318 protein-coding genes, 4 tRNA genes, 1 pseudogene and 1 riboswitch are annotated in these 407,883 nt (G+C 66.7%); of the genes and pseudogenes, 177 read left to right on the top strand and 146 right to left on the bottom strand.

Features of this window, described 5'->3' with window-relative positions:
* Positions 1–547: 547 nt before the first annotated feature.
* The 5 genes from ACR4XJ_RS07610 to rimO all read right to left on the bottom strand — a co-directional run bounded on the left by ACR4XJ_RS07610 (position 548) and on the right by rimO (position 7,640).
* A complete protein-coding gene (locus ACR4XJ_RS07610; RefSeq protein WP_434754660.1) occupies positions 548–1,756 on the bottom strand; it encodes a histidine phosphatase family protein in 1,209 nt (402 codons plus the stop codon).
* A 53-nt stretch (positions 1,757–1,809) separates the two neighbouring features.
* Positions 1,810–3,330: a 4-alpha-glucanotransferase gene (malQ, locus tag ACR4XJ_RS07605; RefSeq protein WP_434754659.1), complete on the bottom strand. Its 1,521-nt coding sequence runs from the start codon at positions 3,328–3,330 to the stop codon at positions 1,810–1,812.
* A 192-nt stretch (positions 3,331–3,522) separates the two neighbouring features.
* Entirely contained in the window at positions 3,523–4,416 is an 894-nt protein-coding gene (gene sppA / locus ACR4XJ_RS07600; RefSeq protein WP_434754658.1) for a signal peptide peptidase SppA, read from the bottom strand.
* Positions 4,400–6,133: a 30S ribosomal protein S1 gene (locus tag ACR4XJ_RS07595; protein ID WP_434754657.1), complete on the bottom strand. Its 1,734-nt coding sequence runs from the start codon at positions 6,131–6,133 to the stop codon at positions 4,400–4,402. Before ACR4XJ_RS07595 ends, sppA begins: the two co-directional genes overlap by 17 nt.
* A gap of 127 nt (positions 6,134–6,260) precedes the next feature.
* Positions 6,261–7,640, bottom strand: coding sequence for a 30S ribosomal protein S12 methylthiotransferase RimO (gene rimO, locus ACR4XJ_RS07590; RefSeq protein ID WP_434754656.1), 1,380 nt, complete (start codon positions 7,638–7,640; stop codon positions 6,261–6,263).
* A 259-nt stretch (positions 7,641–7,899) separates the two neighbouring features.
* Between rimO and ACR4XJ_RS07585 the strand changes: the two genes are divergently transcribed.
* Both ACR4XJ_RS07585 and ACR4XJ_RS07580 read left to right on the top strand, forming a co-directional pair.
* A complete protein-coding gene (locus tag ACR4XJ_RS07585; RefSeq protein WP_434754655.1) occupies positions 7,900–9,732 on the top strand; it encodes a two-component system sensor histidine kinase NtrB in 1,833 nt (610 codons plus the stop codon).
* Between the two features lie 142 nt (positions 9,733–9,874).
* Positions 9,875–10,534 (top strand): XTP/dITP diphosphatase, encoded by a 660-nt coding sequence (locus ACR4XJ_RS07580; protein ID WP_434754654.1) that lies wholly within the window; start codon positions 9,875–9,877, stop codon positions 10,532–10,534.
* A 225-nt stretch (positions 10,535–10,759) separates the two neighbouring features.
* Here ACR4XJ_RS07580 and ACR4XJ_RS07575 read toward each other — a convergent pair whose 3' ends face one another.
* Complete coding sequence (locus tag ACR4XJ_RS07575) at positions 10,760–11,056, bottom strand: hypothetical protein (RefSeq protein ID WP_434754653.1); 297 nt, start codon at positions 11,054–11,056, stop codon at positions 10,760–10,762.
* Positions 11,057–11,580: 524 nt separating this feature from the next.
* On the opposite strand from ACR4XJ_RS07575, the gene ACR4XJ_RS07570 reads away from it, so the two are divergent.
* The 3 genes from ACR4XJ_RS07570 (at position 11,581) to glmS (ending at position 20,272) form a co-directional block, all read left to right on the top strand.
* Positions 11,581–14,727 (top strand): helicase-related protein, encoded by a 3,147-nt coding sequence (locus ACR4XJ_RS07570; protein WP_434754652.1) that lies wholly within the window; start codon positions 11,581–11,583, stop codon positions 14,725–14,727.
* Between the two features lie 4 nt (positions 14,728–14,731).
* Positions 14,732–18,109 (top strand): type ISP restriction/modification enzyme, encoded by a 3,378-nt coding sequence (locus ACR4XJ_RS07565; protein ID WP_434754651.1) that lies wholly within the window; start codon positions 14,732–14,734, stop codon positions 18,107–18,109.
* 339 nt (positions 18,110–18,448) lie between these two features.
* Positions 18,449–20,272, top strand: coding sequence for a glutamine--fructose-6-phosphate transaminase (isomerizing) (glmS, locus tag ACR4XJ_RS07560; RefSeq protein ID WP_434754650.1), 1,824 nt, complete (start codon positions 18,449–18,451; stop codon positions 20,270–20,272).
* A 115-nt stretch (positions 20,273–20,387) separates the two neighbouring features.
* On the opposite strand, the gene ACR4XJ_RS07555 is transcribed toward glmS, so the two are convergent.
* The 3 genes from ACR4XJ_RS07555 to ACR4XJ_RS07545 all read right to left on the bottom strand — a co-directional run bounded on the left by ACR4XJ_RS07555 (position 20,388) and on the right by ACR4XJ_RS07545 (position 22,882).
* A complete protein-coding gene (locus ACR4XJ_RS07555) occupies positions 20,388–21,779 on the bottom strand; it encodes an AI-2E family transporter (RefSeq protein WP_434754649.1) in 1,392 nt (463 codons plus the stop codon).
* A gap of 106 nt (positions 21,780–21,885) precedes the next feature.
* A complete protein-coding gene (locus tag ACR4XJ_RS07550; RefSeq protein ID WP_434754648.1) occupies positions 21,886–22,428 on the bottom strand; it encodes a TSUP family transporter in 543 nt (180 codons plus the stop codon).
* 10 nt (positions 22,429–22,438) lie between these two features.
* Positions 22,439–22,882, bottom strand: a complete 444-nt coding sequence (locus tag ACR4XJ_RS07545; RefSeq protein WP_434754647.1) for a hypothetical protein — start codon at positions 22,880–22,882, stop codon at positions 22,439–22,441.
* Positions 22,883–23,230: 348 nt separating this feature from the next.
* On the opposite strand from ACR4XJ_RS07545, the gene ACR4XJ_RS07540 reads away from it, so the two are divergent.
* The 9 genes from ACR4XJ_RS07540 to argC all read left to right on the top strand — a co-directional run bounded on the left by ACR4XJ_RS07540 (position 23,231) and on the right by argC (position 32,956).
* Entirely contained in the window at positions 23,231–23,488 is a 258-nt protein-coding gene (locus tag ACR4XJ_RS07540; RefSeq protein WP_434754646.1) for a hypothetical protein, read from the top strand.
* A gap of 165 nt (positions 23,489–23,653) precedes the next feature.
* On the top strand, positions 23,654–26,272 hold the full coding sequence (gene polA, locus ACR4XJ_RS07535; RefSeq protein ID WP_434754645.1) for a DNA polymerase I: 2,619 nt from the start codon (positions 23,654–23,656) through the stop codon (positions 26,270–26,272).
* 188 nt (positions 26,273–26,460) lie between these two features.
* Positions 26,461–27,726 (top strand): DNA cytosine methyltransferase, encoded by a 1,266-nt coding sequence (locus tag ACR4XJ_RS07530; RefSeq protein WP_434754644.1) that lies wholly within the window; start codon positions 26,461–26,463, stop codon positions 27,724–27,726.
* On the top strand, positions 27,723–28,580 hold the full coding sequence (locus tag ACR4XJ_RS07525) for a hypothetical protein (RefSeq protein WP_434754643.1): 858 nt from the start codon (positions 27,723–27,725) through the stop codon (positions 28,578–28,580). The genes ACR4XJ_RS07530 and ACR4XJ_RS07525 overlap by 4 nt, the downstream gene beginning before the upstream one ends.
* Positions 28,531–28,989: a very short patch repair endonuclease gene (locus tag ACR4XJ_RS07520; RefSeq protein WP_434754642.1), complete on the top strand. Its 459-nt coding sequence runs from the start codon at positions 28,531–28,533 to the stop codon at positions 28,987–28,989. The genes ACR4XJ_RS07525 and ACR4XJ_RS07520 overlap by 50 nt, the downstream gene beginning before the upstream one ends.
* A gap of 66 nt (positions 28,990–29,055) precedes the next feature.
* On the top strand, positions 29,056–30,270 hold the full coding sequence (locus ACR4XJ_RS07515) for a class I SAM-dependent rRNA methyltransferase (RefSeq protein ID WP_434754641.1): 1,215 nt from the start codon (positions 29,056–29,058) through the stop codon (positions 30,268–30,270).
* A 17-nt stretch (positions 30,271–30,287) separates the two neighbouring features.
* On the top strand, positions 30,288–31,457 hold the full coding sequence (locus tag ACR4XJ_RS07510; RefSeq protein ID WP_434754640.1) for a pyridoxal-phosphate-dependent aminotransferase family protein: 1,170 nt from the start codon (positions 30,288–30,290) through the stop codon (positions 31,455–31,457).
* A 16-nt stretch (positions 31,458–31,473) separates the two neighbouring features.
* Positions 31,474–31,854: a DUF1844 domain-containing protein gene (locus ACR4XJ_RS07505; protein ID WP_434754639.1), complete on the top strand. Its 381-nt coding sequence runs from the start codon at positions 31,474–31,476 to the stop codon at positions 31,852–31,854.
* A 49-nt stretch (positions 31,855–31,903) separates the two neighbouring features.
* Entirely contained in the window at positions 31,904–32,956 is a 1,053-nt protein-coding gene (argC, locus tag ACR4XJ_RS07500; protein ID WP_434754638.1) for an N-acetyl-gamma-glutamyl-phosphate reductase, read from the top strand.
* Positions 32,957–33,092: 136 nt separating this feature from the next.
* Here the strand turns inward: argC and ACR4XJ_RS07495 are convergent, their stop codons facing one another.
* A complete protein-coding gene (locus tag ACR4XJ_RS07495; protein ID WP_434754637.1) occupies positions 33,093–34,301 on the bottom strand; it encodes an HD-GYP domain-containing protein in 1,209 nt (402 codons plus the stop codon).
* A gap of 324 nt (positions 34,302–34,625) precedes the next feature.
* Here ACR4XJ_RS07495 and ACR4XJ_RS07490 point away from each other — a divergent pair, with 324 nt between their 5' ends.
* Complete coding sequence (locus ACR4XJ_RS07490) at positions 34,626–35,864, top strand: EAL and HDOD domain-containing protein (RefSeq protein ID WP_434754636.1); 1,239 nt, start codon at positions 34,626–34,628, stop codon at positions 35,862–35,864.
* A gap of 139 nt (positions 35,865–36,003) precedes the next feature.
* Here ACR4XJ_RS07490 and ACR4XJ_RS07485 read toward each other — a convergent pair whose 3' ends face one another.
* The 3 genes from ACR4XJ_RS07485 to ACR4XJ_RS07475 form a co-directional block, all read right to left on the bottom strand.
* A complete protein-coding gene (locus ACR4XJ_RS07485) occupies positions 36,004–36,774 on the bottom strand; it encodes a carboxymuconolactone decarboxylase family protein (protein WP_434754635.1) in 771 nt (256 codons plus the stop codon).
* Positions 36,775–36,909: 135 nt separating this feature from the next.
* Positions 36,910–37,416, bottom strand: a complete 507-nt coding sequence (locus tag ACR4XJ_RS07480; protein ID WP_434754634.1) for a (R)-mandelonitrile lyase — start codon at positions 37,414–37,416, stop codon at positions 36,910–36,912.
* A gap of 47 nt (positions 37,417–37,463) precedes the next feature.
* A complete protein-coding gene (locus ACR4XJ_RS07475; RefSeq protein WP_434754633.1) occupies positions 37,464–38,096 on the bottom strand; it encodes a flavodoxin in 633 nt (210 codons plus the stop codon).
* Positions 38,097–38,418: 322 nt separating this feature from the next.
* Here ACR4XJ_RS07475 and ACR4XJ_RS07470 point away from each other — a divergent pair, with 322 nt between their 5' ends.
* Positions 38,419–39,300: a LysR family transcriptional regulator gene (locus ACR4XJ_RS07470; RefSeq protein ID WP_434754632.1), complete on the top strand. Its 882-nt coding sequence runs from the start codon at positions 38,419–38,421 to the stop codon at positions 39,298–39,300.
* Positions 39,301–39,356: 56 nt separating this feature from the next.
* Here the strand turns inward: ACR4XJ_RS07470 and ACR4XJ_RS07465 are convergent, their stop codons facing one another.
* Positions 39,357–40,652: a phenylacetate--CoA ligase gene (locus ACR4XJ_RS07465; protein WP_434754631.1), complete on the bottom strand. Its 1,296-nt coding sequence runs from the start codon at positions 40,650–40,652 to the stop codon at positions 39,357–39,359.
* A gap of 252 nt (positions 40,653–40,904) precedes the next feature.
* Between ACR4XJ_RS07465 and purD the strand changes: the two genes are divergently transcribed.
* Positions 40,905–42,182 (top strand): phosphoribosylamine--glycine ligase, encoded by a 1,278-nt coding sequence (gene purD, locus ACR4XJ_RS07460; protein WP_434754630.1) that lies wholly within the window; start codon positions 40,905–40,907, stop codon positions 42,180–42,182.
* Positions 42,183–42,348: 166 nt separating this feature from the next.
* A complete protein-coding gene (gene purE, locus ACR4XJ_RS07455; protein ID WP_434754629.1) occupies positions 42,349–42,849 on the top strand; it encodes a 5-(carboxyamino)imidazole ribonucleotide mutase in 501 nt (166 codons plus the stop codon).
* A gap of 224 nt (positions 42,850–43,073) precedes the next feature.
* Here the strand turns inward: purE and ACR4XJ_RS07450 are convergent, their stop codons facing one another.
* The 3 genes from ACR4XJ_RS07450 to ACR4XJ_RS07440 form a co-directional block, all read right to left on the bottom strand.
* A complete protein-coding gene (locus ACR4XJ_RS07450) occupies positions 43,074–43,313 on the bottom strand; it encodes a hypothetical protein (protein ID WP_434754628.1) in 240 nt (79 codons plus the stop codon).
* A 233-nt stretch (positions 43,314–43,546) separates the two neighbouring features.
* Positions 43,547–44,344, bottom strand: coding sequence for an ABC transporter permease (locus ACR4XJ_RS07445; RefSeq protein WP_434754627.1), 798 nt, complete (start codon positions 44,342–44,344; stop codon positions 43,547–43,549).
* Positions 44,341–45,102: an ABC transporter ATP-binding protein gene (locus ACR4XJ_RS07440; protein ID WP_434754626.1), complete on the bottom strand. Its 762-nt coding sequence runs from the start codon at positions 45,100–45,102 to the stop codon at positions 44,341–44,343. The genes ACR4XJ_RS07445 and ACR4XJ_RS07440 overlap by 4 nt, the downstream gene beginning before the upstream one ends.
* Positions 45,103–45,238: 136 nt before the next feature.
* Between ACR4XJ_RS07440 and mutL the strand changes: the two genes are divergently transcribed.
* Positions 45,239–47,374: a DNA mismatch repair endonuclease MutL gene (gene mutL / locus ACR4XJ_RS07435; RefSeq protein WP_434754625.1), complete on the top strand. Its 2,136-nt coding sequence runs from the start codon at positions 45,239–45,241 to the stop codon at positions 47,372–47,374.
* A 264-nt stretch (positions 47,375–47,638) separates the two neighbouring features.
* Positions 47,639–49,171 carry a response regulator gene (locus ACR4XJ_RS07430; protein ID WP_434754624.1) on the top strand — a complete coding sequence of 511 codons (1,533 nt, stop codon included), beginning with the start codon at positions 47,639–47,641 and terminating at the stop codon, positions 49,169–49,171.
* Between the two features lie 148 nt (positions 49,172–49,319).
* On the opposite strand, the gene rfaD is transcribed toward ACR4XJ_RS07430, so the two are convergent.
* From rfaD to ACR4XJ_RS07410, 4 genes are all read right to left on the bottom strand, one after another.
* The gene (rfaD, locus tag ACR4XJ_RS07425) at positions 49,320–50,312 is read right to left on the bottom strand and encodes an ADP-glyceromanno-heptose 6-epimerase (protein WP_434754623.1); all 993 of its coding nucleotides are present in this window, start codon (positions 50,310–50,312) and stop codon (positions 49,320–49,322) included.
* A 294-nt stretch (positions 50,313–50,606) separates the two neighbouring features.
* Positions 50,607–51,512 carry a YkgJ family cysteine cluster protein gene (locus ACR4XJ_RS07420; protein ID WP_434754622.1) on the bottom strand — a complete coding sequence of 302 codons (906 nt, stop codon included), beginning with the start codon at positions 51,510–51,512 and terminating at the stop codon, positions 50,607–50,609.
* A 58-nt stretch (positions 51,513–51,570) separates the two neighbouring features.
* Positions 51,571–53,226, bottom strand: a complete 1,656-nt coding sequence (locus tag ACR4XJ_RS07415; protein WP_434754621.1) for a protein kinase domain-containing protein — start codon at positions 53,224–53,226, stop codon at positions 51,571–51,573.
* 128 nt (positions 53,227–53,354) lie between these two features.
* Complete coding sequence (locus ACR4XJ_RS07410) at positions 53,355–54,083, bottom strand: metallophosphoesterase family protein (RefSeq protein ID WP_434754620.1); 729 nt, start codon at positions 54,081–54,083, stop codon at positions 53,355–53,357.
* 177 nt (positions 54,084–54,260) lie between these two features.
* On the opposite strand from ACR4XJ_RS07410, the gene ACR4XJ_RS07405 reads away from it, so the two are divergent.
* From ACR4XJ_RS07405 to ACR4XJ_RS07390, 4 genes are read left to right on the top strand one after another with little or no spacing between them, the layout of a single operon-like run.
* A complete protein-coding gene (locus ACR4XJ_RS07405; RefSeq protein ID WP_434754619.1) occupies positions 54,261–56,003 on the top strand; it encodes a type I restriction-modification system subunit M in 1,743 nt (580 codons plus the stop codon).
* Positions 56,000–57,361: a restriction endonuclease subunit S gene (locus tag ACR4XJ_RS07400; RefSeq protein ID WP_434754618.1), complete on the top strand. Its 1,362-nt coding sequence runs from the start codon at positions 56,000–56,002 to the stop codon at positions 57,359–57,361. Before ACR4XJ_RS07405 ends, ACR4XJ_RS07400 begins: the two co-directional genes overlap by 4 nt.
* Positions 57,358–58,278 (top strand): GIY-YIG nuclease family protein, encoded by a 921-nt coding sequence (locus ACR4XJ_RS07395; protein ID WP_434754617.1) that lies wholly within the window; start codon positions 57,358–57,360, stop codon positions 58,276–58,278. Before ACR4XJ_RS07400 ends, ACR4XJ_RS07395 begins: the two co-directional genes overlap by 4 nt.
* The gene (locus ACR4XJ_RS07390; RefSeq protein WP_434754616.1) at positions 58,275–61,385 is read left to right on the top strand and encodes a type I restriction endonuclease subunit R; all 3,111 of its coding nucleotides are present in this window, start codon (positions 58,275–58,277) and stop codon (positions 61,383–61,385) included. The genes ACR4XJ_RS07395 and ACR4XJ_RS07390 overlap by 4 nt, the downstream gene beginning before the upstream one ends.
* A gap of 99 nt (positions 61,386–61,484) precedes the next feature.
* Here the strand turns inward: ACR4XJ_RS07390 and icd are convergent, their stop codons facing one another.
* A complete protein-coding gene (gene icd, locus ACR4XJ_RS07385; protein ID WP_434754615.1) occupies positions 61,485–62,633 on the bottom strand; it encodes an NADP-dependent isocitrate dehydrogenase in 1,149 nt (382 codons plus the stop codon).
* 429 nt (positions 62,634–63,062) lie between these two features.
* Here icd and ACR4XJ_RS07380 point away from each other — a divergent pair, with 429 nt between their 5' ends.
* Positions 63,063–63,764, top strand: a complete 702-nt coding sequence (locus ACR4XJ_RS07380) for a hypothetical protein (protein WP_434754614.1) — start codon at positions 63,063–63,065, stop codon at positions 63,762–63,764.
* 129 nt (positions 63,765–63,893) lie between these two features.
* Here the strand turns inward: ACR4XJ_RS07380 and trpA are convergent, their stop codons facing one another.
* The 12 genes and pseudogenes from trpA to ACR4XJ_RS07320 form a co-directional block, all read right to left on the bottom strand.
* The gene (gene trpA, locus ACR4XJ_RS07375) at positions 63,894–64,688 is read right to left on the bottom strand and encodes a tryptophan synthase subunit alpha (RefSeq protein ID WP_434754763.1); all 795 of its coding nucleotides are present in this window, start codon (positions 64,686–64,688) and stop codon (positions 63,894–63,896) included.
* Between the two features lie 29 nt (positions 64,689–64,717).
* Positions 64,718–65,902, bottom strand: a complete 1,185-nt coding sequence (trpB, locus tag ACR4XJ_RS07370; protein WP_434754613.1) for a tryptophan synthase subunit beta — start codon at positions 65,900–65,902, stop codon at positions 64,718–64,720.
* Positions 65,903–65,941: 39 nt separating this feature from the next.
* Complete coding sequence (locus ACR4XJ_RS07365) at positions 65,942–66,601, bottom strand: phosphoribosylanthranilate isomerase (RefSeq protein WP_434754612.1); 660 nt, start codon at positions 66,599–66,601, stop codon at positions 65,942–65,944.
* A gap of 158 nt (positions 66,602–66,759) precedes the next feature.
* Positions 66,760–67,554: pseudogene (locus tag ACR4XJ_RS07360) on the bottom strand (indole-3-glycerol-phosphate synthase); the annotation flags it as partial.
* Positions 67,547–68,563 carry an anthranilate phosphoribosyltransferase gene (gene trpD, locus ACR4XJ_RS07355; RefSeq protein WP_434754611.1) on the bottom strand — a complete coding sequence of 339 codons (1,017 nt, stop codon included), beginning with the start codon at positions 68,561–68,563 and terminating at the stop codon, positions 67,547–67,549. The gene trpD and the pseudogene ACR4XJ_RS07360, both read right to left, overlap by 8 nt.
* A 269-nt stretch (positions 68,564–68,832) precedes the next feature.
* On the bottom strand, positions 68,833–69,411 hold the full coding sequence (locus ACR4XJ_RS07350; protein WP_434754610.1) for an anthranilate synthase component II: 579 nt from the start codon (positions 69,409–69,411) through the stop codon (positions 68,833–68,835).
* The gene (locus ACR4XJ_RS07345) at positions 69,392–70,975 is read right to left on the bottom strand and encodes an anthranilate synthase component I family protein (protein ID WP_434754609.1); all 1,584 of its coding nucleotides are present in this window, start codon (positions 70,973–70,975) and stop codon (positions 69,392–69,394) included. Before ACR4XJ_RS07345 ends, ACR4XJ_RS07350 begins: the two co-directional genes overlap by 20 nt.
* 119 nt (positions 70,976–71,094) lie before the next feature.
* Entirely contained in the window at positions 71,095–71,886 is a 792-nt protein-coding gene (locus tag ACR4XJ_RS07340) for a prephenate dehydrogenase/arogenate dehydrogenase family protein (protein ID WP_434754608.1), read from the bottom strand.
* Positions 71,883–73,235, bottom strand: a complete 1,353-nt coding sequence (locus tag ACR4XJ_RS07335; RefSeq protein ID WP_434754607.1) for a 3-phosphoshikimate 1-carboxyvinyltransferase — start codon at positions 73,233–73,235, stop codon at positions 71,883–71,885. Before ACR4XJ_RS07335 ends, ACR4XJ_RS07340 begins: the two co-directional genes overlap by 4 nt.
* Positions 73,236–73,526: 291 nt before the next feature.
* Positions 73,527–74,690 (bottom strand): prephenate dehydratase, encoded by a 1,164-nt coding sequence (gene pheA, locus ACR4XJ_RS07330; RefSeq protein WP_434754606.1) that lies wholly within the window; start codon positions 74,688–74,690, stop codon positions 73,527–73,529.
* 34 nt (positions 74,691–74,724) lie between these two features.
* Positions 74,725–75,696: a 3-dehydroquinate synthase II family protein gene (locus tag ACR4XJ_RS07325; protein ID WP_434754605.1), complete on the bottom strand. Its 972-nt coding sequence runs from the start codon at positions 75,694–75,696 to the stop codon at positions 74,725–74,727.
* Positions 75,697–75,984: 288 nt separating this feature from the next.
* Positions 75,985–76,782, bottom strand: a complete 798-nt coding sequence (locus ACR4XJ_RS07320; protein ID WP_434754604.1) for a 2-amino-3,7-dideoxy-D-threo-hept-6-ulosonate synthase — start codon at positions 76,780–76,782, stop codon at positions 75,985–75,987.
* A gap of 779 nt (positions 76,783–77,561) precedes the next feature.
* On the opposite strand from ACR4XJ_RS07320, the gene ACR4XJ_RS07315 reads away from it, so the two are divergent.
* Together ACR4XJ_RS07315 and ACR4XJ_RS07310 are read left to right on the top strand one after the other, a co-directional pair.
* Entirely contained in the window at positions 77,562–78,173 is a 612-nt protein-coding gene (locus tag ACR4XJ_RS07315) for a hypothetical protein (protein WP_434754603.1), read from the top strand.
* Positions 78,174–78,313: 140 nt separating this feature from the next.
* Positions 78,314–79,612 carry an EAL domain-containing protein gene (locus tag ACR4XJ_RS07310; RefSeq protein ID WP_434754602.1) on the top strand — a complete coding sequence of 433 codons (1,299 nt, stop codon included), beginning with the start codon at positions 78,314–78,316 and terminating at the stop codon, positions 79,610–79,612.
* Positions 79,613–79,745: 133 nt separating this feature from the next.
* Here the strand turns inward: ACR4XJ_RS07310 and ACR4XJ_RS07305 are convergent, their stop codons facing one another.
* Both ACR4XJ_RS07305 and cbiR read right to left on the bottom strand, forming a co-directional pair.
* The gene (locus ACR4XJ_RS07305; RefSeq protein ID WP_434754601.1) at positions 79,746–80,948 is read right to left on the bottom strand and encodes a DHH family phosphoesterase; all 1,203 of its coding nucleotides are present in this window, start codon (positions 80,946–80,948) and stop codon (positions 79,746–79,748) included.
* Positions 80,945–81,862, bottom strand: a complete 918-nt coding sequence (gene cbiR, locus ACR4XJ_RS07300) for a cobamide remodeling phosphodiesterase CbiR (RefSeq protein ID WP_434754600.1) — start codon at positions 81,860–81,862, stop codon at positions 80,945–80,947. The genes ACR4XJ_RS07305 and cbiR overlap by 4 nt, the downstream gene beginning before the upstream one ends.
* 216 nt (positions 81,863–82,078) lie before the next feature.
* On the opposite strand from cbiR, the gene ACR4XJ_RS07295 reads away from it, so the two are divergent.
* Positions 82,079–82,228: a hypothetical protein gene (locus ACR4XJ_RS07295; RefSeq protein WP_333504526.1), complete on the top strand. Its 150-nt coding sequence runs from the start codon at positions 82,079–82,081 to the stop codon at positions 82,226–82,228.
* 170 nt (positions 82,229–82,398) lie between these two features.
* On the opposite strand, the gene ACR4XJ_RS07290 is transcribed toward ACR4XJ_RS07295, so the two are convergent.
* Complete coding sequence (locus ACR4XJ_RS07290; protein WP_434754599.1) at positions 82,399–86,067, bottom strand: UvrD-helicase domain-containing protein; 3,669 nt, start codon at positions 86,065–86,067, stop codon at positions 82,399–82,401.
* Between the two features lie 288 nt (positions 86,068–86,355).
* On the opposite strand from ACR4XJ_RS07290, the gene ACR4XJ_RS07285 reads away from it, so the two are divergent.
* The gene (locus tag ACR4XJ_RS07285; protein ID WP_434754598.1) at positions 86,356–87,258 is read left to right on the top strand and encodes a tRNA1(Val) (adenine(37)-N6)-methyltransferase; all 903 of its coding nucleotides are present in this window, start codon (positions 86,356–86,358) and stop codon (positions 87,256–87,258) included.
* 15 nt (positions 87,259–87,273) lie between these two features.
* On the opposite strand, the gene ACR4XJ_RS07280 is transcribed toward ACR4XJ_RS07285, so the two are convergent.
* Both ACR4XJ_RS07280 and ACR4XJ_RS07275 read right to left on the bottom strand, forming a co-directional pair.
* Positions 87,274–89,091 carry a chloride channel protein gene (locus tag ACR4XJ_RS07280; RefSeq protein ID WP_434754597.1) on the bottom strand — a complete coding sequence of 606 codons (1,818 nt, stop codon included), beginning with the start codon at positions 89,089–89,091 and terminating at the stop codon, positions 87,274–87,276.
* Between the two features lie 136 nt (positions 89,092–89,227).
* Positions 89,228–90,172, bottom strand: coding sequence for a bifunctional riboflavin kinase/FAD synthetase (locus ACR4XJ_RS07275; RefSeq protein WP_333504520.1), 945 nt, complete (start codon positions 90,170–90,172; stop codon positions 89,228–89,230).
* 293 nt (positions 90,173–90,465) lie between these two features.
* Here ACR4XJ_RS07275 and ACR4XJ_RS07270 point away from each other — a divergent pair.
* Both ACR4XJ_RS07270 and ACR4XJ_RS07265 read left to right on the top strand, forming a co-directional pair.
* Positions 90,466–90,552 (top strand) — tRNA-Leu (locus ACR4XJ_RS07270).
* A gap of 419 nt (positions 90,553–90,971) precedes the next feature.
* Complete coding sequence (locus ACR4XJ_RS07265; RefSeq protein WP_434754762.1) at positions 90,972–91,190, top strand: integrase core domain-containing protein; 219 nt, start codon at positions 90,972–90,974, stop codon at positions 91,188–91,190.
* A gap of 192 nt (positions 91,191–91,382) precedes the next feature.
* Here ACR4XJ_RS07265 and ACR4XJ_RS07260 read toward each other — a convergent pair whose 3' ends face one another.
* The 14 genes from ACR4XJ_RS07260 to ACR4XJ_RS07195 form a co-directional block, all read right to left on the bottom strand.
* Complete coding sequence (locus ACR4XJ_RS07260) at positions 91,383–92,402, bottom strand: glycosyltransferase family 9 protein (RefSeq protein WP_434754596.1); 1,020 nt, start codon at positions 92,400–92,402, stop codon at positions 91,383–91,385.
* Positions 92,399–93,391 carry a glycosyltransferase family 2 protein gene (locus tag ACR4XJ_RS07255; RefSeq protein WP_434754595.1) on the bottom strand — a complete coding sequence of 331 codons (993 nt, stop codon included), beginning with the start codon at positions 93,389–93,391 and terminating at the stop codon, positions 92,399–92,401. The genes ACR4XJ_RS07260 and ACR4XJ_RS07255 overlap by 4 nt, the downstream gene beginning before the upstream one ends.
* Position 93,392: 1 nt before the next feature.
* Positions 93,393–94,229 (bottom strand): glycosyltransferase family A protein, encoded by an 837-nt coding sequence (locus ACR4XJ_RS07250; protein WP_434754594.1) that lies wholly within the window; start codon positions 94,227–94,229, stop codon positions 93,393–93,395.
* Positions 94,226–95,131, bottom strand: a complete 906-nt coding sequence (locus ACR4XJ_RS07245) for a glycosyltransferase family 2 protein (protein ID WP_434754593.1) — start codon at positions 95,129–95,131, stop codon at positions 94,226–94,228. The genes ACR4XJ_RS07250 and ACR4XJ_RS07245 overlap by 4 nt, the downstream gene beginning before the upstream one ends.
* 412 nt (positions 95,132–95,543) lie before the next feature.
* The gene (locus tag ACR4XJ_RS07240) at positions 95,544–97,754 is read right to left on the bottom strand and encodes a glycosyltransferase (protein ID WP_434754592.1); all 2,211 of its coding nucleotides are present in this window, start codon (positions 97,752–97,754) and stop codon (positions 95,544–95,546) included.
* 12 nt (positions 97,755–97,766) lie between these two features.
* Positions 97,767–98,624: a class I SAM-dependent methyltransferase gene (locus ACR4XJ_RS07235; protein WP_434754591.1), complete on the bottom strand. Its 858-nt coding sequence runs from the start codon at positions 98,622–98,624 to the stop codon at positions 97,767–97,769.
* A 965-nt stretch (positions 98,625–99,589) separates the two neighbouring features.
* Positions 99,590–100,231 carry a hypothetical protein gene (locus ACR4XJ_RS07230; RefSeq protein ID WP_434754590.1) on the bottom strand — a complete coding sequence of 214 codons (642 nt, stop codon included), beginning with the start codon at positions 100,229–100,231 and terminating at the stop codon, positions 99,590–99,592.
* On the bottom strand, positions 100,219–100,584 hold the full coding sequence (locus ACR4XJ_RS07225; protein WP_434754589.1) for a hypothetical protein: 366 nt from the start codon (positions 100,582–100,584) through the stop codon (positions 100,219–100,221). The genes ACR4XJ_RS07230 and ACR4XJ_RS07225 overlap by 13 nt, the downstream gene beginning before the upstream one ends.
* Before the next feature lie 220 nt (positions 100,585–100,804).
* Positions 100,805–101,434: a class I SAM-dependent methyltransferase gene (locus ACR4XJ_RS07220; protein WP_434754588.1), complete on the bottom strand. Its 630-nt coding sequence runs from the start codon at positions 101,432–101,434 to the stop codon at positions 100,805–100,807.
* Positions 101,435–101,437: 3 nt separating this feature from the next.
* A complete protein-coding gene (locus ACR4XJ_RS07215; protein ID WP_434754587.1) occupies positions 101,438–102,847 on the bottom strand; it encodes a glycosyltransferase in 1,410 nt (469 codons plus the stop codon).
* On the bottom strand, positions 102,844–104,778 hold the full coding sequence (gene asnB, locus ACR4XJ_RS07210) for an asparagine synthase (glutamine-hydrolyzing) (protein WP_434754586.1): 1,935 nt from the start codon (positions 104,776–104,778) through the stop codon (positions 102,844–102,846). The genes ACR4XJ_RS07215 and asnB overlap by 4 nt, the downstream gene beginning before the upstream one ends.
* Position 104,779: 1 nt before the next feature.
* Complete coding sequence (locus tag ACR4XJ_RS07205) at positions 104,780–107,149, bottom strand: heparinase II/III domain-containing protein (protein ID WP_434754585.1); 2,370 nt, start codon at positions 107,147–107,149, stop codon at positions 104,780–104,782.
* A 2-nt stretch (positions 107,150–107,151) separates the two neighbouring features.
* Positions 107,152–108,459 carry an ABC transporter ATP-binding protein gene (locus ACR4XJ_RS07200; protein WP_434754584.1) on the bottom strand — a complete coding sequence of 436 codons (1,308 nt, stop codon included), beginning with the start codon at positions 108,457–108,459 and terminating at the stop codon, positions 107,152–107,154.
* Positions 108,459–109,322 carry an ABC transporter permease gene (locus ACR4XJ_RS07195; protein ID WP_434754583.1) on the bottom strand — a complete coding sequence of 288 codons (864 nt, stop codon included), beginning with the start codon at positions 109,320–109,322 and terminating at the stop codon, positions 108,459–108,461. The genes ACR4XJ_RS07200 and ACR4XJ_RS07195 overlap by 1 nt, the downstream gene beginning before the upstream one ends.
* A 438-nt stretch (positions 109,323–109,760) precedes the next feature.
* On the opposite strand from ACR4XJ_RS07195, the gene gmd reads away from it, so the two are divergent.
* Both gmd and fcl read left to right on the top strand, forming a co-directional pair.
* Entirely contained in the window at positions 109,761–110,906 is a 1,146-nt protein-coding gene (gene gmd / locus ACR4XJ_RS07190) for a GDP-mannose 4,6-dehydratase (RefSeq protein WP_434754582.1), read from the top strand.
* 54 nt (positions 110,907–110,960) lie between these two features.
* Positions 110,961–111,902 (top strand): GDP-L-fucose synthase, encoded by a 942-nt coding sequence (fcl, locus tag ACR4XJ_RS07185; protein WP_434754581.1) that lies wholly within the window; start codon positions 110,961–110,963, stop codon positions 111,900–111,902.
* Between the two features lie 84 nt (positions 111,903–111,986).
* Here the strand turns inward: fcl and ACR4XJ_RS07180 are convergent, their stop codons facing one another.
* Positions 111,987–113,156: a sigma-54 interaction domain-containing protein gene (locus ACR4XJ_RS07180; RefSeq protein WP_434754580.1), complete on the bottom strand. Its 1,170-nt coding sequence runs from the start codon at positions 113,154–113,156 to the stop codon at positions 111,987–111,989.
* A gap of 249 nt (positions 113,157–113,405) precedes the next feature.
* Here ACR4XJ_RS07180 and ACR4XJ_RS07175 point away from each other — a divergent pair, with 249 nt between their 5' ends.
* The 10 genes from ACR4XJ_RS07175 to ACR4XJ_RS07130 all read left to right on the top strand — a co-directional run bounded on the left by ACR4XJ_RS07175 (position 113,406) and on the right by ACR4XJ_RS07130 (position 122,553).
* Positions 113,406–114,383 (top strand): sulfite exporter TauE/SafE family protein, encoded by a 978-nt coding sequence (locus ACR4XJ_RS07175; protein ID WP_434754579.1) that lies wholly within the window; start codon positions 113,406–113,408, stop codon positions 114,381–114,383.
* Between the two features lie 260 nt (positions 114,384–114,643).
* Positions 114,644–115,063, top strand: coding sequence for a DUF1634 domain-containing protein (locus ACR4XJ_RS07170; RefSeq protein ID WP_434754578.1), 420 nt, complete (start codon positions 114,644–114,646; stop codon positions 115,061–115,063).
* Positions 115,064–115,206: 143 nt separating this feature from the next.
* Positions 115,207–116,790, top strand: a complete 1,584-nt coding sequence (locus ACR4XJ_RS07165) for a sigma-54 interaction domain-containing protein (protein WP_434754577.1) — start codon at positions 115,207–115,209, stop codon at positions 116,788–116,790.
* A 1-nt stretch (position 116,791) separates the two neighbouring features.
* A complete protein-coding gene (locus ACR4XJ_RS07160) occupies positions 116,792–117,139 on the top strand; it encodes a NifB/NifX family molybdenum-iron cluster-binding protein (protein WP_434754576.1) in 348 nt (115 codons plus the stop codon).
* Positions 117,136–118,866: a sensor histidine kinase gene (locus ACR4XJ_RS07155; RefSeq protein WP_434754575.1), complete on the top strand. Its 1,731-nt coding sequence runs from the start codon at positions 117,136–117,138 to the stop codon at positions 118,864–118,866. Before ACR4XJ_RS07160 ends, ACR4XJ_RS07155 begins: the two co-directional genes overlap by 4 nt.
* A 2-nt stretch (positions 118,867–118,868) precedes the next feature.
* On the top strand, positions 118,869–119,306 hold the full coding sequence (locus tag ACR4XJ_RS07150) for a response regulator (protein WP_434754574.1): 438 nt from the start codon (positions 118,869–118,871) through the stop codon (positions 119,304–119,306).
* 49 nt (positions 119,307–119,355) lie between these two features.
* Positions 119,356–120,117: a sensor histidine kinase gene (locus ACR4XJ_RS07145; RefSeq protein WP_434754573.1), complete on the top strand. Its 762-nt coding sequence runs from the start codon at positions 119,356–119,358 to the stop codon at positions 120,115–120,117.
* A gap of 125 nt (positions 120,118–120,242) precedes the next feature.
* Complete coding sequence (locus ACR4XJ_RS07140; protein ID WP_434754572.1) at positions 120,243–120,533, top strand: hypothetical protein; 291 nt, start codon at positions 120,243–120,245, stop codon at positions 120,531–120,533.
* A 286-nt stretch (positions 120,534–120,819) separates the two neighbouring features.
* The gene (locus tag ACR4XJ_RS07135; protein ID WP_309540157.1) at positions 120,820–121,275 is read left to right on the top strand and encodes a response regulator; all 456 of its coding nucleotides are present in this window, start codon (positions 120,820–120,822) and stop codon (positions 121,273–121,275) included.
* A gap of 81 nt (positions 121,276–121,356) precedes the next feature.
* A complete protein-coding gene (locus ACR4XJ_RS07130; protein ID WP_434754571.1) occupies positions 121,357–122,553 on the top strand; it encodes a sensor histidine kinase in 1,197 nt (398 codons plus the stop codon).
* 105 nt (positions 122,554–122,658) lie between these two features.
* On the opposite strand, the gene ACR4XJ_RS07125 is transcribed toward ACR4XJ_RS07130, so the two are convergent.
* Positions 122,659–123,390 (bottom strand): DUF3313 domain-containing protein, encoded by a 732-nt coding sequence (locus ACR4XJ_RS07125; protein ID WP_434754570.1) that lies wholly within the window; start codon positions 123,388–123,390, stop codon positions 122,659–122,661.
* A 381-nt stretch (positions 123,391–123,771) separates the two neighbouring features.
* Between ACR4XJ_RS07125 and ACR4XJ_RS07120 the strand changes: the two genes are divergently transcribed.
* Positions 123,772–125,436, top strand: coding sequence for a hypothetical protein (locus ACR4XJ_RS07120; protein ID WP_434754569.1), 1,665 nt, complete (start codon positions 123,772–123,774; stop codon positions 125,434–125,436).
* Between the two features lie 248 nt (positions 125,437–125,684).
* On the opposite strand, the gene acs is transcribed toward ACR4XJ_RS07120, so the two are convergent.
* Positions 125,685–127,688, bottom strand: coding sequence for an acetate--CoA ligase (gene acs / locus ACR4XJ_RS07115; RefSeq protein WP_434754568.1), 2,004 nt, complete (start codon positions 127,686–127,688; stop codon positions 125,685–125,687).
* Positions 127,689–128,144: 456 nt separating this feature from the next.
* Between acs and ACR4XJ_RS07110 the strand changes: the two genes are divergently transcribed.
* The 4 genes from ACR4XJ_RS07110 to ACR4XJ_RS07095 all read left to right on the top strand — a co-directional run bounded on the left by ACR4XJ_RS07110 (position 128,145) and on the right by ACR4XJ_RS07095 (position 134,317).
* Entirely contained in the window at positions 128,145–130,820 is a 2,676-nt protein-coding gene (locus tag ACR4XJ_RS07110; protein ID WP_434754761.1) for a GNAT family N-acetyltransferase, read from the top strand.
* Between the two features lie 182 nt (positions 130,821–131,002).
* Positions 131,003–131,359 carry an ATP-binding protein gene (locus tag ACR4XJ_RS07105; RefSeq protein WP_434754567.1) on the top strand — a complete coding sequence of 119 codons (357 nt, stop codon included), beginning with the start codon at positions 131,003–131,005 and terminating at the stop codon, positions 131,357–131,359.
* A gap of 575 nt (positions 131,360–131,934) precedes the next feature.
* On the top strand, positions 131,935–133,086 hold the full coding sequence (locus ACR4XJ_RS07100; protein ID WP_434754566.1) for a hypothetical protein: 1,152 nt from the start codon (positions 131,935–131,937) through the stop codon (positions 133,084–133,086).
* 7 nt (positions 133,087–133,093) lie between these two features.
* Positions 133,094–134,317 carry a hypothetical protein gene (locus ACR4XJ_RS07095; protein ID WP_434754565.1) on the top strand — a complete coding sequence of 408 codons (1,224 nt, stop codon included), beginning with the start codon at positions 133,094–133,096 and terminating at the stop codon, positions 134,315–134,317.
* A 108-nt stretch (positions 134,318–134,425) separates the two neighbouring features.
* On the opposite strand, the gene ACR4XJ_RS07090 is transcribed toward ACR4XJ_RS07095, so the two are convergent.
* The 5 genes from ACR4XJ_RS07090 to ACR4XJ_RS07070 form a co-directional block, all read right to left on the bottom strand.
* Positions 134,426–136,081, bottom strand: coding sequence for an aldehyde dehydrogenase family protein (locus tag ACR4XJ_RS07090; protein WP_434754564.1), 1,656 nt, complete (start codon positions 136,079–136,081; stop codon positions 134,426–134,428).
* Between the two features lie 208 nt (positions 136,082–136,289).
* Entirely contained in the window at positions 136,290–137,153 is an 864-nt protein-coding gene (locus ACR4XJ_RS07085) for a glycosyltransferase (protein WP_434754563.1), read from the bottom strand.
* Positions 137,154–137,300: 147 nt separating this feature from the next.
* A complete protein-coding gene (locus ACR4XJ_RS07080) occupies positions 137,301–138,047 on the bottom strand; it encodes a chemotaxis protein CheD (protein WP_434754562.1) in 747 nt (248 codons plus the stop codon).
* Between the two features lie 177 nt (positions 138,048–138,224).
* Positions 138,225–138,500, bottom strand: a complete 276-nt coding sequence (locus ACR4XJ_RS07075) for an HU family DNA-binding protein (protein ID WP_333504500.1) — start codon at positions 138,498–138,500, stop codon at positions 138,225–138,227.
* A gap of 311 nt (positions 138,501–138,811) precedes the next feature.
* Positions 138,812–139,876 carry a metal-dependent hydrolase gene (locus ACR4XJ_RS07070; protein WP_434754561.1) on the bottom strand — a complete coding sequence of 355 codons (1,065 nt, stop codon included), beginning with the start codon at positions 139,874–139,876 and terminating at the stop codon, positions 138,812–138,814.
* Positions 139,877–140,233: 357 nt separating this feature from the next.
* Between ACR4XJ_RS07070 and ACR4XJ_RS07065 the strand changes: the two genes are divergently transcribed.
* The 8 genes from ACR4XJ_RS07065 to leuB all read left to right on the top strand — a co-directional run bounded on the left by ACR4XJ_RS07065 (position 140,234) and on the right by leuB (position 148,612).
* Positions 140,234–140,890, top strand: a complete 657-nt coding sequence (locus tag ACR4XJ_RS07065; RefSeq protein WP_434754560.1) for an HAD family hydrolase — start codon at positions 140,234–140,236, stop codon at positions 140,888–140,890.
* Between the two features lie 96 nt (positions 140,891–140,986).
* Positions 140,987–142,060, top strand: a complete 1,074-nt coding sequence (locus ACR4XJ_RS07060) for a TVP38/TMEM64 family protein (RefSeq protein ID WP_434754559.1) — start codon at positions 140,987–140,989, stop codon at positions 142,058–142,060.
* Between the two features lie 162 nt (positions 142,061–142,222).
* A complete protein-coding gene (locus tag ACR4XJ_RS07055) occupies positions 142,223–142,867 on the top strand; it encodes a phosphatidylserine decarboxylase family protein (RefSeq protein WP_434754558.1) in 645 nt (214 codons plus the stop codon).
* A 58-nt stretch (positions 142,868–142,925) separates the two neighbouring features.
* A complete protein-coding gene (pssA, locus tag ACR4XJ_RS07050; protein WP_434754557.1) occupies positions 142,926–143,675 on the top strand; it encodes a CDP-diacylglycerol--serine O-phosphatidyltransferase in 750 nt (249 codons plus the stop codon).
* 229 nt (positions 143,676–143,904) lie between these two features.
* The gene (locus tag ACR4XJ_RS07045; RefSeq protein WP_434754556.1) at positions 143,905–145,488 is read left to right on the top strand and encodes a 2-isopropylmalate synthase; all 1,584 of its coding nucleotides are present in this window, start codon (positions 143,905–143,907) and stop codon (positions 145,486–145,488) included.
* Positions 145,489–146,745: a 3-isopropylmalate dehydratase large subunit gene (gene leuC / locus ACR4XJ_RS07040; protein ID WP_434754555.1), complete on the top strand. Its 1,257-nt coding sequence runs from the start codon at positions 145,489–145,491 to the stop codon at positions 146,743–146,745.
* 43 nt (positions 146,746–146,788) lie between these two features.
* Complete coding sequence (locus tag ACR4XJ_RS07035; protein ID WP_333504492.1) at positions 146,789–147,280, top strand: 3-isopropylmalate dehydratase small subunit; 492 nt, start codon at positions 146,789–146,791, stop codon at positions 147,278–147,280.
* A 255-nt stretch (positions 147,281–147,535) separates the two neighbouring features.
* Positions 147,536–148,612, top strand: a complete 1,077-nt coding sequence (gene leuB / locus ACR4XJ_RS07030) for a 3-isopropylmalate dehydrogenase (RefSeq protein ID WP_434754554.1) — start codon at positions 147,536–147,538, stop codon at positions 148,610–148,612.
* Positions 148,613–148,769: 157 nt separating this feature from the next.
* Here the strand turns inward: leuB and ACR4XJ_RS07025 are convergent, their stop codons facing one another.
* Both ACR4XJ_RS07025 and pspF read right to left on the bottom strand, forming a co-directional pair.
* Complete coding sequence (locus tag ACR4XJ_RS07025; RefSeq protein ID WP_434754553.1) at positions 148,770–150,737, bottom strand: molybdopterin biosynthesis protein; 1,968 nt, start codon at positions 150,735–150,737, stop codon at positions 148,770–148,772.
* Positions 150,738–150,790: 53 nt separating this feature from the next.
* Positions 150,791–151,933, bottom strand: a complete 1,143-nt coding sequence (gene pspF / locus ACR4XJ_RS07020; RefSeq protein WP_434754552.1) for a phage shock protein operon transcriptional activator — start codon at positions 151,931–151,933, stop codon at positions 150,791–150,793.
* Positions 151,934–152,121: 188 nt separating this feature from the next.
* Here pspF and pspA point away from each other — a divergent pair, with 188 nt between their 5' ends.
* From pspA to pspC, 3 genes are all read left to right on the top strand, one after another.
* Positions 152,122–152,847 (top strand): phage shock protein PspA, encoded by a 726-nt coding sequence (gene pspA, locus ACR4XJ_RS07015; protein WP_434754551.1) that lies wholly within the window; start codon positions 152,122–152,124, stop codon positions 152,845–152,847.
* Between the two features lie 208 nt (positions 152,848–153,055).
* Entirely contained in the window at positions 153,056–153,352 is a 297-nt protein-coding gene (pspB, locus tag ACR4XJ_RS07010) for an envelope stress response membrane protein PspB (protein ID WP_434754550.1), read from the top strand.
* Positions 153,349–153,843: an envelope stress response membrane protein PspC gene (gene pspC / locus ACR4XJ_RS07005; RefSeq protein WP_434754549.1), complete on the top strand. Its 495-nt coding sequence runs from the start codon at positions 153,349–153,351 to the stop codon at positions 153,841–153,843. Before pspB ends, pspC begins: the two co-directional genes overlap by 4 nt.
* A 921-nt stretch (positions 153,844–154,764) precedes the next feature.
* Here pspC and ACR4XJ_RS07000 read toward each other — a convergent pair.
* On the bottom strand, positions 154,765–155,769 hold the full coding sequence (locus tag ACR4XJ_RS07000; protein WP_434754548.1) for a DMT family transporter: 1,005 nt from the start codon (positions 155,767–155,769) through the stop codon (positions 154,765–154,767).
* Between the two features lie 165 nt (positions 155,770–155,934).
* Between ACR4XJ_RS07000 and ACR4XJ_RS06995 the strand changes: the two genes are divergently transcribed.
* The 5 genes from ACR4XJ_RS06995 to ACR4XJ_RS06975 all read left to right on the top strand — a co-directional run bounded on the left by ACR4XJ_RS06995 (position 155,935) and on the right by ACR4XJ_RS06975 (position 160,120).
* Entirely contained in the window at positions 155,935–156,546 is a 612-nt protein-coding gene (locus ACR4XJ_RS06995; RefSeq protein ID WP_434754547.1) for a TlpA disulfide reductase family protein, read from the top strand.
* A gap of 63 nt (positions 156,547–156,609) precedes the next feature.
* Positions 156,610–157,425, top strand: coding sequence for a redoxin domain-containing protein (locus ACR4XJ_RS06990; RefSeq protein ID WP_434754546.1), 816 nt, complete (start codon positions 156,610–156,612; stop codon positions 157,423–157,425).
* Positions 157,426–157,473: 48 nt separating this feature from the next.
* Entirely contained in the window at positions 157,474–158,088 is a 615-nt protein-coding gene (locus tag ACR4XJ_RS06985) for a VOC family protein (RefSeq protein ID WP_434754545.1), read from the top strand.
* Between the two features lie 398 nt (positions 158,089–158,486).
* Positions 158,487–158,888: a MucR family transcriptional regulator gene (locus ACR4XJ_RS06980; protein WP_434754544.1), complete on the top strand. Its 402-nt coding sequence runs from the start codon at positions 158,487–158,489 to the stop codon at positions 158,886–158,888.
* 284 nt (positions 158,889–159,172) lie between these two features.
* A complete protein-coding gene (locus ACR4XJ_RS06975; RefSeq protein WP_434754543.1) occupies positions 159,173–160,120 on the top strand; it encodes a DMT family transporter in 948 nt (315 codons plus the stop codon).
* 80 nt (positions 160,121–160,200) lie between these two features.
* Here the strand turns inward: ACR4XJ_RS06975 and ACR4XJ_RS06970 are convergent, their stop codons facing one another.
* The 4 genes from ACR4XJ_RS06970 to ACR4XJ_RS06955 form a co-directional block, all read right to left on the bottom strand.
* Positions 160,201–161,706 carry a flagellar hook protein FlgE gene (locus ACR4XJ_RS06970; protein WP_434754542.1) on the bottom strand — a complete coding sequence of 502 codons (1,506 nt, stop codon included), beginning with the start codon at positions 161,704–161,706 and terminating at the stop codon, positions 160,201–160,203.
* 340 nt (positions 161,707–162,046) lie between these two features.
* The gene (folD, locus tag ACR4XJ_RS06965) at positions 162,047–162,913 is read right to left on the bottom strand and encodes a bifunctional methylenetetrahydrofolate dehydrogenase/methenyltetrahydrofolate cyclohydrolase FolD (RefSeq protein ID WP_434754541.1); all 867 of its coding nucleotides are present in this window, start codon (positions 162,911–162,913) and stop codon (positions 162,047–162,049) included.
* Positions 162,914–163,588: 675 nt separating this feature from the next.
* On the bottom strand, positions 163,589–164,893 hold the full coding sequence (gene eno / locus ACR4XJ_RS06960) for a phosphopyruvate hydratase (protein WP_434754540.1): 1,305 nt from the start codon (positions 164,891–164,893) through the stop codon (positions 163,589–163,591).
* Positions 164,894–165,037: 144 nt separating this feature from the next.
* Positions 165,038–165,826: a type III pantothenate kinase gene (locus ACR4XJ_RS06955; RefSeq protein WP_434754539.1), complete on the bottom strand. Its 789-nt coding sequence runs from the start codon at positions 165,824–165,826 to the stop codon at positions 165,038–165,040.
* A 252-nt stretch (positions 165,827–166,078) separates the two neighbouring features.
* Between ACR4XJ_RS06955 and ACR4XJ_RS06950 the strand changes: the two genes are divergently transcribed.
* Positions 166,079–166,378 carry a hypothetical protein gene (locus ACR4XJ_RS06950; protein WP_434754538.1) on the top strand — a complete coding sequence of 100 codons (300 nt, stop codon included), beginning with the start codon at positions 166,079–166,081 and terminating at the stop codon, positions 166,376–166,378.
* A gap of 171 nt (positions 166,379–166,549) precedes the next feature.
* Here the strand turns inward: ACR4XJ_RS06950 and ACR4XJ_RS06945 are convergent, their stop codons facing one another.
* Complete coding sequence (locus tag ACR4XJ_RS06945; protein ID WP_434754537.1) at positions 166,550–167,182, bottom strand: hypothetical protein; 633 nt, start codon at positions 167,180–167,182, stop codon at positions 166,550–166,552.
* A 99-nt stretch (positions 167,183–167,281) separates the two neighbouring features.
* On the opposite strand from ACR4XJ_RS06945, the gene ACR4XJ_RS06940 reads away from it, so the two are divergent.
* The 7 genes from ACR4XJ_RS06940 (at position 167,282) to ACR4XJ_RS06910 (ending at position 174,203) form a co-directional block, all read left to right on the top strand.
* Complete coding sequence (locus tag ACR4XJ_RS06940; protein ID WP_434754536.1) at positions 167,282–167,476, top strand: ferredoxin; 195 nt, start codon at positions 167,282–167,284, stop codon at positions 167,474–167,476.
* Between the two features lie 277 nt (positions 167,477–167,753).
* Positions 167,754–168,032, top strand: coding sequence for a DUF2325 domain-containing protein (locus ACR4XJ_RS06935; RefSeq protein WP_434754535.1), 279 nt, complete (start codon positions 167,754–167,756; stop codon positions 168,030–168,032).
* A gap of 239 nt (positions 168,033–168,271) precedes the next feature.
* Positions 168,272–168,598 (top strand): tetratricopeptide repeat protein, encoded by a 327-nt coding sequence (locus ACR4XJ_RS06930; RefSeq protein ID WP_434754534.1) that lies wholly within the window; start codon positions 168,272–168,274, stop codon positions 168,596–168,598.
* Positions 168,599–168,873: 275 nt separating this feature from the next.
* A complete protein-coding gene (locus tag ACR4XJ_RS06925) occupies positions 168,874–169,338 on the top strand; it encodes a chemotaxis protein CheX (RefSeq protein WP_434754533.1) in 465 nt (154 codons plus the stop codon).
* Between the two features lie 596 nt (positions 169,339–169,934).
* Complete coding sequence (locus ACR4XJ_RS06920) at positions 169,935–170,651, top strand: anaerobic ribonucleoside-triphosphate reductase activating protein (RefSeq protein WP_434754532.1); 717 nt, start codon at positions 169,935–169,937, stop codon at positions 170,649–170,651.
* Entirely contained in the window at positions 170,551–172,596 is a 2,046-nt protein-coding gene (locus ACR4XJ_RS06915) for a ribonucleoside triphosphate reductase (RefSeq protein ID WP_434754531.1), read from the top strand. The genes ACR4XJ_RS06920 and ACR4XJ_RS06915 overlap by 101 nt, the downstream gene beginning before the upstream one ends.
* Before the next feature lie 389 nt (positions 172,597–172,985).
* Complete coding sequence (locus ACR4XJ_RS06910) at positions 172,986–174,203, top strand: MalY/PatB family protein (RefSeq protein ID WP_434754530.1); 1,218 nt, start codon at positions 172,986–172,988, stop codon at positions 174,201–174,203.
* A gap of 112 nt (positions 174,204–174,315) precedes the next feature.
* Here the strand turns inward: ACR4XJ_RS06910 and ACR4XJ_RS06905 are convergent, their stop codons facing one another.
* The 8 genes from ACR4XJ_RS06905 to ACR4XJ_RS06870 all read right to left on the bottom strand — a co-directional run bounded on the left by ACR4XJ_RS06905 (position 174,316) and on the right by ACR4XJ_RS06870 (position 183,575).
* Positions 174,316–174,843, bottom strand: coding sequence for a hypothetical protein (locus ACR4XJ_RS06905; RefSeq protein WP_434754529.1), 528 nt, complete (start codon positions 174,841–174,843; stop codon positions 174,316–174,318).
* Between the two features lie 12 nt (positions 174,844–174,855).
* Positions 174,856–176,166 carry an HD domain-containing protein gene (locus ACR4XJ_RS06900; RefSeq protein ID WP_434754528.1) on the bottom strand — a complete coding sequence of 437 codons (1,311 nt, stop codon included), beginning with the start codon at positions 176,164–176,166 and terminating at the stop codon, positions 174,856–174,858.
* Positions 176,167–176,197: 31 nt separating this feature from the next.
* The gene (locus ACR4XJ_RS06895; protein ID WP_434754527.1) at positions 176,198–177,217 is read right to left on the bottom strand and encodes an ABC transporter ATP-binding protein; all 1,020 of its coding nucleotides are present in this window, start codon (positions 177,215–177,217) and stop codon (positions 176,198–176,200) included.
* Positions 177,218–177,230: 13 nt separating this feature from the next.
* Positions 177,231–178,232: an ABC transporter ATP-binding protein gene (locus ACR4XJ_RS06890; protein ID WP_434754526.1), complete on the bottom strand. Its 1,002-nt coding sequence runs from the start codon at positions 178,230–178,232 to the stop codon at positions 177,231–177,233.
* Between the two features lie 3 nt (positions 178,233–178,235).
* Positions 178,236–179,156: an ABC transporter permease gene (locus ACR4XJ_RS06885; protein ID WP_333504458.1), complete on the bottom strand. Its 921-nt coding sequence runs from the start codon at positions 179,154–179,156 to the stop codon at positions 178,236–178,238.
* 1 nt (position 179,157) lies between these two features.
* Positions 179,158–180,135, bottom strand: a complete 978-nt coding sequence (locus ACR4XJ_RS06880) for an ABC transporter permease (protein ID WP_434754525.1) — start codon at positions 180,133–180,135, stop codon at positions 179,158–179,160.
* Between the two features lie 583 nt (positions 180,136–180,718).
* Positions 180,719–182,281: an ABC transporter substrate-binding protein gene (locus ACR4XJ_RS06875; RefSeq protein ID WP_434754524.1), complete on the bottom strand. Its 1,563-nt coding sequence runs from the start codon at positions 182,279–182,281 to the stop codon at positions 180,719–180,721.
* Positions 182,282–182,582: 301 nt separating this feature from the next.
* Complete coding sequence (locus ACR4XJ_RS06870) at positions 182,583–183,575, bottom strand: hypothetical protein (RefSeq protein WP_434754523.1); 993 nt, start codon at positions 183,573–183,575, stop codon at positions 182,583–182,585.
* A 264-nt stretch (positions 183,576–183,839) separates the two neighbouring features.
* Between ACR4XJ_RS06870 and ACR4XJ_RS06865 the strand changes: the two genes are divergently transcribed.
* From ACR4XJ_RS06865 to ACR4XJ_RS06815, 11 genes are all read left to right on the top strand, one after another.
* The gene (locus tag ACR4XJ_RS06865) at positions 183,840–184,508 is read left to right on the top strand and encodes a winged helix-turn-helix transcriptional regulator (RefSeq protein WP_434754522.1); all 669 of its coding nucleotides are present in this window, start codon (positions 183,840–183,842) and stop codon (positions 184,506–184,508) included.
* Positions 184,505–185,650, top strand: a complete 1,146-nt coding sequence (locus tag ACR4XJ_RS06860; protein ID WP_434754521.1) for an N-acetylneuraminate synthase family protein — start codon at positions 184,505–184,507, stop codon at positions 185,648–185,650. The genes ACR4XJ_RS06865 and ACR4XJ_RS06860 overlap by 4 nt, the downstream gene beginning before the upstream one ends.
* Positions 185,650–188,817 carry a cytidylyltransferase domain-containing protein gene (locus tag ACR4XJ_RS06855; protein WP_434754520.1) on the top strand — a complete coding sequence of 1,056 codons (3,168 nt, stop codon included), beginning with the start codon at positions 185,650–185,652 and terminating at the stop codon, positions 188,815–188,817. The genes ACR4XJ_RS06860 and ACR4XJ_RS06855 overlap by 1 nt, the downstream gene beginning before the upstream one ends.
* Positions 188,814–191,315 carry an FkbM family methyltransferase gene (locus ACR4XJ_RS06850; RefSeq protein ID WP_434754519.1) on the top strand — a complete coding sequence of 834 codons (2,502 nt, stop codon included), beginning with the start codon at positions 188,814–188,816 and terminating at the stop codon, positions 191,313–191,315. Before ACR4XJ_RS06855 ends, ACR4XJ_RS06850 begins: the two co-directional genes overlap by 4 nt.
* Positions 191,312–192,304: a glycosyltransferase family 2 protein gene (locus ACR4XJ_RS06845; RefSeq protein WP_434754518.1), complete on the top strand. Its 993-nt coding sequence runs from the start codon at positions 191,312–191,314 to the stop codon at positions 192,302–192,304. Before ACR4XJ_RS06850 ends, ACR4XJ_RS06845 begins: the two co-directional genes overlap by 4 nt.
* Before the next feature lie 679 nt (positions 192,305–192,983).
* Entirely contained in the window at positions 192,984–194,210 is a 1,227-nt protein-coding gene (locus tag ACR4XJ_RS06840; protein WP_434754517.1) for a radical SAM protein, read from the top strand.
* Between the two features lie 8 nt (positions 194,211–194,218).
* On the top strand, positions 194,219–195,535 hold the full coding sequence (locus ACR4XJ_RS06835; RefSeq protein ID WP_434754516.1) for a UDP-glucose dehydrogenase family protein: 1,317 nt from the start codon (positions 194,219–194,221) through the stop codon (positions 195,533–195,535).
* Between the two features lie 16 nt (positions 195,536–195,551).
* Positions 195,552–196,400, top strand: coding sequence for a class I SAM-dependent methyltransferase (locus tag ACR4XJ_RS06830; RefSeq protein WP_434754515.1), 849 nt, complete (start codon positions 195,552–195,554; stop codon positions 196,398–196,400).
* Between the two features lie 37 nt (positions 196,401–196,437).
* Positions 196,438–199,488, top strand: a complete 3,051-nt coding sequence (locus tag ACR4XJ_RS06825; RefSeq protein ID WP_434754514.1) for an FkbM family methyltransferase — start codon at positions 196,438–196,440, stop codon at positions 199,486–199,488.
* 243 nt (positions 199,489–199,731) lie between these two features.
* Positions 199,732–201,321, top strand: a complete 1,590-nt coding sequence (locus ACR4XJ_RS06820) for a CgeB family protein (RefSeq protein WP_434754513.1) — start codon at positions 199,732–199,734, stop codon at positions 201,319–201,321.
* Positions 201,322–201,391: 70 nt separating this feature from the next.
* Positions 201,392–202,177 (top strand): FkbM family methyltransferase, encoded by a 786-nt coding sequence (locus tag ACR4XJ_RS06815; RefSeq protein WP_434754512.1) that lies wholly within the window; start codon positions 201,392–201,394, stop codon positions 202,175–202,177.
* Positions 202,178–202,372: 195 nt separating this feature from the next.
* Here ACR4XJ_RS06815 and ACR4XJ_RS06810 read toward each other — a convergent pair whose 3' ends face one another.
* On the bottom strand, positions 202,373–204,469 hold the full coding sequence (locus ACR4XJ_RS06810; RefSeq protein ID WP_434754511.1) for a glycosyltransferase: 2,097 nt from the start codon (positions 204,467–204,469) through the stop codon (positions 202,373–202,375).
* Positions 204,470–204,776: 307 nt separating this feature from the next.
* On the opposite strand from ACR4XJ_RS06810, the gene ACR4XJ_RS06805 reads away from it, so the two are divergent.
* On the top strand, positions 204,777–205,889 hold the full coding sequence (locus ACR4XJ_RS06805; protein ID WP_434754510.1) for a CDP-glycerol glycerophosphotransferase family protein: 1,113 nt from the start codon (positions 204,777–204,779) through the stop codon (positions 205,887–205,889).
* A 111-nt stretch (positions 205,890–206,000) separates the two neighbouring features.
* On the opposite strand, the gene ACR4XJ_RS06800 is transcribed toward ACR4XJ_RS06805, so the two are convergent.
* From ACR4XJ_RS06800 to ACR4XJ_RS06790, 3 genes are all read right to left on the bottom strand, one after another.
* The gene (locus ACR4XJ_RS06800; protein ID WP_434754509.1) at positions 206,001–206,678 is read right to left on the bottom strand and encodes an NTP transferase domain-containing protein; all 678 of its coding nucleotides are present in this window, start codon (positions 206,676–206,678) and stop codon (positions 206,001–206,003) included.
* A 9-nt stretch (positions 206,679–206,687) separates the two neighbouring features.
* Positions 206,688–208,298: a glycosyltransferase family 2 protein gene (locus ACR4XJ_RS06795; RefSeq protein ID WP_434754508.1), complete on the bottom strand. Its 1,611-nt coding sequence runs from the start codon at positions 208,296–208,298 to the stop codon at positions 206,688–206,690.
* A 70-nt stretch (positions 208,299–208,368) separates the two neighbouring features.
* Positions 208,369–208,746 (bottom strand): hypothetical protein, encoded by a 378-nt coding sequence (locus ACR4XJ_RS06790; protein WP_434754507.1) that lies wholly within the window; start codon positions 208,744–208,746, stop codon positions 208,369–208,371.
* A gap of 418 nt (positions 208,747–209,164) precedes the next feature.
* Here ACR4XJ_RS06790 and ACR4XJ_RS06785 point away from each other — a divergent pair, with 418 nt between their 5' ends.
* From ACR4XJ_RS06785 to ACR4XJ_RS06735, 11 genes are all read left to right on the top strand, one after another.
* The gene (locus tag ACR4XJ_RS06785; RefSeq protein WP_434754506.1) at positions 209,165–212,809 is read left to right on the top strand and encodes a hybrid sensor histidine kinase/response regulator; all 3,645 of its coding nucleotides are present in this window, start codon (positions 209,165–209,167) and stop codon (positions 212,807–212,809) included.
* A gap of 2 nt (positions 212,810–212,811) precedes the next feature.
* A complete protein-coding gene (locus ACR4XJ_RS06780; protein WP_434754505.1) occupies positions 212,812–214,314 on the top strand; it encodes a sigma-54-dependent transcriptional regulator in 1,503 nt (500 codons plus the stop codon).
* A gap of 814 nt (positions 214,315–215,128) precedes the next feature.
* Positions 215,129–218,776, top strand: coding sequence for a pyruvate:ferredoxin (flavodoxin) oxidoreductase (gene nifJ, locus ACR4XJ_RS06775; RefSeq protein WP_434754504.1), 3,648 nt, complete (start codon positions 215,129–215,131; stop codon positions 218,774–218,776).
* Between the two features lie 394 nt (positions 218,777–219,170).
* Entirely contained in the window at positions 219,171–220,556 is a 1,386-nt protein-coding gene (locus ACR4XJ_RS06770; protein WP_333507170.1) for an FAD-binding oxidoreductase, read from the top strand.
* A gap of 4 nt (positions 220,557–220,560) precedes the next feature.
* A complete protein-coding gene (locus tag ACR4XJ_RS06765) occupies positions 220,561–221,853 on the top strand; it encodes a (Fe-S)-binding protein (protein WP_434754503.1) in 1,293 nt (430 codons plus the stop codon).
* Between the two features lie 362 nt (positions 221,854–222,215).
* Positions 222,216–224,330 carry a phosphate acetyltransferase gene (gene pta, locus ACR4XJ_RS06760; RefSeq protein WP_434754502.1) on the top strand — a complete coding sequence of 705 codons (2,115 nt, stop codon included), beginning with the start codon at positions 222,216–222,218 and terminating at the stop codon, positions 224,328–224,330.
* A gap of 165 nt (positions 224,331–224,495) precedes the next feature.
* Complete coding sequence (locus ACR4XJ_RS06755) at positions 224,496–225,710, top strand: acetate kinase (RefSeq protein ID WP_434754501.1); 1,215 nt, start codon at positions 224,496–224,498, stop codon at positions 225,708–225,710.
* 134 nt (positions 225,711–225,844) lie between these two features.
* Complete coding sequence (locus ACR4XJ_RS06750; protein WP_434754500.1) at positions 225,845–226,906, top strand: phosphotransacetylase family protein; 1,062 nt, start codon at positions 225,845–225,847, stop codon at positions 226,904–226,906.
* A 14-nt stretch (positions 226,907–226,920) separates the two neighbouring features.
* Positions 226,921–227,550, top strand: coding sequence for a LutC/YkgG family protein (locus ACR4XJ_RS06745; RefSeq protein ID WP_434754499.1), 630 nt, complete (start codon positions 226,921–226,923; stop codon positions 227,548–227,550).
* 4 nt (positions 227,551–227,554) lie between these two features.
* A complete protein-coding gene (ldhH, locus tag ACR4XJ_RS06740) occupies positions 227,555–229,705 on the top strand; it encodes an L-lactate dehydrogenase (quinone) large subunit LdhH (RefSeq protein WP_434754498.1) in 2,151 nt (716 codons plus the stop codon).
* Between the two features lie 232 nt (positions 229,706–229,937).
* Complete coding sequence (locus ACR4XJ_RS06735; protein WP_434754497.1) at positions 229,938–231,761, top strand: methyl-accepting chemotaxis protein; 1,824 nt, start codon at positions 229,938–229,940, stop codon at positions 231,759–231,761.
* Positions 231,762–231,847: 86 nt separating this feature from the next.
* On the opposite strand, the gene ACR4XJ_RS06730 is transcribed toward ACR4XJ_RS06735, so the two are convergent.
* Together ACR4XJ_RS06730 and ACR4XJ_RS06725 are read right to left on the bottom strand one after the other, a co-directional pair.
* A complete protein-coding gene (locus ACR4XJ_RS06730) occupies positions 231,848–232,753 on the bottom strand; it encodes a DUF362 domain-containing protein (protein WP_434754496.1) in 906 nt (301 codons plus the stop codon).
* A 125-nt stretch (positions 232,754–232,878) separates the two neighbouring features.
* The gene (locus ACR4XJ_RS06725) at positions 232,879–233,799 is read right to left on the bottom strand and encodes a rhodanese-like domain-containing protein (RefSeq protein ID WP_434754495.1); all 921 of its coding nucleotides are present in this window, start codon (positions 233,797–233,799) and stop codon (positions 232,879–232,881) included.
* Positions 233,800–234,057: 258 nt separating this feature from the next.
* On the opposite strand from ACR4XJ_RS06725, the gene ACR4XJ_RS06720 reads away from it, so the two are divergent.
* Positions 234,058–234,134 (top strand) — tRNA-Pro (locus ACR4XJ_RS06720).
* 73 nt (positions 234,135–234,207) lie between these two features.
* On the opposite strand, the gene ACR4XJ_RS06715 is transcribed toward ACR4XJ_RS06720, so the two are convergent.
* Positions 234,208–235,497: an acetamidase/formamidase family protein gene (locus ACR4XJ_RS06715; protein WP_434754494.1), complete on the bottom strand. Its 1,290-nt coding sequence runs from the start codon at positions 235,495–235,497 to the stop codon at positions 234,208–234,210.
* Between the two features lie 230 nt (positions 235,498–235,727).
* Between ACR4XJ_RS06715 and ACR4XJ_RS06710 the strand changes: the two genes are divergently transcribed.
* A complete protein-coding gene (locus ACR4XJ_RS06710) occupies positions 235,728–236,738 on the top strand; it encodes a restriction endonuclease (RefSeq protein ID WP_434754493.1) in 1,011 nt (336 codons plus the stop codon).
* 16 nt (positions 236,739–236,754) lie between these two features.
* Here ACR4XJ_RS06710 and ACR4XJ_RS06705 read toward each other — a convergent pair whose 3' ends face one another.
* The 3 genes from ACR4XJ_RS06705 to ACR4XJ_RS06695 form a co-directional block, all read right to left on the bottom strand.
* On the bottom strand, positions 236,755–238,725 hold the full coding sequence (locus ACR4XJ_RS06705; RefSeq protein WP_434754492.1) for a response regulator: 1,971 nt from the start codon (positions 238,723–238,725) through the stop codon (positions 236,755–236,757).
* 296 nt (positions 238,726–239,021) lie between these two features.
* The gene (locus tag ACR4XJ_RS06700; protein ID WP_434754491.1) at positions 239,022–239,411 is read right to left on the bottom strand and encodes a hypothetical protein; all 390 of its coding nucleotides are present in this window, start codon (positions 239,409–239,411) and stop codon (positions 239,022–239,024) included.
* A 53-nt stretch (positions 239,412–239,464) separates the two neighbouring features.
* A riboswitch (cyclic di-GMP riboswitch) is annotated at positions 239,465–239,541 on the bottom strand.
* Positions 239,542–239,775: 234 nt separating this feature from the next.
* On the bottom strand, positions 239,776–241,089 hold the full coding sequence (locus tag ACR4XJ_RS06695) for a S1C family serine protease (RefSeq protein ID WP_434754490.1): 1,314 nt from the start codon (positions 241,087–241,089) through the stop codon (positions 239,776–239,778).
* 218 nt (positions 241,090–241,307) lie between these two features.
* On the opposite strand from ACR4XJ_RS06695, the gene ACR4XJ_RS06690 reads away from it, so the two are divergent.
* Positions 241,308–243,086 carry a methyl-accepting chemotaxis protein gene (locus ACR4XJ_RS06690; protein ID WP_434754489.1) on the top strand — a complete coding sequence of 593 codons (1,779 nt, stop codon included), beginning with the start codon at positions 241,308–241,310 and terminating at the stop codon, positions 243,084–243,086.
* Between the two features lie 97 nt (positions 243,087–243,183).
* Here ACR4XJ_RS06690 and ilvN read toward each other — a convergent pair whose 3' ends face one another.
* Together ilvN and ilvB are read right to left on the bottom strand one after the other, a co-directional pair.
* The gene (ilvN, locus tag ACR4XJ_RS06685) at positions 243,184–243,540 is read right to left on the bottom strand and encodes an acetolactate synthase small subunit (RefSeq protein ID WP_434754488.1); all 357 of its coding nucleotides are present in this window, start codon (positions 243,538–243,540) and stop codon (positions 243,184–243,186) included.
* Positions 243,527–245,401: an acetolactate synthase large subunit gene (gene ilvB / locus ACR4XJ_RS06680; RefSeq protein WP_434754487.1), complete on the bottom strand. Its 1,875-nt coding sequence runs from the start codon at positions 245,399–245,401 to the stop codon at positions 243,527–243,529. The genes ilvN and ilvB overlap by 14 nt, the downstream gene beginning before the upstream one ends.
* Positions 245,402–245,920: 519 nt before the next feature.
* Between ilvB and ACR4XJ_RS06675 the strand changes: the two genes are divergently transcribed.
* A tRNA-Thr gene (locus ACR4XJ_RS06675) sits at positions 245,921–245,996 on the top strand.
* A 401-nt stretch (positions 245,997–246,397) separates the two neighbouring features.
* Complete coding sequence (locus ACR4XJ_RS06670) at positions 246,398–246,742, top strand: PilZ domain-containing protein (protein WP_434754486.1); 345 nt, start codon at positions 246,398–246,400, stop codon at positions 246,740–246,742.
* Between the two features lie 56 nt (positions 246,743–246,798).
* Here the strand turns inward: ACR4XJ_RS06670 and ACR4XJ_RS06665 are convergent, their stop codons facing one another.
* Complete coding sequence (locus ACR4XJ_RS06665) at positions 246,799–247,368, bottom strand: TIGR00730 family Rossman fold protein (protein ID WP_434754485.1); 570 nt, start codon at positions 247,366–247,368, stop codon at positions 246,799–246,801.
* Between the two features lie 346 nt (positions 247,369–247,714).
* Positions 247,715–248,773: a helix-turn-helix domain-containing protein gene (locus tag ACR4XJ_RS06660; protein WP_434754484.1), complete on the bottom strand. Its 1,059-nt coding sequence runs from the start codon at positions 248,771–248,773 to the stop codon at positions 247,715–247,717.
* A 240-nt stretch (positions 248,774–249,013) separates the two neighbouring features.
* Here ACR4XJ_RS06660 and ACR4XJ_RS06655 point away from each other — a divergent pair, with 240 nt between their 5' ends.
* Positions 249,014–249,790, top strand: a complete 777-nt coding sequence (locus ACR4XJ_RS06655; RefSeq protein WP_434754483.1) for an outer membrane protein — start codon at positions 249,014–249,016, stop codon at positions 249,788–249,790.
* Between the two features lie 246 nt (positions 249,791–250,036).
* On the opposite strand, the gene ACR4XJ_RS06650 is transcribed toward ACR4XJ_RS06655, so the two are convergent.
* From ACR4XJ_RS06650 to ACR4XJ_RS06640, 3 genes are all read right to left on the bottom strand, one after another.
* Entirely contained in the window at positions 250,037–250,360 is a 324-nt protein-coding gene (locus ACR4XJ_RS06650) for an IscA/HesB family protein (protein ID WP_333507151.1), read from the bottom strand.
* Positions 250,361–250,474: 114 nt separating this feature from the next.
* Positions 250,475–251,083, bottom strand: coding sequence for a DNA-3-methyladenine glycosylase I (locus ACR4XJ_RS06645; protein WP_434754482.1), 609 nt, complete (start codon positions 251,081–251,083; stop codon positions 250,475–250,477).
* Complete coding sequence (locus ACR4XJ_RS06640; protein ID WP_434754481.1) at positions 251,080–251,559, bottom strand: YbaY family lipoprotein; 480 nt, start codon at positions 251,557–251,559, stop codon at positions 251,080–251,082. Before ACR4XJ_RS06640 ends, ACR4XJ_RS06645 begins: the two co-directional genes overlap by 4 nt.
* Positions 251,560–251,976: 417 nt before the next feature.
* Here ACR4XJ_RS06640 and ACR4XJ_RS06635 point away from each other — a divergent pair, with 417 nt between their 5' ends.
* From ACR4XJ_RS06635 to ACR4XJ_RS06490, 30 genes are all read left to right on the top strand, one after another.
* Positions 251,977–253,053: an iron-containing alcohol dehydrogenase family protein gene (locus ACR4XJ_RS06635; protein WP_434754480.1), complete on the top strand. Its 1,077-nt coding sequence runs from the start codon at positions 251,977–251,979 to the stop codon at positions 253,051–253,053.
* A 279-nt stretch (positions 253,054–253,332) separates the two neighbouring features.
* Positions 253,333–254,514 carry a DegT/DnrJ/EryC1/StrS family aminotransferase gene (locus ACR4XJ_RS06630; RefSeq protein ID WP_434754479.1) on the top strand — a complete coding sequence of 394 codons (1,182 nt, stop codon included), beginning with the start codon at positions 253,333–253,335 and terminating at the stop codon, positions 254,512–254,514.
* Positions 254,515–254,521: 7 nt separating this feature from the next.
* A complete protein-coding gene (locus ACR4XJ_RS06625) occupies positions 254,522–256,435 on the top strand; it encodes a cytidylyltransferase domain-containing protein (RefSeq protein ID WP_434754478.1) in 1,914 nt (637 codons plus the stop codon).
* A complete protein-coding gene (locus ACR4XJ_RS06620) occupies positions 256,432–257,127 on the top strand; it encodes a cytidylyltransferase domain-containing protein (RefSeq protein ID WP_434754477.1) in 696 nt (231 codons plus the stop codon). The genes ACR4XJ_RS06625 and ACR4XJ_RS06620 overlap by 4 nt, the downstream gene beginning before the upstream one ends.
* A gap of 337 nt (positions 257,128–257,464) precedes the next feature.
* Positions 257,465–258,529 carry an N-acetylneuraminate synthase family protein gene (locus tag ACR4XJ_RS06615; RefSeq protein WP_434754476.1) on the top strand — a complete coding sequence of 355 codons (1,065 nt, stop codon included), beginning with the start codon at positions 257,465–257,467 and terminating at the stop codon, positions 258,527–258,529.
* Positions 258,530–258,593: 64 nt separating this feature from the next.
* A complete protein-coding gene (locus tag ACR4XJ_RS06610; RefSeq protein ID WP_434754475.1) occupies positions 258,594–260,276 on the top strand; it encodes an LIC12162 family transferase in 1,683 nt (560 codons plus the stop codon).
* A gap of 184 nt (positions 260,277–260,460) precedes the next feature.
* The gene (locus ACR4XJ_RS06605; protein WP_434754474.1) at positions 260,461–261,132 is read left to right on the top strand and encodes an acyltransferase; all 672 of its coding nucleotides are present in this window, start codon (positions 260,461–260,463) and stop codon (positions 261,130–261,132) included.
* Between the two features lie 46 nt (positions 261,133–261,178).
* On the top strand, positions 261,179–262,714 hold the full coding sequence (locus ACR4XJ_RS06600; protein WP_434754473.1) for a lipopolysaccharide biosynthesis protein: 1,536 nt from the start codon (positions 261,179–261,181) through the stop codon (positions 262,712–262,714).
* Positions 262,715–262,918: 204 nt separating this feature from the next.
* Positions 262,919–263,686, top strand: a complete 768-nt coding sequence (locus tag ACR4XJ_RS06595) for an HpcH/HpaI aldolase family protein (RefSeq protein WP_434754472.1) — start codon at positions 262,919–262,921, stop codon at positions 263,684–263,686.
* A gap of 86 nt (positions 263,687–263,772) precedes the next feature.
* Positions 263,773–264,687, top strand: coding sequence for an NAD-dependent epimerase/dehydratase family protein (locus ACR4XJ_RS06590; RefSeq protein ID WP_434754471.1), 915 nt, complete (start codon positions 263,773–263,775; stop codon positions 264,685–264,687).
* Between the two features lie 497 nt (positions 264,688–265,184).
* Entirely contained in the window at positions 265,185–265,955 is a 771-nt protein-coding gene (kdsB, locus tag ACR4XJ_RS06585; RefSeq protein WP_434754470.1) for a 3-deoxy-manno-octulosonate cytidylyltransferase, read from the top strand.
* Positions 265,956–265,965: 10 nt separating this feature from the next.
* Positions 265,966–266,604, top strand: a complete 639-nt coding sequence (locus ACR4XJ_RS06580) for an acyltransferase (RefSeq protein WP_434754469.1) — start codon at positions 265,966–265,968, stop codon at positions 266,602–266,604.
* A gap of 28 nt (positions 266,605–266,632) precedes the next feature.
* Positions 266,633–267,538, top strand: a complete 906-nt coding sequence (locus ACR4XJ_RS06575) for a phosphoglycerate dehydrogenase (protein WP_434754468.1) — start codon at positions 266,633–266,635, stop codon at positions 267,536–267,538.
* A gap of 10 nt (positions 267,539–267,548) precedes the next feature.
* Entirely contained in the window at positions 267,549–268,196 is a 648-nt protein-coding gene (locus ACR4XJ_RS06570) for an HAD family hydrolase (RefSeq protein ID WP_434754467.1), read from the top strand.
* Positions 268,193–270,184: a TIGR04326 family surface carbohydrate biosynthesis protein gene (locus ACR4XJ_RS06565; protein WP_434754466.1), complete on the top strand. Its 1,992-nt coding sequence runs from the start codon at positions 268,193–268,195 to the stop codon at positions 270,182–270,184. The genes ACR4XJ_RS06570 and ACR4XJ_RS06565 overlap by 4 nt, the downstream gene beginning before the upstream one ends.
* A 273-nt stretch (positions 270,185–270,457) precedes the next feature.
* Entirely contained in the window at positions 270,458–271,774 is a 1,317-nt protein-coding gene (locus ACR4XJ_RS06560; protein ID WP_434754465.1) for a DegT/DnrJ/EryC1/StrS family aminotransferase, read from the top strand.
* A 385-nt stretch (positions 271,775–272,159) separates the two neighbouring features.
* On the top strand, positions 272,160–272,942 hold the full coding sequence (gene rfbF / locus ACR4XJ_RS06555) for a glucose-1-phosphate cytidylyltransferase (RefSeq protein ID WP_434754464.1): 783 nt from the start codon (positions 272,160–272,162) through the stop codon (positions 272,940–272,942).
* A gap of 197 nt (positions 272,943–273,139) precedes the next feature.
* The gene (gene rfbG, locus ACR4XJ_RS06550; protein ID WP_434754463.1) at positions 273,140–274,258 is read left to right on the top strand and encodes a CDP-glucose 4,6-dehydratase; all 1,119 of its coding nucleotides are present in this window, start codon (positions 273,140–273,142) and stop codon (positions 274,256–274,258) included.
* Between the two features lie 28 nt (positions 274,259–274,286).
* Complete coding sequence (locus ACR4XJ_RS06545; RefSeq protein WP_434754462.1) at positions 274,287–274,736, top strand: dTDP-4-dehydrorhamnose 3,5-epimerase family protein; 450 nt, start codon at positions 274,287–274,289, stop codon at positions 274,734–274,736.
* Between the two features lie 89 nt (positions 274,737–274,825).
* A complete protein-coding gene (locus ACR4XJ_RS06540) occupies positions 274,826–275,959 on the top strand; it encodes a DegT/DnrJ/EryC1/StrS family aminotransferase (RefSeq protein WP_434754461.1) in 1,134 nt (377 codons plus the stop codon).
* A gap of 127 nt (positions 275,960–276,086) precedes the next feature.
* Positions 276,087–277,061, top strand: a complete 975-nt coding sequence (locus tag ACR4XJ_RS06535; RefSeq protein WP_434754460.1) for a glycosyltransferase family 2 protein — start codon at positions 276,087–276,089, stop codon at positions 277,059–277,061.
* Between the two features lie 86 nt (positions 277,062–277,147).
* Positions 277,148–277,486, top strand: a complete 339-nt coding sequence (locus ACR4XJ_RS06530) for a DUF6693 family protein (RefSeq protein ID WP_434754459.1) — start codon at positions 277,148–277,150, stop codon at positions 277,484–277,486.
* Positions 277,487–277,496: 10 nt separating this feature from the next.
* Positions 277,497–278,720, top strand: coding sequence for an FUSC family protein (locus ACR4XJ_RS06525; protein ID WP_434754458.1), 1,224 nt, complete (start codon positions 277,497–277,499; stop codon positions 278,718–278,720).
* Positions 278,721–278,765: 45 nt separating this feature from the next.
* Entirely contained in the window at positions 278,766–279,062 is a 297-nt protein-coding gene (locus ACR4XJ_RS06520) for a SemiSWEET family sugar transporter (RefSeq protein ID WP_434754457.1), read from the top strand.
* A 116-nt stretch (positions 279,063–279,178) separates the two neighbouring features.
* Positions 279,179–279,991, top strand: coding sequence for a ZIP family metal transporter (locus ACR4XJ_RS06515; RefSeq protein WP_434754456.1), 813 nt, complete (start codon positions 279,179–279,181; stop codon positions 279,989–279,991).
* 141 nt (positions 279,992–280,132) lie between these two features.
* Complete coding sequence (locus tag ACR4XJ_RS06510; protein WP_434754455.1) at positions 280,133–282,076, top strand: heavy metal translocating P-type ATPase; 1,944 nt, start codon at positions 280,133–280,135, stop codon at positions 282,074–282,076.
* A 233-nt stretch (positions 282,077–282,309) separates the two neighbouring features.
* Positions 282,310–283,056 (top strand): glutamine ABC transporter substrate-binding protein GlnH, encoded by a 747-nt coding sequence (gene glnH / locus ACR4XJ_RS06505; RefSeq protein WP_434754454.1) that lies wholly within the window; start codon positions 282,310–282,312, stop codon positions 283,054–283,056.
* A 173-nt stretch (positions 283,057–283,229) separates the two neighbouring features.
* On the top strand, positions 283,230–283,901 hold the full coding sequence (locus ACR4XJ_RS06500) for an amino acid ABC transporter permease (RefSeq protein WP_434754453.1): 672 nt from the start codon (positions 283,230–283,232) through the stop codon (positions 283,899–283,901).
* Between the two features lie 33 nt (positions 283,902–283,934).
* Positions 283,935–284,663 (top strand): amino acid ABC transporter ATP-binding protein, encoded by a 729-nt coding sequence (locus tag ACR4XJ_RS06495; protein ID WP_434754760.1) that lies wholly within the window; start codon positions 283,935–283,937, stop codon positions 284,661–284,663.
* Between the two features lie 358 nt (positions 284,664–285,021).
* Positions 285,022–286,617: an RHS repeat domain-containing protein gene (locus ACR4XJ_RS06490; RefSeq protein WP_434754452.1), complete on the top strand. Its 1,596-nt coding sequence runs from the start codon at positions 285,022–285,024 to the stop codon at positions 286,615–286,617.
* A 13-nt stretch (positions 286,618–286,630) separates the two neighbouring features.
* On the opposite strand, the gene ACR4XJ_RS06485 is transcribed toward ACR4XJ_RS06490, so the two are convergent.
* Positions 286,631–287,056 carry a hypothetical protein gene (locus ACR4XJ_RS06485; protein WP_434754451.1) on the bottom strand — a complete coding sequence of 142 codons (426 nt, stop codon included), beginning with the start codon at positions 287,054–287,056 and terminating at the stop codon, positions 286,631–286,633.
* 216 nt (positions 287,057–287,272) lie between these two features.
* On the opposite strand from ACR4XJ_RS06485, the gene ACR4XJ_RS06480 reads away from it, so the two are divergent.
* Both ACR4XJ_RS06480 and mutY read left to right on the top strand, forming a co-directional pair.
* On the top strand, positions 287,273–289,102 hold the full coding sequence (locus ACR4XJ_RS06480; protein WP_434754450.1) for a hypothetical protein: 1,830 nt from the start codon (positions 287,273–287,275) through the stop codon (positions 289,100–289,102).
* Positions 289,103–289,215: 113 nt separating this feature from the next.
* Entirely contained in the window at positions 289,216–290,481 is a 1,266-nt protein-coding gene (gene mutY, locus ACR4XJ_RS06475) for an A/G-specific adenine glycosylase (RefSeq protein ID WP_434754449.1), read from the top strand.
* A gap of 46 nt (positions 290,482–290,527) precedes the next feature.
* Here the strand turns inward: mutY and ACR4XJ_RS06470 are convergent, their stop codons facing one another.
* Both ACR4XJ_RS06470 and ACR4XJ_RS06465 read right to left on the bottom strand, forming a co-directional pair.
* The gene (locus ACR4XJ_RS06470; protein ID WP_434754448.1) at positions 290,528–292,954 is read right to left on the bottom strand and encodes a hypothetical protein; all 2,427 of its coding nucleotides are present in this window, start codon (positions 292,952–292,954) and stop codon (positions 290,528–290,530) included.
* Between the two features lie 14 nt (positions 292,955–292,968).
* Positions 292,969–294,159 carry a glycosyltransferase family 2 protein gene (locus ACR4XJ_RS06465; protein ID WP_434754447.1) on the bottom strand — a complete coding sequence of 397 codons (1,191 nt, stop codon included), beginning with the start codon at positions 294,157–294,159 and terminating at the stop codon, positions 292,969–292,971.
* Positions 294,160–294,504: 345 nt separating this feature from the next.
* Between ACR4XJ_RS06465 and ACR4XJ_RS06460 the strand changes: the two genes are divergently transcribed.
* The 4 genes from ACR4XJ_RS06460 to ACR4XJ_RS06445 all read left to right on the top strand — a co-directional run bounded on the left by ACR4XJ_RS06460 (position 294,505) and on the right by ACR4XJ_RS06445 (position 299,434).
* Positions 294,505–294,846, top strand: coding sequence for a TraR/DksA family transcriptional regulator (locus ACR4XJ_RS06460; protein WP_007525016.1), 342 nt, complete (start codon positions 294,505–294,507; stop codon positions 294,844–294,846).
* 67 nt (positions 294,847–294,913) lie between these two features.
* The gene (locus tag ACR4XJ_RS06455) at positions 294,914–296,845 is read left to right on the top strand and encodes a glycosyltransferase family 2 protein (RefSeq protein ID WP_434754446.1); all 1,932 of its coding nucleotides are present in this window, start codon (positions 294,914–294,916) and stop codon (positions 296,843–296,845) included.
* Positions 296,846–296,943: 98 nt separating this feature from the next.
* Complete coding sequence (locus tag ACR4XJ_RS06450; RefSeq protein WP_434754445.1) at positions 296,944–298,326, top strand: protoporphyrinogen/coproporphyrinogen oxidase; 1,383 nt, start codon at positions 296,944–296,946, stop codon at positions 298,324–298,326.
* Positions 298,327–298,363: 37 nt separating this feature from the next.
* Complete coding sequence (locus tag ACR4XJ_RS06445; RefSeq protein ID WP_434754444.1) at positions 298,364–299,434, top strand: M24 family metallopeptidase; 1,071 nt, start codon at positions 298,364–298,366, stop codon at positions 299,432–299,434.
* Positions 299,435–299,556: 122 nt separating this feature from the next.
* Here the strand turns inward: ACR4XJ_RS06445 and ACR4XJ_RS06440 are convergent, their stop codons facing one another.
* Positions 299,557–300,999 (bottom strand): hypothetical protein, encoded by a 1,443-nt coding sequence (locus ACR4XJ_RS06440; RefSeq protein WP_434754443.1) that lies wholly within the window; start codon positions 300,997–300,999, stop codon positions 299,557–299,559.
* Between the two features lie 26 nt (positions 301,000–301,025).
* Positions 301,026–301,298 (bottom strand): hypothetical protein, encoded by a 273-nt coding sequence (locus tag ACR4XJ_RS06435; protein WP_434754442.1) that lies wholly within the window; start codon positions 301,296–301,298, stop codon positions 301,026–301,028.
* 637 nt (positions 301,299–301,935) lie between these two features.
* Here ACR4XJ_RS06435 and ACR4XJ_RS06430 point away from each other — a divergent pair.
* Positions 301,936–302,322, top strand: a complete 387-nt coding sequence (locus ACR4XJ_RS06430; RefSeq protein WP_434754441.1) for a DUF4911 domain-containing protein — start codon at positions 301,936–301,938, stop codon at positions 302,320–302,322.
* A gap of 139 nt (positions 302,323–302,461) precedes the next feature.
* Here the strand turns inward: ACR4XJ_RS06430 and ACR4XJ_RS06425 are convergent, their stop codons facing one another.
* The 7 genes from ACR4XJ_RS06425 to ACR4XJ_RS06395 form a co-directional block, all read right to left on the bottom strand.
* Positions 302,462–303,889 carry a deoxyribodipyrimidine photo-lyase gene (locus tag ACR4XJ_RS06425; RefSeq protein WP_434754759.1) on the bottom strand — a complete coding sequence of 476 codons (1,428 nt, stop codon included), beginning with the start codon at positions 303,887–303,889 and terminating at the stop codon, positions 302,462–302,464.
* Between the two features lie 133 nt (positions 303,890–304,022).
* Positions 304,023–304,832, bottom strand: coding sequence for a response regulator (locus ACR4XJ_RS06420; protein WP_434754440.1), 810 nt, complete (start codon positions 304,830–304,832; stop codon positions 304,023–304,025).
* Between the two features lie 575 nt (positions 304,833–305,407).
* Positions 305,408–306,391 carry a DNA polymerase III subunit delta' gene (locus ACR4XJ_RS06415; protein WP_434754439.1) on the bottom strand — a complete coding sequence of 328 codons (984 nt, stop codon included), beginning with the start codon at positions 306,389–306,391 and terminating at the stop codon, positions 305,408–305,410.
* Between the two features lie 154 nt (positions 306,392–306,545).
* Positions 306,546–307,463, bottom strand: a complete 918-nt coding sequence (locus tag ACR4XJ_RS06410; protein ID WP_434754438.1) for an MBL fold metallo-hydrolase — start codon at positions 307,461–307,463, stop codon at positions 306,546–306,548.
* Between the two features lie 239 nt (positions 307,464–307,702).
* Positions 307,703–308,641: an alpha/beta hydrolase gene (locus tag ACR4XJ_RS06405; protein ID WP_434754437.1), complete on the bottom strand. Its 939-nt coding sequence runs from the start codon at positions 308,639–308,641 to the stop codon at positions 307,703–307,705.
* Between the two features lie 48 nt (positions 308,642–308,689).
* A complete protein-coding gene (locus ACR4XJ_RS06400) occupies positions 308,690–309,598 on the bottom strand; it encodes an alpha/beta hydrolase (protein ID WP_434754436.1) in 909 nt (302 codons plus the stop codon).
* Positions 309,599–309,837: 239 nt separating this feature from the next.
* Positions 309,838–310,644 carry a helix-turn-helix domain-containing protein gene (locus ACR4XJ_RS06395; protein WP_434754435.1) on the bottom strand — a complete coding sequence of 269 codons (807 nt, stop codon included), beginning with the start codon at positions 310,642–310,644 and terminating at the stop codon, positions 309,838–309,840.
* A gap of 136 nt (positions 310,645–310,780) precedes the next feature.
* On the opposite strand from ACR4XJ_RS06395, the gene ACR4XJ_RS06390 reads away from it, so the two are divergent.
* Entirely contained in the window at positions 310,781–311,269 is a 489-nt protein-coding gene (locus tag ACR4XJ_RS06390) for a ferritin family protein (protein WP_434754434.1), read from the top strand.
* 143 nt (positions 311,270–311,412) lie between these two features.
* Here the strand turns inward: ACR4XJ_RS06390 and ACR4XJ_RS06385 are convergent, their stop codons facing one another.
* The 3 genes from ACR4XJ_RS06385 to ACR4XJ_RS06375 all read right to left on the bottom strand — a co-directional run bounded on the left by ACR4XJ_RS06385 (position 311,413) and on the right by ACR4XJ_RS06375 (position 314,030).
* Positions 311,413–312,282: an oxidoreductase gene (locus ACR4XJ_RS06385; protein ID WP_434754433.1), complete on the bottom strand. Its 870-nt coding sequence runs from the start codon at positions 312,280–312,282 to the stop codon at positions 311,413–311,415.
* Between the two features lie 88 nt (positions 312,283–312,370).
* Positions 312,371–313,237, bottom strand: coding sequence for an oxidoreductase (locus tag ACR4XJ_RS06380; RefSeq protein ID WP_434754432.1), 867 nt, complete (start codon positions 313,235–313,237; stop codon positions 312,371–312,373).
* 19 nt (positions 313,238–313,256) lie between these two features.
* The gene (locus ACR4XJ_RS06375; protein ID WP_434754431.1) at positions 313,257–314,030 is read right to left on the bottom strand and encodes an SDR family NAD(P)-dependent oxidoreductase; all 774 of its coding nucleotides are present in this window, start codon (positions 314,028–314,030) and stop codon (positions 313,257–313,259) included.
* Between the two features lie 185 nt (positions 314,031–314,215).
* Here ACR4XJ_RS06375 and ACR4XJ_RS06370 point away from each other — a divergent pair, with 185 nt between their 5' ends.
* The gene (locus tag ACR4XJ_RS06370; RefSeq protein WP_434754430.1) at positions 314,216–315,175 is read left to right on the top strand and encodes an AraC family transcriptional regulator; all 960 of its coding nucleotides are present in this window, start codon (positions 314,216–314,218) and stop codon (positions 315,173–315,175) included.
* 155 nt (positions 315,176–315,330) lie between these two features.
* On the opposite strand, the gene ACR4XJ_RS06365 is transcribed toward ACR4XJ_RS06370, so the two are convergent.
* Positions 315,331–316,617 carry an adenylosuccinate synthase gene (locus tag ACR4XJ_RS06365; RefSeq protein ID WP_434754429.1) on the bottom strand — a complete coding sequence of 429 codons (1,287 nt, stop codon included), beginning with the start codon at positions 316,615–316,617 and terminating at the stop codon, positions 315,331–315,333.
* 382 nt (positions 316,618–316,999) lie between these two features.
* Between ACR4XJ_RS06365 and ACR4XJ_RS06360 the strand changes: the two genes are divergently transcribed.
* Positions 317,000–318,706 (top strand): transglycosylase SLT domain-containing protein, encoded by a 1,707-nt coding sequence (locus ACR4XJ_RS06360; RefSeq protein WP_434754428.1) that lies wholly within the window; start codon positions 317,000–317,002, stop codon positions 318,704–318,706.
* Here the strand turns inward: ACR4XJ_RS06360 and ACR4XJ_RS06355 are convergent.
* Complete coding sequence (locus ACR4XJ_RS06355; protein WP_434754427.1) at positions 318,626–318,991, bottom strand: hypothetical protein; 366 nt, start codon at positions 318,989–318,991, stop codon at positions 318,626–318,628. The genes ACR4XJ_RS06360 and ACR4XJ_RS06355 overlap by 81 nt on opposite strands.
* Before the next feature lie 377 nt (positions 318,992–319,368).
* Between ACR4XJ_RS06355 and ACR4XJ_RS06350 the strand changes: the two genes are divergently transcribed.
* The 20 genes from ACR4XJ_RS06350 to ACR4XJ_RS06255 all read left to right on the top strand — a co-directional run bounded on the left by ACR4XJ_RS06350 (position 319,369) and on the right by ACR4XJ_RS06255 (position 347,640).
* The gene (locus ACR4XJ_RS06350) at positions 319,369–320,661 is read left to right on the top strand and encodes an IMP cyclohydrolase (RefSeq protein ID WP_434754426.1); all 1,293 of its coding nucleotides are present in this window, start codon (positions 319,369–319,371) and stop codon (positions 320,659–320,661) included.
* A gap of 432 nt (positions 320,662–321,093) precedes the next feature.
* Positions 321,094–323,301, top strand: coding sequence for a ribonuclease catalytic domain-containing protein (locus ACR4XJ_RS06345; RefSeq protein ID WP_434754425.1), 2,208 nt, complete (start codon positions 321,094–321,096; stop codon positions 323,299–323,301).
* Between the two features lie 113 nt (positions 323,302–323,414).
* The gene (plsY, locus tag ACR4XJ_RS06340; RefSeq protein WP_434754424.1) at positions 323,415–324,131 is read left to right on the top strand and encodes a glycerol-3-phosphate 1-O-acyltransferase PlsY; all 717 of its coding nucleotides are present in this window, start codon (positions 323,415–323,417) and stop codon (positions 324,129–324,131) included.
* A 103-nt stretch (positions 324,132–324,234) separates the two neighbouring features.
* Positions 324,235–325,689 (top strand): threonine synthase, encoded by a 1,455-nt coding sequence (gene thrC, locus ACR4XJ_RS06335; protein WP_434754758.1) that lies wholly within the window; start codon positions 324,235–324,237, stop codon positions 325,687–325,689.
* Positions 325,690–326,106: 417 nt separating this feature from the next.
* Positions 326,107–328,578 (top strand): (2S)-3-sulfopropanediol dehydratase, encoded by a 2,472-nt coding sequence (gene hpsG / locus ACR4XJ_RS06330; RefSeq protein WP_434754423.1) that lies wholly within the window; start codon positions 326,107–326,109, stop codon positions 328,576–328,578.
* A gap of 63 nt (positions 328,579–328,641) precedes the next feature.
* On the top strand, positions 328,642–329,544 hold the full coding sequence (hpsH, locus tag ACR4XJ_RS06325) for a (2S)-3-sulfopropanediol dehydratase activating enzyme (RefSeq protein ID WP_434754422.1): 903 nt from the start codon (positions 328,642–328,644) through the stop codon (positions 329,542–329,544).
* A gap of 1,168 nt (positions 329,545–330,712) precedes the next feature.
* Positions 330,713–331,516 carry an SDR family NAD(P)-dependent oxidoreductase gene (locus ACR4XJ_RS06320; protein WP_434754421.1) on the top strand — a complete coding sequence of 268 codons (804 nt, stop codon included), beginning with the start codon at positions 330,713–330,715 and terminating at the stop codon, positions 331,514–331,516.
* Between the two features lie 77 nt (positions 331,517–331,593).
* Positions 331,594–332,676, top strand: a complete 1,083-nt coding sequence (locus ACR4XJ_RS06315) for an ABC transporter substrate-binding protein (RefSeq protein ID WP_434754420.1) — start codon at positions 331,594–331,596, stop codon at positions 332,674–332,676.
* A gap of 135 nt (positions 332,677–332,811) precedes the next feature.
* Positions 332,812–333,651: an ABC transporter permease gene (locus ACR4XJ_RS06310; RefSeq protein ID WP_434754419.1), complete on the top strand. Its 840-nt coding sequence runs from the start codon at positions 332,812–332,814 to the stop codon at positions 333,649–333,651.
* Positions 333,648–334,430, top strand: a complete 783-nt coding sequence (locus tag ACR4XJ_RS06305; RefSeq protein ID WP_434754418.1) for an ABC transporter permease — start codon at positions 333,648–333,650, stop codon at positions 334,428–334,430. The genes ACR4XJ_RS06310 and ACR4XJ_RS06305 overlap by 4 nt, the downstream gene beginning before the upstream one ends.
* A complete protein-coding gene (locus ACR4XJ_RS06300) occupies positions 334,427–335,194 on the top strand; it encodes an ABC transporter ATP-binding protein (RefSeq protein WP_434754417.1) in 768 nt (255 codons plus the stop codon). The genes ACR4XJ_RS06305 and ACR4XJ_RS06300 overlap by 4 nt, the downstream gene beginning before the upstream one ends.
* A gap of 10 nt (positions 335,195–335,204) precedes the next feature.
* Positions 335,205–335,978, top strand: a complete 774-nt coding sequence (locus ACR4XJ_RS06295; protein ID WP_434754416.1) for an ABC transporter ATP-binding protein — start codon at positions 335,205–335,207, stop codon at positions 335,976–335,978.
* Positions 335,979–336,138: 160 nt separating this feature from the next.
* Positions 336,139–336,999 (top strand): NAD(P)-dependent oxidoreductase, encoded by an 861-nt coding sequence (locus ACR4XJ_RS06290; protein ID WP_434754415.1) that lies wholly within the window; start codon positions 336,139–336,141, stop codon positions 336,997–336,999.
* 77 nt (positions 337,000–337,076) lie between these two features.
* Positions 337,077–338,531, top strand: coding sequence for an NAD-dependent succinate-semialdehyde dehydrogenase (locus ACR4XJ_RS06285; protein WP_434754414.1), 1,455 nt, complete (start codon positions 337,077–337,079; stop codon positions 338,529–338,531).
* A 500-nt stretch (positions 338,532–339,031) separates the two neighbouring features.
* Positions 339,032–340,408: a sigma-54 interaction domain-containing protein gene (locus ACR4XJ_RS06280; RefSeq protein WP_434754413.1), complete on the top strand. Its 1,377-nt coding sequence runs from the start codon at positions 339,032–339,034 to the stop codon at positions 340,406–340,408.
* Positions 340,409–340,492: 84 nt separating this feature from the next.
* Positions 340,493–341,443 carry a DMT family transporter gene (locus tag ACR4XJ_RS06275; protein WP_434754412.1) on the top strand — a complete coding sequence of 317 codons (951 nt, stop codon included), beginning with the start codon at positions 340,493–340,495 and terminating at the stop codon, positions 341,441–341,443.
* A 134-nt stretch (positions 341,444–341,577) separates the two neighbouring features.
* Positions 341,578–342,177, top strand: a complete 600-nt coding sequence (locus ACR4XJ_RS06270) for an IMP cyclohydrolase (RefSeq protein ID WP_333505066.1) — start codon at positions 341,578–341,580, stop codon at positions 342,175–342,177.
* A 351-nt stretch (positions 342,178–342,528) separates the two neighbouring features.
* The gene (gene hflX / locus ACR4XJ_RS06265) at positions 342,529–344,271 is read left to right on the top strand and encodes a GTPase HflX (RefSeq protein ID WP_434754757.1); all 1,743 of its coding nucleotides are present in this window, start codon (positions 342,529–342,531) and stop codon (positions 344,269–344,271) included.
* Positions 344,272–345,366: 1,095 nt separating this feature from the next.
* Positions 345,367–347,079 carry an FAD-dependent oxidoreductase gene (locus ACR4XJ_RS06260; RefSeq protein WP_434754411.1) on the top strand — a complete coding sequence of 571 codons (1,713 nt, stop codon included), beginning with the start codon at positions 345,367–345,369 and terminating at the stop codon, positions 347,077–347,079.
* A 321-nt stretch (positions 347,080–347,400) separates the two neighbouring features.
* Entirely contained in the window at positions 347,401–347,640 is a 240-nt protein-coding gene (locus ACR4XJ_RS06255; RefSeq protein WP_434754410.1) for a hypothetical protein, read from the top strand.
* Positions 347,641–347,715: 75 nt separating this feature from the next.
* On the opposite strand, the gene ACR4XJ_RS06250 is transcribed toward ACR4XJ_RS06255, so the two are convergent.
* From ACR4XJ_RS06250 to hisI, 12 genes are all read right to left on the bottom strand, one after another.
* Positions 347,716–348,591, bottom strand: a complete 876-nt coding sequence (locus ACR4XJ_RS06250) for a ThiF family adenylyltransferase (protein WP_434754409.1) — start codon at positions 348,589–348,591, stop codon at positions 347,716–347,718.
* Positions 348,592–348,686: 95 nt separating this feature from the next.
* Entirely contained in the window at positions 348,687–348,986 is a 300-nt protein-coding gene (locus ACR4XJ_RS06245) for a MoaD/ThiS family protein (protein WP_434754408.1), read from the bottom strand.
* An 18-nt stretch (positions 348,987–349,004) separates the two neighbouring features.
* Positions 349,005–349,232, bottom strand: a complete 228-nt coding sequence (locus tag ACR4XJ_RS06240) for a MoaD/ThiS family protein (protein ID WP_434754407.1) — start codon at positions 349,230–349,232, stop codon at positions 349,005–349,007.
* 76 nt (positions 349,233–349,308) lie between these two features.
* Entirely contained in the window at positions 349,309–351,036 is a 1,728-nt protein-coding gene (locus tag ACR4XJ_RS06235; RefSeq protein ID WP_434754406.1) for an aldehyde ferredoxin oxidoreductase C-terminal domain-containing protein, read from the bottom strand.
* An 871-nt stretch (positions 351,037–351,907) separates the two neighbouring features.
* Positions 351,908–352,945, bottom strand: a complete 1,038-nt coding sequence (locus ACR4XJ_RS06230; protein ID WP_434754756.1) for an extracellular solute-binding protein — start codon at positions 352,943–352,945, stop codon at positions 351,908–351,910.
* A 38-nt stretch (positions 352,946–352,983) separates the two neighbouring features.
* Positions 352,984–353,757, bottom strand: coding sequence for a spermidine/putrescine ABC transporter permease PotC (gene potC, locus ACR4XJ_RS06225; RefSeq protein WP_434754405.1), 774 nt, complete (start codon positions 353,755–353,757; stop codon positions 352,984–352,986).
* 1 nt (position 353,758) lies between these two features.
* Complete coding sequence (gene potB, locus ACR4XJ_RS06220) at positions 353,759–354,715, bottom strand: spermidine/putrescine ABC transporter permease PotB (RefSeq protein ID WP_434754404.1); 957 nt, start codon at positions 354,713–354,715, stop codon at positions 353,759–353,761.
* Complete coding sequence (potA, locus tag ACR4XJ_RS06215) at positions 354,702–355,901, bottom strand: spermidine/putrescine ABC transporter ATP-binding protein PotA (RefSeq protein WP_434754403.1); 1,200 nt, start codon at positions 355,899–355,901, stop codon at positions 354,702–354,704. Before potA ends, potB begins: the two co-directional genes overlap by 14 nt.
* A 727-nt stretch (positions 355,902–356,628) precedes the next feature.
* Positions 356,629–357,510: a polysaccharide deacetylase family protein gene (locus tag ACR4XJ_RS06210; RefSeq protein WP_434754402.1), complete on the bottom strand. Its 882-nt coding sequence runs from the start codon at positions 357,508–357,510 to the stop codon at positions 356,629–356,631.
* Between the two features lie 4 nt (positions 357,511–357,514).
* Positions 357,515–358,435: a shikimate dehydrogenase gene (aroE, locus tag ACR4XJ_RS06205; protein ID WP_434754401.1), complete on the bottom strand. Its 921-nt coding sequence runs from the start codon at positions 358,433–358,435 to the stop codon at positions 357,515–357,517.
* A 270-nt stretch (positions 358,436–358,705) separates the two neighbouring features.
* Positions 358,706–359,587: an ATP phosphoribosyltransferase gene (gene hisG, locus ACR4XJ_RS06200; protein WP_434754400.1), complete on the bottom strand. Its 882-nt coding sequence runs from the start codon at positions 359,585–359,587 to the stop codon at positions 358,706–358,708.
* Positions 359,587–360,000, bottom strand: a complete 414-nt coding sequence (gene hisI / locus ACR4XJ_RS06195; RefSeq protein ID WP_434754399.1) for a phosphoribosyl-AMP cyclohydrolase — start codon at positions 359,998–360,000, stop codon at positions 359,587–359,589. Before hisI ends, hisG begins: the two co-directional genes overlap by 1 nt.
* A gap of 280 nt (positions 360,001–360,280) precedes the next feature.
* On the opposite strand from hisI, the gene ACR4XJ_RS06190 reads away from it, so the two are divergent.
* From ACR4XJ_RS06190 to ACR4XJ_RS06180, 3 genes are all read left to right on the top strand, one after another.
* Positions 360,281–361,438 carry a GtrA family protein gene (locus ACR4XJ_RS06190; RefSeq protein WP_434754398.1) on the top strand — a complete coding sequence of 386 codons (1,158 nt, stop codon included), beginning with the start codon at positions 360,281–360,283 and terminating at the stop codon, positions 361,436–361,438.
* Position 361,439: 1 nt separating this feature from the next.
* Complete coding sequence (locus ACR4XJ_RS06185) at positions 361,440–362,876, top strand: ArnT family glycosyltransferase (protein ID WP_434754397.1); 1,437 nt, start codon at positions 361,440–361,442, stop codon at positions 362,874–362,876.
* A gap of 565 nt (positions 362,877–363,441) precedes the next feature.
* A complete protein-coding gene (locus tag ACR4XJ_RS06180; RefSeq protein WP_434754396.1) occupies positions 363,442–364,293 on the top strand; it encodes a hypothetical protein in 852 nt (283 codons plus the stop codon).
* A gap of 98 nt (positions 364,294–364,391) precedes the next feature.
* On the opposite strand, the gene tsaA is transcribed toward ACR4XJ_RS06180, so the two are convergent.
* The 5 genes from tsaA to ACR4XJ_RS06155 form a co-directional block, all read right to left on the bottom strand.
* The gene (tsaA, locus tag ACR4XJ_RS06175; protein ID WP_434754395.1) at positions 364,392–365,522 is read right to left on the bottom strand and encodes a tRNA (N6-threonylcarbamoyladenosine(37)-N6)-methyltransferase TrmO; all 1,131 of its coding nucleotides are present in this window, start codon (positions 365,520–365,522) and stop codon (positions 364,392–364,394) included.
* A gap of 182 nt (positions 365,523–365,704) precedes the next feature.
* Positions 365,705–366,727 (bottom strand): thiamine-phosphate kinase, encoded by a 1,023-nt coding sequence (thiL, locus tag ACR4XJ_RS06170; protein ID WP_434754394.1) that lies wholly within the window; start codon positions 366,725–366,727, stop codon positions 365,705–365,707.
* A 109-nt stretch (positions 366,728–366,836) separates the two neighbouring features.
* Positions 366,837–369,212 (bottom strand): UvrD-helicase domain-containing protein, encoded by a 2,376-nt coding sequence (locus ACR4XJ_RS06165; protein WP_434754393.1) that lies wholly within the window; start codon positions 369,210–369,212, stop codon positions 366,837–366,839.
* 56 nt (positions 369,213–369,268) lie between these two features.
* The gene (locus ACR4XJ_RS06160; RefSeq protein ID WP_434754392.1) at positions 369,269–370,867 is read right to left on the bottom strand and encodes an alkaline phosphatase family protein; all 1,599 of its coding nucleotides are present in this window, start codon (positions 370,865–370,867) and stop codon (positions 369,269–369,271) included.
* Positions 370,868–370,956: 89 nt separating this feature from the next.
* Entirely contained in the window at positions 370,957–371,169 is a 213-nt protein-coding gene (locus ACR4XJ_RS06155; protein ID WP_434754391.1) for a 2-hydroxymuconate tautomerase family protein, read from the bottom strand.
* Positions 371,170–371,416: 247 nt separating this feature from the next.
* Here ACR4XJ_RS06155 and ACR4XJ_RS06150 point away from each other — a divergent pair, with 247 nt between their 5' ends.
* From ACR4XJ_RS06150 to ACR4XJ_RS06140, 3 genes are all read left to right on the top strand, one after another.
* Positions 371,417–371,905 (top strand): hypothetical protein, encoded by a 489-nt coding sequence (locus tag ACR4XJ_RS06150; protein WP_434754390.1) that lies wholly within the window; start codon positions 371,417–371,419, stop codon positions 371,903–371,905.
* A gap of 89 nt (positions 371,906–371,994) precedes the next feature.
* A tRNA-Leu gene (locus tag ACR4XJ_RS06145) sits at positions 371,995–372,081 on the top strand.
* Positions 372,082–372,142: 61 nt separating this feature from the next.
* Complete coding sequence (locus ACR4XJ_RS06140) at positions 372,143–373,276, top strand: Fic family protein (protein ID WP_434754389.1); 1,134 nt, start codon at positions 372,143–372,145, stop codon at positions 373,274–373,276.
* A 137-nt stretch (positions 373,277–373,413) separates the two neighbouring features.
* Here ACR4XJ_RS06140 and ACR4XJ_RS06135 read toward each other — a convergent pair whose 3' ends face one another.
* Positions 373,414–375,330, bottom strand: a complete 1,917-nt coding sequence (locus ACR4XJ_RS06135; RefSeq protein ID WP_434754388.1) for an ABC transporter ATP-binding protein — start codon at positions 375,328–375,330, stop codon at positions 373,414–373,416.
* Between the two features lie 81 nt (positions 375,331–375,411).
* Between ACR4XJ_RS06135 and ACR4XJ_RS06130 the strand changes: the two genes are divergently transcribed.
* On the top strand, positions 375,412–375,978 hold the full coding sequence (locus ACR4XJ_RS06130; protein WP_434754387.1) for a metal-dependent transcriptional regulator: 567 nt from the start codon (positions 375,412–375,414) through the stop codon (positions 375,976–375,978).
* Positions 375,979–376,059: 81 nt separating this feature from the next.
* On the opposite strand, the gene ACR4XJ_RS06125 is transcribed toward ACR4XJ_RS06130, so the two are convergent.
* The 8 genes from ACR4XJ_RS06125 to hutW form a co-directional block, all read right to left on the bottom strand.
* Positions 376,060–376,977, bottom strand: a complete 918-nt coding sequence (locus ACR4XJ_RS06125; protein WP_434754386.1) for a TonB family protein — start codon at positions 376,975–376,977, stop codon at positions 376,060–376,062.
* A 57-nt stretch (positions 376,978–377,034) separates the two neighbouring features.
* Positions 377,035–377,595, bottom strand: a complete 561-nt coding sequence (locus ACR4XJ_RS06120) for a flavodoxin family protein (RefSeq protein WP_434754385.1) — start codon at positions 377,593–377,595, stop codon at positions 377,035–377,037.
* On the bottom strand, positions 377,592–378,170 hold the full coding sequence (gene hutX / locus ACR4XJ_RS06115) for a heme utilization cystosolic carrier protein HutX (RefSeq protein ID WP_434754384.1): 579 nt from the start codon (positions 378,168–378,170) through the stop codon (positions 377,592–377,594). Before hutX ends, ACR4XJ_RS06120 begins: the two co-directional genes overlap by 4 nt.
* The gene (locus tag ACR4XJ_RS06110) at positions 378,152–379,675 is read right to left on the bottom strand and encodes an ATP-binding cassette domain-containing protein (RefSeq protein WP_434754383.1); all 1,524 of its coding nucleotides are present in this window, start codon (positions 379,673–379,675) and stop codon (positions 378,152–378,154) included. The genes hutX and ACR4XJ_RS06110 overlap by 19 nt, the downstream gene beginning before the upstream one ends.
* Positions 379,675–380,460 carry an energy-coupling factor transporter transmembrane component T family protein gene (locus ACR4XJ_RS06105; protein WP_434754382.1) on the bottom strand — a complete coding sequence of 262 codons (786 nt, stop codon included), beginning with the start codon at positions 380,458–380,460 and terminating at the stop codon, positions 379,675–379,677. Before ACR4XJ_RS06105 ends, ACR4XJ_RS06110 begins: the two co-directional genes overlap by 1 nt.
* The gene (locus ACR4XJ_RS06100) at positions 380,453–381,088 is read right to left on the bottom strand and encodes an MptD family putative ECF transporter S component (RefSeq protein ID WP_434754381.1); all 636 of its coding nucleotides are present in this window, start codon (positions 381,086–381,088) and stop codon (positions 380,453–380,455) included. The genes ACR4XJ_RS06105 and ACR4XJ_RS06100 overlap by 8 nt, the downstream gene beginning before the upstream one ends.
* Before the next feature lie 164 nt (positions 381,089–381,252).
* Positions 381,253–383,388 (bottom strand): TonB-dependent receptor plug domain-containing protein, encoded by a 2,136-nt coding sequence (locus ACR4XJ_RS06095; RefSeq protein ID WP_434754380.1) that lies wholly within the window; start codon positions 383,386–383,388, stop codon positions 381,253–381,255.
* Positions 383,385–384,875 (bottom strand): heme anaerobic degradation radical SAM methyltransferase ChuW/HutW, encoded by a 1,491-nt coding sequence (gene hutW / locus ACR4XJ_RS06090; RefSeq protein ID WP_434754379.1) that lies wholly within the window; start codon positions 384,873–384,875, stop codon positions 383,385–383,387. The genes ACR4XJ_RS06095 and hutW overlap by 4 nt, the downstream gene beginning before the upstream one ends.
* Before the next feature lie 206 nt (positions 384,876–385,081).
* Between hutW and ACR4XJ_RS06085 the strand changes: the two genes are divergently transcribed.
* The 3 genes from ACR4XJ_RS06085 (at position 385,082) to ACR4XJ_RS06075 (ending at position 386,673) form a co-directional block, all read left to right on the top strand.
* Complete coding sequence (locus ACR4XJ_RS06085; protein ID WP_434754378.1) at positions 385,082–385,783, top strand: MotA/TolQ/ExbB proton channel family protein; 702 nt, start codon at positions 385,082–385,084, stop codon at positions 385,781–385,783.
* Position 385,784: 1 nt separating this feature from the next.
* Positions 385,785–386,273 carry an ExbD/TolR family protein gene (locus tag ACR4XJ_RS06080; RefSeq protein WP_434754377.1) on the top strand — a complete coding sequence of 163 codons (489 nt, stop codon included), beginning with the start codon at positions 385,785–385,787 and terminating at the stop codon, positions 386,271–386,273.
* Between the two features lie 61 nt (positions 386,274–386,334).
* Entirely contained in the window at positions 386,335–386,673 is a 339-nt protein-coding gene (locus ACR4XJ_RS06075; RefSeq protein WP_434754376.1) for a hypothetical protein, read from the top strand.
* Positions 386,674–386,689: 16 nt separating this feature from the next.
* On the opposite strand, the gene ACR4XJ_RS06070 is transcribed toward ACR4XJ_RS06075, so the two are convergent.
* From ACR4XJ_RS06070 to ACR4XJ_RS06050, 5 genes are all read right to left on the bottom strand, one after another.
* Positions 386,690–387,514 (bottom strand): metal ABC transporter permease, encoded by an 825-nt coding sequence (locus tag ACR4XJ_RS06070; RefSeq protein WP_434754375.1) that lies wholly within the window; start codon positions 387,512–387,514, stop codon positions 386,690–386,692.
* Positions 387,515–387,772: 258 nt separating this feature from the next.
* Positions 387,773–388,588, bottom strand: coding sequence for a metal ABC transporter ATP-binding protein (locus tag ACR4XJ_RS06065; RefSeq protein ID WP_434754374.1), 816 nt, complete (start codon positions 388,586–388,588; stop codon positions 387,773–387,775).
* A gap of 77 nt (positions 388,589–388,665) precedes the next feature.
* Complete coding sequence (locus ACR4XJ_RS06060; protein WP_434754373.1) at positions 388,666–389,610, bottom strand: metal ABC transporter solute-binding protein, Zn/Mn family; 945 nt, start codon at positions 389,608–389,610, stop codon at positions 388,666–388,668.
* Positions 389,611–389,631: 21 nt separating this feature from the next.
* Positions 389,632–391,041, bottom strand: a complete 1,410-nt coding sequence (locus ACR4XJ_RS06055; RefSeq protein WP_434754372.1) for a methyltransferase domain-containing protein — start codon at positions 391,039–391,041, stop codon at positions 389,632–389,634.
* A gap of 99 nt (positions 391,042–391,140) precedes the next feature.
* A complete protein-coding gene (locus ACR4XJ_RS06050; RefSeq protein ID WP_434754371.1) occupies positions 391,141–393,138 on the bottom strand; it encodes a TonB-dependent receptor in 1,998 nt (665 codons plus the stop codon).
* A 903-nt stretch (positions 393,139–394,041) separates the two neighbouring features.
* Here ACR4XJ_RS06050 and ACR4XJ_RS06045 point away from each other — a divergent pair.
* Both ACR4XJ_RS06045 and ACR4XJ_RS06040 read left to right on the top strand, forming a co-directional pair.
* Positions 394,042–394,515, top strand: a complete 474-nt coding sequence (locus tag ACR4XJ_RS06045; protein ID WP_434754370.1) for an energy transducer TonB — start codon at positions 394,042–394,044, stop codon at positions 394,513–394,515.
* Between the two features lie 151 nt (positions 394,516–394,666).
* On the top strand, positions 394,667–394,981 hold the full coding sequence (locus ACR4XJ_RS06040) for a hypothetical protein (RefSeq protein WP_434754369.1): 315 nt from the start codon (positions 394,667–394,669) through the stop codon (positions 394,979–394,981).
* Positions 394,982–395,078: 97 nt separating this feature from the next.
* Here the strand turns inward: ACR4XJ_RS06040 and ACR4XJ_RS06035 are convergent, their stop codons facing one another.
* Positions 395,079–396,509, bottom strand: coding sequence for an ATP-binding protein (locus ACR4XJ_RS06035; protein ID WP_434754368.1), 1,431 nt, complete (start codon positions 396,507–396,509; stop codon positions 395,079–395,081).
* Between the two features lie 308 nt (positions 396,510–396,817).
* Positions 396,818–397,417, bottom strand: coding sequence for a bacterioferritin (locus ACR4XJ_RS06030; RefSeq protein WP_434754367.1), 600 nt, complete (start codon positions 397,415–397,417; stop codon positions 396,818–396,820).
* A 325-nt stretch (positions 397,418–397,742) separates the two neighbouring features.
* Here ACR4XJ_RS06030 and ACR4XJ_RS06025 point away from each other — a divergent pair, with 325 nt between their 5' ends.
* Positions 397,743–400,535 (top strand): PAS domain S-box protein, encoded by a 2,793-nt coding sequence (locus tag ACR4XJ_RS06025; protein WP_434754366.1) that lies wholly within the window; start codon positions 397,743–397,745, stop codon positions 400,533–400,535.
* A 7-nt stretch (positions 400,536–400,542) separates the two neighbouring features.
* On the opposite strand, the gene ACR4XJ_RS06020 is transcribed toward ACR4XJ_RS06025, so the two are convergent.
* Complete coding sequence (locus ACR4XJ_RS06020) at positions 400,543–401,286, bottom strand: HAD family hydrolase (RefSeq protein ID WP_434754365.1); 744 nt, start codon at positions 401,284–401,286, stop codon at positions 400,543–400,545.
* A gap of 551 nt (positions 401,287–401,837) precedes the next feature.
* Between ACR4XJ_RS06020 and ACR4XJ_RS06015 the strand changes: the two genes are divergently transcribed.
* The 3 genes from ACR4XJ_RS06015 to ACR4XJ_RS06005 all read left to right on the top strand — a co-directional run bounded on the left by ACR4XJ_RS06015 (position 401,838) and on the right by ACR4XJ_RS06005 (position 404,844).
* Positions 401,838–403,085 (top strand): sulfite exporter TauE/SafE family protein, encoded by a 1,248-nt coding sequence (locus ACR4XJ_RS06015; RefSeq protein WP_434754364.1) that lies wholly within the window; start codon positions 401,838–401,840, stop codon positions 403,083–403,085.
* A gap of 1 nt (position 403,086) precedes the next feature.
* The gene (locus ACR4XJ_RS06010; RefSeq protein ID WP_434754363.1) at positions 403,087–403,806 is read left to right on the top strand and encodes a hypothetical protein; all 720 of its coding nucleotides are present in this window, start codon (positions 403,087–403,089) and stop codon (positions 403,804–403,806) included.
* A gap of 321 nt (positions 403,807–404,127) precedes the next feature.
* Entirely contained in the window at positions 404,128–404,844 is a 717-nt protein-coding gene (locus ACR4XJ_RS06005; protein ID WP_434754362.1) for a superoxide dismutase, read from the top strand.
* Positions 404,845–405,089: 245 nt separating this feature from the next.
* Here ACR4XJ_RS06005 and ACR4XJ_RS06000 read toward each other — a convergent pair whose 3' ends face one another.
* Positions 405,090–407,846: a PEP/pyruvate-binding domain-containing protein gene (locus tag ACR4XJ_RS06000; protein ID WP_434754361.1), complete on the bottom strand. Its 2,757-nt coding sequence runs from the start codon at positions 407,844–407,846 to the stop codon at positions 405,090–405,092.
* Between the last annotated feature and the right edge of the window lie 37 nt (positions 407,847–407,883).

Here is a 407,883-nt window from a genome sequence, read left to right as displayed (position 1 = left end):
ACGTAGGGGGGGGGGGGGGGGGGGGGGGGGGGGGGGGGGGGGGGGGGGGGGGGGGGGGGGGGGGGGGGGGGGGGGGGGGGGGGGGGGGGGGGGGGGGGGGGGGGGGGGGGGGGGGGGGGGGGGGGGGGGGGGGGTCATACAACAGCATTTTCAGTGTTGGGGGGTTTGTCTTTTTTTTTTTTAAATTTCCCCCCCCCCCCCCCACACCCCCTCCACCCCTCAAAACTTTTCAATTGGGAGGAGAGACCGTCCGGCTGCGTTTCTCAAGAATTTTATCTGTCCGACACATGTCTTTCTTCCTTATACGCTGCGCCGGTCTTCCGGCGCAGCTGGCTGTGCGGGCACGATGCAAGGAATTACGGATTTTGCCCGCCGGGCAAGGCGGCGCGCGATTTTCACGCGCAGTGTACTGATGTACATGAGCACGGAAAATCGCGCGCCAACGCCGCCCGGCGGCAAAATACGGATTCTGACAGCAGGGTGACCGCGACGGCGAACAAGCCACCACCCACCATGCATGACTCACGTTTTCCCTGCACTCTCCGCCTCACATGAAGCGCACCAGCTCGAACAGCTTTTTCCGCTGCGTGGCCACGATGTGGTAGTACTGCGTCTGCGGGATGAAGATGTACGGCACATCCTCCGTCCGCCGGTACAGGAAGTGCGACAGGATCATCCGGTTGATGGCCTGATGCCCGATGATCATCACCCCCGGCGCGCCGCCCGCCAGGAACAGCGCCCGCCGCACCCCGCGCTCCACCCGCTCGCGCAGGGTCACGTAGCCCTCGCCGCCCGGATACACGTAGTTGTACTTGTCCCTCTGCCGGGCTCCGTAATCCTCCGGAAAGCGCCTGCGGATGTCGTCGTAGCGCAGCCCCTCGCGTTCGCCCGCGTCGATCTCGTCAAGCTCGGGCAAGGCCATCACCGTGGCCCCCGGCCTCGCCTCGCGCAGGGGAGCCGCCGTCTGCCCCGACCGCCTGCGGGTGGAGGTGAAGATGTACGGCACCTCGATGTCCGCGAAATGTGCGGCCAGTTCCTTGGCCTGGGCCTGCCCCCGCAGGGTCAGGTCCGAATCGCCGCCGATGCGCCCCTCCACGTTGTAGTAGGTCTCGCCGTGCCGGACCAGGTACAGGTTGCGCACCCACGCGGACACCAGGATATCCCGGATGCGATGGTAGTACGGCAGCCGCAGGCAGATGCGCTCGCCCACCACGCGGTTCTCCAGCGTGTCCACCCGCACCCAGCACGGCTCGTCGGCGCACGGGGCATACATGCGCTCGTAGTAGTGGATGCGCTTGGTGAAGCTGTCCACGGCCGCCTGGGTGGTCTCGCGCGCGAATTCCGGCATCTGCGTCTTGCGCCGGATGGCCGCGCCCAGCGCCACCGGGTCGTCGTTGACGCACTCCACGAACAGCAGCGGATGGTCGGTGAGCATGGCCTCTATGGTGGCCCGCCGGGCGCGGCTGGCGTTGGTGGCGTCCAGGATGGCCACATGTCCTTCGCCCGCCAGATAGTCGCGCGCCGCCGTGATGTTCAGCCGGGCGATTTCCTCGCGCCGGGCGCGGCCTTCCGCGTTGTCCGGGTCGTAGAATTCCGGCCGGGCGGAATCCATGCCCAGCAGGGAGCGGCGGATTTCGCCGTTGTTGAACACCTCGACGCGGAAGTCCTCTGCCTCCAGGCCCTCGCGGATGCGGCGGGCCATGGTGGATTTGCCCCGCGCGGGCAGGCCGACCATGACGACATAGAGTTTGTTCATGTGGGGGTCCTGTTGGGGTGAGGGGGAAGGGGGCGTGCACGGATGGGCACGGCCTAACGGCCGAACAACCTCGTCAACCGCCCCAACTCCGCGTACAGCCCGGCCTCCATCTGCTCCGGCGTCATCCGCCACGCCCAGTTGCCCGCCGCCACCGAGGGAGTGTTCATGCGCGCCTCCGCTCCCAGCCCCAGCACGTCCTGCACCGGGGCCACGGCCAGTTCCGCCACGCTGCCCATGGCCAGCCGCAGCAGCACGCCGGGCGCTTCATGCACCGCGATGGAGTGCCCCACGTATTCCTCCACCCGCGCCCGCTCGTGGGACGGGGCCGCTTCGAACCACGCCCGCGTGGGCGCGTTGTCGTGGGTGCCGGTGTAGACCACGCCGCGCACGTCGTGCCGGAAGGGAACATCGGGATTGTCGGCCGGGTCGCCGCCAAAGCCGAACTGCAACACCTTCATGCCCGGCAGGCCGAAGGCGGCCTTCAGTTCGCGCACGTCGGCGGTGATTACGCCAAGATCCTCCGCGATGAGCGGCAGCGCCGTGAACCGCCGGGCCAGCGTGCCGAACAGTTCCATGCCCGGCGCGTCCACCCAGCGGCCGTTGACGGCCGTCTCCTCCGCCGCCGGAATCTCCCAGTAGCCCGCGAAGCCCCGGAAATGGTCCAGCCGCACGATGTCGGCCATGCGCAGGTTGTGCGCCACCCGGCGGACCCACCACGCGAAGCCGTCGCGCCGCAGGGCGTCCCAGTCGTACACCGGGTTGCCCCAGCGCTGGCCCGTGGCGCTGAAATAATCGGGCGGCACCCCGGCCACGTGGGTGGGGGCGAAGTCCGCGTCCAGCCGGAAATAGCCGGGGTTGGCCCACACGTCGGCGCTGTCGTGGGTGACGTAGATGGGCACGTCGCCGACGAGGCGCACGCCAAGGTCGGTGCAGGCGGCCCGCAGGTCGTACCACTGGCGGAAGAACAGGTACTGGCAGAAGCGCACGTGGTCCAGCGCGGCGGCCTCCTGGCTGTCCAGCCGCGCGAGCGCATCGCGATGGCGGCGGGCGAAGGGCTCGTCCCAGGTGGGCCAGGCCGCCCCGCCGAAGCGCTCCTTGAGCACCACGAACCGGGCGTAGTCGTCCAGCCAGTGGGCGTTGCCCCGGCAGAAGCGCAGGTAGGCGGTGTCCATGGCCAGTTGGTGGCGGTTGCGCTCCCACGCGGCGCGCAAGAGGACGCGGCGGTGCGCCTCCACGGCCTCGAAGCGTACCGGCCCGTTCGGTCCGGGCCCGTCGTCGCGGAACCGTTCCGCCCCCGCGTCCACATCGGCCCACGACACGAAGCCCTCCTCGGCCAGCCGTTCCGGGCTGACCAGCAGGGTGTTGCCCGCAAAGGCCGAAGGGCTGGAATAAGGCGAATTGCCGATGAACGTGGACGTGGGCGTGAGCGGCAAAAACTGCCACACCGTCTGCCCCGCCCCGGCCAGCAGCCGGGCGAAGGCGTGCGCCGCCGGTCCCAGGTCGCCGATGCCGAAGGCCGAGGGCAGCGAGGTGACATGCAGCAGGATGCCGCTGGCGCGGACCGGTCGGGACATGGTCAGGCTCCTTTGCGGGATGCGGTGGGAGACGTGAACGGAACGGCCATGCGACAGCCCGGGAAACCGGACCGGTGCGCACCCCCGCGGGCGACGCTAGCATGAACGCGGGCGGCGCGCCAATGCGAAAGCCCCTGCGGCGCGGGCGGCAGGGGCTGCATGTGCGGATGACGCCGGTCGGCGGCGCGTCGCTCAATACACGTACAAAAAGCCGGGAGTCACCACCCGCGACGCCGGTTCCAGTTCCAGCACCGTTTCCAGCGCGTCGCGCAGCCATGACGAGGGCTTGGGCTGTTCCACCAGCACCGGCCGCTCGACGATGCCGCACAACTGCTGCAAGTCGGTCAGGGCCACGTCCATGCCGCCCAGAGCGTCCACAAGGCCCAGTTCGTGGGCCTGCCGCCCGGTCAGGGCCCGGCCATCGGCCACGGCGCGCACCTTTTCCACCGGCAGGTTGCGCGAATTGGCCACCTCGGTCACGAACTGGTCGTACATGTCCATGACGATGGATTGCAGGTATTCGCGCTCCTGCGGGGTCATCTCGCGGAACGGGGAACCCGCGTCCTTCATGTCGCCGGAGACCAGCGTCTGCCGGGCCAGGCCCAGCTTGTCCATCAGGCCCTGCACGTTGGGCAGTTCCATCTTCACGCCGATGGACCCGGTGAGCGTGGCCGGGTTGGCGATGATGCGCGTGGCCCCCAGCGAGATGTAGTAGCCGCCGGACGCGGCCACGGTGCCCATGGACACCACCACCGGCTTCACGCGGGACACGCGGCGCACCGCCTCCAGCAGTTCCTGCGACGCGGCCACGCCGCCGCCGGGCGAATCCACCCGCAGCAGCACACCGCGCACCGTGGGGTCGTCGCGCAGCTTGTCCATCCAGGCCACGGTCTTGGCGATGTCGGCGATCATGCCTTCAACCCGCGCCACCCCGACGCGCGGGCCCGCAAAGGGGCCCGCGTCGCCGGTCAGATGGCGCAAGGCGGCCGAAGCCCCCATGAAGAGGGCAACGGCCGCCATAATGAGCAGGAATCCGAAGATGAACGGATGCCGCTGGCTGAAGGAGGGTCTAGCTGTCGGAAGCATCCTCTTCCAGCTTCTGCTTCAGCAGGTCGCCAAGGTTCTGGCCGCCCGTGTCGGCGGGACCGGCGCGGAATTCCTTGGGCTTGCGGCGTTCTTCCTCGTCCTTGAGCTGCTTGATGGACAGCCCGAGGCGACGTTCTTCGGCGGAGACGTGGATGACCTTGGCCTGGATGACCACGCCTTCCTTGAACATCTCGGAGGGCGACTTGATCTTCTTCTGGCTGATTTCGGAGACGTGGACCAGGCCTTCGATGCCTTCTTCCACTTCAACGAACAGGCCGAAGTCGGTGATGTTGGTCACCGTGCCTTCGATCACCCCGCCGACCGGGTAGCGCGAGGGCACGTGGGTCCACGGGTCTTCGGTCAGCTGCTTGATGCCGAGGGTGAACTTCTCGTTCTCCTGATCGACGGTCAGCACCTTGGCCTGCACCACGTCGCCGGTCTTGAACACTTCGTTGGGATGGCGGATCTTCTTGGTCCAGCTGATGTCGGACACGTGGATCAGGCCGTCGATGCCATCCTCGATGCCGATGAACATGCCGAACTCGGTGATGTTCTTGATCACGCCTTCAAGGACGGTGCCTTCGGGGTACTTCTCGGCCACCACTTCCCACGGGTTCGGCTTGACCTGCTTCATGCCGAGGGAAATGCGCTTCTTGTCCTGGTCCACGCCGAGGATGACCACTTCCACTTCGTCGCCCACGCGCACCATCTGCGACGGGTGACGCAGCTTGCGGGTCCACGACATTTCGGAAATGTGCACCAGACCTTCCACGCCGGGCTCCAGCTCGACGAACGCGCCGTAGTCCACCAGGTTGGTCACGCGGCCCTGAAGCTTGGCGCCTTCGGGGTACTTGGCGGTGATGTCCTGCCACGGATCGGGCACCAGCTGCTTCATGCCCAGCGACACCTTCTGGTTGTCGCGGTCGAAGGAGAGCACCTTCAGCTGAAGTTCCTGGCCAAGGGTGACCAGTTCCTTCGGGTGACGGATGCGCTTCCAGGACATGTCGGTGATGTGCAGCAGGCCGTCCAGCCCGCCAAGGTCCACGAACACGCCGTATTCGGTGATGTTCTTGGCCTTGCCGGTGACGATCTGGCCCTCTTCGAGGGTGCGCAGCAGATCCTGACGCTTGGAATCGCGTTCCTCTTCGAGCAGGACGCGGCGGGAAACGATGACGTTGCTGCGCCGACGGTTGATCTTGAGAACACGGAATTCGTATTCCTGGTTGACCAGCGCGTCCATGTCGGGGACGGGGCGCAGGTCCACGTGCGAGCCGGGCAGGAAGGCTTCGACGCCGCCGAGATCGACGGTGTAGCCGCCCTTGATGCGACGCACGATGCGGCCGGTGATGACCCCGTTGTTTTCCTGGATCTCTTCGAGCTTGTCGAAGAGCTGCATGCGCTTGGCCTTCTCGAAGGACAGGGTGATGGTGCCTTCCATCTCGTTCTTGCGAACGACGAAGACGTCCACCTTGTCGCCCACGGCGATGTTGACCTTGCCGGTGCTGTCCCTGAACTCGGAAGCGGAAATCTGCCCTTCGGACTTGAAGTTCACGTCGACGAGGACGCTGTCCTCATCCACGCGCACCACCTCGCCCTTGATGATCGACCCTTCTTCAAGGTCGCCGAAATCGGAGCTGAGGTAATTCTCGAGGGCGCTCTCGAAACTCAGGTCCATTTCGAGGGCGGCGTTTTCCATGTTTTCGGGGGTTGCTGTCATACGTTTCCTCCAACCGACACAAATTTTCCCGCTCCCGAGGAGCGGGACGAGCGGGATTGGTCTGCATAGCAGAATGCCCCGGGAATGACAACCGCGCGGGCAACGGCGGACGGCACGGCCCCCGTTCCTATTCTTCCGGCTCGGCCAGCGCCACGAGGTCGTAGGTCCGGGCCTCCACTATGTCCGCCTCCACCAGCGCGCCGGGGGCCACCCCGGCCCCGCTCACGTAGGTCACGCCGTCTATTTCCGGGGCCTGGAACCAGGTGCGGCCGGTGTGCAGTCCGGGCCATTCGCCGTGGGGGGCGTCCACCAGCACGGGCAGGCGCTGGCCGACATACCCTTCCATGATCTCCTCGCTGATTTCGGCCTGCGCCTCCATCAGCGCGTCGCGCCGCCATTCCTTCACGTTGTCCGCCACCTGGTCCGGCATGGCGGCGGCGGGGGTGCCTTCCTCGGCCCGGTAGGCGAACACGCCAAGGTGGTGGAAGCGCGTCTCGGCCACGAAGTCGGTGAGCGCGACGTAATGCTCGTCGGTCTCGCCGGGAAAGCCCACGATGATCGAGGTGCGCAGGGCCGCGTCCGGGAAATGCTTGCGGATGCGTTCCACCACCACGCGGGGGTTGCGGGCGAAGGGCCGCCCCATGCGGCCCAGCACGTCCGGGTGGGCGTGCTGCAAGGGCACGTCGAAATAGGGCACGAAGGGCGCGCCCGCCGCCGCGAGGTAGGACAGCAGTCCGTCGGTGAGCCCGGCGGGGTACAGGTACATCAGGCGCAGCCGGTCCAGCCCCGGCAACGGCAGCAGGCGGTCCAGCAGGGGGCGCAGGTCGCCCTTGCCGGTGGAGCCGCCGGGGCCGCCGCCAGGACCACCGGCAAGGTCGCCGCCCCAGGCGGTGACGTCCTGCGCCACCAGAATCAGCTCGCGCACGCCCATGCCCAGCAGTTGCCGCGCCTCGCGCTCCAGTTCCCCCGCCGGGGTGGAACGGTGCGCGCCGCGAATGGAGGGGATGGTGCAGAACGAGCAGTTGTGACGGCACCCGTCGCTGATCTTCAGCCAGGCGTAGGACGGCCCGGTGGACAACAGCCGCGTGCCGCCCGCGTAGCCGGGGGCGATGCCGCCGGACGCCGCCTGATCGGACGCCACCCCCACGGCCCCCATGGAGTTGACCAGCAGTTGCGGCCACGTCTCGATGGACTGGTTGGGCAGCCACAGGTCCACCTCGGGCAGTCCGGCGGCCAGGTCGCGCTCGCCGTAGCGGCCCACCAAGCACCCGGCCACGGCCAGCAGGGGCCGCCGGGCCAGGCCGGAAATCTCGTCCACGGCCTCCACCACGGTGCGCACCGATTCCTCCACGGCGGGCAGAATGAAGCCGCAGGTGTTCACGAGCACCACGTCGGCCTCGGCCATGGTGTCCACGGGGCGCACCGGGGTGCCCAGCGCGCCCAGCAGGCGTTCGGTGTCCACGCGGTTCTTGGGGCAGCCGAGGCTGACGGAATAAACACTTATCATTGGATGGAGTTCCGGGTATGGGAAAGGTGGAGGGTACCGCACGCCCCCGTGGCGGCACATGCCGTGCCACGGACGCCCATCCGCCCCCGGCCGCCCCGGCGATAACCGCAGGGCAGGCCTGTGGGCGTGGTGCTGGGTGCCGCGTACCCGCAATGCGCGCCGCGCGCAAGCCCCCGCGCCCGGCAGTCCGGATGCGGGCGGCCTGCCCGCGCCGCTCCGCACGACATCCGCCGCCCATCACCGGCCCAAGGAGCCCCGCATGACCACGCTGCCCTCTTCCGGCCCCCCTGCGCCGCACGCCCCCAAGCCGGAATCCGGCGACGACACGGCCCGCCCCGCGCCCGAACATGCCAAACACGGGGCCGACCATGGAACCCGACATGCCGGACACAGGGCCGACCATGGAACCGGACACGGAACAGACTGCTCCCCGGATCGTGACCCTGCCTGCGCGCCGGGCGGCCAGACCGCGCCGCGCCGCCCCTTCCCGGTGGCGCTGGCCGGGGTGGGCCGCGCCCTGCGCCCGGTGGCCGGATTGCTGCAACGGCCCGACTTTCTCCAAGGCTTTCCGTGGGTGCATCTGGCGGGCATGCTGCTGACCCCGCAGGACCGCGACGAACTGGCGCTTCACGCCTGCCAGCCGCTGAGCGCGCCCGCCACCGCCGCCCCGCCTTCCGCTCCGCCCTCAGCTCCGCCCTCCGCTCCGCCGGACCCCGCCGTGCTGGAAGCCCGCGCGGGCCTGCCCCCCACGCCGCCCGCGCCCGGCGGGGTGGACCGCTTCGAATCCGCCGCCGCCCTGTTCGCGGCCCTGCCCGGCCTGCGCATGGTCATCGACCTGTCCGACGACGGCCGCCACATGGCCGGCCTGCGCGCGGCGGCCCCGGCGGGCGTCTCGCTGCTGGACGCGGGCGGCGCGCTGTGGGTGTGGGAAATGCTGGCCTCGGAAAAGCTGTGCTCCACCTGCAACCTGCACCTGCGCGAGGCGCGCGACCTGTTCGCCACGCTCATCGACCAGGTGGACGAGGACATCCTGCTGCTGGACACCGAAGGCCGCATCGTGGACCTGAACCGCAACATCCTGCAACGCAAGGGCGGCACCAAGGACGACTGGATCGGCACCTGCTGCTGGCAACTGGACGGCGCGGCCTTCTGCTGCCCGCCCGAGCACGGCGGCTGCACCTTCCGCGAGACCGTGACCACCGGCCACAAGGCGGAGCGCATCCACACCAAGGTCAACGAGGACGGGCGGGCGCAGTACTTCCGGGTATACACCTACCCGGTCACCGACGACGCGGGCCGCCTGACGCGGGTCATCGAGATGCGGCGCGACATCACCAACCGCACCAACATGGAACTCCGCCTGCAACAGGCCGAGAAGATGGCCGCCATCGGCGAACTGTCCACCTACGTGGCCCACGAGATACGCAACCCGCTGTTCGCCATCGGCGGCTTCGCCAATTCGCTGCTGCGCTCGCCCTCGCTGGACGAGACGGCGCGCGGCAAGGTGCAGGTGATCCTGGAGGAATCGCGGCGGCTGGACACCATCCTGAAGTCCATCCTGAACTTCGCGCGGCCGACCTCTCCGGTGCAGGGCGAGGTGGACCTAAACCTGCTGGCCCGCCAGACCATGGAACTGATGAGCATCGGATTCGACCAGCGGCGCATCCAGGTGGACATGCAGCTTGCGCCCGCCATCCCCAAGGCGCACGGCGACGGCGAGATGCTCAAGCAGTGCCTGATCAACCTCGTCAAGAACGCGCAGGAGGCCATGCCCGAGGGCGGCCGCCTGACCGTGCGCACCGGCATGTCCCAGCAGCACGTGCACATCGCCGTGTCGGACACGGGCGTGGGCATCCCGGCGGAACTGCACGACAAGATCTTCAGCCCGTTCTTCTCCACCAAGGAGAAGGGCGCGGGCATCGGCCTGGCCATGAGCCGCAAGATCATCGAGGAAATGGGCGGCCGGGTGGACCTGCAAAGCCAGGTGGGCAAGGGCACCACCATCACCCTGTACCTGCAACCGCTGCTGGCCGTGCCCAAACCGGCGGAACCCCGAAGGGACGACCCGGCGGGCGAGGGGATGAAGGGCTGACCCCCGGGGAGGGGGCAGGGAAACCGGGCATGCCGGAAGCCGTCCGATGCCCGCTTGCCTCCGGGCCGATTCTTCCGCACAATGCGCCCCGCGCGGGCGTCGCGCGCCGCCATCCCAACCCCGAACCCAGACCAACCACACCATGCCCACCGCTTCGAACACCACCCCCACGAACATCCCCAGCGGCGCCGCCGTCATCGTGCTGGCCACCCGCAACGCGGGCAAGATCCGTGAACTCGACGACATGCTGAGGGACACCGGCGTCACCGTGGTCGGCCTCGACGCCTACCCCGAAATCGGTGAAATCGAGGAAACCGGCACCACCTTCGAGGAAAACGCCCTGCTGAAAGCGCGCACCGTGGCCCAACTGACCGGCCGCATCGCCGTGGCCGACGATTCCGGGCTGGAGGTGGACGCCCTGGGCGGCGCGCCCGGCGTGTATTCCGCCCGCTATTCCGCCGAAGACGGCGTGCCCGCCACCGACGCCCGCAACAACGAAAAGCTGCTGGCCGCCCTGTCCGATGTGCCGGACGAGCGGCGCACGGCGCGCTTCCGTTCGGTCATCGCCGCCTGCGCGCCGGACGGCCGCCACATCACCGCCGCCGGGGCCTGGGAAGGCCGCGTGGCCACCGCCCCGCAAGGCGACAACGGCTTCGGCTACGACCCGCTGTTCTTCGACCCGGAACTGGGCCGCACCGCCGCCACCCTGACCCGCGACGAAAAGAACGCCCGCAGCCACCGGGGCAAGGCCCTGCGCCGATTGCTGGAGTTGTGGCCCGCCTTCGCGGGGGACCGGGACTAGCCACGGTCAGTTTCCCACCGCTCCGCCTGCCGCGCCGTCGCTCCGCCCGCCATGCGCCACCCTGCCTGCCGCGCTGTCGGACATGCAACGCCCCGCCCACCGCTCCGCCCGCCATGCGCCGGACATGCAACGCCCCGCGAGGCTCCGGTACATCCGGACCATCGCGGGGCTTCTGGTTTTTCAAAAAAATGCGGGTGGCCGGGCGGCCCCCCGCCCGGGGGCTTCCTATTTGGCGGGCTGCTCCGGCTGGGCTGGGGCCTGCGGAACCGGCTGGGGCGCGGACTCGGGCTGAACCTGCTGCGACTGGACGGCGGGCGCGGTGGCGTTCACCGGCTGCACCTCCTTGGTTTCGATGGGCGACACCAGGTTGCCGAACACCAGCAGCATGGCCCCACCCACGGCAAGGCTGCGCGCGCGGATGCCCGCCGCCCGGTTGCCCGCGCGCCAGCGCAGCCAGTTGAAGGCGGCCCCGGCCAGCATGGCCATGCCGCACAGGTTCAGCAGATAGTTGATGGCGTACATGGTCGGCCTCCTGCCGGATTACCGGCGGGTGTCGGGGGTTCTGTCGGGGGGAAGACGGGGAGAGAACCCCCGCAGGGATTTTTGTTGGCATGCCGGGCGGGTGGCGTCAAGCGGGGTGGGAGACGGGAGAGGGGACAAGACACACGTTCTTAGCCGAACGGTTACGCGCCGTTCATCTCTGGCTAGGACAACGAAGGAGGTTGGCGGCTTTCACTTGGACTCTGGGATGCTGGCGCACTGTGAGTTGCCACGCCAAAACATGAAGCACCTTCGCGCATACCCCCTTGACGATAAAGTAGATTTAGCTGACGTTACAAGAGATGGGCAGGCCGCTCAAGCGACTTCAAAACAATGGGCATGAATCTTTGTCTCATCTTTTACGAGCCCCCCTAGCAGTAACCATGAAGACCTACAAAACGACTGCAATGTCGTAAAATTTGTCGCCGATTGCATATATTCTTCATTGTTGGATTGCAAAATGCCGTTGTCTTCATGACGGCTTAGGGCAGTGGGAGACTCTACACGTGAGCAGCGAAAACAAAGGACGCGAACTATTTATCGTCGACAACAGCGTCTCTGGCTGGACCGGCCTGCGGTATCTGGAGGAATGGTCTGGCATCGCGAAGGCGTTTGACATCGCTACGGGCTACTTCGAAATTGGCGCATTACTCATCCTCGATGGCAAGTGGCAGGGGCTAGACAATATCCGAATTTTGATGGGTGCAGAGACCACACATCGAACTAGAAGGGCAATCCTCGAGGCCGTCCGGGCAGACACTTTGAGCAAGCTCGACGTGAGCCTCGAGGACGAAAAAGAACCCAATCCATTCCTACATGGGGTTTCCGCTATCATTGCAGCCCTTCGTTCCGGCCAAATCGCCTGCCGCGTGTACGACAAGGACAAATTCCATGCAAAGGCATACATCACCCATGCCAAGATCGAGGTGATTGGTGCCCAGGCCCTAGTCGGTTCGAGCAATTTCACGCGGCCAGGTCTCACCAGAAACATTGAGTTGAACGTCCAAATCCAAAGCGCACGCGAGGTCACCCAGCTCCAAGAATGGTTCGAAGTCCATTGGAACGAAGCGAAAGAAGTTACCGACGAGGTCATCAAGACGATCTCGCGCCATACCCATCTTTACACACCATTCGATATCTACGCGAAAGCACTGCAAGAATTCTTTCGGGGGCACGAACTGACCGCCACTGAGTGGGATGAAACGCGGTCGCGTATGTTTCCCCGGCTCGATCGCTACCAGCAGGAAGCCTATTGGGCGCTCATGAAGATCGCCCGCCAGCATGGAGGGGCTTTCCTCTGCGACGGCGTGGGTCTCGGGAAGACCTACGTTGGATTGATGCTGATCGAACGGCTCATCCTGCACGAAGGAAAACGCGTTGTCCTGTTCGCCCCCAAAGCCGCCAAAGAAGGCGTCTGGGAGCCTCATCTGCGCCAATGTCTGCCGCACATCGGCGGCGTGGGCGGGGGGGCGGACTTCAGCAACCTCGCAGTGTTCAGCCACACAGACCTTGGCAGGAAAGGGGAATTTCCAGAACGGTTTCAGCGCATCGCCGAGCTTGCCGATGTGGTCATCATCGATGAAGCGCACCACTTCCGAAATCCTGGCAGGGTCGGCAGCGAGGGCGGCAGGGAGCCGTCCCGGTACTACCAGTTGTTTGACCTGCTCGACAGCGTGGAGCGCCCGAAGACCGTTTTCATGCTGACGGCCACGCCCATCAACAACCGACTCAGCGACTTCCGGCATATGATTGAACTCTTCACCCGTAGAGACGAGGCATTCTTTGCCCGGACGCTGGGAGTGAACAATCTGCGCGCACACTTCAACCAGATGGAGAAAGCTCTACGTAGTAGAATCGGGCCGGAAGGGTCCGGTGTTGCCGAGCATATGAGCGAGGCCCAGGAGGTCTTGTTCACCGATGAAATTTTCCGCCAACTCGTGATTCAACGCAGCCGCGCCTACGCACGGGAAAGCCAGATTCGCGAGTATGGGAGGGCCGCAGCCTTCCCGGAACGGAAGGCCCCGCAGGTAGCGGAGTACTCTATCCGCAAGACCTATGGGCGTATGCTCGACCTATTCGAGAAAGCCTTCGGGAAAAAGAACCCGCTTTTTTCACTTCCCATGTACTACCCTCTGCACTGGTACAAGGGATCCAACAAGGCTATTGATGCATTTGAAGAAAGCCGTCAACAACAGGTGGTCGGCCTGATTCGGACAAACTTCCTGAAACGTTTTGAAAGCTCCGTCGTTGCCTTCGAGCTTTCTTGTAACCGCCTGCTTCAGAAGATGCTGGCTTTCCTTGAAGCCCACAGCGAAACCGACTCCGAGAAGAAACGCCTCAGCCGCTGGAAGGCGCAAAACGCAGACGCTCTTGGCTACGCCGTCCAGCGCCAATTTGAGTTTTGGGGGGAAGCTGGAGAAGAGGCCGAGGACGAGGACATCGTGCCCCAGGAATTGCTCGACGCAGTGGAACGGCTCGACCGGGCCGAGTACCAAGTCGAGGAAATGATGTCTGAAATCTTCCTTGACTTGGATGAACTCGTCCGATTCATCGATGAAGCACAGAAGTTCGAAGCAAAACACGACGACAAGCTCCAAAAACTCATCCGCATGCTCAAGTCGAAGGAGTTGGTCGGCCAGAAGGTTCTCATCTTCACCGAGTTTGCCGACACGGCGCGCTATCTCAAGCGTCGCCTGGACGAAGCCGGCATTGAGGGCGTGGAGCAGGTCGACAGCGCGACTAAAAGGAATCGCGCCGATGTGATTCAACGCTTCTCCCCCTATTACAACGGTCTTTCTTCACCGGAACTCATGGCCCAAGAACGCCAGGAAATCCGTGTGCTCATCTCCACCGACGTCCTTTCCGAAGGTCTGAACCTCCAGGACGCCTCACGGATGATCAATTACGACATCCATTGGAATCCCGTGCGGCTGATGCAACGCATCGGCCGCGTCGACCGCCGCATGAATCCGGAGATCGAGAAGCGCCTTGTCACTGACCACCCGGAGGCCGCCTCTTCGCGCGGCAAGGTGAGCTTCTGGAACTTCCTGCCGCCAGAAGAGTTAAATGAAATACTTTCGCTCTATGCCAAGGTGACCCAGAAGACACTACTCATCTCAAAGGCGCTCGGCATCGAGGGCAAGAAACTGCTCACTCCAGAGGATGACTACGAGGCGCTCAAGGAGTTCAGTCAAGCATACGAGGGCACGCGAACGGCCATTGAAGAGATGCACCTCGAGTACCAGGCACTGCTCCAGGCCGATCCGCAACTTGAAGAACGCCTCACCCGCTTCCCCGGTGCCGTCTTCAGTGGCCGCAAACGGCCTTCGAAGGGCGTGCGCGGCGTTTTCTTTTGCTATGCGCTTCCTGCCCTCGACAAGGAGAATGGCGAATTCACCGAAGAGGCGGGCACTACTCGTTGGTACCTCTATGACCTTGACCGAGGCACGATTCGCGAAGAACCCGGCGAGATTATAGCAAGCATCCGCACCAAGCCCGACATGGCGCGCAAGTGCACCACGGAAGAGATGACGCTCTTCGAAATACGCGCCAAGGTCGAGAAACACATCAAGGATACCTACCTCAAGCGCGTAGACGCCCCCGTGGGCGTCAAGCCCAAGCTGCGTTGCTGGATGGAACTGAACGAAGGGTAAAACGATGCAGACCGCTCACCGCACTCGACTCGCGAGCATCCGCCGCTTTGACCAACTCGTCGTCTATTTGCGTGACGAAATGGGATGGCCGATTGAATCCGATGACTTCGAGGAGCTGACTTTCGAGTACACCCCCGAGGAGCTTGGAATCGACTCGAAAAACGCGGCAAAAATCCTGGAGATCAAACGGTTGCGGCCCCTCGCTGCCAACCAGCCCTGGGGCATCTTCTTCGTCAAGTTCGAACCGCAGCGCCTTCCAGTTGTGGCCTTGCGTCGTATCCTGGGCCAGGTTGCGCTCAAGAAACGCGCCTCGGCCAATAAAGCCGAGCGCCAAGCCTGGGCCGCCGACGACCTGCTCTTCATCTCTAACTACGGTGTGGGGGGCGAACGCCAAATCGCCTTTGCTCACTTTTCGAAACCCGTTGACGGTTCGGACCTCCCTACACTCAAGGTTCTTGGGTGGGATAATCTCGACACGCCACTGCATCTCGACGCCGTTGCCCACGAATTGACCATACACCTCGCCTGGCCAGATGAGGGCGACCCGACCGCTTGGCGCAAACGGTGGCGCGGGGCCTTTACCCTGCGCCACCGTCAAGTAATCACCACCTCAAAGGAACTCTCCATCCGCCTTGCCGAGCTCGCCCGCGTCATTCGCGACCGCATCAAGACTGCTCTTGCCATTGAGACCGACAAGGGGCCGCTCACCCAACTCATGAAGGCATTCCAGACGGCGCTGGTTCATGACCTCGACGCCGACGGCTTCGCCGACATGTACGCTCAAACCATCTCCTACGGCCTGCTCTCCGCGCGCATCGTCGACCCGCAAAAGAAGACCGCCGACGACTTGGCTGCCCACATGCGCACGAATCCCTTCCTGCGTGAGCTAATGGAGACCTTCCTCAAGGTTGGCGGGCGACAGGGCAAGGCGGGTGGGCCGGGTATCGACTTCGACGAACTGGGGGTCTCCGAGGTCGTCGAACTGCTCGACGACGCCAACATGGAGGCCGTCGTCCGCGATTTCGGCGACCAAAATCCGGAGGAAGACCCGGTCATTCATTTTTACGAGTTGTTCCTCAAGGAGTACGACGCCAAGAAGCGCATGCAGCGCGGCGTGTTCTACACCCCGCGCCCCGTGGTCTCCTACATCGTGCGCTCGGTGGACGAGCTGCTGCGCACCGAGTTCGGCCTTGCCGATGGCTTGGCCGACACCACCACCTGGGCCGAGATGGCCAAGCGGCACCAGGATCTGAAAATTCCAAAGGGCGTCTCGCCCGACCAGGACTTCGTCCAGATTCTGGACCCGGCCACCGGCACCGGCACCTTTCTCGTCGAAGTCATCGACCTTATCCACGAGACGCTTGTCACCAAATGGAAAAAGCAAGGCTACAGCGAGAAGGAGATCGGCAAGCTATGGAACGAGTATGTGCCAAAGCATTTACTGCCGCGCCTGCACGGCTACGAGCTACTGATGGCGCCCTATGCGATCGCGCACCTCAAAATTGGGCTAAAGCTCTACGAGACGGGCTATCGCTTCGAGCGTGATGAACGTGCTCGGGTATACCTCACGAACGCACTCGAACCGCCAAGTAGCGTGCAGCTCAAGATCGACTTCCTACCGGCGCTTGCTCACGAGGCGCAGGCAGTGAACGACGTTAAGCGGCATTCACGCTTTACCGTTGTCGTTGGTAATCCACCATACTCCGGTATTTCGTCAAACATGACCGACAGCGCACAATGCCTTATCAATGCCTATAAAATTATTGACGGTAAAGCTCTTGATGAGCGTAAGGTCTGGCTTCAAGACGATTATGTGAAATTTATTCGCCAAGCACAGATTACGTTGGACACCACAGGCGCTGGAATACTTGGCTACATAACCAACCACGGCTATCTTGATAACCCAACTTTTCGAGGAATGCGCCAGAGTCTTCAGAACTCCTTTTCGCGTCTGTTCATAATCGACTTGCATGGCAACACGAACAAGAAAGAGCGCTGCCCTGACGGGACAGGAGATGAAAACGTATTTGATATTCGGCAGGGCGTCACGATTTGTCTGGCCTCATGCGGAAGTGACCAGTGTAAAGTGTTACACTCCGAGCTTTGGGGGAGGCGCGAAAAGAAATACCAAAAACTTGCCGACCACTCGATATCGATGACTACCTTCGCACCCCTTATTCCTGATTCACCATATTATTTCTTCAAGCCGCACGAAACTAAAAGTCGTAATGAGTATGACAAAGGATGGCGCATCCCAGATATTTTCCCGCTTAATACCGTTGGCTTTGTTACTGCGAGAGACTCTCTTACAATCCAAGCAACAGCTGGTGATATATGGAAAATTGTTGAGCGTTTCGTTTCTCTCAACGAAGAACAAGCGCGGGCAGAGTTTGGTTTAGGCAAGGATGCTCGTGATTGGCGGGTTACAACGGCTCAACGTGATGTTCGTGCATCAGGCCCAACCAAAAGCCTCATTTACAGAATTTTATATCGCCCATTTGACTTTCGTTTTACATACTACACAGGAACTTCTCGCGGTTTTTACGCTTCCCCATGCAGCAATGTGATGAAGCACATGCTGGAATGTAAAAATTTGGCATTATGCTTCAATCGTCGTGAAGAGCTTGCAGTTAATTACTCTCACTTCCTGGCAACTCGGTTTATGACTGAACACGGTTTACTATCTAGTAAGACAACAAACTATCAAGCCCCCCTTTATCTATCTTCAAGGAATGATATTCTATCCCTTTCTTGCGACGCCCCACGCCCCAATCTTGGTTCCGATTTTCTTAAAGCACTAGCAATGGCCCTGAAGGTTTCACAACGAGGCACGCACGGCTTGCCAGAGGGAGTAACGCCACCAGATATTTTCAACTTTACTTACGCAGTGTTTTACAGCCCTAGCTACAGAAGTCGCTACGCGGAGTTCCTAAAGATTGATTTTCCGCGCCTGCCGTTGCCTAGTAGCCTTGAACTGTTTCGCGCTTTGGCCAAACTCGGTGGTGAACTCGTCGCGTTGCACCTCCTCGAATCCCCCAGACTCGACCATCTCATAACCGAGTACTGCGGCAGTCGTAACCCCGAGGTCGAGAAAGCCTCCTGGTCCAACAACACCGTCTGGCTGGATAAAAAACAGACCATCGGCTTCAAGGGCGTTCGCGAAGAGGTGTGGAACTTCCATATCGGCGGCTACCAAGTCTGCTACAAATGGCTAAAGGACCGCAAAGGGCGGTCGTTGTCGACAGACGAAATCGCCCACTACCAGAAAATCGTCGTCACCCTCTCCGAGACCATCCGCCTGATGAAAGACATCGATGAGGTCATCGAGAAACACGGCGGCTGGCCGGGTGCATTCCAGACAGCCGCTACGGGAAAGGTGTAATAGGAGTCGAGGTCCACTAGCGGATGCGGAGACTTGTTGACACCTTTCCATTCCTATTGCGCTTTCCGACAGCCAACAAATCCGCTTGCGAAACCCAGGTAGAGCAAAAGGGCAGGATTGCCTTCGTAAGAAGCCACCCCCATCCTGCCCTTCCGCCCTTCCCTCTGCGCCTGCCCCTCCCCCCGCCAGTTGCGAACCGTGCCGCAAACCTGATACATGCCACACCGCGAGGAATCGTTCGGGCGGCATGCGCCGCCGCCCTCGCCCACACCTTCCGGCGGCCACCCCGGCCGCCGCCGCGCGGCGTCCGCCGCGCCTCTCCCAAGGAGCACACCACCTATGTGCGGCATCATCGGATACGCCGGTCATCGTCCCGCCGTTCCCCTCATCATAGAAGGACTGCGCCGCCTCGAATACCGGGGCTACGACTCGGCGGGGGTCGCCTTCGTCCAGAACCGCGAGCTCATCACCGTGCGCGCCGAGGGCAAGCTGTCCGCCCTTGACGAAAAGCTGGCCTCGTGCCCCAACACCGTGGCCACCACGGGCATGGGGCACACCCGCTGGGCCACCCACGGCATTCCCGTGGAGCGCAACGCCCACCCGCACAAATCCAACGACGGCAGCCTCGCCATCGTGCACAACGGCATCATCGAGAACTACGCGGAACTGAAGGCCGACCTTGCGGCCAAGGGCTACGTGTTCCATTCCGAAACCGACACCGAGGTGCTGGCCAACCTCATTTCCGAGGGCCGCAAGCACACCGCCACCATGCTCGACGCCTTTGCCTGGGCGCTGCGCCAGGCCCACGGGGCCTACGCCGTGGCCCTGACCACGCCGGAAGAGCCGGAAGTGCTCTACGCCGCGCGCCTGTCCGCCCCGCTGATCCTGGGCGTGGGCACCGGCGAGAACTTCGTGGCCTCCGACATCCCCGCCTTCCTGCCCTACACCCGCGACGTGGTGTTCCTGGAGGACGGCGAACTGGTGCGCATCGACGCCAATTCGTGGAAGGTCATGCGCATCGCCGACCTGTCGGCGGTGGACAAGGCCGTCAACCACATCCAGTGGGACATGCAGGCGGCCCAGAAGGGCGGCTACAAGCACTTCATGCTCAAGGAAATCTTCGAGCAGCCCAAGGTCATCACCGACTGCCTGGCCGGGCGCGTGGACTGGAACCGCATGGAAGTGACCCTGCCGGAACTGGCCACGCTGCCGGTGCCCAAGCGGCTGCACATCGTGGCCTGCGGCACCTCGTACCACGCGGGCATGTGGGGCAAGCACCTGCTGGAAAGCTGGGCCCGCGTGCCGGTGAACGTGGAAATCGCCTCGGAATTCCGCTACCGCGACATCATCCTGGACCCGGCGGACATGGTGCTGGTCATCAGCCAGTCCGGCGAGACGGCGGACACCCTGGCCGCCCTGCGCATCGCGCGGGAGCACGGGGTGAAGGTGGCGGGCCTGTGCAACGTGGTGGGCTCGTCCATCGCGCGCGAGGCGGACGCGGTCATCTACACCCAGGCCGGGCCGGAAATCAGCGTGGCCTCCACCAAGGCCATGTGCAGCCAGATGGTGCTGCTGACCCTGATGGCCCTGCACTGGGGCCGCAACACCGGCGCGCTGTCCGACACCGTGCGCGCCAACGTGCTGCAAACCCTCAGGAAGCTGCCCGGCCAACTGGAAACCGTGCTGCCCGCCATGCGCGACGAGGCGCAGGCGCTGGCCCGCACCTACTCCAAGGCCAAGAGCTTCTTCTACCTGGGGCGCGGCCACTGCTTCCCGCTGGCCCTGGAAGGCGCGCTGAAGCTGAAGGAAATCTCGTACATCCACGCCGAGGGCTACGCCTCGGGCGAGATGAAGCACGGCCCCATCGCGCTCATCGACCCGGACTTCCCCACCTTCGCCCTGGCGCTCAACGACGAGCTGTTCCCCAAGGTGAAGTCCAACATCGAGGAAGTGCAGGCCCGGCGCGGCAAGATCATCGCCCTGACCAACCCCGGCGTGGAACTGAAGGTGGACCACCCCTGGTCCATCCCCGACGCCTGGGGCCCCATGGCCGCCTTCCTGGTGCTGCCCGCCGTGCAATTGTTCAGCTACGAGGCGGCCGACTACCTGGGCAAGGACGTGGACCAGCCGCGCAACCTCGCCAAGAGCGTGACCGTGGAATAACGGCGCGGCGGCCTGCGCCCGCACGAACGACGAACGCCCCGCGCCGGAAAGGTGCGGGGCGTTTTTCGTTGGGGCAAACGCCGTCGGCAGGCGGAGCCGGGCGGGCTTACCGGGCTTACCGAATTGGCCCGCCGTCCTTGGGGGCCATCTCGGCCGCCACCTCGGCGTACATGGTCAGGGCCACCATGGCGAAGGTGAGCAGCAGCGGGCCGTACAACAGGCCCAGGATGCCGAACATGTTCAGCCCGCCCAGGATGGCCAGGAACAGGTAGACCATGGGAATGCCCGCGCCTTCCTTCATGAACCACGCCCTCAGCAGGCCGTCGGAACTGGAGACCAGCACCGCGCACCACCCCAGCAGGAACACCGCCCGCCACGTCTCGCCCGACAGGTACAGGTAGGCCGTGGCCGGGGCCCAGATCAGCGCCGTGCCCACCACGGGGATCATGGCCGCGAAGGACATGGCGAAGCCCCAGAACAGCGCGGGCAGGCCCACCAGGGCAAAGCCCACCGCGCCGATGACCCCCTGGAACACGGCCACCAGCACCCCGCCCATGAACACCGAGCGGGCCACGCCGCGCAGGGCCGACAGCAGGCGGTCCTCCTGGGCGTGGGCCAGCGGCGAGACGCGCTTGACAAAGGCCATCATCTGCCGCCCGTCGCGCAGCAGGAAGTACAGGATGAACAGCATGAGCAGAAAATGGCCGAACAGGTACACCGCGTTGCCCACCCCGGCGGTGATCCCGTGCAGCACGGCCTCCCCGGCCTGGCGGGCCGCGCCCAGCAGGGTGCCGCGCAGGCTGGCCGGGTCGAAGTCGATGAACTCCGAGGCGTCGATGCCGAAGTCGGCCAGGGTCTGGGTGACCCACACCGAAAGCTCGTGCAGCCGGGCCAGCCCCAGTTCCACCGGGGCGGGCAGGGAACCCGCCGCAGAGGCGGCGCCCCCGGCGGCCACACCAGCGGCTGGGGCGGCGTCGGCCGGGGCATTGCCCGCACCGTTACCGGACGCCGCGTAAAAGGCCATGGCCGCGCGGGCCAGGGCGCGGGCCTGGGGAATCAGCGCGGCCACGAACACGGCCAGTGGCGCGGCCACACCCAGCAACAGGGTAAGGATGGTGGACGCCGCCGCCAGGTCGCGCTGGCGCACCCGGCGGGCGATGCGTTCCTGCAACGGAGCGGCCAGCGCCGCCACCACGATGGCCACGGCCAGGGTGTGGATGAACGGCCGGGCCAGCAGCCAGCCGATGCCCACGGCCACCACGGCCAGCAAGGCCAGCCAGACCCGCGTGGGCGCGGCGTGGCCGCCAGCCGACGGGACGGGGGGCATGGAGGAGGGCTGAGGGGCGCGGGGCTGCACGGGGGCGTCCTCCCCGGCTGGGATGACCGGGGCGGCATCGGCGCGGTTGGACGCGCTGGGGCAGCCGCCGCAGGGCGCGGCCAGCCGCGACGCGGCGCGGCGCAGCACCGGCCGGGCGGAACGGCGTCGGGAACGTACAGGGGTACTCATGGCGCGGTGCTAGCATGCGGTGTCCGCCGAAGCAACAGCGGCACGGCGACGTTGCGGTGTCTCATGCCGTGCTGCGGGGGAGGACACGGGAAAGGCCGGTACCCCCCTACAACTCCGCGCGCTCCAGCAGCCGCAACGGATGCAGCACCACCACCTCGCGCCGGGTCACCCGCACCAGCCCTTCGTCCTGCATCTCGCGCAGGAAGTCGCTGACGGTCTGCTGGCACGAGCCGGTCATGGCGGCCATCTGCTCCTGGGTCAGGCGCACGGGGATCACGGCGGGCTCGTGCCAGGCAGCCTCGTCGCCCAGCACTTCATAGGCCATGTACACCAGCAGCTTGGCAAGGCGGGTGCCCACGTCGCAGCCCAGACGCCGCCCGAAGTTGGCCCCGCAGTAGCCGCCCAGCATGGCGAACACGGCCAGTTGGTAGATCACGGTGTCGGCCACGCCGCGCACGATGAACTGCGAACCGATGTTGGCCACCTTCACGAAATTGCCGGTGCCCACGGCCACCATCATGGGCAGGCCGAAGGCCGCGTGCAGCATGGGGGTGAACAGGAAGCCGCCACCCACGCCGATGATGCCGGTGAGCGCGGCGATGAAGAAGTTGCCGAAGGCCGGGTACAGGATGTTGGTGCGGTAGGGCACGCCGTTCCATTCACCGCCCGCGTAGAGCGGACACCATGGCCGCCATCAGGCCGATGACGGCGGAGGCCAGGCTGTTGGTGCCCAGGGCCACCTTGACCGGCAGGCCCAGCCACAGGGTGTACAGGGGTACGGAGAACAGGCTGATGAACGCCCCCACCATATCGCCCAGGAACCCGGCCACCATGCCCACGCCAATGCCCAGCACCGGCACCACGTTGACGGTGCCCCAGCTGGGGTGGCTCCAGGCCACGGTCCACGAGGGAGCCACCGATTCCTTGACCAGCGCCAGCAGCAGCACGGCGGTCAGCGCCCACAGGATCATGTTGGCGGGGGTGCGCTCGCCCAGCACCGCCCGGATGCCCATGAGGAACGGGGAACAGACCATTTCGGCGTCCGCCGTGCCATTTGCCGGGGCCGCGCCCGCCGCCGCGCCCGTCTTGTTCGTATCCGCCATTCCCGGCCTCCCTTGCTGGTTGAAGTGGTTGCGTTGTCGAGTGTGCCCGCCGCCCGCGCGTCCACCGGAGAAGGACGGACGCGGGGCGCGCATCATGAGCCACGGGAGTAGCGCGGAGAGGCCGGGGGGTTCTATCGCGGGGACGATAAACGGAGGAAACGTGACGGAAAAAATAGCGGGAGGGCAGGCGATACACAGATGAACTATCTAAAATGACAGCATGTTGTGAATAGCTGCATCAAAAACGGGCGGAACCGGCCCGGCACCGCCACGCCTGCTGACAACCCGCGCGGGCCGGGGTATGGGTAAAGCATCCCCGTCCCTACCGCACGGGGAGGAGGGTGCGCCGTGTTCGCCCTGCTGTTCCTGCAACGTCCCTGCGTGGGCTGCGGCTTCTGCTGCGCCAAGGCGCAGTGCCCGCCCGGCCGCGAGGCATACGGCCGCCACCGCCGCTGCCCCGGCCTGTTCTGGGACGGGGCGCGCTACCGCTGCCGCCTGGTCATGGCCGACGCGCAGGTTGCCGCCGTGCTGCGGGTGGGCCAGGGTTGCTGCCGCCCGCTGAACCGCTGGCGCAGGAACGTGTGGGAACGGGTGAAACCGCTGTAACGGCCCCCGCCCGGCCCCGGCCACCTCCGCCCCGCCGCCTTCCATCCCCGCCAGTCCATGCCCGCGCGCACGGCTTTGCTTCGGGCGCGGCCTGACGTATACCTTGTGCGCGGGTCGCCCGGCCCGCACCCATCCCGCCACATCCAACCGCCAACCGGAACCAGCATGTCGCTCACCCAACGCCTCGGCCTTCGCGGCGAGCCCCTGTGGCTCATGGACGGCTCGGCCTTCATCTTCCGGGGCTTCTACGCCTACCAGAACATGCAGCGCTCCGACGGGTTTCCCACCAACGCGCTGTTCATCGTCACCCGCATCCTGCTGCGCATCCTGCGCGAGGAACGTCCGTCCAACTTCTGCTTCGTGCTGGACGGCAAGGGGCCGACCTTCCGGCACGAGCTGTTCCCGCCGTACAAGATGCAGCGCGCCGTGACGCCGGAACCGCTGGTGCAGCAACTGGACCCCATCAAGCGCATGGTGAAGGCGCTTGGCCTCCCGCTTGTTGTCTCCGACGGGTGCGAGGCCGACGACTGCATCGCCTCGCTGGCGGCGCGCCACCGCGCCGAGCGGCCCGTGGTCATCGTGGGCACGGACAAGGACCTCAAGCAGTGCCTGCACGACAACGTGGTATTGTGGGACCCGGCGGCCAAGGAAGAAAAGCTGGTCACGCTCCGCGACTTCACGGCGGAAACGGGCCTGGAGCCCGCCCGCTGGCCCGACTTTCAGGCGGTCATCGGCGATTCGTCGGACAACATTCCCGGCATCCCCGGAGTAGGACCCAAGACGGCGGAAAAGATATTCAAGGACTTCGCCTCGCTGGAGGACATCCGCGACCGCGTGGGCGAACTGCCCGAAAAGCTGCGCGCCAAGTTCGAGCCGCACCTGGACACCATGTTCCTGTACCGGCGGCTGACCACCCTGACCACCGACGCCTGCCCGGAAGTGACCCTGCCCGACCTGGCCGTGCACCCGCTGGACCCGGCCGAGGCCGGGGCCGTGCTGCGCGAGTTCGAACTGCGCCAGCTGACCCGCGAACTGTCCGGCATGATCGAGAACGGCAGCGTCGCCTCTACCCCGCGCTCCACTTCGCAGGTGCAGGCCAGCCTGTTCGGCGACGAGGGCCGCCGGGCCGACCCGGTGAACACCTGCGCCGACCCCGGCAAGCTGCCCGACTGCGAGGGCGTGGCCGCCGCCGTGGTGCCGCTGTTCGACAACGGCAACGTCATCGCCTACGCCGTGGCCGCCGGAGACTGCGAAAGCCGCTACTCCGGCCCGGTGGCCGCGCTGGCCCGCCATCTGTCCAAATCCGCCCAGATCGCCGCGCCCGACGTGAAGCACCTGCTGCGCACCGACCCGGCGTGGGGCGACATCGACCCGGCCCGCTGGTTCGACCTGGGCCTTGCCGCCTACCTGCTGAACCCGGAAGAGCGCGACTACTCCTGGCCGCGCCTGGCCGCCCGCTGGGGCGACGAACTGGAGCGCTCGTCCGGCAACCCCGGTCTGCTGGCGCTGGAAATGGCGGGCGCGCTGTCCGGCCGCCTGGCCGGGGCGCAATTGTCACGCCTGATGCGCACGCTGGAAATGCCGCTGATCCCCGTGCTGGCGGACATGGAGGCCACGGGCATCGCCGTGGACCTCAACGCCTTCGCCGCCTTCCTGCGCGAGGTGCAGGCCGAACTGGACCGCCTGACGCGCGACGTCTACAAGGCCGCCGGGGGCGAGTTCAACATCCGCTCCTCGCAACAGCTGGCCGAACTGCTGTTCGGCACGCTGGGGCTGCCCACGGGCGGCAAGACCAAGGGCGGCCAGACCTCCACCGCGCAGGACGTGCTGGAAAAGCTGTCCGGACGCCACCCGGTGGTGGACGCCATCCTGGAATTCCGCAAGCTGGAAAAGCTGCGCTCCACCTACCTCGAACCGCTGCCGCGCCTGGTGGATGCGGCCGGGCGCATCCACACCACCTTCAACCAGTTGGCCACGGCCACCGGGCGGCTGTCGTCCAGCAACCCGAACTTGCAGAATATTCCCGTGCGGGGCGACCTTGGCCGCCGCATGCGCACCTGCTTCACCGCCGCGCCGGGCCTGCGCCTGGTCTCCGCCGACTATTCGCAGGTGGAACTGCGCGTGCTGGCCCACATGTCGCAAGACCCCACGCTGCTGGCCGCCTTCCGCGAGGGGGCGGACATCCACAGCCGCACCGCCAGCCTGCTGTACGACGTGGCGCAGGACCAGGTGTCCACCGACCAGCGCCGCAACGCCAAGACCATCAACTTCGGGCTCATCTACGGCATGGGGCCGCAGAAGCTGGCCCAGGAACTGCGCATCCCGCTCACCGAGGCCAAGGCGTTCATCGAACGGTACTTCAGCAAGCTCCAGAAGCTGCGCGAATTCTACGACGCGGCCGAAGCATCCGCCCGCGAACAGGGCTACGTGACCACCATGGCCGGACGCCGCCGCCTGCTGCCGGAAATCCATTCCGAGAACACCCAGCTGAAGTCGCAGGCCCGCCGCCAGGCCATCAACACCCTGATCCAGGGCAGCGCCGCCGACATCATCAAGCTGGCCATGCTGGCCGCCCACGCCGACCCGGACCTGCGCGCCCTGAACGCCCGGCTCATCCTGCAAGTGCACGACGAACTGCTGCTGGAAGTGCCGCAGGACAACGCCGCAGCAGCAGGACAACGCCTGGCCGCCATCATGTCCGGCGTGCGCCCCGGCGGCGTCGCGCTGGATGTTCCGCTGGCGGTCGACTGGGGGCAGGGCGAGAACTGGGGAGTGGCCCACTAAAAAATAGCTCCCCGTCCTGACGTGCGCCTCCCACTGGCATTTCCTGCTCTTTCAGCGTAGTGTGGTACAAAACTTTCGAGTGAATCAACCCAATTAACTCGTCACAATCCTTGTCGCTTAATGCATTCAGCCATTCGTAGGAATACTGATATTCGTCCAGTCCATGTCAATCTTATTGGAGTGTTAGTATGAGCCTCGATTCCCTGTACCCACTAGACGGCCCATCCCACCGGATGCAGACATGCCAGCATGGGCACACAACAGAGAACTCGCAGGACATTATAAACAAAATAGCCAAGATGTACTTCTATGAGTTTTTTGCAGGCGGCGGCATGGTTCGCGCCGGGTTAGGGGAAAAATGGGAATGCTTATTCGCTAATGACTTCGACCATAAAAAAAGCGCCACCTACAGGCGTAATTGGGGCGATGGCGAGTTGTTAACTAGTGATGTACGCAATGTGAATCCAGAAAACCTTCCCGGGCACGCAAACCTTATCTGGGGGTCTTTCCCATGTCAGGATTTATCCCTTGCTGGCGCAGGTGCTGGCCTCAGCGGTGACCGTTCCGGAACGTTCTGGCCATTCTGGAAATTGATTGAGAATCTTATAACAACGAATCGCGCACCTGAAATTATCGCTCTAGAGAATGTTATAGGAACACTACATTCACATAGCGGAAAAGATTTCATAGCGATTTGTGCTGCATTCCACCAGGCAGGCTATCGCTTTGGCGCAATGCAGATCAACGCCTCCATGTTCGTACCACAGTCACGCCCCCGCTTATTTATCATAGGTGTTCGCCAAGATTTACAAATTCCCCAAAATACACTGCGTCAAGGTCCTTCTCCATTGTGGCATACTCGTCCCTTATGGGAAGCCCATGAGAAACTTCCTGCTGAAGTGCGGCAAGGCTGGATATGGTGGGACATGCCGACACCGAGACCTCGCACGACTACACTTGCCGATTTGGTCGAGGAAAATCCCACAAGTGTAACGTGGCACACAACCGCAGAAACTCGACGCCTCCTCGCCATGATGAGTGAAGTAAACCGTATGAAAGTTGAGAATGCCAAAAAACTCTCAAAAGAAACTGGTCGGCGACTTGTTGGCACCGTCTATAAACGCACGCGCCGTGATGAAAACGGCTACAAGGTGCAACGCGCGGAAGTTCGCTTTGATGATATCGCGGGGTGTTTACGAACGCCTGCTGGCGGATCAAGCCGACAACTCATCATAGTGATTGACGGGGACAACGTCCGTTCGCGCCTTATTTCCAGTAAGGAAACCGCAAGGCTCATGGGCTTGCCTGACCATTATGTCTTGCCAGACAACTACAACGAGGCATACCACCTCACGGGAGATGGTGTAGCTGTACCTGTCGTCAAACATATTGCAGATAATATCTTTGGACCGTTGCTGGCTATGCCCAGAAATCTTGCGCGAGAGGCAGCATGAGTATCATCCCCTGCGAACAAAATCGTACGCTGCGCAAAATGATTGAAGAATACGCCGAACAACTCAAAACCGAAGCCCACAAACTTGGGACACATGGCCTGAGTGAACAAGAATTTTACAATAGCGGATTATTCCGAGGCGCCATTGAGCGTGTGCGAGGTCAATTCTCCGCCACAATGCGAGAAAAACGCGAGTTCGTTCAGCATATACTTAATTACATGCAAGATTGTGGCTATATTGCAGATTGGGATTCAGCTGGAGAGGCCAATCGACATGACTATGTTGTGCAACTAACCTCTGGACGCACCGCGATAATCGAACTCAAAGGTTGCCTCGATGGCAACAATACTAACATCTTCGAACGACCACCACATGCACAAGAGTTCGTTATTTGGAGCGTCTGCACCAACCCTGGGGCTGATCCTCAACATAACGCATGGTCCGGTATACACACGCGATTGAGCGCTGAAATTATCTTTCGCGAACAACGCGTGGATGGGATCGTAATATGGGATATGGTATGCGGCACGGTAGGTAGAATATGTCCAAAAATTGCAAACGATTCCAATCGTCAGGTACGGGTTGGACCATTCGTTTTACCGCCACCGTGCATCTATGTGCTTCCGGAGACAATCCCGAGCCCTCGCAATAACCCGCACCCTACCCCTCAGCGCCTTGAGAACGTACAATTGCTCAAGGCGTTCCACGACTGCTTCAATGGCCGCGATGACGAAGTTAACTACGTGGACTTTGAAGTCGCTCACCAGGGCTCGGACACCGTGCGAAAGACACGGGTGGTGCGTGATGGCGAGACACAACGCGAATCGGACGCCACCGCAATCCGCCGGGCCTAAAGAATCGCCTGCGGAGCAGCGCAGCCGCACCATGCGTGCTGTGCATTCGTGCGACACCACGCCAGAACTTGCTGTTCGTAAACTATTGCGCTGCCTTGGCTTCACCAGCTATCGACTGCATCGTAAGGACTTACCTGGAAAACCCGACGTGGTTTTCGTCGGACAACGCAAGGCGATATTCGTACATGGTTGCTTCTGGCATGGACACAACTGTCCGCGCGGAGCCCGTGTGCCGAGCACAAACACCACCTATTGGTTATCAAAGATTGCTCGCAATCAGCACCGAGACGTAGACAATCAAGCTAAGTTAATCCAACTCGGCTGGTCTGTTCTGATTATATGGGAGTGTGAACTCAAAAACCCATCAATGCTCTCTGCTAAGATTCTGCAATTTCTATCCAAAAAGTAAACTCGTCTCTCCTTGAAAGGAGACATTACCCCCGCAACGCTTTTCGTATTCCCATCGAAGGACCGCATGAAGACACTGATCCTGAAACGCGGGGAAGAGCGCCGACTGCGCGTGGGGCACCTGTGGGTGTTCAGCAACGAGGTGGACGTGCAGCGCACGCCGCTCAAGGACTTTGCGCCGGGCGAGGCCGCGCTGGTCATGGACGACGGGGGCCGGTACCTGGGCACAGCCTACGTGAACCCGGCCTCGCTGATCTGCGCCCGGCTGGTGAGCCGCCGCGAGAACGACCCGCTGAACGCGGACCTGATCAGGAACCGGGTGGACCGCGCCCTGGCCTTGCGGCAGGCGCTGTTCGACACGCCGCACTACCGGCTGTGCTTCGGCGAGGGCGACATGCTGCCCGGGCTGGTGGTGGACCGCTACGGCGACACGCTGGTGGCCCAGATCACCACGGCGGGCATGGATGCGCAGACGGACGCGGTGGTGGCGGCGCTGGTGGAGGCCACCGGGGCCACCGGGGTACTGCTGCGCAACGACACGGCCTCGCGCGAACTGGAAGGGCTGGCGCGCGAGGTGCGCGTGGCCTACGGGTCCGTCCCCGACACGACGGAGATTTCCGAGAACGGCTGCGCCTTCACGGTGCCGCTCACCGCCGGGCAGAAGACCGGGTGGTTCTACGACCAGCGGGACAACCGGGCCTTTGCCGCCCGCTTCGCCAAGGGGCGGGACGTGCTGGACGTGTTCTGCTACGTGGGCAGCTTCGGGGCCACGGCGGCGCGCGCGGGCGCGGCCTCGGTGACGCTGGTGGACGCGTCCCTTCCGGCCGTCGAACTGGCGGTGGAGAACGTCAAGGCCAACGGGCGCGCGTACGGGATCAACGGCGTGGGCGGTGTGGACGACGCGGACGGCATCGAGGGCGACGCCTTCGAGGCCATGGCGGAACTGCGGCGCGAGGGCCGCAGGTTCGGGCTGGTGTGCCTGGACCCGCCCGCGTTCATCAAGCGCAAGAAGGACGCCAAGCAGGGCCTGACGGCCTACCAGCGGGCCAACGAACTGGCACTCGACCTGGTGGCCGATGGGGGTGTATTCGTCACCTGTTCCTGCTCGCAACACCTCGACAGGGAAGAATTGCGCCGCGTGCTCACCCATGCCGCGGCGAAACGCAAGATGCAGGCCCAGATCATCGCCCAGGGGCACCAGGGCGCGGACCATCCGGTACACCCGGCCATGGCCGAGACCGACTACCTGAAATCCTTCACCGCGCGGATATTCCGCGCCTGAACCGGAGACATCGCGGCATGCTCGACAAGCCCCGCCTGCTCACCCCCGGCCCCACCCCCATTCCCGAACGGGTGCGGCTGGCCATGGCCCAGGACATGATCCACCACCGCAAACCCGCCTTCAAGGCCATCATGGCGGCGGTGCAGCCCAAGCTGCGCACGCTGTTCGGCACGTCCCGGCCGGTGCTACCCATGGCCTGTTCCGGCTCGGGCGTCATGACCGCCGCCGTGCACGGCCTGTTCAGGCCCGGCGAGAAGGTCATCGTGGTCGAGGGCGGCAAGTTCGGCCAGCGCTGGCGCGAAATCGCCGCCGTGCGCGGCCTGGACGTGGTGTCCGTGGTGGTGGACTGGGGCCGCCCGGTCACCCCGGCGGAAGTGGAAGCCGCCCTGAACGAACACCCCGACGCCGCGGGCGTGCTGGTGCAGTCGTCGGAAACCTCCACCGGCACCCTGCACCCGGTGCGCGAGATAGCCAGACTTACCGCCGGGCGCGACACCCTGCTGGTGGTGGACGGCATCTCCGCCGTGAGCATCTCGCCCTGCCCCATGGACCAATGGGGCATCGACTGCCTGCTCACCGGCTCGCAGAAGGGGCTGATGCTGCCGCCGGGCCTCGCGCTCATCGCGCTGTCCGAGCGGGCCTGGCGCAAGGCGGACACCGTGCCGCCCTCGTGCTTCTATTTCAACTTCCGGGGCGAGCTGGCCAACCTGGAAAAGCAGCAGACCCTGTTCACCACGCCGGTCAGCCTTGTCATCGGGCTCAACGAAAGCCTGGACATGTTCCTGGAGGCCGGGCTGGACACCGTGTACCGCAAGCAGTGGGCGCTGACGCAGATGGCCCGGCGCGGGGTGACGGCCATGGGCCTTGAGCCGTTGGTGAAGGAAGGCTACACATGGGGCCTGACCAGCGTGCTGCTGCCCGAGGGCGTGCCCGCCACCGGCGTGCTGCGCGTGGCCGCGGAACGCTTCGGCGTGATCATGGCCGCCGGGCAGGACCACCTGAAGGAACGCATCATCCGCGTGGGCCATATGGGCTGGCTGGACTGGGGGGACCTGGCCGCCGGGCTGCACGCCCTGGCCGAGGGCTTCCGGGCCTGCGGCGGGTACATCGGCGCGCGCGACGTGCTGGAACAGGCGCTGGCCGCCTACCAGGCCGGGCTGGCGGTTACGCCGGGAACCGAAATCTAACCGCAAGGATCAGGACATGGCCGACAACGAACGCACCGGCTGCGGCTGCGCGGCTGCCTCAGGCAAGGGTGGAGACAAGGGTGAAGACAAGGGCGGCGCGCAGGACGCTCCCCACGATGCGACCCGCGATGCGACCCAGGATGCACCCCAGATGCCGCAGGTGACCTTTTCCACCTTCATCCTGTCGCTGGCCTCGTCGGCGCTGGTGCAACTGGGCGAAGTGCCCGACCCCGACACCGGGCGCACCAGCGAAAACCTGCTGATGGCCAAGCACACCATCGACGTGCTGACCATGCTCCAGGAAAAGACGCGCGGCTGCGCCGACGCGGACGAGGCGCGCCTGCTGGAGGGCGTGCTGTACGAACTGCGCATGAAGTACGTGGTGCACAGGAAGTAACCGCCAGGTCACACAGTCCAAACAGATCAAACAGCGCAAGGACCACGGCATGACCACCATCCGCGCCGGGCTCGTGGGCGTTACCGGCTACACGGGCATGGAACTTACCCGCCTGCTGGCGGGGCATCCGGACATGCGCCTCGTGCGCGCCACCTCGCGCACCGAGGCGGGCCGCCCCCTGTCCGACATCTATCCCTTTCTGCGCGGGCTGCCCGGCGGCGACGTGGTCATGACCGCGCCCGACCCGGACGACCTGGCCACCAACTGCGACGTGGCCTTCCTGGCCGTGCCCCACGGGGCGGCCATGGAAATGGGGGCCACCCTGCGCGAGCGCGGCCTGCGCGTGGTGGACCTTTCGGCGGATTTCCGCCTGCGCGACCCCGACGTGTACGAAGCCTGGTACAAGGTGCCGCACACCCGCCGGGCCGAACTGCCCCAGGCGGTGTACGGCCTGCCGGAACTGTACGGCGAGCAGGTGAAGAAGGCGGGCCTCGTGGCCAACCCCGGCTGCTACCCCACGGCCACAATCCTCGGGCTGTACGCGGCGCTGAAGCACGGACTGGTGGACACCGGCGACATCGTCATCGACGCCAAGTCCGGGGCCACCGGCGCGGGCCGCAAGGCCGCCGTGGGCACGCTGTTCTGCGAGGTGTCCGACACCTTCCGGGCGTACAACATCGGCAAGCACCGCCACACCCCGGAAATCGAACAGGAACTGTCGGCCGTGGCGGGCACTGCCATGACGGTTTCGTTCAACCCGCACCTGCTGCCCGTCAACCGGGGCATCCTGGCCACCATCTATGCGAAGCTGGCAAAGCCCGTCAGCCCGCAGGACGTGCAGGCGGCCTTCGAACAGACCTGGAAAGGGTCGCGCTGGGTGCGCGTGCTGCCCGCCGGGCAACTGCCGGAAACCCGCCATGTGCGCGGCACCATGTTCTGCGACGTGGGCGTGGTCACCGACCCGCGCACCAACCGCCTGGTCATTCTTTCCGCCATCGACAACCTGTGCCGGGGCGCCTCGGGCCAGGCCGTGGCCAACGCCAACCTGATGTTCGGCCTGCCCGTGGAAACCGGGCTGATGCTGGCCCCGCTGATGCCGTAGAGGCTGTCTCCATTTGGAGACCGCCCCTGAGTGGCACGGCGCTTTTTCCGCACACGAAAGGGGGGCGCTCCGGCATGGAGCGCCCCCTGTTTTTTCTTCGCAGCGTGCATGCGGCGGCCCATCGGCCGCCTGGCGGTCAGGACACGCCCAGCACCTGGCCGGGGTCGATGCCCGCGTCGCGCGGGTCCAGACAGGCCACCACCTTCACGGCGGTCTGGCCGGAAAGGTCCAGCCTGCGGTGCGCGGCCGGGCGGCCCTTGGGGTCGCGCACCACGATCACTTCCGGCAGCAGCGGTTCGCACGCGTTGGCCTTGCTGACCACGCCGCGCTGGCCGGTGTTCAGTTCCACCACGCTGCCCACGGGGTATATCCCGAGACACCGGATGAACCGCTCCACGAAGCCGGGGTGGAAATCCTGCCCGCGCATGCCGTACATCAGGCCCAGCGCCTTGTGCGGCAGCATGGCGGCCTTGTACACCCGGCGGCTGGTGAGGGCGTCGTACACGTCCACCACGGCCAGGATGCGGGCGATGATGCTGATCTCCTCGCCTTTGAGGCCGCGCGGGTAGCCGAGGCCGTTGTACTTCTCGTGGTGCTCCAGCATGCCCGCCAGCACTTCGTCGTAGACCATGGGGTTGTCGCGCACCTGCTCCCACCCCAGTTCGGGGTGGCGTTTCATGACGCCGAATTCCGCGGGCGTCAGGCGGCGCGGACTGTTCAGGATGGCGTCGGGCACGCGGGCCTTGCCGAGGTCGTGGAACAGCCCGGCCAGGCCCACCCGGCTCAGGGTGATGTCGCCGAAGCCCAGGTGCCGCCCGAAGACCACGGCCAGCACGGCCACGTTGATGCAGTGGGTGTAGGTGTATTCGTCCACCGAGCGCAGCTTGGAAAGGCCCAGCAGCGCGTTGGCGTTGCGGGTGACGCTGGAGAGAATGCCCTCGACCATGGGCTGGGCGGACTGCACGTCCACGAAGCCGTCCTGGCGCATGGCCTCCATGGCCTTGCGCGCGAATCCCACGGAATCGTCGTACAGCGCGCGGGCCAGGGGCATTTCCTCGGCCAGCGGGACGATGGGCGCGAGCGGGTCGTTGTCGTCCAGTTCGCGCGCCAGTTCGGCGGAAATGGCCTCTTCGTCGCTCAGGCCCTCGGTGCCGTCGCCCCCCAGCGAGCGGCGCGTGTCCACGAAGACTTCCAGAAAGCCTTCGCGCTGGATGCGCAGCACGTCGCCTTCAGAGCCCACGAGCCCCACCTGGCTGTACAGATACGGATTCTCGAGCCAGGACAGGCCCATGTCCACCACGTACATGCCGGGTTTGAGATCCCGCGTGGAGATCTTCTTGAGCACCGGTGCCTCCTCCCCTCCCCTGCGCGTCGCCGGTGCGGCGACACCTTGCATCTACGTGTCCTCGCTGCAAAAAACAACTCCCCCTCCGGTTTCGCGCCATGGGGAGAACGCACCCACGGGGAACTCCGGCGGCACCCCCCGGCGCACGCAGGGCACCCCCACGGGACGGCGCTCCCTGCCCGCCGCTCTGGGGGTATCGCCACCTTGTCCACTTTCCCCGCACCTGTCATACTGGAGAACTCCACATCACACCGAACCACCGGACGGCGCGCCCGGTTCGCCGCCATCCTCACACCGCGCCCACGCGGGGCGGAGCCCGCACCCATGCAGGCCCAGAATCCCCCCCAGTCGCCCACCATCTTCATCGCCCGGCAGACCATCTTCGACGCCTCGGGCGCGTTGTGGGGGCATGAACTGCTGTTCCGCGACAGCCCCAGCGGCCCCGCGTGCATCGACGACCCCGACGCCGCCACCGCCTCGGTCATCGCCGACGGCTACGCCATCGCCAGCGAGACCATTCCCGGCGTCACCCCCTTCCTGATCAACTTTCCCGAAGGTCTGCTGCTGTCCGGCGCGGCAGAGGTGCTGCCGCCCGGCCGGTGCATCCCCGAAATCCTCGAAACGGTGCGGCCCACGCCCGAACTGGTGGAGGCCCTGCATGCCCTGAAGCGGGCGGGCTACCGGCTGGCCGTGGACGACTTCGTGGGGCAGGACCAGGCCGTGCCGCTGCTGGGGCTGGCGGACATCATCAAGGTGGACGTGCTGGGCGTGCCCCCGACGGAACTGCCCGCGCTGACGGCCAACCTGCGCAAGCGCCACCACGCCGTGCTGCTGGCGGAAAAGGTGGAGAACGCGGCCATGTTCGGGCAGTGTCGCATGCTGGGGTACACCCTGTTCCAGGGCTACCACTTCGCCCGGCCGGTCATCGTGCCGGGACGCACCCTGTCATCGGCCCAGACCTCGCGCCTGCACCTGATGCAGTCGCTGACCGGCGAGGCCGACCCGCACAAGCTGGTGCGCGCCGTCACCGTGGACCCCGGCCTGACCTACCGTCTGCTGCGCTACATCAACTCCGCGTGGTTCGCCCTGCTGAAGGAAGTAACCTCGGTCCAGCACGCGGCCTCGCTGCTGGGCTTCGAGACGTTGCGCAAGTGGCTGCTGGTGATCACCCTGGCCGACACGGCGGGCAGCGCCGCCCCGACCGAGGCCATGCGCACCGCCGTGACCCGCGCGCGGTTCCTGGAACTGCTGTGCGGGCTCGTGCGCACCTGCACCCACGCGCCGGAATCCATGTTCCTGCTGGGCCTTCTGTCGCAACTGGACGCGCTGCTGGGCATCGCCATGCCCGTCCTGCTGGCCCACCTGCCCCTGGACGCGGACTTCCGCGCCGCCCTTTCCGGCGAGCCTTCGCCCATGAGCGACGAACTGAACCTGGCCGTGCTGCTGGAACGCGGAGCCTGGGACGAAGCCCTGCCGCTGATGACGAAACTGGGCTTCTCGCCCATGGACGTGGCCCGCAGCAACATCGACGCGCAGGTGTGGACCAGCCGGATACTCAGCTAGAAACCGCCGGAAGCCGACGGTCCGCAGCACGGCGGACGCAAAAAAGGGCACACCCAAAAAAGAGCGTGCCCCCAAGCAGCATGCCAATGACGTGCCCCTGCGCGCCGTGCCCCGGTTCCCCCCCCCGGCGCGCCACGGCTTACTGCCGGGCTGAACCGGCTGGCTGTTGGCCTGCTGTTTCCTGTTTTTTGATCACGCCGTCGATCAGCCGGGTCATGGTGTCGCCGTACTGCTTGCCGAGACTGTCTCCGACCACGGCTGCGGCGGCCCTGAGCTGCTCCACCGTCAGCCCCTGACGCAAGCCGGTCGCCAGATGCCCCTGCAACTGGGGCTCAACTCCGCTGATGCCCGAGAGTATCCCGATGGTCGTCAGTTGGCGCTGTTTCCAGTCCAGGACATCGCGCTGGAAAATGTCGCCGAACAGGTGGGCCTTCAGAAAATGGTCGATGGCGGGCGCGAACTCGTAGATGCCGCCGCGTATCGGCTGGCCGAACAGCCTGGTCTGGTTTTCCGTGCCGAATTCCAGGCTGGTGCGGTCAGCGGGCATCGGGCTTGCGGCCTTGCCCTCGATATCGTTGATGCCCTTTTCACGACGCTCTTCCAGAACGGCCTGAAACCCGGCAATGGCGTTCAGGCTGCGCGGAAACCCCGCATATGCATAGACCTGCACCAGCACTTCCTTGATTTCATTGATGGTCAGCCCGGCATCAAGCCCTTGCGCAAGGGCGCTGGGCAGTTTGTCCATATCCCCCATGCCCGAGAAGGCCGCTATGGTGAGCATGGATTGCTGTTTCGCATCGAGTGCGCTCTTCTGTGCGCTCTTCATTGTCTGAGCCTCCACAGCGGCAACGCCGCATGCAATCAGAATCATCGCCGCCGCCATTCGGATAAGGCGCATCTTCATCGCCATGGGAACTCCTGGGCTGTGGCCCGGATGTGGAGAACGTGGGGGAGAGGCAGAACGGGCGGGATGATGGGCGTCTCGCTGACGCACGTATCGCCGGAATGCGATACGGCGCAGATTCCCCCTTCCATCGCTGCCGGTTTATTCGCCACCATTGTATTGCGTGTCGGTTACCGGCTCCATCCAGTTGGTGTTCTTTCCATCGGGCAGGGTTCCGGCAAAGGAGAAGTGCGTCATGGAAGTATTGGGCGCCGCCCCATGCCAGTGCCTCACGCCGGGCGGGCACCAAAGGACATCGCCCGCCCTGACCTCGTGGACCTTTCCGTCCTCGGTGCCGGTACGGCCGATACCCTCGGTCACGACCAGGTGCTGACCGGCGGGGTGGTCATGCCAATGCGAGCGTGCGCCCGGCTCAAAGGTCACATACGCCCCGGCCACCGGGCAGATGTCGCCTTTGGGCTCGAACAACGGCTGCACCCATGCGACGCCGGTAAAGAACCGGCTCGGGCCCTTGTACGCGGGCAAGGTGCCGTACCGCGTAATGGTCTGCTTCGGCGTACCGTTCTCCGCCGCCCGCGCATGACTGGCGAATACTCCTGCACCGCTTGCAAGGACAAGGACCGCAATGGTGAACAGCATCATCTTCATGCGTCACTCCTTTCGGTGTATATTCCGGTTACGTGCGCCCATGCCGCTCATGCGTCCACGCCATTCTTCCGAAGCCATGCGTCGATATCGCGGGGCAGCGAATCGCCGCCGCCATAGTGCACGGCCAGGGCTTCCTTGATGGCGGCGCGGGGAGCCAGCCTGGCGATGTCCGCAACGCTTCGGCCGAGACCTCCGCCGCCGTGGCTGCAAAACGGCAGGATTGTCTTTCCTGAGAATTCGTAGGACTCCAGCAGGGTGGCGATGGGCATGGGAAAGGACCCCCACCAGTTGGGATAGCCCATGAACACCGTATCGTACTGTTTGAAGTCCGCGATCCGCGTTTTCAATTCCGGCCTGGCCTGGTTCGCCTGATCGCGCTTGGCCTCCTCGACACAGGTGTTGTAGGTGGAGGAATAGGGCCTGACCAATTCCAGTTCGATCAGGTCGCCGCCGACGTTCCGGTGAATCTGCGCGGCGATGGTCTTGGTGTTGCCGCTCCAGGAATAGTAGAGAATCACTGTCCTGTTTCTCCCTGTTGCAGCCGCTGCGGCCTTCCGGGGAAACAAGGCCCCGGCCAGGGCCGAACCGCCTAGCACCGCTCCGGCGGCAAGCATCGAAAACATGAACTTGCGCCGTCCTGTTTTCATGATGTTTTCCGTTTCCTGATTGTTGCTGACCATGAGGCGTTTCGCGCGACGCGAAAACCGGGGTCGCTGGCAAATGCTTCGTGGAGTGCGCCGGGCTTGCGCCAAGCGCGGATGCCCTGGCGTCGCTTCGTTTCCCCGCCTTTCTTGACGCGGAATGTTCCGGAATCCTGGCCGGTTCGTCGCAACAGGTCCGGCATCGGCACTGCCGCCAACGCGGCGACGGCGTGAACATCCGGGCAAGACTTACCCGTTGCTGCATAATGGGGCGGCTGCCACACCCTGTAAAATACTTATACTGAATACTCGGAATGCCTTGAAGGCATACCAGTTTCCCTGAAAGGCTCAGGAGGGTGTCATGGAGTTCAGAGTATTGAGGTATTTTCTGACTGTTGCGCGAGAGCAAAGCATTTCCGCAGCCGCCCAATCCCTGCATGTCACCCAGCCCACGCTTTCCCGGCAGATCATGGAGCTTGAGGCGGAGCTTGGGGTAACGCTTTTTCACAGGGGCAGAAGAAACATAACCCTCACGACAGAGGGCATGCTGTTACGCAAGCGGGCGGAACAAATTGTGGAACTGATGCACAAGACGGAAGAAGAACTCGCGGCCAGCGAGGAAGCCGTGGGCGGGACGGTGTACATCGGAGCGGGCGAAACCCATGCGTTCGGGACGCTGGCGAAATCGATCCGGAGTCTCGTGCTGCGGTATCCGGACGTCCGCTTTCACATTTCGAGCGGCAACGCGGATGAGGTCGCGGAACGGCTGGACAAGGGGCTGGTGGACTTCGGCCTGTTCATCGAACCGGCAGACGTGACGAAATACGACTGCTTCCGCCTGCCGTCCGTGGACGTCTGGGGGGTGCTCATGCGCAAGGACAGCCCGCTGGCGGCGCTGGACGCGATAACGCCGGAAGCGCTCCGGAATCAGCCGCTGATCTGCTCGCATCGGGCGCTCAGGGAGGGACACCTGACGGACTGGCTGAAAACCAGACGTGAAGACTTGAACCTGGTCGCCACCTTCAATCTGATCTTCAACGCCTCCCTGTTGGTGGAGGCAGGTGTCGGCTACGCCCTCGGGCTGGACAACATCATCAACACAACGGGCGAAAGCACGCTGTGCTTTCGCCCGCTCGACCCGCCGCTGGAGTCGCATGTCGCGCTGGTCTGGAAAAAATACCAGGTCTTTTCCAAGGCGTCGAAACTGTTTCTGGATATGGTCAGGGCTGGCGACGCCGCGTGACAGACAGGCCCGCCCCCCGAATCCCCGGTTCCGGTTCTGGCCTTCCGCGCCGCACCCTACCCGTCGGCCATGCGCATGTCGGTCACCCGCTTGGACTTGCCGAACGAGCGCGGCAGCACGCCGGGGTCCACCACCTGCACGGCCACGCGGGCCATCAGCTTCTTGTGCAGACGGTCGCCCACCTGGCGCACCAGGCCCGCGTCGGCGTCGGCGGTGGCGCCCTCCAGCCGTTCCACCTGCAACAGCATGGCGTCGCGGCCATCGGTGCGGGTGAGCTGGATGTGGTACTCGGACCCCAGCACCGGGAATTCGTGCAGCACGTCGGCGATCTGGCCGGGGTAGATGTTCACCCCCCGGAAGATGATCATGTCGTCCGAGCGGCCCAGGATGTGGTCGTGCCGGGGGATGCACCGCCCGCACGAACACTGGCCGGGCAGCATGCGCGTCAGGTCGCGGGTGCGGTAGCGGATCAGGGGCGACGCTTCCTTGCGCAGCGAGGTGACCACCATCTCGCCCACCTCGCCGGGGGCCACGGGTTGCAGGGTGGCCGGGTCCAGGATTTCGATGATGAACAAATCCGCCCAGTAGTGCAGCCCTTCGCGCGCGTCGCATTCCAGCCCGGTGCCGGGGCCGTACATCTCGGTCATGCCCGCGATGTCGTAGCTGCCCGCAAGGCCCAGCTTCTGCTCGAAGGTGGCGCGCATGCGCGGGCTGTGCGTCTCCGCGCCAAAGATGACCTTGCGCAGCTTCACCTTGTCCAGCAGGCCGTTGCGCTCCACTTCCTCGGCCATCAGCAGGGCCATGGAGGCCGTGGACCCCAGGCAGGTCACGCCCATGTCCACCAGCAGTTGCAACTGCATCTCCAGGTTGCCCGGCCCCACCGGCACGGTGAGCGCGCCGAACTTCTCGGACCCCAGTTGGAACCCGGCCCCCGCCGTCCACAGGCCGTAGCCCACGGCGATCTGCACGCGGTCCTCGCGGGTAAGGCCCGCCAGTTCGTAGCAACGGGCCATCTGCAGGGCAAAGGTGTCCACGTCGTTCTGGGTGTACGCGAGAATCTTGCGCTTGCCCGTGGTGCCCGACGAGGCATGGATGCGCACCACGTCGCTTTCCGGCACGGACAGCAGCGGCAGGGGGTAGCCCTCGCGCAGGTCTTCCACGCTGGCGGTGGGCAGGCGCACGATGTCGTCCAGGGTGCGGATGTCGTCGGGGTGCACGCCCGCCGCATCGAACTTGGCCTTGTAGGCCGGGCAGTTGGCGTAGGCGTGGCGCACGGTCCAGCGCAGGCCCTCGGTCTGCACGCGATGCAGGGTTTCGGGATCGAGATGGGGCAGGAAGCGGTGCTGCGACATGGAAGCGGACTCCTGGAGCGGCGGAATAGTAGGCGCGGGCGCGGGTTGTGCGCGGGCGCAAAAGCCTGTATCTGAGGCCCACGCGACGTCCCGGGCAGCCCCTGCCCGGCGTGGCGCGGCGCGTCGGCGGATTGTATACAATCCGAAGGCGCGTCCGAGAGCTACCACGAATCACGGCGGGGGAAAACCCCGGCCCGTCCTGCCGCCGCGCGGCCCCCGCGCCCACCCCCTTGCCGCATCAGGAGGCCCACAGTGCGGATACTCATCGTCGGATCCGGCGGGCGTGAACACGCCCTGGCCTGGAAGCTGCGCCAGAGCCCCCTCGTCAAGGACATCTTCATCGCGCCCGGCAACGGCGGCACCGCCCTGGAAGGCGCCAACGTGCCCATTTCCGACGGCGACCTGCCCGCGCTGGTGCGCTTTGCGCTGGACGAAAAGATCGACCTCGTGGTGCCCGGCCCGGAACTGCCGCTGGTGCTGGGCATCAAGGACGCCATGGCGGCGGCGGGCGTGCCCTGCTTCGGCCCCGACGCCTACGGCGCGCAGCTGGAAGGCAGCAAGGCGTTCGCCAAGGAAGTCATGCGCGCGGCGGGCGTGCCCACGGCGGACTTCGGCGTGTTCGACGATGCCGATGCGGCCCGCGCCTACATCCGCGCCAACGGCGCGCCCGTGGTGGTCAAGGCCGACGGCCTGGCCGCGGGCAAGGGCGTTGTGGTGGCCCGCACCGTGGACGAAGCGCTGGAGGCCGTGGACGACATGATGGTCCGGCGCGCCTTTGGCGATGCGGGCGCGCGCGTGGTGGTGGAAAGCGCGCTGGCGGGCGAGGAGGCATCCTTCCTGTGCCTGTGCGACGGCGAAACGGTCATCCCCCTGCCCTCGGCGCAGGACCACAAGGCCGTGTTCGACAACGACCAGGGGCCCAACACCGGCGGCATGGGCGCGTACAGCCCCGCGCCGGTGCTGCCCGAATCGCGCTACGAAGAGATGATCGACCTTGTGATCCGCCCCGTGCTGCGCGAACTGATCAAACGCGGCCACCCCTTCACCGGCGTGCTCTACGCGGGCCTGATGATGACCGGGGACGGCCCCATGGTGCTGGAATTCAACACCCGCTTCGGCGACCCGGAATGCCAGCCGCTGCTGATGCGCCTTGACGGCGACCTTGCCGCCATCATGGTGGCGGGCGCGCAGGGCCGCCTGCACGAAACCACCCTGCCCCTGAAACGCGAAACCGCGCTGGGCGTGGTCATGGCGGCCAAGGGCTACCCCGGCGACTACGCCAGGGGCATGGCCATTTCCGGCATCGAGGACGCCGAGGCGCTGGGGCCGGTCAAGGTGTTCCAGGCGGGCACCGAACGGCGCGACGGCGTCACCGTGTCGCGCGGCGGCCGCGTGCTGTGCGTGACCGCCCTGGGCGACACCCTGGCCGACGCACAGGCCCTGGCCTATCGCGCGGTTGCCAAGGTGCGCATGGACAATGCCCACTACCGCAGCGACATCGGCGCCAAGGGGTTGAAGCGCGCGGGATAGCCCGGCGCACGGGAGGGCGGGCCGCCGGGCCGTACCGCCCGCACCCGGCCGCATCCGGCCGCATCCGGCCACATCCGGCCAGACCAGCCGCGGAACAACCGGAAGTGACCGGAACGCGGCACGCGACGCGGGTTACCGAACTTTTATCGACAACAGGAGACCAGCCATGACCAAGGTTGCCGTTTTCATGGGCTCCGCCTCGGACGAGGACACCGTACGCCCGTGCACCGAAGTGCTCGACAGCCTGGGCATTTCCTACCTGTTCACCGTCAGTTCCGCCCACCGCACCCCGGAACGCACCGAACGGCTGGTGACCGAACTGGAAGCCGAAGGCTGCCAGGTGTTCATCTGCGCGGCGGGCATGGCCGCCCACCTGGCCGGGGCCGTGGCCGCGCGCACCCAGAAGCCGGTCATCGGCATCCCGGTGGCGGCGTCCGCCTTTGGCGGCATGGACGCCCTGCTGGCCACGGTGCAGATGCCCCCCGGCTTCCCGGTGGCCACCGTGGCCCTGGACAAGGCGGGCGCGCGCAACGCCGCCTGGCTGGCCGCGCAGATTCTGGCCCTTGCCGACCCGGCCCTGTCCCAGCGCCTTGCCGCCGCCCGCGCCAGGATGAAGGCCGACGCGGAAAAGACCGGGGAAGAACTGGAAGCCCGGTACCGGAAGTAAGCCCCCCGCCCATCCCCCAACGCAACGACGGCCGCGCCCCACCGGGACGCGGCCGTCATGCGTTGGATCCATTTCGGAAAGGCATCGATTCCTTGCCGCAGGGCAACCGGGAGGTTGCGAACCCGTCAATACCTATCTCCTGACCTCTTGTCTCCTGACCTCGTGTGTCCGGACCTGTTGCGTCCGGACCTCTCGTTCAATGCTCCGGTCTGGTCCCGCCGCGCTCAGGCGTTGCCCATGGGCTCCCCATCGCGCAGCAGGTCGCGGTACACGATTTCGCTGAGGCGGATGACCTTCAGCCGGTATTCGTCCTCTTCCGGGTGGCAGTGCGCGCAGCCGTCGGTGACGATCATGCAGTGATCGTCAAGGTCGGTGGCGTGCACGCCCACGCCGTGCAGTACAACGGTTGCGCGGCCCTGTTCCCACATCACCGGCCTGCCGCAACGGGCGCATTCCACAAACATCAATTCAGGATCATAGCCTTTCGGCTGCGATGGCACGTGGGGCTGCCGCTCAACAACGCGATCAATGCGGTCAATCTGGCGCATGGCGTTCCTCCCTGGCTTGTGCCCGGCTCGTGCCGAACCTTTGATGGTCGCGGAATCGTTGGTCGTTCGTCCTCCCGATTGTTCCCGTGAAGCGCTCCGGGGGGGCGTCCGGCGGTGTCCGTAACCGCGCCGTCCGCCTTTCCCACGGGCTATGCCTTCAAGAGTAAGTTATGCGCGCGCCCGAAGCAACGCCTGCGCACCAGATGCAGCACGATAAACGTCGCCAGCGCCGTGGAGGCCACGATCATCAGCATGACCACGATCTGGTAGCGCACGGCGTCGGCCGGGTCCGCCCCGGCCATGATCTGGCCGGTCATCATGCCGGGTATGGACACCAGGCCCACGCCCATCATGGAATTGACGGACGGAATCATGCCCGCGCGCAACGCCTCGCGGAAGATGTCCGCGCTGGCCTCGTCCCTGTCCGCGCCAAGGCACAGGCGCATTTCCACCTCTGCCCGGCGGCCGCGCAGGTCGGCAAACAGGCGGTCCAGCGCCACGGCCAGCGCGTTCATGGAATTGCCCGCCACCATGCCCCCGATGGGGATGAAGTACTGCGGCTCCCACCACGGCCTGGCCCCGATGATCAGCCCCGTGACCACGAAGGTCACCAGAAAGAAAGTCACCTGCACCGCCAGCAGGGTGGGCATGAAGTAGTCCACGCTCTTCTCGCGCACCCGCCCCTTGACGATGCGCGCCGCGAACCAGGTCATGACCATGTACATGCCCACCACCAGCAGCGCCGATTGCAGGCCGAACAGGATGCGCAGCAGGTAGCCCATGGCGAACAACTGGACAAAGGTGCGCAGCGTGCCGATGGCCAGGTCGCGCTCCAGCTTCAGGTGGTGCACCAGCGACAGCACGCCCGCCAGCAGCACGAAGACCACGGCCACGGCCAGTTGCCACGGCCCGATCTGGATGTAGGCCAGCCCCAGCGGGTCGTTCATGCGGCGCCTCCGGTGACCATGCCGGTGGCGGCATCGTCCCCTGCGGTCGCCACCGCCAGTTCATGCACCCCGCCGTCCCGCACGCGCACGTCGCGCCAGGGGCGGCGCGCCGGGCGGTAGGCCCCGTGGGTGACCATGAGCACGGTCACCCCGTCCTCGTTCAATTCCTCGGTCAGGGCTTCCACCACCGCGCTGCTTTCCGGGTCCAGCGCGCTGGTGGGCTCGTCCATCAGCAGGGCGGCCGGGCGCAGCAACATCGTGCGAATGATGCACACCCGCTGGCGCTGCCCCACGCTGAGCGCGGCGGCCGTGGCGTCCAGCCCCACCCCGGCCAGCCGGAAGCGGGCCAGCCATCCGGCCAGTTCCGCGCCGTCAGGGGGCGTCAGTCCCTTGTTGGCCGCAAAGGTGAACGGCAGCAGCAGGTTGTCGCGCACCGTGCCCGCGCCCACCGTGGGGGTCTGCTGCACGAATCCGAGGGTGCGGCGCAACTCGGCCGGTGGAATGTCCGCCACCGGTCGGCCGCCACATCGGACCACCCCGGCGTCGGCCTCCTCCAGCCGCACGGCAAGGCGCAGCAGGGTGGATTTGCCCGCGCCCGACGGCCCGGTGAGCATGACGAAATCGCCGGGGCGCACCGCAAGGTTCACGTGGGCGAGGCCGGGGCGCCCCGGCTGGGCGGAAGGAACGGGCGAAACGGACCCCGCCTTGCCGGGCGCATACGCGAACGACACGTCGTCGAACTGAAGAAGTGGCTGCATATCCCCAATCTACCGCCGGGCGCGCGGGGGTGTCATCAACTATCATCCCGCCGGTGGGAAGTGCGGTCGCCGCTCTGCCGCCCCCCCTCCCCCGCTCCCGCTTTACCTTGCCCGCCCGAGTGGCTACAGATGAACCATGCACACGCACGACCACGACACCGCCCGTTCCCCCGTCGACGCCAACGCCGAAGCCACCGCCACGGCCTCTGCATCCTTCGCGCGCGGCGCGCGCCGCCGCATCCAGGTGCTGCCCGCCGACCTGCGCAACCAGATCGCCGCGGGCGAGGTGGTGGAACGCCCGGCCAGCGTGGTCAAGGAGCTGATCGAAAACAGCCTGGACGCCGGCGCCACCACCATCGAGGTGGCGCTGGACAACGGCGGGCAGTCGCTGATCATGGTGCGCGACGACGGCGGCGGCATCCCGGCCGAAGAACTGGAACTGGCCGTCACCCGCCACGCCACCAGCAAGGTGGCCAACCTGGCGGAACTGGCCCGCATCGGCAGCTTCGGCTTCCGGGGCGAGGCGCTGCCCTCCATCGCCTCGGTGTCGCGGTTCCGCATGACCTCGGCCCCCACGGCTCCCGACGGAGCGGACGGCGCGCCCGGCGAGGCCACCTTCATCGAGGTGGCGCACGGCCACGTGGTGGGCTCCGGCCCGGCCGCGCTGCACCGGGGCACCATCGTCGAGGTGCGCGACCTGTTCGCCAACGTGCCCGCGCGCCTGAAATTCCTGAAAACCCAGGCCACGGAACTGAAGCGCTGCCAGGAACTGTTCGCGCGCCTGGCCCTGACCCGGCCGGACGTGGCCTTCACCCTGTCCGCGGGCGGGCGTGAGGTGTTGCGCTTTCCCGCCGGGCAGACCCTGGCCCGGCGGCTGGCCGTGCTGTGGCCCCCCGCCGTGGTGGACACCCTGCACCCCTTCGACCGCATGACCGACTCCATCCGCGTGCACGGCCTGGCCGCAGACCCGCGCGGCGCGCAGCCCCGGCCCGACCGCATGCTGCTGTACGTCAACGGCCGCGCCGTCAACGACCGGCTGCTGATGAAGGCCGTGCGCGAGGCGTACAAGGGCCGCCTGCTGGCCCGCGAATACCCGCAGCTGGCCCTGTTCCTGGACATCGACCCGGAAGAGGTGGACGTGAACGTGCACCCGGCCAAGAACGAGGTGCGCTTTCGCGACGAGCGCGCCGTGTTCGTGGCCGTGCTGCGCGCGCTGGGCGAATCGCTGGACCGCATCCCCGCCATGGGGGTAGGCGACGATGCGGCGGAGGAACTGCCGGGGCAGGACCCGTTGGCGGGGATGGACCGGGGCGCGGGCCAGCCGGATTTCCCCGGCGCGCATCCCGCCGGGCTGCGCGTTCCCGATCCCGACGCCCCCCGGCGCGAGGCGCGCCCGCTGGGCTTCTGGGGGCAGGCCGACGCCCGCGACGTGATCATCGACAAACGCCAGCGCGAGCGCGACCCGTATGCCCCAGACGAGGCCAGCCACGCAGACGCCCCCGGCCCGAGCATCGATTTCCGTCCCGGCCTGCCCGGCGCGCGGCGCGACGGCCCGGCGCCCGCCCTGCTGGTGACCGAGGAATCCGGCCTTGCCGCGTCCCCCGGCCATCTGGCGGACGGAGCCCGTCCGTTCACCGAGGCCGCGTTTCCCGCCGCCTCCCCCGACGCCTCCACCGACGCGCCCGGCCTCGCCATGGAGGAAACCCGCGAGGGCGGCGTGCGCATCGGCGAGTACACCTACCTCGGCCAGATCGCGGACACCTACCTCGTGCTGCGCCGGGGCCGCGACACCCTGCTGCTGGTGGACCAGCACGCCGCCCACGAATGCGTGCTGCACGAACGCATCAAGCGGCGCGGCACGGCAGGCGGCGGCCAGTTCCTGGCTCTGCCCGTGGAATTGCCCCTGCACCCGGCCGAGGCGGAACGGCTGCACGAGTTGCGGCCCGACCTGGAATCCCTGGGCTTTGCGCTGGAAACCTCCGGGTCCACGGTGCGCGCCAGGGCCGTGCCCGCCCTGCTGGACCGCTCCGAGGCCGCCGCCTTCCTGCGCGAGGCGGTGGCGGGCCGGACCAACGACCTGGGCGCGCTGTGGGCCATGATGGCCTGCAAGGGGGCCATCAAGGCCGGGCAGCGCCTGACGCCCGACGAGGCCGCCGGGCTGGTGGCCCAGTGGCTGGCCACGCCGGGGCGCGACTTCTGCCCCCACGGCCGCCCGGCGGTGCTCACCTTCACCCCCGGCGAGATGGAACGGATGTTCAAGCGCCGGGCGTAGGGGCATTTCCCGCCCGCACGCGCGGCGCTCGCCGCCTTTCGCGTCGCCATCCCCGGTCCCCGGCCCTTTCCCTTCTCTCCCGCTCAGCCCCTTTACCCGGCGCCACCGCCGGGGTACTCTGCACAGGATACCCATGCGCAGCCGCCGGAGCCTTGCGGTTCCGGCCCTGTCGCACGCCTTGAGCCCTTTGCCGCCGGACACCGCCCGTGTCCGCAACGCCAGCCCGCGCGTGTCCCGCCGCGCGGCCGCAAGGAGCCCGGCCCCATGTCTTCGCAGTCCCCGCACCCCCCGCAGCCGCCCCAGTCCCCCCCGTTCTCCCCTCCCGGCGCGACCCCCTCGCACGGCCGCCCCACCTGCGTGCTGTCGGTGGAGGACGACCCGGTCATCCGCCAGTCCATCGCCGCGTGGCTTGCCGACGAGGGCTACGAGGTCATCGAGGCCGAGGACGGCATCGCGGCGTTGCGGGCCGTGCGCGAGCAGCGGCCCGACGTGGTGCTGCTGGATCTGGGCATTCCCGGCATCTCCGGCGACGCGGTGCTGGAGCGCATGGCCCAGGAATCGCCCGACCTTCCGGTGGTGGTGGTGTCCGGCCGGGCCGAGATCGGCGACGCCATCAACGCCTTCAAGCTGGGCGCGTGGGACTACATCACCAAGCCCATCCTGAACATGAACATGCTGGGGCTCACGGTGCGCAACTGCCTGGAGCGCCGCCGCCTGCGCGAACGGCTGGCCGCCATGGAGTCGCGCTACTCCGGGCTGGTGCGCAACCTGCCGGTGGTGGTCTTCAGCCTGGACGACGCGCTGGAACTCACCTTCGTCAACGAGGCCTGCCGCTCCGTGCTGGGCTGGACGCCGGAGCAGGCCCTGCTGGAGCCCGGCTGGTTCATGGACAACGTGTTCCACGAAGACCGCGAACGGGTGCGCGCCGCATTTTCCGGCGCGTTCGCGGCCAACACGCCGTTTTCGCTGGAATTCCGTATCATCACCCCGCGCGGGGTGCCCCTGTTCGTGCAGGCGCGCTCCACCGCCGTGGCCTCGCCCGACCTCACGCGCGGCATGCCCGGCCGCATCGAGGGGGTGCTGATCGACCTTTCGCGCCGGGTGTTCCTGGAACGGCTGCTGGTGCAGCGCGAAAAGCTGAACACCCTGGGCGCGCTGGTGGACGAAATCGCCCACGAATTCCGCAACCCGGTCTTCGCGCTGGCGGGCTTTGCCCGCACGCTGCACCGCAAGTTTCCCGACGCCCGCGAGGCGGAGGTGGTGCTGGAGGAAGCCGCCCGGCTGGAAGCGCTGATCAACCGGGTGCAGCAGTACCTGGCCCCGGTGGACGTGGTGCCCCGGCCGTGCAGCCTGGCCGCCGTGCTGGACTTCGCGGCGGACCTGCTGCACGCCCCCCTGCAACGCAAGGGGGTGACGCTGCGCGTGGAGGCCTCGGCCGACCTTCCGCCCGTGCAGTCGGACCCGGACCTGCTGGCCCAGGTCGTGGTGGGCATGGCCGGTGTGGCCGTGGAACACGGCGTGCCCGGCAGCGAAACGGTGCTGCGCTGCCGTGACCTGGGCCGGGGCCAGTTGGTGGAGGTGCTGCTGCGCACCGAATCGCCCCTGGCCCACGACGCGGAACTGTCGCTGATGCCCTTCGGCGACCAGCAGGGACCGCAGCCGCTGGCCGTCAGCTACAAGCTGGCCCGCGACCTGAGTTGCCTGCTGCACGTGCGGCGCGAGCCGGACGGCCTGCTGCTGATGCTGGCCGTGCCCGTGGACCCCAACGACGTGGCCGACCTGCTGGCCGAAGAGTAGCCCGCGCGCCGGGCGGCCCCCGCCCCTGCCGGACGCGGGGTGCGCGATGCGTGATGCGAAAACGGCGAGGCAACAACAACGGGGCGGATCGCGCAGTTCGCGCGGTCCGCCCCGTTTCGCATTCCTGAACAGTGCCGGTTCGGGCCGGTTATCCGGCTTCGGCCTCGGCCCCGAGGTACGGATCGCCGGTGGACAGATACCCGCGAACGTAGTCGTCCACGCCCTCTTCCAGCGACCGGAACGCCACGTCGCACCCGGCCCGGCGCAGCTTGTCCATGCTGGCCTGGGTGTAGTTCTGGTACTTGCCGGAAAGGTGCGCGGGCATGTCCATGTATTCGATGACCGGCTCGCGGTCCATGGACGCGAACACGGCGCGGGCCAAGTCGTTCCAGGTGCGCGAAGCGCCGGTGCCCACGTTGAACACGCCGCCCGTCTCGGGGTGTTCCAGCAGCCACCACATCACCTCCACGCAGTCCTTCACGTACACGAAGTCGCGCATCTGGCCGCCGTCGGCGTAGTCCGGGTGGTCGGAGCGGAACAGGGTGATGCGGCCCGCGTTGTTCACGTTGTGGAACGACTTGCAGACCACGCTGCGCATGTCGTCCTTGTGGTATTCGTTGGGGCCGTAGACATTGAAGAATTTCAGGCTGGCGATGGAATCCAGCAGGCCCTCGCGCCGCGCCCACAGGTCGAACAACTGCTTGGAGTAGCCGTACATGTTCAGGGGCTTCAGGCGGGGCATCAGGGCGTCGTCGTCGGAAAAGCCCAGCGAGCCGTCGCCGTAGGTGGCGGCGCTGCTGGCGTTGACGAAGCGCGCGCCGGTCTGCATGGCCAACGTGCACAGCATGCGGCTGTAGCGGAAGTTGTTCTCCATCAGGAAGTCGGCGTCGCGCTCGGTGGTGGAGGAACACGCGCCCATGTGCACGATGGCCTCCACCTCCCACGGCAGGTCGCCGTGCAGGACCATGTCCATGAATCCGTCGCGGTGGATGTAGTCCGCGTAGCGCAGGTTCACGAGGTTCTTCCACTTTTCCGTGGTGGCCAGGTTGTCCACGACGATGATGTCGTCGATGCCCATGCGGTTCAGCTTCCAGACCATGGCGCTGCCGATGAACCCCGCGCCGCCGGTGACGATGTACATTTCAGGCTCCTTTGCGAAGGCTGCCCGGCAGGCGCGCCGGGCGTGCGGCATGATGCCGCGATGCGGGCCGCAGGGCAAGGGGGCGGCGGGAGGATGGCCGCCGCGCTGCCAACACCAACGTGCCCCGTAACCGAGGAAACGCACTCTCACGGCCCGTTTCCACTGTGAGAATTTTTGTTCTCTGCCAAGGAAGAATCGTTTTTTATGAAGGGAGTATACTTTTGTGGTATTTGACCGGAATAAAAAACGATTCTGACGCAGACAGAGGGCAAAAAGGCCATAGTGGAAGCGGGCCTAGCCGGGAAGGACCACCAGTTCCGGGCCTTCCGGGGTCATGCGCACGGCCACGCCGTACATGATGGCGGTGGCCGCCAGGGTGCGCCCCAGCAGGAAGTCCAGTTCTTCCATGGCCGCCCCGGCGCGCTCGCGCACGATGGACCGGAAGGCGAAATCGAAACGCACGGCGTCCAGAAATGTCGCGGCGGCGTGGGCGGATTCGTCCGTTGTCGCCGGATCGCCCGGCTCTCCGGACAGGGACGCGGGGTGCGCCATGCCGGGGTCGCGGGCGCGGATGTTTTCCGCCGCGCGCCGCAGGGCCTCCCCGACCGCACCCACGGGGGCCAGCACACCGTAGCCGCAGCGTTCCTCGTGCGCGGCCAGGATGTCCGCCCACGGCACGCCGGGGTCGGCGCAACCGCCGGTGAGATTGACGCGTTCCGCCGCGCGTTCCGCCGCGCCTTCCGCCCAGGCCGCCAGCACGTCCAGCCGGGTCACCCGGTCCACGGCGTGCAGGGTCCTGATGGCCCATGTGTCCCGGCACAGCAGGGCGCGGCATTCGGAGGGCCGGTGCGCGTAGATGGAGCAACGGTTGTCGGCCTGGTTCAGGAACAGGCAGCTCCAGTCCCCGCCGCGCGCGGATTGCCGTAAAATTTGGCGCGGACGCAGCTTCACCAGTTCCCGCTCCAGCGGGCGCAGTTCGCCGTCCAGGTCGCGGGCCAGTTCGCCCGCGCGCAGGGTCAGACAGTGCTCCGGGGCAAGATGCCCGGCCCGGAACAGGGCCAGGTCCTGCGCGTGCAGGGCCGGACCGCCCTTGCGGCAGCAGGTGCCGCAGCCCCGGCAGTCGGTGGAGTCCGTACCGTGGGGGCCGTGGGCGGCGTCGTCCCGCGGGGCCAGGGCGGGCATGTCGTGTTCGTTGTGCATCCGGATTCCGTGAAGGTGAAAACGCGTTGTATGCGAACGGGAGGCGGAGGCGCGCGCGCTACGCCGGGGTGGAGCGCCCGTCGTCCATTGCCTGAACCGTGCGGACCACACGGACGTGGAAGCGGCAGGTGTCGTCCTGCCAGCCCACGAAGCCCATGGACGCGCTGACGAACCAGCCCGCCGTGAACGACTTGCGGTCAGCCGTCCACAGGGGGTCGGGGGCCGAATCCAGCACGGACGGCACGCAGTGGCCGCCCCCTTCCGGCGGGAGGGTCAGCAGGGTGCACAGCTCATCCACGGTGGGCAGCCGCCAGTCGTCGAACCCGGCGAAGCGCGCCGCGTTGAGGGCGGCCACGTGGGCGCGGGCCTCCGCTAAAGTCAGGCTCCATTCGCTGCCGCCGCGCTGCCACAGCAGCCCCGTGGCCGGTTGGTACGCCACCAGCGCGGCAAGATCAATCGGGCTGGCCGCGCCCGTTCCCGGCATCAGCCTGCACGCGCCGCCGCCAGCGCGGCTCTTGGCCGATGGCGCGGACATCCCGGCGGGCCGCCACAATTCGTCCAGCCCGAACAGGTCGCGTGCATGGCGGAGCATGACCTTCACCGGGGCGGCGCGGACATGCCCGGAGCCGGGCACGGCGTCATCCGCGTCTCCCGGCACGCCGACATCACCGGACACGCCGTTTTCTTCCGGCAGCAGGCACACCGCCTCCACCCGCTGGCGCCACGCGGCCACCAGCGCATCCAGTTCGGCGGCCATGGTCCGGGCATCGGCAAACCGCTCGCCGGGGTCGCGGGCCATGGCCCGCGCGAAGAACCCGTCCCACGCCGCGTCCAGGTCCGCGCTGCGCTTGCTGGCGCGGGGGATGCGTCCGCCGAAGGACTCGTCCGTGGGCAGCACGCCGGTGAGCATGCGGAACAGCATCACCCCCACGGCGAACAGGTCGGCCCGGCCATCCACGGTGTCGGGGTCGCGTTCCTGCTCGGGAGCGGCGTAGTACGGCGAGCCCACCTTGACCCCGCGCGGCAGGCGCTGCGTTTCGCCGCCCAAGCGCGCCAGCGCACCCGTTTCTCCGCGCAGACGCGAGAGGCCGAAGTCGATGAGCTTCACGTCGTCCTCGGCTGTAATCATGATGTTGAACGGCTTCACGTCGCGGTGCACCACCCCGGCGTGATGCATGCGGGCCAGCGCGTCCAGCGTTTGCGCGGCGTAGCGGCAGGCGCGCGGCAGCGGCAGGCGGCGGGTGGGGGCCTCCACCCGGTAGCTTTCGCCGATCAGCAGCCCCAGATTCAGGCAGTAGTATTCCATGACGAAGAACGGCAGATCGCCGAAGCGGGCCACGCGGTCGGCCCTCTGGCGTTCGGGGTCGCGCGCGGGGTCGCAGTCCGCCGTATCGGCGGAGCCCGCGCCCCCGTCCCATGCATCGGGCAGGGGGCAGACGTCGTCGCCGGAGGGCAGGCGCAGGGTGCCCGCCGGGGCCACGTCCACGTCCCACACCGCCGCCACGTGGGGGTGGTCCAGCGCGGCCATCACCCGAGCCTCGTGCAGGAAGCGGCGGCGCAGATCGTCCATATCGGACAAATCGGCCAGCGTGTCGGCGGGGCGCAGCAGCTTGAGCGCGGCGATGCGCCCGGTGACCGGCTGGCGCACCTTGTACACCGCGCCCATGCCGCCCCGGCCCAGCAGCCCGCACACCTCGTAACGGCCTATGTGCATGGGGAAAATCCTCGGGACGGGATGCGGGTGGCGGTGCGCGGGGGGCGGACGGCGGGAAAAGATGACGTGGAGGAACGGGTCATGACGAGATGGGGCCGGGCGTTGTGCAGCATGGCGTCGGGCAGTCCCTACAGCAGACGGAGGACGTAGCGCTCATTCACCCCCGCCTCGCGGAAGCGCCGGGCGGCGTCCTGCACGTCGTAGGGCACGAAGCGCACCGTCAGGCGGCGCGGGCCGGGCTCCCACAACAGGTACTTGGCACGGTTGTCGCCGTCGCGCGGCTGGCCCACGCTGCCCGCGTTGATCAGGTAGCGCCCCCCGGCGGGCAGCACTCGCACGCCCTCCGCCAGCGGTTCGCGGGCCACCACGCCGTCCGGGTCGCGCCGGACCAGCTCAAGGTCGTGGGTGTGCCCCACGAAACAGATGGGCTCCGGGAACAGGTCGAACACCGACCCCAGCCGCTTGCCGTGAAATTCGTACAGGTAGGTGAACGGCGAATCGGGCGGCATGCCGTGCACGAAGCGGCAGCCTTCGCGCACCAGCACGCGGGGCATGGCGCGGGCCAGTTCCACTTCCTCATCGTCCAGCCAGTCCATGGTCATGCGCGCGGCCTCGCGCGACTGGCTGTTGAACTCGCGCAGCCAGCGGGCGTCGGCCACGGCCATCTCGTGGTTGCCCGCCACCGAGAGGATGTGACGGCTGGCCACAAGGCGCAACACCGGGCCGGGGTCCGGCCCGTAGCCCACGTTGTCGCCCAGGGACACGGCGCAGGTGGCCCCCTGCGCGTCCATGTCGGCCAGCACCGCCTTGAACGCGCCGAGGTTGCCGTGGATGTCGGAAATGACCGCCAGCTTCATGGCTATGGGGATAGCAGGCGCGGGGATGGATGGGAAGGGCGGCCTCCGCACCGCCAGCCGCGCCTTGATTCACGATATCCTTGCCTGTACTGTTTCGCGCAACACTGCCAACGCACGGGGCGCTCTGGCGCACCCGCTTCATACCGACATCTCACGCTCGACCGGGATTACACGCTCATGAATCAGCAAGCCCTTTCCGCGTTCATCTGGTCCGTCGCCGACCTTCTGCGCGGCGACTACAAGCAGTCCGAATATGGCCGGGTCATCCTGCCCTTTACCGTGCTGCGCCGTCTGGACTGCGTGCTGGCTCCCACCAAGGCCAACGTGCTGAAAGAACTGGCGGACAAGCAACGGCTAGGCATCACGCCGGACCCGTTCCTGCTGCGCGCCGCAGGGCAGAGCTTTTTCAACGCCTCGCCGCTGGACCTCAAAAAACTGATGGGGGATCAGGACCACATCCGCGAAAACCTGTTCAGCTACATCAGCGCCTTCTCGCCCGAGGTACGCGACATCTTCGAACGGTTCGAGTTTCACGCCCAGGTGGAGCGTCTGCACAAGGCCAACCTGCTCTATCAGGTCACGGAACGGTTCACCCAGATTGATCTGCACCCCAACGAGGTCAGCAACGCCCAGATGGGGCTGGTGTTCGAGGAACTAATCAGAAAATTTGCCGAACTTTCCAACGAAACCGCCGGGGAACACTTCACCCCGCGCGAGGTCATCCGGCTGATGGTCCACCTGATCTTCATCGAGGATGACGACATGCTTTCCAAACCCGGCGTGGTGCGCACCATCTACGACCCCACGGCGGGCACCGGGGGCATGCTCTCCATCGCGGGCGAATATCTGGACGAACACAACCCCAAGGCGCGCCTGACCATGTACGGACAGGAACTGAACCCGGAGTCCTACGCCATTTGCAAGGCAGACATGCTGATCAAGGGGCAGGACGTCGGCAACATCGTGTTCGGCAACACCCTGTCCGACGACGGGCATGGGGGACAACACTTCGACTACATGCTCTCGAACCCGCCCTTTGGCGTGGAGTGGAAGAAGGTAGAAAAGGAGGTGCGCAAAGAGCACGAGCAGCAAGGCTACAACGGGCGCTTCGGCCCCGGCCTGCCGCGCATTTCCGATGGCTCCATGCTGTTCCTGCTGCACCTTGTCAGCAAGATGCGTCCGGTAGCCGAAGGCGGCAGCCGCTTCGGCATCGTACTGAACGGGTCGCCACTGTTCACCGGCGGCGCGGGCAGCGGAGAAAGCGAGATACGCCGCTACGTGCTGGAAAACGACCTGCTGGAAGCCATCGTCGGGCTGCCCACGGAGATGTTCTACAACACCGGCATCAGCACCTATGTGTGGATCGTAACCAACCGTAAGCCCGCCCACCGCAAAGGCAAGGTGCAACTTATCGACGCTTCCGCCATGTGTCAGAAAATGCGCAAAAGCCTTGGCTCCAAACGCAAGGAACTATCGGACGAGCATATCGGCGAAATCGTCCGCCTGTTCGGGCAGTTTGTGGAGGCGGAGCAGGACGGAAAGCCCATAAGCCGTATCTTCAACAATAACGACTTCGGGTACCGCACCATTACCGTGGAACGTCCGGAAAGGGACGAGGCAGGCAACATCGTGCTGGGGCAACGCGGCAAGGCCAAGGGCAAACCCGTGCCGGACAGCAAGCTGCGCGACACGGAAAACGTGCCCCTGCACGAAGACGTGGAAACCTACTTCAAGCGCGAAGTGCTGCCCCACGTGCCCGATGCCTGGATAGACCACGACAAGACCAAGGTGGGGTACGAAATACCCTTCAACCGACATTTCTACGTGTTCACCCCGCCCCGCCCGCTAGCGGAGATCGACGCCGACCTGAAGCGGACCACCGACCGCATCAAGACCATGATCGAGGGGCTGATGGCATGAGCTTTCCAGCGTATCCCGAATACAAGGACAGTGGTGTGGAGTGGCTGGGTGATATTCCGGGCCATTGGTCACACAATCAAATCAAGAGGGAGTGTTATCTCAAGGGGCGCGTTGGATGGAAGGGTTTAAACTCCGATGAATATCAAGATAGTGGCCACGCCTATCTTGTCACAGGTACAGATTTTTCTTCCAAATTTATTAATTGGGATTCTTGCTATTGGGTTGACCAATCAAGATTTGAAGACGATCCATTCATACAGTTAACGGATGGAGATCTTTTAATCACTAAAGATGGAACGATAGGCAAGCTTGCTATCGTTACTGGACTTAATGCACCAGCATGTCTGAATAGTGGCATTTTTTTATTACGACCTCTACGGAAAATATACCTCACAGAGTACATGTATTGGATATTATCCTCCAAGGCTTTTAGTTTCTTTTGTGCTTTGTCTAGCCTCGGATCAACAATTCAACATCTTTATCAAAATACCTTTGAGCAGTTTATTTTTCCAATCCCTCCCCTCTCAGAGCAATCCGTCATCGTTGCGTTCCTCGACCATGAAACCGCTAAGATCGATGCCCTGATTTCCGAACAGGAAACGCTGATCGCGTTGCTCAAGGAAAAATGTCAGGCGGTTATTTCGCATGTTGTCACCAAGGGACTTGACCCCAACGTGCCTATGAAAGACAGCGGTGTGGAGTGGTTAGGAGAGGTACCGGAACATTGGCGAGTATGTCGCCTACGGTGGGCAGCTCAATCCATAAAAGCAGGGCCCTTTGGTTCGGCAATTACCAAGGATATGTACACTGAAACTGGATTTCGTGTATATGGACAAGAACAGGTAATTGCAGATGATTTCACTGTTGGAAACTATTATATAGATATCGATAAGCACACAACACTCGCAGAATATATAATATTTCCCAGAGATATACTCATAAGTTGCGTTGGGACGTTCGGGAAAATAAGCATTTTCCCTGACGATGCAGAAGCTGGCATTATAAACCCACGCCTCATAAACATTCGATTCGACTATGCAATTATTCCAGAATACATTAAATACACCCTAACGAGTCGCGCTGTATCTACTCAAATTTCCATGATGAGTAGAGGTGGAACAATGGGAGTCATCAATGTTGGAATATTGAAGAATATAATAATCCCTATCCCTCCCGTAGAAGAACAGCGCGCTATCCTTAACAGCCTATCTATTCATCATAAAAAAATAGCATCGCTTGTTAACGAAGCGGAATATGCAATTCGCCTTCTTAAAGAACGACGTTCCGCCCTCATCTCCGCAGCCGTCACAGGCAAGATAGACGTACGGGGTTACGCACCCCAACCGGAGGTCGCATGACTATTGGTTCCGTCGGGCGCTCGCTCGAACTGTTCTTCATCGATGGCAAGCCGGAAGGCATGCAGACCGCAGAGGTGTTCAACTGGACCGGGCATGTGCTGCTGTTTCCCCGCACGCGCATCAAGGCGGCGCTGGAACGCAAGGAGGCGCGCTACACCGGGGTGTACCTGCTGCTGGGCGAAGTGGATGGCGCGCCAAGGGCCTATATCGGCGAGGGCGAGGACATTGCCGATCGCATCCGCAGTCACGACCAGAAGAGAGACTGGTGGACGCAGGCGGTGCTGGTCACCACCGGGGCCAACACGCTGAACAAGGCGCACGTGAAGTACCTGGAATCACGCCTTGTGGAGATTGCCCGCAGCGTGAAACGGTGGGCACTGGAGAACGGCAACACCCCGCCGCGCCCCGGCCTTTCCGAGGCGGCGCAGGCCAACATGGAATCGTTCCTTTCCTACCTGCTGATGACCCTGCCCGCTCTGCGCATCGACATTTTTCAGGAATTCGCCAAGCCCGCCGGTGCGCAGGCGGCTACGCCCGGCGACGACAATGAAACTTCGTCTGTATTTAACCTGATCCTGAAAAAAGAGAACCTGCACGCGAAAGCCCAACTGGTGGGAGCTGACTTCATCGTACTGGAAGGTTCAACAGCCCGGCGACGCTGGGTCGGCAAGGGTACCGAGGAAACCGGCTATGCCCGTCTGCACGGCCAGTTACTGGATACGGGAGTGCTCGTGGAACAGGGGGAACGGTGCGTCTTCGCCAAAAGTTACGCCTTTCGCAGTCCCAGTGCGGCAGCAGCGGTTGTGGTGGGCCGGAACAGCAACGGCACTACCAGTTGGAAGCTCGAATCCACTGGCGAAACCTACAAGGCATGGGAAGCGCGCCAGCTTGCCCTTGAGCCAGCGGAGCTAGCATGAGCCACCACAAGGAAATCGAGTTCGAAAACGACATCTGCAATCACCTGGCCGCGCACGGCTGGCTGTATGCGGCGGACGACGCCATGCGATACGACCGCGGCCGCGCGCTGTTTCCGGAAGATGTCGTGGCGTGGACGCAACAGACCCAGCCCAACGCATGGGACGCGCTGGTCAAAAGCCACGGCCCGGCGGCTCGGGACGTGCTGCTCGATCGCATCCGCAAGCAACTCGATGACCGGGGCACGCTGGACGTGATCCGCCACGGGGTGGAACTGTTGGGCCTGCGCCAGCCGCTGGCCTTCGCCCAGTTCCGGCCCGCGCTGGCCATGAACGACGAGCTTCAAGTGCGATACGCGGCCAACTGTCTGCGAGTGGTGCGGCAGGTGCGCTACTCCACCCGGAACGAAAACAGCCTCGATCTCGTACTGTTCCTGAACGGGTTGCCGGTGGCCACGGTGGAACTGAAGACCGACTTCACCCAGTCGGTAGGCGACGCCGTGGACCAGTACCGCTTCGAGCGCCAGCCGCGCCCCAAGGGCCAGGGCACGGCGGAACCGCTGCTGGACTTCCCACGCGGGGCGCTGGTGCATTTCGCCGTCAGCAATTCGCTCGTCCGCATGACCACCCGACTGGACGGTCCGGATACGCGTTTCCTGCCCTTCGACAGGGGCAACGCCGGGGCGGCGGGCAATGCGCCCAATCCGACGGGGCACGCCACCGCCTACCTGTGGGAAGAGGTATGGGAGCGCGAAAGCTGGCTGGAGATCATCGGGCGGTACATCATGGTCCTGCGCGGGCCGAAGAAGCAGATAGAGAAGGTTATCTTTCCCCGCTATCACCAACTTGACGCCACGCGCAGACTGGTCCGCACGGTGCAGGAAGAAGGGCCAGGGCAAAAGTACCTCATCCAGCACTCGGCGGGGTCCGGCAAAACCAATTCCATCGCTTGGACAGCCCATTTTCTGGCCGACCTGCATGACGCGAACCAGCGCAAGATGTTTGATTCCGTGCTCGTGATCAGCGATCGCACGGTACTGGACGCCCAATTGCAGGAAGCCATCTTCGCCTTCGAGCGGACCACGGGAGTTGTGGCCACCATCACCAGCGACAACGGCAGCAAGAGCGGCACCCTTGCCACAGCACTTTCCGGAGGCAAGAAGATCGTGGTCTGCACCATCCAGACTTTCCCGTTTGCCCTGAAGACGGTGCAGGAACTGGCCGCCACGCAGGGCAAGACCTTTGCCGTCATCGCGGACGAAGCGCACAGTTCGCAGACCGGGGAGGCCGCCTCCAAACTGAAGCAGGTGCTTTCCGCCGAAGAAATCAGGGAACTGGAAGATGGCGGCGAAGTAAGCAACGAAGACATCCTTGCCGCCCAAATGGCCGCGCGGGCCAACGCGAAGGGCATCACCTACGTGGCGTTTACCGCCACGCCAAAGGCCAAGACGATGGAGTTGTTCGGCAGGCGTCCCGATCCTTCGCGGGCAGCAGGCCCGGACAACCTGCCCGCCCCCTTCCACGTGTACAGCATGCGGCAGGCCATCGAGGAGCAATTCATTTTAGATGTCCTGCGCAACTACACGCCATACAAGCTGGCGTTCCGGCTGGCCAGCAACGGCAAGGAATGGGACGAAAAAGAGGTGGAGCGCAGCGAGGCCATGAAAGGCATCATGCGTTGGGTACGCCTGCACCCCTACAACATCAGCCAGAAGGTGAAGCTTGTCGTCGAGCACTTTCGCGCGAACGTGGCGCCGCTACTGAACGGACAGGGCAAGGCCATGGTGGTCACCGGCAGCAGGCAGGAAGTGGTGCGCTGGCAACTTGCCATCACCAAATACATTCGCGAGCAGGGCTACAAGATCGGCACGCTGGTGGCATTTTCCGGAGAGGTACGCGACGACGACTTGGGGCCGGAAGGTTTCACTGAGCACAGCAAGGTGCTGAACCCAAGCCTGAGCGGGCGGGATATCCGCGAGGCGTTCGGCACGGATGCCTATCAGATTTTGCTGGTTGCCAACAAATTCCAGACCGGGTTCGACCAGCCGTTGCTGTGTGGCATGTACGTGGACAAGAAACTGGCCGGTATTCAGGCCGTTCAGACCCTATCGCGCCTCAATCGTGCGCACCCGGGCAAAGACACCACGTATGTGCTCGACTTCGCCAACGAGCCCGCCGAAGTGCTGCAAGCCTTCAAGGTCTACTACGAGACGGCCGAGCTTGAAGACGTGACCGACCCAAATCTGGTGTACGACATGCGGGCCACCTTGGACGGCACGGGCTACTACGACGGCAACGAGGTGGACCGAGTGGTCAGCGCCGAGTTGGACCCGCACGGCACCCAGCGCGAGCTTGCGGCGGCCATAGCCCCGGTGGCCGACCGACTGCTGAAACGGTACAAGGAATTGCAGCGCGCCATCAAGACCGCGCAAGAAGCACACGACGCCCCGGCGGAAAAAAACGCCCGCGACGAAAAAAACGCCCTCGAACTGTTCAAGCGCAACCTGAGAACCTACCTGCGGGTGTATTCCTTTCTTTCGCAGATATTCGACTACGGCAACACGGACATCGAAAAACGCGCCATTTTCTTTCGCCGGTTGTTGCCCTTGCTGGAATTCGGGCGTGAACGGGACGAGGTAGACCTTTCCGGCGTGAAGCTGACCCACCATACGCTACGCAACAAGGGCACACGCAACCTGCCACTGGACCATGGCCAAGGCGACAAACTGCGGCCCATGGGCGAACTTGGCACGGGCGAAGTGCGCGACAAGCGGAAGGCTCGGCTGGCCGAAGTCATCGCCAAGGTGAATGCCCTGTTCGAGGGCGACCTGACGCCCGATGACATGCTGATCTACGTGAACAACGTCATCAAGGGCAAACTGCTGGAATCCGCCGTCCTTGCCGAGCAGGCAGCCAGCAATACCAAACAGCAGTTCGCCAGTTCACCGGACCTGTCGCGCGAGTTGCTCAATGCCATCATGGACGCGCTGTCCGCCCACACTACCATGAGCAAACAGGCCCTGGAATCCGAACAGATCCGGCAGGGACTACTGGAAATTCTATTGGATCATGCCGGCCTGTACGAAGAGTTGCGCACCAAGGCGACATGACGCCGCACCGGTCAACGGGTATGCAAAAACGCCCCCGGAAGCAGGCGGCTCCCGGGGGCGTCGTCAATTCGCCAACTATCTACCCAGCTTTCCCAATCCCTACAGCGCCTTGGCAACCATCTCCCCAAAGGCCACGGTGCCCACGGTGGTGGCCCCGGCCATCTGCGAGGCCAGGTCCACGGTGACGGTGCGCTTGCCGATGGTGGTGTTGATGGCGTTGTAGATGCGGGTGGCCGCATCGTTCCAGCCCATGTGTTCCAGCATCAGCGCGCCGCACAGGATGAGGCTGCCGGGGTTGGCCTTGTCCTGCCCGGCGATGGTGGGCGCGGTGCCGTGGGTGGCCTCGAAGAAGGCCAGCGAGTCGGACATGTTCACGCCCGGCGCAAGGCCAAGGCCGCCCACCTGTGCGGCCAGCGCGTCGGACAGGTAGTCGCCGTTCAGGTTGGGGGTGGCGATGACGCTGTACTGGTCGGGACGGATCAGCACTTCCTGGAACATGGCGTCGGCGATGCGGTCCTTGACCACCACCCTGCCCGCCGCGCCCCCGGCGTCGGCCTCCAGCACCGAGACGTCGGCGAACTCGTCGCGCACCACCTCGTAGCCCCATTCGCGGAAGCCGCCTTCCGTGAACTTCATGATGTTGCCCTTGTGCACCAGCGTGAGGCTGGAGCGCTTCTGGGCCACGGCGAAGTCCATGGCGCGGCGCACCAGCCGCTTGGAGCCGCGCGCTGTCATGGGCTTGATGCCCACGGCGCTTTCCGGGTCCACGTTGGCGCCCATTTCGTTGCGCAGAAAGTCGATGAGCCGCCTGGCCTCGGGCGTGCCCGCCTTGTATTCGATGCCCGCGTACACGTCCTCGGTGTTTTCGCGGAACACCACCATGTCCACCAGGTCCGGCCGCTTCACGGGCGACATGATGCCCTCGAAGTAGCGGATGGGCCGGATGCAGGCGTACAGGTCCAGCGTCTGGCGCAGGGTGACGTTGAGGCTGCGGAAGCCCTTGCCCACCGGGGTGCCCAGCGGCCCCTTGATGGCCAGTTCCGCGCCGCGCAGGGCCTGCATGGTGGCCTCGGGCAGGTATTCGCCGGTGGCGGCGTAGGCCTTTTCACCGGCCAGCAGTTCCTTCCATTCGATGGAGCGCGCGTCGCCGTAGGTTTTCGCCACCGCCGCATCGATGACGGGACGGGCGGCCTTCCACACGTCGGGGCCGATGCCGTCGCCTTCAATCCAGTAGACCGTCTTCCGCATGGAGGCGCTCCTTTGCGCAGGCCCCGCCGGGGCAGGGCCGTACTGTCGTGCTGATATCGTGCTGCCGCAAAGCGGCCGGACGGCGCGCCGTCCGGCCTTGTATCACGTGCTTCCGGTGGGATCCGGGTACCCTTGGGGGTCAGTTCCGGTAGCCGGTTTGGCGGATTTTGTCAAAACGGCCGAAAGAAGGCGCGGACACTCTGCCCCCTGCCGCATGACCCTTCCCTCATGCCCGACCTTCCCTCTCTCGCCTTCTCCCTTTCTGCCCTTTCGGCCCTTGCCGCCCCTTTTCGTGGATGCGCACCCCGCCTCCCGCGGTCCGCACCCCGCCTCTCGCGGTCCGGCGCTCCAGATGTCCGTTCCTTCCGATTTTTGTCGCCACCGCAGCGGTTTTACGGTACGTCTCTACGTAACCAGCAAGGTGAGGACATGAGCATAAAGAGCATTGTTAAAAACAGCAGATTGTTACGAATCGCCAGCCCAAGGCGATGGAAATATTTTTTCCCCGGCCTGTTCGGAATACATACGGGAGATATTCCCTCCGAATTTATCGCGCAAGGGTTGTTCATACCGCATGCATGCAACATAACCATCAGTCCTGAAAGCATGGGATGCGATTGCCGTATTGCCCAGAACACGACGATAGGCGCATCCTTCACGCAACTTGCGTACAATGAAACGACACTGGGCAACCGGCCTCGCCTCGGGCATCTTGTCGCCCTGATGCCCGGTTCCGTCGTATCAGGCAGGATACGGATAGGACATTGCGTCATTTGCGCGGCGAACTCCGTCATAACCAGGGATGTGCCTTCATTCTCCATTGCATATGGAGTGAACGAAATACGCCCGGTAGAAAAACGGCATATTTCAGCGTTCAGCCATATGCTCTACCAGTGCGCATCAAATCTGAAGACCGGCGGCAAGTATGTTCTGGATGGAAAATCATACACGGACGGCCCCTACCTGGCCTTACGGGAAAAGGCGCTTGCAAGCATAGACAACCCGGACGCCGTACGTGCCATTCTCGAAGAAGACATACCGCACACCGACTACGCCAGGGCATTGCTGACCATTGGCGGCGACGGCGCGTACTCCACGGCTCCCGACCGTGACCGACCGGCTGCGCTGTGACGTCCACAGGCATGCGGCGGCAGCGCCGGGCCTCGGGAAAGAGACCCTTCCTGCGCTGCCGCCGCCTTCCGTACCGTTCACACCGCGCATCCGGGGGCTGTTTCCAGCCCGGCCTTGCGAATCCTTTTCCTATTCCCGCTTCCACGCGGCCAGGAACGATTCCGCGCTGTTGCCCGCGTCGATGTGGCGCAGCAGGGCGGACCCGAACACCACGGCGTCGGGCCGGTCGGGAAAGCCTTCCAGTTGCTTCGGCTCCCTGATGCCGAAGCCCAGGGCCAGCGGCAGGCGGAACGCCCTGCGGGCGCGGGCCAGGGTCTGCGGCACCTCCGGGGGCAGCCCTTCGCGCACGCCGGTGATGCCCAGCACCGACACCACGTACACGTAGCCGGACGCCACGGCGGCGTATTCGGCCATGCGCTCTTCCGTGGTGTTGGGGCCGACAAGGGCGATGAGGTCGATGCCCCGCGCGGCCAGCAGCGCGCGCATCTCGGCGTCTTCCTCCAGCGGCAGGTCGGGCACGATGAAGCCCGCAACCCCCGCCGCCGCCGCGTCCGCCGCCAGGTTTTCCAGCCCGTATTGCAGGAACGGGTTGTAGTAGCCCATCAGCACCAGTTCGGCGTCGTAGCGGCCCGCGCGGGCCTTCAGGCCGTCCAGTATCCAGCGCAGGGTCACGCCGTTCTCCAGCGCCCGCAGCGAGGCCGCCTCCACCACCGGGCCGTCGGCCACCGGGTCGGAGAAGGGCACCCCGATCTCGATGATGTCCGCGCCCCCCCCGTCCGCGCCGTCAAGGCCGTCCATTTCCTCCCAGAAGCGGTCCAGGGTGGGGAACCCGGCCGTCAGAAAGGGCACCAGCGCGGGCCGCCCCGCCGCGTTGGCTGCGGCCACGCGGGCTTCCAGCCGCGACACCGGGGCCTCGGGCAGCATGTCGTTCATGTCGGTATGAATGGCCGCGCTCATGCCAGCTCTCCTTCGCGGAACAGCACTTCCCGCACGATTTCCATGTCCTTGTCGCCCCGGCCGGACAGGTTGACCACCACGTGACCCCCGGCGGGCAGCTTGTCCCGGTTGTTCAGCACCCACGCCAGCGCGTGTGACGATTCCAGCGCGGGAATGATGCCCTCGCGCCGGGTCAGGGCCTGGAAGGCGTCCAGCGCCTGGCTGTCGGTAGCCATGCCGTACTGCACGCGGCCCACGGCCCCGAGGTGGGCGTGCTCCGGCCCCACGCCGGGGTAGTCCAGCCCGGCGGACACCGAGTGCGACGGCTCGATCTGGCCGTCCGCGTCCTGCAACAGCATGGTCTTCTGGCCGTGCAGCACGCCGGGACGGCCCAGGTTGATGGGCGCTGAGTTGTAACAGCCCGGCTCGCCGGTGCCTGCCGCCTCCACGCCCACCATGCGCACCGGGGCGTCATCCACGAACGGGTGGAACATACCGATGGCGTTGGAGCCGCCGCCCACGCAGGCCACCACCATGTCGGGCAGTCGGCCCGTGCGTTCCAGCATCTGGGCGCGGGTTTCCCGCCCGATGACGGATTGCAGGTCGCGCACCAGCGTGGGGAAGGGATGCGGCCCGGCGGCCGTGCCGAAGCAATAGTGGGTGGTGCCCTGTTCCGCGATCCAGTAGCGCAGGGCCTCGTTGATGGCGTCCTTCAGGGTCTTGGTGCCGCTCTGCACGGGCACCACCTTCGCGCCCAGCAGCTTCATGCGCATGACGTTGGGGGCCTGGCGCACCACGTCCGTCGCGCCCATGTAGATCACGCATTCCATGCCCAGCCGGGCGGCGGCCGCCGCCGTGGCCACGCCGTGCTGGCCCGCGCCCGTTTCCGCCACCAGCGCGGTCTTGCCCATGTATTTCGCCAGCAGCGCCTGGCCCAGGGTGTTGTTGACCTTGTGCGCGCCGGTGTGCAGCAGGTCTTCGCGCTTCAGCCACAGGTGCACGCCCAGTTCCGCCGACAGCGTGGGGCAGGCCGTAAGCGGGGTCTCGCGCCCCGCGAAGTTGCGCAGCAGGTCGTCCAGTTCCGCCCGGAACCGCTCCGAGGGCAGGATGTCGCGCATGGCGTCTTCCAGTTCCCGCAGCGGCGGCATGAGCAGTTCGGGCACGAACTGCCCGCCGAACTCGCCGAAGTAGCCTTTTTTCATGATGGTATCCTTTGGCGCCGGAGCGCCAGTTGGTATCGGCTATGCCGTGCGCAGCGCCGCAAGGGCGGCGGCCACGCGGATTGCATCCTTCCGGCCGGGGGCGCTTTCCACCCCGGAATTGAGATCGACGCCGACCAGTGACCCGCCGCCGCATGCGGCTACGGCCCCGGCAAGGTTGTCCGGAGCCAGCCCGCCAGCCAGCAGCCACGGCGCGCCGGGGTCCAGACCGCGCAGCGCGGCCCAGTCCATGGTCACGCCGCGGCCGCCGCCGCTGGTTCCCGCGTCCAGCAGGAAGCAGCGCACGTGCGGGGCAAGCCCGGCCAGTTCAGCCTCCAGCGCGGCGCGGTCAACGTACCGTTGCGGCCATGCCGCGCGGATGACCCGTTCCGGTCCCACCCGGTCGCAGAAGACGGCGTCCTGCCCGCCATGCAACTGGGCGAAGTCCAGCCGGGCCGCGTCCATGACGGCCAGCACTTCGTCGGCGGACTGCCGCACGAACACCCCCACCCGCGCCATGCCGTGGCTGTGCAGCCCGGCGGCCACGGCGGGCGTCACCGCGCGTGGGCTGGCCGGATGGAAGATGAACCCGCACAGGTCCACCCCGGCGGCGGCGCAGGCGTCCGCATCCCGCTGCCGGGTCAGGCCGCAGACCTTGACCAGCAGGCGGGGGGGGCTGTCGAATAGGGCGGATGGTTTCATCGGGCACCTTCGTTTTCGCCGCAATCCGGCACGGCAGGATTTTCGTTCTCCGGCAAGGAAGGCGAGCCCGACGCGCAGGGAGCGTACTCTGACCGTACATGACCGGAACAGGCGGCGCAGCCTGACGACGCCGGGGGACGAAAGGACGGAGTGCCCTCGCGTCCCAGCAGGCGCAGCAATGAACCCTTCAGATCGCCCCCGTCCATGAGGGCGGTGCCCACCAATGCCGCGTCATACCCGGCATGGGCGGCCTCCGCCAGATGGCGGCGCTCGGCAATGCCGCTGGCCGCTATCCACACCTCGCCGGGGGCGCGCAGCGGGCCAAGGCGCAGGCAGGCGGTGCGGTCCACGGCCAGGGTTTCCAGGTCGCGGTTGTTCACCTGAATGATCCGCGCGCCCGATTCACGCGCCAGGGCCAGGTCCGCCTCGTCGAAGATCTCCACCACGGCGTGCATGCCGTGCGCCTCGGCCTGCTCGCGCAGGTCGCGCAGGGTGCGCGCATCCGGCGTCAGCCGCACGATGAGCAGCAGCGCCGCCGCCGGGGTGGCCGCCGTGGCCGCCACCTGCAACGGGTCCATGATGAAGTCCTTGCGCAGCAGGGGCACTTCCGGGTTCACCCCGGCCATGCGGCCGAGGTAGGCCAGGTCGCCGCCGAAGTAGGTCTCCTCGGTCAGCACCGAGATGGCCGTGGCCCCGGCGGTCATGTAGGCCGTGGCCGCGTCCTCGGGCGATACGCCCGTCTCGATGACCCCGCGCGAAGGCGAGGCGCGCTTGTACTCCGCGATGACCGCCACTGGCGCATCCGGGCACCCGGAGCGGTCTTGCAGCGCCCGCAGGAAGTCGGGGCGCGGCACTGCGCCTGCTGGCAGGGGCGCGGGCAGCTCGCCGGCGGTTGCCAGTTGGCGCAGCCGGTCCAGTTCGGGCTGCTTGGCGATGCGGAACCGGTCAAGCATGCAGCACCTTCCCCCCGGCTCCTGCGGCCAGGGCCAGCCGTGCGGCGGTCATGGCGTCGGCAAGGGGCATGTCCGGCTCCAGCAGGTGCAGGGCCATGCCCACGTTGAGCACCAGCATGTCGCGCATGGGGGCGGGGCCACCGCCGGACAGCAGGTCGCGCAGCACGCGCACGGCGGTGTCGCGGTCGGGCACGGCCAGTTCTTCGGGGGTGCACGGCGCGATGCCGTAGTCCGCCGGGTCCACGCTGAGTTCCGTCAGCGTGCCGCGCCCTTCGCCGTCGCCGGAGAGCAGCAGCACGCGGGCCGGACCCAGCGGGGTCAACTCGTCGTAGCCGCCCGCGCCGTGCACCACCGCCGCCCGGCGCACACCGGTCAGCAGCAGGGTCCGGGCCATCAGGGGCAGCAGTTCCGCGCGGGCCACGCCCAGCAGCATGTGGCTGGGACGGGCCGGGTTGAGCAGCGGCCCCAGCAGGTTGAACAGGGTGCGCACGCCCAGTTCGCGCCGGATGGGCATGACGTTGCGGAACGCCGGGTGAAAGCGCGGCGCGAACAGGAAGGCGAAGTTGTGCCGCGCCACCAGCGCGCGCACGTCCTCCGGGTCCAGTTCCAGCGGCAGGCCAAGGCCCTCCACCGCGTCCGCCGCCCCGCACGAGGACGACACCGCGCGGTTGCCGTGCTTGACCACCCGGTGGCCCATGCCCGCCAGGGTCAGCGCCGTGGCCGTGGAGCAGTTGAACGACGAGCGGCCGTCGCCGCCGGTGCCCACGATGTCGATGGTGGGGCCGTCGATGCCGGTCACCCGCACGGCGCGGGCCAGCGCGGCGCGCACCGCCTCGGTAAGTTCCTGCGGGGTCTCGCCCTTCATGCGCAGGCCCATCAGGAACGAACCCGCCTGCGCGCTGGTCATCTCGCCGTCCATCAGGCGCGAGAACCCGGCCTCGGCCAGTTCCGGGGCAAGGTCCACGCCTGTGGCCAACGTTTCCAGTATGGTGGATGTCGCGGTCTGCATTGCTGTCTCCTTATCTGGGAGCCACCGGGGGAAGGGACCCTTTGCGCCTTGCGGTCCTCATCCGTAAGACTCGCGCTGCGCGCTCGCCTAACGGCTGAGGCAAAGGGTCCCCTTCCCCCGGGCCCCCATCCCCCCAAACTTTTCAATGGGGGACTGGTTGCCCGTTGCGGTTGTCACCGGGACCGGGGCACACGAAGTGCGAACCGGTCCCGCACAAGGGGTCAAGGGGGCCACCGCCCCCTTGCGGGGTGCGGGGCGGAGCCCCGCTCCTACTTCCCCGCCACCTGTTGCGGAAAGTTGGCGAGCAGGCGCACGCCGTCGGGGGTGAGCACGGATTCGGGATGGAACTGCACGCCCACCCACGGCCGGTCGGTGTAGCGCAGGGCCATGACCTCGCCTTTGGGCGCGCGGGCGGTGACGGCCAGCAGTTCGGGCCGTTCCTCGGCGTGCACGACGAGCGAGTGGTAGCGGCCCACCTGCATGGGGCTGGGCATCTCGTGGAACAGCCCGACGCCGTCGTGGGCGATGTCCGAGGTCTTGCCGTGCATGATGCGCGGCCCCACATCCACGGTGGCCCCGGCGAACAGCCCCAGCACCTGATGGCCCAGGCACACGCCCAGCACGGGCGCCGCGTGCGGCAGCCGGGCCAGGAAGTCGAGGCAGAACCCCGCGTTGCGCGGGTGGCTGGGGCCGGGAGAGATGCACACCATCTCCAGCGCCGGGTCTTCGGCCATGGCGGGCAGGGCGGGGTCGTCGTTGCGCACCACCACCGGGTTCAGCCCAAGGCCATAGAACGCCTGCACCAGATTGAAGGTGAACGAGTCGTAGTTATCGATTAACAGGAACATATTCCCCTCCGGTGACGGCGGCGCGGATGACGGCGGCCTTGTTGTTGCACTCCTTCCACTCCATCTCGGGCACGGAATCGAACACGATGCCCGCCCCGGCCTGCCAGTGCACCTGGCCGTCGCGCACCCACAGGGAGCGGATGGTGATGCCGGTGTCCAGGTTCACGGAACCCCGGTCCAGGCCCAGCCAGCCGATGGCCCCGGCGTAGGGGCCGCGCGCCAGCCCTTCGGCCTCGGAGATGATCTCCATGGCCCGCACCTTGGGCGCGCCGCTGACGGTGCCCGCCGGGAAGGTGGCGGCCAGCACGTCCAGCGCGTCGCGGCCCGGCTCGATGCGCGCGGTGACGCGCGAGGTCAGGTGCATGACGTGCGAGAACTTTTCCACGTCCATGAACCGCTCCACCTGCACGGTGCCCGGCGCGGCGATGCGGCCAAGGTCGTTGCGGCCAAGGTCCACCAGCATGACGTGCTCGGCGCGCTCCTTGGGGTCTTCCAGCAGTTCCCGCGCAAGGGCGGCGTCGTGGGCGTCGTCCGCGCCGCGCGGGCGGGTGCCCGCGATGGGGCTGACCTGCAACGTGTCGGCCCGGCAGCGCACCATGACTTCCGGCGAAGACCCCAGCAGCGAGACGCCGGGCAGGCGCATGAAGAACATGTACGGCGAGGGGTTGATGCGGCGCAGGCGGCGGTACAGGGTGAACGGGTCGCCGCTGAACGAGGCCTGGAACCGGGTGGACAGCACCACCTGGATGGCCTCGCCCTGGCGGATCATCTCCTTCACGCGGGCCACGGCGCGGGTGTACACGGCCTCTTCCGGCACGTTGACCACGGGGCCCACTTCCGGCGGCTCGGGGGCGCGGTCCACCTGGCTGCGGTCCACGCGCGCGCCGGGCAGGTCGGTGAGCGAAAGCTGGCACAGCCGGTTGTACAGGTGGTCGAACAGCACCACGGTGCCGGGCAGGGCCAGGCAGGCTTCGGCCGACGAGGGCGGCAGCACCTTGGCCAGCTTGGGCTCGAACAGCCCGGCCACGCCGTAGCCGAAGTAGCCGTACAGGGCGCGGGTGATGGGGGGCTGGTCGGCGAAGGCGCCGTCCGGCTCGATGCGCAGGGCCGCCATCACCGCGCGGGCGCCCTCGATGAAGCCCATGCCGTCGAATTTGCGCAGCGGGGCAAGGCGCGGGTCGCGCACGGCCACTTCCAGTTTGCCGTCGCGGCAGCCGAGCCGCAGCAGGAAGTTGAAGGCGATGACGCTGAACCGACCCCAGCGGCCGTCCACTTCGGCGCTTTCCAGCAGGATGCCCTGCCCGGACCCCACCATGCCCAGGAACAGGCTGATGGGGGTATCCACGTCGGCCTCCAGCCAGCGGCCGGTCTGGCGCAGCACGATCTCGCCGTCTGCGGGCAGCGGGGGGATGTCGTCCCCGGAACCAGCGGGGGCACAGCCGTTGCCGCCGGTGCCGCCGGTGCCGTCGTCGCCATTGACGGGGGCTTGCGCGGCTTGGGGTATCTGGGGGGCCTTCGCCGTTGCGGGGGCTTCCGCCTGTGCGGGCATTTCGGGCATTTCCATCCGGGTTCTCCTTCAAGTTCGGCGTGCCGTGAGTGGTGCTTCGAAAACAAAAAGCCGCGCTCCCGGGGAGGGAGCGCGGCCTACGATTGCCTTGTCCGTATTACTCTACACCTGTGCAGCTATGACGGACGCACTCCTCCCCTTTCGGTGTGCGAACGCCACCACCACTGGGCGCGGTCGACCAGCACGTCCACATCGCCGGCGGCGGCGAAGTTGAGGAACGACAGGTAGTTGCGGACAGCGGTCTGGCTGTGGGGATTGGCTTCGAACATGCCTTCGAAAAGGGATGCGTCCTCGGTGAGCATCTTGCGCGCCGCGTCGAGGCGGCGGCGGAACGAGGGGGTGATGAAGGGGGTCAGTTCGTCGCGGTGGGCCAGCGTGGCGAGATAGGCCACGCTGGTGATGAAGTTCAGGCCCTGGATGCAGGCGGCGGCCTCGTCATGCTCGTCCGCCGTGGTGCGGAAGGGCACGCAGCCCATGTCGCGGAACACGCGCTCCATGAGCGCCACGTCCGCCTCGTGCGCCCCATCGCCGGGGGTCACGGCCACGCGCAGGTTTTCCGCAGGATCACCAGCGGGCGGCACCGGACCGAACAAGGGGTGGGTGCCCACAACGGGGCCCGCGTAATGGCGCTCCATGACCTGCATGGGGCGCACCTTGACGGAGGTGATGTCCGCCAGCACCTGCATGCCGTCCAGCAACGGGGCCAGTTGCCGCAACACCTCGTCCATGGCTTCCACGGGCACGCACAGCAGCACGGCGGCGGCCCCGTCCACGGCGCGACGCAAGGCATCCTGCGTCAGCGGACGGTCCACGCCCCCCACCGCGTATCCCGCGGCGGAAAGCCTGTCGGCGAACAGGCGGCCCATGCGGCCCCCCGCGCCGACCAGCGCGATTTTCACTGCGTTCATGCGCGCACCTTTTCCCACTCGTTCCAGAAATGCGGGAACGACTTGGCCACGCAGGCCGGGTCGTCCAAGGCCACCTGTACCCCGGCGAACCCCAGAAGCGCAAGACTCATGGCCATGCGATGGTCGCCGTATGCCAAAAATGGCATCGCTTTTTCGTCAATCAAGGGCGCAGGCCCCCCGCTGCGCAGCGAACCGTACACCACGAGGCCGTCATCCAGTTCTTCCACCCGCACCCCGGCCTTGCGCAGTTCCGCCGCCGGGGCGGACAGCCGGTCGCATTCCTTGATGCGCAGGTGCGCCACGTTGCGGATGGTGGTCACGCCCTGGGCGAAGGCCGCCGTGGCCGCCACCGTGGGCACCAGGTCCGGGCAGTGGCCCATGTCCACTTCCACGCCGGTCAGGCTGGACGGGGCCACCAGCACGCCGTTGTCCGCCCGCTCGAAGCGCGCGCCCATGCGGCCCAGGATGTCCAGCATGGCCCGGTCGCCCTGCAACGAATCCACCCGCAAGCCCGCCACCCGCACCGGGCGCGGCCCCACGGCCCCCGCCGCCAGGAAGTACGAGGCGTTGGACCAGTCGCCCTCCACCCGGTAGCTGCCTGCGCGGTACACGCCCGGCGACACCACGAAGCGCACCAGCCCCGGCCGGACCTCCCGCAGGGTGCGCCAGTCGTCGGCCTGCCAGTTGCCGCGCGGGGTCTCGCGCGTCTCCACGCGAAAGCCGATGCCGAAGTCCTCCAGCGCTTGCAGGGTCAGGGCCACGTACGGCCACGACACCACCTTGTCGCCGGAAACCTCGATGGTCAGCCCGCTGGTGAGCGGCGCGGCCAGCAGCAGGCCCGACAGGTACTGGCTGGATTCGCCAAGGCCGATGGCCGTGGCCCCGCCGGACATGCCGTCGGAGTCGATGAGCAGGGGCGGGCAGCCCTCGCGGCCTTCATAGGTCACGCGCACCCCGCGAGCCCGCAGCACGTCCACCAGTTCGCCGATGGGCCGTTCGTGCATGCGCGGCGCGCCGTGGATGCGGAACATCCCCTTGCCCGCCGCCAGCACCGCCGTCAGCAGGCGGCACGTGGTGCCCGATTCGTGCACGTCGCACGAGACCGGCGCGTCGAACCCGCCCGCAGGGGTGCCCGCCACGCCCGACACCGCAAACCTGCCGTCGCCCAGCCGTTCGATGCGCGCGCCCGCCGCCCGCAAAATGTCCGCCGTGCGCTCGATGTCGCGGCTTTCCAGCACGTGCTCCACCACCGAATCGCCCGCCGCCAGCGCCGCGCCGATCAGCATGCGGTGCGACACCGACTTGGACGGCGGCGCCGCCACGGTCACGGTTTCACGTTTGCTTTCCATCATGAATCCTTTTGGCAATCCGTCTGGAGGGAAGAGCCACCGGGGGAAGGGACCCTTTGGGAAAGGGTCTCCTTCCCCCGGACCCCCAGCGTTGCTGTCGCCATCCGTAAGGTTCGCGCGTTGCGCTCACCTAACGGCTGCCGCTCCCCCCAAACTTTTTATTTGGGGTCAGGTCTGCCTGTTTCCCTATACCCCGGCGGGACGCGCGCAGCGCGGCTCGACGGCAAAAGGGGTCAAGGGGACGCGGTCCCCTTGCGGGGCGCGGGGCGGAGCCCCGCTTTCCGAAAGGAATCAACCTCCATTCATGTCCAGTTGCGGCCCCGCAGGGTAACTGCCCAGAATGCGCAACGTATGGCACAGCCTGCGCAGTTCGTGCACCACCCGGCCGTAGTCCTCGTTGCCGAGGTCGCATTCCACGTCCACGAAGAACACGTATTTCCACTTTTCGCCGCGCAGGGGCCGCGACTCCAGCTTCTTCATATTGATGCCCTCGCGGGCCAGCAGGTTCAGCACTTCCGCCAGCGCGCCGGGCCTGTCCGGCACCGAGAACAGCATGGAGGTCTTGTCCGTGCCGGGCTGCCCCGCCGGGGCGGGGCCGATGACCACGAAGCGCGTCCAGTTGTCCGGCTGGTCCTCTATGCCGCGCGCCAGGATGTTCAGCCCCAGCAGCGAGGCCAGGCTGCGGTGCCCGATGGCCGCCGCGCCCTTCTCGCCCACCACCCGGCGCGCCGCCGAGGCGGTGGAATCCGCCGGAATGATCCGCGCCCCCGGCAGGGCCTGGCGCAGCCAGCCGCCGCACTGGGCCAGCGGCTGCGGGTGCGAGTACACCGTGGTCACGTCGGCCAGGCTGGTCTCCGTGGTCAGCAGGCAGTGGCTGATGCGGCAGAACAGCTCGGACTGGATGAATACCTCGTGCGTCAGGAACAGGTCCAGACTTTGTCCCACGGTGCCGTGCAGCGAATTTTCCAGCGGCACCACGCCAAGCTCGCACTGCCGGTCGTGCACGGTGCGGAACACCCCGTCCAGATCCTTCTGCGGCATGTATTCCACGGACTTGCCCAGAAATTCCACGCCCGCGAAGTACGAAAAGGTGCCCTCCGGCCCAAGGTAGGCCACCTTCTGCGGCCGTTGCAGGCTGCGCGAGGACGAAAGGATCTCGCGCCAGATGGAGCGCAGGTGCTCGTTGGGCAGCGGCCCGCCGTTGGCGGCCATGAGATTTTCCAACACCTCGCGCTCGCGGAAGGGCTTGAACACGATGCCCGCGTCGTCCGCCTTGATGCGCCCCACCTCCAGACTCAGCGAGGCGCGGCGGTTCAACAGGTGCAGCAGGTCGGAATCCAGCCCGTCGATCTCGTGGCGGATCTGGCCCAGCCGCCCGGCCAGCGCCGCTTCCGGGTCGGTTCCGGAACCGTCGTCCCCGCGCCAGTGGGGGTCCTTGTCGTCGGCAAGGCTCATGGGCGCGTCCTCCCAAGGTGCATGGCGGTGCGCATCAGCATTCCTTGATGTCCTCCTTGATGCGCATGCCGAAGTGGCGGCCCGCGCAATCGGTGCGGCACAGGATCTGGTCGCCTTCCTTCAGGGTCACCACGCTCACCGGGGTGCCGTCCGGCCGGGTCAGGCGGATGGTTTCCGCGTTCTGCAGGAACACCGCGCCCTCCACGTCGCCCACTTTCGCCCGCACCAGCAGCATGGGCCGCGCCTCCACCTTCAGCCTGCCCACGGTGGCCACGGTGGTGGAACCGTCGGCGCCGACGATGAGCACCTCGTCGCCCGCGCGCAGTTCTTCGAGATAGGTGGTGCGGTCGCCGGGCATCTGGGCGTAGGCGTGCACGGCCCCGGCATTGACCCGGAACGGCCGCGCGGCCACGTACTCGTTGTGCTCGGTCTCGGCGTGAACCAGGAAGGTGAACGCGCTGGAATTGCCCACCAGCATGCCCTGCCCCCGGCGCAACATGGACATGGTGTCCACGCACACCCGGTGGCCAAGGCCCACGTTCTCCACCGCCGTGACCACGCCGGGCAGAAGGTCGATGCAGCCCTGCGACAGCTTGAGATCGGCCACGATGGACTTCAGCTCGCCTGCGCCCTCGGGCAGCACCACCACGGTGGCCACGCCCCGCTCCAGAATGCCCGCCGCAAGGCGCGCCTCGGCAAGGTCCGCCACTTCCACGGCCACGTCGTCCGACTGCGCCAGAAGATTCTCCACCGGAATGATCTCCCACCCGCGCGCCAACACCACGGTTTCGCCCCGCGCCAGACGCGCGGCGGCGTCCTCTTCGTCGGCCTTGGCCGACAGCGCGATGGTCGCCACATCCTCGTCGGCCAGCACCCGGCACCGGGCCAGCGCCGCCACCGACTCCACCTGCGCGCGCGGCACGATGACGCCGTCCACGCCAGATTCCAGCGCCAGGGTCACCAGCACCTTGTCGAAAGGCACGCTCTTGAAAAGAATGGTCCGCATCGGCCCCTCACATTTTTGTCATGGCGGCGAACCGCTCTTTGGCTTCGACCAAGGCGACAAGGTATGCAGCCTTTCGCCGGATACGTCATGCGTCCCAGGCGTTCCGGATTCGGCGCAGTTCCGTTCTCTGGCAAGGATACAGAACCGCCCGGACCCGACCACTTCCCGCGCGCGTATCGGTGCGCCGGCTAGGAGGACAAGGATTCCGGGAGGGAGCGTACTCTTTGGTACGTGACCGACCGGAAGCCGCGGTCCGACACCGCCCGCGCGCCGATACGCCGCGGGAAGCTATTCGCCGACAAGGGAAATCGCCTGCTCCACATCCCAATCCTCGTGCACCAGGCCGCGCAGGGCCTTGACGAGGGCGGGGGTGCGCTCGTGCTGAAAGATGTTGCGGCCCACGGAAAGACCGGCCGCGCCCGCGCGCACGGCGTCGTGCACCATTTGCAGGAAGGACCGGGTGGAATCCAGCTTGGGGCCGCCCGCGATGACCACGGGCACGCAACAGGAGGCCACCACGTGGGCGAAGCTGTCCATGTCGCCGGTGTAGGCCACCTTGACCACGTCGGCACCCAGTTCCACGCCCACGCGGGCGGCGTGGGCCACCACTTCGGGGTCGTACTCGTTCTTGATGCGGGGGCCGCGGGCGTACATCATGGCCAGCAGGGGCATGCCCCAGTCGTTGGCCACGGTGGCCACGCGGCCGAGGTCGGCCAGCATGTCGCGTTCGGTCTCGTCGCCCAGGTTCACGTGCACGGACACGCCGTCGGCGCCGTGCTTCAGGGCGTCTTCCACGGTGGCGACCAGGGTCTTGGCGTTGGGGCGAGGGGAAAGCGAGGTGGAGGCGGAAAGATGCACGATGAGGCCCACGTCGCGGCCGCCCTCGCGGTGGCCGCAGCGCACCAGGCCCTTGTGCATGAGCACCGCGTCCGCGCCGCCTTCGGCCACCTGATTCACGGTCTCGCGCATGTCCACGAGGCCGTAGATGGGACCCACGCTGACGCCGTGGTCCAGCGGCACGATGACGGCGCGCCCGGTTTTTCGATTGAAGATGCGCTCCATCCTGATTCTTTTGCCGATGTGCATCGTATCTTCCCCTGTTCTTTCGGAAAGGTTGCGGCGCAGCTGGCCGTGGTCGTGTGTCCTTACCTTGCGGCCCGGGCGGGTTGCCACGGGCTTCGGGGGCTTGCCCCCGCGTACCGGGTACTGCTGATGCGGCAGCGCCGGGCTTCGGGTCTCGGGCGGCTGTGGGCGCGCCCGGCCTTCGGAACACACGCTCCGGGGTGCGCCGCGCGTAACGCACCGCCGGAAAAACTGAAAGGGGCCGCCGGCTATTCGCCCGCGGCCCCTTGAGTCTTCGTGTGTTTACACCTTCGTCAGATGCTTACGCACGCTCCATGCGGCCACGGGCTTCTCCATAGCTAAAAAAGTACCAAAAGTAATAGTTGGTACGGAAAGCGGTGGTGAAGGTGGCGGAGGTGGAAAGCATGTGACGTTGTGTCCCTGCGTTATCCGTTTTCAGGTGTTTCGGGATACCTACGCCCGCCCCGCGAAGCCTGTCAAGCGGAATATTCAGAAAAGCCCGGCTTTTTCGACACCCTCGCCCTATGTTTGATTTACGTTTTTGTTTCTTTGATCACTCATGATATACTCAAATTTGTAATTATGATGCCTGCTGCTCGGATTCCCGTTCCTGCCGCGCCACGGCCACGCCTTGAAATCCGCCGGGTTGCCGCCATTGGCCCCTGTTTTGCTATCGTCCCGGCGTGGACGGCACGGCGCCGCCCGCACCGCCCCACCCCCGCTGCTCCTGACAACAGCAACAGATCATGCGGGCCAACGCCGCCCGGACACGGAACGACATCATGCACGCCACAGGACGCCATACCCCAGCCAGCCACGCACCCCGCCGCCACGGCGCGGGCCGCGCCACGGCCATGGCTGCCGGCGCCCACGCCGGCGTGCCGTCCTTCGCGTGTCCCGGACCGGCCGACGGCTCCGCCATGCCAGCGCCGCCCGCGGGCGCCGGACGTGCCTGCGACACGCCCGGCCACACCTCGCGCGGCCTTGCGCCGGGGCTCTCGTGCCTTCTGGCGGCCGGGCTGGGCGTGATTGCCGCCGCCCTGCCCGGCGACCCGGCCCGCATCGCCTGCGCGGCCCTGGTCTGCGCATGGCTGATGTTCACCATGCACGTGGCCGCCGCCTCGCTGCGCAGCCTGCTGCGCCTGCCCACGGACGGCGACGACGCCCTTTTCGACGACCATGCTTCATTGTTTGCCCGTGCGCACGAGGTCTCTCGCGGGGGAGGCAACACCGGCGCCACGGGTGACGGCTTTCCGCCGGAGGCCCATGGCGCAGACCCTGCGCCCGGCTTCTCGGTTCCTTCCGTGCACCGGTCCGCCGGGGGGAGCACCCTGCCGCTCCACCTGCAACCCGGCAAGACCGCGCACGGTTCCTCGCCTCGGCGAAGGAACTGACAACGGCGTGAACGGGCGGCGACACCCCAGCAACCCCCGCCGCCCGCACCCTCCGCCGGACCGGGGCACCCTTCCCCCGCCCGCCGCCCCGGTCCGGCCCTTTTTCTGCCCGCGCGCCGCCGCGCCGACGAGACGACCACATGATCGCCACGACCACGGCGCGCGCAGGTTCGCCCTCGCCCGCCGAACCGCATAACCACACTCCCTCCGCCCTGCCGTTTCCCGTGCCGGGCGTGGCCATCGCCGACGTGTTCACCCTGTTCCAGCCGCTGGTTTCCGTGCGCCGCCACGCCGTGGTGGGCATGGAAGCCCTGAGCCGGGGCCGGGTGCCCGGCGGCGCGGTGATGCCGCCCGGCATCATGTTCTCCACCGCCGCCGCCAGCGGCAGCGCGCTGGAACTGGACCGCCTGTGCCGCGAACGGGCCTTTGCCGCCTTCGCCCCGCTGGTGCGCCGCAGGCCGGAACTGCTGCTGTTCGTGAACATCGACACCGCCGTGCTGCGGCACGGGGTGGTGGGCTCCGGGCACATCCAGCGGCTCGCCGAGGCCACCGGGGTCAGCCCCAACAACGTGGTGCTGGAGATCGTGGAATCGCAGGTGGACGACACCGGCGCGCTGATGGATTTCGCCGCGCGCCACCGCAGGCTGGGCTTCCTGGTGGCCCTGGACGACGTGGGGGCCGGGCATTCCAACCTGGAACGCATCGCCGCGCTGAAGCCCGACGTGCTCAAACTGGATCGTTCGCTGGTGTCCGGCCTGCCCGATTCGTTCCACCGCCAGGAGGTGGTGCGGGCGCTGGTGGGCCTGGCCCGACGCATCGGGGCCATGACCGTGGCCGAGGGCGTGGAGCACGAAAGCGAGGCCGCGCTGCTCATGGACCTGGGGGCCGACGTGATGCAGGGCTTCCTGTTCGCGCACCCCTCGCCCGAAGGAGCCGTGGCCGCGGGCGGCACGGCCATGCACGACGTGGCCCGCGCCTATGCCGCGCTCACCCTGGCCCAGGTGGAGGAAGAGGAGCGTCGCGTGTCCACCCTGCGCAACGCCGTGCGCCGCCTGCGCGAAGACCTGCACCGCGCCTTTCCCGGCGGCTTCGACAGGATGCTGGCCCGCTACCTGAACGCGGAATCGGCCCTGGAATGCCTGTACGTGCTCGACGCCGCGGGCCGCCAGGTGTCGGACACGGTGTGCAACCCCTACCGGCTTTCGGCCAGCAGGCGGTTCATCTACCAGCCCGCGCGGCGCGGCGCCGACCATTCGCTGAAGGAATATTTCCTGCCCATGCGCAGCGGTATAGAGGAATGCCTGACCGCCCCGTACATCTCGCGGGCCTCCGGCAACCTGTGCGTGACGCTGGCCATGCGCTTCACCGACGCCACGGGCACGCCCCACGTGCTGTGCGCCGACGCGGGCCGCCCGGACCGCAGGCGGCGCGGGGCGTAGCCGCCGCCCCGCGCCTTTCCCGCCACCGCATCGTCCCTTTCCCTTCCCTCCACGCGCAAGGCCGCCCCCCGGTGTTCCGGGAGGCGGCCTTGCCACATGCGGAAAAGAAAGAAGGGAAACGGTACCCGACGCGCTACTTGCCGCCCGTGGGCACGGGCGCGGATGCGGCCGCCGCCGGGGTCTTCGCCGGCGCGACGGGCGCAACGGGCGCACCGGCAGGCAGGGCCTTGGCCGGGGCCTTCCGTCCCGGTTGCGGTTCCGGCTTCTGCCCGGCCTTCTGGGCGGCTCCGGCCTCCGCCCTGACCGTCTGCCCGCCCTCGGCCCTGGCGTCGGGCTTGGGCTCGGCCTTCGCCCGGACCTTCTTGCGGGGGGCCAGCAGCCGCTTGTAGATGAAGAATTCCACGTTGCGGCCCTCGGCGGCGGACAGGGGAATCTCTGCCCGGGCCATGGCCCGGTGCCCCCCGGCGGAGCCCACGTCGCCGAACTGGAGGCTGGCGTAGCGGCCGAGGTCGCGCCCCATGCCGTCGCCGCGCAGGATGACCACGATGGTGTCGTGGTACACCCCGCACACCGCCGCCCAGCGGATTTCGTGCACCCTCATGAAGAAGTCGGCGATGACCACCAGGATGTCCGGGTTTTCCACCTCGCCCACGTACACGTACTGGCCGGTGCCCAGCTTGTGCATGCTGATGAACGCGCGGGAGAAGTAGTCCAGCCAGTGCAGCCGGAATTCGCTGCGCACGATGCGCGACAGCAGGGCATGGTCCGCAAACTTGGTCAGGTAGCGGTAGGCGCGCATGTCCACGTCGTGGAAGGCGCGCTCGAAGCTGGCGGTGTCGGTCTTGATGCCGAACTGCAACGCCGTGGCCAGCAGCTTTCCGGGCCGGATGCCGAGGTTGTACAGGTACTCGGTCATGATGGTGGAGGTGGCGCCGTACTCGTTGCGGATTTCCTTGAAGTCGGCCACCACCGGGTGTTCCTCGACAAGCGGGTGGTGGTCGATGACCAGCGAGAAGTGCAGGTCCTTGAACGAGGGGTGGTGGTGGGGCTGCGAATCGACCACCGCGAAGCGGTCGAACTGGGCGGACAGCGTGGGGGTCAGCTTGACCATGGGGATGCGCAGGTAGCGGGCCATGGCCAGGTTGTCCGGCCGGGTGATCTCGTTGACGCGGGCGATGGCCACGTCGTCCACGCGGTGGATCATGATGCGCTTCAGCGCCAGGGCCGAGGCCATGGCGTCGGGGTCGGCGTTGATCACGATGAGCCAGCGCTCGGCGCGGTCGAACAGCTCCTGCAGGTGGGTGAGCTTTGTCTCCAGCTTCCTGAAGTAACTCATGATCTCCTCTTGGCCCCGGCTCGTGAAACGCTGCGGCGCGCCGCCCCGCTGGTGAAATGCGATGAAGGAACTCCGGAACGCCCGCCGGCGCATGACGGCATGCCGTCCCGCCCCTCCAGCAGCCGGTCCAGCACCGGCAGCGACGCCCGCACCCCGTCCCAGGCGAACACCTCCACCGTCAGCACCGCGTCCGGCGGCAGGGCGGGCAGCACCCGCGCCGCCCATGCGGCTTCTTCCGCCGTCAGTTCGGTGAGGGGACGGTGGCGGTCCATGCCGCCGGGGGCGTGCACGTGCACCATGCGCACCCGCCGCAGCAGACCGGCGGATGCGGGCAGCCTATGCTGACCGTAGGTCAGGACATGGCCCATGTCCAGACACACATTGCAGTTTCCGTCGGCGATGGCCGGAATCAGGTCCGCCAGGTCCTGCCCGGCGATGTTTTCCAGCAGCAGGTCGGCCGGGTCGCGGCCCTGGCGGGTCCATGCATCCAGAAACACGCCCAGCAGCCGGGCCGGACCGTCCGTACCGGCAAAACCCGCCGCGCGGGCCTGCTCCGGCGTCGGCGGGTGCAGCACCGCGCGCCGGGCGCCCAGAAAGGCCACCCGGTCCATCAGCAGGCCGCACACCCGCGCCGCGCCCGCGCCGGGCGCGCCGTGCGGCCCGGCCCCCCAGTCCAGGTCCACCGGCAGGTGGGCGTGCCAGGACAGGGGCAGCCCGGCCAGCGCCGGGGGCAGGTCCGCGTCGGTGTAGGCAAGGCAGGCTTCCGCCTCGAACAGGCACAGCCCCACCTCGTGCACTTTTCCTGAAAGAAATGCGCAATTATCATGGATGTTGCCCGCGATGACCCACGACGGGGCCGCCACGGTTCTGGACAGAAGCCGAGGCGATGCGGTAAGGGCCTGCAAGACGTGCATGACGTTCCGGTTACGGGCTTTCCGCCCGCCGGGCAAGCGCGGCCCGGCAGAAACGTGCCGCCCGCGCGCCACGGAACGCCGGTTTTCCGCCCGCCCGGAAATGCGCCCCCCTCGCAAGGGGCCGCCACCATGGACCACGGGCCGCGGCGGCATGAGGCATGCACGGCGTACGACGTTCCCCCGTCAGGCCACGGTGGCGGGGAACAGGAGACCTTGATGCGCCACGTGAAACACTTTCTGCAACACCGTTTCAACCCCCTGCACGTCTACTGTCGCCTGCGCGACGTGGGCCTGAGCCCCCGTACGGCGGGCAGGGTGTCCGGCCTGTACGAACGCTACGTGTACCGGATGTGCTGCCCGCTGTAGCACCGTCCGCCACCGGCATGTTCCCGCGACGGGACGGTCCGCACGACGGGACGGCTTGCGCCAGGGCGCGCCGTCCCCGGCGCCTTCCCCATCCCCGAAAAACACCACGGCCCGGCATGACCGGGCCGTTTTCATTGGGCGGAAGCCCGCGCCGGAGAAACCGGCGGGCGCTACATCAGCGACAGCTGGCGCTCCTTGCGCTTCTGGTGCTGCACCAGCATGGAGCGGCGCAGTCCTTCCAGCGGCACGTCGTCCAGGAAGCGCGAGGGCTTCAGGCGCAGTTCGCGTCCGTACAGCTGGCGGCGCGCGGCGCAGCTCAGGAACAGCCCCTCGGAGGCGCGGGTCATGCCCACGTAGAGCAGGCGGCGTTCCTCGTCCACGTCGGTGCGCGCCTCCGGGTCGGGCTTGCCGGTCAGGGTGCCCGCCCCGGCGAAGGGCATGATGCCGTCCTCCAGCGCGGGCAGGAACACCGCGCGGAATTCCAGGCCCTTGGCCGCGTGCAGGCTCATGATCTGCACCTTCTCGCTGCCGCGCCGCACCAGTTCCAGCTCGCTTTGCAGGCTGATCCAGTTCATCAGCCCGGACCAGCCGCCGTGGGTGTCGTAGGCGCGGGACAGCGCCCGGAAGGCCGAGGACTGCCAGAACAGATCGTCGAAGGGCGGGGTTTCGCGCAGGTAGGCGGCCACCCCCAGCGGTCCCTTGGCCAGCACCTTGGGGGGGCAGTCCACCTCCGGGGGCATGCCGCGCGCCGGGATTTCCGCGTCGGGCCGCAGGGGGGCCTCGCCGCCGCCGGAGCCGTCAGCCTCCGCGTCCTGCCCGTCATGCCCGTCATACCCATCGGGCATGCCGGGGGCAGATTCGCCGTCTTCGGCGGGCCTGCCCGGCTGCGCGGACAGCCCCAGCCGGTCGGCCAGCGAAGGGTGCACCCCTTCCGCCACCAGGCGGCGGTGACTGAGCCCGGCGGGCAGTACCGGGCCGGGGGGGGATGCGGTGGACCCGATGCCCAGCATGCGCCCGGCCGCGCCCAGGATGAGCGCCACGCGCTGGTCGGTCCAGAAGGCTTCGGCCTCGGGCACGGCGCAAGGCACGCCGAAGCGGGTCAGGGTGCGCTGCAACTGGGGGATCAGCGACTTCACGCGGACCAGCACGGCGATGTCGCCGGGGCTGAACCCGCCTTCGTCCAGCACCGTGCCCCGGCGCGAGCGGCCGTGCCCGGCGTCGAGCAGCGAATGGCTGGTGGACCCGATGAGCCCGCGAATCTGCTCGCCGATCCAGGCCGCCTCGCCTTCCGCCGTGGGGGCCTCGAACAGGTGCAGTTCGCCGGGCAGGTCGCGCGCGGCGCGCAGCGGGCCGCAGGCCGAGCGGCCCTGCATCAGGCCGCCCGCGAAGTCGAGGATGCGCGCCGAGGAGCGGTAGTTCTCCTCCAGCGCCACCACGGAAAGGTCGGGCCACGCCTCGCGCAGGAAGGCGGCCACGTCGCCGTGCGCGCCCCGGAACCCGTAGATGGACTGGTCCGGGTCGCCGATGCCGAAGAAGCCCGCCCCGCCGCGCGGAGCCAGCGCGCGCACCAGCGTCAGTTGCAGCGGCGAAAGGTCCTGGATTTCGTCCACCAGCACGTGCCGCCACGGGCTGGCGTAGATGCTGTTCTGGATCTGGTCCAGCCAGAACTCCAGCAGGTCGGTGTAGTCGGCCAGGTTCCACGCCGCCTTCTGCTCGGTGTAGCGGGCCAGCAGCGGGGCGTGCTCCACCAGGCACGAACGCATCTTCTCGCGGCACACCCCGATGGCTTCCCACGCCTCGCGCAACCGCTGGGCGGGCTCGTCGGGGTTGGCCTCTGCGAACACCCGGCGGGCCGCCTCTTCCGAAAGCAGCACCGGCGGGGTGGGCGTGGCCCGGTGCCAGTACTCGAAGGCCAGGGCGTGCAGGGTGTCGGTGCGCGGCAGGGGCGCGCCCTCGCCAAGGGCGGCGGCGAGGCGCTCGTCCATTTCCGCCGCCGCGCGGCGGGTGAAGGTGACGGCCAGGATGCGCCGGGCGTCGATGCCCGTCTCCGCCAAGTGCAGCACCCGGCCCACCAGCGTACGGGTCTTGCCCGTGCCGGGACCGGCCAGCACCAGCACCGGCTGCGGACCGGCGGTCAGGGCGCGGCGCTGGGCAGGGTTGAAGCGCATGGCCGCGCCCTCGGGCGGGCGGGGCGCGCTGAGCGCGGCAAAGGCGGGCGGCGGGGGTCCGTCGTCTCCGTCCGGAAGATCGGGGGCGCTGGGGGCCGGGGCCGCGCCGGACGCGGAAGGCTCCGGCGAAAATTCGAAGTCCGGCTCGGGCGCGGCGGCTCCGGGCCGCTCCGCCTTGGCGGGCTGCCCTGGCTTGTCCGGCTGGACGGGCGGGCCGGGCGGGCCGGGCGGGCCTGACGGGCCGGACAGGGCATCCAGCAGCGAGGGGCGGTTCGTGCCCTTGCCCTTCTTCCCCTTGCCCGCGGCGCGGGGGGCTGCGTCACCGTCCGCGCGCGGGGCGGCGGGCACGCCCATGCCTTCCAGCAGCGGCAGGCCGCCCACCACCGAGCGGCGCTGGATGGAGGCGCGCTCCTTGTCCGTGAACACGCGCACCACGCCGTACTCGCCGTCGTAGCCGGACTGGCGCAACACCTCGCGCCGCCGCATGCGGGCGATGCCTTCGCCCAGCGGTTCCCAGAACCGGGAAAGCTCGGCCTCCGACACGTCCTGCAGGATGTTCAGCTCCGAGCCGAACCGGGCGACGCACCGGGCGTGCTGCTCGGCCACCCTGCGGCTCTTGGGTCCCACCCCGAGCAGTTCGGACAGGATTTCCGGCAGCGGGATGAGCGAAAGGTAGCCCTGCTGCCCCGGCGACTGGATGGGGGTCTCGCGGTCGGCCAGTTCCACCACCCGGTGCAGCACGCCCACGGTCACCGGCTTGCCGCACACCGGGCACAGGCCGCCACGGGCGCGGGTTTCGCGCGGCTCCATGACCACGCCGCACTTGCGGTGCCCGTCCAGGTGGTACTTGCCTTCCTCCGGAAAGAATTCCAGCGTGCCCAGGAACCGCCCGCCGATGCCCTGCCCCTTCAGACTGCGCAGGATGCTTTCGTAGCCGATTTCGCCGGAGAACAGGTTGGCCTCGCGCCCCAGGTTGTCGCCGGAATGGGCGTCGGAGTTGGAGATGAGTGCGAAGCGGTCCAGTTCGCTCCACAGCCAGTTCATCTCCGGGTCGGACGACAGGCCCGTCTCCATGGCGAAGATTTCGGACGACAGGTCGCCGAAGCATTCCGCCACCGAGTTGAAGCCCGACTTGGAGCCGAACAGGGCGAACCACGGCGTCCAGATGTGCGCGGGCACCAGAAACGCCTGCGGGTGCGTTTCCAGCACCATTTCCAGCAGGTTGCGCGAATCCAGCCCCAGAATGGGCCGCCCGTCGGACTCGATGTTGCCCACCTCGGCCAGGCGGCGCGACAGGCGGTCGGCGGCGTCCATGTCGGGCACGTAGACAAGGTTGTGCACCTTGCGCACCTGGCCGCCGCGCTTGTAGATGCTGCTGATTTCCGCCTGGAGCATGAACAGGGTGCGCCCGGCCAGCGGCTTGCCCGCGTAGTCGGGCAGTTCGGCGTCCAGCCCGCGCGGGTCGCGCAGGCGGTACAGGCCGCTGGCTTCGTCGAACACCAGCTGCTCGGCCAGTTCCGCCCGCCACTTGGGGTGCGTGAAGTCGCCGGTGCCGAGCACATCCAGCCCCTTCACGCGCGCCCACGCGGCCAGATGGCGGGCGTTGAGCCGACCGCTGGTGGCGCGCGAAAAGCGGGAGTGGATGTGCAGGTCGGCCCGGAACTGCTGCATCGGGCGTGCTCCTGTAGGACCGGGCGGACGGGGTGCGGCGGCTCGCGCGGGGCGGAAGCGCCGCCATGTCCCCATGTCCCCATGTCTCATGGTCCGGTTGGGGGTGGTGCGGGGCGGGCGCGGCGCGGAAAGGTCCGGTACTGACGCCGCGCGGGTCTGCCGCCCGTGGTCCTTGTCTATCAAAATCATCAGCGATGGCAAATGGGTTCGGCAGGGCAAATGGACAGGCGCACAGACAGGCAATCCACCCCGGTTGCCAACCCTGCGGCGCCCGGATAGCCTGCGCCCATGCACCGCAACGCTCCAGACACGCCCCCACGCGCCATGCCGGACACATCGCCCGACACCGTCCTTCAGGCCCGCGCCCTGTTTCCGCGCGGCCTCGTCCAGCCGGAGGGCAGCTTCCGCTTTTCCGTGGATGCCCTGCTGCTGGCGGCGTTCGCGGGAGAAGCGCTGACGGAGGGCCGGGGACACGCTCGCGGCCGGGGCCGGATCGCTCCCGCTGCCCGTGCCGCATCGGGCCACGGCAAGCCGCTGGCCTTCGCGGACCTGGGCACCGGTTGCGGCGTGGTGGGACTGGCCCTGCTGCTGGCGCATCCGCGCCTGACGGGCACGGGCATCGACATCGACGAAGAACTGGCGGACGCCGCGCGCCGGAATGCGGCAATGCTGGGCCTGACGGAACGCTTCCGGGTGCTGCGGGCCGACCTTGTCGCGCCCCCCGAAGTTTCCGCCTTCGACGTCCTGCCCCCGGCCGGATCCATGGACCTGGTGGTGGCCAATCCGCCCTACCGCCTGCCCGGTTCCGGCCGCCTGTCGCCCAGCGGCCAACGCACCCGCGCCCTGTTCGAAACGCACGGCACGCTGCCCGCCTTCGCGGGGGCGGCGGCCCGCCTGCTGTGCGCGGGGGGCCGCAGTTGCTGGGTGTACGGGCCGGACCGCCTGCCCGACCTGCTGCTGGCGCTGCGCGCCACCGGCCAGGAGCCCAGGCGGCTGCGCTGCGTCTATTCCCGCGCCCACGGCCCGGCCACGCGGGTGCTGGTGGAGGCCCGCCGCGCGGGCAGGCCCGGCCTTGTGGTGGAACCGCCGCTCGTCCTCAACGCGGGCCAGGGAGCGGCCACGGCGCTTACCGGCGAAGCCCTGGCCTTCTGCCCCCTGCTGGCCTGCAACGCCAAGCCGCGCGGGCGGTAGGGACCATTTCCGCCCCTACTGGTCCTCGCGCAGGGCCTTCAACGACTCGCTGTACGCCCGGAACAGGTCGGACCGTTCCAGCAGGCCGAGCACGTGCTCCTCGTTGTCCCTGGAGACCACGGGCAGTTGCGAGAGGTCGGTCTCCACGAAGGCCAGCAGGGCGGTGTACAGGTCATCGTCCTCGGTCAGGGCGGTCAGGGGGCGGGCCAGATCGCCCGCCAGCACGAGGTCGAACAGGTCCGCCTCGTACAGGATGCCGCGCACGTCCTGCACGGCCAGCAGGCCGTTCAGCCGCCCGTGCATGCCCCGCACCGGAAAGGTGAACGCCCGGGTGCCCGCGATGATGTCGGTGAGGGCCTTCAGGGTCACGTTCTCCTCCACCACCGCCACCCGGCCCCGGGTGTAGCAGTCGCGCACGCGCATGGTGGCCAGCAGGTTCACCGTGGCGTCCTGGAGGTGGGCGGGCGATTCGAACTTGTTTTCCACCTGGTTCTCGTACAGCGCCGTGCGCCGTCCCAGCAGGATGCACACCGCCGACGAGAGCATCAGCGGGGCCAGCAGCCCGTAGCCCTGGGTGAGTTCGCAGACCATGACCAGCGGCCCGATGGGCGCGTGCGCGATGCCCGCGAAGAACGCGGCCATGCCCACCAGCACGTAGCCGCCGGGCTGGGCGACCACGTCGGGCTGGATCTTCTGCGCGGCGAACCCCACCACCCCGCCGGTCATGCCGCCCACGAACAGCGCCGGGGCGAACATGCCCCCGCTCATGCCCGAGCCCAGGGTGAGGGCCGTGGCCAGCGTCTTGCCCAGCAGGATGGTCAGCATGGTGACCACGGGCAGCTGGCCCAGGATGGCCTGCTCGATCCAGCCGTAGCCGTCGGAGAGCACCGGCGGGTACAGGATGCCGAACAGGCCCATGAGCACCCCGCCCAGCGCCGTGGTCCACATGATGCCCACCCGCGCCCGCAGCCTGCCGAACACCGAATACTTGAGCACCCGGAAGGTGCGCACGTAGGCCCAGCCGGTGGCCGCGCAGGCCAGCGACAGCAGCAGGTACCACGGCAGTTCCAGCACCGAGGCGAAGCTGAAGCGCGGAATGCCGAAGATGGGCGCGGTGCCGAACACGAAGGTGAACAGCGAATACGACACCACCGACGAGAGCACGGCGGGCAACAGGGCTTCCGACTCGAAGTCCTCGCGGTACAGCACTTCGATGGCGGTCAGCGCGCCACCCAGGGGCGCGCGGAACACCGCCCCCAGGCCACCGGCCGCGCCCGCCAGCATCAGGATACGCCGCTCGCGCGGGGAAAGCCCCAGGCGCATGGACAGCCACGAGCCGATGCCCGCCCCGATCTGCGACACCGGCCCCTCGCGCCCGGCGCTGCCGCCCGCCGCTATGGTGCAGATGGAGGTCAGCCCCTTGAGCAGCGGGGCCCGCCTGCGGATGACGCCCTTTTCCGAATGGAAGGCGCGGATCATGGCGTCGGTGCCGTCGGTCATGCCGTCGATGCTGTTGGGCAGAAAGCGCTGCACCAGCCAGCCCGTGACCAGCCCGGTGACGCCCAGCGCCGCCACGATGACCCACGGCCGGTAGGCGCGCGCGGCGGACTCCGCATGGCCGAACAGGGTTTCCCCGGCCGGGGCAGGCAGGGAAAGCCCGGCCCAGACCACCTGGATGTAGTGCTTGCCCGCCTCTATGCCCAGAAAGAACAGAATGGCCGCGCAGCCGGAGAGCAGCCCCAGCCCCATGCCCAGCACGCCAAGGCGCACGTAGGCCACGGTGCGGTACAGGCGCAGGAATTCATGCACGGGTTTCTTGAGTATGCGCAGCATGATGCTTCCGGAGGCTGAGGTAACGCGTGCACGCCGTCAACGCACAGGTGCGCTGTGCGTTACGGCGGCATGCGGGGTGCGCGACACGGTACGTGACCGGGCGCACGAAGGCGGCGGGACGCATCCCGCCGGAAAGCTACAGGCGCGCGTCCGGCGCGGAAAGTATCTGCCGGGCCAGATCCACGTCGCGGCGGATCTGGGTCACCAGTTCGTCCAGGCCGGAGAACTTGCGCTCGTCGCGCAGGCGGTGCACGAACGAGACGCGGATTTCCCAGCCGTAGATGTCGCGGTCGAAGTCGAGGATGTGCGTTTCCACGCTGAGCCGGGCATTGTCGAAGGTGGGGTTGTAGCCCACGTTGGTCACGCCCTGGTACACCTGCCCGTCGATCTGCACCCAGGTGGCGTACACGCCGGGCTTGGGCATCAGTTCGTCGCGCGGCTCCATGTTGGCGGTGGGAAAGCCCAGCAGGCGGCCCCCCCGGTCCATGCCGCGCACCACCGCGCCCCGGACGGTGTAGAAGCGGTCCATGAGGGGGCGCACGTCCCACACGTCGCCCGCGCGGATCAGGTCGCGGATGCGGGTGGAACTGACCACCGCGCCGTTGATGATCACCGGGTCGAGCTGTTCAGTGGCGAAGCCGTACTGCGCGCCCAGACGCTGGAGCAGTTCGAAGTTGCCCTTGCGCCCCTTGCCCAGCGAAAAATCGTAGCCGATGACCAGTTCGCGCGCGTGCAGGGCGTCCACCAGCACGCGGCGCACGAATTCCTCGGGCTCCTGCGCGGCCATCTCGCGGGTGAAGCGCAGCATCAGGGTAAGGTCCACCCCCAGGGCTTCGAACAGGTCCAGCTTCTTCTCGTAGTCGGTGATCAGCGGGGGGGTGTGCGGCCCCACCAGCACGCGCAACGGATGCGGGCAGAAGGTGACCACCACCGAGGGCACACCCAGCGCGGCGGCCTTGGCCATGACCCGCCCGATGAGCTTGCGGTGACCGTTATGCACGCCGTCGAAGTTGCCGACGGTGACGCAACTGCCCCGCGAGAGGTCGAGGCCGATTTCCTGTAGTTCGCGTGCGATTTCCATGAATACTCGTGACGGCGGAATGTGCGCGGCGCGGCGGCCGGGCGGCGAGGGGCATGCGGCGGAGGCCGCGTGAACGGCTGGCGGCGCGGGGCCGACGTTCCGGCACCGCGCCGTCTCGTGCTACCCCAAACGGCGCGCGGGTTCAAGGGCGGGAGACAGGGAACGGCCGGAGGGGGGCGGATGGCGGGGCCATGGCCGACCGCCCGCATCCATATATACCGGCATGTTTTTTTGCGCCGGCCCCAAAAACCGCTTGCCAACCCCACCGTCCTGTGGCTATACGACTCCTCCGCGCCGAAGTGGTGGAATTGGTAGACACGCTAGGTTCAGGGTCTAGTTCCCGCAAGGGAGTGGGAGTTCGACTCTCCCCTTCGGCACCACGAGAATAAAGGGCCGCAACGTACGTTGCGGCCCTTTATTCTCGTGGTGCCGCCGTAACGCCCGAACAACCGTGTGTAGCGCAGAATAGTTCTGAATAAGGGGAAACGGTGAGGATATAGCGGGATGCTGCGCGTGAACGCCCAGTGGGAGTTGGGCTTGGACGCGGCGATGTGCAGCGCGAGCGCGCAGGTTAGTTTGCGCGTGGAGCCTGCCGGGGCGCAAGTTAGTGTTGGACAGGCTGTAAACAGGCGGCCCCGCGTCATGTGCTGGTCGGGCATACCACCAACGGGCCTTACCGCGTCTCAAGGCCATTCCGCATGACGTGCAGTCAGCTTGGCATCAAGCATATTCGTACCTACCCGTATCCGCCTCAAACCAATGACAAGGTAGAGTGCTTCATCAGAACTACATTGAAAGAATGGACGTACTCACGGCATACATCCACTCCAGAATACGAACCAAGGCCCTTTCCCGCTGGCTCCACCGTTACAACAACCATCGACCTCATTCTGCTTTTGGAGGCAGAACTCCGGCAAAACGGCAGGGCAACGGGGAACAATCTGTTGACACTCTACATCTGGCAACAGGCGATACCGCCCGCAACCCGGTGTCGAGAAAGACACAAAATACGAACTGAAAATCAGAAAAGGCAAGGGAACCAAAAATCCGGTTCCGCACGCCCTAAGCAATGGACATGCGAAGCGTTCTCATCCAGGATTTCAGAGAACAGAATTAACATGTAGAAAATTTAGAACTACGTTGTGCGCTATACCGTCCTTCCCGAACCTCGTGAACTGTTGCGGCATCAGGATATCGCCAGATCAGGACGTCAATCGGCCTGCACCTTTTCATCGTGCAACAACTCGTGCAACGTTTGCAACACTGTGTCCGGCATAAGGGTGCGCATGCACGGTGGCTCCGGGCAAGGCGCATAGGCTCGTCCATCGTAGCAGGGGGCACAAGGCAGTGTTGCGGACAACATACGCACGTGATCGAAAGGGGGTGCTTTTTCCACGCCGAGCGTGGGGCCGAACAGAGCCACGGTGGGTGTACCCACAAGATAGGCAAGGTGCATCGGTCCTGTGTCGTGCGTCACGCAGGCCCGCGCCCGTGAGAGCAGCCCCAGCAGTTCCACGATGCCCGTCTTGCCTATATATGACGTTACGCAAAGATCGATGAATGCCTTTTCGGTCCACAGGTCGGCCGAGCCCCCGACGAGTCCCACGGGCATACCCTGTGCCAGCAGCGTTTCGGCAAGGGCACGATAATACTTCACCGGCCAGCGGCGCTGGTTGTCGTCGCGCATGACGTTGCGCGCCCCTCCCGGCACCAAAAGCACTTGAGCAGGTTCACCGTCGGGAATCCCCTTCTGGTTGAGCGCGTCCGCGCGCAACCGGGCCAACCGAGCGGATGCGCAAAAGGCCCCGTCTTCCCCCAAGGCCAGCCGCCGGTATTCGTCACCGTGCCAGCGCCCAGGAATGGGGCCGTTGCGACCGCTCAAGGCCCGCACGGTGCGACAGCGAACTGCTAATGGCACAAGCCGGTAGCGCCAGTCGGCGTGTGCGACAAGGCACAAGTCAAAGCGCTGTCCCGCAAGCCGCAGGATGGCGGAAACGAGTACGGGCAGCCGTGCGGACGCAGTCCCCGTCAGCAGCCGCTTCTCGTCGACGGTCAGAATTTCGTCCACGCCTTCAAAACACTCGACAAGCGGCGCGATCCCCTTTCCACAAAGCCAGGTGATATGGGCTGTAGGCCATCGCTCGCGCAGGGCCGGAAGCATGGTCGAGGCCATGACGACATCTCCAAGGGCGGCCAACTTGACCACTAAAATGCGGAGCGCACCGGTCATGCCGAACGCTCCTCCTCCGCTGCGGGCCGCCCCATCCGTCCCACAAAACCATGCCAAGCCGCACGGACGACTAGGCCGAGCCGGTCAGTCTGCCCCCGGTGGCAGCGCCTAGCCGCCACTCCGAGATACGAGGCGATGACGCACGGCAGGGCAAGCGGGTAGTTCGCACGCATGAGCCACATCCTGTTGCGGAGCATGAGGTAGTCGATGAACCGGCTTCGCACAGGTTGTGCGCCTTCGGGGCCGGAGGTCGCGCCGGTGGCACCGCCCTCCTTGTGCCTGACAAGGCTCCGCGCCGCGTAGCCGAGGTCAAAACCAGCCCTGCGCATGCGGATACCCCACTCCACGTCCTCGTAATAGAGGAAATAGACTTCGTCGAGCAGGCCGACGCGCTCCACAGCCGCGCGCGAAACCAGCAGCGATGCGCCGCAGACATAGTCGAGCCTAGCCTCCACGGTGGCGGAAGGGATCGCGCATGCCGCGTTGGTGTCCAATCCTCCCCCGAGGTGCCGGGTGGTGCCGAAAAAACGATTCAGTCTGCCACCGGACATGCATTGCACACGTCCCACGCCGCGCGTGTGGACAAGCAGCGAACCGCATGCGCCGGGGCGAGGCAACGCGTTCAGCCTGGCGCACAGAGCATCAAGGGCAAAAGATTCAGGCATGGCATCGCTGTTCAGCAGCCAGAACGCCCGGCAGCCGGAATCCTGCAGTAACAGGCGCAGGGCGGCGTTGTTGCCCCCGGAAAACCCCAGGTTGTCAGGAAGCGCCAGAAGCTCTGGCCGGGGCTGCATACTCGTCGCGGCGAGTTCCTTTTCCAGCACTTCTGTGGAACCGTCGCCCGAACCGTTGTCCACAACCACGATGCGACGTGGGGCGGTGAAAAGACGGGAAAGCGCACCAAGGCAGGCCAGCGTGTCGTGTGGGCACCGAAAATTCACCACCATGACGCCGACCTGGCGGGCACTGAAATCAGCCTCGTCGCACACGTCAGGCCCGTCCAAGAACGCGTTTCAACAATTCACGCAACCGCCACTCCAGCCGGAGGAGTGGCGCAGCGAATTTCCATGAAACCAAACACTCGCGTTGCGCACGCTCTTTTCGCAAGGCGCGGCATTCAAGAAAAAGCGTTTCACAATGGCGTTCATAAAATAAGCGATGGGCCGAGAACACCGCCAAGGCTGCCTGCTCATCACGCTGGCTGATGTGTAGCGAAGCCGTCCTTGAGCGTGGCCTGACCCGGTACCGGAAAAGCGTCTCGTCCAGACAATGTACCTTTGCCCCTCGCTCAAGCAGAGAAATCCAAAAAGCGTGGTCTTCCAAGCCGGTCACGAGGGACTCGTCGTACCCACCTACACTCTGCCAATCTGACCAACGAAACAGAGCCGTGGCAAAAATCATGTTCTCCACGAGCATTTCCTCCAGGGAGAACACGGGCCGTTGCCATACCCCACACTTGAGCCCAAAGAGTTCTGCCCGGCAGTAACAAATGCCTATCCGAGGGTTGGCATCCAGTACTGCTGAAGCCTTGGCTACGTAATTCGGATGAATTACGTCATCGGCGTCCAGCGGCAGGATGTAGTTACCCGAGGCTGCGGCAATACCAGTGTTGCGTGCGGCGGCAGGACCAGACCCTAATGAAGGGAGAATACGCACGCCTCTCGCACGAAGTTTTTCAAAAACGGATAATGTGGCAGGAGACTCGGACCCGTCATCGACGATAATGATTTCCACCTCGGGATGCGTCTGGGCTAAGGCTGACGAAAAGGCTTCCTCAAGGTACTGCCCATCGTCACGACAAGGAATGATAATGCTGACCTTGGTCATGTATCCCTCTCTTTTTTGAGAGGGTCGGCAGTTTGCCAGCAAGGGGGGAGCCCTCGCAACGCACGCAGCCTGTCAAGAATAGCAGGGGCACGCCGCCCGGCAAGTAGGCACACGCCCCAGAGCAGGGTTGCTTTGGCCAGTGGCACGAGACGGCTCCGCGTTAGCACAGGGCGGCCATGTCGTGCGGAGACGAGCAGGTTCTCCCACAGGGCTCGCAACTTGTGCCTAGGGTGCGAGGAAATACCTCCAACACGCATGTGCGTGACGACGAAATCGAGAGTTTGCCCTACACCGTCATGCCGCCATGTCTCGAAAATAAACTGATAATCTGCAGCAATACGCAACGCGGTATCAAAGCGGATATCACAAAAGAGCGAGGCTCTGTGCCAAAGTGACGAATGGCAAAAAGGAATATGGACATCCAGGCGATCAATAGCGCCCTCTGCTCTACAGGCCGACGCCCGCTTCATGGAGCCGTCAGGGAATATCTCAAGGGCACCGCCACAACCATAGAGCACATCTTCTGGCAGTTCCTCGAGCACAGCAGCACAACGCGCCAGAACGTCTGGCCCCGCCAGCGTATCGTCACTGCCCAAGAAAAGAACCCATTGGCCGCGCACATGCGGCAAGGCCTTGTTCCATGCGTCATATATGCCGGAGTCGGGTTCACTGTGGACGACAAGGTTCGGCAGCACGGCCGAGAAGGAACGCGCCAGATCCGGCGTGCCGTCTGTCGATGCCCCATCCTGAATCAGCACCTCGAAATCACGGAAAGACTGCCCCGCAAGGCTGACAAGACAATCTGCGAGCAGACCCGAAGCGTTGCGCGTGGCGATCACCACACTCAGCAGCGAAGTGCTTTGAATGCAGTTCTTGGCTCTCTCATTGGTCGCGTCGCTCATGTCGCTTCCATTTCGCGGTCTTTCTGTGCCGGATTAACACCCTTAAATGGGCACATAATCGCCTCAATCCAATATCATAATCAAAGTGCCTACAACTTAAACGCATTGTCCGCAACGACACAGTTGGTCATTTATTACATTGAGATATACACCCACTAACTTGCTATTACCATTGACAGGCACACAGCAAAATTATTATTAATAAATATACAATATAAAATTATAGTGAGCAAACAATCCCATTACCACTTCCCCCCATAAACAACTATACTATAAATCATAAAATATATGCCTGCAGTTGCACGGCCAGCGACCAACAAGAACGTCCAATTACTGCTGATGGTTCTCTTGGTGAAATGCAATAAGTTGTCGTCAGGCTGATTCCCAACCCATACGCGTCGGCACGGCCCTGTCAACCGTTGAGCAGATCCTCGTACAATGTCTCATACCTCGAGCCCATGATGTCCAAGCTATACTCCGCCAGGGCATGTTGACGAGCGTTCTGCCGCAGTTCGTCCGGGCAGGGGTGGCCGACCAACCAGCGGATACCGGCGGCCAAATCGACCGGATCGCAGGGCCGCGCCAGCCAGCCATTAACCATGTGTTCGACCATTTCCGGCAGGCCGTTAACGTCGAACGCCACGCAAGGGGTGCCGCAGGCCATGGCCTCGGCCACGGTGTTGGGCAGGTTATCCTCTCGTGAGGGGCAGATAAACATGTCCGCAGCGGAATATACAACGGCGAGGCTGATGTCGTCGGCCAGGCTGCCCAGACCATATACCGTGACGTTGGGGTTCACGTCCAAGGCAGCCGCTCCGGCACCGAAGGTCAGCAGCGTGCAGGGGAACTCCAGCCGCTCCAGCGCTGCGGCAAGAATGTCACCGCCCTTGCGCCGGTCGGTCAGCCATTGCGCCCCGAACAACAATACCGGATGATTGGGATCAATGCCGAGGAATGCCTTGGCGGCCGCCTTGTCCATTGGCCGAAAGACGTCCGTATCGAGGCCATTCGGAATGACCTCGATGCGACGGCCTGCGAACAGGCTGCTCTGGCGTGCCAAATCCGCCAGCCAACGGCTGGGAGCGACGATGGTAAGGTTCATGCGCGCGTAAGCATCGTGCTTGCGCTGCCACACCTTGCACGAAAGGTCGTCGCCCCTTGTACTTCCAAGTTGCGGACAACAGCCGCATCGCTTGCGAAAGCCATCGCAGTCGCCCGTATAGTGGCAGCCGCCAGTGAAGGCCCAGGTGTCGTGCAGCGTCCATACTACCGGAGCCCGCAGGCGGCCGAGTTCTTCGATCCGCAGCAGGCCGTAGGCGAGCCAGTGCAAATGCACGAGCCGGGGACGAAAGCGGGAAAGTGGGATGCGCAGGGGGTTGGGGTAAAGCGCAGGGGAAAAGATGGCCTTCGGCCGTCCGGAATAGCGATGCAGCGGCAATTGGTCCAGTCGAACCAAACGCCGTGCGAGGACGCCATGCAAGGATGTGCTGGGGAGACCAATAATTCCGGGAGTCCGGTCGTCGCAAAACAGATTAAGGTAGAGGGCATCGGGGCGGATTCTGCGAATGCCGAGATAGGTTCGCCAAGCAGCCCGCGCCGCGCCGCCGCTCTTCTGTGACGTATTGACCAGCAGGATGTCGGCGGACTGAACGGGCTTGATGACAAGGCGCGCGAGACGCACAGCGATGCCGCGGGCGCGCTGCGTCGCAAAACGGACGAACCCTTTTGCCTTGACCAGCAGCCGGCGTCCCCTTGTCGGCGGAGGGGGATCGAACACGGCACGAAAATTCCGCACGATCCGTTCGTCCATAGCGCCCGCGGGACAGAAATGGCGTGGCATCCAGCCTTCGTCGATCGATGGATGCATGAAACGCGGCGCTGGTCGACTGTGCGTGCCCGAATTGTCGAGCCCAATATTTCTAACGAGCGTTCGCCTCGGGTAGATGCACCGCATCTTATTGACATGATGCGCATAACAAAAACGGATCGCCCAGGAATCGATCTTCCCTTCGTATTGGAGACGTAACAGTTCACTCATGTCCCGACCGCCGCGATTGAACATCTCCCGGGCAAACGGGTCACTGCTGAACTCTGGAAAATACGTCATGTCCCAGTCGATTCGCCGCCACCGATCAAGCCAGGTACCCCACGACCACGACGAACAACGATAGCTGGCATAGGTATCGAAGGCGTAGTCGGATGGAATCTCCAGGGAGGATGCCGGGAACGTATGCCCCGTGACTGAAAAAGCTTTCGGGTCATCCCGATAATGATCGAGCGCTTTGTTCATGAACGCGAGGAAGTTTGGCGACGTGACCAAATCATCCTCCAGCACGATGACACTGCCATGCTTTTCGAGCAACTCAGTGGCGCCCGCGATCACCGAGCGCGCCAGCCCCATGTTTGCCGGCCGCTCGACACGCGTCACGGAGGCGAAACCCGAGGCCCCGCGCACGACCTTGCGCACGTCCGACACTCCGGCGGTATCGCCCTCGCCCTTCGGCCCATCGCAGAAAATGATGAGATTCGTCTCATGGGCCAAAGAATTGCGGGCCAATGCGTCCAGTGTCCTCTGAGTGTGGTCGGGTCGCTTGTAGACAAACAGTGCAACGGGTGCGAACATAAGTTTTCCTGGTTATGGCGCTTTCGCTTCAGTGAAGAATGAGTCTGGCTTGTAGATTGAACCATCAGGCTCTGTATCGAGGTTGTAGGAAGCAAAATCTGTAATAGATGATCTGTTGGCGTCACAGATCATAATATCGATAAAACCGCTATCCCCAAGCAGTTTTTCAAGAGAATAGGAGTCATACATCCATTGGTGCACCTCTCCACAAACTCGGAATAAACCAATTTCCGTGGGTGTCATGATACTTGCCGGTTGAATTTTTCGATTTTTGCAGTGTGCCCGTGCGCGGTAATATTCAGTACCGACGCGAGCGGCGACAAAATCCTCGGCCAGGACTGTGTCGCCCGACCAATACTCCAGCATTTCCCCACCGCTGCGGTGTCGGACAAGCTGATCAAGCATTTCTATAACAATCCATTCATAACGCTCGGCTGCACCCGGCTCACCGCGACGAACCGCTTCCAGGCAAGAGAGGTAACTCCGGGCCACTCCCTCAAGATCTGGCGCCACCAGGCGGAGTATACCGCCAGGCTTGAGGACGCGGCGGCACTCATCGAGAAAACGTCGCCCCCCATGACGGTCGAAATGCTCAATGACATGAGATGAGTACACGACATCGCAACTGCCATCAGGCAACGGGAGCCCACGCCGCAGATCCCAAGGCAAAACATTATCCCCGTCCCCGTGAAAGTCGATATTAATCCAGGCAGGATTGTGACGACGCCCGCACCCCAGATTGCATAACACGGGGCGGCCCGCATCCTGCATAGCTTCAAGGCGCAATCGGATGCGCTTCTGAACGTTCGGAACCTCTTCCCTTGCACCCGGCAGGACCGAACAAAGCCTTCGCACTAGTTTTCGCACCATATGTTCTCCCTCTGCCGGACGAAGCTGGCACTGCCACCTTCCCACAGCAACGCACTGCAACTGGCCTTGAGCAAGCCCGCGGGCATGCATGTGGAAATGGCCTGCTGCCCCACAGTCTTTGGGGCTATTCACCTTCTCGAACTCGAAAAACAGAACGCGGGGCGGCGGTTCCAAAGCGGCAAGGCTATGCCCCTCCACTCCGCCAATCCCCGGTCAGCTTCGCACGCAATGACGCATACTGTGGCGTGTTCCTTAACCTCGGCAATGAGATCCCTGATTCGGCGAACACAGGAAACATCGGCTTCGCTCTTTGGGCGTCTGAAAAGATGACTGGATCACATTTGACAGCCAGTGCATATGAGCCAGGGCCTTGTGTGTGGTTACGGCATGCTCCGCAAAGAATACTACGGAGAAAAGAGGGCTGGATATCTTGCCGCAAATCCATGGTGAGCAGGCGTCTCGGGCACAAGCAAAGCACATGCTCAATCCGCAACCATTTCATATCGGCCAGGCCAACCCGATATGCCACTGCGGAGAGTTGCCATTCTAGGGCTAATGCCATCAGACTCAGGCTTGCCGTTGGAATAGGAATACTTCGTCTTGATGTTAAGCCAATCCTTCAGATCCACGAATCTCCCCAACACCGTATCGCGGCATACACGAACTACGCCAAGCCTCACAGTCATATACCCGCTTGGATCAGTTTTCTCGAAGTCCAGTTGAAGGTTCATGACAGGCCAAAAGGTTTGCACCTGGAACGACTTCCATTCCTTTCCAAGGGTTGTCTCAGGGACCAAGGTTGCCATTCCCCAATTCTTTGACAGCATTACCCTCTCATCTCCATGATATCCGCGGGCGGTGAAGCTGATTGTATACACGACAGGCTGGCAGAGAAACCAGCCAATTGCTATGACCAATGCCGCTGACGACAAAAAGGGAATTACCACTCTGGGCACCATCCCCTCCTAATGAACAGGCATAGCCGCGGCAGGAAGATTCGCTTGCAGGAGCGAGTCAACCGGTAAACAATTTTCAGGGATGAACCCGGCCAACTCAAGCCTTCCCTCGGAGGCCATCGTACAAAGCGTGGTCGGCCGGGGCCACTTCCCGTCTTTCCATTTCTCCAGCACCAAGGGCAATTCGTACACGAATCCCGTGACTGTCGAATCACGCACGCGAACGTAGTTATCCGCCGCCCACTCGTCCTGCGGCATCCACAGGCCTCTTGCTTCATCATAGAGGAAAGGAAAACTCTTCATACGCCCGGCAACAAACTTCAGTCGATTTCCAAGAGGTTCGCTAGACAGGGCGTCAAAGAAATCAATGTTCTTTTCAGACACGCTCACTGAGGCCATGAGGTTGTTTGTAGGGTCGAGATAATATGCTCTTCCCTCTTGCTCGTCAAAAGCCCCCACAAACCAGTGCCCCTCAATCGAGGGAGTATGCCAGCGTATGGCCCGCCCCTTGACTGAAAACAACTCAAGCACCACAAGGAGTCGAAAGGTCTGGTCCGCACAGTTGCCGTCACGAGACGTCAACAATTCTGACAGATGTTCGGGGAAAGGACGAACACTATAAATTGGCAAACTACCGTTTACACGCAGCATGCAGTATGCGATAAATCGTTCACGGTCAGATTCAAATCTCGCCCATGAATCCAGCAAGACGCCATCGTTCGCATACCTGCCAAAAGCATTTCACGCATCTTGAATCTTGCATCAGGCGTAAGCAAACCATTATGGTAGGATATTGGCCCTCTAAGCTTGGCAACAAACAACGCTTCCTGTGCTTTCAGTCCGAATATATCTGAACTTACCGTTACGATTTCACCGGCTCCCGCAATCGCATATCTGTCCGTAATGCCGAAATCAAAAAATATGCTAGCAAGGATCGCCCCGGCAGCCAAACCTAGGAGAGCCACGGTCACAAACCCTGCCTTTTCTAATCCCCTTGTATTCATCTTGCTGACCCCGAACTATGCGGATTCGCAGACAAGCCCATTACCTTCCATCCGGCATCGAAGAACTTTTCCTTAAGCATTCGCGTCCAACGATTCTAAAAGTATCCCGCCATGATATTGGCACAGTCAGCAAGGCCTCGTCGGCAAAGAGCTTCCTTGATTCCCCTTGCAACAATGCAAAATAAACTTCGCTAAATACTTTTCCAAGAGACCACACTGCTCATTTTTTGCGAGCCACCAGTTTCACTTGGAAATCATATTTTTGGCGGCGCCCTTTTAATCTGGACAGCAGATGAAAGGCTTTCCATCCAAATTTTGTTTGCAATTTAATGTAATTTCGAGGCCACTTATGATAAACTGGGAACACCTCTTCAACATCAAAACCAACTTGCATGGCAAGATTTCCGAGCAATTGGGGGTTCCAAGTGTATATATGTTGATTGCGATCATTCGGATTGAACGGCAAAGTGGTAGCCTCACAGGGCACTACAAGCACTAAAAGTCCGTTGGAAGCAAGCTTCGCATTCATTTTTTGCAGCACATCAAATGGATTATGTACATGTTCGAGCGCATGATTGCTAACAACGACATCAATAGAAGAGTCCGAAATCTCGTCAAGCTCAGAGTAACACTCCACCCCGTTTTCTATGGCAACCTTTGCCGCAGCATGATTGACTTCTACTCCAATGCGTCGACGACAATTGATATTCTTAAGCAAAAATCCTCCCCCACAACCAAAATCCAACACGACATCTGAAGGCTTTACATGTTCTGCAAACTTGAACAGGTTTGCTTTTCCGCCAAACTCACCAACAATACGCTGCCACTCAAAGTACTCCATATCATACATATATTATTCACACCTCCCCTTGCTCTCGCAATCTACACAATCAGAACGCATACAATCCCTCAAAAAGAAATCCAATCGATCAGAAAGTTTTTCATGACTGAACGCCTCGCAATACGCAGAAAAATTTTCTTCGGGAATTGGACTCCTGACAAATGCATGCAAAGCTTGCAACATGAGAGCCGCATCATCCTCGGGGACAGCTCGTCCGATACCATATTCTTGCACTCTTTTTCCCATAACATAGCGATTACTAACTAAAATTGGCTTACGAAAGTGGGCGGCCTTACCCAACGAGTTGCTACTGCCATGAAAATCACGATATACCGCGAAAATCATATCACTTGCAGCTATGATTGCATTGAACTCCCGTTCATCAGACAGATACCCTTCACGCAGCAGAAAATTTTCCGGGGGGTCAGCCAAGACCTCCTGAAGCGCCACCAGATCCTCGTCGGGGAGGCAGTGTCGAAGAATTTCCCCTACCTGCACGAAAAACCACTGCGAGGGATCAGCCAAGCTGATGAGTTTGAACCAGTGCGCGAGGTTCTTCTTATTACTGATGGCACCGCCAAGAAACACAATCTTTCGACCTGCACCTTGCCTGCGAATCGCCTGCACAAGCTCACACGGGGTGTCAGGCAATGCGGTTTCGGTGATGTCAGGCAGCCATGCAAAATACTTATGTGGCAATGCCCCTGCACGGGCACGGCAGATCGTTTCATCAAGATAACACATCCCACGCCAAGCGAAGAGAGAATACCAAGCATCTCTTGGAGTATCCGGTGGCCAAAAGCGAAGCCCCGCCCATGGGACGACATTGATCGCATCAAAAGCCTCCCATTCCGACACTCTCGTACGATAGGTGTCCATGTACATATTAAACGCAATTCCCGGCGTCCAACGCGCCCTCTTCAGCGCCTCCTTCACGCGCCGAGCCATGTCGACGGGAGAAGCAAGATCCTTCTCGGAGTCGTCGCGGCTGCACTTGGAAAAGTACTGCCAACCATCCTGTAAAAAACATGTAATACGGTACAGCATTGGCACAACAACATGATATGTACGCCTTTTCCAATACATGAAAAATGGCATATCTGGAGTAGCCCTACCCTCCGGCCAGCGAAAATAATAACGCTTACAAAATACGATCCATGTATTCCATGCATATCTCAATGGGGATACATCTGCACTTTTCATATCCTCACGCATGTCCCAATCAAGAATCTGCAAACGCAGAGCCCCTGATGGTTCTTCGCTCTCCAGGCACGATGACAGCACCGCAGCGTTGGGAGTCAACGCAAGAACCCTCCAGCCACGCTTCAACAGCAATTTGACAAAAAGCACATTCCACGAATCAAGATGCCCATGCCCGGAAATGGGATTATAGACTAGAACACACGGCCCACTCGTATTCATGCATCAACGACCTTGCGGCACCACACTTCAAGCAGCACCAATTTATAGACAAAAAACATACCTGACCGCCCCTGCTTTGCCAGGCCGGACAGCGCCAGTCTCATTTTTTCACGGTCCAGAATCCCCTCAGCCACCATCTTTCCCTCGAGCAATGCATCACCATATGCAGCGATAACACCCATCAGCCACTCTTCCACCGGAGGCCTAAAGCTTGCCTTGGGCCGTGCAAGAACTTCCTCGGAAAGAACATCCCGCAACGCGGCGCGTAACCATGCCTTTTGCCCGAGCGCATGATCCGGATGACGCGCACGCATCGCCATTATCAACTGGATAAGTTTTACATCAAGAAATGGCAGGCGCGTCTCTACCCCGACCCCCATGCTCACGCGATCACCCAGACTCAGACAGTTTGAGGCGAGCCATGTGTCGAACAGCATGCGAATGACTGCAGCGGGAATCCTACTGTAACCGCGCCGCCCGATCTGGGTTGGGCTGAACGGATTGTCGTGAGCGAGGGTATCCATCCGCTCGCCATATACATTCTGCTTCAGGCGAAAGACATTGTCGAATTCGGGCATTGCCATGGCGAAACGCAATTGCCCTGCCGGGGTCCTGGTATCTTCCAAGCCGTGCAGCCGATCAATCCACCTGCGAACACAAGCAGGCGTCCGGCGATATTTCACTATGCGACCAAGACGTTTTTTCCCTTCTGCCGAAGCAGCCCAACGACTCAGAGGCCCCAGCAGCGGGTTCCGGGCCAGCAACTGATTCGTCCTTGCGACGCTGGTCACCCACGGATAGCCCCAGAAGACTTCGTCACCGCCTATCCCCGTGAGCAGAACCTTTATGCCAAGATCAGCCGCCGCCTTTGGCACGGAGTAGTGGCCAAAGGCAGCCGGATCGGCGATGGGCTCATCCATGATGCGGACTAGATCCGGAAAAAAGTCCACAAAACTCTGTACCGGCAGTTCGACCTCATGGACGATCATGCCCAGCGATTCGGCCAGAGCCCGCGCCTGATCACGCTCGTCGTAGGGCGGACGACCTGGATAGCCGACACAGAAGGCGTGCATGGGCTCCGGATAGTGCTTCTGCGCCAGCGCGGCGATGGCGCCCGAATCGATACCGCCAGACAAGGCCACGGCAACAGGCACGTCAGCACGCAGGGTCATACGTACCGCATCTTCCAGGCCGTCTCGAATGCCGGCCAGGATATCTGCCTCGCTATCGGGCACACGCACATTGTCTGCAATGTCCTCTACATCCCAGTAGCGGCGCGGGGCGGCAGACCAGTCCGCATCGACAAGAAACATGGTATGTGCCGGCGGAAGCTTGTGCACTCCAAGCAACAGCGTGTGTGGTTCCGGTACGTACTGGTAGTGCAGATACAGGTCGACCATGGAAGGGTCGAGTGAGGGCCGCTTGTCCAGCAAGGGGATCAGGGCCTTCAATTCCGAAGCAAAGACAATGCGGCCGGCATCACGCCAATAGAACAACGGCTTCTCGCCGCAACGGTCACGGGCCAGGAACAGGGTATGATCTACAGCATCCCACAACGCAAAGGCGAACATGCCCCGGAAGCGTTGGACACAATCCCGGCCCCACACCTTGTACGCGGACAGCAGCACTTCGGTGTCGGAGTGGGTGACGAAGCACTCGCCAAGAGCCTCCAGTTCGACCCGCAGTTCGATGTGGTTGTATATCTCGCCGTTGAAGGTGACCACGTAGCGGCCATCCGGACTAACCATGGGCTGGCGACCGGCCTCGGTCAGGTCAATGATCGCAAGACGGGTATGCCCGAGCAGCGCTTGCCTGTCGGCATAGGTACCGCTACCGTCCGGACCACGGTGGGCCAGCAGCGCCAAGTCGGCGGAACCGAGCGGCGCGCGAGTAGCCGGCTCACGGTGAACAACACCTAGAATGCCGCACATGTCAGGCTTCCGCCCCGCTACCGTTCGCCCGTATCGAGATAAACGTTTCCAGGTCGAACGCCGTCAGCGCTTCCGACACGGCGCAAACGTGGAAAATGGCACGTCCGGTGCAGTCAGGCAGTGACTCTTCCACTGTGATGTCATCCGCCCAAGGAAATTCAACGGTGCAACGCGTCTCCTCAAGCTCTATTTCGATGGCTTTGCCCCGAACAGTGAACGCATGGGGGCCATGCAAATGAAAGGCGACACGGCCAGGCGTCCTCAATGCGCCTATGTCCTGCACCAACCATGTCGCCCGAGAACCGCCCGTAGCAAGAACCCGTTCGTAGCAGGTCATGTGCTCTGGCCAGACAGACTCACTCGGAATACGCAGCAGGACGTTCCCGCCATCGGGGGCAATCGGCTGTCGGGCGTTGGCGCTGGGAGGCGATTGGTCGGCGAAGGCTCCATCGGGCAGTACCGGGGTCAGCGTATTATGGGCGAAACTACGCCGCATGCGGCAGGTAAGGTCTACCTTCCAGTATTCTGCCATCCCTCGATCCACGAATAACGGCGCTTCGTCGACTTCGAGGACAATGGAGCCGTGGTCGAGGTGACTGTGCGTGGCCCCACAACGACTGGTCGTCGCCCACAGGCGGGCACGATGGCCGTCAACCACGCACACATGACTCAGCTTGCCGGTATCCGGCAGCCAGGAATCAGATGCGGGAACGCAGCGGCCGGAACCGACATGATCCGGACCGTACGCCATGCCGATCATGCCTCCGCTGCCTCGGAGCGTTCCTGTCATTTCGTGCACCCAGCCCGCCTGCAGGCAGGGCATCAGGATGTTTGAATACGCGGAATCGGGAAACACCTCCGCAAGTATTGGAATGCCGTCGCCGCAGAACCACTCGATACGGCAATCGCCGGAGGGGATGCACTTACCTGGTTCGCCGGCGGCCATAACCCGAAGGTAATTCTCGATGTTACCGAACAAATCTTTCGCTTCCGCGCGCCAATCCAAGTTCCGGGCGCGACAATAGGCGATGGTCGTCCAAAGGGTAGCTGTCAGCGTCTGGCACAAATAACCCGGCCCTTCCGCGATGCCACCGTCGGGTTGGATATAGGTTCGCAGAACCCGCTTCATCGTGTCGTAGGCTTGGTCCACAACCCCGGCGGCACGTGGCCAGCTCTGCTCCATGGTCAGGCCGCCCAGCACCAAGGCACGGCAGAACACCGCACCCTGATTCATACGATGCATGTAGTCGTATTTGAACAAGTCGTGCTGCACATAAGCCATGCCGCGAGTCCACAACGCTTGCCGCACCAAGGAGAACGTTCTGGGCGTCAAGGCAAAGCCCAACCAGTCGACCAAGATGGCGACGCTCGTCGTCGTCATCTCCTCCATGAACGCCCGCTGGGTCCATGTGCTCGACGGGATGCGCTGCTCGGCCGAATCCGCCCAATTCGGCGTATGCAGCATGCACATCAGATAGCGCAAAGCGTGACTCAACAGGCGCCTGTCTTCATTAACCAGGCCGACAAATGCCAACACCAGCGCATCCCAGTGATATGCCCGTACGTCATCGGCTCGTACACGCGTAAAACGCAGATCGTGGTTGGGGAGGTATTCGCCGAAATCGTGTTCAGGGTCTCGCCCGATCAACTGCGCGGCCTTTTGCTCCAACAAGGCAAAATGCTCTTTCCACCCGGGAAGGTGCCGGCGTGCGCGAACGCGTGCAAGCTCTTCGGTACCGAACAGCAAGCCCCGCTGAATTGTCACCTCACCCCAACCCTCGGGGGCTTTTATCCAAGGCGTCCAATCCGGCTGCCGGAGCGCGCGTGAAGCAACAAGCGCTGCATGGGCTGCGCTATTGCGAGCGCCAACCCAGCTCAAAGCCAATGTCCCATCCGGGGCTTCCGGCGAGTCGATACGCAGGGCAACCCCCGCAAAGGGCCTAGGCCGCAAACCCACAAGGCGCGCGAGGGAGCGCAACGAAAACTTCCCGGCCAGCAGATGATCAATGTCTATCACAACCTCCTGGCGAACGCCTGTGCCGGAAAAAGGCTCGCTCCATCTTCCAAACTTTTTGCCGGCTGGCCCCAGCAGCGCGAAAGATATGCTGGCCTCTCGCGGCAATGCGAAAGACACTATCAACTGGTCATGTGCGACAGGAGCAAATTCCGCCAGACATCTGACAACTGCTGCAGGTCCACCTAGCTGGCTATTCTGCCATACAACCCTGACGAAACACCAATCCGACTTGCATGAAACCGTGGCTCTCGATTCTGCATCGACAGATAGCTTGATTCCTCCAGAGTGCTCTGGATCAAATAACGGAGCGAAGACATATTCCGTATATGATGTATCGAGCGGAAAGATATACAAGGTCACTCCTCTTCTTTCGCAAGATTCATACATACAGGAAAGAAAACAATAGCATTTTCATTAGAGTATAAAAAACGATTCTCTGGATGTCGCACAGTGAAAGAAGTGGCCCCCAGCCAATAGAATAAATGCACACCAATTCCACGAGATACTACGCTGGTATTTATTGTATAAAGCCCTGGACGTAAAAATTGACTTTCCAGCTTCACGCACATCTTGTATTTTCCCGGTCCAATCACATCCCAACTATAGCCTTGCTCGTAACTATCGATAGATACTATAAACTTGTAGTGCACAGCATCAAAGCTGGAACGAAAAATCGGCTGCGGAATGGTTTTGCGAACTACATAACTATACTCGATAAAAAAGGATTCACCGAATTCTGCGTACTCCACTTCAAGCCCTGTGAAAGCAGACAGCAGGCGCACGTTCAAGCACTCTACATCACCAGTTCCGCCACGGCTATGCCCATAGACTGTCGGCAGAGCACCGTCTTGCCCAATGGAGGCGGCAGCTGCGACGCTCTGCTCCTTTTCCAGCGCGACGCGCGCGTTTAGGGCATTTTGTTCATCATAGGCCTTGCATACTTTCTCAACGTCACCAACCACCAACGGGAGGCCCTTGTTAAGAAAGAGGCCCTTGTTACACACTGCCCAAATGGCCCCGATAGCATGCGATACCAACAACACGGTGGTGCCTTGCGCTTTCAGGGCCAGTATCCGTTCATAGCATTTCTTTTGAAAGGCGATGTCCCCGACTGCAAGCACCTCGTCCACCAACAGGACATCCGGCGTGCCCAACACCGCCACGGAGAAGCCGAGGCGCACCGACATCCCGCTGGAATAATTGCGCACGGGCATATCGATGAATTCCTCGAGTTCGGAGAAGGCCACGATCTCGTCGAAGCGCTTGCGTATCTCCGCCCTTCCCATGCCAAGCAGCGCACCACTGATAAAAACGTTCTCCCTGCCCGTAAGCATGGGAGAGAAGCCCGCGCCCGCAGCGATGAGTGAGCCAATCCGGCCACGCATGGCGACCTTGCCCGTATCCGGCGAGAACGTCCCGTTCAGGATACGCAGGAGAGTCGTCTTACCGGACCCGTTGGCACCCATGATACCCATGGCATCTCCAGGCTCGAGCGAAAAGCTGACGTTCTGCAGGGCCCAGAATTCCCCGGGTCGCAGGCGCTGATCCTTGCCACGCCCCAAACTGCGGCGGAGGCTATCGACCAGACCATATTTGAGGGCCGAACGCAGGGATAGCCCGAACTTCTTGCCCAGTTGTTCGACCACGACGCTCGATTTGGTCATCAAAGGCGCTCCGCAACGAGATCTTGGATAAGGTAAAATATCCGCAGGGCGAGAACCGCACCGCCCAGACAGCCGAGGGAAACAATACCGAACGTGGCCAAGTCAGGCGAGGCTCCCTTGCAGATGATGTCACGGGGAACTTCGACAAGGTAGGTCAGAGGATTCCACCTGATCACCATTTGGACGAAAGGAGAGCCGATGTTCCTTGCGACATAGATAACCGGAGTCGCGTACATGGCGAGCCCCAGAACCTGTGTGACCAGAGGGGTGAAATCTCGCGCGATGGAACCAAGCACGGAGAGCACGAGCCCAAGTGAGGAGCCCAATATAAGCATGGGCAGGACTAGGACAGGATATGCCGCGAACCACCAGGAAGGCACGAAGTCGTAGAACCAGAATACCAACCCCATGCTGGCCATGCCCACTAGGAGCGAATAGGCGACCCCGGCAAGCGAACTGACGGCCAAGGCAAGCTTCGGAATGTTGGTGCGCATGATCAGGTCGGCCTGCGCCAGAAGTCCTCGGCTGACCGCTGCCATCGCCCCCGTCAGGCACCCCCATATCGATGTCCCGAGGAGGACGTAGACGGGGTACGGAATGTCCTCGACACCTGGCTTGAGAATACCGATGAGGTACATAAAGATAAAACTGGCGATCCCCAGCAAAGGAGTAAACAGTGCCCAGAAATAGCTGAAGACTTTCTGCCGGAACTGCATGGTGAAATCCCGGAGAAACAGGCTGGTGATCACCTCGCGCGAAAGGACGATCTCCCGCAGTGCCTGCCGAACAGCCCAGATCAGCCCCCCCTGGCGCTCATTTGGGCTGTAGGTGGTCAATATCCCGTTACTGTCTTTTATCTGCATCTTCCCAATCCAGTTCACTTATCTTTCTCAAGACATCACCATACCATTCAGAATCATCAAGTATAGTACGCCCCAAGGCATCGTCAAAGGCGAATACTATAGCCGATTGTTCATCGTCCCGCATCCGAAATACGCCCGCTTAGCCATCTATAGTGTGCTGTTCAGTATAGTCGTGCACGGCATGCTCAAGGTTGCCGTGCTCCGCACCTTCGCTTCCAGAATGACGAAAATCTGCATAGAAAATCAAGAGGCTTTCTTGTTCAGACCGTTCCAGTTTTTGCCCAGGCAGGGCGATTCTGTCGAAGTCTGGTGGCTTTTGCGGGGCACCGGTTCGGGTCCCGAATTTTCCCGGAGGACGCACCCGTCCTGCCCCATCCACTCCTTGCCCTAAGGTGACGATTTCCTCTATGCTTCCGCCATTCCGACCAGGAGCAGAAAATGAAACGAGCACTCATCACGGGCATCACCGGGCAGGACGGCGCTTACCTCGCCGAATTCTTGCTGCAAAAGGGGTATGAGGTCCATGGCATCAAGCGCCGCGCCTCGCTGTTCAATACCGACCGCATCGACCACCTGTACCAGGACCCCCACGTAGAGGGTCGCAGACTCATCCTGCACTACGGCGACATGAGTGACGCCAGCAATCTGATCCGCGTCATCCAGGAGGTACGGCCGGACGAAGTATACAACCTTGCCGCGCAAAGTCACGTCAAGGTGTCGTTCGAGTCGCCCGAGTACACCGCCAACGTGGACGCCTTAGGCACCCTGCGCCTGCTCGAGGCCATCCGCATCCTGGGGCTCGAAAAGACGGCCCGCTTCTATCAAGCGTCCACCTCCGAGTTGTACGGACTCGTACAGGAAACCCCGCAGACCGAAAAGACGCCCTTCTACCCCCGCTCACCCTATGCCTGTGCCAAGCTGTACGCCTACTGGATCACGGTGAACTACCGCGAGGCTTACGGCATGTACGCCTGCAACGGCATCCTTTTCAACCACGAATCCCCAATCCGCGGTGAGACCTTCGTGACCCGCAAGATCACCCGCAGCCTAGCCCGGCTGGCGCTGGGCCTGTCCAATGGGCTGTACCTCGGCAACCTCAACGCGCTGCGCGACTGGGGCCATGCTCATGACTACGTGGAAATGCAGTGGCTCATGCTTCAACAGGACGCACCGGAAGACTTCGTCATCGCCACCGGTCGCCAGTATTCCGTGCGCGACTTCGTCAACGCGGCCACGGCGGAACTGGGCGTGGGCCTAACCTGGGAAGGCACGGGATGCGACGAACTGGGCATCGTGGACAGCGTGGACAGCGACCGCTTCCTCGCCACCATCGGCCGCAACGACTTCGCCTGCACGCTCAAGCCCGGCGACGTGGTGGTGCGCGTGGACCCACGCTACTTCCGCCCCGCCGAGGTCGAAACGCTGCTCGGCGACCCCTCCAAGGCCAAACAGCGTCTTGGCTGGACGCCGAAAATCAGCTTCGAAAAAATGGTCGCGGAAATGGTCCGCGAGGACCTGAATTTGGCCATGCGCGACGCGGTCTGCAAGGTAGCAGGGTTCAAGTCCTTTGCCCACAACGAATAAGCACGCCGGCCCCGGCGGCCCGATGGAGCCGCCGGGGCCGCTGGACCCCGCATCATGGAAAAAAACGCCCGCATCTACGTTGCCGGCCACCGTGGCCTAGTCGGTGGGGCCATTGCCCGCTGCCTGCGAGAGCACGGTTTTGCAAACCTCATCACCCGCACGAGCGCCGAGCTCGACCTGCGCAATCAGGCCGCGGTCGAAGCCTTTTTCGCCGCGGAAAAACCCGAATACATCTTCCTAGCCGCAGCCAAAGTCGGGGGCATCCATGCCAACGAGACCTACCCGGCCGATTTCATCCGCGACAACCTGCAGATCCAAACCAATGTCATCGACTCGGCCTGGCGGTACAGGGCAAAGAAGCTGCTCTTTCTCGGTTCCTCATGCATCTACCCCAAGTTCGCTCCCCAGCCCATCCGCGAGGATGCCCTGCTGACCGGTCCGCTGGAACCCACCAACGAAAGCTACGCCCTCGCCAAGATCGCCGGAATCAGGATGGGCCAAGCATACCGCAGGCAGTACGGCTTCGACGCCATCTCCGCCATGCCTACCAACCTCTACGGGCCCGGCGACAACTTCCATCCCGAAAACAGCCATGTCATTCCAGCTCTGATACGCCGCTTTCACGAAGCCCGCCTGTCCGGCACGCCCGTGGTGACCATCTGGGGTACGGGCAGCCCGCGCCGAGAATTCCTGTACGTGGACGACATGGCTGACGCTTGCCTGTTCCTAATGCGGGCCTATTCCGGCCACGAGCACGTCAATGTGGGTTGTAACGAAGACCTGAGCATTCTGGAACTGGCGCGCACGATTGCCCGGATCACCGGCTTCGGCGGCCAAATCTGCACGGACCCTTCCAAGCCTGACGGCACGCCGCGCAAGCTCATGGACAACGGCAAGCTGACCGCAATGGGCTGGCGGCCGCGCATCTCTCTGGAAGAAGGACTGGCCGCGACCTACGAATGGTTCTGCGCCCATGCACGGGAACTGCGCCGCTGAACTCCCGGCCCACATCCCTCAAGAACAGCAGGCCCGGGGAGACCCGGGCCTTTCTCTTTTCTCGTCCGGCCTCACCGGCCGGTTTCAGAACCGCAACCCGTACTCACTGAACTTGTAGCGCAGGGTGCGCGGGCTGACGCCCAGAAGGCGCGCCGCCTCGCCCTTGTTGCCGCCGCTGGCGCGCATGGCCTTCAGGATGACGCGCACTTCGGCCTCGCGCCGGGCCGCGTCCAGGCTGAGGTTCTCGCCCATGCCCGCCGGGTGCACGGCACGGATGGCCAGGGCGTCGCCATTGCCGCCGGTTCCGTTTCCGCCCGGTGTCCCGCCCGGCATTCCACCTGACCCCGCCTCCCCGGCGTATCCCCCGCCGTCGCTTCCGCCCCCCACGCCCACGCCCGCCGCCCCCAGGGCCACGGCCGACCGCAACTCCAGCGGCAGGTGTTCCGGCCCGATGTCCCCTTCCGGGGCCAGCAGGGCCAGCCGTTCCACCAGGTTCTTCAGTTCGCGCACGTTGCCCGGCCACGGGTAGCCGCTCAGGCCCGCCTCGGTCTCGGGCCTGAAACGCAGCCCGTGCCGGTGGTACTTCTCGGCGTAGTGGGCAAGAAAATGCCGGGCCAGCGGCACGATCTCCTCGCGCCGCGCCCGCAGCGGCGGCAGCGACACGGGAATCACGTTCAGCCGGAAGAACAGGTCCGCCCGGAACCGCCCCTCGCGCACCATGTCCGGCAACTCGCGGTTGGACGCGGCGATGATGCGCGCCTGGAACGGAATGTCCCGCTGCCCGCCGATGCGCCGGTACTTGCGCTCTTCCAGCACTCGCAGGAAGTCCGCCTGGTTGGCGGGCGGAATCTCCCCCACCTCGTCAAGGAACAGCGTGCCGTCCCCGGCCAGTTCGAAACAGCCCTGGCTGGTGCGGTGCGCACCGGTGAAGGCCCCCTGCTCGTGCCCGAAGAACTTGTCCGCGAACAGTTCGCCCTCGTGCACGCCGCAGTTCACGGCCACGAAGGGCTTGCGCGACCGCACGCTCATGTCGTGGATGAGCCGCGCGAACAGTTCCTTGCCGGTGCCCGTTTCACCGTGGATCAGGATGGGCGCGTCCGACGAGGCCACCTGCTGCGCCAGTTGTTTCAGGCGCAGCATGTCCCCGGACAGCAGGAGAAACCCTGTTCCGTTCTGCAACGTTTCGAAATGAGGACCATCCTGGCCATCACCCGGCAATTTGTTGCCGGTATGCGGAAATTTTCTGCCGTCCATGTGCGTGGACTAGGCCATTTCCCTATGTTTGGCAAGCGCTCATTGATGGCACGAAACTTGTTAAAGCAATCACAAATTCAGGCGGCGGCCAGACCATCACCATGTTTTCCGGTGGGTTGCTGGCGCACAGGACGCAACGCGCTCCGCACCGCCGGGTGGGAAGGCCATACATTCCCCCGGATTGCGGATCGTGATGGCGAGTTGTTGTTTCATAAATGTTTCAATGTTTCAAAAGGGGACATTACCGACATGAACACCGCTACCAAAGTCAGGTTCTGGGGCCCGGCGGTCCTTGCGGTCCTGCTCGTGCTGTGCTGGGCCCTTCCCGTGCTGGCGTCGGGGGGCGACGTCGCCTCCGCGGCAGCCGCAGCCATGCCCGCCGACGGCCACCCGTGGTGGTTCTGGCCCACGGCCCTGCTGTTCTTCTGTTTCATTCTCGGCATCATCGCCGTGCTGGCGGGCGTGGGCGGCGGCGTGCTGTTCGTGCCGCTGGTCAGCGGGTTCTTTCCGTTCCACCTCGACTTCGTGCGCGGCGCGGGCCTGCTGGTGGCCCTGGCGGGCGCGCTGGCGGCCGGTCCCGGCCTGCTGAAGCGCAACCTGGCCAGCCTGCGCCTGGCCCTGCCTGTGGCGCTCATCGCCTCGGCCTGCTCCATCGTGGGCGCCATGGTCGGCCTGGCCCTGCCCACCAACGTGGTGCAGACCTGCCTTGGCGGCACCATCCTGTTCATCGCCGTGCTGCTGCTGGTGTCCAAGAACACCGTGCGGCCCGAGGTGAAGAAGCAGGACGCCATCAGCGTGGCGCTGGGCATGGACGGCGTGTTCATCGAGCCCTCCACCGGCGAGGTCATCGACTGGAAGACCCACCGCACCCTGCCGGGCCTGCTGCTGTTCATCGTCATCGGCCTCATGGCCGGCATGTTCGGCCTGGGCGCCGGGTGGGCCAACGTGCCGGTGCTCAACCTGCTCATGGGCGTGCCGCTGAAGGTGGCCGTGGGCACCTCCAAGTTCCTGCTGTCCATCACCGACACCTCGGCCGCGTGGGTGTACCTGAACCAGGGCTGCGTCATCCCGCTGATGGCCATCCCCTCCATCATCGGCCTGATGCTGGGCTCGTTCGTGGGCGTGCGCCTGCTGGCCGTGGCCAAGCCCAAGTTCATCCGCTACATGGTCATCGGCGTGCTGCTGTTCTCGGGCGGCAAGGCGCTGATGAAGGGCCTGGGCTTCTAGGGACCGCCTTCAAATCGGCCTTTCGCCCGCTGGCGTCGTCAAACTTCGCCCGCCATATCGGTCGAATACAACAAGAGTATACTCCCTCATGGCGGGCTCGTTTTCCTCGCCAGCGAACGAAAATCCTGCTTTGAAGACGGCCCCCGAAAGGCATGCGGCGCTTCTCCTGCAGAAGGCGCCCCAGCCGATACCGAACGCAAATCCTCACCGGAAACCGCTCTGAACTCGCTGGAATCCGGAACATCACGGAGGAAACAGACATGTCCAACAAATCCGTCAAGGCGTCTCCGGAACAGGTGACCTACGCCAACCTGCTCTACTACGGCTGCTGGGGGTCGCTGGCCCTCATGGTGGTGACCTACCTCATCTACGTGCTGGGCATCCTGCCCCCGCACATCCCGCTGGACACCATCACCCAGTTGTGGAGCCAGCGCGTGGGCGTGTACCTGAGCCAGGGCAACGTGCCCACCGGCTGGGGCTGGGCCGCGCTGATCGGTCAGGGCGACTTCCTGAACTTCCTGGGCATCGTCCTGCTCGCGGGCATGACCATCGTCTGCTACCTGACGCTGATCCCCGCCTTCATCAAGAAGAAGGATCCGCTGATGGTCACCATCGCCGTGCTCGAGGTCATCGTGCTCACCGTGGCCGCGTCGGGCATCTTTGGGGCGGGCGGTCACTAGCCGGTCCTGAAACGCGGCCGGCACATCCGCTTGCAAAAATGTGCCGCCCATGGAACTGCCATGGGCAGCGGTCCGGGGCGCGACGCGCGCCCCGGACCGGAACCCCGAACCGGAACAACGCGCAACGACGGAACAGGTGCTTCGTGTCCACACAGCACACAGGCCCAGCAGCCCCGCACACCACCCGGCACCGCGCCGGGTCGCCCGCACGGCACGGCGCGCCGCCGCTGCCGCACGTGTCGGGCCTCTCGCCCCTGCCGGTGGACCTGGCGGCCATGCTGGACGCCCTGCCCGTGGGCGTGGCCCTGCTGGACGTCGACTGCACCATCCGCCTGATGAACCGCGCGCTGGAATCCCTCACCGGCTTCACCACGGCGGAAGTGCGCGGCATACCCTGCCGCCACGCCCTGCGCGCCAGCATCTGCCTGCACCGCTGCCCGCTGCGCCGCCCGCTGACCACCGCCTCGGGCGTCACCGTGGCCACGGCCTCGGGCGCGCAGTACGACATGACCGAGGACGGCGAACTGCCCCCGGTTCCGCAGGCCCAGGAAGGCGACATCCTGAACCGCCACCGCCGCCGCATCCCGGTGCGCATGAGCATGTCCCCCCTGCGCGACGCCGACGGCCGCGTGGTGGGCTGGCTGCACGCCGTGGAAGACCTGACCCTGGTGCGCGAACTGGAGGAAAAGACCGCCAAGGGCGAGGCCTTCGGCCCGCTGGTGGGCCGCAGCGTGGCCATGGAACGGGTGTTCCAGGCCCTGCCCGCCGTGGCCCGGAACGACGGCCCCCTGCTGGTCACCGGCGAGACGGGCACCGGCAAGGACACCCTGGCCGAGGCCGTGCACAAGGCTTCGTCGCGCGCCCGCGAGCCGTTCGTGAAGGCCAGCCTGTCGTCCCTGCCCGAATTTCTGGCCGAATCGGAACTGTTCGGCCACCGCAAGGGGGCCTTCCCCGGCGCGGAAGAGAACAAGCCCGGCCGGTTCCGCATGGCCCAGGGCGGCACGCTGTACCTCACCGAGATCGGCGACCTGCCCCTGTCCATCCAGGGCCGCCTGCTGGCCTTCCTGGACGAGGGGGTCATCTACCCCGTGGCCGCTGCCGACCCCGTGCCGTGCGACGTGCGCCTGGTGGTGGCCACCAACCGCGACCCGGAACAACTGGTGGCCGAAGGCCGCCTGCGCGAAGACCTGTTCCGCCGCCTGTCCGCCGTGCGCCTGCACCTGCCCCCCCTGCGCGAACGGGGCGAGGACATCGAATTTCTGCTCAACCATTTCATGGGCCATTTCGCCGCGCGGCTGAAAAAGACCGTGCGCGGCTGCTCCGGCAAGGCCCTGCGCACCCTGCTGGACTACCCCTTCCCCGGCAACGTGCGCGAGTTGCGCAACATCGCCGAATACGCCGTCACCCTGTGCCACGGCGAAACGGTGATGCCCGCGCACCTGCCCGCGTATCTCTTCCAGGCCAAGGCAGAGGCCCGCCGCGCCGAGCGCGAGCGCAGGGCCGGGCGCGGCCTGCCCGGCCCGGGCGACGAGATGCAGTCCGCCGCCCAGGCCGCCTCCGGCGACGGCGGCGAACCCCTGGCCCGGGCCAGCGTCAGCGACCTGGAGCGCCGCCTCATCGCGGACGCCCTGCACCGCACCGGCAACCGCCGGGGCGAGGCCGCCGAACTGCTGGGCTGGGGCCGTTCCACCCTGTGGCGCAAGATGAAACAGTACGGGATGTGCTGATATGCCCGCCACCCTGCTCATACCCCTGTACCGCGACGAGGTCGCGCCCCGGTTCGACCTGGCGGGCGAAGCCCTGCTGGTGCACCTGGACGCCGACGGCGCCGAGCTTTCCCGTTCCAGCGTGCTGCTGGCCCATGCCTCGTCCGAGGAGTTGTGCCGCATCGCGCTGGAGGAAAAGGTGCGCGTGGTCATATGCAACGGCATTGACGACGAGTTCTGGCAGTACCTGCGCTGGAAGCGCATCGAGGTCATCGACAACGTCATGGGCCCGGTGGATGAGGCCATCGCCCGGTTCCGCGCCGACGCGCTGCGCCCCGGCGACATCCTGTTCCGCAGGAGCGACGCATGAGCCGCCTGGAACGCTTCCGCAGCCTGTTCCGCACCGCGCTGGACGTGCCGGAAGAAATCGCGCCCGAGCGCTACCGCGCCCTGCGCCGCAAGATCACCCTGCTGCTGACCGCCGCCGCCGTGGTGCCGCTGCTCATCCTGTCGGCCATCAACTACCACCAGTACCGCGCCACGCTGACCCGCGAGATCGTCACTCCGGTGCGCGGGCTGGTGAACAAGACCCGCCATTCCTTCGAGCTGTTCCTGGCCGAGCGCGCCTCCACCGTCAGCCTCATCTCGCAGGTGTACAGCCCGGCGGAGCTTGCCGACGAGCGCAACCTGAACCGCATCTTCCGCGCGGTGAAGGGCGAATTTCCCGGCTTCATCGACCTCGGCCTCATCGACGAGAACGGCGTGCACGCCAGCTACGTGGGCCCCTACAACCTCAAGGGCAAGGACTACTCCACGGCGGACTGGTACCAGCAGACCCGGGTCAAGGGCGTGTACGTCAGCGACGTGTTCATGGGCTTCCGGCGCTTTCCGCACATCGTCATCGCCGTGCAGCGCATGACCGACGACGGGCACTCGTGGGTGCTGCGCGCCACCATCGACACCGGGCAGTTCGACCGGCTCATCGCCTCCATGGGGCTGGAGCCGGAAAGCGACGCCTTTCTCGTGAACAACGCCGGGGTGCTCCAGACCGCCTCGCGCTTCTACGGCGCGGTGCTGGACCAGCTGCCCATGCCCATGCCGCCCATGACCTACGAAACCGCCACGCTTGAAACCACCGACCCGGCCGGGCGCGACGTGTTCATCACCTACACCTACTTCCAGCACGCCGACTTCGTGCTGATGGCGGTGAAGCCCCGCGCCGAGATCTTCAAGCCGTGGACCACCCTGCGCAGCGACCTGATTTTGCTGTTCGTCACCAGCGTGGCGCTGATCCTGTCCGTGGCCTTCGGCCTCACCGATCTGATGGTGCGGCGCATGCGCGCCAGCGACGAGCGGCGCATCGCGGCCTTCGTGCAGATGGAGCACACCCAGAAGCTGTCCTCCATCGGGCGGCTTGCGGCCGGGGTGGCCCACGAGATCAACAACCCGCTGGCCATCATCAACGAAAAGGCGGGCCTGGCCTCCGACCTCATGGAACTGGCCGGGGACTTTCCGGAGCGCGACCGCTTCCGCGCGCTGGTAGACGCCATCCTGCGCTCGGTGGAGCGCTGCCGCTCCATCACCCACCGCCTGCTGGGCTTTTCGCGCCGCATGGACGTGAACATCGAGCAGCTCGACGTCAACGACGTGCTCAAGGAAACCATGAGCTTCCTGGAGCAGGAAGCCCTGCACCGGTCCATCACCACCTCGGTCAGCCTCGACCCGGCCATGCCGCGCATCGCGTCGGACCGGGGCCAGTTGCAGCAGGTGTTCCTGAACATCCTGAACAACGCCTTCGCCGCCGTGCCGGACGGCGGGTCCGTGACGCTGGCCACCTGGCTGCGCGACCCGGACACGGTGGGCGTGTCCATCAAGGACAACGGCAAGGGCATGTCCGACGAGGTGCTTCGCCACATCTTCGAACCGTTCTTCACCACCAAGAAGACCTCGGGCACCGGCCTTGGCATGTTCATAACCTACGGCATCATCAGGCGCCTTGGCGGCGACATCGCGGTGCAGAGCACGGAGGGCGCGGGCACCACCGTGACCGTGTTCCTGCCCGTGAAGGCCGCGCCAACGGCCACCCTCGGGAGCTAAGCATGCAGGAACTGAAGGTTCTGCTCGTGGACGACGAGGAGGAGTTCGTCACAACCCTGGCCGAACGGCTGTCGCTGCGCGGCATGGTCACGCGCATCGCCACCGACGGCGAGCAGGCCCTGCGCGCCGTGGAGGCGGACCCGCCCCACGTGGTGGTGCTGGACCTGATGATGCCCGGCATCAAGGGCACGGAAGCCCTGCGCCGCATCAAGGCCGGGCACCCGGCCGTGCAGGTCATCCTGCTCACCGGGCACGGCAGCGCGCGCGACGGCATCGAAGGCATGAAGCTGGGCGCGTTCGACTACCTGATGAAGCCGCTGCGGCTGGAAGACCTGCTGGAAAAACTGCACGAGGCGGGACGGCTGGCCCACGCCGCCCAGGGCAACGGCGGAAACGGCGACAACGGCGGCAGCGGAAGCGGCGGGAACGGCGACGCCTAGCCCGCGCGCGCATGGTCCCCGCCACAACGTATCGCACAGGAACCACGGCATGGCACACGACGACACCATCCACATGGCCGCCCCCGCCGCAACGGGTGGGGATGACGCCGCCCACGAATGCGTGGGCCGCCTTGCCGCATCGGCCACGCACGAATTGCAGAACGCCCTGGCGGTGATCCGCGAATCGGCCGGGCTGATGCAGGACCTCGTGTCCCTGTGCGGCGAAGGGCTGCCCCACCGCGACCGGCTGTGCGCCATGCTGGCGCTGATCCAGGAACAGGTGGCGCGCGGGGGCGACTTGGCGTGGAACCTGAACCGCCTGGCCCACGCCTGGGAAGAGGACGGCGAGGCCCCCCGCGACCTTGGCGCGGTGCTGGAGGAATTCGTGGCCCTGGCCCGGCGCGGCTGCGCCATGCGCGGGGTGGAACTTGTCCTTGCGCAACAGGGTGCGCAACAGGGGGATGACGGCCCGGCGGTGCGCGTGAGCGCGCCCGGCCTTGCCCTGCGCGCCGGCCTGCTGCGCGCCGTGCGCTGCTGCCTGGGCGAAGGGCTGACGGACGGTTCGGCGGACGGGTCTGCCCGGCCCGCCACCGGCGGGACGCTGGTGCTGCGCGCGGCCCTGCGCCAGGGAAAGCCGGGGGTGGAACTGGACTTCACCCCGCCCGGAACGCGGGCCGGTTCCGGCGCCACGGAGCTTTCCACGTCCAGCGCCGACATAGCGCGCTGCATGCAGGCGTGCGGTGCGGACGTACGGCAGGCGGAGGGCGCGCAATTGCGCTTCTTTCTGCCATGCCCCGACTGCACCGCCTGATGCGGAACCATATTTTCCGCTTTCGCGTTGCAACGGTTTCAGCTACGATAAAGCCAACTGCTCTCCTGAAACACTTGTCTCACGCGGCGGCAACATCCTGCCGCCACGGCACAACGGAGGAACGTATGGCAACACTTCGTGAAACGCTGGAACGCTGCTTCGCGGCCGTGGCCTTCGCCGATGCGGCGGACCACGGCGAGGCCATGCGCATGGCGGGCGTCACCCCCGCTCCCGCATGCGCCGGGCGGCTTGAAGACGTCTTCGCGGCCGTGGCCTTCGCCGAGGCCGACTGCCGCGACGCGGCCCTGGAGATGATGGGATGCGTGCGCCCCGCGCGCCGGGTCATCCGCAACAGCTTCCTGGCCGACGTGGGCCTTGGCGACGTGGCCGTGTGCTACGGCGTGGCGCCCATCTAGGGGCCGTTCTAAATTGTCCTTTCGCCCGTTGGCTACGTCAAACTTCGCCTGCCATTTCGGTCAAATACGAGAAGAGCGCTCTGCGGTCCTCATCCGTAAGGTTCGCTTCGCTCACCCAACGGCTGAGGCATACTCCCTTATGGCAGGCTTGTTTTCCTTGCCAACGAACGAAAACCCTCATTTAGAAACAGCCCCAGAACGCAGCAACGACGCCCCGCGCGGCGGATTCGCCGCCGCCGCGCGGGTTTGCGGACCGTGTTTCACCCGAACCCGAAGGAGAGCAGTCATGAAGGGTATCAAGGTATTGCTGGTGGACGACGAGGAGAATTTCGTCCGCACGCTGGCCGAGCGCATGTCCATGCGCGACGCCGGAGCCACCGTCGCCCTGAACGGTGAGGAAGCCCTGCAGATGGTGTCCGCCGGCGAGGTGCCCGACGTCATGGTCCTTGACCTGCGCATGCCCGGCATCGACGGCATGGAAGTGCTGCGCCGGGTCAAGAAGGCCTACCCGCAGGTGCAGGTCATCGTGCTGACCGGCCACGGCACCGAGAAGGACGAGGAGGAAGCCCGCCGCCTGGGCGCCTTCGAGTACCACAAGAAGCCCGTGGACATCGACATCCTGGTGCGCGACATCCGCCGCGCCTTCCGCGAGAAGATCGAGGACGCCATGGTGGCCGCCACCTTCGCGCAGGCCGGCGACTTCGACAACGCCCGCGAAATCCTGGACGAAGACAAGAAATAGCGGGCGGGCCACGCCCGTCCGGGGAACCCCGGGGGAAACCTGGGGAAAACCGGGGAAACCCCGGAGGAGCCCGAGGGGAGCATGATGCGCGCCCTGCTCGTGGATGACGAGACGGCCTTCGCCGAACTGCTGGCCGAACGGTTGCGTGCGCGCGGCATTGCCGTGCGCACCGCCTACGACGCCGAATCCGCCCTGGCCCTGCTGGACGCCGGAGAGGAATTCGACGTGGCCGTGCTGGACGTGTGCCTGCCGGGCGCCAGCGGCATCGACCTGCTGCGGCGCATGAAGGCGCGCCTGCCGCTGGTGGAGGCGTTGATGCTCACCGGCTCGTCCGACGTGCGCAACGCGGTGGAGGGCATGCGCCACGGGGCGTTCAACTACCTGCTGAAGCCCGCCGACATCGACGATCTGGTGCGCGAACTGCGCGCCGCCCACGAGCGCAAGCTGCGCCAGGAGGAAAACGCCCGCATGATCGAGGCGGGCAAGCTGGCCTCCATCGGGCGGCTGGCCGAGGGCGTGGCGCACGAGATCAACAACCCCGTGAACATCATGACCAACGCGGCGGGCTGGATCGAGGACCTGCTGGACGAGCCGGACCTTGCATCCAGCCCGCACGCGGCGGAAATGCGCCGTTCCGTGGTCAGGATCAAGGCCCAGAGCCGCCGCGTGCGCGAGATAACCCGCAAGCTGCTGTTCTTCGGCAAGGGGCTGGACCCGCGCCCCGGCCCGGTGCGCGTGGCCGACCTGCTGGGCGAGGCATTGCGCCTGCTGGCCGACAGGGCCGCCGACCTCGGCGTGGCGGTGCGGCTTGACGTGTCGCCGGATGTGTCACCGGACATGCCGCTGCTGGTGGCCCCGCCCGTGGAACTGCGCCAAGTGTTCGTGCACGTGGCGGAAAACGCGCTGGACGCGGTGGAATACGCCCAGCCCCCGGTGACCGAACGCGAGCTTGCCGTCACCGTGCGGGTGGAGCGCCCTCTCGACAGGGCCTCTGGAGACGCCGCCGCCCCCGCTCCCGGCGGCGAACTGTGCATCGCCTTCCACGACACGGGGCACGGCATTGCGTCCGAAGTGCTGCCCCACGTGTTCGAGCCCTTCTTTTCCACCCGGCCCGTGGGGCGCGGCATGGGCCTTGGCCTGTCCGTGGCCGTGGGCGTCGTCACCGCCCTTGGCGGGTTCATCGACATCGACAGCCAGCCCGGCGACACCACGGTCACCCTGCGCCTGCCCCTGCCGGAAGCACCGGCCGAAGCGCCCCCGCCCGCTTGCCAGGGGTAGGCCGCCCTTCCCGCCCGTCCCGCCTTCCGCCCTTGCCTCCGAAAAGAACCAGCCACGAGGCGATGCCGCGCGGCTGGTGGTGGTGCGGACCGGAATCAGGCGTATCTACTTTCCGTGCAGGCGGTTCCAGCCTCTGACGAGGGTGGCCGCGCTGGCCTCCACGCCGCTGCGCGCGGCGTCCCAGCGGCCGAAAGCCCGCAGCGGGTCCAGCCCGGTCACCGAGCAGCGCTCCGCGAAGCTCAGCAGCCGCGCCCCGGTCTCGGAATCGGTCAGTTCGCCCCCCAGGGTGATGTTGCCCATCAGGGCCGCCCTGCCCGCGTCGTCCAGCCGCGAAAGATCAATGCGCCCGAAGGGCGTGTCGTAGGCCGCGTCGCCGGGCACCACCTCGGTGGCCTGCATGCCGAAGATCATCAGCCGCAGCCGGGCCACGCCGGGGCCGGGCTTGTCGGTCACCTCCCAGCCGCCGCGCCGCAGCGCGTCCACGAAGATGTCGTGGGTCATGAAGGTCATGTCGGCCTTCTCCTCGATGGACGCCCCCTGGAAGGTCTCCGGCCGTTCCTCGCGCAGCACCACGTGCTCCATCTGGAACTTCGTGTACCGCCGCAGCAGCGCCGGTTCACGGGAGTACAGCATGCCGCCGGTGGTGGGGTGCTCCAGCAGCAGGGGCGCATCGGCGGCCGAGGCCGCAGGCGCGGGTTCCACGGCGGCGGCCTGCTGCCTGCACGCGCACCCCGCCAGAACCAGCGGGATCAGGAGGGTCAGCAGCAGGACGGCCGGACGGATGCGGCCCGGAACCTGCGCCGGGGTGCGGAACGAACACGGGGGGAACACGCGCATGGAAACCTCCTGGGGTGTCGATGAGCCGGGGCAACCCGGCCGCCGGACCGGGAAAGGGGCCGGAACCATACGTCAATCTAGCATCTTTTCACGATGCGCGGCAACCGGGCTAGTTTTTCCGTCCAGCAGCCATCCGGGCGCACAATTCCCTTCCCACCGGCGGCCGCCTGTGCGACCATCAATGCGGCCTCTTCCCCACGCCGCGCCGCCGCCACCTCGCCGCGCTCCTTCCGCCGGACCCAGCGCCCGGCATCCATCCCCCTCCCCGCGCCACCGCCACCGCCAGCCCCCACCTCCGTCGCCCCATTGCCGCGGCTGTCGGGCCATGCCCGCCGCACCGCGCCGGGTCGGTCACCCGGCCGCTCAACCACGGGGGCACCCATGGCAGAACCGTTCCGCATCGCGCTTGCGTCGGCAGGGGCAGTGTCCGGCGGTCCTTACTCCGCCGGGGTCATCGACTTCTTCATCGAAGCGCTGGACGCCTGGTGCGCGGCCAAGGCCCTGGGCGATGGGGGCGTACCAGGCCATGACGTGCGCATCGAGGCCGTTTCCGGCACCTCGGCTGGGGCCGTGGCCGCCGGGCTGTTCCCGGCGGCGGTGATCCGCAGCCGCAAACCATCGGGCGGGCGCACCCCGCCGCTGCTCTGGGAGGTGTGGGTGAACAGCCTGGACCTGCTGCAAGGCAACGGCAACTCACAAGGCTTCCTCGGCATCTCGGACATGCAGGACAACGGCGACGCCATTCCCTCGCTGCTCAATGCGCAACGGCTGGACGCCATCGCGGAAAACGCCTTCAGCATGCCGTGGGACGAGCATTTCGTGTACCCGCCATGGCTGTCGGCCACGCTGCGCATCCGGGTCTGCGTCACCAGCCTGCCCGGCGTGCCGTACCGCATTCCCATGCGCGGCACCGCCCGGCAGTACGGACACGATATGTTCCTGCACGGCGATTACGGCGATTTCCTGTTCGCGGGCACGGACGCGCCGCCGCAGACCGGCGTGACGCCCGTGGACCCGCGCGGCCCCCTGGGCTGGCCGGTGTTGCAGAACTGGGTGCTGGCCAGTTCCGCCTTTCCCGTGGGGCTTGCCCCCCGCTGCCTGCACTCCGGCGAACCGGTGTACGCCGCGCGCGCATGGCCCGGATACGGCCCCGAGGGATGCGAAGCGTTCAAATCCGAAACGGCGTTGCGGCCGGGCGAACAGTTGCAGTTCCCCGCCGTGGACGGCGGCATGGTCAACAATGAACCCTTCGAACTGGCCCGGCAGGTGCTGCTGGGCAGCGTCTGCGACCACCTTGACCGCACAGGGGACAAAGCCTGGGGCACCGTGGTGCTCATCGACCCCTTTCCCTCGCCATACCGCGAGGAAACCCACCTGCCGCTGCGGCACCTGCGCGCCGACATCCTCGACATGATCCCCCCGCTGCTGGTGGCCATGAAGCAGCAGTGCCGCTTCAAGCCCGCCGAACTGGAACTGGCCGGCGATGGCGAGACCTACTCGCGCTTTCTCGTGGCCCCCGCCGGTGGCGGCCCAGGCGGCAAACGGGACGGGGACGACGCGCTGGCGGGCGCGGGGCTGGGGGCCTTTGCGGGCTTTCTTGCCCAAGCCTTCCGCGAACACGACTACCAGCTTGGCAAGCGCAACGCGCAGCAGTTCCTGCGCCGTCACTTCGCCCTGCCGCTGGGCAACCCCCTGTTCGCGGGGGACCGGGCCCGCTACGCCCCCGGCGGCGACCTGCAAGACCTGCGTGCCGAGTGTACCGAAGCGGGCGAGCCGGGCCATGCCCCCATCATTCCACTGATGAAACCGCTGCGGCAGGAAATCACGCTGCCGCCGTGGCCGAAGATATCCGAGGGCAACCTGGAACACATCATCCAGGCCATGGTCCCGCGCATGGACACCCTCGTGCAACGGCTGGGCCGCAAGACCTGCCGGACCGCGCATGCCCTTCTGGCGACCGCGTGGACGGTGTACCTGCGCCGCAAGACACGAAAGAAGGTACTGGAATACCTTGCCGGGGCAATGCGGCAACGCGAACAACTGTAGCGACGGACCACCCCCTGGAATGCCGGGGCTCAAAAAAATCGGGAGCCAAAAAAATCGGGAGGCGGACCGGCTTAGCCGATCCGCCTCCTTCAGCGGGAAGGGGGAGAGAACATTCAGGGGCGCGGCATATGCCGCGCCGCCCTGGTGGCCGGCCACCCGCGCCGGACATCGCCGCACGTCCGGCGCGGGTGTGGGTGCCGGCGGATGGAGCGCCCCGCCGCCAAACGGGCCGCCCCACCTTGCTATGGCTAATGTCCGGTAAGTTGGACCCGTCCTTCGATCAGATCCTGCACCACCCCCGGATCGGCCAGGGTCGAGGTGTCGCCGAAGTCGGAGCCCGCGCCCGACGCGATCTTGCGCAGGATGCGCCGCATGATCTTGCCGCTGCGGGTCTTGGGCAGCCCTTCGGCGAACTGGATGACCTCTGGCGTGGCGATGGGGCCGATCTCCTTGCGCACCCAGGTGCGCAGGGCGGCGCGCAATTCCTCGGTCTCTTCGGTGCCCGCCGCCAGGGTGACGTAGGCGTAGATGGCCTCGCCCTTGATGGCGTGGGGCATGCCCACCACGGCGGCCTCGGCCACCGAGGGGTGCGCGACCAGGGCGGATTCCACCTCCGCCGTGCCCATGCGGTGCCCGGAAACGTTGATCACGTCGTCCAGCCGCCCCATGACCCAGGTGTAGCCTTCCTCGTCGGTGCGGGCGCCGTCGCCCGATTCGTACATGCCGGGGAAGCGTTCGAAGTAGGTGGACTTGTACCGCTCGGGCGATCCGAACACCCCGCGCAGCATGCCGGGCCACGGCTTGCGGATGACCAGGTGCCCGCCCTCGTTGGGGTCGCAGGGGGTACCGTCGGGCTTCACCACGGCCGCGTCCACGCCGGGCAGCGGGAAGGTGGCGGAACCGGGCTTGAGCGTGGTGGCATAGGGCAGCGCGGAAATCATGATGCCGCCGGTCTCGGTCTGCCACCAGGTGTCCACGATGGGCAGGCGGCTTCCGCCGATGTGCTCGTGGTACCACATCCACGCTTCCGGGTTGATGGGCTCGCCCACCGACCCCAGAATGCGCAGCGAGGACAGGTCGTGCTTCTGCGTCCAGTGCGCGCCTTCGCGCATCAGGGCGCGGATGACCGTGGGCGCGGTGTAGAAGATGTTGACCCGGAACTTTTCCACGATGCGCCAGAACCTGTCCGGCCCCGGCCACGAGGGCACGCCCTCGAACATCAGCGTGGTGCCGCCAAGGGCCAGCGGGCCGTACACGATGTAGCTGTGCCCGGTGATCCAGCCGATGTCGGCGGTGCACCAGTACACGTCGTCGTCATGCAGGTCGAACACCCACTGGGTGGTGTGCGCGACGTAGGTCAGGTAGCCGCCGGTGGTGTGCACCACGCCCTTGGGCTTGCCGGTGGAACCGCTGGTGTACAGGATGAACAGCATGTCCTCGCTGTCCATCTTGGCGCACGGGCAGGCGGAATCAAGGGTGCGGTCGGCCATGACCTCGTGCCACCACAGGTCGCGCCCTTCGCGCATGGCGCAGTTGCTGTGGGCCCGGTCGACCACCACCACCTTCTCCACGCTGGGGCAGTCCTTCAGGGCCTCGTCCACGTTGACCTTGAGCGGGATGGACCGCCCGGCGCGCAGCACGGCGTCCGCCGTGACCACGATCTTCGCCTCGCAGTCCTGAATACGATTTTGCAGGCTGACCGCCGAGAACCCGGCGAACACTATGGAATGCACCGCCCCGATGCGCGCGCAGGCCAGCATGGCCACGGCCAGTTCGGGAATCATGGGCATGTACAGCGAAACGCGGTCGCCCTTCTGCACGCCAAGGTTGCGCAACACGGACGCGAACCGGCACACCTCGTCGTACAACATCTGGTAGGTCAGCACGCGCACGTCGTCTTCCGGCTCGCCCTGCCAGATGATGGCGGCCTTGTTGCGGCGGCCGTCGGTCAGGTGGCGGTCCAGGCAGTTGTACGCCACGTTCAGCGTGCCGCCCTTGAACCATTCGATGCGCGGCTCGCGCATGTCGGCGTCCAGCACCTTGTCCCACGGGGTGAACCAGTCCAGCAGCTGCTTCGCCCGGTCGCCCCAGAAGCCCTCGGGGTCCTTGTCGGCGCGGTCGCGGTGGGCGAGATATTCGTCCATGCCGTTCACGTGCGGGCGGCGGCGGTCACCGGAAGGCGCGGCGGGCGGCGCGAAGTGGCGCTTTTCGTCCATCATGCTTTCGATCTTGTCGGACTTGTTCTGGCTCATGCCGTTGCCTCCGTTGGTTTGGCGGTATGCCGGTCTTTCCGGTCTGTCCGGTCTTTTCGATCCGGCCGGGCCTGTGGCGGTGGCCCTGTGGCGGCCATGCCCGTTCGTGCGGCGGGGCGTGGCCTGCACCCCTTGTCTAGCGAGGTGGCGACGACATGCGAAGACGTGCGCCACCCCCTTTTCGGTGAACGGTCGTCTCGCGCCGGTGAAATTGACTTTTTGCCGGTGGACGGAAAGAATGCCCCCAATGGTGCGCCCATGAACGGCGCATGACGGCCCGTCACCGGACGGGAACGGCACGCCCCGGCGGCGACAACCGCCCGGCAAGGCGGCCCGCCGCCACGACCGCGCACCGCACGACGCCGGGCATCCGCCCGGCGCGCCCGCACCTGCCCGCACGCGGCGGCACGACGGAAGGGGGTTCGCACGGTGGCCACGCAATCGTCCCTTGAGCAGATGTTCAAGCCCAACTCCGTGACCGTCATCGGCGCCACGGCCACGCCGGGCGAGCCGGGCTGCGTCATCATGGAAAACCTGATGTCCGGCACCTTCCTGGGGCCGGTGCTGCCGGTGAACGAAACGGGCGAGGCCGTGGCGGGCATGCCCGGCCACACGGCCATCGACACCCTGCCGCTGACGCCGGACCTCGCCGTCATCTGTTCCCCGCCCGAGACCATTCCCGGCTACATAGAAGACCTGGGCAAGCGCGGCACCCGCGCCGCCGTGATCATGAGCCGGGGGTTCTTCCGCTTCGACCGCGAACGGCGCGAGGTGCAGCGGGCCGCCCTGTTGCAGGCCGCCCGGCGCTGGGGCGTGCGGGTGCTGGGTCCCAACTGCCTGGGGTTCATCACGCCGTCGGTGGGGGTGAACGCCAGCCTGGCCCCGCGCCAGGCGCTGCCCGGCAAGGTGGCCTTCGTCTCGCAGTCGGACTCGCTGTTCACCTCGGTGCTGGACTGGGCCACGTCCAAGGGCATCGGCTTTTCGCACTTCATCGCCCTGGGCGACCGCTACGACGTGCACTTCAACGACGTGCTGGACTACCTGAACAGCGACGTGAACACCCGCGCCGTGCTGCTGTACATCGAGACCATCGACAGCGCGCGGCGGTTCATGTCCGCGGCGCGGGCGCTGGCGCGCAACAAGCCGGTGCTGGTGATCAAGGCGGGCCGGTCCGAGGCGGCGGCCACGGCGGCGGCCGCGCATTCCGGCATGCTGCTGGGCGCGGACGAGGTGTACGACGCCGCCTTCCGCCGCGCGGGCATGCTGCGCGTGGCCGACATCGACGCCATGTTCGACACGGTGGAAACGCTGGCCCTGGCCAGGCCGCTGAAGGGCGACCGGCTGGCCATCCTGACCAACGGCGGCAGCCCCGGCTTTCTGGCCACCGACGCCCTGTTGCAGGGGCGCGGCAAGCTGGCCGAGCTTTCCGACGAGACCTGCCAGGCGCTGGACAACGAACTGGGGCGCGACTGGTCGTACTGGAACCCGCTGATCGTGCGCAGTTCCGCCGACGGGGCCATGTACGCGAAAGCACTACAGATACTTCTGGATGACAAGGGCGTGGACGCCGTGCTGGTCATGCACGTGCCCACCTTTTCCGTGCCCAGCGACGAGGTGGCGGGCGCGGTCATCGAGGTGGCGCGGCGCAGCCGCAAGCCGGTGCTGACCAGTTGGCTGGGCATAGACGACGCCACGGAAGCCCGCCGCAAGTTCGCCGCCGCCGGGGTGCCCACGCACTTCACGCCGGACAACGCGGTGCGCGCCTTCCTGAACATGGTGGAGTACCGGCGCAACCAGGACACCCTGATGGAAACGCCGCCCTCGCTGCCGGAAGCCTTCGACCCGGACGTGACGGCGGCCCGGCTGGTGGTGAACGACGCGCTGGAAGCCAAGCGCATGCTGCTGACCCCGGCGGAGGCCCACGCCGTGCTCACCGCCTACGGCATCCCCGTGGCCGAGACGCGCCACGTGAAGACCCCGCGCGAGGCCGTGGAGGCGGCGGCGGAGATCGGCTACCCCGTGGCGCTGAAGGTGGAATCGCCCGACGTGCCGCGCACCTCGCTGGCCGGGGGCGTGGCCCTGAACCTTTCCAGCGACGAAGAGGTGATGGACGCCGCCCTGTCCACCGCCAACAACGTGTGCGACCAGGTGCCCGGCGCGCGCATGGAAGGCTATGCCGTGCAGCGCATGTGCCGTCTGGCCGGGGCGCACGAACTGGCCGTGGAAACGGCCACCGACCCGGTGTTCGGCCCCATCATCCGCTTCGGACAGGGGGGGTCCATGGCGGAAGTGCTGGCCGACCGCCAGACCGCCCTGCCGCCGCTGAACATGGGCCTTGCACAGGAACTGGTATCGCGCACGCGGGTGTACCGCCTGCTGCGCGGCAGCGGCCACAAGGCCCACGTGAACCTGGAGGCCGTGCGCCTGCTGCTGTGCAAGGTGTCGCAACTGATCATCGACATTCCCGAAATCTTCGAGATGGAGATAGACCCGCTGTTCGTGGACGCCGACGGCGTGGTGGCGCTGGATGCGCACATGCGCATCGCCTGGTCCACCACCACCGGCACGGACCAGCTGGCCATCCGTCCCTACCCGCGCGAGCAGGAGGAATGCGTGAGCCTGCGCGACGGGCGGCACGTGGATCTGCGGCCCATCCGCCCGGAAGACGAGCCGGAGCACTGGGAATTCGTGGAGAGTCTGTCGGCGGAAGACAAGCGGTTCCGCTTCTTCGGCAACGTGGCCAAGCTGCCGCGCGCCGAAATGGTGAAGCTGACCCAGATCGACTACGACCGCGAAATGGCCTTCATCGCCAAGGGGCCGGACAACAACGGGGTGGTGCGCACCCTGGGCGTGGTGCGGGCCATGGCGTCGCCCGACAACAGCGAGGCGGAATTCGCCGTGGCGGTTCGGTCGGACCTGAAGCGGCAGGGCCTTGGCAAGCTGCTGATGCAGAAGATCATCCGCTACTGCAAGGCGCGCGGCACCAAGCGCATCGTGGGCGCGGCCCTTGGCGACAACAAGTCCATGGCCGAGCTTGCGCGGTCGGTCGGGTTCATCGTCAGCAAGGACTACGACGAGGATATCTGGCAGTTGGACTTGCCGTTGGAGGATGGGAAGGGGGAGGAGAATTGAGGCAACCCCTAAAGCTATTTTTTATATAAAATCCACTTTCATTAAATTTTAAATATAGATACCATGTGCGCACAAACACAGTACATGTTCTTCTAGCTTGTCGGTTGCAAAGGCAACCATTTGAAACCCCCTCGCGGCCATTGCTCTTTTATAGTAGTACAATTTAAGGCAGGATAAATTCCATGAACTTAAATTCAAAAATTCGTGTTAGTGGAAACATCATAAGTGAACTCTCCGAGAAAATACCATCCAACATAATCGCCCTCAATGAATTGATTAAAAACTCGTATGATGCCGGGGCTTCATATGTGACTATTAATTTGGATACAGAGGCACGAGAACTACTCATCACTGATAATGGTTCTGGCATGGATGCCGAGGACATTAACACTTTATTCCACATATCAAATAGCAAAAAAAGTATGGAACAATTAATGAACATGGACGTTACACCCAAGGCTCGAAAGGTCTTGGGTTCCTCTCAGTTTTTAAATTTGGACAACATGTCGAGTGGACAACAAAAAAAGACATTGGTCTAAAGTTTAAAATAGACTTCAACGACCTTGTCACAGCTGACGACATCACTGAGTATAGCATTAACATAGAAACAGCATATGTTCCAAGCACTGGAACAAACATCAAGATATTACTTGACCCCTACAACGCAAATTTCTTCAAAGAATATTTTGCAGACCCCAAAAATTACAAAAAAATAATCTGCGCTTTTGATGATAAAGAATTTACCATAACACTCAACATCGACTCACAAACGCAATCTAGCAGCACCCAAAAGGAATTTCTCAAAAACGCCGCAGACCAACAGCTCTTTCACGTAACATACAACAGTAAAAACAAACTCATAGCATTCTACCATAATGGTCAAGCAGCGATCGTTAAGAATTACGAGTTCACATCAAAACGCTACAATCTCGATATCGACCTATTAATCTTTCATTTTTTGCCCTACGGCAAAAATCAAATTGATCCCTTATTCTTTAACCCGCAGGGAGACCTTACTCCACTTTTATACGTCAATTCAAACCTATTCGCCAACTACACACTGTTTGACCCTGGAATAATGAAAAACATTCGGTCTAGTCACGTATTAAACCAAATGATTGGTTACGTAAGAATTACAAGCGATGATGAAAAAATCAATTTTAACTCTGACCGCACTCAATTCTTACAAAATGAATTGACAGAAAGCATGGCAAAGTTTTTGGCAGAACTCAACAAAGAGATACAAACGATCGGGTCTGAAAATAAAGCATATCTCGCCAAATTCAACTTCATCACCAGCTCAATAATCCCCTATGAATACAGGGGCATAAAAAACAAAAAAACGTTTAAGACCTTTATCGCAGATGACTTCAAGTTTAAAGATGACGTCACCATAGACATCAGCGAAGACCATGTCACCTATCGACTGTTCAACAAAGAAAAACGCATTTACATTGCACAAGAAAAACCAAAACAAAGCCCCCCTCTACGACCAGCAAAAATCACCCTCGCAACAAAAAGCGACGCGTTCCCTATCCCATCACCACAAATTAGCTTACGCGACTACATCTCTTCCGCTTACGACAGCGAAGGAAAGCTTATAAGTCACAGCAACATATCTCTCCGCGAAAATGGTATCGACATAACAAGCGGCATCCTTTGCTCGATAACAACGCCATGCAAAAAAAGGATAGATTACATATTTAACGATAAAACGGGAGTTGTTGTAGAACAACTCTCCATTTCATTCTACGAAGCTCAGTCCGAAGTCACTGGCGGCCCGGACATCTCGACAAAACTAATCACGTTGCCATCAAAAGAAGGATACTCAATATCATTTAATCCACACATAGCAAAACTTATTGGCCAGATAAACAATCTCGAACACTCAGAGAACATGGAGATAATAAGTTGTTCACTACGAGCACTATTTGAAGTAAGTACAGACTGCATCATCAAGTCTGCAAAGCATTCAAACATTATTATCGGCAGCGACCTCTCACAAAAAGTCATCTCTGTCATCAATTACATCAAAGACCACCGCAGCCACATGACAGAAATATCATTGTCTACAAAGATCGATTTCAATAGCCTTAAAAACATGCTCAACCCACAAAAGTTTCAAAATTCGATAGAAGCTGCTCACCTTGGAGCTCACAAAACGACCACCTATCTGACCTTGAAAACACTTGAAGATGTCGCTAAAGATGCTGCACTTTTTGTTGTTCTGACCAATGAAATTCTAACAAACACAAATATCGTGTGATTCAACTATGTTATCAGACATCAGCTTCAAAAACTACAAAAAGAGCGAGGATATCCACGGGACAATCCTATATCCTGCCATAATGGTGGCACCCGTACAAAAGAACATCATATCCGATCTGATGCGCCGGGAGGACATCCAATCTGTCTTTGATCCGTTCCACGGCTCAGGAACTGCTCTATACGAAGCCGCACAGCTAGCACACGAAATCCAAATAGTTGGATGCGACATTAACCCTCTTGCAAATCTTATTACCAAAGTAAAGTTACAAGGGGTTGATCAAAACATAAGAGAAGACATCCTTCAACTCAAAGACATGCTTAGTTCACATGGGAAAAAATACAATTACACATTTCCAAATATGTATAAATGGCTTCGAGAAGATATTGTCGCATCACTCTCTCGCATCAGAGATGCAATCATAGAAATTTCTAACGAGCAAAACAGGCTGTTTTTTTGGTATATGCTATGCGACATTATCAGAAAATACAGCAATACGCGAAGCTCTACATACAAACTCCACATAAAAGAAATTGAAAAAATACAGTCTATCGATAACGACGTGGTGAAAAGTTATATCTCTGCAATTGACAACAACGCTGACAAATTCAAACATAACACGTGGAACTTCACACTCCACAAGTGTGACATACTCGACCTTCTCCCCAAATTAAATGCCGCAAGCTTCGACCTTTCAATCACATCCCCTCCTTATGGCGATAACGCAACTACTGTACCCTACGGACAGTTTTCTATGTTAGCACTACACACTATCGACAAAAAAGATTTAGAACTCGAAGGGTGGGAATTTGAAAACTATTCAATTATCGACTCTAAAAGCTTAGGAGGGAAAAAAAGAAACGCAAACCTATCTCCATACCAGATGTCGCTCCTAGAACCTTTTCTAAGCAAAATAGCACCAGCTAAACATAGAAAAGTTTTGGTGTTTTTTGAAGACTATTTTAAATTTCTCGACGGACTATGCAGGGTTACAAAAAAATATATCGCATTAACGCTCGGGAACAGAACAGTAGACAGAGTTAGCATAAACCTCACAGACATCACCAAACAATATTTAGAGACTAAAAAATTTCAAAAACTTGTACACGCCACACGTGAAATCCCCATCAAGAGAACGCCTAAAGTAACATCTCTTGTTTATGAAAAGCCTGTTTCTTCGATGAACCACGAATTCATTATGATATACGAAAAAGAAAGATTTGTGGCCTAATACTCTCGCAAGAGTATTTAAAGGGCAATACAACGGCCCGCCGTTTCCGGCGGGCCGTTGCTTTTCCCGTCCACTCTCGCGGCACGCGACCGCAACCGCCCCACCCCGCTACAAAATGAAATCATTGGACAGGAAGTTGGACCGCCTATCCCTGATGATACTCGTCAAAATCTCCTTGTTGGCGTCCGTGCCCTTGGCCGCCACCAGCGTGCGGATGGAGAAGCAGCGCAGCGCGTCGCTGACCGAAAGGGTGCCCTCGGCCGAGTCCTTGCGTCCGGTGAAGGGGAAGGTGTCCGGCCCGCGCTGGCACTGGCTGTTGATGTTCACCCGGCACACCTGGTTGACCATGGGGTCGATCAGCCGGGCCACGTCGTCCGGGTCGTTGCCGAAGATGCTCAGTTGCTGTCCGTACTGCGAGCCCACCACGTAGCGCACCGGCGTTTCGATGTCCGTGAAGGGGATGACCGGTATCACCGGGCCGAACTGCTCCTCGTGGTACACGCGCATCTGCGGCGTGGCCGGGCAGACCACCGTGGGGTGGTACAGGGTTTCGGCGTGAATGCCGCCGCCGGTGTTGGCCACCCGGCCGCCGTGCGCGGCGGCGTCGCGCACCAGATCGTCAAGGTACGCGGCCTTGCCGGGCACCGGCAGCGGGGTGATGCGCACCCCTTCGTCCCACGGCATGCCGATACGCAGCTTGCGGATGCCCTCGTCCATGCGGGCCAGGAATTCGTCCAACCGCTTCTGATGCACGAACAGCATCTTCAGCGCGGTGCAGCGCTGCCCGTTGAACGAGAACGCGCCCTGCAACGCCTCGGCCACGGTCAGGTCCATGTCCGCGCAGTCCAGCACGATGCCCGCGTTCTTGGCGTCCAGCCCCAGCACGCAGCGCAGCCGGTGGGGGTGCGGGTGGGCCAGGCGCAGCGCGTCCGCCGCCGTGCTGGACCCGATGAACGCCAGCACGTTGATGCGGCCCGAGGCCATGATGGGCTTCACGATGCGCCGGTCGCCGTGCAGGATGTTCACCACCCCGGCCGGGAAGGCGTCGCGGAAGGCTTCCATCAGCGGCGAATACAGCAGCCGCCCCAGGCGCGGCGTCTTGACGATGACCGGGTTGCCCATGATCAGCGCGGGCATCAGCGTGCAGAAGGTCTCGTTCAGCGGGTAGTTGTACGGCCCCATGCACAGCACCGGCCCCAGCGGCGCGCGGCGGATTTGCGCGTAGATGCCCTTCTCGATGACGAAGCGCGACGAGGCCCGGTCCAGGTCCTTCAGCGCGTCGATGGTGTCGCGCAGGTATTCCATGGTGCGGTCGAATTCGCCGCTGGCATCCTGCCACGACTTGCAGATTTCCCACATCATGATGCGCACCACCTCGGTGCGCCGCGCCGCCATGCGCCGGGCGAAATCCTCCACATGGCGGATGCGCCCGGCAACGCCCATGGTGGGCCATGCGCCCATGCCGTCGGCCCAGGCGCGGTCGGCGGCGTCCACGGCGCGCAGGGCGGCGGCCTCGTCCAGGATGGGGCAGCTGCCCAGCAGGCGCGGCGCGAAGCCGCCAGCGCCCCCTGTCTCGCCCACCTCGCCGATGGGCGAGAACACCTGCTGCATCTCGCCGGGCCATTCCTCCAGTGTGCCGTCGATGAGGCAGGTGCGCTGCTCCATGGGCGCGAAGGCGTGGGCGGCTTCCGGCAGAGGCTGCCCGGCCACGGGAAACAGCCCGCGCAGGCTTTCGGCGGTATGGACGGCGGAAGTGGACGACATGGAAAACTCCTTCATCCGGCGGCGGGCCGGGCTTGCGGATACGGCGAACGGTACGGGAACGGCCGTGGCGGCGTGACTGCGTGACTGGGTGACGGGGCCAGCATAGCAGGGTTGCGGGCCGATGGCAGCAGGGAAGGCGAAGCGGGGATGATTATGAAGCGGGGCGACGGGATGTCGGGCGGGTTCGGAAACGGCGGGTGGACGCGCCCTACCCCGCCGCCTCCCACGCGGCGGCCTGCTCGCGCTCTTCCGGCGTCAGCAGGTCCAGCCAGCGGCGGCGGAATTCCGCGTAGTGGTTGATGCGCAGGTCCTTCCACAGGGCGGGTCTGGTGTCCCACGGCTTGGGGCCGTGAAAGTGCACGATGCGCGCCCGCGTCAGCGCGTCGGCCCGGTAGGGCGGGCAGTTCCACGAAGGGTCCAGCTTGGTCACCCGTTTGCCGAAGAAGTAATTGAGCAGCGACTGGTCCAGGTTGCCGATGCGGTGCAGGTTCTGCACGCAGAAGGCCAGGAAGTTGTGGACGTGGTCGTGCCGCCGCAGCCGGGCCAGGTTGAACAGCACCACCCCGCTGCTGAAGGTCCAGATGGGGAACGGCAGGGGCACCACGTAGCGGCGGCCGCGCCATTCATAGTCCAGCTGTTCGTGGGCGTGATGGAAGGGGGCCGTGGCCTCGCGGGCCATGGCCATGTACGGCGGGCGGATGTGCTCCGCGCCGCCGGATGCCGCGTCCCCCCCCGCATCTCCCAGAATCGGCTGGTGGAAGTACACGTCGGCGTCGCAGTACAGCACGTACTCGTCGTCGGCCAGTTCCGGCAGCAGGGCCAGTTCCAGCTTCAGGAAGGCGCCGATGCAGCGGTGGAATTCGCGCGGGGCGTTGTGCACGCCGATGACCGGGGTGTGCCGGGCCAGTTGCACGCCCTCGGCGCGCACCGCGTCCATGACCGCCGTATCCTTGCCGCCGTACACGCACACGCAGGGGGCCGCATCGCCGTGCAGGCGACGCAGCGAGCGCACGGCAGCGCGCATCATGAGCAGGTAGCGGGGATTGTCGTCGATACAGAAGACGATCTTCATGCGGCAGGGGTCCGGCGTGCGGGTGCGTGGGGAATGGGGGTCTGCTCCCGCTCGTAGCCCATTTCCGGTGGCAAGGCCAGCGTGCGCGGGCGCTCCGGGCACCGGACCGGCAAGGTCCGGCGGGACATTGTACCGGGGAGCGTCGCGTCAGGAGGCGTCGCGTCCGCCGCCTGATCCGCCGGGGCCGGGGCCATCCTGCCCGCCCTCCGCGTCCCCGTCGGTCCACGGCGCGGTGCGGGAATCATAGGACCACGCGGGCGGCTCCTGCCTGCCGTCCCGGCCACCGCCTCCCTGGCCGTTGCGGCCCGCGCCGCGCCCCTGCTCGGCCAGGCTGCGGCGCAGCAGCTTCACCCACACCTCGCCGGTGCCGGCATGGAACAGCAGCTTGCGGCCGCGTTCGCCCAGCACGTGCTCGCCGGACACCACAAGCCCCCTGTCGCGCAGCAGATCGCGGGCCACCTGCACGTTGCGGCCGCCCACGTCCACCAGCGTTCGCACCAGCGACTTTTCTTCGGTGTTCATGCTGAACGCGCCGCCGAACAGCTTGGTTTCGATCTCGATGACCGGCACGCCCTTGCGGATGAAATGGGCCAGCACCGCCTCCACGGCGGTGTCCACGTACTTGCAGGGGTTGCAGTCGAAGTCGCGGCTGCCCTCGGCCGAGGGCAGCATGGCGTGAAAGATGCCCGCAAGCCCCGTGGGCCGATGGAAGAACGTGGCGGACACGCACGAGCCGAGCACCGTGGCGATGATGGCCGGACGCCGCGCCACGATGCCCTCTCCGATGCGCAGGTGCAGATGGCGCAGCCGTTCTTCCGCCAGTTCGCGCGGCATGACCGCCGGGACAGGACATGACCTGTGCCCGTGCAGCGTATCGTCCGTGCCGTCGCCCATCGTTCCCCCCTGTGCCGCCCACGGGCGGCACGCATCCCCTGTCTTCACGCGCCCCCAAACCGAATGCGAGCGCTCGCGCAGCCGGCCCCCGACCGGCGGCGCAACCGCCCGCCTGGCGGCGCGAACCGCGCCGCCCCACCATCCACGAAAACGCAAAGCCCCCGGAAGCCCGGCCCGCTACGGATTCAGGAGATCCTTCAGTTCCTTCCCGGCGCGGAACACGGGCAGCCGCTTGGGCGGCACGGCCACGGAATCGCCGGTCTTGGGGTTGCGGCCCTTGTAGCCCCGGTACCCCTTGATCTTGAACGAACCGAAACCGCGAATCTCCACGCGGTCCCCTTCCAGCAGCGCATCGCGCACGCAGTCGAAGAAGGTGTTCACCACCATGGTGGCGTCCTCTACAGGCAGCTCATGCTCTTCGGCAAGCGCTCGTACCAGTTCGCTCTTGTTCACGTGGACCTCCAGTCGGACCTGTCCGTGCGGGGCATGGCGTTTGGTGCAGGGCCGCCGCGCGCGCCCCGGAACCCCGATGCGGCGGCACTATGTGCGAAGCATTATTCCTGACGGCATGTTACGCGCGCATCCGGCACAGTGCCGACATGGTTCGCGCTCCGCCGGACGGAAGTTGTGCGGGTGCGCCCCGGCTGTCGCCGCATGGCGTCACCACGCCCTTCTCCCCAATATTCCATCAATATCGCGTCCCCCACCACGTGACAAGGGGGGTGGACGCATTTCATCGGCCCGTGCACGGCGCCATGCCGTCGTCAGCGCGTCGCGGGCACCCAGCCGCCCCCGTCACCCCCGTCGCTTCCCCCGGCGCTGCGCCCCTGCACGAAGCGGAACCCCTCCAGCCGCCCGTCGGCCGAAAGGCGCGCCCACAACTGGAAGGGCACGCCTTCGCCGCGCAGCATGCGCATGAACGGCACCGTGGAGGCAAAGCGCAGGTCGCGGTACGTGACCACGGGCGCGCCGTTCTCCTGCCGGGTTTCCTGGGTCATGAACATGGCGAAGCGGCCGTACACCCGGAACAATTCCTCGGCCTCGGACAGGCGGCGGTACAGCACCGGATCAGGCTTGTCGAACAGTTCGAAGGCCAGGGGCGCATCCGGGTTCAGCAACTGGTAACGGGCCATGCCGTAGCGGCGGCCGTCGTCCACCACAACCTTCCAGTTGAACGGGGCCAAGGCTTCGGGGATCACCGCCACCGACACGGGCGGGACGGGCTGGGCCGCCAGTTTCGCCACCAGGCCGGACTGCACGTGCCGCTGCACGGCCAGCGAGGCGCCGGGCCACAGCAGCGTCCAGGCCAGGCCCAGCGCGGCAAAGGCGCGCCGGTGCGTCCGGCCCATGGCCGCCACGATGCACGCCAGCATGACCAGGGTCATGACCGGGTCGATGATGAACACGGCGGGCAGGGCCGCCCGGTAGTCCGAGAAGGGCAGGAACACCTGCGTGCCGTAGGTGGTGATGCAATCCAGAAAGATGTGCAGCAGGATCAGCGCGTAGGCGGTCAGGGCGTAACGGGCGTAGCCCCAGGTATGCACGCCGCCGCGCGGACTTTCATCAGCGGGCGGTCCCGACGGCGCGCGCCGCAACAGCGGCAGGAACAGCAACGCCATCAGCAGCGCCATGACCGCGCCGCCCGCGAAGGAATGGGTGATGCCCCGGTGCAGGGTCAGGTAGGCCAGCGGCGTGGAGCCGAAGAAGACGTCCGCGTCGGGCAGCACCGCGCAGATCAGGGCAAAGGGCATGAACCAGCGGCTGCGCCGGGTTCCGGGCAGGCTCATGGCGACAAGCGCGCCGCTGGCGAGATGGGTTACCGGGTCCATGGGGCGACCTCCGTGGGAAACATGGGGAGTGGCGGCGCGGGCAAGCGGGGGGGGCGGGAGCGGCCCGGCCGGGAGCGATGGGGGAGGGAGGAGGAACACGGCGCACGGCGGAGCGCCGCACGGGGTTCCGCGCCGTGCGGGCCGTGCCCCGGATATATCGTCATCGGCGCGGCGGATGGCAAGATGAGGGGGCGGCGGAACCGCCCGCCGCGGCTCCGGTTGCGCTTTGCCTCCGCGTGGTTATCCTGAACGGGTTGCCGCCCGCTCCCGCAGCCGTTCCGTGGAGCCCGGCTCCATTCCGGAAACGGGCGCGCGGCGCATGCGGCCGCGAGGCCCCGCAGCCACCAAGGATAGCCCATGACACACTCGCGCGGCAATGCCGCCCCCATCATCGACGTCATCTTCTTCGACTTCAGCGGCGTGCTGGCCGAGGAAGGCTTCATCGAGGGCCTGCGCGCCATCGGCCGGGCCCAGGGCCTGGACCCCGAGGCCACCATGCGCACGGCCACCGACCTGTGCTACGCCACCGGCTACGTCAACGGCCGCACCGGCGAGGCCGCGTGGTGGAACGCCGTGCGCGCGGGCACGGGCATGACCGGCACCGACGCCGCCCTGCGCGCCGAGATCATGAACCGCTTCGTCCTGCGGCCGGACATGCTGCGCGCCGCCGACGCGGTGCGCGCGGCCGGTCTGCGCACGGCCATCCTCAGCGACCACACCAACTGGCTGGAGGAAATCGACGCGGCCCACGGCGTGTACCGCCACTTCGACCGGGTGTTCAATTCGTTCCGCGAGGGGTTGAACAAGCGCGACCCCGGCTTCTTCACCCACGCCACGGGCATCATGGGCGTGGACCCGGCGCGCGCGGCCTTTTTCGACGACAACGCCGGGCACATCGGCCGGGCCGCGGCGCTGGGCATTCATGCCCGGTTGTTCACCGGACGCGGAGCCTTCCGCGCCGACCTGGCCGCGCTGGCCCCGCAGGTGGCGCTGCCGGAAGGCTGGCCGGGGTAGGACCGGCCCCGGAACAGGGCCGGAGGCCGGGACGCAAAGCGTCCATTGCCGGCGATCCGTCACCCGGCCATCACCGTTCCGCCACGGGCATGAGCCATGCTGCGCACGGTGGCGCTTCCGCAACGGAAGCCCGCCCACACCCGGCAGGCAGGCCCGCCCGTGCGCATCCCCCGCCCCACCGCACCCCCACCCCCAGCCCATGCCCCCCGCAACCCGGCGCACGCGGCGCGGCGCATCCCGTGGCCGCCGCGCGGCGCGCTGGCCATGCTGGCGCTGGCTGCCACCCTGCTGGCACTCCTGGCACTGACCGGGCACTTCCCGGCCGTGGGACCGGACCAGGCCCTGGCCCTGCGCGACCGGCTGCTGGACCTGCACGCCCGCCACCCCGTGGCCAGCGTGGCCGCGTTCGTGGCGGGCTACGTGGCCATGACCTCCTGTTCCATCCCCGGCGCGGTGTTCCTGACCCTGACCGGCGGGGCGGTGTTCGGCTTCGGCATGGCCCTGGCCGCCGTCAGCGTGGCCAGCACCACCGGGGCCTGCCTGGCCTTCCTGAGCGCCCGGCACCTGCTGCGCGGCATGGTGCGCCGCCTGTGGCCCCGCCAGTTGGCGCGCATCGACGCGGTCATGACGGAAGGGGCGGAAGGGGCGGAAGGGGACGGCAACGACAGCCCGGCGGCGGACGCGGGGGGACAAAACTTGGGCTGCCCGGCGGAAACCGGTGCCGGAGACGCCCGGACCGCGAGTACCACCCGAGAGGATGCCACCCGAGCCGGAACCGCCGTCCGCGCGCCCTCGTCGGCCCGCGCCTCTTCGGACCTGCCCCCTTTCGAGCTGCTCTCGCCGGGCGCGCTGTGCCTGCTGGGCCTGCGCTGCGTGGCCGTGATGCCCTACTGGCTGGTGAACCTGCTGTTCGGGGTCACCGCCATGCGCCTTTCCACCTTCGCCACGGTCTCGCTGGTCGGCATGGTGCCGCTGAACGCCGTCTACGTGCATGCCGGGGCGGAACTGGGGTGCATCCGCCACCTCGGCGACATCCTGTCCCTGCGCACCGGCCTTGCGCTGTGTCTGCTGGCTGTGGTCCCGCTTGTGCTGCGCCGTGCGTTATGCGCGTTGAAGGCCCGACGGTGCGCGGGCAACCGCTGCACCCCCGCCCCGAAGCAGTCCGGATAGCGGTATCCGCAGAGGCCGAATATCCACCCCTCGCCGCCCCCCCTGCCTTGCCCGGTTGCCAGCGCGACGGGATTTGCCTACACTCCCGCCCTGTCGCCCGGGCACGGCCCGCGCCGCGCGCACCGGCACCCCCGCAACCCACCGCAACCAACGGCACCCCACATGCGCAAAGCCTCCATCGGCATCACCCCCGAAGGCGTCCCGGCCATCGGCCTGTGCGCCCTGGTCACCCTTTCGCTGGCCATGCTCGGCTGCGCCACCGGCAGCTTCGTGTTCATGCTGCTGACCTGGTTCTGCTGCCACTTCTTCCGCGATCCGGAGCGGGTCGTCCCCACCGCGCCCGGCCTTGCCGTCAGCCCCGCCGACGGAAAGGTGGTGCGCGTGCAGACCATGCCCGATCCGTTCACCGGCCAGCCGCGCACCACGGTGTGCATCTTCATGAACGTGTTCAGCGTGCACGTGAACCGCGCCCCGGTGGCGGGCACGGTGACCGGCATTGCCTATCATCCCGGCAAGTTCCTGAACGCGGCGTGGGACAAGGCGTCCACCGACAACGAGCGCTGCGCCTACCGGATGACCGGGGAAGACGGCTCCGCCTGGACCTTCGTGCAGATCGCGGGGCTCATCGCCCGGCGCATCGTGTGCCGCACCGACGAGGGCGACGCGCTGGCCCGTGGCGAGCGCTTCGGCATGATCCGCTTCGGCTCGCGGGTTGACCTTTACCTGCCGGACGACTATTCTCCGTCGGTGAACGTGGGTGAGCAGGTGTTCGCCGGGCAGACCGTCGTGGCGCGCCGCAACGCCTGATTCCCCTCCAACCATCCGGATTTCTTACCGCAAGAAGGCACAGGACAGCCGCAAGGTCATGGAACAGCCCGCCCGCCCCATCCACAAGGGAGTGTACATCCTCCCGAACCTCTTCACCACGGCAAGCCTTTTCGCGGGCTTCCTGGGGATGTTGTGGGCCGTTTCCGGGCGGTACGAGGACTGCGCCATGGCCATCCTGTTCAGCGCCCTCATGGACGGCCTGGACGGCAAGGTGGCCCGCCTCACCAACACCGCCAGCGAGTTCGGCGTGCAGTACGATTCGCTGTGCGACCTGGTGGCCTTCGGCGTGGCCCCGGCCTTCATGATGTACCAGTGGCAGCTGAACCAGTACGGCCGCCTCGGCATCGCCGCCGCGTTCCTGTTCGCGGTGTGCGGCGCGTTGCGCCTTGCCCGGTTCAACATCTCCACCGCCACCACCTCCAAGAAGTTCTTCATCGGCCTGCCCATTCCGGCGGCCGGCTGCGCTGTGGCCACGCTGGTGCTGTTCAGCCCCTACGTGCCCGAGCAACTCGCGGGCGTCTTCCCGCGCTTCTGCCTGGCGCTCGCCTTCGTGCTCGCCTTCCTCATGGTGAGCCGCGTGCGCTACGCCTCCTTCAAGGAATACGGGCTCATCAAGGCCCACCCGTTCAGCTCTATGGTTACCGCCATCCTGCTGTTCGTACTCGTCTCCTCCGAACCCAAGCTCTTGGGTTTCCTGGTGTTCGCGGGCTACCTCATCTCCGGTCCCGTGTATACCTTCGTCATCATTCCCCGCCGCAATCACAAGCTACTACGCAGCCTATCCTAGGGTTGTCGTAGCAGCGCCCCGTACCTCCGTGTCAGGAACGCACGCCGTTCCCGGGCGGACGCGTACCCTCCTCTCAGCCAGAGTCCCGTCTCCCGGGCCGGCGCGCAGCTAACGAACAGATGCAGCATTCCGTCAGGCGCACACGCCGCCCGTGACGGCCGCGCATCAGCGCCATCGGCCCCGCCCCCAACCAACACGGGCGCGGACCGCAGCAAGAGGAGCACGAATCATGTCCACCACGTCCCCCGCCTCCGGCACGTCCCCCATCGCCCCCATTTCCGGCGACCGCATCCGCATTTTCGACACCACCCTGCGCGACGGCGAACAGTCCCCCGGCGCCACCATGAACCTCCAGGAAAAGATCCGCCTGGCCCGCCAGTTGGAAACCCTTGGCGTGGACATCATGGAAGCCGGGTTCCCCGCCTCCAGCCCCGGCGACTTCGAGGCCGTGCAGGCCATCGCCCGCGCCGTGAAGGGCGTGGAGGTGGCGGGCCTGTGCCGCGCCATGGCCAGCGACATCGACCGCGCCTGGGAAGCCATCAAGGTGGCCGAGGCCCCGCGCATCCACACCTTTCTCGCCACCTCGCCCATCCACATGCAGCACAAGCTGCGCAAGGAACCGGACCAGGTGCTGGAAATGGCCGTGGCCGCCGTGCGCCACGCCGCCAGGTATACCAGCAACGTGGAATTCTCGGCCGAGGACGCGTCCCGCTCCAACCCCGACTTCCTGGTGCGGGTGTTCGAGGCGGTCATCGACGCCGGGGCCACCACCATCAACGTGCCGGACACCGTGGGCTACGCCCAGCCCGAGGAGTACGGACGGCTGATCCGGTACGTCATCGAGAACACCCGCAACAGCCACAAGGCCGTGTTCAGCGTGCACTGCCACGACGATCTCGGCCTTGCCGTGGCCAACACCCTGGCCGCGCTGAAGGCGGGCGCCCGCCAGGCCGAGGTGACCGTGAGCGGCATCGGCGAGCGGGCGGGCAACACCTCGCTCGAAGAGGTCATCATGGCCCTGCACACCCGCCGGGACTACTACGGCCTCGACTTCGGCATCGCCCCCGAGCAGATCTTCCCCACCTGCCGCCTGCTGTCCATGATCATCGGCCAGCCCATTCCGCCCAACAAGGCCATCGTGGGGGCCAACGCCTTCGCGCACGAATCGGGCATCCACCAGGACGGCATGCTCAAGAACCGCGAAACGTACGAGATCATGACGCCGGAATCCATCGGCAAGACCAAGACCGACCTCGTCATCGGCAAGCATTCCGGCCGCAACGCCGTGAAGAACAAGCTGGACGAACTCGGCTACCGGCTGGAGGAAGACCAGCTGGTCACCGTGTTCGAGGCGGTGAAGAAGCTGGCGGACAAGAAGAAGCAGATTTATGACGAGGACATCGAAGCGCTGGTGCTCGAAGAGGTCTACCGCCTGCCCGACCAGTACCGGCTGGTGAACCTTTCCGTGCAGTGCAGCGACACCGGCATGCCGCCCACGGCCGCCGTGGTCATGGACGTCATGGGCGAGACCAGGCGCGCCGCCGGGTTCGGCGTGGGTCCCATCGACGCGGTGTTCAACGTCATCGGCTCCATCGTGGGCCGCACCCCCGTCCTTGAGCGGTATTCGGTCACCGCCATCACCGGCGGCACCGACGCCCAGGGCGAGGTTACCGTGCGCCTGCGGCAGAACGGCGGAAGCGCGGTCGGACGCGGGTCCGACCCCGACATCATACTGGCCAGCGCCCGCGCGTACGTGAACGCGCTGAACCGCCTGGCAAAGAAAGAAGAAGAGCAAGAGAAGGAGGGCATCTAGATGGCACACACGCTTGCGCAGAAGATCCTGCAGGCGCACACCGACGAGGCGATCACCGCCGCGGGGCAGATCGTCCGCTGTCGCGTCTCGCTGGCTCTGGCAAACGACATCACCGCTCCGCTCGCCATCAAGTCCTTCCGGGCCATGGGGGCGAAAAAGGTGTTCGACCGCGACAAGGTGGCGCTGGTCATGGACCACTTCACCCCGCAGAAGGACATCGCCTCGGCGCAGCAGGTGAAGCTGTCCCGCGAATTCGCGCGGGAAATGGGCATCACCCACTACTACGAGGGCGGCGACTGCGGCGTGGAACACGCCCTGCTGCCGGAACTGGGCCTCGTCGGCCCCGGCGACGTGGTGGTGGGGGCCGACAGCCACACCTGTACTTACGGAGGGCTGGGCGCCTTTGCGACCGGATTCGGGTCCACCGACGTGGCCGGGGCCATGGCCCTTGGCGAAACGTGGTTCAAGGTGCCGCCCACCATCCGCGCCACCTTCACCGGTACGCTGCCCAAATGGGTGGGGGCCAAGGACCTGATCCTGCGCCTCATCGGCGAGATCGGCGTGGACGGCGCGCTGTACCGCGCCCTGGAATTCGACGGCGCGGCCATCGAGGCCCTTTCCGTCGAGGGCCGCATGACCATCGCCAACATGGCCATCGAGGCGGGCGGCAAGGCGGGCCTGTTCGCCGCCGACGCCAAGACCCTGGCCTACACCGCCGCGCGCGGCCGCAAGGACGTGGCGCTGGCCGCCGACCCCGGTGCGGCCTACGAGCGCGAACTGGCCTTCGACGTGTCCGGCATGGAACCCGTGGTGGCCTGTCCCCACCTGCCCGAAAACGTGAAGCCCGTGGGCGAGGTGAAGGGCGTGACCCTGGACCAGGTGGTCATCGGCTCGTGCACCAACGGCCGCATCAGCGACATGCGCGAGGCCGCCGGAGTGCTGCGCGGCCGCAAGGTGGCCAAGGGCGTGCGCTGCATCGTGCTGCCCGCCACCCCCGGCGTGTGGAAGGAAGCCCTGAAGGAAGGGCTGATCGAGACCTTCATGGACTCGGGCTGCATCGTGGGCCCGGCCACCTGCGGGCCGTGCCTTGGCGGGCACATGGGCATCCTGGCCGACGGCGAGCGCGCCATCGCCACCACCAACCGCAACTTCCGCGGGCGCATGGGCAGCCTGGAGTCCGAGGTGTACCTGGCAAGCCCGGCCGTGGCCGCCGCCTCGGCCGTGGCGGGCGTCATCGCCCACCCCGGCAGCCTGTAGGGCCAGGACCGTACCACACGCCATTTACGGAGGTTTACGCACCATGAGCTACACCGGCACCGCCCACAAGGTGGGCGAGCATATCGATACCGACGCCATCATCCCCGCGCGCTTCCTGGTCACCACCGACACGAAGGAACTGGGCGAAAACTGCATGGCCGGCCTTGAGGAAGGCTGGGTGAAACGGGTGAAACCCGGCGACGTGATGGTGGCGGGGCGCAACTTCGGTTGCGGCTCGTCGCGCGAGCACGCGCCCATCGCCATCCTGGGCGCGGGCATGCCCGTGGTCATCGCGCACAGCTTCGCGCGCATCTTCTACCGCAACGCCTTCAACATGGGGCTGTTGCTGCTGGAAGTGGGCGACGAGGTGGACAAGATCGCCGACGGCGACACCGTGGAGGTGGACGCGGCCAAGGGGCTGATCACCAACCGCACCACCGGGGCCACCATCACCTGCCCGCCGCTGCCCGCGTCCATGCGGGAGTTGCTGGATAAGGGGGGGCTTGTCCCCTACGTCAAGGAGCGGCTGGCATAGCCGAAAGCGTGCTTTTGCTCTCTGGCTGCGTCAGGCTCGTTCCGTGCGGCGGTCACATATGGCAAAATATGCTCCCACCGCCCGGAACTCGCCTTCCTTGCCAGAGAACAAAATCCCTCGAATGCCGGTTTTGCAGGCGCGAGGGAAAAAAGGCGGAAGCGAGAGACGCCAATCCTGACCATTCCGGCGGCGGGCCGTACAATCCGCCGCCGCATCACCCATAGCGCGCATCGGTCATCGAGAAGGGATATCCAGATGGACATGAAGATCTGCCTGATGCCGGGCGACGGCATCGGCCCGGAAATCGTGGAACAGGCCGTGAAGGTATTGGACAAGGTGGCGAAAAAATTCGGCCACACCGTCAGCTACACCAACGCGCTCATCGGCGGCGCGGCCATCGACGCCACGGGCGGTCCCCTGCCGGACGAAACCGTGGCCGCCTGCAAGGCCGCCGACGCCGTGCTGCTGGGCGCGGTGGGCGGCCCCAAGTGGGATACGCTGCCCACCGCCATCCGCCCGGAAAAGGGGCTGCTGGGCATCCGCAAGGCGCTGGGGCTGTTCGCCAACCTGCGCCCGGCCACCCTGCTGCCCGAACTGGCCGGGGCCTGCCTGCTGCGCGCCGACATCGCCGCGCAGGGCCTGGACGTGATGGTGGTGCGCGAGCTGACCGGCGGCGTCTACTTCGGCGAGCCGGTGTGCGAGGAAGAACTGCGCGACGGCCTGCGCACCAGCTACAACACCATGATCTACAATGAAGAGGAAGTGCGCCGCATCGCCCGCGTGGCCTTCGAGGCGGCCCGCAAGCGCAACAAGAAGGTCTGCTCGGTGGACAAGGCCAACGTGCTGGCCGTGTCGCGCCTGTGGCGCGCCGTGGTCGTGGAGGTGGCCAAGGACTACCCCGACGTGGAACTGACCCACATGTACGTGGACAACGCGGCCATGCAGCTGGTGCGCTGGCCCGCCCAGTTTGACGTCATCGTCACCGAAAACCTGTTCGGCGACATCCTGTCCGACGAGGCGGCGGTGATCACCGGGTCCATCGGCATGCTGCCCTCGGCGTCGCTGGGCGCGGGCGGCCCCGGCATCTTCGAGCCCATCCACGGTTCCGCCCCGGACATCGCCGGGCAGAACAAGGCCAACCCCGTGGCCACCATTTTGTCCATCGCCATGATGCTGCGCCACGCCTTCGCCTTGGAAAAGGAGGCTGTCGCCATCGAGCAGGCCGTCAGCGGCGTGCTGCGCGAAGGCTACCGCACCGGCGACATCATGGAGGAAGGGAAGACCCTGGTGGGCACCGTGAGCATGGGGAACCTGGTGGCGGAGCGCGTCTAGCGCGGAATGCGCCCATAGCCCGGCTTGAGAAAAGAATGGCGTGCCGTCGTTGCGGGTGTTGCAACGGCGGCGCGCCTGTTTTTCCCAAAGGGAGTCGAAGCGGGAGGGGGATGTGTCGCGCCTTGTCGAGTGCGCCCCTACGAAGACAGTTTTCCCCTTACCCCTCCAACCCCATCCCCTTCTCCATCACCCTGCCCGACAACGTCGTCTCGTACCCGCCCATCCCTTCTATCCGCTTCAGAAACCGCTCGTCCCGCAGCAGCGCCAGCATGGCCTGCACCCGGGCATCGTCCATGTGCCCGGCGGGAATCACCACGTCGTACCGCTCACGCGCCAGCGGCACGAAATCCAGCCCCAGCGCCCGCGCGGCGGCGTGGATGCCAAGGCCGCAGTCCGCCGCGCCGGTCAGCACGTTCACGGCCACGGCCATGTGGGTGAACTCCTCCTTGTCGTAGCCCTGCACCAGCGAAGGCGCGATGCCCGCCTGCCCCAGGTGCCAGTCGAGCAGGATGCGCGTGCCCGCGCCGCGCTGGCGGTTGATGAACCGCACGTCGGAGCGGGCAAGGTCCTCCACCCCCCGGATGTTCTTCGGATTACCCGCCGCCACGATGAGCCCTTGATGCCGGATGGCCAGGTTCACCACCCGCGTCTCCATGTCGGGCAGGTACTTGTCCAGGAAGGGAAAGTTGAAGTCGCCCGTTTCCGGGTCGAACAGGTGCGCCCCCGCGAAGTGGCACGAGCCGCCGCGCAGCGCGGTGATGCCGCCCATGCTGCCCACGTGGGTGGAGATGAGCCGGAACGGCCGCTCGCCGCCCATCAGTTCATCGGCCAGCAGGTCCAGGGTGTTGTCGTGACTGCCCACGCAGACCAGGATGGAGTCCAGCACCGCCTCGGGCACGGTCAGCCGGGCGCGCAGCACATCGTGCTCGGTGGCGCCCTCGGACAGGGCGGGCACGCGGGCCACGGCCTGCGCCCGCGAAAGCGTGGTGATGTTGCCCGCGCCGCGCCCCAGCGGCGTGCCCACCAGACGGTCGCCCACGCGGCCCACGGCCAGGCGCACGAATTCCTCCACCCCCAGCTTCGAGGGCACCTTGCGCGTCAGGTGCACCTCGGCGGACGGACGGTCGGCGGGCACGGTGCGGCCCATCCACGCCACCAGCGGGGCCACCAGTTCGTCGAAGCAGACCACGGCGCTCACCGGGTAGCCGGGCGCGCCCACCACCAGCCGCCCGCGACATTCCCCCAGCAGCGAGGGTTTGCCGGGCATGGCCTGGATGCCGTGCACCAGCACCCGGCCCTCCGCCGCGATGACCTGCCGGGTGAAGTCCTTGCTGCCCGCCGACGAGCCCGCGCACAGCACGGTGACGTGCATGCCGTCGTCAAGGCTGCGGGCCAAGGCCGCGCGCAGGGCGTCGGGGTTGTCCGGCACGGGGGGGATGCGCTCCACCACGCAGCCCATGTCGCGGGCCATGGCCGCCAGCACCTGCGAGTTGGATTCCACCACCTGCCCCGCGCCCGGTTCCGGCCGGGTGGTGAAGTCCAGCACTTCGTCGCCGGTGGGGATGATGCGCATGCGCACCCGCTCCCACACCTTCACCTCCCAGATGCCGCCGGACAGCAGCGCGCCCACGTCGCAGGCGGCCAGCCGGTGGTTGCGCGGGAACAGCAGTTCGGTGGCCACGATGTCCTCGCCGATGCGCCGCACGTGCTGCCACGGGAAGGCCGGAGCCTCGATCTCCACGGTGTCCGCGTCCAGTTGGGCCACGTGCTCGATCATCACCACCGCGTCGCACCCTTCGGGCATGGGGTGCCCGGTATTGACGGGATGATAGGTCACGCCCCGGCGCAGGGCCACGGGGTGCCCTTCGCGCGCGGCAAAGGTGTCGGCGGCGCGCACGGCGATGCCGTCCATGGCCGCGCTGTGCATGGTGGGCGAGGAATAGCGCGCGTACACCGCCTCGGACAGCACCCGCCCGGCGGCCTCGTGCGAGCCCACGGTTTCCGCGTGGACCAGGGCGGCGCGGTCCAGCGCGGCGCGGGCGCGGTCCACGGCCTCGGCTATGGGCAGGGTTTCGAGGTAGATGTTGCGGGTGGTGACGCTGGCGGATGTATCGGGATGGGACATGGCGTGCCTCTTGGTGCTGACGGTGTGCGCGCGATGCGGCGGGCGATGGCTGGTTACGATTCCATATCCTGCCGGTGACGGCGATACAACCCGCGCAACTGGTCGTACGAGATGCCCAGCAGTTCCGCGGCCACCCGGCGGTTGTGCCGGGCGCGGGCCAGGGCGGCGCGCAGGGCGGCAAGCTCCAGCCGGCGCACGGCCTCGGGCAGGGGGACGCCGGGCACCACATCGTGGTCCGTGTCATCGGGCGGTACGGTGCCGGGTCCGCGCCTTGGCCCGGCACCGTCCGCCATGGCCCCCGTGGAGGGTGGGGGCGGCGCGGCCGGGGCGGGACGGGGGACTGCCGGTCCCTGCCGCCACGGCGACGCGAAAGGATCAAGGTCGAAATGCTCGATGCGCGGGGCGCGGCCGGTGGACCGGCCATCGTCCGGCCACACGGCGCCGTCATCCAGCCGGGCCACGGCCCGTTCCACCGCGTTGCGCAACTCGCGCACGTTGCCCGGCCAGGGGTGGGCCAACAGTTGGGCCAGTGCGGCGGAGGCCAGGTCCGGCGTATCCGGCAGGTCCAGTTCCGCCGCCATGCTGGCCGCGAAGTGGCGGGCCAGCAGGACCACGTCGTCGCCGCGCTCGCGCAGGGGCGGCACGGACACCACCTCGAAGCTCAGGCGGTCCAGCAGGTCGGCGCGAAAGCGCCCCTCCGCCACCATGGCGGGCAGATCGGCGTTGGTGGCGGCCACCACGCGCACGTCCACCCGTACCGGTTGCGCGCCGCCCACCCGTTCCAGCATGCCGTATTCCACCACCCGCAGCAGCTTGTCCTGCACCCCGGCGGGGATGTTGCCCACCTCGTCCAGGAACAGCGTGCCGCCGTCGGCCCGCTCGAAGCGCCCGGCCCGGCGCGCCCCGGCCCCGGTGAAGGCCCCGGCCTCGTGGCCGAACAGTTCGGCCTCGGCCAGGGTGGGGGCCAGCGCCGCGCAGTCCAGAACCACCAGCGGCCCCTGCCAGCGCGGGGAAAGATAGTGCAGCCGCGCCGCGGCCAGTTCCTTGCCGGTGCCCCGCTCGCCCACCAGCAGCACGGGCCGGTCCACGCGCGCCACGCGCGAAAGCGCCTCCTGAAAGGCGAGGAAGGCGTCCGACTGGCCGATGGCCTCGGCCAGCGCGGGCGACGCGGCGGCGGCGTGCATGCGATCGTGCATGGAGAATTCAACCATATTTTGGTGATTTTCGCCACTAATTGGTGTAAATGCATTTTGCGGGCGATGTGCATCGCCCGGCATGTTGAGGTCATTCCCAGTGATTGCCCGTGGTTGCCTCCTGCGGACCGGCTGGCACGGTTGCTGCTTTTCCCGCCGCACCAACGCACAGCGCACCGCAGGAGGCGATCATGGGTATCTTTTCGCGATTCAAGGACATCGTCAGTTCCAACATCAGCGCCATGCTGGACAAGGCCGAGGACCCGGAAAAGCTGGTCCGGCTGATGATCCGCGAGATGGAGGAAACGCTGGTGGAACTGAAGGCCGGGTGCGCCTCCAGCATGGCCGAGGCGCGCCGGGTGCGCCGCGAGCTGGACGGCGTGCAGGACCAGGTGGAACGCTGGGACCGCCGGGCCGAACTGGCCGTGACGGCCGGGCGCGAAGACCTGGCGCGCGAAGCGCTGCTGGAGCGCCGCCGCGAGAACGAGCGCGCCGACGCCCTGCGCCGCGAACTGGACGAGATCGACGCGCTGGTGGCCCGCACCCAGGGCGACATGGACGTGCTGGACGAAAAGCTGGCGGCCGCGCGCGAGAAGCAGCGCATGCTGGTGCAGCGCCACGTGCACGCCCGGGTGCGCCGTCAGGCCCGCGAGGACGTGCGCCGCGCCGCCTCGCTGGAGGTGATGCACCGGTTCGAGGAATTGGAGCGCCGCGTGGAGCACATGGAAGCCGAGGCGGACGCCGTGCGCGTGCCCTCCGGCAACCGTGGCGGTCCCAACGGACTGGACGCGGCCTTCGCGGACCTGGAAACGCGCGATGAACTGGAGCGCGAACTGGCCGCCCTGCGCGCCCGCGTGGGCGAGCGCAAGGCCCATGCCGCCCCGCGCGACGGTGAAGTTTCCGGCGCAGCGGAGTAACCGCCTTGCGCCCGCCGGTTGCAGAGGCTAGACTGGATGCCCGTACGGCATCGCCCTTTCCGGAACCGGGCGCGCGCCGTCCCGGATGCCGCCGCGCCCTTCGCGCCCGCATCCGCATCCGGGCATGCCACCCCGCCGCCCGCGCCACGGGTCACGTCCCGGCGCGCGACGGCCCTACAGTTCGAGGCCACGCATGCATGAGCCGTACATGTTCGAGGAACTCTTCGCCGTCATGGCGCAACTGGGGCCGGTCATGATGTTCTGGTTCATGGTGCTGCCCGCGCTGGTGGCCGTGCTGTTGCTGGCCATCCTGTACCGCCTGCTGCGCACCCGCGAGGGCGCCACCCCGGCGCACGACGACGAGGCCCGGATGATCCAGGAGATGTACCGGGCGCTGGGCCGCATGGAGGAACGGGTGGAGGCGCTGGAAACGCTGCTGCTCGATCCCGATGGTTCGGCGGGGCGCGCCGGGCGGGATGCCCCGCGCGGCCAGGGGAGGGAATGACCATGGATCGCCACGAAGACAGGTTCGACAGGCGTTCCGGACGGGGGCGGAGCGGACGGCATTGCTCCACCGGCCACGACCGCGACGGACTGTGCGGCGGGCGGGACGCCTGGCGCGACCAGGGGCCGCGCACCCTGTACCGCGCCCGCGACGGCAAGCTGATGGGTGTTTGCAAGGGGCTTGCGCAGCATTTCGGAATGTCGGTATTCTGGGTGCGCGTGCTGTTCGTCGCCGCGGCCCTGTTCACCGGGTTCTGGCCCGTGGTGGGGCTGTACGTGCTGGCCGGGCTGGTCATGAAGCCGCGCCCGGTGCTGCAACCGGCCGACGCGGGCGAACGTGACTTCTACGGCAGCTACGTGTCCTCGCGCGGCGAGGCGTTGCGCAGGCTGAAGGAAAAATTCGACCGGCTGGAAGGCCGCATCCGCCGCATGGAGGATGTGGTCACGCGACGGGATTTCGACTGGGACCGCAGGTTCGGCGCGCAGCGGTAGCGCCGGGGGCCGGGCGGTTCCGGACACCATAGTCCTTCGGGATGGAGAGGCGTCTCCGGACGGGGGCGAGGGCGGAAGCTCTCGTCCCCGTCTACTTTTTGGGGGAAGGTGAAAAGCGGGATAAGAGAGGGAAGAGAGGGGTGTCCTGCCTTGTTGGATGCGGCTTCTACCAAGGCAGTCCAGCGTTACAGTTCACCCCCGATTTCGTTATGCCTCCGGCGGGCAAGGGGCCGCGCTCTGCGGTCGCCATCCGTAAGACTCGCGCTCCGCGCTCGCCTAACGGCTGCCGCTGAGCGATGGCCCCTTGCATCCCCGCGCTCCGGGGGGCGCTGCCAGCGCTGCTATCTTCATCCGTAAGACTCGCGCCTTGCGCTCGCCTAACGGCTGAAGTCCTGGTCCCCCCAGTTCGTCCTGCACCACATTCCATGCCGGGCAGCTTCCCTTCGGCGCCAGGGCGCCTTCGGGTGATCTGCCCGGCGGAATGCGCATGTGCGCGAATCTCCCGCCGCCACCCCGCCACTCGGGAGCCCTTCCAACGCCCCCGTCGCGACGCGTATGCCGCCGTCAAAGCCTGGCGGCATACGCTTCTACGCGCGAGTCGTTGTCGTTGCCTCTCGTCTGAAAGGCAGGCGGCATCGCCAACGGGATTTTCCCAATCCCGTCCTGTTCCCCTTCCATCAACCCCGTGCACGGCCTTGGCGCACGGGGGGCTGGTGCCGGGAAGGCGGCGTGAAAACAAGAGTTTTTTCCGCTGGCGAGGAAGGGCGCGTTTCGCCGCAGGGAGTGTATACGGATACTCGACCAAGACGAAACGCGGACTGACGACGCCAGCGGGAAAAAGACTGTTTTTGCGCCGTATTCCCGGCATTACAGAGCAGCCCGACCTCCCCCGCTCGCCTCCCGCCACCGCTCTCCCCGGCGCTACCCCCTGCGTTGCAGCAGGTTGCCCGCCACGATGAGCACCAGCCCCGCCAGCGTAGTGGGCAGTATCCGCTCGCCCAGCAGCAGCGCAATGAACACCAGCGAGAGGAACGGCGAAAAGAAGATCAGGTTGCCGATGCGCGCCGCCGACTCCGTCAGCTTCATGGCCTTCAGCCAGAACACGAAGGCGATGCCCATCTCGAACGCCCCCACGTACGCGGCGGCGGCAAGGCCCGGCAGCAGTTCCGCCCGGAACGGCAGCGATGAAAAAATGCACGTGGCCGCCAGCACCAGCGGCAGCCCGGCGGCGAAGTTGCAGAACAGTCCCAGCACCGGCTCCAGCGGGCTGCGCGCGTTGCCGATCCAGTACAGCGCCCAGATCACCGTGCTCGCCAGCGCCAGCGCCACCCCGGCCACGTTGCCCCCGGCCAACGCGGCCACGTCGCCCCGCGTGGCGATGACCACCACCCCGGCATAGCTCACGGCCACGGCCAGCAGTTCGCGCCGGGTCACCCGGTGTCCCAGCAGCGGCACGGAGAGCAGGGTCAGGGTGATGGCCCAGGTGTAGTTCACCGGCTGAGCCACCTGCGCGGGCAGCAGGGCATACGCCTTGAACAGCACGATGTAGTAGACGAAGGGATTCAGCACGCCCAGCAGCGCGGCCCGCAGCAGGTCGCGCCGGGGCGCGGCCGCCAGTTCGCGGACCAGCCCCCCGGCCCCGTGGCGGTACAGCAGGATGGCGGCCAGCACCGCCAGCGACACCCCGGTGGACACCAGCAGCAACTGCAACGGGTCCAGGTGGCGCAGGGCCAGCTTGAAGGCCGTGGCCACCGTGGACCAGATGGCCACCGTGGCGATGCCGTACAGGTAGGCCCTGCGCTGGTCGGTGCGCGGTCCGGCCGGAAGGCCGGAGCCGTCGGCCGGGGCGGCCGCCCGAGCGCTCGCGTGACCGCCGGACGCAGGGCCGGACGCAGCGCCGGGCGTGGTGCCGTGGGGGGTGGTCATGTGCGCCTCCTGCCGGGTGTACTAGCACTCCGGGACGGGCAACGCCAATGGCGGCGGCCGCCCGCGTCCGGTGCGGAACCGGACGCAACGAGGCGCGCCTTTGCGCAAACCGGATTCCTGCTGTATGTAGTACGGCACTACGCACCACACCCACCGGAGACCGCCATGCCCGCGAACCGCATCCCCATGCCCCTGCTGCGCGCCCTGCTGCTGGCCGCCCTGCTGGCGCTGCTGCCCGCCTGCGCCACGCCCACGCTGGCGGAGCCGGTACCGGCCAGCGCGCCCTTCCCGGACATTCCCCTGGAGAACGCCGCCACGCCCGCCCAACTGGCCGCGCTGGGCCTTTCCGGCCAAGGGCCGTGGAAGCTCTCGGGCATCCGCCCGGCCACCGGGAACAAGACCCCGCTGGTGCTCATCGAGATCTTCAGCATGTACTGCCCGCACTGCCAGCGCGAGGCCCCGCACATGAACCGCCTGGCCGAACTGCTGGCCGCCTCGCCCCTGAAGGACCGCATCACCGTCATCGGGGTGGGCGCGGGCAACACCCGCATGGAGGTGGACCTGTTCCGCGAACGCTACGGGGTCGCCATCCCCCTGTTCGCCGACCCGGACCTGGCCGTGCACGAACAGGTGGGCGAGCCCGGCACGCCGCATTTCTTCCTGGTCTCGCTGAAGGACCGCGCGGCCCCGGCCACGCTGTTCTCGCGCACCGGCCGCATGACCTCGCCGCAAGCCTTCCTGGACGAACTTTCCGCCATCGCCCGGCGCACCAACTGATGTCGGCGGGTGGCCCGCGCCGCCCCATCCCCCCTCCCGCCGAACCCGCGCGAGGTAGCCGCCATGCTCCGCACCACAGAACATCCCACGGCCAAGGCAACCCCGGAAACCAGGCAGGCCCGCCCGCCCGCCGTTGCCCTGCTCCCGCGTCCCGCGCGCCTGCTGGCGGCGGCCTTCCTGACACTGGCCCTTCTATGGGGGCTGGCCCTTCTGTGGGGCCTGCCCGCCGCCGCGCCGTCGCAGGCCGCCGGACTGCGGGACCTGATCTACCCGGAAGCCCCCCGCAAGCCGGTGGACAGCGTGCTGAAGGTGGCCGTGGGCGACCCCGCCCCGGACTTCGTCCTGCCTGCCCTGCCCGGCCCCTACACGCCCAAGGACGGCCCCGGCGCGGGCATGGTCCGCCTGTCCGACTTCCGGGGCAGGTACGCCGTGGTCATCTCGTTCGTGCCCGCCGCGTTCACCCCGGTCTGTTCCGGGCAGTGGCCGGGCTACAACATCGCCCGCGATGAATTCGAGCGGCGCGGCGCGGTGCTGCTGGGCATCACCACCGACAACCTGCCCTCGCTGTACGCCTGGACCCGCGAGATGGGCGAACGCGCCCCCGGCCCCGACGACGGACATGGCGGGGGACACGACGACGGACATGACGACGCGCATGGCGGGGGTGGCGGCGTGTGGTTCCCGGTGCTGTCCGACTTCTGGCCGCACGGCAAGGCTGCCGCGTCCTACGGCGTGCTGCGCGGCGATGGAACGGCGGAACGCGCCCTGTTCACCATCGACAGGCAGGGCGTCATCCGGCACATTCACGTCGCGGACACCAACAAACGCCCTCCGCTGGACATCATACTGCGCGCGCTGGACGCTCTGCCCGCCCCCTGACGCCCCCCGACGCCCCCTCCCAGCCCCCAAGCCCCCTCAGGAGCACCAATGCCCCGCTATACCGGCTTCAACCACCTGGCCATGGTCACCGGCGACATGGAGACCACCGTGCGCTTCTGGCGCGACCTGCTCGGCATGCGCATCGTGGCCGGTCTGGGCCATCCCGGCTACCGCCAGTACTTCTTCGAGGTATCGCCCGTGGACATGATCGCCTTCTTCGAATGGGACGGCGTGACCCCGGTGGAGGAAAAGGACCACGGCGCGCCCGTGCGCGGGGCCGTGGTGTTCGACCACATCTCCGTGGGCGTGGCCTCGGACGACGACCTGTGGGAACTCAAGGACAGGCTGGAGGCCGCCGGGTTCTGGTGCTCGGAACTGGTGGACCACGGGTTCATCCACTCGCTGTACAGCTTCGACCCCAACGGCTTGGCCATCGAGTTTTCCGCGCCGGTGCCCGGCGTGGACGTGCGCGCCGCCCCGCGCATGACCGACACCCATCCCGTCCCTGCCGCCCAGGAAGGGCCGGACCCCGTGCCCGGCCGCTGGCCCCCGGTGACCGCGCCCACGCCGCCGCCGGACCGCCGGGTGTACCCCGGCGAAGGCGACGACTTCCTGCGGAGCAAGCGCAACGCCTGGGACACCCTGGAGCGCGGCCCGGCATGACGCCCGGCCGGGGCGCGCAACGGTACCCCCGCGCGGCGTCGCATGCCCCCGGCCTTCTCCGCCCGCAATTACCGCATGCGCGCATTCCCCATCCCGGGGGCTCCGCAACCCATTCGCCGCTTTCCCGCCGCGCCGGGGAGCGGCGTTGCGTTTTCTCCTACTGCCATACGGGTTCAGGTGCATCCCGTTGCATGCAAGAAAATAATGGAATTACACATCGCATGGTGGTAATGCAGTGCCCATGCGCGTTGCGGGATGCGGAAGCACATGATGTTTGCCGGATCAACGGCGGATCATGCAGCATCCGAAACCGCTTCCCGCATACGGAGTGCGACGATGCCGGCCGACGTGGCCCCATCGACGACGTTGCACCTCCGCCACCGCAAAGGAGAATCGAAATGGAAGAATATCTCAAGCAGGCCCTCGACATCGTGAAGGCTCAGGCCAGCGTCCGCATCATGACCGAGGAAGAGATCAGTTCCATGGTGCAGAAGATCGCGCAGGCCGTCCGCCAGATCAGCGAAGGCGTGCCCGCGGAGGCACAGGCCGCTCCCGAAGCGCCGCTGCCCGACGCCGCAAAGGCGCTGAAGGAAAAGTCCATCACCTGCCTGGAATGTGGCAAGACCTTCAAGATCCTGACCCGCAAGCACCTTGCCTCGCACGACCACACGCCCGACAGCTACCGGGACAAGTACGGCTACCGCAAGGACATGCCCCTGGTCTGCAAGTCGTTGCAGCGTGAGCGCCGCAAGAAGATGAAGGACATGAAGCTGTGGGAAAAGCGCCGCAAGCAGGCGTAGGCCACGGCATCCCACCCGCACGCCGCCTTTTCGGCCTCGCATGACGGATCCCGGACGCCCCGGTGGCACCTGCCGCCGGGGTGTCGTCGTTCCGTCGCGCCCGCGCCCGTCCCGCCCGCCCCGCCAGCGTCCGGAGCGAGCGCCGCTCCTTCCCGCGCCAGTGGACACCCGGACACCGCGCGGATAGTGTGCGCTCACCGGCCATTCCTCCGCCCTGGCGGCGCGCCGCCGCCCGGCATTTCCGGCGCGGCGTCCCTCATGCACCCCTTTCGCCAAAAACCGTCATGTCCGCACCCCGCACCGCGCCCGTCTCTTCCGCAACGTTGGCCCTGCTGCTGGCCATGCTGCTGTGGAGCAGTTCGTTCATCGCCATGAAGGTGGCCCTGGAAGGCTTCGACCCCATGGTGGTGGTGTTCGGGCGCATGGGCATTTCCTCGGCGGTGTTCCTGGCCCTGTGGCGCAACTTCCGCCACGTGCGCTACCGCAAGGGCGACTGGAAGCGCCTTGGGGCCATGGCCCTGTGCGAGCCATGCCTGTACTTCGTGTTCGAGGCGTACGCCCTGCGCTACACCTCGGCCTCGCAGGCGGGCATGATCGTTTCGGTGATGCCGCTGTGCGTGGCCGTGGCCGCCTGGATCGTGCTGGGCGAACGGCTGGCCCGCCGGGTGTGGTACGGCTTCGGCCTGGCCATCGTGGGGGTGGTCTGGCTGAGTCTGGGCGGGACCAGTTCCGAGAACGCGCCCAACCCGCTGCTGGGCAACCTGCTGGAACTGTGCGCCATGGTCAGCGCCACCGGGTACGTCATCAACGCCAAGAAGCTGTCCGCCACCTACCCGCCGCTGTTCATCACCGCCGTGCAGTCGCTGGCGGGCAGCGCGTTCTTTCTGCCGCTGCTGTTCCTGCCCACCACCCAACTGCCGGACGCCTTCCCGCTGCTGCCCGCCCTGTCCGTGGTCTATCTGGGCACGTGCATCTCGCTGGGCGCATACGGGCTGTACAACTTCGGGGTCAGCCGCCTGCCCGCCGGGCAGGCTTCGGCGTTCATCAACCTGATCCCGGTGATCACCCTGCTCATGGGCCGGGTGCTGCTGGGCGATGAACTGGCCCCGCAGCAGTACGCGGCCTCCGGCCTGGTGCTGGTGGGCGTGCTGCTTTCGCAGGGCCGCGGGGCCACCGTGCCGGACCCCGCCACACCGGACGAGACCGCGCCGCAGCCCGGCGCAGGGCGGTAGCCCCTTCCCCTTCGCCCGACGCAAAAAGGCCGCCCCCCAAACCGGGAGACGGCCTTTCGCATGCCGGTGCTTGCTGATGGCTACATGCGCTTCAGTTCCAGCGCCCTCTGGATCATGGCGTCCGCCGTCATGATCGACTTGGAGTTGGTCTGGAAGCCGCGCTGGTAGATGATCATGTTCACGAATTCCCGCTCCATGGACACGTTGGACTGCTCCAGCGTCTTGGCGGCCACGGTGCCGAAGTTCTCGGTGTCGGGCAGGCCCTCTTCCGCCGCTCCGGACTCCCGCGTGGCCGAAAAGTGGTTCATGCCCTCGCGGCGCAGGCCGTCCTCGCTGGTGAAGCGGTACAGGGTGATGCGGTACAGGTCGGCGCTCTGGCCGTTGCTGTAGCGCCCGCTGATGATGCCCTCCGAATTGATGTCGATGCCCGCCAGAAAACCCTGCCCATAGCCATCCTGCCTGGACCGGATTTCCGACGAACTGCCGCCGTAGGCCGTGGTGCTGAGGGCGGCCAGGCTGGCCCCGGCCATGCCCGTCAGGTTCGACGCGTCGGACCCCACCGCCGCCGGGCTGCCTGCGCCCGCCGTCCACGCCCCGGATGACGAGGACAGGCCAAGGTCCAGGCCGACCCCCTGCGCCCCCCCGCCGCCCGCGAAGGTGGCGGTGAACTGCGGCAACCCGTCCGCGCCGAACGAGGCCGGCGCCCAGTTGCCGAGGTTGGTGGCGTCGGCGCCCGTGGGCGTGTAGGCCGACATGTTCACCAGCTGGCCGGATGAATTGAAGGTCAGCGTGCCGGCCATCAGCAGCCCCGCCCCGGATGTCCCGGCCAGGGCCGAGCCGTCGTGCGCCGGGTCCATGCCCACCACGAACTCGAAATACTTGTTGCCGCCGCTCTCTCCGGCCCCGTCGAAATAGATGGTCACGTCGTGGGCGTTGCCCGAGGCGTCGTAGACCTTGATGGCCTGCTTGTACGAGTAGGCCGAATCGCCCAGGGGGCTGTCCGCCGCGCCGTTCCACTTGGACAGCAGCGAAAAGAACGGGTTGGCCGCGTCGGACGACCTGTCGCCCGAGCCCAGGTTGTTGATGGCCGTGATGGACGTGGTGGCCTTGGCGGGCATGATGTTGCGCCCGTTCTCGCCCGGCGGCAGGCTGATGCCGGTGGCGGCCCCCTCCACGCCGTCGAGGATGGGCCGCCCGTTGAGCACGAACCCGTTGGGGTCCACCAGGTTGCCGTCCTTGTCGAACCGGAAGTTGCCCGCACGGGTGTAGTGGATCTTGTCGCCGGAGGTGACCTGGAAGAACCCCTTGCCGTTGATGGACAGGTCGGTGATGTCCGTGCCCGACTCGTATGGCCCCTGTCCGTACATGGTACGGATGCTCGTAAGGCGCGACCCCAGACCCACCTGGCTGATGGAGGTGGATGCCGAGTTGCCCGTGCCCGCGTACTGGCTCATGAGGTCCTCGAACAGCGCCTGCTGTTGCTTGAACCCCACGGTATTGACGTTGGCCAGGTTGTTGCTGACCGCCTGCATGCCCTGCGACAGGGTCTTCATGCCGGAGGCACCGGAATAGAGGGCGCGTAACATGCGTGTCTCCTCGGGCGCGAAGTGCCCCGGCCCATCCGCGTGCCGCCGCTCCTGCCGGAGCGCGGGCGCGCGGGGCCGGGGAAGATTCTTCCCTGAGGGGTCGCAAAGCACGAGCCGTGCCAGTGCAAGGCGGCGCGAAGCAACCTTGCGGAATGTAAAGACGGATGTCCCGCAACAACTCCACCGGGCGGCAGAACCTGCCCATGGCCGGGCCATGCCGGGGCGACACGTGCGGCAACCCCGCCGCCACGCGGGCATGACATCCCCCGGCACCCGACATGACGCAACAGGGCCGCGCGGCATGTGCCGCGCGGCCCTGAAATCCGTCGATATCCGCCCGCTACCCGGCGATGCCGGTGCGGGCCTTCCACGAAATCACGGTGTTGACGAGCAGTTGGGCGATGGTCATGGGGCCCACGCCGCCGGGCACCGGGGTCATGGCCGAAGCGATGCAGCTGATGTCGTCGTACTGGCAGTCGCCCACCAGCCCTTCGTCGGTGCGGTGAATGCCCACGTCCACCACCACCGCGCCGGGCTTGACCATGTCCGAAGTGACCAGGCACGGCCGCCCCGCCGCCACGAACAGGAAGTCCGCCCGGCGGCATTCCTCGGCAAGGTCCGGCGTGCCGGAATGGCACACCGTCACCGTGGCGTTGGCGTACTTGCCGGGCGCGCCCAGCATCAGCGCCAGCGGCTTGCCCACGATGTTGCTGCGCCCCACCACCACGGCCTTCTTCCCGGCGGGCGAAAGATCGTAGCGCTCCAGCAGGGTCATCACCCCCGCCGGGGTGCACGGCCGGAAGCCCGGCAGCCCCAGCGCCAGACGCCCCATGTTCTCGGGGTGGAAGCCGTCCACGTCCTTTTTCGGGCTGATGCGCTCCAGGCAGCGCTGGCTGTTCAGCCCCTTGGGCAGCGGCAGTTGCAGCAGGATGCCGTCGATGTCCGCCCGCCCGTTCAGTTCGTCGATGAGCGCTTCCAGCGCTTCCTGCGTGGTGTCCGCGGGCAGGCGGAACGCCTCGGACCGGATGCCCGCCTCGTCGCAGCCGCGCTCCTTGTTGCGCACGTACACCTGCGAGGCCGGGTCGTCGCCCACCAGAATAACCGCCAGCCCCGGCGCGCGGCCCGCCGCCGCAAGCCCCGCCGCCACCTCTTCCTTCAGCTCCGCGCGAATGGCCGCAGCCGTCGCCTTGCCGTCGAGCAGCATCATATGTCCAACCTCCCGAAATCCGGCGCGCGTGCGCGCCGCCTGTCCGATTCCGCTGCCCGGCACCGTCATCGCGTCCCGGTCGCATCCGCCATTACCGCCGCCCTGTCCTTTTGCAGGAGAGCGGGCAGCTTTTTTGAGCCGGGGCTCCGCCCCGTGCCCCGCCGGGGGAGCATGCTCCCCCGGACCCCCTTTTCAGGGGATGGGATAACGCTGAAATTTCCTGCCGGTCCTCCAGGGTCACCGGTACTCCGGCCACCCTGCAATCGGCGTTTTTCCTGCCTCCGGCTTTTTTTCATCTGCCGGGCTGCCTTTCTTCCCTATACTCCGCGCGGTCTTCCGCGCGGATGGCTGGTGCCGGGAAAACGGGTGAAACTACGATCTTTGGGAGCTGGCAAGGAAGGGGACGTTTTCCCGAAGGGAGCGTGCGGCAGCCGTTATGCGCGCTTGCGGGCATTACGGATGGCGACCGCAGCGCGCCCTTCGGTACGTGACCGAGGGAAAACGGAACCTAACGCCGCCAGCGCCCGAATGGCGGGTTTCGCCGCGTAGTTCCGGCATTGGGAGCAGGCACAACCTTTCCCCCGCCTTTTCCCTTCTCCCACCTTTCTTCCCGCGCCCGAAAGCAAAAGGGAGGGAGCCCCGCAGGCTCCCTCCCCGTCATCGCGCAACCGCGCGCTAGTCCTCGCCTTCTTCCTCGAAGCCGAAATGCGCGCTCATCATGGGCCCGAAGTAGATGCCCGTGTCGTCCAGGTCTTCCTCAATGCGCAGCAGTTGGTTGTACTTGGCCAGCCGGTCGCTGCGGCACAGCGAGCCGGTCTTGATCTGCCCGGCGTTCAGGCCCACGGCCAGATCCGAGATGAAATGATCCTCGGTCTCGCCCGAACGGTGCGAGATCACCGTGGTGTACGCGGCCTGCTTGGCCATCTCGATGGTGTCCAGGGTCTCGGTCAGCGTGCCGATCTGGTTCAGCTTGATAAGGATGGAGTTGGCCACGCCCTCGTCGATGCCCTCGGCCAGGATGTCCGGGTTGGTCACGAAAATGTCGTCGCCCACCAGCTGGATGGTGTCGCCCAGCTTGTAGGTCAGTTCGCGCCAGCCGTCCCAGTCGGCCTCGGCCAGGCCGTCCTCGATGGAGATCAGCGGGTAGCGCGCGGTGAACTCGCCCAGCCATTCCACCATCTCGGAATTGGACAGGCTCTTGTTCTCGCCCGCCAGCACGTACTTGCCGTCCTTGTAGAATTCGGACGCGGCGGCGTCGATGGCCAGCGCAATCTCGGAACCGGGAATGTAGCCCGCCTCCTCGATGGCCTTCATGATGTAGCGGAAGGCCTCGTCGTGGTTCTTCAGGTTGGGGGCGAAGCCGCCCTCGTCGCCCACGCTGGTCACGTGGCCGTCGGCGGCCAGCAGCGCCTTCAGGGTATGGAAGGTTTCCGCGCCCATGCGCAGCGCGTCGCGGAAGGTGGCCGCGCCGATGGGCATGATCATGAATTCCTGGATATCCAGATTGTTGGGCGCGTGCGCGCCGCCGTTGATGATGTTCATCAGCGGCACGGGCAGCACCTTGGCGTTCACGCCGCCCAGGTACTGGTACAGCGGCAGGCCCAGAAAGCTGGATGCGGCGCGCGCGGTGGCCAGCGAAACGCCCAGCATGGCGTTGGCCCCCAGGCGCGACTTGTTGTCGGTGCCGTCCAGGTCCAGAAGGGTGTTGTCCACCTGCACCTGGCGCAGGGAATCCAGCCCCACCACGGCTTCGGCGATTTCGCCCATCACGTGGTCCACGGCCTTTTCCACGCCCTTGCCCTTGTAGCGGCCCTTGTCGCCGTCGCGCATTTCCAGCGCCTCGCGGGTGCCGGTGGAGGCGCCGGAAGGCACGGCGGCGCGGCCGGTGTGGCCCGATTCCAGGGAGACTTCCACCTCGACGGTGGGGTTCCCGCGGGAGTCAAGGATTTCCCTCGCCCAGACGGATACGATGGTGCTCATCTGCATCTCCTTGGTCCTTTCATGTTCGTCGGGTTTCGGTCGGAATGTCGATGCCGGACGCGGAGCGTCGAAACGTCACCTGACGCGGAGCGTCGGAAGTCAAAACCGAATGCGGAGCGTCGGAAGCCTTGCGGCCTCTTGTCGCTACCGCCCTTCACGTTCCAGATACAGCAACCGCAGGCCCTCCAGCAGAAGGTCGGGCTTGACGTGGTCGAAACAGCGGCTCACCCGCGCGATGTCCCGGGCGAACCCGCCCGTGGCCACCACCTCGACGGGGCCGGGCAGCACGCCGCCAAGGCGGGCCAGCACGCCCTCGGTCATGGCGGCGAAGCCGAAAATGAAGCCGTGGTTCAGGCTGGTGGCGGTGGACCGGCCGATGACCGGCGAATCCTCTTCCACCTCCAGGCTGATGCGCGGCAGCTTGGCCGTGCGCGACGACAACGCCCCGGCGGACGACAGCACGCCGGGACAGATCAAACCACCAAGATACGCCCCGCCCTCCACGCAGTCAAACGTGGTGGCCGTGCCGAAATCCACGGATACCAGCGACCTGGGGCCGGGGTACAGCCGCCGGGCTGCCCAGGCGGCCACCAGCCGGTCGGCCCCCACTTCCGCCGGGCGCTCGTAGCGGTTTTCCAGCGGGATGGCGATGTCGCCGGGGGCGAACAGCAGCCTGCGGGACAGGTAGCGTTCGCAGGCGCGGCGGGCCAGCGGATCGAAGCTCGGCACCACCGAACTGGCCACGCAGGCAGAGACGTCCGCCGGGTCCAGCCCGGCGTGGCGCAGCACCTCCAGCAGGCGCAGGCCGATGGAGTCGGCCGTCTGGCCGGGGTCGGTGGGCAGCACGTACGAGGTCAGCATGGCGGTTTCCACCGCGATGCCGATCTTGACGTTGGTGTTGCCGATGTCGAACAGCAGGAAATGCTGGGTCATGCCGCTTCCGGTGTGTTGGGGATGGCGCCTCTGGCGTATGGCGGCCCTCGCCGGGCACGGGCACGCCATACATGGGCGCAAGTGTAGCCTGTTCGGGCGGAAACGCAACCGTGGCGCGCCGCTTCGCCTACCTCAAAGCGGTCCGGATCGCAACGGTCGGCCAGGCCCGCTGGTGCCGCCGGTGCCGCTCCCCGTTTGCACGGCCCTTGCAGAACGAGACGGACATACGGAAAAAACTTCCAGGAGGCCGCCATGACCACGGGCATCACCACCATTTCGCAGGATTCCTTCTCGCGCATCGACGCGCTGCTGGCCCGCGCCCGCGAGGCCACCGAAGCCAAGCGCTCCACGCTGGACGCCCCCGATGGTCAAGCCGGTCACGTCGGGCACGTCGGCCAAGCCGTCCAGTCCGCCACCCAGGGGGGCCGGGCCGCCGACGCAGCCGAGGCCGGTCAGGCGTACAACGCGGTGATGGACATGCTGTCCGCCCCGTCCGGCGACGCGCACCGCTCGCTGGATCCGGAACGGGTGGCCCGCCTGCTGGACCTGTAGGCCCGGCGCCCGCCCATCCCCACGCCGCACACGCGGGGCTCCCTTTTCCGGAACCACGACGGCACGACGCCCTCATGCACGCGGGTCATCCTGCGTACATGAGGGCGTCGTGCCTGACGAATGCCCGTCGTCGCGCCCAGTTCCGTCTAGTTCGGCCCAGTTCCGTCCAGTTCAGGCCGGGTCGGGCTCGCCCTTGCTGCGGGCCAGCGCCGTGTCGTGCGCCAGTCTGGCCTGTTCCTTGTCCGGGTCCACTTCCATGGCCTTGCGCAGGTGGCGCAGGGCACGCTTGGGTTCGCCCGCGTCCAGCATGGCCCTGCCCATGAGCAGGAACAGCCGGTGCTCGTTGCGGTAGAAGCCCGTGGCCTCGGTGAACGCCTCGTCGGCCTCGGCCACCTTCCTGTGTTCCAGCAGCCGCCTGCCGTGCAGCAGCAGCCTGTCCAGCTGCTGCTTGCGGGCGATGGCCTGCTCGTAGGTTTCCTGCTCCTGCTCGTCGCGCATGGACCGCAGGATGCGGGCCAGCATGGCCAGCAGCTGCTTCTCAGCCCCTTTCTCGAAGACCAGGCCACGCGGCGAGATGGCCGTGGCCCGCGCCTTCACGTCCTCGTCGCGCGAAAGCATCTGCACCATCTCGCGCAGCGCGCCGTGCAGTTCGGTCAGGTCGCGCCCGACGATGCCCCCGTCCGCCAGGGGCTGCACGCCCGCGGCCGTGGCCGCCAGGGCGCGGGGCACGTCGTGCCTGTGAAAGTACGCCTTGGCTCGCGCCAGGTATTCGCGCGCCTGGCGCGCGTCGCCTTTGGGTGACACCGGGTTGCCTCCGCTGCGAGGGACGCCGCGCGCCCCGCCCGTTGTGCTCGACGCTCCGGCCATGCTATACCATGGGGCAAACAGCCCAAGGAGGCCACCATGGCGAAATATCTCTACCTCGACCAGGACGAATGCATGGCGTGCGAATCGTGCGTCGAACTTTGCCCCGAGGCGTTCAGAATGTCCAGCGCGGGCGAATACGCGGAGGTCATCGACCCGAATACCACCGCCGAATGCGTGGAGGACGCCATTACCACCTGCCCGGTGGAATGTATCGAGTGGCGCGAGGAATAGCCCCGCGCCCGTTTCCGCCCCGTGGCGCCGCCCGTCGCGTGCATTCCGGCGGCCGCCCCCCGTCCGACCAGTTCCGGCCCATTCCGTGCGGGCCGCGCCTCCTTGCCGGGAGGCGCGGCCCGCATGCGCCCTGCCCCTGCCCATCATGCCGAAACCGCATGGAAACCCGTTCCGGCCCCGAAAAGGAGGCGGAAAAATCTCGCCCTGTCATTGACAATGAAAATCGTTTTCATTAAACAGGACAAAACGACGCGAGACTCGTCGGAAGGAGCCTCCCATGTGCGCAGCACTCATTGGCGGAATGGACAGACTGAAGCGCGACTACATCAATGCCGCCCTCGCCAGCGGCGTGGACCTGAAGGTGTTCACGGGCAAGGAGAACCGCATCGCCGACAAGCTCGGCCGGGCGGATCTGGTCATCGTGTTCACCAACAAGATCTCGCATGCTGCCAAGCGCGAGGTGGTGCAGCACGCCAAGGCCAACAGCATTCCCGTGCAGATGCTGCACAGCTGCGGCGTTTCCACGCTGCGCCAGGCCCTGGAGACCACCAACTGATTTTCGAGCACGACGACGCCACCGCCGCGGAGCCCCGGCACTCACCCGCGAAGCACGCGGATGCGACCGCCCGGCGCATCCCGGCCGGGGCCCTGCGGCGGCGTCAGCCGTGACGGCCGAACGCGGCCGGATGCGACCGGACGCGCCCCGATGCGATCGGATGCGACCGGATGCGTAGTGACACGTACCGGCACGCCCGCCACGCACCGCTTCACACTCCCACGACAAGGACACCACCCATGTGCGCAGCAAGCCGGATCGGCGCCTTGAACAGGCAGGGCATGCAGGCCCTTTCGGAAGGCAACCTCGCCAACGCGGACTTCCTGCTCTCGCAGGCCCTGCGCCAGGCCATGGCCTTGGGGCTCACCGGTTTCGAAGCCAAGATCCGCAACAACCTGGGGCTGGTCTGCCGCCTGCGCGGGCGCATCGACGACGCCGTGGCCCATTTCTCGGCCGCCCTGGCCCACCTGGAAACCAGGGTGGGCACCCGGCACCGCGTGTACGCCGCCATTGCGGGCAATCTGGACGCCGCCCGCGCCGAGGCCGAGGCCCGCGTCCTGCACTAGGGGCCACGGCCCCGTTTCCCCCCTCCACCGCCCATTCAGCATCGCCCTTCAGCATCACCATGGCGCATGGCCCGCGCATGCGCCACGACGCGACGCGACAAGCATCGTCTCCTCCCCGCAACGGGAGCGGCGTTTCCCGGCCTCATGCGTGAAACGCGCGCCTTGGCACTGGACGGCCCCCGGCCGTTTCCAGTAGGTTGTGCAATGCGCCGCCACCGCCCCGCCCCATCCCGCCAGATCGCGGCGCGCGCGCCCTACCGTCAAGGAGCCATACCATGAGCAGCGGCATCGAAGTCGCAAAGCCCTTCGTCGCGGCCACCATCAACGTGCTGTCCACCATGGCGGGCATCACCCCCGCGGCCGGCGCGCCCTACGTGAAGAAGAACAACGTGGCCAAGGGCGACGTGTCGGCCGTCATCGGCATCACCGGGTACAAGAACGGCACCATCTCGGTGACCTTCACCAAGAAGTGCGCCATCGCCCTGGTCAAGGCCATGCTGGGCGACGACATCCAGGACATCGTGCAGGACATCAAGGACGCCGTGGGCGAGGTGACCAACATGATCTCCGGCCAGGCCCGCGCCGGTCTCGCCGAGATGGGCATGACCTTCCAGGGGGCCACCCCCTCGGTGATCATGGGCGACGGGCACACCATCAGCCACGTCACCAAGGCGCCCATCATCGCCATTCCCTTCGGCACGCCCCACGGCGACTTCACCGTGGAGTTCTGCTTCGAGTAGCGCCGCCCGTTTTGCCCGATCGGGCCGGACCGGGCCGGACCGGACCGAGTTGGGCCGAATCAGGCCGGACCGCGTGACCCGCGTGCGGGAACGCACGAGGTTTTTCCACCGTCCATGCGTCCCCACCCTCCCTGCCCCGCTGTGCACGGCGCCGCCGCACCCCCGGCGGCGCATGTTTTTCCACAGCATGGCCTCCACAGCCCATCACGCCGGAATCAGGGGCAATCGCCACCACGGATGGCGCCGCCCCGGGGGGCTGCCCGCCAACCCCGCACCCCGTGCGGATTGCCCGGCGCGGGGCCTGTGAAAAGACGAAAACCCAGGCTCGCGCGGGGCGGGGCCAAGGCCGGAAAACCGGAAAAAATAGCCCGGTATTCCACCCCCTAACGGGTTAAGGACTGGCTTTTCCAAAACACCCCACTATACAAAAAAATGGGGGTGCAGTAGGCTTCGGTTCGAACTAACCCGCCGGGTTAAAAATTTACTAGACACTTTCTTGACGGCGCGGAGCACCGCAACGACCCCGCAAATGCGCCGTCAGGAGGGCCAGTCATGTTTCCGGGCACTCGCCGCCCCGGACAAGGATACTTTCCGTCATGTCCTCCGCATGGAACCACGTGCATGGCTTCGAACGCCTGAGCCTCTGCGACTGGCCCGGCTACAGCAGCTGCGTCATCTTTCTGGGCGGCTGCAACATGCGCTGCCCCACCTGCCACAACTGGCAACTGGCCTGGCATGCCGACACCCTGCCCGTGCTTTCGCGCGCCGCCATGGAATCCTACATCGAAGCCCGCCGCCACTGGCTGGACGGGGTGGTCGTGACCGGGGGGGAAGCGACCATGGTCGAGGGCTTCGCAGACCTGCTCCGCGACCTGCGCCGTTTCGGCCTGCCCGTGAAGGTGGACAGCAACGGCCTGCGCCCCGACGTGGTGGAACTCTTGCTGCGCGACGGCCTGGCCGACGCCTTTTCCATCGACGTCAAGGGACCCTTCGCCCTCTACCCGCGCCTGTCCGGCGGCACCACCAGCCCGGACGAGGCCCGCGCCGCGCTTTCGCGCGTCTTCGCGCTGGCAAAGGCGCAGCCCGACGCGTTCATGTTCCGCCTCACCCGCGTTCCCGTGCTTTCCGATGCCGACGTGGAAGCGGCCCGCCGCCAGCTTCCCGCCGGTTTCGAACTGAAGATACAGGATTACGTGCCCCCCCGGAGGAAGCATGCCGAAGCAGATTCTGAAACGCGACGGACGGCTGGAGACGTGGTCCACGGACCGCATCGCGGAAGCCATCCTGAAGGCCCTGAAAGCAAACGGCATTAAGGACCCGCTGCTCTCCAGGCGCATCGCCCACAGGGTGGAGCAAAAGCTCGCGGACTGCGAGATTCCCGAGCAGGAACAGGTGCAGGACACCGTGGAGCAGGTGCTGATGGAATCGCGCCTGTACGCGGTGGCCAAGCGGTACATCATCTACCGCGAAACCCGCCGCACCCTGCGCGAGCAGAAGGCCGCCTTCCTCGACATCTCCGAGACCATCGACAACTACCTCACCAAGGCCGACTGGCGCGTGAACGAGAACGCCAACATGACGCACTCGTTCCAGGGCCTGATGCTGCATCTTTCCGGTACGTTGCAGGCCAAGTACGCGCTGGAGAAGTACCCCGAGGAAGTGCGCCAGGCCCACGACCACGGCTACTTCCACATCCACGACCTGTCCTTCGGCCTTGCGGGGTACTGCGCGGGCTGGAGCCTGCGCGACCTTTTGCTGGAAGGCTTCAACCTCGAGAACCGGTCCAGCGCCGGTCCCGCCAAGCATCTGGACACCGCCATGGGCCAGATGATCAATTTCCTCGGCACGTTGCAGAACGAATGGGCGGGGGCGCAGGCGTTCAACAACGTGGACACCTACCTTGCCCCCTTCGTGCGCAACGACGGCCTGACCTACAAGCAGGTGCGCCAGGCCATGCAGAAGTTCGTGTTCAACCTGAACACAACCTCGCGCTGGGGCGGCCAGAGCCCGTTCACCAACCTGACCTTCGACCTGGTGCCGCCCAAGCACATCGCCACCGAGCCCATCATCATCGGCGGCGAATACAAGGATTCGGTCTACGGCGAATATGCGCCGGAAATGGAAATGCTGAACCGCGCCTTCCTGGAAGTGATGCTGGACGGCGACTTCCACGGCCGCATCTTCTCCTTCCCCATTCCCACGTACAACGTCACCAAGGACTTTCCGTGGGATTCGGAGATCGGCGACCTGCTGCTGAAGCTCACCGCCAAGTACGGCGCGCCCTACTTCCAGAACTTCATCAATTCCAACCTCAACCCCGAGGACGTGCGCTCCATGTGCTGCCGGTTGCAGATGGACCTGCGGCAGCTGCGCAACAAGGTGGGGGGGCTGTTCGGCGCGGGCGACCTGACCGGGTCCATCGGGGTGGTCACCCTGAACCTGCCCAAGCTGGCCTATCTCGCCCAAGGGGAAGAGGACTTCCTGGACATGGTGACCGAATACGCGGAACTGGCCCGCGATTCACTGGAATTCAAGCGCAAGCTGGTCACCGCCAACCTCGAACGCGGCATGTTCCCGTGGTCGCGCCGCTACCTCAAGAACGGCTTTGCCGGGCACTTCGCCACCATCGGGCTGGTGGGCGGGCATGAAGCCTGCCTGAACCTGCTGGGCAAGGGCATCGAGACCGAGGCGGGCGTGCGGCTGATGCAGCGCACCCTGAACCACCTGCGCAACCTTACCGCGCGCTTCCAGGAAGAGACCGGCAACCTCTACAACCTCGAAGCCACCCCGGCCGAAGGCACCAGCTACCGCCTCGCCAAGATCGACAAGGCGCTGTACTCGGAAATCCGCGCCTCGGGCAACGGCACCCCGTACTACACCAACTCCACCGCCCTGCCCGTGGGCATGACCGAGGACGTGTTCGCCGCGCTGGACCACCAGAACAAGCTGCAACCGCTGTACACCGGCGGCTCGGTGTTCCACACCTACCTGGGCGAATCCGTGGCCGACACCGAGGCCCTCAAGAAGTTCATCATCAAGGCGTTCTCCCAGACCCGCCTGCCGTACCTTTCCGTCACCCCCACCTTCTCGGTGTGCAAGGACCACGGCTATTTGCAGGGCGAACAGCACCAGTGCCCCGACTGCGGCCAGGACACGGAAGTGTACACCCGCATCGTGGGCTACTACCGCCCCGTGTCGCAGTGGAACAAGGGCAAGCAGGTCGAATACGACGACCGGGTCTGCTACAACGGGTTCTAGAGACTGAAAAATCTGCGGGGGAAGGGACCCTTTGAAAAGGGTCTCCTCCCCCCGCACCCCCATCCCCCCAAACTTTTCAATGGGGGATGCGTTTGACCGCCGTGCAGGCGGTTTTCTCATTTGGCACGTGCGCCGGCCCCTTCCTCATACCCCGCGACGGTCTTCCGTCGCGGGTGGCTGGGCGCGCGCAATGCCAGGGATTACGAGTTTTGCCCGCCGGGCAAGGCGGCGTGCGCTTTTCGCGCGCAGTGTACTGATGTACATGAGCACCGAAAAGCGCACGCCAACGCCGCCCGGCGGCAAAAGACGGATCCTGCCCGCAGTGTGCGCGCTCCGTTGCGGCACATCGCCTTCCCACGCACGAACCCGACGCACCGTCACCCAACGCCATGCCCGACCATACCTTCGACTTCGACCATGTCCCCGACCGGCGCAACACCGGCAGCCTGAAATGGGACGACATGGGGCGCATGTTCAACCTCTCCCCGGCTGAAGCCGCCACCGCCATCCCCCTGTGGGTGGCGGACATGGACTTTCCCTCGCCCCCGGCGGTACGCGAGGCCGTGGCCCGCCTGGCCGCCCACGGCGTGTTCGGCTACCCGGCGGAAGGCGCCGCCTGCCGCGAGGCCGTGGCCCATTGGCTCTCCGCCCGGCACGGCTGGACAGTGAACCCGCGCCGCCTGCTGCCCGTGCCCACGGTGGTGGCCGCGCTGTGCCTGGCCGTGCGCCTGTTCGCCCGGCCCGGCGACGGCGTGGTCGTCCAGACGCCCGTGTACCCGCCCTTCTACGAGGCCGTGCGCAACGCGGGTTGCCGGGTGCTGGCCAACCCGCTGGCGCTCACCACGGACGCCAGCGGCAATCCCTTGTATGAAATGGATTTCGACGCGCTGGACGCCGCCCTTGCCGACGGCGGGCGCGGGGCCAGGGTGCTGCTGCTGTGCAGCCCGCACAACCCCGGCGGCCGGGTATGGACCCGCGCGGAACTGACCCGCGTGGCCGAACTGTGCCTGAAGCACGGCACGCTCATGGTCAGCGACGAAATCCATCACGACCTGCTGCTGCCCGGCCACGCGCACACCGTGCTGGCCAGCCTGTCGCCGGAAGTGGCCGGGCGCACCATCACCGCCGTTTCCGCCGCCAAGACCTTCAACGTGCCCGGCGCGGGCCTGGCCCACGTGATTATCGAGGACGCCACCCTGCGCCGCACCTTCCGCGCGGAACTCACCGGCCTCGGCATCCGCCACCCCAACATGTTCGGGCTGGCCACCACCGAGGCAGCCTGCCGCCACGGCGGCCCCTGGCTGGACGCGCTGATGGCCTACATCGCGGGCAACGCCGCCCTGGTGCGCGAAGTGCTGGGCCAGCGCCTGCCGTCCGTGCGCGTCATGCAGCCGCAGTCCACCTACCTGTCGTGGGTGGACTTCCGCCCACTCGGCCTGCCGGAGGCCGACCTGCTGCACCGCGTGCGCCACAAGGCGGGCGTGGTGCCCAGCCCCGGCTCCAGCTTCGGCCCGGACGGCGAGGGCTGGCTGCGCCTGAACCTGGGCTGCCCGCGCCCCCTGCTGCGCACCGCTCTGGACCGCATGGCCGACGTGTTGGGAAAGTAGCTATAGAACCCGGCTCCTGCCCCCCCCACACCTCCAAGAAACAGCAAAATCCTCCGGATAGTTCCGGAGGATTTTGCTGTTTCTCCCGCGCCCCAACGGGCGCAGTGGCGATTTACGCCGTCAGATGCCGCTCAAGGTTCTGAATGGCGGCGCGCACCTTCGCATCGGGATAGGTATCGCCTTTCCATGCCTTGAACTGCTTCAGGATGGCGTCCTCGGTGACGTCTTCGGCCGCGGCCTTGAGCGCGTTCCGGCAGTACAGCACGGTGCCGTAGATTTCCATCTCGTCGAAGCCCGGCGCGTTCTTGCCAAGTATGGCGTCGTACAGGGCCGTCACGCACGCACGGATGCGCGCCTTGTCGTCCGCCCGCAGGGTCGGGCGCTCGGGGAGTTCGCGCACCTCGTAGGTCTTGTCGTCCTTCTTCGCCAGGTTGTCCCAGAAGGCGAGGTCTTCGAGGCAACGCGACAGCTCGCCCGAATACGGACCATAGGTGTAGGGGTGAAACCGCAATCCCAGCGACACGCCCCACGCCGTCAGGAAATACGCGGTCTTCTGGATGTTGATCTTGGTCAACTCCACGCCGTGTTCCTGCATGACGTCCAGCAGTTCGCAGACTATCTGCCGATTCAGGTCAGCCATGTCCTGCTCCTTCTAGCACGCTTTGCCGCAGGTCTTCCTGACCAGTTCTTCTGCCATGGCCCTGTGCGATTCGGTAGTATAAATCCGGTAGATTGTCACCGGGCGAAGGGCAGAGAGGATAGGCGAATAGGACATGATGTCAACAAGGCCGGCGTCCTTTGTCCGGACATAGATCGTTTCCTGGTTGGGCCGGGATTCGTTTCCCTCGTCGCCGGAAACCGCCAGCTTGGACACCTGTTCCGTTTTCATCCAGTGGAAAAAGTCCTCGTCCGCGCGCAACCCCGCCGCCTTCAACTGCTCGACAATGGCCTTGTAGTCTTCTTCGGCCCCGGTCACGGTGCTGGTCGTATCGTACACGGGGCAAAGGTGCCCGCCGCGCAGCAGCATCTTGGCCCAAGGGTTGCCTGCGCGCGCTTCCCGCTTGATGTGGCCGAAAATCGTGTAGTCGTCGAACCACTCGAATTTTTCCAGGTTGACGCGGGTGAACACGCCGTTCGCCCAGTCGAGGTCAAGTTGCGCGTCTTCCCACGTAGGCAGGAATTCCCTGAAGAAACGTTTCAGCACCAGGTCGTATCCCGTACGGGTACGGTGATACGGAACCTGCATGTTGTAATGATACCGCGCCATCAGGAACGCTTCGACGACGAACACGTCACGTTCGTTGACGAACAGCTTGAGCATGCCGTCCTGCCGCGTGGCCCCGAACGCCTGCATGTAACGCGCCACGTCGTATTCGCCGTACTTCACCCCGCACGCGTGGGAATCGCGCATCAGGTAATCGGCACGGTCCGCATCCAGATGTCCGGAAATGATCTGGTGCAGCAACTGGTATTTCGCAAGGAACTGGTCCGACAGAATGCCGATGACCGGGGTGGCGTGCTCGTCCAGCACTTCCGCTATGGGGGCATGGTTCTCGATGATGTACCGCCCCAAATGCTCGTGCTTGAGCGGTGAAAGCACCATGTCCTCGGCCGCATGGGAAAAGGCCACATGCCCTATGTCATGCAGCAGGGCGGCAAACCGCAGTCTTTTCAGGTTGTTGATCTGGTCACCCTGATCAAGCCCCATATCGGCGGCCGAGTTGCCGACGATTCCGGTAAATATCTGCGTCGCGCAGTGCATGGCCCCCAGCGAATGGACGAAGCGCGAATGCTCGGCGGCCGGGTACACGTACTTGGTCAACGCAAGCTGCCCCACCCTACGCAAGCGCTGGAAGATCGGCGTATCGACGATCTTTCGCTCTTCTTCCGTAAGATACACATACCCGTACAGCGGGTCGCGTATCTTGCGCCTGGCGCCGAGGGCTTGCTGCCAATCACGCATGGTTCACCTCTGGATACCCTTCTACCTCCAACTACACCCGCCCTTCCTCCACGCCATGGCAGGCCACCAGCGAACCGTTGGCGAGCTGGCGGGCCTTGGGCACTTCGCGCATGCAACGTTCGTTGGCGTGCGGGCAGCGGCCGTGGAACACGCAGCCCGAAGGCAGGTTGATGGGCGTGGGCACGTCGCCGGAGAGCTTGATGTGCGCGGCGGCCTTGCCGCCGATGCGCGGGATGGCCGACAGCAGGGCCTGGGTGTACGGGTGGCGCGGGGCGCCGAACAGGTCGGCAGCGCTGGCCAGTTCGCACAGGCTGCCCAGGTACATCACGGCCACGCGGGTGGAGATGTGCTCCACCACGGACAGGTCGTGGCTGATGAACAGGTAGGTCAGGTTGCGCTGCTCCTGCATGTCCATCATCAGATTCAGCACCTGCGCCTGGATGGACACGTCCAGCGCCGAGATGGGCTCGTCGGCCACGATGAACTCGGGGTCCACCACCAGGGCGCGGGCGATGGAGATGCGCTGGCGCTGCCCGCCGGAGAATTCGTGCGGATAGCGCACGCCCCACAGCGGGTTCACGCCCACCTGCTCCATGACGGCGGCCACGCGGGCGCGCACGTCGGCGTCGGAGATGCCGGGGTTGTGGAAGCGCACCGGCTCTTCCAGTATCTCGCGCACCTTCATGCGCGGGTTCAGCGAGGCGTAGGGGTCCTGAAAGACCATCTGCATGCGGGTGCGGTAGGGCAGCATGCCCGCGTCGCTCAGGTTGTCGATGCGCTCGCCCCGGTACAATATCTCGCCGCCGGTGGCCCGGTACAGGCCGATGACGGTGCGCGCCAGGGTGGACTTGCCGCAGCCCGACTCGCCCACCACGCTCAGGGTTTCGCCGGGCAGGATGTCGAAGCTCACGTCGTTGACGGCGTGCACCACGGTGCGCTTGCGGGTGATGCGCCCGCCGGACAGGCGCAGCTGGTCCAGCAGCCCGCCGGAGATGTCGAAGTGCTTGACGACGTTGCGCAGCGAAAGCAGTGCGGTGTTCTGGTTGGTCATTCCCGTGTCCCCCCTAGGCTACCATGTGGCAGGCGGCCAAACGCCCGTCGCTCTTCTTTTCCAGCAGCGGCCGGGTGGTGGTGCACACGGTTTCGCACAGCTCGCAGCGGTTGTTGAACGGACAGCCGCGCGGCACGTCGGAAAGGCTCGGCATGCTGCCCGGTATCTGGTTCAGGCGGCGGCGCGCGCGGGGCGCGGCCACGGTTTCAAGGCCACAGCCGGCCTTGTCCGCACACTGCGGCAGCGCGCCCAGCAGGCCGCGCGTGTAGGGGTGCAGCGGCGCGCCCACCACGCTGGCGGTGTCGCCCATCTCCACGATGCCGCCCGCGTACATCACCGCGATCTTCTGGGTGACCTGTGAGACCACGCCAAGGTCGTGGGTGATCAGGATGAGGCCCATGTCCTCCGACTGGCACAGCTCCAGCAGCAGGTCCATAATCTCGGCCTGGATGGTCACGTCGAGGGCCGTGGTGGGCTCGTCGGCGATGATCAGCGACGGCGAGGTCAACAGCGCGATGGCGATGACGATGCGCTGGCGCATGCCGCCCGAGAACTCGTGCGGGTACTGGGTCAGGCGGCGTTCCGGCGAAGGAATGTAGACCTTGCGCAGCTTGTCCAGGGCGATGGCCTCGGCTTCCTTGCGGGTCACCTTCTTGTGGGCGCGGATGGTTTCGATCATCTGCGTGCCCACGGTCAGCACCGGGTTCAGGGTCATCATGGGGTCCTGAAAGATCATGCTGATGCGGTTGCCCCGGATGTCGCGCAGGGTTTCCGCGTCGGCGCGGGTCAGGTCCCTGCCCTCGAACAGCACGGAGCCGCCCGCGATGAAGCCGGGCTTGGACACCAGGTTCAGGATGGAAAAGCCGGTGACGGACTTGCCCGCGCCCGATTCGCCCACGAGGCCCAGGCGTTCGCCCTTGCCCAGGGTGAACGAGACGTCGTTGACGGCGGTGAGCGCGGTGTCGCGCAGCGCGAACTTGACGGTGAGGTTGGATACGTCGAGCAGCGGTTGCATGGGCTAGTCCTTGTACAGCTTGGGATTCAGGAAATCCCGCAGCCAGTCGCCAAGCAGGTTGATGGACAGCACCAGCAGAATCAGCACCACGCCCGGAAACAGCGTTATCCACCAGCTGCCGCTGAAGAAGTACTGGAAGCCCGACTTGATCAGCGAACCCAGCGAAGGCTTGGTCACCGGCATGCCCAGCCCCAGGAACGACAGCGCCGCCTCGCTCATGATGGCGTTGGCCACCTGCACGGTGGAGATGACCAGCACCGGGGTCAGCGTATTGGGCAGGATGTGCCGCCACATGATCCGGAATGGTTTAAGTCCTATGACCCGCGCCGCCTCCACGTATTCCTTCTTCTTCTCGGCCAGCACCGATGCGCGCACGGTGCGCGCGTACTGCGGCCATTCGGCCAGGCCGATGACCAGCACCAGGAAGGGCACGGCCACCTGCTCGTAGCGGCCCACGCCGAAGGTCATCTGCACGATGGCCCCCAGGAAGATGGCCACCATGTATGACGAGAACGACAGCTGCACGTCGGCGATGCGCATCAGGATATTGTCCAGCCTGCGGCTGCCGTAGCCGGACAGCAGGCCCACCATGATGCCGATGCACGCCTGCATGGCCACGGCCCCCACCCCGATCAGCAGGGACACGCGCATGCCGTACAGGATGGCCGAGAACAGGTCGCGCCCCTGGTTGTCGGTGCCCAGCAGGAAGGCGGGGTTGCCGCCGTCCTTCCACAGGGGGGGCGTTTCCGCGTCCATGATGTCGATATTGGCCCCGTCGTACGGATTGTGCGGGGCGAAGACCGGGGCCAGCAGGGCCGAGGAGGCCAGGATCACGAACAGGGCGAAGCTGGTCACCGCCACCGGGTCGCGCAGGAAGGAATACAGGAAGTACGACTGGCGGAACCGCCGCAAAAGACCGGCCATGCTACTTCCTCCCCGCGATGCGGACCATGGGATTCACGAAACCGTAGATCAGGTCCACCACCGTGTTCACGGCGACGAAGATGGCCCCGACAAAGATCAGATAGGCCACCAGCAGCGCGGTGTCGGCGCGCTCCACGGCCTCCACGAACATGAAGCCCATGCCCTGCCACTGGAACACCGTCTCGGTCAGGATGGTGAAGGCGATCATGATGCCAAGCTGCACGCCCCCCACGGTGATGACCGGCAAGAGGGTGTTCTTGAAGGCGTGCACCATCACCACGCGCCATTCGGGCAGACCCTTGGCCCGCGCGAATTTCACGTACTCCGTCTCCAGCGCTTCCTTCATCTCGGCGCGGATCAGCCGGATGAACAGCGGCAGCATGATGGACGACAGGGCGATGGACGGCAGGATGATGTGCTTGAAGTTGGACCAGGTGGTCAGCACCGATGTCCACCCCGGAAATATCTCCACCGGGTTGCCGCGCCCGAACGAGGGCAGCCAGCCGAGGTGCACCGAAAAGATGTAGATCATGAAGATGGCCGTCAGGAACACCGGCACCGAAACCCCCACGATGCTGATGCCCATGAACAGGCGCGAGAGCACCGAGCGCGGGCGGCACGCGGAATACACGCCCACCGGCACGGAGATAAGCACAATGATGCACTGGGCCACGAAGACCAGTTCCAGCGTGGCCGGAGCCTTGGAAAGGATCACGTCCAGCGCGGGCTTGCGGTAGAAGTACGAGGTGCCGAGATCGCCCTGCAGGGCGTTCTTGGTGAAGCGCGCCCACTGGACCAGGTACGGGTCGTTCAGGCCCAGCTTTTCGCGCAGGGCTTCGCGCTCCTTGACGGACACGGACACGCCCACCATCTCGCGCGTGGGGTCGCCCACGGACTGCTTGATGGCGAACCCGATGAAGCTGATGATGAACATGACCAGCAGGGCTTGCGCCACCCTGCGGACGATGAATGCGAACATGTGCGTCTCGTTGCCGGTAACGGCGTTGCTGGTTGCCGCGGCGCCGCGGGCCGCGCGACCTTCCCCCACGATACGGGCCGACTCGATGCTGGCCCCGCGCGATGCAGGCCCCGCACCATACGGGAACGGGGGCGGGGTGACAGGGGACGACGGGGCAGCGCCCGCGCGCGGCGGCCGGATGCATGCGTGAACCCCGTCCATGGACTGGTCCATGTTCCCCCTGCGCGGGCAGGGGCGGCGGGAACGCGTGCGGCGGCCATGAAAGCGCGAAGGCGCGAAACGGCGTGCGCGGCGTTGTCCGCAACCCGGCCACGACGGCGCACCGTGTTCCGGTGGGCCTGCCGGGAACGCCCGCCGCGTGTCCGGCAACGCCGGGAGAGGCCCGGAAGGGCCTGGGCATGGCCCGTGGCGCGGTGCGGAATGCGGGGGCGGCGGAATGCCGCGCGTCGGTAACGGGGTGATCCCCGCCCGGTGGGCTACAAAATTTCGGCGGGGCAGGCAAGGGGTGTTCCCCTGCCCGCCCGCCTTCACGAAACCGTCGAAAAGGCGCGGGAGGCTTGCAACCCCCCGCGCCCGTTCATTGTTACTGCATCACCACGTCGCCGAAGTAGGGGAAGTCCTGGACGTTGATGATCGCCTTGGCGTTCTTCACCGTCTTGCGGGCCGCCCACGACAGCGGTTCCATGTGCAGCGGCACGAAGGCGGCCTCGTCGTAGGCCAGCTTTTCCGATTCCTGCAACAGGGCGTCACGCTTCTGGGGATCGGTGGTGCGGTTGGCTTCCTCGATCAGCGCGTCGTACTTCTTGTTGCAGTAGTTGCCGCTGTTGTACTGGCCCATGCCGGTGTCCTTGTTCATGCACATCAGCAGGTATTCGCCGTAGTTGGCGGTGTCCTCGGTATCCGGGTGCCAGCCGATCATCTGGATGTCGGCCACCTGGGCGTCGAACTCATCCCAGAACTGGGCCTTGGGCATGGTCTTCAGGTTCACCTTGATGCCGATCTTGGCCATCATGGAAACGAAGGCCTGGGCCACCTTCTCGTCGTTCACGTAGCGGTTGTTGGGCGCGATCATGGTCAGTTCCAGACCCTTCTCGTAGCCCGCTTCCTTCATCAGCTTCCGGGCCTTCTCCACGTCGAAGCGCGGCTTCAGGTCGGCGATGTAGCCGGGGTAGCCCTTGGGCGCCTGCTGATGGGTGACCACGGTGTAGCCCTTCATGATCTTGGCCACGATGCCCGCATGGTCGGTGGCGGCGATGATGGCCTCGCGCACCTTGGGGTTGGCCAGGGCGGGGCTGCGCTTCTGGTTCAGCTGGAAGGTGATGATGCGGGTGCTGGCCATGGTGATCAGCTCGACGTCGGGATTCTTGGCGAGCTGGTCGTAGTCCTGCACGGGCACGGGGGTGATGAAGTCCACGTCGCCCTTCAGGATGGCGGCCACGCGGGTGGCCTCGTTCTTGATGGGGGTCAGCTCGATGGTCTCGACGTCGCCGCGCTTGGCCCAGTAGCTGGGGTTGGCCTTCAGCACCAGCTTCACGCCGTGCTCGCGCTGGGCCACCATGAACGGACCTGTGCCCGAGGCGTTCTCGTTGGCGAACGAGGGGCCGTTCTTCACCACCGCGCCCTTGGGCTGGCCCGCGGCGTCGGTGCCGGTGTAGAACTTGGAGTCCATGGGGAAGATGTAGGTGGCCAGGTTCATCACCAGGCCGTAGGGCTCGGTGGTGACGATGTCGATGGTGTGGTCGTCCACCACCTTGGGCTCGGCGAACTTGACGTACAGGCCCTTGAAGTCGGGGGATTCCTTCAGGCGCTTGACGGTCCAGGCCACGTCGGCGGCGGTGAAGGGGTTGCCGCTGTGGAACTTCACGCCCTTGCGCAGGTGGAAGCGCACGGTGGTGGGGTTGACCTGTTCCCACTTCTCGGCCAGGCGCGGTTCGAACTTCATGTCCTGGGTCCAGCGCACCAGGGGGTCGAACACCCAGTGCGAGTAGGCCAGCATGGGCCCGGAAAGCTGCATGTGCGGGTCGAGCGATTCGGGGTCGGACGCGATGCCGACGCGGAAGGTCTTGCCTTCGGCGGCCTCGGCCCTGGGGCCGAACGCCAGCACGGCGGCCAGCATCATCAGAAGCAGTACGATGGTCCGTTTCATCCAGTACCTCCAGCGGTTGTTGCTACAATGACGTCCCACGGATCCGGCAAGACCGGGCGGACGGCTCGTCCCGCCGTCCGGCCGCACCCGCGGCGTGTTGTCCGATGCAATGAGACCGACAGTCCTGTAGACCATCCGGCGGCAGGTGCGTCAAGCAGCGGGCCGTGCGAATATTGTCAAATCACACTACGCACATGCACCGTGAAATCGACGTGCAGGCGGAACGCACAACGGCCGCCGCGCCTGCACGGGCGCGGCGGCCGTTGGGGACAGGGCGCGGGGAGAGAGCGGAAGGCCGCCCCTACTGGGCGCGTACCTTGCGCATGTACTCCATGTACACGGCGTTCACCCACTGGGCGATGCGGTACACCCCGTCGCGCACGGGCACCCAGGCCACCATGCCGTCGGCGTCGATCTTGCCGTCGAACAGGAACTCCAGCCCCACGTCCACCCCGCCGGGCAGGCTGCCCGTGTGCATGCGGGTGGAGACCTCGGCCTTCAACAGCACGTCCAGGGGTTGGTGCGCGCCGCCGGGCCAGTGCAGGATGGCGCGCAGCACCACCCGGTCGCCGCGCGTGAGCGGCCCCTTTTCGCCCCCTTCGCCCGCGCGGGGGGCGACGCAGGCGCGCAGGCCGCCGGCGGAAATGTCCGCCAGCCAGGGTTGCGGGTCGCTGGCCGGGCTGGACGCGGACTGGACAGGGGGCTGGGCAGGGGATTGCCCCGATGTGGCAGACGTGGCGGACGCGGGGACCTGCGCGGGGGCCGTGTCGCTCTCCAGCGGATTCTGGACGGCCACGCCGGTGATGCGCTGGTAGCCGTCCAGCGCCGTCAGGGACAGCGGGCCGTCGTCAGGGGACTGGTCGCGCCGCACTTCCAGCAGGCCCACCAGTTCCGGCACCGGGCGCACCCGCACGCTACGGCGGCGCTGGCCCGACTCGATGGCGGCGGGCTTTTCCAGTTCCACGATGAGCCCCGTGGACAGGGCGCGGATGTCGAGGATGCGCGAGGCGAACATGAAATGCTGTTCCGTGCGCTGGGGGGCCATGGCCACGATGCGGAAGTAGCACTCCACCACCTGCCCCCTCCACGCCGAGGAAAGCCGCACCCCGCTGGACATGTCGATGAGCAGGGTGGGACCTTCGTACGATTCGATGAGCCCCGGCAGCGAATGCTGTTTGCCGTCGCGGGTGCGCACCACCACGTAGAACCGCGCCCGGCGGTCCGCAGCCAGGCGCAACTGCTGGTACACCAGATTTACCGCGTGTTCCTCGTCCTTCTTTCCGAACAATGCCATTGATGCTCCTGCGGCATGCCTCTGGCGCGGCATGCCCCCGAGTGGTCGTGCGTCCGTGGTGCATGGTGCGCGGCGGCCTGCGCTCCCCCGAGCGGGCCCGTGGCCCGTGCGCCGCGCGTTCATGAGCACTGCCCCGGAAGCGGCCATGCGTCAAGGATAACCGCTGCGGGGGCCAGCCGCGAAGTTTCCGCACCCTGCTTGACACATCCCCCCTGGCCTGCCAAAATCGATCATAAACATACTGAACGATTTTTCGGGGGCTCCATGTTCTTCCAGGGCAAGGACTACATCCGGCCATCCAAGAAGCTGCGCCTGCTGTCCGTGGTGCAGGCGCTGACCGAGAACGAGCGGCTCAGCCAGACCCAGCTGGCCCGGTTCAGCCGCACCAGCAGCGCCATGGTCAACCAGTACCTGGCGGAACTGCACCGCGAGGGCATGGTCCAGTTCGCCCCGGTGAACCGCAAGAGCTTCGCCTACAAACTCACCGACAAGGGGCAGGAGGCGCGGCGCAGCATGCTGGAACAGTACTGCGCCGAGATGGTGCGCGGGTTCGCCTCCATCAAGGAACTGGTGCGGCGGCGGCTGGAACCGCTGGCCGCCCGCCACGCGGAAGGCGCGCCCACCCCTAGCGCCCTTGCCCCACTGCGTCTCGCCCTGTTCGGCGCGGCCGAAACGGGCGAGGTGGTGCTGGCCGCGCTGGAAGGCACCCCCTTCGCCGTGACCCTGGTGGTGGACAACGACGAGGCCAAGCACGGCGCCCCCTTCCACGGGCATACCGTGCAGCCCCCGGCGGCCCTGCTGGCCGAACCCGGCCTGCTGGCCGTGGACGCGGTGGTGGTGGCCTCGTTCGCGCACCAGCGCGCCATCCAGCAACAGCTGCTGGCCATGCCCGGCATGCCCGGATCGGCGCGGGAGGTCGTCGTGCTGCTATGAACGCTTTCCCCGCCACTCCCCTTGCGGCAGGCCCTGCCGCGCCCGTCGTCACCCTGGCCTCGGGCCGCCGCATCGGCCCCGGCTGCCCGTGCCTGGTGGTAGCCGAGGTGGGCAACAACCACCAGGGCGACATGGACACCGCCCGGCGCATGGTGCGCGAGGCCGCCCGCGCCGGGGCCGACGCCGTGAAGTTCCAGAAGCGCGACACCTCGGCCCTGCTCACGACGGAGGGCGCGCGCGCCGCGTATGGCGGCCCCAACAGCTTCGGGGCCACCTACGGCGAACACCGCGACGCGCTGGAACTTTCCGCCGCCCGGTTCGCGGAACTGAAGCAGCTGGCCGAATCGCTGGGCATGGTCTTCTTCGCCTCGGCCTGGGACGCGCCCAGCCTGGACGTGCTGGCCGGCCTGAAGGTGGAACTGCTCAAGGTCTGCTCGGCCGACGTGGTCAACGTGCCCATGCTGCGCCGGGTGGCCGCGCTGGGCCTGCCGGTGGTGCTGTCCACGGGCATGAGCACCCTGGAACAGGTGGACCGGGCCGTGGCCGAGCTTTGCGCCCGCCACCGCGAGGTGGTGCTGCTGCACTGCAATTCCAGCTATCCCTGCGACGAGGCGGACATCGCCCTGCCGGTGATGGACGAACTGGCCCGCCGCTACGGCCTGCCCGTGGGCTATTCCGGCCACGAGCGGGGCATGGGCCCCAGCGTGGCCGCCGTGGCGCGCGGGGCGTGCCTGGTGGAGCGCCACTTCACCCTGGACCGCACCCAGCGCGGCACCGACCACCAAGCCTCGCTGGAGCCGGACGACCTGGCCCTGCTGGTCCGGATGATCCGCGAGGTGGAGCGGGCCATGGGCGTGACCGAAAAGCGCGTCACCCCCACCGAGGCGGCCATGGCCGTGAAGCTGCGCAAAAGCCTGGTGGCCGCGCGCGACCTGGCGGCGGGCACGGTGCTGGCCCCGGACGACCTGGCCGTGAAGAGCCCCGGCGACGGCCTGTCGCCGGAACTGTGGGACGCGGTGGTCGGCAATTCCCTGACCGTGGCCCTGCCGCGCGACGGGCAGCTTCTGCCCGCCATGCTGGCCATGCCGGTGCAAACGGGAGACGGGGGGGAAGCCCCGGATTCCGGGACCGGGGCCGCGTGATGCGCGTCGTCCATTTCGCCGTCACCCCGCTGGCGGGCGCGCCGTTGCGCCTGGTCCGGGCGCTGAACGCCCACCTGCCCGGCTGCACGGCCCGGCTGGTGGACCTGACCCGCTACGGCAGCGAGGACTTCGGGCAGGACGTGGTGTTCGACGAAACGCCGGACCTGGCCCGCGAACTGGCGGAACAGGCCGACATCCTGCACTTCCACAACTACCTGGACCTGGATTCGCGCCACTTCGCGCCCATCGACTTCCGGGCGCTGGCTGAAAGGGGCGCGCTGCCGAAAAAGAACGTCCTGGCAGTCCGCCAGTTCCACAGCGAACCGGGACTGGTGGCGGGCCGCATGGGCATCACCCCGGCCGCGCTGCTGGCCCAGCCCATCCCGGCGCTGGTGGTGGGCCAGTTCCAGGAACGCTGCTACCCCCGCGCGCGGGTGGTGCCCAACCCCCTGCCCATCGACGACGCGGACTACCTGCCGCACGACCCGGCCGTACACGGCCCGCTACGCCACGACGTGTTCCTGTCGCCCACCCGGCTGCACTCGGCCTGGGCCGACCGCTGGAACACCAAGGCCCGGCCCGAGGCCGAGGCCGCCGTGCGCGCCGCGTGCCTGCCGCGCGGGGCCAGTTGGCATCTGGTGCACAGGACGCCGCTGGCCCAGACCCTGGCCGCCAAGCGTCTGGCGCGCATCGTGGTGGACGACCTGGTCACTGGCAGTTGCCACCTAACCGGGCTGGAGGGCCTTGCCCAGGGCAAGCCGGTGCTGGCCCACCTGGATGGCCGCTGCCGCCGCGTGCTGGCTCACATGGCGGGCCCCGACACCCATCCCACTGACGCCTGCCCCCCGGACTCATCTCCTTTTGTCGACGTGCGGCTGGAGGACGCGGCCCACGTGCTGGGCCACCTGCTGGACCACCCCGACGAGGCGCAAGAGGTGGGTCGGGCCGCCCGCACGTGGATGGAAGCCCACTGGCGGCCGGAACGCATCGCCGCAGCGTACGGCGCGGCCTACGCATCGCTGGCCCGCGACCCCGTGGCCGCCGCCCGGAACTGGCGGCAGCCGGACCTTGCGCTGGACGGCCCGGCGAAACGCTTCTTTGCCGTGACCCTGCCGGACCTGGTGCACGCGGCGCGACACGAGGCGGCGCAAAAGATCGACGATGCGCCGCATCCTCTCTCGCCCCCGCCGCCGGGTCTGCCCGGCAGCTACCCCGTCCTGCCTGATCCGGCCATCATGCCTCCGGAACAGTGCGTGCTGGCCGTGACGGAGCGGCTCTGGCTGGGCCGGGCCGACCGCGCCGCGCAACGGGTGCGTGACCACGGCCTGCCGTCCGGGGCGCTGGACCGGTGGGTGGCCGAGTGCGCGCGCATCCGCGCCGAGCGGCTGTCCGACCCGGCCCACAGGGACTGCAACATCCCACGCCACTCTTGGGACGTGGTGGCCATGGTCCTTGCGCGCGGCGGCTCGCGCGGGGTGCCGCGCAAGGCCCTGCGCCGGGTGGGCGCGCGCGCGCTGGTGGAACGGGCCGTGGACGTGTGCCGGGCCGTGCCGGAGGTGCGCCGGGTGGTGATCAACACCGACTGCCCGGACATAGCGGCCGCCGCCCGCCATGCCGGGGCCGACGTGCCCTTCCTGCGTCCGGCGGAACTGGCGGGCGACCGCGTGTCGCCCTTCGACCCGTGGATGTTCGCGCAGATGTGGATGCTGCTGGTGGAGCGGCGGGTGCCGGACTTCCTGCTCACGGTTTCCGCCACCCACCCCTTCGTGGACCCCGCCGAAATTCCCCGCGCCCTCGACCGGCTGACGGCGGCCAACCGCCCCGCCCTGCACACGGTGGCCCGGCTGCCCTCCGCGTCGCTGGACTTCCTGACCCTGCGCGACGGCGTGCCCGCTCCCCTGCCCGGTCCTGCCCATGACGCGCGGCCTCGCCGGGGCCAAGGTCCGCATGGCGGGGAACGCTTTCTCCAATGCGGCGCGTTTTCGCTGGAAAGCCATCGCCCCCGCTACCGCATCGAGCCGTGGCTGCGGCCCGACATGACCGTGCCCCCCGCCCCCGACGGCAACCCCGTGGCCCATGTGATACCCGCCGCGCAAGGACTGGACGTGGACGAACCCTGGGATCTCGCCGCAGCCCGCCTGCTGGAAAACTCCTCCGTCAATTTCCCCCCCTGCGGCCCCGGCGACATCGCGGCGCACTGCCCCGCAACCCGGCCGGAATCCCCCGAACCGGAATCGACGGCGTCCCCGCTTCATTGCCCGCGTTCCCATGGCCGCCTGGCCTGCGTGGTGCTGCTGCCGCCCGAAGGGCCGGAGCCTCCCCCGGACGGAACGGCCCCCGCCCCGGAAACTCCGTACCTGTGCCTGGAGGGCGTTCCCGCGCCCTGCAGGACGGTGGACACTGTGCTGCGGGCCCTGAATGCGCCGGACGCCGACCGGGACCACCGCTCCGCCATGCCGGTCTTCGTGGCGGGCCGGGGCGTCATGGCCCGTGCCGTGGCCACCCGCTACGGCCTGCCGCTGCTCCCCCCGCCCAGCGTGCCCGCCTGCCGCGCGGCGGCGCGCGAGTGGCCCGTGCCCCTGTTCCGCCGCGCGGACCTTGCCGAAGGGACAGCGTTCCCCGGCCATCCCGTCCTTGCCGGACATGACGTGCTGTACGTGGATGGCCGGGCCGCCCTGCTGGATGCCGCCACCCTGCGCGCCTTTCTCGCTTCTGCGCTGGCTCCCGGAAACGAATCCGGAGGAAAACCGGCCGCTCCCGACGAGCCGTGCCTCCCGCCCCGCGCCGTCTGCTCCGTATCCCCCGCCCCAGCGCATCCGGCGCATCTGAAACGGGTGGATACGGCGGGAGAGGTCGTTTCCGTGCCCGGCATTCCCGCCCGCAGGCAGGATCTTCCCCCGGTCTGGTCCCGCGACGGCGCGCTGACCCTGGTGCGCGCCGCGCGCCGCCGGGCCACCCCCGGAGACCGCGATACCGGCCCGGAAACCCTGCCCTATGACGCGGTGCCCATCGGACGGGCACAGGGCATGCTGGTGAACTCCCGGCTGGACGCGGCAAGGGGCATGGCGCTTGCCGCGTACCTTACGGAACGCCCTGCCCCGTCGGACGCGCACCGCCCCGTGGAACATGCCGCGACACATCCCGCACGCAAGGAACGCCCCGCATGACGCCCCCCAGGAACGCCGACACCCCTGCCGCCCGCATCCCGGCTGCGGATCCGCCCTCTCCCCGGCCGCTGCCCCCGTGGCTGGAAGAGCGGGTGCGCCTTCTCTCCTGCCGGTACGGGCTGCTCCACCACTTTGACTTCGACGTGCCCGTGGGCGCTTCGCTCATGCAGTACGGCGAGTGGGCGCAAGCGGAACTGGACGCATTGGCCCCCTACGTGCCCCGCGGCGGCCATGTGCTGGACGTGGGAGCCAACGCGGGCTCCCACGCCGTGGCCTTTGCCCGCATGGTCGGACCGGGGGGGCGCGTGACGGCGCTGGAACCCCAGGTGGAGTTGTTCGAGCTGCTGCTGCGCACCGTTGCCGCCAACGGACTGTGCGAAGTCGTCACGACGCTGCGCGCCGGAGCGGGCAGCCGGCCGGGCACGGCCCATGTGCCGCGCATCGCCGGGCAGGGTCGGCAGAACCTCGGCATGGTGCGCCTGCGGTTCGCGGATGGCGTCGCCACCGGCGGTGCATCCGGCACGGCGGAAGTGCCCGTGCTTCGGCTGGACGAGTTGCGGGCCGCGCCCGCCCCCTCCCCCGGCCAGGCGGTGGACGGACGGGGAGGCCGCCACGACGGCAGGGTGGACCTGATCAAGGTGGACGCCGAAGGGATGGAGGCGGATATCCTGCTGGGGGCGGAACGCACCATCCGCGCCTGCCGCCCGGTGCTGCACATGGAGTGCAACGACTTCGCCCATGCCTGGCCGGCCGCGCGGCTGGCGCTGGGGTGGGACTACGCCGTGTTCCATCTGCGCCACGCCGCCTTCAATCCCGCCAACCACCGGGGAGCGACGCGCAACATCTTTGGCGCGGCGGAAGAGGGCGCGCTACTGTGCATCCCGCGCGAACGTCTGGAAAGCGGCGCGCTGCCCCCGCCGTGCGGGACCGAGGTGCGCGACCCGGCGGACCTTGCCCGCGCGGTGCTGGAAACCCGCTGCTACGGCCAGCCGGAAACGGACATGCCCGCCGCCCGGCTGGACCTTGCCCTGGCCGGGCTGGGCTGGACGCGGGCGGAGGAATTGCTGGCGGATGCGCTCCGCATGCGGACGGCCACGGAACGCCCGGCCCGCCGGGCATGGGAGATCGACCGGCTGCGCCGCGCCCTGCATGGCGTCCGAGAGACGGCGTCCGTCGCGCCAAGCCTTGCACCGGGCGCATGTTCTCTCGCCGCCCGCCCGGTGCTGATGGTCACCCACAACTGGGGCGGCGGCACCGAGCGCCACGTGCAGGACCTGTGCGACCGGCTGGCGGCGGAAGGCACGCCCGCACTGGTGCTGCGCCCGCGCGGGAACGACGCCGGGTGCGTGTGGACGGTGAACCTGTCGCAGCCGCTGCACCTGCCCAATCTGGCCTTCGACCTGCCGCCCGACTTCGGCGCGCTGCTGGAAGTGCTGGCGGACCTGAACATCGGCCACATCCACGTGCACAACCTGGCTGGGTACCCGCACGTTGCGCCGGAACTGCTGCCGCTGGTGGCCCGGCTGCTGGAAATCCCCTACGACGTCACCGCGCACGACCTCTCCGCGCTGTGCCCGCGCATCACCTGCATCGGGCCGGACGGCTACCCCTGCCCCACGGCGCTGAACGAGGATGGGCAGATGGAGGGCGGCGCGCCGTGGCGCTGCGCCGCCTGCATCGCGGCGGAAACACCGCAACTCGGCAACACGGACATCGTACGCTGGCGCGTGGCGTGGGCCACGCTGCTGGACGGCGCACGGGCCATCTTCACCCCCAGCCGGGACACCGCCCGGCGGCTGGCCGCCCACTTTCCCGGCTGTGCCGCGCGCATCGCCGTGCGGCCCCACCCGGAAACGCCGCCCCGAACGTCACCCCCCGCGACCAGCGTGCCCTACGCACGGGGCGAGCCCCTGCGGGTGGCGGTCATCGGTGCCATTGGCCCGCACAAGGGGTCGCACGTGCTGGAGGACTGCGCCCGCCACGCCCGCGAGGCCGGATTGCCTCTGCACTTCACCGTGGTGGGCTACACCGACCGCGACGATACGTTGCGCGAACTTGGGGTGACCATCACCGGCCGCTACGGCGCGGACGAACTGCCCGGCCTGCTGGCCGCGAACGGGGGTGAGCCGTACCACCTGGCCTTCCTGCCCGCCGTGTGGCCGGAAACGTATTCCTATACCCTGTCCGAGGCTGTGCTGGCCGGGCTGTACCCAGTCACCTTCGATCTGGGCGCGCCCGCGGAGCGTATGGCCGCGTGGGGGTACGGACTGCGCCTGGCCACGGACCTGATGCGCGACCCGGCGGCCATCAACGCCGCCCTGTTGGCCTGCGCGACTACCCCGCCGCCGCCACCGCCACCGGGGCTGGCGCGGGCCGTCCTGAACGCCGGGGACTACCCCGCGCCGTTCCGGGTCAGCTACTACGGATTTCCCGATGGGGGGGAAACCGGGGGGAACATCGGGGGGAGCGGGGCAACGCCCGCGAAGGAGCAGCCATGAACACGGACGAAAGCCACCGTACCGCGCACTCCGGCCACCCGCTGATCTCGGTGGTGGTGCCCAGCTACAACCACGGCCGGTACATCGGGGCGTGCCTCGATTCCCTGATGTTCCAGGACTATCCCAACCTGGAGATCGTCATCACCGACGACGCCTCCACCGACGATTCCGTGGCGGTGCTCCGGCGCTTCCTGCGCGACGTGGCCGGGGCCACCGCCTCGTACGCCTGCCGCTACGACGCCACGGCCGACGTCATCGAGCGCGCCGTGCATCCCCGCTACGCCCGCACGGGACGCCGCATCGTGTTCCTGCGGGCGGAATCCAACGCGGGGTCCACGGCCAACTACAACCGGGGTCTCGCGCAGTGCTCCGGGGAGTACTGCACCTTCGTCCCGGCGGACGACATCTGCCACCCGCAACTGTTCTCCACCCTGGCCCGGCCGCTCATGGACGACACGGCGGACTTCGCCTACGCCGACATGTTCGTGGTGGACGACGACATGCGCATCCTGCGCGAATTCCGCCTGCCGGAACATTCCTTCGACGCCTCGTTCCGCAGTTGGTACCTGTGCGGCGTGGCCAAGCTGTACCGCCGCGCCCTGCACGACCGCTTCGGCCCCTTCGACGAAACCGCCGACGCCGACGACCACGAATGCTTCCTGCGCTTCGCCCTGGGCGGGGCGCGCTTCGTCCACGTGCCGCACACCCTGTATTCCGCGCGCAGCCACGAAGGACGCGAAAGCGGGCTGCACGCGCCGGGGCGCTTCGCCCGGCTGCTGGAGCACTCCAAGCGGCTCGTCCTGATGGCGCGCGAGCGGGAACCCGCGCAGCCCGGCGTCTGGCGCGAGGAAATGGTGAGGACAGGCGCGGCGTATCCTCCCAGCGCAGCGTATCCCATAATCGAACGCGTCGTGCTCACCGACGAGGAACGCTCGTTCCTGACCGAAGGGGACTGCGCGCCCGCGCGAAAGGGCGATCCCAAGAGCTGATGCGGGCGACTCGCCCCTACCCCACCTCCTGCCCCGCGTCCGGGATGCGCGACGCGAAGTACGCAACAACTACGCCAGGTTCCTGCCGGCCCTGCTGCTGATGAGCGTGGCAGCCTCCTTCCTGGATACCGGAACTGGCCGCCACGTACTCCGGGCACGGGGCCGTAAGCCCGCTGCCTAGACCAGCACCAACCTGGGTTCGCTGAAATACCTGCACCCAGAATCGACCCTGCCGCCAACCTGCGTGCCCCCCATACCAATATCGCCAAGCGCGTGACGGATGCCGAATCTGCCTCCTGTTCGGCGCCACCATCGCCGCATCCTGCACTTGCAGGCACCTGCTTGCGGGGGGCATTACAGCGAAGCGCTCGACACGCGACGAGAGTGAAACGGTGCCCTCTCAACACATACTGACCGTCGCGCCGCATAATGCGCCACTCTCCGCCGTTGGGACGACAAAAACGCCACTCGGCGGTTCGAACATCGTCATAGTTCTGACAAGATGCCTTCGCGCCTCTCCCCGTTCCCGACCACAAGAGGCATAACCGGCTTTATGGTAATGCAATGTCTTCTGCTATCAGTGCCCGCAACCTTCCCGTTGTCCCTCCATTATGGGTACCCGACCGACCACCCCACACCTTGGCATAAAAATAGCAGAGAGGTGACTGCGGAGGCAACTATGACCACACTTCCACCGATCACACGGTTAAAAGATATCACCGCCAAGCCCGGCGAATGGACAACCCAGAAACGCTGGAACCCGTTCAACAGTTACAAGCTGCTGGTACATGTCGACCGCTGGCGCAAAATACGACGAGGCAGGTCTGTTCCCGCCCCGGTCCTTATCACCGTTGATCCGACGAACATCTGCAACTTCGATTGCGCGTGGTGCAACGCCGAATATATTCGCAAACACCGCAACCTAAGGCTTTCGCGCCATACCCTGAACGGCCTTGCCGACTTTCTGCCCAGATGGGGAACAAGTCCCAACCCCGATGACGTTGGGGTAAAAGCCATTTGTGTTGCGGGTGGGGGCGAACCCCTGCTGAACCCCGACACCGGCGAATTTGTGGATCGGGTGGTAGCCAACGGCGTGGAAGTCGGCATGGTTACCAACGGCTCGCGCATTGCCGACTTTGTTGATCCTTTGTCGCAGTGCACATGGGTTGGTGTTTCCGTTGATGCGGGCACCCCCGCGACGTTCAATGCGCTGAAGGGTCTCAAGCCGGAATCCCGCACCTTCGAGAAGGTCATAGAAAACATTGCCCTGCTCGCGGACTATTCCCGCCGCCACAATACCCAGCTTGGCAAAAAGCACCCCTCGTACGGGTTGAACTACAAGTTCCTGCTCTACCGCGAGAACATCGCCGACGTATTCGAAGCCGCCCGACTGGCCAAAGAAATCGGCTGCAAAAGCATCCATTTCCGGCCCGCCGGGACTCCTTGGGATAAAATCGGCACGCCAGATGAAATAGTCTTCACCCCCGAAGAAGTTGAACTGTTCAACGAACAGATAGCCATGGCTCAGGAACTGGACGACGAGAATTTCGGTGTCTTCGGCGTCACCCACAAGTTCAACGACCAGTTCGGCCGGTCCAACTGCTTCGACAAATGCTACTCGCTGTTCATGACCGCTGTCATTGCGCCGCCCAGTAACAAACAGGCCCCGGAAGACGCCTTTGTTATGGGGTTGTGCTGCGACAGGCGGGGCGACTCGAAGCTAGAGCTGTTGACCGACTGCGAGGATGTAAACGAGATCGGCAGGGTGTGGGGTGGCAGACGCCACTGGCGAATGCACGACGCCATCGACATCGTCACAGAATGCCCGCGCTGCACCTACCAGCCGCACAACCAGATATATGAACAGGTCATCCTGAATGACAGCATGACCCATAAATTCATCTAGAGCCCGCAATGAACATCTCCTTCATCGGACTCGGCAAACTGGGTTTGTGCTCTGCCGCATGTTTCGCCGCCAAGGGGCACAACGTCATCGGCGTGGACAATAACGAAACAGTTATCCGGCAGCTTGCGGCTGGTCATTGCCCCATCGACGAAACCGGCCTGCCGGAACTGCTCGAAAAAGCGCGCCCCAACATGCACTTCACCATGGACCACGCCAAAGCGGTACGCGGGTCCGAGGCCACACTGATCATCGTACCCACGCCAAGCAAGGCAGACGGCGCATTTACCAACGAGTACGTGGAACAGGTACTGCGCCAGCTTGCCCCTGCTTTGCGTGAAAAACAGGGCTTCCACATCGTGAACGTGGTTTCCACGATCATGCCCACTTCGTGCGAAATCGTTTTCCGGCCATTGCTGGAAGAACTTACGGGCAAAATTTGCGGCCAGGATTTCGGTCTGGTCTACAACCCGGAGTTCATAGCCCTCGGATCGGTCATCCACAATTTCCTGAACCCGGACATGGTGCTCATCGGCGCGTCGGATGTGCGCTCGGGGGCTGCCATTCGCGAACTGTACGCGTCCATGGTCGACAGTTCTCCGGCATATGCGGTCATGAGTCTGACCAATGCGGAAATCACCAAACTGTCCCTCAATTGCTTCGTGACCATGAAGGTCAGCTTCGCCAACGAACTTGCCGCAGTGTGCGAGCGGGTGCCTGGCGCGGATGTGGATGTTGTGACCTCGGCCATAGGCGCGGATACGCGCGTGGGCGGCAAGTACCTGAAAGGCGGGCTGGGTTTCGGCGGGCCGTGCTTTCCCCGCGACAATCTGGCCTTCCAGCGTGTTGCGGAGAAAGGGGGAATTAGCGTCCGGCTGAGTCCGGCGGTAGTGGGCATCAACCGTACCGTGGTGGAACGGCTGGAAAAAGCCGTGCGTGACGCGGTGCCTTCCGGCGGCACCGTGGCGCTACTGGGTCTTTCCTACAAAGCGGGCACCCACATCGTCGAAGAGGCGCAGCCGGTCATGCTCGCCGAACGCCTTCTGGCGCAAGGCTACCGCGTGCGCCTGCACGACCCGAAAGCTCTGCCGGGCCTTGCCGCCACCTTCGCCGGCAAGGCCGAACTGTGCGACGACCCGTACGCCGCCATGGCCGGTGCGCGATGCATCATGCTGCTGACGGATTGGCCCCAGTTTCACGATCTGGACTGGAACAGGGCGGAACGAAATGCCGGGGAAGATCCGGTGCTGGTGGACTGCTGGCGCCAGCTCAAAGGCAGGTCTTTCACGCGCTTCGCCTACGCAGCCATCGGACTCGGTCCCAAATAGCACGCAAGGAACCGCAATGAACGCAACAGCCAATGCATTCGCCGACAAGACGGTCGATGACGTCCGCAGCTACTGGAACAACCGGCCGTGCAATATCCGGCATTCTACCAAGGAAGTCGGCAGTCGCGAGTACTTCGACGAAGTCGAGGCGCGCAAATATTTCGTGGAACCGCATATCTCGCAGTTCGCCGAATTTGCCCGATGGAAAGGCAAGAGGGTTCTGGAGATCGGCTGCGGCATCGGCACGGACACCATGAACTTCGCCCGGGTCGGGGCCACGGTAACGGCGGTGGATCTGTCGGACGAATCGTTGCAGGTAGCGCGCAGGCGGGCGGAGGTCTTCGGGCTGCAAGACCGCATCACGTTCATTCAGGCCAACGCCGAGCGGCTTTCCGACTTCGTTCCGGTAGAAGCCTACGACCTTGTCTACTCATTCGGGGTCATCCACCACACGCCCCACCCTGAAAACGCGATCCGTGAAATCCGCAAATACATGGGGTCGCAAAGCGAATTTAAGATGATGGTCTACAATCGCTATTCGTGGAAGGTTCTCTGGATACTATTGAAATACGGCAAGGGCGCCTTTTGGCGACTCGACGAACTGGTTGCCAAGTATTCCGAGGCACAAACGGGCTGTCCTGTGACCTACAGTTACTCGCACAACAGCGTGAAGGAATTGCTGCAAGGGTTCACGGTCACGAAAGCCATGGCCGACCATATCTTTCCGTACTCCATTCCCGAGTACAAGCGCTATGAATACAAGAAGGTCTGGTACTTCGCCATGCTGCCGTATGGTGTATTCCGCATGCTGGAAAAGATGGCCGGATGGCACCTGTGCGTGGACGCGGCTCCGAGCCGACTGTGATTCTCCATCAACCAGGTACGTAACGGAGCACGCCACCATGCAACCCGCCGTTGATACCCCTGTGCAGATGATCGAAGCGCACCTGCTGTTGGGCACGAGAGTGAAAATCGATCCGAGCGCCACCCGGATAGGCGGTGCATGGCAAGGCAAAGACCCCGCCACGGGCATGCCGCGCCCATGGGACCCCGAAACTCTCCGATTCTTTTACGAGCAGACTGGTAGGGTTAAGAACCCTGTCATTTTGGACATCGGTGCAAACACCGGCATCTATTGCCTGCTTCCCGTGCTGAACCGGACAATCCGGGGCTACGCCTTCGAACCCAACCCCGAAGCCTACCGGATACTGAAAAACAACCTTGCGCTCAATGCACTGCAAAGCAATATCCAGACCGTTCCCGTAGCGCTCTCCGACAGAAAGGGCATCGCCAAACTCAAGATTCCCGCATCGGGAACGGACTCCGGCTTGGCGTGCCTTGGCAGTCCGCAACGGTTCGACGGCTGGCATGAAACATCGGTACCGATGGACACGCTGGACAACGTTGCGAAGTGGAAAAACATTTCCCGCGTCGACCTGATCAAGATAGATACCGAAGGATGCGAACTGCCCGTCCTGCTTGGCGGCGAGCAATTGATACGCAGCACGTTCCCGCGCATTCTGCTTGAGTTCGAGGAACGGAATACCGCCCAGTTCGGCTATCATCCGGACGAAATCGCGGAGTTGCTCACATCGTGGGGTTATACGTTCAGGAAGATATCCAGCAGCGATGCATTTTTCTACAAGGAAAACAGAGCGCTGGGCCGAAATGCGACGAACAGCCCATCCGCGCGCGCCACGACAAACGCCGGAACCGCCCGAAACGCCGTGGGGCACGCGGGCGCGGACAGCCACGCCAAGCCCGTCGAGGACATTTCGTCTTGCGACAGCATAAGCATGCAGGCGCGGGAAAAAACACTTGCGATCAACCCCGCCCCCCGGGGACGTTCCGCCATGAAATTGCGCGAAACCATTCCGGGCAGGACTCCGGGCCGAACAGCACAGGTCGACGCAACCGAGTGCGCGGCAAAGCCCCCCTTCGTACACTGGATCAAGGCGTTCTCCGCCATCCACCACCGACTCTACTACCGCGACCAATCCGCAGAGTCGCTGCAATCCCTGACCGAAGTCGTGCGACGTCACGACCCAACGGTCATCATCGAACTTGGCACACTGTCCGGATTGTCCTTGCGTACGTGGCTGCTGGCCACCCGAACAGCCCGCATCCATGCGGTGGACCTGAGCTTCAAGCCTCTTCGGGAGAGCTCCGAATTCTTTCCGATGGACCTTTCCCGCGTCACCCTGCACGAGCAGGACATCCTGACGCTCGATTTCCCCGCCCTGTGGAACGAAAACGACCGAGTGCTGCTTTTCGTGGACGCCCATGACCTTCCGGGCGCACCGATCATGGAGCATATGCTGCGAAATGCCCTGCCCATCCTGCCGCGCGGCAGCGTGGTGGTTGTCGACGACCTGTGGCATAGCCCAGAGCGGCTCACACACGCCACGGCGCAACATTATTTCAACGATGTATTGCTGTCAGAAATTGACGAATTGCAATGCTTCATCGGTCATTACGCCCCATACCGCGACAACGGATCCTTCATGGGATTCCTTGAAGTGGTTCCACTACTCGAATTCGTCAACGCGCGCGGCATCGACCTGCAATTCGCACCGGGCGGCAAACACGTGTGGTTCGAATGGGACGGCCAAACCCACGCCGCGCGTTGCCCCGCCCCCCTTGCGCGGGACGATGCCGAATGGGGTGCGGTCGAATACAACCCATTGCGCATCGACAGTCCTCACCCGGTCGTACAGCGTGTGCTGGCCGCCGCGGAACAACTCTACCGCCAAGGCAGGACCAGCGACGCCGCCACGCTGCTGAACGACCTGCTCAAGAAGGAGCCGAGCCCCGAGGCATGCCTGGCCCTTGCCACGTGCTTCGCTCGGCTCGGTGGGCTCATCGAAGCGCACGGTCTTGTTTCCGCCGCCGGAAGACTGAATGGCTCCAATGCGCGTATCGAACGGCTGCGGCGCGACCTTTCCCAACGACTGGGCATGGACGGACTGCGCAAGACCGGCAAGAAGGGGGTGACCATCTTCGCCATTCCCAAGCCGTTTACCGGGCACGCGGCGACAATCCAGAAAAACGCAATCCGCAGTTGGGCGCGACTGACGCCTCCCCCCGAGATCATTTTGTTCGGTGACGAAACTGGCATTGCAGAAATGGCCTGCGAAATCGGGGCGAGGCACGTGCCGGAAGTTACACGTAACGAATTCGGCACGCCACTGGTGGACGGCCTCTTCCGCGCGGCGACGCAACTGGCCGAAAACGACATCCTCGCCTACGTCAACGCAGACATCATCCTGTTTGACGATTTCATGGCCGGGGTCGAAAGGGTCGTGGCGTCTCACGAGGAGTTCCTTCTCGTGGGCAGGCGCTGGGATCTTTGTATTACCGAAGAGATCGATTTCAGCGCTTCCGGCTGGCGGGACACCCTGCGACAAACCATTGCAGCCGACGGCTTCCTTCACGCGGAAACGGGGCTTGATTACTTCGTGCATACCAGGGGGCTGTGGGCCGGCATGCCGCCGTTCGCCCTTGGCCGTTGCGCCTGGGACAACTGGCTCATGAAATGGCCCGTCGCCATGGGCAAGGCCGCCATCGACGCCACGGCATACATCACCGCCGTGCATCAGGATCACGGATACGCCCATGCCGGAAACAGGGCCAATGCTTTCACCGGGTTGGAAGCGCAGCGCAACAGGGCCATGGCCGGTTCCGTGCTTGGCTGGACCACCGATGCCCCTTACCATCTGACGCCCGAGGGAATGCTCGAACGGCGCCCCCTCTGCCCCCCCTGTTACGACAGCCCAGAGGCCAAGGCGGCGCGGGTGCGCTGGCTCGTCGTGCAGGCCGGAAAGCTGATAACCAAAGGGCATCGCGAGCTTGCCACCGTGAAATATGAAGAGGCCACTCAGTTGCAGCCCGGAAACGCGCGAATCGGCGAACTGCTGGCCGTCGCGCGCATGGAACTCGGGGCCACGCCATGAAGTTGGTCGCCTTGCAGATCAACCCCGTCGGCGACGGCCTTGCGGGGAGCAGGCAACGCGCCATCAACACGGTATGTCGCACCACGGAAAACAGCATCCGACTCTGCTGACTACCTGACTCGCCATCTGCGGCTACCCGCCTAACAATCTGCCATTATACGAGGAGTTAGTGGCGGGCTGCCCCCCATCCATTTTGCAATACCATCGTCCGGCCTTCCAGATCGGCAGTATAAGGGACTCATTATGGCGATTCGGATTCCCACCCGCGATCAAGCCTCCGCCCCCGAAAGGCCCCTCCTGCGCTTCATGCAGATCCATACCTTCTACCCACAATACCTCGCGGCGGTATACGGGCAGTATCCCCAACTGGCGCAGACGGACTTCGCATCGCAAACCCGGCTGCTTGAGCAGGACGGTTTTTCCGCAGTGCACTTGCTTGGGTTCCATATGGAACCGCTTGGCTACCGGAGCCAGGTCGTCATCGGTAACAACCTGCCGTCGCAATACGCTTGGGCCTTCGAGCATGGTCTTGCCCGGGGGCCTCGCCGAGCCCCTTCCCTCGAAGAAATCCTGATCGCGCAGGTCGAGGCATTCCAACCCGACGTGCTGTACCTTTCAGACCCCATCACCTACGATTCGCGATTCGTCAGGCGTCTGTCCCTCCGCCCCCGGCTAGTGCTGGGCTGGCGGGCCGCCAACGTTCCCGACAACTGGGACGCCAGCGAATTCGACGTAATGCTCTCCTGCCTGTCGGGCATGCGAAGCAGGGCGCTGGAACAAGGTGCGCGTGACGCCGTCCATTTCTACCCAGGCTTTCCACAACAATTTTCCGATGCAGTGCGACAGGTGCCCGCAAGCTACGACGTCTGCTTCTACGGGCAGGTCAACGGTAACCAGTACCCGGCGCGCATCAGCATGCTGCACAAGCTTGCCGAACTTTGCGTGCAAGATGGCCTCGCCCTGCGCATGCATCTAAGCGGACAGGTGGAAACTGCCACCCCGCTAACCCGAGCGGTTAACATCGGGCCGATATACGGCATGAACATGTATGCTGCGTTACGGTCGAGCCGGATGGTATTCGACGTGCGCGGCAGCATCGGCACAAAAGACAGACAAGGCAGCGTGCGGGACCTTGCGGGACGCGAAACGGCCAATATGCGGATATTCGAGGCGACGGGAGTCGGCACCTGCCTGCTTACCGAACAGTACGACAATCTGGACGAACTGTTCGAGCCCGACAGAGAAATCATCACCTATTCCTCGGAAAAGGAAATGATGGATAAGCTGCGGTATTACCTATCGCATGAAGAGGAACGGCAAGAAATCGCCTCTGCAGGCCTCGCCCGGTGCCAGCGCGATCATTCGATGGCCAGTCGCATCAGGGAGTTCGACACCCTCATCCGACGCAAGCTGCCGCACGCCAGCACCCAGGCTGAAGCCGTACCCCTGTCTATCCGACCGGCTCCGTTTGAGGCGGGCACCGTGCCTCCGCCGCGCGACATCGAGCGCATCGTCGCCAGTCTGGGGCGGCTCTCCGCCTCCGGCAGGATGCAGGACTCCGTGGCTACGCCGCTACTGCATCAGGCTATGGACCTTGCCGAGGCATTGCTGCTAGCTGGAAACCCGCAGCATGCGGCACACCTGCTGGCCGCCGCCAAAGCACTGGGGGTTGTCACACCCGGTTTGGACATCCTGCGGGCTAAGGCGTTTCTGACTCTCAGCCGGAAAGACGAAGCCCGCGCGGCGCTGGAGGAAGAACTGCGGCGTTCTCCGCACAACGAATACGCGCAAAAACTGCTTGCCCGTTTGGGCAACTCCGCCAGCAGACAGTGATACCCCGAAGCCATATCGGCGGGACTGCATGCAGCAACAGACGTTTCTCCGCAATAATTAAGGAAACACGATGATCCCGCTCTCTGCACAGTTGATCCAGATGCAATTCCAATCCCTCAAGCAGGCTCTGGACAACGACCGCTTCACCCCGAAGCGCATTTCCTGTCTGGACTACGAGATCGGCATCGTGGACGGCAAAAGCTTCGTCTACCAGTTCAGGGACATCTTCGTGGACCAAGTCTACCGCTTCGATGCCGGGACGGACGCCCCGGTTATCGTGGACTGCGGAGCCAACGTGGGGTTGAGTTGCCTGTATTTCAAACGCCTGTACCCCTTGGCTAAAATCGTCGCCTTTGAGGCGGACCGCAAGATCGCCCGCCACCTGGAGAGCAATCTGTCCAGAAACGGCGCGGCTGACGTGCGCGTACAGCAGGCGGCGTGCTGGGTGCATGCCCGGGGCGTGGATTTCCTGGCTGATGGCGCGGACGGAGGGCACATCGCCCCGACCCCGGGTGCCGAAGCCTCCGGAACAGGGGCGGCCAGCACCCCCAGCGTTCGCCTGCGGGACATGCTGGCCCGGATGCCCCGCATCCACATGCTCAAGATGGACATCGAGGGCGCGGAAACGGAAGTGCTGCCGGATTGCCGCGACGTGCTGGCTCGCGTGGACCACCTGTTCTTCGAGTACCATTCGTGGCTGGGCGTCCCCCAGTCGCTGGGGGAACTGCTCGCCCTGCTTCGGGACTGCGGATTCCGGTACTACATCCAGGATGTCGGCCCGCGTCATTCCCCCTTCGTGAACCGGGCCCTGCATGACGGCTTCGACATGCAGCTCAATGTATTCGCCTACCGCTGAACGACGGCCGGTAAAAACGTCCCGCAGCATCCCGCAGAGGTCGTGTGCAGCGTCAATTTCCGGGATGTCCCTAAGGCGCGGCCCCGCCACCGGGAAACCGCAAAAGAAACACCGCCCGCACCCCGAAAGGAGCGCGGGCGGATCGTTTTCATGAACCCGGCACGGGTCGGCCGGAAAACGGCTGGCTCTCGGAGTCTACCCCCGCCGCGCGGCCAGCAGTTCCTCGTACAGCGCGGCGTAAGCCCGCGCCTGATGCAGCAGGGTGAACCGCGAAAGCACGGTCTGGCGGCAGGCAAGGCGCATCCGCAGCATGGCCTCGGCGGGCAGGGCGCGCAGCGCGGCCACGGCGGCGGCCAGCCCCCGGCTGTCGCCGGTGGGGGCCAGGCGGCCGGTAACACCGTCCTCCACCATGTCCGGCACGCCCCCGGTGGCGAAACCGGCCACCGGCAGCCCGCAGGCCATGGCTTCCAGCACCACGTTGGGCAGGTTGTCCTCCAGCGACGGCATGAGCAGGCAGTCCGCCGCATTGCAGGCTAGCGCCACCTCACCCGGCATGTGCAGCACACCGAGGTGCTCCACCGGGACGGACAGGCGGCCGAAGTCCACGTTGCCCGTATGCCCAAAGGTCAACAGGCGGAATGGCGCGCCGCCCTCTGCCCGTAGCAATTCCAGCGCCGCCGCCAGTTCGGCGAAGCCTTTGCGCCGTGTTTGCAGGTTGTCCGCCCCGAAAAGCAGCACGAACTCATCCGGGCGCAGGCCCAGCGACTGGCGTATGGCCTGCCGGTTGAGCGGCCTAAAGACATCCGTGGGCACCCCGTTGGGGATCACGCGCACATCGGCCCGCCCGAGCAGCGAACTGCGGCGGACCTCCCCCGCCAGCCAGTTGCTGGGGCAGACCACGGTGATGTCCAATTCGCGGCAGGCGGTCTTCTTGCGGATCCACTGTTCCCGCGAAAGGTCTTTTTCGTCCGTCGAACCCAGTTGCGGACAGGCGCCGCAGTGCCGCTCGAAGCTCCGACAGTCTTCGGCGTAGTGGCAGCCGCCGGTGAAGGGGTTCATGTCGTGCAGCGTCCAGACCAGCGGCCGCCCACGCAGGAAGTCCACATCGCGGCAGATGTCCACTGTGCCCGATATCCAGTGCAGTTGGATGATGTCCGTAGCGTCCATGCCGGGAATTTCGGAAATGCGCGCCGGGGTCTCGCTTTCCGTAAATATCTCGCAATGCGCCGGGCTGCGGGGATAGGAGGTGGCCCTGGCCCGCCGCATGGCATACAGACGCGGCCACCCGCTGTGTTCCAGCGAGCCGTCGTCGCCGCTGGCCAGCGTGGTTTCGCCGTTGGCGGGAATGACGGCCACGCCCCTTTCCGGCGCACCGCTGTGCGCCACGTACAGGAACGACTCCACGTCGACGGCCAGCAGCCCCTGGTGAAGCCTGTTGGCCGCGCCGCCCGCACCACCCGTATGCTTCATGCAAAAGCCGACGACACGTGGGGCCCGCTCCGCCGCCTGCCGCGGCCTGCGCGCTTCCATGAACAACGAATCGGGTTTGCGCACGGCACCGTCCGGTTCCACGTCCAGCCCGTACCGGGCAAAATCCCTGATGGCGGATTCGTCCGCGCGCACGACATGCACGTCCTCGAACCCCGCCTCGCGCAGCAGGCGGGCCAGGGAATGCCGATCATACATCCACAGGTGGCATTCGCCCGACAGCCGGAAACGCCCCACGTCGTGCGCTCCTGGCCGCACCGGCACGCCGCCCTGCGTCCCGCGCACCGCGTCCATGCTCCTGCGGGCCTCCGCACCCACGCGGGACAGGATGAAGTCACGCGCAGGCACCGGATTGCGCCGCCAATGCTCCAGCATCTCGCCGCCGTGCACGTGGCGGGTCAACTGGTCCACCAGTTCGATCACCATCCATTCGTGGCGGTCGTCCGCGCCGGGCGCACCCTGCGCCACCTCTTCCAGCGCGCCAAGGTAGGCGCGAGCCGCTCCCTCAAGGTCGGGCACGGCCACCCGCAGGATACCACCGGGCCGCAGCACCCGCAGGCATTCGCACAGAAAGCCCGGCGCGCCCCGGCGGGGCATGTGCTCCAGCACATGCGAATGGTACACCGCGTCGAACAGGCCATCGGGAAAGGGCACCCCGTGGCGCAGGTCGTACCCCAGCACGTGCGGGGGGCGCGGGGCAAAATCCAGGTTCGTCCAGTCGGGGTGGAAGGTGCTTCCACAGCCAAGATTGAGCAGGCGGGCCATGCGTTCCTCGTCGTTCCTGTCGTTGTCGTGCGTTGGCATGATGGGCGCCGTACGCCACATAGGGCAACAGATGTCTATTGCACTTTCCAGGCCAATGTCTCCCATCGCCGCCCCCGCGGCAAGCCCCGCCCATGGTGCGTTCCCCCGATGGTTGCCTGTACCCCGGCGTCAACAAAACGACGAGGCACCCGGCACGCCGACACCATGCCTCGCACCATGTCCGCCCAGCGGGCAACGCCCCTTCCAAACCACGCCCGTCCGACCTATACTGCCGCAAATGCGTCGGCACCGCCCCTGGCCGCCCGCATCCCTTCCGCCCCCGCAGCCCGACAACAAAAGAGCCGCCATGACCAGCAGCAAGCCCCTTGTCCTCTTTGCCGGCCGTCTCGGCGGCATGCTCAACGTCAAATACAGCTACCTGCAGGCCCTGCGCGACGATTACGGCTTTGCCCCCTGCTTTGCTCCGCAGACCCACAACGACCTAGAATTGCTGCAAGCGGCCGGGCTGCCTTTCCTGCGCCGATGCACTGCGGACGACATTGCCCGGGCCGTGGCCATCGTGATCGAAAGTTTTCCCCACGAATCCGCCCTGGCCGACAGCCCTGTCGACAAAAGCCGCGTCCTGCAACTGTGGCACGGCATTCCACTCAAGAAGATCGGTTTTCCGGAAATAGCTTCTTCCGTGAACATGAACCCCGAAAAGACGCGCTACCTTGAGCAACAGTATTCCGGTTACGCAGCCGTACCCTCGACATCGCCATGGGTGACGGAAGAGCTGTTCTCCAAGGCATTCAAGGCCCGCGACTTTCCGGAACTGGGCTTCGCCCGCAACGATATCCTGATGCGCTCCGTCACGCAGCGCGACATGCTCGGCGTCGATGCCGCCATATACGCGCGGCTTGCCCGCCACCGCAGGGAAGGCGGAAGGGTCGTGGTGTACATGCCCACCTTCCGCGACACGGGCGGCAATTTCCTAGAAGACGGGGCCATGGACCCCATGCTGCTGGACAGGCTGTGCGCCCGGCACAACCTGATAATTCTGGCCAAGTTCCATCCTTACGTGCCCGTGGCATCCTTCTCGAAGCTGCAAAACTTCGTCATCTACGACAGCCACAAGGATATCTACGCCCTGCTCCCCCTCGCGGACGCGCTCGTCACGGACTACTCTTCCATCTACTTCGACTTCCTTATCACCGATAAGCCACTGATATTCTTTCCGTACGACAAGGAAAAATACCTCTCGAAAGACCGAGAGCTTTTCTACAACTATGAAGCCATGACGCCCGGGGTCCATGTCCGCACCCAGGACGCGCTTATGGAGGCCCTGCTGCGCACGTGCCTCGCCGGAGAAGACCCCCACGCCGAGGCCAGGCGCGCCCTGCGCGCCAAGGCCTTCGCCCGGATCGACGCGGAAGCGTCGCACCGGGTGTGCGGATACATCCGGGACCGGCTGCTGTAGCCCGGCAAACCGCATGAAAAAGGCCGCCATGCCCGCAGGGGCGTGGCGGCCTTCAGACGTTCGCGTCGACCGGTTGCGGCAAGGGGCGCAGTGACGCCTTCGTGGCGACGGCTAACCTTCCCGGAACATGGCCTGGGCCTGTTGCCAGTCTTCCTGAAAATCCACTTCGATGCAGCGGTGCGCCGAAATGTCAAAGGGTTTCCACGCCATCCCCCCGCGCACGCAGAGTTCCATGCCCTTCTCGAAATAATCCAGGTCGTCGCACTGGTCGAGCGCCGCGACAAAAGCCGAAAGCGATTCCCGCCGCACAAGGTTGATGCCCACGGCCTCGCCCAGCGGCTCCGAGACGGTCTTGGATATCTCGGCAATGTTGCCGTTGCCGTCCACGCGGTACTTCACCTCTTCATCCGCACAGCGCTTCCGGTCCACGCAGACCAGGTTGTGTCGCTCCGTCCCCAGCACCTCTTGCAGTATCTGACTGTCGAACACCACGTCACCGTTCATCCACAGCACGTCATCGTCGAGACGGCGCAGGCAATGCAGCAGGCTTTTCGACGTATTGGTCACATAGTACACATTGTTGTAGCAATAGAAGACATCTGGGTATTCTTCCATGATCAGCGCCATCTTGAAACCCACGACGACAGTGACCCTCTCCACCCCCACCTCGCGCAGCAGGCGGATCTGACGGCCCAGGATGCGCTCACCCGTGGGCAATACCGAAAGAGACTTGGGAAAGGGACGCCCCAGACGTGTTCCCACACCAGCGGCAAGAATGACGGCATGCATACGCTTTCCTCAGCTTTTGGGTTGTTGGCTCTCCAGGTGTACGAAGCCCGTCCCCGCGCCGTGGTCCTCCTTGCGGACCTCCAGCCCACAGGGGACTTCCGGCGCACCGTGCACATTGCCCCTCACCACACCCGCCGCTTCCAGATACGCCGCCAACGCTTCCCGGCGGTGCACGGCAAGGCAGCCCAGTTCCCCCTGCGCCGGAAGCAGGGGATGCCTGGGCGCACGCCCCCCCCGCAGCACGAGGGGAGCCCAGGCAAGTTGCGGGGTGTCCACCAACGCGTTCAACGGCTGGACGAACCATTGCTCGTACAACACCTGCGACGTTACCAGCGGCATGCACACGGCAAAGGCGGACGTGGCGCCAAGGACTGCGTTCACGAAGGCGTGTCCGTCCGGCATGGCGGAACGGACGATGCGCAGCGGCAGACTCAGGCGACCCAGCCTTGGCAACACGTCGTGCAGTCCTGCGGCATCTTCATCGGCGGGCACAAACCGATCCGCAACCCCGTCCGCATCCGTCACCAGCACCAGTTCCATGTCCCGCAACTTCCATTTGGCGCACTGGGCCAAGGCGCCGCACAGGGCCGCGCGCTCACGGGCACCGGCGGCACGCAGCAACGGATAGGCGACGGCCAGCATGCGCTGGCGCGGCAACACCCGCGAATGCCTCCGGTAGCGGCTGAAGCAGGCCTGCCAGTCATGGTAGAACGGTGACCAGTCCTGCACGTCGCCACTCTTCGACAGACTGTGAAAACGATAGAACGCCAGCGGCGCGGACACGTACCGCCGCACGTGTCCGGCAAGGGCCATGCGCAGCCACAGGTCGTAGTCCATGCCGTAGTGCATGGATTCGTCGCCAAGCCCCGTTTCTTCCAGCACGCGCCGCCGGAAGAAGATGCTCGGCTGCGGCCCCGGAACGTGGTTGTCCCACTGGCGGATGAGTGATTCGAAATCCCTTTCCCTGCCCATGACATAGCGCAGCCTGCCGCTGCCTTCCCATCCCCACAGGCAGTCGCCCATCAGGATATCCTCTTCCGGGTGGGTGCGGAAGAATTCATGCACCGCATGGAACGCGCCGGGCAGATAGAAATCATCCGAGTTTATCCAGGCTACAACCTCGCCCCGCGCCAAGGCCAGCGCCTTGTTCAGCGCATGGGTCTGCCCCCTGTCCGGCTCCGACGTCCAGCGCAGGTGCGGATGGGCGCGCAGGACATCCTGCGTGGTGTCCGTGGAGCCGCCGTCCATGACGATGTGCTCATACGAGTCGAACCCCTGCCCGACGACCCCGGCGATGGTATCGCGCAAAAACAACCCCTGGTTGAACGACGGGGTGACCACGGAAAAGAACGGGCGCTGTTGCGGGGCGGGCAGGGTACGGGGCCAGCCCTCGCCGGGCCAGCATTCCGAGAACCATCCCGGCTCGGGCAGCATGCGCAGATACTGCTTGCCGACAGGGCTCTGGGTAAGCAGCACCCTGGCCTGCAGGATATTCCCCTGGCGGCAGGCCAGCGACAACAGGTCGCGCACGCCCCCCGGTTCCGGGGTGCCTGCGCGGCCTTCGGCCACGGCTTCCAGAGTTGTAGCAAGGATGGTAATGGCTCGTGACGACTGTGACATTCCGCTTCTCCCTGCATGCGATCTGGACAACCGGCGCGCCTTCACGCCCGGCCGTTTCCGGCCACGCGCCCTACGCCTGCAACCGCAACGGCCCGCTGCCGTTGCCGCCGTCCTTTTCGTCGCGGCAGAACTGCACGGCGGTGCCGTAGCAGGAGAAGTACTTGGAACCGTCGGGATGGAAGGCCACGTTCTCCTGGTAGCCCACGATGGCCTGGGCGCCCTTGTTCACTGCGCGGGCCGCCATGCCGAAGAACGTTTCGTCGGAATCGTAGCCCCGGCAGGCCACCAGGCCCAGCACGCGGCCGATCCTGCGGTCTTCGACGCCGTCGGTGGTGACCACGGGGAACCGCCCGGAAAGAAACAGCTCACGCACCCGTTCGAGGTTTTCGGTCTGCGCGGCCTCGGCCTTGCGGGTCTTTTTGTCGTTGCCGCCAAGCAGAAACAGCATGGGGAAGCCTCCTTGCGTTGAATCCGGCGGAATACCGCCACGCCACCCCGCGTTGCAAGAGCCTTGCCGAACATGCACCCTCTTGAATTTTGGCAGGTTACATAAAAAATCTCCGGACCATGTCGAGAATACGACACAGCCCGGCACCATCCGGCGCCGCCATTCCGGCGCACCGTCCGTTGCGTCCATGCGGGCCTTGACCTTGGCGGGGAAGTCCAGCATTAGTTGCACTCACGGTGGCAACACTGCAAACTGTGCGGTCAAACACACTCCGGCGGAGCCACCCGCAAGGCCGTCGCCCTGCTGGCATGTCCCGACTCGGCCCGACCGGACATGCCCCGGCCCGAGCCGCCCAGACCCGGCCAGACCCGGCGTTCCCGCCCTTCCGCGCACCACAGCCTTTCGGCGGTCCCCCCGCATGCATACCAGCCTGTTCCCGCCGGCCCGGCCCCCGCGCCGCGCCCCACGCCGTACCCCGGTCCGTGCCCAATTCCGCCGCCTGCCGTTCCTGCTGGCGGCGGTGTTCCTGCTGCTGTGCCTCGCATCGGTCCCGGCGCCGTTCACCCGGCCGGACGCGGTCCTGCCGTCCGGCCCCCCCCCCGCCTGGGCCATCCCGTCCGAGGTGCCGGGCACGGCGCACTCCACCACCGGCGCGGCCGGTTCGCTCGGCACCCCGGAGGGCTCGCGCAAGAGCGTGCTGTACCTGAACTCGTACCACAACGGGTACGCCTGGTCCGACCACATCCAGGAGGGCATCCGCCAGACCCTGGCCGAAAGCCCGTACAGCATCGTGTTCCAGGTGGAATACATGGACTCCAAGAAGTTCCACTACCAGGATACGGTCTCCACCCTGTACGCCCTGTACCGCGACAAGTTCCGCAACAAGAAGTTCGACATCATCATCGCCTCGGACAACGTGGCGGTGGATTTCCTGCTCCAGTTCGGCGAAGAGCTGTTCCCCGGCGTGCCCATCGTGTTCTGCGGGCTCAACGACGTGCAGCCCGCCAGCCTGCGCGCCACCGGGCGCGAGATCACCGGCGTGCTGGAAAACTACGACGTGGCCTACAACCTGGAACTGGCCCTGCGCCTGAACCCGCAGTTGCGGCGCATGGTGGTCATCGGCGACGACTCGGTCACCGGCGCGGCCATCCGCAACCAGGTGCTGGCCCAGCTCGGCCCGTTCAAGGACCGCCTGGTGGTGGAGGAGTGGAGCGACTACAGCCTGGAGCAGATGCTGGACTGGGTGCGCGAGCAGGGGCCGGACACCTTCTTCTATTTCGTGCCCATCTACCGCGACATCGACGGCCAGTTCTACTCGGCGGAAGAACTGCTGGAAAAGGTGCACGCCGCCTCGCGCGCCCCGCTGTACAGCAACTGGGCCTTCCTGCTGGGCCACGGCATCGTGGGCGGCAAGCTGATTTCCGGGGTGCGCCACGGCGAAATGGCCGCGCGCATGGCCTTGCAGGTGCTGAGCGGCATCCGCGCCTCGTCCATCCCCATCGTGGAGCAGGCCGACGAGGCCTTCATGTTCGACAACAACGAGCTGAAGCGGCTGTTCATCGGCCCCTCGCAGCTGCCGCCGGACAGCATCATCATCAACGAGCCCAGCCGGTTCTACGAACTGAACAAGCAGGTCTTCTGGACCATCATCGTCAGCATGGTCATCCTGTCGGTGACGCTGGTGCTGCTGGTCATGAACATCCTGGAAAAGCGCCGGGTGGAAGGCAAGATCAAGGACCAGCTGTCGTTCCTGCGCTCGCTGATGGACACCATCCCCATCCCCATCTACAGCAAGGACGCCGACGGCCGGGTGCGCGAATGCAACGTGGCCTTCGAGCGCTTCTTCGGGGTGGACCGCGAGGCGCTGCTGGGCCGCTATGAATGGCAGGCCGGGCCGGAAGGCGTGGCCATGCTGCGCGACGTGTCCGACACCAGCCTGATGCACGAGCCCGGCGTGGCCAGCTACGAAACCACCCTGCCCGGTCCGGAAGGCTCGCCCCATTCCATCATCATGCACAAGGCCACCTACCGCAATTCCAGGGGGGCGGTGGCGGGCCTGGTGGGCGTGGTCTTCGACTACACCGACCGCAAGAAGGCCGAGGACCGGCTGCGCGCCGCCGAGGAAAAGTACCGCTCGCTGTTCGAAAGCTCGCCGCTGGGCATCTTCCGCGTCACCCCCGGGGGCGACTACCTGGACGCCAACCCGGCCATGGCGCGCATGTCGGGGTACGCCTCTCCGGCCCTGCTGCTGGCGTCGGGCGCGGGCACCTTCGCCCGGCTGCACGGCGCGCCGGACATGACGGGCGCCGGGCCGGGCGGCGGACCAAGCGGCGGACAGGACACGGTGGTGTCGTTCGAGTCCAGCGTGGACAGGCCCGGCGGCGACACGGTAACCATGCACCTGACCATGCGCCCCCAGCGCGACGAGCAGGGCAACGTGCGCCACATCGAGGGCTACGCGGAGGACATCACCCAGCGCAAGGCGGCGGAGCGGGCCCTTTCCGCCTCGCAGCGCATGCTGCAACTGGTGCTCGATAACATTCCCCAGTTCGTCTACTGGAAGGACCGCGACCTGAAGTACATGGGCGCCAACAAGTCCTTCCTGGGCTTCGTGGGGCTGGACAGCGCCGACGCCCTGCTGGGCCGCACCGACGGCGAAGTGCTGCCCTCGGCCGAGGACGCCGCCCGCGTGCACCACGACGACGAGGCCGTGGTGCGTTCCGGCCAGCCGCGCTACCAGACCAAGATCACCATCACTTCGCCGGGCGGCGAGGCCGTGTGGTTGGAAACCAACCGCGTGCCCCTCCTGAGCGACAGGACGGGCGACAGGACCGGGCAGCCGGACGGCCACGGCGGCGCCGACGTGGTGGGCCTGCTGACCACCGCCGAGGACGTCACCCAGCGCATCCGGCTGGAACGGCAACTGCTCCAGTCGCAGAAGATGGAGGCCATCGGCACCCTGGCGGGCGGTATCTCGCACGATTTCAACAACATCCTGACGTCCATCATCAATTCCACCGAACTGGCCATCAGCGACATCCCGGCCGACTCGCTGACCTGCAACGACCTGATGCGCGCCCTCAAGGCCGCCCAGCGCGGCAGCCGCCTGGTCAAGCAGATCCTGACCTTCAGCCGCCCCTCGGTGGAAGGCTTCGTCATCACCGACATCAACGAGGTGCTCAACGAAGCCCTGGTGCTCATCAAGGCCTCGCTGCCCCGCAACATCGAGATACGCAAGGCCATTCCGCCGCGCCCGTCCATCACCAGGGCGGACCCCACCCAGATCCACCAGGTGCTGATGAACCTGTGCACCAACTCGTTCCAGGCCCTGCGCGAGACGGGCGGCGTGCTGGAGGTGAACCTGGAGCAGGAAATCCTGTCCGACGAGCGCGCCCTGGAACTGGGCATGGAGGCGGGCTGCGCCCTGCGCCTGACCGTGGCCGACGACGGCCCCGGCATCCCGCCGGAAATCGTGGACAAGATCTTCGACCCGTTCTTCACCACCAAGGGCAAGACCGAGGGCACCGGCCTCGGCCTTGCCGTGGTGCACGGCATCATCAAGGGCCACCGGGGCTCGGTGCGCGTTTCCAGCGTGCCGTGGCGGCGCACCGAATTCGAGATATACCTGCCCATGCACGCCCAGGACGCCTGCCTCATCGACCCGGCCCTGCTGGCCCCGGAAACGGGCAGCGAGCGCATCCTGTTCGTGGAGGACGACGACGACCAGTTGCACACCATTCCGCGCGTGCTGGAAAGCCTGGGCTACACGGTGCGGGCCTTCAAGAACCCGCTGCTGGCGCTGGCCGCCGTGCGCGAGCACCCGGCCTCGTTCGACCTGGTGATCACCGACTTCGACATGCCGGAAGCCAACGGCCTTGAGCTTGCCCGCAAAATGGGCGATATTGCGCCGAAGATGCCGATAATCCTCGTTTCGGGCCGCGAGGTGGCGGCCGAAGGGGCGGCCGTCGCCGGAAACATCAAGGCCATGGTCCACAAGCCGTACAACCGGAACATCCTGGCGGACGCCATCCGCCGCGTGTTCGCCCGGCTGGGGAGCGAGTGAGCGTGCCCACCATCCTCGTCATCGACGACGACGTCCAGGTCTGCGAGACCATCGCCAGCCTGCTGGCCCGGCTGCGCTACGGCTGCGAGACGGCCCACACGCTGGAGGAAGGGCTGCGCAAGCTCGAAACCACCGACGTGGACGTGGTGTTCCTGGACGTGCGCCTGCCCGACGGCAACGGACTGGACGCGCTGCCGCGCATCCGGCTTTCGCCGTCGCGGCCCGAGGTGATCATCCTGACCGGCGAGGGCGACCCCGACGGCGCGGAACTGGCCATCCAAGGCGGCGTGTGGGACTACCTGGTCAAGCCCTCGCCCATCAAGCAGACCACCCTGACCCTGCACCGGGCCCTGCAATACCGCGAAGAAAAGCTGTCCCGCGGGGACGCCCCGGCCGTGGCGCTCGACCTGGACGGCGTGGTGGGCACCAGCCCTTCCATGCGCCAGTGTTTCGACCTGGTGGCGCACGCCGCCTCGTCCGACGCCAACGTGCTGGTCACCGGCGAGACGGGCACCGGCAAGGAACTGTTCGCCCGCACCATCCACCGCAACAGCACCCGCCGCGCGGGCAACTTCGTGGTGGTGGACTGTGCCGCGCTGACCGAAAGCCTGGTGGAATCCACCCTGTTCGGGCACCGCAAGGGGGCCTTCACCAGCGCCCTCACCGACCGCGACGGGCTGGTCAAGCTGGCCGACGGCGGCACCCTGTTCCTGGACGAGGTGGGCGAGATGCCCCTGTCCATCCAGCGCTCGTTCCTGCGCTTCCTGCAGGAACGCACCTTCCGCCCGGTGGGCGGCACCCAGGAGATCAAGAGCGACTTCCGGCTCATCTCCGCCACCAACCGCGACCTCGACGCCATGGTGGAACGCGGCGAATTCCGCAAGGACCTGCTGTTCCGCCTGAAGACCGTGCATGTGGAACTGCCCCCCCTGCGCAGCCGCCCCGAAGACCTGAAGCCTCTCGCCATCTACCACGTGAACCGGCTGTGCGAGCAGTACGGGGTGCCGCACAAGGGCTTCTCGCCCGACTTCTTCCAGCAGCTGGCCCAGTACGACTGGCCGGGCAACGTGCGCGAGCTGTACAACGTGCTGGAGCGCTCGTTCGTCATCTCCGGCCTTGAAAGCGTGCTCTACGCGCTGCACCTGCCCCAGGACATCCGCATCAAGATCACCCGCGCCGCCATTGCCCGCCCCGCCACGGGCGAAGGCGGCATCGGGAGCGAATCCGCCTCCCACGCCTCCGCCGCCGACGGCAACGGCGACGGTTCCGGCGGCGCACAGGACATGGTGCCGCCGGCCAAGCCCGCCGACGGCATCCACGGCCCGGACGCCGCCTTCACCAGCCCCTTGCCGCCGCTCAAGGGCTTCAAGCGACTCATGGAGCGCAAGTACCTTGAAATCCTCATCGGGCAGACCCGGGGCAACCTGCAGGAGATGCTGGACATCTCCGGCCTGTCCCGCTCGCATTTCTATGCCCTGCTGAAAAAGAATAATATGTCGTTGTAGGGGCTGTTTCTAAATTAGGATTCTCGTTCGTTGGCAAGGAAAACGAGTCTGTCATGAGGGAGTATACTCTTCTCGTATTCGACCGATATGGCAGGCGAAGTTTGACGACGCCAACGGGCGAAAAGACAATTTAGAAACAACCCCTGACCGGGCGGGAGTAACCTGGGGGCACCGCCCACCGGCAGGTGTCCTACCTTTCGGACGCGCCCCCCGCGCCCCCTCCTGCATCCGTTTTTTCGGACAGGGGGTGGAATTCGCCCTCCAGAACAGTTTGACCATTCAATCCGGCGGCGTTAGGCTCCAGTGCCGCCACTCCACGGCCCCACGACTTCCCAGCGCCGCACGCCGGCCGTCCGGATTTTCGGACCACACGCTGGCGTCAGTTTCATAAGATGAATCGATACTTCAACAATCCAAGGAGGATGCAGCCGACGTACCGACGTAACGGAACTGGCACACTTCTTGTTGTTGCGTAAGGGCCGAAGCCTGTCTCCCCGCCTTCGGGATGCCGGCGCCGGGTTCCGCGAGAACCAGGGGCGCCGCCCGGAAAAACCGGACGGACGGGCACACGCCGCAACGCGACACCAACGGCCCGGCAACGGCAGCGAAACCGCGCCACAAGGGCCGGCATGACGAGGCACGATACCGGGTTCATGCCCGCTTCCGGGTTCATGCCCCCTCCGGAGTAATGCCCCTTCCGGAGGCATGCCCCTCCGGAGACATGTCCCCTCCGGAGTCATGTCAAGGACCGCGCCGCAAGGCACGGCTGACCTTTCACCCCCGCTTCAAGGCTGGCAATCCCAAGGAGAAATCAATGGCCAAGAAAATGAAGACGATGGACGGCAACACCGCTGCCGCGTACGTCGCCTACGCGCTCAGCGACACCGCCGCCATCTACCCCATCACCCCTTCGTCCAACATGGGTGAATCGGCGGACGAGTGGGCCGCCCAGGGCAAGAAGAACCTGTTCGGGCAGACGGTGGCCGTCCGCCAGCTGCAGTCCGAGGCGGGCGCCGCGGGCGCGGTGCACGGCTCGCTGGCCGCGGGGGCGCTGACCTCCACCTTCACCGCCTCGCAGGGCCTGCTGCTGATGATCCCGAACATGTACAAGATCGCCGGTGAACTGCTTCCCGGCGTCTTCCATGTTTCGGCCCGCGCGCTGGCCTCGCACGCGCTGTCCATTTTCGGCGACCACCAGGACGTCATGGCCGCCCGCCAGACCGGCTTCGCCTTCCTGAACTCCAACTCGGTGCAGGAAGCCATGGACATGGCCCTGGTGGCCCACCTGGCCGCCATCGAGTCCAGCGTGCCGTTCTGTCACTTCTTCGACGGGTTCCGCACCTCGCACGAACTGCAGAAGATCGAAGTCATCGACTACGACGACATGAAGAAGCTGGTGAACTGGGAGAAGGTGGAAGCCTTCCGCCAGAACGCCATGAACCCCGAGCACCCGCACATCCGCGGCACCGCGCAGAACCCGGACATCTACTTCCAGGCGCGTGAAGCCTGCAACGCCTTCTACAACGCCGTGCCCGGCATCGTGGCCGGCTACATGAAGAAGGTGGGCGAACTCACCGGCCGCTCCTACAAGCTGTTCGACTACGTGGGCCACCCCGAAGCCGAGCGCGTGGTCATCGCCATGGGGTCCGCCTGTGAAACCATCGAGGAAGTGGTCAACTTCCTGAACGCCAAGGGCGAGCGCGTGGGCCTGATCAAGGTGCGCCTGTACCGTCCGTTCTCCATCGACCACATGCTGTCGGTGCTGCCCGCCACCGCCGACACCATCACCGTGCTCGACCGCACCAAGGAAGCGGGCTCGCTGGGCGAACCGCTGTACCTCGACGTGTGTACCGCCTTCATGGAGCGCGGCGAAATGCCCAAGCTCCTGGCCGGGCGCTACGGCCTGGGCTCCAAGGAATTCACCCCGGCCATGGCCAAGGCCGTGTACGACAACATGAAGGTTGTCGGCCCCAAGAACCACTTCACCGTGGGCATCGTGGACGACGTCACCGACACCTCGCTGGAAGTGGTGGAAGGCGTGGACACCGTGCCCGCCGGCACCGTGCAGTGCAAGTTCTTCGGCCTTGGCGCGGACGGCACCGTGGGCGCCAACAAGCAGGCCATCAAGATCATCGGCGACAACACCGGCATGTACGCCCAGGGCTACTTCGCCTACGACTCCAAGAAGTCGGGCGGCTTCACCGTGTCGCACCTGCGCTTCGGCAACAGCCCCATCCAGTCCACCTATCTGGTCAACAGCGCCGACTACATCGCCTGCCACAAGTCGGCCTACGTGCACCAGTACGACGTGCTGGAAGGCATCAAGACCGGCGGCACCTTCGTGCTGAACTCGCACTGGAACACGGTGGAGGACATGGAGAAGGAACTGCCCGCCTCCATGCTGCGCACCATCGCCCGCAAGAAGCTGAAGTTCTACAACGTGGACGCCGTGAAGGTGGCCACCGAAGTGGGCCTTGGCGGGCGCATCAACATGATCATGCAGACCGCCTTCTTCAAGCTGGCCGCCGTGATTCCCTTCGAGCAGGCCGTGGCGCTGCTGAAGGACTCCATCCACAAGGCGTACGGCAAGAAGGGCGAGAAGATCGTGGCCATGAACGTGGCCGCCGTTGACAAGGCCATCGAGGCCGTCACCGAGATCAAGTACCCCGAATCGTGGGCCACCGCCGCCGACGCCGCCGCCGAAGCCAAGGCCGAGCCGGACTTCATCACCAACGTGGTGCGTCCCATCCTGGCCCAGCAGGGCGACAAGCTGCCCGTCTCGGCCTTCGAGCCCGACGGCCTGTTCCCGGTGGGCACCGCCGCCTTCGAAAAGCGCGGCGTGGCCATCACCGTGCCCGAATGGCTGTCCGAGAACTGCATCCAGTGCAACCAGTGCTCGTTCGTGTGCCCGCACGCGGCCATCCGCCCCATCCTGGCCTCCGATGACGAACTGGCCGGCGCGCCCGCCTCGTTCGTGGCCATCGAAGCCAAGGGCAAGGAACTGAACGGGCTCAAGTACCGCATCCAGGTCTACTCGCAGGACTGCATGGGCTGCGGCTCGTGCGCCGACGTGTGCCCGGCCAAGAACAAGGCCCTGGTCATGAAGCCCATCGAGACCCAGATGGCCGACCAGATGGCGAACCTGGCCTACGCCGACGCCAACATCGCCATCAAGGACACCCTGATGGCCCGCGACAGCCTGAAGGGCTCGCAGTTCCAGCAGCCGCTGATGGAATTCTCCGGCGCGTGCGCGGGCTGCGGCGAAACCCCCTACGTCAAGCTGCTCACCCAGATGTTCGGCGAACGCATGGTGGTGGCCAACGCCACCGGCTGCTCGTCCATCTGGGGCGCTTCCGCCCCCACCACGCCGTACACCACCAACAAGGACGGCCACGGCCCGGCCTGGGGCAACTCGCTGTTCGAAGACGCCGCCGAATTCGGCTACGGCATGGCCATGGCCTACAACCAGCGCCGCGCCAAGCTGGCCGACGTGGTGACCGAAGCCCTGGCCCTGGATCTTGACGGCGAACTGAAGGCCGCCCTCAAGGGCTGGCTGGACAACAAGGACGACGCCGAAGGCTCCAGGAAGTTCGGCGAGGAAATCCTCGGCCTGCTGGGCGGCGCGGACGACCATCCGCTGCTGGACGAGCTGTGGCACATGAGCGACCAGTTCACCAAGAAGTCCGTGTGGATCTTCGGCGGCGACGGCTGGGCCTACGACATCGGCTACGGCGGCGTGGACCACGTGCTGGCCAGCGGCGAGGACATCAACATCCTGGTCATGGACACCGAAGTGTACTCCAACACCGGCGGCCAGGCCTCCAAGGCCACCCCGCTGGGCTCCATCGCCAAGTTCGCCGCCTCGGGCAAGAAGACCGGCAAGAAGGACCTTGGCCGCATGGCCATGACCTACGGCTACGTCTACGTGGCCTGCGTTTCCATGGGCGCCAACAAGCAGCAGGTGCTGAAGGCCTTCAAGGAAGCCGAAGCCTACAAGGGCCCCTCGCTGATCATCGCCTACGCCCCCTGCATCAACCAGGGCCTGCGCAAGGGCATGGGCAAGTCCATGGAAGAAGCCAAGCTGGCCGTGGAATCCGGCTACTGGCCCCTGTACCGCTTCAACCCCGAACTGGCGACCGAAGGCAAGAACCCGTTCGTGCTCGAATCCAAGGCGCCCAACGGCACCATGCAGGAATTCATGGCCGGTGAAACCCGTTACGCCGCCCTTGAAAAGATCGCTCCCGAAGAGTCCAAGCGCCTGCGCGCGGCCATCGAGAAGGAGTACAACGAACGCTACCTGCTGCTGAAGCAGATCGCCGAAGCGCCCGCCGTCACCGCCCCCGCCGGGGAACCGGTGCCCACGGGAAACGGCGATAGCGAGTTCTGCACGGTTTCCGAGACGCCGGAACACGTCCGCCGCAAGGGCGGCGACGCCTGCGACGACGGCCGAGCCGCCGAATAGACCCGTCTGATGAACGAGCCGGAGGGGTGGTGCACCCCTCCGGCCTTCCCATACTCCCAATCCGGCGGGTGCACTCCGGGGCGGGCGTGAAGATCCAAGGGGAGCAGAACGGTCAGGGGCGCGGCATGCCGCGCGTCCCGGCCGGTGTCGCGGGAGTTCCGCAGGCACGCGATCCCGCACCGGAATCCGCCGTACCGCGACCAGTTCGCGGCAGCCGCCAAGGGGGCGCGGTACGGCGGCCGCTGCGGGGCCTTCCCCCATGTTTTTCGACAGAGGAGTGGCTGAACATACAGCCAGGACGGGAGCGGGGTCATCCGCTCCATGAAGGTTTCCGCCGCCTCGCCCTTTCCCGGTGACGGAGGCGGAGCAACGCTTGACCCGGAGGACCATCCTCATGCCCAGTGCAGCCCTGATCAAGGAATTCGAAGCCGTCGTCGGCAAGGACAACGTGTTCACCAGCGAGGCCGACCGCCAGTCGTACTCCTACGATTCCGCCGTGCTCGACGCCGTGGTGCCCTCTCTCGTGGTGCGGCCCACCTCCACCGAGCAGCTCGGCAAGGTCGTCCGCCTGTGCAACGAGAACGGCAACCCCATCACCGTTCGCGGCGCGGGCACCAACCTTTCGGGCGGCACCATCCCCGACCCGCGCGAAGGCATCGTCATCCTGACCAACAGCCTGAACCGCATCATCGAAATCAACGAGGAAGACCTGTACGCCGTGGTCGAGCCGGGCGTGGTCACCGCCAAGTTCGCCGCCGAAGTGGCCAAGCGCGGCCTGTTCTACCCGCCCGATCCGGGCTCGCAGGCCGTCTCCACCCTGGGCGGCAACGTGGCCGAGAACGCCGGTGGCCTGCGCGGCCTGAAGTACGGCGTGACCAAGGACTACGTGATGGGGATCGAATTTTTCGACGTCAACGGCGGCCTGGTGAAGACCGGCTCGCGCACCGTCAAGTGCGTCACCGGCTACAACCTGGCCGGGCTGATGGTGGCGTCCGAAGGCACCCTTGGCGTGTTCAGCAACATCGTGCTCAAGCTGGTGCCGCCGCCGCAGGCGTCCAAGGCCATGATGGCCGTGTTCGACGACGTGAACAAGGCGTCCGAGGCCGTTGCGGGTATCATCGCCGCGCACGTGGTGCCCTGCACCCTGGAATTCATGGACCAGGCCACCATCCGCTACGTGGACGACTTCACCAAGGCCGGTCTGCCGCGCGACGCCCAGGCCATCCTGCTCATCGAGGTGGACGGCCACCCCGGCCAGGTGGCCGACGACGCCGAGAAGGTGGAGAAGGTGCTGAACAAGGTCGGCGCCACCGAAATCAAGGTGGCCAAGGACGCCGCCGAGAAGTTCAAGCTGTGGGAAGCCCGCCGCAACGCGCTGCCCGCCCTTGCCCGCGCCAAGCCCACCACCGTGCTGGAAGACGCCACCGTGCCGCGCTCCAAGATTCCCGCCATGGTCAAGGCCATCAACGATATCGCGGCCAAGTACAACATCTCCATCGGCACCTTCGGCCACGCGGGCGACGGCAACCTGCACCCCACCATCCTGTGCGACCGCCGCGACAAGCACGAGTTCGAGCGCGTGGAACACGCCGTGGACGAAATCTTCGACGTGGCCCTTTCGCTCCAGGGCACCCTGTCGGGCGAGCACGGCATCGGCATGGCCAAGTCCAAGTGGATGGAGAAGGAAACCTCCAAGGCCACCATCGAGTTCTCGCGCAACATGAAGCGCTCCATCGACCCCAAGTACATCCTGAATCCCGGCAAGATCATCGGAGCCTAACGCCATGGCAGACCTTACCAAACTCGCCAAGCTGCTTCAGGAGCTGGACGACCAGATGGTCGGCTGCATGAAGTGCGGCATGTGCCAGGCCGTCTGCCCCGTGTTTGCCGAGACCATGAAAGAGGCGGACGTGACGCGCGGCAAGATCGCGCTGCTCGAAAACCTGGCCAAGGAAATGATCCACGACGCGGCGGGCGTTCAGGAAAAGCTGAACAAGTGTCTGCTGTGCGGCTCGTGCGGGGCCAACTGCCCGTCGGGCGTCAAGGTCATGGACATCTTCCTGCGCGCCCGCGTCATCGTGAACACCTACATGGGGCTCTCGCCAGTCAAGAAGGCCATCCTGCGCGGCATGCTGACCAAGCCCGCCCTGTTCAACGCCCTGCTGGACCTGGGGTCCAAGTTCCAGGGCATCTTCACCACCAAGGTGGACGAGTTGCTCGGCTCCTCGTGCTCCAAGGTGCTGTCGCCCGTCATCGGCGACCGCCACTTCGTGGGGCTGGCCAAGGAATCGCTGCACAGCAAGGTCAAGGCGCTGGACACCCCGGCGGGCAAGAGCGGCAAGCGCGTCGCCTTCTTCCCCGGCTGCCTTGGCGACAAGATGTTCGTCAGCGTGGCCGAAGCCTGCCTGAAGGTGTTCGAGCACCACGGCGTGGGCGTGTACATGCCCGAGGGCCAGGCCTGCTGCGGCATCCCCGCCATCTCGTCGGGCGACCGCGTGGCCTACGACAAACTGGTCAGGATCAACCTGGATCTGTTCGCCAAGGGCAGCTTCGACTACCTGGTGACCCCGTGCGCCACCTGCACCGCCACCATCAAGGAAATCTGGCCCAAGCTCATGGAGGACTACCCGGCCGCCATGCGCGACCAGATCCGCACCCTGCACGACAAGGTCATGGACGTGAACCAGTTCGTGGTGGACGTGCTGGGCGTTGCGCCCGAGGCCCCGGCCAAGGGCGGCGTGAAGGTGACCTTCCACGATTCCTGCCACATGAAGAAGTCGCTCGGCGTCACGGCCCAGCCGCGCGCGCTGATCAACATGAACCCCAAGTACGAACTGGTGGAGATGGCCGAAAGCGACCGCTGCTGCGGTTCGGGCGGCAGCTTCAACCTGTCCCACTACGACCTGTCCAAGCAGATCGGCGAGCGCAAGCGCGACAACATCCTGGCCACCGGCGCCCAGGTGGTGTCCACCGGCTGTCCCGCCTGCATGCTCCAGATGACCGACATGCTTTCGCAGCATGGGGCCAAGGTGGCGGTGAAACACTCCATCGAACTGTACGCGGATTCGCTGCGGTAGAACGAACATCCGGGGCGCGGCCTGGCCGTGCCCCGGATTATTATGGTTGCTTACGGGCGCGCACGCCGCGCTGCGGGTCAGATAGCATGACGAGCGGGCGCGGCCTGGCCGCACCCCGGATTATAGACTTGATGATCGGGCGCGCACGCCGCGCCGCGCTCTGGTATCATTCCCCGGCGGGGGGCCGAACGGCGGCCCCCCGTCAGGGGATTCCGGCCCCGCGGATGGTTCCGCGGGCCGTTTGGCTCACCGGGCCAGGCCCGGAACCACCGGCGGCCGTGCCGCCGTATGATCCACGGACGCCTCGCCGCGCCCGCCAGTGCCGCACCCCAGCCGGGTGCGGGGCACGCAAGGAGATATGCATGGCCAACAATCTGTACATCACCGCGACGGAATCAAAGAGCGGCAAGTCCGCCGTGGTGCTCGGCATGATGCAGCTATTGCTGCGCGACATCCGCAAGGTCGCCTTCTTCCGCCCCATCATCAACCGGCCGGTGACGGAAGCGGTGGACCACGACACCAACCTCATCCTGACCCACTTCAACCTCGACGTGCCCGTGGCCCACACCTACGCCTACTCGCTGCAGGACGCCCGGGAACTGATCAACAACGGTCAGCACGCCACGCTGCTTGAAAACATCCTGAAGAAGTACAAGCAGCTGGAAGACAGCTACGACTTCGTGCTCTGCGAGGGCACCGACTTTCTGGGCAAGGACGCCGCCTTCGAGTTCGACCTGAACGCCGACATCGCCGCCAACCTCGGCTGTCCGGTGATGGTGGTGGCCAACGGCCAGCAGAAGACCGCCAACGAAATCATCGCCTCCACCCAGCTGACCATCGACCTGCTGGACGAGAAGGGGCTGGACATCGTGGCCGCCGTGATCAACCGCGCCTCGGTCACCGACGCCGAGCGGGCCGAGGTCATCAACAGCCTGGAGTGCAAGGCCAACTGCTCCAACCCCCTGGCCGTGTACGTGGTGCCCGAGGAACCCACCCTGGGCAAGCCCACCATGGGCGACGTGAAGAAGTGGCTGAACGCCCAGGTGCTGTACGGTCACGGCCGCATGGACACCCTGGTGGACGACTACGTCATCGCCGCCATGCAGATCGGCAACTTCCTCGACTACGTCACCCCCGGCTGCCTCGTGATCACCCCCGGCGACCGTTCGGACATCATCCTCACCGGCCTCGCCACCCGCCTTTCCGGCGCCTACCCCGACATTTCCGGCATGCTGCTGACCGGCGGCATCCAGCCCGCGCCCAACGTGCACCGCCTCATCGAAGGCTGGACCGGGGTGCCCATTCCCATCCTGTCGGTGAAGGACCACACCTACAAGACCATCCAGACCCTGAACGAGCTGTACGGCAAGATCGAGCCGGACAACGACCGCAAGATCAACACCGCCCTCGGCCTGTTCGAGCGCTGCGTGGACAGCCAGGAACTGGGCCGCCGCCTGATCAACCGCAAGTCCTCCCGCATCACCCCCATGATGTTCGAGTTCAACCTCATCGAGCGCGCCAAGCAGAACCGCATGCGCATCGTGCTGCCCGAAGGGGTGGAGGAACGCATCCTGCGCGCCGCCGACATCCTGGCCCGGCGCGAGGTGGCCGACATCATCCTGCTGGGCGACGCCGACAAGGTGGGCGCCAAGGTCAGCGAACTGGGCATCGACCTGGACGGCGTGCAGATCATCCAGCCCAACCTGTCGCCCAAGTTCGAGGAATACGCCCAGGCCTACTTCGAACTGCGCAAGCACAAGGGCGTCAGCATCGAACGCGCCCGCGACACCATGAACGACGTCACCTACTTCGGCACCATGATGGTGCACAAGGGCGACGCCGAGGGCATGGTTTCCGGCTCCATCAACACCACGGCGCACACCATCCGCCCGGCGTTCGAGTTCATCAAGACCAAGCCCGGCTTCTCCATCGTGTCCAGCGTGTTCCTGATGTGCCTGAAGGACCGCGTGCTGGCCTTCGGCGACTGCGCGGTGAACCCCAACCCCACGGCGGAACAGCTGGCCGAAATCGCCATCAACTCGGCCCACACCGCGCGCATCTTCGGCATCGAGCCGCGCGTGGCCATGCTGTCGTACTCCACCGGCTCGTCCGGCAAGGGCGCGGACGTGGAAAAGGTCATCGAGGCCACCCGCATCGCCAAGGAACGCGCGCCGGAACTGCTGCTGGAAGGCCCGTTGCAGTACGACGCCGCCATCGACATGGACGTGGCGCGCACCAAGCTGCCCGGCAGCCAGGTGGCGGGCCAGGCCACCGTGTTCATCTTCCCGGACCTGAACACCGGCAACAACACCTACAAGGCCGTGCAGCGCGCCGCCGGGGCCGTGGCCATCGGCCCGGTGCTGCAGGGCCTGAACAAGCCCGTCAACGACCTGTCGCGCGGCTGCACGGTGCCCGACATCGTGAACACCGTGGCCATCACCGCCATTCAGGCGCAGGCCGAGAAGGGCCTGATCTAGTCTGATTCAGGGGCTGTCTCCCATTGGAAACAGCCCCTGAGCGCCCGTACACACTAGTCACTCGCAACCCCGGCCGGGGGGCCCGCCCACACTCCCCCCGGCCCCCGCCCCTCCGGGCCACGCACGCGGTCTGGAGGGGCCACACCCCGAAAGGAAACGACCCGCATGAATGTACTCGTCATCAACTCCGGCAGCTCGTCCATCAAGTACCAGCTCATCGACATGACCACCGAGAAGCCCCTGTGCTCCGGTCTTGTCGAGCGCATCGGCGAAGGCATGGGCAAACTGACCCACAAGATCAAGCCCGACACGGACGCCGAGGACAAGATCGTCATCGAGCAGGTGTTCCCCGATCATGTCGTAGGCATGACCAAGGTCGTGGACCTGATCACCGATGCCGAGAAGGGCGTCATCGCCGACAAGGAAGAAATCTACGCCGTGGGTCACCGCGTGCTGCTCGGCGGCGAGGAGATCAAGCAGTCCGTCAGGATCGACGAATGGGCCAAGGGCATCATCCGCGACTACATTCCGCTGGGCCCGCTGCACAACCCGGCCAACCTCTCGGGCATCGAAGTGGCCGAGGAACTCTTCCCCCATGCGCCGTCCGTGGGCGTGTTCGACACCGAGTTCCACCAGACCATGCCCAAGAAGGCGTATCTCTACCCGCTGCCCTACGACCTGTACAAGACGCTGCGCATCCGCCGCTACGGCTTCCACGGCACCTCGCACCGCTACATCACCAAGAAGACGGCGCAGTTCCTGAACAAGCCGCTGGACGAGCTGAACATCATCACCTGCCACCTCGGCAACGGGTGCTCCATGGCCGCCGTGAAGAACGGCAAGTGCGTGGACACCACCATGGGCATCACCCCGCTGGAAGGTCTGATGATGGGCACCCGCTGCGGCGACATCGACCCCGCCCTGGTCCCCTTCCTGATGGAAAAGAAGGGCTGGTCCGGCGCCGAGATCGACACCGTGATGAACAAGCAGAGCGGCCTGAAGGGCATCTGCGGCATGAACGACATGCGCGACATCCACGCCGCCCGTGAAAAGGGCGACGAGATGGCGGAACTGGCCTTCGAGATGTTCGTCTACCGCATCCGCAAGTACATCGGCGCCTTCGCCGCCGTGGTGGGCCGCCTGGACGCCGTGGTGTTCACCGCCGGCATCGGCGAGAACGACGACCTGCTGCGCGCCGCGGTGTGCAAGGACATGGACATCCTGGGCATCGACATCGACGAGGCGGTCAACGCCAAGCGCTCGGGCGAGGCGCGCCACATCGGCAAGCCCGGCCAGCGCGTGCCCGTGCTGGTGGTGCCCACCAACGAGGAACTGGAAATCGCCCAGACCACCGTTGCCGTGCTGAACGGCAAGGGCTAGGCCCGGACGGCAGACACAGCGCCCCTCCGCGCCGTCCGCACGGACGGCGCGGAGGGGACTCTCCGGGACGCACGCCGTTCGCGGCCGCTGCCCGGAACACCCCACGGCCTTACGTACACACCGGACACACGGACATGGTGGGCATCTACATCGGATCGACGGCGCCCCGGGCAGGCAAGAACCTTGTCTGCATGGCGCTTGGTTTGGCGCTGCGGCAGGCCGGACGCAACGTGGGCTTCATGAAGCCCCTGGGAACGTTGCCCCGGACCGTGGACGAACAGACCGGCGACGAGGACGCGCTTCTGGTGCAGGAAGTGCTGGGCCTTTCCGCCCCGCCCGAGGTGCTCACCCCCGTGATCATGCCCGGCAACATCCGGGCCGCCGCCCTGTCGGGGGGCAACGCGCTGGAGCGCGTGGCCTCGGCCTACGGGGCGCTGTCGCGCGGGCACGACACCATGCTGGTGGGCGGCGCCGGCGCGTTCCTGACCACCGGCAAGGCGCGCGGCGTGGACGGCCCCTCGGTCGTCCGGCGGCTCGACCTCAAGGTGCTGCTGGTGGAACGGTATGCCCACGGCATCGACTACGACGCCGTCCTGTACGCAAAGGAACTGCTGGGAGACGCCCTTGCGGGCGTTCTGTGCAACGACGTGCCCGAAAGCTACCTGCGCGACGCCGAGGAGGTGCTGGTCCCGTTCCTTGCGGAACGGGGCGTGCCCGTGCTCGGCATCGTGCCCAGCGACCCGCTCCTCAACGCCATCAAGGTGTCGGAGCTGGCGCACCGCCTGGGCGGGCGCATGGTCTCGGGCACGGCGCGGGCCGGCCGCATCGTGGACGGGTTCCTCATCGGCACCATGCAGGTGGAGAACTTCATGGCCCACTTCCGGCGGCACGCCAACTGCGCAACCATCGTGGGAGGAGACCGGACGGACCTGCAACTCGTCGCGCTGGAGGGGCAGTGCCCTTGCCTGGTCCTGACCGGAAACATCCCCCCCGATGAGATCATACGCGCCAGGTCAGAGGCGCTGGGGGTCCCGGTGATCGTGGTCCGCGAGGACACCTACGCCGTGGCCCGGAAGATGGAAGAGATCCTGAACAGCCAGAAGCTGCGCGAACTGGTCAAGATACGCCGCGGGGCCGACCTCGTGGCGCATGCCCTGGACCTCGCGCGGCTGACGGCGCAACTCGGCATTCAGTAAAAGGGAGAGTACTGATGAGTGCTACCAATGACCTTGCCCGGCTCATGCGTGAGAAGGCCGAGGCGGTCGCCGCCACCGTGGTGGAACTGAAGGACCTGAAAGAGGCCTTCGCCTACGTCCTCGACGTCTGTGACAAGAAGGAAGCCTGCCAGCTGCTGGTTTCCGGTTGCGAGGAGAAACTTTCGGACAAGGCCGAAGCCCTGTGCGAAACCAAGCAGGAAAAGGTCGTGGCCGCGCCCAACCTTTCCGACAAGGAATACGCCACGTTCTCGGCCCTGTGCGCCAAGCGCGGCGTGAAGTGCATCCGCGACGGCCTGCGCGGCCATCTCGCGGGCATCGACATCGGCGTGGCCCATGCCGACATGGGCATCGCCGAAACCGGCACCTGCGTCATCGACTCCACCAGCGAGGAACTGCGCCTGTCCTCCATGATCAGCGAAATCCACATGGCCATCCTGCCCAAATCGCGCATCAGGGCCACGGCCTTCGACGCCGAGCGGGAGGTCAACGCGCTGATCAACACCGGTACGCCGCGCTACACCGCGTTCATCACCGGGGCCAGCCGCACCGCCGACATCGAGCGCGTGCTGGCCATCGGCGTGCACGGGCCGCTGGAACTGCACATCCTGATGCTGGAGGACTAAGTCGATGCAGACCGCCAAGACCCTGAAAGAATACCGCAAGGAACTGCGCGAATCCCTGGACAACGAGTTCTTGCGCGAGGCCATGGACAAGTTCGCCACGGCCTACCCCGTGGGCCGCGCCAACGCCTTCCGCGGGCTGGACGAAAAGGCCCTGATCGCCGAAGTGGCCGACGCCAAGGACGCCGCCGCCCGCAACATGGACGGGCTGTTCGCCCAGTTCAAGGCAGAGGCCGAGAAGCGCGGCGTCAAGGTGCACATGGCCAAGGACGCCGACGAGGCCAACGAGATCATCGCCCGCATCGCCAAGAACGCGAACTGCAAGAAGATCGTCAAGTCCAAGTCCATGACGGCGGAAGAAACGCTGCTCAACCACCGCCTGGAGGAAGACGGCCTCGAAGTCATCGAGACCGACCTTGGCGAGTGGATCATCCAGCTGCGCCATGAAGGGCCGACCCACATGGTCATGCCCGCCATCCACCTTTCCCGCTACCAGGTGGCCGACCTCTTCTCCGAGGTGACCAAGCAGAAGCAGGAAGTGGACATCCAGCGCCTGGTCAAGGTGGCCCGGCGTGAACTGCGCCAGCACTTCGCCACCGCCGACATGGGCATCTCGGGCGCCAACTTCGCCATCGCCGAATCGGGCACCATCGGCCTGGTCACCAACGAAGGCAACGGCCGCCTGGTCACCACCCTGCCCCGCGTGCACGTGGCCCTGTGCGGCCTGGACAAGCTGACCCCCAGCCTGAACGACGCGCTGAAGACGCTGCGGGTGCTGCCCCGCAACGCCACCGGCCAGATCATCACCTCGTACGTCACCTGGATCACCGGGGCCAACGAGTGCAAGGCCGCTGCCGACGAGAAGAAGGAAATGCACATCGTGTTCCTGGACAACGGCCGCCGCGCCCTGGCCCAGGACCCGCTGTTCTCGCAGGTGATGCGCTGCGTGCGCTGCGGCGCGTGCGCCAACGTGTGCCCGGTGTACCGCCTGGTGGGCGGCCACAAGATGGGCCACATCTACATCGGGGCCATCGGCCTCATCCTCACCTACTTCTTCCACGGCAAGGACAAGGCCCGCAACCTGGTGCAGAACTGCATCAACTGCGAAGCCTGCAAGAGCATCTGCGCGGGCGGCATCGACCTGCCCCGCCTGATCAAGGAAATCCGCGCCCGAATCAGCGAGGAAGACGGCGCGCCCGTGGAAGCCACCCTGCTCGGCAAGGTGATGAAGAACCGCAAGCTCTTTCACACCCTGCTGCGCTTCGGCAAGTACGCCCAGAAGCCGGTCACCGGCGGCACCCCGTACCTGCGCCACCTGCCGCAGATATTCATGAAGGAACACGGGTTCCGCGCCCTGCCCGCCATCGCGGACAAGGCATTCCGCGACGACTGGGAAACCATCCGTCCCCGCGTGGCCGACGCCAAGCTGCGCGTGGGCCTGTTCTCGGGCTGCGTGCAGGACTTCGTCTACCCCGAGCAGATGAAGGCCGCCGTGAAGGTGCTGGCCTCGCGCGGGGTGGACATGGAGTTCCCCATGGACCAGAGCTGCTGCGGCCTGCCCGTGCAGATGATGGCCGAACGCCAGGCCACCATCGACGTGGCGCGCCAGAACGTCATGGCGTTCGACGCGGCCAGGTACGACTACATCCTCACCCTGTGCGCCTCGTGCGCCTCGCACCTGAAGGAAGGCTACCCCAAGATTCTCGCGGGGCAGCCGGACATGACCAGCAAGGTGAAGCTGTTCGCCTCCAAGGTCATCGACTTCAGCTCCTTCGTCCATGACGTGCTGGGCATGACCGCCGACGACTTCAAGGGCAAGGGCGAGAAGGTGGCCTACCACGCCTCGTGCCACCTGTGCCGTGGTCTCGGCGTGGTGGAACAGCCCCGCGCGCTCATCGCCTCTTCCGGCTCGGAATACTGCCAGGCCCAGGAAGAAGCGGTGTGCTGCGGCTTTGGCGGCACCTTCTCCGTGAAGTTCCCGGAACTGTCCAAGGAACTGCTGGACAAGAAGCTGAACAACGCCGAAGCCACCGGCGCCACCCGCATGGTGGCCGACTGCCCCGGCTGCATCATGCAGATCCGCGGCGGCGCGGAAAAGCGCGGCAGCCGCATGAAGGTCGGCCACATCGCCGAACTGCTGGCCGAAAACCTGAAGTAGGCATGCGTCCCGACGCTCAGTGACAATCGGGGGCCGTTTCCGCTGCTGGCGGGAACGGCCCCTTGCATTTCCCGGGGTCGGCGCGGGCAGCGTCTTTTCCGGGTGAAATCACTAACTCTCTTTGCAAGAGCGCCACGTCGGTATACTATTGTCCCAAACCTGTCTCCGGGGGCAGGCCCTGCTGCGGCCACACTGGCGGCGGGCAACTTGCGCGGACATTCAAGGGGGTCGCATGTTCAGGAATTTCTCCATCGGCGCGCGCGTCATCGCGCTGCTCGTGTTCATGGTGCTGTTCGTGGCGGGTGTCGTCGCCGCTTTCGTGACCACCATCGGCACCGTCCGGGACCACGGCGTCACCGAGACCCAGCGGGTGATGCTGGAAGAGGAAAAGGCCAAGTTGCAGGTGGCCACCCACACCATCGCCCAGGCGCTGGGCCAGTTGCTGGCCGACGTGCCCGTCGAGGCAGGCGAAACCGCGCGCATCGAGACGGTGCGCAAGGCCATCGACACCATCCGCTTCGAGAAGGACCAGTCCGGGTACTATTTCGTCTATCAGGGCACCACCAACGTGGCCCTGCCCCCCAACAAGAGCGTGCACGGCAAGGACCTTGCCGAAACCAAGGACAAGAACGGGGTGTACTTCGTGCGCGAGCTGTCGCAGCGCGCGGCAGCGGGCGGGGGGTTCGTGGAATACATCTTCCCCAAGCCGGGCAAGGGCGACCAGCCCAAGCTGGCCTATTCCGAAATGATTCCGGGCACCAGGTTCTGGATCGGCACCGGAGTGTACATCGACAACATCGACGAGGCCAGGGCAGCCATCAACGACACGCTGGAGGGCCTCGCCGACAAGGCCCTGACCTGGCAGCTTTCGGTCATGGCGGCGATCCTGCTCCTGGTCGTCATACCCGTCTGTATCATGCTCATCGCGTCGATCGTGCGTCCGTTGCGCGAAGCCACGGCGGCGGCGCAGGCCGTGGCCGAAGGCAACCTTGAGGTGCGCATCGAAGCCAGGGGCCGCGACGAGGTTTCCGCCTTGCAGGCGGCGCTGAACACCATGGTGGCCACGCTCAAGAACAACATCGCCGACATCACCGAAAAGCAGCGCGAGGCGGGCCGCCAGGCCGACGCCGCGCACGCCTCCACCCGGCAGGCGGAAGAGGCCATGGCCAAGGCCGCCGTGGCCACCAAGGAGGGCATCCTTTCCGCCGCCGAACGGCTGGAGGGCGTGGTGCGCGCCATCGACCACGCGGCGGAGGACATCTCGCGCCGGTCAGAGGAGATCAGCCGGGGCACCGACACCCAGATGGCCCGCATCAACGAGACCGCCACGGCCATGGAGGAAATGAACGCCACGGTGCTGGAAGTGGCCCGCAACGCGGGCCGCGCCGCCGACCAGACCGAGGCTTCGCGCGCCAAGGCCGACGAGGGCTCGGGCATGGTCGGCCAGACCGTGAAGGCCATGCAGGACCTGAAGGGGCTGGCCGGAAACCTCAAGGACAACATGCACCGGCTGGGCCAGCAGTCCGAGGCCATCGGCCACGTGATGAACGTGATCAACGACATCGCGGACCAGACCAACCTGCTGGCGCTGAACGCCGCCATCGAGGCGGCCCGCGCCGGGGATGCCGGACGCGGCTTCGCCGTGGTGGCCGACGAGGTGCGCAAGCTGGCGGAAAAGACCATGGGCGCCACCAAGGAAGTGGGCGACTCCATCAAGGCCATCCAGGACCTGGCCCGCACCAACGTGACGGGCATGGACGACGCGGTCACCGCCATCGACGGCGCGGCGCGCCTTTCCGGCAGTTCGGGCGAGCTGTTGCAGCAGATCGTGACCATGGCCCACGACGCCGCCGGGCAGGTGCAGGCCATCGCCACGGCGGCCGAGGAACAGTCCGCCGCCAGCGAAGAGATCACCCGTTCCGTGGAAGAGATCGACCGCATCGCCCGCGAGAACGGCACGCTGGTCAACGCCACCAACACCGACCTGCGCAACCTGGCCGACCAGGCCGCCGAACTGCGCCGCCTGATCGAGGGCATGAAGAAGGAAGCAGCGTAAAGGACGCCGCGTCATCCCGCGGCACCTGCGGACGGCGGGGGGCACAGCACCTGTGGACGGCGGGGCGTGCGCCCGTCACACGCCGGTCACGACCGCCACGCCGCCCACAGGCGGCGCACGGTGCTGCGCAGCAGCGTGCCGGGGCGGAAGCTCATGGGCTTGAGCACGCCCGGCACCTCGAACCCGCGCGCGTCGAAGGCGTCGGGCGTCTCGCGCACAAGGTCCGCTTCGCCGGGCAGCGCGCCGGGCGCGCCGCGCCGCGTCAGTTCCGCCCACAGGGGCACCTGGGCGGGCGTCAGGCCCAGCAGCCCGCAGATCACGGAATCCAAGGCCACGCCGGACGCCGAGGCCCCGACGAGCCCGAGGGGGTACGGTTTGCCGGAGCCGGGTCCGGTGACGTGCATGGCCTCCACCCCGTCCAGCAGGGCGGCCGTGGGCGGCAGCGCCGCCGCCACCTCCACCAGCGCGCCCTCGAAACGGTGGCCCCGGTCGCCGTGGCGGGTGTGCACGAACGCCTTGCGCACGCCGGGCACGCAGCCGAAGAGGTTCTTCACCGCCAGGGTCACGCGCATCTGGCTGTGCGCCTTCAGGCGCGGCACGCTGAGCACGCCGTCCGCCTCCAGCGCGCGGCGGGCAACGCCGATGGACCCGCCGAACGACAGGGGCACCTGCACCGCGTCGTCCAGCGGAACGACGGACAGGCCGAGGGGGCGCAGGGATTCCGCGAGGCCGATGGCCTCCGCCACGCCGCGCGCCGTGCCGAAGCCCGGCGAATCGGCCACGGTGAGGGCGCAGCCGTGGTCCAGCAGCCACGCGCAGGCGGCGCGCACCACCTGCGGATGCGTGCAGCTGAGCGCCGGGGCGGCGCGCAGCAGGTTGGGCTTCACCAGCACGCGGCCGCGCGGCGGCGTCCAGCCGGAGGCGTCCAGCGCCTCGGCCACGGCGCGTTGCACGCGGCCGGGGTCGTAGTCCCGGCAACGCAGCAGGACCACGGGAATGGGAGGGACGGCCGTGACGGTCCCATCCGCCCGCCGGGGGGCAGGCAGGGGAACGGGCGGGCCGGATTGATCGAACGGGCCGGGTTGGCGAGGCGGGTCCGGACGCCGGGCATCGTGGCTCACCGGGCCTCCCCGTCTGCGGAAAAGGTGGCGATCTGGTCGATAATCATGCGGGCGTGGGTCTTTTCCTGCGTGGCCAGGTCCAGGAAGGCCCGTTCCGCAAGGCCCCCCAGGCCGCTGCCGCGCCGGGCCTCGTCGGCCAGGGTGCGGTACAGGTCGTAGGCGTTCATTTCCACTTCCAGCGCCAGTTCGGCGATGTCCAGACAGTCGCCGCTGGCGGCGTCGCGCACCCACGGGTCAAGGTCGGCCACGGCCATGCCGCCTTCCAGCACGCGGCCTTCCAGCGCAGCGAACAGCTCGTCGAAGGGCGGCAGCGGGCCGCGCGTGGCGTCGGCGTGGGCGTCCGCGTCCCAGCGCTGCGCAAGGTGGTGGTAGACCACCTTGGCATGGGCCAGTTCCACCCCGATCAGCCGGTCCATCAGCGCGCACACGGCGGGCTTCGGCCCGGCGTCGCGCACGCGGGTGTACAGCAGGTGGGCGGCCTTTTCCATGTCCAGCGCGCGGCGCAGCAGTTCGACCATGCTGCGCACCCCGGCGAACACCTGGACGCGCGGGCTGTCGGCCACGGCCTGCCCGGTCCACGCATTCAGGCCGCCCGTCAGGCTCAGGATGCGCCCGCCTCCCGTGCCTGGGGACGGCGCGGCAAACACGCCGCTTTCCGCCGCCATCACCGCCGCCGCCGCGGACCGCCCGCCGCTGCGGCAGTAGAAGACGTGGTCCTGCGCCGGGTCCAGCGTGGACAGCAGGGTGGCCAGTTCGCCCACGGGCACCAGCCGCGCGCCGGGGATGTGCTCCTGCCGGTATTCCTCGGGCTGGCGCACGTCCACCAGCACGTAGCTGCCTTCCGGCCGGGAGGCCATGTAGTCGCGCAGGGCCTGCGGCGAAACGAGTTCGATGGGGACGCGGGGCGATGGGCTCATGGTGTGCCTCCTGCGGATGGATGCGACGGGAGTGACGCGGGGCCGGACGGACACGGGCGGCGGCGCGACAGCGCGATAGGGGCGCGTGCCGCCGCCCTGCCGCCATTGTACCCGACATGGCCGCGCCCGCAAGGGCATCGTGCCCGGCAGGCCATCCCGCCCTCGCCTTCTCCCCCTTTCCCGCCTTTTCGCGCGCTTTCGGCCCACTTTCATGTTGACAGCACCGGCCACCGGGGCTACACACCTTTTCTCGCGTGTCGGGATGTAGCGCAGCCTGGGAGCGCACCTGAATGGGGTTCAGGGGGTCGGAGGTTCAAATCCTCTCATCCCGACCAGCTTGGACACGCAAAGGCCGTCGGTCGCAAGACCGGCGGCCTTTTTCGTTTCGGCGGGAAATCGTATGGCCGCCTACAGGCCGTACTGCGCGCGGATCAGTTCGTACACGCCCTTTTCGCGCAGGGCGGCCACCGGCGCGAGGAACGTGGCGGTGACCGTGCCGGGCGCGCGGCCGATCTGGATGTTGCCGGTGATGGTGGCGCGGTTCATCACTTCCGGCACCGGGCAGCCCAGGAATTCCGCCGCGCGGGCCAGGGCGCAGGCCGTGGCCTCGTTGAGGGTGGGGCCGGTGCCCACGAAGGAGATGGGCGCCGATTCCTCCAGTTGCACGCCCCACGCGTCCGCCTCTTGCCGGGCCTGACGCTTCTCGTCCTCGCTCAGGGGGCGGGCCAGCAGGGGCAGGTCGTCGTGCACCGGCAGGATGATGGGGCCGCCGCAGGTCACGCCCTTCAGCACCGAGACCTGCATGGTGATGACCCCGGCCACGTCGGCGGTGTGCCCCGCGATTTCGCCATCGCCCTGCATGGCGTGCATGTCGCCCACGTACACCCCGCCGCCGGGCACCCGCACCGGCGCGATGAGCACGGCCCCGGCGCGCACGCGGTTGATGTCCATGTGCCCATCGGTGACGTCGGCCAGTTGTTCCGGGGTAATGGCATATTCATGCGGCGCGCCCACCAGGAACGAGCCGAAGTCGCGCGCGTTGTGCGAATCGGGAATCTGCCGGGTGGGCATGACGCCAAGCTGCCCCACGAAGGGAATCATGCGGCTGACCACGCCGGGGATGTCGCTGGGCGCAAGGGCCACCACCGGGTTCTGGATGGAGTTGTCCGGCGTGCACATGTAGTCCCTGGCGTTGGCGGCCACCCGTTCGGCGGCGGCCTTGTTCAGGGTGACGCCAAGGGTGCCCTGCTCGTTGAAGGCGATGGTGTAGCCGTTGGTGAAGGCGAAGGGCGCGGCCGATGCGCCGCATTCCGCGCAGCGGATGCAGTCCGGCCCGCAGCCTTCCACGCAGGTATTCTCGTACAGCGCGCCGCACTGCGGACACTTGCCCGCCACGTAGGGGTCGCCCAGGCAGCGTTCCGCGAACATGCTGTCGTTGCCGGACGCCGTGACCCGCGAGGTGACCAGGATGGACAGGATGCGGATGGCGATGGAATCGCCGGGCTCCGCGCCCTGGACGAAGACCGGCTGCGTCACCTCGTGCCCGCCCCGGATGGCGGGGGTGAGCATGGGGCCCCAGCAGCCCGGAGCCGTGTTGGCGACGATGATGCCGCCGTCTTCCACCGGCCCGAGCATGGCAACATCCGGGCCGAGGATGCCATTGGTGAAGGTGTTGACGAAGACTGTCCTGTTCGCCACGAGCGTTCTCCTTTTCTAGAGGTGGAGGTACCGCAGAGGGACTGGACAGAGCCTAAGCACGTTGCGGCGCGAATGGCCAGTGCCGGGAATGGGAGTGGCGCTTGCTTGCCAAAATTCCACACCAAATATAAAAATTAAAAAGATATAACGCCGAGCAAAACGTACATAGTCATCGAAAAATACAGTATTAAAGCCACAACATTGAACAAAACCAACGAGTAGGAGCGTCTATGGCCATTATAATTTCCGCATCTGAACTCGCTTCTTCTACGAGTGAAATTGTTGGATACAAATCAGGATTAGCTCTTTCACTTCGTGAAATGAAAAATTTGATTCACGAATATGATTCTGCATCACTATTAAACAGATCTGGAACAATAAGAATATACCCGGAAGAATTTGAGCAGCTTATCGCAGATTTATTATTTCGTGTCGGGAATATTCCTAGCAACAGCACAATTCCACAAGATATCGCATTTTATCATAAAATTAAAAATAATCCTAAAAAGCTTCGCGTATTTCAGAACGTACAAAGGGAATTTATATCTTTCATGACGACAAGTCTCAACACAAAAAAAAACATAAAAGATAATAAAATAAACCCTACATCATTCCTAATTTCATCTGCGAGTCATGGAAAATTTGGCCTAGAATGTGCTATGACACTGTTGGAAAGTGTGAACCACAAAATTCACATTAGCCCATGGAATAGTATCAGAAGACAAGAATACAGGTCCTCGATTGAATTATCAGATTTATTTAAAAGCTCATCGCTAGAAGCAGAATTTGGAAACTTCATTGATCAAAGATTCATTGATTTCCTAAGTAATAATTTTGGATCTATAGACTCTATGCACTGGAGAAAATTTGAAGGCCTCACCGCAGAATTTTTCGATAGAAATGGCTTTGATGTTATCATGGGGCCTGGAAGCGATGATGGCGGCGTTGACATTCGTGTATATAAAAAATCACAATTAAAAACAGACCCCGCAACGATACTTATACAATGCAAGAGAAGCAAATCAAAAATCCAAAAAGCCATTGTTAAATCTCTATGGGCAGACGTCATGTATGAAAATGCTGAATCAGGACTCATTGTCACTACATCGGCAATAGCACCAGGGGCACGTAATGATTGCATTGCAAGAGGCTATCCTATCCATGAGGCCAACAGAGAAACAATAAGAGCATGGCTTACCCAGATGAAAACACCCGGAAAAGGTGTATTCATGGGGGAATAATCGAAAACATCCGTCCTCAACACACCTGCCTTTTTCTTCTCGCGCACTCTATCTCCTCCACAAGGTCGGTCATGTCGAAGGGCTTGGCCACATAGCCGTCCAGACCGGCGGCCAGAAAGCGTTCGCGGTCGCCCGCCATGGCGGCGGCCGTCACGGCCAGGATGGGGATGTCCCGCTTGTCCGCAAAACGGGGCGAGGTGCGGATGGTCCCGGTGGCGGTGATGCCGTCGGTATTGGGCATGTGGATGTCCATCAGCACCACGTCCACCTCTTCGGCGGCCAGCCGGGCCAGCGCGTCGTCGCCGTCCACGGCCAGGATCACGCGGTACCCGGCCTTTTGCAGCAGCCGCTGGCCCACCATGCGGGTGGTGGCGTCGTCTTCCGCCAGCAGCACGCGCACCGGCGCGCCGTCCTGCGGAGGGGGCGGGCGGTCCGCCGCCTCCGGCGGCAGTTCGCAGCGCTCCCCCTTGCGGAAGGGCAGGGTCACGTAGAACGCGGTGCCGCGCCCTTCCTCGCTGTCCACGCAGAGGGTGCCGCCCAGCAGCACCACCAGCCGCCGCACGATGGAAAGCCCCAGCCCCGCGCCCTGGTGCCGCCGCACGTATGAACTGTCGCCCTGGGCGAACGGGTCGAAGATGCTGTCCAGCAGGGCGTCGGGTATGCCCTTGCCGGTGTCCTCCACCGTGAACAGGATGCCCATCCCGCCCCCGGCCGCACCGTTCCCGCCCGTACCGCTCCCGTTGGCCCCCGCCCGACCCGCCGTGCCCGCCTTTCCGGGCAGCGGCGACATGTGCAGGCGCACCCCGCCCCGCTCGGTGAACTTCAGCGCGTTGCCCACCAGGTTGAACAGTATCTGGCGGGTCTTGCCCTCGTCGCCCAGCACGGTTTCCGGCAGGCCGGGGTCCATGTGCACGTCCAGCGCAAGGCCGCGCGTGCGCAGTTCGAACTGGAACAGTTCGCGCACGGCATCGCCCAGCCGCGCCACGTCGAAGGGGTCGTGGGCCACGGGCATGCGGCCCGCCTCCACGCGCGACAGGTCCAGCAGGTCCGACAGCAGGTGCGTCAGCCGTTGCGACGAGCGGATGGCCAGATTCACGTATCCGGCGTGCTCCGGGTCGGCCAGGTCCGCCTTCAGCAGTTGCAGCGCGCCAAGTATGCCGTTGAGCGGGGTGCGTATTTCGTGGCTCATGTTGGCCAGGAACAGGCTTTTGGTCTCGCTGGCGATGTTGGCCTGGCGGTTGGCCGCGATCAGTTCGCGCTCCACGCGCTTGCGCTCGGTGATGTCCTGGATGGTGCCGTAGATGCGGTGGCGCTCGGCGTCGTACTTGGCGCGCGACTGGATGTCGGCGATGCTCCCGTCCGATGGGCGGCGGATCTTGAACTCCATGTCGTAGTTCCCGCTACGGCCGACCAGGTCGTGCAGGGCCGCGTCCAGCTCGGGGCGGTATTCCGGCAGGGGGACGGCCTTCACGGCCTCGAAGGTGTCGCAGCCATCCGGTATGCCGTAGATGCGCCGGGCGCCCTCGGAGGTGCACAGGCTGCCGGTGCGCAGGTCCACCTCCCAGTTGCCAATGCCCGCCACCAGTTCGGCCCGGCGCAGGCGCGCCTCGCTTTCGCCCAGTTGCTGGCTCTTGGCGCGCAACTTCTCCAGCATGCGTTCGTTGCGGCTTTGCAGGTACGAAACCAGCAGCGAGACCACCGGCATGGTCAGCAGAAAGACCAGCATCCGGCTGACGCTGGATTCCGGGTAGACGAACGTGGCGAATTCGGTGGACCAGGTGAGCAGCACGTACGCGAAGGACAGGCCCACGCTGGCAAGACCCGACGCGTGGCCGCCAAGGTACGCCGCCAGCACGATGGCCACCACGAACAGCAGCACCGGATTGTGCACCTGCACCCCGTGGCGGGACAGGAAAAACAGCGCCAGCGCCGTGACCGCCGTAAGCAGCGGGCCTGCCAGAACCAGGACAGTCTTGCTGGACCTCACGATTCCCCCCGTGTGCCGGACGGCGGCATTCGCCCCGCACGTGATGCCCCGCACGTGATGCCCAGAACAGGGCAGACAGGACGGGGCAGACACGGCGGGGCCGGTACGACGGGACGCCGCGGCAATGCCTGTGCAATACCCCGGAGCGGCCCCGCCCGGCAATAAGTCTAGAAAAATTTTAACATGCGGGCAGGACGGAGAGACCGGCCGGACAAGGAAGGGACGGACCGGCCGGAATGGCAGGCACGCAGCGAAATGGGGCGGGATGGGGCGGGGGGGGCCAGGGTGGAGCCGGATCAGCTGAAGCGGGCGGTGACCTGCTTGCCCATGTTCAGCACGCAGTAGGCGATGCAGCTTACCGATTCCGCGGCAAGGCGCAGGCTGTCCTGCAAGACGCAGGCGGATGCATGGTGGTCGGGGCCGGGCTGGCAGCGACGCGTCATCAGCAGGGAAGGCACACCGTTTCTGGTGAGACTGTCGTGCAGGGTAGCGCGGTCCGCATCGTTCTCTATGGCGGCCACGTCCACCAGTGCGAAATCGAAGCGGTGCGTGTCCAACGCGGGCAGGGCGTCCTCCACCCCGCGCACCACGAAGGCTTCCGCGCCGCGCTTGCGCAGTTCCCACTCGCACATGAACGCGGACATGGGATTGCGGTCGATGACCAGAACGAAAACGCCCGCCAGCATATCCCCCCCAAGGGATCATTGCCACGGGCCGCGCGGACGCACTGCTCTCCGATACAGGCAACCCGGCTGTCTCTGCGCGAGATCCGTGGCTTTCCGTCCCCGCTTCGCAACGGGTTTGGCTTTCATATATGTACAGGAGTGACCCACCATGAAGAATGTGTCAATGTGCCACGCCGAGCACACAAGTACGTGGCGCATTGCTTTATGGAATCATTTCAGCCTGTTCGTCATCCACCACCATGCCCCTCCCTATCACCCTACCTATAAAATACAGGCTCCGCCTAGTCGCTGTATCGGTATGGCAATGGATGCGGGGCAGGGATGATGTGCCCCCCTTCACGCCGACGGCCCGCGCGGCCCCGCATCAGGGCGTGGTGGGAATGCCCAGCTTTTTCAGGGCGTCGGCGATGGGGATGATATTGGTCACATCCATGTCCTCGCCGGAATTGGAAAGTCCGGTGGATACGCTAAGCCCCACAAGGTGCCCATTCTTGTCCACAACAGGCCCACCACTGTTGCCACCAAAAATATATGCATCGCTTTGCAGCAGCCTTCCCTGCGTATACATTCGGTATCCACTTGCTATCCCGCGAGATATTGACCCCTGAAAAAACTCGTCCCCCGGCGCGCCCACGGGAAACACCTCGTCCCCGGTGGCCACGTCCGTCAGTTGCAGGTACAGAGGCCGCAACCCTTCCATGTCGGCCTTCAGCAGGGCCACGTCGCGGCGCTGGTCGCGCGCCACCACCCGGACCACCACCGAAGCTCCGTTCTGGAAGCGCACCCGCACCCGTTCCGCCTCTTCCACCACGTGGTAGTTGGTCAGCATGTAGCCGTCGCCGGTGATGACGAAGCCCGAGCCATGCCCGCCCCCCACCTGCACCAGCACGGCGGAGTTGCGCACGCTGTCCAGCGGCACGCGCGGCGTGTCCGGCCCGGCCACCTGCACGCGCACGTCGGCCAGCATGGGCCGGGCAGCCTCCTGCCCCTGCGTCAGTTGCGGCGTCATATACGCCGAGCCGTCGGGCATGGCGACCAGCTTGCGGAACTCTTCGTCCGCCAGCAGACCCCGCGCCGCGTGGGCAAAGGTGATGCGCAGCACTTCGGCGGAGCCGCCGTCCATGGCCGAATCCAGCTTGCCGTACCCGGTGGTGGTACGGCGCAGCACCACCTGGCGGTCCACCGTCGAATAGACCTCCCAGTCCACCACCATGTTGGCCTCGCCCTTGCTGGGCAGGGGATTGCCCCAATCCGCCAGGGGAAAGCAGATGTTCCGGCGCAGTTCGGAGATATTCCCCCCTATCCACAGTTCGGCGCGCGAACGGCCGGGATCATCGAACAGGGTGCGCGGGTTGCCGGTCACCCTGAAGCCATTGTTGGTGGCCTCGTCATTGAAGACTTCCAGCAGTTCATCGTCCCGCAAATCGTAGCGCACCCCGTCGGACGCCCCCACTTTCTGCGGAACGCAAAAAGTGTCGTAGGCCACCGTGGTGGTCACCTCACCCCGGCGCGACTTCTGGGTCAGCTTCTGTATGGAGATGGCCCGGATCTTGGCGCCCAGTTCGAAGGATTGCAGGTCGGGCTCGGGCACGGGGTCCACCCGCAGTTTCTTCATGCAGCCGGCAAGCGGCAGACAGGACAGCAGGAGCAGGCAGACGAGGATGCTACGGCAGCGCATGGGTCCTCCGCTGGGGGTATGGGGTCGCGCATTGCACCACACTTCGCCTTGCCGTTCAAGATGGCCGGTACGGACGGGACCGCAAGGGCCTGCGCGCAGGCGCATGCGGCATGCGCTCTTTGGTTCGTCAATCCCTGTTGTTTATACTTGCCTGCGGTCCCGGATTCCGTGCTAGGCTTGCGGGGAACCTCATCACTCCGCAACATGCGAGGGCCACCATGAAATTTCTCCGCCAGTTCGGCATCACCACCCGTCTTGTCGTCCTCTCGCTGCTGGCGTTCTTCTTCATCGGCGCCGCGGGCACGGCAGGCTGGATGGGTGCGCGGATCATCCAGCAGAACCTGAAGGACGTCTCCAACATCCGCCTGCCGAGTCTGAACTACCTGATACAGGCCGACCGCGACCTGCAACAGCTGCTGGTGGCGGAACGGTCGCTGCTGTTCGCGGACCCCGCGGACAGGAAGGCCATCGACAGGCTGAAGAAGGAATACGAGGACAACCTGCGGCAGTCGGACGAGCGCTGGAACAAGTACAAGAACCTGCCCCTCGACGACGCGGCCAGGCCGCTCGTTCCGCAGTACGACGCGGCCCGCACCACGTGGATGCCCCTTTCGCGCGCGGTGGTGGACGCCGCTCTTTCCGGCGACCCGGCGGCCCGCCAGAGGGCCGCCCTTGCCTCGCTGGGCGAGGTGGGCGTGAAGTTCGAGGCCATGCGCGAGGTCATCAACCAGCTGACCGAAATCATCGAGCAGGCCGCCAGGGAAGACAACGCCGAGGCCGACGCCAGCTACGGCGACACCATGTACCGGCTGGCGGGGGCCACCATCCTCGCGCTGCTGGTGCTGGCCGGGTTCTCCATCGCCATCACCCGGTCGGTCACCGTGCCGCTGAAGCGCACCGTGGCCTATTCCGAGGCCGTCTCACGCGGGGCGCTGGAGGAATGTCTGACCGTGGACGCCCGCGACGAGGTGGGCGTGCTGACCGAATGCCTGTGCCGCATGGTGGCCGCGCTGAGGGACAAGATCGGCGAGGCCGACGCCCGTTCGGCGGAGGCCCGCGAGGAATCGGAGCGGGCCCGGCTGGCCTCGGCGGAAGCGGAGACGGCCCGCCGCCATGCGGAATCGGCCAGGCGCGAAGGGTTGTTGCAGGCGGCGGACACCCTGACCGGCGTCACCGGCGTGCTCGGCTCCGCCTCCGAGGAACTGGCCGCGCAGATCGAACAGGCCAGCCGGGGCGCGGAACACCAGATGCAGCGCGTGTCCGAGACCGCCACGGCCATGGAGCAGATGAACGCCACGGTGCTCGAGGTGGCGCGCAGCGCCGGTGAAGCCGCGGGCGCGGCGGAAAGCGCGCGCGACAAGGCCGTGAACGGCCAGGACGTGGTGCGCCAGGTGGTGGCGGGCATCGGGCAGGTGCAGCAGACCGCCGACCAGCTCAAGGACGACATGGCCGAACTGGGCCGCCAGGCCGAGGACATCGGCCGGGTGATGACCGTGATCAACGACATCGCCGACCAGACCAACCTGCTGGCGCTGAACGCCGCCATCGAGGCGGCCCGCGCCGGGGATGCCGGGCGCGGCTTCGCCGTGGTCGCCGACGAGGTGCGCAAGCTGGCCGAAAAGACCATGCTGGCCACCAGGGAGGTGGGGCAGGCCATCTCGGGCATCCAGGGCGGCACCCGCCGCAACGTGGGCCACGTGGAGGAGACGGTGCGCCACGTGCAGGAGGTGACCCGCCTGGCCACCGAATCGGGCGAATCGCTGGGGGGCATCGTGAACCTGGCCGCCTCGGTGTCCGACCAGGTGCGGTCCATCGCCACGGCCAGCGAGGAGCAGTCCGCCGCCAGCGAGGAGATCAACCGGTCCATCGAGGACATCAGCCGGGTTTCGGCGGAATCGGCCGAGGTGATGCGCCAGTCCGCCTCGGCCGTGGCCGACCTGGCCCAGCAGTCGCACGTGTTGCAGGAGTTGATCCGCAAGATGCGCGAAGAGGGGTAGGGCTTCCCTCGCGGCACCGGGAACGAGACGCCTTTCCGCGTCCCGCCGGGGCGTTCGCCCCGGCGGGACGCGTCATTTCCCGGAGGGGACGGCGCGGCTACCCGGCGGTCTCGCGTTCCCAGGCGGCCATGCAGTCGGCCAGCCGGGCGAACGCCTCGCCCCCGGCGGGGCGGCGGCGCACGTCCAGTACGTCGTGCAGCTTGCGCACCTGGCGCACCATCTGTTCCAGCCGTTCGTCCTCGGCCACCAGCAGCCAGATGCGGCTCACCTGGCCGCCGTTCACCGGCGTGCACAGGATGGCCTCGACGTTGAACGCCCGCCGGGCGAACAGCCCGCACACGTGCGACATGACGCCGGGGTGGTTGTTCACGGTCAGGCGCAGGGCCACCAGCGGCCGGGCAGACGGGGCGGCGCCGGCGGGCTGGCCGGGCCGGGCGATATCAGGCGTGGGCATGGCGGCCTCCGGTGGCGTCGACATGGGCGTCGCAATCATTGTCATCTTCCTGCATGGCGGCGTCCGTTTCCGGCTCGCCCCCGATCATTTGCAGATTGTCCGCGCCGGGGGGCACCATGGGGTACACGTTGGCCTCGGCGGGCACGGTGACCCGGATCAGGCACGGGCCGGGGGCGCGCAGGGCGTCGGCCAGGTCGCGCAGGGGGTGTTCGCTGGCGTCCAGGTCCACGGCGGGCACGCCGAACCCTTCGGCGATACGCGCGAAATCCACCTTGCGCCGGTACGCGCTGGCCACCAGCCGCCCCTCGTAGAACAGTTCCTGCTGCTGGCGCACCAGGCCCAGGGCGTTGTTGTCGGCCAGCAGGATCTTGACGTTCACCCCTTCCTCGGCGGCGGTGGCCAGTTCCTGGATGTTCATTTGCAGGCTGCCGTCGCCGGTGAAGCACAGCACCGTGGCCTCGGGCCGGGCCAGCGCCGCGCCGATGGCCGCGGGCAGGCCGAAGCCCATGGTGCCCAGCCCGCCCGAGGTCAGCCAGCGGCGCGGGCCGCGCAGGGGATAGGCCTGGGCCGTGCGCATCTGGTGCTGGCCCACGTCGGTGGCCACGATGGCGTCGTGGTCCACGGCGTCGGCGGCGCAGCGGATCAGGCCGTACGGGGTGCGCGGGTCGTCCGCGCCGGGCATGACGAAGGGGTGGCGGCGGCGGCATTCCTCCACCCGGGTCAGCCACGCCTCGCGCCCGGTCTCCGCGCGGTGGCGCAGCAGGGGCAGCAGTTCGGCCAGGGCCAGCCCCACGTCGCCGGTGATGCCGCAGTGCACCGGCAGGATCTTGTCCAGTTCGCTCTCGTCGATGTCGATGTGCACGATGGTGGCCTGGGGGCAGAAGCGCTCTGCCTTGCCCACGGCCCGGTCGTCGAAGCGGGCCCCGGCCACCAGCAGCACGTCGCATTCGGCCAGCAGCAGGTTGGTGTGCCGCGCGGCGTGCATGCCCAGCATGCCGAGGGACAGGGGATGCCCGGCGGGCATGGCGCCGAGGGCCATCAGGGTCATCACCGTGGGCAGCCCGGCCCGTTCGGCCAGTTGCACGGCCATGTCCGACGCGCCGGAGGCCACCACCCCGCCGCCCAGGTAGAGCATGGGACGTCTCGCCGCGTTGAGCAGCGCCGCCGCGCGGGATATGGCGGCCGGGTCGGGCGCGGGGGGCGCGGCAGGCTGGCCCGGCTGCGGCGGGTTGTCGAACACGGCCGGGTCCACCGGGGCCATCTGCACGTTCTTGGGAATGTCCACCAGCACCGGGCCGGGGCGACCGGACGCGGCGATACGGAAGGCGGCGGGAATCACCTCGGCCAGTTCGTCCACCGAGCGTACCAGGAAATTGTGCTTGGTCACGGGGATGGACATGCCGTAGATGTCCACCTCCTGGAAGGCGTCCGAGCCGACGAGACCCAGCGGCACCTGCCCGGTGACGCACACCACGGGCACGGAGTCGAGCTTGGCGTCGGCGATGGCCGTCAGGGTGTTGGTGGCGCCGGGGCCGGACGTGGCGAAGAACACGGCGGGCCGCCCGGTAACGCGGGCCATGCCCTGGGCCATGAAGCCCGCGCCCTGCTCGTGCCGGGCCAGCACGTGGCGGATGGAATCCGCGCGGCCAAGGGCGTCGTACAGGGGCAGGTTGGCCCCGCCGGGAATGCCCGCGACGACGTCGACGCCCTGCCGCTCCAGCAGGCGGATGACCAGGTCCGCGCCGTTGGGCTGGCGTTTCCGGGGAGTGGGTGCGGCGTCGGATGCGGCGCCGGGGGCGATGCCCGGTGTGGTGCCCGGTGTGATACCGGGCGCGTTGCTGGACGGGGTGTGGGCTGGCATGTGCGCTCCTCCTGTGGTCCGGGCGGAGCCGGGAGAGGGTGCGCCATTTCCGCCGCGTCGCGGAAAAACGACAACCCCCGCCGGCTCGCGCCGACGGGGGTTGGACTGTTCTCTGCTGCTGAGACCTGCCCCGGCTACGGCGCGACGCGACGTACTACGCGTACGACGACCGCTACGAATACCGGGGCCAGTAGGCCGGTGGCGTTCGGAAGTGCGGTGGCTGCGGTGCGGCGCATGGGGCTATCGTCCTTGCGTTGGAGATGCGAAGAAAACCTGGAAGACCATGGGTACCGGACTGTATGCCGCAGTCCGCGCGGCAGGTCAAGCCGACAAATATGGATTGATCGAACGAACAGTACAAGGCCGCGACGGCGCGTTGCTGCGGCACGGCAGCGCTGCCGCGCGGCTTGACGCCGGGGGCGAAACAGGCTAGTCAACCGTCCGCCGCGCGCAACGGGCCTTTCGTGCCCGTGCGGCCATGCGGCGCAAGCCGTGCGGACAGCATGCCCCGACCATCATGCCCTTGTAGCTCAGTCGGTAGAGTGCGTCCTTGGTAAGGACGAGGTCAGCAGTTCAATCCTGCTCAAGGGCTCCATTTCGGGCCGCCGGGAAACCGGCGGCCCGGCTTCGTTTCCGCCCCCCTTGCACCGTGCGCGTCCGCAGCCCCGCCAGACGGCGCGGCCAGACGGTGCGGCCAGACGCGGGCCGGAGGCGGCGCGGCCAGACGGTACGGGAGGTTGCGTCCGGGGCATGATAACCTGCGCCCGCCGCGCCTCCGACGGCGTCCGCACCATTGCCCGCGCGGGCGACACGTCATACCATAGGGCTGTAGGGTGGCCCCGCGCGTCCTTCTTCCTGCGTCCTCTCCGGCTCCTTTCCGGCCCGCGTCTTCCGCCCGCCGCCAGCCATTCTACGCACGCATCCGGCCCGCATGCCGTCACGCGCGCAGGCGCGCCGCATCCCGCGGCGACGGGCCGCCAGCACGGAGGGAACGTCATGAACGACCTCAGGGAAGACCGCAGGGAGCATTTCCGCATCAATCTGGCGGCCGACGAATACGACTACCCGTGCCGCATCCGCTACGGCGAGCACGAATACAAGGCGCGGCTGCTGGACGTGAGCACCGGGGGCGCGCGCCTGCTGGTGTACGGCGGCGGCGCGGACCTGGGCGGCGCGAGCAAGGGCATGTACCTGCACGCCACGGTGAGCGAGCCGGGCCACTTGCAGAACATCCCCTATCACACCCGCTGGTACCGGGGGAACGAAATGGGCGTGGAATTCGAACCGCCCCTGAACGCGGGCCGCGAGGAACTGCTGCGCGCCATGGCCCACTGCCGCTGAGGACGGCCCGGCGACAACGGATACGGAGCACGGACCGGACGCGAAAGCGCCGGGGGCTACAATCCCCACTTCTCCACGGTAACCGGGGTGTACGCGCGCATGGCGGCCACCAGCCGGGCCGGGTCCGCATGGGCCATGACCATGGCCTTGTGCCCCTGGGGCAGGAAGCGCTCCTCGATCATGTGGTCGATCATGCCGAAGAACGGCCCGTAGAAACCGCCCACGTCCAACAGGCCGATGGGCCGCGCGGGCGGATAGAGCTGGCCTTCCACCCATATCTCGAACAATTCCTCCAGCGTGCCGATGCCGCCGGGCATGGCCACGAAGCCCTCGGCCAGCTGGGCCATGCGGGCCTTGCGGCTGCGCATGTCGGGCACCACGTCGTGGCTGGTCAGCCCTTCGTGCAGTTGGCCGCGCTCCACCAGCTTCTCGGTGATCACGCCGTGCACCTCGCCCCCGGCGCGCAGGGCCGCGTCCGCCACCACGCCCATGAGCCCCTTGGTGGTGCCGCCGTAAACCAGGCGGATGGACTGGGCCGCCAGGGTCTGCCCCAGGGACACGGCGGCCTTCAGGTAGCCGTCGCCCCTTCCGAAATTGGAGCCGCAATACACGGCGATGCTGCGCATGACGAATGTCCCTTCTGTCGCGTGGTCGCGGCGATGCTGTGATGGTCCGATGCAGTGACGATCCTGCCGGGCGGCGCGCCCGCGCACGCCCGCAAGGGCGGTTACCTACTCCCCTGCGGCGCGGGGCGCAAGGGCGGAAACACCCCCGGTCCCGCCGCGTCTCCCCGCTGTTTCCCCAAAAACAACACGGGGCCGGATGTCACATCCGGCCCCGTGCATGTTCTTCATGCCAGGGCGGAAACAGGCGTGATCCCGCGCGGGCGGCGCGACGGGATTTTCGTGCTCCGGCAGCGTGGAAAAACCAAAGCTGCAAACCGGGATTTTTTTCCGCAACGCGCCTCAACCGTCAGGGAGCCCGCCGGAAGACATTGCCGGGTGTTTGCCCGTACTGTTTGCGGTAGGCGGTTATGAAGTGGCTGATGCTGGCATAGCCAATCTCAAAGGCACATTCGCTGACATTGCGCTTGCGCTCGCTAAGCATGGCATGGGCATATTGCAGCCTGCAATTATGCAAAAAACCGGCGATGGTAACGTTAAATAATTGTTTGAATGCCCTGTTGGCCTTTGATTCGCTCATTCCAACAGATGCGCACAGATCTTTGACACTTGTTTTTTCAAGAAATTCATTTTCAATGCGTTTTTTTAGACGCGTCAGGATGCGCACGTCATGTTCGGACAGAACAGCTGCCTGCGATCTTTGCGACAATTCGGCGTTACTTAATATCCTGGCGAAAAAATCAAGAGAGGCGGACCGCAGTTCCATGGCATTTAACGGATCGTCTTTACGCATACTCACGAGACGACGCCCAATGCTGACAAGATCAGGAGAGCCGCACCCCGCCAGGACGGGAATGCTGCGCCGTGTGCCGTCTTCGCGGAAATGCAGAATACGCGCCATGCTTTCTGCAAAACGCAGCCCGAAATGTTCCTTGGCCGCGTCTTCCGTCACCATGAGGGAAACATGGCTCCACGCTTTCGGAGCTGTTATGTGTCCCTTGGTGTGCTGACCATACCAATCTCCGGCGATGAAATCGTTTTCTTTCATCACGAAATGAAGCTCTTCGTTCCCCGCCACTTCCATGGTGCAGCGTCCTTTCAAAAAAAGCATGAAAATCGAACACGGCTGATCACAAAAAAAATCTGGAAGCGCACTATGGGGTGGAATGGGTCCACCACTGCACACAGTAAGGAATATTCCCTTCAGGGGTTCAAAAACGCTGTTTTGCACCTTGAAATCGCCCGCGCGGGCGACAAAGCTTGCAACGGATTCACGTGCGGCGGAAAGCGGCGGTATATTCCGCAGGGTTGTGGAGAGACTCGTGCAGGCGTCCACACAAATCTCAATCAGATCCACGCGGCCCTGCGCAACGGGTTCGTTTTTCCGGCACTGGTCGTTGTCGAGCATATCCACGCCACTCCTCCAGCACGCGTATTCGATTACCCCCCCTACAGCAGATGATAATCAAAATCAATGATAAAAGTTCATTGATCTTGCCGTATTGCGTGAACCGTCAGCATGTTTGTGAAGGCCGATACGGAATGCGATTAAACGTTGCCGGAATCCGGGCAAGACTCTCTTTTTTATATGACATATCAGCTGAAAATGATGTTCAAATTCATTTTGTTGCAACGCAGGAGAGTCATCATGAAGCGTCTTTTGGTTCTATTCCTCTTGGTTGGGATTCTGGGCGTCGCCCCGGCTCACGCTGCCGAGAATGAGCAGGTAGGGCTGTATGTCGGCGGCAAGCTCGGGATGAGCATCGAACGCTTTGATAACGCCAGATTTGGCCTCAAAGGAGGGTCGGAAAGCTTTCCCCCTCCATACGGGGATTTATCCTGGAACCACCAAAGCTTTGGTTTGGGCGACTTTCAGGACAGTGTCCCTGCTGGCGGTCTGACTTTGGGGTATGACTTCGACAAACGTTTCAATATGCCCGTGCGTGTTGAACTGGATTATACCCTGAGAGGCAAGGCCAGCGATACCAACCAGCAAAACGACTTGCCGTGGCAATACACTTCGCCGGTTTATGGGGACTTCACCGGGCCTACTTCCGTCAGAATGAAGAACTCGCTTCGCCTGCAAACCCTGATGCTCAACGCCTGGTGGGATATTGACACCGGAACGGCTTTTACCCCCTACATCGGGGGAGGACTGGGGTGCGCATTTGGAGAACTTAAATCCACAGCCACTGATGTCGAGGGAAATGAAGACACGAACGCCAGCGACAACTTTGCAAATTTCGCCTGGAGCCTTGGCGGGGGATTGGGCTATGCTGTCACTGAGCATTGGACGGTAGACCTTGGCTACCGCTATATCAATGCCGGCGACCATGAAATGGAGTATGACAATGGCGGAAACTATGTCAAAATCGATCGAATCGACGCACATGATATCATGTTAAGCCTCCGCTATACATTCTGACAGACACAAGTACAGGTTTGATTGCATCAAAATCCGCCGGCCGCAGTTCGCGGCTGGCGGATTTTACTTAATTCTTCTGCAATGTTATTTCTCAACACCGCATTGAAAGAGTGGGCATATGCCACTGCATACACCCACTCCAAACATACGAACCAAGGCCCTTCAGGGGAGCTGCGAGCCTTACGGCTGCGCGTCGCGCCCTTCGGGTCGGAAGCCAGCGGGAAAAAGGACGGTTGCAGTCGGCCCCTAGCCGCAGCAGCTGCTGGAACTCCCGCACCCGCTGCATCCCCCGCCGCCACCGCCGATCTGCACTTCGGAGGTCACGGCGAAGCCCATGGAGCCGAGGTCGATGTTGATGGCGCCGGACTGCTCCAGCAGCGCGTCATTGACGCAGAAGGTATAGCCGCCGGGCTCGAACACCTTGTCCTCCTCGCCGGGCTCGTCCAGGGCCAGGGCCAGGCGCGGGCCGCTGCAACCGCCGGGGGCCAAGTAGACGCGGATGGGGCTGCGCTCCTTGTCGGAGAAATAGGCATCGAGTTCCGTGCGGGCACGGTCGGTAAGCGTAATCATGGATTCCACTAGCTCCTTGCTGTTGCGATAGATAAAAACGATACGAATAATTATAGGCATCAATTCTTGCACTGGCAAGAAGCGCCGCCCCGCCTTCCCCCGCCCCTTGCCGGATCAGCCCCGGCGTTCCGCCGCCACCTCGGCGTGGCGGAAGCAACTGGTCAGGTGATCGTTGACCAGGCCGGTGGCCTGCAAATGTGCGTAGATGACCGTGGACCCCACGAACTTGAAGCCCAGCCGCTTCAACTCCCTGGACACCGTGTCCGACAGCGGCGTGGTGGCAGGCACCTGCGCCAGTTCGCGCCACTGGTTGCGCACCGGGCGGCCGTCCACGAAGTTCCAGACGAACGTATCGAAGCTGCCGTGGCGGGCCTGCACGTCCAGGAACAGCCGGGCGTTGTGCACGGCGGCCTCCACCTTCAGGCGGTTGCGCACGATGGATGCGTCGCCCAGCAACCGTTCCACGTCGGCCGGGGTGAACCGGGCCACCACGGCGGGGTCGAAGTCCGCGAACAGGCGGCGGTAGCCTTCGCGCTTGCGCAGGATGGTCAGCCACGAAAGCCCGGCCTGCGCCGCCTCCAGCACCAGGAATTCGAAGTGGATGCGGTCGTCGCGCACGGGCACGCCCCACTCTGCGTCGTGGTAGGCGATCTCTTCCGGCGCGCGCGCCCACGGGCAGCGCGCCACGCCATCCTGCGCGCCATGCATGGCCGCCCCGCTCATCGGGCCATCTCCAGCACCAGTTCCAGGTAGGCCGGGTTGCCGTGCGTCAGCACGTACTGCGGGGCCGGGGTGCGGAACCACACCCGGCCCGGTCCGCCGTCCGTGGCGGGCTCGAACAGGGTGGCCTCGATCACGTAGTTGCGGCGCTGGTCGATGCGGGCGGCGTCGAAATCGATGCGGTACGGCGCGGGCGCCCGCACCGGCGCAGGCAGTTCCACGCGGGCCAGTTCCACACCTTCGCCGCCATCGGTCACGTCCAGCAGGCGCACCTCGCCCTGCACCGAAAGCGGCAGCAGGATGCGCTGGCGATAGGTTACCGTGCCGCTCAGCGTGGCCAGCGCGCCGGGCCGGTGCAATTTCAGCTTTTCGCTGCACCCGGCCAGCAGCGCCGCCAGCACCAGCAACGCCGCCAGCACCGCAAACCCGCGCGCTGCGGACGGATTTTCCTGCATTGTCGAGTTGTTGCCGTCGTTCATGCATCCTCCCCAAGGGCTGTTGAATGATCCATTCCACCACCTCCCTGCCATACCCGCGCGCCCAAGGCCAGCATTGTGCGGCGCACCGGCCCCTTTTCCATTGACTTTGGCACGCCGAATCCTTACTGCTGCATCCGTCGCGAATCCCATCCACTCCGTTCCGGCGGGCACCCCCACCGGCAGCACGCGGCCACACCCCGCCCGGCATCGCCGGCCACCCCATGCATACCCCCGCACCGTCCTGCCTTCTCCGCGCCTCCGGCCCGCCCGGCCGGGTCTTCACGCACGTCGCACCGCCGGGCCGTTTCCCCGGCTAGCCGCTTGTCCCCCATATTTCCGGGCATCTTGCCCGCTCCCGCGAATGCGCCTAGAATGCGCGACGCGGCGTACCTTCCGCACAACCCCCAGGAGATTTCCATGTACCGCAACACCAAGAACGTTCCCTTCTACATCCTCGGCAAGGGTTCCTTCGCCCAACTGGGCGACCTCGTGGACGCGCGCCGCGCCGCCGTGGCCGGTCCCGCCGTGTTCTTCGTGGACCACTACTTCCGGGGGCGCGAACTGGAAGGCCGCCTGCCCAAGAAGGACGGCGATCTCGTGCTGTTCGTGGACACCACCAACGAACCCACCACCGGGCAGATCGACGACTTCACCGCCGCCGTGCGCGCCCATGACAACCGCCTGCCCTGCACCGTGGTGGCCATCGGCGGCGGAGCCACCCTGGACGTGGGCAAGGCCGTGGCCAACATGCTGACCAACCCCGGCCAGGCCGCGGACTACCAGGGCTGGGACCTGGTCAGGAACCCCGCCCCGCACAAGATCGGCGTGCCCACCCTGTCCGGCACCGGCGCCGAATGCTCGCGCACCTGCGTGCTGCTGAACGCCAAGCGCGGCATCAAGCTGGGCATGAACAGCGACATCACCATGTACGACCAGCTGCTGCTGGACCCGGAACTGACCCGCACCGTGCCGCGCGACCAGTACTTCTACACCGGCATGGACACCTACATGCACTGCATCGAATCGCTGCGGGGCAGCTACCGCAACGTCATCGTCGATGCCCTGGCCCAGAAGGCCGTGGACATGTGCGAGGAAATCTTTCTCTCCGACGACATGATGGCCGAGGAAAACCTGGAAAAGATGATGATCGCCTCGTACCTCGGCGGCATGAGCGCCGGTAACGTGGGCGTCATCCACCCCATCTCCGCCGGGCTCTCCGTGGTGCTGCACACCCACCACGGCATCGCCAACTGCTACGCCCTCAGCGTGCTGGGCGAATTCTACCCCGAAGACTACCCCAAGTACGCCAGGATGATCGAACGCCAGGGCGTCAACCTGCCCAAGGGCCTGTGCGCCAACCTCTCCGACGACCAGTTCAAGGCCCTGGTGGCCTCGTCCGTGGTGCACGAAAAACCCCTCGTCAACGCCCTTGGCCCCGACTTCCGCAAGATCCTCACCGACGAGAAGGTCATCTCGCTGTTCAAGGCCATGTAGGGCTGGAAAGGATTTTAACCGGGGAGGGGACCTTTTGAAAAAGGTCTCCCTCCCCGGACCCCTCCCCCCAAAACTTTTCATCAGGGGCGACTGCGCTGGCAAAACGGCGGATGCACCGTCATACTTTAGCCGTCCCCCACTCGCCTTGCCCGTATCCTGACCGGAACGCACGCAGTGCGGTACGGTCAGGCATAAGGGGTCAAGGGGGCACGGCCCCCTTGCGGGGCGTGGGGCGGAGCCCCACACACTCTTGATGCTGCGTTGCAGGAGCACGTACAGATGGATATCAAGGTGAATTTCAGCGGCCGCGCCCTCTACTACACGGAGGACGAGATTGCCGTTGTGGCCGAGGCCATGCGCACTGCCGAGACCCTGACCCAGGGCCGGTACATGCAGGAATTCCAGCGCAAGTTCGCGGAATACCTGGGCGTGGAGCACTGCTTCGCGGTGATGAACGGGGTGTCGGCGCTGGAACTGTCGGCGCAGTTGTGCCGGTTCAAGTCGGGCGATGAGGTGGTCATCCCCTCGCACACCTTCACGGCGTCGGCGTATCCGTTCCTGAAGAAGGGCGCGAAGCCAGTGTGGGCGGACATCGACCTGCGCACCCGCGTGGTGACGGCGGAAAGCATCGAAAAGGTGCTGACCCCGCGCACCAAGGCCATCGTGGTGGTGCACCTGTACGGATATGTGGCGGACATGCCCGCCATCATGGACCTGGCCCGTTCGCGCGGCATCCTGGTGGTGGAGGACACGGCCCAGTCCATCGGCGCGGACGTGGACGGCAAGATGTCCGGCAGCTTCGGCGACTTCGCCATCTACTCCTTCCACTCGCACAAGAACCTGACCACACTGGGCGAGGGCGGCATGCTGGTGGTGCAGGACCCGGAACTGGCGAAGCTGGTGCCCATGCTGCGCCACAACGGGCACTGCGGCTTCGACTTCGAGCGGCCCGACTACTGGGTGCCCGCCATGGGCAACGTGGACATGCCCATGATCGACGGCGAAATGCTGTGGCCCAACAACTACTGCATCGGCGAGATCGAATGCGCGCTGGGCATCAAGCAGCTGGAGCGCATCGACCGCATCAACGCCGAAAAGCGCGAGCGCGCCGTGCGCTTCATCGACGCGCTGGCCGACTACCCGGAACTGGAGTTCCACCGCGTGGACACCACCCGGCACAACTACCACCTGCTGGCCGCGCGCATGACCAACGGCAAGCGCGACGCGTTCATCCGCGCCATGTTCAACGACAAGGGCGTGAAGTGCGTGGTGCAGTACTACCCGCTGAACCGCTACCCGTTCTACCAGCGCCTGGGCTACGGCGCGGCGGACTGCCCCAACGCCGACGCGTTCTTCGACAACATGATCTCCTTCCCGTTCCAGCACTGGCTGACCGGGGCGGAGTTCGACTACATGCTTGCCGCCGCCAAAGACGTGCTCGACGGACTGCGCAGGGGTTAGCGGCACCATGACCGCCACCCGGCGCTGCATCGTCATCCCCGCCATCAAGAAGAACGCGGTCATCCCCGACCAGTTGGTGAAACGGCTGGCCGGGGTGACCCTGATCCAGCGCGCCATCGACACGGCCCGGTCCGTGGCCGAGGCGGCGGACATCGTGGTGGTCACCGACAGCCAGGAAATCGCCCTGGTCTGCGAGCGCAACGGCGTGCGCCATCACTACAACGCCAGCCTGCGCTTCACCTCGCTGGACATCGTGCGCGAACTGCGCGGCGTGCTGGAAGAACTGGCCGCCGCCTACCCGTACCTGGTCATCTACCGGGCCAGTTGCCCCCTGCTGACCGGGCACGACATCGACGACGCCTTCGCCCGCTTCCGGAACGAGGGCGCGGACGTGCTGGTGACGGTGAAGAGCATCCGCCAACGGGTATGGGAAAAGCGCGACGGCAGCCTGGACGCGATCCTGGCCGACGAAGGGCCGGAGGACGGGCAAGACGACGGGCAGGACGACCGTTCCTCCGGCAACCGCGAAGTCTACGTGGAAAGCAAGGCGCTGGTCATGCTGCGCGCCTCGGCGCTGGCCCCCGGGGCCACCCCGCGCGTGATGCCCTATTTTCTCAACGACCGGGCCATCGAGATCAACAGCTACCAGGACTGGTGGCTGTGCGAAAAGCTGCTGGAGCGGCGGCACATCGTGTTCGTGGTGGCGGGCTACCCGGCCATCGGCATGGGGCACGTGTTCCGCGCCCTGATGCTGGCCCACGAGATTTCCGACCACAAGATCACCTTCCTGTGCACCCGCGACAGCGAACTGGCGGTCAAGAACATCGCCGCGCGCGACTACCGCACCTACATCCAGCAGACGGACGACCTTGCCGCCGGGCTCGCACCCGGGCTTGCGCAGGACGTGTTGCGCCTTGCGCCGGACCTAGTGGTCAACGACATCCTGGACACCGGCGCGGACTACATGCTGCGCCTGAAGGCCGCCGGGGTGCGCACCGTGAACTTCGAGGACGAAGGCCCCGGCGCGGCCCACGCCGACCTGGTGGTCAACGCCCTGTACGAGGAAAAGCACGACGACCCGCGCCTGCTCTACGGCCACCGCTACTTCTGCCTGCGCGACGAGTTCATCGCCGGAGAGCGCAACGAGTTCCGGCCGCAGCCCCGGCGGGTGCTGGTCACCTTCGGCGGCACCGACCATTCCGACTTCACCCGGCGCACCCTGGACGTTATCGAACCGCTGTGCCGCGAGCGGGGCATCGCCATCAGCATCGTGGCCGGGCCGGGCTACGCCCACCGCAAGGGCATGCAGGCCCACGTGGACAAGCTGGCCCACATGGACAAGCTGACCGGACCCGCCGCGCCGCATCCGCCGCTCATCGAGTTCACCCACGCCACCAACGTCATGTCGCGCAAGATGGAAGGGGCGGACATCGCCATCTGTTCCGCCGGGCGCACCGTGTACGAACTGGCGCACATGCGCGTGCCCGCCATCGTCATGGCCCACCACGAGCGCGAGGCGCGCCACACCTTTGCCCGCGCCCGCAACGGCTTCGCCTACCTCGGCGTGATGCACCCCTTCCGCGAGGGGGCGCTGCGCCGGGCCTTCAGGCGCATGCTGGACACGAATTTTCGCCGCGCCCTGCACCAGCGCATGCAGCGGCTGGACTTCACCCGCAACAAGGCCGGGGTCGTCGCGCGCATCGGCGCGCTGCTGGCCCCCGCGCAGGGCGGGGCCGCGCCGCGCCGTCCGTCGTACATCGACGAATTGCCCTTCGGCCCAGACTTCGACCTGCGCAGCGCGCTCATCGAGCAGTCGGCCGCCAGCGAAGGAACCGCCACCGCAGGGAGCACGGCCGGGGGTGCGCCCTGTGCGCCCTCTGCGCCCTGTACGCCTGACGCCCCGCACGGAGACTCCGCATGAGAACCGTCGCCCTGATCCAGGCCCGTCTGGGCTCCACCCGCCTGCCCTGCAAGACCATGCTCTCGCTGCACGGCCTGCCCGTCATCGACTGGGTGGTGCGCCGCACCCGCAAGGCGGAACTCATCGACGAGGTGGTGGTCGCCACCTCCCACCGGCCCGAGAACGACGTGCTGGAATACCATCTGTCGCGTCAGGGCGTGGCCGTGTTCCGTGGCCCGGAGGACGACGTGCTGGAACGCTTTCGCCTCGCCGGGGCCGCCCACGGCGCGGAACAGGTGGTGCGCATCTGCGCCGATAACCCGCTGATCTGGGGACCGGCCATCGACGACCTGATCCGCTTCTGGCGCACCGAGCATGCCGCCGGAGCCTGCGACTACGCCTACAACCACATTCCGCGCGGCAACACCTACCCCGACGGCCTGGGCGCGGAAACTCTGTCCTACGCGCTGCTGGCCGACATCGCCGCCAAGGCCACCCTGCCCGCCCACCGCGAGCACTGCCTGTCGTACATCTGGGACAACCCCGGCCAGTACCGCATCCGCACCTTCGACCCGGCCAACCCCGCCCTGCGCCGCCCGGACCTGAAACTGGACATGGATACCCCCGAAGACTACCGCGCCCTCGCCCTGCTGGACATCCACCCGGACATCACCCCCGAGGAGATCGTGGCCCTTTTTCCGCCCAAGGGGTAATCAACAAGAATGCAGGGGCGCTGCCCCTGCACCCCGCAAGGGGGCACACGCGTTGCGATCGCTATCCATAATGTTCGCGCTGCGCGCTCACATAACGGCTACCGTCCCCTTGACCCCTTTTTATGGGGTATTCGCTTAACAAGCCGTCCCCGAGACCCCACCCCAACTAAAAAGTTTGGGGGGGAGCCTCAGCCGTTATGCGAGTCTTCGAGCATTACGGATGAGGACAGCAAGGCGGGGTCCGGGGAGGGGGACCCTTTCCAAAGGGTCCCCTCCCCGGTTACTCTTCCCTCCGCAAATGCCTTCCCCCCATTTCGCAACCACAAGGAGCACGGCCATGCGCCTGACCGACATATTCAGCACCAAGCCTGCGTGCGCGGCGCGCTCGGGCGTCCAGCGTCCGTACATCATCGCCGAGGCGGGCGTGAACCACGAGGGCAGCATGGACATTGCCCGGCGTCTGGTGGACGAAGCCTGCGCGGGCGGCGCGCACGCCATCAAGTTCCAGACGTACAAGGCGGCCACGCTGGCCTCCAAGGATTCCCCGGCCTACTGGGACACCACCAAGGAGCCGACCAAGAGTCAGTACGAACTGTTCACCCGGCACGACAAGTTCTGGAAGGGCGAATTCGAAGCCTTGAAGAAGCACTGCGACAGCGCGGGCATCGAGTTCATGTCCACGCCGTTCGACGTGGAATCGGCGAAGTTCCTGAACGACATGATGGACGTGTACAAGATCTCGTCGTCGGACATCACCAACAAGCCGTTCATCGAATTCTTGTGCGGGTTCGGCAAGCCCGTCATCCTGTCCACGGGGGCCGCGCACCTGCACGAGATAGCCGAGGCGGTGGAGTGGATAGAGGCCAAGGGCAATCCGCTGGCGCTGCTGCACTGCGTGCTGAACTACCCCACCGACGACGCCAACGCGGCCCTGGGCATGATTCCGGCGCTACGCCAGCACTTTCCGCAGCACGTCATCGGCTACTCGGACCACACCCTGCCCCGCGACATGAAGGTACTGGAAGTGGCCACCCTGCTCGGCGCGCGCATCCTCGAAAAGCACTTCACCCACGACAAGACCCTGCCCGGCAACGACCACTACCACGCCATGGACAAGGACGACCTGGCCCGCTTCAACGCCTCGCTCGACCGCATCCTGCCCATGGTGGGGCCGTTCGCCATCTCGGCGCTGGCGTCCGAAGACCCGGCCCGGCGCAATGCCCGGCGCAGCCTTGTGGCGGCGCGGCGCATCGCCGCCGGGGCGGTGGTCACCCGCGACGACCTGACCTGGAAGCGCCCGGCCCACGGCGTGAGCCCGCGCGACATCGACGCGGTGCTCGGCAAGCGCGCCCGCGCCGACATCGAGGAAGACACCGTGCTCCAGTGGAGCCATCTGGAATAGGCGGACGGGCAACCGTCACGTGGACGGGCCTTCACGAAACACCGCGCCCCGCGCGCAGCCGCACATGACCCAACGCCGTACCCTTGTCCTTGCCATCGCCCCCGACGACGCCGCGCCCGACACCCACCTGATGGCCGGGCCGTGGTGCTTCCACGGACGCGAGGACGCCTTTCCCGACTGGGACGCCCGCTTCACCTTCGGCCCCGACCCCTACGCCGACGGCGACGAGGTGGCCGCCGCCATCGACGAGGCCAACAGCTACGCCATCTCGCGCATCCCCGACCTGGCCCTGCGCCTGGGCGCGCACCACGGCGCGGACCTGCCGCGCGACTTCTGGGACCTGACCCTGTACCCGTGGCTGACCCTGTGCTGCCAGATGCTGCATGAGCGCCAGCGCCGCGTGCAGGACATGATCCGCCTGTGGGGCACGGAAGAACTGGACGTCCCCCTGCTGCCGCGCGACTGCGCCTTCTCCTTTGAGGACAGTCACCAGTTCATCCTGGCGGGCGCGCAGGACCAGTTGTTCAACTGGTGGGTGTTCTCGCGCATCCTTGAACCGCAACTGCCCGCCGCGTGGCGCGCCATCCATGCCGAGCCGGTCGTCCGCCATTCCGGCGCGCCCGCCGAGGGCGGCCTGCGCGCGCTGGCGCGGCGGCTGCTGTACGCGCTGCCGTTCCCGCGCATCAAGGGCTTTTCCACCCTGCAATCGCTGGCCTTCTCCATGGCCTTGCTGGGGCCGCGCACCAGCGAGGACCGCACCATCCCCCTGGCCCAGCTCAAGGGCCGCATGCCGGTGTGGCGCTTCGAGCCGGACGACATCATCCTGCCGTCCATCCCCCGCGCCCTGTGCAGCGAACGCCTGCCCCGCACCGTGCGGCAGCGCCGACCGCGCACCCGCGTGGTCAACGTGGCCTCGTACCACGACGACGCCTACCGCATGCGCGTGGCCCTGGACCGCGCCGCCGGGGCGCGGCTGGTGTTCATCCAGCATGGCGGCAACTACGGCCACATCCGCGAATCCGCCGTGGTGCCCTACTACGAATACCGCCAGCACGCCTTCGTCACCTGGGGTTGGACCAGCCATGCGCCGTTCCGGGGCAACTTCCTGCCCCTGCCGCACGGCCAGCTGGACCGCGTCAGGGACAGCCATGCAGACCGCACCGGCGCGCTGGTGCTGGTGGGCGCGGAGATGAGCCTGCTCTCGTACCGCCTGGATTCGCGCCCGCAGCCGCTGCAATGGCTGTCGTACCGCCGCGACAAGGCGCGCTTTCTCGCCGCCCTGCCCGACCACGTGCGCGCGTCCGCCCTGTACCGCCCCTATTTCCGGACCATGAGCGGCCTGGACGACGGCCCGTGGGTGCTGCGCCGCTTTGCCGACGTGCGCCGCTGCGAAGGCAGCCTGGACGAGCACATGCTGGGCTGCCGCCTGCTGGTGCTGGACCACCACGGCACCACCCTGGAACTGGCCATGGCCGCCAACACGCCCACGGTGCTGTACTGGAACGCCGACCACTGGCGCGTGGGGCGGGAAACCGCCGCCGCCCTGGCCGAACTGGCCGCCGTGGGCATCCACCACGCCACGCCCGACGCCGCCGCCGCGCACATCTGTCGCATCTGGCCCGACGTGCAAGGCTGGTGGCAGAGCGAACCCGTGCAGCAGGCCCGCCGCAACTGGTGCGCCCAGTACGCCCTGACCACGCCCGGCAGCATCAACGGCATCTGGCTGGACGCGTTGCGCGGGTTGTAAGAGAAGAAAACAAACCGGAAGAGTTGCGGGGGAGGGGCACCCTTTGCGGCAGCCGTTATGTGAGCGCGAAGCGCGAACATTACGGATGGCGACCGCAAAGCGTAAAAGGGTCTCCCTCCCCCGCACCCCCACCCCTCCCAAACTTTTTAGTTGGGTGGGTAACGCGGTTCGGAAGGGAACAGACATGGGCGGATTCATTGCCAAGGCGCTGCGCAAGGTTCGCGAGGAAGGGCTGACCCCGCGCGACATCGTGTCCTACGGCTGCATGGCCCTGCACCGCAGTGCATCCTGCCTGTGGGGCACGGTGCGCATGCGGGTCAAGGCCGCGCTGTTCGGCGTACGGATGGGCCACGGGTGCGAATGCTGCGGCCCCGTCATCCTGCAACGCTGGCCGGGCAGCCGCATCGAACTGGGGCGCGGGGTGGGCGTCATTTCCTCGTCGCGGCGGTGCACCTCGGCCACCATCCACGCACCCACCCGTCTGCGCACTTTTGCGGGCAGCGCCGCCATCCTGATCGGCGACGGCGTGACCATGAACGGCGCCGCCATCACCGCCCGGTCGCGCACCATCCGCATCGGCAAGGGGACCATGATCGGCCCCAACTGCGTGATCACCGATTCCGACTTCCACGCGCCATGGCCGCCCGAAACGCGCCTGACCACACCGGCCTTCGAGCGCGACCGCGACGTGACCATCGGCGACGACGTCTGGCTGGGCATGCGCTGCATCGTCCTGAAGGGCGTGACCATCGGCGACGGCGCCATCGTGGCCGCAGGCAGCGTGGTCACCCGCGACGTGCCCCCCGCCACCCTCGTGGCGGGCGCGCCCGCCCGCGTGGTACGGCAACTGCCGTAGCAATCCGCTGGCGCAGCCCCCGGTTTCTTCCTCCCACAGGACATCCATGACCCAACAAACCCTTGCCAAGCGATACGCGTTCAAGCTGCTGGCGAACGTGGCGTCCATCCCGGTGTACCTGACCATGGAGGCGGTGCTGCCGCGCGCCCTTGGTCCCACAGGGTACGGCAACTACAGCTTTGCCACGAACATGTTCCAGCAGTTCGCGGGGTTCCTGGACATGGGCACCTCCACCTGCTTCTACAACGCCCTGTCGCGGCGGCAGCAGGAGTTCGGGCTGGTGTCGTTCTACGTGCGGGTGGCGGCGCTGGTGCTGGCCATCACCATGCTGTTCTCGCTGTCCGCGTTCGTGCCGGGTCTGGGGCAATGGCTGCTGCCGGACGTGCCCGCGTGGATCGTGCCGCTGGCGGCCCTGTGGGCGTTCCTGACGTGGTGGGGCCGGGTGCTGCGGTCCATGAACGACGCCCTGGGAGTGACGGTATCCAGCGAGATTTCGCGCACGGTGCTGAACCTGGCCAGCGTGGGGGCGCTGCTGGCGCTGTTCCTGCTGGGCTGGCTGAACATGGGCACCCTGTTTGCGCACCAGTACGTGACCCTGATCGCGCTGGCCGTGGGCTATGCCATGGTCCTGCGCGGGTGCTGGCCCACGGTGACCTTCCGCATGGCGCGGGACGAACGGCGCGCGTACACGCGCGAATTCGCGGACTACAGCACGCCGCTGTTCGTGCAGGCGCTGGCGTCCACCGTCTTTCTGGTGGCGGAGCGCTGGCTGCTGCAAACCTTCAACGGCAGCGCGCAGCAGGGGTTCTTCGCCCTGTCGCAGAAGGTGGGCATGGCCTGCTTCCTGTTCGTCTCGGCCATGACGCCGCTGGTCATGCGCGAGTTGTCCATTGCCTGGGGCAAGGGCGACCGGACGGAAATGGGCCGGCTCATGGACCGCTTCGCGCCGCTGCTGTTCACGGTGGCGGGATATTTCTCGTGCTTCACGGCCATGGAGGCCCCGGCGGTGGTGCGCATCTTCGGCGGGGCGGACTACGCGGCGGCCATCCTGCCGGTGCAGATCATGGCCCTGTACCCGGTGCACCAAGCGTACGGGCAGCTGGCGGGTTCGGTGTTCTACGCCACGGGCCGCACCCGCACCATGCGCAACATGGCGGTGACGGAATACGTGCTGGGCTTCGGCCTGTCGTGGCTGCTGCTGGCCCCGGCGGACAAGTTCGGCTTCGGCCTCGGGGCCATGGGCCTTGCGGTAAAGACGGTGCTGGTCCAGTTCCTGTCGGTCAATTTCATGCTGTGGATGAGTTCGCGGATCATCCCCCTGAACTACCTGCGCAACGTGGCGCATCAGGCGCTGTGCCTGGCCTTTCTGGCCGGGGCGGCGTGGGCCTGCCGCAGCCTGACCATGGCCGTAGGGCTGGGGGACGCGCAGGACATCGTGCGCTTCTTCGTGTCCGGCGTCATCTATTCCGCGCTGGTGGGCGGGGCGGTGCTGGCCGTGCCGCAACTGGTGGGCCTGACCCGGCAGGACCTGCGCGGGCTGGCCATCCGGGCGCTGGGGCGGTTCCGCAAACCGCAGGCGTAGCGCCGGGCCGTCGCACCGCTTTCGTGCGCTACCGGCATATTGCACCCCGCATCGTGCGCGGCTATACTGCCACGGCCTGAAAAGCCCCCCCGTCAGGCCGCGCGGTGCGGCCCGCGCGGTTCATGCATCACCGACGGACGCCACCGCGCCCGCCCCACACCATCCGGCGGCATTGCCGCCGCACCGCACGCGAACGCAACCACCATGATTACCGCACGCGACATTCGGGACAAGATGCGCCGGGGTGAAGCCACCATCGGCACCTGGATGCAGATTCCCTCCACCGACGTGGCCGAAATCCTCGGCCGGTCGGGCTACGACTGGGTGGCCGTGGACCTGGAGCACGCCGCCTTCACCCGCGCCCAGCTGCCCGACGCCTTCCGCGCCATCGAGCTTGGCGGAGCCGCGCCCTTCGCCCGCGTGGCCGAAGCCACCCTGACCGACATCAAGGCGGCGCTGGATTCCGGCGCGCGGGGCCTGATCTTCCCCATGATCGAGACCCGCGAGCAACTCGACGCCGCCATCGGCTGGGCGCTGTACCCCCGCACCGACGGTCCTTCCGGCGTGCGCGGCGTGGGCTACTGCCGGGCCAACCTGTTCGGCCGCGAATTCGCGCCCTACGTGGACGGAACCGCCCGCGACACCCTGTTCGTGGCGCAGATCGAGCACATCCGCGCGGTGGACAATCTGGACGCCATCCTGTCTCACCCCCGGCTGGACGCCATCATGGTAGGGCCGTACGACCTTTCCGGCTCCATGGGGCTTACCGCGCAGTTCGACCACCCGGACTTTCTCGCCGCGCTGGACAGCATCGCCGCCGCCGCGCGCGTCCACGACGTGCCCATGGGCCTGCACATCGTACAGCCCGACACGGCGGACCTTGCGCGCCGCATCGGCGAAGGCTACCGGTTCATCGCCTGGTGCATCGACGCGGTGTTTCTCTACCGCAACTGCCCGTGCCCTCAGGCATAGCGACGCACCACACCCGCAACCGAATCCATACGATCCACGCCGCGCCCCACGGGCGGCAGGGGCATAGCCCCCAAGGGATGCAGCACATGAAGATCACCTTTTTCGGCGGGGCCGGGTTCCTCGGCTCCCACGTCTGCGACAAGCTTTCCGACGCCGGGCACGAGGTCACCATCGTGGACCTGCGGCCCTCGCCCTACCTGCGCGGCGACCAGCGCATGGTGGTCGGCAACATCCTTGACGAGGCCGCCGTGGACGACGCCGTCGCCGGGGCCGACGCAGTGTTCAACTTCGCGGGCATCGCCGACATCGGCGAAGCCAACCGCAAGCCCGTGGACACCGCGCGCATCAACGTGCTGGGCAACGTCATCCTGCTGGAAGCCTGCCGCAAGGCCAAGGTCTCGCGCTACGTGTTCGCCAGCTCGCTGTACGTGTACGGCAAGTCCGGCGGATTCTACCGGTGCAGCAAGCAGTCCTGCGAACTGTACATCGAAAACTACCAGGCCATGCACGGCCTGGACTACACCATCCTGCGCTACGGCTCGCTCTACGGCCCGCGCGCCGACCGCCGCAACGCCATCAACCGCTTCGTGGCCGAGGCGCTGGAAACCGGGGCCATCACCTACTACGGCAGCCCCACCGCCCTGCGTGAATACATCCACGTGGAAGACGCCGCCCTGTGCACCGTGGAAGTGCTGAAGCCCGAATACGCCAACGAGAACATCGTGCTCACCGGCAACCAGCCCATGCGTGTGGGTGACCTGTTCAAGATGATCGGCGAAATGCTGGGCAAGGAGCTGGACATCGCCTACCAGCACGACCCCAACAGCGGCCACTACCAGGTCACGCCCTACGCCTTCATGCCCAAGGTGGGCAAAAAGCTGGTGCCCAACCTGACCACCGACCTCGGACAGGGCGTGCTGCGGGTGATGGAGGAAGTGCACCGCGAACTGCACCCCGACATGCACGACGTGGGCGGCTACCTGCTGCCGCGCGAGGAGTAGGCGCGGACAGCAGGGCAACCATAGATTTTGGAGAGGAAAAGCTATCGGGGAGGGGACCCTTTAAAAAGGGTCTCCCTCCCCGAACCCCTCCCCCCTAAATTTTTTGATTGGGAATCCACGACTACCATGAGGCTTTTGGCCGTAGGCCGCTGCCCCTGAACACGAGGTTTTCCGTCTTTCTCCCGTGCCTTTCTTCCTTATACCCCGCAGCGGTCTTTCGCTGCGGGAGGCTGGTGCGGGGACGATGCAAGGAATTACGAGTTTCGTCGCCGGGCAAGGCGGATTGGCATTTTTGAGCGGAGCATACTCATGTATGTGAGCATCAAAAATGCCAAGCCAACGCAGCCCGGCGGCGAAAGGCGGATTCCGCCCGCAGCGTACCCGCTCCGACCCGAGCACCACCCCGAACCACACGACAGGCCAAACCCCATCCCCCTGCCTTTCCACCTCGCCACACCCGACATTTCCCGGCGCACCGCGCCGTCAAAGGAGCAGCCATGAACATCGTCGCCATCATCCCCGCCCGCATGGGCTCCAGCCGCTTCCCGGGCAAGCCCCTGGCCGACATCCACGGCGTGCCCATGGTGGGCCACGTGACCTTCCGCACGGCCATGAGCCCCACCCTGACCGCCACCTACGTGGCCACCTGCGACAAGGAAATCCAGGACTACGCCGAAAGCGTGGGCCTGAAGGCCGTCATGACCGGCGACCACCACGTGCGCTGCACCACCCGGACCGCCGAAGCCCTGCTGAAGATCGAGGCCGCCACCGGCCAGCGCGTGGACATCGTGGTCATGGTGCAGGGCGACGAACCCATGATCACCCCCGACATGATCGACGACGCCATCGCCCCCATGCTGGCCGACCCCGCCGTCAACGTCACCAACCTGATGGCCCGCATGGAAACCGTGCAGGAATTCGAAGACCCCAACGAGGTCAAGGTGGTGGTGGACCTGAACTCCGACGCGCTGTACTTCTCGCGCGAGCCCGTGCCCTCGCGCCGCAAGGGCGTCACCGACGTGCCCATGCAGAAGCAGGTGTGCATCATTCCCTTCCGGCGCGACTATCTGCTCAAGTTCAACGACATGCAGGAAACCCCGCTGGAAATCATCGAATCGGTGGACATGATGCGCATCCTCGAACACGGTGAAAAGGTGCGCATGGTGCCCACCGACAAGCGCACCCTCAGCGTGGACACCCCCGAAGACCTCGCCCGCGTGGTGGACATGATGGCCGAGGACACCCTGCGTCTCGTCTACACGAAGTAACGGAGCACCCATGCCCACGCCGCACATGCCGCGCATGCCCGACATGTCGCGCCTTGCCGCCATCGCCGAGGAACTCTGGCTGTCCCTGTTCGCGTGGATTCCCACCACCCTCGGCGTGGGCGCGCGTCTTGTGGCGTGGCAGCCGCTGTTCTGCCACTGCGGCCGGGTGCGCTTCGGCCAGTCGGTGACGGTGCAGGGCTGCCGCAACATCGCGCTGGCCGATGGCGTGCGCATCGGCAAGGGCTGCCACCTGTACGCCCGCACCGGCGCGCTGGAAATGGGCGAGAACGCGGCCCTGAACATCAACGTGGTGGTGGACGCCGACGGCGGGCACATCCGCATGGGCGCGCACGTCACCGTGGGCCCCGGCACGGTCATCCGCGCGGCCAACCACAACTTCGACCGCACCGACGTGCCCATCATGTTCCAGGGCCACGAATACGGAGAGGTGACCATCGAGGACGACGTGTGGATCGCGGCCAACTGCACCATCACCCCCGGCGTGCGCATCGGACGCGGGGCGGTGGTGGGGGCCGGGGCCGTGGTCACCAAGGACGTGGAGCCCTACACCGTGGTGGGCGGCGTGCCCGCCAAGCCGCTGCGCAAGCGCGGCGTGCACGAGCGCGCGGCCACCCCGCCGGAAGCGTAGCCAGCCCCCCAGCAAAGGACAACGAATCATGAAGATAGCCATCACCACCTCGTCGTTCGCCAAGTTCAGCGACGAACCGCTGCGCCTCCTGCGCGAGGCGGGCATCGACTACGTGCTCAACCCCACGGGCCGGGCCATCACCGAGGACGAGGCCATCGAACTGTTGCAGGGCTGCATCGGCGTGGCCGCGGGCACCGAACCGCTCACCCGCCGGGTGATGCAGGCCCTGCCGGAACTGAAGGTCATCTCGCGCTGCGGCACGGGCATGGACAGCGTGGACCGCGCCGCCGCCGCCGAACTGGGCATCGCCGTGCGCAACACGCCCGACGCGCCCACTCAGGCCGTGGCCGAACTGACCCTGGGCTACGCGCTGGACCTGATGCGCCTTGTCAGCCGCATGGACCGCGAACTGCGCGCGGGCACGTGGAAGAAGCGCATGGGCAACCTGCTGTCCGGCAAGAAGGTGGGCCTGATCGGCTTCGGCCGCATCGGCCGGGCCACGGGCAGGCTGTTCGAGGCGTTCGGCTGCGAAGTGGCCTTTGCCGATCCCTTTGCCGAAAGCGACGCCAACGCGAAGATGGAACCGGACGCGCTGCTGGCGTGGGCGGACATCGTCTCGCTGCACTGCTCCAAGCCCGAAGGCGGCGGGTACATCCTGGACGAGCGGCGCCTCGGCCTGATGCGCCCCGGCACATGGGTGATCAACGCCGCGCGCGGCGGGCTCATCGACGAGTCCGCCCTGCACGCGCTGCTGGCCTCCGGGCATCTGGCCGGGGCCGCGCTGGACGTGTTCGCCAAGGAACCCTACGAAGGCCCCCTGCGCGACCTGCCCAACGTCATCCTGACCCCGCACGTGGGCTCGTACGCCGTGGAGGCCCGCGTGAAGATGGAAACCGACACCATCCGCAACCTGCTGGACGCGCTGCCCAGATAGAAGGAACGCCATGCCCCTTTCCTGCATCGTCTTCGACTGCGACGGCGTCCTCCTGGAAAGCGTGAACGTGAAGACCGAAGCCTTCGCCCGCGTGGCCGAACCCTTCGGCGCGGACGCCCGCGACCGCCTCGTGGCCTACCACATGGAGCACGGCGGCGTGAGCCGCTACAAGAAGTTCGAATGGCTGTTCAGCGAAGTGCTGGGCCGCGAGATCACCTCCGACGAAATGGACGAGCTGGGCCGCAAGTACGCGGACTACGCCTTCGAGGGCGTGCTGAACGCCCCCATGGTGCCCGGCGCGCACGACGTAATCACCGCGTGGCACGGCCGCGTGCCGCTGTACGTGTGCTCCGGCGCCCCCCACGAGGAACTGGTGCACATCCTGACCGAGCGCGGGCTGGCCCGGTACTTCGAGGCCATCTACGGCTCGCCGCCCGGCAAGACCGACGTGCTGCGCCGCGCCGTGGAAAAGGCGGCCGTGCCCCCGGCGGAAGTCGTGATGGTCGGCGACGCCAAGACCGACATGACCGCCGCCGAAGCCGTGGGCACCCTGTTCTACGGCCGGGGCGAAGCCTTTGCCGCCACCCCGCACCCGTGGGGGCACGACCTGACCGGGCTCAACGCGTGGCTGGAAGGCATCGCCAGGGAGCCTTCGTGACCACCTTCATCCTGCTGGATGGACCGGACGCCCCGCCCCGTCCGCAACCGGAATCCCACGGCCTGCCTCCGGTGGTGGCCCACTGGGCCCGGCGCGACGTGCCGCACGGCCATCTTTCGGTGCCCGCGCTGGTGGAGGAGCACTTCACGGACATCCGGCGCGAGTACATCACCTGGGCGCACGAGACCGGGCTGACCCGGCCCGCCCGCTCCACCCGAAACCTTCGTGAACTGCTGGCCGTGGGCGACACCTTCTCGCACTGGTGGTTCACCACGCTTGCCGAAAAGCATCCGAAAATCTGCCGCAACCTGTACGAAGTGACCAAGCTGCGCGCGCTGGAACTGGCCGTCGAGGACGCCCGCGCCGACCATGTCTGCGCGGTCACCGACGACACGGTGCTGGCGGGTATCCTGCTGCGCTTCTGCGCCGCCACCGGCCGCCGGTTCGAGTTGCGTCCGGCCGGACCGGGGGCCGGAATGGGGGCCGGAACGGGCTCCGCATCCTCCGCCGACGCCGCTCCCCTCTCGACCAGGCAGCGCCTGGCCGCGCTGTACCACGGCCTGCCCGCGCCGGTGCAGGCCGTGGCCCGCCTGGGCGCGTGGCTGCTGCGCGAAAAGCGCCTGCTGCCCGCCGCGCCCGAGGCCACGGGCAAGGCCGCCCTGCCCGCGCACCCGCGCCCCTCCACCATCGCCACCTATTTCCCCAACATCGACGTGCAGGCCGCCACACAGGGCCGCCTGCGCTCGCGCTACTGGGAAAGCCTGCACGACGCGCTGGATCCGGAGCAGGGCGGCGTGCACGGGGTGACCTGGCTGTTCATCTTCGAGCCCACGCCCCACTATTCGCTGGCCGACGCCATCCGCCTGCGCGACGCATTCCGCGCCCGCAAGCAGGACGGCATCGCCTTCCACTTCATCGAGGAATTCCTGACCCTTCCGGCCATCGTCCGCGAGGTCGCGCACTACTGCCGCATGGCCATCCGCGCCGCGCGCCTGACCCGCCACGTGGCCGGCCAGTGCCGCCTGCCCGGCTCGCGCATGGATTTCTGGCCGTACATGGCCCGCAACTGGGCCGACTCCACGCGCGGCTGGCTGGGCCTGCAACGCCGCCTGATGCGCGCCGCCTTCCGCCGTTACGCCGCCGTGTGCGCGCCGCAGGAATGGACCATCTTCCCCATGGAAAACCACCCTTGGGAAAAGTCCCTCGCCCACGCCATGCACGAGGCGCGGCGCGGCCCGGTGTACGGCGCGCAGCACTCCACCGTGCGGCCCACCGACCTGCGCTACTACGAGGACGCCCGCGCCTTTGCCGAGCCGGACGCCGCCGCCACCCTGCCCGACCTGCTGTGCTGCAACGGCCAGGGCGCGCTGGGCCACATGCGCGACGCGGGCATGCCCGGCGAACGGCTGGGCGAGATCGAGGCGTTGCGCTACCTGTACCTTGCCGACGTGAGCCCCGGAGCGGCGCCGGACGCCGCGCCGCCCCTCTCGCCCGGCAAGCCCACCCTGCTCGTGGTCGCCAGCTTCTTCCCCGACGAGACCGACAACCAACTCGACGTGCTGGCCGATGCCGCGCGGGCAGGCACGCTGGACGGCTACGACGTGGTCGTCAAGCCGCATCCCAACCTGCCCGTGGAAGGCCGCCTTGCCGCGCGCTTCCCCTCCGGCGGCGCGCCCCGCGTGGTCAACACTCCCGTGGCCCAACTGCTTGCTCCGGGCCCCCACGGATTGGTCGTCTGGGCGGCCAACTCCACCACCGTGGCCCTGGAAGCCGCCTACCAGCGGCTGCCCCTCATCGTGCAGACCGCCGCCAACGACTTTAACATGTGCCCCCTGCTCGGCGTACCCGGCACCGCCTTCGTGGCTACCGCCGACGACCTCGCCGCCGCGCTGGCCCGTCCCGCCCCGCCCAACCTGCCGCCCGGCTTCCTGGCCCTTGATCGCGGGTTGCCCCGGTGGCGGAAGTTGCTGGGGATTTCTGCGGGATAAGAGTTCGCGGGGGAGGGAACCTTTTGGAAAAGGTTCCCTCCCCCGCACCCCCACCCTCCCAAACTTTTCAAATGGGTTGGGGGAAAAGGCTGGTGCGGTCGTACACACGCTTCCACCGCCGCTACATGGAAACGAACCCCCTATTGAAAAGCTTTGGAAGAAGGAGGATGGGGTCCGGGGAAGGGGAAAGGCCCCTTTTCCAAAAGGGGCCTTTCCCCTTCCCCGGTTACTCTTCCTCTCCCCTTCTTTCTCCCCTCCCCAAGGAGCCGCCACATGCTGACCGCCATCACCCGCAAGCTGAAGGAACTGGCCCGCATGCTGGGTACGCGGCCCTACTACGGGTTCGTGACCGGGCACGGCTACCTGACCGATGCGCAGGTGGCCGAGGTGCGGCGGGTGCTGGAGTCTCCCGCGCAGGCGGCGGGCACGGTGGCGGAGTACGAGCGCCGGTTCGCGGCGGTGGTGGGCGAGGGGCGCGGGCTGGCCACGGCGGGCGGCCGCATGGCCCTGTTCGCCACGCTGCGGGCGCGGGGCGTGGGCGCGGGGCACGAGGTGATCCTGCCCGCGTTCACCTGCTCGGTGGTGGCCAGCGCGGTGCTGCGCACGGGGGCCACGCCGGTGTTCACCAACGTGGACCCCGCCACCTTCGGCACGGACCCGGACGCGGTGGCGAAAGCCATCACCCCGAAGACGCGGGCCATCATCGCGCAGCACAGCTTCGGCATTCCCTGCCGGGTGGGCGAACTGCGCGCGCTGGCCGACGGCTGCGGGGCGGCGCTGATCGAGGACTGCGCGCTGACCGTGGGCTCCACGCGCGACGGCGTGGCCGTGGGCAACACCGGGGACGCGGCGTTCTTCTCCACGGACCACTCCAAGCCCATGAACACGGTGGTGGGCGGGTTCTTCTACACCCGCGACGCGGGGCTGTACGACGCCGTGGCCGCCCAACTGAACGACGCGCCCACCCTGCCGGAAGCCCAGCAGCGGCGGCTGTTCGGCCAGTTCCTGCTGGAACGGCGGCTGGCCCGGCCTGCCAGCTACGGCCTGTACCAGCTGGCCATGCTGGGCAAGTCGGTGCTGCGACGGCTGTCCGACCCCGGCATGACCTTCCTGGACGACGACTACGTGGTGGAGCGCACGGGGGCCTACGCCTACCCGGCGCGCCTGCCCGCCGTGCTGGCGCGCATCGGGCTGTTCGAACTGGACCGCTGGCCCACCGAGGCGGTCCGGCGCGAGGCGCTGCTGCAACGCTACCTGGCCTCGGCCTACGGCACGCCGCTGGCCGCGCACCTGCCCGCCGCCTATGCCGACCCGGCGCTGCGCATCGTCGCCCATCGCCTGGCGTTCACCCATCCGCGCGCCAACGAATTGAAAGCGCTGATGGATGCGCGGGTGCACACCGCGTGGACGTGGTTCATGGACCCCATCGTGGGCGCGCGGGCGGGGCTGGCCTCGCTGGGGTACGCCGCCGGGGCCTGTCCGGTGTCGGAAAAGGTGGGTACGCAGGTGCTGAACTGGCCGTGCGTGGTGGAACAGGGCGCGGAAGGCCCGCTGCTGGAGTTCTTCGCGCAGGTGGCCCGGCAGGCGTAGACGGAACGGTGCGGACGCATGGCCGGGCGGACGCCGCAAAACCCTCCGCAATCCCCCGCCATCCGCGAAAATCACGCGCCGCACCTATGGACAAGCGTCACGCGCGAGCGTATCTAGCACGCCACGAAGAAGGGCGGGAAATTCCGGCGGAAACGCGGCGCGCCAGTGCGACGCGCCAGCCCCGGAACACCGGCCACCCACCCGCGCGCGGAACGGAGGTTCCGCACGTCATCATGACGCCACCGCACCCTGCCCATCCATTCCATCCGTCCCATCTGGCCCACCCGGCCCCGGCGTTCCTGCCGCCGGACCGTTCCGCAACGCCGCGCGTTCTGCTATACCCATCCGGACGACGACAGCACATTACCCCATCACGAGGTATCGCATGAAGGTCATCATCATGTGCGGGGGCAAGGGCACCCGCCTGCGCGAGGAAACCGAATTCAAGCCGAAGCCCATGGTCGAGATCGGCGGCCGCCCGGTGCTGTGGCACATCATGAGCATCTACGCCCGCCACGGTCACAAGGATTTCATCCTGCCGCTGGGCTACAAGGGCGAGGTGATCAAGCAGTATTTCCACGACTACCGCATCCGCAACACCGACTTCACCGTGGACCTCGCCACCGGCGCGCTGACCACCCACGAGTGCAGCAGCTGCACCGACTGGAAGGTTACCCTGTGCGATACCGGGCAGGAAACCCTGAAGGGCGCGCGCATCAAGCGGGTGGCCAAGCACATCGACACCGACCGCTTCATGGTCACCTACGGCGACGGCGTGTCGGACATCGACATCGACAAGCTGCTGGAGTTCCACAAGAAGTCGGGCAAGATCGGCACCTTCACCGGCGTGCGCATGCCCTCGCGCTTCGGCGCGGTGCAGACCGACGCGGACGGCAACATCCTGTCCTGGCAGGAAAAGCCGGTGCTGAACGAATACATCAACTGCGGCTTCTTCGTGTTCAAGCGCGAATTCCTCGACTACCTGGACGAGGACGAATCGTGCGACCTCGAAAAGCAGCCGCTGGAACGCCTTGCCGCCGACGGCCAGCTTTCCATGTACCCCCACGAAGGCTTCTGGGAATGCATGGACACCCTGCGCGACTGGCAGAAGCTGAACGCCCTATGGGACAAGGGCAGTGCGCCTTGGGCCAAGGGGTTCAAGGTATAGCCCGAGCATGGGTCAGATGGGCCTTTCGCCCGCTGGCTGCGCCTTCTGAACACTTCTCCGCAGCCCCTTTCCATGGCTGCCCGTCCACAATGAATGTTTAGGGGGATGGGGGTCCGGGGGAAGGGGACCCTTTACAAAGGGTCCCTTCCCCCGGTTCCCTCTCCGCCTTCCCCGTCGAGAATACGGAGAGACATACAATGTTCGCAGATGCCTATCGCGGCCGCAGGGTGCTGGTCACCGGCCATACCGGATTCAAGGGATCGTGGCTGACCGCGTGGTTGTTGCAGCTGGGCGCGGAAGTGGCCGGGCTGTCGGTGGACGTGCCCACCAGCCCCGCCAATTTCGACGAACTGGGCCTTGGCGCCCGCATCACGGACATCCGCGCCGACATCCGCGACCGCGCGGCGGTGTGCAAGGCCGTGGCCGACTTCGCGCCCGAGGTGGTGTTCCACCTGGCGGCGCAGGCCCTGGTGCGCAAGTCGTACGACGACCCGGCGGCCACCATAGAGGCCAACGCCATGGGCACCCTGAACATCCTGGAGGCGGTGCGCTGCGCGCCCTCGGTGCAGGCCGTGGTGTGCATCACCTCGGACAAGTGCTACCGCAACGACGAATGGGTGTGGGGCTACCGCGAAACCGACCACCTGGGCGGCGAGGACCCGTACTCCGCGTCCAAGGGCTGCGCCGAGATCATCGCGCACTCGTACTTCCGCTCGTTCTTCAAAAACGGCGTGCGCTGCGCCACCACCCGCGCGGGCAACGTCATCGGCGGCGGCGACTGGGCGGCGGACCGCATCGTGCCCGACTGCGCGCGGGCGTGGGCGGCGGGCACGGCGGTGCAGATCCGCAGCCCGTGGGCCACGCGGCCGTGGCAGCACGTGCTGGAGCCCCTTTCCGGCTACCTGTGGCTGGGCGCGAAACTGCTGCTGAACGAGCAGGGCCCGTTCCCCCTTTCGGGCGAGGCCTACAACTTCGGCCCGGCGGCGGACGTGAACAACAACGTGGCCGAGGTGGTGGACGCCCTGACCCCGTACTGGCCCGGCTTCGCCAGCGAAATGGACCGCGCCGGGCAGGCGGGCATGAAGGAATGCACCCTGCTCAAGCTGTGCTGCGACAAGTCGCTGGCGTACCTTGGCTGGCAGGCCACGCTGAACTTCGCCGAAACCATCCGCTTCACGGCGGAATGGTACCGCGCGTTCTACGCGCCGCAGGGCCAGGGTGGGGAAGTCCGTCCGGACATGTACGCCTTCACCATGAACCAGATCGCGGAATACTCCGGCAAGGCCGCCGCCAAGGGCCTTGCCTGGGCGAAGTAGCGGCCTCCGCGCCGCCAAGGACCATGCCGTGAACGCCACGACCATCGACGGGGTGGTGACGCTGGACCTGCGCGTCATTCCCACGGAGGGCGGCCCGGTGCTGCAAATGCTGCGGCCCGATTCGCCCATGTTCATGAGCTTCGGCGAGCTGTACTTCTCGGAAGTGGAGCCCGGCGCGGTGAAGGCGTGGAAGCGCCACACCCGCCAGACCCAGCACTTCGCAGTGCCCGTGGGGCGGATGAAGGTGGTCGTCCACGACAGCCGCCCCGGCTCGCCCACCTTCGGCAATACGGAAGCATTCCTGCTGGGCAGGCCGGACCACTACCGGCTGCTGCGCATCCCGCCGCTGGTGTGGTACGGGTTCAGCGCCGTGAGCGAAACGCCCGCGCTGATCTGCAACTGCGCGGACATCCCGCACGACCCCACGGAAAGCGAACGCGCGCCGAAAGACGCGCCGGAGATTCCGCACCGCTGGTAGGCGGCCGCCACGGGGCCGACACCGGATTTCCCGTCCACAACGTCCGTCGCGGCGCTCCCGCGTCCGCGCCAACACCAGAGCGACACGCCATGACCACCCCCGCCTTGCGTCTTTCCCGGTCCATCGTGGGCCAGGCCGAAGCCGACGCCGTAAGCCGCGTCATCCTTGAGGACGGCTACCTCGGCATGGGCAACGAAGTGAAGCGCTTCGAAGAGGACATTGCCGCCTTTCTCGGCGTGCCCGCGCAGAACGTCGTCACCGCCAACACCGGCACCGCCGCCCTGCATCTTGCCGTGCAGGCCGCCGTGCAGCCGGGCGCGGAAGTGCTGGTGCAGTCGCTGACCTTCGTGGCCTCGTTCCAGGCCATCGCCGCCGCCGGGGCCGTGCCCGTGGCCTGCGAAGTGCTGCCGGAAACCTGCACCATCGACCTTGCCGACGCCGAACGCCGCCTGACGGAACGCACCGCCGCCATCATGCCCGTGCACTACGCCAGCAATCCGGCCGGGCTGGACGAGGTGTACGCCTTTGCCGCAAAGCACGGCCTGCGCGTCATCGAGGACGCGGCCCACGCCTTCGGCTGCCGCCACGACGGCCGCATAATCGGCGCCTTCGGCGACATCGCCTGCTTCAGCTTCGACGGCATCAAGAACATCACCAGCGGAGAGGGCGGGTGCATCGTCACCGCCGACCAGGCCGTGGCCCAGCTGTGCCGCGACGCGCGCCTGCTGTCCGTGGCCAACGACACGGAAAAGCGCTTCTCGGGCCAGCGCAGCTGGGATTTCGACGTCACCCGGCAGGGCTGGCGCTACCACATGAGCAACATCATGGCCGCCATCGGCCGCGTGCAGCTTGGCCGCCTGCCCGGCGAATTCGCCCCGGCGCGGATGCGCCTGGCCGCGCGCTACCGCCAGCGGCTGGAAGGCGCGCCGCATCTGGCCCTGCTGGCAACGGATTCCCGTGACGTGGTGGTGCCGCACATCTTTCCGGTGCGCATCCTGGACGACAGGAAGCACCACGTGGTGGACGCGTTGCAGGCCAAGGGCATTCCCACCGGCATGCATTACAAGCCCAACCACCTGCTGACCTACTTCGGCGGCGGGGCGGAATCCCTGCCCGTCACCGAAATGCTGGGCCGCCAGTTGACCACCCTGCCCCTGCACCCCGGCATGAGCGACGCCGACGTGGACTTCGTGTGCGACGCCCTGCTGGAGGCGTTGGCGTAGGCTGGCATTCACGGCGGGGGCTTCGGCCTGCCCCGCTTCGGCATCCGTCTGCCCGAACAATTCCGTGCCCATATGACGGGGGTGCAGGGGGCGACAGCCCCCTGCCCGCCGGAGGCGTACAAAAACAATGACCGACACCGCCATTCCCCAGCCTTCTCCCGTTCCCGCCGTCAGCGTGATCATGAACTGCCTGAACTGCGGCGAACACCTGCGCGCCGCCATGGACAGCGTGTTCGCCCAGACCTTCGACGACTGGGAAATCGTGTTCTGGGACAACGGTTCCACCGATTGCAGCGCGAACATCGCCCAGAGCTACGGCCCCAAGGTGCGCTACTTCCGCGCCGAGCGCACCGTACCGCTGGGCGCGGCGCGCAACCTCGCCATCGCCCGGTCGCGGGGCGAGTTCATCGCCTTCCTCGACTGCGACGACCTGTGGCGCCCGGAAAAGCTGGCCCGGCAGGTGGCGCTGTTCCGCGCCAACCCGGCCGTGGGGCTGGTGAGCTGCGACACGGTGATGTTCAGCGGCGACAAGGAACTGAGCCGCCAGTTCCAGGCCGCCCCGCCCGCGCGCGGCAAGGTGTTCCGCGAACTGATGACCACCCAGTGGATTTCCATGTCCTCGGCCGTGATCCGCCGCGCCGCGCTGGATGCGCCCGGCATGGGCGGCCACTGGTTCGACGAATCGCTGAACGTGTGCGAAGAGGCGGACGTGTTCTACCGCATCGCCTGGGACTGGGAACTGGACCACGTGGACGCGCCGCTGGCCCGCTGGCGGGTGCACGGCGGCAGCACCACCTTCCGCAAGTTCGCCCAGTTCGCGGACGAGACCGAGGCCATTCTCGCCAAGCACATCCGCATGTACCGCGACTACGAGCGCGACCATGCCGACCTCGTGGCGCTGCTGCGCCGCCGCGCCGCGTTCCAGCGCGGGGTGGCCCTGTGGCGCGAGGGCAAGGGCGCGGCCGCGCGGGAGGCCATAGCGCCGTATGCCGGGTCGTCGCTGAAGTTCCGGTTGTTCCGGATGGCCACGTTCCTGCCGGGCGGGATGTTTGACGCGGTGGCGGGGGTGTATTTTGCGTTGCCGTCGTTCTTGAGGCGGTAGCGGGCGGGTTCCGTCGGCCTCTACGAACACACGCCGCCGTCCCCACCCCGCGCGCCGCGCCCCCCTTCCCCCTATCCGGAGGCTCCATGTTCCCCAACACCACCGGCACCTTCCGCACCGACGTCACCATGGTCGAATGCTTCGGCCATGCCGTGCTGTGGTTCCTGATCACCCTGTGCACGCTGGGCATCGGCGTGTTCTTCTACCCGTATGCGCTGGCCAAGTTCATCATCAACCGCACCTGGGTGGAGCGCGAAGGCGCGCCGCGCCAGCGGCTGACGTGCGACCTGGACCTGGCCGCGCAGGTGGGCCACGCGCTGATCTGGCTGCTGCTGTCCATCGTCACCTTCGGGCTGGCCTACTTCCTGTACCTGTACGGCGTGGGCCGCTACGTGGCCGCGCACACCCGCATCGAACCCGCGTAGCCAACCCGCCATGCGCCGCCCCACCCTCGCCGACATTTCCCCCGCCCACATCCGCCACGGCGTCAAGACCGGCATCGCCGCCGTGCTCGCCCTGGTCCTGGCCGACGTGCTGCACATCGAATACGGCTACTGGGCCGTCATTTCCGCCGTCATCGCCATGCAGATGAACGTGGCCGACGCCATCGAGATGTGCCTGTACCGCTTCATCGGCACGGTCATGGGCGCGGTGATGGGCGTCATCGCCATCATGGTCTTTCCGGACACGCCGGTATGGAACGGCGTGTCGGTGTTCGTCACCACCGGGCTGTGCGCCTTTCTCACCCGGTGGGACCCGCGCTACCGCATGGCGGCCATCACCGTGAGCATCGTGATTCTGGCCAGTGCGGGCCATGCCGGGCGCATCGACGTGGGCCTGTTCCGGGTGCTGGAAATCGCCGTGGGCGTGGGCTGCGCCTTCGTGGTCACGGTCACGCTGTGGCCGGTGCGCGCGGCGGTGGGCCTGCGGCGCGACCTGGCCGCGCAGGCGGAAAACTGCGCCCGCTACCTGGTCACCCTGGTGGACCGCTTCCTGGCCCGCCAGACCCACGTGCCCGCCGACCTGCTGGACCCGCTGGTGCGCGCCACCCCGCGCAACCGCGAGCAACTCTCCAAGGTGCGCCGCCACGAATCGCTGATCTACTTCTACGACAACCAGCCGCTGGACACCCTGTCCACCGTGGTGGAGCGCACCACCGACCACCTGCGGGTGATGCTGCGCAGCCTGAACGCCTGCGACGCCGACGGCTACGACATCCTGATGGACGCCGAACTGCGCGCCCTTGCGGAAACCGTGGCCCGCACCCTGCGCCGCATGGCGGCCACGACCACCGGCGTCACCGGGGCGCGGTCCGGCAACGCCGCGCCGGGATGGCTGGCCGCCCTGGGCGAACGGCTGCGCCGCCGCGGCAAGGATGGCGCGGCCCCCGCCGGCGACCCGCCCCCGCCGCCAGGCACTTCGCCAGACACATCGCCGGACACATCACTGGGCGAGGCCATCGCCCGGGCCGACGCCCGCCTGCGCGCCCTGCGCGAGGCCGGGGCCACCAAGCGCTTCGACCTGGCCATGCTCACCCAGTTCTACGCCTTCTACTACGCGCTGCGCCAACTGGCCGAAGACGTGAAGGTGCTTGCCGCGCGCATGGCCGGTGAAGAGGACGACCATCGCAATCTGGGGCCTGGCGACGCCACGCCCTAGCCCCCACCGCGCACCCTTTCGCACCGCCCCGCCCGGAGGCCCCCCATGCCCGCCCCGACCACCGATTCCGCGACCCTGTCCACGCTGGTCGAAACCATCGGCTACGCGGCCGGGCTGCTGACCTCGCTGGCCTACCTGCCGCAGGTGGTGCGCATCGCCCGCACCCGCTCGGCCGACGACATCTCGCTGCCCACCTTCCGGCTGCTGGCCGTGGGCGTGGGGCTGTGGCTGGTCTACGGCATCGGCATCGGCTCGTGGCCGGTCATGGCCGCCAACGCGGTGGGCCTGTCGCTGATCCTGGCCGTGATCTGGATGAAGCTGCGCTATTCCCGCCGGGATTAGGCGGCGCGGCACCCGTCCCCCGCGCGTTGGGCGGTGGACGGCGCGCCGTTTCCGGGTATACTCGGCGTATCGAACCCTTCCGGCCGACTTCCTTCACCATATTCCGGAGACCGGGCATGTACACCGCCTTCACCGAGCTTTCCCCCGTCACGCAAGCCTTCATCGCCGGGCTGTTCACCTGGGGGGTCACCGCCTTGGGCGCGGCCCTGGTGTTCCTGACCAAGAGCTTCTCGCGCAAGATGCTGGACATCATGCTGGGCTTTGCGGCCGGGGTGATGATCGCGGCCAGCTTCTGGTCGCTGCTGGCCCCGGCGCTGGAAATGTCCGGGCACCTCGGGCGCTGGTCGTTCGTGCCCGCCGCCGTGGGCTTCGTGCTGGGAGCGCTGTTCCTGCGCCTGGTGGACATGCTGCTGCCCCACCTGCACCTGCACAACCCCATCGAGCACGCCGAGGGGTTGCCCAGCAGCTGGCAGCGCTCCACCCTGCTGGTGGCTGCCATCACCCTGCACAACATCCCGGAAGGGCTGGCCGTGGGCGTGGCCTTCGGCGCCGTGGCGGCCGACCTGCCCTCGGCCTCGCTGGCCGGGGCCGTGGCGCTGGCGCTGGGCATCGGCATCCAGAACTTTCCCGAGGGCACGGCGGTGTCCGTGCCGCTACGGCGCGAGGGGTTTTCGCGCATGAAGGCGTTCCTGTTCGGGCAAGCCTCGGGCATGGTGGAACCCATCGCCGCCGTCATCGGCGCGGCGGCCGTGGTCTGGGCGCAGCCCATCCTGCCGTACGCGCTGGCCTTTGCCGCCGGAGCCATGATCTTCGTGGTGGTAGAAGAGGTCATCCCCGAATCGCAGGGGTCGGGCTACGGAGACCTTTCCACCATGGGCGTCATCGCCGGGTTCACCCTGATGATGACCCTGGACGTGGCCCTGGGATAAACGCACTGCTCCCGCCACACCGGCAACGGCAAATTCATCTGCCGTTCCGGCATGATGCGCATGCCCCGGAAAATACCTTGACGGTCAAACTATCTTGGACATAAAGAAGTTTGACCGTCAAACATTCTGGAGGCACACCCCGTGATCGGACGCTTCGCCTGCCCCGGCTCCTACCGCGAACTCATCTCTTCCCGTGAAACCCTGCTCTGCCTGCTGGGCGGCCTGCTGGCCGCCGCATCGTGGGTCGCGTCGCTTTCCGGCGCGCCCGCGTGGCTGGCCGCCGCCCTGGCCCTGACCGGGGCCGCCGTCAACGGCCTGCCCATCGTCAAGGGCGCGGTGCAGGGCCTGATGGAAAAACAGGTCAACGTGGACGAACTGGTGTCCATCGCCCTCGTCGCCTCGGTGGCGCAGGGCGAATACCTGTCCGCCGCCATCGTGGCCTGCATCATGAAGGCGGGCTCGCTGGTGGAAGGCTTCCTCAGCGATGCCGCCCGCCGGTCCATCAAGGCCCTGGCCGCCGTCACCCCGGATACCGCCACCGTCATCGAGCCGGACGGCCGCGAACGCACCGTGCCCGCCGCCGAGGTGCGCGTGGGCCAGCAGTTGCGCGTGCGCCCCGGCGAACGCATCCCCGTGGACGCGGTGATCCTGTCCGGCGTCACCGCCGTGGACGAATCGTCCATCACCGGCGAGCCGTTGCCCCGCTCCTGCGCCACGGGCGACAAGGTGCTGGCGGGCACCATGAACTACAACGGCGTCATCGTGGTGGAAGCGCAGCGCGTAGGCGAAGACACCACCATCGGCAAGGTGGTGCGTCTGGTGGAAGAGGCCGAGGCCCACAACCCCAAGGCCGCTCGCCTGGTGGACAGGTACGCCCAATGGTTCACGCCGGTGGTGCTGGCCTGCGCCGCCGCTGCCTGGGCCGTTTCGGGCGAGACCTCGCGCGCCGTGGCCGTGCTCATCGCCGGGTGCCCCTGCGCCCTGCTGATGGCCGCGCCCACCGCCGCCGTGGCCGCCGTGGGCCGCGCCGCCCGCGCGGGCATCATCGTGCGCGGCGGGCAGGCCCTGGAAAAGGTGGCCGCCGCCACCCTGGTGCTGTTCGACAAGACCGGCACCCTCACCTTCGGACGGCCGGAACTGGATGAGGTGCTGCCCGCACCCGGCTATGCCGCCGAACGGGTGCTGGCCCTGGCCGCCGGGGCTGAGGGCGGCGGCACCCATCCCATCGCGCGGGCCATCGTGGCCGGGGCCGAGGAGCGGTCCATCGCGCCCGCCGCCGCCGAGGGCGCGTTCACCGAAGTGGGCGTGGGCGTGCGGGCCACCGTGGACGGCCACGCCGTGGAGGTCTGCGGCGTGACGGCCGATGTCGAAACGGAGCTTTCCGAACGCGCGCCCTCCCTGGTCCCGCCGCTGGCCGCCCTGCGCGGACGCGGGGCCACCGCCCTGCTGGTGCGCGTGGACGCGGCCCCCGCCGGGCTGCTGGCCGTCACCGACACCCTGCGCCCCGGCGCGCGCGCCGCCGTCAGCGGATTGCGCGCCGCCGGTCTGGCCCACGCGGGCATGCTGTCCGGCGACCACGAGACCGCCGCCGCGCGCATCGCGGCGCAGGCGGGCATCGACTACTGGCGCGCCGGGCTGAAGCCCGCCGACAAGCTGTCCGCCATCCGCACCCAGCAGCAGTCCGGGGCCACCGTGGTCTTCGTGGGCGACGGCATCAACGACGCCCCCGCCCTGGCCGGGGCGGACGTGGGGGTGGCCATGGGCGGCGCGGGCACCGACGTGGCCCTGGAAACCGCCGACGTGGCCCTGACCCACGACGACATCGGCCGCCTGCCCTTCCTGGTGCGGCTGGCGCGCCGGGCCATCTCGCTCATCAAGATCAACATCGGCCTCGGCGTGCTGTTCAACGCGCTGTCCATCCTGGGCAGCGGCTACGGCCTGCTCTCGCCGGTGATGGCCTCGGTGTTCCACAACGTGGGCTCGGTGATCGTGGTCATCTCGTCCGCCAGCCTCGCCTTCTTCGATGATGGCGAGCCCGGCCGGCCCGCCTGCCCCGCGCCCGCCGCCACGGGCAAGGCCGCGTAGCCGCTCCGCGCCCCGCCGTCCGCGCCGCCGAAACCCACGGGCCGGAAAGGATGCCCCTTCCGGCCCCTTTCGCGGGCCGCGCCATGCCCCGCATCAACTCGTGCCACGTCCGCCCAGCCTTGCTTTCCCGCCCGGATTCTGCAATGCCTAATCGATTCGCGCGCACGCCGCGCGGATGGATCACGGGCCGTGCGCGCACCGGCGCACCAGCCGCAACAGACCGGAGGAACCACATGAAGCGTCTCATCCAGATCGCCCTCGGCCTTGCCCTGGTGGCCGCGCTGTGCGCCCCCGCCATGGCCAAGAAGCTCGTCGTCGCGCACGACACCAACTTCAAGCCCTTCGAATTCAAGGGCGAGGACGGCAAGTACACCGGCTTCGACATCGAACTGTGGCAGGCCGTCGCCAAGATCGTGGGCGTGGAGTACGAGTTGCAGCCCATGGACTTCAACGGCATCATCCCCGGCCTGCAGACCGGCAACATCGACGTGGGCATCGCGGGCATCACCATCAAGGCCGAGCGCCAGCAGGTCATCGACTTTTCCGACCCCTACTACGATTCCGGCCTGATGATCCTGGTGCGCGAAGGCGACGCCGCCATCAAGTCGGTGGAAGACCTGAAGGGCAAGGTGGTGGCCACCAAGACCGCCACCTCTTCGGTGGACTTCGTGAAGGCCAGCGCCAGCGCCAAGGAAGTGAAGCTGTTCCCCAACAACGACGGCATGTTCTTCGAACTGATGAGCGGCGGCACCGACGCCGTGGTGTTCGACATGCCCGTGGTGAAGGAATTCGCCATGACCGCCGGCAAGGGCAAGGTGAAGACCGTCGGCCCGCTGTACCAGGGCCAGTCGTACGGCATCGGCTTTCCCAAGGGCAGCCCGCTGGTGGCCAAGGTGAACGAGGCCCTCAAGAAGGTGAAGGCCGACGGCACCTACGAAAAGCTGTACATCAAGTGGTTCGGCTACGCCCCCGGCAAGTAGCCCCCGCCCCATTTGACGACGGCGGCCACGGCGGCGGGCATCCCGGCCCCGTGACCGCCCCTTGATCGCACCTTGATCACCCCTTAATCGTTCGGACGGACGCGACGGGGATGGCCGCATGGCCATCCCCTTGCCCGTTCCCGCACCCCGCGAGACCCACCCGAAGGCATTCCATGGCACTGGACTTTCAAGCAAGCGTCATGTGGGAAAGCGTGCCCCTGCTGCTCGGCGGGGTGCACCTGACCATCGTCATCACCCTGGGCGGGCTGGCCATCGGCTTTCTGCTGGGCACCGCCGCCGGGCTCGCCAAGACCGCGCGCGGCAGGCTGCCCCGCGCCGTGGCCGACATCTACGTGGAGGCCATCCGCGGCACCCCGCTCATCGTGCAGGTGATGTTCCTGTATTTCGGCCTGCCGCTGGCCACCGGCATGCGCATCCCGCCGGTGACGGCGGGCATCATCGCCATCGCGGTCAATTCCGGGGCGTACATCGCCGAAATCGTGCGCGGGGCCATCGAATCCATCGACGTGGGCCAGACCGAGGCGGGCCGCTCCATCGGGCTTACCCGCATGCAGGCCCTGCTGTACGTGGTGTGGCCGCAGGCCTTCCGCCGCATGATTCCGCCGCTGGGCAACCAGTTCATCATCTCGCTGAAGGACACCTCGCTGCTGGTGGTCATCGGGGTGGGCGAACTGACCCGGCAGGGGCAGGAGATCATCGCCGTAAACTTCCGCGCCTTCGAGGTGTGGCTGACCGTGGCCGTGATGTATCTGGTGATGACGCTGAGCATCGCCCGCGCGCTGCGGGTGTACGAGCGCAGGCTCAACGCTCGCTCCGGGCGCTAGGGGGATGCCGCGATGAAGACCTGTGAATCCCCCATGATCCAGATCCGCAACCTGCACAAGCGGTTCGGCCAGAACGAAGTGCTGCGCGGCATCGACCTTACGGTCTGTCCCGGCGAGGTGGTGGTGATCATCGGGCCGTCCGGCTCGGGCAAGTCCACGGCGCTGCGCTGCATCAACCGGCTGGAGGAGATCACCTCCGGCAAGGTCATCGTGGACGGGCACGACCTGTACGACCCCGCCACCAACATCAACTACGTGCGCACCGAAGCGGGCATGGTGTTCCAGCAGTTCAACCTGTTCCCGCACATGAGCGTGCTGGACAACGTGACCCTGGGCCCCATCCGCGTGCGCCGCACCCCCCGCGCCCAGGCCGACCGGCTGGGCCTGGCCCTGCTGGAAAAGGTGGGCCTGGTCGACAAGGCCGCCGCCTACCCGGACCAGCTTTCCGGCGGGCAGAAGCAGCGCGTGGCCATTGCCCGCTCGCTGGCCATGCAGCCCAAGGTGCTGCTGTTCGACGAGCCCACCAGCGCCCTGGACCCCGAACTGGTGGGCGAAGTGCTGGAAGTCATGCGCGCCCTGGCCCTGGAAGGCATGACCATGGTCATCGTCACCCACGAAATGGGCTTTGCGCGCGAGGTGGCCGACCGGGTGATCTTCATCGACCAGGGGCGGATTCAGGAAGAAGGCCCGCCGGACGAATTCTTCAGCGCGCCCAAGAACCCGCGCCTGCGCGAATTCCTGGGCCGCGTGCGCCACGCGTAGGCAGGCCCGCGCAGCCTAACGGGGAGTGCGGGACGGGGCGCGCAGGACGTGCAGCCTGTCGGCAGTGACGGGCGCGCGCCACCAAGGCAGCCGGATGCGCGACCCGCGCCACGCGCCGTGCCCGGCATGATGTCCTGAGAGGGGGGAACCGGAATTGTCCGGTTCCCCTCGCTTGTTGCGGCACGGGCCTTCCGTCAGGGTAATGCCGGGGTGGCATGCGGGGTGCGGCAGGGTAACGCCATGGCCGCACCCCCTCCGGACGGCCTTCCCACCCCGGTGCGACCCCGCTGCGGCCGCGCCGGGCCGAAACCTTCATGCTACGGATGCGGCATTTCCACCATCAACCAAAGGAAATACCATGTCCGCCTCCACTCGCGGGCGCACGTTCCGCCGCGCCCCTGCCCAGCGTTCTCCCCGGGCCATGTCCACCGAAGACTTCCTGCGCAACGTGGTGTTCGCCAAGCGGCCCCGCGACGAACGGCCGGCGCCGACCGGCGGGGCAGCGCACGCCGGGCTGGGGTACGGCGCGGGCGGCGCGTCCGGCGCACCCGCCCCCCACGAGCCCGATTCCCGCCCCGGGACCACCACCGGTACCGCCGCCACCCCGTCCGGCGACATCCCGCCCGTGCTGGGCGTGCACTGCGCCTTCACGCCCGAGGGCAGACTGCGCGCCAAACAGGAACACTGCGGGGGGCACATCACCAGCTACGACTACACCCACGACGAGCGCGGTCACCTGACCGAGGTGCGCCGCGACGGCCAGGTGGCGGAACGCTACGCCTACAACGCGGCGGGCCAGCGCACGGAGGCGCGGGTGGCCCCGCTGCCCGGCATGTCGCGCGACGCGCTGCGGGCCATGGAGACGGAGCGCGCCTTTGCCTACGACGCTGCGGGCCGCCTCGTGCGTGCCGGGCGGGCGCGCTACATGTACGCCCCGGACGGCAGCCTGCGGTGCACGGAAGAGGGGCGCAACAGCACGTGGTTCTATTACGGAAATGGAGGAAATGCCGACGCCGGAGGCGCGCCCCATCACCCCCAAGGCCAGCTTGTCCCGGTGGCCCTCGATTCGGTGGTGCTGCCCGGGGGCGACATCATCCGTTACCGCTTCGGGCAGCACGGCATGCCCTTCCTGGTGCTGCGCAACGACGCGCCCAGCGAGGAATACCAGTGGCTCGACCCGTTGCGCCTGGCCTGCTTCCGCGACCACCGCACCGGCTCGGACTACACCTTTCACTACGGCGGCGACCGCGTGCCCGAGGCCGTCACCGTGCACGGGCCGGCGCTGGACAACCTTGAAGGGGGCCTGCTGGACCTGTCCATCTTCCGCAAGGACGGCGAGGCCGCCCCGCCGCCGCGCTCCGTCACCTTCCGCATCGGGCGCGACCAGGTGGGCACGGTAAAGGCCCTGATGGACCCGGACGGCAAGGTGGTGAAACGCCTGGAGCACGACAGCTTCGGCAACCTCCTGCTGGACACCTGCCCGTATTTCTACCTGCCGCTAGGCTTTGCCGGGGGGCTGGTGGACCGGCATACCGGACTGGTGCGCTTCGGCTTCCGCGACTACGACCCGCGCGCCGGACGCTTCACCGCGCCCGACCCCTTGGGCGACACCGGCGGCGACCACGACCCCTACGACTACTGCGTGGACGATCCGGTCAGCGCCTTCGACCCGCTGGGGCTTGAAGGGGCAGGAATTGCCCGCAATGTCGCCCCGTTTTGGGCTCCTTATGGCTCCAAAGAAAAGCAACGTGTGCAAGAAATCCTTGGAGACAAGGGACAGGAGCTTCGCAAGGGCATGAAGAGCATCCAGGCACTGGATGAAGCAACATCCCCCATCTCATGGGGATTCGCCGTGCCTGATCTGGTAGACGCGGTTCTGCAAGAAACAAAACGAATATGGAGAGAAATCGATCACCCACGCGACAAGAATACAGGGAAATTTATCGATAAATAACGGAAAAGCGGCGTCACCGAGCGCCGCTTTTTTTTCCACTTTTCAACAATGCTCCATAAACACACAGCACTAAAAAATAGAAAATGAGCATTGCCCCTTTTAATGCCTTGTTTATATCCAAAGGATCATTCCAAAACCATAGTATATTGAAAGGAATCATGTTCAGACCAGGAATCCTTCCGGGGACACCAGAATAGAATGAGATGACAAACAAGGTTGCCGCATAAGAAACAACAATTTTCAACCCCAATGTTCTGAATTTGGTATGCCTCAAGGCGAACGCGGCGAGCCCGAAGACAACTGCCCGTATCAGATGCGCCACAACTACATATACAGTTCTGATGCTATGAGAAGCATTAAACAAATCCCAAACCAAATAATCGACAATCACGAAAACCAACAACAGCACGACAATCGCATTTTTTCTGAACGTGCTCACGCGTCCCCCTGCAAATCTAAATTTCACAGCCATGCATTCCCATTTTGTATATTTGACAATGCGATAACACAAGCCAACAATCCATGCCCCTGAGAAACAAAAAACGCATACCCGCGAATAACCCGTCCCGACCTGCGCCGGTACCGCCAATACTGGAAGTCACCCCTGACATGCGATATGACTTGGCGACTTCCGGCACCCACAGGCAGGGTTCTCATGCGCATGCTCCGTTGCTTCCTGTTCACGGTCACGCTGGCATTCTGGCTGGTTCCCGGCGCACTCCACGCCGAAAAGATGCCCCAGGCCAACCCGCCCTATCCCACCATGCCCATGCGGTACGAGGAATGGACGTGGGAGGGCACGGTGGACACCATTCCCACAACGCTGATCATGCGCGGCTGGTCCAACAACGAGGGCAGCTTCGTGGGCAGCGGCGTGTGCATCCCGCAGAAGGGGGTCCCACGTTTCGTCACGGGCGGCATCTTTGCCCTGTGGTGGCCGCTGGCCAAGGGGATGCGCCTTTGGGAGTGCCCGCCCGGCGCGGCGGCCTGCACCCCCTGGTACGGCGACACCTACAGCGAAGACCCCACGGAGTTCCGCGCGCGCGAAGGCTACATCGGCGACACGCCCTCACGGTTCGAGTTGCGCCGTACCCGGCGCGCCGCCCTTGACGCGCCGCCGCCTCCGCCGGTCCGCCCCCTGCCCGTCCCGCCGCAGGCCCTTGCAGGCCCCCGGCGGGGGGACTTGCTGGAGCATCCGGGGCTTGCGCAACAGTTGGCGGGCATGCTGTCTCCCGAACACTACGAGATCGTTCAGGGCATGAGCCAGTGGGAAACAGCCCCCTGCTTCATGGGGTCGCAAGGCAGCCTGCTGTGCGCGGGCACGTCGGACGGATGGCCGTGGTACCGCATCGCCCTGGCCGTAAACCCGCAGGGGCGGGTGGACGTGCTGCTGTACAACTTCTTTTCCTCCCGCGCCGACACATGGCACTACACCAACGACACCCGCGACGTGGCGGCCCTGCCCGGCGACATCAACGAGGCGCTCCGGCTGTGGCCGCTGGAGAGCGACGACCCCGATCCCACGCGCGACGACCTGCCGTGGATGCACCTTGGCCCACTGAGCACCCAGACCTTCCCCATCGTCGCGCCCGCCACCCCCACCGTGCCGGTGCATGGCGAGGAGCGCACCTGGACCGGCACCCTCGACGGCACCCCCGTCACCGTGACCATGCGCGGTCAGGCCGACGCGGAAGGCCGGTTCACGGGGGCCGGCACCGGCATCGAAGAGGGCAGGCCGCCCTTTGCCGTGGCGGGCGCGGTGTTTCCCCATTGGCCGTCCGGCGCGAAGGGCATGTGGCTCTGGGGATGCGCGGACGGCGCGGATCGCTGCCTTCAATGGAACGCCGACGTGCACGGCACGGACTGCACCCGCAACGGCATTGCCCAGTGGCCGCGTCCAGGCGAGGGCGACCGGTTTGCCGACAGGCAGCTTTCGCTGTGCCTGACGGAACGCAAGCCCGCTCCCCTGCCCCCTTCCGAAGCTGTTGCCCCGCAGCCCATGCCCCCGGAAGCCTTCGAAAACGTCATGTATTTCGAAAAGGTGCTCGCCATGCCGGGCATGGCGCAACGCCTGACGGCCCTGCTGCCCCCGCCGCACTACGAACTGCTTTCCACCCTCAGCCTGCTGCCGTTCGACCCGCAAAGCATCCCCGAGCACTACACCGGCGAAGGGGGATGCTGCCTGACCGGTCCCCAGGGGGCGGTGTGCGCGGGCAGCGCCGCATACGACCCGAGCGTGCATCTGGCGCTGTTCGTGAGCCCGCAAGGACGGCTGGACGTGCTGATCCATACTCCGCAGGACGAACGGACACCGCGCGCATGGCACTACACCACTGATGCCGCGAACGCGGCCACCCTGCCCGAACACCTCGACCGCACGCTGGCTCTCTGGGGCATTCCCCGCGACCGCCGCATTTCGTGGATGCATGTATCCGCCGTGCAGCAGGAAACAGCGGACACAACGGCGCAGTCCGTCGCCCGGTAGCGCCGCGGCCGCCGGGACGGAACGTGCCGGAACGCGGGCGGCGGCCCCCCACGGCACGGGCGTGCAGTTCCGCGCCTTGCCAGCCGCGCCGTGCGTGCGGTACATCCCCGCCCATGCCCGCCCGTGACACCTTCCCCCATTCCGCATGCGCCAGTGCCGCCCCCGGCCTGTCGGAGACTCTGCCGGACGCAGCGCCAGACCGGTCCCCACCCGACGTCGCCCAGCCCCGCGGCCTGCCCACCCCGGCCTTTGCCGCCGCCTTCGCGCAGGCCCTGCTGGACTGGTTTGCCGTGCACAAGCGGCCGCTGCCGTGGCGGTTCGGCTACGAGCCGTATTCGGTGTGGATTTCCGAGGTGATGCTGCAACAGACGCAGATGGAGCGCGGGGTGGGCTACTTCCTGCGCTGGATGACCCGATTCCCCGACGCGGCCAGCGTGGCCGCCGCCAGTGAGGACGAACTGCTCAAGGTGTGGGAAGGACTGGGCTATTATTCGCGGGTGCGCAACCTGCACAAGGCGGCGAAAGCCCTGGTGGAGCGGCACGGCGGCGAACTGCCCGACGACCCGGAGGCCATCCGCGCGCTGCCGGGCATCGGCCCGTACACGGCCGGGGCCATCGCGGGCATCGCCTTCAACCGCGACGTGACCTGCATCGACGCCAACGTGGAACGGGTGCTCTCGCGGGTGTTCGACATCGACACCCCCGTGCGCGCCCAGCCCGCCGCCGGGCGCATCCGGGCGCTGGCCGCCGCGCTGCTGCCCCCCGGCCGCGCCCGCGACTTCAACCAGGCGCTCATGGAACTGGGCGCGCTGGTCTGCCGCAAGAAGCCGCAATGCGCTTCATGTCCGCTGGCCAGCCTGTGCGAAAGCCTGCGCCTGGGCATTCCCCACGAGCGGCCCGTGCCGGGGCGCAAGCAGCCCATCACCCCGCTGGAGGTGGCCACCGGCGTGCTGGTGCACGGCGGCCGCATCTACATCCAGAAGCGGCCGGACGAGGGCGTGTGGGCCGGGTTCTGGGAATTTCCCGGCGGCTGCGTGGAGAAGGACGAGACGCCGGACGCGGCCATCGTGCGCGAATACGCCGAGGAGACCGCCTTCCGTATCGCGGTGCGCGACAAGTTGGCGGTGATCCGCCACGGGTACACCACCTACCGGGTCACCCTGCACTGCTACCTGTGCGCGCTGGACGATGCGCCCGGCGGGGGCAACGGCTGCGGGCCTTCACCGGCGTCCGCGCCGCCCGCTCCGCCGGTTCTCGACGCGGCCACCGAGTACCGCTGGGTGGAATTCGCGGAACTGCCGCGCTTCACCTTTCCGGCCGGGCACCGCAAGCTCATCGACCAGTTGACCACCGACCTGCGCTTCGCGCCGTACCGGTAGCGCATTTTCGCGCGGGGCCGCCTTTCGCCCCTTCGGGCGGCGCGCCCTACGGACGGCGGAACACCACGAAGCGTTCCGTCTCGTCCACCGCGCGCCATTCCCGCCGCACCCGCGCGGGCACGGAATAGCGGGTGCGCTCGTACCCGTCCGGGGCCACGGTGTCCATCTGGTCGCGCTCCATGAACACCACCACGTCGCGGGCCACCAGAAGGCCGTACACCTCGTCCACCCGGCCGTTGATCTCGCCGTCCTGCAACCATTCGGCGGGCAGGGCGGGCCTGTCGCCGGTCAGCAGGTACGCCAGCGGAAAGCCGGGCAGCGTCTTGTAGTTGGCCCCGTACCGCGCGCGCAGTTCGCGCAGGTCGCGCAGGGTGCCCAGCAGGGTGTCGTCCACCTTCACCCCGGACAGGCGCGGGAACACCGCGCCCGCGTCGTGCACCAGCGCGGCGCGGGGAAAGGGCCGCTGCGGAAACACGTAGGGGTACTGGAACCCGGCCCGGAACATGACCAGCCCGCAGACCAGGGCCACCCACGCCAGCGTCGCCGCCCGGCCGCCCAGGCGCACGTGCGCCAGCATGGCCGCCAGCCACAGCGGCGCGGCGAAGAAGGCCGGGGTCTTGTAGCCCCAGCTGATGCCCGTGGACCACGCCAGCAGCAGCCCCGCGCCCAGCAGCACGGCGGCCCTCCCCGCCGGGGGGATGGCGGGGGAAGGCGTGGCCGCCGGGGCGGGAGCAGCCTCCGCGCCCACGGCGAAGCGCCCCAACAGGTCGCCGCAACACAGCACGCATACCGCGCCCACGGTCACCAGAAACAGCGGCCAGTCCGCCCCGTAGCCGATCCACGCGCGGGTGGCGGCCACCGTGTACAGGTAGTCCGCCGCCAGCAGCAGCACATACAGCACCAACGGCTGCACGCCGCCGCGCGGCCTGCCGTCCAGCACCGCCCATGCGCCCCACAGCAGCAGGGCCAGCGCGGGCAGCCGCAACTCCTGCGTCAGGTACACCACGATGCCCGCCTGCAACGCCTCGCCCAACCCGGACTGGCCGCCCATTCCGGTAGTCATGGCCCGGAAGCCGTCCCACGCCCCCGCCGCGTGCAGCAGCCCGGCGAACACGGCGAAGGACGCGGCCGCGCCCAACGCCGCCAGCCCGCCATCGCGCCAGTGCAACTCGCGCAAGCGTGCGCGCAGAGGGGCGGAGGCGGCAATCCCTGCGGGGACGCCGGTATCGGCCATCCCTCGCCCGGCCACCAGCGCGGCCACGGCCACGCCCAGCGGCATCAGCGCGTACGACTGCTTGGTCAGCGCGCTGGCCGCCGCCAGCACCCCGGCCAGCAGCGGGTGCCCGGTCACCACGGCGTACAGCGCCCCCGCGCCGAACAGCACCCCTTCCACCGTGTGCCACGGCATGGGCGGAAAGGAATGCACCGACCACACGAAGCCCAGCGTGGCCAGCAGCGGCAGGGGCACGCCCAGGCGGCGCAGGTCCACGGCGCGGGCCAGGTACAGCGCGCCCAGCCACGAGGCGGCCAGCATTTCCGCGTAGAATCCCGCCTTGCCCGCCAGCACGGAGACCCGCTCCGGCGTCAGCCACAGCCAGAAGGCGTGCCAGTACAGCGACAGGGGCGGCTTGACGTAGAAGAAGTCGCGGTAGGGCACCTCGCCCAGCAGGATGCGCCAGGCATGCCCGTAGAAGAAGCCGAAGTCGGTGGTGTCCATGCCGTAGGGCGCATAGGCCGCCACGTAGGCCACGGGCACGGCCACGGCGAGGAGGGCCGCCAGCCGGGCGGGGGTGACCATCCCGCGCAGCGGTCCCCGCTGCGCGCCGGACGGGGCAGGCACGTCGCCACACGCCCCGAGCGCGCCATCCCCGCCGCGCCGCCGGAAACTGTACAGCTTGTGCCCCGCGAAATTGACCACGAACCCGGCCACGATGCCCGCCGCGTGGCAGCCGCCCTCCAGCGCGCGGCCCATGACCGGGGCGAGCAGCGCGCCCAGCCCCTGCGGCAGCACGGCGCGCCAGGCGGCCGGGTCGTGCAGGGCCGCGCCCATGCCGCCCGCGCTGGCGGCCATGGCCGTTCCCCCGCCCATTCCCCCGTCCATTCCTCCGCCTGGGGACACGGGCCAGCCCGGCAGCAGCACCACCAGCGATTCCGCTACCCGCAGAGCGGCCACGGACACCACCCACACCACGGCCATGCCCGCGTGGGCCACCAGCACGAAGCGCAGGCACATGGCCGCGTCGGGCCGCCGCACGCCGAAGGCCCGGCGGTACGACAGCAGGAACACGATGACCATGCCGGTGTAGGTGGCCAGCAGCACGCCCGCCTCGAAGCCCGCCAGCTCCGACCACGCGAAGCGCGACACGAAGTTGGCCAGCGTGCCGATGACGGACGCCTGAAGGTACAGGAAAGCCTGCCGGGCGGTGGCGGACGAAGGCGGGCCGGACGGCGGGGAAAGGGGGGGCTGCTCCATGAGAATTTCGGACATCAGGCGTGGTGCGGACCGGAATCGTCGCGGGGGACGCCCGGGGAAGCCGGGGCGGCATGCGGGACGGGTTGCGCCGCACCGCAGGCGGGGCAGCGCCCGCCGCCGGTGATTCCCGCGCCAACGGCATCGCCCTTGTCCTCTCCCGCGCAGGGTGCGTCAAACCCCACCCGCCGCCGCACCACGTACTGCGGGCGGCGCTTGACCTCCTCGTACACCCGGCCCAGGTATTCGCCGATGATCCCCAGCGAGACCATGACCAGCCCGCCCAGGGTCAGCACGGTGACCATGAACGAGGCATACCCCGCCACGTCCTTGCCGAACAGCAGCGTACGCCCGGCGATGACCGCCGCGTAGAAGAACCCGGCCAGGGCCACCACCATGCCCAGGTAGCTCCACACCCGCAGGGGCAGTGTGCTGAACCCGGTGATGCCGTCGATGGCGAAATTCCACAGCTTCCACGGCTTCCACTTGCCCGTGCCCGCCGCGCGCGGGGCGCGGTCGAAGCCGACGGGCACCTGCCGGAAGCCCACCCAGGTGTACAGCCCCTTGGTGAAGCGCACCCGCTCGGGCAGCGCGTTCAGCGCGTCCACGGCAGGGCGCGAGAGCAGCCGGTAGTCGCCCGCGTCGGGCACGATGGGGTTGCCGCTCACCCGGTTGAACAGCCGGTAGAACAGCCGCGCGCTGACCCGCTTGCCCACGGTGTCGCTGACGCGGGCGCGGCGCACGCCCACCACCACCTCGGCCCCGCGCTCCCAGGCGCGCAGGAAGTCGGACAACACCTCCGGCGGGTCTTGCAGGTCCACGTCCATGGGCACCACGGCGTCGCCGCGCGCGGCCTGCAACCCGGCCGCCAGGGCCAGTTCCTTGCCGAAGTTGCGCGAAAGGTCCACCAGCTTCACGCGGGGGTCGCGGGCGTGTTCCGCCAGCAGCACGTCCAGGGTGCGGTCGCCGCTGCCGTCGTTCACGAACACGAACTCGAAGTCGTAGGGCTCGCGGTCCACCACCGCCCGCACCGCGGCCAGAAAGATGGGGACGGCGTCCTCCTCGTTCAGCACCGGCACCACCAGCGACACGGTGCGACGGCACGCCGCCGGACCCGCCGCGTTGGGCGCGCCCACGGACGCGGCGGCAGCGGCGGGACTGTCGGCATGTGTCGTGGACGGCGTTTCGTCCGTAGGGTGGGGCATCATGCATGGCACATAGCCCATCGCACGAATTCCGGCAATGCGACGAAAATGCAGCGCGCCCGCCATGCGCGCCGGAACCCGTCATGCGTCAAGGGCTTGGAAAGCGCGGGCAAATGGGGTAGGGCTGGATTCTCGTCCGGGTTCCCATGCGGACGAAGCTCCGGCAACCCATGGCGGCGCCCCCGGCGGCGCACGAACCGTGTCGGCTGATCGGCATGCGCCGTTCCGCCCCACGGCGGTTTCCTGCGGCGTTTCGCCCGGCGCGGCGCGCCAGTGCGACCCGCCGGACCGCCGCGACGGACCCAGCAACCACCGCCCTTCCCGCTCGCCCCGGAAGAGAGCAGCACGATGACCCCCAACGACAGACAGAAACTCCGGGACCGGATCGTCGCCGATCTCGCCCGCATCGCCCAGGACATCGAGGCCCTGAAGGAGCTGACCAAGCCGGTCCCCCCCGGCGCGGACGGCATGGACGAGGTGTCGCGCATGGACGCCATCCAGAACAAGAGCGTCAACGAGGCCGCCCTGGCCCAGTTGCGCAACCGGCAGGTGGGCCTGGAATACGCCCTGAAGCGCATCGACGAGGACGACCCCGACTTCGGCTTCTGCGTGGAATGCGGCGAGCCCATCCCGCTGGCCCGGCTGATGGCCATGCCCGAGGCCAGCCGCTGCGTGAATTGCGCCGACTGATCCCGGCCCGCGCCTTTGTTTCGCCGCGCGCCCCGCGCCGGGGTGCGCCACCGACAGGGACGACGCCATGCCGCACGCCTCCCTTGCCCTTGCCTGGCAGCGCTTGCCGCTGTGGCTGCGTATCCGCCTCGCCCACGGCAGCGTGGGGTCCGTCCACCGGCTGCGCTGCGCGGCCGACGCCATCGCCCGCTCGCAATCCCCCGCCACCCCGCCCGACGGCCTCGCCGGGCGTGACGCCCTGCTGCGCACCGGCCGCGAACTGCTGCTGGCCGCGTGGGAGGACGACCCGTGCAACGGCCAGTTGGCCGGGCAGGTGCTGCTGCTGGATCAGCGGATGTCATGGCTGCACCCCGCGCTGGCCGCGCTGCTGGCCGCCGTGCACGGGGCGTGGCGGCGGCCAGCCGATCTCGCCCGCTACGAACGGCTGGCCGCCCAGGCCGACTGGGTGCGCCTGCAACGCCACGTGGACGCGGAGCGCGAGCGCGACCCCGCCAACCTGTTCTGGGTGCACCAGGCCGTGGCCGTGGGCGAACTGTCCGGCGACCTGGACTGGCTGGGGGACCACCTGAGCCGGGCCGAGGCCGTTCTCGCCCGGGCCGCCGTAACCGGCGCCGCGCCGCCTCTGGCCCCCCTCTTCGCCCATCTTTCCGGCTGCCTCGCGGCCAACCGCGCCTCCGGTGGCGACGAGGCCACCGCCGCCCGCCACCATGGGACGGCGCTGGCCCGCTTCCGCGCCGCCGCGCGGGCCGTGTCCGGCCTGCCGGGCAGCGGTGCGACGCCGGGCTCCGGTTGCTGGCTGGCCCCGGTGGAGCATGCGGGCCACTGCCTGGCCCGCCTGGGCGACGCCCCCGCCGCCCTGCCCCTGTGGGATGCGGTGCTGGCCGCCCGGCCGTGGCATGTCAATCTTGCCCTGCGCGCCCACGACGCCTGGCGCGGCGTGGACGCCCCGGAGGCCGCGCCCGCCGGGTCCACCGCCGTGCTGCTCTATTCGTGGAACAAGGCGGCGGAACTGGACACCGCCCTCGCCCACCTGGCCCCCGGCCTGCCGGACGTGGCCCGCATCGTCCTGCTGGACAACGGCTCGACCGATGGCACCGGCGGCACCGGCGGCACCGGCTCCACCGGCGACGTGGTGCGCGCCTGGGCCGACAGGTTCGGGGCGGACCGCTGCACCGCCGTGCACCTGCCGGTCAACGTGGGGGCCGCCGCCGCGCGCAACTGGCTGATGCGCCTGCCCGAGGTGGCCGCCTGCGACTTCGCCGCCTATCTGGACGACGACGCCGCCGTGCCGCCCGACTGGCTGCGCCGCCTGGCCGGTGCGGTGCGCCGCCAGCCGGACGCCAGCGCCTGGGGCGGCCGCACCCTGGACTGGCACGCCCCGTACATGGTCCAGTCCGCCGACCTGCACCTGACCGCCCACTTCCGCGCGCCGGAAGGAACCCCGCCGGACCTCGCCGCCTTCGCGGACGACACCCCGCCCCCGGCCGGCAACCCGGCTGGCGCGGCTGGCGGGCCGCAGCGCGACGTCCTGTCCCCGGAGGTGGCCTTTGCCGCGTCCCGCGCCCATGCCCTGCCCTTCTCGGTCAGCGACCTGCACGCCCAGGTCACGGACATGGGCCGCTTCGACTACCTGCGGCCGTGCATCTCGGTGACCGGATGCTGCCACCTGTTCCGCACCGCCGAACTTCTGGCGGCCGGGGGCTTTTCGCTGTCCCTGTCGCCCTCGCAGTACGACGACCTGGAGCACGACCTGCGCCGGGCGCGCGACGGGCGCATGGCCTGCTACACCGGCTTTCTGCCCGTGCGCCACATGAAGCGCAGCGGCAAGGCCGTGCGCATGGGCGCGGCGCAGTTCGGCAACGGCCTTGGCAACCGCTACAAGCTCTCGGGCATGTTCGACGCGGCCGAAATACTGGCCATGCGCCGCCGCGAGTTCGAAGCGCTGGAACGCGATTTGCTGCGCAAGCTGGCGGCCCTGGGCACGCGCACGGGTTCCTGACGGGAGCCCCCTGCCCCGCGCCGATACGACCATCGCCCCCGCCACCGGGGCACACGGCAACCGCGCGGGCGCACCGCGCGCACCACGCAGGACACCGCATGCACGTCAAATACCTGATCATCGGCGCGGGCCCCACGGGCCTCGGCGCGGCCTGGCGGCTGGCGGAACTGGGCGAACGCTCCGTGCTGGTGCTGGAGCGCAACCCCCATCCCGGCGGGCTGGCCGCCAGCTTCCGCGACGAAGCCGGGTTCACCTGGGACATCGGCGGGCACGTGGTGTTCTCGCACTACTCCTACTTCGACAATCTGGTGGAAAGCCTGCTGGACGGCGAATACCTGGAGCACATGCGCATCGCGCGGGTGCGCATCGCCGACCGCTGGGTGCCCTACCCCTTCCAGAACAACATCCGCCACCTGCCGGCGGAAATGCAGTGGGAATGCGTGCAGGCCCTGCTGCCCGGCCACCGGCGCGAAGAAGCGCCCGCCAACTTCGCGGAATGGTTCGAATACGTCTTCGGCGCGGGCATCGCCAAATATTTCATGCGGCCCTACAACTTCAAGGTGTGGGCCACCCCGGCCGAGATGATGAGCTACCAGTGGATCGGCGAGCGGGTCAGCGTCATCGACCTTGAAATGGTGCTGCGCAACCTGGTGCTGCAACTGGACAACGTCAGCTGGGGCCCCAACAACCTGTTCCGCTTTCCGCTGCGGGGCGGCACCGGCGAAATCTTCACCCGGCTGGCCGCGCGCCTGGGCGACACGGTGCGCCTGAACACCCCCGTGACCGCCGTGGACCCGGCCGCCCGCGCCGTGCGCACCGCAGGCGGTGAAACCATCACCTACGACAGGCTGCTGACCACCGGCCCGCTGGACATCCTGATCCGCGACCAGATCGGCGCGGGTCCCGCCGCCGCCAGCGTGGGCGACGGCCTGCGCGCCGCCGCCGGGCAACTGGCCCGCAACGGGGTGTACGTGGCCGGGGTGGGCGTGGACGGCATGCGGCCGGACGACACCCGTAAAGACGACACCTGCTGGATGTACTTTCCGGAATCCAACGCGCCCTTCTACCGCCTGACCAACTTCCACAACTACTCGCCCAACAACGCGGCCCGGCCCGGCCATCAACGGGCGCTGATGGCCGAAACCTCGTGGTCGGACCACAAGCCGGAACAACTGGATACCCTGATGGACAAGACCATCGAGGGGCTTGTAAACATCTCCATGCTCCACCCCGAGGAGCGGGCGCGCATCGCGTCGCGGTGGTCCATCGCCGTGGACTACGGCTACCCGGTGCCCACCCTGGGGCGCGACGACGCCCTGCGCACCCTCCAGCCGTGGCTGGAAGCGCACGGCATCTATTCGCGCGGGCGCTTCGGCGGGTGGAAGTACGAGGCCGCCAACATGGACCATTCGGTCATGCAGGGCGTGGAATGGGCCGGGCGCATGGTGCTCGGCGAAGAGGAAACCACCTACAAGCTGTAATGCGGCCGCCCGCCGGGCGGTCCGATCCGAGACCACCATGAATGCACAACGCTACGAGGCGCGGCGCGAAACCCTGCGCGCCGCCATGCGCGCGCGGGGCCTGTCCGCCCTGCTGGTCAGCCACGCGGCCAACCGCTTCTACCTTTCCGGCTTCGAACTGCACGACGTGCAGTTGAACGAGAGCGCCGGGTACCTCATCGTCACCGCCGACGGCAACGACTGGCTGTGCACCGACCCCCGCTACCTCGACGCGGCCCGCCGCCTGTGGCCCGAGGAGCGCGTGTTCATCTATTCCGGCGACGCGCCGGGCCAGATCAACGGCCTGCTCAAGGACAAGGCGCGCGGCACAGTGGGCTTCGAGGCGCGCGCCGTGACCCTGGACTTCTTCGACAAGGTCTCGCCCGGCCTGACCATGGAACGGGCCGACGGCATGGTCGAAGAGATGCGGGTGATCAAGGAACCCGAAGAAATCGAGCTGATGCGCCGCTCCGCCGCGCTTAACCACCGGCTCATGGAATGGGTGCCCTCCATCCTCGCGCCCGGCCGCACCGAAGTGGAGGTGGCCTGGGACATCGAGAAGTTCTTCCGCGAGAACGGGGCCAGCGAACTGGCCTTTTCGAGCATCGTGGGCGTGGGCACCAACGGCGCGCTGCCCCACTACGCCCCCGGCGACGTGCGGCTGACGGAAAACTGCCCGGTGCTGGTGGACGTGGGCGCGCGGCTGGACCTGTACTGCTCGGACCAGACCCGCACCTTCTGGGTGGGCGACAAGCCCGCCGACCATTTCACCCGCGCGCTGGAGCAGACCAAGGCCGCGCAGGCCAAGGCCATGGAGATCATGCGCCCCGGCCTGCCCGTGGCCGACGCCTACCGCGCCGCGCGCGCCCACTTCGAGTCGGAAGGGGTGGCCGCCCACTTCACCCACGCGCTGGGGCACGGCATCGGCCTGGAAACCCACGAGCCGCCCAGCCTGAACCCGCGCAACGAAATGGTGCTCAAGCCCGGCATGATCGTGACCGTGGAACCCGGCCTGTACTACCCCCAATGGGGCGGCATCCGCTGGGAATACATGGTGCTGGTCACCGGAGACGGGGTGGAAATCCTGTAGCGCCGCCGCTACTGCGCAAAAATTCGGAACGGCCGGCTTCCCTTGCGGAAGCCGGCCGTTCCCTGTTGCATAATCAGCTCCCCGATCCGTCCCTCCGGGGGGGGACGGACGTGGGGTACCCCCTATGCGGAGGTGGAGCTGACCACCTGGTGCACCAGCAACTGTACGTCCGATTCATAGCCGCCGGAAACCCCGGCGTCGAAAGTGCCCACGGTCATGCCCGCCGGCCCGTGCCAGTCCCCGGAATGGGGACCGGAGGCGGAGAACAGCGCGGTATCGCCGGTCGAGGGACCGGGCAGGGGAATGTCCCCGGCGGTGCCGAAGTCCAGCAGGTCCGCCGCGTTCAGCGTGGCGCCGGAGCCCCCGTGCGGGCCGTCGCCATGCCCGGCGGAGGCCACGGGCTGGCCCGGCAGGCTGGCCAGGCGGTCAAAGCCCAGCGCCGCGCCGTCGGCGGCGAAGACGTCGTGCAGCCCGTCGGCCGGGGTGGCGTGGGAGCCGGCCGCGCCATGGGTGGAATGGGCGTCGCCGTCCGCTTCCGGCGCCATGAGGGCCGTGGAGGCTCCATGGTGTGAAGCGCCCTGTTCATTGTCGGCATCGTGTCCGGCATGGCCGGAGGACTCTGCGTCGACGCCGGACAGCGCCGCGAGCGCGGCCGCGCCGTGCACCACGGTTCCGTCCGCCACCTCGTAGCTGACGTCCGCGCCGTCGAACACGCTGTTGCCGAACAGGTCGCGCAGCGCGTCGAGGTCCGACTGGCCCGCGCCGTGCATCACCACGCGCACCGCCTCGATGCTCATGTCGCCGAACGTGCCCAGCAGCCAGTCGAAGTAGAACTCCTCGAAGGCCACGTAGCTGTCCGCGTGCAGCACCAGCGTGTCGTACCCGTCCCCGGCGTGCAGCGTCAGGCTGCCCGACCCCACCGCGCCGTTGAGGATGATGGTGTCGTCGCCGTCGCCGCCGTCGCCGCCGTCGATGCGGTTGGTGCCGCCGTTCACGGCGTGCAGGCCGCCGGTGATGTCCACCACGTCGTCATGCGCGCTGCCGGTGATGGTGTTGGAGGCGTTGCGGCCGTTGGCGAACATGGCCACGGCCGAGCCGCCCACGTCGCCCGCAACGGTGGAGGAACCCGTGGCCGCAGCGTGAATCCCCACCGTGCCCGAAGCCGACAGGTCGTTGGTCCCCGCCGCGTTGGCGTAGAGGGCCGTGGCCGACATCTGGTTCTGAAGGTTCGAGTGGGCATGCGGGGAGTTCAGGGACGCCGCGTCCTTGTTCGCTTGCGAGGCGGCCACGGAAACCTTCACGTCGCCGTCGCTGGCGGTCAGGGTGTTCACGCCCGACAGCGAGGCGTAGAGGCCGGTGGCCCCGGTGACGCCGCGCACGTCCACGGTGACGTCGCCGTGCCCGGCCATCAAGGTGTTCGCCGAGTTGTTGAAGCTGGCGTACATCCCTTCCGCGAACCCGGTTTCGGACCTGACGTCCAGGCTGACGCCCCCGTCCACGGAAAGCAGCGCATTCCGCCCGCCGTTGGTGGCCGAGAGGCCGTAGGCGGCGGTGCGGGCGGACACGTCGATGTCGATGGCCCCGCCGGCCGTCAGGGTGTTGGAGGCCCGGCCGCGCCTTCGCCGGCGGCGGGCAGCAAGGCGGGAGCAAGCGCGCTCAGAAAGCCCTTGCCCGTGAGCAGGGTTCCGTCCTGCTCCTCGAAGGAAAGGCGCAGGCCCGTCTCGCCTTCGAAGAACCCGGTCAGCACCACGCGCCCACCGTCCTCGAAGGAAAAGACCAGGTCGTCGCCCTGGCGCGCCAGCGTGGCCGCATCCATGGAACCATCAAGTTGGAAGGTCATGTCGGCGGCGACTTCCAGCCGCATCTCGCCGCCTGCCCCCGGGGCGGCCAGCACCATCCGGGGGCCGACAGTATTGGGCGGCGTGGTTTCAGTCATCATATTTGAATTTAAAGTCATACATCATTTCTTTGTAGTATTACATGCACAAGGCACGCGGATAGCCTGGCCGGCGCGATGCGCACCGGCGGCGAATTTCCCGTGACGCAACGGTCCGGGATGCTCTGTCGTGGTTGATTTCAGAATGGTATTATATACACGAATTCTTTTCCGCGAGCCGCATAGATAAACACACGAAATGCGCTTTTCAACATGTTTTGAACAAATTCATCAAAAAGTAGGGTTTTCAAAAAAGAAGGATTTGGGCTTTTATCCATGATTTCATGCCACTCGAAAAATGCACCAGTACAACACAACATCGCACCCCCGCGTCATTTCGCTGTTTATGCACATTTTTCGTAGTTCACTGTGCAAGCCCGTGGGGGTCTCTCCCCATCGTAAGTACTTACCGACACAACGGAGCACCAGCGTTTCCCTTCCCGGCACGCCCTGTCCGGCAAGGGGATCGGTCTTGACAGCATTTCCCTGAACGGCGCATCATCGCGCCCGCCCGCTTTACCCCCAAAAACCCTACCCTCCACCCTACCTCTCCACAGGAGCAGCCGTGGCCCGCAAACGTCCCCGCAAGCCCGCCCCGCCGCTGCCGCCGCCGCGCGAATCCGCGCGGCTGTATGCGCGCATGGCCCCCCGGCACATCGCCATGTTCCGCTTCCTGCTGGAGGCACAGGACAACCTGGGCTACATGACCGTGCTTGATCGCGGCATCGGGGGGGGCGCAGGTGGCGGCGGGACCGTGGGCGCGGCAGGATGCGTGGACGACGAAATCGACGCGGACACCAACGGCACCGCCTCCGGCACGGGTGCCGACGCGGCGCTCAAGGTCGTGTTCTCGCCTCACCAGGAACGGGAGATGCGCGCCTTCCTGGAATCCATGCGCGCCGCCATCCCCTTCGAGATCTTCGAATCGCCGTTGCGCGCGCAGGCCGGGTAGCGCCCCCGCCCGCAGCCACCCGGAACACCCGCGCACACCACAAACAGCCGGGGCGCGCCATATGGCGCGCCCCGGCCGTCTCATGCCTGTCTTTCCCGCCTCACCGGGCTTCGGCCGCATGACCGCCCCGGCGTCCCGCTCAGACCGGCGCGCCCTGCTCCCCGGCATCGCCGCGCAGCACCTGCATGCGCCGGACGTACGCGCCCACGTCGAACTTGGAGCGCGCCCCGTTGTAGGTCATGGAGCGGATGGCGCCCTGCACCGGCCGTTCACCCCACGGCCTGTCGTGCAGTCCTCCTATTGACCAGGCGATGCCGGTGTAGCCATTGCTGTCGCGGCCATCCAGGAAATAGCGGTCGTTCAGGGCCACGGCCGCGCGCAGGGCGTCCTCGGGCGTGGGCGACCACACCAGGATCTGCTTGGCCCAGTACATGCGCAGGTAGCCGTGCATCCGCCCGGTGAGCGCCATTTCCGTCTGGGCCGCGTTCCACAGCGGGTCGGCCGTGCGCGCGGCGGCCAACTGCCCCTCGTCGTACAGGGCCGGACGCGGATCGTGCCGGTGCTTGTCCAGGGTGGCCAGCGCCCAGTCGGGAAAGCAGGTGGTGGCGTCGTAGTCCTGCGCGTGCAGGCAGAAGTTGTCGGCCAGTTCGCGCCGCACGATCAACTCTTCCAGGAAGGAGTCGCGGCAGTCGTCCGGCGCCCCGGAATGGGCCTGGACCGCCAGCGCGGCCCGCTGGGCGGACAGCATGCCGAAGTGCAGGTACGGCGAAAGGCCGGACACCCCGCCCGCGTTGGGGTCGTTGCGCAGGTGGTAGCGGTGCAGGCGAGTGCGGACGAAGTCGTCCAGCGCGGCGCGGGCAGCGTCCTCGCCGGGCTCCACGGGGGGGATGCCGGGCAGCGGGCCCACCTCCGCCACGCTGCGATCCACGGACAGGCCGTCGCGCAGGGCCGCCCAGTCGACTTCCGGGACAGGCAGCGGCCATGGGGGGACAGGCACGGAAGGCGCGGGCGGCAGGGCGGGGATGGGCGTCAGGAATTCCGGCAGCAGGCGGCGGATTTTCGGGCGCAGGGTGCGGGCCGCGTATTCGCGCCTGGACGAGGCCGCCCGGCAGGGCACCACGTTGCGGCCGTCCACCTCGTGCAGTGGACAGAACCCGGCCAGCCCCCGCGCGGCGGAGGCCAGCCACGCCCGCTTCACCCGCAGCACGTCGAAGTCGGTGACCACCAGCGAGGCGCCCACCGAGCGGGCATAGCGCACCGCCTCTTCCGGCGGGTTGCCGCGCAGCACGACAAGCGGAATTCCCACCGCCGCCAGATGGCGCGAGGTCTCGGCCATGCCGCGCAGCAGGAAGCCGTACTGGCGGATGGCGGCGCCCAGAAAGCCGTCGGCAAGGCACCATACCACGGCCAGGGGTACGCCCAGCCGGGCGGCCTCGGCGTGGGCGTGCAGCAGCGCCCAGTTGTCGCGGGCGCGGTGCTCGCGGTGCATCCAGTACAGCACCGGACCACGGCCGGATTTTCCGGCACGGGCGGCGCCGGCGTCGCGAGCGGGGATGCCGCCATGCATGCCCACCACGCGGCGTGGGTCCATGCCCGCCGGATGTCCCGGCAGACGTCCAGACGGACATCCAGACGGACATCCAGGCGAGATGTGCGCGTCCAGCGACGCCATGCCTCCTCCCTGTCGCGCCGCGCGCGCCTCAGCGAGTTTCCAGCGACTCCATGCACGACTTGAGGTCGCAGATCATGTCCAGCACGTCCATGTTGTGGTTGACGCGCCAGTAGAACTCCTCGACCTCGAAGGGCTTGGTCAGGAAGTCGTTGGCTCCGTTCTTGAGGAATTGCGCGGTGAGCGGGCCGGACCCCACCGAGGACACCCCGATGATGGCCACGCGGTCCATCTTGTGGCGGCCGCGCAGTTCGCGCACCAGTTCGATGCCGTCCATGTTGGGCATCTGGTAGTCGGTGATGACCAGGCGGGTATGGGGATGCTCCTCGAACACGGCCAACGCCTCCACCCCGTCCCCGGCTTCCAGCACGCGGAAGCGCTGCACTTCCAGCAGCTTCCTTATCTGGGCGCGCTGGGTGCGCGAATCGTCCACCACCAGCACGGTCAGGAACTGGTTCTTGAACACCCGTTCCAGGCTGGCCACCATGGGGTCCATGTCCTGGATGGAACCCTTGAAGAAATAGTCCACCACGCGCCGCTCGATGAACCGGCGGCGGATTTCGTCGTTGAAGGTGGCGGTGAGCACGATGGACGGCACCTTCCAGGCCAGGCACAGGTCCACGGCCTGGCCATCGGGCGCGTCCGGCAGGTTCAGGTCGATGACGGCGATGAAGATCCGCTGGCCGTGCTCGCGCAGCAAGGCTTCGGCATCCTGCATGGTGTGGGCGATGAGGGTGTCGAACTGGGTAAGCGCCTGAATCTGCTTGCGGATGATTTTCGACTGCACGTTGCTGTCTTCGATGATCAGCACCGTGCGCGGCACTTCTGCGGTCGTGTTCATGCGGCCTCCCCGGCGCGGCATATGTCCGTGTGGATGCCCGGATGCTACACGCTCGGCAGGGGGCACGCAATGCCGCACAAGCCCGGCAGCGCGGAAATATCACGAAAAAGGTCTTGTGTTACGGAATGTTGCCCGCACCGCCCGGACGGATCTTCCCCTGCCGTGCGGGGCAGGGCGGGGGTGAGGCGGCGGACCACAAGGGACTGCCGCCAAAGCAGGCTTTTTGTCCGTTGGCAAGGAAAACGAGCCTGCCATGTAGGGAGTGCCGCAGCCGTTAGGCGAGCGCGTAGCGCGAGTCTTACGGATGAGGACCGCAGAGCGCGGCAGCCGTTATGCGAGTCTTCGAGCATTACGGATGGCGACCGCAGAGCGTACTCTTCTCGTATTCGACCAAGCCTTAGCCGTTAGGCGAGCGCACAGCGCGAGTCTTACGGATAAGGACAGCAAAGCCATGGCAGGCGAAGTTTGACCGCGTTGCGCACGATGTCCGTAGGGCTCGCAAGCTCGCCCACGGCCACGCTTCGCGCCCTTCGGGTCGGAAGCCAACGGGCAAAAAGACGATTTGGCGGCTGCCCCTAGCGGACGCCGAGAAACAGCCGCGTGGCCAGCCAGTCCATGACCAGGGCCGGGTTCACCGGGCTGGGGCTCAGGGACAGGGCTTCCTGCGCGGCGGCCAGGGCTTCGTCGCAGCGGCGCAGCCGGGCCGGGTCCATGCGCTCGGCCAGCAGGCGGCCCAGGGGATCGGCGGCGCGTCCGGCCAGCACGTCGGCCAGGGCGCGCTGGCAGTGCAGCACCACGGCTGCGGCCAGGGGGGCGTCCAGGTCGCCCTTGCGGGATGTCCGCTCCATCCAGCCGCCTCCGGTCTGGATGAACTCCACCAGCGCGTCCAGCCAGTCGCGCACCGCCGGGGACGGCGGGAGGGCGTCGGTGGGCCAGGCCAGGGTGAGCACGAAGCTGCGCGACACCAGCGTGGGCAGCAGCCGTTCGCGCTGGGGGGCCAGCAGCACGAAGCAGGTGGTGGGGCGGGGCTCTTCCAGCGATTTCAGCAGGCCGTTGGCCGCCTCCACGCGGGTGTGGGCATCCACCAGCACCACCACGCGCCTGCGGCCCTCGCGCGGGGGCTCGCCCAACAGGCCGCGCAGCGCCCGCACGTTCTCTATGGAAAAGGAGCCTTCCTCGGCGCTGGGCTTGTTGCCGTCCAGCACCACGAGGTCGCGGTGGCCGCCCCCGGCCATGCGCACGCACGACGGGCAGGACAGGCAGGGGCGCGCGTCGTCCGGGATATCTTCCGGGCTCTCGCAGTTCAGCAGCGCCGCCCAGTACAGGGCCAGGGCCATGCGTTCGGCGGCGGTGCCGCCCTCGGCCAACACCACCTGCGGCGGCGATGCGGCCAGCGCGTGCAGGTGGGCCACGGTGCGCCGGTGCCGGGGGTCCAGCAGCGGGGCCACGGCCTCGCGCGGGTCGGGCGGCGGGGCCGGGGCTGCCGTGGCGGCTGGCGCGGCGGCGGCCGCGCGGCCGCGTCTGGGGGCTGCGGTGGTGGAGGCAGTGTCGTTGGCCATGGCGATGTCCGAAGCGGAATACTGGGTGATGCCCGGATGAGGTGACGCGGTCACGCTGCGGGGCAACGGAAACCGCCCCAACGCCGGGCCATGCTACCCGAAGGCGCGGGGGGCCGTCCATCGCCGTGATGGGGCTGTATCGGGCCTTCGCCGTTCAGCGCCACCAGCGGCTGCCTTCCTGCGGCGCGTTCATGTCCACCCGTTCACCCATCATCGGCGTGGCCACCCGCACGCCGCGCCCGGCGGCAACGCGCAGCACCTGCTCGAACGGGTCTTCCCAGGCGTGCATGGCAAGGTCGAAGGTGCCGTTGTGGATGGGCAGCAGCCACAGCCCGCCCAGGTCCAGATGGGCCTGCACGACCTGCGGCGGGTGCAGATGCACGTAGGGCCACTGCGCGTTGTAGGCTCCGGCTTCCATCAGCGTCAGGCCGAAGGGGCCGAAACGCCTGCCGATCTCGGCAAAGCCGTCGAAGTAGCCGCTGTCGCCGCTGTAGAAGACGCGCAGGCCGTCGTCCTCGATCACCCACGAGGCCCACAGCGTGCGGTTGCCGTCCGTGAAGCCGCGCCCCGAGAAATGCTGCGCGGGCGTGGCCGTCAGGCGCAGGCCGTCCACCTCCGTGCCCTGCCACCAGTCGAACTGGCGGATCTTATCGGCGGCAATGCCCCAACCGGCCAGCCGGTCGCCCACGCCCAGCGGCGCGAGGAACAGGCCCACCTTGCCGTCCAGCGCCCGGATGGCGTCCCGGTCGAGGTGGTCGTAGTGGTCGTGCGAAAGGATCACCGCGCGGATGGGCGGCAAATCCTCGATGGCGACGGGCGGCGCGTGGAAGCGCTTCGGCCCGGCGAACCCCATAGGCGAGGCCCGTTCCGCAAACACCGGATCGGTCAGCCACCACTGGCCGCGCAGCTTCATCAGCACCGTGGAATGCCCCAGCCGGTACAGGCTGCGGTCGGGCGCGGCGTCCAGTCCGGCGCGGCTCAGGCGGTGGATGGGCAGCGGGGCCGGGGGCACCGTGCCTCCGGGCTTGTTGACGAACACGTCCCACCACACGCGCAGCGTGGATTCGGGCATGTCTCCGGGACCGGGAAGCCGCTGGTTGGAAAAACGTCCGGCGTGCCATTGGGGCGACGAGGGGTAGTCGCCGACGGGAGTACGGAACAAGGCGTTAACGCTCCATGCGATGCATACGATGAACACGAGCCCGCGCAGGGCGCGGGCCTTCACGGCGGCGGAATCAGGGACGGAATCCGGAACGGAATCAGGGACGGGGCGGGGCGTCCCGGCCGGACGCCCCGCCCCGTTCCGGAAAATCAGGCGCACAGGTGCTTCCTGAAGAAGGGCAGCAGTCGTTCCAGCGCCTTTCCGGTGGCCTCGGGCTTGTCGTAGAGGTCGTAGTGGCTTGCGCCCTCCACCACCTGCAACGTCTTCTGGCCCGAACGGGCGCGGTTGAAGAGGTCGAAGCCGTCCCGGTACGAACCGAACCCGCCCGGCCTGTCGCCAATGACGATGTGCAGCGGCTGGGTCAGCAGCGCTTCGGCAAGGTGGAAGGCGTCCCAGCCCAGCGCCGGGGCGGTGCTGGTGAAACGCAGCCTGTTGGGCGAGCCCGGCTGCCGCCCCCGCGGCGTGGTGTAGTACTGCACGGCCTCGACGATGTCGATGTCGTCGATACCGGCCTTGGCGCGGGCGTCCTCGGAATCGGGGATGTAGCCCACGATCAGCGGTTCCGCGCCGCGCGCCTCCGCCGTGCGCTGCCGGGCGATGGCGTCGAGCGTCTTCAGCGCCGCGTCGGGCGTCATGTCGCCCTCGCGCATGATGCGGCCATAGTTCGCGGCGACCACCGTGCCCACGGCCTTGAAGCGCCGGTCGGTCATGGCCGCGCTGACCGCGTAGCCACCGCCGCCGCACACGCCCAGCACGCCGATGCGTTCTTCGTCCACGTAGGGCAGCGTGACAAGGTAGTCCACCGTGCAGCGGAAGTCTTCCACGCGGGTGGCGGGGTCTTCGCTGAACCGGGGTTCGCCGCCGCTCGCGCCCTGCGTGGAGGCGTCGAACGCCAGGGTGACGAACCCCGCCTCGGTCAGCCGCCGTCCGTAAATCGCGCCGGACGTCTGTTCCTTGCAGCTGCTGATGGGGTGGGCGCAGACAATGGCCGCGTACTTCCTGTCCGCGTCAAAACCCTCGGGCAGGCGCAGCGTGGCGGCCACGTCCCAGGTGCGGTTCCTGAACGTCACGGAGTGCTGTTGCGTCATGGCTCTTCTCCTTGAAGCACCGGCAAGGACATCACCGGCCAAAGGGCATCAGAGGTTGTTCCTGAAGAAGGGAACCAGCGTGCCAAGGGCCGCCTCGACCATGGCGGGCTGGTCGTACATGGCGATGTGCGTGCCGCCGGGCACGATGAGCAGGTCCTTGTTCGTGCTGGCGGCGCGGCGGAACAGGTCTTCGCTCATCCAGCGGGTTCCGGCCTCGCCGCCCGCGACGATCTGCACCGGCTGGGTCAGGAACAGTTCCACGTTGTTGAAGGCGTCGTAGGTCACCAGTTGCGCCAGGCTGCGCGCGGTCGCCTTGCTGGGCGCATTGCAGTGCCGGGCGCGGTCGGTGCGGTAGTAGTCGAACGCCTCGGCAAAATCGGCGTTGATGGCGTCCTCGCGGCGGTCGGGAACCGTGGACAGGTACTGCGTGGGCGCGCCGCCGGCTTCCGCGGTGCGGGCCGCGGCCGCCATGTCGCGCAGCGCCAGGCAATCCTGCGGGTTGGCGGTGTTGTCCCAGCCGTGCCGGTACATCTGGCCGTAGTTCACGGCGCTCACCGTGCCCAGCGCCCTGATGCGCGTGTCGGTCACGGCGGCGTTGGCGGCGTAGCCGCCGCCCGCGCACACGCCCAGCGCGCCGATGCGTCCGTTGTCCACGTAGGGCAACGTGGTCAGGTAGTCGATGGCGGCGCTCACGTCCTCCACCCGCAGGTACGGATTTTCCAGGTGGCGCGGCTCGCCCGTGCTTTCGCCCTGGAACGTGGCGTCGTAGGCCAGGGTGACGAAGCCCTGCGCGGCCAGCTTTTCGGCGTACAGGCCCGCGGTCTGCTCCTTCACGCCGCCGGAGGGGTGGACGCAGACGATGGCCGGGTACCGGCGCTCGGGCGCGAAGTCGGGCGGCAGCCGGAGAACGGCGGCCACGTTCCAGTCATAGTTCCTGAAGGTCACGGATTCGGCCATGTCGGTCTCCTTTGCCGCGTTGCGACGTTACGGGATGCGGGCAGGGAATCCTGCCGCCGGTACAGGGATACCCCCTGCAACCCGGACGAACCATCCCCCAGGATACGCCTTTCTTTTTCAAACGTACGGATTTTCCTGACGGCGCTCTTTCCGGCGTGCTTTCGCCGGGCAGGCCGCGCAGCCCGCAACCGGGCGGAACGCTGGGTCCGCCAACTTCGCGCGCCCGGTTCCTTCGCGGCTCACGACCCCAGAAGCTGCTTCCTGAACGCCGAGGGCGCGACCCCGTAGAGCGCCTTGAACTGCCGGTAGAAGTACGTCAGGCTGGAAAACCCGCTTTCCACGGCCACCTGCGAGATGTCCTTGTCCGTCCCGGCCAGCAGCGCCCCCGACTTCTGGATCCGCCGGGTCTTGACGTATTCCACCACGCTGGCGCCCGTGAACCTTCTGAATTCGCGCGTCAGCAGGCTTCGGGACAATCCGAAGCGCGCGGCGAGGCCGTCGAGGTTTTCCGACTCGTCCAAGTGCTCGTCCAGCCAGCGGCAGACTTCCTGAATGGTACGCCCGTGCCTGTCGCCGCCCGCTGCCGCCGCCTCTCCGGGCGCGCCCGCCGCACGGGCGTGCGACCCCACAAGCAGGCCGATGATGCCCCACAGTTCGGTCAGTTCCCGGTGCCCGTCGAGCCCGAAACTTTCCGGCACCTTTTCGGACAGTTCCCACAGCCACAGGTCGGATTCGGCATACTCGACGGCCGTGGCCCCTTCGCGGGCGGCGTCGCGCAGGATGCCCGCCTGCGCCGGAGAAAGATGCAGCGCCGCGTCCGCCCTGGTGATGCAGATGATCTTGAGCGCGGCGCGCTCGCCCTTCCGGAAGACGAAGCGGTGGGGCGCGCCGGGCGCGACAAGGATGGCGCGCCGGGGCGCCAGTTCCAGATGACGCCGCTCAAGCGCCAGCAGCCCCGAACCGGAGCGGCACAGGATGAGTTCGGCCACATCGTGCCCGTGGGTTTCGGTCGATTCGGTCAGGGTGAGGGAAGTGCTCCAGAACATACGTGTCCGTTCAGATAATTTTTTTGTCCGATTGATGATGGAAATAGATTTCTCACCTGTTTATAGCATATCCATCGGTTTGAAAAGCGCCCCGAAAGTATAAAGTCAATTTTCATCCCAACCGGAGGATAGTTCCATGTATGTGCTGCCGCCCAACGCGCCCGCCAACCTGTACGAAGCCTTTGCGTTCATCGGCTCCATCCGGCAACCCGGCCTTGACGACATCAGGCTGATGATGCTGCTCGAAGCCGCGGGCAAGACCATGTACGACGCCCTTGCCGAAGATGCGCCCAATGAGGAGGCCCGCCGCCTGCTGCTTGAAAGCGGCTGCGATGAATACCTGCATGCCGAGCGCATGGCGCAGATTGTCGGCCTGCTGACCAACGAACCCTGTTCCGTTCCCGCCCCGGCGGAGAATCCCTATCTCGTGGACTGGCAGAAGCCCCGGCTGACTGTGGAACTGCTGGAAAAACTGGCTGCCGCCGAGGACAACGGGGGCGCGCTCTACGAATGCTGGGCGCAGTCCTGTGCCAATGCCGAAGCCGCCGGACTGATGCGCCTGTGCGGACGCGAAGAGACCACCCACTCGGAACGCATGCGCAAGATCATCGGCTGCCTGAAATAATCGCGGCCGCCGGGCATGGCGTTCCGGACAACGCGCCGACGGGTTCACAGCCCGTCGGCGCTTCGTTTTGAGTCAAGGCCCCGCTATGCGGGATGGCAGGGTGCCTGTCTCCAGGCCCCTGCCTGCCCGAAGCCCCCCCGGTCCTAGAGCCGGATTTCCGTGGTCTGCGCACCCTCGAACGCGGTGTCTTCGCCACGGGCGCGCCAGGAATCAATGTCTTCGATCCGTCTGGCGATGGTGGCGTCCCACATCGAGTAGGCGTCGCGGCCCAGCATCAGGCGTACCGGCGGGGCCTCGCTGGCCACCACTTCCAGCATGCGCCGGGCGGCCTTGGCCGGATCGCCCATCTGCTTGCCGGAAGAGCCTTCAAGGTAGGTTTCGAACGGCTCGACCACGGGGCGGTAGGCGTCGATGCGCTGGGCCGGGCGCATGTTGGCGTCGCCCGCGAACTCGGTGCGGAACGCGCCGGGTTCCACCAGCGTGACGTGGATGCCCAGCGGCCCGACCTCGATGGCCAGGGATTCGGTCCAGCCTTCGATGGCGAACTTCGCGGCGCAATACGGGCCTGCGGCGTTCATGGCCACCAGCCCGGCGATGCTGCTCACCGTAAGGATGTTGCCCGCGCCCTGCGCGCGCATCTGCGGCAGCACGGCGCGGGTCATTTCCGCCGTGGCGAAGAAGTTCAGTTCCATCTGCTCGCGCAGCTGTTCGGGGCTGAACTCCTCGCAGGCCCCGACCACGCCGCGCCCGGCCACATTGGCCAGCACGTCGATGCGGCCGAACCGGGCCAGCGTGTCGGCCACGGCCTTGTCGCGCGCGGCGGCGTCGGTCACGTCCACGGCCAGCGGCAGCACGCGGTCCTCATGGCCGCTGGCGATGGCCTGAAGGCGGTCCAGGCGGCGGGCGGTGATGACGGCCATGTCGCCGCCGGCGATCACGGCCTCGGCCAGCGCCTTGCCGAAACCGGACGACGCGCCGGTGATCAGCCAGACTTTCGGGGTGGCATTGCTCATGGTCTTCACTCCTTGCTGTTGCGGCAAAATGGTCGGCGGCCGAGCTGCGTGGTGCGCATCCGTCGCCGCATCCGGGCGTGCGTGGTCTCTAGCCGCCGATGGGCGTGAATGCGGCACCGTCGAACGCGGTCTTCAGGCCGCGCTCACGCCACGCATCGATGTCCTCGATACGCTTCGCAATGGTCTGGTCCCACAGCGCGTAGGCGTCCTCGCCGAGCATCAGGCGGATTGGCGGGGCATCGCTCTCGACAGCGGCGATGATGACGGCGGCCGCCCTGGCGGGGTCGCCGATCTCCTTGCCCGCCGAGCGCTCCAGAAAGTCCTCCACCGGGCCGACCACGGGGCGGTAACTTTCGATGCGTTGGGCGGGGCGCACGTTGACATCGCCCGCGAAGCCGGTGCGGAACGACCCCGGCTCGACGATGGTGACGCGAATGCCCAGCGGGGCCACTTCCATGGCCAGGGCCTCGCTCCAGCATTCCAGGGCGAACTTGCTCGCGCAGTACGGCCCGCAACCGGTGATGGCGACCAGCCCGCCCACGCTGGTCACGGTGAGGATGCGCCCCGAACCCTGCGCGCGCATCTGCGGCAGCACGGCGCGGGTCATTTCCGCCGTGGCGAAGAAGTTCAACTCGAACTGCGCGCGCAGCTCGGCCTCGGAGAACTCCTCCGCCGCGCCCATGGAGCCGCTTCCGGCCACGTTGGCCAGCACGTCGATGCGGCCGAAGCGGGCCAGCGTGTCGGCCACGGCCTTGCCGCGCGCGGCGGCGTCGGTCATGTCCACGGCCAGCGGCAGCACGCGGTCCTCGTGGCCGCGCGCGATGGCCTGAAGGCGGTCCAGGCGGCGGGCGGTGATGACGGCGCAATCGCCCCTGGCGATCACGGCCTCGGCCAGCGACTTGCCGAACCCGGACGATGCGCCGGTGATCAGCCAGATTTTTCGTGCGGTGCTCATGGTGATGATCTCCTGTGCGTCAGATGATGGTCAGGCCGCCGTCGACGACCAGTTCGGCGCCGATGATGTAGGACGCCTCGTCGCTGGCCAGGAACAGTGCGGCCTTCGCGATTTCCTCCGGGGTGCCCGCGCGGCCGATAGGAATGCCCTTGAGCAGGCTTTCCAGCATCTGCGGGTTCCCGGTGAAGTGGGCGGCCATCGGCGTTTCGATCAGGCCGGGATAGATGCCGTTGACGCGGATGCCGCGGCGCGCGAAGTCCACGGCCGCCGCCTTGGTCAGATGACGGCTGGCCCCCTTGGAGGCGCTGTAGCCCGGCGGCACGTCCGGGAACACGATGATTCCGGCCGCCGAGGAAATGTTGACGATGGCGCCGCCGCCCTGGCGCTCCATGTGCGGCGTGACCGCCTTGATGCCGTAGAACTGGCTGTTGAGGTTCACGTTCATGACGTGGTGGAAGTCCTCGGCCGTGGCCTTGTCCCAGCTGCCGTCGCGCGGCCCCGGCGTGCCCGCGTTGTTGACGAGGATGTCGATGCGGCCGTGGCGCTCCATGGTATCGGCAACGACTGCCGCCCACTGCTCCTGACTGGTCACGTCGAGCACGGCCGACGACGCGCGCCGGCCCTTGCCGGTGATCTCCCGGACCAGCCTGTCCATGTTGTCCTGGCGGTTGGCGTTGGCCGTCACCACCACGGTGGCCCCTTCCCCGGCGAACACGCGGGCGATGGCGGCCCCGATGCCGGTGCCGCTGCCCGCGCCGGTGACGATGGCGACCTTATTCTGCAGGCGATTCATGATGCTTCTCCCTGGCGTGAAGAACACGGTTTACGGTGATGCGCCCTTTCACGACGCGACAGCGGACACAAGGGGCGGACACAGGGGGCGGACGCAGCCGCCACGGTCGCAAAGATACCCCTTGCCGCCTGTACGAACCATGTCCTAGGGTACATCATTCCTTTTCAACCGTACGGATGTTCCCGATGGACCCACTTTCCGACGTGCTCTCGCTGCTCAAGCCCCGCAGCCAGTTCTACGCGGGGCTCGATGCCGCCGGAGACTGGTCGTTCGACTTTCCTCCCCATGAGGGCATCAAGTTCACGGCCGTGATGCGGGGCGTGTGCTGGGGCTTCACGGACGGCCTGAAGCACCCGGTCCGCTTCGACGAGGGGGACTGCTTCCTGCTGAACAGCGGGCAACGCTTCGTGCTGTCGTCCGATCCGGCGCTGCCTCCGGAAGATTCCGGGCACATCATGGATGCCGCCGCCCGTGACGGGGTCGCCGTGCACAACGGCGGCGGGGAGGTGTTCCTGATCAGCGGGCGCTTCGATTTTTCGGGCAACCATGCCGCCGTGCTGCTCGATGCGCTGCCGCCCATCATCAACATCCCCAAGGCGTCGAGCCAGGCGCAGGTGTTGCGGTGGTCCCTCGACCAGCTGGCCTCGGAGTTGCGCGTCCAGCAGCCGGGCGGGGCGCTGATGTCCGCCCACCTCGTGCACCTGATGCTGGTGCAGGTGTTGCGGCTGTTCATGGTGGCTTCGAGCGGGCTGCCCAAGGGGTGGTTCCAGGGGCTGACCGACCGGCAGATCAGCCTCGCCATGGGGGCCATGCACGCCGAGCCCGCGCGCCGCTGGACGCTGGAAGGGCTGGCCCGCGTCGCCGGGGTTTCGCGCACCGTGTTCGCGCAGCGGTTCAAGACGTTGGTGGGCCGCACGGCCATGGATTACCTTACCCGCTGGCGCATGCTGCTGGCGGCGGACCGCCTGCGCACCGGCAGCCAGAGCGTATCCTCCATCGCCTTCTCGCTGGGGTACGAGTCGGAAAGCTCGTTCAGCACGGCCTTCAAGCGGATCATGGCCTGCTCTCCGACGCAGTACCGGCGCCGTCCGCCGGGCTCTTCCCCCGCCGATGCGAAGCGCCGCACCCCCCGCCGCAGTACCTGATCTCCCCCTAGCATTCTCTGTATGTCTGTAGGCATGGCGGAGCGCCGGAAAACGGAACCGGGACCGCCCCGTGCAGGAGCGGCCCCGGTTCCGTTTCCGGACGAAAAAGGGGCGGCCAGCGCCGCCCCTTCGGATGGATATTCCGATGCCGGAGTCTACCAGCCCCGGCTGATGGTCTGGTCGCGCTCCGGCCCCACGGACACCAGGCTCACGCGCACGCCGGTCAGTTCCTCGATGCGGGCGATGTAGGCGCGGGTGACCTCGGGCAGGCTTTCCCAAGTGGTGCAGCCGGTGATGTCCTCGTCCCAGCCGGGCATGGTCTCGTACACCGGGGTGACGTGGGCCATGCCGTTCTGTTCCTGCGGGGCCACGGTGATGGTGCCGCCCTGGTATTCGTAGGCAGTGCAGATCTTCAGTTCCTTGAGGCCCGAGAGCACGTCCAGCTTGGTCAGGGCGATGTCGGTGGGGCCATTCAGGCGCACGGCCTCGCGCAGCACCACCGCGTCCAGCCAGCCGCAGCGGCGCTTGCGCCCGGTGGTGGCGCCGAATTCGTGCCCCTTCTGTTGCAGATAGTCGCCCGCTTCGTTCAGCTGTTCGGTAGGGAAGGGGCCTGCGCCCACGCGGGTGGTGTACGCCTTGACGATGGCCACGATGCGGTCGAGCCGGGTGGGGGCCACGCCGCTGCCCGCCGCCGCGTTGCCCGACACCGTGTTGGACGAGGTGACGAACGGGTAGGTGCCGTGGTCGATGTCCAGGTGGGTGCCCTGGGCGCCCTCGAACATCACGTGCCGTCCCGCGGCCCAGGCGTCCTCGATCTCTGCGGTGACGTCGGCCAGGTGGGGCACCACGCGCGGGGCCACGTCCATGATCTCGTCGAACACCGCGTCCACGGTCATGGGCTCGCCGCCGTACAGGCCGGCCAGCAGGGCGTTCTTTTCCAGCAGCGCGGCCTCGATCTTGGCGCGCAGCAGTTCGGGCATGGCAAGGTCGGCGGCGCGGATGCCGATGCGCGACATCTTGTCCTCGTAGCAGGGGCCGATGCCCCGGCCGGTGGTGCCGATCTTGGACTCGTTGGACTTGTGGCGCTCGCGGGCCATGTCCAGCGCCTTGTGGTAGGGCATGATCACGTGGGTCTTGCGGCTGATCATCAGTCGCGCCGGGGAAACGTCCACGTCCTGGCCGCGCAGGGTTTCCACCTCGCGGCAGAACACCGCGGGGTCGAGCACCACGCCGTTGCCGATGAGGCATTTCTTGCCCGGATGCAGGATGCCCGAGGGAATGAGGTGCAGGATGTACTGCCTGTCGCCCACCAGCACGGTGTGCCCGGCATTGTTGCCGCCCTGGAAGCGCACGATCACGTCGCACTTGCGGGTCAGCAGATCGACGATCTTGCCCTTGCCCTCATCGCCCCACTGGGCGCCCATCACGACCACGTTTGACATTTCCCACTCCTTGTGACATTGAGTGCCACCCTGCGGCTCCGGCTCTTGCCGAAGGCGCGCAGAAAAGGCATCATGTCTTATCCCGTGACTTCCCGGAAGTCAACGGAACTGCTGCCGATCCGACCCCGGCGGCAAAAATCGTCCGCACGCGGACGTGCCGGAACCCCTCCGGCGGGCCAAGGCCCCCCGGAAAAACGGCGCCCCCGCGCCGCTCCGCGCCACGCCGCACAACCCACGGCCCGACGGCCACCCCCGCGCACGGAAGCACGGCCCGCCACAGGCGAACGCCCCTTCCGCCCCCCGACCGCACAGGCCACCCGCGCACCCGGCCACCCGCTCTCCTCCGCCTCACCGTTCTCCACCCGTCGGCCCAGCGTACCGCATGCACGATCATATCTTCACCACCAGGGAACGCTTCGCGCTGTTCGGCCTCGGCATTGCCCAGGCGTTCCTGCTGCTGCTCATCCTGCTGCCCGCGCCGCGTGATTCCGACGTGCTGCGCGTGGCCGCCCCCGCCCGCGAGCGGGTGCTGACGCGCCTTTCGCCCTACGGCCCCGGCTTCGAACAGGAACTGCTGACCGCCTTCTGCGACCGCTACGGCTACGAGCTGCGCTGGGTGAAGGCCGACGGCCGCGACGAGGCCCTGCGCCTGGTGGCCGACGGCTACGCCGACGTGGCCGTGGGCTTCGGCGCCGCGCCGGACGGCGAGAACGGGGGGCTTTCCGGCTTCACCGCGTTCGACGCCCGGCCCGATGGCGGCGACGAGGCATCCGGCGTGTCCGCCGCATCGCCGGCCGAAACGGACTCCGCGCCCGGCATCTCGCTGGCCGCGCTGCTGGCCCGGCTGGCAACCGGCGCGGACCAGACCCCGCTCACCGACCTGGTGGCGGGACCGGCCTACGACCATGCCCGCCCGGTGCTGGTGCGCTGGTCGGAACCGGACCTGCCGGAACCCGTCAACGCGGTGCTGCGCGATACCGGCCCCGGCGGCACCACGGCGGACGGCCAGCCCGGCGCGGGCCTGCGCTCGGCCCTGCTGCTGACCGCCTGGGAAACGTCCGCCGGTCCCGCCGTGCCGGGGCTGCTGCCGCCATCCGGCGGCCCGGCGATCCTGCCCGCGCATATGGCCGCCGAGGCTTCGGCCGTCCCCCAGGCTGTACCCCAGTCCACCCCCGACGCCACCCGCCACGCGCTGGTGGACGGCGACTCGTGGCGGCTGTGGCAGCCCTTCATGGCGGAGCCCACGGCGGGCCGGGCCACGGGCAAGCCGTTGTCCTACCACTGGTACTGGCGCGGCGACGACGCCCCGCTGGCCGCCCGACTGGCCGCATTCTGGCGGATGCGCACCGCCCCGGCGGATACCCTGCTGGACGATCTGACCGAACGCTACTTCGGCTTTCTGCCCGAATCGCTGGGCGTGCCGGAAGACGGCGGATACGCGGGGGCCTCCGGATATGCGGACATCTTCGACCTGATGGACCTGATGACCGTGGTGGCCGAAAAGCTGCCCGCCCACGCCCCCGTCATCAGCCAAGCCGCCGCCCGGAGCAACATCGACCCGCTGCTGCTGTCCGCCGTGATCTTCCAGGAATCGCGCTTCGACGCCTCCGCCCGCAGCAAGACCGGGGTGCGCGGCATCATGCAGCTTACCCAGAGCACGGCCCTGCTGCTCAAGGTCAACCGCATGAACCCCAGCCAGTCCATCCGGGGCGGGGCGCGCTACCTGCGCATGCTGTGGGACAGCCTGGACGACCTGAACCTGCAACCGTGGGACCGCTGGTTCTTCACCCTGGCCGCCTTCAACCAGGGGCCGGGACACCTGCGCGACGCCATCCGCCTGGACCAGCAACTGGGCGGCTCCGGCCGCACCTGGCGCGAACTGAAGGAAACCTTTCCGAAACTGGCGCGGCCCCGCTACCACGCCCTCACCCGGTACGGGTACTGTCGTGGCTACGAGGCCGTGGCGTTCGTGGAAAGCGTGCGCTACTACTATTACATACTCAACGGGCTAGTCGCCCTCTCGCGGCCGGAAGCTGAGCACCTTGCGCCGCTTCTGGACGCCGTTCCCGTCCGCTGGCCCGCCGTCTAGGGCGGGGTCGTCCTTTTCGGCGACCGGTTCAAGGCTGAAGGCCATGCGGGGCGGAACCCCCACGGGCTCGCCCTCGGGCCGGGCCGCGGCGGCCCAGTGGTGGTTGAACAGCTGGTTCTTCCAGCGCACCGCCTGGATCAGGCTGAGCACCAGCGCGGCCTCTTCCCACCGCTTGGTGGGCTCGAAGCGGTCCACCACGGCGGCGTAGCGGTCCCACAGCGACATCAGCGACGCCTCGTCGTAGGCGTTCAGTTGCTGTGCCAGCTTTTGCAGCATGCGCTCCATGCGGTCGTCGCTCCTTCATGCGGGGTGGGTGCGGGGCGGCCGGAACGCCGACCGGAACGTCGAAACGTCCGCGCCAGTGCGCGGGCCGCGCCGTGCCCCGCAGGCTACGCCAATCCGGATGCCGGTTCAAATGGAAATTGCCCGCCCTTGCGGGCTGTGCTAGCATTCCCGCTGTCGCAGCCCGGAAGGCGACCGCGCCCCGCCCCGTGGCGGGGCGTTGCGCATGCCGCGCCGTTTCCGCCCCCGATAACGCCCTTTCCGCCCGGCCTCGCCGCCGGGCGCAGGCCCGCCGTACCCGGCACGCCGCACCCGGCCGCCCCGCGCGCACCGGATGCGCCCCGCGTGGCCGGGCCGCGCCGCCCTTGCCGGAGCCCGTCATGACTTCGCCGAAGCCCGCCAGCCTCAAGGACATGTACCGCACCCTGCAGGACGATCCGTTTCCGGATTCCCTCACCCTGACGCTGGGCGACACCACCCTGACCTACCGCAAGCGCACCTGGACCATCGACGGTGAACGCAAGGGCCTGCGCTACGGCGAAAACCCGGACCAGCCCGCCGCCCTGTACGAACTGGCCGAAGGCGGCCTGACCCTTGGCGGCGTGGCCTTCCGCGCGGCCGGGCAGGGCCTGGTCTCGGCCATCGCCGAGGAACACATGGTCCAGGCGGGCAAGCACCCCGGCAAGACCAACCTGACCGACGTGGACAACGGGGTGAACATCCTCCAGTACCTGGCCGCGCGGCCCGCCGCCGTGATCCTGAAGCACAACAACCCGTGCGGGGCCGCCTGGTCCGATACGGGCGTGGCCGACGCGCTGGACAAGGCGTACCAGTGCGACAGGATCGCCGCCTTCGGCGGGGCCGTGGTGGTCAACCGCCCGCTGGACCGCGCCGCCGGAGAACTCATCGCCGCCAATTACTTCGAGGTGGTGGCCGCGCCCGACTTCGAACCCGGCGTGCTGGAACTGTTGCAGACCCGCAAGAACCTGCGCATATTGCGCATGCCCGGCCTCGCCAGACTCGAACATTTCGCCGACGCGCCGTTCCTGGACATCAAGAGCCTGACCGACGGCGGCATGGTCATCCAGCATTCGTTCCGCAACCGCATCCGCACCGTGGCCGACTTCCTGCCCGCCGAAGCTACCAGCAAGGACGGCGTCACCGTCACCGCCCGCGCCCCCTCCAAGCAGGAGGCCGACGACCTGCTGTTCGCCTGGGCCGTGGAGTCGGGAGTCACGTCCAACTCGGTGATCTTCGCCAGGGGCGGGGCCACCGTGGCCATCGGCACCGGCGAACAGGACCGCGTGGGCTGCGTGGAACTGGCCATCCACAAGGCGTACACCAAGTACGCCGACTCGCTGGCCTTCGCCGCGCACAACTGCTCGCTGTACGAACTGAAGCAGAAGGCCGCGCACGACCCGGCCCTGGCCGACTCGCTGACCGCCATCGAACAACGCACCCGCGACGAACGCGGCGGCCTGCCCGGCACCGTGCTGGTCTCCGACGGGTTCTTCCCCTTCCGCGACGGCGTGGACGTGGCCCTGGCACAGGGCGTCGCCGCCATCGCCCAGCCCGGCGGCTCCATGCGCGACCACGAAGTGATCATGGCCGTGAACGAGGCCAGTCCGCAGGTGGCCATGGTGTTTACGGGGCAGCGGTCGTTCAAGCATTAAAAATGATTGGAAGAGAATAGGGGGAGGGGATCCTCCCCCTTAAAGCTGATGCTTTTTTTTCTACTCCCGTCCTGAAATTGCCTTTCTTCCTTATACCCCGCAGCGGGCTTCCGCTGCGGGTGGCTGGTGCGGGGGCGATGCAAGGAATTACGAGTTTTTGCGGCCGGGCAAGGCGGCGCGCGATTTTCGCGCGGAGATCGGCAGCCGTTAGACGAGCGCAACGCGCGAGTCTTACGGATGGCGAAAGCAACGCTGTACTGGCGTACGTGAGCAGCGAAAATCAAGCGCCAACGCAGCCCGGCCCAAAAAGACGGATTCCGCAGGCAACGCACCCGCGCTGACATGGCGCACCGCGCTAAACCACGCGGCACCACCACCCCAACCTTCATCCAGCCCAACGGCAGGCTTCACCCACCAAACCAAGCGGGAAACATGGCGGCACCATCCGGCATCGTGCGCTACCCCGGCCCGGGGTGCATCGTGGAATTCATGCAGGGCAACCGCCCGGTAACGGCCTGGGTGCTCGAAGAACAGGCAGGCAAGCTGCGCCTGCTGCTGGCCAACCGCCGCGAAACCAAGCTCACCACCAACCGCCTGCTGCCCTGGTCCGGCCCGGTCTACACCGGCGACTACGGCCGCCAGCAGATCGTCGACCTGCTGGAACTGCACCGCCAGCGCCGCGACGACCGCGAAACCACCCTCGACCCGCTGGACCTCTGGACCCTGGCCCAGGGCGAGGTGGACCGCGCCTCGCTGGAATGGTTCGCGGAACTGCTGTGGGAAGCCCCCGAGGTGGACGACCTGGCCGCCCTGGGCCGCGCCATGCTGGCCTGCAAGACCCACTTCAAGTTCCAGCCGCCCGACTTCGAGGTGTACACCGCCGAAAAGGTGGACGCCCGCATGGCCGAGCAGGAGGCCACCCGCCAGCGCGAAGCCCTGGTGGCCGCCGGGCACGAGTTCGTGCGCATCCTGTGGGACGTGCACTCGCGCCGCCGCACCCTGCCGCCGGAAACCTCGCCGGAACGCCCCGCCCCGGACATCGCGGAACAACTGGCCGCGCTGGTCATGACCCGCCTGGCCGACCCGGACGACCACGACTCCGAGGCGGTCTGGAAGCAGGTGACCAAGGGCCTGCCCGACGACCCGCACCTGGCCCTGCACCTGGCGAAAACCTGGGGCCTGGTGCCCGAGCACCACAATTTCTGGATGGACCGCGCGGGCTACGACCCCGGCAACGGCTGGGCCAGCCGCCACGCGGACGACATCGCCGCCCTGCGCGCGGCCGTGGAATCCGCCCGGCGCGAACCGCTGTCCACGCCGTTCATCTCCATAGACTCGGCCACCACCCGCGACATCGACGACGCCTTCCACATCGAACCGCGCGGCGACGGGGGGTTCCGGCTGTGGCTGGCCCTGGCCTGCCCGGCCCTGGCCTGGCCCTACGGCAGCGAACTGGACAAGGCGGTGCTGCGCCGCGCCACCAGCATCTACCTGCCGGAAGCGACCCACCACATGCTGCCCGAAGAGCTGGGCACCGGCTTCTTCAGCCTGCTGGCCGGGCAGGACCGGCCCGCGCTGGTGCTGGCCATGGAAGTCGGCCCGGACGGCGAACTGCAATCCTGCGTACCCGGCGGCGCATGGGTGAACCTTGCCGCCAACCTGACCTACGAGGATTGCGAGGCATGCCTGGCCGCCATGACTCCCGCCGAGGCGGCCCCGCCCCCCGGCGACGACCTGGTGGCGGCCATGCTGGCGGGCGACCCCGACGCTCGGGACGCGGCAGACGACGCCACCGCCGCGCCCGCCCCCCTGCCGGACAACGCGGCCGCGCCCCACGCGGACAGGCTGGCCGTGGCCGACCGGCTGGCCCATGCGCTGCAAGCGCACCGCATCGGGCGCGGGGCGGTGATCATCGAACGCGACGACCCGAAAGTGACATTATCCGGCGAGGGCGCGGCCACCGTGGTGGACATCGCGGACCAGCCCGCCACGCCGCGCAGCCAGTCCATCGTGGCGGAGATGATGATCCTCGCCAACGCCGGGGTGGCCCGCTGGGCCGGGGAAAACCGCGTGGCCCTGCTGCACCGCACCCAGGACGTGGGCATCCCCCGCGAGTACGCCGGGGTGTGGCGCGCTCCGCACGAGGTGGCGCGGGTGGTCAAGGCGCTGGCCTCGTCGCTGCTGGAAACCTCGCCCCGGCCCCACGCGGGCATCGGGGTGCCCGCGTACAGCCCGGTCACCTCGCCGCTGCGCCGCTACCCCGACCTGATCAACGAAACTCAGGTGCTGCACGCCCTTGCCGCCGGGCAGGGCCGCTGGACCCGTGATGAACTGGACGCCATGCTGCCCCTGCTGAACGCCCGGCTGGACGCGGCCGGGCAGGTGCAGCGCTTCCGCCCGCGCTACTGGAAGCTGCTGCACTTTCGCCAGAAGGGCGACAAGACGTGGTGGCACGCCGTGGTCACGGAAGAGAACGACGCCTTCGTCACCGTCAGCCTGCCGCGCGAACAGCTGTTCCTGCGCGGGCGGCGCTCCACCTTCGGGGACAAGGTGAACCCCGGCCAGCACTTCCGGGTGCGGGTGGGCAAGATCCACCCCCTGAACAACGAAATCCAGATACTGGACGCGGAAGAAGAGTGACGGCATTGTGATCCCGGCGGGCGCCGCGCCCCGGCAGGGACGACGCGCCCGGCCCCCGGTGGCCGCCACCACGACATTCCACCCACCCAGCCCCCGCAGGAGGCACGATCATGATGGGTAACCTGCTTTGGATCGCCATCGCCTACGTCATGGGCTCCATCCCCTTCGGGCTGGTGTTCGCCCGCACCTTCTGCGGGGTGGACCCGCGCACCGGCGGCAGCCGCAACGTGGGGGCCACCAACGTGGCCCGGCTGTGCGGCGCCAAATGGGGCGTGGCCACCCTGGTCTGCGACGCGCTGAAGGGCGCGCTGCCCGTGGCCATCGCCCTGTCGTTCAGCGATTCCACGTTGTTCCACAGCCTGACGGCGCTGGCCGCCCTGCTGGGCCACCTGCATTCCTGCTTCCTGGGCTTCAAGGGGGGCAAGGCGGTGGCCACCACGGTGGGCGTGTTCATTCCGCTGGCCTTCTGGCAACTGGTGCTGGCGGGCATCGCCTGCCTGCTGGTCATCTGGCGCTCGGGCTTCGTCTCGCTGGGCTCGCTGACCCTGGTCACGGCCCTGCCCGTGTTCCTGCTGATCTACGGCAAGTGGAAGCTGCTGCCGCTGGCGCTGGTGGTCATGGCCCTGGTGTACTGGAGCCACCGCGAGAACATCGGGCGGCTGGCGCGCGGCGAGGAAAAACCCTGGCAGAAGAAGCACCATGACGCGGCAGGCAGCGGTTGCGACCCCGCTCCGGCCGATCCGGCAGGCGGGCAGGCCCCCTGCGGGTGCGGCTGCGCCGCGCACGGCCCCGAAGGCCGCGCGGAACCCGCCTCCGCGCCGGAGAAGTAGTTTTTCGGGCCTCGCGCCCCGGCATGCCCCGCGCATGACGGCGCGACGCCGCAACATGACCGCAGTGCACGATTCCAAGGAGACCGGCCCCATGCCCAGTTCCATGTCCAGCCACGACTTTCCGTCCGCGCGCACGCGGATGGAGTACGTCTGCCTCGGCTGCGGAGAGCGCCGCGGCATCGACGAACTGCTGTACACCTGCCCCGGCTGCGGCGGGGTGTACCTGCTCGAAGACCTCGATTTCGACAGGCTGGCGGCCCTGCGCACCGGGCCTGAATGGCGCGCCCTGTTCGACGCCCGCGCCGCCACCCGCACCACCGCCCTGCGCGGCATCTTCCGCTTCTATGAGCTGATGGCCCCGGTGCTGGAAGAAGAGGATATCGTGTACCTGGGCGAGGGCAACACCCCCATCGTGGAGGCGGCCCCCGCCCTGCGCGACGCCGTGGGCATCCCCTTCGCCTTCAAGAACGACGGGCAGAACCCCAGCGCATCGTTCAAGGACCGGGGCATGGCCTGCGCGTTCAGCTACCTGAAGGCGCTGGTGCGCAAGCACGGCTGGGACGAGGTGCTCACCGTGTGCGCCTCCACCGGCGACACCTCCGCCGCCGCCGCGCTGTACGCCTCGTACGTGGGCGGGCCGGTGAAGTCGGTGGTGCTGCTGCCCCACGGCAAGGTCACCCCGCAGCAGCTTTCGCAGCCGCTGGGCAGCGGGGCCACGGTGCTGGAGATTCCCGGCGTGTTCGACGACTGCATGAAGGTGGTCGAACACCTGGCCGAAAACTACCGGGTGGCCCTGCTGAATTCCAAGAACAGCTGGCGCATCCTGGGCCAGGAATCCTACGCCTTCGAGGTGGCCCAGTGGTACGGCTGGGACATGAAGGGCCGGTGCGTGTTCGTGCCCATCGGCAACGCGGGCAACATCACCGCGGTCATGGCGGGCTTCCTGAAGCTGCTGCGCCTCGGCGTCATCGACGGCCTGCCCCGGGTCATCGGCGTGCAGTCGCACCATGCCGACCCGGTGTGGCGCTACTACAGCCAGCCGGACCCGGCGAAACGCAGCTACGCCCCCGTCACCGTGCAGCCCAGCGTGGCCCAGGCCGCCATGATCGGCAACCCGGTGTCCTTCCCCCGCGTGAAGGCGCTGGCCGACAGGTTCATCGCGGAGGGCGGCGAGCGCGCCTTCTCCGTGGTGCAGGTGACCGAGCAGGAGATCATGGACGCCATGATCCGGGGCAACCGCCACGGGCACATCGCCTGCACCCAGGGCGGCGAATGCCTGGCCGGGCTGATCAAGGCCAGGGAGCTGGGCCTGGTCTCGCCCGACGAGCACGCCGTGCTCGACGCCACGGCGCACAGCCTGAAGTTCGCGGGCTTCCAGGACATGTACTTCACCAACAGTTTCCCGCCCGAGTACGGCGTGACCCCGGACCCCGCCCTTGCCAACGCGCCCGCGCTGGTGGTCAGCCCCGAGGACAAGGCCCGCCTGTCGCCCGAGGCGTACACCCTGGCCGCCGCCGAGGCCGTGGTGGCCCGGCTGGGCCTGGCGAGAAAGGCGTAACGCCGCCACGCGGAGCCACGCGTCCCGCGGGTTTCCGACACATCCGCGAATACGGCGCGGCGCACGGAAGAACTCCGTGCGCCGCGCTTTTCATGCATGCCCCCGCCGTCTCCGGCGGTGTGCTGCCGGACAAGGCCCGCAGATGGCGATGCATTTTTGCGACGCCGCCGCCTTGTGCCATTCTGCACAATTTCCTTCATCACACTGAAATACAATGGAAACGCTTCAAGACCGGCGCATTTCTGCAACGTTCCGCATGGTGGCCCCGGCTCGCCGCGCGGTCACGAAAGAATTTCAATACGCCGGATTCACTTTCTTTCCGCAGGTGGCACGCTCGATGCTTAGGCCATCGCAGTTCATGCATGTGCCGTGCATTCGCAGCCAACCTCACACGGGCCATGCCCCGGGAGAACCCTGATGACCACCTGCTGCCTGTCCCCCCAGGAAGTGCGCCTGCAGAACCCGGAACCGGACAAGACCGGGCGCGAGCGCGTCTACTCCATTCTCGAGACCTTCCAGTACCAGGTTCCGTTCATCGACGTGGAGCGCGCCCGCTACTTCACCGAGTCCATGCGCGCCACCGAGGGCCAGTTGCTGGCCCTGCGCTGGGCCAAGGCGCTGAAGAACTGCGCCGAGAAGATGACCGTGTACATCACCCCCGGCCAGCTCATCGCGGGTCGGGCCGGACAGTTCGGCCGCTACGGCATCCTGTACCCGGAAATCGACGGCGACTTCTACGGCGTGGTCATGCGCGACCTGCCGAACCGCGCCAAGAGCCCGTTCCGCATCTCGGACGCGGACATCGCCATCATTCTCGACGAAATCGCCCCCTACTGGGAAGGCAAGACCTACCACGAGCACCTCAACGGCGCCCTGCCCGAAGAGTTGCGCAACGTCACCTACACCGACGCCTCGGGCCTGAAGTCCAAGTTCGTGGTCAGCGAGACCTCGTCCTACCGTTCCGCCCTGCAATGGGTGCACGACTACGAAAAGGTGCTCACGCGCGGCATGCTGGACATCAAGGCCGAAATGCTGGCCCGCATGGCGCGGCTGGACCCGGACAGCCCCATCGACAACCGGGAGAAGAAGCCCTTCCTGGAAGCCATGGTCATCGTGTGCGACGCCTTCATGATCTGGGCCGGACGCCACGCCGACCTCGCCCGCGCGCAGGCCGCCGCCGAAAGGAACCCCGCGCGCAAGCGGGAACTGCTGCGCCTTGCCGCCATCTGCGACCACGTGCCCGCCCATCCCGCGCGCACCTTTCACGAGGCCGTGCAATCGCAATGGTTCGTGCAGATGTTCTCGCGCATCGAGCAGAAGTCCAGCGCCATCATCTCCAACGGGCGCATGGACCAGTACTTCCACCCCTACTACGCGAAAGACCTTGCCGAGGGCCGCATCACCGAGGAAGGCGCCATGGAGCTTCTGGAGTGCATGTGGGTGGAGATGGCGCAGTTCATCGACCTGTACATCAACCCCACCGGCAACGAATTCAACGAAGGCTACGCCCACTGGGAGGCCGTGACCATCGGCGGCCAGACCCCGGACGGCAAGGACGCCACCAACGACCTGACCTACCTGTTCCTGCGCTCCAAGCGCGAATTCCCGCTGAACTACCCGGACCTGGCCGCCCGCATCCACTCCCGCTCGCCGGAACGCTTCCTGTACGAGGTGGCCGAGACCATCAAGGACGGCTCCGGCTTTCCCAAACTGATCAACGACGAGGAAGTGATTCCGCTGTACGTGGCCAAGGGCGCGCCCTTCCGTGACGCCCTGGACTACGCCGTGTCGGGCTGCACCGAGGCGCGCATGCCCAACCGCGACACCTACACCTCCGGCTGCGTGTACATCAACTTCGCCACGGCCATGGAAATGACCATGCACAACGGGCGGATGCTGAAGTACGGGCAGGACGACCTGATCGGCCTGGAAACCGGCGACCCCGCCACCTTCGCCACCTGGGAACAATTCTGGGAAGCCTACAAGGCCCAGCACATGAACCTGCTGTCCAAGGCCTTCACCCAGCAGTACGTGGTGGACTGCCTGCGGCCGCAGCACTTCGCCTCGCCCTTTGCCTCGGTGCTGCACGACCTGTGCGTGGAGGACTGCAAGGACCTGCAATCGCCGAAGATCGCGGGCGGCGTGGACTTCTCGTACTTCGAATTCCTGGGCTACGGCACGGTGGTGGATTCGCTGGCCGCCGTGAAGAAGCTGGTGTTCGAGGAGAAGAAGGTGGCCATGGCCGACCTGGTGGCCGCGCTGCGGAACGACTTCGAAGGCTGCGAACCCCTGCGCGCCCTGATGCGCTCGGCCCCCTGCTACGGCAACAACAACCCGTACGCCGACGCCATCGCCAGGGAAGTGGACCGCATGACCCAGGTCTTCGCGGAAACGTACTCCAGGGTGCGCGGCGTCAACTGCGACGTGCGCTACGTGCCCATCACCTCGCACGTGCCCTTCGGCAAGGTGGTCAGCGCCACCCCCAACGGGCGCAAGGCATGGACGGCCCTGTCCGACGGTTCCTCCGCCTCGCACGGCGCGGACCGCAACGGCCCCACGGCGGTGTTGCTGTCCAACTACAACTCCAAGAACGGAGACCTGAAGAACCGCGCCTCGCGCCTGCTGAACATCAAGCTGTCGCCCCGGTGCGTGGCCGGTGAAACGGGCACCCGCAAGCTCGTGGACATGATCCGCGGCTGGTGCGACCTCAAGCTGTGGCATTTGCAGTTCAACATCATCAACAGGGAAACCCTGCTCAAGGCCAAGGCAAACCCCGACAGGTACCGGGGCCTGCTGGTGCGCATCGCCGGGTACAGCTCGTACTTCTGCGACCTGTCGCCCGACCTGCAGGACGACGTCATCAACCGCACCGAGCACGACGCCATCTAGCCATTCGCACGCGCGCGGGAAGGCCACGGACCTTCCCCCGCGCCGCCGCCAAAGGGGCTTGCCATGCAGGACAGGGAACGGACGGGCATCGTCTTCAACGTGCAGAAGTATTCCCTGCACGACGGCGCGGGCATCCGCACCATGGTCTTCCTGAAGGGGTGCCCGTTGCGCTGCGCCTGGTGCAGCAACCCGGAGTCGCAGGCTCCCCGGCCCGAACGCGCCTTCAACCGGTACAAGTGTCTGTCGCCCGCCGTATGCGGGCACTGCATTCCTGTTTGCCCCAAAAACTGCATCCTCGACATCGAGGGGTTGCTGGCCATCGACCGTTCCTGCTGCGACGGGTGCCTGCTCTGCGCCACGGCCTGCCCCACCGGGGCCATGAACGTCTATGGCGCGCGCATGTCCGTGGCCGACGTGCTGGAGGCCGTGGAACAGGACGCGGTGTTCTACGCCCGGTCCGGCGGCGGCATGACCCTGTCCGGCGGCGAGGCCATGCAGCAGCCGGACTTCACCGTGGCGCTGCTGCGCGAGGCGCGGCGCAGGCACATCAACACGGTGCTGGAGACCTGCGGCCACTGCGACGGCGACGCGCTGGAGGAGGCCTGCCGCCACCTGGATTCGCTGCTCTTCGATATCAAGCACCTGTCCACGGACAAGCACAAGGAGGGCACCGGCGTGGGCAACGAGCGCATCCTGGAAAACTTCCTGCGCGTGTGCGCCGCGTTTCCCACCCTGCCCATCATCGCCCGCACCCCGGTCATCCCCGGCTTCAATGACACCGAGGCCGACATCCGGGCCATCGCCCGGTTCCTGCCCAAGCGCGCCAACCTGGTGCACGAACTGCTGCCCTACCACCGCATGGGCCAGACCAAGTACGAATTTCTGGGCCGGGCCTTTCCCATGGGCGGCGCGCAACTGGCGGACGGCGCCCTGAACCGGTTGCGAAGCGTGGCCCTGGCCCGCTGAGCCCGGAGCCGCCGGGCCATCCCCCCTCCGCCCCGGCCCGCGCTCCGGCAGCCCCCCCTTCCGTGCCCGCGTTCCCTCCGGCATCCCTTTCGGGGTGCCTCAGAGTGTTGACAACGTCTGCTTTTGGACGCCTCCGGCGGCCAAGGGGCTATCGCCCCTTGGAACCCCGTGTTTTGTATCCTCGTAATGCACGGAAAACACAAATAAAAGTTTTGGGGGGAGGGGGGCCGGGGGAGGAGACCCTTTGCCTCAGCCGTTAGGTGAGCGCAACGCGCGAACCTTACGGATGAGGACCGCAGAGCGCAAAGGGTCCCTCCCCCGGAAGAATTTAGGTTTGTCAGCAGGCTCCGGCATCCCTTTCGGGATGCCTTTTTTGCGCCGTTCGTACGGAACAGTGCAAATCGGCACAACCGGCCACCCAGTACGGCGCATTTTTGCAACGCCAATCCCGGATTGGCCTGACATCCACGTGATATATAATGTCAATTTGCACATTCCAAATGGCGTTGTTTTTTTGCATCATATATAAGACTTGAAAGTTTCCCGTGGTTGCACCTTTTGTGGTTTCTGTCTTGTTCCCTTTTTTCGCATGGCTGGCAGGTTATCAAGAATAGCTTCCATTATTGTTCATGCTCCGGTGCTGCGGCCATATCCGGGCCTGAACACGAAACGCCATGACCCGGCGCGGGACGCCCAAGGGCAACGGAAAAATAAGGCATGTAATTCAAGAAGATTATACAGGGAGGATACTTCAAAAAAGAGTGCCCGCTCATTCAAATTCTTCGTTCGCCCAATCATTCACAAACGGCACCATTCTTGCTCTTTTCCCACTGCGCGCTGCCCACACGTTTTTCATTGCAGCAGTCACGGCATTCCCGGCATGCCGGGGGCCACTGGTTGATCATGCAAGCCAGCATGCATGCAACGGTGCGAGACACGGAGTTTCCATGACGGAAAATGCCTGCCGCTCCCATTACGCAACATCCATGGTATGTCGCGACATGCCGCAGGATGCCCGCATGTACGGGCATGGTGCGACGCCACGGTGTACAGGCAACGCATACCTTGCAGTACATACGGGTGGCATTGGCGGAAAGGGCATGCCCCGCGCCACGCAGCGTCACACCGGCTTCTGTATTCCATGGCGGCCGCCGACGGGAGGCATGCCATGAACCCTCCCGGCCGCCCCGTCGCCCCCGCATCGTCCCCCGTGCCTGAAATGTTCGGCCTCGCCGGCAGGACCGCGCTGGTCACCGGCGGCAATTCCGGCCTGGGCGAGGCCATGGCCACCGCGCTGGGCCTGGCCGGGGCGCGCGTGCTGCTGCTGGCCCGCCGCCAGCCGGAACTGGACGGGGCGGCGGCCCGGCTCGCCGCCCTCGGCATCGAAGCCCTGACCCTTTCCGCCGACCTCGCCGACCCCGCCGCCATCGCCGCCAGCGCGGCGCAGGCCCGCGACCTGCTGGGGCATGTGGACATCCTGGTCAACGCGGCGGGCGTCAACCTGCGCCAGCCGTTCGAGGACGTCACCCCCGAGACCTGGCGGCGCCAGATAGACCTGCACCTTTCCGCGCCGTTCTTCCTCGTCCAGGCGCTGGCCCCCGGCATGCGCGAACGCGGCTGGGGCCGCATCATCAACATAGCGTCCCTGCAATCCTGCCGGGCCATGCCCCACAGCGCGCCCTACGGCGCGGCCAAGGGCGGCATCGTGCAGCTTACCCGCGCCATGGCCCAGGCCTGGGGACCGTACGGCATCACCTGCAACGCCATCGGCCCCGGTTTCTTCCCCACCGCGCTCACCGCGCCGGTATTCGACGACCCGGACGCCGTGGCCCGCCATGCGGCGCAGACCTGCCTTGGCCGCAACGGCCGCATGGAGGACCTGCACGGCCTGGCCATATTCCTCGCAAGCGACGCATCATCGTACGTCACCGGACAAACGATCATGCTCGATGGTGGTTTTACGGCGAAATGACAGCGTTTTCCTGTGTCAAACGGCTCCGTTCCCGGCTTCAGTGACAATTTCACGGAACAGCAACAGCGAGGTCGCACATGAAAAAACGTCCAGCCATTCTACTGGTCCTTCTGCTTGCCGGCGCGTTCATGGCCGCCGCCTTCTCCCCCCTGGCCGCGCACGCGGCGAACAAACCGGAAATCCGCACCAGCGCGCAGCCCTGCCTGCACGGCATGCCGCTGTGGTACGCGGAAAAGGCCGGCTGGCTCGCCAGCGCCCCGTTCACCAACACCTTCATGCTCTTCGCCTCGGGCGCGCCGCAGGTGGAAGCGCTGGCCGCGGACCAGTGGGACGTGGGAGCCATGGGCGCCCTGCCGACCATGATGGCCAGCATGCGCTACGGCTACAAATTCATCGGCATTTCCAACGACGAATCGGAAACCAACGACCTGTGGGTGCGCCCCGATTCGCCGCTGCTGAAGAACAAGGGCGCCAACCCCAAGTTCCCCGACATCTACGGCAGCCCCGACGACTGGAAGGGCAAGAAGGTGCTGGCCACCACCGTGTCCACCGGCCACTACGCCCTCACCGCCACCCTCGCCGCGCTGGGCCTGAAGGACACCGACGTCTCGCTGGTGCACATGGAGCAGGGCCAGGCCGTCACCGCGTTCAACGCGGGCGAGGGCGACGTGATCCAGCTGTGGGCCCCGTTCAGCTACATCGCTGAGGCCAAGGGCTGGAAAAAGGTCTCCTCGGGCAGCAAGGCCGGGGTGGTCATCCTGGGCGGCATCGGCGTGCGCAAGGACTTCGCCGAAAAGTTCCCCGACCTCGTGGTGGACTGGCTGGACGTGTACATGCGCGGCGTCGAGATGATGAAGAACGAGCCCGGCAAGAGCGTGGAACCGCTGCTGAACTACTTCACCGGCTACTGCGGCCTGGAACTGACCCGCGACCAGGTGGAGAAGGAATTCAAGTACCGCCCCCTGTACGACGTGAACGAACAGGTGCGCCTGCTGGAAGACCCGGCCAAGACCGCCGCGTGGATGGACGGCGTGGCCAAGTTCATGCTCACCCAGGGCCGCATCACCACCAAGGAATACGACCGCTACGTCAAGAGCAACTACGGGATCGACCCGTCGTTCATGAAGAAGCTGGCCGAACGCCGCGCCGCGGCGAAGTAGCGGCGCAACCTCCGCCGTCCTCCGGCATCCCGCGCCGGAGGACGGTTCCGGAGGACGACGCGACGCCCCGAGCGACAGGTTCCGCCCGGCATGGAGCCCTGTCGCCCCCCTTCCCCCGTGCGACAGGAGTCTAGCATGCAGACAAGCCCAGACGACGCATCGAGCCCCGTATCGCTGGAGGTGGAAAAGACCGGCTACCTGGCCGCCGCCGCCCGTGAACACTGGATATCCGTCGTCAGCCTGATCCTTTTCCTGGTCATCTGGGAACTGATCTGCCGGTTCGAGATCGTCGGACCCTACCAGTTGGTTCCCCCGTCCGAAATCCTCGGCGTCTTCGTGGACAAGCTGTCCGAGCCCAATCCCGACGGCGCGCTGTTGCAGCAGCACGCCTGGGCCAGCCTGTCGCTGGCGCTGGCCGGGTTCGGGGCCGCCGTGTGCATCGGCGTGCCGCTGGGGCTGCTGATGGGCTGGTACAAGCCGGTCAACCTGCTGGTGCGCCCGCTGTTCGACGCGGTGCGCCCCATACCCCCCATCGCCTGGATACCCATCGCCATCCTGTGGCTGGGCATCGGCATGCACGCCAAGGCGTTCATCATCTTTCTGGCGGCGTTCGTGCCCTGCGTGATCAACTCGTACACGGGCATCCGCCTGACCAACCCGGTGCTGATCCGCGTCGCCCGGATCTACGGCGCCTCCAATTTCGAAACCTTCCGCAAGATCGGCGTTCCCTCGGCCATCCCCATGGTGTTCACGGGCATCAAGCTGTCGCTCAACGCCGCGTGGACCACCCTGGTGGCGGCCGAACTGCTGGCCGCCTCGCAGGGGCTCGGCTACATGATCCAGCTCGGCCGCAGGCTGGCCCGCCCGGACATCATCATCGTGGGCATGCTGGCCATCGGCCTGCTGGGCGCGCTGATGTCGTGGGGGCTGACCAGGATCGAGGCCCGCTTCGCATCCTCCCGGAGGCTCTCATGATCGGTCTACTCGGCAAGCGGCTGATGCCCGCCGCGCTCACCACCGGATCGCTGCTGGCCTTCGTGGCGTTCTGGCAGGTGGTCTCGCTGTACACCAACCCCGACTTTCTCCCCTCGCCGGGGCGCGTCTGGGACGAGGCCGTGCGCCTGTTCCACACCCCCGTGGGCGGCAAGGACATCCTGGCCCACGTGGGCTACAGCCTCAGGCGCGTGCTCACCGCCTACCTGTGGGCCATCCTGCTGGGGCTGCCGCTGGGCCTGTGCATGGGCTGGAACCGGACCTGCGAGAAGATCGTCTCGCCCATCTTCGAACTGCTGCGGCCCATCCCGCCCATCGCGTGGATACCCATCGCCATCCTGTGGCTGGGCGTGGCCGAAGGCTCCAAGGTGTTCATCTGTTTCGTGGGCTCCTTCGTCATCCTGGTGCTGAACTCGTACACCGGCATGCGCTACGTGGACCCGCTGCTCATCGACGCGGCCCGCTCGTTCGGGGCCTCGCGGCGGCAGCAGTTCTTCAACGTGGCCGTGCCCGCGTGCCTGCCCTCCATCTTCGCCGGGTTGCAGAACGCGCTGTCCATGGCCTGGATGTGCGTGCTGGCGGCGGAACTGGTGGGCGCGCGCGAGGGCGTGGGGTTCATCATCATCCAGGGCATGGACCTGAACCGGCCGCCCATGATCCTCGTGGGCATGATCCTGATCGGCATCGTGGGGTCGCTGCTGGCGGCCTCGCTGCGCTGGGCGGAACGGGCGCTGTGCCCCTGGCGGAGGGAACTGGTATGACGGAACAGACTGCCAAGATCGAATGCCGCGACCTGTCCAAGGCATTTCACGTGCCGGGGCAGGACCAGCGGCTGCTGGTTCTCGACCGCGTGTCGCTGACGGTGCGCGAGAACGAATTCCTGGTCGTCCTGGGGCCGGGCCAGTGCGGCAAGACCGTGCTGCTCAACTGCATCGCCGGGCTCATCGAGCCCTCGGCCGGGCAGGTGCTGCTGGACGGCACGCCGGTCACCCGGCCGGGGCCGGACCGGGCCATGGTCTTCCAGCGCTACGCCCTGATGCCGTGGAAGACCGTGGAGCACAACGTGGCCTTCGGCCTTGCCGTGCGCGGCGTGCCCATGAAGGAACGGCGGGAAATCGCCCACCGCTACATCGACCTGGTGGGGCTGAAGGGCTTCGAGAAAGCCTACCCGGAACAGCTTTCCGGCGGGATGAAGCAGCGCGTGGGCATCGCCCGCGCCTACGCCAACGCCCCGGACATCCTGCTCATGGACGAACCCTTCGGCGCGCTGGACGCCCAGACCCGCTACGCCATGGAGCAGGACCTGCGCTCCATCTGGGAAAAGGACAAGCGCACGGTCATCTTCGTCACCAACAACATCGAAGAGGCCATCTACCTGGGGGACAGGATACTGGTCATGTCCGTGCTGCCCGGCAGGGTGAAGGCGGAATACACCATCGACATCCCCTCGCCGCGCAACTACACCGACCCTGCTTTTCTCACCTACAGAAAGCAGATCTCCAACGCCACGGACCTTTCCCTATAGGAGACATGTCATGGAGACTGCCGCCAACTATCCCTACGCCGAACACCGCAAGATCAAGGTGCAGGTGGAAAACCTCACCAAGTGCTACGGCGACCTGCTGGTGCTCGATAAGATCAACTTCGAGATCTACCAGGGGGAACTGCTGTGCATCGTGGGGCCCACGGGCTGCGGAAAGACCACGTTCCTGAACTGTCTTTCGCAGTTCATTCCCATGACCGAAGGGTCCATCCTGGTGGACGGCGTGCCCGCATCGCCGGAAATCCACAACATCGCCTTCGTGTTCCAGGAGGTTTCCGCCATCCCCTGGCTGACGGTGGAGGACAACATCCGCTTCGGCCTGCGCATCAAGCGCCTGCCGGAAGCCGAAATAGAGCAGCGCACCGAGCGCATGCTCGACATCGTGGGCCTGCGCAAATACCGCACCTACTACCCGCAGCAGCTTTCGGCCAGCATGGAGCAGCGCGTGGTCATCGCGCGCAACTTCGCCATCAACCCCGACCTGCTGTTGATGGACGAGCCCTACGGCCAACTGGACGTGAAGCTGCGCTACTACCTGGAAGACGAGCTGATCCGCATCTGGAAGGAGTTGGGCAGCACCGTGGCCTTCATCACCCACAACATCGAAGAGGCCATCTACCTAGCCGAGCGCATCCTGATCCTGTCGCCCAAGCCCTCGACCATCAAGGAAGAGGTCATCGTGGACCTGCCCCGCCCCCGCCAGTACGACGACCCCGAGTTCGTCCGGCTGCGCGAGTACGTGACCGAGCGCATCAAGTGGTGGTAGGCCGCCCGTCCGCCACTCGCTGTCCATAACGGTTCTTTTCGCCCGTGCCGTCCACCCGGCCCCTTTTGGCCCGCTTGGCCCCGATCCGGGGAACGCAACGGACGCAACGTCAAACCGGGCCCGCGCACCGCGCGGGCAATACCCGCCAAGGAGAAACGTCATGCATATCGGATTCGTCGGCGTAGGACTCATGGGAGGAGGGCTGGCCCGTAACCTCATCCGGGCCGGAAAGGACGTGCTGGTCTACGACCTGAGCGCAGAAGCCGTGGCCCGTGCCGTCGCCGCCGGCCCCACGGGCCGCGCCGCGGCCAATCTGGCCGACCTGGCCGGTTGCGACCTGGTGTTCACCAGCCTGCCCATGCCCGCGCACGTGGAAGGGGTGATGCTGGGCGACGACGGCCTGCTGCAACGGCTGAAGCCCGGCGCCATCCACGTGGAACTGAGCACCATCGACCCGCAGACCTCGGCCCGGCTTGAAGCCGCCGCCAAGGCCAGGGGCTGCGCCTTCCTGCAATGCACCCTGGGCAAGACCCCCGCCCACGCGGAAAAGGCCGAGGAACCCATGTTCGTCGGCGGCGACCGGGCCGTGTTCGACGGGCTGGCCGACATCTGGCCCGTCATCGGCAGCCAGGCGTATTACATGGGCAGCGTGGCCGCCTCGTGCGCGGTGAAGCTGATCAGCAACATGGTGGGCATGACCAACCTGGCCGTGCTGGCCGAGGGCCTGCGCATCGGCGAAAAGGCCGGCATCGACCGCGCCGCTCTGGTGGAGTTGCTGCAGGACACCGGGGCGCGCAGCTTCCAGATGGACGTGCGCGGCCCGTGGATCGCCGCCGACGACTACGCCAACCGCTTCGGCCTGGACCTTGCCCTGAAGGACGTGCGGCTGGGCTGCGAGATGGCCGCCGCCTGGGACATGAAGATTCCCGCCATGTCCGCCGCGCTGGAAACCTTCCGCCGCGCCAGCGCCGCCGGGCTGGGCCGCGAGGACTGCAACGCCGTGTACAAGGTGACCGAATAATCACGGACCGGGGCCGCGACGCCCCCCTTCCGTCCCGCACTGGCCTCCGAAGCATCCGGAACTTCAAAGGAGCGAACATGTTGAGCAATCCCGAATTGATGCGTCAGGCATGCTACATCGACGGCGCGTGGGTCGGGGCCGACAACGGCGCCACCCTTCCCGTGCACAACCCCGCCAACGACGCGCAACTGGGCACCGTGCCCGCATGCGGCAAGGCGGAAACCGCCCGCGCCATCGCCGCCGCCGCCCGCGCCTGGCCCGCCTGGCGCGCCATGACCGCCGTGCAGCGCGCGGACATCATGCTGCGCTGGCGCGACCTGATCATGCAGAACCAGGAAGACCTGGCGAAACTGATGACCCTTGAACAGGGCAAGCCCCTGCCCGAGGCGCGCGGCGAAATCGGCTTCGCGTGCAGCTTCCTGCGCTGGTTCGCGGAAGAAGCCCGCCGCATGTACGGCGACATCGTGCCCGCGCCGTGGCCGGGCAAGCGCATCCTGGTCACCCGCGAGCCGGTGGGGGTGGTGGGCATCATCACCCCGTGGAACTTCCCCACGGCCATGATCGGCCGCAAGGTGGGCGCGGCCTTTGCCGCCGGGTGCCCGGTGGTGGTCAAGCCCGCCAGCCAGACCCCCTATTCCGCGCTGGCCCTGGCCGGGCTGGCCGAGCAGGCGGGCGTGCCCAAGGGCGTGTTCAACGTGCTCACCGGCTCGGCCCGCGAAATCGGCGGCGAACTGACCTCCAACCCCGCCGTGCGCAAGGTGAGCTTCACCGGCTCCACCGAAGTGGGCAAGGAACTGATCCGCCAGTGCGCCGGTACGGTCAAAAAGGTGTCCATGGAGCTTGGCGGCAACGCGCCGTTCCTCATCTTCGACGACGCGGACATCGACCTCGCCATCACCGGGGCCATGGCCAGCAAGTACCGCAACACCGGCCAGACCTGCATCTGCGCCAACCGCTTCTACGTGCAGGAAGGCGTGTACGATCTGTTCGTGCAGAAGCTGGCCGTGGCCGTTTCCGGCCTGAAGGTGGGCAACGGGCTGGACGACGGCGTGACCCAGGGCCCGCTCATCGACGGCAAGGCGCTGGCCAAGGTGGAATCGCAGGTCAAGGACGCCCTGGACAAGGGCGGCACGCTGGTCTGCGGCGGCCGCCGGCACAGCCTGGGAGGCAATTTCTTCGAGCCCACGGTCATCGCCGGGGCCACCCCGGCCATGGCCTTCGCCAAGGAGGAAACCTTCGGCCCGCTGGCCCCGGTGTTCCGCTTCAAGACCGAGGCCGAGGCCATCGCCATGGCCAACGACACGGAATTCGGCCTGGCCGCCTACGCCTACACCCGCGACCTGGGCGCCGCCTTCCGCGTGTCCGAGGCGCTGGAATACGGGCTGGTGGGCATCAACGAAAGCCTCATCTCCACCTGCGAGGCCCCCTTCGGCGGCGTGAAGGAAAGCGGCATGGGCCGCGAAGGTTCGCGCCACGGCCTCGATGACTACACGGTGATCAAGTACACCTGCATGGGCGGTCTTGGCGGCTAGGGGGCTGTCTCCAAATTGTCCTTTCGCCCGTTGGCGTCGTCAAACGTCGCCTGCCATGTCGGTCAAATACGATAAGAGTATACTCCCTCATGGCAGGCTTGTTTTCCTCACCAACGAACGAAAATCCTGCTTTGGAGACAGCCCCCGGGCCCGTGGCGGCGGGGGCCGCAACGCCGGGATGGCGGCCCCGCGCCGAATGGCACCCACGGCCCAGCCGTCATGTGATCCGTCGGCCGGGCATGCGAAGCGACGCGCATGCCCGGCCCCTTTGCGGCCTGTTACGGCCCCCTTACGGCAAAAACCCGCAGCCGGAAGGGCACCCGTGGGGCGGGCGCGTCCGCATGTCGGCCCGTGCGGGGCGCGCCCGCCTTTCCTTCACCCCGGCCTTGCCCTATACCAGTCCCATGGCGAAGCGGAACCGCCGTCCCCGGACTCCCGGCCGTGCCTCCCTTTCGGTCCCCGGGCTGAAGGGCGGCCGATCCCTTCGCCAAGGGAGCGACATGCTTGCGGAATACCTCGACCAGCTGCTGGACACCTTCAAGGACGCCATCTGCATCACCGACCGCGAGGGAACCATCGTGTACCTCAACCGGCGGCACAGCGAACTGACCGGCATCCCCAAGGAAGACCTGCTCGGCAAGTCCGCCATCGAAATGATGCGCCACGGCGTATTCGACGTGGTGCTCAACCCAGAGATCGTCAAGACCCGCCAAGGCACCACGTCGATCCAGAACATCTCCACCGGCCGCAAGCTGTTTCTCGACGGCAGCCCCATCCTCGACCGTGACGGCGAGGTGGTCTACGTGGTCACCTTCATGCGCGACGTGACCACCCTGATGGAACTGAAGCGCGAACTGGCCTCGCAGAAGGAACTGCTGGACGCCTTCCAGAGCCTGAGCAGCGCAAGCCCCGAACGCACCGAGAACTACCCGGTGATGCTGCACAGCTCGGTCATGCGCAGGCTCTGCGAACAGCTGGAAGGCATCGCGGAAACCGACGCCACGGTGCTGCTGCTGGGCGACACGGGCACGGGCAAGGACGTGCTGGCCCGCCGCCTGCACGCCGCCAGCCCGCGCGCGGGCAAGCCGTTCATCAAGGCGGACTGCGCCAGCATTCCCGCCAACCTCATCGAAACGGAACTGTTCGGCTACACGCCGGGCACCTTTTCCGGCGGCAACCGGCACGGCAAGATGGGCCTCGTCGAAGCCGCCGCCGGGGGCACCCTGTTCCTCGACGAGATCGGCGAACTGCCCATGCCCATGCAGTCGCGCCTGCTGCGCCTGTTGCAGGACCGCGAGGTGATGCGCGTGGGCTCCACCACCTCCGCCCGGGTGGACGTGCGCATCGTGGCCGCCACCAACAAGGATCTGGAAAAGGAGGTGCGCGAGGGGCGCTTCCGCAGCGACCTGTACTACCGCCTGAAGGTGGCGGTGATCCGCATTCCCCCGCTGCGCCAGCGCAAGGCCGACATCGTGCCCCTGGCGCAGGGGTTCCTGAAGTTCTACTGCGCCAAGTACCGCCGCCGTCTCACCCTGTCGGCGGAGGCGGAGGACGCCCTGCGCGAGCACCACTGGCCCGGCAACGTGCGCGAACTGGAAAACCTGATCCAGGGCCTTGTGGTCACCTGCCAGCGCACCGCCATCGAACCGCGCGACATGCCCTTCGTCCGCCCCGTGCCCCCCAAGGCCAGCCCTTGCCCCGACCCGGCGACCGGCGTGGACATCGAGGGCCGCAACTTCAAGGACATCATGCGCGAACTGGAAGGCCGCGTGCTGCGCCAGGCCCTGGCCCGCTACGGCACCATCGCCGAGGTGGCCAAGCAGTTCGGCGTGGACCGCAGCACCATCTTCCGCAAGATGAAGGGCGGAGACGAGTAGCCGCGCGGGTGACAAGCCCGCCGTCCGCCGCTACCCTGTACCCGTCGCGGTCGCCCTTCCCACGCGCCGGAGCCTCCCGGCCGCATGCCCCCCAAGGTTTTCCGCATGACCCTTCCTGTCCGGACCCTGCTGGCCATGGTCTTCTTCGCCGCCAATTCGGTGCTCTGCCGCCTTGCCCTGCTGGACGCGCACATGGCCCCGGCCAGCTACACGGCCATCCGCGTGGCATCGGGCGCCCTGCTGCTGTGGGCGTTGTGCGCCGGACGCCTGGCGCTGGCCGCGCGGCCTGATGGACCCGGCAGCCTGCCCGCCCTGTGGCGCGCGGGCGACTGGCCCGCCGCGCTGGCCCTGCTGGCGTACATGGCCTGTTTCTCGTGGGCCTACGTGGACCTGCCCGCCGCCGCGGGCACGCTGGTCATCGCCGTGGCCGTGCAGGGAAGCATGTTCGGTCTGGGCCTGCTGGCGGGCGAACGGCCCGGCAGGCGGCAGGGGCTGGGCCTGGGCCTTGCCCTGGCCGGGCTGGTGGCGCTGGTGCTGCCCGGGCTTTCCGCGCCGCCTGTGGGTGCGGCGCTGGTCATCTTCGTGGCTGGCGCGGCGTGGGGCGTCTATTCGGTGCGCGGGCGCACGGCGCGCGATCCCCTTGCCGCCACGGCGGGCAATTTCCTGCGGGCCGCCCCGTGCGCCCTGCTGCTGCCCCTGCTGGCGGGCGACGGGCTCCCTTCCGGGCCGGGCGTCGCGTATGCCGTGGCCGCCGGGGCGCTGGCCTCGGCCGTGGGCTACGTGCTGTGGTACGCGGCGGTGGCGCGCCTGTCCGTGACCATGGCCGCCGTGGTGCAACTGTGCGTGCCGCCCATCACCGCCGCCGGAGGCGCGCTGTTCCTGGGCGAGGCGGTCACCGCCCGGCTGGCCGCCAGTTCCCTGGCCATCCTTGGCGGTGTCTTCCTGTGCATGACCGCACGCCGCGCCTCCGCGGCGCGCGTTACGGAGCATCCACGTCAGGGGGCGCCGGCGGGAACCCGCACGAAGGCCCCCTAGTCCCGGCCCGCTCCCGGCGCGCGCAACCGCATTGCGGTCCGCCCCGCAACCCGGCCCGCGCGGCGCATGCCCTTGCGCTGCCGGGCGTCTTCTGGCACTGGCTAGTGAACATTTACGCGACACAAGGAGTGCGCATGGAGTTCCTGCCCATCAAACGGGCGCTCATGAGCGCCACGGACAAGAGCGGCCTGGCCGACTTCGCGGCCTTCCTGGCGGGCAACGGCGTGGAACTCGTCTCCACCGGCGGCACGCGCCGCATGCTCGAAGGCGCGGGCCTGAAGGTCACCCCCGTGAGCCGCGTGACCGGCTTTCCCGAAATCCTCGGGGGCCGGGTGAAGACGCTGCATCCGCACATCCACGGCGGCGTGCTGGCCGACAAGGACAACCCCGAGCACGTGGCCACGCTGCGCGAACTGGGCATCGCCCCGTTCGACCTGATCTGCGTGAACCTGTACGACTTCGCCACCGCGGCGGCCAAGGGGCTGGACCTCAGGCAGGCCGTGGAGGAAATCGACATCGGCGGCCCCTGCATGCTGCGCGCCGCCGCCAAGAACTACCATTCCATCCTCGTGCTGCCCTCGCCCGCGTACTACGGGCGGGCCATGGACGAGATGCGCGCCAATTCCATGCGCGTGGGGCTGGAGTTCCGGCGCGAGATGTCGGTGCTCACCTTTGCCGCCACGGCGGCCTACGACCGGATGATCGCCGACTATCTGGCGGCGGCCGCCCGCTAGGGGCTGCTTCTGCCGTTTCGACTGCCGGCCGGGCGTCCGCAAGGGCGCCCGGTTTTGTCATGCGGCAGCCCGCCGGGGTCTGCCGGGTTGCGGCGGAACGGCCCTCCCGTCCCGCTTCCCCGCGCCGCCCCTTCCGCGTATGCTACTGTTCCGCGCCGGGCGGCCGCCCGCGCGCCCCTGTTTCCATTCCCCCAGCGCAGGAGCACTCCCATCGCCAAGGTTCTCGGCAACACCCAGGGGCTGAAGCCCAGCCACGTCAAGGCCCTGACCCGCCTGTACCAGCGCCGCTTCCCGTCCGTGGGGGGCTATTCGCACGAGCAGGCCCGCGAACTAGCCGCCCTGTCCCGCAGCGTGGGGCGGCAGGTGGCCGTGCTCATCGACCGGCAGGGCCGCGTGGCCATGGTGCTGGTGGGCGACACCGGGGCCATCACCATTCCGGAACTGCCCCGCGCCCGCACCGGATCGGGCCGCCTGCGCGGCCTGCGCCTGCTGCACACCCACCTCGGGCCGGACCTGCTCTCGCAGGAAGACCTGATGGACCTGCTGTTCCTGCGCCTGGACGGCTTCGGCGTGCTCACCGTCAACGAATGGGGCGAACCGCTGACCTTCCAGCAGGCCCATCTGCTGCCCCAACCCGTGGACGGCAAGCCCTACCGGGTGCACCCGCCCCAGCCGTGGGATCGGGTGGATGCCGACATGCTGGCCCAGGTGGAAGCGCTGGAAGAGGAAATGGCCCGCGCCGCAAGCGACGCGCGCGCGGCCGCCCCGGCCCGCAGACCGGGCTCCACCGGTGGCGGGGCGGGCGGCGTGGCCGGGGCCGTGCCGCAGGGCCGCAGCCATGCCGAGCACATGGCCCACACCGCCGCCCTGGCCGCCGAGGCGGAAGGCCCCGCCGCCGTGCTGGTCAGCGTATCCACCGCGCCCCGCCCGTTGCAGGAACTGAATCTGGCCGAGCTGACCGAACTGGCCCGCACCGCCGGGGTGCGCTGCGCGGGCACCCTGATCCAGCGCGTGCCCTCGCTGAACCCCAAGTTCATCCTGGGCAAGGGCAAGCTGGCCGAACTGGAGGTGCTGGCCCTGCAAGGCAACGCCACCATGATCATCTTCGACGGCGAGCTTTCCCCGGCCCAGTTGCGCAACCTGGCCGACGTCACCGAACGCAAGGTGCTGGACCGCACCCAGCTGATCCTGGACATCTTCGCCCAGCACGCCACCACCCGCGCGGGCAAGTTGCAGGTGGAAATGGCCCAGCTGAAGTACACCCAGCCCCGGCTGGTGGGAAAGAACCGCGCCATGGACCGCCTGATGGGCGGCATCGGCGGGCGCGGCCCCGGCGAAACCAAGCTGGAGACCGACCGCCGCCGCATCCGCGACCGCATCGGGCGCATCAAGGACGAACTGGAAGCGCTGCGCCGCCAGCGCGCCTACGCCCGCGCCCGGCGGGCCAAGCAGCGGGTGCCGCTGGCCTCGCTGGTGGGCTACACCAACGCGGGCAAGTCCACCCTGCTCAACGCCCTGACCAACAGCGAAGTGCTGGCCGAAAACAAGCTGTTCGCCACGCTGGACCCCACCACCCGCCGCCTGCGCTTTCCGCACGAGCGGGAACTGACCCTGGCCGACACCGTGGGCTTCATCCGCAACCTGCCCAAGGAACTGCTGGAAGCCTTCCGCGCCACGCTGGAAGAACTGGAGGCGGCCGACCTGCTGATCCACGTGGCCGACGCGGGCCACCCGGAACTGGACCGCCAGTTGGGCGCGGTGGACACCATCCTCACCGACATGGAACTGCACGAGGTGCCGCGCCTCCTGGTGCTGAACAAGTGGGACACCCTGGACCAGGACACGCGCGAGGCCCTGCGCGCGGTGCACCCCGACGCCATCACCCTGTCCGCCGCCACGCGGCAGGGGCTGGACGACCTGGTGACGGCCATCGCCACGCGCATCGACTGGGAACGCGACCTGCGCCCCTGCGGCAAGCGCGCGGCCAAGGGCGGCGATGACGGAGACGACGGCGGTGGGGACGGTGGCGACGGCGATACGGACGACGATGCAGGCTGCCCCTGGCCGGAAATGGAGTCGGACCGGCTGAACTGACGAGGACGGCCCCCGTCGCCATGGTGCAGGCGGGGCGGCAGGACATTGCCTGCGCGCCCTTGCGCGCACTGCATCCAGACTCGCGACACATACGGCGCGACCATGCATCGTGCGGGCGCACAATGGCATGCAACGACGCAACGCCACCATGCCCATCCCAACTATGCAGATTCGTTGATAAACTTTTTTCGCAAAAAATATCCTTTTCTTACAGCATATTGCAACTGCAACATTCTCGCGCTGCGGCATATCCCCATGCGCATATCCAACTCCATCAATGGGTGCGCCATGTTGCGACAGGGAAAAATGCGTCATCCTTTCGTTGCAACATTGCCGCCGCAACGCCATACCCCCTTTACAGTCGGCACGCTCACGGCTAGGGTTTAATCACCGGCGAAAGAGATCGGCCTAGCCAGTGGGCCGGAATTCCGCCGGAGTACGCAGCGGCGCCGAGGGCGTCGCGAGGTCCGCAACCAGTGCACAGAGCGCTCGCAGCCTGCGACGGAAGCAGGCGGAGCCCGGCCGAGCCACGGCACGACGCACCGAACGCGACAGGGGCCAGATGCGAAGGAACGCCATCGGAGGACTGTTCTGGCAGAAATTTACCCCCATAACGGCAAAGCGAGTTGCCCCCGATGAATAGGGAAACCGACGGAAATCCCTAACAGGCGTGCAGCAGAGATCCCGGCGCAGAGCGCGGAATCTCCCGGATATCCGGAGCGGCACGCCTTTCCTTTTGCCGTTTTCCGGCCGCCGCGCGCGGCCCGCCGCCTTCCCCGCCCGCTTCTCCCGCCCCTTTCCTCTTCCCATCCGGCGCTTCTTATTCGGGCTTCCCGCGCCCCGGCCCGTCGCCGCCAGCCCGCACTTTTCTTCGCCCCGGTCTTGCAGTAAGTACACGCAGACCTTGCCACGCGGCGCGAAAGCGCCTAAATCATACCCAGACGGTAGGCAATAACCCCACTCGCGTGGGGTATTTCATCCCGATTTCGCGGGGCCATCTTGATGCCCGCGCAAGCCCGAACAGACGCGCGACCCCGTGCCGCGCGCCGCACCCCGCGCCGCCATCGGCGCGCGCAGCCCACGGAGGTTTCCAGCATGCCCAAGCACGTCGTCGTCATCGGGGCCGTGGCCCTTGGCCCCAAGGCCGCCTGTCGTTTCAAGCGCCTCGAACCCGACGCCAAGGTCACCATGATCGACCAGTCGCCGCGCATTTCCTACGGCGGCTGCGGCATCCCCTATTTCGTCTCGGGCGAGGTCAACAACATCGACGCGCTGCAGGCCACCCCCTACAACGTGGTGCGCGACCCCGAATTCTTCCGCATCAACAAGGACGTGGACGTGCTGACCGAAACCCGCGCCGTGTCCATCGACCGCGCGGCCAAGACCGTGCTGGTGGAACACCTGCGCACGGGTGAAAAGCAGACCCTTTCCTACGACAAGCTGGTGCTGGCGCTGGGCAGCCGGGCCAACCGGCCCCCCGTCGAAGGGCTGGACCTCGCGGGCGTCACCGCCGCCACCAACCTGGAAGAAGCGGAATTCATCCGCAATTCCGTGGCTGCGGGCACGGTGAGCAACGCGGTGATCGTGGGTGGCGGGTTCATCGGCCTGGAAATGGCCGTGGCGCTGGCCGACATGTGGGGTATCGGCGTCACCGTGGTGGAACTGACCGACCGGCTCATGCCGGGGTTCCTGTCCTCCACCCTTACCCGCATGGTGCGCCACGACCTCGAGAAAAACGGCGTCACCGTGCTGACGGGCGAGAAGGTGGTGCGGCTGGAGGGCGAGGACGGGGCAGTGGCCCGCGTGGTCACCGACAAGCGCACCATCGACGCGGAACTGGTGATCATGGCCGCCGGGGTGTCGCCCAACACGGCCATCGCCAAGGAGGCGGGCCTCGCCGCCGACCCGCGCGGCGCGCTCATCGTCAACGACCGCATGCAGACCAGCGACCCGGACATCTATTCCGGCGGCGACTGCGTGACCATCCCCAACCTGATCACCGGCAAGCCCGGCTTCTTTCCGCTGGGGTCCATGGCCAACCGCCAGGGCCGCGTGGTGGGCACCAACCTGGCCGGGGGCGACGCCACCTTCCCCGGCGCGGTGGGCAGTTGGGTGGTCAAGCTGTTCGAAATCTCGGCCTGCGGCGCGGGCCTGACCATCGAAACCGCCCTGCGCGAAGGCTTCGACGCCATCAACGTGCACGTGGAGCAGTTCGACCGGGCGCACTTCTACCCGGAAAAGACCATCATGTCGCTGGAACTGGTGGTGGAAAAGGCCACCCGCCGGGTGCTGGGCATCCAGGGCGTGTCCACCCTGGGCGACGCGCTGACCGCGCGCATCAACGCCGTGGCCACCCTGCTGGCCGACAAGCCCACCATCGAGGACGTCAGCAACGCCGAAATCGTGTACTCGCCGCCGTTCGCCTCGGCCATGGACATCCTGAACGTGGCGGGCAACGTGGCCGAGAACATCCTGGAAGGCCGCTGCGCCGTCATCGACCCCGAGGAATTCGAACGGCTGTGGAACGAGCGCGCCGACAACGACACCGTGTGCTTCATCGACACCCGGCTCATCGGCAACTCGCAGCCCCTGGCCGAGAAGTATCCCGGCCAGTGGAACGCCATCCCCGAAGAGGAAATCCACGACCGCATCGCGGAAATCCCCAGGGACCGCACCGTGGTGCTGGTGTGCAACACCGGCCTGCGCGCCTACGAATCGCAGCTGATGCTCAAGGAACTGGGCGTCACCAACACCGTCAACGTGCAGGGCGGCATGGTGGCCATGCACAAGATCGGGGCGGATATCTAGTCTCTCCGGACCACACCCGTCAGGAATATGCCGAAGGGCAGGGAACGCGTTCCCTGCCCTTCGTTTTCGTAGATGGCCTCGCTCACGGGCGTGCCCCCTCCCCCGCTGCCGCGAGCCATCCGTCCCCATTCCAGACCGCGTGGACGGAACAGTCCGATGCGCGTATGCAGGGACATGGAGTATCGCTGGGGATGCTCCGGAAAGGTTTCGTTGGGAGTTGCCGCAGGCGGGCGCAACCTGCGTCCGGACGCGGCCGGTCACGACCGGACGCGCGCCGGAACGCCGCCATGGGGGCTGCCGCAAGGCGGCCCGGGAGGTACCATGGAAGACGAGGCTGGATACCTGGCGATGCTGGAACGGCAGATGGACGAGGCCATGGCGCGCCTGGCCGACGCCTGCCGCGACGAACAGGGCTGCGCCGCCCCGGAGGCGGACGGCGCGAAGCAGGCGGCGCGCGCCGCCTGCGAACGGGCCGAACAGGCCGCCCGCTCCACCTACGAGCAGGAATGGGCCAAGGTCTGGGGGGCGGTGCGCCAACGCAAGCACAAGGGCGGCAGATGACCGCCGCCCCCTCTTTCCCGCACGGCACCGCGTCCCGGCACCCGGCACCGGCGGGGCGCAACGATGCCTCCCCGGCTACCCCCGCAACGACAGGCGATCGAGACTGACCGACGCCAAGTCCACCACGGCCATCCTGCCGCCGGGCCCGCCCAGCCGGGAGGGCTGGCCCAGCGCCAGCCGCACCGCCTCGGAAAGCGCCAGTCCCGCCGCCACGAGCAGGGCCGGGGGCTGGCATCCCAGCACGTCTTCCGCAGGGGGGCTTGCGCCCCGGCCGTGCGGAAAGAACATCCCGGCCAGCCCCCGTTCGCCGGGCAGGGCCGTGGCCACCATGGCCGTCCACCCGGCCACGCTGGCCGCGATCAGCGGCACGACCGCAACGGCGGCCCCCGCCTCGGCCGCCGGGCGGAACGCCACCCCGCCCAACGCGTCGATGGCCACGTCCGCGTCCGCATAGAACCGCGCGAAATCCTGCCCTTCCAGCCGGTCCCGCCACACATCCAATTCCACGGCCGGGTTCACCAGCGCCATGCGCCGCGCGGCGGCATCCGCCTTGGGCGTGCCGATATCCGCTTCGGTGGCGAGTAGTTGACGGTTCAGGTTGGTGGGCTCGAACACATCGTGGTCGGCCACCCGGATGCGCCCGAACCCCATCCGGGCCAACCCCTCCAGAATGTGCCCGCCAAGGCCGCCCAGCCCCACAAGGGCCACGCGGGCGCGCAGCAGCCGGGCCTGACCGGCGGCGTCCAGCGTGGTGAAGTTGCGCAGGTAGCGTTCCGGAACCAGTCCCTGTTCCAGCGCCGCGATTTCAGTCCGGCGCAGGCTCGCGCCCGCCCGGCGCGCCACGTCCCCCACCGCCCCGTGCGCAAGCATCCGCACGGGGGTGCCGTCGGGCAGGGTTCCAGGGATGGCGGCCTGTTCCAGCAACGGGCGCAGCATGACGGAAGAATCCATGGCAACCTTCTCCGGGCCGGGCATGCAACCCCGGCCATGTGCCCGGCGACAGGCACGCAAAAAGCCCCCGCGCGCCAAAAGGAGCGGGGGGGCGATCACATCTTCCGGAACCCCAGCAGAACCCGGTACGGCCCTGGAACGCCGGGCGGCGCCAGCGCCACCCTGTCCCCGCCGGACACCACGGCCAGGTCCGGGCTGACCGCCTTGCCGTTGACGAAGACCACCTCCACCATCTCCGGGGCGATGTCGAGCTGGCGCAGCAGTTCCGGCCCCGTGGTGCCCGGATGGACGCGCACCGGCAGGGGCACGGGCCATCCGCGCTGGCGGAACAGGTCCGCAAGCCCCATGAACGCCCGCAGTTCGATGTCGTCCGACTGACGCGCGTCGTCCACCATTGTCCCTCCGCTCCGCGCCTACCCGCCGCCCACCGCCGGGAACAGGCCCAGCCGGTCACCGTCTGCCAGCGCCCTGTCCAGCGGCGCATGCAGGCCGTTGACGAAAATCACCGCCACGTCTTCCGGCGCGATGCCGAGACGCAACACCACGTCGCGCACGGTTCCGCCCTCGTCCAGGGCAAAGTCTTCTCCCCCGCCCGGCTGGAAGCGTTGCAACGTGGCGTAGCATTTCACCGTGATGTGCATTGGTCCGCCGCTTTCCCGTCACCCGTCATGCCGCGCGGCCGCCCCGCCCTTCGGGACGGCCGCGCGCATGTGTTTGCTAGAAGGCCAGTACGCTGTCGATTTCCTCGTCCGTGAAGTCCCACACGGTGTTGTGCGGGGGGCACGGTTCCTCGAAGAACTCGGGCAGGCGGTCGTGCGCGCTGGTGAACCCGGCGCGCCGGTTGAAGTCCAGTTCGGCCTTCAGGATGGTCGTGCCGAGGGCCGTCACGTCGTCGCCCGTCAGGGCCAGATCGTACCGCGCATTGATCATGTCCACCAGCGCGTTGAACCCGTCGGGGATGTCCAGGATGGCGAAGGCGATGAACAGGCACATGCCGGTGGAGTCCACGGCGGCGGTGGCGATTTGCAGGTTGCGCGAAAGCTCCACCTGCCCTTCCTTGCCCAGCGGATCGACGAAGCCGCCCACCCGCAGGATGTTGGTGGCCACGGCGTACCCGGCGGTGTGGTCCGCGCCCATGGGGGTGGTGGCGTAGGTCAGGCCCACGCCCTTCACCGCGCGCGGGTCGTAGGCCGGAATGGCCTGGTTCTTCACCACCGGCACGCGCGTAAGCCCGTACATCTGGCCCACGGCCGCCGCGCCGCACCCCAGGATGCGCCCTAGGGGGGTTCCCTGGCGGATCTGCCTGATCAGATCCAGCGCGGCCTTGGCGTCGCCCCACGGGATGACGCCCGCGTCCATGGCCACGGCCACGGCCACCGAGGTTTCGATGGAGTCGATGCCCGCCTCGTCGAACTCGCGGTCGGCGTAGGCGATGGCGTCCAGGTCGTCGATGGCGGCGTCCGCCCCCAGCGCCCAGATGGTCTCGTACTCGAAGCCGCTGGTGATGTACTTGCCCTGCTTGTCCACGTAGTGCTGCGAGCAGCGGATGACGCACCCCGCGTGGCAGCCGTGGGTGGTCTTGCCGCCGCGCTCCTCGATGGTGGCGGCCATGGTTTCGCCGCCGATGTTGTTGGCCCACTCGTTGCGGCCCCGGCGGAAGTTTTCCGTGGGCAGGCCGCCCGCCTCGTTCAGGATGTTCACCAGTACGTTGGTGCCGTACTTGGGCAGCCCCTGGCCGGTGACGGGGTGGGTGGTCAGGGCGTTGGCGAAGCGCTTGGCCGCGCTCTTGAATTCCTCGGGCCGGGCGATGGGCACGGCGGGCGCGCCCGCGTCGTCGATGACCACCGCCTTGATCCCCTTGGAGCCCATGACGGCCCCCAGCCCGCCGCGCCCGGCGCTGCGGATGTTGCCTTCCGGATCGGCGAAGGAAATGTTGGCGGCGGACAGCTTCATCTCGCCCGCCGGGCCGATGAGCGCCACGCCCACCTTGGGGCCGTACTTGGCCTGCAACGCCTTGATGGCGTCGTAGTTGCCCGCGCCCATGATCTCGGCCGGGGCCTCGTCGAAGGTCACGCCGTCCTTGTCCACCTTGACCACGGCGTACGCGCCGTCGGCGGGCAGACCCTCGAACACCAGCGCCTTGATGTCCAGGCGGGCCATCTTCTGCGAAAAGCTGCCACCGCTGTTGCTTTCCTTTATGCCGCCGGTGAGGGGGCTCTTGGCCCCGCAGGAGATGCGGCCGGAGTTCACCGCGCTGGTGCCGGTGAGAAAACCGGGGGCGAACACGAGCTTGTTGTACTTGCCAAGGGGATGGCAGGTGGGCTTCACCTCATCGGCAACGAACATGGACGTCAGGCCGCGCCCCGCAAGCCCGGCATACTTTTCGGGACAGTCCCCGATCTCCGCCGTCCTCGAACCCATGTCAACGCGTATGAATTTCGCCATGTCAGCCTCCATTGCTGTGTAAGAACAGGCGCGCGCCACCAACGGCGACGCCGCCGCGCCATGCGCTCCGCCGCGTGCGGCTGCACGCGGCATGCATGGCCGACACCACCACATCTGCAATACCGGTACGGGCCGCGCGGACGGAAGGCTGCCGCCCGCGCGGTGATCCGTTGCATGCAGGCGTGACGCAACACCCGCCTTCACTCTCACTATTTACGGCACGCAATGGTGTCAATTTATGCCCTGCATGACATAGGATGCATTTCCACTACATTCTGATATACACATCTATGTCACGCATGACACAATCAATGTTCTTCCATGAGCACAATACAGCATCGCACGCATGGCAACTGCCGCGCCGGACGATACTTCTACTCCGCGCGACACCGTTGCCACTGCAAACGCACGTCACGCCGTTGGTTATGGTTCGCACGCCTCCGTATCGGTAAGAACGGGTTCCAGCCCGCCAACGGCAAGGCCCTCGCCCTGCCCGCCCGCATACGGCGCCGCGCCCGGCGTCCACCCGGACACTTCCCACCCGGCGCAAAAAAAATCCCGGCCCCCGCCGAGCGAACGGCGGGGGCCGGGAAAACGACCGGGCGCGGGAACCGGGTTAAGGGACTGTTTCTAACTTAGAATTTTCGTCCGTTGGCAAGGAAAACAAGCCTGCCATGAGGGAGTATGCGGCAGCCGTTATGCGAGTCTTCGAGCATTACGGATGGCGACCGCAACGCGCTCTTATCGTATTCGACCGAGCCTTAGCCGTTAGGCGAGCGCATGGCGCGAGTCTTACGGATAAGGACAGCAACGCTATGGCAGGCGAAGTTTGACGTAGCCAACGGGCGAAAAGGCAAGTTAGAAACAGTCCCTAGCTGCCCGTCTTCAGCATCTCCCAGTACTTTTCGTAGACTTCCAGCGCGTTGCCCACGCTGTTGGTGAACTCGGCGTTCTTCAGATCCGCGTCGGTGGGCGAGGTGATGCGGCTCTTGGCCAGTTCCGGCGAAAGGATCTTCTGCGCGGCCTCGTTGGGGGTGGAGTAGTTGTATTCCTCCACGCATTCCTTGGCCACGTCGGGCCGCAGCAGGAAGTCGATGAACTTGTGGGCGTTGTCCTTGTGCTTGGCGCCCACGGGAATGGCCAGGCTGTCCACCCACAGGGGCACGCCTTCCCTGGGATAGATGAAGGCAAGGTTCTCGTTCTCGCCGGCGGCGATGTAGGCGTCGCCGTTCCAGATCAGGCCCGCGGCCACTTCCTCGCTGATGAACGCCTGCTTGCTGGCTGTCACGTCGAACACGCGCACCGAGGGCAGCAGCTTCTTCAGCCATTCGTAGGCGGCCTTGATCTCGGCCTCGCTGGTGGAGTTCACCGAGTAGCCCAGCGCCTTCAGGGCCACGCCCATGGAGTCGCGCTGGTCGTCGGACAGGATGACCTTGCCCGCGAACTCGGGGCGGTTCAGGTCGTTCCAACTGGTGATGGTGGCCGGGTCCACCACCTTCCTGTTCACCATCAGGCCCGCCGAGCCCCACATGTAGGGCACCGAGTATTCGTTGCCCGGGTCGAACGGCTGGTTCAGCACCTTGGGCGAGAGGTTCTTGAAATTCTTCAGCCTGGTCTTGTCGATCTTGGACAGCAGCCCGTCGTCGCGCATCATGGAGATGAAGTAGGTGGACGGCACGACCACGTCGTAGCCCACGCCCTTCAGCAGCTTGATCTTGGCGTACATGGCCTCGTTGGATTCGTAGGTGGTGTACACCACCTTGATGCCCGTCTCCTTGGTGAACCTGTCGAGCACCGACTGGGGCACGTACTCCGACCAGTTGTAGACGTGCAGCACCTTTTCTTCCGCCGCCACGGCGGGGCTTGCGAACAGCGTCGCCGCCAGCACCGCCAGGGCAAGACCCGCCATCACCAGCGCGGCGCGGGCCGCGTGCAGCTTCGTGCGCATCATTTCCTCCTCGTCCTGGTAAGGGTTTGTGCCAGCAGCACCAGCACTATGGTCAGCGTGAACATCACCGCCGACAGGGCGTTGATGTCCGGCTTCACGCCAAGGCGCACCATGGAATAGACGCGCAGGGGCAACACCTCGAAGGTGGGGCCGGTGACGAAGAAGCTCACCAGCACGTCGTCCATGGACAGGGTGAACGACAGCAGCCACCCCGCCGCCACGGCGGGCGCGGCCAGGGGCAGCAGCACGTGGCGGAAGGCCCGCCACTCCGACGCGCCAAGGTCGCGCGCGGCCTCGATGAGCTGCTCGTCGAACTCGGCCAGGCGCGCCAGCACCGTCACGGTGACGAAGGGCAGCGCCAGGGTGACGTGGGCGGCCAGCAGGGTCCAGAAGCCCAGCTGCACCTGAAGGGCGATGAAGAAGATGAGCAGCGAGATGCCCATGACGATGTCTGGCGACACGGTGAGCACGTAGATGCAGCCGTGCAGCACCTTGCGCCCCGGAAAGCGGTAGCGCCGGATACAGATGGCCGCCAGCGTGCCCAGCACCGTGGCGATGGTGGCCGCCAGGGTGGCCACCGACAGCGAGTTGAGCGCGGCGTCCACCAGCGGACCGTTGGCGGCCAGGGCGGAATACCACTTCAGGGTGAAGCCCTTCCACTCGGTGGTGTAGCGCGCGTCGTTGAAGGAATAGACGATGACCACCAGGATGGGCACGTACAGGAAGGCGTAGACCAGCCAGACCAGCCATGTGCGAAGGGTGCGCAGCTTCATCCTACGCCCTCCCCCGCGCGCCGCGCGCCATGCCGTCGCCGCCGTCCTGCATGTCGTGCGCGCCGTCGGGCGTGCGGCCTGCCGTCCCGGCCCCGGTATCCGCGCCCTTGCGTTCGCGCAGGGCCACCCGGCGGCTGCTGAGCCAGTAGCCGATGATCATCAGCACCAGCAGCGCGGTCATGATGGTGCTGGCGGCGGCGCCCAGCGGCCAGTCGCGCGCCACCAGGAACTGGTTCTTGATGAAGTTGCCGATGAGCATGCTCTTGGCCCCGCCCAGGATTTCCGGAATGTAGAAACACCCCAGCGAGGGCAGGAACACCAGCATGCACCCGGCCACGATGCCCGGCAGGGTCAGGGGCAGGGTAACGTGCCAGAAGGCCCGCAGGCTGCTGGCCCCCAGGTCCTTGGCCGCGTCCAGCAGGCGCTTGTCCAGCTTTTCTATGGACGCGTACAGCGGCAAGATCATGAACGGCAGCAGCGTGTAGGTAAGCCCCGTGAACACCGCGAACTCGCCGTACATGAACGACACCGGCTCGTCGACCAGCCCCAGGGCCATGAGCACGTTGGAGGCGATCCCCTGCGACTTCAGGATGATGATCAGCGCATAGGTGCGGATGAGCGAGTTGGTCCAGAACGGGATGACCACCAGCAGCAGCAGCCACGGGCGCAACGCGCGCCGGGCCGTGGCCACGGCGTAGGCGAACGGGTAGCCGATGAGCAGGCACACCAGGGTGCTGGCGGCGGCCAGCCACAGCGATTCGCCCAGTATCCTGATGAACACCGGGTCGGCGAGGCGGGCGTAGTTGTTCCAGGTGAACACCAGGTTCACGAAGTCCGACTCGCCCCGTTCGAGAAAGGTGACCAGCAGCAGGCCGAGGTTGGGCAAGAGGGCGAACAGCCCCAGCCACAACCAGACCACCGCGATGCTGGCGGTGCGGAAGGGTCTACGCTGCGTCATCGGGCAGCAGTACCTCCCATCCGTCCACCCAGCTTACGGCCACGCGCTCGCCGGGGTTGTAGTTGATGTCCTCGTCGTCCTCGTTGAAGAACTCCGCCGCCATCAGGCGCTGCCCGTCGTCCAGGGTGATGACCAGGTCCACGGTGGCGCCCTTGTACACCGATTCCTCGATACGGCCCCACAGGTGCGGCCAGTCCGGGGTTTCCGCATCCGCAATGCGGTCGATGCGCAAGTCCTCGGGCCGCAGCAGCACCTGCACCGCGTCGCCGGGGGCCAGCCTGCGCCGCGAGCGCACCGGAAACACCGTGCCGCCCACGGTGGCGTCGTACAGGTGTTCGCCGGGCTTCAGGTCCTGCGGCAGGGCGGCGTGCTCCGGCGTGCCCGGCGCGGGCGGGGCCAGGGGCGTGCCCGGCGCGGCCGCCCAGTCCAGGCGCACGGCGTCGATGCGGCCGGGCAGCGCGTTGATGTCGCCCACGAAGCGCGCCACGTACATGTTGGCGGGCTCCTCGTAGATTTCCTTGGGCGCGCCGATCTGCTCGATGCGGCCCTCGTTCATCACCACCACCCGGTCGGACATGGCGAACGCCTCTTCCTGGTCGTGGGTGACGAACACGAAGGTGATGCCGAGCTGCCGCTGCAAGTGCTTGATTTCCAGTTGCATCTGCTTGCGGAGCTTGAAGTCCAGCGCGCTGAACGGTTCGTCCAGCAGCAGCACCAGCGGGTTGTTGATGACGGCGCGGGCAATGGCCACGCGCTGCTGCTGCCCGCCGGAAAGCTGGCGGGGCTTGCGGTCGGCCAGGGCTTCCAGGTGCACCATGCGCAGGGCGTCCAGCACGCGGCGGGCGGTCTCGTCCGCCGCGACGCCCTGCATCTTCAGGCCGAAGGCCACGTTGTCGCGCACGGTCATGTGCGGGAACAGCGCGTAGTTCTGGAACACGGTGTTCACCTGGCGCTGTTCCGGGGGCACGCGGTTGACCACCTGCCCGTTGATGCGCACCTCGCCCGCCGTGGGCCGCTCGAAGCCCGAGACCAGGCGCAGGATGGTAGTCTTGCCGCAACCCGACGGCCCGAGCAGGGTCAGGAATTCGCCGTTGCGGATGGTGAGGTCTATGGAGTCGAGCGCCACGGTGTCCTCGAACGTCTTGGTGACGCCGCGCAACTCGATGATGTGTTCCTGTTCTGCCATCGTCGCCTCTTGCTGTGGACTGTCGGGGGCTGACCCCTTCCTTGCGTGCTGGTTGCCCTTGCGTGCCGGTGGGCGGGCCGGATGCATGTCGCCGCCAGGACGCCACGGGACGCCGTGCCAGCCGTGGGCCGGGGCGCCGTGCGTCCGCGCGGGGATGCGTGATTCCGGAAACTGCGGGGCGAAGCTCCACGCCGGTGCGAGCCGGATGCCCGCCGTCCTCGACCGGATGGGGGCCGAATGCGCAAGGGCGGGACGGGGATGGGCACGGGGCCGATGCGGTGCCGGTGCGCCGGGGCGCATCGCACCGAAAACCGGTACGTCGGAACTTCGGCAGGGGGGGACGGAATCGCTACGCTGCGGGATGCAGGGCGCGCCGGTTACCGGTGCGCATGGGCCGAGGGGCCGGCATCGCCGGCCACGGGCGTTCGGGCGTTGCCGGAGCGGCGAAGCCCCAGATTGCGCACCCGGTGCACCGGCCGGGATGAAAGGATGACCTGCGAGCAGCGTATCATGCGTTCGTCTTCCCTCATGGGGGGCGTCATGAAGTGGCGTCATGGAGCGACGCCGTGCGACTGGCCGGAGACTGCCGCGCGCCCTTGGGGGGCGCGGGCTGGACGGTGGTTGTTCGGGGTCTGTGTGCCATGCGAGGGGCAGGGTGACAAGCAAAAAAACACCCCCGTCCGGCTGAGGACCGGCAGGGGGCCTGCTGGAAACCGGAAGCGCGCGATTACGGAATCGGTGATCCAGGCGTCACAGCCCCCGCCCCACCCGCCCCGTCCGCCCCATCCGCCCCATCGGGCAGGCGCACGAAGCGCACCCCGCGCCGCACCAGTTCCGGCAGGGCCGCGCGCAGTCCCGCGCCGCTGCCCGCATCCGGCTTGTTCATGTGCAGCAGCAGGATATCCCCGTTGCGGGCGGCCAGCAGGTTGCGGGCCACGGCCGGGGCGGGCAGCGTGGCCCCGGCGTCGGCCGCCACGGTGCAGCCGGTGACGGTCTGCCCAAGCTCCGCCGCCACGCGCACGGCCACCTCGTCGCAAAACAGGGTGGCGGCCCGGTAGAAACGCGGACGCGTGCCGGTGAGCGCGGCCAGCCGCCGGGCGTTGGATTCCACCTCGTCCACGAACCCGGCCACGGAGCGGGCGCCCCGGATACCGTAGGCGGCGCGCCCGGTCACCGAGGCGGGCCGGTGGCGCGCGCCGTGGTTGGCGATTTCGAACAGCGGGTCGCGGGCGAGGTCGGCGGCTTCCGTGGGGTGGGCGGTGAGCCACGGCCCGGCCAGAAACAGGGTGGCGGGCACGCGCAGATCGCGCAGCACGGCGATGATGGAGGCGTCGTACCCGCCGCCGCAGGCGTCGAACGTCAGGGCCACGGTGACGGGGCCGCCTTTGGGAGCGGCAGTTGCGGGCAGATGGGTGAGCGTGCCGGGCAGGGCCGGCCCCCACTGGGCGGGATGCCGCCCGCCGTAGCGGGCCTCGAACCGGGCCGCCAGTTCCGGCAGGGGCAGCGTGGAGAGGTCCGGCTCCGCCGACCGGGCTGCCGGTGCGCTCAGCAGGATCAGCAGCACGGCCAGCAGGACTGGCGGACACCACGCCCGGCATGACGCGGGCAATGGCCTACCCTTTCCCCAGGCCGGGCAGCGCGCACTGGCCGCAGGCGCGGCCCACGGCCACGTCCCCCAGCCCCAGGGCCACGGCGACCAGGGTGCGCGCGCCTTCGGCGGGCAGTTCCAGGCCGGTCCACAGCCGGAACTGCTCGCGGCCCTGCTCCACGAACATGGCCAGGCCGTCCTGCACGTCCCAGCCCGCCTTGGCGGCCTCGGACAGGAAGCGGGTGCGCAGGGGATTGTAGACCAGATCGTAGGCAAGGCCGGTACGGCCCGGGAAACCCTGTGCCAGAAAGGCGGTGTCGCCCTGCCGTTCGCCGGACATGCCCATGGGTGTGGTGTTGACGACCAGGTCCGCGCCCCAGGCGGCGCGCGCCTCCCAGTCCACCACCCCCGCGCCGAATTCGGCGGCCAGGGGGGCGGCCTTTTCCGCGTTGCGCCCGGTGACGGCCACCTCGCCCACCACGCCAACACCGGTCCGGCCAAGCTCGTTCAGCCCGGCCAGCACGGCGCGGGCCGCGCCGCCGTTGCCCAGCACCAGCGCCCTTGCGCACCGCCACCCTTCCGATGCGCGCTGGCGCAGGGGGGCCAGAAAGCCGGTGACGTCGGTGTTTTCGCCCAGCAGCCGGCCGTCCCGCCAGTACAGGGTGTTCACCGCGCCCACGGCGCGGGCGCGGGCGCTGACGCCATCCAGCAGGGGCAGCACGGCCTGCTTGTGGGGAATGGTGACGCTGGCTCCGCGTATGGGCAGGATGCGCACGGCGGTGATGAAGTCGCCCACCCGGCCCGGCTCCAGCGGCCAGGCCATGTACACGGCGGGAATGTCCAGCAGGCCGAAGCCCCAGTTGTGCAGCAGGGGGCTCATGGTGTGGCCGAGGGGATGGCCGATGATGCCGTAGAGTTCTCGGGGCAGGAACGGATGTGCGGGCATGGGACGGCCTCCGGCGGTTGGGGCGCTGCCCCGACGGCGGAAAGGAAGACGCATCGCGGTTCTGTCCGGCTGCAACCCGGACCCGACGTTCATCCCCAATCGGCCGCAGCGATATCTGCTTACCCGAATGAAAAGTTTGGGGGGATGGGGGTCCGGGGGAAGGCGACCCTTTTACGCTCTGCGGTCGCCATCCGTAAGGTTCGCGCAAGCGCTCACCTAACGGCTGCCGCAAAGGGTTCCTTCCCCCGAAATTGCTTTTACTGATCCGCCCTAGATAACCTTGTTCAGCGAATACTCGATGATGCCTTCGGCACCGGCGGTGCGCAGGCGGGGGATGAGGTCGCGCACCACGCCGTTGTCCACCACGATTTCCACGGCGAACCAGGTGCTGTCGCGCAGTCCGGCCACGGTGGGCGAATTGAGGCTGGGCAACTGGTCGAGCACGGCGTCGAGGTTGCCCGCGGGCACGTTCATCTTCAGGCCCACCAGCGAATCGGCGCGCAACGCGCCTTGCAGCAAAAGGTCGATCTGCTCGATCTTGGCGCGCTTCCACGGGTCGGCCCAGGCGGCCTTGCCCGCGATGAGCACGGTGTTGGTCAGCAGCACTTCGGCGATGATGCGCAGGCCGTGGGCCTTGATGGTGGTGCCGGTCTCGGTGACCTCGACGATGGCGTCGGCCAGGCCCTCGACCACCTTGGCCTCGGTGGCGCCCCAGGAATACTGCACCTTGACGGGGATGCCCGCGTCCTCGAAGTAGCGGCGGGTGACGCCCAGCAGTTCGGTGGCGACGGTGCACCCGGCGAGGTCCTCTGGCCGGACGTAGGGCGAATCGCCGGCCACGGCCAGCACCCAGCGGGCCGGACGGTTGCTGACCTTGGAATAGACCAGGTCGGACACGGTGACCACGTCGGCCCCGGTTTCCAGCAGCCAGTCCTTGCCGGTCAGCCCCACGTCGAGCACGCCGTCCTCGAGGTAGCGGGGGATTTCCTGCACCCGGCAGAGGCGCGCGGTCAGTTCCGGGTCGTTGATTTCCGGAAAGTAGTTGCGGTGATGCTTGCGGATCTTCCACCCGGAGCGGGCGAACAGGTTCACGGTGGCTTCTTCCAGCGAGCCCTTGGGAATGCCGATCTTCAGCATGTTGTTGCCGGACATTATCTGTAGACCTCCTTGGGGTCGAACACGCGGGGCGAGCAGATGACGGGTTCGCCGTCCTTCAGCTCTCGGTAGAAACAGCTGCGGTACCCTTCATGGCAGGCCGCGCCGCCCTTCTGTTCCACGAGCAGCAGCACGGTGTCGCTGTCGCAGTCCAGGCGCACGGCCTTGATATGCTGGGTATGGCCCGACGTGCCGCCCTTGTGCCACAGCCGGCCACGGCTGCGGCTGAAGTAATGCGCCTCGCCGGTGGCGAGGGTGGCGTCCCATGCCGCTTCGTTCATCCAGGCCATCATCAGCACTTCGCCGGTGGCGGCGCACTGGGCGATGGCGGGCACGAGACCGTTCGTCTTCTCGAAGTCGGGAGCAAAATCGGGGCGGAAACCTTGTGCGGCGTCGGAAGCCTGAGCCATGTGCGATGTCCTCGCGCGGGGGAATCCCCAAAGGGGTTGCGGGGCAAGGCCCCAAAAAGGTTTCGGGGGCGCGGCCGTGGCTGTGGCGGGCGGTGGCGAACGCCACGTCCGTCCCGTGCACGGCCGCAAAGTGGCGAATCTAGCCGTTCCGGGTGACAGACGCAAGGCGGCGGGGCGGATGAGGGAGGCCGGGATTGCCACGGTGGCGTTCATATTCGAAACTTGATAGGTTCCGCACGGCTCTTTCGCCTACCCTTCAACGCCCGATGGTTTCCTTTCCATGCGTATTGCCATCGTCATTCCCACTTACAACGAAGCCGACAACATCTCCCTGTTGCTGGACGCGTTGCATGGTCAGTTTCACCATATTCCGCATGAAATGCTCGTGCTCGTGGTGGACGACAACTCACCGGACGGCACGGCGGACATCGTTCGCACCCGCCAATGCAACACCCCTTGGCTGCACCTGCTGACCGGCAGGAAAGAAGGGCTTGGCGCCGCATACATCCGCGGCATGACGTATGCCGTCGATGTGCTGGGGGCGGACGCCGTGATGGAGATGGACGCCGACTTCTCGCATGACCCCGCAGACGTACCGCGCATGATCGCGGCGCTGGATGCCGGGGCGGACATGGTCATCGGCAGCAGGTATGTGAAGGGTGGCAGCATTCCCGACGATTGGGGACTGCACCGCAAGCTCAATTCGAAATTCGGCAACATCGCCGCCCGGCTAATCGCGGGCATGCACCAGGTCGCGGACTGCACTGCCGGCTTCAGGGCCATCCGCGCCTCCATGCTGCGCCGGATAGACCTGCCCAGCCTCAACGCGCGCGGGTACGTCTTCCAGATCGCCCTGCTGCACGAGATGCTCGTCCAGGGTGCCCGCATCACCGAGATACCGGTAAAATTCACTGACAGAACCAGGGGCACGACCAAGCTCGGCCTTGCCGACATTGCGGAGTTCCTGCTGCGCGTATGGGCCATCCGGCTGCGGTCGATGCGGACGTTCCTCTTCTTTTGCTTTGTCGGGGCAACAGGTGTCGCCGTCAATCTTGCGGGGTTCACCGCCTTGCTTGCCGGGGGTGTCCCGCCGCTGCTTGCCTCTCCGCTGGCGGTGGAAATCGCCATCCTGTGGAACTTCCTGCTGAACAACCGCCTGACCTTCAGCAAGACCGAGTCGGGCCGCAGCCCCTTTGGAAAGCTGCTGCGTTTCAACCTTGCCTCGCTGGCCGGGTTGGGCGTTCACTGGGCCACGTTCTGGGGCATCACGCACGTGTTCCCCACGTTCCCCCCGTTGATGGCGCAGACGATCGCGATCGCCCCATCCACCGTGACGAACTACGTACTCTACTCGCGATGGGTATTCAGCACCAACAGGCTGCGCTCAAAGATCAGCGGAATATTCCGCCTTACCACAGCCACGCGGCCCATGGACTGATATGACGGCGACATACAAATACATCGTGGCAGTTTTTCTCGTTCTGCTTTTCGCCGCCCGTTTCTACGGCATCGGCGCGCCTGTCCTCGATAAACACTCATGGCGGCAGAGCGACACGGCAGGAACCGCGCGCAATTTCCATGAGACGGGCAACAGCATCCTCTTGCCCCAGGTGGACTGGCGCGGCGACACCCAGGGCTTTGCTGAAATGGAATTTCCCATCTATCAGTACAGTGTTGCCAAGCTGTACGACGTGTTCGGAGCCAGGGAATCCGTTGCCCGCACTTTTTCCATAGCCCTTTTTGCACTTTCCGTGCTGCTGTTGTACAGGCTGGTATCTGAAACATGTTCGCGTGAACTGGGCATGTTTACGACGCTGATCTATGCCTCGCTGACAACCACCACCTACTATGCGCGGACCATACTGCCAGAGCCCATGCTGCTGGCCAGCTCTGTCGGCGCCCTCTACTTTCTCTGGCGCTATTCCCGCACGGGCGGCCTTGTCGACTATGTACTGTCGCTGGCGTGCCTGTGTATTGCCTGCCTGATAAAAGTCAGCCCGCTCTACCTCGGGCTGCCCCTGCTACTGCTTTTTTACAGGCGGCACGGCATGCGAATGCTGCGGTCCTGGCAATGCTGGTTGTACGCGGCCTGCGTGCTGATCGCGCTGTATCTGTGGTATTCACACGCCGCCACGTTGCGCGAGATGACACATCTCAGCTTCGGGCTCTACGGGGAAGCCAACGGAAAATATTTCAACTGGGATACGCTGGCCACCCTGGAGTTCTGGAACAGGGTGCTGTTCGAGCGACTGGCGGCATGGCACTTCACATGGGTGCTCGCCCCGTTCATCGTCTGGGGCATTTGCATGCGCAGGCAGTCCCCCATGGAGCGGCTCTTTGACCTGTGGGGAATCGCGGTCTTCGTCTACCTGATCCTGATTCCAGTGGGCAATTCCGTGCATGACTACTATCAGTTGCCCATGCTTGCCCCGCTTTGCGTCTTTGCGGCAAAGCCCTTCGCAAGGCACCTCGCCCGGCCGGGCGCACCGCGCTTGGCCAAGGGACTTCTGGCCTTATGCCTTGTCGCGCATGTCGGGGTTGCGCAGTACAACTACCTCCGACTGATGAACAAGCACACGGACTATGCGCCGTTCCAGCGTCTGCACGAACGCCTCGACGCCCTCAATACACCAGATGGGCTGATCTACACTCCTACCAAGGGCTCGCCGTCCCTGCTCTACTACCTGCATCGCAAGGGGTGGATCGGCCTACCATCGTACGAAAAATTCCGCACCTCGGAGGCCGTTGCCGTCGTCGGCGTGTTTGGCTGGCGCAACTACATTCAGGGCCCCACACCGGAGCAGGTGCGCGCCCTGTATCCCCCCGAAGCCTTCGCGCTGCTTGACGACGAGGTCTTCATCGTCGTCCGGCGGTGAGCCGAAAAAGTTGCCGACACCGCCCGATCCCGTCAGTTCCATACGTTCGCGTGGGCGAAAAGCGCCGCCAGTTGCACCACGGCCATGGCGTCGGACCGGGCGCGGTAGATGGCCAGGTGCATGGCCCCTTCGGACGAGGAGTTGCCCCGGCCAGCACCACGCTGGTGTCAAGGCATGGCGCCCCATGCTGTCCCGTTCATCCAGGCCATCATCAGCACTTCGCCGACGGCCGCGCGCTGGGCGATGGCGGGCACGACGGACGCAGCCGGAACGCACGGATGCCGCCTGCCCGCCAGCCGCCCCGGCTCGCCTGAAGGGCCATCCTCTTGCCAGCAACACTTTTTTACGTCAATAGACCTCGGCAGACACACTCGGCCAGCGCTTCGCCCCACCCCGGCGAAGCGCGAAAAATCTATGCGTGCCTTTCAGGCAACGCGGCAGTGCATCACCCACGCCACGAGGCGATACGACAGGGCGGCTCTTTAGGGCCGTATCCGGCGGTGGCGTGTGCCCTGCGGCCAGACGCGCGCGTGGCATACCCTCGTCTTCTTCCCAAGGACTGCACGTGGTCCCCGTCCTGCATACCCAATTGGAACGGCTGAAACGGCACATTCCGTGGCACTGGCGCAACGCCGCCCCTCTGGACCATGTCCGCATCCGCACGACGCGCGAGACACTGGCGCGCTGCGCGGCCTTCATAGCGTCGCAACAGGGCGGCGCATACCTGCGCTTCGGTGACGGAGACGTCTACCTAGCCCACGGCACGGACGATGCGCTGCAAACCTCCACCCCCGACTTCACCCGGGAAATGCGCGAGGCATTCCGGTGCAACATGCCGGGCGTGCTGAAGGCGCTCCCCATACATTCGGTGAAATTCGGCCATGAGGAGGGAATGTCGCCGGGCGTCTTCCTGATGCGCGACGTAGCGGCCGAACGATTCCTGCGCAGGACGCTGGAATGCTTCACGGGACACCCCATCTACAGCGCGGTGGCCCTGCACTACCAGTTCTCCGCGGATTTCGAATACGCGCTGGCATTCCTGAAGCTGCTGAAACAAAACGCCGCCCTGTTCGTCGGGGCCGAAGACGTGCTGGAAGCGGACCGGAGGCTGCTGTTCGGCGACGCACCCCACGTCCGCACGCCGATGAAGGATTCGTACCGCGCCATGGACCGGATCGAACAGGAAACCGCCACGCTCCTGTCCACGCGGGAGGACTACGGCGTGGTCGTGGTGGCCACCGGCTGCGCGGGGCGGGTGCTCATCAAACGCCTGCTGCACCGGGGCCTGACGCGCTTCTTCTATTTCGACTTCGGCAGTCTGCTGGACATCATCTGCGGGTGGAACACCCGGACGTGGCACAGCCGGGCAGGCATCACCCCGGAAAAGATCGAGCGGCTCCGGCGCGAACTGGCGTAGCCGGGGACAGCCCGACGCCCCAGGGCCGCGACGCCGGAACTGTACATGCCACCATTGCCCCGGTCCGTGCATCCGCCGCACGGGCCGGGGTTTTTCGTTCAGTCCCGCGCCTTGGCGTGGGCGGACAGCACCGCCAGCTGCACCCCGGCCAGATGTTCCAGTTCCTCGGCCAGGGCCAACGCGCGGGCGGCGGAGGGACCGGCGCAGCACAGGCCGTGACGCTCCATCCACACCGCGTCGCGGGTGGCGGCGGCAGCGGCCACGGCGTCGGCCAGTTCCCGCGTGCCGGGGGCGTGGGCGGGCGCGAAGCCCAGTTGGCCGCACAGCAGTTCCGATTCGTAGATGGGCAGGCGCAGCATGTCGTCCGGGGGCACCAGAGCCCCCAGGGCCAGCAGGCGCGGTGGGTGGGTGTGCACCACGGCCATGGCGTCGGGCCGGGCGCGGTAGACGGCCAGATGCATGGCCCCTTCCGACGAGGGCTTGCCCCCGGCCAGCACCGCACCGGTGGCGATGTCCACCAGCGCGAGGTCGCCGGGGCCAAGGTCGCCCTTGGCCGCGCCGGAGCAGGTCAGCAGGCAGGCCGTGCCCACGCGCAGGCTGGCGTTGCCGTTGAACCCGGAATACAGGCCGCGCTGCCAGCCGCGCAGGCAGATGCGCCGCAACTCGTCAGCGTGGCCGTCGGGGATGCCCTCGCCCCACGGGGAAGGGGCGGAACCGGACACCACGTGTACGGATGCGTTGCGGTTCGCACTACCATTCGTCATACGATTCGTATCACCGTCCTCGCCGACATCGCCGCCCTGAGCCGGTTCCGGCTGGCGCTGGCGGTACGAGGTCTTGATGTCGATGACCGGCGTACCGTCCAGCGCTTCCAGCGGGGCCACGCGCAGGCGCATGGAGCCGTCCGCGCCGGGGGCCAGTTCCAGCAGGCGCACCTCGTGCAGGCCCACGGGGTTGGGCCGGGCGGGCGAACGCGTGTTGAACACCCCGCGTTTGGGGCGGCTCAGGTCACCGCGCGGGTGCACGGACAGCACATGGCGGTCGGCGCGATGCAGCCAGGTGAGCAGGGTCAAGGACAGGCCCGGCGTCAGGGTGTCCAGGCCGGGCACGTAGGGCGCGGCAATCTCCACCCACGCCTCGGGCGCGCCCTCGTCGCCCTGCTTGGGGCACTGGGACAGGTCTGTGAGCGGCGACACGACGACGCCGATGGGCCGCAGGGTGGTGTCCATGTGTACTCGTCCCCGGTGGCTAAGGTGGAATACTCCGTCACCCCATTTAAAAAGTTTGCGGGGTGGGGGTTCGGGGGAGGGGCGCTTTGCGGCAACCGTTGGGTGAGCGCAACGCGCGAACCTTACGGATGGCGACCGCAGAGCGTCAAAGCGCCCCTCCCCCGCAAATGCCTGATTTCCTCTTACCCCGAAAAATGGTCGAACCCGGCGGACGCGGGCAGGTCCCCGTTGACCTGCACCACGCCATCGGCGGTAACCTGCCCGAGCAGGGTCAGGCCCGGCACGGCCGCGCGCACGGCGTCGAGCATGGCCGGGCGGCAGTTGCCCAGCAGGGCGTAGTCCTCGCCGCCGGTGAAGGCCATGTCCACGGGGTCCAGATCGTTGGCCAGGGCGTAGGCGCGCACCTCGCCGGGCTGGGCATCGGGGTCCATGGCCAGTTCCGCGCCCAGGCCGCTGCCCCGGTCCGCGCCGATGAGCCGAGGCAGGTCGCGCGCGAGGCCATCGGACACGTCCATGAGCGCGATGCGCGCATCGCCGGTGCCGCAGATGGCCGCCAGCGCCAGCCCGGCCGCCACCTGCGGACGTGGCCGCAGGTGGGCGCGGCACGCCTCGGGGTACAGACGGGCGGCTTCGGTTCCCATGCTTTCCAGCGCCAGCAGGCCCACGCGGGCCAGCCCAGCGCGGCCCATCAGGAACAGGTGGTCACCCGGCTGGCAACCGCCCCGCCGCAGGAAGGGCGACGCGCCGTCCTCCGCGACGGCTGCGGGGGCCGGGCGCGGTGCTGGGCCGCCCCACACGGTGATGCACAGGGACAGGGCGTCGCCGCAGGTCAGGTCGCCGCCGGTCAGGGCCATGTCGTGCTCACGGGCCAGCGCGGCCATGGCGGCCAGCATTTCGTCGCAGAACTCGCGCGAAAGGTCGGCGGGCGCGGTGAGCGCCAGGCTGAAGCCCAGCGGGCGCGCCCCGCAGGCGGCCAGGTCGCTGATGTTCACGGCCAGGGCCTTGTGGCCGATGTCGCCGGGGCTGAAGTAGCTGGTGCGAAAGTGGCTGTGCTCGTTGAACAGGTCGGTGCTCACGGCCATGCGCGGCGGGCAGGCGATGACGGCGCAGTCGTCGCCGCGCCCCACGCACAGGTGGGGATGGGCGTTGGTGAAGTGGCGGTCGATGGCGGCGAGGAAATCGTCCTCGGAGGCAAGCCGGGTCATGCGAAGGCTCCTGGTCAGGTGATGTGGGACGCGTCTGGGGCGCTGGCGGCATCTTTCGCGCCGCCGCAGCATGCTGTCAGCAAAGCAGCGCACGGCTGCGGCGCCCGCGTCAGTCGGATTCCAGCGTCAGGTATTCGGCCATGATCACCTTGAGGCCGAAACCGGGAAAGTTCACGCGGTACTTGTCGGGCGGCAGGTGCTGCACGATCTTGCCGCGCCCGAAGATACGATGGGTGCAGTAGCCGCAGCGCCCGGCCGGGGCCGTGCCGCCGGACAGCGGCGAGGGCGTGCCCGCATCGGGGGCGGGCTGTCCCCCGGCAGGAGATGTCGGCGACGGGACCGGTGACGTGGTGACAGGACGGGCCACCGCCCCCCCGGCCCTGCCCGGCGCGGTCCCTTCCGCGAACATGGGCGGCCGGGGAATGCCGGGCGCGCCGTCGAAGCGTCCTGTCCCCATGCCCTGAGCGAAGCCGCCGCCCCCCCCGCTTCCATTGACAAGGCCCCTGCCCCCGCCGAACCCCGCCCCGCGCTGCCCGTTGTGCGCATCGCGGCGCATCAGGCCGCCGGAGTAGCTTTCGTGCAGTTCGTCGAACAGGTGGGCGGGCAGTTCGCGCACAAAGGGGCTGGGCACGGCGGGTTGGTTGCCGCCGTCGCCCCGGCTGTACAGGCTGGCGGGCACGAACAGGCACAGGTGGTCGCGGGCCCGGGTGCAGGCCACGTACATCAGCCGCCGTTCCTCCTCGAAGTCCTCGGCGCGGGCGATGGCGTGCCGCGAGGGAAAGCGCTCCTCCACCAGGTCGATGAGCAGCACCGCGCCCCACTCCAGCCCCTTGGCCGAATGGATGGTGGACAGCACCACGCTGTCGCGGTTTTCCTCTTCCTCGCCGGGGTCTTCCAGCGACAGGTCGGAGATGAACAGGTCCAGGTCGCGGTACGACGCGGCGATCTGGAGCAGTTGTTCCAACCCCTGCTGCCTGCGCGGCCAGTCGTCGGGGAAGGCGGCTTCCATGCGCGGCTTGTAGTGCTCCATCACCTCTTCGAGCAGCGAGGTGGGCGTGTGCGGCCGCTTGCGCAGGCCGTCCAGCAGGTCCAGGTCGGCGCGCAGTTCGGGGTAGCGCTGGCAGGCGCGGCGGGTGGCCTCCGCGTCGCCCAGCCGGGCGATGTCGTACAGCTTCAGGGTGGTCTTGGGGCCGACCCCCTTGGAGAGCGCGGCGACCCGCTGGAACGCGGGCAGGTCCAGCGGGTTCAGCACCAGGCGGGCGTAGGACAGCACGTCCTTGACGTGGGCCGCCTCGGAGTAGCGCAGCCCGCCGTACTTGCGGAACTTCAGGCCCAGTTTGTTCAGCTGCACTTCCACGTGGTACGACTGGTACCCGGCCCGGAACAGCACGGCGATGTCGTGCGGCGGGTAGCCGCGCAGGAATTCCGCGATGCGCGACACCACCAGCGAAGCCTGGGTCAGGTCGCTGAGCGGACGCACCACCTGCGGCCTGTCGCCCCCTTCGCGCGCGGCGAACAGCTTCTTGCGGTAGGCCTGGGGGGCCTCTTCGAGGATGGCGTTGGTCAGGTCCAGCACCGGCTGCACGGAGCGGTAGTTCTCCTCCAGTTTGATGAGTTGCGCTCCGGGGAACAGCTTGGGGAAATCCAGGATGTTGCGCACGTCCGCCCCGCGAAAGGCGTAGATGGACTGGGCGTCGTCGCCCACGGCCATGACGTTGCCGCCCTCGCCCGCCAGCAGGTGCACCAGCCGGGCCTGCACCAGATTGGTGTCCTGATACTCATCCACCATGATGTAGCGGAACTTGGCGCGGCACCAGTCCAGCACGTCGGCCCGCTCGCGCAGCAGGCGTTCCAGTTCGAACAGCAGGTCGTCGTAGTCCAGCAGGCCGTGCTCGCGCCGGTAGGCGTGGTAGGCGGCGGCGATGCGGGCGATGCCTTCGGCGTGCACCAGCAGGTGGTACGCCTCGCGCCGGATCACCTCGTCGATGTCCAGTTCCTTGTTGCGGGACTTGCTGATGAGCCCCACGATGTTCTGGGTGCGCGGGAAGGACCGGTCGCCCTTGCCGATGCCGAGGTTGTCCTTGCAGTGGCGCACCGCGTCCACGATGTCCGCGCCGTCCATGACGGTGAGGTCGCCCGCCTCGTAGCCCGAGGGCCGGAACTGGCGCAGCACCGAATAGGCGAAGGCGTGGAAGGTGCCGCCCTGCACCCCGGTGACCCCGTGCGCGCCGCCGTGCACGGCGGCGGTGGCGCTGCGCTCCAGCAACCGCCCGGCCCGGTGCAGCATTTCGCGCGCGGCCTTACGGGTGAAGGTAAGCAGCAGGATGGACGAGGCGGGCACGCCCTGCTCCACCAGGTTGGCCAGCCGGTAGACGATGGTGCGCGTCTTGCCGCTGCCCGCCCCGGCAATGACCAGCACCGGGCCTTCCAGGGTGGTGGCGGCCTGATACTGGGCGGGGTTCAGTTCGTTTCGATAATCTATCATGTGGTTGCCGGATAGTGATCGGTGCGTTTGCGTTGTGAAGTCTTTGCTGGCGTGGTTCAGCGCGCGCGGATGATGTGGCTATCGGAAAGCGACGCAGGTGACATGGCGGAGTGTGGCGGACTTGGGGTGGCATGTGCCGGGCCGGATGGGCCGGATGGGCCGGATGGGGCGGGCGGGCCGTCCCCGCCGGGGGCGGGCACCGTCCCCCGCCAACCCGCCTGTGTGGTGAGACTGGCCGGATAGCCCGTGGTGCGCGGTGGCGCATCCAGCCCGAAGTGGCGCAGCACGGCCGCGCCCGCGTCACGCACCGAAACGGGTGCGCTGCCGTCCGGCTGCGAATCGTACCAGAAGGCGTCGTCCGGGGTGTGGGTGCCGGTGCGGCCATACTGTTCCGGCAGGCCGAAGACCTGGGCGCGGTTCCACTTGGCCTTGAGGTCGAAGCCGTAGGCGGGCACGCAGACCAGGTCCGGCGCGGCCCAGCGCATGGGCGGACCATCAGCGGGAGTGTCGGCGGATTCGCCTGCGCCGGAAAGATGTCCGGGCACCTCCGGCCCGTATGCCTCGTCCGCCGTGAGCACGGCGCGGAACACCGGCGCGCCCTCGAACGTCAATTCCATAAGCTCGCGCCGCAGCCGTTCGGACAGATGCCGCCCGGCCGCGTCGTCCAGCATGCCGTCGGGGAAGCGGCGGCGGGTGCGCAGGTAGATGCGGCCGGGGTCCAGCGCGAAGGCCGCGCTGTCCGGATGCAGGGTGGCGGCGTCCAACTCGCCGCACTGTTCCACGCCGCCGGGCGTGACCTGGCGCAGCAGGCCCTGCCCGCGCAGCCAGGCGTTCAGGTCCACCTCGGCGCGCACCGGGCCGAAACCGTGGTCCGCCAGCGCCAGCAGGCGCACCGGGCGACCGTCGCACGCGGAAAGGGCCTTGACGAGGTCCAGCACCTCGCCCACCAGCGCGTCCCATTCCGTCAGAAAGTCCATGCACGCCGGGTGCAGCGGGTGGTCTTCGCCGGTCACCGCGTCCCACAGGAAGTGGAACAGCCGGTCGGTCTCGGTCAGCACCAGCACGAACAGGTTCCACGCAAGGTCCGGCCACAGCAGGCGTAGCGCCGCGCGGCGCGAGGCCAGGGTGGCGCGCAGTTCGGCCAGCAGGTGGGCCGGGTCGGCCGCGCCACGCGCGGTGTCGGCCTCCAGCCGGTAGCCCGCCCCGGCCAGCGGCCCCAGCAGGAAGGGCGGATGCACCGCCCGCCCTAGGTCGTGCGCCACGAATCCGGACACCAGCATGCCCGGAATGGGCCGCGCCGGGTAGGTGTTGGGCAGGTTGACGACCCGGCTGGTCAGCCCGCGCTCGCCCAGGCGGTCGAAGATGGTGGGCGCGGCCACCTGCGAGAAGTCGGCCAGCGACAACCGGCGCGTGGCCACGTTGAACCGCGTGAAGCCGTACACCCCGTGCGTCTCCGGACCGACCGCCGTGTAGAACGAGGTCCAGTTCACCGGCGAGAGGTCGGGAAGCTCGGCGGCCAGGGCCGACGCGTTGGGGGATGCGGCGATGCGGGCAAGGTTGGGGGTGCGGCCCCGCGCGCAGAGGTGGCGGGCCAGCGAGAACGGCAGGCCGTCCAGCCCGAGCACCACCAAGCGGGGGCGCGTGTCCGTGTGCATGCCCAAGTCTGTAGCAGATGGGGGGGCGATGCGCCAGCGCGCGAGGCCGGGCGGTGGGGACAGCCGTGGCCGCGCCACCCCCCTCCCGGCTACGCGCCGCGCTTGCGCCGGGCGGTGATGGTTTCCCCGCCCACACCCCAGTTGTCGATGTCCACCTCGTCGATGGTCACCACGGTGGTGGCGGGGTTCTTGCCGAGAATGTCCACCAGCAACTGCGTGACGCCCCGGATGTGCAGGATGAGCGCCGCCTTCTGCTCGCTGGTCGCGCCTTCGCGGGTGATGCGGATGTTGACGTAGGGCATGGGGCCTCCTTGCAAAGGGGAACGTGCGAGTGGGGCCAGTATCGCCGGCCGCGCGGCGAACGTCCAGCCGGACAGCCGCCGGAACGCCACGGGTGCATCCGGCGCGCGCGGTGCGGCGGTTTTGACGCCCGAAGCCGGCTCGGCTATATCATCGGGGATATGCCGCGCCCCCGGGTACGGCCAACCGGCACGGCAGGCGGGCGTCCCGGCTTCTCCCGTATCCTCCCGGAATACCCAAGGACCGCACATGGCGAAATTCGACTGTGAACTCTTCGGCCATTTCGTGTACGGGCCGGAACTGAGCTACAACGATCTGCTGGCCCGCGAGGCCGAACTGGTGGACGCCATCCACGGCGCGCTGGACGCCAGCGGCGGCGAGCACATCGACTTCACCCCCACGGGCGACGCCCTGCGCGTGCAATGCGTGTTCGCCCACCACGAGGAGACGGCGTTCCACGCGGCCTGCGCCGCCGTGGCCCCCCTGCTGCGCGGCGACGTGGAAGGGCGCATGCTGTTCGTGGACAAGGGGCTGGACCTGCTGCATCTGTACCTGCTGGCCGACGGCACCTGGCGCGAGGCCGCCCTGCGCCTGCCCGAGGCCCGCGCGGGCATGGCCGCCCACGCGCAAACGGACCCGGCCTTGGCCGTGGGGCCCACGGCAAAACCCAAGCCGGGCGCGGCCCGCGCCAAACGCGGTAAGGGTGGCGGCAAGACGACCGCGAAACCGGCAGAGTAGGCGTCCCCGCCGCCCCGGCGTGGCCGTGCACCACCCCGACGTTGACGGCAACCGGCCCGCATACTAGGGTTTCGGCCCATTCCCACCGTGCCCGGATGGCGGAACTGGCAGACGCAAGGGACTTAAAATCCCTCGGCCTCACGGCTGTGCGGGTTCAATCCCCGCTCCGGGCACCACATCTCCTCCGCCGGAATCCGCCCGGCTTTCGGCTCTTCCCGCCAGCAAGCGAGGCATCCGATGAAGTTCGAAGACTTCACCTCCGGAAAATTCGTCCAGCAGTACGAATACAAAAGCTTCACGCCCACCCTGGTGAACCGCGAGTGGACGTGGGAAGACCCGCGCATCAACAGCCTGCTGGAGGAAACCACCCGCAGCCTCGCCGAGTTGGACGCCTTTTCGAAGATGGTCCCGGACGTGGACCGCTACATCTACATGCACGTCGTCAAGGAGGCCAACACCTCCAGCCGCATCGAAGGCACGCGCACGGAAATGGACGATGCGCTGCGCGACAGAATGCACGTTGCCGAAGAAAAACGCGACGACTGGCAGGAAGTGCACAACTACATCGATGCAATGAACGTGGCCATCCACGAACTGGCGGAGCTTCCGCTTTCGAATCGCCTGCTCCGGAAAACACACGAGATATTGATGCGCGGTGTGCGCGGCGAACGCAAGACGCCCGGCGAATTCCGCCGCTCGCAAAACTGGATCGGGGGGGCGTCGCTGAAGGACGCCGTCTTCATTCCCCCCCATCACGACGAGCTTCCCGAACTGCTCGGCGACCTCGAAAAGTTCTGGCACAACGCGGAGATTCACGTTCCGCACATCATTCGGGTAGCCATAAGCCACTACCAGTTCGAAACCATTCACCCCTTTCTGGACGGCAACGGCAGAATCGGGCGCCTGCTCATCACGCTGTACCTCATCAGCGCCGGGCTGCTCAGCAAGCCGTGCCTCTACCTTTCCGCACACATGGAAAAGCACAAGGGGCAATACTACGATGCGCTGACCGGGGTCCGCGTGTCCAACGACCTCGGCCACTGGGTCCGCTTCTTCCTCGTGGCCATGCGCGATACGGCCCGCAACGGGGTGACCACGTTCCGGAACATCATGGCGCTCAAGGAGCGTTCCCTGCAAAAGGTTCTTTCGTTGGGCGCACGATCCGCCAATGCCCAAAGGCTGTTGGAATCGCTGTACATGAATCCGGTCACCAGTGGAAAGCTCGTGGCCCGGAACCTCGGCATCTCGCCTCCAACGGCCAACACCCTCATCGAGGAAATGGTCCGGCTTGGCATCCTCGAAGAAATGACCGGCTTGCAGCGCAACAGGGAATATCTGTTCACCGAGTACTACCGGCTTTTCCTCGACTGATCGGAACACCCATTGCCTAAAATTCCGCTCAGAATTTTTTTCTTACCCGGAGCGCTAATTAAATTTTGATCTCATTTTTTAATTAGCGAACCCGGATAGTAAAAATTCACCCCAAAACTAGCGCATTCCCGGCCACCCTATCCCTCCGAGGCCGTCCCCGTATTCCACATCTCGGCGTACAGGCCGCCGCGCTCCAGCAGTTCGCGCGGGGTGCCGCGTTCCACCTCGCGGCCCTGGTCCAGCACGACGACGCAGTCGAAGTCGGCCAGGGTGGAGAGGCGGTGCGCCACGGCGATGACCATGCGACCGGGCCGACCGGGCCGCTCGGCCGACGGGGTACAGTCCCCGCCGGCTTCCTTTCCGGCCGCCAGCCCGGCCAGATTGCGCTTGATGCGCTGCTCGGTCAGCGAATCCACGGCGGAGGTGGCCTCGTCCAGGATCAGCACGGCCGGGTCGCGCAGCAGGGCGCGGGCCAGGGCGATGCGCTGGCGCTGCCCGCCGGACAGCTTCAGTCCCCGCTCGCCGATGAACGTGGCGTAGCCGTCGGGCAGGTCCGTGATGAAGTCGTGCGCGTCGGCCATGCGCGCGGCCTCGCGCACCGCCGCGTCGTCGGCGTGCGGCGCGCCCAGGCGGATGTTTTCCTCCACCGTGCCGTGGAAGATGAACGGATCCTGCGGCACGTAGCCGATGTGCGACCGGTACGAGGCCAGGGTCCAGTTGCCCAGCGGACGGCCGTTGACCAGCACCTCGCCCCGTTTGGGGTCGTGCAGGCGCAGCAGCAGGCGCACCAAGGTGCTCTTGCCCGCGCCCGACGGACCCACGATGCCCAGCGACATGCCCTCGGTCACCGTCAGGTCGATGGCGTGCAGGGCGTCTTCCCTTTCACCATGGCCCTCGCCGTAGCCGTAGCCCGCGCCGCGCAATTCGATGCGCCGGGGCGGCTCGCGCAAATCCTCCGCGCCGGGGGCGTCCACCACCGTGGGCCGGGCTTGCAGCAGTTCGTCGATACGCGTCAGGGCGGCCCGTGCCTGCTGCACCTGGTTGGCCACCATGCCCGCCGCGAAGATGGGCAGCACCAGCCGCATGCCCATGAACACGAAGGTGGTGTACGCGCCCACGCTGGGGCCGCTGCCCTGCGCGGCCAGCCACCCGCCCCCGGCGATGAGCAGCGCGAAGGACAGCCCCGCCGCGATGAAGATGGCCGGGATGAACCGGGCCCGCGTGCGCGCGGCGGCGATGCCCGCGTCGCGGTATTCGGCGGACCGGACGCGCAGCCGCTCCATTTCGTGGTCCTGGGCGTTGGCGGCCTGCAATTCGGCCACGCCGTGCAGGCTGTTCTCCAGCACCCCGGCAAAGCCCCCCGCCGCCTTGCGGGCGTGCAGGTACTGCGGCCGGATGCGCCGGGCGAAGTGCACCATCAGCCACACCACGCCCGGTACCGGGATCAGCAGCAGCGCGGCCAGCCGCCAGTCCAGCCAGAGCATCCAGCCGTAGGTGCCGCAGACCATCATGCCCACGCGCACCGCGCCGGGCAGGGTGTCGGACACCACGGCCTCCAGGGTGTCCACGTCGCCGGAGACCACGTTCATCAGGTCGCCCTTGCGGCGGCTTTCGTAGAACCCGGCGTCCAGCCGCAGCAGGTGGCCGTACAGGGCCATGCGCAACGCATGGCGCAGCCGCTGGGCCACGTCGGCCAGCATGTAGTCGCTGCCGCACTGGAAGACGGCCAGCCCGGTGAAGGCCCCCAGCACCATGGCCCCATACATCGCGTAGGTCGCGGGGGCGGTCTGCCCTCCGGTGACGGCGTCCACCACCACGCCCAGCAGAGCCATGGGGATGAGGTCGCACAGCCGGGCCAGCAGGCTGCCCCCGATGCCCAGGGCAAAGCGGCCGCGCAGGGGGCGCAGCAGCGCGGCCACCAGATGGCGCCCCGTGGGTGAGGTCGGTGGGGTCGGCGGGGTCGGCGGGGCGGGCCGGGCATCGGGAAAGGGGGCCGGTTCGGCAACGGCGGGAACGATGTTGGGGGCGGCGGGCCCCGGCATGGTGGCGTTCAAGGGGTGCATCCGGAAGTGTTTTACGATACAGGGGCGAAACGCGCGCCACGGCGCGGACAACACAACACGCAAGGGGCCGGCATGTCGGCAGAGAACACCCCGCTGTCCAACACGCTCGAAGATTATCTGGTCGCCATCTTCCACCTGGAGATGGAGCGCGGAGCGGCGCGCTCGCGCGACATCGCCGAGGCCCAGGGGGTGTCCCGGTCCACGGTGACCAGCGCGCTGAAGGCCCTGGCCGCGCGGGGGCTCATCGAATACCAGCCGTACAGTCTGGTGCGGCTGACCCCGCAGGGCGAACCGCTGGCGCGCGAAATCGCCCACCGCAACATGATCCTGCGCCGGCTGTTCGGCGACGTGCTGCAACTGGACCGGCCACTGGCCGAGGCCACCGCCTGCCGGGTGGAGCACGCCGTGGACGCGCAGGTCATCAAGCGGCTGGGGCAGTTCCTATTGTACCTCGAACGCACCGGTCTGCAACTGGACCGTTGGCGCGAGGACTACGCGGCCTACATGCGCCGCAAGCCCCACCCCGGCCCGGATACGCAGATGGACGGTCCGGCGGCGCGGGAACAGGACGCCCCCCCGCTGCCCAGCCCGGCCCGCGCGGCCGCGCCGCGCCGCAGGAAGGGCGGCCGCACCGGGTAGCGCCCGGCGGCGGCATCGCCAGGCATTGCCGGACATGACGGGACATGACCGGATGCCCCATCGTCAGTCCCGCCAATCCCGTCAGTTCAGCTCGTAGCGCACCGGCACCAGCACGCGCATGTCGCCGGGCAGGCTGACATTGGCCACACGCACCCCCTCCATGCGGGCGAAGGCCTTTTCCGTGGCCCTGTCCAGCAGGGCATGGGCGCTGCACGCGGCCACGTTCCAGGTGTCGATGGCCCCGTCGCTGCGCAGCTTCACGGCCATGACCACGGTGCCCTGGTATCCCGCCCTCCGCGCGGCGCGGGGGTATTCCTTGTACCTTTCCACCAGCGCCGTCAGGGCGGCCAGGATGCGCTGCGTCTCGCCCGCGTCCGCCATGGGGCTTCCGCCCGGATGCCCGGCGGCGGGCGCGCCCGCGCCACTGCCCGGCCCGCCGCTTCCCGCGCCGCGCGCCACACCGCCCGGCGCACCGCCGGAGGCTGCGGCAACGGGCACGGTGTCGCAGAACTCCGCCTCCCGCCCCGCCGTGGTGTTCCGCTCCTCGCGGGGCTGGTGGGCGGCAGGCCGGTCCGGGGCCGATTTCGGGGCCGGTTTCGGGGCTGACGTGTCCCGCACCTCTGGCCGGGGCGCGGCCTTGGCGGCCACCTTGCGCGCCGCCACGGGTTTGGCGGCGTTCTCCGTCACCAAGGCGGCAGGCTTGACCGGCACAGGCGCGGGCGTGGCCGGAGGCGCGGCCTGCGGCCGGGGACGGGACACCGGCTGCGGCGCGGATTCCGGAACGGCGGACGCCGCCCCGCCACCACCGCCACCCGGCAGCGCCAGACCTTGCAGGTCCATCATCACCACGCCCAGCGGCAGGGGCTGACGGGGCGGATGCGCCGCCAGCGGAGCCATGGCCATCAGCAGGAACACGCCGCAGTGGATCACCAGCGACGCGACAATGCCGCCCAGGCCCTCCCGGTCTTCGGAATGTTCACGCAGTGCAGGCAGATGCATGGGTGCTCCTTGCCATGTCGGCGGTAATGCGGCGTCCGGTGCGCTCCGGGTCCGGCCCTATGCCGGGTCTCCGGGGGCGGTGGCGGTGGCGGCCGTGGCGGCCAACCGGTCCGCCATGGCCCGGAAAGCGGCCTGCGCGTCGGCGAGATCCTTTTCGTCGGGGTGGCGTTCCGCTTCCCGGATGCGCGCGATGCGTTCCGGGGTCATGGGGTGCGCGTCCGAGGCCATCTTCTGCATCATGGCGATGACGGCCGGGTCGATGCGCCCCTGGCACAAGAACGAGCCCAACACCTCGTTGCCCGCCATCATCTCTTCGGCGCGGCGGATGCAGTCGCGGGCGTGGTCGGAATCGGGCCAGGCCCCCAGGGTGCCGAACAGGCCCACCCGGCAGTTCTTCACCGCCTGCATGTACTTGGCGGCCGCCGCGTCCGGGCCGCCCTTGTCCACCCAGAAACCCAGGGCCACGAAGTCGTAGCCGTGGGTTCCGCCGCCAGCGGAAAGGTCCGGGGCCTGGTCCACGGGCAACAGGTCGCAGGGCCGGGGCAGGCAGTCCGCGATGGCGCGGGCCACCTTTTCGGTGTTGCCGGTGCGCGAGGAGTAGACGACCAGCGATTTCATGCCGCCACCTCGCCCGCGTTCCTGCCCACGTCCACGCTGTCGGCTGTCAGGGCCGGACCGGCGCACACCCGGTCGCGCAGGGCCAGGAACGCCTCGCGCACCGAAGGAATCAGCGCGCGGCCCTCGCGGCCCGCGTACACGGCGAACATGGCCGCGCCGTCGGTGTCGTAGAACTGCACGGAATGGCTTTCCAGCCCGAAGAACGGCTTGGACAGGAAGCACACCGCGCCCAGCCGCTCCACGAACACATGGCCGCCCAGCGGATTCTCCGCGTCGTGCAGGTTGAACATGCCGTGGCCCCGGCGGCCCTTGGGCAGCCTGCCCTTGACCTCCACCACCGCGCCGGGCGTCATGGCGATGAGGGTCACCTTCTCCCAGCCGGTCATGTCCTCCCACACCGCGTCGAAGGCGTCGGCCGGGGCGAAGCGGCGCATGTCGGCGGGCAGGGCACAGGCCACGGCCCCCTCGGACGCGTTGCAGCGCTGGGCCAGGGTGTGCAGCATGATGTCCGGGCTGTCCTTCACGGCGGCCTGCACGGCGTCGCGCAGTTCCGGCGTCACGAGATGGTCGAACATTCGGGATTCTCCTTGGTTGTGCGCGGGCAGCGCAGCGGCAGGCGCAGCGCGGCGTCGCAGGTGATGGAAAGCAGTTCCAGATCGTGGCTGACCAGCAGCACCACCGCGCCCCGCGCGGCCGCCGCGCGCACGGCGTCGGCCACCAGACGCATGTTGTGGCCGTCCAGGCCGCTGGTGGGTTCGTCGAGGATGAGCACCTCGGGCTGCTTGGCCATGCCGCAGGCGATGACCAGCCGCTGCTTCTCCCCGCCCGACAGGGACTGGGGATGGCGGTCGGCCAGATGGGCCAGATTGAAGAGGCGCAACAGATCGTCTTCCGTGGACGGCGCGGTCTGGCCTGTCTGGCCGGTCTGGCCAGACTGGCCAGTCGCCGGGCGGAAGTCCGGGCGGGTTCCGTTCCCCGCCCTGCCCGCAGCCCCCGCAGCCCCTGCCGCAATGGACGCGGCGATTTCCTCGCGCACGCTCTTCATGTGCAACTGGTGGTCGGTGTTCTGGAGCACGATGCTGCCGTGACGCAGCAGACGGTCCGGCCGCACCGGCACGCCGTGCAGGTGCAGCCTGCCGGAATGCATGCGGTGCAGCCCCGTGAGCAGCCGGGCCAGGGTGGTCTTGCCCGCGCCGTTGTCGCCCAGCACCCCGATGACCCCGCGCGGCAGCAGGAACGAGGCCCCGTGGAACAGTTCCGGGCCATGCTTGTGGGCGTAGCGCAGGTCGGCCACGCACAGGGCGTCGCCCCGTCCGCTGGCCTCGGGCAGGGCCGTGCGCGGGTCGGCCACGCGGGCGGCGCGCAGGCCGCGCGCCCGGCGCAGCGCGTCGTCGTGCAGGATGGAGAAGTCCCCCTCCTCCACGATGCGCCCTTCGGCCATCACCACCACCCGGTCCACCACGCCCTCCAGCCAGTACAGGCGGTGGTCCACCACCAGCACGGCCATGCCCGCCGCCTTCAGCGCGCGGATTTCCCCGGCCAGGGCCAGCGTGGCTTCCGGGTCCAGGTTGGCCGTGGGCTCGTCCAGCACCACGGCGCGCGGACCCAGCGACAGGATGGAGGCCAGCGCCACCTTCTGCTTCTGCCCTTCGGACAGGTCGTGGATGGACTGGTCGAGCAAGTGGCCGATGCCGAAGCGGCGGGCGGCCTCCTGCACGGCGGCCAGGGTCCGGGCCGGTTCGCTGCCGCGCCATTCGTGGGCGAAGGCGATTTCGTCGCCCACGGTCAGGGCGAAGAACTGGTTTTCCGGGTCCTGGAACAGGGTGCCCGCCAGATGGGCCAGTTCGTGCAGGGGCGTTTCCGCCGTGCGGCGGCCGTCCACGGTCACGGCCCCCTCCAGCCGCCCCCGGTAGTAGTGGGGGCACAGGCCGTTGGCCAGGCGCACCAGGGTGGACTTGCCGCACCCGCTGGGGCCGGTGCACAGCACCGCCTCGCCGGGGCGCACCCGCAGGGAAAGACCGCGCACGGCGGGTTCCGTGGCGTGGGGATAGGTGTAGGTGACGTCGGCGAGGCGCAGCATCAGAACATGCCTCCCCCGCCCCAGCCCGCGCGCAGTTGCAGCCCCACGCCCGCCGCCACCAGCGCCAGCGCCCCGGCCATGGCGGCCCAGTCGCGCCGGGCCAGATGCACCGTGCGGCACGGGCGCAGCCGGTCGGCGTAGCCCAGACCCTTCAGTTCCGCCGCGATGCCCAGTTCGTCCGCCGCGCGCAGGGCACGGAACACCAGCGGCACGAACAGCAGGCGCATCGACAGCAACGGATGGCGCAGCAGGAACAGCGGGTTGACCCGGTAGCCGCGCGTCTTCAGGGTTTCGGACACCTGGCGCACGTCGGCCACGAACGACGGCACGAAGCGCACCATCACCGCCGTGGGAATGTACACGCAGAACGGCAGCCGCAGCGACTTCAGGGTGGACAGCATGGCCTGCACCCGCGTGGACAGGGCCAGGGCCAGCACCACGTTGAGCATGATGGCCAGACGCAGGAACGGCACCAGCAGGCGCACCGGCTCCAGCGGGGACATGCGCGGCACCGCCAGGTGCATGGCGTGCATCAGGCCGAAGGCCACGCACATCAGGACCGCGATGCCCGCGTGGCAGGCCAGCAGCATGCGCCAGCGGCCCAGGGTCAGGGCGTAGGCGGTGGACGCGGCCAGCAGCAGGCCCAGCGCCGCGGGGTCGGACAGCACCATCACCGCCACGGACCCCAGCAGCGAAACGGCCATCTTGGTCCGCGCGTCCAGCCGGTGCATCAGGCCCCGGCCGCGCGCGTCGGCCGCACCCCCGGCGGTCCACCGGTCATTCATGGACGATGCCCGCATGGCGCAGCTCCCGCAGAAAACGCAGGCCCACCGGCAGCCCGGCCAGGGCACCCACGTACCCGATGGCCACCACCACCCCGGTGAACCACAGAAGTTCCGGCTGTTCGCGCACGAACAGCCACGACACGCCGAACGACCCGGCCTTGAACAGGATGTCGTAGCAGGCGATGCCCGCCACCAGGGCCATCTCGTTGCGGTAGCCGCCCAGCAGCAGGATGATCCCTTCCGCCGCGAGGCCCGCCGCCAGCATGGACGGCAGCAGGAAGAACCCGCCGCCCATGAGCAGCATGGACACCAGCACGTTGACCAGGGTGAACAGCAGCAGCGTGCCCGCCTTGCGCAGCTTGAACAGCAGCACCAGCGCCAGCACCGTGAACACCAGGTTCTTGAGCACCAGGGTGAGCGGGTTCATGCCGCCGCCCATCAGGGCCACCAGCAGGCTGGACACCTTGGTCAGGGCGGCGAACACGCCCACCGTCACCAGTTCGCGCACGGCCCAGTAGCGCGCCCTGCCCCGGCCCGGGGCGGTGCCGGACAGGACCGGTGGGGACAGGACCGGTGCGCCCGGAACAGGCGGGGGCGGCGCGCCGGGGCGGCTTGCGTTCGTCTTCATGCGTCGTCATCCGTAAGGTTGAAGTCCGGGGCCGGGAGTCCGGCGGCTCTGGCCGTCATGGCCGTCATGCCCGGCGGGTTTCGGGTGCCGGTTGCCCGGCACCCGCTTTCGCCATACTGAAAACGATTTCCATTTTCAATATTAGGCGGCAATCCATCCGTCGATCAGAACGTGGTCCCCACCTTGACCACCGCGTGCATGCCCGGCTCGTCGATGGACGAGGCCGCCGTCTGGTAGTCCCTGTTCAGGATGTTCAGCAGGCTCAGGCTGACGAAGTGCTGGCGTTCCTCGCCGAACTTGGTGCCCAGCGAGAGGTTCAGCGTTTCCCAGGCGTCGTAGTTGTCGTGGGTGCCGTCGGAATATTCCTCGCGGGCGTCCACGGCGGCGCGCATGTACAGGTCGGCGAACAGGTTCATCTTCCGTTCCGGCAGGTCGCGGTCGAAGCGCACGCCCAGGCGGCCCATGTATTCGGGGTGGCCGGTGTCCCAGGTGCTCAGGGTGCCGGAGTCGTAGTGGCGCTTCAGCCACGTGCCGCTGGCGTACGGGGTGAGGAACAGCGAGCGGAAGGTATACCCCGCCGAGGCTTCGACGCCGTAGGTGTCGGCCTCGTCCACGTTGGTGAACTGGTTGCCGCCGGTGACCTTGGTGGTGGTGATGTAGTCCTCGGCGTTGGAGACGAAGAAGGCCACGTCCAGGTTCAGCGCGCCATTGTCATACCGCGCGCCCACCTCGTAGTTGTTCGAGGTTTCCGGGTCCAGGTCGGAATTGGGGAAGGTGGGGTCCGAACCGCCGTGCACCGTGCCGATGTACAGCTGTTGCAGGTTGGGGAACCGGTACCCCTGCGAGAACAGGGCGCGCAGGGTGGTGTCCTCGATGCCCGCCCAGGTCAGGCCCGCGCTGAACACCGGGTGCGAGGCGGAGCGGGTGCCCGTCTCCAGGTCGTCGTTGTTGGTGTCCTCCAGTTCCGACCGCACCCAGGTCTGGCGCACGCCCAGGGTCAGGGTGAAGTCCTCCGGCAGGGTCCATTCGTCCTGCAGGTACACCGCGTGGGTGTCCATGGTGGCGTCGTAGTCGAAGCTGCTGAAGGTGGAGGCGATCAGCGTGCTGCCCATGTACCGCTTCATGTCGATCTCGGTGTTGGCGTCCAGGTCGTCCAGGTTCACGTCGTAGCCGAGGATGACGTGATGGTCCTCGTGCGGCAGCAGGTCCACCTGCATGGTGCCGCCCCAGCTGGCCTGCTCGTTGCGGGTGCGCTGGTCCTGGTCGATGGTGATCATGGCGTTGGGTTTCACCCCGATGATGTTGATCATCTCCTTGGTCACTTCCTGGTAGTACGCGTCCACCCGCACGCGGGAGACGAGGTCGCTCACGTCGCGGAACTCGGCGTAGCCGCCCGCCTTGCGGCGTTCCCACAGGGGGATGTCCAGGTCGAAGTTGTACAGGGTGCCGCCGGTGGTGCCCTCCGGCGTCATGGCGTTGAGGTTGCTCCAGTATTCCTCGTAGGTGACCCCGAAGGACGCCTTTTCCGCGTCGTAGCCCAGGAAGGCGGCGGTATCGCGGGTCATGTACGAGGTGTCGTCCATCTCGCCGTCAGCGGAACGGCGGTTGCCCTGGTCGTTGTAGCTGCCGGACACGCGGTACTTGAACCCGTTCATGCCGCCGAAGGCCGAAAGGTATTCGGTGAACCCGTCGGTGGACGAATCGAAGGTGACGCTGGTCTCCACGCTGATGGGCTTGTCGCCGCCCTTCTTGGTAATGATGTTGATCACCCCGCCGATGGCCTCGGACCCGTACAGCACCGAGGCCGGGCCCTTGATGACCTCGATGCGCTCGATGCGGTTGGGGTCGATGAGCAGCGGCGCGCCGTCCATGGACTTCTGCTCCGACACCTTCTGCCCGTCGATGAGCACCAGCACGCGCTGGCCGCTTTCACCACGTATCTGCACGCGCTTGGCGCCGGGCACGGAAAGGTCGAACACCTCCACGCCGGGCACGTCGCGCAGGGCGTCGGCCACGTTGATGGCCGGGGTGCGCTTCAGGTCTTCCTGGTCCACCACGGCGGCGGACGAGGGCACGTCCTTCAGGTCGTGCTCGGTGCGGGTGGCGGTGACCACCACGTCGCGGGTGCGGGTGACGGACTGTCCCGAAGACTGTTCCGTTGCCTGTTCGGGGGCCGTTTCCTCCGCCAGCGCGGCCATGGGCGACAGCAGCAGCACGGTGGCGGCGGCCAGCAGCAGGCGGGCCGCCGCCCGCTTGCGGCGGGCGAATTTCGGGCGACCGGGTTCGATGGTGTCTCTCACGATGCGTTTTCCTCCTCGATCTCGTGGATCAGATAGTTGATGAGCAGGTGCGCCATGGTCACCTGCCAGAACTGTCCGGCCATGGTCAGCTCCAGCCAGTCGCCGTCGCGCTCCAGCAGGCCCGCGCCGCGCCACTGTTCCAGCAGGGGCGCGGCATGGCGCGCCACGGGCTGGCCCAGTTCCGCGTCCAGCCGGGCGGGGTCGATGCGCCCCGACTCGAAGGCCGAGGCCACGGCCCGCGCCAGCCCGGCGGAGGCCGGGGGCAGCATCAGGGCCATGACGGGCTTGCCGCCGCCCTGCACCGCCGCCAGCCAGTCGGCGTAGGCGCGCTGGATGAAGAAGGCGTGGCCGTGCAGCATGCCCCCGGCCCCGGGGCCATACGCCAGACAGTGGGCCTGCCCCTTGGCCAGTTGGTTGTAGAGGTTGCGTTCGCGCGTGGTGCGCCCCCAGTGGCTGGACGACAGCCGCCGCCAGCGCGCCCCGTGCATCAGCCGGATGCCCTCGGCGAACAGGCGGCCCTGCTCGGCCATGCCGGCGGCGGGGGACAGCTTGCCCGCCTCCACCGCCGTGAACAGCGGCGTGCCCCGGAACACGTTGAGCTGGTAGAAGTCGGCCCCGTCCAGTTCCAGTTCCAGCAGGGTTTCCACGTCGCGCCGCCACGAATCGGCGGTCTGGGTGGGAAAGCCGTAGATCAGGTCGATGACCACCGCCGCCTGGTCGTAGGCGGACAGGCGGCGCAGCGCGGCCATGATCTCCTCGCGCGGGGCGCGGCGGCCCATGCGGCGGCGCAATTCGGTGTCGAAGGTCTGCACCCCCAGCGAGAAGCGGTTGGCGCCGCCCGCCAGGCAGGCCTCCATCTTGTCCGGCCCGAAGTTGTGGATGCGCCCTTCCACGGTGATCTCGCAGTCGTTGGCCAGGGGCAGGGCCGCGCCGATGCCGCGCAGCAGCCGGGTCAGGTCCGGGGCTTCCAGCGCGGTGGGGGTGCCGCCGCCGATGTACACGGCGTGCACCGGGCCTTCGTTCTGGGCGGGCGCGTGGGCCCACATGTCCAGTTCGCGCAGCAGCGCGTCGGTGTAGCGGGCGCTTTCGCCGGGGCCGTAAGCCTTGGTGTAGAAGCCGCAGTACAGGCAATGCGTCTCGCAGAAGGGCACGTGCACGTAGGCCGCCGTCTTGCCCGTGCGCGGGCGGGACAGCAGGTGGCCCAGCAGGTCGGCCTTGCGCTCCTCTTCCACGGGGGTGCCGCCCAGCCCGGCATGGATGGCCAGCTTGCGCGGAAAGGCGCTGCCCAGCGGGTCGCCGTCCGTGGCGGCGAAGCAGGCGCGCAGCCGCTGGCTGGCGGCATCGCCGGATGCGGCGTCCGGCGCGCCATCGGACCCGGGGGCGGGAGCGGGCAGGCCCGGTTCACCGAACATACGATTTTGGATTTCATTATCATTCATGGGCAGGTCGGCTGTCAGGACAGCTGCGCCGGGTGCGGGGCTGGTCATGTTGTTTTCCTTGCTCTTCGCCGCTGGCGGCAATATGTTTTGCGCTGCGCACAAAGTTTGATTAAGCAAACTTTCATGCCCAATGCCATGGCCGGTGGCGGGTGTCAACCGGGCAGCGGAAGAAATGCCCGGACGCGGCACCCCGCGCCGCAAGGCCGCACGGGCGGCACAACCAAAAACGGGACACACCCGAAGGAAGGAACACAATGGATGCAAGCATGCTGCAACTGATCGCCCAGGCCACTCCGGTGGCCAAGGCGGTGCTGGCGATGCTGGTCGTCATGTCGCTGGCCAGCTGGGCCGTCATCTGCGCCAAGTGGCGCACCCTGGAGCGCGCCCGCCGGGGCATCGCCCAAGGCATTTCCGACGCCCTGTCCGCCCCCGGCCTGACGGACCTGCTGCACCGGCTGGACGGCTGCGGGTGCGGGGCGTCGCCCCTGCGGCGCATGGCCCGGCTGGGCGTGGACGAGTTCAACCGCCTGGCCCGCACCGGCGACGCCGACCGCCTGCTGGCCGACAACGTGCGCCGCACCCTGCGCCACGGCGTGGGCGAGGAAATCCGACGGCTGTCGCGCGCCCTGCCCCTGCTGGCCACCACGGCCAACACCGCGCCGTTCATCGGCCTGTTCGGCACGGTGTGGGGGGTGATGCACTCGTTCCAGTCCATCGGGCAGATGAAGTCCGCCTCGCTGGCCACGGTGGCCCCCGGCATCTCCGAGGCGCTCGTGGCCACGGCGCTGGGCCTTGCCGTGGCCATCCCGGCGGCCATGGCCTACAACGTGCTGCTGGGCAGGCTGGCGACGCTGGAAGGACAGTGCATCAGCTTTGCCGGACTGCTGCTGAACCGGTTGCAGCACGAGGCCAACGCCCACGCGCAGGGCATCGCCCTGCCCGGCGGGAGGGGCTGAGATGGGCGCGACGACCGGTTCCGGAGGGTCGGGCGGCTTCGTGGCCGAGATCAACGTCACGCCCTTCGTGGACGTGATGCTGGTGCTGCTGATCATCTTCATGGTCACCGCGCCCATGATGACCGAGGGGGTGGACGTGGAACTGCCGCACACGCAGACGGTACAGGTGCTGCCCCAGGACCATGCCAGCGTGCTGCTGACCGTGCGGGCCGACGGCTCGCTGTATCTGGACGAACGGCGCACCGACATGGCCGGACTGGAACGGTGGCTGGCGGGGTTGGCCGCATCGGAGGGGGCTGGCGGCACGGGCGGGTCTGCTGAAATGGGCGGGTCTGCTGAAATGGCCAGCCCCACGGTGTTCCTGCGGGCCGACCGCGACGTGCCCTACGGCACGGTGGTGGAGGTCATCGGACTGGTGCGCGCGGCGGGCGTCGAAAAGCTGGGGATGGTCTCCGAACGGGACGAGGGTGGCGGCGACGCGCCACGATGACCCCGTTGCGCGCGGGCCGGTTTCCGGTATGCTGGGCGGCATCCCCCTACAGGAGGCCGCCATGCCGCACCATCGCCGTTCCGAACGTCCGCTCCCGCCGATTCCCCCGGCAGCCGCCCTTGCCCCGTTCGCGCTGACCGTCATCCTGGCCGTCACGGCCACCCTGGCGGGTTGCGGCGAAACGGCTCCGCCCGGCGAGGTGACGGTCATGCGGGCCTGCCGCATCTGCCACGGCACGGACCGCATCTGCGCCGACATCGGCAAGCTGGACCGGGCGGGCTGGGAGAAGACCGTGGACCGGATGATCGCGGGCGGGGCCAACGTCACGCCCGAGGAACGCGCCGCCGTCATCGACTGGCTGGCCACCCGCAAGCCGGGCGACAAGCCCTTGTGCCCGTAGGAAGATGCCGTGCGCTTTACGGACGGCTTCCGGTCCGCCGCCGCTTGGGCGAGAACCACGCGGCCAGCAGGAACAGCGCGCACGACAGCAGCACCACCGCCGCCCCGGCGGGCACGTCCAGGTACCAGGCCAGCAGCACGCCCCCCACGCCCGATGCCGCGCCGAACAGCCCGGCCAGCACGAACATCCGCCACAGGCTGTAGGTCAACTGGTAGGCGGCCGCCGCCGGGCTGACCAGCAGGCTGTACACCAGCAGGCCGCCCACGCTGGGCAGGCAGGCCGTCACCGTCATCCCGGTCTGTACCAGGATGGCGTAGAACACCGCCGTGGCGGGAATGCCCACGGCGGCGGCCACGGCGCGGTGGCAGGCCACGGCCTGGATTTCCTTGAAGAACAGCGCCACCCCCAGCACGGCGGTGCCCGCCACCCCCGCCAGCAGCCACACGTCGGCCATGCGCACGGTGAGGATGGACCCCCAGAACAGGTTCAGGGCCTCGGTCTTGGGGCCGGGCATCAGGCCCATGCACAGCACGGCCACGCCGATCATGGCGGAAAACACCACCCCCACCGCCGTGTCCGGCGAAATCTCGCCCTTGTCGGCCAGCGGGCCGATGACCAGCGCGGAGACCATGCTGGCCGCCAGCGCCGCGGGCAGCGAGGGCAGGCCGAAGGCCAGGGCCGCCAGCCCCCCGGCAAAGGCCGCGTGGGCCAGACATACCCCGATGAAGGTCAGGCGCATGAGCACGGCGAACACCCCGGCCACGGAACAGGCCACGCCCGCCAGGGCGCCAGCGGCCAGCGCATGGCGCATGAAGGCGTGGTCCAGCAGCGAAAGGTCCATGCCTCCTCCTAAGGGGCTGTTTCTAACTTAGGATTTTCGTTCGTTGGCAAGGAAAACAAGCCTGCCATAAGGGAGTATGCCTCAGCCGTTAGGCGAGCTTGCGAGCCTTACGGATGAGGACCGCAGCGCGCTCTTATCGTATTCGACCGAGCCTTAGCCGTTGGTGAGCGAAGCGAACCTTACGGAGAAGGACAGCAGAGCCATGGCAGGCGAAGTTTGACGAAGCCAACGGGCGAAAGGACCATTTAGAAACAGCCCCTAGAACAGCACCACGGGCCTGCCATGATGGTCGATGACCGAAATGGGCGTGCCATACAGTTGCGTCAGCCGTCCGGCGTCCAGGGCCTGGTCCAGCGGCCCGGCCCAGGCGATGCGCCCCCCGGCCATGCAGGCCACCCGGTCCACCGGGGACGGGGGGACCGGCACACTCACCTCGCGCGGGGGCGGGGCCAGCGCGTTCAGGTCGTGGGTGACCAGGATGGTGGTCAGCGGCGGGCCGCCGTCCGCGCCCCGTTCCCGGTGGATGGCGGACACCAGGGCCATGATTTCCCGCTGGGCGTGCCAGTCCAGCGCAGAGGTGGGCTCGTCCAGCAGCAGGATGTCCGGCTGCTGGGTCAGGGCGCGGGCAATGGCCGCCCGCTGGCGTTCTCCGCCGGAGCACTGTCCGAAGGGACGGCGGGCAAGGTGGGCGATGCCGGTGCGTTCCATGTTGGCCAGGGCCAGCGCGCGCAGCGCCGCGCCCGGCCCGCGCAGCAGTCCCAGCCGCCCGTAGCCGCCGGTCATCACCGTTTCCAGCACGCTGATGGGCAGGCGGGGGTCCACGTCGGCCATCTGGGCCACCAGGCCCACCCGGCGGCGCACCCGCCAAGCGCCGGGCGCGCGCATGTCCCGCCCCAGCACCATGGCCGTGCCCGAGGCGGGCCGCACCAAGCCGTTGACCAGCCCCAACAGGGTGGACTTGCCCGCGCCGTTGGGACCCACCACGGCCAGGAATTCCCCGGCGGCCACGGCAAGGGCGGGCACCTCCAGAATGGTCCGGCCGCGCGGGGCCACCACCACGTCGCGCAGGGTCACGGCCGCACGGGAGGAGGCCGGGCAAGCGGAATCGGGACCGGAGGGAGCCGCGCCGCCGGAGATGATCCCCGCCGCCATCAGGGTGCGGCCCCCATGGCGGACGTGGACGCGGGCGCGGCGCCGCGCACTGCCGCCATCACCATGTCGGCATTGCGCCGGAACGACGACTCCCAGTCCGGCGTGTCGGGAAACCCGCCGGGAAAGTTGGTCAGCACCACCAGCCGGGCGTCCATGTCCTCGGCCAGGGCCCGGCCCGCGCCGCCGGTGGATTGCAGGTTGTCCGCCACCAGCACCGCGCGGGCGGCCTTGCCCGCCGCCACGGTGCGGGCAAGGGCCTCGGCCCCGGTCTCCTCGAAGCGGCCGTAGTCGCCCACCACGCGCAGCCCCAGCCATTCCAGCATGGGCCGCTGCATCACGTCGCCAATGGCCGGAACGCCCGCGATGCCCGACGACGACGCCAGGCCGCGCACCTCGTCGGCCACTACGCGCGCCCGCGCCGCGCGCTCCGCCGCGCGGCGGGAGTACGCCGCCGCCCCGCCGGGGTCCGCCGCCGCCAGCAGTTCGCCCACGGCAAGGGCCGCGCGGGCCTGCGCCTCGGGCAGCATCCAGTTGCCGGGGGCCTCGGGCACGCGCACCTTGCCCGCCGCGCCGGGGGCGGTGTCCAGCAGGGCGCGGATGTGCGCCTGCCCGCGCTGCCAGTCGTGCAGCAGGATCAGGTCCGCCCGCGCGAAGGCCGCCACGTCCGAGGCGCGCACGTCGTGATGGCCGGGGCAGGCCCCGCCCGGAATGACGGTGCGCGCGGCAACCCGGTCGCCGCCCACGGCCAGCACCAGGTCCTCGATGAGGGTGGTGCCCGCCAGCACCTGCAACCGCGCAGCCTGCGCATCCTGCGCATCCTGCGCATCCCGCGCCGCGGCAACCCCGCAACCCCATGCGCCCCACAGCGCCAGCGCCGCGCAGGCCACGGCCGCGCGCAACCAGGCACGGCGCGGCCGCCGCATGTCTCCATATCCCGATTTCATGCGCATCTCCCGCAGTGGTCCTCAATCGCCCTTGATGAATCGCACCAGACCGTAACGCCGCTCCCTGTCGGTCCAGACCATATCCACGGCGAAGCCCGCCGCCTCGCCCAGCCCCCGCAGGGTGGAAAACCGCTCCTGATGGCCGTGGGCCGTCCAGTGGCGATGAACCATTTCCACCTCCTCCGGAGTCAGGAAATGCCAGTGTTCCCGGCCCCGCGCGGCCATGCGCGCCAGCATGGCGTCCCGGTCCTCGTCCTCGCCCATGACCGGGTCGTGCGCCAGCACCATGCCGCCGGAAACCAGCAGGCGATGCGCCGTGCGCAAAAAGTCCGCCTTGAGCGGGGTGGGCAGGTGGTGCAGGAACAACCCCATCCAGATCACGTCCACGCCGCCTTCCGGGCCGGACAGCACCACGCGGTAGTCGCCCTCAACCAGTTCCACCGGACAAGGCAGGCCGCCCAGGCTGTCCCGCGCCGTGGCCAGCGCCCGCGCGCTGGTGTCCACACCGGTATAGGCGGCCACGTCCACCCCGGAGAGGGCGCGCGCCATGTCCACGGCCTCGCCGCAGCCCACGTCCAGCAGCCGCAGGGGGCGGCCCGCGCCGCGCAACAGGCCGGACGCCACGCCGTACACGGCGCGGTGGTGCATGACGTCGTGTTCCTTCAGGGCCGCGAACACCCGTCGGGCCTCGAAACCCGCGTCCACGGCGGCGGGCGCGGGCGCGCCGTGACGGCCTTCGCCGTGCTGCTCCGCAGCGCGCGGGCACGGGTGCGTCCCCGCCAGCGGCTTGCGGGCGCGGGCCACATACATGCCGGGGCCGTCGGCGATGCTGGCGCCGGTCAGCCCCGCGTCGCGCAGGAGTTGACGCATGACGCCGTCGCCGGGCAGGGCGTCCTGCGCCACTGCCGGGTGCCCGCCGTGGTGGCGGGCCAGTTCGGCCCGGCTCAACAGGTGGGCCACGACCACCTCGCCGCCGGGCCGCGTCACCCGCGCCATTTCGCGCATGGCAGCGGGCTTGTCCGCGAAGTGCGGAAACGCGGCAAAGCAGATCACGTGGTCGAACGCGCCGTCGCGCGCCGGAATGCGCATGGCCGTGGCCTGCACGCACAGGCCCCGCGCGCCGGACTCCTTGCAGCCCGCGCGGCGCACCATCTCGAAGGACACGTCGAAGGACAGGATGCGCCCGGCATCCCCCACGGCCTCGCGCAAGCAGGGGATGAGCACGCCGGTGCCCGTGCCCATGTCCAGCACGCAACTGCCCGGCTTCACCCCGAACCCGCGAGCCAGTTCGGCCAAGCGTTCCCTGGTGGCCGGGGGATAGCAGCGTTCCTCCCAGGTGGCGGCCCGCTCGTCGAAAAACCGCGAGCGCGGGTCATGGCATTGCACCGTACCCGCGCCATGTGCCGCATGCGACGACTCATGTGATTCCATGCCGGTTCCCGCTCCGTTGCGCCCGTGGGCGCGGTTGCAGTCCGCATTGCCGGGCGGGAGCCTGCGGCCCCCGCCCGGCGGGTATGCATCGGTCCGTTGCTAGAACGTCACGCTGGCGCCCACGGTGACGCTGGACCCCGGCATGCGGTAGCCGGGCCGGTACTCGTAGTCCGAGTCGGTGATGTTCTCCAGCGCCAGGAACAGTTCGCCCTCGCTGATGCCCCATTCCTTGTAGTCGAACAGGTAGGCCAGCCGTCCGTTGACCACGTGGTAGGGGTCCACGGTTTCGGTGTTCACGAGGTTTTCCTTGCGGCCCTGGCTGCGCACGTGCTCCTCGGTCACGTACTGCGCGTCCAGGCTGAGCCGGAAGTGCGTGAGGAACCGCCAGTTCAGGCCCGCGCTGAAGGTCCATTCCGGCGCGTAGGGCAGGTCGGACGGAAAGGTATCGAGCCAGGTGGCCCCGGCGTACAGCGAAAGGTCCGCCAGAGGGGTATAGGTGATCGTGGTCTCGACGCCCTGAACCTGGAACGATTCCACGTTCTCGAAGCGCATGCGCGGCGGCGGGGCGTTCCCCACCATGACGTATCGGTCGGACCCGTCATCCCAGAACGCGGTGACGTCGGCCTTCACCTTGCCCCACAGCTTCTGGCTGATGCCCACCTCGAAATGGTCCACCACTTCCGGGTCAAGGTCTTTCCAGTCGTCGCGGTAGGGTCCGTTGGCGATGCCGGGGATGGAGTTTTCGGAAAACACCGCCACCTCAAGACCGGGATAGTTCACCCCGCGCGCATAGCTGGCGTGCAGTTCGGTGTCCCTGTAGCCGAACACCAGCCCGGCGTGGGGCGCGGCCTGGTCGCCGAACTCGTTGTGGGTGTAGTAGCGCATGCCGGCCGAGGGAATGGCGAAGAAGTCCTGGCGCGAGCCGAACATGTGGCTGACCGCCGCATACGGCGAGAACAGCGTGAAGTCGGTGCGCTCGAAGTCCGTCGTGCTGCCGTTGTAGTTTTCGAAGATGGCCTTGCCGCTCATGATATCGTAGTCGAAGCCGGTCACCACCTCGCCGCCTTCCCACGCCCGGAACGCCTCGCGGGCGCGCACGCCGTAGGTGTCCCAGTCGCTGATGGTCACGTCGGTGGAGCCCGACTGCCCGGCCCAGTTCACGTAGCCGTTGTTCCAGTACACCTTCAGGTGCCCGTCGGCGGCCTCGTAGTCGTTGGACAGGGTGATCACGTTGAGCACGTCGTCGGTGGTGAACCGCCCCTCGTTGGTCTTCTCTTCGCTGCTGCCGGGGTCGCGCGCCACGTTGCGGGTGATGTTGCCGAACCACGAGACGTTCCAGTTCTCGTACAGGTCGTAGCCCAGCCTGCCGAAATGGTTCTCGAGCTGGCCGTCGGAATGTTCGCGGTGGCCGTCGGACAGGCGCAGGCTCTGCCCGGCGTAGTAGTCCACGCCGTCCTGCTTGCCGCCGTGCTCCACCCCCTGGGTGAAGGTGTTGTAGCTGCCGTACGAAGTGAACAGCCGGGTGCGGAAGCCGTCTTCGGTCATGCGCTTGGGAATGACGTCGATGGACGAAAACCCGTTGCCGAACTGCGTGGGCTGCACGCCCTTGTACACGCGGATGGACTGCGCCGGATCCATGGGCAGGATGTCCAGCAGGGGATGGTTGAACACCGGGTTGGTGCGCGGCACGCCGTCGTAGAGGGTGACGATCTCGCCGCCGGGACGGCTGGAGCCCATGCCCCGGATGAACACCCCGCCACCCTCGGCCCCGCCGAACGACCCCACCGGGTTGTAGCGCGAAATGTTCACGCCGGGCGTGCGACGCAGGGCCGAGGCCATGTCCTGCGCGTTGAGGTCCGTGATCTGGTCCTGGGTGACTTCGGTGTACAGGCCGCCGTAGCGGGTGGTTTCGTTGCCCTCGATGATGGGGGTGGAAATCACCACCTCCTCTTCGAGCGTGGCGGCCCCGGCGGCCTGCCCGGCGACGGTCTGCCCGTCCGGAACCTGCCCTTCGGCGGCCCAGGCCGCCCGCGCCCCGGACAGGCCCTGTACGCCCCATGGCGCGGCCAGCGCCAACGCCAGAACCCATGCCGCCATCCTCCTCCTGCTGCCCATGTTGCCTCCTGCTGCGGGTTGCCCGAACCCCGACGCCGGACAGCGCCGCATCCGGTGCCCCTCGCTCCGGTGCGGCGCGATTCCGCCCGGCCGGGGTATCGCGGTGTGACTTTTTGCGTGAATTCGTGTAATAGAATTACACTTTGTAATAAAACGTAGCACTGTCGCTAGAAACTTTTTCATTTTGTGTCAACCCGTAACACGAATCCGGATTGCGACTCCGGCCGTGACGGCCTGCCCCCGGAAAAGGAACCGCGCATGCCCGGCCCCGCCGCGCGCACCGCACTGCACATAGCCCTGCCCGGCCCGCCGGTCACGATGGAGCCCGGAGCGGACGGACCGGACCGGCAGGGCGGTTCGTGGTGGCTGGGGTGGTCTTGCCTGTGCGGGAAGCGGTGGCCGTGTCTGTGGGGTTCGCTGCTGGCGCACGCACTGGCGGCCTTTTTCCTGTTGGCCCTGCCCATGGGGGGTGGCGGCGGTGACGGCCAGGGAGGCGTGGCGTACCTGGAGGTCAGCCTGGCCGGACTTCCCGGCGGAGCGCCGGGACCTGCCGGGGGCGGCCCGGCCACGGGTGGAACGGCGACGGAGCCCGGCCCGGCTGGCGGCACGATGCAACGCCTTGCGCCGGTTGCCCGGCCCGTCCGGACCGGGATCGCCCGGATGGAGCCGAAACGGACGGCGCCCGAGAAAGGGAATGCCGCGCGGCGCAATGCGGAAGAGCCCCCGGTCCTTCCCGAGGCACGGGGTGCCCGTGTCCCGGAAGCGGAACCCGCCCGGCCGGATGCGCAACGGCCCGCACCGCCACCCTCCGCCACTCCTGCCGCCGACACCGGGGCACGGGCGGATGGCCCACCCGGCACCGCCGGGGCGGACGGCCTGTCCGACGTGCATGGGCTGGACGGAGCGTCCACCGGAACACTTGCCGGAACACTTGCCGGAGCACCCGCCGGGACCGGACCCGGCGGCTCGGCGGGAGAGCCCGGCGGCGGGCAACCGGGCGTACGGGGAGGAGGCCCCGCCGGGTCCGGCGCATCCGGCGCGGCTGGCGCGGCTGGCCCGTTCGGCTATGCGGCGCACGACGTGGACGTGCGCCCCGCCGTACGCCACAGGGTGCCCCCGGAGTACCCCGACCCGGCCCGGCGCACCGGCACGCAGGGCCGGGTGGTGCTGCGTCTGTTGGTGGACGAGCAGGGCCGCGCCCGCCACGTTTCCGTGCTGGAGGCCACGCCCGGCGGCATCTTCGAGCAGTGCGCGGTGGACGCCGTGACTCGTTGGACCTTCACCCCCGGCACGCGCGAAGGGCGGGCCGTGCCCACCTGGGTGCACCTGCCCGTACGCTTCGACCTGGACCGGCGCTGACATCCGGTACCAGGCAACGTTCCGCCTCCAAAGCCCCCGCGCCCCCCCCCCGCTTCACGCTCTCCTGCCCGCCCTGCCCCGCATCATCCCGTTGCATCCGGCGCACGGGCGTGTACAATGGCGGCAATCCCCTTCAACCAAGGAGCAGCCCATGCGCCGTACGCCCACCTTCCGTAGCCGGATACTGCCAGCCCTGGCCGTGTCCGCCGCCCTTGCCGGTTTCGCCGTATTTGCCGCCGCTTCCGCCATCGCCCAGGACCCGGCCGGGACCGTCATGTCCGCCTGCACCAAGTGTCACAACACCCAGCGCATCTGCGCCAACCTGGGCGCCAAGGACAAGGCAGCCTGGAACACCACCGTCACCCGCATGATGGGCAAGGGCGCGCAGGTCAGCGAGGCCGAAAAGCCCGCCGTGGTGGACTGGCTGGCCGCGCAGCAGCCGGGGGCCAAGCCCGTCTGCCAGTAGCGGCCCCACCCTCGCGGTTCTGAAAGGAAAAAGCGCACCCCGTACGGGATGCGCCATCCTTGCGTCGCGCCCGCGAACCGGCGCGATGCGCCGTCCATCACGCTTCGATGGGTTCGTCCAGCTCGCCCTGCCCCATCCAGTAGCACAGCAAGGGCGCGGGAATGCGCATGACGCCGCCGTGCCCCGCCAGAGGACCGAAATCCCCCAGTGACTTGGTGACCGCATAGCCGCGTTCGGCCTTGCGTTCGCGCATGAACTCCAGCAGCCCCTGCAACTCGGCGGCCCCGGCGTGTTGCGCCCGGTACTTGACCTCGAAGGGCACGAGCTTGCCCCCCATGTCCGCCACAAGGTCCACTTCCCGATTCTTCTTGTCGCGCCAGTAGGTGAACCGCACGTCCCGTGCGTAGTACCGGGCGAAAAGGTGCTTGAACACGGCCGTTTCCGTGGCCACGCCCAGCGCCACCGGGTCGTCGATCAGCCCCTTGCCCTTCAGCAGGGCCGCCGGGGCCAGCGCGGCATCCGCCAGGTACACCTTGTATCTGGCCCGAAGGATATCCTTGCCGTACCCGTGCGGCGGCAGCTTGTAGACGAGGTGCGTGGATTCAAGAAGATCGATGTACTTCAGCGCCGTGGGGCGCTTGACCTCAAGGTTCTTGCACAGGTTGGGAACATCCAGCAGTCCCCCGTCGTGCATGCACAGGTAGAGAAAGGTGTGCTCCAGGTCCAGCACGCGGCGGACCCCGAACAGCACCGTCATGTCCCGCTTGAGCACCTTGTCGATCACGTCCTCGCGCAGCAGGCGTTGCGCCTGCGTCACGCTTTCGACCTGGGCGATCTGCGGAAAGCCCCCGCGCACCAGATAGTCGTGGAAATGCCCCACCAGCGGGGCGGCCATCTCGGCAACCCGGTAGAACGCATCCTGGGGCCAGGCGAACGTTTCGCGCAGGCTGCGCAGTGGCGGAATCTCCGAATGGGGGATCCGCTTCAACTGCAGGTACTCGTAGAAGGACAGGGTGGTCAGCTTGATGGTGTGCCAGCGGCCCACGCCCGACTCCTGTCCCGCCTCCAGCAGCGGCAGGGCCGACCCCGTGAACGCGATGCGCCGGTGGCGGAAGAAATCCACCTGATGCTTGACCCAGGTACCCCAGTCCCGGATGAACTGCCCCTCGTCCAGAAACAGGAATTCCGGACCCGGCAGGGCAGGTTCGCGGGCGCGCCACGCCTCCAGCACGGCCTCGATCCCGGCCAGCTTGAACAGGGGATGGTCGAACGTGGCGTACAGGATGTTGGCCGGGGGAACGCCCCCGGCAATCAGTTCGGCAATGCTTTGCAGCATCAGCGTGGTCTTGCCCACCTGCCGGGCGCCGGACACCAGAACGGCCCGGGGGGCCGGCGGCGCGGCAACCCAGGCGTGCAGTTCGCGGAATGCCGCCCGGCGCCACGCGGGCAGGTCCGCCACCGGCTCGCCCCGCCACCACGGGTTGAACTGGGCAAGCACCCCGATGAGGTCGTCCTTGGGTATTTTCATGGTTTGAAAAATATCTCCGGATGCAAAATAAGTAAAGTATACATTACTAAAAAACGAACTCGATGTGTTTTTCGTTTCAAAAACATCCTGCGTACGCCGGAAACCCTTGCCGTCGGCAGCCCGGCCCGGCTTCCGGCAGTTCCCGGCAGTTCCCGCCTGCCCTCCCCGCGCCGCATAGTTCCGCCCTCCGCCAACGAAAACGGCGGCACGCTGCCGTGCCGCCGTATGGCGCAATGCCGGGGACGCCCCGCTCCGCCCTCGCGGGCATGGAACGGCGCGCCCGTTTCGTGGCGCGGGGTCACGCGGGCCTAGCCCGCGGCGGCGCCGCCCTTGCTGATCAGGAAGCCCTTGGTGGTGGGGCCGGTGGAGGCCGAGGTGCCCGCGATCTTCGACAGGTAGGTGTCGCCCAGGTTCTTCAGGTGTTCGCCCACGTTGTCGAAGTGGTTGAAATGGACCTGCTCCTCCTCGATGATGGTCTCGAACAGCTTCATGCTGACGCTGTCGCCACATTCACGACACACCTGAAGGAACTGGTTGTAGGCGTCGATGGTGTCGTCCTCGAGCCCGGCGTCGTAGGGGAAGATGGTCCGCACGTCCTGCGCCTTGACCAGGTCGCCCTCGCGCTCGGTGGTGGGCTCGCCGCCCAGTTCCTTGATGCGCTCGGCGAACATTTCGGCGTGGCGCATCTCGTCGATGGCGATCAGCTTCATGTCCGCCGCCAGCGCGCCGTAGTCCATGTTGTCCAGCCCGTAGTGCTGGTTCATGTACTGGGTGATGGCGTTCAGTTCCATGGCGCGCGCCCTGTTCAGCACCTCGATGACCTTGGCCTTGCGGGCCTCGCGCGGGGAGGAGGCCGCCGCTGCGGGCTTGGCGGGCTTGGCTTTTGCCGGTTTCGTCGCTTTGTTCATGCGTCCGCTCCTTGTGCTTGAATTTGTGGTGGGGGATTCGCCACCTTGGCCGTTACATACCATAGGCCCGGCAAAGGTGCATCTATTTCGTGCAGGTGTGGTCCTGTTCCATGCCGTGGCGGCGGACTTCCCGGTGCCCCGCCCCACCTCAGCCCGGTCGCCCACCCGGTTGCCTGTCCAGCCTGCGCGCCATCTGCCGCCGCACCGGCATGGGGCCTTCGGCAACACGATATTTTCATATCGCGCGGCGCGGGTTTTGGCGTATGATGCCCACACGCAACACCCGCGCCGCACCCGGCGCGCCACCCGACCACGGGGAACCGCCATGCCCAGCGTGCATCATTCCGGATCCGCATCCATTGCAGTCCGGCTTGTCACCCTCGCCCTGGCGGCAGTGCTGTGCGGAGCCGCCGTGCCCGGCGCGGCCGCCCCGTCCGGCGTCCTGCCCCCCGCACCGTGGTGGGGGCAGCTCATCGACCATGCCGCGCTGATTTTCCCCGCCGCCGCCCTGCTGCTGTGGCTGGCCCTGCGCCTGCGCCGCGCACGCCGCACCCGCCGCGCTCTGGACCGGGCGGAAAGCACCCTGCGCGGCATCGTGCAGGTCACCTCGCCGCTGGTGGAGCAGGAATTCTTCCGGATGCTGGTGCAGCAACTGGCCAAGGGCCTTGGCGCGCGCTACGCCCTGGTGGGCGAACTGAGCGAACTGGCCGAACTGAGCGAACGGGGCGAAACGGACCAACGGGGCGATGGCGGCGGCACCCTGCGCGTGCTGGCCGCCTGGCTGGGCAACGCGCCTGCCGAGCCCTTCGACTACGCCCTGCACGGCACCCCCTGTGCGCGCGCCCTCAATTCCCCGGACCTGTGCGTGTACCCCGACGGCGTGCAGGGGGCCTTTCCCAAGGCCGAACTGCACCTCTCGCTGGGCATCCGGTCCTACATGGGCCTTGCCCTGCGCGACGCGCAAGGCACCCCCCTGGGCGTGCTGGCCGTGTTCCACGACCAGCCCATGGCCCCACCCACCGGCGAGGGCACGGCGCTGATGCGCGTCCTGGCCGGGCGCGCCACGGCGGAGTTGGAACGGCTGCGCGCCGGCCGCGCCTTGCGCGAAAGCGAGTCCCGCTACCGGGGGCTGTTCGAGAACAACCACGTGGTGGCCCTGCTCATCGACCCCGCCACCAGGGCCATCCGCGACGCCAGCCCCGCCGCCGCCGCATTCTACGGCTGGCCGCGCGACGTGCTGCGCACCATGCACATCTCGGACATCAACACCCTGCCGCCCGGCGCGCTGCGCGGCGAGCTTTCCTCGGCCGCGCGGGGCGAGAAGCGGCGTTTCCGCTTCCGCCACCGGCTCGCCGACGGCGCCATCCGCGACGTGGAAGCCAACACCGGCACCTTGGTGCTGCACGGCGAGCCCCTGCTGTACTCCATCATCACCGACGTCACCGAGCAGCGCCGGGCCGAGGAAGCCCTGCGCCGCAGCGAACTGCGGCTGCGCATGCTGGTGGAGAGCGCGGGCGACGCCATCTACATCGTGGACGGCGGCGGCCGCATCCTGGACGCCAACCCCGAGGCGGAACACCAGACCGGGCACACCCGCGAACAACTGCTGCGCATGAGCCTGTTCGACATCGACGAACAGCTCGACCAGCAGGTCTTCGCCCGGCTGCGCGCGAAACTGGAGACGGCCCGCAAGGCCACCTTCGAGACCACGCACCGCACGCACAGCGGCGCTCCGCTGCCGGTGGAGGTGCGCATGGCCCTGATGGAGGAGGAAGGCGAACCGCTGCTGCTGGCCATCGTGCGCGACAGTTCGACCCGCAAGCAGGCCGAATGCGAACTGCGCTGCGCCAAGGAGGCGGCCGAGGCCGCCAACCGCACCAAGAGCGAGTTCCTGGCCAACATGAGCCACGAGATCCGCACGCCGCTCAACGGCATCATGGGCATGCTGCAACTCTTGCAGGCGGACCCGGCCAAGGCCATGCGCAAGGTGTACGTGGGCGCGGCCACCCAATCGTGCCGCCGCCTGGGGCTGCTGCTGGGCGACATCCTGGACCTTTCGCGCATCGAGGCGGGCAAGCTGGAACTGCACGACGAGCCGTTCGAGGCGCGGGCCGTGCTGGACGAGGTGCGCGGCCTGTTCGAAGGCCCCGCCGCCGAGCGGGGCCTGACCCTGCGGGTGAGCGTGGACGGGCGCATTCCCCGCCACCTGCGCGGTGACGCCATGCGCCTGCGCCAGGTGCTGTTCAACCTGGTGGGCAACGCGGTGAAGTTCACCGACCACGGCGAGGTGGCCGTGGAGGCGTGGCGGGTGCAGGCCTCGCGCTCGCGGGGGTGCCGGGTGCTGTTCACCGTGCGCGACACCGGGATCGGCATTGCCGAGGACCGGCTGAAGGACATCTTCGAGCCCTTCGTGCAGGGCGAGACGGCCTCCACCCGCCGCTACCAGGGCGCGGGGCTGGGGCTGCCCATCGTGCGGCGGCTGGTGCGGCTGATGCGCGGCACCATCGCCGTGGAAAGCGCGCCGGAGGCGGGCACCGCGTTCAGCGTCAGCCTGCCCTTCCGCTTCGTGAACAAGGTGGAGGAAGCCGCAGCCGCCCAGCCCGCGGACGACGCCCCGGCCCTGCGCGGCCGGGCCATCCTGCTGGCCGAGGACGACGCGGTGAACCGCCTGGCGGTGACCCGCCTGCTGGAGGGCATGGGCGCGCGGGTGACCACGGCCGACAACGGCGAACGGGCCGTGCAGGCCCTGCTGGCCGACGACTTCGACTGCGTGCTCATGGACATCCAGATGCCCGTCATGGACGGGATGGAGGCCACCCGCCGCCTGCGCGCCCTTGGCCGGGGCGGGACCCGGACCGGGGCGGGAGCATCCGTCCCCGGCGGCGCGGACATCCCCCGGCTTGATCCGCGCACCCTGCGGGCGCGCTCGGCAACGCCCGTCATCGCCCTGACCGCCCACGCCATGCGCGGCGACCGCGAACAATTCCTGGCGGCGGGCATGGACGGCTACCTGACCAAGCCGGTGGAGGCCGCCACCCTGGCCAGCGCCATCGTGCGGGCCATCCGCGAGCAGGGCCTGCGGGAACGCGAGCCCGACCACGCGATGCAGGCGGGCTGAGCGGCAGCTAGAGGTGGTCCAGCAGGTCCAGCGGATGGGCCAGCAGCACGGAAGCGCCGCTCTCGCGCAGTTCCGCCTCCCCCCGGAAACCCCACAGGCAGCCCACGGCCAGCATGCCCGCGCCGCGCGCGGTGCGCATGTCCACGTTGCTGTCGCCCACGAAGGCCGCGTGCGCCGGGTCCACCCCCAGCGCCCGGGCCGTGGCGATGGCCGCTGCGGGGTCGGGCTTGCGCGGCACGCCGGGGCGCGCCCCGGCCACCACGGCGAACGGGCCCAGCGGGCCGTCGCAATCCGGGGCACCGTCAGGGGCACTATTCGGGGCGCCGCCCGGGGCATCACCCCCGCCGCAACCCGCGCCATCAAAGAAGCTGCCCACCATCAGGCGGGTGAAGGCGTGCGGCTTGTTGGACAGCACGCCCAGCGGCAGCCCGGCGGGGGCCAGCGCGGCCAGCAGTTCGCGGATGCCGGGATAGGGCGCGCTCTTGGCCGACCAGCGCGCGCCGTATTCGTCGCGCATGCGGGCCACCAGGGCGGCCACGGCGGCCTCCGTGGCGGCGCCGGGCGGGGTGCCCGGCGGCAGCGCGCGCCGGAACAGGGTTTCCACCCCGTCGCCCACGAACTGGCGGTAGGCGTCCACGGGATGGGCGGAAAAGCCCTGCGCCAGCAGGCAGGCGTTGGCCGCGTCGGCCAGGTCCTCCAGCGTGTCCAGCAGGGTGCCGTCAAGGTCGAAGATGATGGCGTGTATGGGCATGGACCTCACCTATCGCGTCCCATGGGCACTGTACAGGATGCGGACGCTCCCACCCCCGCCGGACGCCGGATTCCTTGCTGCCGTGTAAAAAAAGCTGACACCTCGCCCCGGCCCCGCGCCCGGCAGACCGACCGCAACCGGATGCGGGCACCCACAACAACACTAATACACTGTTTTTTAAAATAATATCCTGAAAGACACCAATACCCCGCCCGCAACCGCCCCACCGCAATGCGTTACGCCTTTACTCGTGCCACTCGGGCAGCCGTACCGCCAGGTCGCGCCGGTGGCCGGTTGGCGGGCTGCCGCCAGGATTCCGGACAGTCGCGCCGTCCCGTCCGCGCGCGTTCCGCAACACGCCCGGCCCCCTCGGCCCTCAAGCCATATAAAGCAAATTATCTCATCATATTACCACATCATATCCGCATTCGTTCCTTTTGGCACAACCGTTGCTATCTCCGGCTCGTCCCACTGCGCCGCGAGGGGTGCACGGGGGCGGAGGCTGGGTAAACGGGTATGCATCACGCATCGAGTTTCACGGAGGAACCGGAATGAGCTTTCCAAGACAAGTCTTCGAATTCCTGAAGGCTGGCTCCATCGCCCACGCGCAGTGGGATATCGAGGTGTCCACGTCCATCATCAAGAACAGAAAGAAACTGATCATCCTCGGCATCCTGCTGCTGCCGATCCTGATGTTCAGCTTCGCCGAAGCGGGCTCCATGCTGGGCAGCAAGACCGCTTACGCGCCTGCGTTCTATTCCACCAAGATTTTCCTGGTCTCCATCGCGGTGGGCCTGGCCGCCGGTCTGATCACCGGCTGCATCGGCGCGGGCGGGGGCTTCATCATCACCCCGGCGCTGATGGCCGCGGGGGTCAAGGGCATCCTGGCCGTGGGCACTGACCTGTTCCACATCTTCGCCAAGGCCATCATGGGCACCACGGTGCACAAGAAGCTGGGCAACGTGTCGGTGAAGCTGGCCATCGCCTTCCTGATCGGTTCGGGCGGGGGCACCTTCATCGGCGGGGCCATCAACAAGGGCCTGTACAACACCGACCCCCTGCTGTCGGAACTGTTCATCAGTTCCATCTACGCGGTGCTGCTGGGCTTCCTGGGCTTCTACGCCCTGTTCGACTTCCTGAAGGCCAGCAAGGCCGGCGGCGGCGGCGACGCCCACGGCGGCAGCAGCGGCGCCACGGGCCTGTCCGTCAAGTTGCAGGCCATGAACATGCCGCCCATGATCACCTTCGACGAAGACCTCGTGCCCGGCGGCCGCCGCATTTCCGGCTGGATCGTCGCCGCGGGCGGCATGGTGGTGGGCATCCTGGCCGCCATCATGGGCGTGGGCGGCGGCTTCGTCACCTTCCCCATGTTCGTGTACATCTTCGGCGTGTCGTCCATGACCACCGTGGGCACCGACATCCTGCAGATCATCTTCACCGCCGGTCTCGGCGCCATCGCCCAGTACGCCATCTACGGCTACGTGTTCTACACCCTGGCCATGGGCATGCTCATCGGCTCGCTGCTGGGCATCCAGGTCGGCGCGCTGACCACCAAGGTGGTCAAGGGCATTCACATCCGCGGCTTCTACGCCATCTCGATCATCGCGGGCTTCATCAACCGCGCCGCCACCCTGCCCAAGAAGCTGGTGGAACTGGAAGTGATAAACCTGTCCAAGGACCTTGTGGGCAACATCGAATTCGTGGGCAACATCATCTTCTGGGTGGTGGTGGCCTTCTTCGGCGTCTGGGTGTTCGGCAAGTTCTTCGCCAACATCGGCAAGCTGAGAGCGGAGGCGTAACATGCTTATCCACAGCAAGAGCAGTTTCATGAAGGGCCTGCTGCTCATGGGCTCCTTCTGCGCGGTCTTCTTCATGATCTTCATGCCGCTCTTTCCCGGTGACGGCGGCAAGCCCCTGAACGGCCTGGAATACTCGGACGACCTGTTCAACAAGCTGTCCAAGGGCTCGTCCTACTTCATCCCCGAAACCCAGAGGCGCGTCGAACCGCTGAAGGGCAAGGTCGTCGAAGTGGCCTACTCCTCCAAGAAGGCTGACGACGCCGCCAAGGTGTTCGCCGCCGTGGGCGTGACCGCCACCGCCGAAGGCTCCACCCTGAAGGTGCAGGGCGACCTGGGCGCGCTGCTCGCCGCCGCCGTGGCCGACTCCGACGCCATGTACAAGAACGACGGCAAGGCCGTTTCCGCGCGCTACGCGGGCATGGACCACATGACGGTCATGGAGGCCTGGTGGGAAGGGCTGAACCCCATGATCAAGGCGCTGCAAAAGAACAAGATGGTGGAAGAAGCCGGCGTCGTGGACTCCGTGCTGAAGCGCGCCGTGGAAACCGGCTACAACTTCTACGGCATCCCGGCCGCCAAGGTCATGGACAAGCTGGGCGTGATGATCGGCCTGCTGGTCTTCTACGTGCTGTATACCGTGTGGTACGGCTTCGCCATCTTCGAACTGTTCGACGGCATCGGCCTGACCATGAAGAAGTCCAAGATCAAGCAGGAAGCGTAGCCGCGCCTGCCTGACCGCATGACGACCACGGCCCCTTCGCCACCCGGCGGAGGGGCCGTTCCCTTTTCGCGTCCGCGCCGGAAAAGATTCCTTGCGCCCCACCTCTTGCGGGATGAGTGATTCATGGTATGGTGGGAACACTCGCCCGCATTTCCGGCCCGGCCGGATTCGCCGCGCTGCCCACGCGCGCCTGCGGGCTTCGGCATCCGGTACCCACGGGGCCTTCACGCGCCCCGTTTCGCCGCACCGTCCCTCTCCGGCATTTTCCGGTCATCTCCGGAGAGCTTGGCGCGGCCCACCTTCATCCGCAAGGAGAACGCCATGCCGTCCAATTTCACCCGCCGCTGTTTCATGTCCCTGTGCGCCTCGGCCACCCTGGTGGCCGCCGGCACCCGTCTGCTCGGCCCCTCGGTGGCCCACGCCGCCGACGCCCCCGACGCCTTCCCCATGCCGCCGCTGCCCTACCCCGAAAACGGGCTGGAACCCGCCATCAGCGCGCGCACCATCTCGTTCCACTACGGCAAGCACACCGCCGCCTACTACGCCAACATGAACAAGGCCGTGGCAGGCACCCCGCTGGCCTCCATGAAGCTGGAGGAAGTGGTCAAGTCCGTGGCGGGCGACCCGGCCAAGGCCGGGCTGTTCAACAACGCCGCCCAATCCTGGAACCACACCTTCTACTGGGCGGGCATGAAGCCCGGCGGCGGCGGCACGCCCCCCGCCAAGGTGGCCGACGCCCTGTCCGCCGCCTTCGGCTCCGTTGACGCCTGCGTGACCCAGCTTTCCGACGCCGCCAAGACCCAGTTCGCCAGCGGCTGGGCCTGGCTGGTCAAGGGCCGCGAAAACGGCAAGGACGTGCTGAAGGTGCTGAAGACCGGCAACGCCGAAAACCCCATGACCCAAGGCTACACCCCCATCCTGACCATCGACGTGTGGGAACACGCCTACTACCTGGACTACCAGAACAAGCGCCCCGACTACGTGCAGGCCTTCTTCGACAAGCTGGTGAACTGGGACGAGGTGGCCAAGCGGTTGTAAGAAAGGATTTTCAAGAGAATCGGGGAGGGGACCTTTTAAAAAAGGTCTCCCTCCCCGAACCCCACCCCCCAAAACTTTTTGTTAGGGGGGGAATTAATTACAGGGGCGTGACGAACACGCCTTCATAATTTGGCCAGCAACCCACCAACAATTAAAAAGCTTTGGAAGATGGAGGTCTGGAGGAAGAAACCTTTTCCAAAAGGTTTCTTCCTCCGGTTACTTCTTTCTCCCAAAGCTTCCCGGCGTTACCCGGTGACAGGCGCAATCTTCGCCATGTCGGCGGCGATGCGGTCGCGGATGGGGCCGAACACGCGTTCGTTGTGGGCCACCATGTCGATCTGGCGGGTGTGGATGAGCAGGTAGCCCACGCCGCGCACCAGGGTGAGGATGCGCTCCTTGGGCAGTCCTTCGAGGGAGGCGAACAGGGCGTCGTCCTTGACGTCGGCGCGGAAGCCGCGCGCTTCCAGCACTTCGCCCACGAAGCGGGCGCGCAGGGTGCGGCGTTCGGAACTGGCGGCGCCGCCCTTGAACTGGAAGGTCACGTAGTTCTCGTGCGGGTTGTCGGCGGCCATGGCTTCCACGGTGCAGAAGTGGTAGCCGAAGCGCGCCTGAAGATTGCAGTAGTCGCGCGAGATCATGAGGAAGTTGCGGTTGGCCAGGGTGGTGGCGGCGGTGGGCTCCAGGTCCGGGTTCACGGCGGACTCCATCATGACGGACAGGAACCCGCGCGCGTCAGTGGCGGGCGGCCCGGCCCAGGGCACGGCGGTCATGCCGTCCCACAGGGCCAGCATGGGGGCGGAGGCGATGTCGGCCAGGTCCACCACGGGGCCGGACACGGGCTTGCGGAAGCCGCCGTCGATGTCCAGCAGCCAGTACTGCAATTTCGTGCCGTTGACCCGCAACTGCTTGCCCAGACGCTGCGCGCCGGGCTCGGCGACGCCCATATGATCGGACACGCCGAAGAGCACCTCCACGGACTTCTCGTGGCAGAAGCGGGTGATGTCGTGCAGGGTGCGGCAATGGGCCGGGGCGAATTGCGGCGATTCCGGGTCCAGCAGGTGCAGCGGCAACACGAGCCGCGCGGCCTCGGCCAGCGCGGTGTGCACGGGGCTGCCCTCCATGAGGTTGCGGCGCGGGGCGTGGCCCAGAAGTTCCTCGATGCGGCCGGGATGCACGCGGCGGTTGTCCGCGTCCACGGTGACGATGCCCGCGTTCTCCAGAAGTTCTGCGGCGCGGGGCAGGCCGAACAGGGCGGGCACGCCGTACTCGCGCGCCACGCTGGCCAGATGCCCGGCCGCGCCGCCCGCCTCTGCCACCACGGCGGACGCGCGGGACAGCAGCGGCGCCCAGCGCGGCAAGGCCCGCTCGATGACCAGCACCCCGCCGTCGGGGAAGGACAGCAGGTCCATGTCCTTGCGCACCACGTGGGCCAGGCCCGCGCCAGCGCCGGGGCTGACCGGGGTGCCGCCCAGCAGGAGCACCGGCGGACCGGATTCGCCGCAATTGTAGCCGCCGGACAGGGGTGCGTGCGCATCCGCACGCTCCGCCGCCCCGGTCTCTTCACCCGTGGGCGCGCATTCATCCCCGGCTACGGGCGATTCGCCCTGGGGCAGTTCGTCGTGGCGCGCCTCGCGCAGGGGGCGGCTTTGCAGGATGGTCAGCACGCCTTCCGGGCACACCGCCCACTCGATGTCCTGCGGCTCGCCGTAGAACACCTCGAACCCGGCGGCCAGAGAGGCGATTTCCAGGGCGCGGGCGTCGTCGATGCACGGGGCGTCCACCATGTCGGCGGGCATGTCCTCCAGCCGCACGCCCTCCACGGGGTCGCGCACGAAGCGCTGGGGCTTGGCCGCGATCTGCCGCTGCGCCACCTGCATGGGCACCTCGCGCGAGACCACGAACACGTCCGGGCTGAAGCTGCCGTCCACCACGGCCTTGGGCAGGCCGGGCACGGCGTTGATGACCACGGTGTTGTCGCGCAGGTCCAGCGGGTTGCGGCTGTAGGCAACGCCCCCCGCCACCGCGTCCACCATGACCAGGCAGCCCACGCACATGGGCACGTCCTCGTCGGGGATGCCGCGCGCCAGGCGGTAGGTCATGGCGGTGACGCCGTACTTGCTGGCCACGATATCCTTGAAGGTGTCCAGCACGTCCTCGGGCGGCACGTTGAGTTCGGAGCGGTACTGCCCGGCGAAGGAGGCGTCCAGCGAATCCTCGCCCACGGCGCTGGAGCGCACGGCGAAGCGCACCTCCGCACCCGCGCAGGCGCTGGTGCCGGGATGGGGGGAATGCAGCGGCCCGGCCAGGCGTTCCACCTGCGCGGTGATGGCGTCGGCCAGGTCGCCGGGCACGGGCGCGGCCAGGATGAGTTGCTGGATGGACGCGGACAGGGCGAACACCTCGTCCAGGCGGGTGGCGTCGGCGGCCTGGATGCGCCGGTCGATCTCCTCCTGCAGGCCGCCCGCCTCCATGAAGCGCTGGTAGCCGCTGGCCGTGACCACGAAGCCGTCGGGCACGGTGATACCGAGGCGGCGGCGGATTTCGCCCAGGTTGGCCATCTTGCCGCCGGTCTGGTCCGCCAGGTCCACGCCGGTGGCGGCAATGGGCAGCACCAGCGGGCCGCCGCCCGCGCGCACGTGGGGGGCCACCACGGCCTCGATGCCGGTGCGGATCTCGTCGAATTTCGTTTCCAGTTCGGGCCAACGGTTGTCGGACAGCGCGTTGAGGTGCCGCACGATCTGGAACACGCTGGCGCACACCCGGGTGCAGGCCCCGCGCACGTAGGTCATGCCGAAGGGACGCACCCCGCGCAGGGCTTCCTCCATGTCGGCCATGATCTCGAGGGCGCTCTTGTTGGCGGACAGCAGCAGCCGGAACCGCGAGCAGCGCTCGCGGTACAGCGCGCGCAGCCGTTCGGTTTCGGCGTCGGACACGCCCCCGTCCTGCGCAGGCGCGTCCTGCCGCCGGAACAACGTGCCGAGTTTGTGGAAAAAGCCGCCCATGTGCTATCCGCTGTCGTGTCCGTCGTGAGGTGTCCGC

The organism is Nitratidesulfovibrio sp. D1, assembly GCF_051133415.1.
Lineage (GTDB): Bacteria > Desulfobacterota > Desulfovibrionia > Desulfovibrionales > Desulfovibrionaceae > Cupidesulfovibrio.
Note: the sequence above shows the minus strand (reverse complement) of the source record. Positions and strands in the feature narration are given on the sequence as shown.

Coding starts and splice junctions, on each gene's coding strand:
- ACR4XJ_RS07160 (WP_434754576.1), top strand. CDS start 116,792: ATGCCCGCCACCCTGCTCATACCCCTGTACCGCGACGAGGTCGCGCCC.
- ACR4XJ_RS07410 (WP_434754620.1), bottom strand. CDS start 54,083: ATGAAGCTGGCGGTCATTTCCGACATCCACGGCAACCTCGGCGCGTTC.
- ACR4XJ_RS06560 (WP_434754465.1), top strand. CDS start 270,458: ATGCTGACCGCCATCACCCGCAAGCTGAAGGAACTGGCCCGCATGCTG.
- ACR4XJ_RS07105 (WP_434754567.1), top strand. CDS start 131,003: ATGAACTTAAATTCAAAAATTCGTGTTAGTGGAAACATCATAAGTGAA.
- ACR4XJ_RS07230 (WP_434754590.1), bottom strand. CDS start 100,231: ATGCTGCGTGTAAACGGTAGTTTGCCAATTTATAGTGTTCGTCCTTTC.
- leuB (WP_434754554.1), top strand. CDS start 147,536: ATGGACATGAAGATCTGCCTGATGCCGGGCGACGGCATCGGCCCGGAA.
- ACR4XJ_RS06820 (WP_434754513.1), top strand. CDS start 199,732: ATGGCGATTCGGATTCCCACCCGCGATCAAGCCTCCGCCCCCGAAAGG.
- ACR4XJ_RS07405 (WP_434754619.1), top strand. CDS start 54,261: ATGAATCAGCAAGCCCTTTCCGCGTTCATCTGGTCCGTCGCCGACCTT.
- aroE (WP_434754401.1), bottom strand. CDS start 358,435: ATGCCCGCACATCCGTTCCTGCCCCGAGAACTCTACGGCATCATCGGC.
- ACR4XJ_RS07260 (WP_434754596.1), bottom strand. CDS start 92,402: ATGACCGGTGCGCTCCGCATTTTAGTGGTCAAGTTGGCCGCCCTTGGA.
- ACR4XJ_RS06860 (WP_434754521.1), top strand. CDS start 184,505: ATGAACGCTTTCCCCGCCACTCCCCTTGCGGCAGGCCCTGCCGCGCCC.
- pta (WP_434754502.1), top strand. CDS start 222,216: ATGGCCAACAATCTGTACATCACCGCGACGGAATCAAAGAGCGGCAAG.
- ACR4XJ_RS07365 (WP_434754612.1), bottom strand. CDS start 66,601: ATGAAACCATCCGCCCTATTCGACAGCCCCCCCCGCCTGCTGGTCAAG.
- ACR4XJ_RS06465 (WP_434754447.1), bottom strand. CDS start 294,159: ATGATGCCCCACCCTACGGACGAAACGCCGTCCACGACACATGCCGAC.
- ACR4XJ_RS07545 (WP_434754647.1), bottom strand. CDS start 22,882: ATGGCGGATACGAACAAGACGGGCGCGGCGGCGGGCGCGGCCCCGGCA.
- ACR4XJ_RS06645 (WP_434754482.1), bottom strand. CDS start 251,083: ATGAGCGGGGCGGCCATGCATGGCGCGCAGGATGGCGTGGCGCGCTGC.
- mutL (WP_434754625.1), top strand. CDS start 45,239: ATGCACACGCACGACCACGACACCGCCCGTTCCCCCGTCGACGCCAAC.
- ACR4XJ_RS06245 (WP_434754408.1), bottom strand. CDS start 348,986: ATGGTGGACGACGCGCGTCAGTCGGACGACATCGAACTGCGGGCGTTC.
- ACR4XJ_RS07485 (WP_434754635.1), bottom strand. CDS start 36,774: ATGGCGATGAAGATGCGCCTTATCCGAATGGCGGCGGCGATGATTCTG.
- ACR4XJ_RS06060 (WP_434754373.1), bottom strand. CDS start 389,610: ATGAAATCGGGATATGGAGACATGCGGCGGCCGCGCCGTGCCTGGTTG.
- pspB (WP_434754550.1), top strand. CDS start 153,056: ATGTTCGAGGAACTCTTCGCCGTCATGGCGCAACTGGGGCCGGTCATG.
- ACR4XJ_RS06840 (WP_434754517.1), top strand. CDS start 192,984: ATGACCACACTTCCACCGATCACACGGTTAAAAGATATCACCGCCAAG.
- rimO (WP_434754656.1), bottom strand. CDS start 7,640: ATGATAAGTGTTTATTCCGTCAGCCTCGGCTGCCCCAAGAACCGCGTG.
- ACR4XJ_RS06660 (WP_434754484.1), bottom strand. CDS start 248,773: ATGCTCGACAACGACCAGTGCCGGAAAAACGAACCCGTTGCGCAGGGC.
- ACR4XJ_RS06790 (WP_434754507.1), bottom strand. CDS start 208,746: ATGCTGTTTCTGCTTGGCGGCAACGACAAAAAGACCCGCAAGGCCGAG.
- ACR4XJ_RS07395 (WP_434754617.1), top strand. CDS start 57,358: ATGACTATTGGTTCCGTCGGGCGCTCGCTCGAACTGTTCTTCATCGAT.
- ACR4XJ_RS06640 (WP_434754481.1), bottom strand. CDS start 251,559: ATGAACGACGGCAACAACTCGACAATGCAGGAAAATCCGTCCGCAGCG.
- ACR4XJ_RS06895 (WP_434754527.1), bottom strand. CDS start 177,217: ATGACCAACCAGAACACCGCACTGCTTTCGCTGCGCAACGTCGTCAAG.
- ACR4XJ_RS06885 (WP_333504458.1), bottom strand. CDS start 179,156: ATGGCCGGTCTTTTGCGGCGGTTCCGCCAGTCGTACTTCCTGTATTCC.
- ACR4XJ_RS06890 (WP_434754526.1), bottom strand. CDS start 178,232: ATGCAACCGCTGCTCGACGTATCCAACCTCACCGTCAAGTTCGCGCTG.
- ACR4XJ_RS07400 (WP_434754618.1), top strand. CDS start 56,000: ATGAGCTTTCCAGCGTATCCCGAATACAAGGACAGTGGTGTGGAGTGG.
- ACR4XJ_RS07070 (WP_434754561.1), bottom strand. CDS start 139,876: ATGGACCCGGTAACCCATCTCGCCAGCGGCGCGCTTGTCGCCATGAGC.
- ACR4XJ_RS06360 (WP_434754428.1), top strand. CDS start 317,000: ATGCACGATCATATCTTCACCACCAGGGAACGCTTCGCGCTGTTCGGC.
- nifJ (WP_434754504.1), top strand. CDS start 215,129: ATGGCCAAGAAAATGAAGACGATGGACGGCAACACCGCTGCCGCGTAC.
- ACR4XJ_RS06785 (WP_434754506.1), top strand. CDS start 209,165: ATGCATACCAGCCTGTTCCCGCCGGCCCGGCCCCCGCGCCGCGCCCCA.
- ilvB (WP_434754487.1), bottom strand. CDS start 245,401: ATGCCAGCCCACACCCCGTCCAGCAACGCGCCCGGTATCACACCGGGC.
- ACR4XJ_RS06745 (WP_434754499.1), top strand. CDS start 226,921: ATGAGTGCTACCAATGACCTTGCCCGGCTCATGCGTGAGAAGGCCGAG.
- ACR4XJ_RS06100 (WP_434754381.1), bottom strand. CDS start 381,088: ATGAAGACGAACGCAAGCCGCCCCGGCGCGCCGCCCCCGCCTGTTCCG.
- ACR4XJ_RS06150 (WP_434754390.1), top strand. CDS start 371,417: ATGGCGAAATTCGACTGTGAACTCTTCGGCCATTTCGTGTACGGGCCG.
- hutX (WP_434754384.1), bottom strand. CDS start 378,170: ATGTTCGACCATCTCGTGACGCCGGAACTGCGCGACGCCGTGCAGGCC.
- rfbF (WP_434754464.1), top strand. CDS start 272,160: ATGAAGGTCATCATCATGTGCGGGGGCAAGGGCACCCGCCTGCGCGAG.
- folD (WP_434754541.1), bottom strand. CDS start 162,913: ATGATGCTGCTCGACGGCAAGGCGACGGCTGCGGCCATTCGCGCGGAG.
- rfaD (WP_434754623.1), bottom strand. CDS start 50,312: ATGTACATCGTCACCGGCGGCGCGGGGTTCATCGGCAGCGCCATGGTC.
- ACR4XJ_RS06140 (WP_434754389.1), top strand. CDS start 372,143: ATGAAGTTCGAAGACTTCACCTCCGGAAAATTCGTCCAGCAGTACGAA.
- ACR4XJ_RS06750 (WP_434754500.1), top strand. CDS start 225,845: ATGGTGGGCATCTACATCGGATCGACGGCGCCCCGGGCAGGCAAGAAC.
- pspF (WP_434754552.1), bottom strand. CDS start 151,933: ATGCACGATCGCATGCACGCCGCCGCCGCGTCGCCCGCGCTGGCCGAG.
- ACR4XJ_RS06725 (WP_434754495.1), bottom strand. CDS start 233,799: ATGAGCCCATCGCCCCGCGTCCCCATCGAACTCGTTTCGCCGCAGGCC.
- ACR4XJ_RS06385 (WP_434754433.1), bottom strand. CDS start 312,282: ATGAGCAATGCCACCCCGAAAGTCTGGCTGATCACCGGCGCGTCGTCC.
- ACR4XJ_RS06630 (WP_434754479.1), top strand. CDS start 253,333: ATGGATATCAAGGTGAATTTCAGCGGCCGCGCCCTCTACTACACGGAG.
- ACR4XJ_RS07445 (WP_434754627.1), bottom strand. CDS start 44,344: ATGAACGACCCGCTGGGGCTGGCCTACATCCAGATCGGGCCGTGGCAA.
- ACR4XJ_RS06605 (WP_434754474.1), top strand. CDS start 260,461: ATGGGCGGATTCATTGCCAAGGCGCTGCGCAAGGTTCGCGAGGAAGGG.
- ACR4XJ_RS07310 (WP_434754602.1), top strand. CDS start 78,314: ATGATCGCCACGACCACGGCGCGCGCAGGTTCGCCCTCGCCCGCCGAA.
- ACR4XJ_RS07320 (WP_434754604.1), bottom strand. CDS start 76,782: ATGCACATCGGCAAAAGAATCAGGATGGAGCGCATCTTCAATCGAAAA.
- thrC (WP_434754758.1), top strand. CDS start 324,235: ATGTCCAGCCACGACTTTCCGTCCGCGCGCACGCGGATGGAGTACGTC.
- ACR4XJ_RS06130 (WP_434754387.1), top strand. CDS start 375,412: ATGTCGGCAGAGAACACCCCGCTGTCCAACACGCTCGAAGATTATCTG.
- ACR4XJ_RS06930 (WP_434754534.1), top strand. CDS start 168,272: ATGTGCGCAGCAAGCCGGATCGGCGCCTTGAACAGGCAGGGCATGCAG.
- ACR4XJ_RS06595 (WP_434754472.1), top strand. CDS start 262,919: ATGATTACCGCACGCGACATTCGGGACAAGATGCGCCGGGGTGAAGCC.
- argC (WP_434754638.1), top strand. CDS start 31,904: ATGACCACCATCCGCGCCGGGCTCGTGGGCGTTACCGGCTACACGGGC.
- plsY (WP_434754424.1), top strand. CDS start 323,415: ATGGGTAACCTGCTTTGGATCGCCATCGCCTACGTCATGGGCTCCATC.
- ACR4XJ_RS07280 (WP_434754597.1), bottom strand. CDS start 89,091: ATGCTGCGCATACTCAAGAAACCCGTGCATGAATTCCTGCGCCTGTAC.
- ACR4XJ_RS07200 (WP_434754584.1), bottom strand. CDS start 108,459: ATGACCAAATCGAGCGTCGTGGTCGAACAACTGGGCAAGAAGTTCGGG.
- ACR4XJ_RS06970 (WP_434754542.1), bottom strand. CDS start 161,706: ATGTTACGCGCCCTCTATTCCGGTGCCTCCGGCATGAAGACCCTGTCG.
- ACR4XJ_RS06260 (WP_434754411.1), top strand. CDS start 345,367: ATGCCCAAGCACGTCGTCGTCATCGGGGCCGTGGCCCTTGGCCCCAAG.
- ACR4XJ_RS06250 (WP_434754409.1), bottom strand. CDS start 348,591: ATGGATTCTTCCGTCATGCTGCGCCCGTTGCTGGAACAGGCCGCCATC.
- ACR4XJ_RS06305 (WP_434754418.1), top strand. CDS start 333,648: ATGATCGGTCTACTCGGCAAGCGGCTGATGCCCGCCGCGCTCACCACC.
- ACR4XJ_RS06855 (WP_434754520.1), top strand. CDS start 185,650: ATGCGCGTCGTCCATTTCGCCGTCACCCCGCTGGCGGGCGCGCCGTTG.
- ACR4XJ_RS07045 (WP_434754556.1), top strand. CDS start 143,905: ATGTCCACCACGTCCCCCGCCTCCGGCACGTCCCCCATCGCCCCCATT.
- ACR4XJ_RS07060 (WP_434754559.1), top strand. CDS start 140,987: ATGCTGCGCACGGTGGCGCTTCCGCAACGGAAGCCCGCCCACACCCGG.
- ACR4XJ_RS07085 (WP_434754563.1), bottom strand. CDS start 137,153: ATGAAGATCGTCTTCTGTATCGACGACAATCCCCGCTACCTGCTCATG.
- ACR4XJ_RS06805 (WP_434754510.1), top strand. CDS start 204,777: ATGACCAGCAGCAAGCCCCTTGTCCTCTTTGCCGGCCGTCTCGGCGGC.
- ACR4XJ_RS06105 (WP_434754382.1), bottom strand. CDS start 380,460: ATGAATGACCGGTGGACCGCCGGGGGTGCGGCCGACGCGCGCGGCCGG.
- ACR4XJ_RS06380 (WP_434754432.1), bottom strand. CDS start 313,237: ATGAGCACCGCACGAAAAATCTGGCTGATCACCGGCGCATCGTCCGGG.
- ACR4XJ_RS07565 (WP_434754651.1), top strand. CDS start 14,732: ATGCAGACCGCTCACCGCACTCGACTCGCGAGCATCCGCCGCTTTGAC.
- ACR4XJ_RS06525 (WP_434754458.1), top strand. CDS start 277,497: ATGCGCCGCCCCACCCTCGCCGACATTTCCCCCGCCCACATCCGCCAC.
- ACR4XJ_RS07295 (WP_333504526.1), top strand. CDS start 82,079: ATGCGCCACGTGAAACACTTTCTGCAACACCGTTTCAACCCCCTGCAC.
- ACR4XJ_RS06975 (WP_434754543.1), top strand. CDS start 159,173: ATGTCCGCACCCCGCACCGCGCCCGTCTCTTCCGCAACGTTGGCCCTG.
- ACR4XJ_RS06620 (WP_434754477.1), top strand. CDS start 256,432: ATGAGAACCGTCGCCCTGATCCAGGCCCGTCTGGGCTCCACCCGCCTG.
- ACR4XJ_RS06355 (WP_434754427.1), bottom strand. CDS start 318,991: ATGGAGCGCATGCTGCAAAAGCTGGCACAGCAACTGAACGCCTACGAC.
- ACR4XJ_RS06735 (WP_434754497.1), top strand. CDS start 229,938: ATGTTCAGGAATTTCTCCATCGGCGCGCGCGTCATCGCGCTGCTCGTG.
- ACR4XJ_RS06300 (WP_434754417.1), top strand. CDS start 334,427: ATGACGGAACAGACTGCCAAGATCGAATGCCGCGACCTGTCCAAGGCA.
- ACR4XJ_RS06580 (WP_434754469.1), top strand. CDS start 265,966: ATGCCCACGCCGCACATGCCGCGCATGCCCGACATGTCGCGCCTTGCC.
- ACR4XJ_RS06275 (WP_434754412.1), top strand. CDS start 340,493: ATGCCCCCCAAGGTTTTCCGCATGACCCTTCCTGTCCGGACCCTGCTG.
- ACR4XJ_RS06345 (WP_434754425.1), top strand. CDS start 321,094: ATGGCGGCACCATCCGGCATCGTGCGCTACCCCGGCCCGGGGTGCATC.
- ACR4XJ_RS06025 (WP_434754366.1), top strand. CDS start 397,743: ATGCCCAGCGTGCATCATTCCGGATCCGCATCCATTGCAGTCCGGCTT.
- ACR4XJ_RS06875 (WP_434754524.1), bottom strand. CDS start 182,281: ATGAAACGGACCATCGTACTGCTTCTGATGATGCTGGCCGCCGTGCTG.
- ACR4XJ_RS06870 (WP_434754523.1), bottom strand. CDS start 183,575: ATGGCATTGTTCGGAAAGAAGGACGAGGAACACGCGGTAAATCTGGTG.
- malQ (WP_434754659.1), bottom strand. CDS start 3,330: ATGTCCCGACCGGTCCGCGCCAGCGGCATCCTGCTGCATGTCACCTCG.
- ACR4XJ_RS06520 (WP_434754457.1), top strand. CDS start 278,766: ATGCCCGCCCCGACCACCGATTCCGCGACCCTGTCCACGCTGGTCGAA.
- potB (WP_434754404.1), bottom strand. CDS start 354,715: ATGACGCAGCGTAGACCCTTCCGCACCGCCAGCATCGCGGTGGTCTGG.
- ACR4XJ_RS07555 (WP_434754649.1), bottom strand. CDS start 21,779: ATGAGTACCCCTGTACGTTCCCGACGCCGTTCCGCCCGGCCGGTGCTG.
- ACR4XJ_RS06460 (WP_007525016.1), top strand. CDS start 294,505: ATGACCCCCAACGACAGACAGAAACTCCGGGACCGGATCGTCGCCGAT.
- potC (WP_434754405.1), bottom strand. CDS start 353,757: ATGAAGCTGCGCACCCTTCGCACATGGCTGGTCTGGCTGGTCTACGCC.
- ACR4XJ_RS06470 (WP_434754448.1), bottom strand. CDS start 292,954: ATGGAGCAGCCCCCCCTTTCCCCGCCGTCCGGCCCGCCTTCGTCCGCC.
- hisG (WP_434754400.1), bottom strand. CDS start 359,587: ATGTCCGGCAACAACATGCTGAAGATCGGCATTCCCAAGGGCTCGCTG.
- ACR4XJ_RS06810 (WP_434754511.1), bottom strand. CDS start 204,469: ATGCCAACGCACGACAACGACAGGAACGACGAGGAACGCATGGCCCGC.
- ACR4XJ_RS06990 (WP_434754546.1), top strand. CDS start 156,610: ATGCTCCGCACCACAGAACATCCCACGGCCAAGGCAACCCCGGAAACC.
- ACR4XJ_RS07470 (WP_434754632.1), top strand. CDS start 38,419: ATGGAGTTCAGAGTATTGAGGTATTTTCTGACTGTTGCGCGAGAGCAA.
- ACR4XJ_RS06235 (WP_434754406.1), bottom strand. CDS start 351,036: ATGGCGAAATTCATACGCGTTGACATGGGTTCGAGGACGGCGGAGATC.
- hutW (WP_434754379.1), bottom strand. CDS start 384,875: ATGACCAGCCCCGCACCCGGCGCAGCTGTCCTGACAGCCGACCTGCCC.
- ACR4XJ_RS06615 (WP_434754476.1), top strand. CDS start 257,465: ATGCGCCTGACCGACATATTCAGCACCAAGCCTGCGTGCGCGGCGCGC.
- ACR4XJ_RS06230 (WP_434754756.1), bottom strand. CDS start 352,945: ATGGCGGGTCTTGCCCTGGCGGTGCTGGCGGCGACGCTGTTCGCAAGC.
- ACR4XJ_RS06280 (WP_434754413.1), top strand. CDS start 339,032: ATGCTTGCGGAATACCTCGACCAGCTGCTGGACACCTTCAAGGACGCC.
- ACR4XJ_RS06925 (WP_434754533.1), top strand. CDS start 168,874: ATGAGCAGCGGCATCGAAGTCGCAAAGCCCTTCGTCGCGGCCACCATC.
- cbiR (WP_434754600.1), bottom strand. CDS start 81,862: ATGCACGTCTTGCAGGCCCTTACCGCATCGCCTCGGCTTCTGTCCAGA.
- kdsB (WP_434754470.1), top strand. CDS start 265,185: ATGAACATCGTCGCCATCATCCCCGCCCGCATGGGCTCCAGCCGCTTC.
- ACR4XJ_RS07145 (WP_434754573.1), top strand. CDS start 119,356: ATGGCACACGACGACACCATCCACATGGCCGCCCCCGCCGCAACGGGT.
- ACR4XJ_RS06900 (WP_434754528.1), bottom strand. CDS start 176,166: ATGCGTGATTGGCAGCAAGCCCTCGGCGCCAGGCGCAAGATACGCGAC.
- ACR4XJ_RS06765 (WP_434754503.1), top strand. CDS start 220,561: ATGGCAGACCTTACCAAACTCGCCAAGCTGCTTCAGGAGCTGGACGAC.
- ACR4XJ_RS07095 (WP_434754565.1), top strand. CDS start 133,094: ATGTTATCAGACATCAGCTTCAAAAACTACAAAAAGAGCGAGGATATC.
- ACR4XJ_RS07170 (WP_434754578.1), top strand. CDS start 114,644: ATGTCCAACAAATCCGTCAAGGCGTCTCCGGAACAGGTGACCTACGCC.
- leuC (WP_434754555.1), top strand. CDS start 145,489: ATGGCACACACGCTTGCGCAGAAGATCCTGCAGGCGCACACCGACGAG.
- ACR4XJ_RS07465 (WP_434754631.1), bottom strand. CDS start 40,652: ATGTCGCAGCACCGCTTCCTGCCCCATCTCGATCCCGAAACCCTGCAT.
- ACR4XJ_RS06295 (WP_434754416.1), top strand. CDS start 335,205: ATGGAGACTGCCGCCAACTATCCCTACGCCGAACACCGCAAGATCAAG.
- ACR4XJ_RS07340 (WP_434754608.1), bottom strand. CDS start 71,886: ATGAACGCAGTGAAAATCGCGCTGGTCGGCGCGGGGGGCCGCATGGGC.
- gmd (WP_434754582.1), top strand. CDS start 109,761: ATGAAACGAGCACTCATCACGGGCATCACCGGGCAGGACGGCGCTTAC.
- hisI (WP_434754399.1), bottom strand. CDS start 360,000: ATGGCTCAGGCTTCCGACGCCGCACAAGGTTTCCGCCCCGATTTTGCT.
- ACR4XJ_RS07215 (WP_434754587.1), bottom strand. CDS start 102,847: ATGAATACGAGTGGGCCGTGTGTTCTAGTCTATAATCCCATTTCCGGG.
- ACR4XJ_RS06455 (WP_434754446.1), top strand. CDS start 294,914: ATGCCGCACGCCTCCCTTGCCCTTGCCTGGCAGCGCTTGCCGCTGTGG.
- ACR4XJ_RS07065 (WP_434754560.1), top strand. CDS start 140,234: ATGACACACTCGCGCGGCAATGCCGCCCCCATCATCGACGTCATCTTC.
- ACR4XJ_RS07315 (WP_434754603.1), top strand. CDS start 77,562: ATGCACGCCACAGGACGCCATACCCCAGCCAGCCACGCACCCCGCCGC.
- ACR4XJ_RS06770 (WP_333507170.1), top strand. CDS start 219,171: ATGCCCAGTGCAGCCCTGATCAAGGAATTCGAAGCCGTCGTCGGCAAG.
- ACR4XJ_RS06370 (WP_434754430.1), top strand. CDS start 314,216: ATGGACCCACTTTCCGACGTGCTCTCGCTGCTCAAGCCCCGCAGCCAG.
- ACR4XJ_RS07430 (WP_434754624.1), top strand. CDS start 47,639: ATGTCTTCGCAGTCCCCGCACCCCCCGCAGCCGCCCCAGTCCCCCCCG.
- ACR4XJ_RS06185 (WP_434754397.1), top strand. CDS start 361,440: ATGACGGCGACATACAAATACATCGTGGCAGTTTTTCTCGTTCTGCTT.
- ACR4XJ_RS07175 (WP_434754579.1), top strand. CDS start 113,406: ATGAACACCGCTACCAAAGTCAGGTTCTGGGGCCCGGCGGTCCTTGCG.
- ACR4XJ_RS07130 (WP_434754571.1), top strand. CDS start 121,357: ATGATGCGCGCCCTGCTCGTGGATGACGAGACGGCCTTCGCCGAACTG.
- pheA (WP_434754606.1), bottom strand. CDS start 74,690: ATGAGCCTTGCCGACGACAAGGACCCCCACTGGCGCGGGGACGACGGT.
- ACR4XJ_RS06540 (WP_434754461.1), top strand. CDS start 274,826: ATGACCACCCCCGCCTTGCGTCTTTCCCGGTCCATCGTGGGCCAGGCC.
- ACR4XJ_RS06435 (WP_434754442.1), bottom strand. CDS start 301,298: ATGCGGCTGGAAGTCGCCGCCGACATGACCTTCCAACTTGATGGTTCC.
- ACR4XJ_RS07345 (WP_434754609.1), bottom strand. CDS start 70,975: ATGGAAATGCCCGAAATGCCCGCACAGGCGGAAGCCCCCGCAACGGCG.
- ACR4XJ_RS06030 (WP_434754367.1), bottom strand. CDS start 397,417: ATGAACAAAGCGACGAAACCGGCAAAAGCCAAGCCCGCCAAGCCCGCA.
- ACR4XJ_RS07580 (WP_434754654.1), top strand. CDS start 9,875: ATGCCCACCGCTTCGAACACCACCCCCACGAACATCCCCAGCGGCGCC.
- ACR4XJ_RS07180 (WP_434754580.1), bottom strand. CDS start 113,156: ATGGACGGCAGAAAATTTCCGCATACCGGCAACAAATTGCCGGGTGAT.
- ACR4XJ_RS07515 (WP_434754641.1), top strand. CDS start 29,056: ATGAAGACACTGATCCTGAAACGCGGGGAAGAGCGCCGACTGCGCGTG.
- ACR4XJ_RS06915 (WP_434754531.1), top strand. CDS start 170,551: ATGCCGAAGCAGATTCTGAAACGCGACGGACGGCTGGAGACGTGGTCC.
- ACR4XJ_RS07110 (WP_434754761.1), top strand. CDS start 128,145: ATGTTCAAGCCCAACTCCGTGACCGTCATCGGCGCCACGGCCACGCCG.
- ACR4XJ_RS07025 (WP_434754553.1), bottom strand. CDS start 150,737: ATGTCCCATCCCGATACATCCGCCAGCGTCACCACCCGCAACATCTAC.
- trpA (WP_434754763.1), bottom strand. CDS start 64,688: ATGCTGCCCGAGGCCCCGGTGTCGCGGCTGGAAGCCCGCGTGGCCGCA.
- ACR4XJ_RS06940 (WP_434754536.1), top strand. CDS start 167,282: ATGGCGAAATATCTCTACCTCGACCAGGACGAATGCATGGCGTGCGAA.
- ilvN (WP_434754488.1), bottom strand. CDS start 243,540: ATGCCCACGCCTGATATCGCCCGGCCCGGCCAGCCCGCCGGCGCCGCC.
- ACR4XJ_RS07325 (WP_434754605.1), bottom strand. CDS start 75,696: ATGCGGACCATTCTTTTCAAGAGCGTGCCTTTCGACAAGGTGCTGGTG.
- ACR4XJ_RS06845 (WP_434754518.1), top strand. CDS start 191,312: ATGAACACGGACGAAAGCCACCGTACCGCGCACTCCGGCCACCCGCTG.
- ACR4XJ_RS06650 (WP_333507151.1), bottom strand. CDS start 250,360: ATGATTACGCTTACCGACCGTGCCCGCACGGAACTCGATGCCTATTTC.
- ACR4XJ_RS07090 (WP_434754564.1), bottom strand. CDS start 136,081: ATGTCGTCCACTTCCGCCGTCCATACCGCCGAAAGCCTGCGCGGGCTG.
- ldhH (WP_434754498.1), top strand. CDS start 227,555: ATGCAGACCGCCAAGACCCTGAAAGAATACCGCAAGGAACTGCGCGAA.
- ACR4XJ_RS06450 (WP_434754445.1), top strand. CDS start 296,944: ATGCACGTCAAATACCTGATCATCGGCGCGGGCCCCACGGGCCTCGGC.
- ACR4XJ_RS07510 (WP_434754640.1), top strand. CDS start 30,288: ATGCTCGACAAGCCCCGCCTGCTCACCCCCGGCCCCACCCCCATTCCC.
- ACR4XJ_RS06155 (WP_434754391.1), bottom strand. CDS start 371,169: ATGCCCTACGTCAACATCCGCATCACCCGCGAAGGCGCGACCAGCGAG.
- ACR4XJ_RS07440 (WP_434754626.1), bottom strand. CDS start 45,102: ATGCAGCCACTTCTTCAGTTCGACGACGTGTCGTTCGCGTATGCGCCC.
- ACR4XJ_RS07480 (WP_434754634.1), bottom strand. CDS start 37,416: ATGAAGATGATGCTGTTCACCATTGCGGTCCTTGTCCTTGCAAGCGGT.
- ACR4XJ_RS07585 (WP_434754655.1), top strand. CDS start 7,900: ATGACCACGCTGCCCTCTTCCGGCCCCCCTGCGCCGCACGCCCCCAAG.
- glmS (WP_434754650.1), top strand. CDS start 18,449: ATGTGCGGCATCATCGGATACGCCGGTCATCGTCCCGCCGTTCCCCTC.
- ACR4XJ_RS06010 (WP_434754363.1), top strand. CDS start 403,087: ATGCTTATCCACAGCAAGAGCAGTTTCATGAAGGGCCTGCTGCTCATG.
- eno (WP_434754540.1), bottom strand. CDS start 164,893: ATGAGCACCATCGTATCCGTCTGGGCGAGGGAAATCCTTGACTCCCGC.
- ACR4XJ_RS07100 (WP_434754566.1), top strand. CDS start 131,935: ATGATTGGTTACGTAAGAATTACAAGCGATGATGAAAAAATCAATTTT.
- fcl (WP_434754581.1), top strand. CDS start 110,961: ATGGAAAAAAACGCCCGCATCTACGTTGCCGGCCACCGTGGCCTAGTC.
- ACR4XJ_RS06800 (WP_434754509.1), bottom strand. CDS start 206,678: ATGCATGCCGTCATTCTTGCCGCTGGTGTGGGAACACGTCTGGGGCGT.
- ACR4XJ_RS06590 (WP_434754471.1), top strand. CDS start 263,773: ATGAAGATCACCTTTTTCGGCGGGGCCGGGTTCCTCGGCTCCCACGTC.
- ACR4XJ_RS06795 (WP_434754508.1), bottom strand. CDS start 208,298: ATGTCACAGTCGTCACGAGCCATTACCATCCTTGCTACAACTCTGGAA.
- ACR4XJ_RS06635 (WP_434754480.1), top strand. CDS start 251,977: ATGTACCGCAACACCAAGAACGTTCCCTTCTACATCCTCGGCAAGGGT.
- ACR4XJ_RS07265 (WP_434754762.1), top strand. CDS start 90,972: ATGGACGTACTCACGGCATACATCCACTCCAGAATACGAACCAAGGCC.
- ACR4XJ_RS07390 (WP_434754616.1), top strand. CDS start 58,275: ATGAGCCACCACAAGGAAATCGAGTTCGAAAACGACATCTGCAATCAC.
- ACR4XJ_RS06290 (WP_434754415.1), top strand. CDS start 336,139: ATGCATATCGGATTCGTCGGCGTAGGACTCATGGGAGGAGGGCTGGCC.
- ACR4XJ_RS06950 (WP_434754538.1), top strand. CDS start 166,079: ATGACCACGGGCATCACCACCATTTCGCAGGATTCCTTCTCGCGCATC.
- ACR4XJ_RS06400 (WP_434754436.1), bottom strand. CDS start 309,598: ATGGCCGAATCCGTGACCTTCAGGAACTATGACTGGAACGTGGCCGCC.
- ACR4XJ_RS07285 (WP_434754598.1), top strand. CDS start 86,356: ATGCACCGCAACGCTCCAGACACGCCCCCACGCGCCATGCCGGACACA.
- ACR4XJ_RS07195 (WP_434754583.1), bottom strand. CDS start 109,322: ATGCAGATAAAAGACAGTAACGGGATATTGACCACCTACAGCCCAAAT.
- ACR4XJ_RS06240 (WP_434754407.1), bottom strand. CDS start 349,232: ATGCACATCACGGTGAAATGCTACGCCACGTTGCAACGCTTCCAGCCG.
- ACR4XJ_RS06050 (WP_434754371.1), bottom strand. CDS start 393,138: ATGGCGGCATGGGTTCTGGCGTTGGCGCTGGCCGCGCCATGGGGCGTA.
- trpD (WP_434754611.1), bottom strand. CDS start 68,563: ATGCAGACCGCGACATCCACCATACTGGAAACGTTGGCCACAGGCGTG.
- ACR4XJ_RS07380 (WP_434754614.1), top strand. CDS start 63,063: ATGAGCATAAAGAGCATTGTTAAAAACAGCAGATTGTTACGAATCGCC.
- ACR4XJ_RS07225 (WP_434754589.1), bottom strand. CDS start 100,584: ATGAATACAAGGGGATTAGAAAAGGCAGGGTTTGTGACCGTGGCTCTC.
- trpB (WP_434754613.1), bottom strand. CDS start 65,902: ATGAAAAAAGGCTACTTCGGCGAGTTCGGCGGGCAGTTCGTGCCCGAA.
- ACR4XJ_RS07000 (WP_434754548.1), bottom strand. CDS start 155,769: ATGACCACCCCCCACGGCACCACGCCCGGCGCTGCGTCCGGCCCTGCG.
- ACR4XJ_RS06000 (WP_434754361.1), bottom strand. CDS start 407,846: ATGGGCGGCTTTTTCCACAAACTCGGCACGTTGTTCCGGCGGCAGGAC.
- ACR4XJ_RS07335 (WP_434754607.1), bottom strand. CDS start 73,235: ATGGAAAGCAAACGTGAAACCGTGACCGTGGCGGCGCCGCCGTCCAAG.
- ACR4XJ_RS06865 (WP_434754522.1), top strand. CDS start 183,840: ATGTTCTTCCAGGGCAAGGACTACATCCGGCCATCCAAGAAGCTGCGC.
- hpsG (WP_434754423.1), top strand. CDS start 326,107: ATGACCACCTGCTGCCTGTCCCCCCAGGAAGTGCGCCTGCAGAACCCG.
- ACR4XJ_RS06320 (WP_434754421.1), top strand. CDS start 330,713: ATGAACCCTCCCGGCCGCCCCGTCGCCCCCGCATCGTCCCCCGTGCCT.
- ACR4XJ_RS06955 (WP_434754539.1), bottom strand. CDS start 165,826: ATGACCCAGCATTTCCTGCTGTTCGACATCGGCAACACCAACGTCAAG.
- ACR4XJ_RS06570 (WP_434754467.1), top strand. CDS start 267,549: ATGCCCCTTTCCTGCATCGTCTTCGACTGCGACGGCGTCCTCCTGGAA.
- ACR4XJ_RS06495 (WP_434754760.1), top strand. CDS start 283,935: ATGATCCAGATCCGCAACCTGCACAAGCGGTTCGGCCAGAACGAAGTG.
- ACR4XJ_RS06085 (WP_434754378.1), top strand. CDS start 385,082: ATGGATGCAAGCATGCTGCAACTGATCGCCCAGGCCACTCCGGTGGCC.
- ACR4XJ_RS06415 (WP_434754439.1), bottom strand. CDS start 306,391: ATGGCCAACGACACTGCCTCCACCACCGCAGCCCCCAGACGCGGCCGC.
- ACR4XJ_RS06695 (WP_434754490.1), bottom strand. CDS start 241,089: ATGCGCTGCCGTAGCATCCTCGTCTGCCTGCTCCTGCTGTCCTGTCTG.
- ACR4XJ_RS06075 (WP_434754376.1), top strand. CDS start 386,335: ATGCCGCACCATCGCCGTTCCGAACGTCCGCTCCCGCCGATTCCCCCG.
- ACR4XJ_RS07450 (WP_434754628.1), bottom strand. CDS start 43,313: ATGTTTGTGGAATGCGCCCGTTGCGGCAGGCCGGTGATGTGGGAACAG.
- ACR4XJ_RS06420 (WP_434754440.1), bottom strand. CDS start 304,832: ATGAACACGACCGCAGAAGTGCCGCGCACGGTGCTGATCATCGAAGAC.
- polA (WP_434754645.1), top strand. CDS start 23,654: ATGTCGCTCACCCAACGCCTCGGCCTTCGCGGCGAGCCCCTGTGGCTC.
- ACR4XJ_RS07140 (WP_434754572.1), top strand. CDS start 120,243: ATGGCAACACTTCGTGAAACGCTGGAACGCTGCTTCGCGGCCGTGGCC.
- ACR4XJ_RS07290 (WP_434754599.1), bottom strand. CDS start 86,067: ATGCAGCAGTTCCGGGCCGACCTGCACATCCACTCCCGCTTTTCGCGC.
- ACR4XJ_RS06835 (WP_434754516.1), top strand. CDS start 194,219: ATGAACATCTCCTTCATCGGACTCGGCAAACTGGGTTTGTGCTCTGCC.
- ACR4XJ_RS07080 (WP_434754562.1), bottom strand. CDS start 138,047: ATGGGCGACGGCACGGACGATACGCTGCACGGGCACAGGTCATGTCCT.
- ACR4XJ_RS07530 (WP_434754644.1), top strand. CDS start 26,461: ATGAGCCTCGATTCCCTGTACCCACTAGACGGCCCATCCCACCGGATG.
- ACR4XJ_RS06005 (WP_434754362.1), top strand. CDS start 404,128: ATGCCGTCCAATTTCACCCGCCGCTGTTTCATGTCCCTGTGCGCCTCG.
- ACR4XJ_RS07120 (WP_434754569.1), top strand. CDS start 123,772: ATGGCAGAACCGTTCCGCATCGCGCTTGCGTCGGCAGGGGCAGTGTCC.
- ACR4XJ_RS07245 (WP_434754593.1), bottom strand. CDS start 95,131: ATGAGCGACGCGACCAATGAGAGAGCCAAGAACTGCATTCAAAGCACT.
- ACR4XJ_RS06815 (WP_434754512.1), top strand. CDS start 201,392: ATGATCCCGCTCTCTGCACAGTTGATCCAGATGCAATTCCAATCCCTC.
- ACR4XJ_RS06515 (WP_434754456.1), top strand. CDS start 279,179: ATGTACACCGCCTTCACCGAGCTTTCCCCCGTCACGCAAGCCTTCATC.
- ACR4XJ_RS06880 (WP_434754525.1), bottom strand. CDS start 180,135: ATGTTCGCATTCATCGTCCGCAGGGTGGCGCAAGCCCTGCTGGTCATG.
- ACR4XJ_RS06995 (WP_434754547.1), top strand. CDS start 155,935: ATGCCCGCGAACCGCATCCCCATGCCCCTGCTGCGCGCCCTGCTGCTG.
- ACR4XJ_RS07125 (WP_434754570.1), bottom strand. CDS start 123,390: ATGCGCGTGTTCCCCCCGTGTTCGTTCCGCACCCCGGCGCAGGTTCCG.
- ACR4XJ_RS06255 (WP_434754410.1), top strand. CDS start 347,401: ATGGAAGACGAGGCTGGATACCTGGCGATGCTGGAACGGCAGATGGAC.
- ACR4XJ_RS06445 (WP_434754444.1), top strand. CDS start 298,364: ATGAATGCACAACGCTACGAGGCGCGGCGCGAAACCCTGCGCGCCGCC.
- ACR4XJ_RS06480 (WP_434754450.1), top strand. CDS start 287,273: ATGCGCATGCTCCGTTGCTTCCTGTTCACGGTCACGCTGGCATTCTGG.
- ACR4XJ_RS06825 (WP_434754514.1), top strand. CDS start 196,438: ATGCAACCCGCCGTTGATACCCCTGTGCAGATGATCGAAGCGCACCTG.
- ACR4XJ_RS06665 (WP_434754485.1), bottom strand. CDS start 247,368: ATGCGCAGCATCGCCGTGTATTGCGGCTCCAATTTCGGAAGGGGCGAC.
- ACR4XJ_RS07505 (WP_434754639.1), top strand. CDS start 31,474: ATGGCCGACAACGAACGCACCGGCTGCGGCTGCGCGGCTGCCTCAGGC.
- ACR4XJ_RS06365 (WP_434754429.1), bottom strand. CDS start 316,617: ATGTCAAACGTGGTCGTGATGGGCGCCCAGTGGGGCGATGAGGGCAAG.
- ACR4XJ_RS07250 (WP_434754594.1), bottom strand. CDS start 94,229: ATGACCAAGGTCAGCATTATCATTCCTTGTCGTGACGATGGGCAGTAC.
- ACR4XJ_RS07275 (WP_333504520.1), bottom strand. CDS start 90,172: ATGGAAATCGCACGCGAACTACAGGAAATCGGCCTCGACCTCTCGCGG.
- ACR4XJ_RS07220 (WP_434754588.1), bottom strand. CDS start 101,434: ATGTATGATATGGAGTACTTTGAGTGGCAGCGTATTGTTGGTGAGTTT.
- ACR4XJ_RS07595 (WP_434754657.1), bottom strand. CDS start 6,133: ATGACAGCAACCCCCGAAAACATGGAAAACGCCGCCCTCGAAATGGAC.
- ACR4XJ_RS07240 (WP_434754592.1), bottom strand. CDS start 97,754: ATGTTCGCACCCGTTGCACTGTTTGTCTACAAGCGACCCGACCACACT.
- ACR4XJ_RS06935 (WP_434754535.1), top strand. CDS start 167,754: ATGTGCGCAGCACTCATTGGCGGAATGGACAGACTGAAGCGCGACTAC.
- pssA (WP_434754557.1), top strand. CDS start 142,926: ATGGAACAGCCCGCCCGCCCCATCCACAAGGGAGTGTACATCCTCCCG.
- ACR4XJ_RS06070 (WP_434754375.1), bottom strand. CDS start 387,514: ATGGACCTTTCGCTGCTGGACCACGCCTTCATGCGCCATGCGCTGGCC.
- pspA (WP_434754551.1), top strand. CDS start 152,122: ATGGGTATCTTTTCGCGATTCAAGGACATCGTCAGTTCCAACATCAGC.
- sppA (WP_434754658.1), bottom strand. CDS start 4,416: ATGCTTCCGACAGCTAGACCCTCCTTCAGCCAGCGGCATCCGTTCATC.
- ACR4XJ_RS06625 (WP_434754478.1), top strand. CDS start 254,522: ATGACCGCCACCCGGCGCTGCATCGTCATCCCCGCCATCAAGAAGAAC.
- ACR4XJ_RS06905 (WP_434754529.1), bottom strand. CDS start 174,843: ATGGCTGACCTGAATCGGCAGATAGTCTGCGAACTGCTGGACGTCATG.
- glnH (WP_434754454.1), top strand. CDS start 282,310: ATGAAGCGTCTCATCCAGATCGCCCTCGGCCTTGCCCTGGTGGCCGCG.
- ACR4XJ_RS07520 (WP_434754642.1), top strand. CDS start 28,531: ATGGCGAGACACAACGCGAATCGGACGCCACCGCAATCCGCCGGGCCT.
- ACR4XJ_RS06410 (WP_434754438.1), bottom strand. CDS start 307,463: ATGCCCGAATCCACGCTGCGCGTGTGGTGGGACGTGTTCGTCAACAAG.
- ACR4XJ_RS06655 (WP_434754483.1), top strand. CDS start 249,014: ATGAAGCGTCTTTTGGTTCTATTCCTCTTGGTTGGGATTCTGGGCGTC.
- ACR4XJ_RS06190 (WP_434754398.1), top strand. CDS start 360,281: ATGCGTATTGCCATCGTCATTCCCACTTACAACGAAGCCGACAACATC.
- ACR4XJ_RS07575 (WP_434754653.1), bottom strand. CDS start 11,056: ATGTACGCCATCAACTATCTGCTGAACCTGTGCGGCATGGCCATGCTG.
- ACR4XJ_RS06530 (WP_434754459.1), top strand. CDS start 277,148: ATGTTCCCCAACACCACCGGCACCTTCCGCACCGACGTCACCATGGTC.
- purE (WP_434754629.1), top strand. CDS start 42,349: ATGACCAAGGTTGCCGTTTTCATGGGCTCCGCCTCGGACGAGGACACC.
- ACR4XJ_RS06850 (WP_434754519.1), top strand. CDS start 188,814: ATGACGCCCCCCAGGAACGCCGACACCCCTGCCGCCCGCATCCCGGCT.
- ACR4XJ_RS06575 (WP_434754468.1), top strand. CDS start 266,633: ATGAAGATAGCCATCACCACCTCGTCGTTCGCCAAGTTCAGCGACGAA.
- tsaA (WP_434754395.1), bottom strand. CDS start 365,522: ATGGACACCACCCTGCGGCCCATCGGCGTCGTCGTGTCGCCGCTCACA.
- ACR4XJ_RS06755 (WP_434754501.1), top strand. CDS start 224,496: ATGAATGTACTCGTCATCAACTCCGGCAGCTCGTCCATCAAGTACCAG.
- ACR4XJ_RS07305 (WP_434754601.1), bottom strand. CDS start 80,948: ATGAGTTACTTCAGGAAGCTGGAGACAAAGCTCACCCACCTGCAGGAG.
- ACR4XJ_RS06165 (WP_434754393.1), bottom strand. CDS start 369,212: ATGATAGATTATCGAAACGAACTGAACCCCGCCCAGTATCAGGCCGCC.
- acs (WP_434754568.1), bottom strand. CDS start 127,688: ATGAGCCAGAACAAGTCCGACAAGATCGAAAGCATGATGGACGAAAAG.
- ACR4XJ_RS07155 (WP_434754575.1), top strand. CDS start 117,136: ATGAGCCGCCTGGAACGCTTCCGCAGCCTGTTCCGCACCGCGCTGGAC.
- ACR4XJ_RS07150 (WP_434754574.1), top strand. CDS start 118,869: ATGCAGGAACTGAAGGTTCTGCTCGTGGACGACGAGGAGGAGTTCGTC.
- ACR4XJ_RS06535 (WP_434754460.1), top strand. CDS start 276,087: ATGACCGACACCGCCATTCCCCAGCCTTCTCCCGTTCCCGCCGTCAGC.
- ACR4XJ_RS06395 (WP_434754435.1), bottom strand. CDS start 310,644: ATGTTCTGGAGCACTTCCCTCACCCTGACCGAATCGACCGAAACCCAC.
- ACR4XJ_RS06285 (WP_434754414.1), top strand. CDS start 337,077: ATGTTGAGCAATCCCGAATTGATGCGTCAGGCATGCTACATCGACGGC.
- ACR4XJ_RS06920 (WP_434754532.1), top strand. CDS start 169,935: ATGTCCTCCGCATGGAACCACGTGCATGGCTTCGAACGCCTGAGCCTC.
- ACR4XJ_RS06405 (WP_434754437.1), bottom strand. CDS start 308,641: ATGACGCAACAGCACTCCGTGACGTTCAGGAACCGCACCTGGGACGTG.
- ACR4XJ_RS06035 (WP_434754368.1), bottom strand. CDS start 396,509: ATGAAAATACCCAAGGACGACCTCATCGGGGTGCTTGCCCAGTTCAAC.
- pspC (WP_434754549.1), top strand. CDS start 153,349: ATGACCATGGATCGCCACGAAGACAGGTTCGACAGGCGTTCCGGACGG.
- ACR4XJ_RS06670 (WP_434754486.1), top strand. CDS start 246,398: ATGAACGACCTCAGGGAAGACCGCAGGGAGCATTTCCGCATCAATCTG.
- ACR4XJ_RS07235 (WP_434754591.1), bottom strand. CDS start 98,624: ATGGTGCGAAAACTAGTGCGAAGGCTTTGTTCGGTCCTGCCGGGTGCA.
- ACR4XJ_RS07415 (WP_434754621.1), bottom strand. CDS start 53,226: ATGCACATAGGCCGTTACGAGGTGTGCGGGCTGCTGGGCCGGGGCGGC.
- ACR4XJ_RS06315 (WP_434754420.1), top strand. CDS start 331,594: ATGAAAAAACGTCCAGCCATTCTACTGGTCCTTCTGCTTGCCGGCGCG.
- ACR4XJ_RS07420 (WP_434754622.1), bottom strand. CDS start 51,512: ATGCACAACGAACACGACATGCCCGCCCTGGCCCCGCGGGACGACGCC.
- ACR4XJ_RS07350 (WP_434754610.1), bottom strand. CDS start 69,411: ATGTTCCTGTTAATCGATAACTACGACTCGTTCACCTTCAATCTGGTG.
- thiL (WP_434754394.1), bottom strand. CDS start 366,727: ATGACCCGGCTTGCCTCCGAGGACGATTTCCTCGCCGCCATCGACCGC.
- ACR4XJ_RS07610 (WP_434754660.1), bottom strand. CDS start 1,756: ATGAACAAACTCTATGTCGTCATGGTCGGCCTGCCCGCGCGGGGCAAA.
- ACR4XJ_RS06985 (WP_434754545.1), top strand. CDS start 157,474: ATGCCCCGCTATACCGGCTTCAACCACCTGGCCATGGTCACCGGCGAC.
- rfbG (WP_434754463.1), top strand. CDS start 273,140: ATGTTCGCAGATGCCTATCGCGGCCGCAGGGTGCTGGTCACCGGCCAT.
- icd (WP_434754615.1), bottom strand. CDS start 62,633: ATGCGGAAGACGGTCTACTGGATTGAAGGCGACGGCATCGGCCCCGAC.
- ACR4XJ_RS07475 (WP_434754633.1), bottom strand. CDS start 38,096: ATGGTCAGCAACAATCAGGAAACGGAAAACATCATGAAAACAGGACGG.
- ACR4XJ_RS06310 (WP_434754419.1), top strand. CDS start 332,812: ATGCAGACAAGCCCAGACGACGCATCGAGCCCCGTATCGCTGGAGGTG.
- ACR4XJ_RS06020 (WP_434754365.1), bottom strand. CDS start 401,286: ATGCCCATACACGCCATCATCTTCGACCTTGACGGCACCCTGCTGGAC.
- asnB (WP_434754586.1), bottom strand. CDS start 104,778: ATGTGCGGCATTCTAGGTGTTGTTCACCGTGAGCCGGCTACTCGCGCG.
- hpsH (WP_434754422.1), top strand. CDS start 328,642: ATGCAGGACAGGGAACGGACGGGCATCGTCTTCAACGTGCAGAAGTAT.
- ACR4XJ_RS06055 (WP_434754372.1), bottom strand. CDS start 391,041: ATGGAATCACATGAGTCGTCGCATGCGGCACATGGCGCGGGTACGGTG.
- ACR4XJ_RS06375 (WP_434754431.1), bottom strand. CDS start 314,030: ATGAATCGCCTGCAGAATAAGGTCGCCATCGTCACCGGCGCGGGCAGC.
- ACR4XJ_RS07490 (WP_434754636.1), top strand. CDS start 34,626: ATGCAGGCCCAGAATCCCCCCCAGTCGCCCACCATCTTCATCGCCCGG.
- ACR4XJ_RS06160 (WP_434754392.1), bottom strand. CDS start 370,867: ATGCACACGGACACGCGCCCCCGCTTGGTGGTGCTCGGGCTGGACGGC.
- ACR4XJ_RS06500 (WP_434754453.1), top strand. CDS start 283,230: ATGGCACTGGACTTTCAAGCAAGCGTCATGTGGGAAAGCGTGCCCCTG.
- ACR4XJ_RS06350 (WP_434754426.1), top strand. CDS start 319,369: ATGACTTCGCCGAAGCCCGCCAGCCTCAAGGACATGTACCGCACCCTG.
- ACR4XJ_RS06610 (WP_434754475.1), top strand. CDS start 258,594: ATGACCCAACGCCGTACCCTTGTCCTTGCCATCGCCCCCGACGACGCC.
- potA (WP_434754403.1), bottom strand. CDS start 355,901: ATGGCAGAACAGGAACACATCATCGAGTTGCGCGGCGTCACCAAGACG.
- ACR4XJ_RS06600 (WP_434754473.1), top strand. CDS start 261,179: ATGACCCAACAAACCCTTGCCAAGCGATACGCGTTCAAGCTGCTGGCG.
- ACR4XJ_RS07035 (WP_333504492.1), top strand. CDS start 146,789: ATGAGCTACACCGGCACCGCCCACAAGGTGGGCGAGCATATCGATACC.
- ACR4XJ_RS06270 (WP_333505066.1), top strand. CDS start 341,578: ATGGAGTTCCTGCCCATCAAACGGGCGCTCATGAGCGCCACGGACAAG.
- ACR4XJ_RS06490 (WP_434754452.1), top strand. CDS start 285,022: ATGTCCGCCTCCACTCGCGGGCGCACGTTCCGCCGCGCCCCTGCCCAG.
- ACR4XJ_RS06040 (WP_434754369.1), top strand. CDS start 394,667: ATGCGCCGTACGCCCACCTTCCGTAGCCGGATACTGCCAGCCCTGGCC.
- ACR4XJ_RS06110 (WP_434754383.1), bottom strand. CDS start 379,675: ATGCTGCGCCTCGCCGACGTCACCTACACCTATCCCCACGCCACGGAA.
- ACR4XJ_RS06425 (WP_434754759.1), bottom strand. CDS start 303,889: ATGCATGGCGGCATCCCCGCTCGCGACGCCGGCGCCGCCCGTGCCGGA.
- ACR4XJ_RS06910 (WP_434754530.1), top strand. CDS start 172,986: ATGCCCGACCATACCTTCGACTTCGACCATGTCCCCGACCGGCGCAAC.
- mutY (WP_434754449.1), top strand. CDS start 289,216: ATGCCCGCCCGTGACACCTTCCCCCATTCCGCATGCGCCAGTGCCGCC.
- ACR4XJ_RS06710 (WP_434754493.1), top strand. CDS start 235,728: ATGGCCATTATAATTTCCGCATCTGAACTCGCTTCTTCTACGAGTGAA.
- ACR4XJ_RS06690 (WP_434754489.1), top strand. CDS start 241,308: ATGAAATTTCTCCGCCAGTTCGGCATCACCACCCGTCTTGTCGTCCTC.
- ACR4XJ_RS06700 (WP_434754491.1), bottom strand. CDS start 239,411: ATGCTGGCGGGCGTTTTCGTTCTGGTCATCGACCGCAATCCCATGTCC.
- ACR4XJ_RS06390 (WP_434754434.1), top strand. CDS start 310,781: ATGTATGTGCTGCCGCCCAACGCGCCCGCCAACCTGTACGAAGCCTTT.
- ACR4XJ_RS06125 (WP_434754386.1), bottom strand. CDS start 376,977: ATGCATCTGCCTGCACTGCGTGAACATTCCGAAGACCGGGAGGGCCTG.
- ACR4XJ_RS07525 (WP_434754643.1), top strand. CDS start 27,723: ATGAGTATCATCCCCTGCGAACAAAATCGTACGCTGCGCAAAATGATT.
- ACR4XJ_RS06830 (WP_434754515.1), top strand. CDS start 195,552: ATGAACGCAACAGCCAATGCATTCGCCGACAAGACGGTCGATGACGTC.
- ACR4XJ_RS07055 (WP_434754558.1), top strand. CDS start 142,223: ATGCGCAAAGCCTCCATCGGCATCACCCCCGAAGGCGTCCCGGCCATC.
- ACR4XJ_RS06120 (WP_434754385.1), bottom strand. CDS start 377,595: ATGAAATCGCTGGTCGTCTACTCCTCGCGCACCGGCAACACCGAAAAG.
- ACR4XJ_RS06980 (WP_434754544.1), top strand. CDS start 158,487: ATGGAAGAATATCTCAAGCAGGCCCTCGACATCGTGAAGGCTCAGGCC.
- ACR4XJ_RS07135 (WP_309540157.1), top strand. CDS start 120,820: ATGAAGGGTATCAAGGTATTGCTGGTGGACGACGAGGAGAATTTCGTC.
- ACR4XJ_RS06015 (WP_434754364.1), top strand. CDS start 401,838: ATGAGCTTTCCAAGACAAGTCTTCGAATTCCTGAAGGCTGGCTCCATC.
- ACR4XJ_RS06080 (WP_434754377.1), top strand. CDS start 385,785: ATGGGCGCGACGACCGGTTCCGGAGGGTCGGGCGGCTTCGTGGCCGAG.